The sequence below is a fragment of the Niallia tiangongensis genome (assembly GCF_044704065.1).
Taxonomy (GTDB): Bacteria; Bacillota; Bacilli; order Bacillales; family Cytobacillaceae; genus Niallia; species Niallia tiangongensis.
In genome coordinates, this window is sequence record NZ_CP162613.1 from 1610926 (window position 1) to 2072298 (window position 461373).

Annotated in this window: 402 protein-coding genes, 6 pseudogenes, 3 CRISPR repeat arrays, 5 riboswitches and 1 other annotated feature (2 of these 417 cut by a window edge); of the genes and pseudogenes, 327 read left to right on the forward strand and 81 right to left on the reverse strand. The window is 35.3% G+C overall.

Translation table 11 applies throughout. The features are described 5' to 3' along the window. The 4 genes from AB3U99_RS07620 to AB3U99_RS07635 all read left to right on the forward strand — a co-directional run. Positions 1–409, forward strand: partial view of an extracellular solute-binding protein gene (locus AB3U99_RS07620; RefSeq protein WP_400246694.1) — the 3' end only. Its footprint begins 1160 nt before the window's first position; the window shows 409 of its 1569 coding nt (coding positions 1161–1569); its start codon lies beyond the left edge, outside the window; its stop codon occupies positions 407–409. Between the two features lie 131 nt (positions 410–540). After that, positions 541–2103 carry an extracellular solute-binding protein gene (locus AB3U99_RS07625; protein WP_400246695.1) on the forward strand — a complete coding sequence of 521 codons (1563 nt, stop codon included), beginning with the start codon at positions 541–543 and terminating at the stop codon, positions 2101–2103. 81 nt (positions 2104–2184) lie between these two features. Next, positions 2185–4587 carry a glycosyl hydrolase family 95 catalytic domain-containing protein gene (locus AB3U99_RS07630; RefSeq protein WP_400246696.1) on the forward strand — a complete coding sequence of 801 codons (2403 nt, stop codon included), beginning with the start codon at positions 2185–2187 and terminating at the stop codon, positions 4585–4587. Between the two features lie 145 nt (positions 4588–4732). Next, positions 4733–5449 (forward strand): YesL family protein, encoded by a 717-nt coding sequence (locus AB3U99_RS07635; protein WP_400246697.1) that lies wholly within the window; start codon positions 4733–4735, stop codon positions 5447–5449. Between the two features lie 160 nt (positions 5450–5609). On the opposite strand, the gene AB3U99_RS07640 is transcribed toward AB3U99_RS07635, so the two are convergent. Both AB3U99_RS07640 and AB3U99_RS07645 read right to left on the reverse strand, forming a co-directional pair. Beyond that, positions 5610–5759: a hypothetical protein gene (locus AB3U99_RS07640; protein ID WP_400246673.1), complete on the reverse strand. Its 150-nt coding sequence runs from the start codon at positions 5757–5759 to the stop codon at positions 5610–5612. Positions 5760–5949: 190 nt separating this feature from the next. Beyond that, positions 5950–6207 (reverse strand): hypothetical protein, encoded by a 258-nt coding sequence (locus tag AB3U99_RS07645; protein WP_400246698.1) that lies wholly within the window; start codon positions 6205–6207, stop codon positions 5950–5952. Positions 6208–6604: 397 nt separating this feature from the next. Here AB3U99_RS07645 and AB3U99_RS07650 point away from each other — a divergent pair, with 397 nt between their 5' ends. The 9 genes from AB3U99_RS07650 (at position 6605) to AB3U99_RS07690 (ending at position 18472) form a co-directional block, all read left to right on the forward strand. Next, positions 6605–8044 carry a glycoside hydrolase family 1 protein gene (locus AB3U99_RS07650; RefSeq protein ID WP_400246699.1) on the forward strand — a complete coding sequence of 480 codons (1440 nt, stop codon included), beginning with the start codon at positions 6605–6607 and terminating at the stop codon, positions 8042–8044. Between the two features lie 590 nt (positions 8045–8634). After that, positions 8635–11040: a nitrite reductase large subunit NirB gene (nirB, locus tag AB3U99_RS07655; RefSeq protein WP_400247986.1), complete on the forward strand. Its 2406-nt coding sequence runs from the start codon at positions 8635–8637 to the stop codon at positions 11038–11040. A 31-nt stretch (positions 11041–11071) separates the two neighbouring features. After that, entirely contained in the window at positions 11072–11389 is a 318-nt protein-coding gene (nirD, locus tag AB3U99_RS07660) for a nitrite reductase small subunit NirD (RefSeq protein ID WP_400247988.1), read from the forward strand. Between the two features lie 3 nt (positions 11390–11392). Further along, positions 11393–12832 carry a uroporphyrinogen-III C-methyltransferase gene (cobA, locus tag AB3U99_RS07665; RefSeq protein ID WP_400246700.1) on the forward strand — a complete coding sequence of 480 codons (1440 nt, stop codon included), beginning with the start codon at positions 11393–11395 and terminating at the stop codon, positions 12830–12832. Beyond that, positions 12832–13551, forward strand: a complete 720-nt coding sequence (locus tag AB3U99_RS07670; protein ID WP_400246701.1) for a sirohydrochlorin chelatase — start codon at positions 12832–12834, stop codon at positions 13549–13551. The genes cobA and AB3U99_RS07670 overlap by 1 nt, the downstream gene beginning before the upstream one ends. 35 nt (positions 13552–13586) lie before the next feature. Next, positions 13587–14387, forward strand: a complete 801-nt coding sequence (locus AB3U99_RS07675) for a formate/nitrite transporter family protein (protein WP_400246702.1) — start codon at positions 13587–13589, stop codon at positions 14385–14387. Between the two features lie 168 nt (positions 14388–14555). After that, a complete protein-coding gene (locus tag AB3U99_RS07680; RefSeq protein WP_400246703.1) occupies positions 14556–15827 on the forward strand; it encodes an erythromycin esterase family protein in 1272 nt (423 codons plus the stop codon). A gap of 227 nt (positions 15828–16054) precedes the next feature. After that, positions 16055–16435, forward strand: coding sequence for an aminoacyl-tRNA hydrolase (gene pth2, locus AB3U99_RS07685; protein WP_400246704.1), 381 nt, complete (start codon positions 16055–16057; stop codon positions 16433–16435). A gap of 426 nt (positions 16436–16861) precedes the next feature. After that, a complete protein-coding gene (locus AB3U99_RS07690) occupies positions 16862–18472 on the forward strand; it encodes an Ig-like domain-containing protein (protein ID WP_400246705.1) in 1611 nt (536 codons plus the stop codon). Between the two features lie 57 nt (positions 18473–18529). Here the strand turns inward: AB3U99_RS07690 and AB3U99_RS07695 are convergent, their stop codons facing one another. Together AB3U99_RS07695 and AB3U99_RS07700 are read right to left on the reverse strand one after the other, a co-directional pair. Then, complete coding sequence (locus AB3U99_RS07695) at positions 18530–19036, reverse strand: nucleoside deaminase (protein ID WP_400246706.1); 507 nt, start codon at positions 19034–19036, stop codon at positions 18530–18532. 152 nt (positions 19037–19188) lie between these two features. Next, positions 19189–19566, reverse strand: a complete 378-nt coding sequence (locus AB3U99_RS07700; protein ID WP_400246707.1) for an SLAP domain-containing protein — start codon at positions 19564–19566, stop codon at positions 19189–19191. Between the two features lie 185 nt (positions 19567–19751). Here AB3U99_RS07700 and AB3U99_RS07705 point away from each other — a divergent pair, with 185 nt between their 5' ends. The 4 genes from AB3U99_RS07705 (at position 19752) to AB3U99_RS07720 (ending at position 22847) form a co-directional block, all read left to right on the forward strand. Beyond that, positions 19752–20378, forward strand: a complete 627-nt coding sequence (locus tag AB3U99_RS07705; protein WP_400246708.1) for a metal-dependent hydrolase — start codon at positions 19752–19754, stop codon at positions 20376–20378. A gap of 191 nt (positions 20379–20569) precedes the next feature. After that, positions 20570–21667 (forward strand): DUF4236 domain-containing protein, encoded by a 1098-nt coding sequence (locus tag AB3U99_RS07710; RefSeq protein WP_400246709.1) that lies wholly within the window; start codon positions 20570–20572, stop codon positions 21665–21667. Between the two features lie 622 nt (positions 21668–22289). Beyond that, on the forward strand, positions 22290–22559 hold the full coding sequence (rpsN, locus tag AB3U99_RS07715) for a 30S ribosomal protein S14 (RefSeq protein ID WP_400246710.1): 270 nt from the start codon (positions 22290–22292) through the stop codon (positions 22557–22559). Positions 22560–22595: 36 nt separating this feature from the next. Next, positions 22596–22847, forward strand: a complete 252-nt coding sequence (locus AB3U99_RS07720; protein ID WP_400246711.1) for a type B 50S ribosomal protein L31 — start codon at positions 22596–22598, stop codon at positions 22845–22847. Between the two features lie 170 nt (positions 22848–23017). Here the strand turns inward: AB3U99_RS07720 and AB3U99_RS07725 are convergent, their stop codons facing one another. The 8 genes from AB3U99_RS07725 to AB3U99_RS07760 all read right to left on the reverse strand — a co-directional run bounded on the left by AB3U99_RS07725 (position 23018) and on the right by AB3U99_RS07760 (position 29373). Further along, the gene (locus AB3U99_RS07725; protein WP_400246712.1) at positions 23018–23794 is read right to left on the reverse strand and encodes a VOC family protein; all 777 of its coding nucleotides are present in this window, start codon (positions 23792–23794) and stop codon (positions 23018–23020) included. Next, a complete protein-coding gene (locus AB3U99_RS07730; RefSeq protein ID WP_400246713.1) occupies positions 23791–24597 on the reverse strand; it encodes a pyrroline-5-carboxylate reductase family protein in 807 nt (268 codons plus the stop codon). The genes AB3U99_RS07725 and AB3U99_RS07730 overlap by 4 nt, the downstream gene beginning before the upstream one ends. Before the next feature lie 133 nt (positions 24598–24730). Further along, entirely contained in the window at positions 24731–25552 is an 822-nt protein-coding gene (locus tag AB3U99_RS07735; RefSeq protein WP_400246714.1) for a MetQ/NlpA family ABC transporter substrate-binding protein, read from the reverse strand. Continuing rightward, on the reverse strand, positions 25549–26583 hold the full coding sequence (locus AB3U99_RS07740) for a uroporphyrinogen decarboxylase family protein (protein ID WP_400246715.1): 1035 nt from the start codon (positions 26581–26583) through the stop codon (positions 25549–25551). The genes AB3U99_RS07735 and AB3U99_RS07740 overlap by 4 nt, the downstream gene beginning before the upstream one ends. Positions 26584–26643: 60 nt before the next feature. Continuing rightward, positions 26644–27243: a methionine ABC transporter permease gene (locus tag AB3U99_RS07745; protein WP_400247989.1), complete on the reverse strand. Its 600-nt coding sequence runs from the start codon at positions 27241–27243 to the stop codon at positions 26644–26646. Between the two features lie 53 nt (positions 27244–27296). Next, positions 27297–28313 carry a methionine ABC transporter ATP-binding protein gene (locus AB3U99_RS07750; protein ID WP_400246716.1) on the reverse strand — a complete coding sequence of 339 codons (1017 nt, stop codon included), beginning with the start codon at positions 28311–28313 and terminating at the stop codon, positions 27297–27299. A gap of 202 nt (positions 28314–28515) precedes the next feature. Then, positions 28516–28683 (reverse strand): PLP-dependent transferase, encoded by a 168-nt coding sequence (locus AB3U99_RS07755; protein WP_400246717.1) that lies wholly within the window; start codon positions 28681–28683, stop codon positions 28516–28518. 3 nt (positions 28684–28686) lie between these two features. Continuing rightward, positions 28687–29373 carry a GntR family transcriptional regulator gene (locus AB3U99_RS07760; protein ID WP_400246718.1) on the reverse strand — a complete coding sequence of 229 codons (687 nt, stop codon included), beginning with the start codon at positions 29371–29373 and terminating at the stop codon, positions 28687–28689. A gap of 279 nt (positions 29374–29652) precedes the next feature. Here AB3U99_RS07760 and AB3U99_RS07765 point away from each other — a divergent pair, with 279 nt between their 5' ends. The 5 genes and pseudogenes from AB3U99_RS07765 to AB3U99_RS07785 form a co-directional block, all read left to right on the forward strand. Further along, a complete protein-coding gene (locus AB3U99_RS07765) occupies positions 29653–30549 on the forward strand; it encodes a fructose bisphosphate aldolase (RefSeq protein WP_400246719.1) in 897 nt (298 codons plus the stop codon). A gap of 636 nt (positions 30550–31185) precedes the next feature. Then, entirely contained in the window at positions 31186–31638 is a 453-nt protein-coding gene (locus tag AB3U99_RS07770; protein WP_400246720.1) for a VOC family protein, read from the forward strand. A gap of 68 nt (positions 31639–31706) precedes the next feature. Next, on the forward strand, positions 31707–32360 hold the full coding sequence (locus tag AB3U99_RS07775) for a ThuA domain-containing protein (RefSeq protein ID WP_400246721.1): 654 nt from the start codon (positions 31707–31709) through the stop codon (positions 32358–32360). Positions 32361–32517: 157 nt separating this feature from the next. Continuing rightward, positions 32518–33603 carry a Gfo/Idh/MocA family protein gene (locus AB3U99_RS07780; RefSeq protein WP_400246722.1) on the forward strand — a complete coding sequence of 362 codons (1086 nt, stop codon included), beginning with the start codon at positions 32518–32520 and terminating at the stop codon, positions 33601–33603. Between the two features lie 664 nt (positions 33604–34267). Next, a pseudogene (locus AB3U99_RS07785) lies at positions 34268–34540 on the forward strand (Gfo/Idh/MocA family protein); the annotation flags it as partial. Between the two features lie 66 nt (positions 34541–34606). On the opposite strand, the gene AB3U99_RS07790 reads toward AB3U99_RS07785, so the two are convergent. Further along, entirely contained in the window at positions 34607–35092 is a 486-nt protein-coding gene (locus AB3U99_RS07790; protein WP_400246723.1) for a GNAT family N-acetyltransferase, read from the reverse strand. Positions 35093–35358: 266 nt separating this feature from the next. On the opposite strand from AB3U99_RS07790, the gene pxpB reads away from it, so the two are divergent. From pxpB to AB3U99_RS07950, 32 genes and pseudogenes are all read left to right on the forward strand, one after another. Next, a complete protein-coding gene (gene pxpB, locus AB3U99_RS07795) occupies positions 35359–36075 on the forward strand; it encodes a 5-oxoprolinase subunit PxpB (protein ID WP_400247991.1) in 717 nt (238 codons plus the stop codon). Further along, the gene (locus AB3U99_RS07800) at positions 36072–37073 is read left to right on the forward strand and encodes a biotin-dependent carboxyltransferase family protein (RefSeq protein WP_400246724.1); all 1002 of its coding nucleotides are present in this window, start codon (positions 36072–36074) and stop codon (positions 37071–37073) included. The genes pxpB and AB3U99_RS07800 overlap by 4 nt, the downstream gene beginning before the upstream one ends. Before the next feature lie 146 nt (positions 37074–37219). Beyond that, positions 37220–39155: direct repeats of the CRISPR family, unit length 29 nt; unit sequence ATTTATATCCCACTACGTTCAGATAAAAG. A gap of 154 nt (positions 39156–39309) precedes the next feature. Then, entirely contained in the window at positions 39310–40665 is a 1356-nt protein-coding gene (locus AB3U99_RS07805) for an IS1182 family transposase (RefSeq protein WP_400246725.1), read from the forward strand. A gap of 84 nt (positions 40666–40749) precedes the next feature. Next, positions 40750–41691: a CRISPR direct-repeat array (repeat unit 29 nt; unit sequence ATTTATATCCCACTACGTTCAGATAAAAG). A gap of 329 nt (positions 41692–42020) precedes the next feature. Continuing rightward, positions 42021–42959 (forward strand): helix-turn-helix transcriptional regulator, encoded by a 939-nt coding sequence (locus tag AB3U99_RS07810; RefSeq protein ID WP_400247992.1) that lies wholly within the window; start codon positions 42021–42023, stop codon positions 42957–42959. Positions 42960–43270: 311 nt separating this feature from the next. After that, entirely contained in the window at positions 43271–43972 is a 702-nt protein-coding gene (gene cas6, locus AB3U99_RS07815) for a CRISPR-associated endoribonuclease Cas6 (RefSeq protein WP_400246726.1), read from the forward strand. Between the two features lie 24 nt (positions 43973–43996). Then, positions 43997–45772, forward strand: coding sequence for a type I-B CRISPR-associated protein Cas8b1/Cst1 (gene cas8a1, locus AB3U99_RS07820; protein WP_400246727.1), 1776 nt, complete (start codon positions 43997–43999; stop codon positions 45770–45772). Beyond that, positions 45765–46658: a type I-B CRISPR-associated protein Cas7/Cst2/DevR gene (gene cas7i, locus AB3U99_RS07825; RefSeq protein WP_400246728.1), complete on the forward strand. Its 894-nt coding sequence runs from the start codon at positions 45765–45767 to the stop codon at positions 46656–46658. Before cas8a1 ends, cas7i begins: the two co-directional genes overlap by 8 nt. An 11-nt stretch (positions 46659–46669) precedes the next feature. Then, positions 46670–47407: a type I-B CRISPR-associated protein Cas5b gene (gene cas5b / locus AB3U99_RS07830; protein ID WP_400246729.1), complete on the forward strand. Its 738-nt coding sequence runs from the start codon at positions 46670–46672 to the stop codon at positions 47405–47407. 63 nt (positions 47408–47470) lie between these two features. Beyond that, entirely contained in the window at positions 47471–49732 is a 2262-nt protein-coding gene (gene cas3, locus AB3U99_RS07835; protein ID WP_400246730.1) for a CRISPR-associated helicase Cas3', read from the forward strand. Between the two features lie 14 nt (positions 49733–49746). After that, a complete protein-coding gene (gene cas4 / locus AB3U99_RS07840; RefSeq protein ID WP_031539854.1) occupies positions 49747–50268 on the forward strand; it encodes a CRISPR-associated protein Cas4 in 522 nt (173 codons plus the stop codon). Beyond that, complete coding sequence (gene cas1b, locus AB3U99_RS07845; RefSeq protein ID WP_400247994.1) at positions 50258–51244, forward strand: type I-B CRISPR-associated endonuclease Cas1b; 987 nt, start codon at positions 50258–50260, stop codon at positions 51242–51244. Before cas4 ends, cas1b begins: the two co-directional genes overlap by 11 nt. Positions 51245–51249: 5 nt before the next feature. Further along, positions 51250–51513: a CRISPR-associated endonuclease Cas2 gene (gene cas2 / locus AB3U99_RS07850; protein WP_400246731.1), complete on the forward strand. Its 264-nt coding sequence runs from the start codon at positions 51250–51252 to the stop codon at positions 51511–51513. 231 nt (positions 51514–51744) lie between these two features. After that, positions 51745–55196: a CRISPR direct-repeat array (repeat unit 29 nt; unit sequence GTTTTATCTGAACGTAGTGGGATATAAAG). Positions 55197–55779: 583 nt separating this feature from the next. After that, the gene (locus AB3U99_RS07855; RefSeq protein WP_400246732.1) at positions 55780–56658 is read left to right on the forward strand and encodes an AraC family transcriptional regulator; all 879 of its coding nucleotides are present in this window, start codon (positions 55780–55782) and stop codon (positions 56656–56658) included. A gap of 302 nt (positions 56659–56960) precedes the next feature. Beyond that, positions 56961–57902 (forward strand): carbohydrate ABC transporter permease, encoded by a 942-nt coding sequence (locus tag AB3U99_RS07860; protein WP_400246733.1) that lies wholly within the window; start codon positions 56961–56963, stop codon positions 57900–57902. Between the two features lie 19 nt (positions 57903–57921). Further along, on the forward strand, positions 57922–58776 hold the full coding sequence (locus AB3U99_RS07865) for a carbohydrate ABC transporter permease (RefSeq protein WP_400246734.1): 855 nt from the start codon (positions 57922–57924) through the stop codon (positions 58774–58776). 31 nt (positions 58777–58807) lie between these two features. Next, entirely contained in the window at positions 58808–60175 is a 1368-nt protein-coding gene (locus tag AB3U99_RS07870; protein WP_400246735.1) for an extracellular solute-binding protein, read from the forward strand. A 144-nt stretch (positions 60176–60319) separates the two neighbouring features. Then, complete coding sequence (locus tag AB3U99_RS07875; RefSeq protein WP_400246736.1) at positions 60320–61372, forward strand: Gfo/Idh/MocA family protein; 1053 nt, start codon at positions 60320–60322, stop codon at positions 61370–61372. A gap of 508 nt (positions 61373–61880) precedes the next feature. Further along, positions 61881–62636 (forward strand): sugar phosphate isomerase/epimerase family protein, encoded by a 756-nt coding sequence (locus AB3U99_RS07880; RefSeq protein ID WP_400246737.1) that lies wholly within the window; start codon positions 61881–61883, stop codon positions 62634–62636. Between the two features lie 97 nt (positions 62637–62733). Then, on the forward strand, positions 62734–63897 hold the full coding sequence (locus AB3U99_RS07885) for a Gfo/Idh/MocA family protein (RefSeq protein ID WP_400246738.1): 1164 nt from the start codon (positions 62734–62736) through the stop codon (positions 63895–63897). A gap of 69 nt (positions 63898–63966) precedes the next feature. Next, entirely contained in the window at positions 63967–64785 is an 819-nt protein-coding gene (locus tag AB3U99_RS07890; RefSeq protein WP_400246739.1) for a sugar phosphate isomerase/epimerase family protein, read from the forward strand. A gap of 14 nt (positions 64786–64799) precedes the next feature. Continuing rightward, positions 64800–65570 (forward strand): sugar phosphate isomerase/epimerase family protein, encoded by a 771-nt coding sequence (locus AB3U99_RS07895; protein WP_400246740.1) that lies wholly within the window; start codon positions 64800–64802, stop codon positions 65568–65570. 315 nt (positions 65571–65885) lie between these two features. Next, entirely contained in the window at positions 65886–66479 is a 594-nt protein-coding gene (locus tag AB3U99_RS07900) for a cell wall hydrolase (protein ID WP_400246741.1), read from the forward strand. Between the two features lie 111 nt (positions 66480–66590). After that, positions 66591–67373, forward strand: a complete 783-nt coding sequence (locus AB3U99_RS07905) for a serine/threonine protein kinase (RefSeq protein WP_400246742.1) — start codon at positions 66591–66593, stop codon at positions 67371–67373. Positions 67374–67895: 522 nt separating this feature from the next. Continuing rightward, positions 67896–68956, forward strand: a pseudogene (locus tag AB3U99_RS07910) (LLM class flavin-dependent oxidoreductase). Next, positions 68956–69906 carry a RimK family alpha-L-glutamate ligase gene (locus tag AB3U99_RS07915; RefSeq protein ID WP_400246743.1) on the forward strand — a complete coding sequence of 317 codons (951 nt, stop codon included), beginning with the start codon at positions 68956–68958 and terminating at the stop codon, positions 69904–69906. Before AB3U99_RS07910 ends, AB3U99_RS07915 begins: the two are co-directional and overlap by 1 nt. A 191-nt stretch (positions 69907–70097) precedes the next feature. Next, the gene (locus AB3U99_RS07920; protein WP_400246744.1) at positions 70098–71915 is read left to right on the forward strand and encodes a sensor histidine kinase; all 1818 of its coding nucleotides are present in this window, start codon (positions 70098–70100) and stop codon (positions 71913–71915) included. Next, on the forward strand, positions 71908–73512 hold the full coding sequence (locus AB3U99_RS07925) for a response regulator (protein WP_400246745.1): 1605 nt from the start codon (positions 71908–71910) through the stop codon (positions 73510–73512). Before AB3U99_RS07920 ends, AB3U99_RS07925 begins: the two co-directional genes overlap by 8 nt. A gap of 283 nt (positions 73513–73795) precedes the next feature. After that, positions 73796–74668, forward strand: a complete 873-nt coding sequence (locus AB3U99_RS07930; RefSeq protein ID WP_400247996.1) for a carbohydrate ABC transporter permease — start codon at positions 73796–73798, stop codon at positions 74666–74668. Position 74669: 1 nt separating this feature from the next. Next, positions 74670–75557: a carbohydrate ABC transporter permease gene (locus AB3U99_RS07935; protein WP_400246746.1), complete on the forward strand. Its 888-nt coding sequence runs from the start codon at positions 74670–74672 to the stop codon at positions 75555–75557. A gap of 33 nt (positions 75558–75590) precedes the next feature. Further along, entirely contained in the window at positions 75591–76946 is a 1356-nt protein-coding gene (locus AB3U99_RS07940) for an ABC transporter substrate-binding protein (protein WP_400246747.1), read from the forward strand. A 106-nt stretch (positions 76947–77052) separates the two neighbouring features. Then, positions 77053–78993: a glycoside hydrolase family 127 protein gene (locus AB3U99_RS07945; protein WP_400246748.1), complete on the forward strand. Its 1941-nt coding sequence runs from the start codon at positions 77053–77055 to the stop codon at positions 78991–78993. Positions 78994–79241: 248 nt separating this feature from the next. Continuing rightward, the gene (locus tag AB3U99_RS07950; RefSeq protein ID WP_400246749.1) at positions 79242–79955 is read left to right on the forward strand and encodes a hypothetical protein; all 714 of its coding nucleotides are present in this window, start codon (positions 79242–79244) and stop codon (positions 79953–79955) included. A gap of 330 nt (positions 79956–80285) precedes the next feature. Here the strand turns inward: AB3U99_RS07950 and AB3U99_RS07955 are convergent, their stop codons facing one another. After that, the gene (locus AB3U99_RS07955) at positions 80286–81791 is read right to left on the reverse strand and encodes a glycine betaine ABC transporter substrate-binding protein (protein ID WP_400246750.1); all 1506 of its coding nucleotides are present in this window, start codon (positions 81789–81791) and stop codon (positions 80286–80288) included. A 94-nt stretch (positions 81792–81885) separates the two neighbouring features. Next, on the reverse strand, positions 81886–83001 hold the full coding sequence (locus AB3U99_RS07960) for an ABC transporter ATP-binding protein (RefSeq protein WP_400246751.1): 1116 nt from the start codon (positions 82999–83001) through the stop codon (positions 81886–81888). Positions 83002–83341: 340 nt separating this feature from the next. Between AB3U99_RS07960 and AB3U99_RS07965 the strand changes: the two genes are divergently transcribed. Beyond that, positions 83342–84073 carry a hypothetical protein gene (locus tag AB3U99_RS07965; RefSeq protein WP_400246752.1) on the forward strand — a complete coding sequence of 244 codons (732 nt, stop codon included), beginning with the start codon at positions 83342–83344 and terminating at the stop codon, positions 84071–84073. A 109-nt stretch (positions 84074–84182) separates the two neighbouring features. Here the strand turns inward: AB3U99_RS07965 and AB3U99_RS07970 are convergent, their stop codons facing one another. Continuing rightward, entirely contained in the window at positions 84183–85421 is a 1239-nt protein-coding gene (locus AB3U99_RS07970) for a helix-turn-helix domain-containing protein (RefSeq protein WP_400246753.1), read from the reverse strand. Positions 85422–85626: 205 nt separating this feature from the next. On the opposite strand from AB3U99_RS07970, the gene AB3U99_RS07975 reads away from it, so the two are divergent. The 15 genes from AB3U99_RS07975 to AB3U99_RS08045 all read left to right on the forward strand — a co-directional run bounded on the left by AB3U99_RS07975 (position 85627) and on the right by AB3U99_RS08045 (position 102554). Then, a complete protein-coding gene (locus AB3U99_RS07975; protein WP_400246754.1) occupies positions 85627–86940 on the forward strand; it encodes an ABC transporter substrate-binding protein in 1314 nt (437 codons plus the stop codon). Positions 86941–87025: 85 nt separating this feature from the next. Continuing rightward, on the forward strand, positions 87026–87943 hold the full coding sequence (locus AB3U99_RS07980; protein WP_400246755.1) for a carbohydrate ABC transporter permease: 918 nt from the start codon (positions 87026–87028) through the stop codon (positions 87941–87943). Then, positions 87943–88770 (forward strand): carbohydrate ABC transporter permease, encoded by an 828-nt coding sequence (locus AB3U99_RS07985; RefSeq protein WP_400246756.1) that lies wholly within the window; start codon positions 87943–87945, stop codon positions 88768–88770. The genes AB3U99_RS07980 and AB3U99_RS07985 overlap by 1 nt, the downstream gene beginning before the upstream one ends. A 24-nt stretch (positions 88771–88794) precedes the next feature. Next, the gene (locus tag AB3U99_RS07990; protein ID WP_400246757.1) at positions 88795–90834 is read left to right on the forward strand and encodes a beta-galactosidase; all 2040 of its coding nucleotides are present in this window, start codon (positions 88795–88797) and stop codon (positions 90832–90834) included. A 380-nt stretch (positions 90835–91214) separates the two neighbouring features. Continuing rightward, a complete protein-coding gene (locus AB3U99_RS07995) occupies positions 91215–92297 on the forward strand; it encodes an ABC transporter ATP-binding protein (protein ID WP_400247997.1) in 1083 nt (360 codons plus the stop codon). Positions 92298–92348: 51 nt separating this feature from the next. Then, a complete protein-coding gene (locus AB3U99_RS08000) occupies positions 92349–93302 on the forward strand; it encodes a carbohydrate ABC transporter permease (RefSeq protein WP_400246758.1) in 954 nt (317 codons plus the stop codon). Between the two features lie 26 nt (positions 93303–93328). Further along, positions 93329–94573, forward strand: a complete 1245-nt coding sequence (locus tag AB3U99_RS08005; protein ID WP_400246759.1) for an ABC transporter substrate-binding protein — start codon at positions 93329–93331, stop codon at positions 94571–94573. Between the two features lie 70 nt (positions 94574–94643). Then, complete coding sequence (locus tag AB3U99_RS08010; RefSeq protein ID WP_400246760.1) at positions 94644–95465, forward strand: carbohydrate ABC transporter permease; 822 nt, start codon at positions 94644–94646, stop codon at positions 95463–95465. A gap of 47 nt (positions 95466–95512) precedes the next feature. Next, a complete protein-coding gene (locus AB3U99_RS08015) occupies positions 95513–96133 on the forward strand; it encodes a hypothetical protein (RefSeq protein ID WP_400246761.1) in 621 nt (206 codons plus the stop codon). 22 nt (positions 96134–96155) lie between these two features. After that, positions 96156–97085, forward strand: a complete 930-nt coding sequence (locus AB3U99_RS08020) for a nucleoside hydrolase (RefSeq protein ID WP_400246762.1) — start codon at positions 96156–96158, stop codon at positions 97083–97085. Positions 97086–97115: 30 nt separating this feature from the next. Then, positions 97116–98459: an amidohydrolase family protein gene (locus AB3U99_RS08025; protein WP_400246763.1), complete on the forward strand. Its 1344-nt coding sequence runs from the start codon at positions 97116–97118 to the stop codon at positions 98457–98459. Between the two features lie 37 nt (positions 98460–98496). Continuing rightward, the gene (locus tag AB3U99_RS08030; protein WP_400246764.1) at positions 98497–99246 is read left to right on the forward strand and encodes a nucleoside 2-deoxyribosyltransferase; all 750 of its coding nucleotides are present in this window, start codon (positions 98497–98499) and stop codon (positions 99244–99246) included. 347 nt (positions 99247–99593) lie between these two features. After that, on the forward strand, positions 99594–100961 hold the full coding sequence (gene rlmD, locus AB3U99_RS08035; RefSeq protein WP_400247999.1) for a 23S rRNA (uracil(1939)-C(5))-methyltransferase RlmD: 1368 nt from the start codon (positions 99594–99596) through the stop codon (positions 100959–100961). A 331-nt stretch (positions 100962–101292) separates the two neighbouring features. Further along, positions 101293–101826 (forward strand): cell wall hydrolase, encoded by a 534-nt coding sequence (locus AB3U99_RS08040; RefSeq protein WP_400246765.1) that lies wholly within the window; start codon positions 101293–101295, stop codon positions 101824–101826. A gap of 188 nt (positions 101827–102014) precedes the next feature. After that, the gene (locus AB3U99_RS08045; protein ID WP_400246766.1) at positions 102015–102554 is read left to right on the forward strand and encodes a hypothetical protein; all 540 of its coding nucleotides are present in this window, start codon (positions 102015–102017) and stop codon (positions 102552–102554) included. A 60-nt stretch (positions 102555–102614) separates the two neighbouring features. Here the strand turns inward: AB3U99_RS08045 and AB3U99_RS08050 are convergent, their stop codons facing one another. Beyond that, complete coding sequence (locus tag AB3U99_RS08050; protein ID WP_400246767.1) at positions 102615–103442, reverse strand: MurR/RpiR family transcriptional regulator; 828 nt, start codon at positions 103440–103442, stop codon at positions 102615–102617. Between the two features lie 188 nt (positions 103443–103630). Here AB3U99_RS08050 and AB3U99_RS08055 point away from each other — a divergent pair, with 188 nt between their 5' ends. Genes AB3U99_RS08055 through AB3U99_RS08070 form a run of 4 tightly spaced genes read left to right on the forward strand, consistent with a single transcriptional unit; the run spans position 103631 to position 107812 of the window. Beyond that, a complete protein-coding gene (locus AB3U99_RS08055; protein WP_400246768.1) occupies positions 103631–104509 on the forward strand; it encodes a cell division protein FtsQ in 879 nt (292 codons plus the stop codon). Beyond that, positions 104506–106218: an ABC transporter ATP-binding protein gene (locus AB3U99_RS08060; RefSeq protein ID WP_400246769.1), complete on the forward strand. Its 1713-nt coding sequence runs from the start codon at positions 104506–104508 to the stop codon at positions 106216–106218. Before AB3U99_RS08055 ends, AB3U99_RS08060 begins: the two co-directional genes overlap by 4 nt. Then, positions 106205–107038, forward strand: a complete 834-nt coding sequence (locus AB3U99_RS08065; RefSeq protein ID WP_400246770.1) for an energy-coupling factor transporter transmembrane component T family protein — start codon at positions 106205–106207, stop codon at positions 107036–107038. Before AB3U99_RS08060 ends, AB3U99_RS08065 begins: the two co-directional genes overlap by 14 nt. Next, positions 107039–107812: a PHP-associated domain-containing protein gene (locus AB3U99_RS08070; protein ID WP_400246771.1), complete on the forward strand. Its 774-nt coding sequence runs from the start codon at positions 107039–107041 to the stop codon at positions 107810–107812. Between the two features lie 32 nt (positions 107813–107844). On the opposite strand, the gene AB3U99_RS08075 is transcribed toward AB3U99_RS08070, so the two are convergent. After that, on the reverse strand, positions 107845–108612 hold the full coding sequence (locus tag AB3U99_RS08075) for an IclR family transcriptional regulator (RefSeq protein ID WP_400246772.1): 768 nt from the start codon (positions 108610–108612) through the stop codon (positions 107845–107847). A 245-nt stretch (positions 108613–108857) separates the two neighbouring features. Here AB3U99_RS08075 and AB3U99_RS08080 point away from each other — a divergent pair, with 245 nt between their 5' ends. The 5 genes from AB3U99_RS08080 (at position 108858) to AB3U99_RS08100 (ending at position 115840) form a co-directional block, all read left to right on the forward strand. Next, positions 108858–109766 (forward strand): dihydrodipicolinate synthase family protein, encoded by a 909-nt coding sequence (locus tag AB3U99_RS08080; protein ID WP_400246773.1) that lies wholly within the window; start codon positions 108858–108860, stop codon positions 109764–109766. 72 nt (positions 109767–109838) lie between these two features. Further along, positions 109839–111827, forward strand: coding sequence for a YjhG/YagF family D-xylonate dehydratase (locus tag AB3U99_RS08085; protein ID WP_400246774.1), 1989 nt, complete (start codon positions 109839–109841; stop codon positions 111825–111827). Between the two features lie 106 nt (positions 111828–111933). After that, positions 111934–113328, forward strand: a complete 1395-nt coding sequence (locus AB3U99_RS08090; protein WP_400246775.1) for an MFS transporter — start codon at positions 111934–111936, stop codon at positions 113326–113328. 125 nt (positions 113329–113453) lie between these two features. Next, complete coding sequence (locus tag AB3U99_RS08095) at positions 113454–115025, forward strand: glycoside hydrolase family 43 protein (RefSeq protein WP_400246776.1); 1572 nt, start codon at positions 113454–113456, stop codon at positions 115023–115025. A gap of 299 nt (positions 115026–115324) precedes the next feature. Continuing rightward, the gene (locus tag AB3U99_RS08100) at positions 115325–115840 is read left to right on the forward strand and encodes a DoxX family protein (protein WP_400246777.1); all 516 of its coding nucleotides are present in this window, start codon (positions 115325–115327) and stop codon (positions 115838–115840) included. A 62-nt stretch (positions 115841–115902) separates the two neighbouring features. Here AB3U99_RS08100 and AB3U99_RS08105 read toward each other — a convergent pair whose 3' ends face one another. Continuing rightward, positions 115903–116793, reverse strand: a complete 891-nt coding sequence (locus AB3U99_RS08105; protein ID WP_400246778.1) for a LysR family transcriptional regulator — start codon at positions 116791–116793, stop codon at positions 115903–115905. Between the two features lie 128 nt (positions 116794–116921). Here AB3U99_RS08105 and AB3U99_RS08110 point away from each other — a divergent pair, with 128 nt between their 5' ends. The 16 genes from AB3U99_RS08110 (at position 116922) to AB3U99_RS08185 (ending at position 135253) form a co-directional block, all read left to right on the forward strand. Then, positions 116922–118157: an APC family permease gene (locus AB3U99_RS08110; RefSeq protein WP_400246779.1), complete on the forward strand. Its 1236-nt coding sequence runs from the start codon at positions 116922–116924 to the stop codon at positions 118155–118157. A gap of 93 nt (positions 118158–118250) precedes the next feature. Further along, a complete protein-coding gene (locus AB3U99_RS08115) occupies positions 118251–118928 on the forward strand; it encodes a DUF554 domain-containing protein (protein ID WP_400246780.1) in 678 nt (225 codons plus the stop codon). Between the two features lie 74 nt (positions 118929–119002). Continuing rightward, positions 119003–119470 carry a pyridoxamine 5'-phosphate oxidase family protein gene (locus AB3U99_RS08120; protein WP_400246781.1) on the forward strand — a complete coding sequence of 156 codons (468 nt, stop codon included), beginning with the start codon at positions 119003–119005 and terminating at the stop codon, positions 119468–119470. A 216-nt stretch (positions 119471–119686) separates the two neighbouring features. Continuing rightward, the gene (locus AB3U99_RS08125; RefSeq protein WP_400246782.1) at positions 119687–120799 is read left to right on the forward strand and encodes an ABC transporter ATP-binding protein; all 1113 of its coding nucleotides are present in this window, start codon (positions 119687–119689) and stop codon (positions 120797–120799) included. Continuing rightward, on the forward strand, positions 120796–121734 hold the full coding sequence (locus tag AB3U99_RS08130) for a carbohydrate ABC transporter permease (protein ID WP_400246783.1): 939 nt from the start codon (positions 120796–120798) through the stop codon (positions 121732–121734). The genes AB3U99_RS08125 and AB3U99_RS08130 overlap by 4 nt, the downstream gene beginning before the upstream one ends. Further along, positions 121731–122549: a carbohydrate ABC transporter permease gene (locus AB3U99_RS08135; RefSeq protein ID WP_031539590.1), complete on the forward strand. Its 819-nt coding sequence runs from the start codon at positions 121731–121733 to the stop codon at positions 122547–122549. The genes AB3U99_RS08130 and AB3U99_RS08135 overlap by 4 nt, the downstream gene beginning before the upstream one ends. A gap of 39 nt (positions 122550–122588) precedes the next feature. After that, positions 122589–123929, forward strand: a complete 1341-nt coding sequence (locus tag AB3U99_RS08140; RefSeq protein WP_400246784.1) for an ABC transporter substrate-binding protein — start codon at positions 122589–122591, stop codon at positions 123927–123929. A 292-nt stretch (positions 123930–124221) separates the two neighbouring features. Next, positions 124222–124983, forward strand: a complete 762-nt coding sequence (locus tag AB3U99_RS08145) for a glycerophosphodiester phosphodiesterase (protein ID WP_400246785.1) — start codon at positions 124222–124224, stop codon at positions 124981–124983. After that, a complete protein-coding gene (locus AB3U99_RS08150) occupies positions 124976–125818 on the forward strand; it encodes a glycerophosphodiester phosphodiesterase (RefSeq protein ID WP_400246786.1) in 843 nt (280 codons plus the stop codon). The genes AB3U99_RS08145 and AB3U99_RS08150 overlap by 8 nt, the downstream gene beginning before the upstream one ends. 400 nt (positions 125819–126218) lie before the next feature. Next, entirely contained in the window at positions 126219–126827 is a 609-nt protein-coding gene (locus AB3U99_RS08155; protein ID WP_400246787.1) for a TetR/AcrR family transcriptional regulator, read from the forward strand. A gap of 4 nt (positions 126828–126831) precedes the next feature. Further along, positions 126832–127767, forward strand: coding sequence for an ABC transporter ATP-binding protein (locus AB3U99_RS08160; RefSeq protein ID WP_400246788.1), 936 nt, complete (start codon positions 126832–126834; stop codon positions 127765–127767). Then, positions 127751–128530 carry an ABC transporter permease gene (locus tag AB3U99_RS08165; RefSeq protein WP_400246789.1) on the forward strand — a complete coding sequence of 260 codons (780 nt, stop codon included), beginning with the start codon at positions 127751–127753 and terminating at the stop codon, positions 128528–128530. The genes AB3U99_RS08160 and AB3U99_RS08165 overlap by 17 nt, the downstream gene beginning before the upstream one ends. A gap of 470 nt (positions 128531–129000) precedes the next feature. Further along, complete coding sequence (locus AB3U99_RS08170) at positions 129001–129690, forward strand: transposase (RefSeq protein ID WP_400246790.1); 690 nt, start codon at positions 129001–129003, stop codon at positions 129688–129690. 214 nt (positions 129691–129904) lie between these two features. Next, positions 129905–130966: an MFS transporter gene (locus tag AB3U99_RS08175; RefSeq protein WP_400246791.1), complete on the forward strand. Its 1062-nt coding sequence runs from the start codon at positions 129905–129907 to the stop codon at positions 130964–130966. A 1147-nt stretch (positions 130967–132113) separates the two neighbouring features. Beyond that, positions 132114–134480, forward strand: a complete 2367-nt coding sequence (locus AB3U99_RS08180; RefSeq protein ID WP_400246792.1) for a polyprenyl synthetase family protein — start codon at positions 132114–132116, stop codon at positions 134478–134480. A 38-nt stretch (positions 134481–134518) separates the two neighbouring features. Further along, the gene (locus tag AB3U99_RS08185) at positions 134519–135253 is read left to right on the forward strand and encodes an MBL fold metallo-hydrolase (RefSeq protein ID WP_400246793.1); all 735 of its coding nucleotides are present in this window, start codon (positions 134519–134521) and stop codon (positions 135251–135253) included. A gap of 21 nt (positions 135254–135274) precedes the next feature. Here AB3U99_RS08185 and AB3U99_RS08190 read toward each other — a convergent pair whose 3' ends face one another. Continuing rightward, entirely contained in the window at positions 135275–135772 is a 498-nt protein-coding gene (locus AB3U99_RS08190) for a GNAT family N-acetyltransferase (RefSeq protein ID WP_400248001.1), read from the reverse strand. Positions 135773–135895: 123 nt separating this feature from the next. Between AB3U99_RS08190 and AB3U99_RS08195 the strand changes: the two genes are divergently transcribed. The 8 genes from AB3U99_RS08195 to AB3U99_RS08230 all read left to right on the forward strand — a co-directional run bounded on the left by AB3U99_RS08195 (position 135896) and on the right by AB3U99_RS08230 (position 145522). Continuing rightward, positions 135896–137344 carry an amidase family protein gene (locus AB3U99_RS08195; protein ID WP_400246794.1) on the forward strand — a complete coding sequence of 483 codons (1449 nt, stop codon included), beginning with the start codon at positions 135896–135898 and terminating at the stop codon, positions 137342–137344. Positions 137345–137630: 286 nt separating this feature from the next. Then, the gene (locus AB3U99_RS08200) at positions 137631–138005 is read left to right on the forward strand and encodes a hypothetical protein (protein WP_400246795.1); all 375 of its coding nucleotides are present in this window, start codon (positions 137631–137633) and stop codon (positions 138003–138005) included. A 50-nt stretch (positions 138006–138055) separates the two neighbouring features. Next, entirely contained in the window at positions 138056–138754 is a 699-nt protein-coding gene (locus AB3U99_RS08205; protein WP_400246796.1) for an SDR family oxidoreductase, read from the forward strand. A gap of 197 nt (positions 138755–138951) precedes the next feature. Further along, positions 138952–139812, forward strand: a complete 861-nt coding sequence (locus AB3U99_RS08210) for a GNAT family N-acetyltransferase (protein ID WP_400246797.1) — start codon at positions 138952–138954, stop codon at positions 139810–139812. Between the two features lie 34 nt (positions 139813–139846). Beyond that, positions 139847–141457 (forward strand): PucR family transcriptional regulator, encoded by a 1611-nt coding sequence (locus tag AB3U99_RS08215; protein ID WP_400246798.1) that lies wholly within the window; start codon positions 139847–139849, stop codon positions 141455–141457. Positions 141458–141581: 124 nt separating this feature from the next. After that, complete coding sequence (locus AB3U99_RS08220) at positions 141582–142856, forward strand: cytosine permease (RefSeq protein ID WP_400246799.1); 1275 nt, start codon at positions 141582–141584, stop codon at positions 142854–142856. A gap of 23 nt (positions 142857–142879) precedes the next feature. Further along, positions 142880–143968, forward strand: coding sequence for a DUF917 domain-containing protein (locus AB3U99_RS08225; RefSeq protein ID WP_400246800.1), 1089 nt, complete (start codon positions 142880–142882; stop codon positions 143966–143968). Positions 143969–143971: 3 nt separating this feature from the next. Further along, positions 143972–145522 carry a hydantoinase/oxoprolinase N-terminal domain-containing protein gene (locus tag AB3U99_RS08230; protein ID WP_400246801.1) on the forward strand — a complete coding sequence of 517 codons (1551 nt, stop codon included), beginning with the start codon at positions 143972–143974 and terminating at the stop codon, positions 145520–145522. Positions 145523–145575: 53 nt separating this feature from the next. Here the strand turns inward: AB3U99_RS08230 and AB3U99_RS08235 are convergent, their stop codons facing one another. Then, the gene (locus AB3U99_RS08235; RefSeq protein WP_400246802.1) at positions 145576–145788 is read right to left on the reverse strand and encodes a helix-turn-helix transcriptional regulator; all 213 of its coding nucleotides are present in this window, start codon (positions 145786–145788) and stop codon (positions 145576–145578) included. A gap of 233 nt (positions 145789–146021) precedes the next feature. On the opposite strand from AB3U99_RS08235, the gene AB3U99_RS08240 reads away from it, so the two are divergent. The 7 genes from AB3U99_RS08240 (at position 146022) to AB3U99_RS08270 (ending at position 150943) form a co-directional block, all read left to right on the forward strand. Then, complete coding sequence (locus AB3U99_RS08240; protein WP_400246803.1) at positions 146022–146939, forward strand: CPBP family intramembrane glutamic endopeptidase; 918 nt, start codon at positions 146022–146024, stop codon at positions 146937–146939. A gap of 188 nt (positions 146940–147127) precedes the next feature. After that, on the forward strand, positions 147128–147805 hold the full coding sequence (queC, locus tag AB3U99_RS08245) for a 7-cyano-7-deazaguanine synthase QueC (RefSeq protein ID WP_400246804.1): 678 nt from the start codon (positions 147128–147130) through the stop codon (positions 147803–147805). 4 nt (positions 147806–147809) lie between these two features. After that, positions 147810–148292, forward strand: coding sequence for a 6-carboxytetrahydropterin synthase QueD (queD, locus tag AB3U99_RS08250; RefSeq protein WP_400246805.1), 483 nt, complete (start codon positions 147810–147812; stop codon positions 148290–148292). Then, positions 148285–149013: a 7-carboxy-7-deazaguanine synthase QueE gene (queE, locus tag AB3U99_RS08255; protein WP_400246806.1), complete on the forward strand. Its 729-nt coding sequence runs from the start codon at positions 148285–148287 to the stop codon at positions 149011–149013. Before queD ends, queE begins: the two co-directional genes overlap by 8 nt. Positions 149014–149045: 32 nt before the next feature. After that, positions 149046–149609, forward strand: coding sequence for a GTP cyclohydrolase I FolE (gene folE, locus AB3U99_RS08260; RefSeq protein WP_400246807.1), 564 nt, complete (start codon positions 149046–149048; stop codon positions 149607–149609). Between the two features lie 163 nt (positions 149610–149772). After that, positions 149773–150279 (forward strand): RNA polymerase sigma factor, encoded by a 507-nt coding sequence (locus tag AB3U99_RS08265; protein ID WP_400246808.1) that lies wholly within the window; start codon positions 149773–149775, stop codon positions 150277–150279. Further along, positions 150269–150943 (forward strand): hypothetical protein, encoded by a 675-nt coding sequence (locus AB3U99_RS08270; RefSeq protein ID WP_400246809.1) that lies wholly within the window; start codon positions 150269–150271, stop codon positions 150941–150943. The genes AB3U99_RS08265 and AB3U99_RS08270 overlap by 11 nt, the downstream gene beginning before the upstream one ends. 237 nt (positions 150944–151180) lie before the next feature. On the opposite strand, the gene AB3U99_RS08275 is transcribed toward AB3U99_RS08270, so the two are convergent. Beyond that, complete coding sequence (locus tag AB3U99_RS08275; protein WP_400246810.1) at positions 151181–152572, reverse strand: L-cystine transporter; 1392 nt, start codon at positions 152570–152572, stop codon at positions 151181–151183. 261 nt (positions 152573–152833) lie between these two features. On the opposite strand from AB3U99_RS08275, the gene AB3U99_RS08280 reads away from it, so the two are divergent. The 3 genes from AB3U99_RS08280 (at position 152834) to AB3U99_RS08290 (ending at position 154476) form a co-directional block, all read left to right on the forward strand. Beyond that, positions 152834–153310 carry a methylated-DNA--[protein]-cysteine S-methyltransferase gene (locus AB3U99_RS08280; protein ID WP_400246811.1) on the forward strand — a complete coding sequence of 159 codons (477 nt, stop codon included), beginning with the start codon at positions 152834–152836 and terminating at the stop codon, positions 153308–153310. A 343-nt stretch (positions 153311–153653) separates the two neighbouring features. Continuing rightward, positions 153654–153857, forward strand: coding sequence for a hypothetical protein (locus AB3U99_RS08285; protein ID WP_400246812.1), 204 nt, complete (start codon positions 153654–153656; stop codon positions 153855–153857). A 373-nt stretch (positions 153858–154230) separates the two neighbouring features. Next, positions 154231–154476, forward strand: coding sequence for a DUF1450 domain-containing protein (locus tag AB3U99_RS08290; RefSeq protein ID WP_031538771.1), 246 nt, complete (start codon positions 154231–154233; stop codon positions 154474–154476). Between the two features lie 87 nt (positions 154477–154563). On the opposite strand, the gene AB3U99_RS08295 is transcribed toward AB3U99_RS08290, so the two are convergent. After that, the gene (locus tag AB3U99_RS08295; protein WP_400246813.1) at positions 154564–155196 is read right to left on the reverse strand and encodes a helix-turn-helix transcriptional regulator; all 633 of its coding nucleotides are present in this window, start codon (positions 155194–155196) and stop codon (positions 154564–154566) included. Positions 155197–155434: 238 nt separating this feature from the next. Here AB3U99_RS08295 and AB3U99_RS08300 point away from each other — a divergent pair, with 238 nt between their 5' ends. From AB3U99_RS08300 to AB3U99_RS08365, 14 genes are all read left to right on the forward strand, one after another. Further along, positions 155435–156052 (forward strand): superoxide dismutase, encoded by a 618-nt coding sequence (locus AB3U99_RS08300; RefSeq protein ID WP_400246814.1) that lies wholly within the window; start codon positions 155435–155437, stop codon positions 156050–156052. A gap of 54 nt (positions 156053–156106) precedes the next feature. After that, the gene (locus AB3U99_RS08305) at positions 156107–156631 is read left to right on the forward strand and encodes an NADPH-dependent FMN reductase (protein ID WP_400246815.1); all 525 of its coding nucleotides are present in this window, start codon (positions 156107–156109) and stop codon (positions 156629–156631) included. Between the two features lie 634 nt (positions 156632–157265). Continuing rightward, complete coding sequence (locus tag AB3U99_RS08310) at positions 157266–158963, forward strand: PrpR N-terminal domain-containing protein (RefSeq protein WP_400246816.1); 1698 nt, start codon at positions 157266–157268, stop codon at positions 158961–158963. Positions 158964–159111: 148 nt separating this feature from the next. After that, positions 159112–160095, forward strand: coding sequence for a 2-keto-3-deoxygluconate permease (locus tag AB3U99_RS08315; RefSeq protein ID WP_400246817.1), 984 nt, complete (start codon positions 159112–159114; stop codon positions 160093–160095). 18 nt (positions 160096–160113) lie between these two features. Next, entirely contained in the window at positions 160114–161415 is a 1302-nt protein-coding gene (locus AB3U99_RS08320) for a four-carbon acid sugar kinase family protein (RefSeq protein ID WP_400246818.1), read from the forward strand. Further along, positions 161412–162416, forward strand: coding sequence for a 4-hydroxythreonine-4-phosphate dehydrogenase PdxA (gene pdxA, locus AB3U99_RS08325; RefSeq protein ID WP_400246819.1), 1005 nt, complete (start codon positions 161412–161414; stop codon positions 162414–162416). Before AB3U99_RS08320 ends, pdxA begins: the two co-directional genes overlap by 4 nt. Before the next feature lie 764 nt (positions 162417–163180). Continuing rightward, positions 163181–164515: an ABC transporter substrate-binding protein gene (locus AB3U99_RS08330; protein ID WP_400246820.1), complete on the forward strand. Its 1335-nt coding sequence runs from the start codon at positions 163181–163183 to the stop codon at positions 164513–164515. Positions 164516–164617: 102 nt separating this feature from the next. After that, positions 164618–165559, forward strand: coding sequence for a carbohydrate ABC transporter permease (locus AB3U99_RS08335; RefSeq protein WP_400246821.1), 942 nt, complete (start codon positions 164618–164620; stop codon positions 165557–165559). A 16-nt stretch (positions 165560–165575) separates the two neighbouring features. Beyond that, entirely contained in the window at positions 165576–166412 is an 837-nt protein-coding gene (locus AB3U99_RS08340) for a carbohydrate ABC transporter permease (protein ID WP_400246822.1), read from the forward strand. A 14-nt stretch (positions 166413–166426) separates the two neighbouring features. After that, positions 166427–167695, forward strand: coding sequence for an arabinan endo-1,5-alpha-L-arabinosidase (locus tag AB3U99_RS08345; RefSeq protein ID WP_400246823.1), 1269 nt, complete (start codon positions 166427–166429; stop codon positions 167693–167695). A 3-nt stretch (positions 167696–167698) separates the two neighbouring features. Continuing rightward, entirely contained in the window at positions 167699–168328 is a 630-nt protein-coding gene (locus AB3U99_RS08350) for a YesL family protein (RefSeq protein ID WP_400246824.1), read from the forward strand. Then, the gene (locus AB3U99_RS08355) at positions 168321–169757 is read left to right on the forward strand and encodes a glycoside hydrolase family 43 protein (protein ID WP_400246825.1); all 1437 of its coding nucleotides are present in this window, start codon (positions 168321–168323) and stop codon (positions 169755–169757) included. Before AB3U99_RS08350 ends, AB3U99_RS08355 begins: the two co-directional genes overlap by 8 nt. A gap of 14 nt (positions 169758–169771) precedes the next feature. Then, complete coding sequence (locus AB3U99_RS08360) at positions 169772–170746, forward strand: family 43 glycosylhydrolase (RefSeq protein WP_400246826.1); 975 nt, start codon at positions 169772–169774, stop codon at positions 170744–170746. A 326-nt stretch (positions 170747–171072) separates the two neighbouring features. Continuing rightward, positions 171073–172590 carry a glycine betaine uptake BCCT transporter gene (locus tag AB3U99_RS08365; RefSeq protein WP_400246827.1) on the forward strand — a complete coding sequence of 506 codons (1518 nt, stop codon included), beginning with the start codon at positions 171073–171075 and terminating at the stop codon, positions 172588–172590. 143 nt (positions 172591–172733) lie between these two features. On the opposite strand, the gene AB3U99_RS08370 is transcribed toward AB3U99_RS08365, so the two are convergent. After that, positions 172734–173141, reverse strand: a complete 408-nt coding sequence (locus tag AB3U99_RS08370) for an SET domain-containing protein (RefSeq protein WP_400246828.1) — start codon at positions 173139–173141, stop codon at positions 172734–172736. A 492-nt stretch (positions 173142–173633) separates the two neighbouring features. Here AB3U99_RS08370 and truA point away from each other — a divergent pair, with 492 nt between their 5' ends. The 4 genes from truA to AB3U99_RS08390 all read left to right on the forward strand — a co-directional run bounded on the left by truA (position 173634) and on the right by AB3U99_RS08390 (position 178392). Further along, complete coding sequence (truA, locus tag AB3U99_RS08375; protein WP_400246829.1) at positions 173634–174371, forward strand: tRNA pseudouridine(38-40) synthase TruA; 738 nt, start codon at positions 173634–173636, stop codon at positions 174369–174371. A gap of 454 nt (positions 174372–174825) precedes the next feature. Then, positions 174826–176277 (forward strand): nicotinate phosphoribosyltransferase, encoded by a 1452-nt coding sequence (locus AB3U99_RS08380; protein WP_400246830.1) that lies wholly within the window; start codon positions 174826–174828, stop codon positions 176275–176277. Between the two features lie 21 nt (positions 176278–176298). After that, a complete protein-coding gene (nadD, locus tag AB3U99_RS08385) occupies positions 176299–176913 on the forward strand; it encodes a nicotinate (nicotinamide) nucleotide adenylyltransferase (RefSeq protein ID WP_400246831.1) in 615 nt (204 codons plus the stop codon). A 92-nt stretch (positions 176914–177005) separates the two neighbouring features. After that, a riboswitch (ZMP/ZTP riboswitch) is annotated at positions 177006–177085 on the forward strand. Positions 177086–177192: 107 nt separating this feature from the next. After that, on the forward strand, positions 177193–178392 hold the full coding sequence (locus AB3U99_RS08390; RefSeq protein WP_400246832.1) for a phosphoglycerate dehydrogenase: 1200 nt from the start codon (positions 177193–177195) through the stop codon (positions 178390–178392). 254 nt (positions 178393–178646) lie between these two features. Here AB3U99_RS08390 and AB3U99_RS08395 read toward each other — a convergent pair whose 3' ends face one another. Beyond that, positions 178647–179603, reverse strand: a complete 957-nt coding sequence (locus AB3U99_RS08395) for a ribose-phosphate diphosphokinase (protein ID WP_400246833.1) — start codon at positions 179601–179603, stop codon at positions 178647–178649. Positions 179604–179964: 361 nt separating this feature from the next. Between AB3U99_RS08395 and AB3U99_RS08400 the strand changes: the two genes are divergently transcribed. The 6 genes from AB3U99_RS08400 to AB3U99_RS08425 all read left to right on the forward strand — a co-directional run bounded on the left by AB3U99_RS08400 (position 179965) and on the right by AB3U99_RS08425 (position 185138). After that, the gene (locus AB3U99_RS08400) at positions 179965–181317 is read left to right on the forward strand and encodes an amino acid permease (protein ID WP_400246834.1); all 1353 of its coding nucleotides are present in this window, start codon (positions 179965–179967) and stop codon (positions 181315–181317) included. Positions 181318–181485: 168 nt separating this feature from the next. Further along, positions 181486–182463 carry an ATP-binding cassette domain-containing protein gene (locus AB3U99_RS08405; RefSeq protein ID WP_400246835.1) on the forward strand — a complete coding sequence of 326 codons (978 nt, stop codon included), beginning with the start codon at positions 181486–181488 and terminating at the stop codon, positions 182461–182463. A 5-nt stretch (positions 182464–182468) separates the two neighbouring features. Further along, a complete protein-coding gene (locus AB3U99_RS08410; RefSeq protein ID WP_400248003.1) occupies positions 182469–183272 on the forward strand; it encodes an ABC transporter permease in 804 nt (267 codons plus the stop codon). Between the two features lie 6 nt (positions 183273–183278). Continuing rightward, positions 183279–184061: an ABC transporter permease gene (locus tag AB3U99_RS08415; RefSeq protein WP_400246836.1), complete on the forward strand. Its 783-nt coding sequence runs from the start codon at positions 183279–183281 to the stop codon at positions 184059–184061. Positions 184062–184143: 82 nt separating this feature from the next. After that, on the forward strand, positions 184144–184308 hold the full coding sequence (locus AB3U99_RS08420; RefSeq protein WP_400246837.1) for a YozQ family protein: 165 nt from the start codon (positions 184144–184146) through the stop codon (positions 184306–184308). Positions 184309–184430: 122 nt separating this feature from the next. Beyond that, complete coding sequence (locus AB3U99_RS08425) at positions 184431–185138, forward strand: polysaccharide deacetylase family protein (RefSeq protein ID WP_400246838.1); 708 nt, start codon at positions 184431–184433, stop codon at positions 185136–185138. Between the two features lie 59 nt (positions 185139–185197). Here AB3U99_RS08425 and AB3U99_RS08430 read toward each other — a convergent pair whose 3' ends face one another. Next, positions 185198–185428, reverse strand: a complete 231-nt coding sequence (locus AB3U99_RS08430) for a DUF3231 family protein (protein ID WP_400246839.1) — start codon at positions 185426–185428, stop codon at positions 185198–185200. Positions 185429–185596: 168 nt separating this feature from the next. Here AB3U99_RS08430 and AB3U99_RS08435 point away from each other — a divergent pair, with 168 nt between their 5' ends. The 5 genes from AB3U99_RS08435 (at position 185597) to AB3U99_RS08455 (ending at position 191821) form a co-directional block, all read left to right on the forward strand. Continuing rightward, complete coding sequence (locus AB3U99_RS08435; protein WP_400246840.1) at positions 185597–186280, forward strand: response regulator transcription factor; 684 nt, start codon at positions 185597–185599, stop codon at positions 186278–186280. Between the two features lies 1 nt (position 186281). Then, the gene (locus AB3U99_RS08440) at positions 186282–187286 is read left to right on the forward strand and encodes a sensor histidine kinase (RefSeq protein ID WP_400246841.1); all 1005 of its coding nucleotides are present in this window, start codon (positions 186282–186284) and stop codon (positions 187284–187286) included. Between the two features lie 375 nt (positions 187287–187661). After that, a complete protein-coding gene (locus AB3U99_RS08445) occupies positions 187662–188345 on the forward strand; it encodes an ABC transporter ATP-binding protein (protein WP_031540687.1) in 684 nt (227 codons plus the stop codon). After that, complete coding sequence (locus tag AB3U99_RS08450; protein ID WP_400246842.1) at positions 188342–190936, forward strand: ABC transporter permease; 2595 nt, start codon at positions 188342–188344, stop codon at positions 190934–190936. Before AB3U99_RS08445 ends, AB3U99_RS08450 begins: the two co-directional genes overlap by 4 nt. Positions 190937–191065: 129 nt before the next feature. After that, positions 191066–191821, forward strand: a complete 756-nt coding sequence (locus tag AB3U99_RS08455) for a class I SAM-dependent methyltransferase (RefSeq protein WP_400246843.1) — start codon at positions 191066–191068, stop codon at positions 191819–191821. A 181-nt stretch (positions 191822–192002) separates the two neighbouring features. Here AB3U99_RS08455 and AB3U99_RS08460 read toward each other — a convergent pair whose 3' ends face one another. Next, positions 192003–193289: an ATP-binding protein gene (locus AB3U99_RS08460; protein WP_400246844.1), complete on the reverse strand. Its 1287-nt coding sequence runs from the start codon at positions 193287–193289 to the stop codon at positions 192003–192005. Positions 193290–194390: 1101 nt separating this feature from the next. Here AB3U99_RS08460 and AB3U99_RS08465 point away from each other — a divergent pair. From AB3U99_RS08465 to rhaM, 8 genes are all read left to right on the forward strand, one after another. Continuing rightward, entirely contained in the window at positions 194391–195884 is a 1494-nt protein-coding gene (locus tag AB3U99_RS08465; protein WP_400246845.1) for an aldehyde dehydrogenase family protein, read from the forward strand. 139 nt (positions 195885–196023) lie between these two features. Then, positions 196024–197354 (forward strand): IS3 family transposase gene (locus AB3U99_RS08470; protein WP_400246846.1). Its coding sequence is split into 2 segments (ribosomal slippage): positions 196024–196405 and positions 196405–197354, totalling 1332 coding nucleotides; the frame shifts between segments, so codons are not numbered across the junction. 179 nt (positions 197355–197533) lie between these two features. Then, positions 197534–198052 (forward strand): sigma-70 family RNA polymerase sigma factor, encoded by a 519-nt coding sequence (locus AB3U99_RS08475; protein ID WP_400246847.1) that lies wholly within the window; start codon positions 197534–197536, stop codon positions 198050–198052. Further along, entirely contained in the window at positions 198045–199355 is a 1311-nt protein-coding gene (locus tag AB3U99_RS08480; RefSeq protein WP_400246848.1) for a DUF4179 domain-containing protein, read from the forward strand. Before AB3U99_RS08475 ends, AB3U99_RS08480 begins: the two co-directional genes overlap by 8 nt. Before the next feature lie 134 nt (positions 199356–199489). Beyond that, entirely contained in the window at positions 199490–200497 is a 1008-nt protein-coding gene (locus AB3U99_RS08485) for a LacI family DNA-binding transcriptional regulator (RefSeq protein WP_400246849.1), read from the forward strand. A 66-nt stretch (positions 200498–200563) separates the two neighbouring features. Then, positions 200564–202189, forward strand: coding sequence for an alpha-glucosidase (locus AB3U99_RS08490; RefSeq protein ID WP_400246850.1), 1626 nt, complete (start codon positions 200564–200566; stop codon positions 202187–202189). 283 nt (positions 202190–202472) lie between these two features. Then, complete coding sequence (locus AB3U99_RS08495; RefSeq protein ID WP_400246851.1) at positions 202473–203525, forward strand: aldose epimerase family protein; 1053 nt, start codon at positions 202473–202475, stop codon at positions 203523–203525. A 144-nt stretch (positions 203526–203669) separates the two neighbouring features. Further along, positions 203670–203984, forward strand: coding sequence for an L-rhamnose mutarotase (gene rhaM / locus AB3U99_RS08500; protein ID WP_400246852.1), 315 nt, complete (start codon positions 203670–203672; stop codon positions 203982–203984). A gap of 205 nt (positions 203985–204189) precedes the next feature. On the opposite strand, the gene AB3U99_RS08505 is transcribed toward rhaM, so the two are convergent. Next, positions 204190–204705 carry a spore coat protein gene (locus AB3U99_RS08505; RefSeq protein ID WP_400246853.1) on the reverse strand — a complete coding sequence of 172 codons (516 nt, stop codon included), beginning with the start codon at positions 204703–204705 and terminating at the stop codon, positions 204190–204192. Between the two features lie 542 nt (positions 204706–205247). After that, positions 205248–205330: riboswitch (cyclic di-GMP riboswitch) on the forward strand. Between the two features lie 224 nt (positions 205331–205554). Between AB3U99_RS08505 and AB3U99_RS08510 the strand changes: the two genes are divergently transcribed. The 6 genes from AB3U99_RS08510 to AB3U99_RS08535 all read left to right on the forward strand — a co-directional run bounded on the left by AB3U99_RS08510 (position 205555) and on the right by AB3U99_RS08535 (position 213590). Next, positions 205555–205980: an ATP-binding protein gene (locus AB3U99_RS08510; protein ID WP_400246854.1), complete on the forward strand. Its 426-nt coding sequence runs from the start codon at positions 205555–205557 to the stop codon at positions 205978–205980. 178 nt (positions 205981–206158) lie between these two features. Next, positions 206159–206923 carry a GNAT family N-acetyltransferase gene (locus AB3U99_RS08515; protein WP_400246855.1) on the forward strand — a complete coding sequence of 255 codons (765 nt, stop codon included), beginning with the start codon at positions 206159–206161 and terminating at the stop codon, positions 206921–206923. A 22-nt stretch (positions 206924–206945) separates the two neighbouring features. Continuing rightward, entirely contained in the window at positions 206946–207971 is a 1026-nt protein-coding gene (locus tag AB3U99_RS08520; protein WP_400246856.1) for an asparaginase, read from the forward strand. A gap of 18 nt (positions 207972–207989) precedes the next feature. After that, positions 207990–208880, forward strand: a complete 891-nt coding sequence (locus AB3U99_RS08525) for a lysostaphin resistance A-like protein (protein ID WP_400246857.1) — start codon at positions 207990–207992, stop codon at positions 208878–208880. A gap of 204 nt (positions 208881–209084) precedes the next feature. Further along, complete coding sequence (locus tag AB3U99_RS08530) at positions 209085–210050, forward strand: S8 family peptidase (protein WP_400246858.1); 966 nt, start codon at positions 209085–209087, stop codon at positions 210048–210050. A 357-nt stretch (positions 210051–210407) separates the two neighbouring features. Further along, a complete protein-coding gene (locus AB3U99_RS08535) occupies positions 210408–213590 on the forward strand; it encodes an SNF2 helicase associated domain-containing protein (RefSeq protein ID WP_400246859.1) in 3183 nt (1060 codons plus the stop codon). Between the two features lie 90 nt (positions 213591–213680). Here AB3U99_RS08535 and AB3U99_RS08540 read toward each other — a convergent pair whose 3' ends face one another. The 5 genes and pseudogenes from AB3U99_RS08540 to AB3U99_RS08560 form a co-directional block, all read right to left on the reverse strand. Next, positions 213681–213851 carry a toxin-antitoxin system HicB family antitoxin gene (locus tag AB3U99_RS08540; protein WP_400248005.1) on the reverse strand — a complete coding sequence of 57 codons (171 nt, stop codon included), beginning with the start codon at positions 213849–213851 and terminating at the stop codon, positions 213681–213683. Next, a pseudogene (locus AB3U99_RS08545) lies at positions 213847–214689 on the reverse strand (SPFH domain-containing protein). The gene AB3U99_RS08540 and the pseudogene AB3U99_RS08545 overlap by 5 nt, the downstream one beginning before the upstream one ends. A gap of 130 nt (positions 214690–214819) precedes the next feature. Then, entirely contained in the window at positions 214820–215704 is an 885-nt protein-coding gene (gene dpsA, locus AB3U99_RS08550; RefSeq protein ID WP_400246860.1) for a dipicolinate synthase subunit DpsA, read from the reverse strand. Between the two features lie 117 nt (positions 215705–215821). Next, complete coding sequence (locus tag AB3U99_RS08555; RefSeq protein ID WP_400246861.1) at positions 215822–217810, reverse strand: methyl-accepting chemotaxis protein; 1989 nt, start codon at positions 217808–217810, stop codon at positions 215822–215824. 269 nt (positions 217811–218079) lie between these two features. After that, on the reverse strand, positions 218080–218982 hold the full coding sequence (locus tag AB3U99_RS08560; protein ID WP_400248006.1) for a helix-turn-helix domain-containing protein: 903 nt from the start codon (positions 218980–218982) through the stop codon (positions 218080–218082). 187 nt (positions 218983–219169) lie between these two features. Here AB3U99_RS08560 and AB3U99_RS08565 point away from each other — a divergent pair, with 187 nt between their 5' ends. The 8 genes and pseudogenes from AB3U99_RS08565 to AB3U99_RS08600 all read left to right on the forward strand — a co-directional run bounded on the left by AB3U99_RS08565 (position 219170) and on the right by AB3U99_RS08600 (position 227255). Then, the gene (locus AB3U99_RS08565; protein ID WP_400246862.1) at positions 219170–219886 is read left to right on the forward strand and encodes a ThuA domain-containing protein; all 717 of its coding nucleotides are present in this window, start codon (positions 219170–219172) and stop codon (positions 219884–219886) included. 18 nt (positions 219887–219904) lie between these two features. Further along, positions 219905–220930, forward strand: coding sequence for a Gfo/Idh/MocA family protein (locus tag AB3U99_RS08570; protein ID WP_400246863.1), 1026 nt, complete (start codon positions 219905–219907; stop codon positions 220928–220930). Positions 220931–220985: 55 nt separating this feature from the next. Then, a complete protein-coding gene (locus AB3U99_RS08575; RefSeq protein ID WP_400246864.1) occupies positions 220986–221954 on the forward strand; it encodes a sugar phosphate isomerase/epimerase family protein in 969 nt (322 codons plus the stop codon). A 53-nt stretch (positions 221955–222007) separates the two neighbouring features. Next, complete coding sequence (locus tag AB3U99_RS08580; protein ID WP_400246865.1) at positions 222008–223057, forward strand: Gfo/Idh/MocA family protein; 1050 nt, start codon at positions 222008–222010, stop codon at positions 223055–223057. Between the two features lie 629 nt (positions 223058–223686). Beyond that, positions 223687–223843, forward strand: a pseudogene (gene rpmG, locus AB3U99_RS08585) (50S ribosomal protein L33). Between the two features lie 232 nt (positions 223844–224075). Next, the gene (locus tag AB3U99_RS08590) at positions 224076–225029 is read left to right on the forward strand and encodes a metal ABC transporter substrate-binding protein (protein WP_400246866.1); all 954 of its coding nucleotides are present in this window, start codon (positions 224076–224078) and stop codon (positions 225027–225029) included. A 142-nt stretch (positions 225030–225171) separates the two neighbouring features. After that, positions 225172–225795, forward strand: coding sequence for an SGNH/GDSL hydrolase family protein (locus tag AB3U99_RS08595; protein WP_400246867.1), 624 nt, complete (start codon positions 225172–225174; stop codon positions 225793–225795). 179 nt (positions 225796–225974) lie between these two features. Then, on the forward strand, positions 225975–227255 hold the full coding sequence (locus AB3U99_RS08600) for an MDR family MFS transporter (protein WP_400248007.1): 1281 nt from the start codon (positions 225975–225977) through the stop codon (positions 227253–227255). Between the two features lie 104 nt (positions 227256–227359). Here AB3U99_RS08600 and AB3U99_RS08605 read toward each other — a convergent pair whose 3' ends face one another. Continuing rightward, positions 227360–228451, reverse strand: a complete 1092-nt coding sequence (locus AB3U99_RS08605; RefSeq protein ID WP_400246868.1) for an AI-2E family transporter — start codon at positions 228449–228451, stop codon at positions 227360–227362. 241 nt (positions 228452–228692) lie between these two features. Here AB3U99_RS08605 and AB3U99_RS08610 point away from each other — a divergent pair, with 241 nt between their 5' ends. From AB3U99_RS08610 to AB3U99_RS08620, 3 genes are read left to right on the forward strand one after another with little or no spacing between them, the layout of a single operon-like run. Then, a complete protein-coding gene (locus AB3U99_RS08610) occupies positions 228693–229259 on the forward strand; it encodes a sigma-70 family RNA polymerase sigma factor (RefSeq protein WP_400246869.1) in 567 nt (188 codons plus the stop codon). Continuing rightward, the gene (locus AB3U99_RS08615) at positions 229199–229774 is read left to right on the forward strand and encodes an FtsW/RodA/SpoVE family cell cycle protein (protein WP_400246870.1); all 576 of its coding nucleotides are present in this window, start codon (positions 229199–229201) and stop codon (positions 229772–229774) included. Before AB3U99_RS08610 ends, AB3U99_RS08615 begins: the two co-directional genes overlap by 61 nt. Positions 229775–229792: 18 nt before the next feature. Continuing rightward, a complete protein-coding gene (locus tag AB3U99_RS08620; RefSeq protein ID WP_400246871.1) occupies positions 229793–230398 on the forward strand; it encodes a VanZ family protein in 606 nt (201 codons plus the stop codon). Positions 230399–230462: 64 nt separating this feature from the next. On the opposite strand, the gene AB3U99_RS08625 is transcribed toward AB3U99_RS08620, so the two are convergent. Further along, positions 230463–231350: a LysR substrate-binding domain-containing protein gene (locus AB3U99_RS08625; protein ID WP_400246872.1), complete on the reverse strand. Its 888-nt coding sequence runs from the start codon at positions 231348–231350 to the stop codon at positions 230463–230465. 209 nt (positions 231351–231559) lie between these two features. On the opposite strand from AB3U99_RS08625, the gene AB3U99_RS08630 reads away from it, so the two are divergent. Then, positions 231560–232600: a 2,3-butanediol dehydrogenase gene (locus AB3U99_RS08630; RefSeq protein WP_400246873.1), complete on the forward strand. Its 1041-nt coding sequence runs from the start codon at positions 231560–231562 to the stop codon at positions 232598–232600. A gap of 151 nt (positions 232601–232751) precedes the next feature. On the opposite strand, the gene AB3U99_RS08635 is transcribed toward AB3U99_RS08630, so the two are convergent. Continuing rightward, entirely contained in the window at positions 232752–234284 is a 1533-nt protein-coding gene (locus tag AB3U99_RS08635) for a DHA2 family efflux MFS transporter permease subunit (protein WP_400246874.1), read from the reverse strand. A 278-nt stretch (positions 234285–234562) separates the two neighbouring features. Here AB3U99_RS08635 and AB3U99_RS08640 point away from each other — a divergent pair, with 278 nt between their 5' ends. After that, positions 234563–235471 (forward strand): TetR/AcrR family transcriptional regulator, encoded by a 909-nt coding sequence (locus AB3U99_RS08640; protein WP_400246875.1) that lies wholly within the window; start codon positions 234563–234565, stop codon positions 235469–235471. Positions 235472–235570: 99 nt separating this feature from the next. Here AB3U99_RS08640 and AB3U99_RS08645 read toward each other — a convergent pair whose 3' ends face one another. Then, positions 235571–236926 carry an amino acid permease gene (locus tag AB3U99_RS08645; RefSeq protein WP_400246876.1) on the reverse strand — a complete coding sequence of 452 codons (1356 nt, stop codon included), beginning with the start codon at positions 236924–236926 and terminating at the stop codon, positions 235571–235573. 247 nt (positions 236927–237173) lie between these two features. Here AB3U99_RS08645 and AB3U99_RS08650 point away from each other — a divergent pair, with 247 nt between their 5' ends. From AB3U99_RS08650 to AB3U99_RS08685, 8 genes are all read left to right on the forward strand, one after another. Continuing rightward, positions 237174–238421, forward strand: coding sequence for an ATP-binding protein (locus tag AB3U99_RS08650; RefSeq protein WP_400246877.1), 1248 nt, complete (start codon positions 237174–237176; stop codon positions 238419–238421). A 525-nt stretch (positions 238422–238946) separates the two neighbouring features. Then, a complete protein-coding gene (locus AB3U99_RS08655; RefSeq protein WP_341192523.1) occupies positions 238947–239372 on the forward strand; it encodes a DUF1641 domain-containing protein in 426 nt (141 codons plus the stop codon). A 122-nt stretch (positions 239373–239494) separates the two neighbouring features. Continuing rightward, complete coding sequence (locus tag AB3U99_RS08660; protein ID WP_400246878.1) at positions 239495–240679, forward strand: NAD(P)/FAD-dependent oxidoreductase; 1185 nt, start codon at positions 239495–239497, stop codon at positions 240677–240679. Between the two features lie 309 nt (positions 240680–240988). After that, a riboswitch (cyclic di-AMP (ydaO/yuaA leader) is annotated at positions 240989–241130 on the forward strand. A gap of 96 nt (positions 241131–241226) precedes the next feature. Next, positions 241227–243053, forward strand: coding sequence for an APC family permease (locus AB3U99_RS08665; protein WP_400246879.1), 1827 nt, complete (start codon positions 241227–241229; stop codon positions 243051–243053). A gap of 163 nt (positions 243054–243216) precedes the next feature. Further along, entirely contained in the window at positions 243217–244401 is a 1185-nt protein-coding gene (locus AB3U99_RS08670) for a Ger(x)C family spore germination protein (protein ID WP_400246880.1), read from the forward strand. A gap of 99 nt (positions 244402–244500) precedes the next feature. Further along, positions 244501–244986, forward strand: coding sequence for a nitroreductase family protein (locus tag AB3U99_RS08675; protein WP_400246881.1), 486 nt, complete (start codon positions 244501–244503; stop codon positions 244984–244986). Positions 244987–245369: 383 nt separating this feature from the next. Then, positions 245370–246368 (forward strand): asparaginase, encoded by a 999-nt coding sequence (locus AB3U99_RS08680; protein WP_400246882.1) that lies wholly within the window; start codon positions 245370–245372, stop codon positions 246366–246368. A 926-nt stretch (positions 246369–247294) separates the two neighbouring features. Next, positions 247295–250024 (forward strand): SH3 domain-containing protein, encoded by a 2730-nt coding sequence (locus tag AB3U99_RS08685; protein WP_400246883.1) that lies wholly within the window; start codon positions 247295–247297, stop codon positions 250022–250024. A gap of 33 nt (positions 250025–250057) precedes the next feature. Here the strand turns inward: AB3U99_RS08685 and minD are convergent, their stop codons facing one another. Beyond that, complete coding sequence (gene minD / locus AB3U99_RS08690) at positions 250058–250831, reverse strand: septum site-determining protein MinD (RefSeq protein ID WP_400246884.1); 774 nt, start codon at positions 250829–250831, stop codon at positions 250058–250060. A gap of 561 nt (positions 250832–251392) precedes the next feature. Further along, positions 251393–252517 carry an NAD(P)/FAD-dependent oxidoreductase gene (locus AB3U99_RS08695; protein ID WP_400246885.1) on the reverse strand — a complete coding sequence of 375 codons (1125 nt, stop codon included), beginning with the start codon at positions 252515–252517 and terminating at the stop codon, positions 251393–251395. A 658-nt stretch (positions 252518–253175) separates the two neighbouring features. On the opposite strand from AB3U99_RS08695, the gene AB3U99_RS08700 reads away from it, so the two are divergent. The 3 genes from AB3U99_RS08700 (at position 253176) to AB3U99_RS08710 (ending at position 257068) form a co-directional block, all read left to right on the forward strand. Beyond that, positions 253176–254402 carry a coiled-coil domain-containing protein gene (locus AB3U99_RS08700; protein WP_400246886.1) on the forward strand — a complete coding sequence of 409 codons (1227 nt, stop codon included), beginning with the start codon at positions 253176–253178 and terminating at the stop codon, positions 254400–254402. Positions 254403–255566: 1164 nt separating this feature from the next. After that, positions 255567–256283, forward strand: coding sequence for a metal ABC transporter ATP-binding protein (locus tag AB3U99_RS08705; RefSeq protein ID WP_400246887.1), 717 nt, complete (start codon positions 255567–255569; stop codon positions 256281–256283). Then, on the forward strand, positions 256220–257068 hold the full coding sequence (locus AB3U99_RS08710; protein ID WP_400246888.1) for a metal ABC transporter permease: 849 nt from the start codon (positions 256220–256222) through the stop codon (positions 257066–257068). The genes AB3U99_RS08705 and AB3U99_RS08710 overlap by 64 nt, the downstream gene beginning before the upstream one ends. A 56-nt stretch (positions 257069–257124) precedes the next feature. Here the strand turns inward: AB3U99_RS08710 and AB3U99_RS08715 are convergent, their stop codons facing one another. The 5 genes from AB3U99_RS08715 to AB3U99_RS08735 all read right to left on the reverse strand — a co-directional run bounded on the left by AB3U99_RS08715 (position 257125) and on the right by AB3U99_RS08735 (position 261717). Beyond that, positions 257125–258087 (reverse strand): D-2-hydroxyacid dehydrogenase, encoded by a 963-nt coding sequence (locus AB3U99_RS08715; protein WP_400246889.1) that lies wholly within the window; start codon positions 258085–258087, stop codon positions 257125–257127. A gap of 180 nt (positions 258088–258267) precedes the next feature. Beyond that, a complete protein-coding gene (gene phnE / locus AB3U99_RS08720; RefSeq protein WP_400246890.1) occupies positions 258268–259071 on the reverse strand; it encodes a phosphonate ABC transporter, permease protein PhnE in 804 nt (267 codons plus the stop codon). Then, complete coding sequence (gene phnE / locus AB3U99_RS08725; RefSeq protein WP_400246891.1) at positions 259068–259871, reverse strand: phosphonate ABC transporter, permease protein PhnE; 804 nt, start codon at positions 259869–259871, stop codon at positions 259068–259070. Before phnE (AB3U99_RS08725) ends, phnE (AB3U99_RS08720) begins: the two co-directional genes overlap by 4 nt. Beyond that, positions 259868–260638, reverse strand: a complete 771-nt coding sequence (gene phnC, locus AB3U99_RS08730; RefSeq protein ID WP_400246892.1) for a phosphonate ABC transporter ATP-binding protein — start codon at positions 260636–260638, stop codon at positions 259868–259870. The genes phnE (AB3U99_RS08725) and phnC overlap by 4 nt, the downstream gene beginning before the upstream one ends. 158 nt (positions 260639–260796) lie before the next feature. After that, positions 260797–261717, reverse strand: a complete 921-nt coding sequence (locus tag AB3U99_RS08735) for a phosphate/phosphite/phosphonate ABC transporter substrate-binding protein (protein ID WP_400246893.1) — start codon at positions 261715–261717, stop codon at positions 260797–260799. Between the two features lie 295 nt (positions 261718–262012). Here AB3U99_RS08735 and AB3U99_RS08740 point away from each other — a divergent pair, with 295 nt between their 5' ends. The 5 genes from AB3U99_RS08740 to AB3U99_RS08760 all read left to right on the forward strand — a co-directional run bounded on the left by AB3U99_RS08740 (position 262013) and on the right by AB3U99_RS08760 (position 266785). Then, positions 262013–263605 (forward strand): bifunctional metallophosphatase/5'-nucleotidase, encoded by a 1593-nt coding sequence (locus AB3U99_RS08740; RefSeq protein ID WP_400248009.1) that lies wholly within the window; start codon positions 262013–262015, stop codon positions 263603–263605. Between the two features lie 187 nt (positions 263606–263792). After that, positions 263793–264536: a gamma-glutamyl-gamma-aminobutyrate hydrolase family protein gene (locus tag AB3U99_RS08745; RefSeq protein ID WP_400246894.1), complete on the forward strand. Its 744-nt coding sequence runs from the start codon at positions 263793–263795 to the stop codon at positions 264534–264536. Positions 264537–264670: 134 nt separating this feature from the next. Next, positions 264671–264937: a phosphocarrier protein HPr gene (locus AB3U99_RS08750; protein ID WP_400246895.1), complete on the forward strand. Its 267-nt coding sequence runs from the start codon at positions 264671–264673 to the stop codon at positions 264935–264937. A gap of 266 nt (positions 264938–265203) precedes the next feature. Further along, positions 265204–265992 (forward strand): ABC transporter ATP-binding protein, encoded by a 789-nt coding sequence (locus AB3U99_RS08755; RefSeq protein WP_400246896.1) that lies wholly within the window; start codon positions 265204–265206, stop codon positions 265990–265992. A gap of 19 nt (positions 265993–266011) precedes the next feature. Next, positions 266012–266785 (forward strand): Cof-type HAD-IIB family hydrolase, encoded by a 774-nt coding sequence (locus tag AB3U99_RS08760; protein WP_400246897.1) that lies wholly within the window; start codon positions 266012–266014, stop codon positions 266783–266785. A gap of 87 nt (positions 266786–266872) precedes the next feature. Here the strand turns inward: AB3U99_RS08760 and AB3U99_RS08765 are convergent, their stop codons facing one another. Further along, positions 266873–267187: a hypothetical protein gene (locus tag AB3U99_RS08765; protein WP_400246898.1), complete on the reverse strand. Its 315-nt coding sequence runs from the start codon at positions 267185–267187 to the stop codon at positions 266873–266875. A gap of 420 nt (positions 267188–267607) precedes the next feature. Here AB3U99_RS08765 and AB3U99_RS08770 point away from each other — a divergent pair, with 420 nt between their 5' ends. Further along, positions 267608–268132 (forward strand): hypothetical protein, encoded by a 525-nt coding sequence (locus AB3U99_RS08770; RefSeq protein ID WP_400246900.1) that lies wholly within the window; start codon positions 267608–267610, stop codon positions 268130–268132. A gap of 27 nt (positions 268133–268159) precedes the next feature. After that, entirely contained in the window at positions 268160–269677 is a 1518-nt protein-coding gene (locus AB3U99_RS08775) for an SPFH domain-containing protein (protein ID WP_400246901.1), read from the forward strand. A gap of 405 nt (positions 269678–270082) precedes the next feature. On the opposite strand, the gene AB3U99_RS08780 is transcribed toward AB3U99_RS08775, so the two are convergent. From AB3U99_RS08780 to AB3U99_RS08790, 3 genes are read right to left on the reverse strand one after another with little or no spacing between them, the layout of a single operon-like run. Further along, complete coding sequence (locus AB3U99_RS08780; RefSeq protein WP_400246903.1) at positions 270083–270964, reverse strand: glycine betaine ABC transporter substrate-binding protein; 882 nt, start codon at positions 270962–270964, stop codon at positions 270083–270085. A 1-nt stretch (position 270965) separates the two neighbouring features. After that, a complete protein-coding gene (locus tag AB3U99_RS08785) occupies positions 270966–271811 on the reverse strand; it encodes an ABC transporter permease (protein ID WP_400246905.1) in 846 nt (281 codons plus the stop codon). Then, positions 271804–273048 carry a glycine betaine/L-proline ABC transporter ATP-binding protein gene (locus AB3U99_RS08790; RefSeq protein ID WP_400246907.1) on the reverse strand — a complete coding sequence of 415 codons (1245 nt, stop codon included), beginning with the start codon at positions 273046–273048 and terminating at the stop codon, positions 271804–271806. Before AB3U99_RS08790 ends, AB3U99_RS08785 begins: the two co-directional genes overlap by 8 nt. Before the next feature lie 330 nt (positions 273049–273378). Here AB3U99_RS08790 and AB3U99_RS08795 point away from each other — a divergent pair, with 330 nt between their 5' ends. The 3 genes from AB3U99_RS08795 (at position 273379) to AB3U99_RS08805 (ending at position 274460) form a co-directional block, all read left to right on the forward strand. Beyond that, positions 273379–273921, forward strand: coding sequence for a GbsR/MarR family transcriptional regulator (locus tag AB3U99_RS08795; RefSeq protein ID WP_400246909.1), 543 nt, complete (start codon positions 273379–273381; stop codon positions 273919–273921). Positions 273922–274184: 263 nt separating this feature from the next. Further along, positions 274185–274289, forward strand: coding sequence for a YjcZ family sporulation protein (locus AB3U99_RS08800; RefSeq protein WP_081836530.1), 105 nt, complete (start codon positions 274185–274187; stop codon positions 274287–274289). 39 nt (positions 274290–274328) lie between these two features. Beyond that, complete coding sequence (locus AB3U99_RS08805; protein ID WP_400246912.1) at positions 274329–274460, forward strand: YjcZ family sporulation protein; 132 nt, start codon at positions 274329–274331, stop codon at positions 274458–274460. Positions 274461–274522: 62 nt separating this feature from the next. Here the strand turns inward: AB3U99_RS08805 and AB3U99_RS08810 are convergent, their stop codons facing one another. After that, positions 274523–275290 (reverse strand): TatD family hydrolase, encoded by a 768-nt coding sequence (locus tag AB3U99_RS08810; RefSeq protein WP_400246913.1) that lies wholly within the window; start codon positions 275288–275290, stop codon positions 274523–274525. 253 nt (positions 275291–275543) lie between these two features. Here AB3U99_RS08810 and AB3U99_RS08815 point away from each other — a divergent pair. The 6 genes and pseudogenes from AB3U99_RS08815 to AB3U99_RS08840 all read left to right on the forward strand — a co-directional run bounded on the left by AB3U99_RS08815 (position 275544) and on the right by AB3U99_RS08840 (position 283038). Continuing rightward, a pseudogene (locus AB3U99_RS08815) lies at positions 275544–276257 on the forward strand (NAD-dependent protein deacylase). A 171-nt stretch (positions 276258–276428) separates the two neighbouring features. Further along, a complete protein-coding gene (locus AB3U99_RS08820; protein WP_400246915.1) occupies positions 276429–278009 on the forward strand; it encodes a peptide chain release factor 3 in 1581 nt (526 codons plus the stop codon). 684 nt (positions 278010–278693) lie between these two features. Beyond that, positions 278694–279767: an amino acid ABC transporter substrate-binding protein gene (locus tag AB3U99_RS08825; RefSeq protein WP_400246917.1), complete on the forward strand. Its 1074-nt coding sequence runs from the start codon at positions 278694–278696 to the stop codon at positions 279765–279767. Between the two features lie 91 nt (positions 279768–279858). Further along, positions 279859–281031, forward strand: coding sequence for an amino acid ABC transporter permease (locus AB3U99_RS08830; protein WP_400246918.1), 1173 nt, complete (start codon positions 279859–279861; stop codon positions 281029–281031). 9 nt (positions 281032–281040) lie between these two features. Beyond that, complete coding sequence (locus tag AB3U99_RS08835) at positions 281041–282240, forward strand: amino acid ABC transporter permease (protein ID WP_400246920.1); 1200 nt, start codon at positions 281041–281043, stop codon at positions 282238–282240. 18 nt (positions 282241–282258) lie between these two features. Next, positions 282259–283038, forward strand: coding sequence for an amino acid ABC transporter ATP-binding protein (locus tag AB3U99_RS08840; protein ID WP_400246922.1), 780 nt, complete (start codon positions 282259–282261; stop codon positions 283036–283038). A gap of 481 nt (positions 283039–283519) precedes the next feature. On the opposite strand, the gene AB3U99_RS08845 is transcribed toward AB3U99_RS08840, so the two are convergent. Both AB3U99_RS08845 and AB3U99_RS08850 read right to left on the reverse strand, forming a co-directional pair. Further along, the gene (locus tag AB3U99_RS08845) at positions 283520–284170 is read right to left on the reverse strand and encodes a hypothetical protein (protein WP_400242608.1); all 651 of its coding nucleotides are present in this window, start codon (positions 284168–284170) and stop codon (positions 283520–283522) included. Then, positions 284100–285104: a transposase gene (locus AB3U99_RS08850; RefSeq protein WP_400242607.1), complete on the reverse strand. Its 1005-nt coding sequence runs from the start codon at positions 285102–285104 to the stop codon at positions 284100–284102. Before AB3U99_RS08850 ends, AB3U99_RS08845 begins: the two co-directional genes overlap by 71 nt. A 670-nt stretch (positions 285105–285774) precedes the next feature. Here AB3U99_RS08850 and AB3U99_RS08855 point away from each other — a divergent pair. Beyond that, positions 285775–286248, forward strand: a complete 474-nt coding sequence (locus tag AB3U99_RS08855; protein WP_400246923.1) for a hypothetical protein — start codon at positions 285775–285777, stop codon at positions 286246–286248. A gap of 148 nt (positions 286249–286396) precedes the next feature. Then, a riboswitch (yybP-ykoY riboswitch) is annotated at positions 286397–286491 on the forward strand. 122 nt (positions 286492–286613) lie between these two features. Beyond that, positions 286614–287387, forward strand: a complete 774-nt coding sequence (locus tag AB3U99_RS08860; RefSeq protein WP_400246925.1) for a TerC family protein — start codon at positions 286614–286616, stop codon at positions 287385–287387. A 146-nt stretch (positions 287388–287533) separates the two neighbouring features. On the opposite strand, the gene AB3U99_RS08865 is transcribed toward AB3U99_RS08860, so the two are convergent. Continuing rightward, positions 287534–287728 (reverse strand): alpha/beta-type small acid-soluble spore protein, encoded by a 195-nt coding sequence (locus AB3U99_RS08865; RefSeq protein WP_047942948.1) that lies wholly within the window; start codon positions 287726–287728, stop codon positions 287534–287536. A gap of 425 nt (positions 287729–288153) precedes the next feature. Here AB3U99_RS08865 and AB3U99_RS08870 point away from each other — a divergent pair, with 425 nt between their 5' ends. The 3 genes from AB3U99_RS08870 to AB3U99_RS08880 all read left to right on the forward strand — a co-directional run bounded on the left by AB3U99_RS08870 (position 288154) and on the right by AB3U99_RS08880 (position 289949). Continuing rightward, positions 288154–289509, forward strand: coding sequence for a TrkH family potassium uptake protein (locus tag AB3U99_RS08870; protein ID WP_400246926.1), 1356 nt, complete (start codon positions 288154–288156; stop codon positions 289507–289509). A 134-nt stretch (positions 289510–289643) separates the two neighbouring features. Next, positions 289644–289802, forward strand: coding sequence for a hypothetical protein (locus AB3U99_RS08875; RefSeq protein WP_400246928.1), 159 nt, complete (start codon positions 289644–289646; stop codon positions 289800–289802). Then, complete coding sequence (locus AB3U99_RS08880) at positions 289803–289949, forward strand: hypothetical protein (protein WP_400246930.1); 147 nt, start codon at positions 289803–289805, stop codon at positions 289947–289949. Between the two features lie 50 nt (positions 289950–289999). Here AB3U99_RS08880 and AB3U99_RS08885 read toward each other — a convergent pair whose 3' ends face one another. Further along, complete coding sequence (locus tag AB3U99_RS08885; protein ID WP_400246931.1) at positions 290000–291022, reverse strand: acyltransferase family protein; 1023 nt, start codon at positions 291020–291022, stop codon at positions 290000–290002. Between the two features lie 408 nt (positions 291023–291430). On the opposite strand from AB3U99_RS08885, the gene AB3U99_RS08890 reads away from it, so the two are divergent. Both AB3U99_RS08890 and AB3U99_RS08895 read left to right on the forward strand, forming a co-directional pair. Next, positions 291431–293305 (forward strand): PAS domain S-box protein, encoded by a 1875-nt coding sequence (locus tag AB3U99_RS08890; RefSeq protein ID WP_400246932.1) that lies wholly within the window; start codon positions 291431–291433, stop codon positions 293303–293305. Between the two features lie 205 nt (positions 293306–293510). Continuing rightward, complete coding sequence (locus tag AB3U99_RS08895) at positions 293511–294083, forward strand: metalloregulator ArsR/SmtB family transcription factor (RefSeq protein ID WP_400246934.1); 573 nt, start codon at positions 293511–293513, stop codon at positions 294081–294083. 468 nt (positions 294084–294551) lie between these two features. On the opposite strand, the gene AB3U99_RS08900 is transcribed toward AB3U99_RS08895, so the two are convergent. Then, on the reverse strand, positions 294552–295337 hold the full coding sequence (locus AB3U99_RS08900; protein ID WP_400246935.1) for a carbon-nitrogen family hydrolase: 786 nt from the start codon (positions 295335–295337) through the stop codon (positions 294552–294554). 340 nt (positions 295338–295677) lie between these two features. Between AB3U99_RS08900 and AB3U99_RS08905 the strand changes: the two genes are divergently transcribed. Both AB3U99_RS08905 and AB3U99_RS08910 read left to right on the forward strand, forming a co-directional pair. Continuing rightward, entirely contained in the window at positions 295678–296853 is a 1176-nt protein-coding gene (locus AB3U99_RS08905) for a pyridoxal phosphate-dependent aminotransferase (protein ID WP_400246936.1), read from the forward strand. Between the two features lie 351 nt (positions 296854–297204). Then, entirely contained in the window at positions 297205–297474 is a 270-nt protein-coding gene (locus AB3U99_RS08910) for a Spo0E family sporulation regulatory protein-aspartic acid phosphatase (protein WP_400246938.1), read from the forward strand. A 224-nt stretch (positions 297475–297698) separates the two neighbouring features. On the opposite strand, the gene AB3U99_RS08915 is transcribed toward AB3U99_RS08910, so the two are convergent. Next, positions 297699–299186: an ATP-binding protein gene (locus tag AB3U99_RS08915; protein ID WP_400246939.1), complete on the reverse strand. Its 1488-nt coding sequence runs from the start codon at positions 299184–299186 to the stop codon at positions 297699–297701. Positions 299187–299354: 168 nt separating this feature from the next. On the opposite strand from AB3U99_RS08915, the gene AB3U99_RS08920 reads away from it, so the two are divergent. Together AB3U99_RS08920 and AB3U99_RS08925 are read left to right on the forward strand one after the other, a co-directional pair. After that, on the forward strand, positions 299355–299792 hold the full coding sequence (locus tag AB3U99_RS08920) for a MarR family winged helix-turn-helix transcriptional regulator (RefSeq protein WP_400246941.1): 438 nt from the start codon (positions 299355–299357) through the stop codon (positions 299790–299792). Between the two features lie 188 nt (positions 299793–299980). Continuing rightward, complete coding sequence (locus tag AB3U99_RS08925) at positions 299981–301675, forward strand: M3 family oligoendopeptidase (protein ID WP_400246942.1); 1695 nt, start codon at positions 299981–299983, stop codon at positions 301673–301675. A gap of 48 nt (positions 301676–301723) precedes the next feature. Here the strand turns inward: AB3U99_RS08925 and AB3U99_RS08930 are convergent, their stop codons facing one another. Further along, positions 301724–303883 (reverse strand): AAA family ATPase, encoded by a 2160-nt coding sequence (locus AB3U99_RS08930; RefSeq protein WP_400246944.1) that lies wholly within the window; start codon positions 303881–303883, stop codon positions 301724–301726. Between the two features lie 345 nt (positions 303884–304228). Between AB3U99_RS08930 and AB3U99_RS08935 the strand changes: the two genes are divergently transcribed. Continuing rightward, positions 304229–305260, forward strand: a complete 1032-nt coding sequence (locus tag AB3U99_RS08935; protein WP_400246946.1) for a hypothetical protein — start codon at positions 304229–304231, stop codon at positions 305258–305260. 87 nt (positions 305261–305347) lie between these two features. Here AB3U99_RS08935 and AB3U99_RS08940 read toward each other — a convergent pair whose 3' ends face one another. Together AB3U99_RS08940 and AB3U99_RS08945 are read right to left on the reverse strand one after the other, a co-directional pair. Beyond that, entirely contained in the window at positions 305348–306709 is a 1362-nt protein-coding gene (locus AB3U99_RS08940) for a PFL family protein (RefSeq protein WP_400246947.1), read from the reverse strand. A 17-nt stretch (positions 306710–306726) separates the two neighbouring features. Continuing rightward, complete coding sequence (locus AB3U99_RS08945) at positions 306727–307005, reverse strand: ACT domain-containing protein (RefSeq protein WP_400246948.1); 279 nt, start codon at positions 307003–307005, stop codon at positions 306727–306729. Positions 307006–307143: 138 nt separating this feature from the next. Beyond that, positions 307144–307227: riboswitch (glycine riboswitch) on the reverse strand. A 231-nt stretch (positions 307228–307458) separates the two neighbouring features. On the opposite strand from AB3U99_RS08945, the gene AB3U99_RS08950 reads away from it, so the two are divergent. Beyond that, on the forward strand, positions 307459–307569 hold the full coding sequence (locus AB3U99_RS08950) for a DUF6254 family protein (RefSeq protein ID WP_400246949.1): 111 nt from the start codon (positions 307459–307461) through the stop codon (positions 307567–307569). Between the two features lie 97 nt (positions 307570–307666). On the opposite strand, the gene AB3U99_RS08955 is transcribed toward AB3U99_RS08950, so the two are convergent. Further along, a complete protein-coding gene (locus AB3U99_RS08955; protein WP_065429081.1) occupies positions 307667–307840 on the reverse strand; it encodes a YkvS family protein in 174 nt (57 codons plus the stop codon). A 479-nt stretch (positions 307841–308319) separates the two neighbouring features. Here AB3U99_RS08955 and AB3U99_RS08960 point away from each other — a divergent pair, with 479 nt between their 5' ends. Continuing rightward, on the forward strand, positions 308320–308514 hold the full coding sequence (locus tag AB3U99_RS08960) for a hypothetical protein (RefSeq protein ID WP_400246951.1): 195 nt from the start codon (positions 308320–308322) through the stop codon (positions 308512–308514). Between the two features lie 426 nt (positions 308515–308940). Here AB3U99_RS08960 and AB3U99_RS08965 read toward each other — a convergent pair whose 3' ends face one another. Further along, a complete protein-coding gene (locus AB3U99_RS08965) occupies positions 308941–309309 on the reverse strand; it encodes a PilZ domain-containing protein (protein WP_400246953.1) in 369 nt (122 codons plus the stop codon). A gap of 772 nt (positions 309310–310081) precedes the next feature. Between AB3U99_RS08965 and AB3U99_RS08970 the strand changes: the two genes are divergently transcribed. From AB3U99_RS08970 to AB3U99_RS08985, 4 genes are all read left to right on the forward strand, one after another. Then, positions 310082–310348 carry a phosphocarrier protein HPr gene (locus AB3U99_RS08970; protein ID WP_031534161.1) on the forward strand — a complete coding sequence of 89 codons (267 nt, stop codon included), beginning with the start codon at positions 310082–310084 and terminating at the stop codon, positions 310346–310348. Beyond that, entirely contained in the window at positions 310348–312066 is a 1719-nt protein-coding gene (gene ptsP, locus AB3U99_RS08975) for a phosphoenolpyruvate--protein phosphotransferase (protein ID WP_400246955.1), read from the forward strand. The genes AB3U99_RS08970 and ptsP overlap by 1 nt, the downstream gene beginning before the upstream one ends. Positions 312067–313079: 1013 nt before the next feature. Continuing rightward, positions 313080–315725, forward strand: a complete 2646-nt coding sequence (locus tag AB3U99_RS08980; RefSeq protein ID WP_400246957.1) for a cation-translocating P-type ATPase — start codon at positions 313080–313082, stop codon at positions 315723–315725. A 185-nt stretch (positions 315726–315910) separates the two neighbouring features. Beyond that, entirely contained in the window at positions 315911–316786 is an 876-nt protein-coding gene (locus AB3U99_RS08985) for an NAD(P)-dependent oxidoreductase (RefSeq protein WP_400246958.1), read from the forward strand. Between the two features lie 38 nt (positions 316787–316824). Here AB3U99_RS08985 and AB3U99_RS08990 read toward each other — a convergent pair whose 3' ends face one another. Both AB3U99_RS08990 and AB3U99_RS08995 read right to left on the reverse strand, forming a co-directional pair. After that, entirely contained in the window at positions 316825–317979 is a 1155-nt protein-coding gene (locus tag AB3U99_RS08990) for an aminotransferase A (protein ID WP_400246960.1), read from the reverse strand. A 124-nt stretch (positions 317980–318103) separates the two neighbouring features. Beyond that, positions 318104–318277, reverse strand: a complete 174-nt coding sequence (locus tag AB3U99_RS08995) for a hypothetical protein (protein WP_400246961.1) — start codon at positions 318275–318277, stop codon at positions 318104–318106. A gap of 784 nt (positions 318278–319061) precedes the next feature. Here AB3U99_RS08995 and AB3U99_RS09000 point away from each other — a divergent pair. Beyond that, positions 319062–320366 (forward strand): MFS transporter, encoded by a 1305-nt coding sequence (locus tag AB3U99_RS09000; RefSeq protein WP_400246962.1) that lies wholly within the window; start codon positions 319062–319064, stop codon positions 320364–320366. Positions 320367–320678: 312 nt separating this feature from the next. After that, positions 320679–321584, forward strand: a complete 906-nt coding sequence (locus AB3U99_RS09005) for a chemotaxis protein (protein WP_400246964.1) — start codon at positions 320679–320681, stop codon at positions 321582–321584. A 184-nt stretch (positions 321585–321768) separates the two neighbouring features. On the opposite strand, the gene AB3U99_RS09010 is transcribed toward AB3U99_RS09005, so the two are convergent. Further along, on the reverse strand, positions 321769–322236 hold the full coding sequence (locus AB3U99_RS09010) for a YkyB family protein (RefSeq protein ID WP_400246965.1): 468 nt from the start codon (positions 322234–322236) through the stop codon (positions 321769–321771). 901 nt (positions 322237–323137) lie between these two features. Continuing rightward, positions 323138–323857 (reverse strand): C39 family peptidase, encoded by a 720-nt coding sequence (locus tag AB3U99_RS09015; RefSeq protein ID WP_400246967.1) that lies wholly within the window; start codon positions 323855–323857, stop codon positions 323138–323140. A gap of 397 nt (positions 323858–324254) precedes the next feature. On the opposite strand from AB3U99_RS09015, the gene AB3U99_RS09020 reads away from it, so the two are divergent. Both AB3U99_RS09020 and AB3U99_RS09025 read left to right on the forward strand, forming a co-directional pair. Then, on the forward strand, positions 324255–325472 hold the full coding sequence (locus tag AB3U99_RS09020; RefSeq protein ID WP_400246969.1) for an EAL-associated domain-containing protein: 1218 nt from the start codon (positions 324255–324257) through the stop codon (positions 325470–325472). A gap of 96 nt (positions 325473–325568) precedes the next feature. Then, a complete protein-coding gene (locus tag AB3U99_RS09025) occupies positions 325569–326177 on the forward strand; it encodes a DUF3993 domain-containing protein (protein ID WP_400246971.1) in 609 nt (202 codons plus the stop codon). 92 nt (positions 326178–326269) lie between these two features. On the opposite strand, the gene AB3U99_RS09030 is transcribed toward AB3U99_RS09025, so the two are convergent. Next, complete coding sequence (locus AB3U99_RS09030) at positions 326270–326503, reverse strand: glutaredoxin family protein (protein ID WP_400246973.1); 234 nt, start codon at positions 326501–326503, stop codon at positions 326270–326272. Between the two features lie 411 nt (positions 326504–326914). Between AB3U99_RS09030 and AB3U99_RS09035 the strand changes: the two genes are divergently transcribed. The 5 genes from AB3U99_RS09035 to AB3U99_RS09055 all read left to right on the forward strand — a co-directional run bounded on the left by AB3U99_RS09035 (position 326915) and on the right by AB3U99_RS09055 (position 330965). Next, entirely contained in the window at positions 326915–327151 is a 237-nt protein-coding gene (locus AB3U99_RS09035) for a YkuJ family protein (RefSeq protein WP_016200943.1), read from the forward strand. Between the two features lie 324 nt (positions 327152–327475). Beyond that, the gene (gene cbpB / locus AB3U99_RS09040) at positions 327476–327922 is read left to right on the forward strand and encodes a cyclic-di-AMP-binding protein CbpB (RefSeq protein ID WP_400246975.1); all 447 of its coding nucleotides are present in this window, start codon (positions 327476–327478) and stop codon (positions 327920–327922) included. Positions 327923–328021: 99 nt separating this feature from the next. Next, complete coding sequence (locus tag AB3U99_RS09045; protein WP_400246977.1) at positions 328022–328921, forward strand: LysR family transcriptional regulator; 900 nt, start codon at positions 328022–328024, stop codon at positions 328919–328921. Between the two features lie 93 nt (positions 328922–329014). Continuing rightward, positions 329015–329725: a 2,3,4,5-tetrahydropyridine-2,6-dicarboxylate N-acetyltransferase gene (dapD, locus tag AB3U99_RS09050; RefSeq protein ID WP_400246979.1), complete on the forward strand. Its 711-nt coding sequence runs from the start codon at positions 329015–329017 to the stop codon at positions 329723–329725. Positions 329726–329813: 88 nt separating this feature from the next. After that, complete coding sequence (locus AB3U99_RS09055) at positions 329814–330965, forward strand: N-acetyldiaminopimelate deacetylase (RefSeq protein WP_400246981.1); 1152 nt, start codon at positions 329814–329816, stop codon at positions 330963–330965. A gap of 106 nt (positions 330966–331071) precedes the next feature. Here the strand turns inward: AB3U99_RS09055 and AB3U99_RS09060 are convergent, their stop codons facing one another. Next, on the reverse strand, positions 331072–331608 hold the full coding sequence (locus tag AB3U99_RS09060) for a mechanosensitive ion channel family protein (RefSeq protein ID WP_400246982.1): 537 nt from the start codon (positions 331606–331608) through the stop codon (positions 331072–331074). Positions 331609–332007: 399 nt separating this feature from the next. Here AB3U99_RS09060 and AB3U99_RS09065 point away from each other — a divergent pair, with 399 nt between their 5' ends. After that, complete coding sequence (locus AB3U99_RS09065; RefSeq protein WP_400246984.1) at positions 332008–332463, forward strand: TlpA family protein disulfide reductase; 456 nt, start codon at positions 332008–332010, stop codon at positions 332461–332463. A gap of 245 nt (positions 332464–332708) precedes the next feature. After that, entirely contained in the window at positions 332709–333368 is a 660-nt protein-coding gene (locus AB3U99_RS09070; protein ID WP_031534199.1) for a potassium channel family protein, read from the forward strand. A gap of 263 nt (positions 333369–333631) precedes the next feature. Here the strand turns inward: AB3U99_RS09070 and rnjA are convergent, their stop codons facing one another. The 3 genes from rnjA to def (AB3U99_RS09085) form a co-directional block, all read right to left on the reverse strand. Then, entirely contained in the window at positions 333632–335299 is a 1668-nt protein-coding gene (gene rnjA, locus AB3U99_RS09075) for a ribonuclease J1 (protein WP_400246986.1), read from the reverse strand. Continuing rightward, positions 335299–335511, reverse strand: a complete 213-nt coding sequence (locus AB3U99_RS09080; protein ID WP_400246988.1) for a DNA-dependent RNA polymerase subunit epsilon — start codon at positions 335509–335511, stop codon at positions 335299–335301. The genes rnjA and AB3U99_RS09080 overlap by 1 nt, the downstream gene beginning before the upstream one ends. An 836-nt stretch (positions 335512–336347) precedes the next feature. After that, entirely contained in the window at positions 336348–336902 is a 555-nt protein-coding gene (gene def / locus AB3U99_RS09085; RefSeq protein ID WP_400248011.1) for a peptide deformylase, read from the reverse strand. A gap of 295 nt (positions 336903–337197) precedes the next feature. Between def (AB3U99_RS09085) and AB3U99_RS09090 the strand changes: the two genes are divergently transcribed. From AB3U99_RS09090 to AB3U99_RS09115, 6 genes are all read left to right on the forward strand, one after another. After that, complete coding sequence (locus AB3U99_RS09090; RefSeq protein WP_400246990.1) at positions 337198–337872, forward strand: YkyA family protein; 675 nt, start codon at positions 337198–337200, stop codon at positions 337870–337872. A gap of 741 nt (positions 337873–338613) precedes the next feature. Beyond that, positions 338614–339729 (forward strand): pyruvate dehydrogenase (acetyl-transferring) E1 component subunit alpha, encoded by a 1116-nt coding sequence (gene pdhA / locus AB3U99_RS09095; protein WP_400246992.1) that lies wholly within the window; start codon positions 338614–338616, stop codon positions 339727–339729. Positions 339730–339732: 3 nt separating this feature from the next. Next, a complete protein-coding gene (locus AB3U99_RS09100) occupies positions 339733–340710 on the forward strand; it encodes an alpha-ketoacid dehydrogenase subunit beta (protein ID WP_312096871.1) in 978 nt (325 codons plus the stop codon). 90 nt (positions 340711–340800) lie between these two features. Beyond that, a complete protein-coding gene (locus tag AB3U99_RS09105; protein WP_400246994.1) occupies positions 340801–342075 on the forward strand; it encodes a dihydrolipoamide acetyltransferase family protein in 1275 nt (424 codons plus the stop codon). Positions 342076–342079: 4 nt separating this feature from the next. Then, the gene (gene lpdA / locus AB3U99_RS09110; protein WP_400246996.1) at positions 342080–343489 is read left to right on the forward strand and encodes a dihydrolipoyl dehydrogenase; all 1410 of its coding nucleotides are present in this window, start codon (positions 342080–342082) and stop codon (positions 343487–343489) included. 205 nt (positions 343490–343694) lie between these two features. Continuing rightward, positions 343695–343940, forward strand: a complete 246-nt coding sequence (locus AB3U99_RS09115) for a hypothetical protein (RefSeq protein ID WP_400246997.1) — start codon at positions 343695–343697, stop codon at positions 343938–343940. Between the two features lie 250 nt (positions 343941–344190). Here AB3U99_RS09115 and AB3U99_RS09120 read toward each other — a convergent pair whose 3' ends face one another. Together AB3U99_RS09120 and AB3U99_RS09125 are read right to left on the reverse strand one after the other, a co-directional pair. Next, positions 344191–344526 carry a hypothetical protein gene (locus AB3U99_RS09120; protein ID WP_400246999.1) on the reverse strand — a complete coding sequence of 112 codons (336 nt, stop codon included), beginning with the start codon at positions 344524–344526 and terminating at the stop codon, positions 344191–344193. Positions 344527–344641: 115 nt separating this feature from the next. Then, complete coding sequence (locus AB3U99_RS09125) at positions 344642–346111, reverse strand: aminotransferase class I/II-fold pyridoxal phosphate-dependent enzyme (protein ID WP_400247000.1); 1470 nt, start codon at positions 346109–346111, stop codon at positions 344642–344644. 350 nt (positions 346112–346461) lie between these two features. Between AB3U99_RS09125 and AB3U99_RS09130 the strand changes: the two genes are divergently transcribed. After that, positions 346462–346734 carry a UPF0223 family protein gene (locus AB3U99_RS09130; RefSeq protein WP_400247002.1) on the forward strand — a complete coding sequence of 91 codons (273 nt, stop codon included), beginning with the start codon at positions 346462–346464 and terminating at the stop codon, positions 346732–346734. A 264-nt stretch (positions 346735–346998) separates the two neighbouring features. On the opposite strand, the gene AB3U99_RS09135 is transcribed toward AB3U99_RS09130, so the two are convergent. Further along, a complete protein-coding gene (locus tag AB3U99_RS09135) occupies positions 346999–347625 on the reverse strand; it encodes a YktB family protein (protein ID WP_400247003.1) in 627 nt (208 codons plus the stop codon). A gap of 262 nt (positions 347626–347887) precedes the next feature. Here AB3U99_RS09135 and AB3U99_RS09140 point away from each other — a divergent pair, with 262 nt between their 5' ends. Both AB3U99_RS09140 and AB3U99_RS09145 read left to right on the forward strand, forming a co-directional pair. Continuing rightward, entirely contained in the window at positions 347888–348082 is a 195-nt protein-coding gene (locus AB3U99_RS09140) for a hypothetical protein (protein ID WP_400247004.1), read from the forward strand. Positions 348083–348386: 304 nt separating this feature from the next. Continuing rightward, positions 348387–349187: an inositol monophosphatase family protein gene (locus AB3U99_RS09145; protein WP_400247006.1), complete on the forward strand. Its 801-nt coding sequence runs from the start codon at positions 348387–348389 to the stop codon at positions 349185–349187. Between the two features lie 3 nt (positions 349188–349190). Here the strand turns inward: AB3U99_RS09145 and AB3U99_RS09150 are convergent, their stop codons facing one another. Beyond that, entirely contained in the window at positions 349191–349385 is a 195-nt protein-coding gene (locus AB3U99_RS09150; protein WP_400247008.1) for a DUF5325 family protein, read from the reverse strand. Between the two features lie 341 nt (positions 349386–349726). Between AB3U99_RS09150 and typA the strand changes: the two genes are divergently transcribed. After that, positions 349727–351559, forward strand: a complete 1833-nt coding sequence (gene typA / locus AB3U99_RS09155; protein ID WP_400247009.1) for a translational GTPase TypA — start codon at positions 349727–349729, stop codon at positions 351557–351559. Between the two features lie 420 nt (positions 351560–351979). Here typA and AB3U99_RS09160 read toward each other — a convergent pair whose 3' ends face one another. Further along, on the reverse strand, positions 351980–352180 hold the full coding sequence (locus AB3U99_RS09160) for a YlaI family protein (protein ID WP_400247011.1): 201 nt from the start codon (positions 352178–352180) through the stop codon (positions 351980–351982). Between the two features lie 84 nt (positions 352181–352264). Then, entirely contained in the window at positions 352265–352873 is a 609-nt protein-coding gene (locus tag AB3U99_RS09165; RefSeq protein ID WP_400247012.1) for a YhcN/YlaJ family sporulation lipoprotein, read from the reverse strand. Positions 352874–353096: 223 nt separating this feature from the next. Between AB3U99_RS09165 and AB3U99_RS09170 the strand changes: the two genes are divergently transcribed. After that, complete coding sequence (locus AB3U99_RS09170) at positions 353097–354425, forward strand: PhoH family protein (RefSeq protein ID WP_400247014.1); 1329 nt, start codon at positions 353097–353099, stop codon at positions 354423–354425. Between the two features lie 71 nt (positions 354426–354496). On the opposite strand, the gene AB3U99_RS09175 is transcribed toward AB3U99_RS09170, so the two are convergent. Continuing rightward, positions 354497–354985, reverse strand: a complete 489-nt coding sequence (locus AB3U99_RS09175; protein ID WP_400247015.1) for a peptidyl-prolyl cis-trans isomerase — start codon at positions 354983–354985, stop codon at positions 354497–354499. A gap of 250 nt (positions 354986–355235) precedes the next feature. Between AB3U99_RS09175 and AB3U99_RS09180 the strand changes: the two genes are divergently transcribed. The 12 genes from AB3U99_RS09180 (at position 355236) to coaD (ending at position 364687) form a co-directional block, all read left to right on the forward strand. Then, positions 355236–355517: a YlaN family protein gene (locus AB3U99_RS09180; RefSeq protein ID WP_312099315.1), complete on the forward strand. Its 282-nt coding sequence runs from the start codon at positions 355236–355238 to the stop codon at positions 355515–355517. Between the two features lie 229 nt (positions 355518–355746). Continuing rightward, a complete protein-coding gene (locus AB3U99_RS09185; RefSeq protein WP_400247017.1) occupies positions 355747–356985 on the forward strand; it encodes an FtsW/RodA/SpoVE family cell cycle protein in 1239 nt (412 codons plus the stop codon). 399 nt (positions 356986–357384) lie between these two features. Then, the gene (gene cyoE, locus AB3U99_RS09190) at positions 357385–358302 is read left to right on the forward strand and encodes a heme o synthase (RefSeq protein ID WP_400247018.1); all 918 of its coding nucleotides are present in this window, start codon (positions 357385–357387) and stop codon (positions 358300–358302) included. Positions 358303–358426: 124 nt separating this feature from the next. Beyond that, positions 358427–358894, forward strand: a complete 468-nt coding sequence (locus AB3U99_RS09195) for a DUF420 domain-containing protein (protein WP_400247019.1) — start codon at positions 358427–358429, stop codon at positions 358892–358894. 740 nt (positions 358895–359634) lie between these two features. Further along, complete coding sequence (locus AB3U99_RS09200) at positions 359635–360693, forward strand: CAP domain-containing protein (protein WP_400248013.1); 1059 nt, start codon at positions 359635–359637, stop codon at positions 360691–360693. Positions 360694–360868: 175 nt separating this feature from the next. Further along, complete coding sequence (locus AB3U99_RS09205) at positions 360869–361288, forward strand: YlbD family protein (RefSeq protein ID WP_400247021.1); 420 nt, start codon at positions 360869–360871, stop codon at positions 361286–361288. Between the two features lie 14 nt (positions 361289–361302). Then, positions 361303–361542 (forward strand): YlbE-like family protein, encoded by a 240-nt coding sequence (locus tag AB3U99_RS09210; RefSeq protein ID WP_400247022.1) that lies wholly within the window; start codon positions 361303–361305, stop codon positions 361540–361542. A gap of 94 nt (positions 361543–361636) precedes the next feature. Then, the gene (locus tag AB3U99_RS09215) at positions 361637–362065 is read left to right on the forward strand and encodes a hypothetical protein (protein WP_400247024.1); all 429 of its coding nucleotides are present in this window, start codon (positions 361637–361639) and stop codon (positions 362063–362065) included. Positions 362066–362141: 76 nt separating this feature from the next. Next, positions 362142–362588, forward strand: a complete 447-nt coding sequence (locus AB3U99_RS09220) for a YlbF family regulator (protein ID WP_400247026.1) — start codon at positions 362142–362144, stop codon at positions 362586–362588. 156 nt (positions 362589–362744) lie between these two features. Beyond that, complete coding sequence (locus AB3U99_RS09225) at positions 362745–363020, forward strand: YlbG family protein (RefSeq protein ID WP_400247027.1); 276 nt, start codon at positions 362745–362747, stop codon at positions 363018–363020. Positions 363021–363624: 604 nt separating this feature from the next. Beyond that, on the forward strand, positions 363625–364191 hold the full coding sequence (gene rsmD, locus AB3U99_RS09230) for a 16S rRNA (guanine(966)-N(2))-methyltransferase RsmD (RefSeq protein WP_400247029.1): 567 nt from the start codon (positions 363625–363627) through the stop codon (positions 364189–364191). A gap of 4 nt (positions 364192–364195) precedes the next feature. Then, entirely contained in the window at positions 364196–364687 is a 492-nt protein-coding gene (gene coaD / locus AB3U99_RS09235) for a pantetheine-phosphate adenylyltransferase (protein WP_400247031.1), read from the forward strand. Between the two features lie 284 nt (positions 364688–364971). Here the strand turns inward: coaD and ylbJ are convergent, their stop codons facing one another. Then, complete coding sequence (gene ylbJ / locus AB3U99_RS09240; protein ID WP_400247033.1) at positions 364972–366192, reverse strand: sporulation integral membrane protein YlbJ; 1221 nt, start codon at positions 366190–366192, stop codon at positions 364972–364974. A 354-nt stretch (positions 366193–366546) separates the two neighbouring features. On the opposite strand from ylbJ, the pseudogene AB3U99_RS09245 reads away from it, so the two are divergent. Beyond that, positions 366547–367338, forward strand: a pseudogene (locus AB3U99_RS09245) (patatin-like phospholipase family protein). An 86-nt stretch (positions 367339–367424) separates the two neighbouring features. Here the strand turns inward: AB3U99_RS09245 and AB3U99_RS09250 are convergent. Beyond that, entirely contained in the window at positions 367425–368639 is a 1215-nt protein-coding gene (locus tag AB3U99_RS09250) for a nucleotidyltransferase (protein ID WP_400247034.1), read from the reverse strand. Positions 368640–369462: 823 nt separating this feature from the next. Here AB3U99_RS09250 and AB3U99_RS09255 point away from each other — a divergent pair. The 53 genes from AB3U99_RS09255 to AB3U99_RS09515 all read left to right on the forward strand — a co-directional run bounded on the left by AB3U99_RS09255 (position 369463) and on the right by AB3U99_RS09515 (position 428940). Continuing rightward, complete coding sequence (locus tag AB3U99_RS09255) at positions 369463–369975, forward strand: YceD family protein (RefSeq protein WP_400247036.1); 513 nt, start codon at positions 369463–369465, stop codon at positions 369973–369975. A gap of 93 nt (positions 369976–370068) precedes the next feature. Next, positions 370069–370242: a 50S ribosomal protein L32 gene (gene rpmF, locus AB3U99_RS09260; RefSeq protein ID WP_016200993.1), complete on the forward strand. Its 174-nt coding sequence runs from the start codon at positions 370069–370071 to the stop codon at positions 370240–370242. Between the two features lie 211 nt (positions 370243–370453). Continuing rightward, the gene (locus AB3U99_RS09265; RefSeq protein ID WP_400247038.1) at positions 370454–370903 is read left to right on the forward strand and encodes a DUF523 domain-containing protein; all 450 of its coding nucleotides are present in this window, start codon (positions 370454–370456) and stop codon (positions 370901–370903) included. A 154-nt stretch (positions 370904–371057) separates the two neighbouring features. After that, complete coding sequence (locus AB3U99_RS09270; protein WP_400247039.1) at positions 371058–371624, forward strand: RsfA family transcriptional regulator; 567 nt, start codon at positions 371058–371060, stop codon at positions 371622–371624. A gap of 384 nt (positions 371625–372008) precedes the next feature. Continuing rightward, positions 372009–372926, forward strand: coding sequence for a 2-dehydropantoate 2-reductase (locus AB3U99_RS09275; RefSeq protein ID WP_400247040.1), 918 nt, complete (start codon positions 372009–372011; stop codon positions 372924–372926). Next, positions 372919–373314 (forward strand): DUF3397 domain-containing protein, encoded by a 396-nt coding sequence (locus tag AB3U99_RS09280; protein ID WP_400247042.1) that lies wholly within the window; start codon positions 372919–372921, stop codon positions 373312–373314. The genes AB3U99_RS09275 and AB3U99_RS09280 overlap by 8 nt, the downstream gene beginning before the upstream one ends. Before the next feature lie 380 nt (positions 373315–373694). Then, positions 373695–375329 (forward strand): bacillithiol biosynthesis cysteine-adding enzyme BshC, encoded by a 1635-nt coding sequence (bshC, locus tag AB3U99_RS09285; protein ID WP_400247044.1) that lies wholly within the window; start codon positions 373695–373697, stop codon positions 375327–375329. 420 nt (positions 375330–375749) lie between these two features. Then, entirely contained in the window at positions 375750–376181 is a 432-nt protein-coding gene (gene mraZ / locus AB3U99_RS09290; RefSeq protein ID WP_312095341.1) for a division/cell wall cluster transcriptional repressor MraZ, read from the forward strand. A gap of 63 nt (positions 376182–376244) precedes the next feature. Further along, positions 376245–377177 (forward strand): 16S rRNA (cytosine(1402)-N(4))-methyltransferase RsmH, encoded by a 933-nt coding sequence (gene rsmH, locus AB3U99_RS09295; RefSeq protein ID WP_400247046.1) that lies wholly within the window; start codon positions 376245–376247, stop codon positions 377175–377177. Positions 377178–377201: 24 nt separating this feature from the next. Next, entirely contained in the window at positions 377202–377561 is a 360-nt protein-coding gene (gene ftsL, locus AB3U99_RS09300) for a cell division protein FtsL (RefSeq protein WP_400247048.1), read from the forward strand. Positions 377562–377564: 3 nt separating this feature from the next. Next, positions 377565–379691, forward strand: a complete 2127-nt coding sequence (locus tag AB3U99_RS09305; protein ID WP_400247050.1) for a penicillin-binding protein — start codon at positions 377565–377567, stop codon at positions 379689–379691. A gap of 627 nt (positions 379692–380318) precedes the next feature. Next, positions 380319–380636: a hypothetical protein gene (locus AB3U99_RS09310; RefSeq protein ID WP_400247051.1), complete on the forward strand. Its 318-nt coding sequence runs from the start codon at positions 380319–380321 to the stop codon at positions 380634–380636. A gap of 533 nt (positions 380637–381169) precedes the next feature. Continuing rightward, the gene (locus AB3U99_RS09315; RefSeq protein WP_400247052.1) at positions 381170–383080 is read left to right on the forward strand and encodes a stage V sporulation protein D; all 1911 of its coding nucleotides are present in this window, start codon (positions 381170–381172) and stop codon (positions 383078–383080) included. A gap of 315 nt (positions 383081–383395) precedes the next feature. After that, positions 383396–384877 carry a UDP-N-acetylmuramoyl-L-alanyl-D-glutamate--2,6-diaminopimelate ligase gene (locus tag AB3U99_RS09320; protein WP_400247054.1) on the forward strand — a complete coding sequence of 494 codons (1482 nt, stop codon included), beginning with the start codon at positions 383396–383398 and terminating at the stop codon, positions 384875–384877. After that, a complete protein-coding gene (locus AB3U99_RS09325; protein WP_400247056.1) occupies positions 384861–385301 on the forward strand; it encodes a hypothetical protein in 441 nt (146 codons plus the stop codon). The genes AB3U99_RS09320 and AB3U99_RS09325 overlap by 17 nt, the downstream gene beginning before the upstream one ends. Position 385302: 1 nt before the next feature. Then, complete coding sequence (gene mraY, locus AB3U99_RS09330) at positions 385303–386277, forward strand: phospho-N-acetylmuramoyl-pentapeptide-transferase (protein ID WP_400247057.1); 975 nt, start codon at positions 385303–385305, stop codon at positions 386275–386277. Further along, complete coding sequence (murD, locus tag AB3U99_RS09335) at positions 386277–387629, forward strand: UDP-N-acetylmuramoyl-L-alanine--D-glutamate ligase (protein ID WP_400247058.1); 1353 nt, start codon at positions 386277–386279, stop codon at positions 387627–387629. The genes mraY and murD overlap by 1 nt, the downstream gene beginning before the upstream one ends. Before the next feature lie 311 nt (positions 387630–387940). Then, a complete protein-coding gene (gene spoVE / locus AB3U99_RS09340) occupies positions 387941–389041 on the forward strand; it encodes a stage V sporulation protein E (RefSeq protein ID WP_400247060.1) in 1101 nt (366 codons plus the stop codon). A gap of 477 nt (positions 389042–389518) precedes the next feature. Then, entirely contained in the window at positions 389519–390856 is a 1338-nt protein-coding gene (locus tag AB3U99_RS09345) for an ISLre2 family transposase (protein WP_400247061.1), read from the forward strand. A 325-nt stretch (positions 390857–391181) separates the two neighbouring features. Next, positions 391182–392285, forward strand: a complete 1104-nt coding sequence (gene murG, locus AB3U99_RS09350; RefSeq protein ID WP_400247063.1) for an undecaprenyldiphospho-muramoylpentapeptide beta-N-acetylglucosaminyltransferase — start codon at positions 391182–391184, stop codon at positions 392283–392285. Between the two features lie 79 nt (positions 392286–392364). After that, a complete protein-coding gene (locus tag AB3U99_RS09355; protein WP_400247064.1) occupies positions 392365–393144 on the forward strand; it encodes a cell division protein FtsQ/DivIB in 780 nt (259 codons plus the stop codon). Then, positions 393134–393832 (forward strand): DUF881 domain-containing protein, encoded by a 699-nt coding sequence (locus AB3U99_RS09360; RefSeq protein WP_400247066.1) that lies wholly within the window; start codon positions 393134–393136, stop codon positions 393830–393832. The genes AB3U99_RS09355 and AB3U99_RS09360 overlap by 11 nt, the downstream gene beginning before the upstream one ends. 55 nt (positions 393833–393887) lie before the next feature. Then, the gene (locus tag AB3U99_RS09365) at positions 393888–394595 is read left to right on the forward strand and encodes a DUF881 domain-containing protein (protein WP_400247068.1); all 708 of its coding nucleotides are present in this window, start codon (positions 393888–393890) and stop codon (positions 394593–394595) included. Further along, on the forward strand, positions 394595–394960 hold the full coding sequence (locus AB3U99_RS09370; protein ID WP_400247069.1) for a small basic family protein: 366 nt from the start codon (positions 394595–394597) through the stop codon (positions 394958–394960). The genes AB3U99_RS09365 and AB3U99_RS09370 overlap by 1 nt, the downstream gene beginning before the upstream one ends. A gap of 333 nt (positions 394961–395293) precedes the next feature. Continuing rightward, a complete protein-coding gene (gene ftsA / locus AB3U99_RS09375) occupies positions 395294–396577 on the forward strand; it encodes a cell division protein FtsA (RefSeq protein WP_400247070.1) in 1284 nt (427 codons plus the stop codon). 172 nt (positions 396578–396749) lie between these two features. After that, a complete protein-coding gene (ftsZ, locus tag AB3U99_RS09380) occupies positions 396750–397916 on the forward strand; it encodes a cell division protein FtsZ (RefSeq protein ID WP_400247072.1) in 1167 nt (388 codons plus the stop codon). A gap of 497 nt (positions 397917–398413) precedes the next feature. Beyond that, a complete protein-coding gene (spoIIGA, locus tag AB3U99_RS09385) occupies positions 398414–399346 on the forward strand; it encodes a sigma-E processing peptidase SpoIIGA (RefSeq protein ID WP_400247073.1) in 933 nt (310 codons plus the stop codon). Between the two features lie 45 nt (positions 399347–399391). Continuing rightward, positions 399392–400111, forward strand: a complete 720-nt coding sequence (gene sigE / locus AB3U99_RS09390) for an RNA polymerase sporulation sigma factor SigE (protein WP_341192658.1) — start codon at positions 399392–399394, stop codon at positions 400109–400111. Between the two features lie 150 nt (positions 400112–400261). Next, positions 400262–401041 carry an RNA polymerase sporulation sigma factor SigG gene (sigG, locus tag AB3U99_RS09395; protein ID WP_016201020.1) on the forward strand — a complete coding sequence of 260 codons (780 nt, stop codon included), beginning with the start codon at positions 400262–400264 and terminating at the stop codon, positions 401039–401041. Positions 401042–401387: 346 nt separating this feature from the next. Continuing rightward, the gene (pgeF, locus tag AB3U99_RS09400) at positions 401388–402230 is read left to right on the forward strand and encodes a peptidoglycan editing factor PgeF (protein WP_400247076.1); all 843 of its coding nucleotides are present in this window, start codon (positions 401388–401390) and stop codon (positions 402228–402230) included. Beyond that, entirely contained in the window at positions 402214–402891 is a 678-nt protein-coding gene (locus AB3U99_RS09405) for a YggS family pyridoxal phosphate-dependent enzyme (RefSeq protein ID WP_400247077.1), read from the forward strand. Before pgeF ends, AB3U99_RS09405 begins: the two co-directional genes overlap by 17 nt. A 12-nt stretch (positions 402892–402903) precedes the next feature. Then, on the forward strand, positions 402904–403377 hold the full coding sequence (locus tag AB3U99_RS09410; protein WP_400247079.1) for a cell division protein SepF: 474 nt from the start codon (positions 402904–402906) through the stop codon (positions 403375–403377). Between the two features lie 6 nt (positions 403378–403383). After that, positions 403384–403647 (forward strand): YggT family protein, encoded by a 264-nt coding sequence (locus AB3U99_RS09415; RefSeq protein WP_031534325.1) that lies wholly within the window; start codon positions 403384–403386, stop codon positions 403645–403647. 52 nt (positions 403648–403699) lie between these two features. Beyond that, positions 403700–404473, forward strand: coding sequence for an RNA-binding protein (locus AB3U99_RS09420; protein WP_400247081.1), 774 nt, complete (start codon positions 403700–403702; stop codon positions 404471–404473). Positions 404474–404675: 202 nt separating this feature from the next. Then, positions 404676–405173, forward strand: coding sequence for a DivIVA domain-containing protein (locus tag AB3U99_RS09425; protein WP_312095289.1), 498 nt, complete (start codon positions 404676–404678; stop codon positions 405171–405173). 58 nt (positions 405174–405231) lie between these two features. After that, positions 405232–405461, forward strand: a binding site (T-box leader). Positions 405462–405585: 124 nt separating this feature from the next. Then, positions 405586–408345, forward strand: coding sequence for an isoleucine--tRNA ligase (gene ileS, locus AB3U99_RS09430; RefSeq protein WP_400247083.1), 2760 nt, complete (start codon positions 405586–405588; stop codon positions 408343–408345). Between the two features lie 856 nt (positions 408346–409201). Then, positions 409202–409483 (forward strand): hypothetical protein, encoded by a 282-nt coding sequence (locus tag AB3U99_RS09435; protein ID WP_400247085.1) that lies wholly within the window; start codon positions 409202–409204, stop codon positions 409481–409483. A 69-nt stretch (positions 409484–409552) separates the two neighbouring features. Beyond that, positions 409553–410086 (forward strand): signal peptidase II, encoded by a 534-nt coding sequence (lspA, locus tag AB3U99_RS09440; RefSeq protein ID WP_400247086.1) that lies wholly within the window; start codon positions 409553–409555, stop codon positions 410084–410086. Further along, the gene (locus AB3U99_RS09445; protein WP_400247088.1) at positions 410055–410966 is read left to right on the forward strand and encodes an RluA family pseudouridine synthase; all 912 of its coding nucleotides are present in this window, start codon (positions 410055–410057) and stop codon (positions 410964–410966) included. Before lspA ends, AB3U99_RS09445 begins: the two co-directional genes overlap by 32 nt. Before the next feature lie 197 nt (positions 410967–411163). Beyond that, positions 411164–411706: a bifunctional pyr operon transcriptional regulator/uracil phosphoribosyltransferase PyrR gene (pyrR, locus tag AB3U99_RS09450; RefSeq protein ID WP_400247090.1), complete on the forward strand. Its 543-nt coding sequence runs from the start codon at positions 411164–411166 to the stop codon at positions 411704–411706. Between the two features lie 184 nt (positions 411707–411890). Continuing rightward, entirely contained in the window at positions 411891–413216 is a 1326-nt protein-coding gene (locus tag AB3U99_RS09455; RefSeq protein ID WP_400247091.1) for a solute carrier family 23 protein, read from the forward strand. Positions 413217–413504: 288 nt separating this feature from the next. Beyond that, positions 413505–414443 (forward strand): aspartate carbamoyltransferase catalytic subunit, encoded by a 939-nt coding sequence (locus tag AB3U99_RS09460; protein WP_400247093.1) that lies wholly within the window; start codon positions 413505–413507, stop codon positions 414441–414443. Continuing rightward, positions 414409–415695 carry a dihydroorotase gene (locus AB3U99_RS09465; protein ID WP_400247095.1) on the forward strand — a complete coding sequence of 429 codons (1287 nt, stop codon included), beginning with the start codon at positions 414409–414411 and terminating at the stop codon, positions 415693–415695. Before AB3U99_RS09460 ends, AB3U99_RS09465 begins: the two co-directional genes overlap by 35 nt. Then, a complete protein-coding gene (locus AB3U99_RS09470) occupies positions 415692–416789 on the forward strand; it encodes a carbamoyl phosphate synthase small subunit (RefSeq protein WP_400247097.1) in 1098 nt (365 codons plus the stop codon). The genes AB3U99_RS09465 and AB3U99_RS09470 overlap by 4 nt, the downstream gene beginning before the upstream one ends. Next, complete coding sequence (carB, locus tag AB3U99_RS09475) at positions 416776–419988, forward strand: carbamoyl-phosphate synthase large subunit (protein ID WP_400247099.1); 3213 nt, start codon at positions 416776–416778, stop codon at positions 419986–419988. Before AB3U99_RS09470 ends, carB begins: the two co-directional genes overlap by 14 nt. Further along, positions 419985–420764 carry a dihydroorotate dehydrogenase electron transfer subunit gene (locus tag AB3U99_RS09480; protein WP_400247101.1) on the forward strand — a complete coding sequence of 260 codons (780 nt, stop codon included), beginning with the start codon at positions 419985–419987 and terminating at the stop codon, positions 420762–420764. Before carB ends, AB3U99_RS09480 begins: the two co-directional genes overlap by 4 nt. Further along, a complete protein-coding gene (locus tag AB3U99_RS09485) occupies positions 420761–421702 on the forward strand; it encodes a dihydroorotate dehydrogenase (RefSeq protein ID WP_400247103.1) in 942 nt (313 codons plus the stop codon). Before AB3U99_RS09480 ends, AB3U99_RS09485 begins: the two co-directional genes overlap by 4 nt. Further along, a complete protein-coding gene (gene pyrF, locus AB3U99_RS09490) occupies positions 421674–422390 on the forward strand; it encodes an orotidine-5'-phosphate decarboxylase (RefSeq protein ID WP_400247104.1) in 717 nt (238 codons plus the stop codon). The genes AB3U99_RS09485 and pyrF overlap by 29 nt, the downstream gene beginning before the upstream one ends. Continuing rightward, entirely contained in the window at positions 422387–423004 is a 618-nt protein-coding gene (pyrE, locus tag AB3U99_RS09495) for an orotate phosphoribosyltransferase (RefSeq protein WP_400247105.1), read from the forward strand. Before pyrF ends, pyrE begins: the two co-directional genes overlap by 4 nt. Before the next feature lie 363 nt (positions 423005–423367). Then, complete coding sequence (locus tag AB3U99_RS09500; protein WP_400248014.1) at positions 423368–424510, forward strand: glycerate kinase; 1143 nt, start codon at positions 423368–423370, stop codon at positions 424508–424510. A 30-nt stretch (positions 424511–424540) separates the two neighbouring features. Beyond that, on the forward strand, positions 424541–425575 hold the full coding sequence (locus tag AB3U99_RS09505) for a CdaR family transcriptional regulator (protein ID WP_400247107.1): 1035 nt from the start codon (positions 424541–424543) through the stop codon (positions 425573–425575). Positions 425576–425896: 321 nt separating this feature from the next. After that, positions 425897–427279 (forward strand): glycoside-pentoside-hexuronide (GPH):cation symporter, encoded by a 1383-nt coding sequence (locus AB3U99_RS09510; RefSeq protein WP_400247109.1) that lies wholly within the window; start codon positions 425897–425899, stop codon positions 427277–427279. Between the two features lie 173 nt (positions 427280–427452). Beyond that, positions 427453–428940 carry a glycoside hydrolase family 5 protein gene (locus AB3U99_RS09515; RefSeq protein WP_400247111.1) on the forward strand — a complete coding sequence of 496 codons (1488 nt, stop codon included), beginning with the start codon at positions 427453–427455 and terminating at the stop codon, positions 428938–428940. Between the two features lie 242 nt (positions 428941–429182). Here AB3U99_RS09515 and AB3U99_RS09520 read toward each other — a convergent pair whose 3' ends face one another. Then, a complete protein-coding gene (locus AB3U99_RS09520; RefSeq protein WP_400247113.1) occupies positions 429183–430895 on the reverse strand; it encodes an NFACT family protein in 1713 nt (570 codons plus the stop codon). A gap of 333 nt (positions 430896–431228) precedes the next feature. Here AB3U99_RS09520 and AB3U99_RS09525 point away from each other — a divergent pair, with 333 nt between their 5' ends. From AB3U99_RS09525 to priA, 7 genes are all read left to right on the forward strand, one after another. Then, positions 431229–433907 (forward strand): calcium-translocating P-type ATPase, SERCA-type, encoded by a 2679-nt coding sequence (locus AB3U99_RS09525; protein ID WP_400247114.1) that lies wholly within the window; start codon positions 431229–431231, stop codon positions 433905–433907. 325 nt (positions 433908–434232) lie between these two features. Continuing rightward, positions 434233–435108 (forward strand): YicC/YloC family endoribonuclease, encoded by an 876-nt coding sequence (locus AB3U99_RS09530; RefSeq protein ID WP_400247115.1) that lies wholly within the window; start codon positions 434233–434235, stop codon positions 435106–435108. 60 nt (positions 435109–435168) lie between these two features. Beyond that, positions 435169–435432, forward strand: a complete 264-nt coding sequence (gene remA / locus AB3U99_RS09535; protein ID WP_016201046.1) for an extracellular matrix/biofilm regulator RemA — start codon at positions 435169–435171, stop codon at positions 435430–435432. 9 nt (positions 435433–435441) lie between these two features. Then, complete coding sequence (gene gmk / locus AB3U99_RS09540; protein WP_400247117.1) at positions 435442–436056, forward strand: guanylate kinase; 615 nt, start codon at positions 435442–435444, stop codon at positions 436054–436056. A 3-nt stretch (positions 436057–436059) separates the two neighbouring features. Then, on the forward strand, positions 436060–436278 hold the full coding sequence (gene rpoZ, locus AB3U99_RS09545; protein WP_031534362.1) for a DNA-directed RNA polymerase subunit omega: 219 nt from the start codon (positions 436060–436062) through the stop codon (positions 436276–436278). A 305-nt stretch (positions 436279–436583) separates the two neighbouring features. Next, positions 436584–437792 carry a bifunctional phosphopantothenoylcysteine decarboxylase/phosphopantothenate--cysteine ligase CoaBC gene (coaBC, locus tag AB3U99_RS09550; protein WP_400247120.1) on the forward strand — a complete coding sequence of 403 codons (1209 nt, stop codon included), beginning with the start codon at positions 436584–436586 and terminating at the stop codon, positions 437790–437792. After that, positions 437789–440200 carry a primosomal protein N' gene (gene priA, locus AB3U99_RS09555; protein ID WP_400247122.1) on the forward strand — a complete coding sequence of 804 codons (2412 nt, stop codon included), beginning with the start codon at positions 437789–437791 and terminating at the stop codon, positions 440198–440200. The genes coaBC and priA overlap by 4 nt, the downstream gene beginning before the upstream one ends. Positions 440201–440309: 109 nt before the next feature. On the opposite strand, the gene AB3U99_RS09560 is transcribed toward priA, so the two are convergent. Beyond that, positions 440310–441227, reverse strand: coding sequence for an ArsR/SmtB family transcription factor (locus AB3U99_RS09560; RefSeq protein ID WP_400247124.1), 918 nt, complete (start codon positions 441225–441227; stop codon positions 440310–440312). A 225-nt stretch (positions 441228–441452) separates the two neighbouring features. On the opposite strand from AB3U99_RS09560, the gene AB3U99_RS09565 reads away from it, so the two are divergent. The 15 genes from AB3U99_RS09565 to spoVM all read left to right on the forward strand — a co-directional run bounded on the left by AB3U99_RS09565 (position 441453) and on the right by spoVM (position 457882). Then, complete coding sequence (locus tag AB3U99_RS09565; RefSeq protein ID WP_400247126.1) at positions 441453–442721, forward strand: extracellular solute-binding protein; 1269 nt, start codon at positions 441453–441455, stop codon at positions 442719–442721. Positions 442722–443116: 395 nt separating this feature from the next. Continuing rightward, a complete protein-coding gene (locus AB3U99_RS09570; RefSeq protein WP_400247128.1) occupies positions 443117–444040 on the forward strand; it encodes a carbohydrate ABC transporter permease in 924 nt (307 codons plus the stop codon). Positions 444041–444056: 16 nt separating this feature from the next. Continuing rightward, positions 444057–444902, forward strand: a complete 846-nt coding sequence (locus AB3U99_RS09575; RefSeq protein ID WP_400247130.1) for a carbohydrate ABC transporter permease — start codon at positions 444057–444059, stop codon at positions 444900–444902. Further along, positions 444902–445339, forward strand: a complete 438-nt coding sequence (locus AB3U99_RS09580) for a hypothetical protein (protein ID WP_400247132.1) — start codon at positions 444902–444904, stop codon at positions 445337–445339. Before AB3U99_RS09575 ends, AB3U99_RS09580 begins: the two co-directional genes overlap by 1 nt. Beyond that, the gene (locus tag AB3U99_RS09585; RefSeq protein WP_400247134.1) at positions 445339–447081 is read left to right on the forward strand and encodes a glycoside hydrolase family 2 protein; all 1743 of its coding nucleotides are present in this window, start codon (positions 445339–445341) and stop codon (positions 447079–447081) included. The genes AB3U99_RS09580 and AB3U99_RS09585 overlap by 1 nt, the downstream gene beginning before the upstream one ends. A gap of 17 nt (positions 447082–447098) precedes the next feature. Continuing rightward, entirely contained in the window at positions 447099–448910 is a 1812-nt protein-coding gene (locus AB3U99_RS09590) for a glycoside hydrolase family 2 protein (protein ID WP_400247135.1), read from the forward strand. Between the two features lie 359 nt (positions 448911–449269). Next, positions 449270–449758 (forward strand): peptide deformylase, encoded by a 489-nt coding sequence (def, locus tag AB3U99_RS09595; RefSeq protein ID WP_400247137.1) that lies wholly within the window; start codon positions 449270–449272, stop codon positions 449756–449758. Beyond that, positions 449751–450710 (forward strand): methionyl-tRNA formyltransferase, encoded by a 960-nt coding sequence (gene fmt, locus AB3U99_RS09600; RefSeq protein WP_400247138.1) that lies wholly within the window; start codon positions 449751–449753, stop codon positions 450708–450710. The genes def (AB3U99_RS09595) and fmt overlap by 8 nt, the downstream gene beginning before the upstream one ends. Beyond that, on the forward strand, positions 450697–452049 hold the full coding sequence (rsmB, locus tag AB3U99_RS09605) for a 16S rRNA (cytosine(967)-C(5))-methyltransferase RsmB (RefSeq protein WP_400247139.1): 1353 nt from the start codon (positions 450697–450699) through the stop codon (positions 452047–452049). Before fmt ends, rsmB begins: the two co-directional genes overlap by 14 nt. Continuing rightward, positions 452046–453143, forward strand: a complete 1098-nt coding sequence (rlmN, locus tag AB3U99_RS09610; protein WP_400247141.1) for a 23S rRNA (adenine(2503)-C(2))-methyltransferase RlmN — start codon at positions 452046–452048, stop codon at positions 453141–453143. The genes rsmB and rlmN overlap by 4 nt, the downstream gene beginning before the upstream one ends. A 6-nt stretch (positions 453144–453149) precedes the next feature. Beyond that, positions 453150–453908 carry a Stp1/IreP family PP2C-type Ser/Thr phosphatase gene (locus tag AB3U99_RS09615; RefSeq protein WP_400247143.1) on the forward strand — a complete coding sequence of 253 codons (759 nt, stop codon included), beginning with the start codon at positions 453150–453152 and terminating at the stop codon, positions 453906–453908. Continuing rightward, positions 453905–455911, forward strand: a complete 2007-nt coding sequence (gene pknB, locus AB3U99_RS09620) for a Stk1 family PASTA domain-containing Ser/Thr kinase (RefSeq protein ID WP_400247145.1) — start codon at positions 453905–453907, stop codon at positions 455909–455911. Before AB3U99_RS09615 ends, pknB begins: the two co-directional genes overlap by 4 nt. A gap of 107 nt (positions 455912–456018) precedes the next feature. Continuing rightward, positions 456019–456900: a ribosome small subunit-dependent GTPase A gene (gene rsgA / locus AB3U99_RS09625; RefSeq protein WP_400247147.1), complete on the forward strand. Its 882-nt coding sequence runs from the start codon at positions 456019–456021 to the stop codon at positions 456898–456900. A 167-nt stretch (positions 456901–457067) separates the two neighbouring features. Beyond that, entirely contained in the window at positions 457068–457712 is a 645-nt protein-coding gene (locus tag AB3U99_RS09630; RefSeq protein ID WP_400247148.1) for a thiamine diphosphokinase, read from the forward strand. 89 nt (positions 457713–457801) lie between these two features. After that, positions 457802–457882 carry a stage V sporulation protein SpoVM gene (gene spoVM, locus AB3U99_RS09635; RefSeq protein WP_016201070.1) on the forward strand — a complete coding sequence of 27 codons (81 nt, stop codon included), beginning with the start codon at positions 457802–457804 and terminating at the stop codon, positions 457880–457882. Between the two features lie 159 nt (positions 457883–458041). Here spoVM and rpmB read toward each other — a convergent pair whose 3' ends face one another. After that, the gene (rpmB, locus tag AB3U99_RS09640; protein WP_016201071.1) at positions 458042–458230 is read right to left on the reverse strand and encodes a 50S ribosomal protein L28; all 189 of its coding nucleotides are present in this window, start codon (positions 458228–458230) and stop codon (positions 458042–458044) included. A 372-nt stretch (positions 458231–458602) separates the two neighbouring features. Between rpmB and AB3U99_RS09645 the strand changes: the two genes are divergently transcribed. The 3 genes from AB3U99_RS09645 to sdaAB all read left to right on the forward strand — a co-directional run. Then, positions 458603–458965, forward strand: a complete 363-nt coding sequence (locus tag AB3U99_RS09645; RefSeq protein WP_400247150.1) for an Asp23/Gls24 family envelope stress response protein — start codon at positions 458603–458605, stop codon at positions 458963–458965. Positions 458966–458981: 16 nt separating this feature from the next. Further along, positions 458982–460661, forward strand: a complete 1680-nt coding sequence (locus AB3U99_RS09650) for a DAK2 domain-containing protein (protein ID WP_400247151.1) — start codon at positions 458982–458984, stop codon at positions 460659–460661. Between the two features lie 465 nt (positions 460662–461126). Beyond that, positions 461127–461373 carry the beginning of an L-serine ammonia-lyase, iron-sulfur-dependent subunit beta gene (gene sdaAB / locus AB3U99_RS09655; RefSeq protein ID WP_400247153.1) on the forward strand. The gene runs 416 nt beyond the window's last position, so only the first 247 of its 663 coding nucleotides appear in the window; it begins with the start codon at positions 461127–461129; its stop codon lies off the right edge, out of view.

Genomic DNA, 461373 nt, shown 5'->3' on the forward strand with positions numbered 1-461373 from the left:
TCCAGAATTTACATTTGATTCACAGGATGCTACTGAACAACAAAAAATAGGAGTAGTATGGTGGGGGTTATTAGCAGATGATGGGATTTATGAGCAAGTTCAGCGATATGTACCAGGAACAGAACAGACAGAAGCACAAGTTGATGCAAAACAGTATGTTGTTTCAAATCCATTGTTAGGTGCTATCAATCCACCTGCAGGATCTGATGAACAAGTTATTAAAGCAAATATTGATAATATGATTACCAATGAACAAGCAAAGATTTTCTTAGCAAAATCCGAAAAGGAAGCAGAAAAAGCATTTGATAATATGATGAAAACTGCAGAAAATATTGGATTAGCTAAGTTAGAAGATTATGCACAAAAACGTTATGAAGAAGCAACTCAACGGTATGAGGAAGTAAAATAATTTTATGTATATATCTAATTTGTTTTTTTAAGCGCTTTCTTCTGATGGGTGATTGGGAAGGAAAGAAAGTAATATTCACCATTCAAAAAAGCTGAATGGTGAATATACATATTGAATTTAGGAGGATTACCATGAAAAAGAGGTTTAGGTTAAGTAGTATATTTCTTACTATGTTATTATTAGCTTTTTCATTTTTAACAGGATGTCAAAGTTCTGAAACCAATGGAGAGAATGATTCTAAAGCAAATTCGGATTCAGATGGTCCAATTGAATTAACGATGTTTGTTGATCAAACGTTCTGGCCATTAAAAGAGTGGTCAGGTAAAATTCCAGAAGAAATTACGAAAAGAACGGGTATTAAGCTTAAAGTCCAAGTTGCGACTGATGGGCAGCAATTACCATTAATGATATCTTCAGGTGATTTACCTGACATGGTTTTCACATCCTCTCAGTTCCAGACCATGTCAAATTCAGAAATTTCTTATACATGGGATGAATTGATTGATAAATATAACATAAAAGATTTTGAGATTGATCCAATGGCAAGAGTTCTTAACGAAGGAGAAGACGGGAAACTTTACTCTGTAAAAAATGGTTTCACTAGCCCAGAAGATTTTAAGAATACACCCGCAGCATTAGGCAATGTCCCATCATTTGCCCTTCGTCCGGATATTCTTAAAGAATTAGGGAATCCAAAGATTGAATCTTTAGATGACTTAGTGGATGTATTTAGACAAGTAAAAGAAAACTATCCAGATATGATCCCACTTGTTATGAATCCAAACGCTATTGGTCAGTATTTCCGTGTCAATTTTGGAGTTCCTTATCAGGGTTGGGTGGAAGTTGGTGGAAATGTAGATTATTACATTAATCATCCAAAACAATATGATTATTATATGTTCATGAATAAACTATATCGTGAAGGTCTCATTACGGCCGAAAACTTTACTTGGAATGAACCAAATAAAGCGAAAGAACTAATTATCAATGGTCAAGCTTTTTCTATCAATAATTTAAATGCAGTTCCAACCATTAATAATGAAATTAAAGCTGCAGGTAAAGACTTTGAAATTGCTCAGCAAACGAAGCTTGTTGGCGAAAATCCTGGTTTATTTGCAGATAGCAGTGGATGGTCTGGTACATTTATAACAAAGAATTCTAAAAATCCAGAAGCAGCTATTAAATTCCTACAATTCATGAATAGTGAAGAAGGTCAGAAACTAGGCTTATGGGGTATTGAAGGGGAACATTGGACAATGGATAAGTCACTAGAAGAAGGTGGATATCCAGTATTTACTTTCGATTCACAGGATGCCGTTGAACAACAAAAATTAGGAGTTGTATGGTGGGGGTTACTAGCAGATAACGGTATTTATGAGCAAGTACAACGTTATGTTCCAGATTCGCCAACTTCTCAGGCTATGATTGATGCAAAACAATATGTGAATTCAGACCCTATGTTGGGTGCAGTCAATCCACCAGCTGGTTCTGATGCACAAGTAATCAAAGCTAACATTGATAATATGATTACAAATGAACAATCTAAAATTTACTTAGCAAAATCGGAAGCTGAGGCAAAGAAAGCTTACGAAAGCATGATGAAAACTGCAGAGGACATAGGTCTATCAAAATTAGAGGATTATGCAAATAAGCGCTATGAAGAAGTAGTTAAGAGATATAACGAAGTTAAATAATTTGTTTAGTCCATTTAGGTAAGGCATCTTCGTCTTACCTAAATTTTTTAATAACCTTACTTTAATAAGCATTAAAAGGAAGTGGGTAATTTGGAATTACTATATAACAAGCCATCAAAAGAATGGACGGATGCTTTACCTATTGGAAATGGACGTCTAGGGGCAATGATTTTCGGTGGAGTCGAGACAGAGACTTTTCAATTAAATGAAGATACTCTATGGTCTGGGAGCAAACAAGATTGGAAATGCCCAGATGCAAAAGAAGTTCTTGGCAAAATTCGTGAATTAGTAAGAGAAAAACAATATGAGAAAGCCGATTTACTTAGTAAGAAGATAATGGGACCCTATACAGAGTCCTATATGCCATTAGGATTAATAAAGTTAATTTTTGAACACGGAAATCTGTACCATAATTATAAGCGCAGCCTTGATTTGGATAATGGATTGGCAATTGTTAAGTATTCCATAGGTGATGTTGTGTATACAAGGGAAATATTTGCTTCCTATCCAGACCAAGTAATCTGCATGCGTCTGAAATCTAGTAAGCAGGGAATGCTTACTTTTCATGCAAAATTAGATAGTTTGTTAAGGCATCGAACAGATTTTGATGGCAGTAAGCTAATAATCAAGGGGATAGCTCCGGAGTATTCGGCTCCAAACCACTCAAATTCTCCTAATCCACTTGTTTATGGCGAACCAGGTGAAACCGAAGCTATTCAATTTGAAGGTCAATTAGGTGCAACTTTAGAAGATGGGAAATTAATTATTGATAATGATGGTTTGCATATTATAAACGCTACGGAAGTAATTTTATACTTTAGTGCTGCAACAAGCTTTAATGGATTTAACCGTTCTCCAAATAGGCAAGGGAAAAATCAATCAGAAATCGCCAGTGGATACTTAAAAAAGGCAATTTGGCAATCCTATCGAGCGCTTCTAGATAACCATCTCTACGATTATAAGTCTCTTTTTAATCGAGTCATTATAGATTTAGATACAGAAAAGCGTAATAACCAGTTACCGACAGATGACCGTATACAACGATTTGGTGCAAAGGATAAAGGACTCATTGAACTGTTGTTTCAGTATGGAAGATATTTAATGATAGCGAGTTCTCGCCCTGGCTCGCAGCCTGCAAACTTACAAGGAATTTGGAACAAAGAAACGCGTCCACCATGGAGCAGTAATTATACTTTAAACATTAATGCTCCGATGAATTATTGGCTAACAGAATCAAGTTCTTTACCAGAATGTCATGAGCCATTTATTCAGTTTATTCATTCATTGGCAGAAAGTGGAAAAAGAACGGCGGAGATTTACGGAGCAAGGGGATGGGCTGTTCACCATTGTACAGATATTTGGTGTCAGACTGCTCCAAGCGGAGGCTATGGTGAAGGGGAGGCAGTATGGGCGATTTGGCCAGTTGGATGTGCGTGGATGTCCCAACATTTATGGGAACATTATTCATTCAGTCAAGATAAAAAATTTCTTCTGGAAAAAGCTTACCCGATTATGAAGGCTGCTGCACTTTTTTGTTTAGATTGGTTAATAGAGGATGAGGAAGGTAATTTGGTAACTGCGCCTTCCACGTCCCCTGAGAATTTATTTAAAACGGATAGTGGTTTTGCAGCAATTTCGTATGCCTCTACAATGGACATGGCTGTTATCTGGGATTTATTCAAAAATTGTATAGAGAGTACACGAATTCTAGGCATGGATGAATTATTTGCACAAGAACTTGAAGCTGCAAGAAGCAGGCTGTATCCAATGAAAATAGGGAAATATGGGCAGCTTCAAGAGTGGTTTCTTGACTTCGAGGAGGAAGATCCACACCATCGTCATAGTGCTCATATGTTTGGAGTTTATCCTGGTAGACAGATTACAAAAGATACTCCAGAATTCTATCAAGCTGCAAAAACATCATTAAATCGAAGGGGAGACGAGGGCACAGGCTGGAGTTTGGCGTGGAAAATAGGATTGTGGGCTCGCTTAGGCGATGGAAATAGAGCCTATCGAATACTTTCTAGACTGTTAAACCTTGTGGAAAGTCATGAAGAAAAAATGCATGAGGGAGGAGTATACCGCAATTTATTTGATGCACATCCTCCTTTTCAAATTGATGGGAATTTTGGAGTAACCGCTGCTATAGTAGAATTGCTTTTACAATCACATGAAGGCTTTATTCGTCTTTTACCTTCACTGCCAGATGCTTGGCCAAATGGTCGTATTAAAGGGATAAGAGCACGTGGTGGTTTTGTAATAGATTTAGAATGGAAAAAGCATCAATTAGTTTATGCGGAAATTTATTCGGAAGTTGGAGGAACGTGTTTACTTCAAAGTGATGGTCCTGTTTCACTTAAAAAAGAAGGTAAAACAGCTACAGTTACTTATCAGGAAAAAAACAATATTATTCGATTTAATACGGAGAAAGGAAAACGTTATATTATCAAGCAGAATGCGGCAACTATTAATGAAAATAAATGAATTATAGTCGAATGAACATAGAAGGATTCAGGTTCTTAAAAATGAACATCTGAATCTTATATATGTTCTATTTTTTTGTAGGTGATTACATGAGAAAATAAAATAGAGTAATGAATTCATTGGTAGAAGGGAGAATACATTGCGAATGAATGGAAAATGGGGTGGGCTTTATATAGTCTGTGAATGGATCATGAAATTTTCAGGAGCGAATTTGCTTTGGGTGCTGTTTAACATTCCAATCGTTATTCTAATTTTAAATCTCTTCTCCGCTAGTAGTATAAACCAAGTAATTATTTCCTATATAGGTATTTTTATTTTGTTGCCTTTTGTTTTTTTTCCAGCGACGGTCGCTTTATTTGCAGTTGTGAGAAAATGGATTATGAAGGATGAATCGAATAAAATAATCCAAGTATACGTAAACCATTACCGGAAGAATTATTTACGAAGTATGTCTGGGGGGGGATTGATAATTCTTATATGGTTTGTTGTTGCCTTTTATGGTTATTTTCTCTATTTAAATAGGGGAATATCGTTATTTTTGTTACTTCCAATTTGCATTTTATATGTTTTCACCATGAACTTCTTTTCGATTAATGTTCATTTCGAGGTGAAGCTATTGGCATCATTAAAACATGCAATCTTTATTACAATTGGGAGGCCGTTGATTACTTTGGAGATTGCTTGTGTTAGTGGGTTGATTCTCTATTTAAGTATAAATATTATAACCTTTTTAATTCCTTTTTTTATTGGCTCTATTATAGCATTTACCGCCTTTTTAGGTTTTTATTCTCATCTTATAAAAATAGATTCTAAGAAAAAAGAGAGGAAAAATATAGATTTATCACATGAAATATCTCATTAATTGTTTTTAGTTATCAAATTCAATAGATTTGGAAATATACTGTTTCGGTCAAAATTAGTAATCGAAAAGTTAGATTCGAATGATTTTATTTGTTTATCTATCCCAATCCATAAAAACTACCTTATTTTCCTTTAGCCATAATGGAAAATAAGGTAGTTTTTCAGTCGCGCATATGACCAGCTTCCCGAGAAGTCATTGCTCCATCTCCTGCTTTTACATCTCTTTGAATTTCTTGTTTTACTTTTTGTGAATCAGTTCCTGCAAAATCTGGCTTCATAATGGAATTTAAGTTCTCCTTATTTTGCGTCATGCTTTTTCCTCCTTCCTAATTCTTTATCCCATAGTATTTCAAAAAAAGGCGGATATTATGTTAATGGAAGAAGAAGGAGTTATTTTTTAGCAAAAAAAGACAGAGCTTCTTGAAAAAAATAAACGGCTTATGCCAGAATGACTATGATAATGAAAAAGTAACCGTTATTCGAGTTCGAAAAAAGTAATCCTTAAATATAAGAAAAAGACATAAACAAAATGGCGAAGATAAATAGGATAAATAGTAACATAAAAATTATTGCTAATACGAGTAAAATCCATCCTAGAATTTTTCGATCCGTTCTAATCAAGTAAATAGAAAGTGTGATGATTCCAAACAGAAAGCCCATGATTCCCCAGAGAACAGGGTTTTTGCCTTTTTTTTTGGAATCTATAACCAAATATATCGTTATTAAAATGTTTATTACCCAAAATAAAGAAAACTCCATAAAAATACCCCCTCCTTTACCTTTATTATATTGTATTCTTATAAACTTTCATACATGCCCAATGATAAGTCTATAAGTTTAATTCCCAATATATAACTCTTCCTTTATTTAATTGTTTCTGGGTATGATTAACGATTTTTATTGGCAAATAAGCATAAATAGCAATGTCGAAAAATAAAATATGTCCATTTTTAATAGAGTAAGTAAGGGTTTTCTAATTTAATGACATCTTAGTATTGCGAAAATCTTTATAAATGTATATACTTATTTTATAATAATCTATACTTTTGTAAACTGTTTAGTAGCTGTATGTATAGTTATGAAAAGCAACCTGTTAGCTAAGAATATATAACTATGTTATGGACATTATTTCTAATAATTTAAGGAGTTGATTGAGATGATTCACGGATCATTGAAAGCGTTCCCTAGTAATTTTCTTTGGGGTGCTGCATCTGCAGCGTATCAAGTAGAAGGTGCATGGAATGAGGATGGGAAAGGAGTATCTAATTGGGATAAATTTGTTAGAATTCCTGGAAAAACATTCAAAGGTACAAATGGAGATGTAGCGGTAGATCATTACCATCGTTATAAAGAGGACGTACAATTGATGGCCGAAATGGGAATGAAGGCATATCGATTTTCTGTTGCTTGGACTCGTATTTTTCCTGAAGGAAGAGGAGAAGTAAATCAAGCTGGAATTGAGTTCTACAATAATTTAATTAATGAGCTAATCAAGTATAATATTGAGCCAGTTCTTACTCTTTATCATTGGGATCTCCCACAAGTTCTTCAAGATGAATATGCAGGGTGGGAATCTCGCCAGATTATAGAGGATTTTACGAATTATAGTGTAGAATTATTTAAACAGTTTGGAGACCGAGTGAAATATTGGGTTAGTTTAAATGAGCAAAATATTTTTACTGGTTTAGGCTACCGAATGGCTGTACATCCACCTGGAGTGACAGATGAAAAACGTTTCTATCAAGTAAATCACCATGCGAACTTAGCGAATGCTAGTGTTATCAAAGCATTCCGCAAATATGTTCCAAATGGAAAAATTGGTCCTAGCTTTGCTTACTCGCCTGCATATGCTTTAACTTCAAAGCCAGAAGATATTATTGCTGCAGAGAATGCTGAAGAATTTAATAGCCATTGGTGGATGGATATGTATGCTTGGGGAAGATACCCGGAGGCTGCTTGGAACTATTTAGAAGCAAATGGACTAGCTCCAGAGGTAGAAGAAGGGGATTTTGAATTATTACGAGAAGGTACTCCTGATTTCATGGGACTTAACTATTATCAAACAACGACCTTTGAGAAAAATCCGTTAGAAGGCGGAGTAGGTAGTGCTGAAATGAACACTTCTGGTAAAAAAGGTACTTCACAGGATTCAGGAATACCTGGTGTGTTCAAAACAGTCGAAAATCCAAATCTAGAAAGAACCGATTGGGATTGGAATATTGATCCACAAGGATTACGTATAGCACTTCGGAGAATTACAAATCGCTATCATCTCCCTATTCTCATCAGTGAGAATGGCTTAGGGGCATTTGATAAACTAGAAGAAGGCGATATCGTCAATGATGATTACCGCATTGATTTTATCCGTGCTCACGTTAACGCAATGCAAGAAGCCATTACAGATGGAGTAGACTTAATGGGATACTGTGTATGGTCGTTTACCGATCTTCTAAGCTGGTTGAACGGATTCCAAAAACGATACGGCTTCGTTTATATCAATCAGCATGAAGAAGGAACGCATGACCTTCGCCGCATCAAGAAGAAAAGCTTTTATTGGTATAAGGAAGTAATCGAATCGAATGGAGAAAATAGATAAATAGGAGCAACCTCGCATGTGCTTTATGCACGGTGAGGCTGCTTTTTTTTGCTGTAAAATTCTTTAAATGGTTTTTAATGTCTTTAATAAACCTAATCTAATCAGGGAATTACTATCCATTTCTGTAGTTTTAGTAGATAGCGTGTTTATTGACAAGTGGACAAAATCACTTTATCTCTTTATTCAGAGAAAAAGGAATTTCATGGTAACATCCTTTATATAGTTCTGTCTGGTTGTGCATATAGATACATAAATATACATTTCTTTTCCATTATCCTCTTACTGAAAGTAGTAAAGGAAAAAGAAGTTCATTAAATCGTCAATTTTAAAGTCTTCTTTTTCAGAAAAAGTAGATATAATGGAACTATAAAAGATGTATGAGTAATACTTCTTTAAAAATTGCTACTTTTTAGTATATTATTGTTTTTGCCAAATAAAAGGGAATAGAAATCTTATGATAGACAGTAATATAAGTTCTTTGAATAATTACGGGATAATATATTTGCGTAATGTTACACTTGAAAAATTATGTGATTTATTTCACAAGAAATCCACCTTACTAGTAGAATCTTGGAGGGACGAAAATGAAAATGAAAACGAAATTAGTAATGATTGGAAACGGAATGGCGGGAGTTCGTACGATTGAAGAAATATTGAAGAGAAATGCGAATCTTTTCGAAATTACGATTATTGGGGATGAATCTTATCCAAACTATAACCGGATTATGCTTTCAAATGTTTTGCAGGGAAAAACAACTGTAAATGATATAAATATTAATGACTGGAACTGGTATCAAGAAAATCATATTAATCTATTAACAGGTGAAAAAGCGATAAAGATTGATAGAGAAGAGAAGGCAGTAATCACTGATAAAGGGAAAATGATTGAATATGATGAACTCATCCTTGCAACAGGATCTAGTGCCTTTATTCTACCGATACCTGGAAGTGATTTAGAAGGAGTAATTGGTTTCAGAACGATTGGTGATACAGAAAAAATGATGGAAACAGCAAAGCAATATAAAAAAGCGGTTGTTATCGGTGGCGGATTATTAGGGCTAGAAGCAGCAAGAGGATTGATTGATCGTGGAATGGAAGTTCATGTTGTCCATTTATTGCCTACTTTAATGGAGCAACAGCTAGATGCAGCAGCAGCTAATCTTCTTAGAAAAGATTTAGAGGCACAAGGTATGAAATTTTTGATGGAAAAGCAGACAGCAGAGATAGTTGGAGAAGAACGTGTTAAGGGATTAAAGTTTACAGACGGTACTAGTGTTGAATGTGATCTAGTCGTGATGGCGGTTGGAATTCGACCAAATGTGGCAATTGCCCGTGAATCAGGATTAGATGTAAATCGTGCCATTATTGTTAATGATCAAATGGTTACTTCTGATCCATCGATTTATGCAGTAGGAGAGTGCGCGGAACATAATGGAATTGCTTATGGATTAGTTGCTCCCCTTTATGAACAAGGAATTGCCCTTGCAGATTGCATTACAGGCAGAGAAGGTAAAGGATATAAAGGATCGATTCTTTCTACCCAATTAAAAGTGGCAGGGTGTGACTTATTCTCAGGGGGAAAAATCCATGAAGATGTATATACAGAAGCTATCATCGTCCATGACCAGTTTGCAAAAGTATATAAAAAAATCTTAGTAACAGATAACAAAATTGTTGGGATTGTTTTATACGGAGATGCCTCTGATGGGAATCGTTTATTTAATATGCTGAAGAAACAAGCAGATATTAGCGAATATACAAGTTCCTCTGTTTTAAGCAAGAGTGGGCAGGACTCAGAAGAGGATTTAGTAGCAAGTATGAGTGCGAATGATACAGTTTGTGGATGTAATGGGGTGACAAAGGGTGCGATTGTCCATTCTATTTTGGAGCAAGGATTGTCTACATTTGAAGAAGTGAAAGGATGTACCAAAGCAGGGGCATCTTGTGGTAAATGTAAACCACTAGTTGAAGGCATTTTAGCACATACACTTGGTGACAGTTTTGACGCTTCTATTCAAAAAACAGGAATGTGTAGCTGTACGACACTTACTCGTGATGAAGTAGTAGCAAATATAAAAGAAAAGCAGCTTAAATCTCCGAAAGAAGTAAGAATGGTGCTTGATTTTGCAAGTGAGGAAGGCTGTTCTAAATGTCGTCCAGCATTAAACTATTATATGCGTATGCTGTTCCCAGAAGAGTATGAGGATGATAAAGCATCCAGATTTGTAAATGAAAAAATGGAAGGGAATATTCAAAAAGATGGTACGTTCTCTATCATTCCTCGTATGTATGGAGGAACAACTACAGCAGAGGATCTAGTGAAAATAGGAGAAGTAGCGAAAAAATATAATGTACCATTAGTAAAAATTACAGGTGCAAGCCGTATCGGACTTTACGGTGTAAAGAAAGAGGATGTACCGCTTGTTTGGGAAGAGCTAGGAATGCGTTCTGGTTATGCGTATTCTAAATCCCTTCGTAACGTAAAATCATGTGTTGGCTCAAGATTTTGTCGCTTTGGCACACAAGATTCATTGGGGCTTGGTATTAAATTAGAACAAGCAATTGAAATGGTCGATACTCCTCATAAAATGAAAATGGGCGTTACAGGCTGTCCAAGAAACTGTGCGGAAGTTCTTACAAAAGACTTTGGTGTCATTTGTGTAGAAAATGGCTATCAATTGTATATCGGCGGAAATGGTGGGACAGAAGTCCGTGAATGTGATAGCTTAACAACGGTGAAAACAGAAGAAGACGTAATTACGATGGCAAAGGCGTATGTTCAGTATTATCGTGAAAATGCTAATTATGGAGAAAGAACGGCTCCATGGGTGGAACGTATGGGTATTGAAACAGTGAAAGAAACACTGTTAAATGCAAAAAATATGAAACAGTTTGTAAGCAGATTTGAAAAAGCGAAAACAACATACGAAGAAGCTTGGTCTTCTGTTCTAAACGACCAAACGAAAAGAGAAATGTATGAAGTGATAAAAGGATAATCGCAGAGCACAAAAATGGAGGGTATACATGATGACTGCAACTTTAGAGTGGAAGAAGATTATGAAACTAGCTGATTTACCTAGACAAATTGGCAAAGAGGTTCATTTAAAAGAAAAATCAATTGCGTTATTTCATCTTTCAAATGGAGATGTTCGAGCAGTTGCCAATAGATGTCCCAATCAAAATGGACCATTGGCAGAGGGCATAGTGTCAGGCGAGTATGTTTTCTGCCCCCTCGATGATTGGAAAATCTCCTTAGTCACAGGGGAAGTTCAAAAGCCGGATGATGGCTGTGTAGAGGTTTATGAAACACAAATAAAAGATGACTATATTTATATAATGGTGTAAGAGATGAATACGAACAAGGGGTATGTAGCATTTGTCGGAGCAGGACCTGGAGATATTGGATTGATTACCAATAAGGGGGTAGAGTGTTTAAAACAGGCAGAAGTTGTCTTGTATGATCGCCTAGCAAATCCGCGCTTATTACGTTTTACAAGCAAGGATTGTACGTTTATCTATTGTGGAAAGCTACCAAACAATCATATCATGCGACAAGAAAAGATTAATGAAACATTAGTAGCAGAGGCGTTAAAAGGAAAATATGTTGTCCGGTTAAAAGGGGGAGATCCTTCTGTTTTTGGAAGAGTAGGAGAAGAAGCAGAAGCGATAGCAAAATACGATATTCCCTTTGAAATAGTACCTGGTGTGACATCAAGCATTGCAGCTAGTGCTTATGCAGGCATTCCGGTAACCCACCGAGATTATAGTACTAGTTTTACGATTCGAACAGGGCATGCTTGTAAGAAAAATGAAGCTTCCGTTCATCATGAACCAAAGCAATCGGAGGCAATAGGAGATACACTTGCTTATTATATGGGAGTGAAGGGCTTACCGGGAATTTGTGAAAGTTTAATAGCTCAAGGTAAGGCTGGTGATACAAAAGTAGCTGTTATTGAATGGGCAACATTAGGAAAGCAGCGAGTAGTTGAGGGTACCTTAACAACAATTGTCGAAAAGGTAAAGGAAGCAAAGCTTGGAAATCCTGCTTTAACCATTATTGGAGATGTCGTTCAGTTAAGATCATCGATTGCCTGGTTTGAGAAAAAATCCTTTTATCAAAAGAAGCTATTAATTGCAAAAAGCTCTTCAGAGGAAAGTATGCTAGAAAGATATTTTACGAAAAATGGTGCTGAAGCTTATTCATTTCCTACTTTCAATTCAATTGCTCATTCTTACACGGATGAGGAATTACAGTTGATAGTAAACGCAGAAAGATTAATTTTTGCATCTGTAGAAGGAGTAGGCTATGTGTTTTCCCAGCTGTTTGAGGCAGGTTATGATTTACGGGATCTTCCTAGACAAATCGAACATCTATCTGATAAAACACGTAAGGAATTAGAGAAAAGGGGAGTTCGCGGCATAAAGGCATCCTACGACAAAAAAAGTGCCATTTTTATTGGGGATGAACAAGTAATAGAAAAACAAGCGTTCTCAGATAATCTTCTTGCATTCCCTAGTCATACTAATCAAATAGATGAACGTTTTCATGAAGTTAATGAGCGCTTATTGACAGAAAATCAGTGGGAAACGGTTATATTTCCAAATAAGCGATCTGTTGACTTATTTTTGCAAGAATGGCCTACCTTTAGTGAAAAAGATCCAAAAGAACTTCTGTTTGCTGCAATTGGTCATTCGGTACAGGAGTATGCACGTAAAAGAGGATTTAGTCAGAAAGATGAGCATGTGCAGCTAGAATTAGATAAGCAGGAATGGAAGCGTGAGAGTTAATGGATGCAGTGGTATATATTGGTCATGGAAGCAGAATTGTAGAAGGAAATAAACAATTCTTAGCGTTTATAGAAGAAGTTAAAAGAGAAGTAAATATTCCAGTTCAGGAAATTGCTTTTTTAGAACTAGCTTCACCATCTATTAGTGAAACAATGGAAAAAGTAATTCGTGCAGGTGCAAAAGATATTCTAGTAGTACCTGTTCTATTATTTGCGGCTGCCCATTTTAAAAGAGATATTCCAGAGGAATTGGAAGCTGTGAAAGAAAGGTTTCCGAAAGTGCGTTTTTATGTTTCTAAACCATTTGATCTGCATCCAAAAATGCTTGATTTAGTCCTAAAAAGAATAGACGAAAAACGAGTAGAAAACGATGGGGTAATTCTATTGGTGGGCAGAGGCAGTAGTGATCCGGAACCAATTTGGAAACTGAAGGAAATGAGTAAAGGCATCCATCAAAAATTAGGAGTCTCCGTCTATACAGCTTTTTTAACAGCAGGAACGCCAGCGTTTGTAGAGGAATTGGAAAAGCTTCAATTAAAGGATAACAGGATTTATGTCGTTCCGTATTTACTTTTTACTGGAAGGCTATTAAAAAGAATGGAGAATAAAATTGAAAACAGCGGCAAAGTTATTCTTTGTAATCCATTAAAGTACGATTCCTTTATGAAGGAAGTTTTGATAGAAAGAATGGAAGAACAATTAATGAGTCTCAAAAAATAATCTATTGTTTAAATTATCTGTAGAGGAGTGTCATGATGAAAGAGGTTATTACTTCATTTAGTAACACGGCATTAACGAAGGTTAACGCTTTACATGTAAGTAGAAAGAAGTATTTAGTAGGTGCCATGCTGGCCGGATTTTTTGTTGGGTTAGGAATTATTCTTATTTTTACAATTGGTGGATTGCTTGGTTCAACTGGATTTGCAGGTACCAAAATAATAATGGGTGTCTCATTTGGGATTGCCTTGAGTTTAGTAATTATGGCGGGGGCAGATTTATTTACTGGGAATAATATGGTGATGACAATTGGTATGTTAGAGAATAAAGTAACCTGGAAAGATACCGGAAAAGTATGGGGATATAGTTATCTTGGCAACTTTATTGGTTCTATTCTCGTGGCGTTATTATTTAGTTACTCTGGTTTAGCGGTTGGAGGAGTAGCAGATTTCATCACAAACGGAGCAGCAGCGAAAATGAATGCTCCATTTATGGAATTACTTATTCGTGGGATTCTTTGTAATATTTTAGTTTGTTTAGCTGTTTGGTGTTCGGTGAAATTAAAGGATGAAACAGCAAAATTAATCATGATCTTTTGGTGTCTGTTTGCCTTTATTACTTCTGGATTTGAGCATAGCATTGCCAATATGACTTTATTATCTATTGCCCTAATCATTCCTCATCCTGAGACAGTTTCCATTGGTGGAATGTTTGCTAATTTACTGCCAGTAACAATTGGGAATATAATTGGCGGCGCTTTATTCGTCGGGGCAGCATATTGGTATCATATTTCAGAGAAGACGCAAGCTGTAGTTAAATCATTTAAAAAAGAAGCTTAATTTCAAGTTGTTTATGTGAAGTGTATCACAAAAAATCTATCTCGGAAAAAGGAGGTGGATTTTTTATTTTCCTTCTTGTGATTGAAAGGTGAATACCATGCTCCTTTATGAACAAAATAAAAGGAATTAAAGAGGAAAAATCGCATTTAAAAGGATGTGTTCGAAAAAATGGTCACAAAAATCAGTAAGACTATCCAAAATATCCAACAATATAGTCAGTCATTTAATGATATAGAGGATTTAAACGGTTTAATTCAAGAGGCTAGTAAAGCCAAATACATATTACTGGGAGAAGCCACCCATGGGACAGCAGAATTCTATACCATTCGAGTGGAAGTCAGTAAAAAATTAATAAAAGATCATGGCTTTACTTTTATTGCAGTAGAAGGGGATTGGCCGTCTTGCTTTGAAGTGAACCAATATGTAAAAGGGCATTCAAATTATTCTCATGCAAGAGAAGTACTTTCTCAGTTTCAAAGATGGCCAACTTGGATGTGGGCAAATGAAGAAATTATTCCGCTCATTGAGTGGCTAAGAGCATATAACCTAGATAAAAAGGAAGAAGACAAGGTTGGATTTTATGGAATAGACGTCTATAGTCTATGGGAATCGATGGAGACGATTGTTACTTATTTGCAAAAAATAAATTCCCCAGATTTGGATAAGGCAATGCAAGCAATTACTTGTTTTCACCCCTATAACAAAAGACCAGAGCAATATGGCATGTCAGCAGCTTTTTTAGGAGAAAGCTGTAGAGAGGAAGTATTAGAGCTTCTAAATTCCATTGTATCGAAAAGAAAGCAATACATGGAAGAGGATAGGGAGTCCTATCTTAATTTACAAATCAATGGACTAGTGTCCAAAAATGCAGAAGCCTACTATAAGGCAATGATTACAGACGATACCGAATCATGGAATATTCGTGATCATCATATGGTGGAAGCTCTAGAATTTATCAGCCAATTTTATGGAAAGGATGCTAAAGGGATTGTTTGGGAACATAATACCCATATTGGTGATGCAAGAGCAACTGGTATGGAACAAGAAGGATTAGTAAATGTTGGACAAATCACAAAAGAAAAATTTGGAGCAGAAAATGTGTATGCAGTTGGTTTTGGTACCTACGAAGGGACCGTCATTGCAGCAGAAAAATGGGGAGATCCATACAAAATAATGGACATTCCAGCAGCGCAACATAATAGCTGGGAAGAACAACTTCATCGTGCGGGCTCCTTTAATAAATATCTAACGTTTACAGAAGATAACCGTCACCTTTTTAACCAGACAATCGGTCATCGTGCTATAGGGGTTATATATGAACCAGCGTATGAACATTATGGGAATTATGTACCGTCTAACATTTCTGAGCGCTATGATGGATTTATTTATGTGGATCGGTCTAAGGCGGTAACACCTATTGCTACTGATAGTGAGGGGTAAAATTAGATTAGCAAAGGACACAACAAGGTCTGAGAAGAAAATAATAAGAAAAATAATTAGCCAAAAAAGTAAAGGGATTTTTGCTTTTTTGGCTTTTTCATCCTAATTAAGATTTTACTTAAACAAGTAACAAAAAAATTTATCGCGGAATAGTATAGCAACCGGAGCCAAAATTTTGAAAACTACAAAAAAAGGTTCTGTAGAATATAAACAGAGGGTGACGTTAATTGGAGAGGAAGGCAACAGAAACGAAAATGGTTATTGTGGTTCGAAAAGATTTGTGTATGACAAAGGGGAAATATGTAGCACAAGGTAGTCACGCAAGTTTAGGATTAGTATTGGATATGCAAAAGCGTGAGGATGAGCATACACAAGCTATACTGGAAAAATGGTTCGATGAATCATCTACTAAAATATGTGTTTATGTCAAAAGCCTAAACGAACTGCATGAAATAAAAAATAGAGCCATTGAAAAGGGAGAAGCGGTTAAATTAATAACAGACAGCGGCTTGACAATGTTTCATGGAGAAAAGACAGATACTTGTTTAGCCATTTTAGGATATAGGACCAATGTAGATGAAATTACAGGACATTTACAACTCCTTTGATTTTGGTAGAAGTAAAATTTGTTTTCATTCATAAAATTTCAGCCCTCTGCATAGAGAATTTTTTATAGGTTATAAAGATTTATCTATCATTAGAGTTCTTCAAAAAGGCTAGCAAACACAGAAATTGTGATGCTAGTTTTTTTACCTACTCATAAACTTCAGTAAGACTCACAACTCTTGCATAAGAGATTGGAGGAAGATAGGTAGGAAATCCAATTGTCTGTAAAGTTCGAATGGAACAACTAACCAACAGTGGGAGAGGAAGGAAAATCCTACTGATGGAAATTTCACTTTATTAAGTGGATATCATATATAATTAAAAGTTACTCGTTTTGAAAAATAGTATTTTTTGGATATGGGAAATTTTATCGTTTTATATGCTATAATTTTTTTAATCTATGAAAAAAATTGAAATGAGGTTCGGCCTTGATTAAGAATACCCATCAAATAAAGATAGTTGTTTTCCTATTTCTATTCATTTCATTATGTATCCCTAGCAACATTTTTGCTGAAGATGCAAATGCTTATCCCATAAAAATACAGAAAATAGAAGTAATCCTTCCTAAGGACAAGCAGGTTCTAGAAAAGGGGGATACTTTTACTGTCCGTGCGAAAATTACTGATTCTGTTGCAACCATTACATCTTGTAATGTCTCCTTTTATCTAGATATACCTGAGTATTGGGGAAATTTGATTTTTGTGGATTTACAGGAAACAAATGATCCGGATATATATGAAGGTACTTATACATTAAAAGAGGATAAACCTTATGGAATGTGGAAGCTACATTATATTTCTATTTATGACAGTGCCTATAACTCACATGATAGTAGTTTAATAGAATGGGTTGATTTAAAGCGTAACTCTCTTCCAATAGGATTTAATTTCATCGATTATGATGGTGTATATGATCATAATGTAACGCCAGTATTTATTGGGGAGGGAAAACTTGATGGGAAGCGTTTTACAAGCGGAACAACTATTGATCGAGATGGGAATTATCAACTTGTCATTACCAATCCATTAGGGAAGGAAGTAACCGTTCCATTCCTGGTTGATAAAACGCCACCAATTATTAGTGGAGTGAAGGAGGGGATGATTTATAATCAACCTGTGACTCTTACTTATAATGAAGGATTAGGATATTTACAAACTCAACGATTTAATTATAAATGGTCATCACACGGCTACGGCTACATGCAAACAGGTTATGAGGCTACTGAAAATGCAAAATATTCTCTAGTTGTCACAAATAAAACTGGTGCGCAAACGATTGTTAGCTTTACCATTGATATGATTATACCAAGTTTAAATTTAACTAGCCAAAATACAAATTGGACCAATAAGGATGTAAAGGTTTCAATAGAAGCAGTGGATAAAGAAACTGGGCTTGCTGAGCTTATTGGTCCAGATGGAAAAAAGATTCCCACCAATCAAAAAACATACGAAATAAAGAAAAATGGAGTCTATACCTTCTCTGCCAAGGATATAGCAGGAAATAAGATAGAGAAGTATATAAGAATTAAAAATATTGATAAAACAGCACCAATAATGACGATTGACGGATCAACACTTATGCCGACAAATAAAGACCTAACCCTATTTATTTATACGAAGGATAAGGAATCGGGAATAAAATATATTCACCTTCCAAACGGAAAAAAAGGGGAGGCTAGCTTAAAATCCTACAAGATTACCAAAAATGGAACCTATACATTTGCAGCTGAAGATAGTGCTGGCAATAAAACGACACAAAAGATAAAGATAACGAATATTGATAAAGAAGTACCTAAGCAACCAAAAGTGAATAAAGTAACGACCAATTCCATAATTGTCTCTGGATATGCTGAAAAAGGGACGACTGTCTTTCTTTATAAGGGATCTAAACGTTTAGGATCAATGGTCGCAGATGCAAAAGGCTATTACATTATCAAAATTCCAAAGCAAAAGAAAAATACTGTTCTTACCGTTTTTACAAAAGACAATGCGAATAATAAAAGCAAATCAGCTAAAGTAAAGGTGCAACCTTTTAAATAACAATAGGAATAAAGTGTCAAGCACGAATAATTTATTATGTGCTGGCACTTTTATTAATTATTTTAAATCCTTTCTTAACTGAACGATATGGTTTGGATTAGTAGACCATTTTCTCATAAGCTCTTGTTGTCTTCTTTTCAAATCTTCATTAGGTTCTTCCACCATCTCTACTTCATCGAACCGTGCATCAAATAGATTAGCCTCTTTTATTTTTCTATAGCCTCCAAAGCCTATGTCGTCGTTTAGTAACCAGACAACTTTTTTCATATTGGCAAATAAGATTGCTCCAGTACACATGGGACAAGGCTCTAAAGAGGTATAAATAGTGAATTTCTGCCGACTTGCTTTTCCCTGTAAAATAGCCTGACCGCCATTTCTTATCGCAATAATTTCTGCATGTGCTGTTGCATCTTGATGAGGATGTACTTGGTTTCGCCCTTTGGAAATGATATTATTATCTTCATCAACTATTACTGCTCCAATTGGGTATGTATTCTCCATTAATGCATTTTCAGCTTCGTCTAATGCTAATTCTAAAAAGTACCTATCTAAGTCCAAATTCATGGTTATTAAACCCTCCACTAATTGAAGTGCCGCTTTGTATTATTCTACCATCATTATTCTATTATGATTGTTGAATACATAAAAAAAGGGGTTAACCGTCCTAGCTAGTTAACACCCTGTTTATTTTCTATTACTTTTTCTATAAATTATCTTTATTTAAGTTCTAATCGCCCATCCTTAAAAGAAGGAGTAGTTCTATAACTATCCTTTGGAAAAATAAATGTCCATGGCATACTGACATGGGAAGGAATGACAAGGTCTGGCAGTGTGAATTCCTTTTTTGCAATTACTTCATCATTAACACTGTAATGCAATGTTGCATTTTGAAAATTTAGCGGATGTTCCGTGAAATTATGAACCAATACGGAAACAAGTAGTGCATCCTTATGATTGATTGCTTCTCGGATAGGAGAAAAAATAACACTTGAACTGTTTATGTGTTCTATTTCATTAAAGATTTTTTCTATATTTTCTCTATCTTGAGGGGCAATTTGCTTGTCCCAGGAAGATTCAAATTGTAATTGCTGCATAATTATGACCACCTTTTGAAGTGAAGTGTAACATAAGTGAGGGAAAGAATCTAATAAACGAATCTAGTTGATTTCTTTTTATCATATATATTCCACGTTTAATTTCCCTCTAAACAGAACAAATGTTTTGGTGTAGAATAGTAAATGTTGCATCAAAACTATTAAATATTAGAGGTGGAATCAACTTGAATGGAACATCACATGCTGTAATTGGATCAGCAACTGGATTTATTGTTGCTCATACAGTGCAATCCACACCAACAGAGACATTAGTGTGTGTCACTTTAGGAGCCGTTTCTGGATTAATGCCTGACCTGGATATTGACGGGAAGCTTCGTGGAAAAATTACTTTACCTCATCAAATGATACAATTGTCTGCACAGGTAATCGGAATACTTATGGTGCTATATAGTTTCTTTGAGAAAACAGCAGTAGAAAGGTGGATGGGTGTCGGAATTGGGATTATGATTTTATTTATTGCTTCCTTAATTAAACAAAAGCATATGCTGACGATAACGGGTGTTGCTGTGTTGATGGGAGGACTTTCTGTTGAGGAACGATGGATTATTCTTCTAGGAATTTATATTATGATTGCATCCTTTACTTCACATCGTAGCTATACTCATTCTATTTTGGGCGTTGTGTTTTTTGGAATTATTGCTGCAAATTTAGAGACTTCTCTTGGTATTCAGGGGGTGTACTATACGTGTATTGGTGGATATATCAGTCATTTAATAGCCGATTTAAAAATTCTCCCATTTAACAAACGAGGCGTTAAGCTATTCTTGCCATTGACATCAAAGGAATTTTAATAGGTTACTAATTTGTCATTCTTTCCTTATACATAATATTAAGTTAGATAGAAAAAATCCTCTATTATAGCAATCTTAATAGGGGATTCTTTCTATCTGGCTCAAAAGCAATATGTTGATATTTCTAACCTAGATAGAATCGAAGTTACCATCCCTTTATGTTATAATATGGAAAAAGGGAGGTCTTATATATGGGCTTTGGTTTTCGAAAGAGCTTTAAAATAGCTCCTGGTGTTCGGGTGAATGTTGGAAAAAAGAGTGTTGGGGTAAGCGCTGGTGTAAAAGGGCTTAGATATAGCGTAAACTCTCGAACAGGCAGTAGAGTGACTGCTAGTATCCCAGGAACTGGTGTATCTTATACCACAACAGGTAGCCGAAGTAGAAAGTCGTCTGCCTATCAAAGACAGGCAGATATAAATAGAAGGAAACGTGAAATAGACAAGCTGAATGAATTAGAGCAGGCAAGACTTGCAGTAGAAGCATATGAAAATACAATTGAACGAATTCATAGCATTCATATTGAAGCAGATGATCCTATTAATTGGATAAAAGTAAGAGCTTCAGTTGCTCCCTACCGTCTCCCAAATGGAGAAATGGGAGAAAAGGAAAAACTAGCTTTACAGAAGCTTCAAAATTATAAGCCCGGAGTTCTTTCCAAGCTTTTTAATCGGCAATCTGCTGAACAGAAGTTACGAGAAGAGGTTATAGCTGCTAGAGAAGAAGATAAACAAGATTATCTTGCTTGGGAGCGCGATGTAAAGATTGCTACAAAGGTGTTGGAGGGAGATATTGATACATATTTCCAAGTCATTGAAGCATTTGCACCGTTGGCTGATTTAACGGAATTTGGAAGTGGGTTTGAATTCAGTTGTGGCGATGCGAAGGTAATGGAAATTGAATTTGAAGTAAATGCCGACGATGTTGTTCCAAAAGAACAATTATCTTTAACAAAGACTGGGAAATTATCGAGAAAGCAAATGCCGAAGGGGAAGTTTTTTGACATTCAGCAAGATTATGTCTGTAGCTGTATATTAAGAATTGCCCGTGATATGTTTGCACTATTACCACTACATACCGTCTACATACATGCAGTAGATAATCGTTTAAACACTGCGAATGGATATATGGAAAGGATCACCATTCTTTCCGTGAAATTGGACAAAGGCAAACTAAATCGATTAAATTTTGCTAATATTGACTGCTCCGATGCATTAGAAAACTTTGAACACAAGATGAATTTTAAAAAGACAAAAGGATTTGAGGCAGTTAGTCGTTTAGTGATTAATTAAAGCTATAGAGGGAATCAGAGAGGTTGCTCTTCTGCTTCCTTTTTTGGTTCTAGAATGAGGAAATGATGGAACAAAACTATCCTTTTCCTTCCCATCATGTGTTCCACCTTCATTTTTTATAAAAGAAATCGATAGATAAATAGTAATTATTACGATTTGCTAAGTCAAATGAGAGAGTGATAAAATGAAAAAATACCGGTTACAGTGTTAAGTGGCTATTTAGGTGCTAGGAAAACGCATTACTTAATCATATTCTATACATAATCATAAAGTTGCAGTAACTGTCAACGACATGAGGAAAGTAAATATTGATAGTGAACTTGTACAAACGGTTGGCGTTTTTCCCCGGAAGAGGAAATGCTAGTATTTATAGGATGGATAAAACGTGGCGCTGATAAAAGGAAATTCGACGAATGCTTATTAACAGATGAATAGTTTTATGACGATTGGCATCTGTTAAGCGATCCGTTTCAATGGCAAGTAGCAGCAGGATAGTTTTGTAAAACAAATAGCTTGCAAATCGTAATCGTTTCGTTTTAATATGAATAAGTGTTTAAAAGATTGGTTATTTTTATATAGTAAATCGTAATGATATCGATTTATATAAAGGAGGATAAAGATTGTGGCCAAAAAATCAAAGGTAGTAAAAGAGAAAAAAAGAAGAGAAATGGTGAAGAAATATGCCACCATTCGCAGAGAATTAATAGAGAAGGGTGATTATGAAGCATTAAGAAAACTACCTAGAGATTCTTCCCCGACAAGGTTGAAAAATAGATGTGAAGTAACTGGAAGACCAAGAGGCTATTTAAGAAAATTTAAAATGTCTCGAATTGCCTTTAGAGAATATGCTCATAAGGGGCAAGTACCTGGTGTGAAAAAGTCCAGCTGGTGATTAGTATATTCAATTAAAATAGAGGAGGACTAAATAATGAAAAAAGGAATACATCCTACTTATCAGGAAGTCGTTTTTATGGACGTAAATAGTGGCTTTCAATTTTTATCTGGATCAACAAAAACTTCAAAGGAAGAAATTATCTGGAAGGATGGAAATAACTACCCACTTATAAAAGTGGAGATTAGCTCTGCTACCCATCCGTTTTATACAGGGCGTCAAAAATTCTCTGATCGCGGCGGTCGAGTGGAACGATTTTATGAGAAGTATAAAAAAACAAACTCTTAATTTTAACGGTAAAAAGGAAAGTATCCGCTAATTGGTACTATGCAAAAATAGAAAAGGGAGTTGTCCCAAAAAAGTTTCAGACTATAATGCTATATTCGAATCAATCCGTATAGTTTGTATAGAATCATACGCTTTTTGGGACAATTCAAAACAAAAAGAAGGGCTATATGTTATTCAAATGATTTAAAGGTATAAGTTCCTTCTCCTATCGTGAACGATTTATTTTGAAGCTGTGAAGACTCGGTTAAAAGAATGATTTCAGTTAGCTGATTTGCAGAACCTTTCTTAAATAGAAAGCTTTGTTCTCCGATTGATAAAGTAGATGATGTGTTAGAAGAATCGATGATATTTAAGTGAAATAACTCATTCCAATGCTCAGCAACCGCTGAGGGGTCTGATACGGTATAAACTGCCTGATGGATAATTGTTTTTCCAGCAGGATGATTTTGGATAATTCCTGAAGATTGAAGTGCATGTAAACGCTCTGAATCAGTGCCTTTCCACTCAATTACAAACGGGTAGGGGAGACCTTGATAGGAACCGTCGATTGTCATCATTTTCCATTCAATGAGTTCTCCTTTACTATCTAATCGTTTTCCTGCCATAATGGGGGAAAGGGAAAGTCCAGCATCCTTTAGTCTATGAGCGATTTCTTCTATATTATTTGTTCGAAGAGCAACTCTACTTAAGGCCTCATGCTCAGGGAGAATTTGAATGGAATCTTTTACTACTCTGTTAGGCTCCTTAACTTGTTGAACCATATTTTTATTTTCAATTCCTAAGAATTCAATATAGGTTAGATCAAAATAACTGAGAGAATTATAGGTTCCCCATTGTTTATGAGAACCACCTCTAAAAGCAATTAAGTTTTTTTCTTTAAATATATCAATTGGTTTATCTATGTCGTTAACATAGTGAACGATATGATCCCACTTTACTTTTGTCACTTTGTTTCTCCTCCTAATTGAGATGTCCGTTTAACAGCTGTTAATACACTATTTTGTAATCCAGCTGCAAAATCACTTTTATTTAGCTCAAATAATGCATTTATTCCAACACCCCCAGGTGAATTGTTAATGTCTAATAATTGTCTTGGATGTTTTCCTGTTATTTTTAACATTTCAACTGCACCACTCGTGTTTTCTAGGGCGATTTTCCAAGAAAGATCTCTGGGCAAACCTGCAAGTACACCGGCATCTGCTAATGATTCAATAAAATAGTAAATATAGTTTGGACCTGCAACTCCATATCCAGTAAATATATCCAATAAGGATTCTTCGATATATTCCACTTTACCAAAACCGTTTAAAAATGAATTGATTTTGTTTTTATCAGCAAGATTATTTAGGGTGGCAGCACTGTATCCAAAGCCAGTATCTGTTAACGTATTAGGGATAACACGAACAAGGGCAAATTTATTATCTAAATAGGATTCAAGTTTTTTTAACGTAACTCCAGCAACAATGGAAATAATCGTAGCGTTCTGATCGGCATATTGATCGATTAAACCACTAATAGTCTTGATATCATCTTGTGGCCTTACACCAATAATAATTAAATCTGCATCCCTAAACCCGCTTTTTTCATTAAAAACAACATCTATCCCATATGTTTCAGCAAGATAATTTAGCCGAGAATGATTTATATCAAATACGTTAATTTGTTTATTCTCAAAAATATTATTGTGAATAACTGCCCGAATGATTGCTTCAACCATTTGTCCTCCACCGATAAAATATATCTTTTTCATGATTCATACTCCTTTTTTATTGAAAAGATTATTAATGATTGTACATTGCTTGAATTAAATTATTAGGTAGAACCTATGCTGTGTGCCTTAAGTTCTATGTACACAGCATAGAATTTAAAAACTACTAAATTTTCTAATTCCAAGCATCTAGTAGGATGAAACCATCGTATTTACCTTGTGACTCAATATAAGACTTAAACTCATCTGACTCGTAGGCGGCTTTTAAATCTTTTGCCCACTCGGTATCTTTATCCGCTTCATTAATGGATACAATAATACGATGTTCTTCAGGAGTATTTTCTATTTTTAAGGCATCCGTAATTTTTTTACTAGCGCTTGCAATATAATTTCCATTTACTACACCATAGTCAACATCTTGTAAAGAAACTAATATTTGAGCTGGATCCAAGACTTTAATATCCATATTATATTTATCCGGTTTAACACTATTTAAATTAAAATCAGTTGTGCCCGCGTCGTCATCAACTTTCACCCATCCTAATTCTTCAAGAATTCGTACAGCACGCTCTTGGTTTACTGGGTCATTTGGAACAGCAACTGTTGTTCCATCTTTAACATCATCTAATGAAGTATGGTTAGTAGAATACAATCCTTGAGGAGCGCTTGGGACAAAGGTGATCCCAATCATGTTTGTATTAAGTTCTTCGTTGATGCCTTTCATATATGCAGTACTTTGAAAAACACTTGCATCAATAGAGCCTTCTTTCATTGCTGGGTTTACTTGCATGTTCTGACTAAATGTTTTAATCGTGACATCATATCCTTTGTCCTCTAATATTGGAAGAATCCCATTACGGAATTGCTCTTCATAAGTTCCGACACCAAAACCAACTATTATTTCTTTTTTGTCTTCTCCAGCAGTTGATTTGTCATTTCCACAAGCTCCTACAATAAGAAGTAATCCTATTAAAATTGTAATTAATGTTTTTTTCATTTTGAAATCTCCTTTTCTAAAATAGCCTTTCTGAATGCATGCAATGATTCTTCCTTAACACTAAGTGGAATGGCACAGTTTGGGGCAACAACAAAAGGCTTGTTTTCCATAAGCTTAAGGGCATATTTTGTCTCTTTTGTGATGGATTTAACATGATTATCTGCAAATAAATGATGATCTACACCACCAACTACGGTTGCTTTTACGTCTGCTAATAAACCTGGATTCCCAGTGGCTTTTGTATCCCAACTTATACCTTCTATAGGGTAATCATTGAATTTTTCAGGCTGAGCATTTGGTCCACAGGTATGTAAAATTCTTTTTCCATTTTGAGCTGCTTCTAAAACGATTAAATCATAAGGTCTTGAAAATTCATTAAAGGCAGAGTCGTCAAAAAGGGTAGGATTAGCTGTTCCTGTTACGGCATAAAAAAGTCCGTTTATTCCTACTCTATCTAACTCTTGAACATACTCAGCGATAGTTAGAGCGATAACATGCAAAGCATGATGCACACCAGAACGATTATCTACAAATAAACTTTCGAATGTAACAGGTGCATTGATACCAAATACCGTTTCATATATATAAGCAGACCTACCTGCAATAAAAAGCAATACAGATAGCGGAGAAAAAATAGTTTGAGTTAAGGGTGTCTCAGGCAATTCAGCCCTAATATTTCTACAAGCTTCTAGTTGTTCAAGTAAAGAAGAAGATTTGAACACTTTTCTCACTTCTAATTTCCATATATCGGAAGTTTTAGCTATTACTGTTGTTAATTGTCTTGGAAAAACGGAATGGTAGTCTGTGAAGTCGTATTCATTTCCCCAAATTTCTGAAAGATAAGTAGCTCTAGGGTTAATTTTAACCCAGTCCCAGTCGTACTTTTTTGTAAAGTTCACCGTTGAACTTGTTAGATCAAAGGCATTTTGCTCTTTGTCTATAAAGTGTCTCCATCCGCTTATAATCGGACGATCCGCTTTTTCTCCGGAAAGGAGGGCGTTAAATCGATCCTGTTTTGTCCAAGTTTTCATATTTTATCGCCTCACAATATTTTTAAAAATGAATGGTAGTCTGTATTCATGTAAGATACTTTAGTTACGTCTTGCTTTTCGTGCCAAGAAGTTCCCAAGCGACTGAATTCCTTGAACCATAATAATAAGAACTATGACTGTTATTACCATTACTACAGTATCAAATCTCTGATAGCCATAAACAATCGCTAAATCACCAACACCACCTCCACCAACAGTTCCAGCCATGGCTGTTGCACCAATTAAACCAATTGTTGCAGTAGTGATAGAAAGAATTAAAGAGCCAACTGCTTCTGGTAGTAAAAAATACCAGATAATTTGTATAGGAGTAGCTCCCATTGATTGAGCGGCTTCTATAATTCCTGGATTAACTTCTAACAGAGAGTTTTCCACTAATCTACCAATGTAAGGAGCGATATAAATGATTAGCGGAACTATTGCAGCCGCAGTCCCGATAGATGTCTGTACAATTAATCTAGTAAAAGGAATAATAGCTACTAATAAAATGATAAAGGGAAGGGAACGGAAAATATTCATGATTGGATTTAATATCGAATAGACTATTTTATTTTCCAATACTCCTCCGCTTCTTGTAACAACCAATAAAATTCCTAATGGGATCCCAATTAATGATCCAATGAATAGAGAGAATCCAACCATATAAAGTGTATCAATTATTGCTTGGAAAAATTGATATAATGTAATATTAGTAGTCAATACTCATGTACCTCCTCGAAGAAAACATTTTTATCTTGAAGATAGGTTAGGGCGTTTTGAATATTCGATGATTTTCCATTCAGTTGAATAATCATATTACCGATCGCGGTACCTTGAATTTCAGTCATATTTGCAAAGAGAATATTTAATTTGAGTTGATGATGATGGATTAGTTCATAGATGATTGGTTCTGAAGCTGTTTTGCCAATAAATTCTAGTTTGAAAGTTTGATGACTGAAGTCCACAGTATTTTGAAGACTATTTGGAACTTTAGCATGAATTACGGTTTGTACAAAATTTTTGGTTGTTGGATGCTGCGGTTTCCCAAAAACTTCAAGTACGGTTCCAGACTCGATGATTATTCCATTCTCCATTACTGCGACTTTGTTACATATTTCCTGGATAACAGCCATTTCGTGTGTAATAATCATGATCGTTATGTTATATTCAGCATTGATTTTTTTTAACAATTGTAAAATAGATTGTGTTGTTTCTGGGTCGAGTGCAGAAGTTGCTTCATCACAAAGTAAAATGGATGGATTTGAAGCTAAAGCTCTAGCAATCCCTACGCGCTGCTTTTGTCCTCCTGATAATTCGTTTGGATAGCTGTCTGATTTATCACTTAATCCAACAAAATCTAGTAATTCTGTTACCCTTTTTTTAATCTCATGTTTGCTTTTCTTTTGAAGCACTAAAGGAATTGCTACATTGTCGAAGATTTTTTTTGATCCTAACAAATTAAAATGTTGAAAGATCATTCCAATTTGTTTTTTTGTTTCTCTAAGGTCCCTTTTATTGAAGGTGGCTAGGGATTGACCATTTACAATTACCTCTCCTTTCGTCGGTATTTCTAAATAATTGACAAGGCGAATTAAGGTGCTTTTTCCTGCACCACTGTATCCTATTACACCAAAAATATCGCCTTTATCTACTTTTAAATTGATTCCTTTTAAGGCTTCTACTGTTATACTCTTACGTGTATAAGATTTATGAATGTCCTTTAATTCAATCATGGGCAATTCCTTTCTATAAAATATTATTTTTTTGCAAAAAAACAGAAGGGTGGAAAAATTCAGAACGATAAATTCCGACTATTCCCATTGACAATTAAGATAACGCTAATTATTATGTTTGGAAATAGGTCTAAAGAACTATTTGTTTCCAGAATATATCTCTGAAGATTGTAAAGTAGTTGTAAATATAGCTTGACTGATATCAAGAATAATATCTATTTGCGAATAAATGCTGCGAATGGGTATTTAATCCTGGATAATAAACCTTTTGTATGGATGGATGACCTTTTAAATCGTTGGCAATTTGTAAAGCATTTTCGCAATGGCGTGCATCCTTATCGGGAATTAAGGACTTGTTGGTGAGTGCCATGTTTCAAATCCCCATTGTTTTTGTATCATTACTCGACAGCCTGTCTAGTTTATCTACAGCTGTGGATAAACTACTAAATATATGATCTTTCATTGCTTGTTCTGCACCATCGGGATCTTTTTCCATTATTTTTTGTAAAATAAAAGCATGTTCTTTGTCCGCTTGAGCGCTCCAATTCCCGAACCGAGAAATAAGTCGACAGTATCTAAGAGAATGGTCTCTAAGTTTTTCTAATGTTTTTTCAAATGTCTTTAGTTGACTAATTTCACCCAAGTAATCATGAAACTCAAAGCCATAAGAGACGAAATCTTGGTTTGCTCCTTCTTGAAAGGAAAATTTAATTTTGTGTTGAATGCTATTTAATATACGGATATCTCTATCAGTTGCTCTCATTGCAGCATGTCTTGCGATAGTTCCTTCAAGCATACTTCTTATTAAAAATATTTCTTCCATTTCTTTTCTATTTGCAGAAGCAACTTTTAATCTACCATTTGTTTGGCGTATTAGAAAATCCTCCATTTCTAGTCGTTGTATTGCTTCGCGTAAAGGAGTACGACTTATTTCAAGATTGGATGCAAGTTGTTCTTCTCGTATAATTTCATCGGGCTTTAATTCTCCATTTATCACTTGGTGTTTAAGTTCAAGGTAAGCATGATCTTTTGTTAGTTTCCGATTTGTACGATTGACCATAAAATTCCTCCATTTGCATAAATTAATTGATTTTACAAATGTATAATTGTATACAAAGTTTTTATTTAGAATTTTTTGAATATTTTAATGGTATTTTATAACTTATGCGTGTTCTAGTCAATTACTTCAAACATTTTTTATTGCATTTTAAAAATGATTAATAGAATTTTATTGGTAAGTAAAAAAAGACTTTTATTAAAATGAAGAATAATGTTTTAACGCTCCCACTTTTGTGTATAATTTCAATAAACAATCCATCAATAAAAGGAGTTCAAAAATATGAACACACAATTTGAAAGCATGAAAAACAAAAAAGGGTTTATTGCGGCATTAGACCAAAGTGGAGGCAGTACACCAAAAGCATTGTTGAATTACGGAGTACCTGAAAGTGCCTATACAAATGAAGCAGAAATGTTTGATAGGGTGCACCAAATGCGGACAAGAATTATTACATCTCCAGCTTTTGATTCACAGTATATTCTTGGTGCCATTTTGTTCGAGCAAACGATGGATAGTAAGATAGAAGGAATGTACACAGCGGATTATTTAGCAGAGAAAAAGGGGATTGTCCCCTTTTTAAAAATAGATAAAGGGCTAGCTGAACCTTCAAATGGAGTTCAATTGATGAAGCCAATCACTGATTTAGATAAAATCCTCCAACATGCAAAGGAGCGCCATATCTTTGGAACGAAAATGCGCTCTGTTATTAAGGAAGCAAATGCCGAAAGTATCAAAGCAGTAGTGGATCAACAATTTGAAATAGGAAAACAAATAATTGCAGCAGGACTAGTGCCAATTATTGAACCAGAAGTGGATATTACTAGTCCAGATAAAGAACAATCGGAAGCGATATTGAAGGAGGCATTATTAACACATCTAAATAGCCTAAAAGAAGATGAAAATGTCATGCTAAAGCTATCGATTCCAACAGTTGCCAATACTTATAAAGACTTAACTGCCCATCCAAGAGTCGTTCGAATAGTAGCCCTTTCAGGTGGATACAGCAGAGAAGAAGCCAATCAAAAATTAAAAGAAAACGACAACATCATCGCAAGCTTTTCTCGAGCGCTAAGCGAAGAGCTGAACGTCAACCAATCAGAAGAGGAATTCAATGCCGCTTTAAAAGAAGCCGTTACGACTATTTTTGAGGCTTCTACTGAGAAGATAGGGAATTAGTGGTTTTTGGTTTTAGTGATTTTTAATGAGCAGGATATAAGGAGAATCTAATTTGTATTAAACTTGAAGGCACCAGATAATGATAATCTGGTGCCTCTGCCTATTTGTACTTAGTAAATGATAATTAAAATAGCTATGCTATGGCGGAAAATGAAGTAGCAATAAGCATCATCTATTCTATTAGGCAAAATGTATACAAAGGAAAATAGCTTATTTTATATATGAAAACGACGTACATGAAGCGATAGACTTGTCAGAAATATGTAATCACACACTACTCACAGTCTTTAAATATATAAAGTGTAAATTCATTCTCTTAAAATATATAAAATATTAAGAAAACTAAATTGACAAATAAAAATGTAAGCGTTATATTTCGTTTGTAAACAAGTATTTAATAGGGTAGAAATAGCGAGATTAATAGGTTTTTCAAAAACGTTTTTAATTAATGAAAATAGAGTGTTCTAGTAAATGTTTTTTACATTCTATTCTCTTAATTGTTCTCATAAATTATGATGTTATCTATTTTTCAAGCTGACAGGAAGGTGTGAGGGGAAAGGCATAAAAGAGCAATAGATGAAAGGTGAAATAAAAAGGCTAAGAACCGAATAGTTTATATAAAAAGGAGAATGAATCATGGATAAAAATATTCTAGGAAATAACGTTATTACACAAATAGGTATTTTAGTTCACGATATTGAAAAAACAAGCCAGGCTTATGCAGACTTTTTTGGAATAGATAAACCTGATTGGTCAATGACTGATACGGCTGATATTGCACAAACAGAATATCGTAAACAACCAACACAAGCACGCGTAAAACTTGCCTTTTTTGATATGGGTTCCCTTCAGCTTGAATTAATTGAACCGGATCATAATCCAAGTACATGGCGCGAATATTTGAATGAACATGGGGAAGGTCCCCATCATATCGCTTTCGTTATTAATGGGATGAAGGGAAAGGTTGCTATGATGGAAAGAAATCAAATGCCTCTTCTTCAAAAAGGCGAATATACCGGTGGAAGATATGCATATATGGATACATTTAATGATTTAAAAATTATCCTAGAATTATTAGAAAATGATTGATAGCGCTTTTTGTATTTATACGGACAATAGTATGTAATTGAAAACCATGGAGAGGATAGGGAAGCATTATGAGTACATCCATTTTAGCTATAGTTGGTGATTATTATCACCGTAAGGAATTAGCACTACAATCTTTAGAAGAGTCATTATCTCCATATCTTTCAAACGGTGAAATGCAATTTGAGATTTGTCAGCGTGTAGACTTATTGGAGAAGCTTGCAAGAAAACCTGATGCAGTCATACTTTTTTCAGAAAACAGAGTGAATCCAACAGATGATAAAGTGAATACATGGATGACAGAAGAAATAGCGAGTGCCATCACACAATATGTAGAAACAGGTGGAGGCTGGCTGGCATGGCATTCTGGATTATCTTCATATGGAATAGATAGTAAGTATACTCAGATGGTTAGAGGCTATTTTAAATATCACCCAGATAAGCATCAAGTGGTCCGCTATACCAGTACAACAGATAATGACATACTTTCTGCTGATGTAACTTTAGATTTAATAGATGAACATTATTTCGTTCATTGTGATAAAGAAAACACTACTATTTTTCTTCAGTCTAACTCAATAGATGGAAAGTCCATTGCTGGTTGGTATCATTCGTATGGAAATGGGAAAGTGTGCTGCCTAACACCGACCCATAATAAGGAAGGATTATTGGATCCAGCATTTAAAGAAATACTGAAAAAATGTGTGATGTGGACAACTATGTAATAGGTAATGGTGGATAAGAAGCTTATTGGAACACCTTTAAGCTTTTGGAAAAAAGAATGAAAGTAAGTAAAAAGGCTAGAATACTATTTTTTTATATGGGCCCATTAAACGAAATTTTTGAATTTGCCTAAATTATAGAATGTAAGGAGGATACGTAATGTCAAAAAAATTGAAAGTAGGTATTATCGGTTGTGGGGGGATTGCAAGAGGAAAGCATCTTCCAAGTTTAGCTAAATTAGAGAAGGTAGAAGTGATAGCTTTTTGCGATATTATTAGGGAAAGAGCGGAAGAAGTGGCTGATGAATATGGAGGGAAAGATGCAAAAGTATACGAGGATTACTATGAATTACTAAAAGATTCATCCATAGATGTCGTCCATGTATGTACTCCGAATAATTATCACGCTGAAATTACGGTTGCTGCATTAGAAGCCGGGAAGCACGTAATGTGTGAAAAGCCGATGGCGATAAGTTCAGAGGAAGGTCGCAAAATGGTAGAGGCAGCCACAAGAACAGGCAAGAAACTAACCATTGGCTACCAAAATCGTTTCCGTCCAGACAGTCAGTATTTACATAAACGATGCTCTAATGGAGAGCTCGGAGAAATATATTATGCGAAAGCACATGCAATTCGTCGGCGCGCAGTACCAACTTGGGGTGTTTTCTTAGATGCAGAAAAACAAGGTGGAGGTCCCCTCATTGATATTGGAACACATGCGTTAGATTTAACTTTATGGATGATGAACAATTATAAGCCGCATGTAGTGATGGGATCAACATTTCAGAAGCTAGGCAAGAAAGCAAATGCTGCGAATGCTTGGGAATCATGGAATCCAGCTGAGTTTAAAGTAGAGGATTCTGCATTTGGTTTTATTAAAATGGAGGATGGTTCTACCATTGTTCTCGAATCAAGCTGGGCACTTAACACCTTGGATGAGGATGAGGCGAAATGTACCCTTTGTGGGACAGAGGGTGGAGCTGATATGAAAGATGGTTTACGAATAAACGGTGAAAAGTATGGAAAGTTATATACGGAAAAAATAGCCTTAGAATCGGACGGTGTTGCTTTTTTCAGTGGTACAGGAGAGAGTGCAGCAGATTTAGAAATAAGACTATGGATTGACGCGATACTAAATGATACAGAGCCAGTTGTAAAGCCAGAAGAATCTTTGGTCGTAACAGAAATTTTAGAAGCAATTTATCAATCTGCTAAAACAGGTGAACCAGTATTCTTTAATAAATAGTGTTTAGAAGTTATCTATTTTAAAGAAACATAAACTCTTACATTCATAGGCGTTTATGTTTCTTAAAAAAATTGTGAGTTTTTTTAAAAATAAAATACTGCTGACAAAAAGTGAAGTGAGGAATTGAAATATGAGTAATCATTTCCAATTAAAATTATGGGATATCGATATGCATTATTTAAATTTGCGACAAAGGAAATAGGCGGATACGCTGATTTTGATTATTTTAGGCTTTAGCCGAGAACCCTCGTGACTTCAGTTGTGGGTTGTTGACGATAAATGAAATGTAATTAAGTTAGATGCCCTTCCAAATTTGGCCTAACTATTTTATAGAACTGGCTTCATTATGGCGTTTCATTAATAGTATATCAAAACGAAGGAGTACTCGATTACAAGAGAGACTCTTTCTTTTTTTAGCCTTTTTTTCTTTCCATAACTGTACACGATGTCGCCTCGGAAAACGAATGCAAACTCTAACTTTAACAGCAGGCGACAATCAATATATCATTAAGTAGTAGTTTTTCAGTGGCATTGAACCGTCCCTCTATGTCTGATATTTGTAGAAATATGTCTCTTGGGTAAAGATGACTAAAATAGATTGCTATATTCATGTGAAAAGTAATGAACTACTATTAGAGGCTTATAAATAAAGGAGTGAATTGCTATGACATTAAGAATTGGGGTAATTGGTACAGGTGCAATTGGAAAGGAGCATATTAGAAGAATTACTAACAATCTCTCAGGTGGAAAGATAGTTGCAGTCACAGATATAGAGGAAGCATCCGCAAAATCTGCGATAGAACAGTTTGGATTAGATGCAGGTATTTATCCTGATGATAAAATCCTAATTGCAGAGGGAGATGTCGATGCAGTGTTGGTGACGAGCTGGGTTCCGGAACATGAGGAGAGTGTGATTGCAGCTATAGAAGCAGGAAAATAATAAAAAATGGTACAACATTTATAAAGTGAGAAGACGCTTGTTTATAAATGCTATACCTTTTATTTATTTTAACAGCTTGTTCATATTAAACCATTGAACGCCAGCATGATGAGAGTCGGCAATACCTTGATTTTGATAGCCATTCTTCTCATAAAAAGGAATCAATTCTTTACGGCAAGTTAAGGTGATGCTTAATCGCTCGTTTTTTGCTGCTATTTTTTCTAATTCTTGAAGCAATACACTAGCGATGCCTTTTTGTTGGTAATTGGGATGGACTGCAATTCCTAAAATGCTTTGATGGCCACCTTTTGGAGGATTTGAGACAGTTGTTTCGAATAAGTCATCAGTTATAAATGGTGCTGAGATGACAGGTCCATTAACATACCCAGCAACTACTCCGTTTTCCTCATTAATAATAAACGTATCAGAAATGGTGCGAATTCTGTTTATAAAAGCTTCTTTTGTTGCTGCTTCGGCGGGGGTGAAGGCGATATTTTCTATTTCTAATAATGAAGGTAAATCAGTTTGTTGGACATTTCGGATGGGCATTTTTATTTCTCCTTATACTGTATTTTAAAGGATTTATTTTATTCTATTTTAGTTTTTTAAGAGCATTTTTTTCAATAGCAATCAATTAAATTTTAGAAAAATAAAATAATTTCTATTCTAAGATGTGTTGATTAATCTGAAAATATAGAATTTTCATAATGGTGCATGTTAAGATTATATATATGAAAAGGGGAACGAATTAAAATATAGTATAGGAGAAGAAAGCGGTGAGTTAACTGATTCATGCATCAAAGCATAACCATAATATATGTTTAGAACCATTTGGAGATTCTGCAATAGTGGTTCGATTTGGGTATAGGATTGATTCAGACATCCATCAAAAAGTGCAGATGCTGGCTAAATATCTAGCACAGCATCCTTTTCCAGGTATGATTGAATGTGTACCTGCTTATACAAATGTGGCAGTATATTATCATCCGTTTGTAGTCTATGAATCTTATAAACAAATGAATAATAATTTGTCACCCTTTCAAATCGTGAAATCTGTGATTGAAGAGGTTATCGATCAACTTAAGGAAGTGGAGATGACAAACAATCGAATCATTGAAATTCCAGTATGTTATGGAGGAGAATATGGTCCAGATATAGAGGAAGTTGCAAAGCATAACCAGCTTTCGGTAGAACAAGTTGTAGATATTCATTCTAGAGGAGAATATTGTGTCTATATGATTGGTTTTGCTCCAGGATTTCCATTCTTAGGAGGGATGTCAGAAAAAATTGCGACACCAAGGCGTTCTACTCCAAGGCAATTGATTCTACCAGGATCTGTAGGAATTGCAGGGGTGCAAACAGGTGTGTATCCAATTGCAACACCTGGGGGCTGGCAACTTATTGGGCAAACACCGTTACAGTTATTTTTACCGAATAAAAATCCCCCTAGTTTGCTTCAGGCTGGAGATATCGTGAAATTTGTCCCCATTTCAGAGCAGGAGTTTGTTTATCAAAAGGAGGAGAACGAATGACAATCACTGTAGTCAGATCTGGTATGCTTTCAAGTATCCAAGACCTGGGGAGATATGGATACCAAAAGTATGGGGTGATTGTTAGTGGAGCAATGGATACTTATTCTCTTAGAATTGGTAATTTAATTGTTGGGAATCAAGAGGGAGAAGCTGGCTTAGAAATTACTTTGTTAGGTCCGACACTCGTATTTGAAAAAGATACACTTATTGCTATTACAGGCGGAGATTTGTCTCCAGAAATAGAGGGGAAGCAAGTTCCTTTATGGCGGCCAGTTTTAGTGAAAAAGGGAAGCGTTTTGAGGTTTGGAAAAATAAAGTCTGGATGTCGTGCCTATCTTACTATTGCTGGTGGTTTTGCCATTCCTAAGCTGCTGCATAGCAAAAGTACCTATTTACGTGCAGGGCTAGGCGGATACGAAGGAAGGGCGTTGAAGGCTGGAGATAGAATAGAGACTAATTCTATGACATCGTATTCTAGTAATTTATTTAATAAACTAAAAAATAAATATACTTCTCAACCCTTTATTACAACGAGCTGGTATGTAGATTTTCAAAAATTTATTACATTTAATGAATACACAGTCCGTGTTTTGACGGGGAGTCATTTTTCTATGTGCTCTACTAACAGTAAGTTGAATTTCTATACTGAAAAATTTACTGTTTCTCCACAGTCTGATCGGATGGGATATCGATTAAGTGGACCGGAACTAAAGTTAGACGAACAGGTTGAGTTGCTTTCAGAAGCCGTAACAGTTGGAACCATCCAACTTCCTCCTGATGGACATCCAATCATCCTACTTGCGGATCGACAGACAACAGGAGGATACCCGAAAATTGCTCATGTAATTTCAGTGGATCTATCTTTAGTAGCACAAATGAAGCCTGGTGGGGGAATTTGTTTTCAAGAAATTACTTTAAAGGAAGCAGAAGCTTTGTTTATTGAGAGGGAACAATGGATTGGGGAACTAGAAAAGTTTTTGAAAATGAAAATGAATTAAAAATTATATGCATGTAGACGATATAAGAAATGGCAAAACGTGAAAGAGATACTAAAATTGATTGGAAATCTATGATTAAATTCCAATCAATTTTTTGACTTTTTCATTATGTTTAAATACAATCTTTCCGCAAATTTTTCAAGGTGATTTATATCCCACTACGTTCAGATAAAAGTGAAATTGCCATAGTTCATGTGTTGTAGACTTCATATTTATATCCCACTACGTTCAGATAAAAGGGGTGCTGAAACTAGAGCGAGCGGTTTAGATGAACCTGATTTATATCCCACTACGTTCAGAGAAAAGTAACAGTTAGCGTACCACCGTATTTCATCTCATTAAAATCATTTATATCCCACTACGTTCAGATAAAAGTAAGGGAACTGCATCCTGTTTCGAAGCAGTAACTCAATTTATATCCCACTACGTTCAGATAAAAGGCATCAACTGTGATGATCCATTCTTTTCGTTCTCCACCATTTATATCCCACTACGTTCAGATAAAAGCGCCATACAACGCTATAGATTCCTCATCTTCTACATAATTTATATCCCACTACGTTCAGATAAAAGATTCACTTCAGTTGCCACATCCTCTTGTGTCATGCCCATTTATATCCCACTACGTTCAGATAAAAGTTTAAACAATGCAGTGGGTAAGAAGATAGTAACTGATTTATATCCCACTACGTTCAGATAAAAGAATTTAGCGTTCATTTCAGCACGTGCCTTTTCTGTATTTATATCCCACTACGTTCAGATAAAAGTGAGAAGAAGAATGTTAGACAAGGCTAGAAAAATGCCATTTATATCCCACTACGTTCAGATAAAAGACAAGAAGGAAGACGGGGAACTTTAACTTCTTATAAATTTATATCCCACTACGTTCAGATAAAAGCGATAGGCTGATGAGGTTTTTAATCTCGATAATCTTATTTATATCCCACTACGTTCAGATAAAAGGGTTAAAATCCAAGGGCCAACTGGTGCAACCGGTGCTACATTTATATCCCACTACGTTCAGATAAAAGACGATACTTTTTATACAAGAATCGAAAGTCTAATAATCATTTATATCCCACTACGTTCAGATAAAAGTCTTTTGATAAAGCGGAGGCAAAGGCAATTCAAGACGCATTTATATCCCACTACGTTCAGATAAAAGTATTTCACTTGTCTTAAAATGCTTTCGGAAACCCTATTTATATCCCACTACGTTCAGATAAAAGTTTGAAATATATTCTTCATCAGAATATACACATCGTTCATTTATATCCCACTACGTTCAGATAAAAGGTGGTTATGCTTATAAGATGATAAATAGATTAAATAAATTTATATCCCACTACGTTCAGATAAAAGCTAATCGTCCTTTGACTGAGTACAAAGTAAATAACAAATTTATATCCCACTACGTTCAGATAAAAGCGTTGTGCTCTTTTATTCAAATCCGCTAAGCTGTTCTTTATTTATATCCCACTACGTTCAGATAAAAGTGAAGAATTGAAAGCCGTTATAAAAGATGACCTTCCATTTATATCCCACTACGTTCAGATAAAAGATCAATTTGATGCGCTTGTATCATTTGCGTATAATTGCATTTATATCCCACTACGTTCAGATAAAAGCATGTGTGTGCCTGAGTGAATGTATACTTAAATCACTATTTATATCCCACTACGTTCAGATAAAAGAAAGTTGATGATATATTTAGTAATTTTATTCGCTCATTTATATCCCACTACGTTCAGATAAAAGAAGATAGTAGATGAAAACGGACTTATTACCGTCAATAATTTATATCCCACTACGTTCAGATAAAAGGTCCCGTTAGAAGAATCAAGTGCTTTACTAGGGATAAATTTATATCCCACTACGTTCAGATAAAAGTATTAAAGGAATTTCCAATACTAGCAGATAGTCATATTTATATCCCACTACGTTCAGATAAAAGAAGGTAGATAAGAAGGCTAAAGAAGTTTTATTCACATTTATATCCCACTACGTTCAGATAAAAGTTAGCACAGGATTGCCATATGTATTCAATACACTTATTTATATCCCACTACGTTCAGATAAAAGATTATCTACTGCAATTAGTTTATATTTGAATCAATTTCATAAATTTAACGCTTAGAGCCTCAAGGTCTCAGAGACACAAAAAAAGGAGTACCTCCCCAAAATGTCGAATTTAGTAAGCACTACACAAACTAATAAGACTGGAGGAAGACTCCCTATGACTATTATACGACAAGGAAGCCTATTTGACCTACAAGAATTATATCATTTAGAACCTACCCAACGGTTTGAAGCTGTTTTTTCTACTATTGACATCGAACCGATCTTCGCTGTGGTAACGAAGAAATCGCGTTTTGGAAGGCCTGTTGGGCTAAACTATGCAGCGATGATTTATTCGCTCATCGCTAGAATTACGGAGCGAATTCCGTTTATTAAGGATTTAGTGAAACGGTTAAAATATGACATGATCTTTCGTCTCGACTGTGGGTTTTTAGTTTCAGACTCTATCCCCTCAGAAGCAGCTTATTCTAGAATGATTACTGTTCTTTGTGAATCCGATGTTCTTGAAAATGTGCAAGGAACACTGCTCCATCAAGCCATTTCAGAAGGCTTTGTGGAGGATGACACAGTTGCCATTGATGCCACTCATGTACTAGCCAAAGATGCAGCACCTCCAAAGGAAGAACAGCCAAAATCGGAACCGAAAAAACGTGGACGTAAATCAAAAGAAGAGCGTGAACAATGGCTTATCGAAAAAGCAGAACAGGAAGCCAACCTTCCACTTTATGACAAGAAAATAGAAGAACAACTAGATATTCCTCTGGATGAACTTCGAGCTGAAATTCCTCAAGATCCTCAATGGGGAATCAAGAAAAACAGCCAAGGAAAAAATGTTTTTTGGTATGGCTACAAAGCTCATTTAGCTGTAGGGACAAAGAGTCAGTATATCTTTCAATCTCTTCTATCTTCCGCTAATTTAAATGATGGAAAAGCTGCAATCCCTTTATTAAAAGGACTTCACGAACACGTTTTGTTTCCTTCCATGCGTTATCAAACAATGGATGCAGGTTATGATTTTGAAGCGATTTATACCCAAATTCATCGAATGGGGCATCAATCTGTGATTGCTTATAATAAGCGGAATGAACCCGAACCTATTGGATTTGATAAGCACTTCGCCCCTACATGTGTTCGAGAGCATTCTTACCGTTACGATAGCTTTGATCATCAGTATGAAACATTAAAATATACACGTCCAAAAGAGTGTAAAGACTGTCCGTTAGCGAATGATGGTCTTTGCCAGAAAGTATACAAAGTAAAAATCACAACCGATCTTAGAAGATATACCGCACCAGCCCGTGGATCAAAAACTTGGAAAACCATCTTTAAACGACGTACAGCGGTTGAGCGAGTAAATGCCTATCTTAAAGGTTATTTCCAGCTCAACAATGTTCGTTATCGTACTGGGAAAAGAGCGAAAGTCCATTTTGATCTCGTAACGCTTGTTTACAATGCTTCCAAGTTAGGAGCAGATAGGATTAACCGTAAGTTAAGTAAGCAACAAGCAGCTTAAAAATTTTATAGGAGATAAAATTCTGTAAGTCTGTGTTTCTTTAAAAGCTCGAATTATGAAATTAACTCATTTAACTACTAAATCATTTATATCCCACTACGTTCAGATAAAAGGGTCTGCCACTACTCGGCAAAGTATCAACTGTCCTAAATTTATATCCCACTACGTTCAGATAAAAGAAAATAAGTGATTTTGGCAAAAAGACAGCTACTCTATTTATATCCCACTACGTTCAGATAAAAGACCGACAATGTTTCCACTTTCCCTCGTGGTGCTTGCGAATTTATATCCCACTACGTTCAGATAAAAGGATGTAAAAGTCTAGCGCCTTTTTTATGATATCGTATATTTATATCCCACTACGTTCAGATAAAAGACACGATCGTGAGTTACCTCTATATGTTGACCCGAATTTATATCCCACTACGTTCAGATAAAAGAAAACCCTAATATTTCCGCTAAATTCTCCCCTTCTTATTTATATCCCACTACGTTCAGATAAAAGTCTAAAATGTGGGAAGGGATTAAGCAAATGTTCTCATTTATATCCCACTACGTTCAGATAAAAGTCAATTGGTGATTCCTCACTAATAGTCTGATAATCATTTATATCCCACTACGTTCAGATAAAAGATAGGAGGACATCATGATTAATTACTTAGATAAGTTATTTATATCCCACTACGTTCAGATAAAAGTGTTCCAACAATTATCAATGTTTCTGTAATTAGTAATTTATATCCCACTACGTTCAGATAAAAGCGCTTTTATATTTCTTTCCTGTAGATCCTTTATAAATTTATATCCCACTACGTTCAGATAAAAGGTGCGATGGATATTATGAAACAGCGTCGTTATATAAAATTTATATCCCACTACGTTCAGATAAAAGGTATCTACAGGAACATCATAAATCTTAGTGACATCATTATTTATATCCCACTACGTTCAGATAAAAGGAAATTGGAGTAGCACTTGTAAACGTGACTGTAAACAGATTTATATCCCACTACGTTCAGATAAAAGCCTCAAATTTATTATGTGAAAACCCTATATGTATCAAGGCTTTAAGGCAATTGTTGTTTTAATAGTATTTATCCATTTTGCAGCGAACCTATAGTCGTGTATTCCTGCTTTTTATAAAAAACTATTCAAACCCTTGTCGCTTCTATGTTTGAAGCTAATATAAATAAAAATAGGTTTACTGCAGATTTGTAGTTTAATTATAGTAAATATAATATAGTCGTTCGTCATTTTATAGTTATTTACTGTTTTTGAGACAACATATTATTATCTATAGTATATTATATTTAGTAGTAAATCGGAATTTATTTTAGGGGATGTTGTAGGTGAAAATGAATAAGGTGGAAAGACTTTTTAAAATTATTGACTACCTTAGTGCTGGAGATTTTGTAACCGCAGAGGAATTGGCTATTATTACTAATACATCTAAACGCAATATTTATCGAGATATAAGAGAGTTAGAAACAGTTGGTTACTATTTTCATACTGAGAAAAAAGGCTATCTATTAATGGAAAAGCCAATTAAACATAATGTTGGTTTAACTGATAGAGAATGGTTCTCACTTCTATTAACACAAGCACTTCCAAAGCAAAATGTGATTTCAGAAAACTCGATGCTTACAGAATACAAGGTTGGACGAAAGAAAACAAGCAAAGAAAAAGGATGGAATCGGGTAATTAGTGAACGAATATTACATCATTTCCTTTATCGTGATAACTATGATGAAAATTTAGTGATTTCGCTTGTCAAGGCTATCGAAAAAAGAAGAAGTTTAATGATTGCTTATTATAGTCCTACAAATGAAGTGGAAACAAAAAGAATAATTGATCCCTATTATCTTATCGATAGAGATGATCATTATTATATTGTTGCTTATTGTAATGAAAAAAAGGAGTTTCGTAATTTTCGTATAGATCGTATCAGATCATGGCAAATAGAAAAGCAAATCTATGAGTTTCAAGAGGAGTTTTCTATAGCTAACCATCTGGCAAATTGGAAAATGGATTATACAGATGAAAGAAATAAATTTGTTGTACGATTTAGTAATAAAGTAGGGAAATACATAAAGGAAAAAAAATTTTATGATAAGAATGCTATAATAGAAGAAAAGGAAGATGGTTCAATACTTTTAACTATTGAAACAATGAGTAAATTATTTTTACGATGGGTCAGGAAATATGGAATGGATGCTGAAGTAATGGAGCCTCTTCACATTAGAGAACAGTTAAAGAATGAGTATAAAAAGTTATTGGATATTTATGGGGAATAAATTATATCTGAACAGTGGTGGGATATAAAAATTTATTATTATTTCATTAAGCATTAATTTTTATTTGAACGTAGCGGGATAACTATCTATTAATTAATTTTTTGCAGGTAGTGGAGTAGGGTGATCAATACCCTACTCCATTTTTTGTGTTTTTTTGAAAAAACATGTGTTCGCTGACGTTTTTTGTCAGTTTATCTATTATAATAATAAATAAAGAAAAATAGTGTGAATATTGCGTATTACCTTTATTTGGTATAAGATGAAATAGTAAGGTAATATTGAATAAAATAATATTAAATAGGAGTGATAAAGTGAGATGTGTGTTTAGTTTTAAAATCGAGTACTTCCCAATACGGTATCGGTTATTACTATTATCGTACATAAAGGAAATGATTCGCTCACAATCAGAAGAGTTCTATCAGTCGTTTTTTGTAGAGAGGGAAAAAGAGACAAAGAGATTTTCTTTCGCTCCTTATTTTCCGAATATTCAAATCGATGGAGATTTAATAGTTTCAGAATCTTTGAATCTAACAGTGACCAGTTCGAATATGGAAATGATGATTTACCTCATTAATGGTAGCCAGCAAAAGAGCGAATACCACTATAAAGAAAGCATTATGAAATTTACTGGGATGAAGATGGTCAAAGAAAAGACAATTGTACAGTCACAATCTTGGTTTAAAACTTTAACACCGATTTTAGTGGAATCAAAAGAGAGAAAACCATTGCTTTTTGATGATGATAATTTTGAAGAAGAATTAAATATTATTAGTTCGAAAATGATGAATAGTAAGTATGGAAGACCTTTATACCAACCAATAAAAATATTAAAACATCAGATGAAAAAAAGTGTTGTGAAAGAAAATTTGCACCAAGCATCAGGAAATTTATATTTTACAGGAAATACTGGCCGATTCTTGTTAGAAGGTGATCCTCGTGATTTAAGAATATTCTATTCGGAGGGTATAGCACTTCGGAGTAACCAAGGATTTGGCTGTATAGATGTTTTATAACTTGAGAGGAGGTGAGAATGGATAGTGACAATAGCAAGAATAGAGACTGCTGATGCACTTTTAAATGCTGGGATTACGGGCTTTGTGAATATCTTAAAGGATGCCAATATTACCTCTTACAAATGTGTTAATAACTATGTAGAATTTGACATATCAATCTTAGAAAATTTCCATCATTATTATTTTGATTATTTCGCAAACAGGTATAAAGAACTGTTATCACATACTTTTATTGTAACAAAGGGAAAGGATTTTCTTTATAAAAAAGAATGGGATGATAAGACAATAGAAGATTGGAATAAATATATTGAAAGAGCAAAAAAGAATCTTAAAAGTAATAGTTATACAGCTGCATATAAAATGATGTCTTGTACGGAAGTAGATTTAGTAGAGATGGAAAAAAAGCTAAAAAAACTGAAGTTAAAAAAGAATCAAACCGTTTCAGATATTCAAAATGAAATCCATGAACAAATACATTATCTGAAAACTATTATTGAATTTTTGGAAAAAGAGGAGGTGGGAAAATTTATTCTTGCTAAAAATATTGCCTATACAATTATTGAGAACTTTTGGGGTGGAGTATCTTTTTTGTATAAATCAAAAGAAGCTACAACAGCTGATATTTTTGAAGAGTATAAAAAATATTTTATTAATCCGGTCAAGTTTTATTATGAGGAAGATCACACAAAAGATAAATATGTATGCTTTATTAGCAATCAGCCTATTAAAAAAACAGAAAAGCCATATGCATATGGGATGAGTTGGCTTACCAGTATGGGAGTAGATATGGGGAAGAAGAAATCTCATTTTTGGAATTTGCAGTCAAACACATGCTATATCTCACCGCTTATTAATTTTATTTATTCGTGTATTCCTGCTGGGTTTACTTTTATGAATAATCAAGGATATTTTGTCAATTGTAACAGTTCTGTTGAAGCTCTAACTAGATTAAATAACAATCATGAAATGTATGTCATTAAATCAGATGATAATATTCAACTACTAGAAGCAAGAACATATTATCAATTAATAGATTTCATGGAAAATCAAAAAAATAAAAAATCAAGGTATGAGATAGATAATATTCAAGTCATTAAATTTAGCAATACAGATAATAAGACAGATAATTTTCGACCATACACTTATAATGTGTTATCAAAAGATAAATTAGAAGTTATTAAAAGACATCAAAAATCATTAAGCAATATGATTAGCAAGGTAGTGAAAACAGGCGATGGTTCTTACCTAAGAATCTATCAAAATGTAATGGAACGTTTATACAGTAATAAAAATCAATTTGATTTAATTGGTTTATTATGTAGGACAAATTTGCCGAACAGACCAGAAGAGCCGATTAGAAGTAACAGACTAATATTAGACATTTTATACTTAAATAATAGCTTTATAGGAACGATTGTACGAAATCAAAAAGAGAAGGAGGATGGTTCGATGAGTGTTTATTATTCTTATGTTAATAGGGAAACAATTGCGCATATGGAAAATGCAGGTAGAAAGTTAGCCTATAATTATAAGGTTAGAAATGCCAGCAATAAATTAGGTGGTATTACCTATCGTTTACTTAATGCTTTAAAAACAAAGGATACAGGAAAATTTATGGACACTTTTATCAATGCCCATTTATATGCAGCAAGAGAAGGAGAATTAATCATTCCCCCTCAAATGACAGAGGCATTAACGGATGAAGATAAATTGCAAACACTTGGCTATGCATTTGTTTTAGGGTTGCGTTCAGGACTTAACCCTAAAGGAGATAAAAAGGAGGAAGACGAAAATGAATAAAAAAGGTTTAACATTATCGATTGTTTTTGAAGCAGAAAGTGGCAACTATGGTGAAGGAGTCGGAAATGTCACGTCATTAAAAAAAATAACAAGGGGAACAGGCGATAGTTTTACATATATTTCAAGGCAGGCACTTCGCTATAACATCATCCAGCAAATGGGTGAAGATCGTACTCCGCTTGAATTGGATGGCTCTGTTATACAATTTGCTCCAGATGCTCAAATTTCTGATTATCCTGAAATTGATTTATTTGGTTATATGAAAACAAATAAAGGAACGAAAACACGATCTGCTGTTGCTCGTTTATCTAATGCTATTGCATTAGAAAGTTTTCAAGCAGATACAGATTTTTTAACTAATAAAGGATTATTTGATCGTTATCAAGCTGCAACTATAACGGAAGGAAAAGAACAAAAAAAAGGTGGCAATATTGCGCAAAGCGAGATGCATCATTCGTATTATACGTATACAGTTACCATTGACTTAGATCAAGTAGGCATCGATCATAATGAGAAGGAAATTTCTGTTTCTAATGAGGAAAAAGCCAACAGAGTAAATGCTTTACTGCAAACTTTAAAATTTTTATATCGTGATATAAAAGGAAGAAGAGAGAATTTTTCGCCATTATTTGTAATTGGTGGGGTGTATGATATAAAAAACCCGTTTTTTGAAAACCGTATTAAAGTAAAGGATAATAAACTAAATGTGCAAACATTAGTGAGTGTTTTAGCATTAGAAAGCCATATAGCAGATTATACAAAATGCGGACTCATTGAAGGAATATTTGATAATGATCAACAAATTAAAGATACACTTTCTCCTTTATCTGTTGCTGCTTTCTTTGATTTTATCCAAAAAGAAGTAAGCAACTATTACTTAGATTAAGTGGTGACAATATGAAGGCATTGAGAATAAAACTTTATCAAAATATGGTTAATTATAAGTTGCCATCTAGTTTTCAATTAAAAGAAACATATCCGCTTCCTCCGTACTCTACTGTATCAGGAATGATTCATCGCGTATGTGGTTTTACCGAATATCATCCATTAAAAATCAGTATTGTAGGGGATTACTATTCAAAAGTCAATGATTTAGCAACAAGATATGAATTTGCTGCAGCAACATATGAAACAGCAAGACATGCCTATAAATTGCATTCTTCTAAAGATAATCGGGACTATGGATTAGCAAGAGGAGTAAGTACAACGGAACTATTAACAGATGTAGAATTAATGATTCATATTTTGCCGGAAAAGGAAGAAGATTTAGAGATTTTGTATCAGTCGTTTAAAAATCCTTCCGAGTATATTTCGCTTGGGCGTAGGGAGGATTTGGCAAGAATTGAAGAGGTAAAGCTTGTAAACATAAAGGGAAAAGAATTAGAAGACACCTATACATTAAACTACTCTGCATATATACCTGTAGAATTATTTGAGAGCTACAGTTCTGAAGGTATAGAGTTTGCCACTGTTTACAAGCTAAATCGATATTATGAAAAAGTACAAATCAAAAAAGGATTAGAGCAAAGAAGATGGAAGCAAGTTTCTGTATTTTATGGAGCAAAAGGCAGAGAAGTTCTAAATGATAATGTTTATGAATTCGATGAAGATGGGAATATTGTCTTTTTTGCATAAAGGACAAGCTATGGAAGTGAATAAGACTAGGAATTCCTAGTCTTATTTTGAAAGGAGTATATTATGAATAATTTATTTCTCGCTAAGTCAGATGTACAATTAGAAGAAACGATAGTAAAGCATACGAAAACATTATTACAAGAGTTAGAAAGACTAAAAGTTATTTATGGTAATATTCCGAATCTTAGGCGTGATTTATTGGAAATGGCATGTATTTACCACGATGTCGGAAAAATTAATACAAAATTTCAAAATAAATTATTGAAAGCATTAAAAAAGACCGATTATTTATTAGAAGATATTTTACCGAAAGCGGGGGAAGTTCCCCACGGATATTTAAGCTGTGCATTTATTCCTTATAAGGAAATATTAGAAAATAAAGAGGAAAGAGAAATTGTGGCACAAGCTGTTTATTATCACCATAAAAGATCGGCAGCTAGCCCTAAAGATTTGAAAGAAACGATTCTTTATGATTTACCCAAGTATTATCTTTCATTTAAAGAAGCATTTCCATTTTTCTTGGCTGAACCAAAAGCAAATTTTAAGCCGTATCTTAATAGAAGAATAAGAAAACAAAGAAATCAAGAACAGGCTAAACAATTTGTGCTTGTAAAAGGCTTGCTTAACAAAATTGATTATGCTGCAAGTGCACATATCCCGGTGGAAATTGCTAATCCTGGTTTAGGTAATTATGTAGATAAGTTCCTTGCGGTTAAATATAAGAGTGGAAGAAATGAACTGCAAAATTACTTGCTGGAAAATCAAAAGGAAAATAATATTGTGATTGCTTCGACTGGCATAGGAAAAACAGAAGCAGCATTATATTGGATTGGGAGCAGTAAAGGTTTTTTTACACTGCCGCTTCGAGTATCGATTAATAGTATATATAAGCGTATAGAGAGTGAAATTAATTTTAAAGAGGTTGCATTACTACATTCAGAAACAGAAAGTGAATATGTGAAAAATGATCTTTATTCAATTGATTATTTCGAAAAGACAAGACAGTGGTCGATGCCTTTGACCATTTCTACGCTTGATCAAATTTTAGATTTTGTCTTTAAGGAAGAAGGGTTTGAAAAGAAATTAGCTACTTTAGCCTATTCCAAATTAGTAATAGATGAAATTCAAATGTATTCACCAAAAATGCTGGCTTGCCTTCTTGTTGCTTTAAAAGAGATAACAGATATAGGTGGGAATTTTACTATTATGACAGCAACTTTTGCTCCATTTTTATTAGATTTGATGGTAGGAAAATTAAATATTCCTTTTAAGCAACCATGCGATCCTTTCTATAAAAAATTGAATGGAGAAGTTATAGTTCGGCATCGTCTGATCGTAAAGAACGAGCAATTAAATATAGAGGATATTATGAAAAATGAGATAGACCAAAAAATATTGATAATCGTAAATACTGTTCAAAAAGCTCAAGAAATACATGATGCATTAAAAGAGCGTGACGATGTATTTTTATTTCATAGTAGATTTACGAAAATGGATCGTAAAGCGAAAGAAGCTGCTATTCAAGAAATGGGGAAATTGGAGAATCCGAGCACTGGTATTTGGATTACGACACAAGTGGTAGAAGCAAGTGTAGATATTGATTTCGATGTTCTTTATACAGAACTTTCTGATTTGAGTGGTCTATTTCAACGAATGGGTAGAGTTTATAGAAATAGAATGTTAGACCATGAACGAGTCAATGTAGTTGTTTATGATGGTGGAGATGATTATACATCAGGGATTAGTTATCGTGATAAATATAGTGTAGTAGATAGTTGTATTTTTGAAATTTCTAAACAAGCTTTGCAAGAATATAATTCTCCTATTATTTGTACAGAAGAGTTAAAGATGGAATTAATAGAAAAAAACTATACTACACAGCGTATAGAAAAGAGTACTTATTATAACGATGTTAAAGAGTTTTTGGATATTTTAACAAGTATAGAGGAATATGATGAAGAATTAGATCCTCGAATTACAGATTTAAGAGAAATATTTAATGAAACGATTATTCCATATTCCGTTTATCAGGAAAATCAAAATACAATAGAGGACTTAGTTGCTAAATACAGTAAAACGTTACGAATAAAAGCAACGAATGCGATAAGAGAAGAGCGTGCGAAACTTCGTGATGAATTATATGAGTTTACAGTAGATATTCCACAATTTAGAGTTGCAAATGCAAAAAAATTAAATAGAGAGGAACAATTTTTAAAGATAGGTAGCTATGAATCTATTAAAGTAATTGATTATGAATATGATTCAACAGTCGGTCTTAAATATCCAAATGATAAAAAATTATTTTCTAATAGTCAAATTTTATAAGGAGAGATAAGAGGATGCTACAAACGAAAACAGTTGGTGGTGTGGATTTAGCCTACTATATTGTCTGTAAAAGAAAGCTTTGGTTATATAAGAAAGGAATTGGGATGGAAAGTGAGTCAGATAGAGTGCTCGAAGGATCTATTCTTCATGAGACTTCTTATCCTCGCCTAAATAAAAAAGAAATTCTTATTGATGGTGCATTTAAGATAGATGCAATTGAGGGGGAATATGTTAGAGAAATTAAATTATCTAGTAAAATGCAAGAGTCAGATAAAATGCAAATGCTGTTTTATTTGTACCAGCTTTTTTTACGAGGAATGAAGAAAAAAGGCTTAATCAGCTATACAAAAGAAAAGAAAACCGTTGAGGTACTGTTGACAGAAGAGAATAAAAAAAATATTCAGCGAGCAATTGCGGAAGCGTATCAAATTATCGATCGAGACACTCCGCCTCCTATACAGAAGCTACGCTATTGTAAAAGTTGTGCCTATTATCCATTTTGTTTTTCTAGAGAGGATGACGATGATGATGCGTGATCACTATGTCTTTTCAAATGGAAGATTAAAAAGAAAAGATAATACAATATATTTTGAAAATGAAGACGGGCAGAAAAAGCCACTTCCTATTGAAAAGATTCAAACATTGCATTTATTTGGAGAAATTGATGTGAATTCAAAGCTGTTAACTTATTTAAGCCAATATGGAATAACACTACAGTTTTATAATTATTATGGTTTTTTTACTGGTGCATTTAATCCTCGAGATGCTAAAGAATCTGGCCATGTTATAGTCAAGCAAACTGAACATTACTCTGATAAATATAAACGCTTGTATATTGCTTACCAATTTTTAAATGGTGCAGTTCATCATATGCTTCGAAATCTACGTAAGCATAAAGAAATACCTGCTGAGTATATAGAAGGAATTCTATTACTATCAAACCAGTTGCACACTTCCACAAGTATTCAAGAATTAATGGGACGAGAAGGACAAATTCGTCATTTGTACTATCAATCTTTTAATCACATTTTTAAACAAGGTTTTGTCTTTGAAAAAAGAGAAAAGCAACCTCCGAGAGATCCAATCAATGCCCTCATTTCATTTGGTAATACATTAATGTATCGAGTAGTATTAACGGAGATTTACAAAACTTCATTGAATTCTACCATAAGTTATCTTCATGAGCCATCAACTAAGAGATTTTCATTAAGTTTAGATATTGCTGAAATATTTAAGCCATTAATTGTTGATCCGATAATTTTTTCTCTAATCAACCGAAGGCAAATTACAAAGAAGCATTTTGATTATTTAGAAGGAGAAATATGTTATTTAAACGATGAGGGTAAGAAAAAATTTATTATGGCTTGGGAAGAAAAATTAAATCAATCTGTTAAACATCGAATGTTAAAGAGAAATACGACTTATCGTTATTTAATCCGGCTTGAGTGTTATAAATTAATTAAGCATGTAATTAATGATGAAGTATATAAACCATTGAAAGCGTGGTGGTAGATTAAATGTTTGTTATTATTACTTATGATGTAAATGAAAAAAGAGTGGGAAAAGTTTGTAAAAAACTTAGGGAATATCTTGATTGGACACAAAATTCTGTTTTTGAAGGTGAAATAACAATTGGAAAATATAAGAAGTGTATAGCGGAATTAAATAAAATAGTAAACAAAGAAACAGATTCCATATATGTCTACCAAGTGAAAAATCCACGTAATATAAAAAAGATTGTACATGGTAGAGAAAAGAATCCATTTGATCTCTTTTTGTAGTAGTTTTAGTTATTTTAATGTTAGAATTACTTTAAATAAGCATTGATTTTGCATCAAACCTACTTTTTTTTAAAAACTCTAAAAACCTTGCTATCAAAGGAATTAAAGCATATTTTAAAGCTTTTACAAAAACACAACTAAAGGTTCACTGCAAATTAGAAAAATTGCGGTATTACAATAATGTACCTCATCCCTTGATATAATAGGGTTCTTGATGTGTTGTTTTTTGGGGTTTTATCTGAACGTAGTGGGATATAAAGTTAATATATGTATCAGTCTCTATTGATTCACTTAACCACGTTTTATCTGAACGTAGTGGGATATAAAGGTAGATTGCTTCATAAGAATTCCATCACCAACATGATGTTTTATCTGAACGTAGTGGGATATAAAGTTGGGTCAACATATAGAGGTAACTCACGATCGTGTGTTTTATCTGAACGTAGTGGGATATAAAGTTTGTTTCATCATTGTGTCAAAAACACTCAAAATGTGTTTTATCTGAACGTAGTGGGATATAAAGAAAGTAATTGCTTCTGAAATGGCTAATCTCGTGTTTAAGTTTTATCTGAACGTAGTGGGATATAAAGATCGGATCCGTAAAGAATCCTGGTGCGTATATTCTGTTTTATCTGAACGTAGTGGGATATAAAGTTGGTTGCGTTGGTTCTGGTGCTTGGTTATTAGCGGTTTTATCTGAACGTAGTGGGATATAAAGAATTAATCAAACTGGATATCCAAACATGGTTGCACAACCGTTTTATCTGAACGTAGTGGGATATAAAGAAAGATATGTTGGAATTAGGACCAGAATATGTAGAGCGTTTTATCTGAACGTAGTGGGATATAAAGGTTTTAGCAGCATCTATTCTAGCTGTCGTGACTGGAGTTTTATCTGAACGTAGTGGGATATAAAGAATTAATCAAACTGGATATCCAAACATGGTTGCACAACCGTTTTATCTGAACGTAGTGGGATATAAAGAAAGATATGTTGGAATTAGGACCAGAATATGTAGAGCGTTTTATCTGAACGTAGTGGGATATAAAGACACTATGTATCTGATGTAGATGAATTAGGGCAAGAGTTTTATCTGAACGTAGTGGGATATAAAGTGGTGAGAAAGTTTCATTGATTCATAGAAACACAGGCACGTTTTATCTGAACGTAGTGGGATATAAAGCGTGGAAAAGTCCTTGGTGCATATGCGATTGCTAAACGTTTTATCTGAACGTAGTGGGATATAAAGAAGTAATCGGAACGTTAACATTTCTTTTCTTTTTCGTTTTATCTGAACGTAGTGGGATATAAAGTTTTTATATTTAAAGGTTATTTTCTGTTCAGCCTTCCAGGTTTTATCTGAACGTAGTGGGATATAAAGAAGTATTGAAAATGCGAATGAAGCATTAAATAGAGTAGTGTTTTATCTGAACGTAGTGGGATATAAAGTTGATATTACTTGGTAGTTCCTCGGCTCCTACATCATCGTTTTATCTGAACGTAGTGGGATATAAAGGGTAATTCGAGATGCTTATAGATGCGCTGTTGCTTATTGTTTTATCTGAACGTAGTGGGATATAAAGCTTTATTTGGCGCAGAAGCTTATAAGCATTGGGCGGGTTTTATCTGAACGTAGTGGGATATAAAGATAGGTTTGATAGCAATCGCTGTAGTAGGTATAGCGTTTTATCTGAACGTAGTGGGATATAAAGTTGATAGAGATCTTCAATTCTACAATTGAGTGCTCTAGTTTTATCTGAACGTAGTGGGATATAAAGATAAAAGCCACTGAGGAAATGACTCATAAACTAAAAAGTTTTATCTGAACGTAGTGGGATATAAAGTTGAAATGGTTTAGTTTAATGGATTATGAAGATGAGTTTTATCTGAACGTAGTGGGATATAAAGAAGTAAGAGCAGAAGCATTGGAAGGAGGAAGACTTGGTTTTATCTGAACGTAGTGGGATATAAAGTCGTATATAATCGCTTTATCTCCAATTATATCAAAGTTTTATCTGAACGTAGTGGGATATAAAGAAAGGACTTTATTGGAATTATTTCTATCATGTGCAACGTTTTATCTGAACGTAGTGGGATATAAAGTGAGAAAAATAGGGAAGATGTATACGAACAAACCATCGTTTTATCTGAACGTAGTGGGATATAAAGCAAGGATTTGCATTGTTCAAAAATCAATTATTTGTGTTTTATCTGAACGTAGTGGGATATAAAGTCCGTAATTGAAGTTGTAAATAACGGTACATTAGCGTTTTATCTGAACGTAGTGGGATATAAAGCTGGAAAACACATCTATGAAAACGAATTACAATAAGGTTTTATCTGAACGTAGTGGGATATAAAGCGCTGTTCCAGGAATCGAATTTGTTTAGGAGTAGTTAGTTTTATCTGAACGTAGTGGGATATAAAGGTGGCTATTGCCATAACAGCATGGGGCAGACAGCAACTGTTTTATCTGAACGTAGTGGGATATAAAGTATATAACAGAGTTAATCAAATCAATTGCAGCAACTGGTTTTATCTGAACGTAGTGGGATATAAAGGATTTAATTGCTTTAGGCAATGTGTATTCGTATGCTAGTTTTATCTGAACGTAGTGGGATATAAAGGTATGTGATTATTGTGAAGATGTAGCAAAAGTTAAGTGTTTTATCTGAACGTAGTGGGATATAAAGCAGGAAAGACTGGTTGCAGAACACAATAGCGTTACCGGTTTTATCTGAACGTAGTGGGATATAAAGCAGGAAAGACTGGTTGCAGAACACAATAGCGTTACCGCGTTTTATCTGAACGTAGTGGGATATAAAGGGAGTTAAATTCCACGTTACAGAGGAAGTAGTAGGGGTTTTATCTGAACGTAGTGGGATATAAAGTTAGAACATATAGGCTTGTCCTCGGCTCCTGATCCTTGTTTTATCTGAACGTAGTGGGATATAAAGTAAGGAGGGGTTCCGCCTTTCCAGATGCCAAGTTTTGTTTTATCTGAACGTAGTGGGATATAAAGCATACTTGTACAGTGTACCGTTAGGTCTTCCAGCATCTGTTTTATCTGAACGTAGTGGGATATAAAGATTACTTACGATTCGGACGAAACAAAAGTGTCTTTAGTTTTATCTGAACGTAGTGGGATATAAAGTCAGTTAATACCCGTTCAATTCCATCTGTTCCTTTTGTTTTATCTGAACGTAGTGGGATATAAAGGCAGAAGCTAATTGAAGGTTAGTCATTTCATTATATAAGTTTTATCTGAACGTAGTGGGATATAAAGTAGTTCAATATTCCCAGTTCTTTCACCGTCTTTATTGTTTTATCTGAACGTAGTGGGATATAAAGAATGATAAGTTGCCCCAGTTCTGTGCCAAAACCTCAGCGTTTTATCTGAACGTAGTGGGATATAAAGAATGATTTGCTTAAGAGCATCCTTAATGCCTTTCACGTTTTATCTGAACGTAGTGGGATATAAAGTATGTTTGCTCACACCACAAAATGAATTGTTTTAATGTTTTATCTGAACGTAGTGGGATATAAAGGCAGGAACACTTATCTGTAAATTAACATTCCAACCTTTGTTTTATCTGAACGTAGTGGGATATAAAGCTGGAAACGAATGACATAGCGTAAATCGTTACTAAAAGTTTTATCTGAACGTAGTGGGATATAAAGTGGTCCAACCTAAACTATTAGCAGATGGAGCTAAATATTGTTTTATCTGAACGTAGTGGGAAAAGTTTGTTTATGCAGTTGTCTCATATTAGATTGAAGTTGATTTTATCTGAACGTAGTCGGGGATAAAAAGGCTGCCGAAGCTAGCAATAAGAAAATTGAACGGATTTTATCCGAATACAGTGGGATATAAAGTCATCCTAAGTCACCTTTATGATTATGATATGTTCACTCTAAAATGATTGAGTGGATATGCTAAGAAAATTAACAACATTGAAATTAATAATCTCTCCCTCTTCACAAGTGATTTATTTCATTTAAATAAAGTAAAGTCAAGCAAGATTATGCTAATTCTAATCAAGCCCTGCAGTCCTCTACTTTTACATGTTCTTTTTAAATCACTCAAATTGTGAAAGTTCTAAGGTATTAAAATCAAATAATTATTTTTGGAATTATAAAAGGTTACTATCATAAGAATAGAGAATAAATAAGAAGAAAAAATCAAAAGCAAAGGGATTAGTTTAGTTGTATACCAATTTCATATTCAATCATTTTTGAAAACGCTTTAGATAGGAGGGTTAAAGTTGGCTGATAAAATTTTTGCAGGCTATCGTTTAGTCGATAAAGTGGAAAGCTATGAAGATTTTCGTTACCATTCCCATGATAAGTATGAAATTTATTATTTTCATGGAGGAAAATGTAAATATCTAATTGGGGATCATATTTATCATTTACAAGAAGATGATTTAATCATTATGAATGGATTAACTTTACATCGAGCATATCCAGAACCAGGAATTTCTTATGAGAGAAGTGTCATTGAGTTTTCCTCTGAATGGTTACGACCGATTTTAACTAATTTGAATGTCCCTGAATTGTTAGATCCTTTTAGTCAATTGACTAATACTTTATTTCATATAAGAGACAAAGAAAAATCTGCAGAAATGAAAGAGCTAATAAGAAAAATGGCAATGAAAGGACAAACTTCTAATCAAGAAAATAAGATAGAAAATCGGTTGGAAAATGGCGAATTAACAACGATGTTAGTCCAACTTTTATTTAAGGTTTTTGACTTAAGTAAGCAACAGCTTCAATATAGTGCCCCTGTCGAGTCAGATAAGAATATACATGTCAAAAAAATGATCGAATGGATTGATCGGCATTTTTGTAATCCGATTACTTTGGATGATATTGCTCAACATTTAAATATAAGCAAGTATTATATGTCTAGAATCTTTAAAGATGTAACTGGGTATACGATTATGCAATATATAATGAGCTGTCGCATAAATCGTGCTAAATATTTTCTCGAGATACATCCAGACAAATCGATTCTTGAGGTATCTTTAGAATCAGGATTCGAAGACTCCTCTCATTTCAGTCGTTTTTTTCGAAAACAAATGAATCTTACTCCTACCGAATATCGCAATAGTAAAGCCATTCGTATGAAAAATACGTACTAAGAATTGGTCTGTTTCTCCAATGATTTTTACTACTTCCATTGCTTAAAAGAGCAATAGAAAACAATTTCTTCTTCATATTACACAATTATATACACGTTAAAAAACTATAACTTTCATACAATGGAATTAGAAGTGACCTAACTACTTTACCCCGTTATGAAAAAGATTGTTTTGTTAATAGAATGGGAGTGATAGAAGTAAATGAGTAGTTATCTCGTTAAAATTTCCATTGAATTGAAAGCGTTATCATCTCGAGAAAATAGGTTAGGAAGAAAACGAGTCTATTGAAGAAAGGAGATTCTATGGAAAATAATCATGCTACGACGACTGAAACAAGTGTGAAAACCAGTATTTACTCAGAGTCAGATAGAAAGAAAAATAAAAATAGAACGATACAATGGACATGGTATATTTTTTTAATTCCGAGTTTTTTAGGGATCTTGCTATTTATGCTTTATCCAATTTTAGAATCATTTAGATTAAGCTTTTTTAAATCGAATGGAACAATTGAAAGCTTTACTGGACTAGATAATTTTCGCACTGTGTTAACATCAGGACCGTTTTGGAATGCTGTGTGGAACACTTTCTTTATCGGAATATTCCAAGTTATTATCACCATTCCATTAGGTTTTATTTTTGCGACATTAATTAACACTATTGGAAAGGGAAAAAACTTCTTTAAAGTTATCTACTTCTTGCCAAATGTTACTTCCATTGTTGCTGCGGCGATGATTTTTCAATTTGTCTTACATCCTGAAATGGGAATTGTTAATTTTGCGCTTGATTCAATCGGGCTGCCGGCTCCAGGTTGGTTTTCAGACCCTAGCACTTCTAAATGGGGAGTTATATTACTCGCCGTTTGGCATTGGATTGGTTTTGTTATCATTATATGTCTTGCTAATCTTCAAGCAATTCCATCTGAAATGTATGAAGCTGCTAAAATTGACGGAGCTAGTGGATTACAGCAATGGTTGTTCATTACGATTCCAAATATGACGGGAACATTTGCTTTCCTACTGATTACTGGTTGGATTGGAGCGTTGCAACGTTTTAATGAGGTGTATGTAATAGGTGGTCCAAATGGAAGTCCTGCTCGTTCGATTCAGACAATGGGGGCTTTTATATATGAGCGTGGTTTTACAGGTTTTGAGTTTGGAATCGCATCGGCTGCCACTTATATTATGTTCATTATTATTTTAATATTTACGTTTATCAATTTAAAAATGTCGAAAATGAAAATTTAACCTAGTGGGGAGGGAGACGGTGAAAATTAATATGTCAATGAGGAAATTGGATAGAATCACATCCATTATTAAATATATTGTTTTGGTCTTTTTTGGGATTGTTCTAATGGCGCCATTTGTATGGATGATTAGCGTTGGATTTGATCGAACTGCCAATATTGTGATGCCTTTTCCACCTCGATTAATACCGGAGACAATTTCATCATTCAATTATGGCATCGTTTTTGAAAATGGGAGACTCTTACAATCTTATATAAATTCAACAATTGTGACTGTAAGTTCTGTCTTCTTAAGTGTATCTGCTTCTTTATTAGCAGGGTATGCGTTCTCTAAAGGAAAATTCAAGGGGAAAAAATTTTTATTTGTTATTGTCCTTTGTACGTTAATGATTCCAATGGAACCACGGTTAATCCCTTTATATACCTTATTTAATAAATTTGGTCTATTAAATACTTTTTGGCCCATAATCCTTCCATCTATTATTAGTGGAATGCTCATTTTTCTATGTAAACAGTTTTTTGACCAGCTGCCAGATACATTAAGAGAAGCAGCGCAAATTGACGGAGCCGGGGAATTTAAAATTTTCTTTCGTGTGTACTTGCCGCTGGCAGGTCCTATCGCAGCGACAATGGTCATTTTATCTTTTATATGGAGCTGGAATGATTTTATGTGGCCACTAGTTGTTATTAATGATTTAAATTTGCAAACGATTCCTCTATATTTAGCAAGTTTCTCCCTAGAAAATGGTTCTAGTTTAGGCGGATTAACGATGGCACTTGCGACAGTAAGTGTATTACCAATTGTCATCGTGTATTTGTTCTTACAAAAATACATTATCCAAAGTATTGCATTAAGTGGTGTTAAAGGTGAGTAGGAGATTTTTAAATAAACAGGGGGGTAGAAAGATGAAAAAGCGTTTATTTTCCAAGACAGCTACATTTGCATTTGTATTAACGCTGTTAATTGGTACTGTGCTTGCAGGGTGTAGCTCGAAATCAGAAGGTTCCTCGGGTTCAGATAAAGATGGAGAATGGGCAGGGCAACAAATAACAGTCATGATGATCGGTGATTTTGCCATGGAAGATAAGACAGATCCGATTACTGGTGAGTCTGCAAAAGGAGTAAAAGTCCTAAAAGAAGAATTTGAAAAGCAACATCCTGGCGCCACTGTAAAATTTGTCCTGATGCCTTGGGAAGGATACACAGAAAAAACGCAAGCAATGATTACTTCAGGCGAAGCAGATGTATATCAGATGCCAGGTGTAGCTGATTTTGCTCCTCAAGGTGTATTAGAACCATTACAGCCATGGATTGATAAAGATCCAGATTTTAATTTAGACATTTTTATCGATAATCAAGTAGAAGGTTGGAAAGCTTTAGGTTCAGATAGTAAAGAATTGGCTATCTTCGGACTTCCGTTTTTGGGAGATGCACGTTTTATCAGCTATGACAAACAGTTATTTGATGAATGGGGAGTAGAATATTTATCTGAATATCCAACGATGGAAGAAGTGGCAGAAAAAACGAAACAAATGACTGGGAAAAATCCAGTAACCGGGGAACAAAATTATGGCATTTGGTTCCGTGGAGACTGGTCATCTGCATTTACGTTAGTTGATCTTGCTGAAGGTCAAAATGGACAGTGGGGAACAGGCTTTGCCTGGGATGAGGTCAAATTTAGTTATAATTCAAATGAAATGTTGAACGGTTTAAATTGGTTGTTAGATATGCAAAACTACGCCCCAAAAGGCATTGTTAGTAACCAAGGAAATGAAAAATGGCTGACCAAGGATAATAATATTGCCATTATGTTAAACCAAGGACCTGGGGACACGGTGAAACCAGCCTATGCCCAAGGACTAGGGGATCGAATCGGAATTTCTCAGGAATTTAAGAATGACGACGGTCAAGGCGGCTTATTTGCAGGAAGTCCAATCACTATTGCCAAAGACAGTAAAAATAAAGAATTAGCATGGGAGTGGCTCAAATTCGCTACAAGTGATTTTGCCCAAAAATATGTCTATGAGGAACTTGGTCTAGTACCGTCAGTGAAATCTGCAACTGAATGGAAAAGTGTAAAAGAGCAGCCTTTAATGTTTCCTGTGTTTGAAGCAATGTCCACACCGACAACTCCAAGATATCCATGGGGATCTTCTCAACCACGTTATATTTTAACATCTGAAATCGAAGCTGCATTAACGGGAAAAAGAAGTCCAGAAGCTGCCCTTGAAAAAGCTCAAAAGGAGAGTACGGAGTGGGTGAAAAATCGCTAAAAACTAGATTTTTAATCTAATCAATAAATATTAGGCAGACTGTATGCACAATAACATCTAGGAACGGAGCTGCTAACAGAAAGTAATGTGTATGCAGTCTGATTGTTAAAAAACAAGCTTTATAAAAAACGAGGAGAGTGTTCTATGTTAAAGATAGCTGTGATTGGTCTCGGTGATATTTCAAGTATCCATCTTTCTGCTATTCAAGCAAACCCAAAAGCTAAGTTAGTAGCAGTCAGTGATATTGATGAATCGCATAAGGAGAAGGTTCATGGAGTGAAATTTTATACAGATTATCAAGAAATGCTAGAAATTGAAACGTTAGATTGTGTCCATATTTGTTTACCACATTATCTTCATTATCCTGTAACAAAGGCTTGTGTAGAAAAGGGAATTAATGTCTTACAAGAAAAACCATTGGCCTTAAATGCAGAGGAAGGTCTTGAATTAGTGAAGCTAGAAGAAGATAACAAAAAGGTGAAAATATGTGTATGCTTTCAGAACCGCTTGAATGAGACGGTTGAAAAATTGCAGAAGATAATAGATTCAGATGAATATGGAAAAGTCATTGGGATAAAAGGAATTGTGACTTGGGCAAGACCTAAGTTTTATTATGACAAGAAACCATGGAGAGGGAAATTGGACTTGGCTGGTGGAGGAGTAATGATAAATCAATCGATTCATACCTTAGATTTAATGCAGCTATTTGGAGGGGAAATAGCAACGATAAGAGGATCTATTGATCAGCTTCTTGATTATGGGATTGAAACAGAAGACACAGCAGTTGCATCAATTTTATTCCAAAACGGAGCAAAAGGTTTCTTTTTTGCGACAATTGCCAATGGAAATAATTCAAGTGTGGAACTACAGATAGTCTTAGAGAAACAAAAACTTACAATTAAGGACAATATCTTAACGATACTTGACGAAAATGGCGAAAAAGTAGAAGAGGAAAAAGACACGAAATTGGATGGCTCCAAATTCTACTACGGAGCAAGTCATAAAAAATTGATTGATACATTCTATACGTGCATTTTAGAGAATAGCCAAAACTATATTCATGTGAAAGATGCACTTCCTTCCTTACAAATGATTGATGCAATCGTCAAATCGTCAAAAATCAAGAAGGAAGTAACACTAGATGACATCCCATTTTCCGGCTACCGAAATGGTTTTAGGAATTTAGGAGATATGTGAGCATTCTAGGATAGAAGTAATCCTGAATGGAAAGATTTTTGTTAAATTGTGCATTAATGAGCAAAGAGAGTATTTTTTAAGTGATTAAGAGGATAAGTTTAGGAAAAAGCAATACGAGTAAAAAAATTGTCCATAATGAACAATATAAGATAATGTTTTTCAAAATAAACCACTTAATATAGAATAATAGACTTTTATTTTAGGCTCTGTTATTATTCATTGTTGATTTTCTTGTAGGGATGAGAATTCATAGACGGAGGATTTCCGGCTAATGTATATAGCGGGAGCTTAAGTAGCAGATATAAGTGGAGAAATTCCGAATAACGGCTCTAAATAAGACAAAATCCAACGATTTGGATACTATAAACGGAAATACCTCCTTTATTTTTAAGGAAATATGGACATTTCCCAATTTAAACGGAATTATACCGTTTATTTTTCAAACACAGTAAAATCAACATTCCGTTATAACAGAGCCTTATTTTTATATAACAAAGGAGAGAGCCAAATGGAAAATAAGTTTGCTGCACAATTATTTACTTTAAGAGAGGAATTAAAAAGAGGGATATCCCCTGTATTTAAAGAGTTGAAGGAAATGGGCTGGGCTGGGGTTCAGTTGTCTGCACTTCCTTCTGGTTATGATCCAGTCGAGGTAGCAAAAGCTTTACAGGAAAATAAACTGGGAACGGCAGGGATACATATATCCATCGATCGTTTAGAAAATGATTTAGATCAGGTGTTGGAGGAGGTAAAACTATATAACACAAAGGATATAGTTTGCCCATTTTTACCAGAAGATTTAAGAAATAAAGATGGATATGAAAAGGTAAAGACACTTTTGAATGAAGTGGCGAAGAAGGCACCAGAATTTCGTATAAGTTATCATAACCATGCATTTGAATTTGATACCGAAATAGACGGAAAATCAGCTTTGGAATACTTATTAGAGACAACAGACAATAATAATATTCATGCGGAAATAGATGTATTTTGGGTGAAAAAAGGTAGGAAAGATCCTTTGCAGTTTATCAAACCATATGCAAATAGAATGCCAATCATTCATTTAAAGGACATGACGAATGATGAAAGACAAACATTTGCAGAAGTAGGTACTGGCGTAATCGATTTCGTCCCTATTCTAAATTGGTGTGAAAAATCCGGAGTCGAATGGTATGCAGTAGAACAAGATATTTGCCCTGGAGACCCTATGGATAGTCTACAAATAAGTTTAGAAAACCTTAACCGATTAACAAAGCAGTTATAGGAGTAGAAATAGGAATTCTCGATAAATAACACTTCCATTTTTTTGAAAGAAAATAGTGTATAAAGATGTAGGATGAAAACGAAGGAGATGGAGTAGGTTGGGGAATATCAAAATCGGAATTATCGGTATCGGTAATATGGGAAGTTCACATGCTGTGTATCTTAATAACGGAGAAATTAAGGGAGCGGAATTAACTGCTGTATGTGACAGCAATCCAGAAAGATTACACTGGGCAAAGGAAACATTAGGAGAGCATATTCAGACATTTGATCAGGTTGATCGTTTTTTTGAATTTGGGGGTATGGACGGAGTTATTATTGCAACCCCCCATTATGATCATCCGCCATTAGCGATTAAAACACTAGAAAAAGGATTCCATGTCTTAGTAGAAAAGCCAGTTGGTGTCTATACAAAAAATGTCCGTGAATTAAATGAGATTGCTAGAAAGAGTGATAAGGTATTTGGAATTATGTTCAATCAACGAACGAATCCTTTATATCAAAAGCTTAGAGATCTTGTGCAAAGTGGAGAAGTTGGTGAAATTAAACGAACGAATTGGATTATCACTGATTGGTATCGATCACAGAGCTATTATGATTCAGGTGGATGGAGAGCGACATGGGCTGGAGAAGGAGGTGGCGTTCTCTTAAATCAAGATCCCCATCAGCTTGATTTATGGCAATGGACGAGTGGATTGATGCCTAAACGAGTACGGGCATTTTGTGGGTTTGGGAAATTTCACAATATTGAGGTAGAAGATGATGTAACCGCTTATGTGGAATTTGAAAATGGAGCAACAGGGGTGTTTGTTACATCAACAGGTGACTCTCCTGGCACCAATCGCTATGAAATTTCAGGAGATCGCGGAAAAGTAGTGGTAGAGGATGGGAAATTAACCTTTTGGAGACTGAGACAATCGGAAAGGGAATTCAATAAAGAATATAAAGGTGGATTTGGCGAACCAGAATGCTGGAAAATCGATATCCCAATTAATGGGGAAGCAACACAGCATAAAGGAATTACAGCAAACTGGGTGAATGCAATTCGTAATGGAACAGCATTACTTGGACCTGGAGAAGAAGGTATAAAAGGATTAGAAATCTCTAATGCGATGCATTTATCTGCATGGCTAGATGACTGGGTGGAGCTTCCAATCAATGAAGGCCTTTACTATTCCAAATTGCAAGAAAGAATTAATGCATCTACTTTTAAAAAGAAAAATAATGAAAATATCAGGTTAAATGTAGAAGGTTCACATTAATTTAGAAGGGCAGATTAATTCTGCCCTTTTCTGTAAGAATACTATTATGATAGTAGGTGAGGTAAAAAAATGAAATTAGCATTTACAACATTAGGCTGCCCTAATTGGGATTTAGAGAGGATTATCAAAAATGCAGTCGAAAATGGCTACGATGGTGTTGATTTTCGCGGGTTTTTAGGGAAACTTGATATTTACAAGCTTCCAGAATTTTCATCGAATGTAAAAGAAACGGTTCGCCGATTTAAGGAAGCGGCTTTAGAAATCCCATGTTTTTCAAGCTCGGTGAAACTGGTTACTCAATCACAGGAAGAATATGAAGCGTATTTAGAAGAATTAAGACAGTATGTATGGCTATGCAAAGAATTCAATACCCCGTATATTCGTGTCTTTGGTGGAGCAATTGGGGAGTTAAAGAGAGAAAAAGCAATAGAAGTTGCCGAGAAAAATGTTCGCCAATATCTTGCTATTGCAGAAGAAGCTAATGTCAAACTTTTGCTAGAAACACATGATGATTGGACAGATAGTAGATATGTAAAAGAACTGGTTCAGCGTGTCTCCTCTGAGCATTTCCAAATATTATGGGATGTTCATCATCCTTATCGAACAATTGGAGAAGAACCTGAATCCACTTGGGAAACGCTAGGTGAAAGGATTAAATATACACATTGGAAGGATTCCTATGTCAAGAAAGAGACGAGAAGAGGCTATCAACTTTGTCTTTTAGGGGAAGGAGATATACCTCTACAAGAAATATTCAGCCTATTAAAGAAAAATGATTATGATGGCTACTTTACATTAGAATGGGAAAAAAAGTGGTGTCCTGAATTGGAAGAGCCAGAAATTGCATTTAAACAGTTTAGTAAGTATATGAACAATATTCTTCTATAAAGGTGTTGATTCCATTGAAGTTTGGTTGTTGTGCTGAGATTGATAAGGCAGAGGCGCTGTATAAAGCAGGCTATGATTTTATTGAATGTACCATTGTTTCTCTCATGCCAGAGGAAAACGAAGAAGTATTTAAAAACATATTATATAAATATAAAGATTCCCCCATACCGATTGAAGCGTTTAATGTTCTCCTTCCAAGCGATTTGAAAATCGTTGGAGAAAATGTGAATAATCAGCGAGTGAAAAATTATCTGTCTTCGGCATTAGAACGTGTGCACCGAATTGGCGCAGATACTATTGTATTTGGAAGTGGTGGTGCTAGAAGCTTGCCTAAAGGCTTTCCGAAAGAAAAAGGGGCAGAACAAATAGTAACATTTTTATCGATGGTAACGGATATTGCCGAACAGCTAAACTTAACAATTGTTATTGAACCGTTAAACAAAAAAGAATCTAATGTGATTAACAGTATCCCTGAGGCGGTTGAATGGACAAAGAAGCTAAATCGAAAATCATTAAAAGCGTTAGCTGATTTCTATCATATGGAAGAAGAAAGGGAACCACTTTCCAACTTATACGAACATAAGGACTCTATTACTCATATACATGTTGCTGATTCTAGTAGGTTTTCTCCAGGTACTGGTACGTATCCATATTCAGAGTTTGCTAGCTACATACATAAAGCAAACTATGATGGCAGAATTTCCATCGAGTGTAATTGGAGGGACTTTGAAGAAGAAATTGGGCAATCCCTTGTTTATTTAAAACAGCAGTTTTCTTTGGTATAAGGAAGACGATTTGGATTGTTTTAAGTACATTATCTTCTTTAGCGCCTTTAATCTAGATTTAATGGCGCTAATTTCTCCCTTGTAATGTTGTTACAAACAAATTTCACATCGTAACAAACCTACCTGATTTTCCCACATAAGGATAACCTTAGCTAACTAACTCAATTGGTTAACAATTCCATTGAAACTTTTATGCCTTTCCTAGCAAAGCACAGGCAAATCAATTTCTTGTTTCCCATTTTTTGGACGATGAATAGAAATATTACATCTGCTAGCCTAGTAGTAGACACAGAGACTACTAGGAGGTAAGAGGATTTGAAGAATTTAAAGAAGCTAATAGTAGCCGCTGGATTAGTGTTATCTATTTCAGCATTTACATTAATAGATCAAGCAGAGGCTGCAACGAATCGGACAATCCAGTCTGGGGACACTTATTGGAAAGTGGCAAAAGGATTTGGAATTCCAGTCAGTGATTTAATGAAAGCAAACAATAGTAAAGCATTAATTATAGGTCAAAATATGATTCTACCATATGCAACAGTTTCGCCAGCCGATAAAGATTTACTGGCGCGTTTAGTTCAAGCGGAGGCAGTTGGTGAACCTTATGCTGGGAAGGTTGCAGTGGCAGTTGTTGTTCTAAATCGTGTGAAAAGCAATCAATTTCCTAATAACATTCGCAGTGTAATCTATGAAAAAGTAAATGGGTATTATGCATTTACACCAGTTCAAAATGGAGAAATTAATAAGGATGCTAGCGCAGAGTCAAAAAGAGCTGTCAATGAAGCAATTGCTTTAGGGGGACAAGGAAATGGTTCGCTATATTTCTTCAATCCAAGAACAGCTACAAGTGACTGGGTTTTTTCACGTGAAGTAACCGTTACAATTGGAAATCATCGTTTTGCTAGATAAATAGAAACAGAGCGCCAATCTTTGTGGATTGGTGCTTTTTTCCTTTTAGCTCACTCACCATTTTTGTTACAATAAAACAATGAAATATTAGCGTAGAAGGAGTAAATGGTATTGAAATGGAGTTATGTAACTCGGTTTATTTTTGATAAGCCACAAAAAAATGGAACTGTCTTAAATAGATATACACTGAAAAAATGTCTTGGTGTGGGTGCATATGGAATGATATATCTGTGCACAGATAATCGTTCAGGAAAAAAATATGTAGTAAAACAATTACGACCAAGCAAAGGGAAAAAACAGCGAGAGTGGGAACGATTTAAGGACGAAGCGGAATTACTGAGAAAAATAGATCATCATGCGATTCCAGCTTTAATGGATGAATTTAGGATAGAAAACCAATATTATTATGTAATGGAATATGTAGATGGAGATAATATAGAAGATTTATTATTTTTTCAAAATCAAATGTTCACAGAATTAGAAGCACTAATCATGATGAAACAACTTCTTTCTATTATAAGTTATCTTCATCAACATAATATCTTTCATACAGATATTAGACCACCTAATGTTATCGTCAAACAAGAGAAAGTGCACTTGATTGACTTTGGACTTGCTAATCGAATAGATCAAGACAATGAGAAAGCAGTAAGTAATTATCGTCAAGATGATTATTATGACTTTGGTCAAATGATTTTATTTTTAATGTATTCCAAGTTTAAAGGGAAGAAAAGCAAGAAACGTACATGGTTAGAGGAATTGTCATTGCATCCTGAAACAGTAATACTTCTCAAAAAATTATTAGGAATTTCTGAGCCATATACTAATGTGAACGAAATTAAAAAAGATTTAAATATTGCGATGGAAGCTTTAAAAGAACCCAAAAGAGTATAGCAAAAAAAATCTTGTACCCAATTGTACAAGATTTTTTTGTCTGAACTTTAATTAGCTACTGTGCTTCCGGCGCTTATAATAATGACTGCCACCGTACGGATTACGTTTTCTGTAATCAGAGCTGCTGTAGCTTTTGTGTTTACGATAACTTCTTCGGTCACTGCTACTATATCTTTTATACCGACGACTTTTACTGTAACTGCCTGAAATCTGCTGTATTTTCTTCATGATTTTTCTAAACACTGTATCACCTCATTTGAGCTAGTAAATATTAATTTTAGCAAACAATGCAAAAATATAACGGGAATTTACGAAAAAATTACATGGTTGTAATATAAATGATTGAATAGAAGAAAATATCTGCTTACAAAAGAATAACGTTTAATCACACTAAATATATCGGTTTTCTGTGAAAATATTGCAATCTAGTAAGAAGTATAATAATATTATTAATATTCTAAACAATTTGTTTTATTAAAAAGATAGCTTCTTTTAGAATACATGGGAAAAGGGGTAAGGAACATGAAATATGGATTTTGGCTGCCTATTTTTGGGGGATGGCTAAGAAATGTAGAAAATGAAAACATGCCACCGACGTTTGAGTATGCAAAAGAAAAGAAGTAATTCAAAGTGGAGAGAAATGGGGCTACGATACTACTTTAATAGCCGAACTATATTTAAACGATATTAAAGGTCCTGAAAAAGATTCTCTAGAAGCATGGTCAACAGCCGCGGCTTTAGCTGCTGTTACGGAAAAGATAGAAATTATGACTGCGATTAGACCAGGTTTCCATAATCCTGCTGTTGCAGCAAAAATGGCTGCAAACATCGATCATATTAGCAAGGGGAGATTTACGTTAAACATTGTTTCCGCATGGTGGGAGCAAGAAGCTAAACAATATGGTGGGGTTTTCACAGAGCATGATGATCGCTATGAAAGAACACAAGAATTTATTGACATACTAAAAAGATTATGGTCAGAAGAAACCTTTAGCTATAAAGGAAAGTACTATGAGATTTCCAATACAAAGCTATCGCCAAAACCAGTCCAAAAACCAAATCCAATCCTGTATGCCGGCGGAGAAAGTCCAAAAGGGAAAGAGATTATTGCTAAAAACTGTGATGCCTATGTGATGCATGGTGGTACGGTAGAAGAAATTGCGGTGAAAATTAAAGGAATGCAAGAAGAGAGACAGAAATACGAAGAAGAACCATTTTCTTCTTTTGGAATGGCTGCATATGTTATTTGCCGTGATTCACAAGAAGATGCGCAAGTACAGTTAGATAGAATTACAGATGTAAAAGAGTCGTCAGCTTATGCGGGCTTTGATGATTTTGTTAATAAATCTCAATTAGAACAGCAAATTAAACTATATGATTACTCCGTTTCCAATCGTGGCTTGCGTCCTAATTTAATCGGAACACCAGAACAAATAGCGAAAAAAATACTAGATTATGAGGAAGCGGGAGTAGATTTATTATTATTACAATTTTCCCCACAGCTTGAGGAAATGAAAAGATTTTCCGAAAAGGTTATGCCGTTAGTTGAGACATTACGTAAAGAAAGAGAAGTGACTGGATGATGAGTAAAATTTATGTTATTCATGAAAATAGTGAGTGGACGGTTCATTTAACAAAAAGACTAGATGAATTAAATTTGCCCTATGAAGAATGGGATCTATCAGAAGGAAGCTTCGATTTACTTCAGGGGCCACCAAAAGGTATCTTTTATAGCAGAATGAGTGCTTCTTCCCATACACGTAATCATCGCTATGCAGCTGAATATACGGCTGCAGTTTTGGAATGGCTAGAATCGAATGGAAGAACGGTAGTAAATGGCAGTAGTGCCTTAAAGTTAGAAGTGAGTAAAGCGGCTCAATATGCAGCATTGCAAAAGCATGGCATTACTACTCCAAGAACATTGGTGGCAACTGGTAAAGACCATATTATTGCAGCTGCAAAACAGCTGGGCGATCCATCCTTTATAACAAAGCATAATCGTGCAGGAAAAGGATTGGGCGTTCGTTTATTCCATTCCATTAAAGAATTGGAAGCATACGTAGAAGGACCAGAATTTGAAGAACCTGTTGATGGCATTACCTTAATCCAACAATATATTGAAACATCTGATCAATCGATTACAAGATGTGAATTTGTTGGCGGGAAATTCGTTTATGCAGTGAAGGTAGATACAGCAGGAGGCTTCGAGCTTTGCCCTGCAGATGCATGCCAAATAAACGATTTATTCTGCCCAGTTGGCGAACAAGTGGAAGAAAAGCCGAGCTTTACGATTAAACAAGGCTTTAATGAACCAATCATCGAAAAATACGAGCAATTCTTAGCAACACAAGGAATATTAGTGGCTGGAATTGAATTTATGAAAGATCATAAGGGTACAATTTATACGTATGATATTAATACAAATACAAACTACAATGCAGATGCAGAAAAAGAAGCTGGCATATATGGAATGCTTCAACTCGCTACCTATTTAGGGGATGAGTTGAGTAGTAGATATGGAGTTTCGAAGTAATAAAATTGTTAAGGGACAGTTTAGATTAGCTGTCCTTTTCTTTAATATTTATAATAGAATCAAAGATTAAATGATCCTTTAGTAGAAGATTCCTCTATCTAGTACATATTTCACCTTGCAGCCTTCCCCTTATTCAAGTAAAATAAACCTAAATTTAAGCGCTTTCACGCTTGACTTTTGGAGGGCTAGACATGAAGAAGGTTAGATTAATCGAACTCTTGAATCAAAGAACGATTCGTGGAAAGTTTTTTTCTCTAAACTTGTTGCTAACACTGCTTCCAATGTTGATTCTTGGTTTTGTAGTTTACCATATTTCTGTAGAAAAACTTGGGGAAAGAGCAGAAGAACAAGTAGCCTCAGCCCTTCAAATGGGAGATCATTATATTCAAAGACTTTATATTGATTTAAAGGACGTTATTAATGTCATTACAATCAATTCGGAAATTCAGGATGTGCTGAATACAGCGTACCATGATGATTATGGTTATAAAAAAAATGTCAGGGAAGTAACCTCTGCCATTACAAAGATCACACAAAATAAATCCTATATTACCTCGTTTGTTTTATATTCCTCTTACCATCAAACAGACAAACAGCTATACAAACGCTCTAATGCACGTTCCAATACATTTTTGAATGAAAAGCAACGCAATCAAATTTATAGCCAGTTATTGAAAGAGAATAATATCGTTTGGTGGAACAACCGTTCACTTACTGATTTCGCCTATGATTCAAGTTCAATGGTAATTGGGAGAGTTTTAAGAAATATTGAAAAAAATTATGAACCATGCGGATTTATTTTATTAGAGATAGAAAAATCTACTTTTTTTGAAGGCTTGTCTTTTTTAAATTCCAGTAGAGATTCGAATTTTTTTGTTGTGGATAATAATGATGAGCTTGTACATTATTTGCAAACAGATAGTGCATCAAAAATAGTCCACCAAAAAAATTTCTTGAAGAGTTTTAGTGAAAACGAACCAGGAACCATTAAAAGTACAAAGATTGATGGAGAGCATTATATTATCTCTTCTGAACGGATCGAGAATATGCCTTGGGAATTTGTATATCTAATCCAAGCATCAAAATTTTATTCAGATGCATCTATTATTCAAAAGGTTACGATTGGGGTTCTTTTTGTTGTGTTTTTAATTGGGTGTTTTATTGCGTTTGTTTTTAGTAAGGCAATTACCTCTCCATTAAATAATCTTGCTAAAGTGATAAACGGAAATAAAGATTCAGAGGAAGAATTACAATATTTTAATCCAAATGACGAAGTGGGGCAGATTGGGGTTCAATTTATAAAGATGCATCGGGAAAATAAGAAATTAACTAATCAAGTCATCCAAGCGATAGTAAAAAGGAAAGAGGCGGAGATAAACGCACTTCAAGCACAAATAAATCCTCACTTCTTGTATAATACATTGGATTCTATTAATTGGTTAGCACTATCACATAAACAATATCAAATTAGTGAAATGATAAGTGCGTTAGGAAATTTTTTCCGTTTATCCTTAAATAAAGGAAAGGATAATATTTCAATCAAAAATGAATTGGATCATGTGATGGCATATATTCAAGTTCAAAAAATCCGGTATAGTGATAAGTTTGAAGTGATAGTAGAAGTAGATAAAGAAATTCATCCTTATTATATTCCTAAGCTGCTCTTACAGCCTGTTGTAGAAAATGCTTTATATCATGGTATTAAAGTTAATAATGATAAGGGCACTATTATGATAACGGGGGGATTTTTTGAAGAAGGAATATGCTTTCATATTACAGACGACGGAATGGGAATGAAAAAGGACCAAGTAGAAAAATTAAATCGTACGTTAAATGGAGAAAATCTCATACCTTTATACGGTCTAAAGAATGTACATAATCGATTAAGGCTCCAGTTTGGGTCAGCATACGGCGTATACATAACTAGTGAATTTAGCAAATACACAACAGTAAGTATAAAGGTTCCGAAACTGACTGATTTTACCAAGGAGGATCGTACTGATGATTAATGTATTAATTGTGGACGATGAATATCATATCCGAGAGGGAATAAATGATTCGATTCCCTGGAAGCAATTAGATTTACATTCTGTTGGTACTGCTGTTAGTGGGCTGGACGCCTGGAACAAGGTGAAAATACAAAAGATAAGTATCGTTATTTTAGATATTAATATGCCTGATATGGATGGATTAGAGTTGGCGCAACGACTCCGAGTGGAAAATAAAAATATGCAATTTATTTTTCTAACAGGATATGATGACTTTCCTAAAGTGAAAAAGGCGATTGAACTAGGTGCATCTGATTATCTCCTTAAACCTGTATCTTACGAGGAGTTATGTACTGCTTTAGAAAAAGCAGCGGAGAGTGTTAGGGAGCAAGAACATAGTAAAAAATACATTGAAGTATTAGAAGGGAAAATTTTAGAAAGTGTAGAAATAACAGCGGACATAATATGGACGGAACTTTTACATCGACAAAGAAGTTATTTGGAGTGTGTGAAAAGCTTAAGTGAAATCGGAATGGAATTCACATTGAATAATTCTTATACCGTTATTTCCGTTTCTATTGATCATTATAGTCGTTTATTAGAACGATGGGATGTACAGGATTGTAAGCTTAATAGCTATGCTCTCTCAAAATTAGCAAATGAAGTCATTGATTTGTTTGCAAATGGAGTGGTGATAAAAGGGCAGCCTGGGTATCTGACACTTATTGTGACAAGTGGTTATAAACCCGACGCTCGTCGAAGTAAGACTGTTTTAAACCATATAGTAAAAGAATTCCAATATAAATGTTTGGACTATTATAATTTATCGACAAGTATAGGAGTAAGTGATATTCATGAAAATCCAGATGATATTCACAAAGCTTACCAAGAGTCTATGCAAGCATTAGAGTATAAGTCTGTATTAGGAGAAAAATCAATCATTTATTTCGAGTTGATTGAACCGAAAGCAGCAGCCGTTAAACAAGTACTGAATAAGGAACTATATTTATTGAGTGAATTAAGACTTGGTAACGAGGTAGCTGTGGATGATATTTTGAATAAAATCATTATAGAGCTACAAGGAAGATCGATTGGTGATGGAAAAATCATATCCACTCAACTAATGATTTATGCAATCCGATTAATCGCAGAAAATGAGCTAGAAAAAGCGGACATTTTTAAGGAAGATCCATTTGCTCAGATTTATAATGCTGAAACGGTAGCAGATGTCATGGCTGTTATTACAGGTTTTTTTCATCAAATTATTCAAGAAATAAAAAAACAACATCGATTAGGAAATCCTAATGTTATAGAGGATGCAAAACAATGGATACGTGAGCATATCTCTGAAGATATAAGTTTAAATAAACTTGCAAATTATGTTCATATGAGTCCTAACTATTTTAGTGCTTTATTTAAACAAGCGACAGGCGAAACATTTATGGAGTTTTCAACTAGAACGAGATTTGAATTAGCGAAACAGCTATTAATTCAACCTGAAATAAAAATATTTCAAATTGCTGAAAAAATTGGTTACGCTGATGCGAATTATTTTAGCATCGCTTTTAAAAAAAATGAGGGAATGACGCCATCTCAATATAGAGCGCGCTATTTATAAAGAAATTAGGAAGAATTCATCTCTAAGAGGGGAAGAATTCTTTTTTTGTTAAACCAATTAATGAATAATTATCAGTATTTTTTTTAGTGCATAGGGTTTTTTAATATCTTCGTAAAAAAACAAAGGTAATCGTAGAATATTCTATGTTTAATAGTTTGAAAGCGCTTTATAATCAATTTGTAAGACAAAGCTTAAACAATTAATATACGTAAATCATTTTAAAAAGGGGGAATGAATTTTGGAAGTAACAGCTCGCCGGAAACATAAATCAGGCATTCGGAGAATGGAAAGAAACTGGGGCATTCTTTTAGCTGCTCCGGCGATGATCGGATTCTTACTATTTACCCTCATTCCAATGATTGCATCATTAGGTTTTAGTTTGACGGACTGGAATATAGGGGGAAGCTTTTCCTTTATTGGTTTAGAAAATTATAAAACCATGCTCACAGAAGATAAGCTTTTTAGCAAATCTCTATTTGTGACAATCTATTACACTCTTGGAAGCGTGCCATTGGTAATGGCTGGGGCATTTTTTATTGCAATGCTCTTAAATCAAAAAGTAAAAGGACTTTCTATCTTTCGAACCATTTTTTACCTTCCTGTATTAGTGCCATCTGTTGCCAATACAATGCTTTGGCTATGGATGTTTAACCCCGATTTTGGTTTATTAAATACGATTTTAGGATCGGTTGGCGTCTCTGGGCAACAATGGATTTACAGTGAGTCAACATCCATCCCTTCCCTTATGCTGATGAGTACTTGGGGATTAGGAAATGCTGCTGTTATCTTTTTAGCAGGACTACAAGGTGTTCCAGCACATTTATATGAAGCAGTAGAGGTAGATGGTGGGGGACCATTACGTAAGCTTTGGCATGTAACGATTCCGATGATGACACCTACCATTTTCTTTAACTTAGTTATGGCTTTAATCAATACATTTCAAGTGTTTAATGAAGCGTACATCATGACAGAAGGTGGACCAAATAATTCGACATTATTTTATGTATACTATCTTTTTAGAACAGCATTTAAAGATAGTCAAATGGGCTATGCCTGTGCACTTGCTTGGGGATTATTTCTAATTATATTATTCTTATCATCTTTAATATTCCTGACATCCAGAAAATGGGTCTATTACGAAGGAGGGGAAAACTAAAATGGAAACAAATCCTGTCATCAATCCAGAGCCGATCAAACCTACTCGCAAATCAAATTTCAAGTTAAGTAGAATATTCATTTATTTACTGCTTGTTTTGGGTAGTGTAATTATGCTCTTTCCGTTCTTTTGGTTAGTAAGAAGTTCGTTTATGGGGATGAATCAAATTTTTGCATTTCCACCAGAGTGGATTCCTAAACCGTTTATGTGGTCTAACTATTCAGAAGCATTAACGTCTGTCCCATTTGATAAATATTTGCTAAATACGTTAATGATTGAGCTGTTAGTCCTTGCAGGTACATTGATCAGTAGCACATTAGCTGCATATAGCTTTTCTCGGTTGCGCTGGAAAGGTAGAAATATCGTTTTTATGATTATTTTAAGTACGATGATGTTACCATATGCGGTTACACTAATACCAACGTTTATGATGTGGAAAGAATTAGGAGCGTTAAATACAATCGTTCCATTAACATTACCATCTTGGTTTGGTACAGGAATAAATGGTGTTTTTAATATCTTTCTATTACGTCAGTTTTTTCTATCGATTCCACGGGAGCTAGAAGAGGCTGCTTATATTGATGGAGCATCACCATTAACTGTCCTGCTTCGGATTATAATACCGCTTTCAAAGCCTGCGTTTATCGTCATCTTGATCTTTACTTTTATTGCCGTATGGAATGATTTTTTAGGACCATTAATTTATTTAAATGATGACAGCAAGTTTACATTGGCTATCGGACTTGCCACATTTAAAGGACTATATAATGCACAGTGGGGTTACTTGATGGCTGCTAGTGTGGCGATCGTAACACCAATCGTCCTTCTATATTTTGTTGCGCAGCGTTACTTTATAGAAGGTATTACGCTTACTGGAACAAAGGGTTAAAAAGAATTCATTCGCGAAAATGGGGGAATAAAGATGAAATGGAGAAGTGTAAAAATTGCAAGTTTGGTTATTTCGATTGTATTTTTACTATTTGGTTGTAGTAGTGGAGAAAGCGCTGGTTCCTCAAATAATAACGGAGATCAAGTAGAATTAACTTTCATGTACTGGGGCAGTAACATGGAAAAGCAAGCAATACAGAAAATGATTGATTCTTTTAATAAATCGCATCCAGATATTAAGGTAGTTGGCCAGCATGTAGCTGGGGACTATAACACGAAAGTGAATACTTTAATGGCATCCAATGAACTCCCTGATGTTGCCTATTTAGGAACATCTCTAGCGAAAAAGTGGGCACAGGAAGGGAAAATTATGGATTTAACGGACTATCAAGATCAGTACCCTGCATTGAAAGAACGTGTTGCACAGTCTTATTTATACTATGAGCCTGGAAAAAATGTAGGTAATACTACCGCATCAGAAATCGAGATGATGTTTTATAATAAGTCATTATTTGAAGAAGCTGGTGTTGAGGTTCCACCTTCTAAAGCGGAAGATGCTTGGACTTGGGATGAACTTATAAAAACGGCTCAAAAACTAACGAAAGATTCAAAGGGTAGAACAGCTGATGAATCTGATTTTAACCCGAAAGAAATTATGCAATATGGAATTAGTATTCCTTCTACTTTTAATGGATGGTTGCCAATGGTACTTAGTAATGGAGGGGATATCATCAATGAAGAAGGTACCGAATTAACATTGAATACCCCTGAAGCAAAAGAAGTTTTTCAAAATATACATGATTTAATCTATAAATATCATATAGCTCCAACTCCTGTCCAAATGGAGAACATGCCTGCAACAAGTGTTAGTTTGCAGACGAAGAAGGTAGCGATGGCTATTGATGGTCAATGGGCTTTATTAGATATTGCAGGTTCAGGAGTAGATTTCGGAGTGGCTGTCCTTCCTAAATTCGATGAACTAAAAACAATTTTCTTATCTGGAGCGAGTGTTATATTCTCCAGTACCGAACATCCAGAAGAGGCATTAGAGTTTTATATGTATCACAATGACCCTGAGCAAGTTGATTTATTTGAGACTGGGTTATGGATGCCTATCCAAGAAGAATATTATACTGATGAGGCAAAAATAAAAGAATGGACAGACAACCCAGCACATCCAGAAGAATATAGAGATGCAGCGATAAATTATCTATTAGATTATGCAGTTCAAGCTCCTGAGATCGATATCATTAATTGGGATCAAATCAATACAGAATTAGAACAAGGACTTGACCAATATTGGACAGATGCGAAATCTCTAGATGATGTACTGGCAGAATTAGAAGAGAGTGTTTCTCCATTATTGGAAGGTAGATATCCAAGTGAATGAATAATAGATTTAAAAAGGATTATTGCAAAATTCACAGAAAATATAATCTATGAGTGACTAGTTTAAGAAAATAGTGAAAAGAATAATAGGAGAGGGGTTTAAATGAATGAAGAAAGTGGAAGAAATCGCAACGAATAAAGTGAAAATTAATGATCGATTTTGGGGGCGATATTTAGAGGTTGTACGGAATCATGTCATCCCTTACCAATGGGAAGCACTGAATGATCGATTACCAGATACTTCCCCAAGCCATGCCATTGAAAATTTTCGAATTGCAGCAGGGGAATCTTCAGGCGAATATTATGGAATGGTGTTTCAAGACAGTGATATTGCTAAATGGCTGGAAGCAGTTGCATATAGTTTAGAAAATGAGCCAAATGAGGAACTAGAGAAAACGGCAGATGAAGTAATCGCTTTATTAGGAAGAGCGCAAGATGAAAATGGATATTTAAATACTTATTATACGGTTAAAGAGCCTAATAACAGATGGACGAATATTCGTGATAATCATGAATTATATTGTGCTGGACATTTAATTGAAGCAGCAGTAGCATACTATCAAGCTACAGGTAAGAAGCAATTCCTTGATATTATGTGTAAATATGCGGATCATATTGATAGCGTTTTCGGTCCGGAAGAAGATAAGTTAAAGGGATATCCAGGACACCAAGAAATTGAGTTAGCATTAGTTAAATTATATGATGTAACAGGGCAGGAAAAATATCTGAATTTAAGTAAATATTTTATTGATGAACGGGGAAAACAGCCTCATTATTTTGATATGGAGAAAGAGAGACGAAAAGAAACAAAACCGTTTTGGTTTAACGACGATTATGCTTATCATCAGGCACATAAGCCAGTAAGGGAACAAAAAGAAGCAGTTGGCCATGCAGTTAGAGCTACTTATATGTATACAGCAATGACCGATCTTGCATTGAAAACGAAAGATGAATCCCTAAAAAAAGCATGTGAAGAACTTTGGAATAATGTCACGCAAAAGCAAATGTATGTGACTGCAGGCATTGGTTCCATGGAGTTTGGTGAATCTTTCTCCTTCAACTATGATTTGCCAAATGATTTGTCCTATACAGAGACATGTGCTTCTATTGCTTTAGTTTTCTGGGCTAACCGTATGTTACAGCTAGAAGCAAATAATAAGTATGCTGATGTAATGGAACTAGCTCTTTATAATGGTACCATTAGCGGAATGGATTTAGACGGTAAGAAATTCTTTTATGTCAATCCATTAGAAGTTTTACCAGAAGCTAGTGATAAAAGAAAGGATAAAAAGCATGTGAAATCTGTTCGCCAAAAGTGGTTTGGCTGTGCATGCTGCCCTCCGAATTTAGCAAGGTTAATTGCATCCATTGGCCATTACATTTATTCACAAAAGGAAAAAGAACTATTTGTTCATTTATATATGGGAAGTGAGACAAATATTCAAATCGCAAATAACCAAGTTAAGCTTGTTCAACAAACGAACTACCCGTGGGATGGAAATGTCTCAATGATTGTTTCTCCAGAAAAGGAGGAAACCTTTACTATGGCACTACGCATTCCTGGTTGGGCAAAAGGAACAGTGGTGAAGCTAAATGGGGAGATAGTAGATCATTTTCCACTAATGAAGAATGGTTATGTATATATTAATCGTAGATGGAAAGAAAATGACCATATTGAATTATCTTTCCCAATGGTAGCGGAACGTATCCAATCGAATCCACAGGTACGCCATAATGTTGGGAAAGTCGCTATTCAACGTGGACCAGTGGTTTATTGTCTAGAGCAAGTAGATAATGGAGAAAATTTACATGGCATTATCTTACCAAGAGATGCAGAGTTAAAAGCAGAATATGATCCAGAATTGCTTGAAGGGGTTGTTAGAATTACTGGGGAAGCGGAACGACTAGACCAAAGCAATTGGAATAGCGAGCTGTATCGTCCAGTTGAAGACAGTACTACTAAAGTACAATTGAAAGCGATTCCGTATTATGCTTGGTGTAATCGCGAACCAGGTGAAATGATCGTTTGGATGAATGAGAAAAGATAGAAGGGGGACATCTTTTAGATAGTACCATCTATAGTTGTTTAGTTACTGATTTTAATAGCTTGGGAGAAGAGAGGTAGGGGGTTATTTCCTTCCTCTCTTTTTGTAGTTTAGATTATGTGCATTATTTTTTAAACGAAATGGTCCTTTTGCATACATCATAAATAATTTCCTACGATAGAGAATCAATGACACAAAATATGGTATGGTAATATGGGAAAGTATGTTAGGAAGAAAGAGAGGGATTATTCGTGAAAAAAAATATATGGATAGGATTTATTATTGGTGTTGCCACTGTGTTAATCATCGGAGCAGGAATTTTATTTATTGGTAATTATTCTTTCCAAAAGGCAACTGAGGCAAAGTCTGAGACAATCGTTAAAGAAGAATCAAATAGTAAGGAAACAGAAGAGACAGACAGTGGTAATGGTAATGTATCCTACAGTGTCGAACAAACTTCATTGATTTTAACAAAAGAGGATGGATCAGAACAAATATTTGAGCATGATAATGCTTTTGGGAAGATGGAGCCTGTTGATTACTCGCCAACTCGTGAAAAAGTCTTGTTAACACCACAATATGGGTGGGAAGAAGGTGGGGCGCTTTATGTCTATTCTAAAGAAAATGGACTAAAGGAGCTAATCAATGTCAAAGTTACGTCAGGAGAACAATATTATCCTAGTGGCGCTCTTTGGTTAGATGAGCGATATATTATCTATATTAATAGTTATATGTACGGGACGATTCCTAGTGGAGAATTACAGATTTATGATACAGAAACACAGCAGATATTGCCACTTGAATTATTTAAAGGCGATGCAGTCTTGCAACTTTCACGCGTAAGTGATGTAGATAAACCTTATATTGTTATGAGCGGAATCCAGTTTACAGATGAAATGTTAAATGATAGTAAATCTTATGTGGAGAACCATGATATAGAAGAAATTCTTGAAATGATTCAATAATGGATATGAGTGTCCTCCGCTCCATGCCACTTGGTTATTAAAGATTGTTTTTCTATATACTATTGTGGAAATAAAAAAATTAATGAATTGGTAAGACGGAGCAGCCTGAATACACGTAGACTCCAGTGGGATTATCGAGACAGCTGGGACCCTGCAGGCAATGTGCCGAAGCGACTCAGTGCAAGCCCCACGGAAAGCGAAGTGTATTCAGGCTGCGGGTGAATCACAGCCATTTAAAACATGCCATTTATAAACTAATAAAAACCCCGAACAACCATATGGAACTCCTATGGTTGTTCGGGGATAACTATGTCCAGACCACTATTTTAATTATTCAATAAGACCTTCCTCTTTCAAAAAGTCTACTGCCACATCTTCATATTGCTCTTTATCAATATCTACACGAGCATTTAATTCTTGCATTTTTTCATTATCAATTTTTCCAACAAGCATGCCTAGTACTTCTTCTAATTCTGGATGTTTTTCTAATGTTTCTGCTCTAATTACGGGCGTAGCGTAGTATGGAGGGAAGAAGTTTTGATCGTCTTCTAGAACCTGTAAATCAAATGCAGGGATGCGTCCATCTGTTGAAAAGGCATCAATTACATCGACATCTCCGTTTTTAATCGCACTGTACATAATGCCGGAGTCCATTGCTTGCGTATTTTTAAATTCTATTCTATAAGTATCAACGAGACCAGGATAACCATCCTCTCTTTCAAGGAATTCTGGTTCAGAGCCTAAGGTTAGTTCTGGTGCCATCTGTTTTAAGTCGGAAATCGTTTTTATATTATACTTTTTGGCATCTTCTTTGCGAAGTGTTAATGTGTATGTGTTGTTAAACCCGAATGGCTCTAGCCAAACTAAATTGTAGTCTTCTTTAAATTTCTTTTTTACAATGTCATAGGCTTTGTCTGGATCACTGACCATCTCTTCTTTTAAAATGCTTAATAGTCCTGTTCCTGTATACTCCATGTACATATCATAATTGCCGGTGTTTACTCCTTCAAATGCTGGAGCTGTCCCGCCAAGAAAAGATTCATAGTTTACCTTTAAATCTGTATGCTCTTCAATCAGATGTCCCATGACGTAAACCATAATTTCTTGTTCGGTGAAATTTTTACCAGTAATTGTGATGGTGTCTTCTCCACTTTTTCCATTGCTGAAATTTGCAATGACAGTGGATAGTGGAAGTAGGACGATTATTGCTGCGATAATCCATATTCGAATTTTACTTCGACTTTTATTTTTATTCGCTTTTTTATTTTGATGCAAACCTTGAGGTGTTACGTCATCTTCTAGAAGTTTCAATAAATAATCAAATATAATCGCCAATAGTGCAGACGGAACAGCACCAGCGAGTATAAGACCGGTATTGTATGTTTGTAAACCACGGAAGATTAAATCACCCAGTCCGCCTGCTCCAATTAGTCCAGCTATTGTTGCCACACCAATAATTAAGACAGTTGCGGTCCGTATTCCTCCCATGATAACCCTTAAGGATAAGGGTAATTCAACCATCCACAATACTTGCCGGTTGGTCATGCCCATCCCAACACCAGCTTCTATTGCGGATCGTTCTACCCCAACAATCCCTAAATATGTATTGCGTAAAATCGGCAATAAACCATAAACAGTTAAAGCGATAATTGCTGGAAGTTTACCAGTTCCGATGAATGGCACTAGAAACACTAATAGTGCAAGACTTGGTATTGTTTGAAAGACGCCGGCAACTCCAATAATAGAGTCTGCTATTTTTCTATGGCGAGTTAAATAGATTCCTAGAGGGACGGAAATAATAATTGCAATAGCAATCGAAAGTAGAGAAAGGTACATATGCTCTAAAATTAAGTTCCATATTGTTGGCCAACGGTTGATAAAGACATCTATTGTCTCTGTAATTATATTAGGAATGATTCATACCTCCTTTTTATTCACCAATTTGATCGGCTATGTATTCAACAAGGCTTGCGCGATTGACAATACCGACAATTTTAGAATCCTCATCAATTACTGGAACAAAGCCGTAATTGGATTCACTAACAAGCTGAAAAGCCATTTCTGTTGGATTCTCTATTTTAAGTGTTGGTACATTTGTATCGATTATATCTTTTAAGGTTAATTCTTCTTCATTATAGTGTTTTTGCACATCCCAAACGGATGCTATTCCAAGAAAGGTATTAGCATTGTCTAACACGACAAGACTATCAACCCGTTTTCTTCTCATTAATTTTAATGATTCTGCAAGGCCACGGGATTGGCTTGCAGTAACAGGTGAAATCATTAGCTTTTTTAATGGAGGCAAGGAAATATTTTCTTGTAATCGGTCTTCGCCAATAAAGCTACGAACAAATTCATTAGCAGGTCTTCGTAAAATATTTTCTGGGCTATCGATTTGTACGATTTCGCCATCTTTCATTATACAAATACGGTCCGCTATTTTGAGCGCTTCATCCATATCATGTGTAACGAATACAATCGTTTTTTGAATTTCCTGCTGTAATCGAACTAATTCATCCTGAAGCTGCTCTCGACTAATAGGGTCCAAGGCGCTGAATGGTTCATCCATCAGTATTATTTTCGGCTCAGCAGCAAGTGCCCTGATAACACCAATTCTTTGTTGCTGTCCACCGCTTAATTCAGAAGGATAGCGATCACCGAAAATTTCTGGATCAAGTCCAACCATGTTCATTAATTCATTGATTTTATCCATGTATTGTTCTTTTTTCCATTTTTGAAGTCGAGGAACGAGCGAGACGTTTTCTTTTATCGTCATATGGGGTAACAAACCTATTTGCTGGATGACATAGCCAATAGTTCTGCGGAGTTTGACTGGATCCTCAGTGGAAATATCTTTACCTTCAATAGTAATCGTGCCACTCGAAGGTTCTATAAGTCGATTGATCATCCTCATAGTGGTTGTTTTGCCAGAACCACTTGGTCCAATGAGAACAAGCAATTCTCCTTCATTCACTTGAAATGTGATGTTTTTAAGTGCTTTAAACCCATCTTGAAACGTTTTAGTAACTTCTTTAAATTGGATCAATTTCTACGAACACCTCCAGACTTTTCTTTAAAACTAATTACCCGATTTTGCTAACTAAGTAACCCCCTTTTTTTAATATAATTACCGTCATTAACTATTGTATCATAATTTTCGAAAAATAGGGTCCAAAAAGGGAAAGTTATGGGAAGTAGTGTATTATACTACTATTTTTTGACGTTGTCCTATATTTAAATAATTGCAGGATTTACATACTTTTGGATTGAAATAAAAGATATTGAATTATTACTTTTGCTAGTGGAGAATAGTATTAAAGCTATTATTAGACCCGTTTCTTAATGATTTAATAGGGATTAATGGAGGGATTATTATTAAAAATATTTTGATAGGATTTTTTATAGGAATAGCTGCTGTATTAATAATTGGCATTGGAATTGTGTTTATTGGTAACTATTCGTTTCAAAAGGCAACGAAACCAGATTCTGCAACAATTGCAGAGGAAGCATCGAATGATAGCAAAAACGAAGAGAATGTCGATGCCGAAAATAATAGTGAAACAGAAACAGAAACAGAGAGAGAAAGTCTATCCTACAGTGTTGAACCAACTTCTTTGGTGATAACAAAAGAGGATGGATCTAAGCAAACATTTGACCATGATCGTTCATTTGCTAAGATGGAACCGGTCGATTATTCGCCAACACGCGCAAAAGTGTTGTTAACACCACAATATGGCTGGGAAGAAGGTGGGGCTCTTTATATCTATTCTGAAGAGAAGGGACTACAAGAAATCATTAATACGAGAGCTACTTCAGGAGTACAAAATTATCCGAGTGGGGCACTTTGGCTAGATGAGCGATATATCCTCTACATTAGTAGTTATATGTATGGCACAGTTCCGAGTGGTGATGTACAGATTTATGATACGGAAACGGAGCAGTCAGAGCCACTTGAATTATTCAGAGGTGATGCGGTTATGCAGCTTTCACGTGTAAGTAATGTAGAAGTTCCTTATATTGTGATGAGTGGTATTAAGTTTACAGATGAAATGTTAAATGATAGTGAGCCATATGTGGAGAACCATGATATCGGAACGATTCTTAAGATGATCGATTAATTGTTATACGATAGAAGATTTTTAAATAAGTATTCTAAGGAACCTTTTAATCTGATAGGGCTTGTCCAACGCAGTAACTTGCTGTTGGATAAGCCCTATTTCTAATTTTTTATAAAAAATCAACTGATTTCTTCCTAAATTCTTTAGGAGTAATCCCGGTATATTTTTTAAATACTTTAGTGAAGTAGCTTTGATCGGTAAAATTTAAAAGGGCATGAATATCGGATAAGGAGTGTTCAGCGAAAGTCATTAGCTTTTTTGCTTCCTCAATTTTCGTTTGCTGTATATATTCACTAATGGGCATCCCCACTTCTTGTTTAAATAAATTCGATAAGTATTTTGGGCTGATGGATAAATGCTCTGCGATGGATTGTAAGGTTAGTGGTTCATAGATATGTTTGTAAATATAGTTTCTGCATTGAAAGATAGGTCTGGAGTAATTTTCCCTTTTTGTTTTAGCTACTTTATCTGCAAACTCATATAAAATATTTTCAGTGAAAAGATGAATATCCTTTAAATCTTGCAATTCCTCCAAGTCTTGAATAAAACGGTCTCCTAAAGTATAGGCGATCTCAGGATGAAGACCACCTGTAATGGCTGCGCGAGTTGCAAGTGTAATTGTTGCAATGGATAAATTTTTTTGATTTCTTACTTCATTTTTTTTAGAAAGCTTTCCGAAATCAAAAGAAGTGTTTTCCTTAAAAGCTTTCCAATAAGCAAGAAGATTTTCTTTTTGACCATCTATAATAAATTGATAGATTTTTTTCTCAGCAATAGGATCATGGTGAAAAGAAGAGTCTTGGTGTATTTCTAACATGTATTTATTTGCAATCTTTTCATCGATTACATGATTGGGCGATTGTATTTTTGGAAAGGCAATTTCATTGTCATAAATCTTGTTATTGTATAAAAAATAGAAAAGTTTGCAGACTTGCCCTAATTTCGCATTGCTTATTACAGGAAGAGAATAATAATAATCGCTTAATGTATCTTCCATCTCTTTTCTTCCATGAGTAGAAATCAATTCATCGATAAGCACTCTAGTTGGTCGGGAAGATAGTACTGGACCTAATATGATGGTTCCTAAGTTGGCAAATTGAATAATGGATACGTTTTCATAATAAGTAGTGCTTCTTATAATAGGATCATGATTTTTCTTTCTATTACTACTAAGGACTTGCCTATAAAATGATTGTTTAGAGGGATAAAGAGGATTACATAATTCATTTGCTGGTATCTCTGTTATTATGGTTCCTTCATTATCAAGTATAGTAATAGAGACATTTAATATATCTTTCATTATGTTACATACATACTCCAAATTCTTCATATTTAGACGATTTTCCACTAGATTCTCCTCCATTAAATTGAATTTTGTCAAAATTTAGAGAGTGATAAGGTAGTTAAAATACTAAAATAATAGAAATTATACCATAAACAACTTCAATATCAGTATATACTTGGACTACTGAAGTAAGCGCTTACTATTAATTGTGTTTCCTTTGTAGATTAATAGTTTGTGAAAAATTCTTTCTTAAAGGGAGTGGGCTTTTATGAGGAAAATGTATGGTTTTATTTTATTATTCCTATTCACGATTGTGTTAGGAGCTTGTAGTAATAGCTCTTCATCGAGTACGGAAGATTTAACGATTCCGGATAATCCAGAAGATGTAAAAGGTGATGTGACTGTTTGGGCTTGGGCGTTGGAAGCAAACTATTTAGAAAAGGATGTTCTTCCTGCATTTAATAAAAAATATCCAAATGTGAATGTGAAGGTTGAGCATATTGGAGTCGATCAAGTATACCAAAAAGTTAGTGCAGGTCTTTCAGCAGGCGGAAGTGGATTACCAGATGTAGTACAGGTCGAAAATAACCGCATTCATTCGTTTACAGACGATTTTCCTGATGCATTTACGAATTTAAGTTCACTTGGCTTTGATAAGCATGAAAATGAATTTTCTAAATCAAAAATAGATGGATTAAAGGATAAGGATGGAAATATTATTGCAGCACCAAGGGATTTAGGACCAGTTGGAGTTATCTATCGGACAGATATTTTTGAGGAGGCTGGAATTGATCCAGGGAGCATTCAGACATGGGATGACTATATTGAAGCAGGGAAAAAGGTTGTTGCATATACAGGCAAGGCATTTTTAGGAACAGATAGTGATGGACTGCTTAGAATTATGCTTCAACAGCAAGGAAGCTATTATTTTACAGAAGATGATAAATTAGATCTTACTTCTGATGCAGCTAAAAAGGTAGTAGCTATTCTACAAAAAATGAAAGATGCAGGATTAATTATCTATACGAATAACTGGGATGGTCAAGTAGCAGCGATGAAAAACGGAGAGGTTGCGACACAGCCTGGTGCAGTTTGGTGGAGTGGAACGATGATCGAACAAATGCCTGAATTGTCCGGGAAGTGGGGCATGTTTCAATTGCCTGCCTTTGAAGAAGGGGGAGGAAGAGCTTCTAATGATGGGGGATCTGCATTAGCGATTCCAAGTAAATCGGATAATAAAGTAGCAGCTTATGTGTTTGCTGAATTTGCATCAACAGATGTAGATTCACAAATTAAAGCGCTAACGAATAGAGGGTTATTCCCGGCTTTATTATCGGCATATGAAGAGCCAGTTTTCAGCGAAGAACAAGAATACTTTAATAACCAAACATTCTTTAAAGATTTTGCTGATACAGTAACAGATATTCCTTCCGTTAATCACAGCAGTGCAGAGTTAGAGCTTCGATCAATCATGACAAGTCAAATGGAAGCATTCTTGCTTGAGAATAAACCAGCAGCGCAAATATTGGAAGTTGGTAAAAAACAGGCAGAGCAGCAAACTGGATTAGAATCGAGCAATTAATAACTATTTTTAATGCAGAATTAGAGGCTAGCTTAGAGTTAGAACCTATTTTTAAAGCAGCCTCTAAAAAAGGAGGGGAAGAAGTATGTCGGATAATAAAATGCTGGAAACAGGAACGAATCGTTTAACAATAAAAAAGAAGAAACAGTTTGTCACGCCTAAGACAGTTCCTTATATATTTGTTGGTCCTGCCCTATTATTGTTTATTGCTTTTACCGTTTATCCTATTATTGCTTCTTTTCTATTAAGCTTTCAAACAAAGGTTGCAGGTGTTTATACTTTCTCTGGGTTTGCAAATTATACTCGGCTTTTCAGTGACCCGCTCTTTTATAAGGCGCTAGGCAATACCTTTATTATTTTGTTAGTGCAGGTTCCGATAATGTTATTTCTTGCTGTCATTTTAGCCAGTGTATTGAATTCTGGGTTATTAAGAATGAAAGGTTTTTACCGAGTAGCTTTTTTTACACCTGCTGTTACTTCATTAGTTGCAGCCTCTATCATCTTTGTATTATTACTGAATACAGATTACGGATTAATCAATTATTTATTAACTTCGATCGGACTTGATAAGGTTCGTTGGTTAACAGATCCTTTCTGGGCGAAGGTTTCTCTTATTCTTGTAACAACATGGAGATGGACTGGCTATAACATGGTTATCTTATTAGCTGGCTTACAAAATATCCCGAATAGTTTGTATGAAGCAGCTAGTATAGATGGTGCCAGTACGATAAAGAAATTTTTTTATATCACGATTCCCCAGCTTAAGCCAGTCCTATTATTTACTTTTGTTATGTCAACAATTGGCTCCTTTCAATTATTTGATGAGCCGTACAACTTAACAAATGGTGGTCCAAATAATGCGACGATAACGATTACTTACTATCTCTATAATCAAGGCTTCAGTTTCTTTAATTTTGGCTATGCATCTGCCATTGCTTATGTAATTGTACTCTTTATCGCAGTTCTATCATGGATTCAATTTAAGGTGGTGAGGAATGACTAATGGCAAAACAGAAACGGATTCAAAAAATATGTATGCATCTATTTTTACTAATTGGTGTTGTTATTTCGATTGGTCCTTTTTATTGGATGGTTGTAGGTGCGACCAATCCTTCAGGCGATGTGCTGGCCTTTCCTCCTAAGTTGCTTCCAGGTAATTACTTGCTGGAGAATTTACGAAATTTAAGCAATTCCATCGATATTGTCAAAGCAGTAACTAATTCATCTCTCATTGCGATTGTGTTTGTCTTAGTAAGTTTATTCATTTGCTCCGCAGCAGGCTATGCTTTTGCGAAATTTAAATTTAAGGGTAGCAATCTGATATTTGCATCTTTTTTATTGGCGATGATGATCCCGTATCAGGCTACGATTATTCCGCTATTTCAAATCTTTGGAGCGATAGACTGGATTAATACGTATCAAGCGATTATATTGCCACAAATATGCTATCCATTTGCTATCTTTTTGATTAGGCAAAATATGCAGGGGATACCCGATTCCTTAATTGAAGCGGCAAGAATAGATGGAGCAGGAGAATTCTTTATTTTTTTCAAAATTGCTTTGCCAACAATGAAGCCGGCCTTAGCAGCTGTTGGGATTTTCCTTTTTACCCATCAATGGAATAATTTTATGTGGCCATTAATTGTGATGACAACACAGGAAAATTATACTTTGCCAGTAGCTTTATCCACTTTAGCTGGTCTTAATTCTATTGATTACGGACAATTGATGTTAGGTACAGCAATTTCGGTAATACCAGTAATGGCTGTTTTTCTCATCCTGCAAAAGCATTTTATTTCCGGTATTTTAGGTGGTTCGATAAAAGAATAAATTGTATAGATAGGAGATTAAATAATGACAAAAAAATGGACAGCAGAAAAAATAACACTAGGTGTTTGCTATTATCCAGAGCACTGGCCAGAGGAACTGTGGGAAGATGATTTTCAAAGAATGAAAGAGTTAGGATTTACCTATGTTCGCATGGGTGAATTTGCGTGGACGATATTTGAGCCAGAAGAAGGGATATACTCCTTTGATTTATTTGATTGGGCGATTGAAAAGGCTCATAATCTTGGCTTAAAAACAGTGCTCGGTACTCCGACAGCAACACCACCAGCATGGCTCACACATAAATATCCCGATGTGTTGAATGTATCCCAATCAGGTATTCCATACCAGCATGGCGCACGTCGACATTATAACTATAATTCGGAAAACTATCGAAGACTAAGTTCGGTTATCGTTACAGAAATGGCAAAACATTATAACACTAATCCAGGAGTTGTCGGCTGGCAGATTGATAATGAATTAAATTGTGAAATAGATGTTTTTTATTCAGAAGCAGATCATCTTGCTTTTAGAAAATGGGCGAAAGAAAAGTATAAAACGTTAGATCATTTAAATAAAGCGTGGGGAACTGTTTTTTGGAATCAGACGTATACAAGTTGGGATCAAGTCTATTTAACGCGTACAACGGTTCCAAATTCACCGAATCCTCATCAAATGTTAGATGAAAAGAGGTTCATTTCGGATAGCGCTATTTCTTATGCAAAAATGCAAGGAGACATCATTCGAAAATATACAAACAATCAATGGGTTACGACCAATGGGATGTTTAAGCATCTCGATAATCATAAATTAACGAATGAAGTGCTAGACTTCTATGCTTATGATTCCTATCCTAATTTTGGAAGAGTATTAGAAGATAAAAGTGAGAAGCCTTTACGTGACCGGAAATGGAGCTGGAACTTAAGTGTCGTTCGCAGTATTTCACCCAATTTTGCTATATTTGAACAGCAGTCTGGTCCCGGAGGATGGGTAACAAGACTAGAACAGCCGTCGCCTAATCCAGGACAGCTTCGTCTTTGGACATACCAGTCGATTGCTCATGGTGCAGATTTAGTCATGTATTTCCGCTGGAGAACAGCGACAAAAGGAACAGAAATTTATTGGCATGGCATTAATGACTATCATAATTTGCCCAACCGCCGTATAAAAGAAGTGGAGCAAGTAAGCAAGGAGATTCAGCTAATAGGAGAGAAGATAGTAGGTGCAAGTTACCAGGCAGAAATAGCAATTGTCAACAATTATGATAATGAGTGGGACGGGGAATTTGATAAGTGGAGTGGGCCATTTACTTCCATAAGCAAAGATGCATGGTTTAAAGCGTTGCAGTACAATCACGTACCTGTAGATGCTTATAATTTAAACAGAAACTCTAACGTAGAGGAAATGAAAAAATACAAAGTTTTAGTATATTCTCATGCAGCAATTGTGTCAGAACAAACAGCAGATTTGTTGAAAGAGTATGTAAATCAAGGAGGTCAATTAATATTAGGCTGCCGAACGGGCTATAAAGATGAAACGGGTCAAACTTATATGAAAGCCTTTCCTGGTTATCTAGCAGAGCTCACTGGAATTACGGTAGAGGACTTTACAAGGGAAGCACCATTTGAAGCTACACCAAAGATAATCTATCAAGAAAAAACGGAGATTAAAACAACTAATTTTTATGAGGTTTTGAAAATAGAGGCAGACAATGCTGAAGTGCTTGGGAAGTATTCAGATTGCTATTTTGAAGGAAAGCCAGGCCTAGTAAAGCGGAAATATGGAGAGGGTACTTGTTATTATTTTGGTGGTGTTTTTACTATCGAGCTTGCCGAAAAACTAATCGAAGAAACACAAATAAATGACTACAAAAATAATTTTGATTTACCTGAAAGTGTAGAGTTATCTATTCGCAAGAAAGAGGAGAAGGATTTTGTTTTCTTGTTAAATTATTCCAACCAGCCTCAAGAAATTGACGTGAAACAAGAAATGACAGATATTTTAACAGGAGAGAAGGTTTATCAGAAGGTAAGTTTGAAGGGTTATGATGTGTTAGTATTAGAGTGAGTATGGAATGTATACAGTAAGAAGAGCATGATTTGGATTGATTAGTCAAATCATGCTCTTTTATTTGTGTAAAATATAATTGAAAGTCGAAATAATTTCCATAGTAAATTGGAGCATATTTAAATATGAATGATGTTACTAAAGTTTACGTCAATGTTCGGTAATTAGGTGCAAATATTGTTTTATTTTGACAATTAAACGCAAATATTTATCTATATTGAATAAAATGGAATGTTATTATTATACACAATATACAATGACTTCTATAAAAATCTTGATTAAAATGAATCCATGTTATTGCTATATGTTAGGAATCATAACATTAAATATTCTGAAAATTCTATGTATATATAAGAAATTGAGGTGGTCGCTTGACTAAAATGATATTAAACGGAATTACGAAGAAATACAATGATAATTCCTTGGCGGTAAATAATCTAAATCTCGAAATAGAAAAAGGAGAGTTTTTAGTTTTAGTAGGACCATCAGGCTGTGGAAAAACAACTACATTAAGATTGATAGCAGGTCTTGAGAAAATCTCAGAAGGGACACTAGTATTTAATGATCAAATCATAAATGAGTTGTCCCCAGGTGAGAGAAAAATTGGTATGGTATTTCAAAGCTATGCTTTATATCCACATAAAAATGTATATGAAAATCTTGCTTTTGGATTAAGGAAAGCAAAAGTACCGAAAGATAATATGAATGAAATGATTCAGCATACTGCAAAAATGCTAGGATTAGATGGATTATTAAAACGAAAACCAAAGCATTTATCAGGTGGGCAAAGACAAAGAGTTGCTTTAGCAAGAGCAATTGTAAAACGACCAGATATTTTCCTATTTGATGAACCACTATCCAACTTAGATGCAAGCCTCCGAGTATCCACAAGAAAAGAAATATCCAAATTACATCAACAGCTCCAGTCAACAATGGTTTATGTAACACATGACCAAGTAGAAGCAATGACATTAGGTACTAGAATAGCTGTGATGAATAAAGGAAAGCTAGAACAAATAGACACCCCTGCAAACATTTATAAGAACCCAAAAAATACTTTTGTTGCTAGTTTTATAGGAACACCGCCCATGAATCTTCTTCATGGGAATGTAGGAATAAAAGATAAAGTCCCTTTTGTAACTTTAAGTAAAAGATGTTGGAATATCCCGAAAGATAAAGCTGAGAAGTTAAGTGAATATGATGGACAAGTTGTTATCGTCGGTATCCGTCCGGAGGATTTATTTCTTACTACCAAAGGGAATGAGCATCTTACTGGAATCATTGAGACACTCGAGTACCTTGGCTCTGAAACGGTGATTTTCTGTAAAACCGATGTTGGCGATGTATTAATTAGATTAGAAGGTTATAACCATCTAAAAATAGGAGATACCGTTCAAATTGGATTGACTCTTGAAAAATTACACTTTTTTGATTCAGTTAAAGAAGAAAATATATTTAATTAATCTACGGACATTTAGTTTTAATGAAATTTATAGTGTGTTGGAGGGGATCCTTTGCAAACCCAGCTATCAAAAGAGAGTTTAAAGAAAAAGACAGAGAAGACGAAATCATTAAGTTTGAGAAAACGATTTGATAGGTTATCTGAAACAAAAACAGCTTCTATCTATTTATTTCCATCCTTGCTTTTAATATTACTAACGATTGTTTTTCCAATCATTTATTCTTTTGTGATGTCTTTAAACAAAGTAGGGTATAAAGCTGGTGTTATCGATTTTGAATTTGTTGGATTAAACAACTATTTAAAAATATTTTCGGATCTTAGAATTCTGAATATTATGTCGAATACTGTTGTGTTTACTATTGTTAGTGTGTTAGGAACGGTAATTATCGCCTTTGCCATTGCTCTATTTATTCATCATGGCATATGGGGAGCATGGTTATTTAAAAGATTATTCCTTATTCCTTGGGCATTGTCGAATGTAGTAAATGCACTCATGTGGCAGTGGATGTATAGTTCTAGCAATGGGATTATAAATCATATTTTGCTAGAGTTGCACATTATTGATAAACCAATTATGTGGTTAACGGAACAATCAACAGCAATGGGAGCAATTATTTTAGCGGATATATGGAAGAGTACGCCTTTTGCTGCACTTTTAATATTAGCAGCGCTTCAAAGTGTTCCGAAAGAATTATATGATGCATCAAAAGTGGATGGAGCTGGTCCATTTGAACAGTTTAAAAGTATTGTTTTACCAACAATAAAGCCTGTTTTATTTGTTGTTATGGTTACTCAAACAATGTGGACACTAAGAGTATTTGACATCATTAGTGTACTAACAAAAGGGGGACCAGTAGATAGCACTATGGTATTGAATGTATATGCATATGACCAATCTTTCCGCTATTTAGATATAGGATACGGATCTGCTCTCGCTTGGTTAATTACTTTTATTACCATGGTTATCACTGTATTTTATTTACGGGTGTTAGGGAAAGAAAATTAATAGGGTCTATAGAGGGGGAAATTTATATGAAGAAAATAGGGGTAGCGATATTAGCAGTTCTGTTATTAATTTCAATCACTGCTTGTGGAAAAGAAAAAGCAAGTAGTTCAGGGGAGAAAGAGATTACTATATTGTATGTAGGGGATCAGTTTTGGCAAGATCAAGCAGCTGAATTTGAACAAGAGACAGGGATAAAGGTGAATTATGAGGTAGTTGGGTTTGAACAATTGCATGATAAGATGTTTACTGCTTTAAGTGGTGGAAGTGATGACTATGATATTATCCATGTTCGTGATGATTGGGCTGATGAATTTGCATCACAGGGCTTTTTAGAACCTTTAGATGACTATATTACAGATGATATGAAAAATAGTTTTAGTGAATTAAGCTTTGATAATCTTTCTTATGATGGAAATATATACGGTGTGCCTCGATATTTGTGGTTAACTCAATTTTATTATAATAAGAAAATTTTTGAGGAAGCAGGCATTACAAAGGTTCCAGAAACATGGGAAGAGTTAATCGAAGTGGGCAAACAAATCCAAGAAAAAACGGATGTTGAATATGCTCTATCTACTCAATTAAGAGAACAAGATGCAATTAGACCTTTTATTTTAAATTTAAGGGCAGAAGGTGGAGAGTTTTGGGATTATTCCGCCAATAAACCAACTTTTAATACGCCAGAAGGGCTAAAATCTTTACAGAGATTAGAAGAGATTAATACAAAAGCGAAAATTTTAGATCCTTTATCATTTGAGAATGAATCAGCAAAAGATCAATTCTTACAAGGAAAAACTGCAATGTTTATTGGTTATCCAGATATTGTAGGATTTGCTAATGATCCGGAAAAGTCGAAGATTATTGGTGACTTAGGAACTGCGTTAATGCCGGGTAGTACAGAAAAAACGTCCAGTTTAGCAGAAACCGGTGCAATAGGTATTCCAGCTAATTCCAAGCATAAAGAAGAAGCTTTTGAATTTATAAAATTTGCTACAAGTGCAGACCAAGAGAAGAAAATGGCTCTTTCAGAAGTGGCGAGAATTCCAGCTAACTTAGAGGTTTTAAAAGATGCAGAGGTGCTAGAGAAATATCCACACTTTGCTTATGTTTCGGAACAAATTCAATATCCACATGGCCTATTTAAACATAAGCAAGCAACATTGATTTCTGATACAGTATCTAGACAATTTTTACAAGTTATTAAAGGAGAAAAAAATGCTGAAAAGGCACTTTCGGATGCGGAAGCAGAAGTGCTTAATATAAATCCATAACAGATAAAAAGGGAGAGGATATCATTATCCTCTTCCTATAAAAAATAAGGGAAAGTGCTGGTGACGCGTTTTGAAAAAATATGCAAAAAAGACATTACTAATTGGGGTTTCAATTGGTTTAATGATATATTTGCTATTTCCTTTTTTATGGTTAATTTTATCCAGTATGAAATATAGAGTGGAGTTGTTTCAAAATCCGCCAACATGGATTCCACAAGAAATCACATTTAAATATTATCTCGAGTTATTTCAAACAGAGTCTTTTACCAGTTCACTATCTAATAGCTTTATTTTTGCCTCCTTTACTACCATAATCTGTATAGTAATTGGGACACTAGGAGCCTATGCCTTTGCGAGATTGCAATTTCCAGGTAGAAATTCGCTCTATTTAATGATATTAGGAACACAAATGCTACCACAAATGGCGTTATTAATTCCCCTTTTCATATTGATGCGAATGAGTGGATTGCTTTACACTCATGTTGGTATTATATGTGCCTATGTTACCTTTTCGTTACCTTATGTTATTTGGATGTTTAGAGCTTTTATTATTTCGGTTCCAAACGATATAGAGGAAGCAGCTAGAATGGATGGATGTACAAGACTTGAGGCGATTGTCAAAATGGTTCTTCCATTATCTCTTCCTGGGCTTGTCACGACTGGGATATTTGTTTTCATTGGAGCATGGAATGAGTTTATATTTGCTTCTGTATTTACCAACACAAATTTAAAAACGATTCCCATTCGAATAGGCGAATTAATTGGTCAGGAAGGGGTTCAATATGAAATGATCCTTCCTGCTGGTGTGATTGCAAGTCTACCAATATTAATCATTGTAATGATTTTTCAAAAGTATATTGTTCAGGGCCTAACGGAAGGCTCTGTGAAATAGTTTGTTTCATGCAATCTAAAAAATATAGCAGAAAGTTGGTGTACCTCATGGAAAAATTTATGAGTTATGACCCGTGGAGTAAAGTAGAAACGAGGAACGGTATACCTGGGGATGAGATTATATCTGCTCTGCAAAAAAGTATTAGACGGGGTTTAGAAGAAGAAGCAGTTACGGTGGCATATGAAATGTATATTACAAGTCCTGAATTTGAAGAAAAAATGTGGAGAAGGCTACTTGCTATTTCAGTAGAAGATGTTGGATTTGGTGAGGTGAGTGCACCTATTTTAATTAACACTTTAAATACGATGAGACAGAATTTTCCTTATAAAGATGGAGATCGCCCAATGTTTTTTGTTCATGCAATTCGTTATTTATGTCAATGTACGAAAGAGCGTTCTTCCGATTGGTTAAAGAATATTGTTATTCATGAGTTTGAACAGGGAAGAAAGCCGGAGATTCCAGATTTTGCGCTTGATATGCATACAAATAGAGGAAGAGAGCAAGGGAAAGATATCCTTCATTTTTTGGAAGAGGCAAGTAAGGTAATACCAGAGAAAGAAGATGTTAATTTAGCTTATAAAAAGAGATTAATAGAAATTGTAACTAATGATAAGGAAAAGAAAGAGCTTGAAGTTCCTCCTTTTTCCTATAACTCATGGCAAGCATAAAAAATAACTAGATGGTGATAAGATGGTAAAAATGATTTTGGATTGTGATACTGGAATTGATGATGCATTAGCGATAGGATATGCCGTTCATTCTCCTGAAATTGAGCTTTTGGGAATAACTGTATGTTACGGAATGGCTCCTGTTGATTATACATATCGTAATGCGAAGAAAATAGTAAAGATGCTAGGAAGTGAAATAGGTGTATGGAAGGGGGCAGAAAAACCTCTTGTGTTAGAAAAAGAATACAATGGATTAATCCATGGGATGGATGGATTAGGGAATACGCTTGGTGATGTTCATCCAGAGGATTTAGTAGATTGTCCTTCCTTACATGCAGTTGATTATCTAATAGAAAAAATTTATGAGTATAAGGAAGAATTAACGTTAGTAGTGACAGGACCGTTAACAAATTTGGCATTAGCGATAAAAAAAGACCCTAATATTGTAAATCTAGTAGGGAAAGTTGTATCGATGGGAGGAGCTCTTACTACGCCAGGAAATGTAAATAGATATGCAGAGGCAAATTATGCAATAGATCCTCATGCTGCAAATTATGTATATAAGACGAATCTTCCTATAACGATGGTTGGGTTAGATGTAACAAGAAAAACATTATTGACTAAAGAAGATGTAGCTAAATGGAAACAAAAAGGAACGGAACTATCTTATTTTTTTGCAGAATTTACAGAGTATTATCTTGATGCTTATAAAAAAATTCATCCCTATTTAAAAGGATGCGCCTTACATGACCCTTTAGCAATTGCAGTTGGTAAAGATCCTTCTCTTGTGCAAACCATTCCTATCCATATTGAAGTAGAAGTAGAAGGAGTCTCGGCTGGAAGAACAACAGAAGATTTATATTGTGAAGAATCGAAACTGTTGCAAACAGAGGCCAGTATTAAAGTAGATGCAGAAAAGTTTATGAAAGATTTTTATAAAAATATAGTCTGAAATAAGAGAAGACGAGAGGATGATAAACCAATGAAAACAGCAGTGAACCTAATAGTAAAAAATTGCAGTATGATCACACCAGAATTCGAGATAAAAGAAAATCAATCTGTAGTTATAAATGAAGATATTATTTTAGCAATCGATTCTGTAGAAAATATTGAAGCGAAATACGAAGCGAAGGAAACATTATATGGAGATGGGAAGCTGTTAATGCCTGGATTAGTTGATGCACATACCCATATTTGTCAACAGTTTCTTCGAGGAAGAACTGCTGATGAGTATCCAATGGTTTGGGCAAGAATTTTAGTGCCGTTTGAGAGTAGTTTAAATGAAGAGGATGCATACAAAAGTGCCCAGCTTAGTTGTTTAGAGATGATTAAATCTGGAACAACTTCATTTGCTGAATCAGGTGGAGTACATATGCACAAAGTTGCAGAGGTGGCTGTGCAATCTGGCTTAAGAGGAGCGATTACTTGTTCTACTATGGATCAGGGACCATTTATACCTGATTCAATGAAGAGTAATCCATTTGAAGCAGCTCAAAAAATCGAATCACTTTATCGAGACTTTCATGGTGCAGGTGATGGCAGAATTCAGATTTGGTTTGCTCTACGTCAGGTAATGACAAGTACACCTGCATTGATTGAACATATGGCAGAGAAAGCAAAAGAATATAATACTGGTTTACATATTCATTTATCAGAACATCGGGATGAAGTAAGCTATTGTTTGCAAAATTACCAAAAAAGACCAGCGGAAGTATTTGACCAATTTGGAGCCCTTGGTCCCAATTTATTAGCTGCACATAGTGTTGTATTATCCGAATCAGAGATTGATCTGTTAAAGGAAAGAAAAGTAAACATCGTTCATAATCCAAGAAGTAATTTCGGAAGTCATGGATTCCCAAAAACTCCTCGCTTTATGCAAAATGATATGCCTATTGGTATGGGGACAGATGGAGCTGCTGGTTCAAGTTTAAGTTTATTTGATGAAATGAGAGTTCTTCGCTCTGGACTTAATGTTTATTGGGGGTTACCAATATTCGATCCAATGGTTATTCCTGCTAAAGATTTGTTGAAAATGGTGACAGCAGGGGGAGCATCTGCATTAATGCTTAAAGAGCAAATTGGATCCATAGAAGTTGGAAAAAGAGCAGACTTAGTTTTATTAAATATTGATCAACCTCACTTAAGTCCTTCTCATAAATTAATTAATACCATTGTAGAATGTGCAACCTCAAGGGATGTGGAGGACTCGATTATTGACGGTAAAATTGTCATGAAAAACCGAGAAGTATTAACTTTAGATGAAGAAAAAATCATGTTTGAAAGTAAACAGGCTTTGAAACCAATCGCAATAAAAGCAGGAATATAGATTTCTATACACAAATAGAAGGAATTGAGAGGACTATATGGAGGCGAAAGAATATTTTATTGTTGTCAATGGAGGAATTAGTAAGTGCAAAAAAAGAGTTACTAATAAGGGGATAGAATACTTTAAGGAAAGTTCCCAAGTTAAACAGTTCGTAGCCTATGAGGAGGATATTCATCATTCTTTCATGCAAGATTTTATTTTTGAGAATAAAGAAGATGCACAAAAATCGATTCTAAATAATACTATTTCTCCTACAGCTTTAAAATGGAAAGAGGATCTTGATCAATCAATATTAAAAATATATTTAGCTGGTTTTCATGTATTCCATCCAGAATCTTTAACTATTCGTACTCGAATGATTAATCTTTGTGAAAAGTACGGATATCGAGGTTTATATCCGAGTGATAATGAACCAATCGATAATTTACAAAGGGAAGAACAGGCGACTATGATTTTTTATTCAAATGAAGGATTGATTCGAGAGTGTGATGTAATTGTGGCGAACTTAAATCCATTTCGAGGAAATGAACCTGATTCAGGAACAGTTTTTGAGTGTGGCTTAGGTTATGGATTAGGAAAAAAACTTTATGGATATATAGATAATGGCCAGTCGATGAAAGAAAGATTGAGTGCCGATGTAGATAAAAAAACGGGATTGTATAAAGAGGGTATGTTTATTGAAGATTTTAATTTACCGCTTAATTTAATGTTATCTATACCAATGACTATTGTTGTTGGTACCTTAGAAGATTGTTTGGAGAAAATGGCAGAAGATACTGCCATTTAATAGAGATTGATTTAGAAATTTTATACGTAGATTGTAAATGCAAGTATATTTTAACCAAAAAACCTTCGAAAATGGGACACAACCATATTTGAAGGTTTTTTTCTGTATTTGTAAATTCCCACTATCTTTTTTATTAAAAAAGATAGGATAAAGTGCAAACGAAAAAATTACTAATATCTACAAAATAAAAATTATTTTCATATGTATGATTGTCCTTTATACTAGGGAAGTATGTTAAAAATATAATAGCTAGACGAACAATGAAAAATAAATCATTTTAAAATAAATTTGATTAGTGAAATGGTGTAAGGAGGAAAAAACGTTTGACGACAATTGAAAAAGAAACAATGATTGTAGATATTAAGAATGTGGATGAAAAAGGGGCTGGACAGGCTGTTGTTTGGCGCGAAAATGAATTAGGAAACAAGAAGAAATTAAAGCTAACGATTCCGCAAACATTACCTGGTGAAAAGGTAAGGGTTACTGTTGATCAGCCGCAAAGAAGACATCGAAAGGCAATGCCGGAAGAAATTCTAGATGCCCATGCGGAAAGAATCGGACCAGAGTGCCCTCATTTTGAAAAATGTGGCGGTTGTGTATGGCAGCATTGGGAATATAACGGCCAATTACAACAAAAAACAAATCATGTGAAACGTGTAATTGAAGAGCAAGGATTTGACCCTAGCTTAGTAAACGATACAATCGGAATGGACGAGCCTTGGAGATACCGTAATAAAATGGAATTTACCTTTGCTACAGACGGTTCGCTTGGTTTACATGAGCAAGGCAATTTTAGAAAAATCATCTCTTTAGAGACTTGTCTAATCGCAGGAAAAGAAATGGTCGAAGCAGCGATTGAAGTAGCAAATTGGGTGAAAGAACATGATTTAAAGGGCTATAACAAAGATACACATGAAGGGCTTCTTCGTCATTTAATGGTGAGACAGTCTTTTGCTACAGGGGAAATGATGTTGGCTTTATTTGCGACAGAAGCTCCAGAGGGATCTTTGAAAAATGCAGTAGACACTTTAGTTGCTCGTATTACAGAAAAGTTCCCACAAGTAAAAAGCCTTATGTGGTTAGAAAATACGGATTGGGCAGATCGCACACAATCAGAGAAAAGCCATACATTAGCAGGCAGAGATTTCATTTATGACGAAATGGATGGCTATCGTTTCCGCGTTTGGTTTGACACATTCTTCCAAACAAATCCAACACAAGCACAAAAATTAGTTGATTTAGCTGTAGCAATGGCAGAACCGAAAAAATCAGAGAATATGATTGACCTTTTCTGTGGTGTAGGTACATTCTCCCTTCCTTTTGCAAGCAGAGTTGGCAAGCTTGTAGGAATTGAAATTGTCGAAAGCTCGATTGAATCAGCTAAACGTAATGCTGGTGATAATGGCATTGATAATGCTACATTCTTAGCACAAGATGCAAGAACTGGATTAGCACAGGTTTTAGAAACTTTTGGCAGACCAGAATTACTATTGCTAGATCCACCACGTTCTGGAGCAGGTGGAAAAGTAATGAGACGTATCGGACGCTCTCAGCCAGAACGTATCGTTTATGTATCTTGTAATCCAGATACATTTGCAACAGACATCAAGCAACTTGAGCCATTTGGCTATACATTAAAAGTAGTGCAGCCTGTGGACTTATTCCCACATACGGTTCATGTAGAATGTTGTGCATTATTAGTTCGAAATAATTAAGAGAGTGAGGCTGATATCAGTGTTTGACTGATATCAGTTTTTCTTTTTTACAGGAGAAATTAATTATTCAGGTTGCGAGCAGTAGCAACCTTTACGAAAATTATCTATTTTTATGAGTTGTACTTATAATTTAACTTCTTCTATTTATACAATTTTATCCGCGAAATAAGAGAAAATGAACATATAGAGAAATATCTAATTGTAAATATATAGTTATTTCTCCCAATTATCCCGGGAAATCTTACAGTTCTTCCAACAATTATGTAATGAGTTTTGCTTGCAAACCTGTTAGCCTTGTATATGGGCCTGTTAAAACAGGAGGTATACAAAAATGAAACAGTTATTATTTATAGCAATTACAATCACTTTAGTTATTGGTTCTTATATATATGTTCCATCCGTTGCTAAAGCAGCAACAACTAATACAGAAGAAACAAAAAATGTATCAACAAGAAAATTTGCTGTTGATAAGAAGGAAAATGTACAAGCTTCTGATGAATCAGCAAATCTAACGAACAATGAAAAGAATTTACTGGCCCGTCTTGTTCATGCAGAAGCGAAGGGTGAGCCGTTTGCCGGTAAAGTGGCAGTAGCTGATGTCGTATTAAATCGTGTAGAAAATAAGCAGTTTCCTGATTCAGTAGAAAGTGTAATTCATGAAAAGAATGCCTTTCAACCAGTACAGAACGGTTCTATTCAAAAAAAAGCAGATAAAGAGTCACGTAAAGCAGTAGAAGAAGCGTTGAAAAATGGAAAAGAGAATAAAGAGCTTCTCTATTTTTATAATCCAGATACAGCAACAAGTGATTGGATTTTCTCAAGAACAGTAGTTAAACGAATAGGCAATCACGCGTTTTCTATATAATTATAAGTAATAAGAAGCTAATATTTCGTTTTGCGAAAATATAAAAATCAATGTAATGAGAGGAGTAATTCAAATACGAATGCTCCTCTTTTTCATTTTAAAACCTTCTAAAATAATAGGAGAAAGGAAAATATTTGAAACTTAATAACTTGCCTATTCGTATACGTTAATAGCGTGGAGGGGTTAAAATGAAAAGAATTAATTACAAAGCCATCAGTATCACTTTATTTCCGTTTCTCTTATTATTAATTGGCTGTACAGAAAAAGTAGATAAAAATACAGATGAATATATACAGACAGTAGAATCTGTTTTACATAATGCCTTAACAGGTCCAAATGATAAATTGAAAGAAATACTAGAAAGTAAGGATGGAAAAGAAAGAACCACAGCTTTAGCTAAATACGAAGAAAATGTATATAAAGATTATTTTGCAAATGAAACAGCATACATTGATTTCATTTCAAGATATGGAACAGTATTAATGACAGAATCGTATAAAAATAAATATACACTTAAGGTTGAAAATATAGAGTATGAAAGAACACATTCTAAAGAGAATATTTATAATTTTTCCATCCAATTACAGTATCGGAAAGAGGGGAAGGACTTACCAGAAGTAAAAAAAATAACGGGGCAAGCCGATTTAAATGATGAGCATAAAATCGAAAGAATGCTAATCCGCATAAATGATTTATGGGGCTCCTTTCCAAAACATAAAGGAAAGTAAAAGCAACGGCGGTAAATTACGTTGCTTTATAATGCCCATTCTATTTAATTTGGGGTATTCCTACCTTGGCAGCAAATGATCATATTGAGTTCTCAATTCACTAATTTTCTCAAGTCGTTGTACATTAGCTGCTTCATTCTCCGCTCCAACTGCAAGGACAAGATTCTCGATTAAATAGGTTGGACCAATCATCGAATGGAACTCACGAATATCTCCTCTACTCGCAAATAAAGCAATATCAGCTTGTGTTGTAAATTCTGATATAAGTTGGTCTGTAATGATAATGGTTTTATAGCCGATTTGCTTATGGTAATCCATAAGCGCCTGTGCTTCTGGAAGCAAACGGATAAAGCCAAATAAAATGATTACATCCTCTTTGGAAAAATGGATAAAGTCCTCCAATAATTCACTCCCTCCTTTATGAAGGATAGAAAAGTTTAACCCATATCTAGCCATTCGATACTTCAGTAATTCTCCAAGCCCTAATGAAGGACCAGGACAATATAGATAGACTTTTCTTGCTGAAATAATCGAGTGAACAGCATTTTTAAAAGTATCTTCTTGAAACTGTTCAATTGTTTTATAGAGATGGTGGATAGAAGAATTAAGTGTATAGTAAGGGAATGCATGTTTATCCACCGTATTTATTAGTTTTGCTATTTTCTTGGCAGGGGAAGGCTTGAGTTGGGAAGCAATTTCTCCTTTAAATTCTTTTAAATTTTTAAAGCCGATTATACGCCAGAATCTAGAAACAGATGCAATGCTAACATTTACTGCATCTGCTATTTCCTGTTCTGTTGATAATAGAACTTGATGAGTGTTTTTTTGAATATAGTCTGCAATTTTGTATTGACTTGGCGACATTGATTTTGTATTCCAGTTAAACATTAGCACCTAACCTCCCGTCTTTATTGATCTAAATATAGCATATTTTTTAAAACGCAAATTCTTCCTGATAATTTTTTTACATAATGTTAAAAAACGATAATAAATTTACGTTGCTTTTACTTGTCTACCATATTTCATTAAATTCTGTGCATTATGATGAAGGTATTCAAATAAAGGAGGCAAGTAATATGAATCAATTAAAAGATAGGTATGTATTAACACAGTCTCAAAAGATGATGGTTTTCATTTTATCTATGTCCTTATATGGACTCTCCAACATGATTACAGAACTTATTCCTGCTATTCACCTTGGTCCTGTCGAATTTTCCGTTGAGTATTTTGCATTTATTCCATTGACTTTATGTATGCTATTTCATCCTCTATATGCTGCAATTGGAGCTGCTTTAGGAGAAGTCATTTTTGGTGAGATAATGCTAGGCCAATTTGGTGGTTTTGGGGAATTAGAAAAATTTATTACTTTTTCCCTAGCGATGTTTATTGCTGGATCCCTTGTGAATAATCCAAAGAATAAAAGGCAGGTTGGGATCGCTGCAATTACTGGTGTCATCATTCATCAAGCATTAAGTTCAATAGTTGATATTGGAAAGGTTTGGATAGGTGTAGAAGAACTGGAGACCGTTCCTGGTTTAGCGGAAAGTGTTGTGATTGTGGAAGGCTTTGCTTTCTTAAATGACGTATTATTTTCAGGAATCCTCTTTGCTTTATTGCCAACCTTATATTTAGTGCCACGTTTATATGGGAAAATTGAGCCTTTATTAGGCATGAAGCCGAGAAATAATAAAATGAAGTACTCTATGGGCAGTATTGTAACACCTAAATTGATTCTTGTTGGTATTGCGCTAGCTTGTTTCGCCTTTTTCTTTGAATATTTATCAGAAGCTGGATTTAATGTCGAGTGGGAAGCAGATTTTCTAGAGACATATGGTGATTGGTTTATTTGGGTAAGCATTGCTGCTGCGGCATTCATAGCGGGTATTACTTTAGGTATCATGCAGATAATGAAAAAGAAAAATAATGCAGGTAATGAAGAAAGGATTCAGTTATGACTGTTCAAATTGAAATAGAGAAAGTTTCCTTTCAATATCCAGGTATAGAGGAGCCAGTATTAAATAATGTTTCTTTAGCGGTTCATGAAGGTGATTTTCTTGCAATTATTGGTAGTAATGGGAGTGGCAAATCCACTCTCTGTAAATTAATAAATGGCCTTATTCCTCATTATTATGTAGGAGATTATTCTGGAAAAGTTACTGTTAATGGGCTCGTTACGACAGAGCATAAAGTAACTGATTTTTCTTCCTATGTTGGTTATGTTTATCAAGATTTTGAAAATCAGCTTGTTAGTCCACGGGTATTGGAGGACGCGAGCTTTGCCCCTCTTAACTTCGGGTATACAGATTATCTTGAAAGGGGAAAAAAGGCCCTCGATTTAGTTGGTCTGAAGAATCATGATGATGAATTTATTTGGCAATTAAGCGGAGGCCAGAAACATCAGTTAGCCCTAGCTAGTGCATTGGCGTTGGACCCGGATATTCTTATAATTGATGAACCTATTGCGCAGCTAGATCCAGAGCATGCTACACAAATCTATGATATTTTAAAAAAATTAAATCAAGAATATGGGAAAACAATCATAGTTATTGAGCATCATACCGAATTTATTGCGGGCTATTGCAACAAAGTAGTTCTAATGGATGAGGGGAAACTTGTTTGGACAAAGGAAACAAAAGAAGCTTTAACAGATGTAAATGAGCTGTTACAACGGCAAATTTATCCGCCCCAAGTAACATTAGCTGCCTATCAATTGGGATATTCAAAAGATGTATTGCCAGTAACAGTGGAAGAAGCAGAAGTGTTTTTTCAGACCGTTTCACAAAGAGAGAGAAAGAATGATATAGAAATTGACAATAAATTTCCGAAGCGTGAACGATTGATAGAAATAAGGGATGCAAGCTTTTCACATAAACTTGTTAATCGCTCCAAAAAACAAGTAGTGAAAGGCATAAACATTGATATTTATAAAAATGATTTAATTGCATTTGTCGGAAACAATGGAGCTGGAAAATCTACGCTTATGCGCTTATTAACAGGACTTGTGAAACCAGAGACGGGAGAAATACATGTTCATGGTCAAAATACTCGCCATTGTTCGCCAGAAAAGCTGGCAGATGTCGTAACATATATTTATCAAAATCCAGAAGAGATGTTTATTGAAGACTGTGTGCGAAGAGATGTAGAGTTCTTTTTAAAAGCGCGTAAGGTTTCAGGATATGAGGAACAGGTCGATAGAGTATTGAAGCAATTTGAATTGACAGAGTTGCAGAACAAGGACAGTCGATTAATGAGTGGTGGTCAGCAAAGAAGAGCATCCCTTGCGATTGGGGTAGCGATGAATCCATCTATTATCTTGTTAGACGAACCAACTTCAAATCTTGATATGGCGACACGCAAGCATATTACAGAGCTAATTGATTCCTTACAGGAGCAAGTGGAAGCAGTCCTTATTGCTACACATGATATGCAGCTTGTCGCAGAATGGGCTAATCGAATTATCGTTCTCCATGAAGGAGAGATTATCCATGATGGCGATCGTGAATCAGTATTTAGTAACCATGCCCTACTGGAAAAAGCAGGTCTTAAGCTTCCGCAAATTCTGGAATTAAGCAGGAGAATGAAGCAGAAAAAATTAGCTTATACTGTCGCGGACTTTGTGCAATCAATCGATACAAAGGAGCGCTTGTTAAATGGAGTATACTAGAAAATTAACGGAAAAACTGTCTGTAGAACAAGTGAAGATTGAGCTGCTTCATACTGCCTATGGAAATAATGAAACGTTTCTCGCAAAGCTTGATCCTCGGACGCTATTTATGTGGTATTTGTATTTCGGAATTGCTCCGTGGTTTATCCATAATCAGAGTATATTAATAGGGCTGTTTGTATTTATGGCTATTACGACCTTTATGTCCAAGGTTACACCTTTAGTAATTATCATTCTTTGTCTCGGTTTACTTGGCCAAGGAGGATATTTACTAATTGCCTCTTGGTTTTTTGGTGGGGATTTACAAGTCATTGTTCCTCTATTAACACTGACATTAAAACTATCCATTATTTCTTTAGCTAGTATTACAGTATTTTGCTCCATGGATCCTGAAAAATTAAGCAATGGACTATTGAAAATTGGGGTTCCCGGACAAGTATCCTTTAGTATTGCCTATGGCTATCGTATGCTCCCTAGTCTTTTAGAAGAATATCACCATGTATTTCTATCCTTTCGTTTGCGGGGAAAGGCACCGGATAAGCATGGAGTTCTTTATTGGCGATCTATTATTTATTTTTCAAAGATAGCAGTACTTTCCTTTTATCCATTACTACTAAGTACAGCAAAAAGAGCACGTACAACAGTAGAAGCATTAGAAACAAAAGGAAGCTTTTATGCATTTAGTCGGCCAGAGATAAAGAAAATCAAGCTTGTACATCTTCGTTTTCAATATAGAGATTATTTGTTTTTAATGGTGTCTGTGCTTTATATATTGCTTTTATATACTTTCGTCTTTTTATTTTTCAAGGAGGGGTTATAAATGAAAATCGATTTACATAGTCATGTGAAAATTTCCAAAAAAACCGATTTTATGCCAGAATATTTTCAAGAAATGATGAAAGAGGCAAGAAAAGCTGGATTAACAGGAATTGCGATGACAGAGCATTTCAATACACTTAGATATACAGATATTTATGATTTCCTGGATAAGCATTATCCATATGAGAATGACTATTATATGATAGACGAGTTGAAGCTATTTCCAGGATTAGAAGTAGATGTGAAAGAGATTGGTCATATTTTGCTTATTGGTGGTCGGAAGGATATATTATCCATTCGAAGCTTACTAGAAAATAACAAGAGGGAGGATAATTTTCTTGCCTTTGATAAGCTAATGGATATAGCAGAGCATTATGATGTTCTAAAGGTTGGGGCACATGCATTCCGCGAAAGTACACCTCTTTATCATTTGAAGAAAGATCAGCTTAATCGTTTAGATGCCCTTGATTTAAATGGAAAAGATCTGCATGCTCAAGGTCAAAAAGGATATCGAGAAAAGCTAGAGCGTTTTGCAGAAAAATTAGGACTTCCAGTTGTGGGCGGAAGTGATACACATCATTTTTTACAATATGGAAGCATATATAATGAACTTGAAAATGAATGTGATTCGGTAGCACAATTGAAGGCATCCATTGCTTCTGCGCAATATAAAATCCATCTTTCTGAAAATCTAGATTTAAAAGTAAAGGCAGCTACGTTAACGAAGAAGTGGATGAAAAAAGCGTTAGAAAAAGAGAAACAGTTATTTGGATGAAAGAATGAGAGACAGGCAAAAATGCCTGTCTCTTATTTCATCGCAACCCCATATCGCATTTCTTCTGACAACTCTTTTCCAGTCTTTTTTAATAGCTGTATATAGTCATCAAGGATATCATCACTCACTCTAGAAACTAATGTAGAGATGCTAAGTGCTGCAAGTATTTGTCCATGCTGATTAATAATTGGTACAGCGATACAGCGGACACCTAGTTCATTTTCTTGGTCATCTACAGCATACTCGTTATGACGCACCTTCTCTAATTCAATAAGAAAATCTTCTTTCTTTGTAATAGTCCGGTTTGTAGCTTGCGTAAACTGATAGTCATCAAGGAGTGAATTAATTATTTCTTGATGTTGATAGGATAACAGTAATTTTCCAATAGCTGTACAATGAAGGGGAATTCTTCGTCCTATCCGAGAGTAACGAATAACAGAATTAGCTCCTTCTTCCTTGTCAATGTATACACCTGCATTCCCATCTAGAATGCCGAGATGGCATGTTTGACCAGTTTTAAGTGCTAACTCAACGAGATATTTATTAGCAATTTGCCTGATATTTAAAGTATTGATAACTAAATTTCCTCTTTCAACGAGCTTTAAGCCTAAACGGTATTTTCCGTTTTCTGGATTTTGATCAATATAGCGAGATTGTTGAAGGGTCTTTAATAAGGAATGTACAGTACTTTTATGAAGTTTCATTTGTTCACTAATTTCTGTGATTTTTAATTCTATCGTGTGATCGTTAAATAAGTCTAGTATTTGAAGGGCGCGTTCCACAGATTGAATGATTGGCATAGTATCTTCTCCGTATTCGTTTTATAATATTTAACTCATTACTATTATAACAAACATTATGACGTACTTTTACATTAATATAGCCATATAAAAATAGCAATGTCTATTTTAAACTAATTAAAAATTCGAAATTAATTATATGTAAGTGTTTACTTTTGAGGGGTGTATGTTATAATCAACTCAAATAGACTAAATAATAGCATTGAGTTTTATAATATAAAACAAAAAGGAGCAGAGAGGGAAATATGACCGAACTAAATCACTTTAAGGGAATTATTCCGCCAGTTTCAAGCATTGTTGATAAAGAAGGAAATCTGAAAGAAGAAGAAATGGTGTTATTAATTGACAAACTAATTGAGGAAAAAGTAAACGGTTTATTCTTTTTAGGTACCGGTGGAGAATTTTCGCAAATGTTTGTGGAGGAAAGAAAGGCAATAGCTGAGTTTGCTGTTAAGTACGTCAGAAAAAGAGTTCCAGTGTTAATTGGAATTGGCAGTACGAATACAAGGGAGGCAATTCTGCTCAGTCAACATGCGGAACAAATAGGTGCAGATGGCATTGTTGCTATTAATCCATATTACTGGAATTTGACCAAAGAGAATTTATATCAATACTTCAGTGACATTGCGAAATCTGTAAATCTACCAGTTCTGCTCTATAATTTTCCGACGCTTACAGGACAGGATTTAACACCTGATTTTGTGAAAGAGCTTGTTTTAACCCATCAAAATATAGTTGGCATTAAAGAAACGATTGATTCCATCGGACATATTCGCGAAATGATTGATAAGGTAAAAACAGTTAATCCCAATTTTTCTGTATTTTGCGGGTTTGATGATCATCTATTTAATACATTACTGCTGGAGGGAGACGGAGCAATATCAGCTAGTGCAAATTTTGCTCCACAATTATCGGTTGGCATATACAATGCCTTTTTAGCGGGAGATTTAGAAAAAGCAGTTTCTCTCCAAAAGCAATTATCGATTTTGCCACAACTATATAAAATTGATAGCCCATTTGTAAATGTAGTGAAGGAAGCATCTAAATTATGTGGTATTAATATTACAACAGAGGTTTTACCTCCTACGAAAACACTAAGCGCAGAGAAGAAACAGCAAGTGAAAGAAATTTTGCAGCAGGCAAAACTGTTATAATAGTAGATTAAGTGTTTCTTTTTCAAAGGATTATTCGTTTACTAAACAAACATAAGGTGGAGGGATAACGTTATGACATTACCATTTATTTTTGAAAACGAGAATGAGTCCCTTTATGAAGTAAGAACCAATGCGAAGGGGCCAACTGGAACACTGCCACTTACTGCACAAATGCTGGAGGATTCGCCAAGTGGGGATTTATTCGGACTTAGTCAAAATGTAGGAATGGGATGGAAACCAAAAGATCTGTTAGGAACAGAAGTCCTTATTCTAGGCACAAAAGGGGGTATACGAGACCATAATGGTGAGCCAATCGCATTAGGGTATCATACGGGACATTGGGAAGTTGATATCTTAATGGCAGAGGCAGCAGAAGAAATTCGGGAGCATAAAGGTGTTCCCTTTGCTGGATTTGTTAGTGATCCTTGTGATGGTCGTTCTCAAGGAACACTAGGGATGTTTGATTCTTTTCCTTATCGAAATGATGCTGCGATTGTTTATCGTCGTTTAATCCGTTCATTGCCAACAAGGGAAGCAGTAATAGGCGTTGCAACCTGCGATAAGGGACTTCCTGCAATGATGATTGCGCTTAGTTCTATGCATGATTTACCGACCATTATTGTGCCAGGTGGCGTTACATTGCCTCCAACACTTGGGGAAGATGCAGGGAAAATCCAAACAATTGGCGCACGATTTGCCAATAAAGAACTTACCTTGAAAGAAGCTGCAGAACTTGGCTGTGTGGCATGTGCTACACCAGGAGGAGGCTGTCAATTTCTTGGTACGGCTGCAACTTCTCAAGTTATTGCAGAAGCATTAGGAATTGCAATCACTCATTCGGCGCTTGCTCCTTCTGGACAAAAGATTTGGGCGGAAATGGCAAGGCAATCAGCAAGAGCTGTTTTAGAAATGGAGAAGAATCATATTACGACAAAGGATATTATTACAGATAAAGCAATCGAAAATGCAATGGTGCTTCATGCTGCTTTTGGTGGTTCAACCAATCTTTTATTACATATCCCAGCCCTTGCACATGCTGCTAAATGTAAAATACCTACAGTGGATGATTGGGCAAGAATTAATCGCAAAACTCCACGCTTAGTAAGTGTTTTGCCTAATGGACCAGATCATCATCCGACAGTACGTGTTTTTCTTGCTGGGGGTGTACCAGAAGTAATGCTTCATTTGCGAAAATTAGGGCTTTTACACGAAGATGTCCTTACCGTTACTGGACACACTTTAGGAGAAAACTTAGATTGGTGGGAAAAATCTGAACGAAGAGCGCAATTAAGAAAACGCTTATTAGAAGCAGATGGAGTCAATCCAGACCAAGTAATTATGGATCCAGACACAGCAAAAGCAAGAGGGCTTACTTCCACAATTACCTTTCCAAAAGGGAATATTGCTCCTGAAGGATCTGTTATCAAATCAACTTCTATCGATCGATCAGTAGTAGGAGAAGATGGAATCTATCGACATACAGGAGTAGCAAAGGTATTTACATCTGAGAAATCTGCTATTACCGCGATAAAAACTGGTGGAATAAAAGCAGGAGATGTAATGGTTGTAATGGGGGGAGGACCATCTGGAACAGGGATGGAGGAAACCTATCAATTAACTTCTGCGTTGAAATATTTACCTTTTGGCAAATATGTGTCCCTAATTACTGACGCTCGTTTTTCAGGTGTTTCGACTGGAGCCTGCATCGGTCATATTGGGCCAGAAGCATTGAGCGATGGACCAATCGGAAAACTTCGTGATGGAGACTTAATCGAAATTATTGTTGATTGTGAAAACTTGGTAGGATCTGTTGATTTTATTGGCACAGGAGATCAGCGATTATCAAAAGAAGAAGCAACTCATGTTTTAGAAACACGAGAAGTTCATCCAGATCTTAAACCAGACCCGGATTTGCCAGATGATACAAGGCTTTGGGCAGCACTTCAAGCAGTTAGTGGCGGTACTTGGCGAGGAAGTGTGTACGATGTCGACCGAATTATTGAAGTATTGGAAGCAGGGAAGAAGGCGTTAGCGAAAGAAGAAGGTTCTTTCTCCAGATAAAATAGGTAAGAAAGCGAAAGGATTAATGGTGTCTTTTGTTAACATGTTAGTTTTATTTTTGATTCGTTGTAAGCGTGAACAAAATTAAACGATTGGAGGAATTAAGATGTCGACGAATTTACAAAGGGAAGAGGTTACGCCGACACAAGCAGCACCAGCAGGAGAAAAGATAAGTTTATTAGAAAGAATAGGTTATGGTTCTGGTGACTTAGCTAGTAATTTTATCTGGCAAGCAATGAGCATTTTTATCGTATATTATTTTACAGATGTCATTGGCATTGCAGCAGGAATTATCGGATCCATCATGTTATTCTCTCGCGTTTTTGATGGTGTCACAGATGTATTGATGGGCTATGTCATTGATAAGACGAAATCGAAGCATGGTAAGGCAAGGCCTTGGCTATTATGGCTAGCTATTCCATTTGCAATCTCAGCTGTATTATTGTTCACCGTTCCTAATGTTAGCACTGTCTGGCAAGTTGTTTATATTACGATTACCTATAATTTAGTTTGTCTTGTGTATACAGGCTTAAATGTACCGTATGGAACGTTAAATTCCTTAATCACGCAAGATCAATATCAGAGATCTGTTTTAAATGTATTCCGCATGAGTCTTGCTTTAATCGGATCGCTTATTGTTAGTAATTTAACCCTTCCACTTGCAAATGCCTTTGGTGGAGGCCAATTTGGTTGGATTATAACATTCCTTATTTTCGGATCAATTGGAAGCAGTCTTTTCTATTTTTGTTTCAGATCAACAACAGAAAGAGTAAAGCCTGCAAGCAAAGAACAACAACAAAATCCTGTAAAACTAAAAGATAGCATAAGAACACTAGGTAAAAATAAGTATTGGGCATTAGTGACAATATTCATCTTTATGACCTATATCTTCAATGCTTTAAACTCTGGTGCAGTAATTTATTTTGCACAGTATATTTTAGATAACACCCTTCTAGTTGGACTTGTTACAACAGCTTATACTGTTTTTATTCTTTTGGGAATGGTCATTGTAGCACCAATTACGAAAAGATTTGGTAAAAGAAATGCCATTATTGTTGGGGAAGCGATTACGTTAATTGGTTATCTCATCATGTTAATTGATATTACCAATATAGCTTTAATTGTCACCGGTACTATTATTAGAGGAATTGGAAAAGCACCAATTAATGGAAGCATGTTTGCGATGCTAGGTGATACGATTGAGTATGGGGAATGGAAAACAGGAATTCGAAATGAAGGTATGGTATATAGTGGAGGAAGTATGGGTATCAAAATCGGTAGTGGATTAGGTACCGCTGTTATTGGATGGGTATTAGCTTTTGGTGGATATGTTGGTGGTGGAGGTACGCAATCAAGTGCAGCATTGCTTTCCATTCAATCCCTATTTATTTACATTCCAATGGCCATTACTGTTCTATTAATTATTCTAATGCTATTCTATCGCTTAGATAAAATATACCCTCGCATTATTAGTGATTTAAAAGCTAGAAGCGCGAACTAATTTTGACACGCTGTCTATGTTTTTTTTAAAGGCACATCTAATTGGGAAAGGAATGTACTAGTTTTGTAGATTCCTTTCCTGATTATCTGAAGAATTTATGAATCTATAAGAAAAGGGGTTATGAAATGAGTAAAATAATCAATCCGGTCTTGCCAGGTTACCATCCTGATCCTTCTATATTGAGAGTAGAAGATGACTATTATCTTGCTGTCTCTACTTTTGAATGGTTTCCAGGCGTACAGATTTATCATTCAAAAGACATGGTTAATTGGCGATTGCTAACATATCCATTAACAAGGGAATCCCAATTAAATATGATTGGGAATGTCAATTCAGGTGGGGTTTGGGCACCGTGTTTGAGTTATTCAGATGGTTTGTTTTATTTAATCTATACAGATGTGAAAAGTAGAGTGGGAGCATTTAAGGATACACATAACTATTTAGTGACGGCTGAAAATATGGAAGGACCATGGTCAGAGCCGGTTTACCTTAATAGCAGTGGTTTTGATCCTTCCTTGTTTCATGATGAGGATGGTAGAAAATGGTTAGTTAATATGATTTGGGATTTTCGTAAAGGAACAAATTCGTTTGCGGGAATTGCGCTCCAAGAATATTCAGTTGAAGAAAAAAGATTAGTTGGACCGATTCAAAATATCTTTAAAGGCTCAGAGATTGGTTTAACAGAGGCGCCTCATATATATAAGCGAAATGGCTATTATTATTTAGTGACAGCAGAAGGAGGAACTTGGTATACCCATGCGGTAACAGTAGCTAGATCAACCTCTTTATTCGGTCCATATGAAATAGATCCAACCAATCCAATCTTGACATCAAATGAAAACGAAAAAGACCAACTGCAAAAGGCAGGTCATGGAAGCTTGGTGGAAACGCAAAATGGTGAGTGGTATATGGCACATCTATGTGGAAGACCAGTAGTCGATAAAAAATGTATATTAGGGAGAGAAACGGCCATCCAAAAATGCTATTGGACAGAAGATGATTGGCTACGTGTCGAAGGAGGACCAAATCCATCAACCATTGTGGAGGCACCTGATATACAACCACATCCTTTTGAACAAGAGAGCAACCATGATGATTTCCAAGGCCATTCCTTAAAAAAATTCTGGAACTCTTTAAGAAGAATATTTAGTGAAGAATGGATTTCCTTAACGGAACGACCAGGATATTTAACTTTAAAAGGTGGGGAATCAATGAGTTCTCTTCATCATCAAAGCATGCTTGCGCGCAGATTAGAGACTTTCACAGCGGAAGTGGAAACAGCTGTTGATTATACACCAGAAAACTTTCAGCAAATGGCGGGATTAATTTTTTATTATGATACAGACGATTATGTGTACCTCCGAATTACGACACATGAAACGTTAGGAAAGTGTATCGGAATTATTGAATCCAAACATGGCGTTTATGATGAACTACTCGATCAAGATATCTCGTTAAAATCTAATGGGGAGGTTAAGTTAAAGGCAAAAGTCGATCATCAATGGCTTCAGTTTGCTTATGCAGAAGGAGACGGTGAATGGAAGGAAATCGGCAGTAAAATCGATATTAGTCATTTATCGGACGATGATGCAGATTATATCCGCTTCACAGGAACCTTTGTCGGGGTATGTTCACAAGATTTAAGTGGGCAAAAGAAACCGAGCTATTTTCCATACTTTAAGTATGATGAATTGTAAAAGAATATCGGGAAAGGGTACTGTGAAATTTACAGTGCCCTTCTTTACGTGTTAGGAAAAAGGAATGATGAATCTTGATTCCCCATAGAAAGTGATATCCATGTAGTTAGTTCACGAATCAGACATAACTTTATGTACAAAATGTGAATTACATCACAAATACCTTTCTTACGTTAGAAATAGTGATATTATAGAAGTGTAGTAAGAAACAAACAAGATCTTGTAAAAATTAATGTGAAACAGTGAACAAACTAACCGAATAAACAAACTAATAACTAATCTTAAGGAGATGGAGTAAAATGTTAGACTTATTAAGAAATAATAAAGTGGTGGCAGGAATTTTAGCGGTGTTTAGAATTTATCTTGGTTATCAATTTATTCATGCAGGTTATGAAAAAATAACAAGTGGCGGCTTTGACGCAAGTGGCTTCCTACAAGGAGCAATTGCAAGTAGCACGGGCGATCATCCCGCAGTACAAGGCTGGTGGGCAACATTTCTTGAGCATGTAGCACTTCCAAATGCAGATTTATTCAGTTTCTTAGTTCAATGGGGAGAAGTACTAGTAGGGATTGCATTAATCCTTGGTATATTCACAAGCTTCGCAACATTAATGGGGATGGTAATGAACTTCGCCTTCTTATTTAGTGGAACAGTAAGCACAAATGGACAAATGATTCTATTAGCAATATTCGTAATCGTAGCAGGTGCAAATGCAGGTAAATTCGGTCTTGACCGTTATGCAATGCCATATATCAAAAATCAATTTACTAATAGAAGAAATAATAAACATAAAAAAGAAACAGCAATTGCATAACCTGTAGTGAAAAAAGAAGCCAGTTACGGTTTTAGTAACTGGCTTCTTTTTACATATATGTTTCAACTTGATACTTCCTGCTGTTTCCTTTGTACTTCCTCTTTTTTAAAATAGGCGGAAGCTTCTTCTATAAAATAATGAACAATTGGAGAAACCCATCTGCTTTTATGATAAAAAAGAAAGGAAGCAACTTGACCATGTTTCTTATCTATCCGTTGTGCAGATAAACGGCCATCCTTTAGTTCATTTTGAATTGTAATTTCAGGAACAAGTGCTAATCCTAAACCACATTGAACACATTGCTTGATTGCCTCAATACTCCAAAATTCATGAATAGAAGAGGGAATAATATTTTCCTCATCCATAAATTTATCAAAAATCATCCGATAGGGACAATTGCTTTCTGAATAAAGAATAGAATTAGGCTGCATATTTCCTGGTGAAGAAATGATGCTCATATGTTCATCTAACATTTTAATCGTTTCTAACGATGGATGCTTTTTAAATTCTAAATTAAGAAGTAATGCAATATCTAAATCTCCTATTTCAACTAAATGTTGAATCTCCTCACATGTACCCATACGAACCGATAAATGGACATCTGGAAACTTTTCTTTGTAAGCCTGAATTATCGTTGGAAGTCGGTAAACTGTTAATGATTCTGAGGCTCCAATAGTGATTTTTCCTTTTTTAGTAACAGAAGACTGGTGAAGTTCTTTTGCACTTTTATGTAAACGAAGCATTTCATTTGCATAGGGAAGAAAGGATTTACCTAGCTCTGTTAAAGCAATTGTTTTCCCAAGTCGATCAAAGAGCGGGCCCTCTAAGTCCATTTCTAATGTTTGTATATGAGATGTAATCGTGGATTGAGCATAACCAAGATGATTGGCTGCCTTTGCAAAACCACCTGCTTCTATTATAGCTTTAAACGTTTGTAAGTGGCGAATTTCCATTGTATCCTCTCCTATTATCGATAAAACCGATACCATCTATCTTACGTATCTATTTTACTGAATTACAAAACAGAAATACAATAGGGAATAAGAAGTAGATAAATTTTTTTTAGGGAGTGGGAGAAAGAATGGAGCACGGAAAAATTGGTTCTTTGACCTTAAGTGGATTAATCATTGGTCCGCTATTAGGATCAGGAATTATTTTATTACCAACCATTATTTATGTAAATCTAGGAAACTATGCGGTTATTGCATGGTTAGTCATGTCTATAATTGGGATTTGCTTTGCTTATGTTTGTGGAGAATTAATGATTCAATTTCCAGGAGAAGCTGGTCTTGGGAATGCAATGGAAAGGGCATTTGGGGCAAAGATAAAAAATCTTGCCTCCATCTTTCTCATGATTGCAGCACTTATGGGGCCAGTCGCAGTCATGATGACTGCAGCTGAATATCTTCAGATTTGGCTATTTCCTGATCAGATAAAAGTGGAATGGATTGCGATTATCCTATTAGTTCTGAATGGTTCTATTTTACTGCTCCGTTTGAATTTTCTTGGGAAACTATCCTTTCTTATTTCAACCTTTGCAGTTTTGATTCTAGTCAGTGGAAGTATATTTGCTTTGCTTAATCAGCCTACTGGAACTTGGGATTTTCCAGAATTTCACTTCGATTCCTTTGGATATAGTCTTTTGCTTCTTTTTTGGACGATTGTAGGCTGGGAAATTATCGGGAATTATTCCAGTGAAGTGAAAAATCCGAAGTCGACGATTAGAAAAGCCATCTTTTTTAGTGCAGCAGTCATTTTGCTTGTTAATTTAGTGCTCTCTGCAGCTGTACAATGGACGACATATAACAGTTCATTTACAATTCGCTTAGCTGGTGTCATGTACCCTCTATTTGGTCAATTTGCTATCGGTTTACTCGCAATCGTGGCAACAGGACTTTGTATAACAACCCATTTAATGGTTGTTGGAGGAGTAGCTCGATTGATAGCAGACTTATCAAAAACAGTTCCACCTTTTCATTTTTTAACGAAAAAGCTTTCCAATGGTGCTCCATATAAAGCAATTACACTTCTTGTATTGATACATCTTTTCTTTGTTGTGTTGCTATTTATAAAAATCGTGACAGTAGAGCAATTAGTTGGACTTGCGAATGCTTTTTTCATCGCTAATGCACTAATTGGCTTATTTGCAGCAATCAAATTATTAGCTGCTCCATGGATAAAAGGAATGGCAATCGTGCTTAGTGTGTTATTTGGTATTTTACTTTTGCGGTCTTCTATTATTGCTTTATTCCTTATTTTGGTTTTAACCTTGCTATTAAGCAGACGGCGCAAAGAAATAATAAAAATGAAAAGCTAGATGTTAATTAAAATAATTACAAAAATGCAGCGGGATAGGATAAAATGACTTTATATATAATTCTATCTATTTTAAAGTCGAGGAGAAGAGAAATTGATTGGAACATTATTTAACTGCTTCATGATTCTTGCAGGCAGTACGGTTGGAAGTTTTTTAAAAAAAGGAATTAAAGCGGAGTATCAAGATATTCTGATGCAGGCGATGGGGCTTGCTGCAATTGCTCTTGGGATTCATTCCATTGTTCAATATATGCCAGACAGTAAGTATCCTGTTCTATTTATTGTGAGCCTTGCAATTGGAGGCCTAATTGGGGAAAAGCTAGACATTGAAAACGCCTTTAAACGTATTGTGTCGAAATTTTCAAAGGGGAATTTAGCAGAAGGATTATCGACGGCAATTCTACTATTTTGTGCAGGAACCTTGTCCATATTAGGTCCTATTGAAAGTGCTTTGAGGGGAAATCATACATATCTTTTTACAAATGGCATTTTGGATGGGGTTACTTCTATTGTATTGGCGTCTACCTTTGGTTTTGGAATTGCGGCTTCCGCTCTCGTTTTATTTTTGTGGCAAGGGTTTTTTTATGTGACAGCAGGACTACTTGCAAGCTTTCTAACACCAGATTTATTAGCTGAAATATCGATTATTGGTGGAATTCTAATTTTAAGTTCAGGGCTAAGTATATTAGGCATCAAAAATTTTAAGACATTAAATCTCTTGCCAGCGCTAATAGTTCCAGCTATTTGGTTCATTATACTAAAACTAGTATAGATTATTATAATTGCCTTTGATTAAAAGTTCCGTTTAAGGGGAATATATCTGTAAAACAATCAGAGGTGATAATAATGCAAGAAGAACTTGAAACGTTAAGAGACCTAATAAAAGATGTGGATACTGCAATGCTTACTACTATCTCTGAAGAAGGTCTTGTATCCCGTCCAATGAAAACGCAAGAAGTAGAATTTGATGGAGACTTATGGTTTCTGACAAAGAAGGATACGGAAAAGTACGAAGAGATTTTGCATGAAAATGAAGTTAATGTCGCCTATGCAGGAAAATCCTATGTTTCTATCAGGGGAAGAGCTGAACTCGTTGATGATCTTGCAAAGAAAAAAGAGTTATGGAGTAAAGCCTATGAAAAAATCCTGCAGACTTCATATGATGATCCTAGTATTGTATTAATTAAAGTAAAAGCTGAATCCGCAGAGTATTGGGATACTGGAAGTTTTACGAAGAATATCGTCTTTTTTTATAAACGGATTACCGGACAAGAAGGAGAAGGCACAGATATAAATGAAACATTGGAATTATAGAAGGCACGAAAAAAGCTGAGAGTATGCTCTGAGCTTTTTTCGTGCTTTTTTATTTATTGATGATTTTAGAATATTTAAAAAATGTAAAGTGTGTAAAGGGAAATTGAAGTTTGTCAAACCGTTATTATGAGTTTGTTAATGATTGGTAAATTTGATTTTTCACATGGATTTGTATGTTTAAATAGGAATGTAATTCAAATGGGGAGGGATTAGTTAGTGGTAGCAGTAGAAATGAAGGACATTTCTAAATCATACGATAAGCAGAAATCGGTCATTGATCAGATTAGTCTTTCGATAGAAGAAGGGGAGTTTTTTGTCCTTGTAGGACCGTCTGGATCTGGAAAAAGTACATTATTGCGGATGATTGCTGGTCTAGAAGAAATTTCAGGTGGAGTATTGAAGATGAATAATCAAGTTGTAAATCACCTGCCGCCAAAGGATCGTAATTTATCGATGGTTTTTCAAAATTATGCATTATACCCACACTTAACGGTGGAGCAAAATATTCTCTTCGGCTTACGTGCCAAAAAAGTAGACAAGAAGGAGCAACAAAGAAGATTACAAGAAACGGCTGAGATGATGGGATTAACCGAGTTATTAAAACGAAAGCCGAAGGAATTGTCAGGTGGTCAAAGACAACGTGTAGCACTAGCAAGGTCTGTTGTAAGTGAAGCTCCTATTTGTTTAATGGATGAGCCACTTTCAAATTTAGATGCAAAGCTACGTGCCCATATGAGAATTGAAATTCGCCGCCTGCAAAAAAAGCTTGGTTTAACGATGATTTATGTTACTCATGATCAAGTAGAGGCAATGACAATGGGAGATCGAATCATGGTATTAAATGATGGGAAAATTCAGCAAGTAGGAGAACCGATTACTTTATATAATCAGCCTGCCAATTTATTTGTTGCTTCCTTTATTGGCTCACCGAAAATTAATTTAAGTACAGCAAAACTAATTGATCATAAATTGGTTCTTGAGAATGGTCTGCAAATTACGATGGACAAAGAGGATATTCTCCCATTATTATCTCATCCAAATCTTACGATGGGAATTAGAGCAGAGCATATTTTCCCAGGAACGGCTGAACAGACAAGCCATACATTAGAAGTAGTGAATGTAGAACAGCTCGGAAATGAAACGCTGTTAACCTTTGAAGTAGGAAAAGAGTTGTGGACAGCGAAATGGTTAGGCCAATGGCGAATTCAAGTAGGAGATAGTGTACCTGTCCAGTTGTCTTCCAAGAATATTTGTTTTTTTGATTCTGAATCAGGAGCATTAATTCGCCCAGCAGTTGCTATGAAAGAACAAGAGGTTGTTGGACTATGAGTGAAATCGCATATCAACATGAAGTACAGCATTCCGTCGACTTTCTAAAGGAAAAAAAGAAGCAGCGGTTACAGCATTTGCTGAAAGGGATGCTATTTCTATTACCTTCTATTCTATTATTTAGTGTCTTCTTATTTTACCCATTGGGGAAAACGATCTATTTGAGCTTTTTCTTGACAGATAATCGAGGAGACCCAACGGTATTTGTAGGTCTGGAAAATTATCTTGAAATTTTTAAATCGCCAATCTTCTTGCAAAGCTTAAAATCAACTTTACTATTTGCCTTATATACCGTTCCAGGAAGCATTATCGTTAGTTTATTTCTGGCAATTCTTGCAAATGAGAAGCTGCGTGGAATCGGTGTTTTTCGAACAGTCTTTTCCTCTTCGATGGGGATATCTGTTGCGGCTGCTTCCGTGTTTTGGATGTTCTTATTTCATCCTACGATAGGGTGGCTTAATCGCATCGTAAAAGCATTTGGATTTGAGCCTATTGGCTGGCTGACAGATCCAAATTGGGCGCTGTTTTCCGTCTCTGTATCCACGATTTGGATGAATGTAGGATTTACCTTCTTGATTTTATTAGGAGGTTTGCAATCGATAGATTCCTACCTATATGAAAGTGCTGATATTGATGGGGCAGGCTACTTTTACAAGCTAAGACGAATTACGATTCCGATGCTGTCTCCAACCTTATTTTTTGTATTAACCGTAACATTGATTAATGCCTTTCAAACATTTGGCCAAGTAGATATGTTAACGAGAGGTGGGCCGCAGAATGAGACTAATTTAATCGTTTATTCCATTTACCAGGAGGCGTTTATGAACTACCAATACGGAACAGCGAGCGCACAAGCGATTATTCTTTTTGTGATTATTCTTGTTCTGACTATCATTCAATTTAAACTTGGAGAAAGGAAGGTTCATTATCAGTGACATTGCCAATTCATAGAAAAATTATCTTTTATTTATTATTAATTATTTCAGCACTGCTTATTTTTTCGCCAGCGATTATTGCGTTTCTGATGAGCTTTATGTCCTCACAGGATATTATGACTGGAAAATTAATTCCAACAGGATTAACATTAGACAACTATTTAAAAGTATTTGAGCGATTTCCATTAATGCAATATTTATTAAACAGCTTCATCGTATCCATCGTCATTATGGTGGGGCAATTAATACTTGCTAGTTTAGCAGCATATGCATTTGTGTTTTTGGAATTTAAAGGAAGAGATTTTATTTTCTTTATCTTTATTGCTACCATGATGGTGCCCTTTGAAGCATCTATCATTCCAAACTTTCAAACGATAAGAAATCTTAACTGGCTTGATCATTATAATGGCTTGACAATTCCTTTTTTCGCAACAGCCTTTGGAACCTTTCTCTTGCGCCAGAATTTCAAGCAGATTCCGAAAGAGTTAAAGGAGGCAAGTGAAATAGCAGGAATCGGAGACTTTAAATTTTATTTAACGGTTGTTTTACCAATGGCAAAAACAAGTTTGATTACCCTTGGAGTGTACGGGTTTGTAACGTCATGGAATATGTATTTATGGCCGTTACTTGCGACAACAAATGATAGTGTGCGTACTGTGCAAATAGGTCTTAGACAGCTTCAGTCACAGGAACAGTTAAATGAATGGGGCGTCATCATGGCAGGAGCAATTATTGTTGTTTTGCCAACGTTAATTCTATTATTTTTGGGACAGAAAAAACTCCAAAAAGGATTAACCGAAGGAGCCTTAAAGTAATAAATATTACTAATAGATAAATTAGGGAGTGTACGAAGAATGAGGAAATCGAAGCAGTTACTAAGCATGTTTATACTATCACTGGTTTTATTAATTGTTGGATGTAGCAATAATACAGAATCTTCTACTAATACCGGAGAAGAAAAGGAAGGTCCTACTACTGTTACTTTCTGGCATTCTATGGGAGGAGCAGCACAAGAAGCATTGAATACTATTGTAGAAGAATACAATAGCTCTCAAGATAAGGTGAAAATAAATGCAGAATATCAAGGTACATATGACGAGGCTTTAACGAAATTTCATACAGTTGCAGGAACAGAGAGTGCCCCAACGATGATGCAGGTTTTCGAAATTGGTACAAAATCCATGATAAATAGCGGATTTGTTGAGCCGATTCAAACACTTGTCGACGAAGATGGCTATGATATGAGTGGCTTAGAGGAAAACATAACAAACTATTATAAAATTGATGACACTTTTTATTCCATGCCATTTAACTCTTCTACACCAGTTATGTACTATAATAAGGATGCCTTTAAGGCAGCTGGCTTAGATCCAGAGAAAGCACCAGCAACATTTGAAGAAGTAGAAGAAGCTGGAAAGGCAATTGCAAAGGCAAACCCAGAAATGAAAGGATTTGCGCTCCAAGCATATGGTTGGTTATATGAGCAATTATTAGCGAACCAAGGGGCTTTATTAATGAACAATGATAATGGTAGAACGGAAACACCAACAGAGATTGGCTTTACAGAGGAACAAGGGAAGTCTGTTTTTAATTGGGTTAAAAAGATGATTGATGATAAGACATTTGCTAACTACGGTACAAATGGAGATAACATGGTTGCTGGTTTCCTAGCAGGAGATGTAGCGATGTTTATGCAATCTTCTGCTAGTGCAAGAGACGTAATTGATAATGCACCATTTGAAGTAGGCGTTGCATTTATTCCACATCCAGAAGCGGTAGAAAGACAAGGGGTTGTTATTGGTGGAGCTAGTCTTTGGATGATGAAAGATAAGAGTGATGAGGAGAAGAAAGCTGCTTGGGAATTTATGAAATATTTGCAAACTCCAGAGGTGCAAGGAAAATGGCATGTTGGAACAGGTTACTTTGCTATTAATCCAGATGCATATAGCGAGCAAGTAGTGAAAGATGCATATGAAGAGATGCCGCAATTGAAGGTAACAGTTGAGCAGTTACAATCGACAAAATCTTCTTACGCTACACAAGGGGCATTAATGGATATGATTCCAGAAGGCCGCCGTATAAGTGAAACGGCACTTGAAACGGTTTATAACGGTGGAGATGTTGATGAAACATATACCACGATGGTTAAACAGTTAAATGAAGCAATTGAAAAGGCAAATCGAGCAAGAAAATAGGAAGTTAGGGAAGCAGACTAATTTAATACTTGTTGGTCTGTTTCTTTCTATTAGGCTCTGTTATTATACACTGTTGATTTTCTTGTAGGGATGAGAATTAATAGGCGGAGAATTTCCGGCTAATGTATATAGAGGGGGCTTTAGTAGCAGATATAAGCGGAGAAATTCCGAATAACTGCTCTAAATAAGACAAAATCCAACGATAAACGGAAATATGCCGTTTATTTTTCATATACAGTAAACTCAACATTCCGTTATAACAGAGCTTTCTATTAAAAAGGAGGAGAAGGACATGAATCGAACAAAAATATATGGACATAGAGGGGCAAAGGGTAGATATCCAGAAAATACACTTCTTAGTTTTCAACAAGCAATTTTACAAGGGGTAGATGGAATTGAACTCGATGTTCATATGACGAAGGATGGCGAAATTGTCGTTATTCATGATGAATTTTTAAATCGGACAACAGATGGAACTGGCTTTGTAAGATCATATACATTAGAGGAAATAAAAGGACTTAGTGCAGGAAGTAAGTTTTCCTCCCTTCCTGATTATGAAGAAAGCTGGGTGTTAGAAAAGGTGCCAACTTTAAAAGAAGTATTACAATTACTAGCACCCTACCCAATAGAACTAAATATTGAGCTTAAAACCTATACATTTGAATACGAAGGGATAGAAGAAAAGACACTCGCACTTGTGAACGAATATGGGAATGGTCGTAAGGTGGTTTATTCTTCGTTCCATTTACCAACTTTATTAAGAATAAAGGCGATTGATCCATCTGCTCCAATTGCATGGTTATTAAATCAAGTAATCTCTAATCCTCTTGATTATATAAAAAGCTTAGAATTAGAGGCATTGCATCTTCATAAAGATATGGTAATCGATCATCTGAATGATTGGAAGGAATTAAAAAATCTAGTAAGAGTATGGACAGTAAATCAAAGAGAAGAAATGGTTCAACTAATAGATGCGAAAGTGGAAGCGATTATCACAGATTATCCCGAAATGGCAATAGCGATTAGGCAGGAAAGAGCTGTACCGATTGACTAAAAAATCGATTGGATACATGCTCATTCCTTTCTTAACTCTTTTGCTTACTTCCTGTGGTGATAATTCCGTATCTGTCGTAGCCCAGCTGATGATAGAAAAAGAGGGCAGTCCAAGAGTAATTGCACACAGAGGAGCAAATGAATGGTATAACGAAAGCACCATCACGGCTTATCAAATAGCAGCCGAATCAGGGGTAGATTCCCTTGAAATAGATTTACGGATGACAAGGGATGGCGAATTAATCGCTATGCACGATGAAACCATTGATCGCACAACAAATGGAAAGGGAAGGGTCTCTGATTATACCTTAAAAGAGATAAAGACTTTTCGAACATTGGAATCGAATCATAGCAAGGTAGTCACCGAAGAAATTCCAACATTAAAGGAAATAATCGAGACTTTTCGTGATTCCCAAAGTTATTATATTGAAACAAGACTCGTTAATGGGGAATTAGCAATGGAAGAAAAGCTTATTCAATTGCTAGAAAAATATCAATTACTAGAAAAAAACTTGGTAACTATTCAGTCCTTTTCGGAAGAGAGTTTATTGAAAATCAAAGAACTGGCGCCACATACAGAATTAGCTCTTCTTTTTCGAAAAGGCTCTTTTTCACTGGAAAAAGCAAGTAAGGTCGATTTTCCTATTATTGGAATCGAGTCTACGGATGTTACGCAGAAAATTGTAAATGAATTACATAAAAAGGGAAAAGAAGTTCACGTATATTTCATTGATAGGCAAACACAAAAAGAGGAACAAGAAAGAGTAATGGAGTATCAAGTGGATGGCTATTTCACCGATTATATTCATTTTACGAAAGAGATTTTAGCGATATAGGAAAAAACGGGTGTGAGGGAAAGTATTCACGCCCATTTTTCATTTTTGCAACAGGGAAACCGATGGCTCTAATCTCTCTGGATATTTATTTTTATCGAAGTAACTTCTCCATAATCTAAACAAACGATATACACTTTCTCAGATTTCCATAATCATTTTTTTATTTAAAGGGTGAAGATTGATCTAATCTGTTGCTTGAAATAAAGGAAAGACCTCCGCTCCGCAAATTTTACACTCCTCATTGAAAAAATCCATTTGTATTCCTTCATCTATTTATTTTTATATGTAGCTTGTGGGTAATAGGTTTCAATGGATTACTATTGATATTTAATAAAAACCGATTTAAAATGAATATATGAATAAAAAAAATAAATATTCATATGTATAGGAGTGGGAACAAATGCCAAGGGGTTTTAATGAACAGGAGAAACAAAAAATATTTGAAACATTAATAGATGAAGGGAAGCGATTATTTAGTCGTTTTGGTCTTAAAAAGACGAGTGTAGGCGAATTAGCAAAAGCGGCAGGAATAGCACCAGGTTCTTTTTATACCTTTTTTGACTCCAAAGAAGCACTCTTTTTTGAAATTATGGAAAAAGAAGAAGACAAAATAAGAAGCCGGTTTATTCAACTTGATTTAACTAGAGAAGCAGATATAAAGGAATCGCTGAAAAGGTTTCTTTTTCAAATGTTATCAATGGTCGAGGAAAATGAGTTATTTAGACAGCTTTTACTAGATAAAAATTATGATGCATTACTTAGGAAATTACCACCGCAAAAATTAGAAGAGCATTTGCATAGAGATTCAGATTCGATTGGAGTGATCTTATCTAAATGGAAGGAAATAGGGATTGCGCAAGGGATAGAGGAGGATGCTATAGCGGGATTATTTCGAGCGTTATTTACCATAAGTCTTCATAAACAGGAAGTTGGAGAAGAAATTTACCCAAAAACGATGGAATTGTTAATGGATTTAATAGTTGAGGGATTAATAAAGAAGGGGGAGTAAAGGAATGGGAGAATACATCATCTATACCGATCAGCTTTCAAAAAGTTATCAAAACCTCCAAGTCGTCAATCAAGTTTCTTTACGAGTGAAAAAGGGAGAAATATATGGGTTTTTAGGATTGAATGGTGCTGGGAAATCGACAACTATACGTATGCTCTTAGGAATGATTCAACCTACTTCCGGCTCTTGTTTTATTAATGGAAAAAAAGTAAGTGCTGGTAATAATCAGTTATGGAAGCAGGTAGGATATATGGTGGAAACTCCTTTTGCCTATCCAGAGCTAACCGTTCGGGAAAATTTAGAGATTTTTCGAAAGCTACACCAAATTAATGCCTCGGCTGTTACGAGCGTAATAGAACGGTTAAATCTAACCTCTTTTGCCGATAAAAAAGCCAAGCATTTATCGATGGGAAATGCACAGCGACTTGGGATTGCAAAGGCACTCCTTCATGAACCGCCCGTATTATTATTAGATGAACCGACAAATGGCTTGGATCCTTCTGGAATTGTAGAAATTAGAGAATTATTATTAGAGCTTGCTAATAAGGGGACAACTGTCTTTATTTCCAGTCATATTCTTGGAGAAATCGCTAAAATTGCTACGAAAATAGGAATTATTCATCATGGGAGATTAATTCAAGAGTTAACGAAAGAGCAATTAGAACAAAACAGAATCACAAAACTAATGGTAAAGACACGAGATCGAAAGAATACTGTAAGCTTCCTAAATTCTCTTGGATATATTGTAAGAGAGAATGAGAACGGAGCAATGGAAATAATAGACAGAGAGGCAATGAAAAAGCCCGATGAATTAGTAAGCAAATTAGTTCATGCAAATTATGCACCAACGATGGTACTCGTAGAAGAAGAGGATTTAGAATCGTATTTTTTACGAGTAATTGGAGAAAATGGAGGCCTTGAAAATGAAGCAATTATATAATGTTGTTTCTACTGAACTGCTAAAATCTCGAAAATCAAAAGTAATGTGGATTATCTCGCTCGCTTTTACGATTTTACCGATAATGGCTGGATTTTTTATGTTTGTATTAAAGGATCCAGTTTTTGCTCAAAAGGCTGGTTTGTTAGGTGCAAAAGCTCAGCTTGCTGGAACGGCTGATTGGCAATCCTATTTAAACTTACTTGCACAAGGAATTGCGATTGGTGGTCTGTTTGTATTTGGCTTTATGTTTAGTTGGATTTTTGGAAGAGAGTATACAGAGCGAACCGTTAAGGACTTATTGGCATTACCTTTTTCTCGTACGTATATTCCAATCGCTAAGTTTATAACTGTTGTGATATGGTCATTTCTTGTATCTATATGGGTAATTGGATTCGGATTTGTCATCGGACATTTTATTGGTCTTGAACAATGGTCGACAGGTGTTTTGGAGCATGGCTTATATGTCCTGGTTATTACTTCTTTATTAACCATTCTTGTTAGTACACCAGTAGCGTTATTTGCATGTTACGGAAAGGGATATTTAGCACCATTAGGCTTTGTTATTATTACGATCATTTTTGCACAGATTATAAGTACAGTAGGGTATGGAAGTTTTTTCCCTTGGGCAGTTCCTGCTTTATTTAGTAATATTTTGGCAGATACACCACTAGAAGGAAGAAGCTTTTTACTACTTATTTTTACAGGAATAATTGGGATATTATCAACGCTTGGATATTGGCGATTTGCAGATCAAAATGGATAGAGATTTTGCAAGAAAGAGGCTGGGACAAAACTAAATAGCCAGTCTGTAAAGACGAACAATTCTTAATTTAGCTCTTAAATAAAGGCTACTTTTTCATGCTAGTTATTTATGATTTTAAATATAGTCAGTGTAAAACTAATTCGTTTTTAAAGATTGTTTTTCTATAACTATTATGGAAATAGAAAAAATTAATTAATTAGAAAGACGGAGCAGCCTGAATACACGTAGACTCCTATGGGAGCTGCGAGAAAGTCCGAGACCCTGCAGGAGCGTGAGCAGTGAAGCGGCTCGGCGCTCGCCCCATGGAAAGCGAAGTGTATTTTAGGCTGCGGATAATAACACCATCTTTACGGAAACAGCCTTTTATAACCGAAACAAACCCGAACAATCATATGGAATTTGATATGCTCCCAATAAAGTAGACAGATGAAATAGTAAAAAATCTGTTTAACTTTATTGGGGGCTTTTTCATGGCGAAAAATGCATATTCAGCGCAAGAGAAATTTGAAATAATTATGGCTTATGTGGACAGACAAACTTCAATTTCAGACTTCTGTCAACAATATGGCATTTCAACAAGAGCTCTACACGATTGGCTTTATCTATTTCAGACCTATGGAACGTCTGGACTTCAAGCTTCTAGTGGATGGAAACGGTATACCAAAGAGGTAAAAACTGCTGCAGTACTTGATTATCTTTCAGGGGGCTATTCTCTGATTGAGATTACACATAAATATGAAATATCCAGTCGTTCGGTGTTGAAAGATTGGATAAAGAAGTATAATGATCATAGAGAATTAAAAGAGACGAAAAGGATGAACAACTCTATGATTAAAGGTCGGTCTACCACACAAGAAGAGCGTTTGGAAATCGTTATGTACAGCTTACAGAACGGCAAAAATTATCAACAGACATCGACACAGTTCAATGTTTCCTATCAACAGGTTTATCAATGGGTGAGAAAGTATGAGGAACACGGAGAAGAAGGTCTAATAGATAAGAGAGGCCAACGTAAGTCAGAACCAGAGTTAACTCCAGAAGAGAAGATCCAGCGTGAAATGAAACGGTTGGAGAGAGAGAATGAGCGCCTTCGGGCTGAGAATGCATTCTTAAAAAAGTTGGAGGAACTCGAAAGGAGGCGTTTAAAGAAACGTCCTTAAGCCAAATTCGATTGACCGATAAATATGTAGTCATTCAGGAACTTCATGAGAAAGAGAAATTCTCCATTGTGCTATTATGCGAAATTGGGAAAATTCAACGTTCTTCCTATTATAAATGGCTTAATCGTACCCCTTCCGAGAATGAAAAGTTGAATGAGCTAGAACAATCGTTGCCCCTTTTGCTGGGTCCATCATTGACAGGTATCCTCGTAAAGTGATTGCAATTACGGCGCAAACTGTTTCCGCTATTTCAATCGGTGGATTACTACTTTATAGCATCACGATGGGATTATCTTTACCTGCTATTTATACAACATCCTGTATCCTGTCCATTACCTCTATGTTTGCCAGCAATGCTTTTACTTCATCATTAACCGGATTAATTGATGAAGCTCGCATCCAGAAAGCATCTTCTTTAAATCAAATTGCTATTTCCATTGCGCAAATCGCAAGTCCAGCTATCGGTGGAATATTATTTGGCCTAGTTTCCATGTCCGTGTTTTTAACGATCTATCTTATTGCGTCATTGATTGCTGTTATACTCGATTCGACCATGAATTTTACCCTTTTTGAAAAAGAACGAGAGCATCAAGAGAAGAAAGAATCGGTTTTTGAAAGTTTAAAAGAAGGCTTAAACTATGTAAGGCTTCAGCCATTATTGATGGCGATCATCAGTATTAGCTTGATTGTTAATTTTATTTTTACAGCATTTAATGTTGGGTTCCCTTTTATTGTTAATACAAAGCTACAAATGCCATCCGTGCAGTTTGGGATTGTAGAAGGAGCATTTGCAGTTGGGACGCTCCTTCTCTCTATCTATCTTTCTTTTGGAAAGGAATTTAAACAGCCTTTATCAGTCAGTAGAATGGGAATAATTACTTTAGGATTATTAGTAATTGCGGCGGCTGTTCCAATGCTTATTCCATTTTCGTCTTCGTCTGTTTTTATCTATTATTTCGCACTTATGTTTATATTTGGAGCGGTCAATATTTTGGTGAATATTCCAATCATGGTGCTTATGCAAAAGAAAATTGCCAGTGAATACAAAGGAAGAGTTTTTACAATTTTAGAGACATTTGCAATGGGGATGATGCCAGTTGGCACCTTATTATTTGGAGTATTATATGATTACGTAGCAGCACAGTGGGTTCTAATCGTGGCTGGATGTACGTTAATTGTTTCTGTATTAATATTAGCAAGGCCATCTGTAATGGAAAAAGCAAATACATCGAAGTCAAATGCATCGATTGCTAAAGAGAAAGCTACTTCCGTTTGAAGAATCTCGAGAAGTACCATCTGTTACTTTAATGAAGAAAAGCAACAAGAAAAGGTAACGGAGAGGGCATCTCAGTGCCCAAAAAGAAGAAAAATACTGGACTAAGGTAACAGAGAATGGATCTCTATGCCCAAAAAGAGAAAAAGCACTGATCTAAGGTAACAGAGAAGCAGTCTCCGTTACCTAAAAGAAGAAAAACGGCAGTCAAAGGTAACAGAGAAGCAATCTCAGTGCCCCAAAAGAAGAAAAACACTGGTCAAAGGTAACAGAGAATGGATCTCTATGTCCCGGAAAAAGAAACACACCGAACAAAGGTAACAGAATAGTGACTTTATGTAATAAAGTAATTCTGAACATCCCCCAAGCTTGCAACAATTAACAAAAAATAAATTACAAGAAAATATATCAACCCATGAAGCTGGGACATAAGTATTTCAACTAACAATAAACACGAACTATAATGCGATTAGTCTACATTATAGTTCGTGTTTATTGTTTAGATAAAGGTTTAAAAACGAAGTGGAATGGAGCGGAGGACGCTCGACTCCTGCGGGAAATAGAGACGCTTTAGACCCCGCAGCGCATGCGAGGAGGGTACTGAAAAAGTATAGTTTCTCCAAATTAAATAAGTATTTATTTATTTGAAAGCGAATATAAAGTTGGTTTGGAGAGGCGACAGCTCGACTCCTATGGGAGCTGCGAGAAAGTCCGAGACCCTGCAGGAACGCAGTGACGAAGCGGCTCGGCGCTCGCCCCATGGAAAGCGAGCTGTCGCCTCGGAAAACATATGAAATACCCGAATTTAAAAGTCGGCCACCAACAATTATGATTATATTGCAGTTTTTCAGTGGTCTTGCATGCGAGGCTCAGCTTCCTCCCCGGCGCATCGTGCGTCTGTAGCGCAATGGAACGACTTAGTTTTTACACTTAACTCTATTTAAAAACATAGATAAAGTATCTTTATTTAAGAGCTAAATTAAAGATTGTTCGTCTTTAAAGACTAGTTATTTAGTTTTGTCCCAGCCTCTTCTAATGAAAAAATATAGATTAATAGGAGATAATGAACATTCTAGTTATAATAAAGAAGATAACCGATTATATTAGATTAATTAAACGAACTTAAAGGTAAAGCAGAGGTAATGTACTTATGGATAAAAAGTTAAAAGAGGCAATAAATGAAGAATATCGATCGGCAGAGCATAAGGCTGTCCGGTATTTTGAAGCCCTTCAAAATCAGTTAACGGATCAGTCTTATGTGTCACGCTTAATAAATGACTTTCAAACTTGGAAGATAAACCATATTCATTCTCCTTCCATCTTATCTTATTTTTCCCGAAAAAAAAGAAAACCGAACATAAAAGGGTATCGTCCCTATATAGAGTGGCTGAACTATTCAGGCAAATTAGATGATTATTTGAATAGAAGTATTTCATATCTATATATGCGTGATTTAGGAAAGACACTTTCATCACAACCAACTATCGATAGAATAGAGGAAGTCGTCCACCATGTGAAATTGAACCTTTTGAAGAAAGATGCAAAGGATGACGGTTTTGGTGTATCTAGTCTGTACAAACTTGCTAAAAAAGAAGCAGTGGAACATACGATGATTTTTGTACTAGAAAAATTGAAACGAGTAACAGCGCATATCCCGAATGGAATGAGTGTGGAACATGCCCAACGGAAAATCCTAAAAATCCTTGCAGGGGTCTTAATGCATGAATTGGAAGAAAGACGAGGCATTGAGCTAGCAGACCAAGAACGTAAGTGTCGATTAGAGAAAGCAATAAAACTAGGTTTTTATTATGGAATAACGTATCCCTTAATTGATGATTTGCTGGATGCAAAAATTTTATCAATGGATGAGGAAAAACAGTATTCTACGTTAATTCGAACTACATTAGAAACGGGAAAAGTACCGGCATTAGACAACTGGCATGGGGATAATAAAGAGGTTATATTATTCATCCATAGCGAGCTTAAAGAAGCGTTCGAATATATGAAGCTACAGCATGATGATAGAACATGGAAATTATTTTTAAAACAAGCTTATATCTTTTTCCATTCACAAGAGGTCGATAGGGAAAAGGTGTTAACCAATAGCACTTATTCTAATGAAGAAATTTATATTCCAGTAATCCTTAAATCTTCCGCTTCCAGGCAGATTGTCCGGTCGTTAATGAATGCTCCTGAGGATGAAGGCTATGATAAACGAACCTTTTATTATGGTATTTATAATCAGCTTGCAGATGATTTGGCGGATATGTTTGATGATAAAAAAGACGGGGCTGTAACACCTTATACGTATTATCTAACTTATCACACAACTAGAATAGATTTAATAAATCCTTTTGAAATGTATTGGACAGTCATTTCCTATTTAATTCATGATGTCTATCAATCGGATTTCAAAACAAAGGAAATCATACTGGATCGGGCGATTAATGGGTTAAAGCGGTTAAAAGAAAAATTAGGCGAACAGAAATATAGTGATTTAATGGGGATATTAACAAAAAGAATGTCTACCTTTAATCGAGTCCTACAGCAAATGGTTGAAAAGGCAGATGATGTAGACTTTTTTGATAAGCTGCTTCGTGACCAGATGATTTCCGTATTAAAGGAAAATCGACGAGAGCAGGAAGAATTTTCCGAAATGGTTAAGTCTATACGTTCCCCTATAGATAAGATGCTGCCAATCTCAGAAAATGCAAAACTTAAGAAGGATATCGTGACTGAAGCAGCAAATTATAGCTTACAAGGAGATGGGAAAAGAATCCGCCCGATTATCACATGGTTTATCGGCGTGAAGGAATTTGAGCTGGATAATGCCCAAATCGTCCCATTATTGCGGTCGGTAGAGTATATGCATACAGCCTCGCTTATTTTTGACGATTTGCCTTTCCAAGATAATGCAGCGATGAGAAGAGGACGACCGACTTTACATGAGGTGTACGATATTGCAACAGCTGAATTAACGGGACTTTTTCTCACACAGAAGGCAATGGAAGAACAGGCTAGTTTACACGCTTTTGATTCACAGAGTGTATTAAAACTTATTCAATATACAACGAAAACTACTGCAGATATGTGTAAGGGGCAGTTGATGGACTTAGAATCGAGAGGAAAACAATTATCTCTTCAAGAACTGAATACCCTTTGTTTTTATAAAACAGGGATCGGATTTGAGGCGGCTCTTCTTATGCCCGCCATTTTAGCCGATGCTTCTAAAGAAGTCATAGATTTATTAAAGAATTATGCTTACCATGCTGGGATTGCTTTTCAAATAAAGGACGATTTACTAGATGTAGAAGGAGAGCAAAAAACGTTAGGAAAGAAAGCGGGAATGGACAAAGACAATGGTACCTCTACATTTGTGACCGTGTTAGGTTTGGAAGGTGCTCGAAAGGAAATGTGGGAGCATTATTGTATGGCATTAGATATAGTAGAATTGTTACCAAAGAAGACCAACTTTTTAAAGTTCTTAGTAGATTATATGATAAACCGAACTCGGTAATAATGGATGAAGAAGTTTGATATGGAGGAGAATTCGCGATGAAAATCACTTTTTTAGGAAAATATGGTGGTTACCCTGGGAAGGAAAGTCCTACTTCTTCCTTCTTATTAGAATTTGAAGGATTTCATTTATTAGTGGATTGTGGGAGTGGCGTGTTATCGAAGGTTCAATCTTATGTTGACTTAAAGGATTTAGATGCATGTATTCTTTCCCATTATCACCATGATCATATCGCTGATGTTGGTTGTCTCCAATATGCAATGTTAGTGGAGAATAAACTTGGAAAACGTATAGAGCCCTTCCCAATCTATGGCCATAAAAGGGATTCTAAATTTGATGAACTCACCCATGATGTCTATACCGAAGGACGGGAAATTTCTGTTGATAGATCGATTGCCATTGGACCATTCAACCTATCCTTTTGTGAAACGATGCATCCAGTATATTGCTTGGCGATGAAAATCCAAGCAAATGGAAAGACCATTCTTTACACCGCAGATACAGAGTGGAAGGAGGAGCTAATCTCTTTTGCGAGGAATGCAGATGTTTTAATAAGTGAAGCTAGTATATATAAGGAACAATTTGGAGTGGTTAAAGGTCATCTTACAGGAGAAGAAGCAGGAAAACTCGCGAAACAAGCGGAAGTAAAACAGCTCTTTTTGACACATCTTCCCCAATATGGTGACCAGGAAAAGCTAGTGGAAGAAGCAAAAAATGTTTATGGCGGTCCTGTTCAGTTGGTATATCCAGTTTTAGAGATATTCATAAATTAATTAAAAAAGTGTTGGTTTCATTTAAACGAAATCAACACTTTTTTTAGCTGCAGGGGAACAAGTATAAATCATATTAACAAATTCAAACTCTCCGCCATTTGTCGATTGGATAAACGTAGTTGTTTCTTTAAATCCTGCTTTCCTATAAACCTTAATAGCACGCTTATTAAATGTTGCAACCGCCAAGCTGATAAAGGAAGGGGAAAAATGCTCTTTTATATAATTCATTCCAGTTGTTAAAAATGTATATCCTGCTCCTTGGCCCGTTAAATCAGGTCTTAAACCAAGGCCAATATCGATTGTATCGTTTTCTGCTTTGTTTATACTAAAAAAACCGATGAGTTGATTCTCTTCTGTAACAGCATAAATTGATTCATTTCTCTGATCACTATCAAGAAACTCAGCTAAATCCTCTTCATCTGCCTCCATGTTATAAAATTCATAAATTCCATCATAATGCCATTGATAAGCAATTTCTTCTGCTTGTTCTTGTGTAATAAGTTGAAAGTGAAACATGATTGTTGGCTCCTTTTTAGGAAAATTATATCATATCAAAATAATTTGATAAAATAGTAGATTCTTCTTCTCTGGAGAATTTGAACAGGCTATACTAGAGAAAAGGTGAAGGGGGTAGAAGAGACCGTGAAAACAGAAAGTAGTATCCCGTATTATATAGAAGAAATAACTATTTTAGATGTACAGAAAGCCCTGGAGACTGGTGCGATAACTTCAGTAGAGCTGACCAAGCAATATTTAGATCGAATCGCATCATTTGATCCTACATTATGCTCAATAAGGGAAATAAACCCTGATGCATTAGAAATTGCCGCAGATCTAGATGAAAAAAGGAAGGAATTCCAGCAAGTAGGACCACTTTATGGAATCCCTGTTATTATAAAGGACAATATTGATACAAATGATTCGATGGCGACCACTGCTGGCTCGATTGCATTAGAACATAATTTTGCTAAAGAGGACGCTTTTATTGTTAAAAAGCTTCGAGAAGCAGGAGCCGTTATTATTGGAAAGGCTAATCTTTCCGAATTTGCTAATTTTATTACGGAATTACATATGCCTAATGGCTATAGCTCTTTAGGGGGACAGGTCATGAATCCATATGGTCCTGGTGTTTGGGATGTAGGTGGTTCAAGCTCGGGAACTGGTGCAAGCATTGCTGCTAATTTTGCAGTGGTTGGGATAGGAACTGAAACATCTGGCTCCATTCTTAGTCCTGCTAGTAATAATTCACTTGTTGGAATTAAACCTACTCTTGGTCTCGTTAGCCGTACTGGAATTATCCCACTAGCTCACAGTCAGGATACGGCAGGACCAATGACAAGAACCGTTCGTGATGCAGCAATTCTTTTAGGGATCATTGCTGGTGTTGATGAAAAAGATGAAGTGACAAAAACAAGTATCGGGCAGCCAAGTGATTACACGGCTTTTTTAAAAACAGATGGACTACAAGGGAAAAGAATTGGGATCGATCGTTCCTTCTTTCCAGAAGAGGAAGAGGAGGTAGCTCTGTTTCAAAAAGCGATGGAAGAATTAACAAAGCAAGGGGCTGTTTTGCTAGATGTTACCATTCCCCATGAAAAATTCGATTCTATTGTTCTCTACCATGAATTTAAATATGGCATAGATAACTACTTACATAAACTTTCTGAAGAAGTTCCTGTTCATTCATTAAGCGAGGTTATAGAATTTAATAAAAAGCATCCAGACCTGATTAAATTTGGGCAGACGATTCTTGAGTATTGTGAAACATTAAATGGGGATTTGGAAGATGCAAAGTATAAAGAGCATCGGGAAACGGATGTTAGACTTTCTACTACAGAGGGAATCGACATAACGATGAAAGAAAATCAATTGGATGCTTTAGTATTTGCGAAATATTTAGGCTGTGTGCTGCCTGCAAAAGCTGGATACCCATCTATTACTGTTCCAGCAGGCTATACACCAAAAGGAAAGCCAATGGGGATAACATTCTCAGGATTAGCTTATAGTGAACCTAGTTTAATAGAAATGGCTTATAGCTATGAACAAGCAACAAAGCATCGAGTCCCACCGGTATTGGATAAAGGCAACTAAGTAGGGAAGCAGTGTATATATGTACACTGCTTATTTGGCATAAGCTTCGTTATGGGACAATATATTATATTAATAAGAAGAATCAGCTTGAGATTAATAAGCCTAAATAGTTTAATCTAGATTGATGTTCTCATATAAGATATAATGAAAATAAAAAGAAAGCTCTTACATTTGACTGACGCAACCAAAAAAATGACGTTAGAATAAACCCGTCTAGTTGGAAGTTTCCATACTAGTGGTATGTTAGTGAAATAGTAGGAATTCATGTTTTGAGGAGGAAAAGGAATTGTCTTTAACACGTGCGCTGGTAGGTATATTTAAAAGTTTTGAAGAAACAAAGGAACAGCCTAAGGTTCCTGAATTAAAGACTCGCTATTATAAAAAAAGTCGTGACCGCTTAATGGAAACGATAAAAAATGTAGTAGAAAGAAAAATGTCGAATTGGGATTTAAAAAAAATTGATATGGATCGTGGTGAAATCGTATTAAGCAAAGGATCTAGCTTAATGATTATAACCGTTTATAAACTAGCTGGGATGCAATCGGCAATTGATATATATTGTTCAAAGGAAGGAGCTTTAGGGGATTTCGGCTCCAGCTATAAATATATACAGCAATTTTTTAAAGCACTTCATACGGAAATTCAGCCAGAAAAAGGGTGAGATTTAAGCTAAACGTTCGTCGATGTTGAAAAAGGATGGGAGTGTATGGAATGAAAATTGTTCTTACAGGGGCTAATCGGGGATTAGGAATGCATCTTGCTAGAACTGCTTTGGAAAGAGGTCATACAGTACTTGCGGGTGTGCGAACGGGTGTAGAAGATTCACCTATAAATCGATTGGAAAAACAATATCCAGACAATGTTTATACATATTTTCTCGATGTTACAAACGAAGAGTCGATTGCAAAAGCAGCTGAACTAGCAGCAAAAGATGTTGGTTCTATTGATGGAATTATTAATAATGCAGGAGTCCTAACAGAACGGGGAAAGCCAATAGAAGAGCTGGATTTTGATCATGTTCAGTTTACGATGAATGTCAATGTATTAGGACCGATGAGAATAATGAAACATTTTCTACCACTTTTATATAAGGGGAAAAAACAGGCGATTATCAATATCTCTTCAGAAGCCGGAAGTATACATAATGCCTATGGTGGAGACTTTCCATATGGAATTTCGAAAGCAGCCCTAAATATGTTTACCGTTCAATTATCAAGCTATGTAAAAGACAAAGACATTGCCGTATATGCTGTCCATCCTGGCTGGATTAAAACAGATATGGGTGGGGACAATGCAACAGGTTATCCTGAAGAGTCAGCAAATGGTATCCTTGATATTTTAGAAGGAAAGCTAGACATAACTAGCGAACTAGGATTTATTGATTTTACTGGGAAAGAAATGAAAATTTAATAGATAGGTAGGGGAAGAATCAGAATTATCTTGCATGGAGCAAAGATTTTCTGATTCTTTTTTGTATGAACAGGACAGCTTCCTAAAGGTGTTATTGACTAAAATGAAAAAGAAAAAATCCCCACAGATGGAAGTTACCGATTATAATAGAAATATTATTTAAAATTTTCAGTTGATTTATAAGGAAGGAGTATTTGATGAATAACGAAGAATTAATAACGATGCAACAGTTAAATAAATCCCATATGAATGACTTGCTTTCCTTAGCTACTATCGTTGGCTGGGATTATGACTTGGAAGAAATCCAAACTTTACTTTTTTCCGGTACTATGTTTGGTCACATAACGTTAGAGAAGACTGTAATATCCTGTGCTGCTATTATTCCTTATGGAGCTAGGCTAGCATCTATCGGCATGGTAATTGTTCACCCAAACTATCGAGGAAGAGGACTAGCGAAAGCGTTGCTGATTCATTGTATGAACCAAGTGCCAAGAAATATGGCACTTATGTTAATTGCTACAAAAGAAGGCAGACCTGTTTATGAAAAATTATCGTTTAAGGAATATAGCCATGTAACAAAGCTTCTTGGGGAAGGTAAGCAAATGAAGCTAGTAGAATTAGATGGCTATACCATACATCCATTGGAGAAAACAGATTTAGAAGAAATGCTTGTATTAGATCAAGCTGCATTTGGAAGTTCAAGAGTGTTGTTTCTAGAGAACAGAATTAAACAGGCGAAAGACTCACTTGTATTAAAGAATAGAAAAGGGGTAATTGTCGGATATGCTCTTACTGTAAAAAAACCTAGTAATCTAGTTATCGGTCCGATCGTAGCACAAGATGATGAACAGGCAATTCTCCTTATTCAGACAATCATTGCAAACAATCCGGGAAGCATAAGAATAGATGTAGTGGAAGGAAAAAACAAAGTAATAGAAGATCTGCAAAAGCTAGGGTTTCAAATAGCAAATCGCCCTCCAGTAATGGTTAAAAATATCGAAGCATTCGCCAAAAGAAATAATTGCTTATATGCGATTGCAGCACAGGCTTATGGATAATAGTTGATGGGCAAATAAGAAAGAGGTTATTTTCATGAGTATTAAATTAGAAGAACTATTAAAACTTCCATCCTTGCGTGAAGCTAAAGTAGTTGCAGGGAAAGAAGGGCTAGCGAAGCTTGTTTCGTCTATTTCTGTTTTAGAATATACGGAAGTCGATTCTTTAAAGGAAGATTTGTTTAATAATGATGAATTTTATGGCAGTGAAATTGTCATTTCCGCTTTGATTATGATTAAAGATGATGTAGAGGCACAATGTAGAACAATCGAACATTTGCATAAAGTTGGAGAAATAGGATTAATTTTATACTATGTTGGCGTCTTTTTGCCGAAAATTGAGGAAAGAGTCATCCGATTGGCAGATAGACTTGGTTTTACCTTAATTGTTATGCCAGAAAAGGAAATGTCGTTAAGATACAGTGAGGTTATTTATGAGGTTATTGAAGCAATTGTTAAGAACGATTTGGCTTCTACTAGTTTTGTAAGCGAAATGGTTGAACAAATTTCTGGAGTGCCTCTTCAGCAAAGAAATATGGATACAGTACTGAAAATATTAGCTGACCGGACACGATCCTCCCTTGTTTTAGCAAATAAAAATAATCAGGTTATCCATGCTGTTACGTGGCCAAGAACAAGTACAATGGATATCTTTCGAACTGTTGAACAATACAAAGATATGGTTATCGATGCAGTGTATAGGGAAGAAAGAGATTCACTGCAACCTTTATTCATTTCAAAAAAGGTAATTGCACAAGAAGGAATCGCTTCCATGAATTTATATATTATTAAGGAAAAAGATTCATTCGAGCGTGAGACTGCTATTCAATTAGCAGAAGTAGTACAAGTATTTATTAATCTATGGGGAAAGCATTATGATGAAATCAGTACAGCAGAATTAATGAAAGCAATAATGAATGATGAAAGTGTAAAAATGCGGAGACTGGCAAATATATTGAATATAGATGTATCATCTATTCAAATGATGTGGCTAATGGAAGTAGATAATAATTTTGGTGCAGAAAAACAACTCCAGAAAGTGAGAGAATTTATTAGGCAGAATTTTCATGTCTCTTTAATTGATTTTTATCATCAAACACTCGTTATTTTATTAGATAATTCTGCTATACAAGAGGATTCCTTCCAATCTGCTAATCGATTACTAGATTGTCTAAAGGAAGACGAACAAACATTTACTATAACAATCTGTCAGAATATGAACAATACAACAGATGTGCAGCAGGCATATTTAACTTGTAGTGAATATACAAAGATGGCGAAAATTATATACCCTTATAAAAAGATTTTTTCACTTCAAGAAATTAACTTTGCAGCAGATTGTTATCATTTAATTAATGGGGGGGAACTGGCGATCGATAAAGCCCTTCAGCCGCTTTCTCCTATTATGGAACAGGCTAACCAACAAGCGGAAGATCTTTTAAGTACACTTTCGGTTTATCTATTAGAAGGGAATAGTCGCTTTCAAGAAACTGCAGATATTCTATATTTACATAAGAATACGATTAAATATCGTATCCAAAGGTTAGCAGAAATTCTTCAATATCCTGTTACAAAAACCCCTGAAATTTTTCAACTATATAAGGCAGTTGCCGTTTATCGAATGTTAACGCAGCTAAAAGAGCAGTAATATAGAAAAGAGTATTTTTTGTTCATTTAAACAAAAAATGCTCTTTTTATTTTTCTGTTCAGCTAAATACATACGGAAGAGTTATCGTTATAATTAGCAATAATTAAATAAAGGAGGCATAAACATGAGTGATAAAAGAGATGGGAATCAAGAAACACAATCTTGGCAGAGTTTGGCTTTTTTGTGGACAGGCTCGATGATCTGTGTACCTAGTCTATTGATTGGGGGAACATTAGTAAGTGGGATGCCCTTATGGGAAGCAATACTTGTTGGATTATTAGGCTATGGAATTATTGTTATATTAATGATATTTCAAGGAATACAAAGTAGTGATGTACATAAGCCTACAGTTAGTGTAGCCTCCCAGGTTTTTGGAGAACAGGGATCAAAGAAAATTATTTCCATAATCCTTGCAATAGCATGCCTGGGATGGTTCGGAATACAAGCAAATGTATGTGGCGTAGCCTTTTCACAATTTTTAAGTGTATATGGGGTGAGTCTGCCAGTACCAGTTTCTTCTCTTATTTGGGGAGTGATTATGCTTCTATCAGCAATCTATGGAATTAAAATACTGAATATTCTCAATTATATTGCGGTGCCAATTTTACTTGCTGTTTGTATCTATGCAGTAACGGTTTCCTTAATGGGTAACGGGGTGAATCAGATTTCTACTTATATTCCTACTGGTTCCATGTCCTTCTTATCTGGTCTGTCGATTACAATTGGTTCTTTTGCATTAGGAGCAGTTATCGCTGGTGATTATTCTCAATATGCGAAATCACGAAAAGATGTTAGCAAGGCTGCACTGATTGGCATTTTGCCTTCTGGTGTTTTAATGATAACAGTAGGTGCGATTTTAACTCTTACAGCTGGATCGGCGGATATCACTAGCGTTTTCACTGAATTAGGCTTACCTATTTTAGGGATTATCGCACTAGTTTTAGCAACATGGACAACGAATGCAGTAAATGCTTTTTCTGGAGGGATTGCCATAATAAATGTGTTTAATATTTCCAAGGAGAAAGAACGGATGGCAGTAGCCATTGCAGGTGCAGTAGGAACACTTTTGGCAGTTGTCGGAATTCTAGATTATTTTGTTCCAATTATGTCTGTTCTTTCTGCAATGATTCCTCCTGTTGCGGGAGTGATGATTGCAAATTATTGGGTGATTCATAAAGGGGATAAAACGAAATGGACTAGTATAAAAGGAGTGAATTCACTAGGCGTAATATCTTGGCTAATTGGTGCAGCTATTGCAGGCATTCCAGTTATTTTTTCCTTTTTCCCTAGTTTGCCACAGTTTCCAAATCAACCATTGATTGGCATGGTTATTTCCTTTGTGCTTTATCTAGTTGCAAGGAATATTATCATACAAAAACAAGTGTCGATTAATCAATAAATTGAACAACTGGAGGTAGCAACATGCGATATCTAAATGAGGAAGCAATTGAAAATATAGCAGTAGGGGCAGCATTTTTAGGTACTGGCGGCGGAGGGGATCCATATATCGGAAAGATGATGGCTCTTTCAGCAATAAAAGCAAATGGTCCTGTCCAATTATTGTCGCCTGAAGAAGTAGAAAATGATGACTTTTTTATCCCAGCAGCAATGATGGGGGCACCATCTGTTTTGATTGAGAAATTTCCAAAAGGTGATGAATTCGTCCGTGTATTTCAAAAACTAGGTCAATATTTAAATAAAGAAGTAAAGGGAACATTTCCGATGGAAGCTGGTGGAGTCAATTCAATGATTCCTATAGTAGTTGCTGCACAGTTAGGTTTGCCGCTAATTGATTGTGACGGAATGGGGAGAGCATTCCCAGAACTACAAATGGTAACCTTTCATCTAAATGGTGTTTCTTCTACTCCAATGGCTATTACAGATGAAAAAGGGAATATCGGTATTATGGAAACAATTGATAATAAATGGACAGAGCGAATTGCAAGAGTAGCGACCGTTGAGATGGGAGCAAGCTCCTTAGTAAGTATCTATCCTTGTACAGGGGAACAGTTGAAAAAATATAGTGTGAAAAATATCATCACCTTGTCAGAAAAAATCGGACAAATTATTCGCTCCAATCGTGACGATGAATCGGGTAAATTAAGAGAACTATTAGAAATTACGAATGGCTATCATTTGTTTGACGGGAAAATTATTGATGTGGATCGCAATACAATGGGAGGATTTAATAGAGGCTGTGTAACGCTTGATGGTTTAGAAAACTACTTAGGAGAAAATGTGCAAGTGTTTTTTCAAAATGAAAATTTAGTAGCTCAAAAGAATGGAAAACCTCTTGCGATGACACCTGATCTAATTTGTTTAGTAGATTTAGAGACGTTGAATCCTATTACAACAGAATCTTTAAAATATGGAAAAAGAGTGAGAGTGCTAGCATTGCCTTCTGATCCACAATGGCGATCAGAAAAGGGGATTGAAACGGTTGGACCAAAGTACTTTGGTTACGATCTTTCCTATACACCATTAGAGGAACTTGTGAGAAAGGAAGTGTAATAGATGTATAAAATTGGTATTGATGTGGGAGGAACAAATACAGATGCTGTTATTCTGGATGAAAAGTTAAACTTAATTCATCAAGTCAAAATGCCTACAAGTGAAGATATAGAGTTTGGAATTGTTTCTGCTTTAAAAAAGGTATTAGAAGAATCAGGAATTGATCGACAAAAAGTAACGCATGCGATGTTAGGAACTACCCAATGCACCAATGCAATTGTGGAAAGAAAAAAACTAGCAAAAGTAGGGGTCATTCGCCTAGGCTATCCAGCAACCGCCTCTGTCCTTCCTTATACAGCTTGGCCAGAAGAAATGGTAGCTGTATTATCGGGGGAGTATCGCTTGGCATGTGGGGGATATGAGTATGATGGACAGTTACTTTCTCCATTTTCCGAGGAAGAAATACGGGGCATCTTGAAAGAATGGAATGGGAAAGTGGAAGCAATAGCAGTTATTGGGGTCTTTTCTTCCTTAAAAAATGATCAGGAGCTTCGAGTTGCGGAGTTAGTGGAGGAAGTGATGGGAGAAACAACTCCCGTATCTTGTTCTTCCTTAATCGGTTCTGTAGGTTTAATTGAAAGAGAGAATGCAACGATATTGAATAGCGCCTTATTTAAGGTGATTGCAACGACAAGCAATGGTTTTGAAAATGCGTTAAAGGAAGAAGGAATAAATGATGCACAAGTATTCCTCTGCCAAAACGATGGAACATTAATGTCTATTGATTATGCTCGTAAATTTCCGATTTTAACAATTGCTTGTGGACCGACGAATAGTATCAGGGGTGCTTCTTACTTAGCAGGAATCAAAGATGCAATGGTTTTAGATGTTGGAGGAACTACATCCGATATTGGTGTACTAACAGGTGGATTTCCTCGTGAGTCTTCGCTTGCAGTGGATGTAGGTGGTGTCCGTACGAATTTCCGTATGCCTGATATTATATCCATTGGTTTAGGTGGGGGAAGTATTGTTCGAGAAGTAAATAATGAAGTAACGATTGGACCAGACAGTGTAGGGTATCGAATTACAGAAGAAGCTCTGGTATTTGGTGGTGACACGCTTACAACAACAGATATTGCTGTTCGCTTAGGAGCGGCAGAGGTGGGTAATCCAGAATTAGTAGCTCATATAGATGAAGTATTTGCCAAACAAGCCTTTGAAAAAATAGCTGTAATGACGGAAGAGGCTATTGATAAAATGAAAACGAGTAATAATGATGCTACTGTAGTTTTAGTAGGCGGTGGAAGCATTATTATTCCACGACATTTAAAAGGAGTGAAAGAAATCATTCATGATGAGAATGGTGCTGTGGCAAATGCGATTGGAGCATCTATTTCTCAAATAAGCGGACAATTTGAGCAAATATATATTTATTCCCAAATTTCTCGTGAGGATGCACGAAAAGATGCGGAAGATAGGGCTAGACAACAAGCAATTTTAGCAGGTGCAAAAGTAGATACGATTGAGCTTGTGGAAATAGAAGAAATTCCATTAGCTTATCATCCAGGCAATGCTACAAGACTACGAGTGAAAGTGGTAGGCGAACTAACCTAATTTGCATATTTAAACGAGACGAAGAAGTGTAGGGGAAGAGAAAATGATCTTAGTCATTTTCTCTTTCTGTTTATATGTGCAATTATATCTGACTTTAAATAAATCCTTTCTTTGTTGCCTACTTTAAGAGGGTCTAAAATTCCTTTTTTAACACATTCGTGGATATATTGCCGAGTGCATCCTAATAGCTCGGTAACTTCTGAGGTAGAAATTAATTCATTTTCTAAATATTTTCGTAGCTCCATATCATATTCAAATTGAATCATGATAATCGTTCCAATCTTTTCATAATATTTTATTTAGTAGTACTATTCCATACCCAAAAATAAACTAACTAACCATTCCTACTCAAAATGTAAATGGAGCTAAGCTTCCTGTTTCTCTCTTACTACTATGTAGAATTTTCCGAATAATAGACAACAATTTTGATGTTGTTGCTAACTTAATAAAGTATATATTTTCCAAGTGAAAATAGATATAATGAGGAGAGGCATTTTAAATGAAGAAAGCCAAAAAAATGGAGGCAAATATGTTCAAAAATAAGTTAGGTAAGATAAGATCTGGTTGGATTATTTTGTTAGCTTTATTGGCCACAATGATAGCGCAATTGATTCTTTCAGCCCCAGGTATGTTTATAGCTGTCATTATTGAATCTCAAATTAATCCTGATATTTCTGATGAAATGATTGATCAGGTATTAGATGGTTCTCCCCTCTCTCTTTTGTCTCAGGGAATAGGGATGGTCGGCGGTATCGCAATCTTGTTTCTTTTATGGAAGTTTGTTAATAAGAAGAGAATTTCAGAAATGGGATTTAAAAAGTTTTCTCCAGATTTTTTCACTGGTTTAGCCCTTGGTGCAGTGTCTATCGTCGTTATCTTTTTTATTCTATTATTCACAAAAAATATAGAGATGGCTAATTCAATTGGTTCTCCAGATTTTTCTGCCTACACGATAGCTTATCTTTTGTTTTTTATTTTAGTAGGGTTTTCAGAGGAACTAACATATAGAGGTTATATTATGACAACTCTTACTGATAACGGGAACTCTAAGTCTGTTGTGTATATCGTTTCAGCGCTAATTTTTGGTGTGGCTCATTTATTAAATCCTAATGTAGCGATCCTCGGAATTGTTAATATTTTTCTAGTAGGACTCTTGTTTGCCTATATGTATGATAAGACAAAAAGCCTATGGATGCCGATTGGCTATCATATAACGTGGAATTATTTCCAAGGAAATGTATTTGGCTTCCCAGTTAGTGGTACGACGCCATATGGTCTTTACGGAATCGATGTTTCCATGGGAAATGATTGGTTAACAGGTGGTTCTTTTGGTCTAGAAGGAGGCTTTCTTGCGACTGTAATGATTGCTTGTGGCTTTTTGGTAACCAACTTATATACAAAGAAAAGATTGGCATAGTGTTTATTTAAAGCATGTTTAGAGAAAAAGTAATATTCTAATAGAATAATTGGTGAATATACGTTATAATAAGTCGAGTTAAAACAATAGTATAGTAAAATCCGTATACTACGGTGGAGGTTCTAGCTACCCTCTTTAAAAAACTAAGAAAAACAGGACTGCTTTCTTAGTAGTGCTGTTTTTTCTATATGAAGGAGATTTTAGAAATGAAAAATGAAAAAGCGGTTGTTGTATTTAGTGGTGGTCAAGATAGCACTACCTGTCTATTTTGGGCAATGAAAAACTTCAAAGAAGTAGTGGCTGTAACGTTTGACTACAACCAAAGACATATTACAGAAATTGAATGTGCGAAGAAAATTACCGAAGAGCTTGGCATTAAGCATCATATTCTTGATATGTCCTTGCTAAATCAGCTTGCGCCAAATGCTTTAACGAGAGACGATATTGCGGTTGAAGAAGGAAAAGATGGAGCATTACCCTCCACATTTGTTCCTGGACGCAATTTATTATTTATGTCATTCGCGGGTGTGTTAGCAAGCCAGATTCAAGCAAAGCATATCGTAACTGGTGTTTGTGAAACAGACTTTAGTGGTTATCCTGACTGTCGTGACATTTTTATTAAGTCGTTGAATGTAACACTAAATCTATCAATGGATAATCAATTTGTAATTCATACTCCACTTATGTGGTTAAATAAAGCAGAAACTTGGGAGCTAGCAGATGAACTAGGAGCCTTTGATTTTGTTCGAGAAAAGACACTAACCTGTTATAACGGCATCATTGCAGATGGCTGTGGAGAGTGTCCTGCTTGTAAGCTACGTCAAAAGGGCTTGGATGAATATTTAGCTATTCGAAAGGGGCTATAATTATATGCATAACTTTCGAATTGTAGATAAACTGCAAAAGTTTGGGGAAGATATTTCTTCTAAGCAATTAAAATATCATCATAAACGTGTCATGGTGAGTAAAGAATTCACCTTTGATGCAGCACATCACTTGCATGCCTATGAAGGGAAATGCATGAATCTTCATGGACATACGTATAAGGTTGTTTTTGGCATTAGCGGATATTTAGATGAACGTGGCCTAATGATTGATTTTGGTGATATTAAAAATATTTGGAAAAAGGATATTGAAATTTATTTGGATCACCGCTATTTAAATGAAACACTTCCGCTAATGAATACAACAGCAGAAAATATCGTTTATTGGATTTTTGAAAAAATGGAAGAAGCATTGAACAAGGATAAAATGAAGCAAGCAGATAATGGGGCAAGAGTGGAATTTGTTCGTCTTTATGAAACTCCTACTAGTTTTGCAGAAATGAGAAGGGAGTGGATGGAGAATGAGTAAAGTACCTGTAATGGAAATATTCGGACCAACGATTCAAGGAGAGGGAATGGTCATTGGTCAAAAAACGATGTTTGTCAGAACGGCAGGCTGCGATTATTCCTGTGCTTGGTGTGATTCTGCTTTTACATGGGATGGCAGCGGCAAAGAGCTAATTAAGCAAATGCAGGCAGAAGAAATATGGGATGAATTAGTTCGCTTAGGCGGCAATGGCTTCTCATTTGTGACCCTTTCTGGAGGAAATCCTGCTCTATTGAAAAATCTTTCCTTTCTGGTAGATTTATTAAAAGAAAAAGAAATAAAAATTGGCCTTGAAACACAGGGGAGTAGATGGCAGGATTGGTTTGTAACTATTGATGAACTAACTATTTCACCCAAACCACCAAGCTCTAAAATGAATACGGATTTTGACATATTAGATTCGATTATGCAAAGATTAAGAGATGCAAACCGAAGTAATCATATTAGTCTAAAAGTTGTTGTATTTTCAGACGAAGATTATGAATATGCGAAGAAAGTTCATCTGCGTTATCCAGATGTTCCTTTTTTTCTGCAGGTCGGTAACGAAGATAATAAAACAATCGATAACGCGCAATTAGTACAGCAATTACTGACTAAATACGAGTGGCTGATTGATAAGACAATGCTTGATAATGAATTCAAAAATGTAAAGGTACTTCCACAGCTGCATACGTATATTTGGGGAAATAAGCGTGGAGTGTAGATAAGCTGGAAGGTATTTAGGAGGATTTGGGAATGAGTAAAATTAATATTCCTCAAATAGAGGAGGCAATTCGCTTATTATTAGAAGCGGTTGGAGAGGATCCAAACAGAGAAGGCTTATTGGATACTCCAAAACGTGTAGCAAAAATGTATGAAGAAGTTTTTTCTGGTCTTACCATCGATCCAAAAGAATATTTTGAAACGATTTTTCATGAAGACCATGAAGAATTGGTATTAGTAAAGGATATCCCTTTTTACTCGATGTGTGAGCATCACTTAGTTCCTTTTTACGGAAAAGCACATGTAGCTTATATTCCTAAGGGAGGAAGAGTGGCTGGGTTAAGTAAGCTTGCTAGAGCAATCGAGGCAGTATCGAAACGCCCACAGCTACAGGAACGAATTACATCCACGGTTGCAGATACAATGATGGAAACACTAGAGCCACATGGTGTGATGGTTGTTGTGGAAGCAGAGCATATGTGTATGACCATGCGTGGTGTGAAAAAGCCTGGGGCTAAAACAGTTACTTCTGCTGTTCGTGGTGTTTTCCAAACAGACAGTAATAAGCGTGCAGAAGTATTTGCGATGATAAAATAAGTTTGATATTTGTATTAAATTTTTGAAAAAATCCTGTGATTAGCAGGATTTTTTTTTTATAACTCATATGCTTTTTAATAAACCTTGCATATAGAAGTGAGAAATTTTGTAAGAATAAAAGGAACTTTTCTATCTATTAACCAGTCTTTATAGATAAAGGGAGGTGTTCGAAATCAGTACATTAAACGAAAGAAAAATTTATGAACTCTTTTTTGAAAAGATATATAAAACAACTTATTATATTCTAAAAAATGAGGAGCTAGCGAAAGATGCTACACACGATACCTTTATAAAGGTGTTTAAAAATTTAGGGAAAATAAATAAACACACAAGTATGAACGCTTGGATAACTACGATTGCTACACGTACTGCCATTGATATCTATAATAAAAACAAAAGACAATCAGCCTATACGTTTGAAGAAGAAAACTATGTCTTAAATTCTGATGAATTTAATTATGAGAAGGATGAATTAGAACTTTATTTAGCTAACTTACCACCCGAACAGAAACAAGTCTTAGTTTTAAAGTATATGGATGATCTGACGGAGAAAGAAATAGCTAACCTACTTTCAATTAAATTAGGAACAGTCAAATCAAGAATATTCCGTGCAAAACAAAAAATATATGAACAGTACCAAACAGGAGGTGAGGGAAGAATTGAAGAATAATCAAGAAAAAGTAATAAAGGACCGATTAGAAAAGGAATTTAACTCTATTAAAGTACCTAATGGAATGAAGGAAGAATTATGGACACAGGTCTCTTCGACTCGGAAGAAGAGTGGAATAGCTTCCAGAATATTCCCATATATAGCCGCCGTAGCATTTATCTTTATCGTAATACCACTTGGGCTAAGTGTATTACCTTATGATTCAGAACCCATGCCAAATGATCATGAGAATATAAAAACAATTGAAGCTGTTATAAAAAATAACTTTACAAGTCCAGACGATGAATGGGAAAAAATAATGAATAATACGGATACAGAAGAGGAGGGAGAAATTAAAGGATTAAGAGAATATGAAGAGGATTTATATAGAGAATATTTTGCAAGTGATGAGGCATTTGATGAATATGTATCACGCTATGGTTCCGTAGTATGGATTGAACCGGAGAGACATCATTACAAGTTAAGGGCACTGGATATTAAATGTGAAAAAACCAATTCAGATGAGATCATTTATAATTTTTCTGCGAAAGTAGAGTATCAAAAGGAAGGCAGTAGTTCAGCAGCAGTGGGAACGATTACTGGGCAAGCAAATCTAAATGAAGAACATAAAATAGAAGTTATGAAAATCAATTACTTTGACCTTATCGATCAATTAAGTAAATAAAACTTAATAAGAAAGGTGATTTCGTAAAAATTGTTCCTTTTGAAGCGTATTTTTTAATCTGTCAATGTTAGACACTCAATCTTAATTTTTAAGGGAAGTAGGGGAAAGAAAGTGCCTAGAGCGTATTGATACGAACCTGATTTTATACCTAACTTCATAGTAAACAGCAAACTATGTGAAATAGTCAAAATAAAAAGCAAAGCCCCTACGAATTGATAAGAGCTTTGCTTTTTTCTATTACGCAATATTTTCAGAAGCGTCAATCTCATTAGAATGATACTGCTTCGTATCTAATTCACCTAATGTTTTACTTGTTACAACACCAGAAACCATCGATCCACTTACATTCAAAGCAGTACGCCCCATATCAATTAGTGGTTCAACGGAAATTAATACCCCGGCTAAAGCAACTGGTAGGTTTAAAGTAGAGAGAACGATTAATGTTGCAAAAGTTGCTCCTCCGCCAACTCCAGCTACCCCAAAAGAACTGATCATAACAACAATGATTAAAGTTGCGATGAAAGAAGGGGATAAAGGATTAATCCCTTGTGTCGGTGCAATCATAACTGCAAGCATTGCTGGATAGATTCCCGCACAGCCGTTTTGCCCAATGGATACTCCAAAGGATGCAGAGAAGTTTGCAATGGATTCAGGAACACCTAATTTATTTTTTTGTGCCTCAATGTTTAATGGCATTGTTCCAGCACTTGTTCGTGATGTAAAAGCAAAAGTAAGAACAGGCCAAACCTTTTTCACATATTGTTTTGGGCTTAGTCCCATAATAGCAAGAATGATTAAATGAACAATAAACATCGCGATTAACGCAACATATGAAGCAATAACAAATTTACCTAGCTTCACAATGGCATCAAAGTTACTTCCTGCAACGGTCTTTGCCATTAATGCAAGGATTCCATATGGAGTTAATCGCAGCACTAATGTTACAATTCGCATAACAACCGTATGTATAGCCTCGACGATTTTTTGGAAAAATGCTGCCTGTTCTGGATTTTTTCTTTTAATACTAAGGAATGCAACCCCAACAAATGCTGCGAAAATAACTACTGCTATCGTAGATGTTGGTCTAGCACCTGTTAAATCTTGAAATGGGTTAGCAGGTAAAAAGCTAAGAATTTTTTGTGGTACAGTCGTGCTTTGTACTTCTCCTAAAGTTTCTTCTAATTGTTGTCCACGAAGAATTTCAGCATCGCCAGCACTTACATCAATTGCTTTTAAGTCAAAGCCAGCAGTTGTAGCAATTCCAATTCCAGCAGAAATAGCTGTTGTAATTAATAGTGTTCCAATTACAAGGCCACTGATTTTCCCAAGATTAGCTGATTTTTCAAGCTTAGTAAATGCTGCAATAATCGAAATAAATACTAGTGGCATAACAATCATTTGCAATAGCTTTACATATCCGCTTCCGACTAAACCAAACCAATCATTCGTGATGGTAATTACTTCAGAAGTCGGCTCATAAAACAATTGTAGGATGGCCCCGAATATTATACCAAGTCCTAATCCTGTAAACACACGTTTGGAAAAGGAAATATGTTTCTTTTGCATATAGAAAAGAACACTAAGCAAGATAAGTAAGATAATAATGTTTAAAATAGCAAATAAATTCAATACTATGTCCTCCTTTAAAAATATAATTCCTATAGGTTAAATAGGGATTAAGTAAATTCTTTAAAAGATTACCATTATTTATCACATTTGTAAATATAAAATTTTAAAATATGGGAAGGATTAGATACAAAATAGCTAAGGTGTTTTTGTTGTTGCTAATTCGATAAAGTAGCGAGGGGAAGATAAAATCATTTAGTATAGTGTTTGTTATACACCTTTCTGGTAAAATAAATAGCAAATAAGGCTATATGGGGGGATAGGATGTATACAATCGATTACCATTCTCCAATTGGAGTAATAGAAATAAGCGGGACGGAAAAGGCTATTTATTCTATCTTGTTTTCGGAGAAAGAGCAAGTAGAAAATGTGATTGATGCATATACACCAAATGTGTTAGTTGCGTGCTTCAAGCAATTAGATAACTATTTTAAGGGGAAGCGCCATGACTTTTCTTTTGCGATGGAAATAGAGGGTACTCCTTTCCAAAAGCAAGTTTGGAACGCGTTAACGACTATTCCGTATGCTGCTACTGGATCCTATAAAGATATTGCCAACAACATAGGGAATGAAAAGGCAGTCCGAGCAGTTGGAAGTGCAAATGGCAAAAATAAACTATGTATTGTCATTCCATGTCATCGAATTATTGGTGCAAATGGAACGTTAACTGGGTATGCGGGTGGCTTATGGAGAAAAGAGTGGCTGCTTAGTCATGAGCAGAGATATAAACTAATAATCTAATAAGGAAAAGGAAAGAAGCAGAAAATCCTCTATTAATAAGAAAATTTTCTGCTTCTTTTTTAGAACTTTAAAAAGCTCTATAATAGTACCAGCTCCACCTGCGCTGAGTACGATGATAACCACTGATGTTATCCAACCTAGTTTACATTATATTTGAAAACGATTACAAAAGCAAACATTGTGAATGGATGAGCGAATTTGTCCGAATATTACTAATAATTAGGATGATATTCCCATTTATTATAAGAAAGACAAAAGGGATGCTTTTAAGGATTTTTCACTTGGATTTTTAGCATAAATTAAAGGTAATAGAAAATCCTATAGGAAAAAGGGAGGTACTTTTATGGAAGAGCAAAAAGGAACTAAGCTACCCAACTTTGATAGCTTAACAGATAGGGTTATAGCAGAAAATTCAGAAGTGCCTAGTGTATCAATTAAAACAAATCTTGACCCTGAAAATGTACTGGAAGATAATCCTTATTTTGATAAGTCGAAAACATACAGTGAAGAAGAATTGGAGAAGTTAAAGAAATTTTTTGGTGGGTAGAAACAAAATTTTCCATAGAAGAAACTTAATGACTTATAAAACGATGCTCCTTGTGTAGATGATTCCTGACTTGTTTTACTTCCTAAGTCTACTACCAAGGAGTTTTTTTATTTTCAAGGAAGAGACTAGTTTCACCTGAGTTTCTTTTCTTGCTTTTTTGTACAGAAAGTGATTAAATGTATATACTTGTTTTTTATACTATACGGTATAAAAAAGAGATGGGATTGCTGATGATAGTCCTTGTTGGGATTAAATTATCTGCTGTTAGATCATAAAATGAAGTAATATTTTTTGATTTACTATTAATGGGAACAATTACAAAATCATCGTTTATATATAGCTAATGGAGAAATGAGAAAGGAGGAGCTGAAAAATGGGGATTGTAGTCGTAGAAATTTGTGATGGAAGCTTGATTACTGAAATAGATTTAGAAAAAATCATAGAATCAAAATATCCAGAAGTTGCAGTGATTGAAAGCAGCTGTCTTTCATTTTGTGGGATGTGTGCGAAACGACCTTATGCCATTGTGAACGGAAAAAGGATTTTTGCGAAAACCACAGAAGAATGCCTCCAATTAATTATGAAGCAAATTGAAGCGGAACTAGCTATTTTTGCATAATATATTTTTAAAAAAAGGGAAGTCTTTAAGTGAGTAACGCTTAAGGCTTCCCTTTTCTATTGCTCCGAATATGGAAATATCCTCATTTTAAGATACAAACTGCACTAAAAATTTACAGTGATTATCTCCTTCTGTGCGACAGTATGTTCTGCTAACTGTATTTGTTCCTAGGACGTTTTTTAGCATTTCTGTCTCACAGCGACAGGCTACTTTAAACTCCTTAGCTACTTCTAAGATAGGACAATTGTATTCCGTTATTTCAAAAGTATGGTCGTCCACTTTCGACAGATCCGCCATATACCCTTTTTCATTTTGAATCTCAACCATTTCCAGCATTTTTTCAGAAGGGGTCTTGTCACTCATGCGCGAAATATATTCATTTGTAAGACGTTCTTCCCGTTTATTAAATAACTGCTGAACCGAATCATCTCCATATAGTTCTTTCACATCATGCAATAAATCTATACTAATTCCTTCATAGCTTTTCGGGAAAAAAAGCTCTGCTCTTTCCGCCAGAGTATAGCTTTGAATAGGTCGTCCCATTGGCTGTTTTACTAGTTCGGATTGAATCAATCCATCTTTTTCTAATATCGTTAAGTGCTTTCGCACGGCCATATGTGTAATTTGCAAGCGATCTGTAAAATCATTTACCGTTAAAGCTCCTTCTTTTTTAAGGAAATGAAGGATTTTATCTTTTGTAGTTTTTTGTTTAGTTGTCATCATAAACCTCCATTCTATACATTGGAGAGAAAAATATAAGCAAATTAAAATGTAGTAAAATTTATTATACCATATAGTATAAAATGTTGAAAGCAGTTAATGTGTACGAAGGCTGTAAAGATTTATTTACATAAATTCAAAAGATAAAATGATTGATTTTTTTCTTTTCTTGGTTTATTGTTTAATTATACTTTTTAAACCAATAAGTATAAAAATAAAAATAATGGAGGAATTACAAATGACTACATATTCATTACCAGCTTTATCTTACGAATTTACTGCTTTAGAGCCGCATATCGATCAACAAACAATGGAAATCCATTACGGAAAACATCATCAAACATACGTAAATAATTTAAATGCAGCTCTTGAAGGGCAGGAAGCATTACAAGCAAAATCATTAGAGGAATTATTAAGTAATCTTGATGATGTACCAGAACAAATTAGAACTGCTGTTAGAAATAATGGTGGCGGTCATTTAAATCATTCTTTATTTTGGGAAGTAATTGCACCAGCTACAGATGAAAATGCTCCTTCTGGTGAATTAGCAGAGGCAATCACTAAAGCATTTGGAAGCTTCGATACATTTAAACAACAATTTACTGCAGCAGCTACAACTAGATTTGGATCTGGTTGGGCATGGCTAGTTGTTGACCAAGAAGGAAACTTGAAAGTAACAAGCACACCAAATCAAGATAATCCAATTATGGAAGGAGAACGTGCAATCCTAGGCTTAGATGTTTGGGAGCATGCTTACTACTTAAATTACCAAAACAGAAGACCTGAATACATTTCCAATTTCTTCTCTATTATTAATTGGAGCGTAGTTGCTGATAAATTTGCTAATAATAACTAATAAGATGAACGAAGATTAAGTGTTTCATGCTTATCTTTAAGCTTGGAGGATAATATGAAGCTTGTAGGAATTTCCGGCTCGTTAGTGGGTTCAAAAACTTCCAAAGCAGTGAATGAAGTTTTAGTTGCAGCTAAGTCGCTTGATCCAGCTATTCAAGTGGAGTTGATTGATTTAAGAGAGTATGATATTGAGTTTGTTAATGGTGCACCACTTAGCTATTATAATGATGATACGATTAAAGTAGTAAACACCATATTAGCTGCTGATGCTCTAGTTATAGGTACGCCAGTATATCAAGCTTCCATAACAGGTGTGTTAAAGAATCTCTTTGATCATCTACCGGTAGATGCGTTCAAATCAAAAGTTACAGGAATGGTTATTACAGGCGGTACAGATAAACATTTTCTTGTGATGGAATATCAATTAAAGCCAATTCTTACGTATTTTAAAGGATTGGTTACTGTGCAAAATGTGTTTGTGCATAATGATTATTTTGATGAAGAGAATGAAATCACGGATGAAGACGCTAAAATAAGAATGACTAAATTAGCCGAGGAAATAATTTATTTAAAACGCTAATTTTACCTTATGAGCAAATGAGGCTGGGACATAAGTATTCCAGTTGGTGATAAACACAAACGATTATACTAATCAAGTATAGTTGTTTGTGTTTTTTATGATTTTAGCACTGTTATAACGAAATGCTGATTATTGTATTGAAAAATAAACGGTATAATTCCGTTTAAATGGGGAAATACGCACATTTTCTCAAAAATAAAGGAGGTTTTTCCGTTTATCGCATCCAAATCTATGAATTTCGCCTAATTTACAGCCGTTAATCGGAATATCTCCGTTTATATCTGCTGCTGATGCTCAATCTATATACATTAGCCGGAAATTCTCCGCCTATGAATTCTCATACTACTAGAAAATCAACAATGAATAATAACAGACCATGATTTTTTTAAAAGGACGGTTTTGGTAACTTTTGAAATCGATGTGTTTTACCTATGCACACCTTACTTCTCGTCGTTTCCTAGGATGAGTTTTCGCCCCTCGCTCGCTATATTTCCTCTATCACAGAAAAGGTCACTCCAGCCTATGCGCTCCTAAAAGGAGGGCACTTGCTTTCCTACTAAATTATTGACTGCACTTGACATCTATCCTTATTTCTTTCAATGTATTAAGTAATAAAGAAAAATAGGTGAATACAATGGAAATTAAAACTTTACTAATTGCTCCATATCCTGCTTTGGAGCATGTAATGGAAGAATGCTTAAAAATAGAATATGGATTAAATATGCATATTGAATTGGCAAATCTTCAGGAGGCAATTCCGATTGCGAAAGAGGCGGAAAAGCAAGGGATTGAAATTATTATAAGCCGTGGCGGAACAGCGCAATTAATAGAGCAAGAAGTAAACATTCCGGTTGTTGATATACATGTTTCAGGATATGATATGCTGCGTGTTTTGACCCTGGCTAATGATTATCCAGGAAAAAAAGCAATAGTTGGTTTCTCTAATATTACAATTGGAGCTAAGGCGATAACAGATTTGTTAGATATACCAATTGAGGTATTTACGATTGAAGATGCAATAGAAGTGGAACCTTTAGTAAATCAATTGAAAATAGACGGATACGAATTAATCATTGGCGATGTTATTACAAGAGATGCTGCAGCTAAATATAAACTTGACGGGATACTTATACAATCAGGAAGAGAGGCAATATTTTCAGCGATTAAAGAAGTCAAGAGCATATACAGAATGTTGAAAAAGCAACGTATTCAAATGACTATTATGCAGACGGTTATAGAAAGACAATTATCAGATGTTATTGTAGTAAGTAGCGAGGGAAATATTGTTTATGAAAACTGGGAAAGATTTGACCATTCTCCGGTTTCGATAAAAAAATTAATTAATAGGATAAAACAAAAGAATGAATCCCAAGAAGAATTAGATATTATAGAAACGGCTCAGCATAAAAGAGTTAAGCAAATGACGTTACCAATAAATTTAGAGGGTGAAAATCACTATTTATTTGCATTCACCATATTAGAAGAATTAGTACATGAAAGTGCTTTACAGATAATAGATGTCCCAAATCAACCAGTAATCATCTCTAAAAGTGATGGGATGAAGAGCTGTATAGAAAAGATAGAAAGTAATCTTAGTGGTGATTATTGGCTATTGATTGGGAAATCTGGTACAGGGAAGAAACAAATCGCAACATTTATTCATTACAAAAAAAATAGGGGGATCGGTTTTTTAGGAATACTATCTGCTCATTCGTTTCTTAACATGAAGGTGCAATTAGATACTGATATAAAAACGATATTTATTAATGAAATCGAAATGCTAAGCTCTAGTGAGTTGAAATTATTTGTTGATTCAGTAAGGAAGCTACGTGATAGTGGGATTGGGGTAATTATTGCCTTAGATACGATAGATAATGCAATCTATAGCTCTCTTTATGATTCTAGGTGCATTCGAATTAACCTTCCAACTTTGTCTGAGCGTAAAGAGGATATCAGGTTATTAGCAGCACACTTTTTAGCTGTCTTCCATTCAGAGTTTGGAACTTCAGCAATTAAAATAAAGGAAGATGCATTGCAGTTATTAGAATCCTATACATGGCCAAGGAATGTAGAAGAATTATATATTCTTATTCTTGATGCTGTAAAGGAAGAAAAGGGATTTGTAATTGGGAAGAGGTTATTGCAAATGCTTCTTGGAGATAGATTAAATAAAATTGAAACTATAAATAATGAGTTTTTACATGGTACCTTAGTTGAAATTGAAAAAAAGATTATTGATGCTGTGATGGATGAAGAGCAATATAATCAAACAAAAGTGGCTGAACGACTAGGTATAAACCGAACGACTTTATGGAGAAAGCTGAAACAATAAGATTTCAGCTTTTTTTATTTTGTGTGTTTAATTTTGCAACATTTTATACTATTTCCATTGTGTTAAATAATGAAAGTGGTTACAATTTGTATTGTAAACGATTACTTATTGTTTAAAATTGAAACATATAAAAAGGAGTGTTAAAATTATGAAGATAAAAGAAACGTTAGATCGAATTCCTGGAGGGATGATGGTAGTTCCGTTGCTAATTGCAGCACTATTAAATACATTTGCTCCTAACCTACTTAGAATTGGCAACTTTACGGAGGCTTTATTTGTTAATGGGGCACCAACTTTAATTGCATTATTTCTTTTATGTACTGGAGCACAAATAAATGTGAAATCTTTTGGAGTTTCTGTTGGAAAAGGTGCAACTTTATTAATAACAAAATGGGTTGTTGGTGCCATCTTTGGATTATTAGCGTATCTATTTGCTGGAGATAACGGTCTTTGGTTAGGCTTAGCTCCTATTGCTGTTATCGCAGCAATGACAAATAGTAATGGAGGACTATTTGTTGCTTTAGTAGGTCAATACGGTAGTAAGGAAGACCGAGCTGCATATTCTCTTTTAGCTCTTAATGATGGACCATTTTTAACAATGGTAGCTTTATCCATCTTTGGTGCTATGGGATTTGTTGATGGATTATTTTCTTTTACCTCCTTTATTTCTGTACTTCTTCCGATTATTGTCGGTATGGTATTAGGGAATTTAGATGATAAAATGAGGGAATTTTTAGATAGTGGTAGTTCGATGTTAATCCCATTCTTTGCTTTTTCCCTTGGGATGGGTATTAATTTCTCAGCCATTATAGAAGGGGGATTAGCCGGTATTATTCTTGGGCTATTAACCGTTTTTGTAACTGGAACCGCTGGTTACTATGTATTCAAACTTTTAAAATGGAATCCAATTGTTGGAGCTGCTGAAGGTTCAACAGCTGGAAATGCGGTTGCAACACCTGCGGTTATAGCTGCTGCAAATGCTAGCTTCGCCTCAGTGGTGGATATTGCAACAGTTCAGGTGGCTGCTTCTGTGGTAACGACTGCAATTCTACTTCCAATCTATGTAGGATATTTAGTGAAGAGATTAGAAAAAAAGGGATATAAATTTGAGACACAGGGTATCAAAATGTAAGCTAAGGGTGTGTTCGACGTGAGAAATAGAATTGGGATTATTTCAGATGATTTAACAGGTGCTAACGATTCTGGTGTTCAGCTGGCGTTGAAGGGTCTGTCTACTACTGTTGTATTTGATTATGGAAATTCATCTTTAAATACAGAATTTGATGTACTTATATTAGATACGGATAGTCGAGCGAAACAAGAAGAAGGGGCTTATAAATCGGTAGTTAAGGCAGCTTCATTTCTTAAAAAAAGAGGATATAACCATTTATATAAGAAGGTAGATTCTACCCTAAGAGGCAATATAGAAGCTGAACTTTCTGCGATAGAAACTGTTTATAAGCCAGAGATTATTGTGATTGCACCAGCTTATCCAAAAATGAGACGACAAACCATCAATGGTCATCATTTTGTAGATGGTAAAATCATAACAGAAACTGAATTTGCAAAAGACCCGAAGACACCAGTACAAGAATCCTATCTACCAAGGCTTTTAAATCCGAATGATAATAGAAAGATTAAGCTGTTAAATAGGGAGCTTTGGCGCAAGTCTAAAGAGGGGATAGATAACATTATACAATCCTCATTAGTGGAAGGTAGTACATGGTTTGTTTGTGATGCGGAAACAGAAGAGGATCTAATACAAATAGCAAAACAGTTTGTAAGGCTAAATAAATCAATTGTTTGGGCAGGGTCAGCTGGACTAATTGAGTATCTGCCAGAGATATTAAATCTAGATACTGCCTCTGTAAAAGATACAGAAGAAATGGAAGTCAATCATACACTTATTGTGTCAGGGAGCTTATCTCAAGTAACCAAAAAGCAATTATGCAAGGTTGAGAGTTTGTCAAACTCCTATTTTCTTAAAATTGATCCTGTTGATTTAGTTAATCATATGTATAGATTGGATGAGCTTGCAAAGAGAATTGAGCAGCATAAGAGCTATCAACATTTTGTACTATATGTGGAAGCAGATGATGGTAACAGAACGAGTGCGGTGGAAGCTGGTAAGACGCTTGGTTTAAGTAGAAATGATGTTAGTGAGGCGATATCGAATGGACTAGGTATCATTGCAAATCACTTATTAGAAATGTTTCCAACTATCCAAGGTTTAGCGTTAACCGGTGGAGATACTGCAAAGGCTGTCTGTCGAGCACTTGGTGTGACAGAAATGGAATTATATTTAGAGATTGAGCCAGGACTCCCTTTTGGTAAAATTAGAACAAAGAATAATAGTTATTGGGCAGTAACCAAGGCTGGTGGCTTTGGTGAAGAGGAATCATTAATAAAAGCAATAGAATTTTTGATTAAAAAAAGAAGGGTGATCGTATGAGTACATTAAAACCAATTGTAGGAATAACAATGGGAGATGCAGCAGGTGTTGGTCCGGAAATTATTTTAAAAAGTTTAAGAGAAAAGGAAATGTATACTATTAGCCGACCTTTAGTAATCGGCGATAGCAAAATTTTAGAAAGAGCAAAACAATTTGTGAATAGTGAGCTGATTATTAAGAATATATCTGTAGAGGAAATTGCAGAGATATCTTTTCATTATGGCACTGTTTACTGTTTAAATCTAAATTTATTGGATGAAACACTTCCAATCGGTAAAGTATCTCCTGAAGCAGGCAATGCAGCATTTCAATATCTAGCTAAAGCAATTGAGCTTGCAAAAGAGGAAAAAATTCATGCTATTTGTACTGCTCCTTTAAATAAAGAGGCATTGCATAAAGGGGGTCATAAATATCCAGGGCATACAGAAATTTTAGCAGATCTTACTGGCACACAAGATTTCTCCATGATGCTCTCTGCGCCAAACTTAAAAGTCATTCATGTAACAACACATGTTGGTATTATTGATGCGGTAAGACTGATAAACCCCCAACGGGTTTATCATGTAATTAAACTAGCCCATGATACTTTGCAAAAAGCTGGTATTCCAAATCCTAAAATTGCAGTTTGCGGTATTAATCCACATGCTGGCGAAAATGGATTATTTGGCTATGGGGAAGAAGAAGAAAAAGTTATTCCTGGGGTTGAAAAAGCACAAAGGGAGGGGATAGAAGCAATTGGTCCACTTCCGGCAGATACTTTATTCTTCCGTGCAGTACGTGGGGACTTTGATATTGTTGTTGCAATGTATCATGACCAAGGACATGGACCAGTAAAAGTGTTGGGATTAGATGCAGGCGTAAATATTACGGTTGGTTTACCAATTATTCGAACAAGTGTAGATCATGGAACAGCTTTCGATATTGCTGGGAAAGGCATAGCAGACGAAAAAAGCTTAATGGAAGCAATGCGTCAGGCTGTGGAGTTGGCACCTAAATTATAAAACTATTTTAGTTGTGTTAAGGGACTAAAATGAGTTGAGAGTTTTCTAATAGGATTAAGGTTAAAACCAACTAGAAACTGAGCGCTTGAGAGTGTAATTAGTACTAAATAACGAAAAAAGAGAAATTGAGTTCGCTCAATTTCTCTTTTTTCGTTATTATACCTTGTATACATATAAGTTATTGGCTATAAATTTTTCTTGTACCTGCTGATTGGGGGAAAAGAACGACGCATTGGCGACTTAGTGCTAGTCGTATACGGAAATGATTGGCGTGGAAAGAGCTTAGTTCCTATCATATGGCAGGAGTATGCTAGAGGTACAAAACTTTTAAACTATAAATAACTCTTTAAATAGAACAGTTAATATTGGTTTTTTAGAACGTCAATAATTAATCATTGTGTTAACTTTAGTAAATGATTCAATTAACAAAGGTAAATAATTAATATAATTGTTAATTAAATATCTATAATTTATTATTAGATTTATAAAAAAGTTATTGACAGCGTTTGCAGAAAGAGGTATAAATTACTTGTAAGATATATTTTGAATAATTCTATTAATGAGTTCTTTTAACAGGTTTTATATTAAGGGGGATGAGATAAGTGGAAAGGAGAGCCAATCGACTGCGGTTGGAAAATGGTAATTGAACGCTATTTACAATTTTGGTCAAAGAAATTAACATAAGAAATACCAAAATTGAAAATCAGAATGAAAGTATTGCTTCTTGTTTTTATGAAAATATCAAAAAGTAGAGGAGAATATTAATGAGAAAAGTAAAATTATTGCTTTCTAGTATGTTAATTTTCAGTATGTTACTTTTAGGCGCATGTTCAAGCGGTAGTAGTGGAGAGGCTGATGGTAAAAAAGAAATTACCTTTATGTTTAGAGGTGGACCAGATGAAAAGACTGCCTATACGGAAGCAATTAAAAAGTTTGAAGAATCCCATGAAGGTGTTTCCGTAAAAATAATTAATACAGATGCTGATCAATATGCAACCAAATTATCTGCAGCAGTATCTGGTGGAAATGTCCCTGATGTATTTTACCTTGATTCAGGAAGTATTGCAAACTATGTAGACAATGGGATTATTGCTGATATTACGGATGAAATAGAAGCAGCCAATTTTGACTTAAATAGCGTTTGGAAATTTGGTGTAGATATCTATCGTTATGATGGAGAAACACCTGGCAAAGGAGCTCTTTATGGTTTGCCAAAAGATGTTGGTCCGTTTGCTTTAGGATACAATAAAGATATGTTTAAAGAAGCAGGTATTCCTTTACCGGATAAAGATAAGGCTTACACATGGGAAGAATTCCTCGAAATTAGCCAACAATTAACAAAAGATACAAATGGTGATGGAGAAGTAGATCAGTGGGCAAGCGGCTTCAATGCAACCTGGACGTTACAATCCTTTGCTTATAGTAATGGTGCTTCTTTCTTAAATGATACTGGAGAAAAGATAACGGTAGATACACCAGAATTTGCAGACTCTTTACAATTATTAGCAGACTTAACGAATAAATATCACACAACTCCAAATTCTTCACAAGCTGAAACATTAGATACATATCAAAGATGGATGAACGGAGAATTAGCATTTTTCCCTGTTGGTCCATGGGATATGAGTACGTATGCAAAGCTTGATTTTGAATATGATTTAATGCCTTGGCCATCTGGTACAACAGGAGAATCAGTTGCTTACACTGGTTCATTAGGATTGGTAGTTTCTGAGTCAACGAAAAATCCGGATTTAGCTACAGAATTAGCAATCTATTTATGTGCAGATGAAGAAGCGCAACAAACGCTATTAGATGCACAAGTTCAGATTCCCAATTTAATAGATATGGCAGAAGAATGGGCATCAGATACTGAATCTGTACCAAGTAATAAGCAAGAGTTCTTAGATATTGTACAAGATTATGGAGTACCTTATCCAACATTTGCTACGTATAACTCTCAATGGTTAGATGAATTCTGGGCAAATATCACACCTGTGATGCAAGGAAAGCAAACAGCTAAAGAGTTTCTTGCAGAGATTCAACCAAAAATGCAAAAGCTGTTAGATGAAGCAAACGAGCAGGCAAAAATGTCAAAATAATTAATGTAGAAGTCCTAAAATAGGGTTTAGCATAACAATAAGAATTCCTTTTGTAAGGCTAGACCCTAAAAAGACAACTCATTTAAGTAAAGAGGTGAGCATATGTCCAGTGTTATTGCTACAAATAGCAAAAAAAATAAAAATCCGAAGTTAAAAACAAAAACTAGCAATCTATATAAAAAGGAACATCAAGTAGCGTTATTATTTGTATCTGCACCAATTCTTGGCTTTTTAATCTTTTCTGTTTATCCATTTGCTTATTCTGTCTATGCTTCTTTTACAGACTGGAACGGATTAAATAGAATGAATTTCGTTGGGTTAGATAATTTTATTAAGCTTTTTAAAGATGAGTACTTTTATCAAACATTATATAACACGGTCTTTTATATGATCGGAATTCCTATTGGCCTTGGGCTTGCTTTATTGCTGGCAATTGCACTAAGCAGAGGGCTTAAAGGCACAACGATTTTTAGAACAATTTATTACATTCCTGTTATCTCTTCCCTTGCTGCGATTTCGATTATGTGGGCATGGGCATATAATGGCGATTTCGGTTTGGTTAACCAATTTTTAGAGATTTTTGGAATTAAAGGTCCCAATTGGCTAGAAAATACAGCGACCGTTAAACCTGCTATTATTCTTATGGCCGTCTGGAAAGGGCTTGGCTATTCTATGCTACTTTATTTAGCAGCCATTCAAAGCGTTTCCAAGACTTTTTATGAAGCAGCAGAATTGGATGGTGCAAATGGTTTTCAAAAATTCTGGAATATAACTTGGCCAATGGTTAAGCCAGTAACGTTTTTTCTAGTTATCACCAACATTATTGGAGGATTTCAAATTTTCACAGAAATTAACATCATGACTCCTACTGGAGGCCCATCCTATAGTTCTGCATCAATCGTTTGGTATATATGGCAAAAGGCATTTAAATACTATCAAATGGGTTATGGTTCTGCAATGTCACTGATTTTGTTTGTGTTTATTTTTGTAGTGACTGTTGTCCAATTCTATATGAATAGAAAATCCGATTATAGCTTGGATTAAAGGGGGTGCGTGAGCATTGAAAAAACAAAAGAAACTTACAGATATATTCATTTATGTCATTCTAGGTATAGGATCTATATTTATGATAGGCCCTTTATTATGGATGATAACCACTTCTTTAAAAGATAAAACGGGAGTATTTGCATTACCACCACAATGGATACCAAATCCTGTTCAATTTGATGCATATATAAATTTATTTCAGCTAGACACATTAGGAACAGGGATTAAAAATACAATTATTGTGTCTCTAACTGTAACGATTATTGGTACGATAACATCAAGTATGGCTGCTTTTGCTTTTGCAAAATTAAAAATGCCTTTTAAAAACACCTTATTTTTTATATTGCTGGCATCCATCATGATTCCTTACCCAATTATTATGATTCCTCAATTTGTAATGTTCTCAAAATTTGGTTGGGTGGATACGTTACTTCCATTAATCGTACCAGGATTATTTGGTAATATAACAATGATTTTCTTTTTGCGACAATACTTAACTAATGTCCCTTATTCCTTGATTGAAGCGGCAAAAGTTGATGGAGCTGGATATTTACAGATTTTCTTTAAATTGATTTTTCCGGTCATTCGTCCCGCTGTTGCAGCGCAATTCATCCTTTGGTTTATGGGAGTATGGAATGATTATTTAGCGCCATTGATTTATCTGAATAGTCCAGAAAAGCAAACACTGCAAGTAGTAATTGCCAATTTAAAGGCTACATATGCTATTCAAACCGACTATCCGCTAATTATGGCAGGCTCTGTGGTGTCGCTATTACCAGTACTAATAGTATTTTTAATCTTCCAAAAGCAAATTATTGAATCTGTCGCCTTATCAGGTGTAAAAGGATGAGTGGAGGCTTCTGAATGACTGGAATCACAGATACAAAAAACGCCATGCTCTTAATAGAACAGTATGGATGGGGAACGCTTGGTGCACATGATCCGACGATTGTAAAAGAGGAAAACGATTATTATATGTTTTCAACAGATACATCAGTTAATCATTCTCCTACAAAAGGTGTTCAAATTAGAAAATCAAAGGATCTAGTCCATTGGGAATATATTGGTACTGCTTTAAATAATATCCCTAATGAGGCTTTTGAATGGTCTAAAGCACAGGGGTTATGGGCACCAGAAGTAATAAAATATAATGGAGTCTATTATATGTATTATTCAGCTTCTACATTCGGAAGTACAGTATCTTGTATTGGTCTAGCAAAAGCTCCCCACTTACAGGGGCCATGGCAAGATGAAGGAATTGTTATTAAAACGACTCCTTCTATAGCAACCCATAATGCGATAGATGCGAATGTAGTAAAGGATAAAGAGGGAAATTATTGGTTATGTTACGGCTCTTTTTTCGGTGGCATTCATCTTGTTAGGCTTAATATGGAAACCGGTTTTCCGGAAAAAGAAAATGATTATGGAATACTTATTGCCAGAAGGCCACAAACTGTGGAAGGCGCAATTGAAGGAGCCTTTATTTATTATCATGAGGCATCTGATTTCTATTACTTATTTACTTCTTATGACAGTTTGCGTGATACCTATAATGTTAGAGTTGCCAAATCGAAAAGCATAGCAGGACCCTATATTGATAAAAATGGGAAAAATATGATTGATACAGAGGAAGCTCCACATTCAATTGGGGTGAAACTAGTTGGAAGTTATCAATTTAAAAAAGATATAGCTTGGATTGCGCCAGGACATAATTCTATTTTCGCAGATAAACAGAAGCTATATATGGTTCATCATGTTAGGGTAGAGGCTTTTTCATCCTATCATTATGCTTATATTCGGGAATTATTTTGGTTAGAAAATGGTTGGCCAGTTGTTTCCCCTGAGCATTATCAATGGATAAATGAACACACTTATTCTGTTAACGATTTACTAGGAGAATGGGAATGGATTGCATTTGATGCAGACACAAATATAAAAGAAAGTAAGATTGCGAAAATAAAAGATACCGATTTACTTGCGATTCAATCCCTTGATAACAATCAATTTCAACATCTGGAAGGGGACTTTCAATTTGTTGTATTTCCATGTATGGATTGGAAAAGAAATAAAGAAACGATAGGCTTCTCTGGTCTTACTAGGGAGGGGAGGGCTATCTTCGGAAAGAGGGTTTAATAGATGGTGTGGTCAAATAAGGTGATGATCGTTCTTGATAAGATACTAAGTATTATTTATTTGAACGTTCTTTGGATAATAGGGACGATTTTAGGGTTAGGAGTAGGTGGGGTTTTTCCTGCTACATATGCACTCTATCATCTTTTAAAGGATGGAGAGATATTTAACGATTTTCCTTCATTTCGTAAACTTGCTCAAGCGTTCTTTTGTGCCTATAAACGTAAGTTCCTTTCTATAAATGGAGTTGGGTTGATCTATGCAGTAGTTTTATATATGCTCTGGATTGACTTTCAGCTTGTTAAAGGAATGACTGTAGGAGCTGCTTTTTTCTATTATCCAGTATTATTTTTTATCACCTATATTTTGGCTACCATAATATATACTTTTCCAGTGTCTGTCTATACAGAAGGAACCTTTAAACAAAAAGCCAAGGCTGTACTTTTATTGCCGCTGCTATTGCCCTTTCAAACAGTTTTTAGTTTAACTTTCTTTCTTGTATTATCAATGATTGCCTATCGCTTTAGCATTTTTCTTCCTTTGTTTTTTATTAGTACCTATTTCATTTGTATCGATCGATTTATTAAAAGGGAACTAACAAAAAAAGGCATTATAAAAGGAGGGACAGATGAATAAAAGGATGGGATTGTATAGATTTTTATCCAGTACGATGCTATTGATTGGTTTATCAGCATGTTCTACTATGCCAACAGCCGTTGATCAGAAATTAGAGGACCCAGGTTTCAAAGATGTAATAGTGCATGATCCATCTATTATAAAGGATGAGGAGACTTATTATATTTTAGGATCCCATATGCAATTTGCAAAAACAAACGATCTTATTCATTGGGAGCAATTGTCAGAGAGTGTACCTACTAATCATTTGATTCCAAATATATATGATGAATTAGCAGAAGTATTTGAATTTGCAAAAACAGATACCCTATGGGCAGGAGACATGATTCAGCTCAAAAATGGAAAGTATTACATATATTATTCTGCATGTGAAGGATCTAGTCCACTATCCGTACTTGGTGTAGCAGTATCCGATCATGTGGAAGGACCTTATAAGAATGAAGGCATCTTTTTAAAATCTGGAATAACGAAAGAAGATGGTTCTGCTTTTGATGCAACAAAAGAGCCGAATGTTATTGATCCGCATGTCTTCTATGATAAAGAAGGAAAGTTATGGATGGTGTATGGTTCCTATTCTGGAGGAATCTTTATTTTAGAAATGGATGAAGAAACTGGTTTCCCGAAAGAAGAGCAAGGCTATGGCACGAAATTATTAGGAGGGAACCATAGTCGAATAGAAGGACCATATATTCAATATAATGAAGAGACAGACTACTATTATTTATTCTTATCCTATGGAGGTCTAGCCGCAGACGGAGGTTATAATATTCGAGTAGCAAGGTCAAAAAATCCAGATGGTCCTTACTTGGATAATACAGGGAATTCCATGTTGGATGCCAAGGGAAAAGAAGGAACATTATTTGATGATGATTCCATTGCTCCGTATGGGACGAAACTGATTGGTAATCATTCTTGGGAGAAGGACCTTGATATAACGAATGCTGGCTATGTTTCGCCAGGACATAATTCTACTTATTATGAAAAAGAAACCAGTCAGTATTTTATAGTATTTCACACTCGTTTTCCGAATCTAGGAGAACAACATAGTGTACGTGTGCATCAAATGTTTTTCAATGAAGAGGGATGGCCACTGATCGCTCCGTTAAGATATGCAAATGAGGAATTAACAAAATATACAGATAAGCAAGTAGTAGGAGATTACAAGCTTATTTTCCATGGCAGAGATATAACAGAAGAAATTAAAGTACCGACTGAAGTAAAAGTAAAGAAAAATGGAAAAGTCGAAGGGGAATATGCTGGAAAGTGGTATTGGTCAAACGATAAATATGCAAATGTCACTCTAAATGGAATAACTTATAATGGGATATTTATTTCTCAATGGGATGAATATCAAGAAGCACAAACAATGGCATTTAGCGGTTTGTCGGAGAATGGTGAAACTATTTTTATGATTCGAAATGTGGAATAAAGGAGCTAAAAGCTATGACGAAATTAACCGAAATTCAATATAATAACCCTATTGTTTATCAGCGGGCAGATCCGTGGGTTTACAAACATACAGATGGCTACTACTATTTTACTGGTTCTGTGCCTGGCTATCAGAAAATAGAGGTTCGGAGAGCTAGTACATTAAATGATTTGGAACACGGAGAAAAAGCATTTGTGTGGCATGCTCATCCAGCAGGACCACTCAGCTCTTTAATTTGGGCGCCAGAAATTCATTTTATCCGAGGGAAATGGTATATTTACTTTGCGGCGGCTGGATATGATTATCCTAAAAATGGGATTTTTCAACATCGTATGTATGTACTAGAATGTAGCGAAGAAAATCCTTTAACCGGTAAATGGGTCGAAAAGGGGCAAATTAAAACGGTTCAGGAAAGTTTTAGTTTGGATGCAACCGTGTTTGAATTAAACGACAAGCTCTACTATGTATGGGCACAGAAAGAGCCTGCAATCCCCGGAAATTCCAATTTATATCTGTCTGAAATGGAGAATCCTTGGACATTAAAAGGAAAGCAATTATTGTTATCTATTCCTGATTACGATTGGGAGAAAGTTGGCTTCTTAGTAAATGAAGGTCCAGCTGTATTGATTCGAAATGGAAAAGTTTTTATTACTTATTCTGCCAGTGCAACAGACGAAAACTATTGCATGGGTATGCTTTGGGCAGATATAAATTCCGATTTATTAGATGGATATTCTTGGACTAAATCTGATAAACCTGTTTTTAGCAGTGCTCCAGAGAATCAACAATATGGACCAGGTCATAATAGCTTTACCGTAAGTGAAGATGGAAATGATGATGTACTAATATATCATGCAAGACCCTATACAGAAATAATAGGGGATCCATTGAATAATCCAGACCGCCATGCAAGAGCTCAAGTATTTACTTGGGATGAAAATGGATTTCCGGTATTTGGGAAGCCAATTAAAAATCATACGACAGTCTGAAAAGCTCTAAAATAAAGCAAGTATAGAGAAACGAGCTGTTTTTCTACACTTGCTTTTCTGTTTTTTTCTTACTCTTGCTAGTGAATACCTGTTCCTTCCAGATTCGCTGGTTGTTATCGAAGACGATTATAAGTATAAGAGCTTATCAAAAGAGAATTATGGAAGAGTACAATTCACTTTGATTCCAGTAATCACCCAGTAAAAAAGGTACTTGCAATAGAATGCTAAAAAGGGGCATCCCTTGTTTAATTCTCCTAATAAAGGATATAATAACTAGGCGGCTATCGTACATAGATTATTATTCGATTAGAAGGAGAATTTTTTATATGAAGTTTAAAGATCATCTTGTTTTTAATGTTTCTGTAATCATTATCTTATTGATTGTGTTAGTAGGAGCTCTTGCACCAGAAACACTTAAGGAAGGAACTGCTAGTGTACAATCCTTTATTACGGATTCTTTTGGTTGGTATTATTTAATTGTTGTCACGTTTTTTGTGATTATATGCTTGTATTTATTAATAAGTCCTGTAGGTAAAATTAAATTAGGGAAAAAAGACGATAAGCCTGAGTTTTCACGATTGGCATGGTTAGCAATGCTTTTCAGTGCGGGGATGGGAATCGGTCTAGTTTTTTACGGGACAGCGGAGCCGCTAAGTCATTTTGCAATTAGCTCTCCGACGAATGAAGTTGGAACAGATCAAGGCATGAAAGATGCAATGAGGTATACCTATTTCCATTGGGGAATTCATGCATGGGCAGTATATGGAATTGTTGCTTTAAGTCTTGCCTATACGACCTTTAGGAAGGATGGAAAAACATTAATCAGTTCAACCTTGAAACCATTGCTAGGTAATTCAATGGAAGGAAGAGCAGGAAGAATCATTGATATTATCGCTGTTTTTGCAACGGTAACGGGGATTGCAACAACGCTAGGATTTGGAGCAGTGCAGATAAATGGTGGGCTATCTTTTTTATATGATATTCCTTCCAATTTTTTAACACAATTTATTATTATAGCAATTGTCACTATCCTGTTTTTACTTTCAGCCCTTACTGGTTTGGGAAAGGGTATTAAAATCCTCAGTAATACGAACATGATATTAGCCTTTGTCCTATTTTTGGTAGTGTTTATTTTAGGAAATACTGTCTTTATCCTCAATTTATTTACAGATACAATCGGAACCTACTTACAAAACTTAGTTCGCATGAGTTTCCGAATTTCTCCTTTGAATGGCGAAAGTCGCCAATGGATAGATGCCTGGACGATTTTTTATTGGGCATGGTGGATTGCATGGTCACCATTTGTCGGTATATTTATTGCTCGTATTTCGAAAGGGAGAACGATTCGTGAATTTGTTACTTTCGTGTTATTTATTCCATCGGTAATTGGGTTTTTATGGTTCTCTGTGTTTGGTGGAAATGCGATGTTCCTTGAACATAAAGGGTTAGGTACTATTTCGACTTTTGCTACAGAAGAAACATTGTTTGCACTTTTAGAGCATTACCCTCTTAGTTCGGTACTATCCATTTTAGCTATTGTGTTGATTGCTGTTTTCTTCATTACTTCTGCCGATTCAGGAACGTTCGTTTTGGGAATGCTTTCTGCTAATGGCATACAAAATCCAAGTAATCGCATTAAAGTCATTTGGGGGTTATTGCTTACGACGATTTCCCTTGTATTACTTTATTCTGGCGGATTGCAAGCATTACAGAATATGATGATTATTGCAGCACTTCCTTTTTCCATTATCATGATTTTAATGACGGTAAGTCTATTGAAGGAAGTACATCGTGAAAAAGCGGAATATGAATTAAAGTGGAAGAAGAAAAAAGGCTCGATATAATATCGAGCCTTCAGACTGTAGACAAATCCTTTGAAATTTTGGAGGTTGTTTACGGTTTTTTTAATGACTAATAGGATGTTGATTTACGCGGGAGTATCACCTATCCGTTCCAATCAACCTTTTTCAGCGATGAAATTGACTGCTTAATCTTTTTTCTCTTCTTCCTCTTCTTCTTTATCTTTATTAAACCATAATGGTTCGTAATCATCGACTTCGCCATTATAATTGATTAAGATTTCTTCGCCAGCTTTTATATCCTTATAAGCATAATAATCGAATGTGTGTTTATCAAAATTAATTTCATAAGTTGCATTAGGTTCATAGGAATGGTTAAAAAGCATGCCATAGCCTAGAACAACTGCACTGTGATTAATGCCATACTCATATACATAATCTTCCAAAACGGTTCTTTCAATATACTTATGTTGATCATTTGGATAAGGAACGACAGGAGCTTCATGAAATAAGGTACCTTTTTTAATATCACATGTAGCAAATACGCCTCTATTGAATTCCCCATCGCTTAGGGGGGATGTTTTAATTTCTATCATTATTGTTCACCTACAACTCTTTATAGTTTACTGCTATATCTTACTCTAACATTGATTCTTTTATTTAGGAAATAAATTAAATAAAAATTTATAAAAATGAAGCATTTCTGTTATAATCTGATTTTTTAGCCAATGAAGAATTTGGAGATAATAGTGTATAATGAGTAATATTCTTTAGGTTTTCGTAATGATTCCTTAAAATGGTGGAACAGCTTGGTAAGATCATTACGTTTTTATTTATAAGGCGATTTTCTAAAAGATTGTTGCTTTTTCAATAGGAAAAATACATTTATTAGAAAAAATGAGCAATCAAAATACACGTAGACGCCACAGGGATTAGCGAGAAAGGTGAGACCCAAAGTGTAGTCGAGGAGGCTCACAGATCGCCTCATGGAAAGCGAAGTGTATTCAGGCTACGGGTCGTAGCAACAAACTTTACGAAAACAGCCAATTATATTAAAGAACATAAAAAGTAATAGAACAGGAGAAAAAATGAAAAATTATAAATTGCTTATTCAATATGATGGTGGACGATACAAAGGATGGCAACGTCTAGGTAATGGGGACCAATCGATTCAAGGTAAAATCGAAAACGTCCTGACAGAAATGGTAGGAGAAAAGATTGAAATCATTGGCTGCAGCCGAACAGACGCAGGGGTACATGCATTATCCCAAGTTGCTAATTTCAAAATGAACAAAGAAATGACGGAAAAAGAGGTCATGAATTATCTAAATCACTACTTACCGAATGATATTAGCATTTCAAAAGTAGAAATCGTTCCAGATCGTTTTCACGCAAGATATAACGCAAAGGATAAAACATATGTATATAAAATTTGGAATAAATCGTATACCAATCCTTTTATGCGCAAATATAGCATGCATATAGAGAAAAAGCTAAGTGTAAAAAGAATGGAACAAGCAGCTAGCCATTTTGTTGGCAAACATGATTTTACAGCTTTCTCGAACGCTAAATCTAAGAAGAAATCAATGATTAAAGAAATATACTCCGTTGATATAAAAGAAGTGGAAGGATTTCTTGAAATCCGTGTCAGTGGTGATGGTTTTCTTTACAATATGGTTAGAAAAATAGTCGGAACGCTAATAGAGGTTGGGCTAGGAAAAATCGAAGCAGATGCTATTTTAGCAATTATGGAAGAAAAGGATCGCAGTCTAACAGGAATGATGGCAGAACCGAATGGATTGTTTTTGGAAAAGGTAAAATTTTAATAGAAATAAGACAAAGTAAGTGGGTTGTTTTTTGACCTACTTGCTTTTTTTATAGGCTTTTTTATCAGTTTTTTGCTTATGGAAATTATTTTTATCCCGCACTTATACTTCAGTAAGATTCAACTGCAAGCTTAGGAGAATTTGAGATAGGTAGGTGGGAATCAACTGTCTGTAAAGGTCCGAACCGTTAGTTACACTTTATAAACAGTGTGTACTGGAGTGTAATGGAACGAATTAGTTCTTAGAGGAGCTCTGTCTAAATGATCATTTGATAAAATGTTCCCTTATCTCAAAAATTAACATTTTTATTACATTAAACAAAAACCTTTGTACAAAAGAGAATGATTTAATAAATAAAAGGATATTTATATAACAAACAGAGATTTGTCACATGTTAAGGTAATGGACTTTGAATTTAGAAGTGGAAATGAATTTAGCAAGAGGAGGAAAATAAATGAACTATGTGGATGACAGTCTGATGCTACATACGGATCTTTATCAGATAAACATGATGGAGGCGTATTGGAGAGATGGCAAACATGAACGAAAAGCGGTGTTTGAACTTTACTTTCGCAAACTCCCCTTTGGTAATGGATTTGCTATATTTGCTGGTCTCGAACGGATTTTATCTTATATAAAAAATTGTCGGTTTACACAAAGCGATATGGATTATTTAAGAAATGAAGTAGGCTATAAGGAGGATTTTCTTCATTATTTAAAAAAATTTAGTTTTTCTGGTGATATATATTGCATGGAGGAAGGAGAGCTAGTATTTGCCAATGAACCGATTCTAAGAGTAGAAGCACCAATTGCAGAGGCACAATTAATCGAAACGGCCTTATTAAATATTGTAAATTACCAAACGCTTATTGCAACAAAAGCTGCGCGAATGAAGCAAGTTATTGGGGAGCAGACGGCAATGGAGTTTGGAACAAGAAGAGCGCAGGAACTGGATGCAGCGATATGGGGAACAAGGGCTGCCTATATTGGTGGTTTTGCGGCTACGAGTAATGTAAGGGCAGGGAAAATTTTTGATATTCCTGTATCTGGAACACATGCACATGCACTTGTCCAAGCATATCAAGATGAACATGAGGCTTTTAAAAGCTATGCCAGCACCCACACAGAATGCGTTTTCCTAGTCGATACATATGACACACTTCGGTCCGGTGTTCCAAATGCAATAAAGGTGGCAAAGGAGTTTGGAGATAAGATTCACTTTAACGGAATTCGATTAGACAGTGGAGACTTGGCATATCTTTCAAAGAAAGCTAGAGAAATGCTTGATGAGGCAGGGTTTCCTGACGCGAAAATTATTGCTTCTAATGATTTAGATGAGTATACCATTATGAATTTGCAGGCAGAAGGAGCAAAAATTGATATCTGGGGCATTGGAACAAAGTTAATTACTGCCTATGATCAAGCAGCACTGGGCGCTGTTTATAAATTAGTCAGTATTGAAAATGAACATGGTGAAATGGAGGATACAATTAAATTATCTGGAAATCCGGAAAAGATTTCTACACCAGGTCAGAAAAGAGTGTATCGGATTATTAATAATGAAAATAATCATGCAGAGGGTGATTACATTGCGCTGGCATCTGAAACAATAACACAAGAACCATTAATAATGTTTCATCCTGTTCATCCATATTTAAATAAAGTTGTGACAAATTACAGGGCGATCGAATTACATCATCCAGTTATAAAGAGCGGGCATATCCAGTTTGAATCACCAGCATTAAAGAATATTCAAATGACGGCTAAAGAGAATCTGAATTATCTCTGGAATGAATATAAGCGAACGCTTAATCCAGAAGAGTATCCGGTTGATTTAAGTAAAGCATGCTGGGAAAACAAGCGAAACTATATAGAAAAAATGAAAGAGAAGTCACGCAGAGTTTAACCTTTTTAGGGGGAGGATGAATTGGTGAAAATAGGGATTTATGGATCTTCCTTTGATCCAATAACAAATGTTCACCTTTGGACTGCCAGCACTGTTGCCCATCGTTGTAAATTAGATAAGGTTATTTTTCTTCCTTGTTCGAGTAAGAGAAGGGATAAAACAATGGAAACAGCAGATGAACATCGTATAAAGATGGTAAGCATGGCGATAAAGAATAATGATAAGTTTTCTTTGGATGATTATGAAATGAAGCAAGATGGTTGGGAAATCTACACGTATCATACGATGAATTATTTTAAAATGCTGTTTCCAGAGGATAAAGTGTACTTTATTATGGGAGCTGATTTGCTTATTGATATTGGAAGAGGTAATTGGACAAAAGGAGAGGATTTGATAGCAGAAAATCGGTTTATCGTAATGGCTCGAAATGGAATTGATATGCTTTCTGCCATTAGCCGATCTCCAATCCTCCGTAATCATGACGATGGGAGCACCTTTCATCTCTTAGATAAGGGGCTAGCGATGGAAATAAGCTCAACCTATATACGCGAAGAATTTGCGATGGGCGGGGAACCGAGGTATCTTTTGCCGGAAAAATGCTATGAATATATAAAGAAAAATAAATTATACCAATAAACCATTCTAAAAAAAGCATGAAAAAACTCAAAATTAATAAGAAATTAGTCATTGATGATTACTGAATAGTCTGATAGAATGAAGGCAATCTAAAGGCTATGTGTAACTGGCGAAATACGGATAACCGTAGGGGAGCACATAGTGTCGTATGCCGTTCGCCTGGGCAGAGGTAAGGGATTTACTCCTTGCCTTTTTCTTTTTAGACGATTTCGTATAAAAAGGGAAAACGTATTAGCCAAGCGTGAAAAGAATATAATTGATTTAAAAGGAGCAATGGAGATGAGCACTACGACTGTTAAAGATGTAAAGACTATTAAGACATTAAATAATATTGCAGCAAGTGGCCTAAGTGTGTTTAAAAAAGGAAACTTTACTATTGACGATACAAGCAAAAATCCTGATGCGATTCTTTTGCGCAGCTTTAATATGCATGGAATGGAATTGGGAGAGAATGTAAAGGCAATTGCCCGAGCAGGAGCAGGTGTCAATAATATTCCAGTTGAGCAATGTACAACGCAAGGAATTGTTGTATTTAATACACCTGGTGCTAATGCAAATGCAGTAAAAGAAATGGTGCTTATGTCATTGATGGCTTCATCCCGAAACTTGTTTGAAGGAGTGTCATGGGCGAAAACACTCCTTACCGAAGGAAATCAAGTTCCAAAACTAGTGGAAACGGGCAAAAAACAATTTGTTGGGCAAGAAATCAAAGGGAAAACATTAGGTGTTATTGGCTTAGGAGCAATTGGTGCTCTTGTAGCAAATGATGCCCTTGCTCTAGATATGGATGTCATTGGTTATGATCCTTTTCTATCTGTTGATACAGCTTGGAATTTATCACGTAATGTACAGCGGGCTATGTCCTTAGAACAGCTATTTGCAGAATCAGATTATATAACAGTACACGTGCCATTAACAGAAGATACGAAGGGGATGTTTAATCAGCAGGCTTTTAACTTAATGAAGCCTGGTACACAAATTTTAAACTTCTCTCGTGGGGAGCTTGTTAATGAAATTGATATGGCCGTTGCCCTAGAAGAAGGCAGAATAGGACGTTATATTACAGATTTTCCAAATGAAAATGTCTTGCAAATGAAGAACACGATTGCTATTCCTCATCTAGGTGCATCTACAGAAGAGTCTGAGGAAAATTGTGCTGTAATGGCAGCTCGTCAAGTAAAGGAATTTTTGGAAACAGGAAATATTAAAAACTCTGTAAACTTTCCGAATGCGTCCATCCCTTACACAGGAAAACGTCGTGTTACAGCCTTCCATCTAAATGTTCCTAATATGGTAGGACAGATAACACAAGTAATTTCAACATACCAGTTGAATATTGCTGATATGATAAACAGAAGCCGTGGCGAGTATGCTTACACGATGATTGATATCGATAACCAAGTGGCAGATGAAATCATTCCACTTCTTTCTAAGCAATTAAAAGGGATTGATGGAATTGTTACGATGAGAGTAATTTAAATAGAGGAATAGATAAATATGATAGACTCCTGGTTGAAAAGGAGTCTATTTTGTATTGTTAGAAAGTGGGGGTACTATCGAAAATTAGCTAAAGGATCGATAAAATGAATATATAGTCCAACCCAACAAGGAAATGATCCGAAAAAAGAATATATGATTCAAAGCAATCAAGGATATAATCCAACCCATCATTTCCACAAACCCCAATCCACTAAAAAAAGGCTGCCTCTAGGACAACCTCTAACTGTAACAGATTATTTAAACAATACACTCACAGACTTATGCTCATAAACGCGGCTAATAGCATCACTTAGTAATTCAGCAATCGATAGCTGTGTAATTTTGTCAATTCTCTTTTCTTCTGGAAGTGGAATGCTGTTTGTAACAATCAATTCCTTGATTTGTGATTCTTGAATCATATCAATAGCTGGTTCAGATAAAACAGGATGGACACAGCATGCGTATATTTCTTCTGCACCGTTCTCAAGTAAGGCTTTTGCAGCAGTCGTAATTCGGTAGGATGTATCGACGATATCGTCTACAATAATGGCAGTTTTGCCTTCAATGTTTCCGACAATGTTTACTTCACGAGGACCAATATCACTTGGACCACGCTTATCAATAATCGCGATAGGAGCTTTTAAGCGATCTGCAAGCTCACGGGCACGTGTAACACTGCCGTGATCAGGGGCAACCACTACTACGTCACGTGCAAATTCTTTTGTATTTAAGTAATCGGCAAGAAGTGGTATTCCTACTAATTGGTCCACTGGAATGTTAAAGAAACCTTGCGTTTGAGGTGCGTGAAGATCCAATGTAATAACACGATCTGCACCAGATTTTTGAATCAAATTAGCTACTAATTTAGCAGTAATCGGCTCTCTGGGTTGTGCTTTTCTATCCTGACGTGCATATCCATAGTATGGAATAACAACATTTATCGTACTAACAGAAGCACGTTTTAAGGCATCAATCATAATAAGCAATTCCATAATACTTTGATTTACAGGATCACATGTGGATTGAATAATAAATATTTCGCAACCACGGACACTTTCTTCGATATTAATTTGAATTTCCCCGTCGCTGAATTTCTTAACTGTACATTTTCCTAATTCTATACCTAGATGCTCTACTATTTCTTGGGCAAGAGCAGGGGATGAATTAAGAGCGAAAACTTTTAGTTTTGTTCCTTGATATGTATTGGGCATGAATTGTTCCTCCTATAATCTGAACAGACTTAGCTATCTCAATCTACCTAAAGTATAGATCCTACTATAAGTATTGTAGGATACTGATATTTGCATTTCAACCAATTATAGCATTTTTAGAATGAAACTTCTTAAACATTTCTTAAACATTTCTTAATATTGCAATAGAATAGTACTAGTATTTAATCTATAATAGCATATTCTAAAAGCATAAAAATTAATCATTTGTTTGGAAAGCCACTTTTTCAACTCTAAATAAGAGAGTTTCGTGAATGTTCCCTTATAATGTGCTAAACTATAATTCGCTGACTTTATTACATAATAGATTTTAATAGTACAACTGAAAAGAGAGTGATTAAAAATGCAGCAAGAAACATTGTCTAGAGGCTTGAAAAACAGACATGTTCAATTAATTGCGATTGGGGGAGCGATTGGTACCGGCCTTTTTCTAGGAGCGGGTAAGTCCATTCATTTAGCAGGACCTTCTATATTATTTGCATATATTATTACAGGTATTATCTGTTTTCTGATTATGCGGGCACTAGGAGAACTGCTTTTGTCTAATCTAGAATATCATTCATTTGTTGATTTTGTTCATGATTATTTTGGAAATAGGGCTGCTTTTGTAACAGGATGGACGTATTGGTTCTGTTGGATTTCGATTGCAATGGCAGATTTAACCGCTATTGGCATGTATACACAGTTTTGGTTTCCAAGTGTTCCGCAATGGTTACCAGGCTTCATGGCCTTAATTGTATTACTAATTATGAATTTAGCTACTGTTAAGCTATTTGGTGAAATGGAATTTTGGTTTGCTTTGATTAAAATAATTGCGATTATTGCCTTAATTATTATTGGTTTTATTATGATTATTAAAGGCTTTTCAACAGATGCAGGCCCATCTAGTTTTACCAATCTTTGGAGCCATAATGGAATGTTTCCAAATGGGATGCATGGATTTATCCTTTCCTTCCAAATGGTTGTGTTTGCATTTGTAGGTATTGAACTAGTTGGACTAACTGCTGGTGAAACAGAGAATCCTGAAAAGGTTATTCCGAAAGCAATCAATAATATCCCTGTGCGAATCTTGATTTTCTATGTGGGAGCATTGCTTATCATTATGAGCATTTACCCTTGGAATGCCATTAATCCAGCCAAAAGTCCATTTGTTCAGGTTTTCTTGGCAGTCGGAATAGCTGCAGCTGCTGGGATCGTTAATTTTGTTGTTTTAACTTCTGCTGCATCTGCATGTAATAGTGCGATTTTTAGTACTAGTAGAATGACGTATGCATTAGCAAAGGAAAAGAATGCTCCAAAAGCACTAGCTAAATTAACAAAAAATAAAGTTCCCTCAAACGCTTTGTTCTTTTCGGTTATTGTTGTTTTAATTGCGGTCGTTTTAAATTACGTGATGCCAGAAGGTGTATTTACGTTAATTACAAGTATTTCTACGGTTTGTTTTATCTATATTTGGGCAATTACCGTTATGTGTCATATGAAATATCGGAAAACACGCCCAAATCTAGCAGTAAAGAATAAGTTTAAAATGCCGATGTATCCAGTTGCAAACTACATTATTCTTATTTTCTTAGTTTTTGTGCTTGTTGTATTAGGACTTGCAGAGGATACAAGAATCGCATTATTCGTGACACCCGTGTGGTTTATTTTGTTATTGGTCATTTACCATTTTAAATGGAATAAAGCTTCTAATTGATCGGTTGTTTTTTAGATTAAGCCTGAAAATGAATGTATATCATTTTCAGGCTTTTTTATCATTTTTAACTTGGAATAGGAGAAAAATTTTAAAAAGTCAAAAAACTGATTGACACCTTCTTAAATAGAATGCTATTATAGTCTTCTTTGGAAAAAGGAGGGAAAAGCATTGATTAAAGTCGAAGGAATCAATAAGTCCTTTAAGGTTGCTAAAAGGACGACAGGTTTGAAAGCAGGTTTGAAATCACTCCTACATAGGGAGCATACAATCGTCCATGCTTTAAATGATGTGAACTTTACGATAAAACCTGGAGAAATTGTTGGTTATATCGGTCCAAATGGAGCAGGAAAATCAACGACGATTAAAGTGATGAGCGGCATTTTAGTTCCAGATAGTGGAACTTGCGAAATAATGGGCTATACACCATGGAAGGATCGGGTCGAATATGTGAAAAATATCGGCGTTGTTTTTGGACAACGGTCCCAGCTATGGTGGGATGTACCGGTCATTGATTCCTTTGCCTTATTAAAAGATATTTATCATGTCCCAGATACAGAATATAAGGAAACACTATCATTGTTAATCGAAACACTTGAATTAAAGGACATTCTATATTCACCAGTAAGACAGCTTAGCTTAGGACAGCGGATGCGTTGTGAAATTGCTGCTTCTCTTATACATAATCCACAAATTCTCTTCTTAGATGAACCTACGATTGGTCTCGATGCAGTAAGCAAGATTGCTGTAAGAAACTTTATAAAAAAAATCAATAAGCAAAAAAAAGTAACGGTTATCCTTACGACACATGATATGTTCGATATTGAGGCTCTTTGTGATCGAGTCATCCTAATCGGGAAAGGGAGCCTATTGTATGATGGGAATTTACAGGAATTAAGAAGTCGTTTTGGTTCCCATCGCACCATAACATTAGACTATAAATCAAGTAATAGTCCGATTCATATTCCTGGAACTACTACGCTTTCTTGGACAGAGGAAAGAGCAATTCTAAGCGTGGATACAACACAAATTTCTGTATCGGAAGTAATCATGAAATTGACCCATTCCCTTGATCTAGTTGATATTTCGGTAACATCCCAGCCAATTGAAGATATTATTGTACAGCTCTATAAGGAGTATGAGATATGAGAGTGATGAAACCATATATTGCTGTATTAAAATTACGTTTATTAAATGGGATGCAGTATCGAGCAGCGGCATTGGCGGGAGTAGCTACACAGTTTTTCTGGGGTTTTATTTATATTATGATATTTCAGGCCTTTTATGCCCAAGCAAGTTCAAATCAACCAATTTCTTTAGAAGAATTGGTTACTTATTTATGGCTGCAGCAATCTTTTTTAGCATTTATAATGCTATGGTTTCGAGATAATGAATTATTTGACTTAATCACAACTGGAAATATTGCTTATGAGCTATGCAGGCCAATTGGGATATATGAATATTGGTTTAGTAAATTACTTGCACAGCGATTGGCTAGCGCATTATTAAGGTGTTTTCCGATAATATTGCTGGCTTTTTTGTTGCCGAAAGCGTATCGGCTGATGTTGCCTCCAGATGTTGTGACATTCTTGTTATTTTGTCTCTCTCTTTTATTAGGACTATTGGTTTTAGTAGCTATTTCTATGTTTATTTATATTTCTGTTTTTATCACTTTATCTCCAATGGGTTCCCTTCTAGTATTTGGTGTAGTAGGGGAGTTTTTTGCTGGGATGGTTGTACCAATTCCATTAATGCCAGAATGGCTCCAACAAATTGTGTATCTACTTCCGTTCCGTTTAACAGCTGATTTTCCCTTTCGTGTCTATTCAGGAAATATTCCGAATGGAGAAGCGATTGAGGGCATCTTCATTCAGCTTGCATGGCTGTTAGTACTTGTTTTTCTCGGGGAAATAGCGTTACATAAAGCAATGAAAAAAGTCATTGTGCAAGGAGGGTAAGCCTTTATGAAACTTTATTTTCAATACCTTCTCGTATTATTTAAATCACAAATGCAGTATCGGACGTCATTCTGGCTTTTATCATTAGGACAATTTCTAGTACCGTTTTCTGCTTTTGCTGGATTATACTTCCTGTTTGAACGATTTGGACAAATAAAGGGCTGGGATTTTTATGAGGTAGCTCTTTGTTTTGCGATTATTCATATGGCATTTGCATTAAGTGAATGCTTTGCAAGGGGATTTGATAATTTCTCGAGTCTAGTTGCAAGCGGTAATTTTGATAGATTGCTTGTTAGACCAAGGACAACATTTGTACAGGTGCTTGGTTCAAAATTTGAATTTACTAGAGTAGGGAGACTTTTGCAAAGCGTTATCGTCCTAGCTTGGGCTTTAAGTAATCTTGCTATCGATTGGAGTCTAATGAAAATTCTAACGCTGTTATTGATGATTATGAGCGGGGTATTCATCTTTACGGGAATTTTTATTTTAGCCGCCACTCTTAGCTTTTGGACGATACAAGGTTTAGAGATTGCGAATATTTTTACTGATGGTGGCAGAGAAATGGCTCAGTATCCGCTAAATATTTATCAAAAATGGGTGACACGCTTTTTTACTTTTGTGATTCCTTTTGGAAGTGTCAATTATTTCCCTTTATTATATCTACTTGGAAAGGGAGGAAAGGCTGAATGGCTATATATGCTAACTCCGCTTGCCGGTATATTATTTATCCTTCCATGTATTTTTGTTTGGATAGTTGGTGTACGACACTATCGATCAACAGGTTCTTAAAAAGACGATGTTTTCTGTTCTATTAAAAGTGGTATAAAACTAGTAGATAAGTTTATATCAACTAGAATGGAGGCGTTTAGAATTGAGTAAAGAATCAACAACAAGCCCTGCAGGTAAAACACATCAGCCTAATGAGAAGAAACAGAAGGATGAGGCTTCAAAATGCCTGAAAGAAACCCATGAACAGGCAAATGATAGTTTAACAGAGGGAACGGTTGATAAGAAAAAGGAAAAGAACGAAAAATAATTATTTGTTTCCTATATATAGGAATGGAGATGGAGGAGAGTGATTAGTCATTCTTCTCTTTTTGTCTATTACATAAGATATAATGTTTAGTGGTCAAAATAATCGAAAGAAAGGCTGTTAGCATGAAAAAAATATGGATTATACTAATGGGCATATTAGTTCTGTTCTTGATATTATTTAGTGCTTATAAATTAATGAATGCACGAACCTTTCAGTTGTTTGGAGGGTTAACCAATCATGTGGAGACAAAGGAGAAGGTAGTGGCGTTAACATTTGATGATGGACCAACAAAAAATGTGAACAATATACTAACATTGATAGATGCCTATGATGCAAAAGCTACTTTTTTTCTTATCGGAAATGAAATAGAAAAAAGTCCTGAAATAGCAGAGAAAATTGTAAAAAAAGGACATCAACTTGGAAATCATACATACTCTCACAATCGAATGATTTTTAAATCGCAATCCTTTATAAAGGCAGAAATTGAAGACACAAATAAATTAATCAAAAAAGCGGGTTTTACAGGGGACATGGATTTCAGACCTCCAAATGGGAAAAAACTTATTGGACTTCCATATTATTTAAAAAAAGCAAATATGGATACGATTCTCTGGGACATCGAACCAGATACTTATTATCAAATGGCAGAGGATAAAGTAAACTATGTGAAGGCATCTGTTAATCCAGGTTCCATTATTATAATGCATCCGATGTATGACCAAAAAGGTGAGGAAATAAAAGCAATCGAAGGAATTTTAAAAACATTAACGGAGGAAGGTTATACATTTATTACTGTAAATGAGCTTCAGCAATTAGATGAAAATAATTAAAAGGAAGATGCTGGCTATTAAGAATTAAATAAAGATTTAAAGAGCCACAGTATATATACTCATCCCTGCTTTAGCAGTATATTTAAGAATTCGCTACATAATTTATATGCCTTTTTTAGTAAATGTTTAATATCTTTATCTTCAACATGCTGAAGGTAGTAATGGAGATAGCATTTAGACATGCTGTTCCCCATATAAGTCGCCCAAAGTTTCCCCATTTCTGCTGATGTAAGCTTTTCACTGAGGTCAGTTTTTGTTGAACGCATATACAGTGGTTCACGAGTGTCCATAACAAAACTCCTTTTAATTGTTTTATATTATTATTTTCAATCATTCATCAATGTATGCTAAGTGTAACTACCTATTATTCGAAACGTTAATAATACTAAAATCGCTTTTCCTCTGTGCATCAATCGTTTAGAATAATACAGAAAAAAGAAAATATATGGGAGTAGATAATGAAAATACTACTAGTGGAAGACGATAAAACCATTGCCACAGGGTTAGAATATAGTTTACAAAGTGAAAAGTATGAAACGATCACTTGTTTTAACGCAAAAACTGCTAAAAGAGCTTTAGAGGATCAGCTTATAGATATTGATTTATGTCTATTTGATTTGTCGCTACCAGATGGTTCTGGCTATGAGCTATGTGAGTATGTAAAAAGAAAAGCTGATAAGCCTGTTATCTTTTTAACTGCTTTAGATGATGAAGTGAATGTTGTAATGGGACTGGATATGGGAGCAGATGACTATATTACAAAACCATTTCGCATAAGAGAACTTCTTTCTAGAATTAAATCGGTTTTGCGGCGGTACAATAAGCAGTTGCAGAATAATTCATTGATAGAAATAGATTCTATACGGATTAACACATTGGAAGGGAAAATTTACAAAAGGAATGAGGAAGTAATGGTTACAGCGCTTGAATATCGCTTATTTCTCATTTTTGCTAATAATATCGGACAAGTGTTAACTAGAAGCCAATTATTAGAGAAAATCTGGGATGTTGCTGGGGATTTTGTTAATGATAATACTTTAACTGTCTATATTAAAAGGCTCCGCGAGAAATTAGAGGATGATCCCCAAAAGCCAACCATCATTAAAACCATTCGCGGACTTGGCTATAAGGTAGGGGACTAAAATGATTCGTAATCGAGAAGTGAAGGTTCTCACCATCGTTTTAGTATTCATTAGTTTCTTAGCTATTGTTCATGCTGCTATTGCCTACTCTATTTCAGTCGCAGTTTATTTGTTCGCAGTGCTTGTTATACTTTTGGGCTGTTTTTATCAGTTTACAAGGTTTCGATATAAGGAAATAGATAAGCTATCGAACTACTTGCAGCGAATTAGTAATGGAGATGAAAGCCTTGATATTCGTGATAATGTGGAAGGCGAATTGAGTATTTTAAAAAATAATATTTACAAGGTTACATTAATGTTATCGGAGCAGAGTGCACTTCTACATAAAGAAAAGTTAAAGCTTACAGATGCTATCTCTGATATCTCTCACCAATTGAAAACACCGCTTACTTCCATGGTTGTCATGACGGATTTGTTGCGTAATCCACAGCTTGAGGAAATGCGAAGACGTGAATTTACTAATAATATATCGATTCAGCTTGAAAGAATGGAATGGCTTGTTTCTTCATTGCTGAAATTATCGAAAATGGATGCTGGGACGATTCTTTTTAAAAAGGAGCAAGTTGATGTCAAAAAACTGATTTATAAGGCAGTAGAACCAATATTAATTCCAATGGATATCAAGGGACAGGCTCATGCAATTGTTGGAGGAGAGGGTGTTACCTATATTGGAGATTTTAATTGGACAGCAGAAGCGCTCATTAATATTTTGAAAAATTGTGTGGAGCATACGCCTGAAGGTGGAGAAATTCAAATTCGATTCTCTGAGAATGTTTTATTTACAGAAATCGTTATTCAGGATAATGGGAAAGGTATCGCTAACAAAGATTTACCATATATATTTAAACGATTTTATAAGGGAGAAAATGCAAGCGAAGATAGCGTCGGCATAGGGTTAGCGATGGCATATAGTATTATCAAAAGCCAGCATGGTGATATTGAAGTCAGAAGTAAGATAGGAGAAGGGACTACTTTTCATATAAAGTTTTATAAACAAGTGATTTAGTGGGAGTAGTGGAATTTAGGAGAGTGGAAATGAAAGCCAGAATCTGCTGTACATCAAGGAAAAGTGGCGTTCATAATGGAATGAAAGCTAGAATCCACTGGGCTGCAAGAAAAAATGACGTACATAAAGGGAATGAAAGCTAGAATCTGCTGTGCTACAAGGAAAAGTGGCGTTCATAAAGAGAATGAAAGTCAGAGTCTATTATGCTGCAGGAAAAAGTGGCGTTCATTAAGCGAATGAACTCCATACTCCATAAAAGCATAGAAGAACCATCCACCTATTCCTACGAAAGTGACTAAATTGTCACTTTCAAGTCACTGGAGAGTCACTTTAGACAGTTACTCTAAGAGTATCAAGTAATTGGAGGACGATAAAATGGAAATTTTAAAAATAGAAAATCTGTCTAAAGTGTATGGAAAAGGGGAAACGGCAGTAAAAGCATTGGATAATGTTTCTTTTTCTGTTAATAAAGGTGAATTTGTGGCAATTATCGGACCTTCTGGATCAGGTAAATCTACGTTGCTTCACATGTTAGGTGGAGTGGACAGACCGACAAGTGGAAAAGTTTTTGTTGATAATACAGATATTTATCAATTAAACGAAACACAATTAGCTATTTTTAGAAGAAGACAAATTGGCCTTATCTATCAATTTTATAACTTAATCCCAATTCTATCAGTAGAAGAAAATATTACGCTGCCTCTTCTATTAGATAATCATCAAGTAGATAAGGAGCAATTTAATCGGATTGTTTCCATATTAGGTTTACAACAAAGATTAGATCACCTGCCTAATCAATTATCAGGGGGACAGCAGCAGCGTGTTTCCATTGGACGTGCACTGATTAGTAATCCAGCTATTATGCTTGCAGACGAGCCTACAGGGAATTTAGATAGTAAAAATAGTGAAGAGATTATGGAACTATTAAAAATGTTTAATAAAACCTATAATCAAACATTAATTGTTATTACCCATGATGAACGAATTGCATTACAAGCGGATCGTGTTATATCTGTTGAAGATGGAAAAATCGCCAAAAATGAGGTGATTCGTCCATGAATATAATGAATAAACTCACTTTAAGAAATTTAAAGGAGAATAAGCGAAGAACACTAGTTACGATTATTGGTGTTATTATTTCTGTTAGTATGTTGACAGCTGTTGCGACACTAGGTGTTTCTTTTATCGATTTATTAAAGAGAGATAGCATAGCAAGAGACGGGGAATGGCATGTCCAGTTTAAAGGTGTTAATAGCGAGCAAATCGAAGCGATAAACAAGGATAGTAAAATAGAAAACGTTATCTTATCCAATGATTTAGGCTATGCGAACTGGAATGATTCAAAAAACGAAAATAAACCGTATTTATTTTTAAAACAATATGATGAGCAAGGATTTAAGCAGTTTTCAATTACCTTAAAAGAAGGAACGTATCCAAAAGCCTCTAATGAAATTATCATTTCAGATGCAATGATAAAGAATGCGAAAAATAAGTATGCCATCGGTGAGGAGTTAAAAGTTAGCATTGGGGAAAGGCGCTTTAAATTAGATAAAGAAGATTCAATCCTAACACAAACAGATCCTTTACAAAGGAATGAAGAAGGGGAAAGTGTCGAGGAAATCCAACAAGCAAAATCCTACACATTCAAAATTGTCGGAATCATGGAAAGTCCGGCTTGGGAGCCATCTTGGTCACCTGGTTATACCCTTGTTAGTTACGTAGACAAAAGTGAATTAACAAGTAATAGCAGCGTAAATGCAAGTGTTGTGATGAAAAGGGTAAAGCAGTCTATATATGAGGACTCGGAATCATTGGCAAAGAAATTAGCTATTGCAAAAGTGGATTTTAATAATGAGTTACTGCGTTATTATGGAGTATCATCGAATGATAATCTGCTTCTTACGATGTACTCACTAATAGGCATTATCATCCTTGTAATCGTTATTGGTTCTGTGGCACTGATTTATAATGCTTTTGCCATTAGTGTGTCGGAACGGGCAAGGTATTTAGGCATGCTTTCGAGTGTAGGAGCAACGAAGAAGCAAAAAAGAAACTCTGTTTTCTTTGAGGGTGCGGTGATAGGCGGCATCAGCATTCCATTAGGAATAATTGCTGGGCTTGTGGGAATTGGAATTACGTTCTCTTTTATAAATAAGTATTTGCAAGATGCCTTAAACTCTACACAAGGATTAAATGTAGTTGTAACGCCTTATTCAATCCTATTTTCTATTATTATTTCCGTTGTAACAATCTTTATTTCAACCTATTTGCCAGCTAGGAAAGCATCAAAGATTTCTGCAATAGATGCAATTAGACAAACGCAAGATATTAAATTATCAGGAAAAAAAGTAAAAACATCAAAATTAGTGCGCAAGCTATTTGGCATAGAAGCGGAAATTGGCTTAAAAAACTTAAAACGGAATAAGAGAAGATATCAAACAACCGTTTTTTCTTTAGTTATTAGTATTTTGCTTTTCTTAGTCGTATCTTATTTTTCAGATAATATGAAAAAGTCAGTTGAACTGTCACAGGAAAATATCGATTACGATATTGCTGTGTCTGCTGACTCAATTACTACAGAGGAAGAGATGCAGACTCTTGCAAATGTACCAAGTATTTCACAAAGTAATTTAATTAAGAACACATATGTAAGCACTTATTTAGCAGAGGACGTATTAAGTGAAAATGGCAAAAAACTCGTTGACAAAGATAAAACCATTCTTATGGATGGGAAACTGCCATTTAATGTGAATTTCATTATGTTATCTGAAGAAGCCTTTCAGAACTATGCTAAAACATCAGGTTTTAATGTCAATGAATATACAAATCCTAATATTCCAAAAGGTATTGTGATAGAGAACATATCTTACTTTGATCCATATGCAGAGAAATTTGTTGAGGAAAAAGTGATGAATGCAAAACCAGGAGATTATATTGATCTCTATAGTTACAATTTCGACAGTGAGAAGGATGAAATATTTAATAAGATTCAAATTGGTTTATTTACGAATGAAACTTTAATGGGGATTAATCCGGATAACTATGGAACAATTACAATGATTATTTCCAATGAAGTAGCAGAGAAATTATTTGAAAATGAAAAAAATATTAATATGAACTATACTCTCTATTTAAACAGCGATAATCCAGAGAAAGCCCAAGAGGAATTAGAAGACTTAGAAACAGGTTCCATCTATATTTACAATGTGGAAAAGAATCGTAAGCAATCAGAACAATTGATTATGATTATGTCTGTCTTTATGTACGGCTTTATTTCCCTCATTTCATTAATCAGTATTGCCAATATCTTTAATACCATTTCTACTAGTATATCTTTAAGAAAAAGGGAATTTGCGATGTTGCGTTCAGTTGGGATGACGCCAACAGGTTTTAATAAAATGATTTATTTTGAAAGCATTTTTTATGGGATAAAAGCATTGATGTATGGTATTCCGATTAGTATAGGCGTAATAGCAATACTATACTGGTCCATTAGCAATACATTTGAATATGGCTTTAAGCTTCCATGGTTGAGCATTCTCCTTGTAGTGATTGCAATATTTATCATTGTCGCTTCAGCCATGCTTTATTCAGTCAGCAAAATTAAGAAAGAAAATATTATTGATGGCCTGAAGCAAGAGAATGCTTAATAGCACAAAGAAAATTAGATAAGAATGACAAAAAACTCGTCCATATTGGCGGGTTTTTTCATATGCAAAAGCAAGCAGGTAAGTGAAAGAGTGATGTAGAATCAGTAAGGAAGACAGAGGAGGGTAAAAATGACAATGGATATTTTACAACAAAATAAGAAAAGCTGGGATAAAGTAGCCCATCATTTCAACGGGATAGACGCACTACCTAGTTATGGCCCTTTTAGCCAAACGGAAGAGGAGTTAAGACTATTTGAAGAGATAACAAATAAAAAAGTCCTTGATATCGGTTGTGGCAGTGGACATTCGTTATTGTACATGGCTGACAAAGGAGCTAGTGAATTATGGGGTGTAGACTTATTTGAAAAGCAAATGGAGACAGCAAAAGAAACATTAAAAGTCCTGCCTTCCCATTTATACTGCGCTGCGATGGAGGAAGATATTGGTCTTCCTAAGTTATATTTCGATACAGTTTATTCTATCTATGCAATCGGATGGACAACAGATTTAGCCTCGACCTTTAAACTTATTTATTCGTATTTAAAGCCAGGAGGAGAATTTATATTTAGCTGGGACCATCCGCTATATGCATATATGCAGAGCCAAAACGGTCAAATCTCTCTTACTGGTTCCTATCAAGAAGAAGGATTAACAACATACCCAAGGTTTAAAGGGGAAGAAGCACCAGTAGTCATACCAAATAGAAAAAGGAGTACCTATATCAATGAATTAATTAAAGCTGGATTTACGATTGGCTGTGTTATAGAAAGTGAGGTTTCCAAAAACTTTGAAATGGTTGAAGCTGAAATCTCTGATCGCTATTATTCATTATACAAAGCAAGAAAATTTCCAACTACTATGATTATAAAAGCAAAAAGAATGTGATGTGTAGGAAGCCACACGCCGTTTTGATCCAGTTAATGATTGATTACAAGTTATTTGAGAAAGGTGAATTAACAAAAGGAACTATCATTTAGCAGGGGAAACTTTTAATAAAATTTAAATCAGTACCTTACGGATGAATTACTTATCCAGATAGTTGGGACAATAGCTTCCCTGAAATAATCTAACCTATTTTTTCCTCTTTAAGAACACTTGAGGGACAAGGAAATAATAGAGAGAATGCAGTTCCTTTTCCCAATTCACTTTCCACTTTTACTTGCCCCTTCATAGATTTAACAATATTAAATACAGCCATCATTCCCAGTCCTGTACCTTTTTGCTTTAATGAGAAATAAGGCTCTCCCAAATGCTTTATCTGATCTTTAGACATTCCTATACCAGTATCAGATATTCGAACACCGATAATATGTTCTAATGCAAATATTTCGACACTTAAAATACCACCTTTAGGCATCGCCTCAATACCATTTTTTAAAATATTTAGGAGGCATTGATGTAAGTAATTTCGTTCTCCTTCAACCATCCCTCTATTTGTAATTACAGTTGGTTTTGTGAATTTTATTTGAATATTATTCATGTTTGCCATGGCAGATACTATTTCAACTGCCTTTTTCACTTCATCCTGTAAATCTAAAGTTTGCTTTGTTACTACTTGGGGTTTAGCAAAAGTTAAATAGTCCTTTATAACGCTTTCCGCATGATCTAATTCATCCAAGGCAGTTCTTGCATATTCCAATCTTTTCTCCAGTGAAACTTCTTTTTCCAATAATAATTGTAAAAATCCTTTTGAAACACAAATAGGATTTCTAAGCTCATGCCCAAAAGAAGCGGCAAGATGACTGACTACTTGTAGCTTTTCCGCTTTGATAATTTGCTTTTTAATGTGAAAGTAGTCATCTGCAAAATCTGAGATAAATACAATTAGACCTATACATAGTGCGGGGATTAATAGATAAACAATTGGAACTTCCTTTAATTGAAGATTGTTTAAAAAAATTAAACTTATAATCATTAAAATAGAAAAAGTGAAAGAAAGCATAATACAAATCAAAAATTTTTGAAGTATATTTCCTTTTAAAAAATATGGACGAATAATGAAAATTGCTACAGTGAGAATACTGAATGTAATTATTGTTGCATAAACTCCAATTTCTCCAATCAATATCAAACGAGACAAAATAGTGAAAACTAACATTAATATACCAATAGTTGGTCTTTCGATTAAGCAAAGTAGTATAAATGGGATTTGGCTTAAATCAAGAAAAATACTTGAATTAAGATGTACACCAAACCAAGTACACCATATAATTGATATTCCTCTTAAAATAGTATGTATGAGTTTTTTTAGCTTAAGGTTTTTTTCAAAAAACCTCAAAGTAAAGTTTATAACAAAACACATGATTATTAAAAATAATAGACTGCCTAATAAATCCTTTGTAAATAATGGCAAACTCTTCAACCTCGCTTTATCTTATAATAAATATCTATTAAGAATATTCTTATAGTTCTAATAAGTTATATGAGTTTAATTAGTTTTAATAAAAAAAGTGATACATAGAATGAATTAACTTAAATTTTCTAATCATGGTAAAGATAGATGTCTTTGGAATCATTTTCAAAATGAAGGTTAAATTCCAATATACAATTTCTAAAGAAGTTAAATGTCTGGTTTAATAGAAAGTTAGCATCTTTTTTCAATTTTTCTTTCAACTTCTTTCCTAAAATTTCCTTATATTCTGTATTTTAATAAACTAAATGCAGAAATCAAAGAAGATTTTTTTTACATTTTCATGAACAGCTTGAACTATTCGACATTTCTGTCGCATGGTGAAGTTTTTAATTTGGATAATAGACATATACTTTATTAGGACGATAGCATTAATTTTACTAAAGGATAAAGCGGGATTTTGTTATATTTGATTAAAAGTCTTAGAAGTCTCATCGAATAAAAATGACAATTTTTGTCGACTTATTTTAATTTAAAAGTAAGGAGTTCTAACTAAAAAAATGATCTACCTCAAAAAATATAATCTTGTGTGACAATTGACACATTTTGTCTATTATAAATTTTCCAAGTATAACCTTTAAACTTCAGTAAGACTCTCACCTCTTGCTTATGAGAATGCGAGGAAGATAGGTGGGAGATCAACTGTCCGTAAAGGTATGAATGGTTCAACTAACCATCAGTGGGGGATGAAGGAAAACTCCCACTGATGAAAGTTCACTTTATTTTAATAATATTTGTAACTTGTTCTAAGAGGGTCAGCGAGTGTCAATGAAAAGAAAAATTCCATTTAGTGATTGTAACAAAAAAAAGTACAATATTATTAATAGACATTCCTTTTAATGGAATCTATAATTTAATTATCTGCTAGTTTGTTAAAATGTTCACATTAGATTTAAATGAGTAGTCTTTTTTTAATAAATTTTGCAAACGCATTCTTAATAGTCTGTTTTAATAACCAGGATAAAAATAAGGTCTGGGATTTTTAAAACAAAGCATTTTTCCTACATGCCTTATTTTTAAATATATTAAAAAGGGGTTTTGAAAATGGTAACTGCTTTAGATGCAACAACAGTATTGGACAAGGAGTATGGTCTGTATATTAATGGTCAATGGATAAAAGGTTCAGAAGGTAAGCTCCTTAGCAGCTATAACCCAAGTAACGGAGACAAGCTGGCTGATTTTGTGGATGCTACCTATGCAGATGTCGATCAAGCAGTAGCAGCTGCGACAGAAGCTTTAAAAACATGGAAGAAAGTAAGTTTGATAGAGAGAAGCAATTTATTATTGAAAATTGCTAATTTAATTGACGAAAATGCGGAAAAGTTAGCATTAGTGGAGACATTGGATAATGGAAAGCCGCTAAGAGAAACAAGAAATATTGATGTTCCATTAAGCTCTGATCATTTTCGCTATTTTGCAGGGGTGATCCGCTCAGAAGAAGGAACTGCCCAAGCATTTGATGAGGATACTTTATCCATTTCAATAAAAGAGCCTATTGGGGTAGTTGGTCAAATTATTCCATGGAATTTCCCGTTATTAATGGCTGCATGGAAGATTGCACCAGCTATCGCAGCTGGCAATACAGTGGTTATCCATCCATCTTCTACTACGTCTTTAAGCTTATTGGAATTGGCCAAGATTTTAGATCAAGTCTTACCCAAGGGTGTAGTTAATGTTATTACAGGTCGAGGTTCTCACTCTGGAGACTATATGTTAAATCATGAAGGCTTCGCAAAAATTGCCTTTACTGGATCAACTGAAATTGGCCAAGAAGTTGCGGTTGCTGCAGCGAAAAGACTTATTCCATCAACACTTGAGCTCGGCGGAAAGTCAGCAAATATCATCTTTAATGATGCACCAATGGAGCGAGCGTTAGAAGGGGTTCAATTAGGTATTCTCTTTAACCAAGGACAAGTTTGCTGTGCTGGTTCACGGATTTTTATTCAAGAAGGAATTTATGATGAGTTCCTTGCAAAAATGAAACTTGCATTTGAGGATGTAAAAGTTGGCTTGCCTTGGGAAGAAGATGTTGTGATGGGGGCTCAAATAAATGAGCGTCAATTAGAACAAATTTTAGAATATGTAAAAATCGGCGAAGATGAAGGAGCTAGAGTTGTAACAGGCGGCTGCCGACTCGAAAATAATGGACTGGAAAAGGGAGCATTTATGGCACCAACGATTTTAGCAGATGCAACAAATGAGATGCGCATCGCTCAAGAAGAAATTTTCGGCCCAGTTGCAACGGTGATAAAATTTAAGACAGAAGATGAGGTTATAGAGTTGGCTAACCAATCGGAGTTTGGACTCGGAGGAGCAGTATTCTCACGTGATATTAATACAGCACTTCGTGTAGCAAGAAGCGTGGAAACTGGTCGTATGTGGGTGAATACGTATAATCAGCTTCCAGCAGGAGCACCATTTGGAGGCTACAAAAAATCAGGAATCGGCAGAGAAACATACAAGAGCATATTAGATGGCTATACCCAAACGAAAAATATTTATATTGTAACGAAAGAAGAAACAGAGGGCTTGTATTAAAGTTAAATAGGAAGCTGCTAGGACTTTAAAATGTACCCTATAGAGTAGACGCATAAAAAAAGTCTACCTATAGGGTACTTTTTTGTATAATAAAGAAACACAACTAGAGAAATTACAACAGGGACTGGAGAAATATTTTATGAGTAAAAAGACATTTACAGAAAAAGAGATCAAACAGCTGTCTATTATTAAATACGTTAAATCTGTTAGTTCTAAAGGGATCACTTATACGGATGAGTTTAAACATATCTTTATAGCGGAGAAAGAAAAAGGTAAGTTTGCCAGAGATATATTTGAAGAATATGGATTTGATGTAGATGTTTTGGGGAAACAACGAATCCATTCAGCTAGTAAAAGATGGAAAGCAGCCTACATTAAGAATGGAATAAGCGGTTTACGTGATACTAGAGCTGGTAACTCAGGGCGTCCCCGAGAAAAAGAACTATCTTTAGAGGAGAAGAATGCTCGTTTAGAAGCGCAAATCAACTTACTTAAGGCTGAAAACGAACTGTTAAAAAAGATACGATTCGCGGAAAGGGGGATGAAGAAATAGTCCTTCCTCCCTCTCAAAAGTATCTTTTAATTCGTTCAGTAATTGAAAAATATCAATTAAAAAATATGGTGAGCTATCTTTGTGAGCTAGCTGGCGTCTCAAGAAGTGGTTATTATAATTATTTCACTGAGAAATCATTTGGACGAAGAATGCAAAAGGATAAAAAAGAGGAAGTTGTAAAGGAGATTATTTTAAAAGCTTTCAACTTTAAAAACCGCAAGAAAGGGGCACGTCAAATCAAAATGACATTGGCGGGTCAATTTAATATTGTCTACAATTTGAAACGTATACGACGAATTATGAAAAAATACGGTATAATCTGCCCCATTAGAAAAGCAAATCCTTATAGAAGAATGATGAAAGCCACACAGGAGCATAGCGTTGTACCAAACCTTTTAAATAGACAATTCAAGCAAGGAATTCCAGGGAAAGTGCTATTAACTGATATCACTTATCTTCATTTTGGAAAAGGAATGAGGGCTTATTTATCAGCAATTAAGGATGGTTCAACTGGTGAAATCCTGGCCTATCACGTATTAGATCGAATGACCTTAAATTTAGCTACAGATACGCTCAAGAAGTTAAAGAAGAATAAAAAATTCAAGAAAGTAAAAGATGCACTAATCCATTCAGATCAAGGAGTCCATTATACACATCCTGACTTTCAAAAGGCAGTAAAGAAGTTAGGATTACACCAATCTATGTCAAGACGAGGAAACTGTTGGGATAACGCCCCCCAAGAATCTTTCTTTGGCCATCTTAAAGATGAAGCCTCTATTAAAGCATGTACAACACTAGAAGAATTGAAAAAAGAAATTAAGCAATATATGATTTATTACAATTACTATAGATATCAGTGGAATTTAAAAAAGATGACCCCTGTTCAATACAGAGGTCATCTTCTTAACGCAGCCTAGGCTTTTTTAATTTGTCCTTTACAAAGGGTACATTTTACTTTGTCTTAGTGGCTTTTTTTATGCTTAAAAGTTCATGTATAATTTGCTCTTAGATAAAAAGAAATTTAAATTTATTTTTTTCATGAACTTTTTCCACAGTAGAAAGTCTAATGTATAGGAAAATTTGAGGAGGTGATTAATTGGAAGAGTTAGAGATTAGTAAGAAAGCCATTAAAGGAGATGATGATGCCTTTTTGGAAGTAATGCAATTACATAAGGAATCTTTGCTAAGAGCTGCTTTAGCATTTCTAAAAGATGAGCACGCGGCAATAGAAGCACTACAGGAAGTGACATATCGAGCATATAAAAAGATACATACTGTTAAAGAGGCAGCATATTTAAAAACATGGCTGACAAGGATTATGATTAATTACTGTCAAGATCAATTAAAAAGAAACAATAGAGTTATTTCTGATAACCAATTATACGATGTATTCGTTCACCAAGACCAATCATTGATCGAGCTGAAGGAAGCCCTTGGAATGTTATCCAATGAAGACCAACAATTAATCTATTTAAAATACTTTCAAAATACGAAAATCAAAGAAATTGCCGCAATGGAAAAAATACCAGAAGGAACGGTAAAGTCTCGATTACATAAAGTCCTGAAAACACTTCGACTATATTTTAAGGAGAAAGGAGAGAGTGATCATGTATGAACAAGAGGAACAAAGCTTGTCTAAGTTAAAAGATGACTTAGAAAAAGCAGAATTACCGATTGAAAAAGCGGATGAAGCCATTTTAAGCGGATTTATGAAAGCTAAGCGAGAAAAAAGTCTGGTTAAGAAAAAACAAAAAAGATTTGTTGGAATTGCGATTGCGGCTATTATCATCATTTCCTTTGTAACATCCATTCGAATATCCCCAACCTTCGCAAATGCCCTCTCATCCATCCCTGGAATGGAATGGATGATTGGTTTTATTGAACAAGATAAAGGCTTTTCAGCAATAATAGAAAATGATTATTATCAAAAGGTAGATGTTTCTGAGACAAAAGGAGATTTGACGTTAACGATTGATGGAGTGATTATGGATGAATCAGGAATGAATGTATTTTATACGTTGAAATCGACAAAACCTCTAACTGGTGGAGAGATAAAGTATATTAATCTCCTTAATAAAGAAGAATTTCCTGAGCATTCACGTAGCTATAATGTTTATTTTCCTGATGATATTCAAAATGAATTTCAAGATATGGTGGAGTACCAATTTGTAAACTCTTTTTCTTTTGAGGAATTAAAGTTTAACTTTGAATTCGTTACAGTAATGGACAATCAAGAAATAAAGTTTCTGATTCCTTTTGAATTAAAAGAAAATGTAAGGAAGAATATTACTTATCCAATAAAACAAGTTGTGGAAGTCGAGAATCAGAAAATCAAGATTGAAGAAATTATTGTGTATCCTTTAAGAATTGGTGTGAAGGTAGCATTTGATCCTACAAATACAAAAGAAATTTTGGGATTCGAAGATATGCGGTTGGAAAATGAAAACGGCGAGGTATGGACTTCTATTGCAAATGGTACTGTAAATAGGACTTTGAGTAAGCATGAGAAAATGTATTATTTACAATCTAATTATTTTGAAAAGCCGAAAGAGCTTTATTTGCGTATCAACAAATTGATGGCGATTGACAAAGAGGATACTGTAGTTATTGTAAATACAGAAACAAATAAATTAATAAAAAGACCGAAAGACCGAAAACTCAACTTAGGAAAAACATCTAAATCACAAGCTGAATTTTATATGATATCTGATTCAGAGAATATGTATACTATCTTCGACGAGGCTGTTGATGCAACAGGAAAAGAACTAAGGATACCATCAACTGAATTTTACAATCATGAAAACAAAAAATATTGGAATATGTTTTTCGAAAATAGCGAGTACGAAAATCCATTGCAAATGAAATTGACATTTTACCCTAATTACATCGAAGGAGATGTAAAGCTAGAATTAAAATAAGCTGTATGCTTTGTTAGTGGTATTAATTACACCATTACCAAAGCATACATTTTTTGTTTATTATATTTATTGTAAGCGTTACATTTTTATGCTAAAGTATAGTTACGTAAACGTTTACGTAAAGGGTGAAATAAATGACGATAACAATAAAAGATATAGCAAATGTTGCAAAGGTGTCCACAGCAACTGTTTCAAGAGTTTTAAATGGGGCAGGTGGATACACTGAAGAGACAAAGAATAAAATTCTGCAAATCGCAGAAGAACTTGGCTATCGGAGAAATGAAATGGCGAGAAGCTTAGTGAAAAAATCTAGCAACTTAATAGGTATTATCATGCCAAGTGTATCGACCATTTTTTATGCGGACATCGTAAATGGAATGGAGCAGGTAGCACAAACACATGGATTTAGTGTTATTTTATCCCATGCAGGAGAAAAAGGTAATCGGTTAATTGATTGTTTAAAAATGCTTGAAGAAAGAAAAGTGGATGGGCTTGTTATTGTATCTATTCCACTAAAGGAAGAACAAATTCAAGCAATTGAATCATTGAGTATACCGTATGTGTTATTGTCAACAGATACACAAAATAAACAAATACCTTTTATAAAAGTAGATGATTATGGAGCTTCCTATGCTGCTACAAAGTATCTAATAGATCATGGACATCAAAAAATTGGCCTGGCAGGTGTGGATTTCTCTGATCGAGTAGCTGGGATTCCAAGAATTGAAGGATATAAAAATGCATTAATGGATCACGGATTAAGCTTTTCTGCCAACTACATAAAAGCAGGAGATTATAGTTTTTCTGCAGGGAAAGAAGCCCTCTATGCTTTCCATACTGAAAAGGCGGGAATAACAGCAGCATTTTGTGTAAGTGATGAGGTAGCGCTTGGCATCATTTCAGCAGCTTATGAATTAGGCATAAAAATACCAGAGGACCTTTCCGTCATGGGCTACGATAATACAAGAGTTGCAGAAATGGCTGTACCTCCATTAACAACGATTGAGCAACCATTTCAGGTAATGGGAGAGAAGGGCTGTATAAAAATAATAGAGGCTATTCAGCAAAAGACAGCAGTAAAAACAGAAATGCTCCCATTCTATATAGTGGAAAGAGCATCGGTGAATAAAAGGAATCACTAAATTTTTTTATACTTTACGTAAACGTTTACGTTCAGACAAATATTTTAATAGAAAGTAGGTATCGAAATGGAAAAGAAATGGTGGCAAACGTCGGTTGTATATCAAATATATCCAAGAAGCTTTCAAGACAGCAATGGGGATGGGATTGGTGATTTAAGAGGTATCGTCAACCGACTTGATTATTTGCAAAAGCTAGGAATCGATGTTATTTGGCTAAGCCCCGTATATAAATCGCCGAATGATGATAATGGCTATGATATAAGTGATTATGAAGATATTATGGATGAATTTGGAACAATGGTAGATATGGATGAATTAATTGCAACAGCGAATGAAAAAGGAATTAAAATTGTCATGGATTTAGTAGTAAACCACACATCAGATGAGCATAAGTGGTTTATTGAAGCAAAAAAAGGAAAAGACAATCCATACCGAGATTACTATATTTGGCGTGATCCAGTTAATGGTGAAGTGCCGAATGGGCTAAAGTCAACTTTTAGTGGTTCTGCTTGGGAATTTGATGAAGATAGCGGCCAATATTTCTTGCATTTATTCAGTAAAAGACAGCCAGATTTAAATTGGGAAAATGAAAAAGTGCGGGAAGAAGTTTGGAAGATGATGAACTACTGGTTAGAAAAAGGAATCGGTGGCTTCCGTATGGATGTGATTGATTTGGTAGGAAAACAACCAGATCTTGGCATAACCGGAAATGGTCCAAAACTTCATGATTATCTCCAAGAAATGAATCAAAAATCGTTTGGTAATTATGATGTATTAACAGTAGGTGAAACATGGGGAGCGACTCCTGAAATTGCTAAATTATATTCGAATCCTACGAGAAAGGAGCTATCAATGATCTTTCAGTTTGAGCATAGTGCTTTAGATGAACAAGAAGGAAAACAAAAATGGGATTTAAAGCCACTAGAAATCAATAAATTGAAAGAAATTCTAGCTAAATGGCAAACTTCTTTAGGAAAGGAAGGATGGAATAGTCTATTTTGGAACAACCACGATATGCCGAGAATTGTGTCTCGTTGGGGAAATGATAAGGAATATAGGGTAGAAAGTGCAAAAATGTTCGCCATTCTTTTACATTTAATGAAAGGAACTCCTTATATTTATCAAGGAGAAGAAATTGGGATGACCAATTGCCCAATTACTGATATCAGCGAAGTAAATGATATTGAAAGCATCAATATGTATCATGAACGATTAGCACAAGGATACACGAAAGAGGAGATTCTTCATTCTATAAATGTGAAAGGAAGAGACAATGCAAGAACTCCTATCCAATGGGATGATACGGTAAATGGAGGTTTTACAACGGGTACACCATGGTTACATGTCAATCCGAATTATCCGGAAATAAACGTTAAGAATAATTTAGAAGATCCTAATTCGGTCTTTTATTGTTATCAATCTTTAATTCAATTGAGAAAAGAGAACCCAATCGTAGTATGGGGAGATTTTGAGTTAATTGAAGATACGGAAGAAATGATTTTTGCCTATACACGAAAGTTTGAAGGAAAGACTTGGGTAATAGTGGCAAACTTTAGTGAGCAAGAAAGTTTGCTGGACTTACGTCAATTTGGCGAGTGTGATGATGTGATTATTAGTAATTATCATCGAAAAGGTGTGAATTTTAGAAATATCCATTTAAAGCCGTATGAAGCTTTTGCGGTACGTATTTGATAGGAAAATTAATAAGCTGTCAGGCACAATCGAAATAATTGTGATGACAGTTTTTTTAATTTTCCATAGAAAAAATAAAAAAAGATATTCTCCATTCTGATAAAATAAAGTAAGATATAAATAGGATAGTTAATATGTTAAACAAACTATTTGGTATTATTTCAATCCCAAATTTTTAAAAAAGCAAAATGAAGGCGATTTCAATTTAGGTTTAAAAGGAAAAGATAAGTATCTTTAGTAAATGGTAAGAGGAACCAGAACAAACTTTTAAGGAGTGATTATTATGAAATATAGTCAAAAATCAATGGGAGAAGTAAATGGAGCAGAGATAACAGAATATACCTTTACTAATAACAATGGAATGAGTTTTTCTAGTATGAATTATGGCTGCATTATCACCAAAATAATAGTTCCAGATAAAGAAGGAAACAAGGAAAATGTGGTGCTTGGCTTTGAAACAGTAGAGGAGTATAGACAGAATCCAGGACCTTATTTAGGGGCGATTGTTGGGAGAGTTGCGGGAAGAATTAAGGCTGGACAATTTGAACTTAATGGCAAAGAGTATCGTTTAAATACAAATACCCCTCCTAATCATTTACATGGAGGAAAGGTTGGTTGGAGTGAAGTAGTCTTTGATTCTTCTATAGTAGAAGAGGAAGAGACAATTGGAATCCGATACACTTATTATAGTCCGGATGGAGAAGAAGGATATCCTGGTAATTTTGATCTTACAGTGGACTATTTATTAACAAATGATAATGAAATAGTCCTGACTTACAAAGGAAAAACGGATAAAGAAACGCCTGTAACGGTGACCAATCATACCTATTTTAATCTTAGTGGAAATAATAAAAGAGATATAACAGAGCATGAACTAATTGCAGATGTTGATCGATTCTTAGAGCTGGATGAAGGATTTATTCCAACAGGAAAAATGGTCCCTACAGAAAATACGCCTTTTGATTTTGCGGAAGGAAAGCTGTTAAAAGCAGGGATTGACAATAATTTCGAACAAAATATTATAGTAGGTAATGGCTATGATCATCCACTTGTCTTCTCGGCAGAAGGATCACATTCTGCTCTTTTAAGAGATAAAGAGAGTGGTAGAGAATTGTCTTTAGTCACAAATCAGCCTGCAATCATTCTTTATACAGGAAACCAGTTAGAGGATAAGTATGATTTTAATGGTGTAACTGGAAGAAAATACTTAGGGGTATGTTTAGAAACGCAAGGACTTCCTGATGCAATAAATCACCCTGAATTTACATCCGTCGTTTTGAAACCAGAAGATACCTATTTTGCCGAAACAAAATTGAAATTTCGGGTAACAGAATAAGAGAATAGTGATTGAAGAGATTGCAGGAAATATATGAGAGGCTAAATTAGCATATCGTAGTTAAAGATAGGCTTCCATTTGTGAAGTAGGAAGTCAAGTGGTTAGCTAGAATGTTGAATAGTTGGAAAAAAAGGAGGAGATGTATTGGAAAGGATAGCATCTATGATGTTTATTAAACCTGGATATGAAAATGAATACAAAAAAAGACACGACGAACTCTGGCCAGAAATGGAGGAAGCACTGAAGGAACATGGTGCCACTAACTATTCTATTTATCTTCATCATGAATCCCAAGTCTTATTTGCTTATTTAGAAGTAGCGGATAAAGCTACATATGAAGCTATTTCTCAAACGGAAATTTGTCGGAAATGGTGGAAATACATGGCTCCAATCATGGAAACAAATGATGATTATAGTCCAGTAATGCATGAGTTAGAGGAAGTATTTCATTTAAATTAAACTCGTCGTCTTTCTATGTATCAGGTATAATGCCAGCTATTTCTGATTATTGGAGAATTGTTACGAGTCAATTAGTGAAAGAAGCAAAAAACAGAGGCATTAGAATTAGCTTTGATGTTAATTACCGAGGGAAATTGTGATCCCAAAGGGAAGAAGGAGAATCTTTTAACAAGCCATCAGTGAAAGATAAACTGATGGCTTTATTTTACTTATATGATTTATTAAGCGCCTTTTTAGCCATATTCACATCATTTTGTAACAATTCATGGATATTATATGCTGGATATAATTTATTCTTATGCATGAAATGAAATACTTTTGCGTGAAAATCAATACTGTGATCTAAATGTTTCTTTAAAATTTTTCGAAGAGCTGGCGTTGCAGTTTCGGTTAAGGCTGTTGCGTAGTTTTTAATCGATGCTTTATACATCCCTAATAAATCTCCAGCTTGAAAAGGCGTTTTTTCATTACGGAATCCAATAGTTTCGTTATCATTATCTTCTCTTGGTGTCATGGGATAAAAATCCAGTAGTTCTGTGATATTAGCGGATAGAGAATTAATACTCTGAATATATAAATCCTTTAACTCTGAATCTGAAATTTCCCCGACTGTCTCTTTTAGTTTAAGTAAAGATGTGCTTTGTGCAGCAGTTAATTCATGTATCTCTAGCGTTTCATGCCAAGCAAGATGTTTTCCGCGAAATTCTTCTTGGTAATTCATTCTTTTACCTCCCAAAAATTAGTTACCTCTTACTTTATTCACGGATCGAAAAAAAGTAGCTTGTAGCATTCTTTTTTGTCTAAATTGAAATTTTCTAGGTATTTAAGAGGGATTTTAAATAAATTCATTGTTATTAATATTTCATGAACCTTGTTTATCCCACTCTTAAACTTCAGTAAGACTCTCACCTCATACTTAGGAGAATTCGAGGAAGATAGGTGGGAGATCAACTGTCCGTAAAGGTCCGAATAGTTCAACTAACCATCAGTGGGGAGGAAGGAAAACCACTACTGATGGAAGTGTCACTTTATTCCGCATTAATGGGCTCTGACCCACGCCTCAAAATGATGTAATGTGGATCAATATAGGTGGGCAATTGTTCCTAAAAACTGAAAGCTTGAATGGTAAACTAACAAGGAGAAAAACTCACTGATGGAAGGTATACTTTATTTTTATAATTTCTCTAATAATAGGTTTATGTGGTATTGGTATGGGTATATAATACTATGTAATTTAAAAGCTTGTTAAATTATGAGAACGATTTAAAGGTAGAAAGCTATGATTAATCAGCTTATTTGGGCGCTTTGTTGATTATGAGCTACTAGCGCAACCGGCTAACCAAACTATCCTTGTTTTGTTAGTCTTTTTTTATGAAAAAGAAGCGTAATTATATTTATAAAGAATGTTTAGCTCTAGCCATAATCAACTGGCAAACAGCAGGTTTCCACTGCATTATAAGTAGCACTAATTCTATGCCATTAGGGTGTTTCATTTATTTCAGTAGAAGTCTTTCTATATTATTTGTCGGTAATATGGAGCTTGCGTTTTTCTAAAAATGGGGGACAACATATGAGTGAACTTATTAGCTATCAAACGATAGTAATACATGATCATACAGAAAAAGAATGGAAAGGAAAGTTAAATAAGGATTTAAGGGATTGGTTGTCAGAGGATTTTATGCTTAGCGTGGGAATAGGTGAGGCTGTTAATAATGCGATTGAACATGGGGCTTTTCCCGTTATTTTAGAACTACACTATACAAAGAATACTGTAGACATGAGGATTAAAGATCATGGGGATGGATTTAATGTGGCGAAGAAATTCCAAGATATCGAAAAATATGGTACAGATAAGCTTTTAAGTGATATTGTGTTTGAAGAGCGAGGAAGAGGTATTTTAATGATGATGCAGATCTTTCAAAAAGTACAATATAATGAGATGGGAAACGAAGTATTTTTATGGAGAGAAAGGAGGGAAAATGCCGAAGCTATATAATCTAAGAGAGAAATATCATTTTAGTAGGACTGTCTCTTTTGAAGCAGTCCTATTTTGCGTTTGGTTTAATTTTAATAATGTCATTTTTTTCTATAATCTACTGATTTCTATAAATGAATCGTTTATTATTAATATATTACAATAAAAAGTAGTTTGGGGAGAGGGTAGGAGAAACATCATGGAGAAAGTGTCCTATAGAAACATTCATAAGGAAGGCAAACAAATAACGGAATCTACTAATTGGATCCATGTTCATAATGCGGAAATGCTACTTCAGTATGACAGTAATTATATCCAATTTAAAGCAATGCCAACAATAATGGAATTTGACCTAGCGGAAGAATATCTTAAAGCATTCCATCAAAAGACTGGCCAGAAGCATCTTAAATTTATTTTTCCGGAAAATCAAAAATTTACAAAAGAGCTACTGGAGCATATTGTAAGTAAACGTTATTATGACGTGGGTTTGACTGAACTTTATGCTATTGATCCTAATGAATTTCCTGTATTGTCTCATATAGAAGATATTCTGATTCAGAAAGTAGCGGAGGATAATTTTGAGGACTATTTACAATTAGAATATAATCAAGATTTAGAATATGGAATAGATTATGCAAAAGGAAAAACAGAAGTCTATCGAAAAAATTTTAAAGATCCTCATTTCTTACAGATAATTGCTTATTATAATGGAAAAGGGGCTGGTGCTTTAGAAGTAATTATAGCAGATAAGACAGTCGAAATTGACGGAATTTTTGTAATTGAAGAATATCAACGAAAAGGGATTGCTGCTCGCATGCAAAAAATGGTGATGGATCTATTTCCAAATAAAACGATTATTTTGTTGGCAGACGGAGAAGATACACCAAGAGAAATGTATAAAAAGCAAAACTATCAAAAACAAGGTTTTCAATATGAAGCTTTGAAAGAAAAATTTGATTTTTAAAGTTAAAAAGGAGTCGATTGAATTGAATAAGCCAATACTTGTCTACCGTGGACAATATGTTGAAAGTACACATAATATTCATGTTGCTGTAGTAAATAAAGAAGGTAGATTGCTATATTCCTATGGAAATCCAAATAGGATGACATTCCCTAGATCGTCGATGAAGCCATTTCAAGCGATTCCCCTTTTAGAGACTGGAGCAGCGGATGCATATTCTTATAGTAATGCAGAAATAGCAATTGCGTGCGCTTCCCATGCAGGTGAATCCTTCCATCGAGAAACAATTCTTCAGCTGTTAGAAAGATTAGGGATTAAAGAGGATCACCTGCAATGTGGAACACATACACCATGGAATTTAACAAGCTATAAAGAGCTGTTGCGAAATGGAGAAGATGTGACACCTGTTTTCAGTAATTGTTCTGGAAAGCATACCGGTATGCTGGCTACTGTTATTCATATGAAGGAAAATATTTCTAATTATCGGGAAGTAGAACATCCTCATCAACGGCGAATACTAGAGGCAATTGATGAAATATGTGATTTTCCAAAAGAAAATATAAAGCTTAGTGTAGATGGTTGTGGCGTGCCAGTCCATCAACTACCTCTATATCATGTAGCACTTGGTTATGCAAGACTAGCAAGCCCTGATTCTATTAAATCAGAAAAGCGAATAAATATAGTAAAACGGATAAGAAACAGCATGATGGAATTTCCTGAAATGGTTGGCGGTACAAGCAGATTTGATACGGACCTAATGAACGCTTATCAAGGACGGATTGTTTCAAAAGCAGGTGCAGAGGCTGTTCAGTGTATGGGGCTTGTCGAAGAAGGAATCGGAATTGCGATAAAGGTGGAAGATGGGGGAGCACGAGCAGTAAATGTTGCGGCAATGGAGGTTCTGAGTCAGTTAGGCTATAAAGAGGAGAAAATATTTGCTGAGTTAGAAAGATACGTGCATGCACCAGTACTCAATGCAAGAAAAGAAAAAATTGGCGAAATATGTGCAAATTTCGAATTGGAAATGGCGTCGTCAATTGAAAAATATTGATACAAAGGAGTAGCTGGATTGAAACATTATTTGAACATAAAAGAAGGAAAGAATAACTGGCCGCGCTATTTAGCTTCTATTTTATTAGCTGTTGGATTTATGATTGCTGGTTCTATTGTTTATTTCGTTATTGAGTTACTGCGCGTGGAACTGGACGGGAACGATGCTACATTTATTGAGTTGGATACAGGCATGGTTGTCGGCGGAAATGGCACACTTAGTTTATTAATGACACATATTATTTATATCTTTGCTTTAGTTGGTCTATGGATTGGGGTACGATTTATTCACAAAAGAAAATTCCGAACATTGATTACTGGTGAAGAAAGAGTGAATTGGAAAAAGATGGTCTGGGGCTTTGCTGTATTTGCTGGGTTATTCCTTGTGACATCAGGTGTTGATTTCTTGGTAAATGCACCTGATTATACGTGGAATAATGTTTCATTTTCTCAGTACGTCTTTTTATTCCTCGTCGTTATTCTTTTTGTTCCGATTCAAACAACGGTAGAAGAGCTTTTATTTAGGGGATTATTACTACAATGGGTAGGGAAAAAACTGAGAAATCCAATTCTATTAGCACTTATTGTTGGACTTATTTTTGGATCCTTACATTTTGCCAATCCTGAAATGAATGATTCTGCAATATTAGTAGGCTTAGATTATTTGCTTGCAGGGTTTGCTTTAACCTTCATAGCAGTAAAAACAGGCAGTTTAGAGCTATCCATTGGTGCACATGCGGCAAATAATATGATGATCTTCTTATTATTTACATATGATGATTCTGTTGCAGGCGATATCCCAAGTCTTTTTAGAATTATTGATACAAGTCCATTGTATTCGTTGATCTGGTCGATTGTCATTTTTGTTGCTTTTTATTTGTTGTGTAGGAAAAAATTTGGAGTGAGATAAGCGTTTTTTTAATTTTGTCAATTGAAAAAATAGGAAGAAGAAAAAATAGTCTATCTATGTAGGCTATTTTTTTAGGAATTGGCAAGGATAATTAGATGATGAGAACAAGTGTTCCTAAATTGAGTCTTAAGCCTCTTATCGAAATAATTCAGAATTGTTAAAATTATCTTTGGGTTATTCATTCTATTATTAGGAGGCTGTTATATGAAAAAAGAATGTAGAGTAATTCCTTACCAAGTGAAAGAAGTATTCGATCTATCAATAGAAATACCAAAAGGAATTGAGCTAATTCAGGCATCTGATTTATGGAATAAAACAAAAGGCAAAGGGATAACCATTGCTATTTTGGATACTGGGTGTGATATAAATCATCCAGATTTACAAGAACGGATTATAGGTGGAAAGAACTTTACCGATGATGACAACGGAAATCCAGCCATATATATGGATTATAATGGCCATGGGACACATGTTGCTGGAACAATTGGAGCATCAGGAAGAGACAATGGATTAACAGGAGTAGCGCCAGAAGTTTCTCTTTTAATTGTAAAAGTTTTAAATGGAGAAGGTTCTGGGCAATATGATTGGATTATAAACGGAATTTATTATGCTATTGAGCAGGGGGCCGATATTATTTCCATGAGTCTTGGTGGACCTGAGGATGTTGAGGAATTACACGCGGCAGTGAAAAAAGCAGTCGAAGCGCAAATTCTCGTCGTATGTGCAGCGGGGAATGAAGGCGATGGTCTAGCTTCAACCGAAGAATTGGGGTATCCGGCTGCCTATAATGAGGTAATAAGTGTTGGTGCCGTAGACTTAGAGCGAAATTCTTCGCGTTTTTCTAATTCGAATCGAGAAGTTGATTTAGTAGCCCCTGGGGAAGAGATTCTCTCTACCTTTTTAGATGGAAAATACGCAAGCCTAACAGGAACTTCGATGGCCGCCCCCCATGTGAGCGGTGCTTTAGCGTTAATTAAAACAATCAGCAATGAAGCTTTTGAACGAAATCTAACAGAGCCAGAAATTTATGCTCAATTAATTAAAAGAACCATCCCATTAGGAAATAAACCAAGTATAGAAGGGAATGGAATTCTCTATTTAACGGCTCCAGATGAATTAACGGAAAAACTCCAATCTGCTGTGCAATTACTTGTTACCAATAGTAATTAAGAGGAAAGAAACCTTCCAAATGAATAATTGAATGATTATTAAAAAGTGGACAAACTTCTTGATAAGGGAGTTTGTCTACTTTTTTGTAGCGGAAGAAGATAGGAGGGGCGGGATGATTTATAAATTCTAAGGGGATTGATGAAAAAAAGATTATATAATCCAACTGGATAAGGATATGATCCAAAAACCAAATAAATGATCCAAAATTCCAATACACCATCAATAATTCATATAAGAAACAAAAACTTCTACCTAATTTTACAATGCTCCTATAATAGAAATGTTTCGAAAAAAGTAGTAAAGTGTAAGGAGGTATTTGTGCGTAACTTGTAATATTAAAAGAAGGAGATTAGATTGTTGAATATCGTTATTACACGAAAAATGGTCATGGAGATGTGTGGTCCTGTTTCATTAAAAAGGGGCGAGGCATTTTCAAAGAATCATAAGGTGTTGTTTAAAGAATATAGAGAAGACTACTGTGAAGCATTCGTTCAAGCAACTGAAGACTTTGCTGTAATGGTGGCTGTAGAAGCTGGTGAAATAAAAGCGACTTGTTCTTGTCCGAAGCTAGCTTCCTTCCAAAAGGAATGTCAGCATATTGCAGCTGTCTTGATGGAGATAAAGAAATTTCAGATGAGTGGCAAGGAGCCTTCTTTAATTGAAGATATGAATCCAAATGTATCTGATGATTTTTTTGCCTTATTTAATCAGACTCGTTCTCCTTCACCAAAGAAACAACGCCACTTTGAAAAAAGAGAAGAAGTTCTTGTTGAATTTTTGATAAAGGTTATTGAAGTTGATTCAGAAGCAAATATGTTTGGCATCGAAATTCACCTTTTATCCAATAAAATTGAAGACATTCGCCAATTTTTAGAACAAATTAAGGAAGGAAAAGCATATGAATATGCTCCAGGGCAGAAATTTGATCCAATGCTTCACTGCGTAAAGGAAGAAAGTGAGGTAATCCTTCAGGCGTTATGGAAAGTGGTAAGCGATGAAACAATTTTTTTGAATCATCACAACGAATTAAGCAATCTAGGGGGAAAAGATACTTTATTAATACCACCGTCCTCTTGGATTATCCTTCGCTCTCATTGGAAGGAATTAATCTATTTAGAAGAATATAGTAAGACTGGAATGCCCTTGCAAGTTTCTCATGAACCACTTCCACTTACCTTTCATTTATTTCAGGAGGAAACAGGAAGCTATCAATTGAATGTTCTTGGAATGGAATCTGTTCTATTCTTGCATCAATATTATGCAGTAATGATAGATGGAATGGTTGTTCAATTGGAATCGGAGGATTTTAATAGGCTTGTGGAAATGAAGAGAATGACGGAGAAAGTTGGCAAGAATTATATTCTTATTGCAAACAATCAGTTAGACTTCTTTTTAGAAAAGGTTGCTCCAGGCTTGAAAAGATTAGGGGAAGTTCAATTGGAGAGAGAACTTTCCAAAAAAATTGGCAAAGCTCCACTGCAAGCAGAGCTCTATTTAGATAGAGTAAATAACCGATTGTTGGCAAGTTTAGAATTCCGCTATGAAAATATCGTTATTAATCCAGTTCACGAACGAGATAAAGACATAGATGCAGTGCTTATTAGAGATTGGAAAAAAGAAGAAGTAATATTAGAACTTATGGATGGTAGTTCATTTGCGAAAACGGATAGTGGATATATGCTTTTTAACGAAGAATTAGAGTTCGATTTTTTATATTACGTATTACCGAAGCTGCAAAAGCTTGTAAAGGTCTATGCAACAACGGCGATTAGAAATCGGATTTTTAAGGAAAAAACTTGGCCACGGTTTTCGGTGAAATTAAAAAAGGATCGGATAAACTGGCTAGAGTTTAAATTTGAGATGGAAGGATTTCCGGAACGAGAAATAAAAGGATTGTTAGCTGCTTTAGAAGAAAAGCGAAAGTATTATCGTTTACAGGATGGATCTCTTTTTGCCTTAAAAACGCGGGAGATGGAGGAAATTCAAAGCTATCTTCACTCCCCACAAATAAAAGATAAGGATTTTGTCAGTGGATTTGAACTCACTCTTTTAGAAAGCCTATCGTTTATAGAGGAAGACAGAAAGATATTTAAACTAGACGAATCCTATTTTGAACTGATTAATTCTCTCCTACATCCAGAAACATTAACGATTAAGGTTCCTGCTGATTTAGAGGATGTGCTCAAGTCGTACCAAAAAGATGGATTCAAGTGGATGAAAACTTTATCGCAATTTCATTTTGGCGGAATTTTAGCAGACGATATGGGGTTAGGCAAAACGCTTCAAAGTATTGCCTTTATCGTATCTGAATTACCAGTGATTCGCAGAGAAAAACAAAAAGTACTAGTCGTTTGTCCTTCTTCCCTTCTTTATAACTGGCAGAGAGAAATCATGAAGTTCGCTCCAACTATTCAATGTATTGTCCTCGATGGGAATAAAAAGGAGCGAGTGCTGCTACAAAAGGATTTAGAAAATATCGATGTTCTGATTACGTCCTATCCATTAATTAGACAAGATATACAATGGTATGAACAGCAAGCTTTTCACACTGTTTTCTTTGATGAAGCACAGTATTTCAAAAACCCACTTTCTCAAACAGCTAAGTCAGTGAATAGGTTAAAAGCGATAAATCGTTTTGCTTTAACGGGTACGCCCCTTGAGAATTCCATTGAAGAGCTATGGTCTATTTTCCATATTGTTTTCCCTGAATTATTGAAGGGGTTAAAGGAATACGCAAATCTTACAAATAAGCAGATTGCCAAAAAAATAAGACCTTTTATGCTGCGCCGGTTAAAAGAGGATGTCTTAGCAGAACTACCTGAGAAAAGGCAGTGGAGCGAAATGGTGGAATTGTTACCAGAGCAAAAGAGATTATACGCAGCCTATTTGGCAAAACTAAGACATGATGCACTAAAGCACTTAAATAAAGATACATTACGAAAAAATAAGATTAGAATTCTTGCTGGGTTAACAAGACTACGTCAAATATGCTGTCATCCTGCTTTATTTGTAGAAAATTACGATGGTGGCTCTGCTAAGCTAGCTCATTTAATGGAATTAATGGAAGAAGCACAACGTTCCAATCGAAGAGTACTGATTTTTTCGCAATTTACAAGCATGTTGGATATTATCGGACAGGAATTAGCGAAAAAGGGTTTGGCGTTTTTTTATTTGGATGGGAATACACCACCTGATGAAAGAGTGGAATTATGTCATCGCTATAATTTGGGAGAACGAGACTACTTCTTGATAAGCTTAAAAGCTGGGGGAACAGGACTAAATTTAATGACTGCCGATACGGTTATTCTATATGACACATGGTGGAATCCTGCTGTTGAAGAGCAAGCCGCAGATCGTGCGCACCGAATGGGGCAGGAAAATATTGTAGATGTCATCAAACTGTTCTCCAAAGGAACGATTGAAGAGAAAATATATGAACTACAGGAGAAGAAAAAGAGCTTAGTGGATGAAATTATTGATTCAGATGAAAAAATGATATCTTCCATAACAGAAGAGGATTTAATGGAATTATTAAGCTAAGCTAAATAGCGAAATGCAAAGACAAAGGAGGCCGCTGCTTTTCATAAAAGCTGTGGCCTCCTTTTTAGATGAAACGAATCATCTGCTAAGTCATTCTTCTTTTTGCTTTGGAAATCGCTTGGCTTTATTGGCAGATTCACGAAGCAAATACTCAATATGACTGTTAATGCTGCGAAAATCATCTGCAGCCCATTTTTGCAGTACTTCGTATAGCTCCGGATCAATGCGTAATGGAAAGCTTTTTTTATACCACTCATTAATATAAAGTACCTGTATTAATTACAGGAGTTGTAGGATTTTCGGAAACTATCGCTACTAGTAAATTATTTACTAATTGTACCTTTCTTTCATCATCTAATTCAATGATTTTATCTTGTTCTAATTGGTTAATGGCCATTTGCGCCATTCCCACAGCGCCTTCCACAATTTTTTGACGAGCAGAAATAATAGCAGAGGCTTGTTGACGCTGCAACATTGCTTGAGCAATTTCAGTAGAATAGGCTAAATGAGTTAATCTTGCTTCGATTACCTCGACTCCAGCAAGATCAAGTCGAGCTTGTAATTCTGTTGTAAGCTCGTTGGAAACTTCTTCTGCATTTCCTCTTAATGTCAATTCCACATTTTCAAAGGTATCATATGGATATTTCGTGGCAACATGGCGGATAGCTGTTTCGCTTTGGATTTCTACAAATTCCTCCTAATTGTCCACATCGAAAATCGCCTTAGCTGAATCAATTACTTTGAAAACAATAACGTCTGCTATCTCGATTGGATTCCCATCGACGTCATTTACTTTTAATCGCTTACTGTTAAAATTGCGTACACGTAAGGAAATTGTTTTTCTTAAAGTTAGTGGAATTATTAAAAATAATCCACTACTGCGAATCGAACCTAAATACTTACCGAAAAAGGTTACAACTACAGCCTGATTTGGTTGAATAATGGTGATTCCACTACTAAGAAGTGCAGCTATTAATATAAACGGAATGCCTACACCTGGAAGTTCTTGTACAAGTAAATAGGCACCAAGAAAAAGGGAAATAGCAATAAGGAGAACACCGATAAATCCATTAAAATGAAATGCGTTTTTTTCTTTCAAATGAATCACTTCTATAATTTCAATTTGATATAATTACGATATCGCTTTTGTATAATATTGTAAATTAGTTACATCAGAAATAAGCATACAAAAAGGAGATAGCTAGTTATCTCCGAAGCGATTTACACAATTATTCTGATTTCAGTAATTCCAATAAGGTTTTTCCGATAATGGTACCTGCTGTTCTTGGTGCTACCTTTGCAGGTAAACCTAATGCCCATAATGTTTGGATATTATGTTCCTTTGCAGCAGTAAAATCAGTTCCCCCTGGCTTGCTAGCTAAATCAATGATTAAAGCTTGGCTGGACATTTTTCTTATAAGGGGAGCAGTCAGAATAAGTGCAGGAACAGTATTTATTACAATATGTTGGGCTGAGATTGTAGATTCTAATGAGGCTTCAAAAATAGGTAAGAATCCCATTTCTATTACTCTTGCTTCATCTTCCTTTTTGTTAACAAGGACTGTAACTTTGGCACCAACTGCAGAAAAAAGACGAGCAACAGTTTTTCCGACTCTCCCGAAACCTAGAACAAGTACATTAGCGTTATGTATCGTAATATCGGTATGCTTTATAGCAAGCATTAATGCACCTTCTGCCGTTGGGATGGAATTAAGAATAGCTACATCATTTCTCGCGAAAAGCGCAATCAAATTGCGATTCGTTTCTGCAGCAAGTTGTTTTAAGAAGGGGGTAATAATTCCAGAATATATAATCGAATTTGATTTCGTTTTATTTATGATATCTTTGGTTAGAATCACTTTTTCCTTGGAAAATGTCGATTCTGCCATTCCGTTATCTTGAATTCCGGGAATCGGCAAGAGAATACTTTCCACTTCATGAAGCGGGGCTGTTTGTTCATTTACTTTTACAACATTTTCTAAAGGGATGGAAGCATCTTCAAACCCCATTAAATATATTTTTCTAAGCTTTGGTGCTAAAAGGCGAATCACTTCTAGCTGTCTAAAGTCACCACCAATGATTAATAACACATGATTCTGATTCAATCGTTTCACTTCCTTTCCTCCGTGTAGATAGAATACCTCCATATAGTAATCTATATGGAGGTGTATCATTATTCAGACTAGTTCCCTTTAGATTATTTTTTGTATAAATATAAGTATTTTGTCCGATTAAAACTTATATTTTTTAATTAACTGTATCAATTCATCTGTCATGGAAGCAAGTGTATTGGCAGATGAAGATATTTCTTCCATTGCGGCAAGTTGTTCTTCTGTTGAAGCTGCAACTTCTTCAGAAGAAGCAGCATTGTTTTTGGCTAGATCTGATATGATTACTGCTGTTTTTTCTGTGTTTTGTACAAAAGTTAATATCTCATTTAGTGTCGAAGTTACTTGCGACATTTGTGGTGAAATTAGATTCATATTATCATATATTTCCATAAATTTATTGATGGCCTCTTCTGAAATTTCAAGTCCTTTCTGTACATTTTTTTCTACAGTGGACATGGTATAGACTGTTTCTTTTGAATCCTGTTGGATCGCCTTAATGATTTCCGTAATTTGACTGGCAGAAACTTGAGATTGTTCCGCTAATTTTCTTACTTCATCTGCTACGACAGTGAAACCTTTACCTGATTCTCCTGCTCTTGCTGCTTCAATTGCAGCGTTTAGGGCAAGTAAATTAGTCTGATTAGAAATATCGGTGATAACATCTACGATTGCGCCAATTTCTTTTGTCCGATCATTTAATGAAGCAATTACTTTATTTGAATCAGATACAGAATGATGAATTTCACTCATTTGATAAACGGTTTGCTCGACAATTGCTTTTCCTACTTCTGCATTTTGAGTAGTAGTTTGTGTACGCTCTAATACCTCATTAGCATTTAGCAAAACTGTATTTGTACCATTAACTATTTGATTTAAGGATAGTATATTTGCTTCTACGCCTTCTGTTTGTTTTTCGGCACTAATAGCCACATGTTGGATGGCTGTTGCGACTTGCTCATTAGCTTCACTTGTTTGACCAGCACTAGCGTTTAATTCTTCAGCAGTTGTGGCAACTGTTAAAGAATGTTGCTCTAGCTTTTTTAAAAGTGTTTTTAAACTGGTTTGCATGGTAGTAAAAGACTGGGCAAGTTGTCCAATTTCATCATTGGACTGAATACGTATCTCTTCTGTGAGATCTCCATCGCTTATTTTTTTTGCTTTATTCTGAATGTCTTTTAATCTATTAACAAGCGAACGAATAATTAAAATAATAATAGCCCCACCAAGAATAATAGAAATGGCCACAATTAAAAGACTTTTTTGTAAGATAGGTTGTGCGGCAGCATCTGTTTCAGCGTCCAGCATGGAACCAACAATCTTCCAACCTGTATTCTCGTTTGTTAAAAAGTAAAGTGTTCTATCTTCATCATTCCTTTTATAATGATGCTCTCCAGAATTTTGGTTATATAGATTAGGAAAATCTTTGTCAACCTTTGTACCAGTTTCGTTTACTGGGCTAACCAGAAAGGTTTGTTCTGCATCCAAAAGTATGATATAGCCTTCTTTACCAATCTCTACGCTTTTAGTAGTTTTTTCTAATTCGGATAAATTAAGGTCAATTCCAATTATTCCGGCACCATCTATTGTTTTTTTTGTAATAGTTACTACCATTTCTCCAGAACTAGCATCTATATAAGGACTTGTTACGATTGCTTTATCTTCTGAGTTGTTCATTGCTTGTGTAAACCAAGTTCTTTCTCTTGGATCATAATCCTCTGGAAGATCTAAAGCTGGAGAGGTGTACATTTTTCCGTCCAGAGTTCCTAAATAAACGGCGTCAGCTTCTGGATGAAGTCCTTTATATTGGTCTAGTATTGTCATAAGAGCAACAGGATTATCTTCTTGTTTTTCAAATAAGTCGCCTGTTATTATTTCTGCCAAATAATTGGCATCATAAAGCTTGGGAGAAATCGTATTGTCGATACTACTGTTTAATAATTTTACATTCTCTTTTGTGCTCTCCGATATTTTTTCGCTAAGTTCATGTTTAGCACTTTGCAGAGATAGGTACGCTACCGTTAAAGTAGGGACGATTAGAATAAGGATAAAAGCAATGTAAAGTTTGGTGCTTAATTTTAAATTTTGATTGAATGATTTCAATTTTCTCATCAATCATAGCTCCTTTCCATATATTTTGTGTCATCCATGAATTAATTGTTGTTAGACCTTGCTGTATAACTAAGGACGATAAGCCATTTTTAAATGTACTTTATAATCAAAAGTTAATTATTATTTCGACAAGTTTTGACAAAAATGAAGGGTTCTTATTGCATTTCTGAACTTTTTTTGTGAAAACTCTGAAAAAATTTACAAAAGTGTCACAAATATAAAAACAGCTGTGTTTTGTTTGTCAGCTGTTTTTAATTAGTTATAAGGGTTTAGTTTTTTAACATTTTATTTTTAAATGCTTTAGGAGAACACTGATTATCTCGTTTGAAAAGTTTATAAAACTGGGCCATATTCGTAATCCCGACTTCATAGCTTATTTCTAAAATGCTTTTGTCTGTAGTTAAGAGTAATAATTCGGCTTTTTTTATTCGCTTTAGATTAATATAATCTACAAAAGACATCCCCATAACTTTTTTAAAGTATTTAATGAAATAATGATAGCTAAAATTCAAGAGCTCACAGACATCCTCTACAAGTATCCGGTCTTCTAAATGACGATCAATATAATCTAAAACAGGCTTAAGTCTGGAAAGGTCTTGTTCTTCTGAATAATGGAGCATATTTTTTGAATCGTTTCTAACTAATAAAAGAAGAAGGCGTTTGATTGAATAATTGATTGCAATTTCATAGCCTTTTTCTTTTGTTTGACTTTCCCTATGTATCTCGTTAATTAAAAAATGCACCTCTTGTTTTATTTTTTGATTATCTTCAAAGATATAATTTATCTTGTCTAATGGATGTGTTAATTCTGAAAAACAATAGAAATAAGGAAGGATGCTTTGATCAAAATGTTTATGTAAATCTATTTGCAAGACGATATAACGCAATTTTTCTCCCCTAGCCTTACTTGTTCTATGAGGTTGTGATGTCCCGATAATGAGTACATCCCCTGCAGAAATCGTTTGATCCATTTCTTTTGTTTGCACCGCCAAACTACCATCAAGAATTGCAAGTAACTCTACTTCTTTATGATAGTGCCAAGGGTGATATTCAACGGAACTCATTGCGTTTTCCCTCTCATCATGTATCTCCCACACTTTTAGGGATAGAAGAGGGTTTTGGTAAATAACCTTTTCGTTAACAGGTTGATTATAGGTGTGCTTTGTCCTCATTTCCACTTCATCTTCTCCTCCTATTTGACGAGGTTCTAAAGATACTGTTCTTCTTTCTATTGTAACAAAAAGGAGATAATGAAATGACATAATTGGATAAAAAAATGACAGGATTAAGTATTTTTTTATACGTTTTCATTTTTTATAATAAAGCCATACATAGAATGAGAAAAGGAGTTGTAAAACAATGATTACAGTCTGGAATGAAAACCGTCATGAAAAGAAAAATCCGCTTGTTGCGGAGATTTATCCAAATGGAATTCATGGTACAATTGCTGCATTTTTGGAGAAGGACGGCTATGAAACACATACGGCAACTTTAGATGAACCAGAGCATGGATTAACAGAGGAAGTATTGAATAATATAGATGTCTTAGTCTGGTGGGGGCATTTAGCGCATCAAGAGGTACAGGACGAAATCGTACAAAAAGTGAAACAATGTGTTTTAGATGGAATGGGGTTAATTGTACTTCATTCTGGTCATTTTTCCAAAATTTTTAAATCCTTAATGGGTACTAGCTGTGACCTTAAGTGGAGGGAAGCAGATGATCGCGAAAGACTGTGGGTGGTAGCCCCTAATCACCCAATTGTGGAAGGAATTAATGAATATATAGAATTAGAAAAAGAAGAAATGTACGGGGAACATTTTGATATACCAGCACCAGATGAACTGATTTTCACTAGCTGGTTTGAAGGAGGAGAGGTTTTCCGCAGCGGCTGTACTTATGCAAGGGGAAACGGGAAGGTTTTTTATTTTAGACCAGGACATGAGACATATCCAACCTATCATCATAAAGAAATCCAACAAGTAATTAGCAATGCAGTTAAATGGGCAACACCAGTTAAACGGAAGAGACCAGTGTATGGAAATGCTAAGCCTATCGAAACAATATCTGTTAAGTAAATAGAGGAGGAAATGAAAATGACTAAATTAAAGATTGGCGTAATAGGATGTGGAAGTATTGCACAGCATCGCCATATCCCGGAGTATCTGTGGAATGAGCAAGTGGAATTAGTTGCGGTATGTGACATAAATGAAGAAAGAGCAGCAGAAGTGGCTGGAAAATATCAAGTTCAAGCATTTACCGATTATAAAGATTTGTTAAAAATGGCAGAAATAGATGCTGTTAGCGTGTGTACTCCTAACTATCTTCATGCTCCTATTTCCATTGATGCTTTGCATGCTGGAAAACATGTACTTTGTGAAAAGCCAATGGCGACATCAGAAGAAGAAGCAAATCAAATGATAGAAGCTGCTAGACAGAGTGGTAAAAAATTGATGATTGGACATAACCAACGTTTTGTTTCCTCTCATCAAAAAGCACAACAGTTAATTAAAAGCGGAGAAGTTGGAAAGATATATAGTTTCCGTACGACATTTGGTCATGGTGGTCCAGAAGGATGGAGCGTAGATGGTAAGGAAAGCTGGTTCTTTAAAAAGGAAGAAGCTTTTATCGGTGCCATGGGAGATTTAGGAGTGCATAAAGCTGATTTATTACGATATGTATTAGGAGAAGAGTTTTCTGAAGTTGGGGCATTTGTAGAAACAAATGCGAAAGAATTCTCAAGTGTGGATGACAATGCTGTTTGTATATTACGAACAGAGAGCGGTATTATTGGAACCCTTACGGCGAGCTGGGCTTATAGAGGGAAAGAAGATAATTCTACTGTTATATACGCTGAAAAAGCAGTTATTCGCTTAGAGGATGATCCAAACTATTCGTTAATCATTCAATATACAAATGGGGAAAAAGTAAATTATGAGTTAGGCAGAATTCAGTCAAATAATGATGGTGGTCAGAATAAGACAGGTGTAATTGACCATTTTGTAGAAAGCATTATAGAAGATAAAGAGCCTCTTATATCTGGGGAAGAAGGCAAAAAATCTTTAGCTATTATTCTTGCAGCTTTAGCGTCACAAGAAACGAAGACAATTACAAAAATTTAACTACCTATAATTAAACTGTATTTATCAATTCGGAATGATCGAAAGGGGAATTATCATGAAATTAGGTGTGTTTACCGTTTTGTTTGCAGATAAAACATTTGAAGAAATGCTTGATGCGGTGAAGGAAGCAGGGATTCAAGCGGTAGAAATAGGTACAGGTGGTTACCCTGGAAACAATCATTGTAATGTAGATGAATTATTGGAATCAAAAGAGAAGCGAAAAGAATATCTAGAAAAGATCGCAGAGCGTGACCTTATCATTAGTGCCTTCAGCTGCCATGGAAATCCCATTTCACCACAAGAAGCATTCGCAAAAGAATCTCATGAAACGTTGATTAAAACAATAAAACTAGCATCTTTGATGAATGTTCCTGTCGTAAACTGCTTTTCTGGAACTGCTGGAGATCATGATGGAGCGAAATATCCAAACTGGCCTGTTACACCGTGGCCAAATGAATATAGTGATGTGAAAAAATGGCAATGGGAAGAAAAGTTGATTCCCTATTGGAAAGAAGTAGGGACTATCGCAAAAGAGCATGGTGTGAAAATTGGCTTAGAGCTACATGGCGGATTTCTAGTGCACACACCATATACGCTACTAAAATTACGTGAGGAAACTTGTGATGCTATTGGAGCAAATCTGGATCCAAGCCATTTATGGTGGCAAGGGATAGACCCAGTTGCAGCGATAAAAATTTTAGCAAAGGAAAATGCCATCCATCATTTTCATGCAAAAGATACGTATATAGATCAGGAAAATGTCAATATGTATGGTTTAACAGATATGCAGCCATATGGTGAAGTACAAACGAGAGCATGGACATTTCGTTCTGTAGGATGTGGACATAGTGTCAGTGAATGGTCTGATATGATGAGTGCCTTACGAACTTATGGATATGACTATGTGGTTAGCATTGAACACGAAGATCCAATTATGTCGATAAAAGAGGGATTAACAAGAGCAGTAACCAATCTGAAATCTGTCCTAATTGAAGAATCACCGTCGCAAATGTGGTGGGTGTAAGTAGTTACAGTCTAAATAAAATGGTATACAACTAATAGAAACGGGGGAGACATATGTCCAAGTTAAAGGTAGCTATTATTGGCTGTGGCAATATTTTTCCTATGCATGCACAGTCGATTGTCTCAAGAGAAGATGCAGAGCTAGTAGCAGTTTGTGATGTAAAACAAGAACGAGCGGAAGAAAAAGCAAAAATCTATCAATGTGCCAGCTATACTGACTATAAAGAAATGTTTGAAAAGGAAAAGATAGATGTTTTGCATATCTGTTTACCACATCATCTGCATGCACCGGTAACAATAGAAGCAGCAAAAAGAAAGATTCATATTTTGACAGAGAAACCGATGTCTATTCACTATGACGATGCGAAAGCAATGGTGGAGGCAGCAAAAGAAAATAAGGTTACCCTTGGTGTCATTTTCCAAAATCGCTATAATCCTGGGTCACAGCTGATAAAGAGAATGCTAGATAATGGAGAGCTTGGTACGATAAAATCAGGTAAGCTATCTGTTACATGGGACCGATCGGATGAATATTATCAAAAAAGCGATTGGAAAGGTACATGGGAAAAAGAAGGAGGCGGGGTAATAATCGATCAAGCGATTCATACGATGGATTTAATGAGATGGTTTATTGATGATGAGATTAAGTATGTAGATGCATCGATAAGTAATCGGGCGCATGAAATTATTGAAGTAGAAGACGCAGCAGAAGGAGTTATTGCCTATAAAAATGGCATTGTTACAGCTTTTCATGCCATAAATTATTACACATATGATGCTCCTGTTGAAATTGAATTACATTGTGACAAGGGAATTGCGAAAATGGTTGCAGACCGGGCAACAGTACGTTTACTGGATGGAAGAGAATTTATTGCAGATAATAATCCACAGGAAACCTTCCATTATGAAAATGGAGTAAAAGGATACTGGGGAGTAAGCCATGTGAAGCAAATAAATAATTTTTATGATTCATTAGCTACGGGAATCCCTGTAGACATCACTGGGGAAGAGGCCTTAAAAACACAAGAAATGATTTGTGCGGTTTACGAATCAGGGAAGAAAAAAGAACGAGTTTATTTTAAATCGAAAGTGGAGACTTTGTAAAATACTATTTTCAGACGATTACTTATTTTGAAAAGCTATACTTACACCGTGGAAGACGGTTAGTATAGCTTTTTCTTTATAATATTTTGCTTATGATGGTTCTTTCCATACGTAATAAAAGAATAAAATCAATGAAAAAAAACACTTTACAAATCGTAATGATTCCGGTTAATATAAGATAGTCGATGAAATGATTGTTCACTCAATGCTATAAATCGTAATCGTTTCGATTTGTTTTTTTCAGAGCTTATAGAGAAATTCCTGATATGAGCTTTATGTGATAATGATGTGCTGAGCAATATTTTTGCAGGAATTTTTTATTAATAAGGAGAGGGAATAAGTGAATGATGAAGTGGAAGGTATTATTAAATCCTCACTTATTAAGTAAGGAGGTTTGCTAGAATAGAGGGGAATTCGTAGAGATGCAAAATGACTGTTTTTATTATACACTACGTAAGATGTTTTAAAAATAGTTTTTCTATATTTATGATTTTCATAGGTTTTTGATAAATGGTGGAGTACATAATTGTAGCTTTGCACAAACCCTTGGATTGTGACTCGATTCGAGGTTACTTATCCAGTATTACACATGCATTATTAGGGTATGAACACAGAAAGGTTTGGTAATTATGAGAGTAAATATAACACTTGTTTGCACAGAAACAGGAGATCGTAACTATAACCACAAAGAATAAGCGGAATAACCCAGATCAATTAGAGGTAATGAAATATAGTCCACGTTTAAAAAGAAGGCTGTTTTCTAAAAGATTGTTGTTTTATCAATAGGAAAAAAGAATTAGTTGGAAACAATTAGCAGCCGGAATACACGTAGACTCCTGTGGGATTAGCAAGACAGTCTTAAGACCCTGCAGGAGCGTAGCGACGAAGCGGCTAAAGCGCGAGCCCAACGGAAAGCGAAGTGTATTCCGGCTGCGGGCGATAGCAACAAACTTTACGAAAATAGCCAAAAAGAAAAACATTGCATAAAGAAAGTAAATAAAAAGGCAGGGTGAAAAAAATGGGGAAAAAATTTAAATTGATTAGTATGATGTTACTTGCAGTATTGATAGTAGCTGCATGTGGGAAAGGCGAAAATGATGCGTCAGGTGGATCAAGCAAAGAAAAGCTGCAGATCATGACAACATTTTATCCAATGTATGAATTTACAAAAAACATAGCTGGTGATAAGGCAGATGTAAAATTACTTATTCCTTCAAATCAGGAGCCACATGGTTGGGAGCCGACACCAAAAGATATAGCGAATGTACAAGCGTCAGATTTATTTGTTTTTAATAGTATCTATATGGAAAGCTTTGTAGATACAATTAAATCTGCAGTTAATAATAAAGAAACAGTGTTCGTTGAAGCAAGTAATAGAATTACATTAAAAGAGGGAATTACTGATGAACATAATCATGAGAGTGAAGAAGCTGAACACGAGCATAGCTATGAGAAAGATCCACATGTGTGGTTAAGCCCAGCATTAGCGATTAAAGAAGTAGAAACAATTACAGCTAGCTTAATAGAAGCAGATCCAGATAATAAGGAAACGTATCAACAAAATAGTGAAGCATATATTGCTAAATTATCAGCACTTGATCAAGAATATCAAGACGCTTTAAGTAAGGTAGAGAAAAAAGAGATGATTACACAGCATGCAGCATTTGGATACTTAGCTAGTGAATATGGACTTACACAAGTACCAATTACTGGATTATCGCCAGAACAAGAACCAAACGCACAACGATTAGCTGAATTAAAAGATTTTGCAACAGAACATGATATTAGTGTTATTTATTTTGAAGAAACAGCATCTAAAAAGGTTGCCGATACACTGGCATCTGAAATCGGAGCGAAAACAGAAGTACTTAGCACATTAGAAGTGTTAAGCAAAGAAGATGAAGATAATGGATTGGATTATATTAAGGTAATGGAAAGAAATTTAGAAAAAATCGTGCAAGCTCAACAATAATAAAATAGCTTATGTAAGCCTCCATTGGCGTTTCTTTTCTTTCCAATGGAGGCTTTTCATTTAGGTTGTTAACTTACCTGTTGCTTTGCTGGAGTTGAAAGTGATATTGTATTAGTGAAAGCGTTTTGATGGAGGGATAAGAATGGTTGCTAATCAACGGTTTGTATTTATAGGAGATAGTATTACACAGGCAGATAAGCTTGAAGATTGCGAACAAATTGGCTATGGATATGTTCGCTATATTAAAGATTATATTGCCATAAATCAGCCTGAAGCATTGCCTGACTTTTTTAATAAAGGCATTAATGGAAATAGAATCCCAGACTTAGAGAAAAGGTGGGAAGAGGATGTCCTGTCCTTGCGACCAGATTTAGTAACTATATCGATTGGGATTAACGATGTATGGAGACAATTAGACAACCCTGATATGGAACAAGTTACTCCAGCAATTTTTAAGGAAATATATGATCGCCTTTTAACACAAGTAAAGATAAATTCAGAAGCCAGGATCTTTTTAATGGAACCAACGATCATTGAGGAATCAGTAGATGCAAAAGGGAATATTTTAATAAAGGATTATGTTGCTGTGATTCATCAATTAGCAGAAAAATACGATGCGACAATTGTCCCGACACATCAAGTGTTTATCGAATATTTACAACAACCCAATCATCAAGCATTGACAACAGACGGAGTACATATGAATTCTGCTGGAAATATGTTGATGGCACAAGCATGGTTGAAAACCTATAATAATGTAAAATAGCAAAATAGAAAACTATTTGTATAAGAGGCGTTGTTGTTAACTAACATGCCTCTTTCTTTTCGTGCAAACTGTTTATTCTAAACCAGTGAACACAAGGAATAAGAAAGTCTTTTCTAATCCGAAATATCACGGTATGATAGGAGAAGCAAATAGAAAGAGAGTGAACAACAAACATGGCGATGCGACTTAGAGATTGGGATCGAAATTTAAAGATTCGTCTTGCTGGTGAATCAACCGTTAATGTTACGTTTTGGATGTTTTTCCCGTTTTTGGCGATTTATTTTACAGAATCATTTGGAAAATCAATTGCTGGGTTCTTATTAATACTTTCACAAGGGTTTTCGGTTGTTGCCAATCTACTTGGTGGCTATTATGCAGATAAATACGGAAGAAAGAAAATGATGGTCATATCAAGCTTGGCGCAAGGGATTTCTTACCTAGTCTTTGCATTAGCAAGCTCTCCTTGGCTTGATTCTCCTGCCATTAGTTTTATCTGTTTTACAGTGATTAGCCTTTTTACAAGTATATATTGGCCAGCAAGTCAAGCGATGGTAGCGGATGTAGTAAAAGAGAAAGATCGCAGCAGTGTATTTGCGATATTCTACACATCTACTAATATTGCAGTAGTAATAGGTCCCGTACTAGGAGGGTTCTTTTATAAGGATTATCGATTCTTCCTTTTACTAGCAGCTGGACTATTAAATATTCTATTAAGTATTGTTTTAAAAATTTGGATAGCAGAAACAGCTCCACCATATAAAGAGTCAGTAGGCACAAAAAAGAATTGGATTATGGCATTAGGTTCTCAGTTGAAAGATTACCAGGTTATAGTAAGAGATCGAACTTTTTTAATGTTTATTTTAGCAGGGGTATTAATCGGGCAAACCTTTATGCAATTGGATTTGTTATTGCCAGTTTATGTCGATGAAGTGGTCGCAACCCAAAGCTTATTTTCTATCGGCAGTTGGTCGTTAGAAATTCAAAGTACGCAAGCTTTTGGATTAATCCTAGCAGAAAATGGTTTGGTAGTAGCTATATTTACGATAATGGTGACAAAATGGATGTCTAAATATAAAGAGAAAAATGTATTTATTGTTTCCTCCTTTATTTATGCGATGGCTGTTATTATGTTCAGTCAAACCAATATAATTTGGGGGTTAATGTTTGCGATGCTATTATTTAGTTTTGCTGAACTGATGACAGCAGGAATTCAGCAAAGCTTTATATCTGAAATCGCTCCTGATGACCAACGGGGAAAATATTTTGCAGCAGCTAGCCTGAGGTTTACTTTTTCCAAAATGATTGCACCGTTATCTATTCCAATGAGTGCGTGGTTTGGATTTGAATGGACATTTTTGATTATTGCTATGTTAGCAGTAGTTAGTGCGTTTATTTATTACGTGATGTTTAAACAATTCGATATGAAAAAGAGAAATTTACAGGCAGTGAAACAGTTATAAAAAATAAACTCCTGCGTTATTTGGTGATTAGCCAATAACGCAGGAGTTTTTATATTGGTTATTAGAGAAAAAGAACATAGAATATGTAGCCATCAATTAAATAACTACTCCTTAAGTATTTTTTCTTCCTGTCGAATTCTCCATAATCTGTATGTATGTGTAACAATTACTTTAATAATAGCAAAGATTGGGATGACGAGAACCATGCCGATGACACCGATAAAGCGACCGGCAACTAAGACTAAAACCATCACCGTGACTGGATGAATGGACATCCGTTTTCCGATAATTTGCGGTTGGACAAAAAGGCTCTCAATTTGTTGAATAATCACAACAATAGCTAGAACAATAATTGCTTGCATTGGCGAATGTAATAGCCCGACGATGACAGAAGGAATCGCACCAATCCAAGGACCTACATAAGGAATTAAATTTGTAATCATTCCAAAAATCGCAAGAATAAGGGCATATTCCAGCTTAATGGTACTAAAACCTATGTAGTAAAGGATGCCAACAAAGGAACAAACGATTAAAACTCCTTGAATATAATTACTTAACGTCTCATCCATATTGGAAAGAATAGGTCTTACTTTTTCTTGCTTTTCTCTACTTAAGGTTTGCAAGAAAAACGTAGGGAGCCGTTCACCTTCCTTTAATAAATAGAAAAGGATAAAAGGAACAATAATGAATAAAAGCAGGGTATTAAAAATGGTTCCAACAAAGGAAAGGGAATTTGCTACTAAATTCTTTAATATCCCACCAGCTATTGCGCCAATCTCTTCAATTTTATCTTCCCAATTAAAGACATCTTCTAGACCAAACCGTAATACAAGCTCGTTATGCTGAATTTCACGTAAGACATTTTTTAATTCAGAAAAAATAAACGGCATACTATTAATAAGATTTGTGAACTGCTTGTGCAATTCAGGCCCTATAAAGGATATAAGCCCAAATCCTATGCCTATTAAACATAAATATAGTAGTAAAATGGCTAGACTTCTCGGCATTTTTTTACTTAGCCATAGCACCAATGGTCTGAATAAGTAAAAAAGGACACCCGCTAGTAAAATCGGGATAAATAAAGTTTGCACAAACACAATGATGGGTCTAAAAAACCAATCAATCAGAGTGCCTAAATAAATGATTAAGAAGGACATAATAATGATGGATCCAATTTGCATGATTTTTTTATACATTTAATCTCTCCATTTATAAGCATATTTCATTTTTTGGTAGAGTGAAGAACTTGCTTAAACGTTGATATTGGAATATATATCTAAATAAGCACTTTCCTTACCTATTCTTTCATTATATGTTTTTACGCCTTATATTACAAAAAATGATGAGAATCTGACAATAAATTTAATCATTTTTCCCTTTATATCCAAACCTTTTCCTTTTACATGTCGTCTAATAGATAAGTAAGGGGGGGATCGTTTGGAAGAATTGTCAGCAAGCTGGAATGAAATAGACAATAAAGAAGAAGTTTTTGATGAAATAATGATTACATACGGACAAGAGCTATTGCATTTGGTTTTTTCCTATGTGAAAAATCAAGCAATTGCTGAAGAATTAACACAGGACATATTTGTAAAAGTATATTATTCCATACATAAATATAAAGGGAAATCTAGCTTGCGAACATGGCTATGGAGAATAGCTATTAACCACTGTAAAGATTATTTGAAAAGTTGGTATACGAAAAATGTTGTAAAAGTAGATGATGAATTTCTTTTTGGGGAAGACAGAAGAGAAAATGTGGAAGAAGAAATTCTTCAAAAAGAAGAAGAGCAATTGCTTATTCAAGCTGTCATGAATTTGCCGGTCGTGTATCGGGAAATCATTTTTCTCTTTTACTTTGAAGAACTACCAATCAAGGAGATTGCTACTATATTAAAGATAGTCTATCCACTGTATTTATTTATATCTTTACAGTTGTTGTCATGCTATTTTGGAGCAATTTTTCAAAAAAGAAAGTCCTCCTTACACTTGGAACCGGAATAAGTATCTTCCTATTAATAAATGCTTATATCTATATTACAAGAGGAAACTACAGGCTTAAAAGACTAATGGCATTTTTCTTTCCTGAAAGATATGGAGATGATGCCGGTTGGTATTATTTATTTCTGGATAAAATGTGGGCTAGTCTAAGGTGGATAGGACCTTCTGATTCTGATGCCTTGTTTTACGTTAATTATACGGATACTGTATTTCTTCAACTCTCATACCAATTTGGGTATGTTATGGCAGGGATACTTGCGGTGCTTTTTGGTGCACTTATCATAAAAATGTTTAGTAATGTAAATAAAATTAAAAATCCATATGCAAAGCTGCTCATAATAGGAGCGACAGCATTATATAGTGTCCAAGTGATTTATAATATTGGCATGTGTGTAGGGTTACTGCCTAGTACTTCTTTATCCTTGCCGTTTATTAGCTATGGTATCGTGCCAACGATTATTAATGCATTATTAATTGGCCTTATATTAAGCATTATTCGCAGAAAAAATTTTCAATAACATATTTTGGGGAACAGTATGATAAGAATGTATCTAGAGGCAATGCTCATTTATATGTTGATCGGAGCGCCAATTTATTTACTAGGCCGTTTTCTTTTTATTAAATGTAAAAAGCATGAGCAGAACTGGGGCAAGGAAATCTTATTGTTTTTGTTTATCATGTTTTGTATAGGGGTTGCATCGCAAACGATTATTCCAAGATGGTATACGATGGTTGGAGAGGATGGAAAAGCACATATCTATATGTATCGGCTAGAGGGGATAAGAAGTATTAATCTCCTGCCTTTTTCAACGATTTTTTCCTACTTAGCTATTTCAAACAATCAAGTTAGTAATTGGAATCAGGTTACTATTATTAATCTATTAGGAAATGTCCTTGTGTTTGTCCCTTTTGGTATTTTCCTACCTTTATTATGGAGACCGTTTAGAAAGTTTATCTACCTGTTTTGGATGTCGATTTGTATTCCTTTGTTTATAGAAATCACTCAATTATTTATTGGGAGAAGTACGGACATAGATGATGTTATTCTAAATGCTTTAGGGATCATTTTTGGTTTTTTTCTATATAAAGTCCTACAGGATCTTTTACATAAAAGAAAAGAACTTGTAGATATGAAGAAATAGAAATACTCTGAAAAAACGATTATAATGATCTTTTATTTTCTACCATAAGTTAATTTGTAAAAGCTCATGTTAACCTTTTTAAGAACTCTTTAGCTACTCGGGAAATTCCTTTATTAAAAAGATATATATAACCGAAGTAATAGGTATTTGTTAAGGTATCAACAAATGGTAGTGTAACATAACTGTTGTTGTTTGCTAGTCCAGTTATTGTTTTAAAGGCATAATCATAGCCTATATTTATAGCTGTATTTCTTTCCAATGCATATCGAATGGTTTCAACATTATTCGTTGTAAATAAAACCTCCATATTATTTTCTACAATATCTAGGTTTTGGACGAATTCTAATATAGAATGATCGTTATATAAAATAATTGGTTGGTTCTCTAGCATTTTTCCACTGATATACGAATTGTTTGCTAAAGGAGATTTTTTATTAACTGCAACAACCATACATCCATCATAAAGTTTATGAAAATGTATGTTTTTGTTATTTTGTATATCTTCTTCGTTATATATGATGAAACCAATATCAACTTCTTCTTTTTTTACTTTTTCGATAATATGCTGAGAATTATCCTCTTCTATAGATGCCTTAATGAAAGGAATATCTTTTTTATACAAAGTAATTTGATCAGCCAGTAAATCCAATGGTCCCGGAAACGTAGCGATTTTTAACTCTCCTTTTAATGTATGTGTAAAGTTTTCGGCTTCATCAAAAAAATCTTGTAATTTCCTTAATACGTCGTTAGCTTTTTGTATAAGGACTTTTCCTTCAGCTGTTGAATAGGTGCCTTTTCTAGAACGGTGAAAGATTTCAACATCTAACTCTCTTTCTAGCTTTGTTACGGATTGACTAAGAGCAGGTAATGTAATATTTAACTTTTTTGCAGCCATTTTTAATGAACCAGCATTTGAGATTTCTACTATATATTTTAATTGTTCAATATTCATATGTAGATCCTTTCTGAAAAAGATAGATTTTTAGTTAAGTAATCGTTAACTATAGTTAATTATAATATAATTTCAAATTATTAATATAAGTACTATAATTAAATTGTTTCTGAAACGTAAGATTTTTAAGGCCTTAAATAACAAATAGAGCTAGGTAAAATTTAGTAGGTTAGCGATAAAACTTATTTAAGTCAGGGGATGTATATCTAGTGAAAGCATTAAGATGGCATAATCAAAAGGATATTCGATTGGAAAATATAGAAGAACCTCAAGTAGCACCCGGAAAAGTAAAGATAAAAGTAAAATGGTGTGGAATTTGCGGAAGTGATTTACATGAATATTTAGGAGGCCCTATCTTTATTCCAGTAGATCAACCACACCCTTTAACAAATGAAATAGCTCCAGTCACATTAGGTCATGAATTCTCTGGAGAAATAGTGGAAATTGGAGAAGGAGTAACCGACTATCAAGTGGGCGATCGTGTGGTTGTCGAACCGATTTTTGCAACACATGGTCATCAGGGAGCCTATAATTTAGATGAGAACATGGGATTCCTTGGTTTAGCAGGCGGAGGTGGAGGTTTCTCCGAGTATGTGTCTGTTGATACAGAATTACTTCATAAATTGCCAGATGAGTTGTCCTATGAGCAAGGAGCATTAGTGGAGCCTTCGGCAGTAGCTTTATATGCTGTTCGTTCAAGTAAAATTCAGGCAGGGGATACTTCAGCAGTTTTTGGATGTGGTCCAATTGGTTTACTAGTAATAGAAGCATTGAAAGCGGCAGGTGCAACAGATATTTATGCAGTGGAGCTTTCTTCTGAACGTCAGGCAAAAGCAGAAGAACTTGGAGCAATCGTTATAAATCCAGCTGAATACGAAGATGTTGTTGCAGAGCTTGTTCGCCGTACAAATGGTGGAGTAGATGTATCTTTTGAAGTAACAGGAGTACCAGTTGTATTAAAACAGGCTATTCAATCTACTTCCATTGCAGGTGAAACAGTTATTGTTAGTATTTGGGAAAAAGGTGCGGAAATCCTTCCTAATGATATCGTCATTAAAGAACGAACAATTAAAGGGATTATTGGTTATCGAGATGTATTTCCAAGCGTGTTGAATTTAATGAGAAAAGGATATTTTTCAGCGGATAAATTAGTGACAAAAAAAATTAAATTAGATGAAGTAGTTGAAGAAGGATTCCAATCATTAATTTCAGAAAAAAATCAAGTGAAGATTTTAGTAAGTGCAGAATAAACATGTAGTTATTAAGAACAAGGATGTCGCAAAGAGGATATCCTTGTTTTTTTAGGGTAATAGCAATAAACTTTACGAAAACTGCATTTTTTATTATAAGAAGCCAGCGTTTTTGACGCTGACTAGTAGTAATATTGCTTATAGTAGTTTCTTATTCTACCGCTTCATTCATTTCAGTTGGACTAGTATGTTCTTCTGTTTCCTTTGGAGGAACTGCACGTTTTACAAACATGGCAAGAATAAGTGCAACAATAACGATTCCGACAGAAATAAGAAATGCATCATTGATTCCTTCAAGCATTGCTTTCATTCCAAGCTGTTCTTGCATTGTTGCAATTGCTTCAGGAGTTGGTTGTGTCGTTGCATTGCTCATCTCTTTCATTGCTTGGGCAGCTAATTCCTCACCATGTGCTGCTGTACGCTGTGACATGATGGTGATCATAACTGCAGAGCCAATTGCTCCTGACACTTGGGACAATGTATTATTTAAAGCTGTACCATGAGGATTCATTCTCGATGGCAATTCATTTAAACCATTTGTCATAATTGGCATCATAACCATGGACATACCAAACATGCGTAAGGAATAGATAAGCACTAATGTAGTTGTAGTAGTTGTCATCGATAATTGACTAAACATATAGGTCGTAATGGCAGTCAATGTTAATCCAACTAAAGCTAGTATTCTTGCCCCATATTTATCAAAAAGTCTTCCGGTAATCGGTGACATAATCCCCATAATAATGGCACCAGGCAATAATAATAGGCCAGAATGGAAAGGTGAAATGCCTCTAACTGTTTGAATATACATCGGCATTAACAGCATCGCAGAGAATAAAGCAATGTTAACTACTATCGTAATAACTGCTGATAATGAGAATAATGGATACTTAAAGATTCGGAACTCGAGCATTGGAGTTGTCATCTTTAATTGGCGAAGAACAAATAAAATAAGAGATATTGCACCAATAATCAAAGTACCGTAAACATGAATATTACTCCAACCTTTTGTACCAGCAGAACTAAATCCATATAATAAACCACCGAATCCTAAGCTGGATAAAACGACAGATAAACGATCAATATGAATATCTACTTTTTCCTTCTTATCTTTAATTTTAAAAATCGCTAAAATTAAAACGATGATTGCAATAGGAGAAACAACATAGAACAACATTCTCCATTCATAATGTTCCACAATATATCCTGATAATGTAGGACCGATTGCTGGAGCGAAGGTCAAAATAAGACCAAATACACCCATTGCACTTCCACGTTTTTCAACTGGGAAGCTCGTTAGCAAAAAGTTCATTAAAACTGGCATCATAATAGACGAACCGGAAGCCTGTATCATTCGTGAAAGTAACAATACTGGGAAGGAATGAGCCATTCCAGCCATTAAAGTACCAACAGCAAAAAGTGACATCGCTGTGATGAATAATCTTCTTGTTGAATATTTTTGAATTAAGAAAGCGGATGTTGGAATCATAATGCCATTGACAAGCATATACCCAGTAATTAGCCATTGACCAACAGATGGATCAATTTCGAAGTCCGCACTTATAGACGGTAAAGCAATATTTAACAGTGTTGAATTTAGAAATGCGACAAAGGCACCCGCCATTAAAATTACAATAATCCCATATGCAGGTTTTTTTTCATTCGTTGTTGCATTTGTGTTCATTAAAACAATTCCTCCCTATGAACTCTTCGTTCTTTTTATCCTATTGAATCTAAGCTTAAATAATAATATACCTGTAGTATAAATATTGCAATAAAAATGTTTAGAATCCCTAAGTAAAAAATAATTTCTTTACAATCGACTAATGATATTATGGAGGAAACCTTTATATAACAAGAAATTCACCCGTTATTTTATCTGTTGAATGATTGTAATTTCATTCTAAATAACCTAGTATATAATTTGAACCAGTAGTCTAAATTTACTTTTAAGGTGGTTAAATGAATAAACGTAAACAGCATGTAATGGATAAAGCGCATGAATTATTTATTGAAAACGGATTTCAGCAAACGTCGATCCAAGACATACTAACTGCAAGTAATATTTCAAAAGGTACGTTTTATAATTACTTCTCCAGTAAAAATGAATTGTTGATTTCGATTTTTAAAAATATCTATACGGAATTGGAATGGCAAAGGAAACAATTACTAATTGGTCAAGATAAAACGGATAGCACCCTATTTATTAAACAAATCGAAATGTTGATTCGCACAAATAATCAATATAAAATAATTTCTTTATTTGAAGAAATCCTTTTTACGAAGGATGAAGAATTAAAAAATTATATTAAAAATAGAAGAGTACATCAGTTAAGCTGGATTTATAATCGATTAGTTGATGTATGTGGTGCACAAAACAAAACATATTTATTAGATTGTTCCATCATGCTAATGGGAATGATCCATTCTAACATTTTTGTGCATTCATTAGTCTATCAGGATCACGCAAATATACATCAAATTGTTCATTACTGTGTGAATAGGGTACTTGATATGGTTAACCAGTTATCTAAATCCAATGAAGTCCTTTTAAAGCCAGATACGCTTTATAATTGGATTGCACTTCAATCCATAAACGATGATGATATGGGAAAGAAGGAAATTCTTTGTATGCTTTATACGTTTAAAGCGGATTTAAAAAAAGATAAAGAATTTCTTACTAATCAAGAAAAAATAGAACAATTATTAACATTTATTGAAGAAGAGATAGAGATCAAACACCCAAGATATTTTATTATCGAAAGTACATTAATGTCTCTGATGCAAGAGGTAAAAGATACACCATATGCTAAAACTGTTCAAACATTTAAAGAAAGCATAGAAAAAGTATATTCACAACAGAATCAATGACAGTGTAATAGGGAAAAGTCACAGCCTAAACGTTGACTTTTCCTTTTTACCATTTTCTGAGGCGTTTTCACTAATAATGCAGGGACAAAACATTTGACTTTATTCTGCACAGCCCGCCTTATTTTTCCCTAATTTATGTCGCATGAAAAATGTCGCTGCTGCAATAATCACAACAAATGCTAAACTAACAAAGAAGCCGATTCGAACTTGCTTTTCGATAATGGTTCCTACAACAGCAGAGACAATAAGTAAAATACCAAATGAAGATTTTATTTTATCCCACAGTTTTCCTTTTAATACTTTAAAGGAAGAAAACAGGATGAAAGCCCAGTTGTATAATAAAAGAATCCCAGCTGCCGTTGTAATATATTCGAATATTTTTCCTGGTAACAAAAGGGCGGCTATAACAGAAGCGAAGAGCCCAATTCCTCCAAGAATAAAGGAAGGAAGAGGCAACTGGTTGAAATTCTTTAATTTTTTTGTAAAGATTTTTGGTGCATCCCCATCTTTTGCTAATGTAACTAACAGGCTAGTCACTCCAAATAAAGACGCTGTCATAGTGGAAAATCCTGCAATGATAATAGCTCCATTAAATACATGGGGGAAAAAGTTCAAGTGATAATCCGATAAGGCAGTTACAAACGGACTCTCTTTTTCGGAAAACTGATCGAGTGGCGCTAAAATCGACGCTAGCCCTAGAGAAAGAACGTAGATTATTACAAGAATTATGAGCATATTTGTCCCAGCTTTCGGTGCGTCTTTTTTATCTTTTAGCTGCATTGCCATTAACCCGATTACCTCTATTCCTCCATATGCGTAAAACGCAAATAATAAAGAAATCCAGAAGCCTTTATAGCCTTTCGGAAATAGTTCATTCATGGAACGAGGGATAGAAATATCGCCGTTTCCTCCATGTATCCAGCCAAATACAGCAGCTGCTGCTAAACCAATAAACATAATAATCGCTGCAGTTTTGATAATAGCCAAATAATTTTCGACGCGATCAAAGCCTTTTGTTCCTAGAAAGACGACAAATAAAGATAGAACAGCATAAATGCATGCGAATACCCATAAAGGTACTTTAGGAAACCAAAACTGTGATAAAAGCGAAAGCGCTGTTAATTGGCTGCCCATGATTAGGATATTAGAGAACCAATAATTCCATCCGCAACTAAAGCCGGCCCATGGACCGAATGCTTTGTTTGCATAATAACAGAATGATCCTTCCTGTGGGTCCTCTGCGGTCATTTTAGCTAATTGATTAAAAACAATGTACGTACCAATCGCAGCTAAAATAAAGGTGAAAACAATGGAAGGACCTGTTTCTTTAATGCCAAGACTAGACCCTAGAAAATAGCCAGTGCCTATCGTACAGCCTACGCCAATTAAAGATAGCTGCCACCACTTCAGATTTTCAGATTTTGAAGAATTTGAATTTTCTTTTTTATTCGTCATGTTTTTCTCCTCTTTAAGTAATGATGAAGGGATTACATAAAAAAGATTGTATTGTAATTAACCACTATTAGTATGTCAGCTTTTACAGCAATTATTTGTATAACTTAAAACATAAAAGTAACGTTAATAATAGAAACAACTATCTGTTTCATCCTAGCAATTAGTAGAAAAAAATTTTTCCTAATGAAATAATTGTGAAATGATGGTAACTTAGATAAGGTGAGGATTTTTTTATAAATGAGGAGAAATGATGATTAGATTTGACAATTACTTATTTGTTTTATTATTAAATGTTGTTCCGATTTTTATTTATTATTATTATTTTCATAAATTGAAAATTAAAAATAAAACAGTATTTACATTTATTTATTGTTCAGCCATATTAATTTTATCCATGACATTTCCATTAGAAATAGCTCCTGGTCATATTTATGATTTAAGGACAATTCCTTGGTTAATAGCTTTTTTCTATGGAGGGTTTCCGGCAGGCTTATTGACAACTGTTGTGATAGGAATGTACAGATATATGATTGGGTTTAATGAAGGACTAATTGTGACGATGATCATCGTATTATTTTCACTACCCATTTTGTACTTCGCAATCAAAAAATACAAGCAAGCTCAATCTTTAATAAAAAAAACAATGATTGCTTGTATAACATTGCTATTTCCTATAAGCATTGATTTAATTGCTACTTCATTTTTCACAAATAAAATAACCTTAACCTTTATTGTTTATTTATACTTGTCTCATCTTGTTACTTTTATTATAGCTATTTATCTAATAGAGTCCCTCTCTTATCAAGAAAGGAAGAAGGAGCAAAAACAACAGACAGAACGGATAAGATTAATTGGTGAAATGGCTGCTTCTGTTGCACATGAAATACGAAACCCTTTAACCGTTGTAAAAGGATACACTCATTTATTAAAGGAATCTTCAAATATTACAGGAAAACAACAAGAGATGCTTTCACTCATGGAATCAGAATTGGTGAGGGCAGAAAAAATAATAAATGATTATTTATCACTTGCCCGTACAAATGAAGGCATCAAAGAACAGATTGATTTAGCCAATCTTCTTAAAAAAGTAGAAGAGCTTATGAGTCCATATGCACTATTAAATAACGTGAAAATTTATAATCAAGTTCATACGCCTTGTATAATTAGTGCTGGGCAAGATGAAATTCTGCAATTATTTATAAATATGATCAAGAATGCTATTGAAGCTATAGAGGACAAGGGTGAAGTGGTTATTTCTGAACAGATGTCAGAGAATTATATAAAGATAAATATTACGGATAATGGAAAAGGAATGTCCGAAGAGGAACTAACCAGACTAGGAACTCCTTTTTATTCCACAAAAACACAAGGAACGGGTATTGGTACCACGGTATGCTTTAATATTATTCATCACCTAAACGGCAAAATTAAGATTAAAAGTAAAGTTAATAAAGGTACAACTTTTTCTGTTTATTTGCCGATTGTTAATAAATAAATGAGGGATGTATGGACAGAGTATAAACTACTGATAAATTTGTTCATACATTCTTTAAGGGAAAAATGTTTAGGTAAAAATGGAAACACTTACAGGGATTCTGGATTTTCTGAAGAATATATAAGGAAAGAAATGAATATTACGTCAGTATTTTAGCATAATAGTTTATACAGTGAAACTTAAGAATATTTTGAGTTAATATTTAATTTGTTGGTTTTGTGACGATGATCTCTTGATTCGTGATAAACTTCACTTTTGTCCAAAAAAATCTATTTTTTTGTCAAACTTACATTTATTTTTGTTCAAAAAGTGGTATTATATTAAAGGAGTTTAATGATGGAGAGGTTGTACCATCCTATTCTATTGTTTTAAAGAGGACTGTAACCAGAATTTTCATTCGTACATACCTTCATTCATTTTAACTAGAGTTGGTAAAAATATCTTTTGCAAATTTTTGTGCAGTCAATCACAATAAATTTGTTAATAACATTTAAGCGAAAAGCTTATAGTAAAGGAGAATCAGTTATGTCAGAAACTACTGCTCAAACGAATGCTGAAAAACAACTGACTGCTACAAATCAAGACCTATTGGATCAGTTGTTAAAGCCTGAGGTACAAGAATCATTGACAACATTAATCGAGCAATTACCTAAGTTAACTGAAATGGTTAACGGATTATCTAAATCTTATGATGTTGTTCAATCATTATCACAAGATGAAGTTTTTAAGAGCGATATTGTTGGTGCGACTACTGAAATGTTCGAACCAGTAATCCATTCAGTTAAAGGGATGGCTTCAGCAGCAATTGAAGCAAAAGATCGTGCAGAAGAAAGCAATGAAACAATTGGTATATTTGGTTTAATGAAAATGTTAAAAGACCCACAAGCACAAAAGATGTTCCGTTTTTTACAGAGCTATCTTCAAATTATGTCAGAGCGCAATAATAAATAATCTTTCATGTAGAGTCTTGCCAAGTCAGCTTTTTGTCTAAGAAAAAGGGACATCCTTACATGACAATACTGACAAGCAAGCCTGCCAATACTTTTAAATGTAATAAGGACGGAGGATTTACTATGTCAAAACATATCGTTATTTTAGGTGCTGGATACGGTGGCCTTTTAGCAGCTTTAAATGTTCGTAAATTTTACAGTAAAGCAGAAGCTACAGTTACCGTTATTAATAAATATCCAACACATCAAATTATTACTGAATTGCACCGTTTAGCAGCAGGCAATGTTTCTGAAAAAGCAGTTGCTATGCCCCTAGACAAATTATTTAAAGGGAAAGATATCGACTTGAAAATTGCTTCCGTTGATACTTTCAATGTGGATACAAAAGAAGTTGTTTTAGGCGATGGATCTAAAGTAACTTATGATGCATTAGTAGTTGCTTTAGGAAGTGTAACTGCATACTTCGGTATCCCTGGTCTTGAAGAAAACAGCATGGTTCTTAAGTCTGCAGACGATGCAAACAAAATTTACAACCATGTTGAAGAGCGTATTCGTGAATATGCTAAAACGAGAAAACAAGAAGATGCTACTATTTTAATCGGTGGTGGCGGACTAACAGGTGTAGAACTTGTTGGTGAACTTGCTGATATCTTACCAGGATTAACTAGAAAATATGGTGTTGATTTCCGAGATATTAAATTACTATTAGTAGAAGCTGGTCCGAAAATTCTTCCAGTATTACCAGAAGACCTAATCGAACGTGCTACAAAAAGCTTGGAAAAGCGTGGCGTAACATTCTTAACTGGCCTTCCTGTAACAAATGTAGCAGGCAATGTTATTGATCTAAAAGATGGTCAAAAAATCGTTGCTAATACATTTGTATGGACAGGCGGTGTACAAGGAAATCCATTAGTTGGTGTTTCTGGATTAGAAGTTAATCGTGGTCGTGCAACAGTTAATGAATTCCTACAATCTACATCACATCCTGATGTATTTGTAGCTGGTGATAGTGCTGTGTACTTCCCTGCTGATGGAGATGGTCGTCCAGCACCACCAACAGCGCAAATCGCTTGGCAAATGGGAGAATTAATCGGATATAATCTATATGCTTACCTTGAAAATAAAGCATTAGATACTTTTGATCCAATTAACTCTGGTACACTTGCAAGTCTTGGTAGAAAAGACGGAGTAGCAATCGTAGGCGGAAGCTCCACTCCATTAAAAGGATTACCTGCTTCCTTAATGAAAGAAGCAAGTAATATTCGTTACTTGTCACATATTAAAGGATTATTCAGCTTAGCTTATTAATCCTTTTGAAAAAAGATGAGATATGGTGCATAGCACTGTACTCATCTTTTTTTTATAAGGAATTGTCGGTGTTCTTTCCCGCAATCAGCGCAAATTTTTTCCTGTAAAAAAACGCTAAACTTCATAGAATAGGGTAATCGTTATTTTAAATCAGATAGAGATAATTCATAAAAAAAGGAGCTAGAGATAGATTCTTCCATGTAAAATAGCTTAGATGGTTGTTTTCGGTTAATTTCACTGTTTTTTGTTCCTTTTCGTTTCTTTACTTCCCTAAATTTCAGGAGTAATATCATTCATGGCAAAACAAATTTATACAAATCGCTTAATCCATTTTTGGAACGGGGGACCCGCATTTTGTGTGAAAACACTAGGGGTGAATCCTTATTAAGGAAGGGCAACTCTCATATGTCCTAATCCGACAGCTAACTCCGGAAGCGTTAAGAGGGGAGAATACTTGATGTAAGCTATTAGACTACAAAGTAATTCTTTGTAGGTTTTTTATGTTTAAAATTTAGTATGATGAAAAGTTTATAGTGAGGGATACATCGTGAACAAATTAACCGTAAAAAGAATCATTATTGGGAAACCTTTGAAAACAAGTGCTTTAGGAGAACAGAAATTAAATAAATTAAAAGCTCTTGCGATACTTTCATCTGATGCGCTTTCATCGGTAGCATATGGAACAGAACAGATTTTGCTTGTCTTATCGGCAGTAGGCTTCCTTGCCTATTGGTACTCTATCCCAATTGCAATTGGTGTGCTTATTTTATTGACAGCTTTGATGTTGTCTTATCGTCAAATCATTTATGCCTATCCGCAAGGTGGAGGAGCATATGTTGTGTCAAAAAATAATTTAGGAGAAAATGCAGGTCTTATTGCAGGTGGATCGCTTTTAGTAGACTATATTCTAACCGTTGCAGTTAGTGTTTCTGCTGGGACAGATGCAATAACTTCTGCTTTTCCAAGTTTGTATCAATATAATGTTATTCTCGCAATAATGATGGTTATTCTGATAACGATTCTAAATTTAAGAGGCGTAACCGAATCTGCGTCTATATTAGCTTATCCAGTCTATTTATTTGTTTTAACCTTATTTATTTTAATTGGTGTTGGTATTTGGAAGGTTTTAAACGGAGAAGTTCCTACTGAGCTACACACGCCAATGGGGACTACTGTTCCAGGGTTGAGTATCTTTCTTTTGTTAAAGGCCTTTTCTTCTGGATGTTCTGCTTTAACAGGTGTGGAGGCAATTTCTAATGCTGTGCCAAATTTCAAAGAACCTTCTGCCAAAAATGCAGTTAAAACGTTAACGATGATGGGGTTATTTCTAGCTGTGTTATTTTCTGGAATTACTTTTCTTGCCTTCTGGTTTGGGATTGCCCCAAGTGGGGAGGAAACGGTAATTTCCCAAATAGCTACAGAAGTGTTTGGGAAAAATGCTATGTATTATTTTATCCAAGTGACAACAGCAATCATATTAATATTGGCAGCCAACACGGGCTATGCAGCGTTTCCGTTACTTGCCGTAAATCTAGCGACCGATAAATATATGCCTCGTATATTTACAGTTAGAGGAGATAGATTAAGCTATTCAAATGGAATTGTTATCTTAGGTATCGCATCTATATTATTAATCATTTTCTTCGGAGGTCATACAGAAAAGCTTATTCCATTATATGCAGTTGGCGTATTTATTCCATTTACATTATCGCAAACGGGAATGAGTAGAAAATGGATGAAAGAGAAACCTGAGGGGTGGAAAGGGAAGCTAGCTATTAATTTAATCGGAGCGTGTATTACCTTTACCGTCTTAGTAATTCTGTTCACAACTAAGTTCTTCCAAGTGTGGCCAGTATTACTCTTTCTCCCTTTCGTTGTTTTCGGGTTTCATAAAATAAACAAACATTATCATAATGTTGCAGAGCAATTAAGAGTATCAAAGAAACATTCTGCTATAAAAATGGAAGGGAATATCGTTATTCTTCCAGTTGCCGGGATTACGAAGGTGGTAGAGAATTCTTTAGCATATGCGGAGACAGTAGGAGATGTAGTAATTGCTGTATATGTTGCATTTGACAGAGAGAGTGAGAGACGAATGGAGGAAAAGTGGAAAGAATTTAGACCGGATATTCGTTTAGTAACAATTCATTCTCATTATCGAAGTCTGATTAGGCCACTAGCAAGATTTGTTGATACAATCGAGGAAAAAGCCGCTGAACAGAAGCATAATGTGACGGTTATTATTCCGCAATTTATTACGAAGAAAAATTGGCATAATTTTTTACACAATCAATCCAGTCTATTGATTAAGACTCATCTTTTATATAAACGAAATGTAATTGTTACAACTGTTCCCTATCATTTAAGAAAATAGTATATAAATTTATCATGATATAAAGGATAATTTTTCATCTTTTTCATAACCTATTGGTAAACTTTGAAAAAGATGAAATTATCCTTTTTGTATAGTTTCCTAGTAATATTGTTAGGAAAGAGATAAGTACGATATCGATGATTCTAAGGGAGTAGTTTAAAATATGAAACGCTGCTTATTAAGTATGTCTATTATATCTATCTTTTTGCTAACTGGCTGTTGGGATCATTCGGAATTAAATCAAAATGCCATTGTAACAGGGATAGCAGTAGATAAAGGAGAAGAACATAAATATAAACTTTCTATTGAAAGCACTTCAGCAACAGAGCTAAATCCTAAAACTGCTCAAGGTTTAGCTCCTGCGATTGTTTACTCGATAGAAGGAGATACTATTGGGGAGATTACCCATAAGTTTAACGTTGCTATATCTACTCATTTGGTATTTTCGCATATGAGATTACTTGTCATTGGGGAAGAAATTGCTCGAGAAGGTATTCTTAGTTTTATGGATTATTTCGACAGAGATAGAGAAATAAGAGATGACTTTAATATCATTGTTGCTAGAGATACAGATGCTGTTGATTTTTTGCGAGTGGTTAACGATTATCAAAAAGTCTCTTCTTTAAAAATATTTCCACAGATGGATAATATGCTTAAGGACTGGGGCGGAACACCTGGAATGAAGTTAAATGATTTTATTCGTACATATTCATCACAAGGTCAAGTTCCAGTGTTAGCTGCTATGAAAATTTCCGGCGATAAAGAAATGGGCGGCAGTATGGATAATATAAAGACAACATCACCAGCAGCAATCGCAAAAATTGACTCTTTAGCGATTTTTAAATACGGAAAGCTCCAGGGGTATCTTGATTTACATGATACAAGAATTTTATTGTGGATTCAAAATAAATTGGAACGAACTTCTTTAACTATACCCTATGAAGACCAAAAGTTTTTTGGATTACGTGTTATCCATACGCAGACAAAAATTAATGCTAGGCAAGTAAACGGAAGACCTCAAATAGATATATTTGTCCGTTCGGAATCCACTCTTGACGGATCAGATAAGGGAATAAAAGCTACAAAAGTAAACGCATTCGAAGATTTTGAAGAACGGACCAACCGCTATCTAGAAAAGGAATTCAATCAACTAATTGAAAAAATGCAAAAAGAATATGTGGCTGATATATTTGGATTAGGAGAAATATTTAGAGACCAAGACTATAAGCATTTTAAACAATACGGAGAAGATTGGGATGCAGGTTTTAAAGATGCAAAGATAAATGTACATGTGAATATGGAAATAAAAAGAAGCGGTTTTAGAAACAATAGCTATAATGTAAAATAACTGTCTTTTTATAAATAGGAATTCTTTAAAAATGATAAAAATAGCGTTATGATAAAAAGGAGAATGAAGGATGCATTCACAAATAGGGGAGCGGTAGAAATGAATATATCCGAGGTAATCACTGGAAGAAGAACGATTAAAAAATTTAAGTCTGACGAAGTCGATAATTCCATTATTGCGGAGTGGCTACAACGTGCCAGATTTGCACCAAATCATAAGATGACTGAGCCGTGGGAAATTCTTTTTATTGGAGAAAAGACTCGAGCAGAATTAAAGCATAAAACAAATTTTGGTGGGGCTTCAAAGGTTTTAGCAATTTTATCACATAAAGGAAGAAATCAAATGGAACGGGATGAAAACTTATCAGCCGTTTCCTGCTTTATTCAAAATTTTATGCTCCAGGCGTGGGCCGAAGGAGTTGGAACGTTTTGGAGTTCTGTAGGTTCTTCTGCTTTAGGAAGAAGAACTTTAGGAGTGAGTGATGAATTTGAAGTAGTGGGAGTACTTGCAATTGGTTATCCAGAAGAAATCATGGCTGCGAAAGAACGAGCTTCCATTGAAGACAAAATTATCTACTTAGATTAAAGCCTTACGCTTTGTTTTTAAAGGTAATTATTTCAAAAAAAATTCCCGAAAGAAAAAATTAATGATTCTGGTTGCTGCTAAGAACAACAGCCTAAATAAAATAGCCATTTATTAAACTAATAATAAAACCGAACAGTCATTCATCATTTTTTGAATGATTTGTTCGGTTTTAGCTTTGGCTGAAATACTTGTGTCCCAATCCACTTCCTTTTAGTCACATTTTTTAGGAAAATAGACTTAGGTACATACAATGAAGTTTATTCCGTTTTGCAAAAACGGTTAGAATCCACTTATTGCAGAAATTTCATTCACTATATATAATAACTTGGTGTATATCAAGCAAGTGTATACTTTACGAAGTAATGCATTTAGGAGGACTTTAAATGAAAAAATTGCTGTTACTTGCAACCGGTGGAACAATCGCCTCAGTTGAAGGGAAGGAAGGACTAGTCCCCGGTTTGTCTGCAGAAGAGCTCCTTCAATATTTTAAAAATGATATTTTAGAAGTTGATGTGACTTGTAAAATCATTATGAATAGAGATAGTACGAATATGCAGCCGGAACATTGGATTATGATGGCTACAACAATTGCGGAACATTATCACGAATATGATGGATTTGTGATTACGCACGGAACAGATACGTTAGCCTATACATCAGCTGCGCTTTCTTATATGTTGCAAGGTCTAAAAAAACCTGTTGTTATTACGGGATCACAGGTTCCAATTAGTTTTAAACAAACAGATGCTAAGAAAAATGTCATGGATAGTATTCGCTTTGCAAAAGAGGACATTGGTGGCGTATTTGTCGTTTTCGATGGTCGTGTGATTATTGGAACTAGAGCAGTAAAAATGCGCACCAAAAGCTATGATGCATTTGAAAGCATTAACCATCCATATGTGGCCAAGATAGAAGAAAATCAAATTCATTATTTATGGAAGCCGGACAAGCAAACGGGTGAACTAGTATTGGATACAAGGATCTGTCCAGATGTGTTCCTATTAAAATTGTATCCAGGAACAAAACCTGAAATCTTTGATTTTATTAAACATGCATATAAGGGCGTCATTATCGAAAGCTTTGGCAATGGAGGATTACCTTTTGAGGAGAGAAACCTCTTGCCGAAGATTGCTGAAATGGTAAACGCAGGGATTGCAGTTGTTATTTCTACTCAGTGTCTTGAAGAAGGCCAAGATCTATTATTATATGAAGTAGGAAGAAAAGTAGCCCAATACAATGTCATATTATCAGCAGATATGAATACCGAAGCTATAGTAGCAAAATTAATGTGGGTACTTGGTAGTGAACAATCAGTAAATGAAGTAAAAAGAGTGATGGAAAGTCCCATTGCCTATGATTTATCAGTAGAATGGGAGAGTTAAAGATTCGTTCTATTTGAAAAAAATTGATTAAAAGGAGGCTGGGACATAAGTATTCTAGCCCAAGTTAAAGCCAAACAATTACACGAAAATTTCGTATGATTGTTTGGCTTTTTAATTAGCTTGTAAAAAAGCTGTTTCAGTTGTTATCACCCACAGCCTTAATACACTTCGCTTTCCGTGGGGCTCGCGCTAAAGCCACGGTCTGCCCTTGGCCTTCAGGGTCTCAGGCTGTCTCACTAATCCCCGTGGAGTCTACGTGTATTCAGGCTGCTCCCTATTTCCTACTAATTCAAATTTTCTTAAAAAAAACAATTTTTTTAAGAAATAGGCTTTAAAAACGGAGTGAAATGGAGCGGAAGACACTCGACTCCTGCGGGAAGCCGAGGAGGCTCAGCTTCCTCCCCTGTGCATCGAGAGTCTGTAGCGCAATGGAAAGAATTGTTTTTTTACACTTGATTATATTTAAAATCATAAATAACTAATATGAAAAACTAGCCTTTATTTAAGAGCTAAATTTGAGATTGTTCGTCTTTACAGAGTGGCTATTTAGTTTTGTCCCAGCCTCTTTTTTCTTTGGTTTTAAGATGAAAACGATTTCTTTTTTGGGATTTTAGGTATATACACCTAATTTTAACTCATCTATTTCTAGTGTAATATTTTCAAAAACTAGATTTACAGTTAAATAAAGCAACTTTTGAAATAAATAATATGGACAGATTTTGTATTTGCATATATCTTTAGTTCTATAAAAACAAAAGAAAATGAAAAAAATGTGACTATAGGATTATATACTAGTAGAATAATAGATAATATCATAGGTATTAAAGAATACATAATCGGGGTAATAGAAACAGATAGTAATAAGGTGATAGGTTTAAAGATGCTTAATAATGAATTGAGACAATAGATCTAGGAGGTATGTAGTGGTGAAAAAAGTAGTAGTACCTGGTATATTTCTAGCAGCATTATCTTCTCCACTTTTTATGGAAGAGGCTCAGGCTGCTTCCATTACCAAATATGTAGAGGTGAGTAAGGGATCGGTATTAAATGTAAGGGTCGGTCCATCAGTAAATACAAATATTGTAACGACTTTAAACGCTGGGACGAAAGTAAATGTCCTTTCGGAAACAAATGGCTGGTCAAAAGTGAATGTAAATGGAAAAACTGGATATGCATCATCAAGTTATTTAATAACAAAGCAAGAAAGTTCGATAAAATATGTTTCCATCAACCCGTCTTCCACCTTAAATGTGAGAGAAACAGCTTCTACTAAAGCAAAGGTCGTAACAAAGCTTAAACAGAATACAAAGGTTGAAGTAGTTTCTGAATCTAATGGCTGGTCGAAAATTATAGTAAATGAAATAAATGGCTATGTAGCATCCGAATACATAAAAGCAGTTCAAACAGAGGATAAGAAAACAACTGATACATCAAACGAACAAAAAAAAGTAACTAAATATGTCAATGTAAGTACTGGTTCAAGTTTGAACTTAAGAAATAGTTCTTCGAATTCAGCTTCTATTATTGTTAAATTGGCAAAAGATGTTGCCGTAACGGTTTATTCAGAATCCAATGGTTGGTCAAAGGTAGAAGTATATGGAAAACAAGGATATGTAGCAACACAGTATTTAGCTGAAAAAAAATCAACTGTTAATACAGAGCAATCAAAAGAAACAAGTACTGGCGCCAATAAAGATACAAGTGTAAAGACGACTACAAAATATGTAAATGTGGCTAACAACTCTTCGCTAAATGTGCGAAAGGAATCGAATACGAGTAGTTCCATCCTATCGAAGCTTTCTAGAGGAACGAAGGTCACTGTTCTCTCAAGTGCAAACGGTTGGGATAAAGTAACTGTATCTGGGAAGACAGGCTATGTAAGTAGTAGTTATTTGTCTGATAAGCAAATTACAGATACTACTACTAAAGCACCTGAAACAGAAAGTGGACAAAGTAATACGGACAAGTCGCCGACACAAATCACGAAGAAAGTTAACGTACAGACTGGTTCTAATCTCAACGTGAGATCCACAGCATCAACAAGTGGAGCAATCAAAGGGAAGCTTTCTGCAGGAACAGTAGTAACAGTATTATCGGAAAAAAATGGCTGGTCCCAAATTAAGACGAATAATCTGGAAGGGTATGTAAGTAGCGAGTACTTAACAAGCGTTACTACACCAGATAAGGGAACAGACCAAATAGATAAAGAGGAAGACAACCAACCAGAAGAAGCGCCAACGGTAGTAGAAAAGAAAGTCAATGTCCAAGCAGGTTCTAATCTCAACGTGAGATCCACAGCATCAACAAGTGGAGCAATCAAAGGGAAGCTTTCTGCAGGAACGGTAGTAACAGTATTATCAGAGAAAAATGGCTGGTCCCAAATTAAGACGAATAATCTGGAAGGGTATGTAAGTAGTGAGTACTTAACAAGCGTTGCTACACCAGATAAGGGAACAGACCAAACAGATAAAGAGGAAGACAAGCAGCTAGAAGAAGCGCCAACGGTAGTAGAAAAAATCGTCAATGTCCAAGCAGGTTCTAGCTTAAATATGAGAGCCACACCATCAACAAGTGGTGCAATTGTTAGCAAGCTAGCTGCGGGAACAGTAGTAATTGTTCAATCAGAAGAAAATGGTTGGTCCAAAGTAAAAGTGAATAATCTGGAAGGTTATGTAAGCATAGAGTATTTAACTGCTAAAGGAAATGGAACCACTAATGTAACAATAAATAAAAATTATGTGAATTATAATCTGACCTTAGAAGACATGACTAATATTCAATTAAAAGTTAATCCACAAACAGACAAAAAATATGATACATATATCAGAGAAGACGCGATTGCATTCAAAACTTCTGATTCAACAAAAGGAACCGTGCTAGGTAATGGCTGGAGATTACGTGGAGGTGCTGGAACCGATTATTCCGTTGTAAGTACCTTAACGAGTGGACAGGTATTAACGGTTGTTTCCAAAGTAAAGGGAACAGACGGCTACTACTGGTATAAAGTCAATTATTCACAGGCTTGGGTTAGTGCTAGTAAAGAGGATACTGCTTATTATCTTAATCCCAATAACTTTATTAATAGTGACACACAATCTCTTCAATTTCTAAAATTGTCAGCAAAAGCAAATGTGGATGATAAGGAAGTAGATAGTAAGATTTTGGCTGGAAAAGGTATATTAGCAGGAAAAGCATCTGCTTTTGTAACGGCCGCTAATGCTTATGGGGTGAATGAACTTTACTTGATTTCACATGCTCTTTTAGAGACTGGGAATGGAACGTCTACTTTGGCAAATGGTGTTGAGATTAATGGTAAAACAGTTTATAACATGTATGGTATTGGTGCCTATGATGGATCTGCCATTTCTAGTGGTGCTCAATATGCTTATAATGCAGGCTGGTTTTCACCGGAAGCTGCGATTATAGGTGGTGCGAAATTTATTGCCCAGGGCTATGTTAATGCTGGACAGGATACTTTATATAAAATGAGATGGAATCCTGATGCAGCTGAGAAAACAGGAACAGCAACGCATCAGTATGCTTCAGATATTGGCTGGGCAACAAAACAGGTGAATCAGATCTATAACTTATATAGTTTAATAAGTTCTTATACATTAAACTATGAAATTCCAACCTATCAAGTAAATTCTAAGTAAGAAACTAATGATTTCAGTCATTCGTATATGTTTTTAAAAAGATAGCTTTAATTTTCTGTGTGTATAAAGGTTTTGGCTATAAGAAGATAAATCAATTCTCTGGTTATAGTGATGTTTAGAAAGATTGTTTGCAATCTTTCTAAACATCACTCCAGATTGTAAACTAGGGTTTAGTGCAATTGGGTTGCCCTTGTTATTAGCTGCGATAATATTTACATCTGCAGGAATGGCACCTAAAATATTAATATTCAATAATTGTAATATATTTTCTATTTCTTGGTTATGCTTATAACCATTTACAAATAGAGATAATTGCTGTTTATTTTGTGATTCCAGTATACCGATTACTCTGTCTGCATCCTGTAATGCAGTTTTATCAGGTGTAGTAACGACGATAGCTTCATCAGCTCCATTTAATGCATAGAAAAATCCACTTTCCAATCCTGAGGGAGAATCAATTAATATAAAATCATACAGTGGATCGATTTCAGAAAGCATCTCCACAAACGATTCAAATTCCATCTCTGATAAATGTTTTTTACTGCCAGGTACTAAATGAAGGTTCTTCATTGTACGGTGTCTAACCACTACATGATTAAAAGAGCATAGTTTTTGCAAATAATCCAAAATATCTAGGATGATTCGATTAGATAAGCCTAATGGAATATCAAGGTTTCGTAAACCAAAATCTGCATCAATTAAGCATACTTTATAGCCTTTTAATGCAAGAGAAATACCGATGTTAGCAGTAACTGTAGTTTTTCCAACTCCTCCTTTCCCAGAAGTAATAGTAATAATTCGACTCATTTTTTAATCCCCCTAAAATGTAAAAAGGCTGATGAAAGAGGAAAGTCCCTCAACAGTAAGTTCGTTATATTATCAATTAGTGGCAGTAGAAAAATCACTAATTGAAGGTTCACTATATTATTCCTATGTAATAATTAAGAAGAGCGTTCAATAGAATGAAAATGAACGTAATACAGAACAATTTTAATATGAATATTCGAGAAGAACCATATGTAGAAACTACTATCTATTCTATTGAATTCCCCACTTAATTAGGTGATTTATAGCTTTTTGTAAGAGTTTTGGATTGGTAATAGGAAGAAAGACTGATTAAGCGTAATTGCTTATGGGCTCGCTTTATTTAGGAAAGAGTATTTATAATTAGCTGTGAAAGAAAAAAATAAGGAAAAGTACCTATACTGTATCTGGGGAATTATGATTTAGATAAAATGACGGCTAATCCTTGTTAAGGAAAGAGGACACGTGAACCTCCAAAGGTCAGCGGAAATCAAGCGTCCTCCATTTTATGGATTAATTTAATCGCATAAACCATATAAGCGAGAAGGGTATTAAAAAATGGGTTTATATTTCTTGAATGGAACTATCGATGGAATATGGGGCGAAATCGATATCACATTCAGATCCAAGAACAAATTTTGCGAGTTGCTGTCCGATAAATGGGCCCATTGTTAAGCCGGATGCACCTAAACCATTAGCAATTGTTACCCCTTCATATTGCTTTAGTCTTCCGAACACAGGAAGAAAGTCATTTGTAAATGGACGAAAGCCAACTTTTACTTCACTCCATATCCCGTCTGACAAGCCAGGGGCAAATAATAAAGCCTTATCGATAATTTCTTTTATGCCAGCAACCGTAATGTCAGCAGCTAACTCAGTCGTATTTTCGTGCGTTGCCCCTATAACAATGCTGTTATTTTCTAATGTTAATAAATACTGATCATGTGGTGGCATCACAACAGGCCAATCAGAACATGGAACATCTTTTAGCTTTACGTGCAAAATCTGTCCTTTTTGTGCTTTCACGTCAAAGGATAATTGTAATGGTTCCAGTAATTCATTCGCCCAAACCCCTGCAGCAATAACTACTTCATCCGCATAAATAGTTGTGTTGTCACTAAGCTTTACCCCTTTAATTGTATTTTTTTCTTTAATAAGCGTACTAGTTGAGTGAATAAAGGTTGCTCCTAATTGTTTACTAGCCTCTATAAGAGCATTTCGTAATGCCCATCCATTTACCCTTGCTGCTCCACTAATATGTAAAGCGCCGTATCCAGGAGCTAATAACGGGAACAATGCCCTTGCTTCTGATGAGGTAAGGATGTTTATATCGCCAATTTCTGGCGCCTCTAATTTTCGTTTTAATGTTCTTTCTTTCATAGCTTCTAGTTTTGCGAGATCGGAATGGAGACTAAGTGCGCCAACCTTTTTATAGCCTGTATTCAATTGATGGTAGCTATTTAAATCTTTAACAAGGGACGGATAGTATTTTGCACCTTCTCTGGCCAATACATACCATTTTTTGTTTCTACGCTGGGAATTCCAGGGGCAAATGATGCCTGCGGCTGCCTTTGTTGCTTGTCCTCGATCTTCTCTATCAATGACTATAACCTCTGCTCCACGTTTTGCTAATTCAAAGGTGATAGAGGCGCCAAGAATGCCTCCGCCAACGACTACTACTTTTTTCATGTATTTATCAATTCCTTCTATATATTAAGTAAAAGCTGGTTTCAAAGGGTTGCTGGTTGTAGATGGAATGTATTTCGTATTTCAAGAGATTATGTTAAGGTTCACCCTGTTTTTTCAAGGGGGTCTAGCCTTTCATTATCCCTAAAATGCTGTGTTGTCATTTATTATTTTCTATTCAAAAAACCAATATTCTTATAGAAAACAGCCAAAGTAATAACCAATTTATAATATACCATAGTGTATAAGAAGAATTTTATGAGAAAAATGTTGAAGTGTGTCGAGATAAAACGATAAAATACTTCTATTAAGAACGATACATTATTTTAAAATTATTTATTTAATTCCATTTTTTAGATGGATATATAGGAAAAAAGTTTGAAAAAATTGTGAACAATCGAAGAAAAATGACATTTGAAACACAATTGTAATATTCCTATTACTTAAATGACAAATTATGATGTTATACTTCTATTTGTGGCGAAAGATGTTTTATATAAAGAACTTTCGTCGAAAACAGGGTTATTGTTTGATTTACAATGTAGAGAATACTATATTATAAGAGTCTCTCTACCAATTACATCATAAACATAAAGAAGATACATAGATAAATAAATTAGAAGAATTCTACATTAGATAAATGTGCAGGGGGAAAATGGAAATGTTAAAAAAGAAACTAGTGGTACTAAATACGACGATATTACTTGGATTAGGCGCTAGCTTAACCATCCCAGGAATAAATGCTCATGCAATTCAGCCAACTAGCATTACGCAACAACAGGCATCTTTACAAAACCAAATTTCTGACGCTCAAATTAAAATTGTAGAAACGCAAGAAGAGTTAAAAAAATTAGAAGCTCAAATTAAAAGAGTAGATAAAGCAATTGAGGAAAATAAAAGTCTTATTGATGAAACAAAGGCTAAGATGAAAGCTACAGAAAAAGAAATTGATTCACTTGAGAAAAAAATAAAAGAATTGGAAGATAGAATTGAAAAGCGTAATGATGTATTAAAAGAAAGAGCACGCAGCTTCCAAGAAAATGGAGGAAATGTCGATTATATTGAAGTTTTATTCGGTGCTGCTAGCTTTAAGGAATTTGTTGACCGTGTGGGTGCTGTTGCTACAATCATGGAAGCAGATCAAGACTTAATTGCAAGCAATGAAAAAGATAAAAAAGATTTAGAAACGAAGCAAAAAGAAATAAAAGATAAATATGATGAGTTGAATAATACGAAGTTAGATCTAGAAGAAATGCAAAAGCAAAATTTAGATAAACAGAAGAAAAATGAGCAAGCAAAAAAAGATTTAAAGGCAAAAGAAACTGAAAATAAAGTGCGTAAAGCAGAATTGGAACAAAAATACGGTTCTTTACAATCTGTAGAGCCACAAATTAAAAAAATGATTCAACAAAAAGAACAAGATAACTTAAATCAATTGCTTGCTTCAACAGTTGGAACTAGTGACAGTGGAAATGCTAGTAAGAGTTCAAGTGTAAAAGCAAGCGGTGGTAAATCAAAAGCTATAACTGCAGGTTATAAATACATTGGGAATTCTACTTATAAATTTGGCGGTGGAAGAACTGCTTCAGATGTAGCAAACGGATTGTTTGATTGTTCTGGATTTGTCAGCTGGGCTTATTCACAAGCTGGATATAGCATTCCTGCAAGTACGGATGGTTTGAAAAACTCAGGAACTCGTGTGTCTACAAGTGATATGCAGCCAGGAGATTTAGTATTCTTTAACACATATAAAACAGATGGACATGTTGGAATCTATGTTGGTGGTGGCAAGTTTATTGGTTCACAAAGCTCTACTGGTGTTGCCATAGCATCAATGGATAGTGGTTATTGGAAATCTGTATTTAATGGAAGAGTTGTTCGTTTCTAATATAGTAATTTTAGGCTTTAGCCGAGAACCCTCGTGACTTCAGTCGTGAGAAGAAATATACTACTACTGCAAACAGTTGTGGTATAATAATACAAACGGGTTGCTTGGAGCCCAAACAGTATCTCTGCTTGATTTGAAGGGCAAGACATTGGTCTTGTTGTCCGCTGTAAATTCCAAAGGTTGCAAGACCTTACACGCCCGTGACTTCAGTCGTGGGTTGTTGACGAAAGCATTACTAGTGTGTTTTATCTAGTAATGCTTTTATTCTGTTTATTTCTTTAATACCCATTATTAAAAAAATATATGCATTTTTTGACTGATATATGAGTAATTTTTCGATTTTATTCCGCTTTTAACGGACTGTAAGACCCTCACCTCTTGCTTATTAGAATTCGAGGAAGATAGGTAAGAGCTCAACTACCGTTTTGCATAAAGTATCCGAAACAGCCAGCCGTACTATTTAAGCGACAGTAATATGTTAACCAATCAGTGAAATGAATAATATTTATGAAGAAAAATAGATAGCATCATTAAAAAGGGAAAATTCTTGACCAATTTAAAGAATTTATTATAAGATTTTTAATCGGAATCGTTTGGATTTATGTTGACACCTTAATAGGAAAAGTCTATTATTAAGTGTCATGTATAATAAGTATATAAAAGAAAAGGGTAGAGATGTAATTTATTTATGATTCACATAGACAAAAGAATAACTAGCTGCTACATTTATTCTTTAAATCGTAATGAATACGAAATGGTTAGATGATAGGCTTCACTTCCTCAACAGGATAAGGAAACAACTCAATATATAAGTAACTAGAGTATATACCTTGGGAAAATGGCAAAAATTATTAAAGTTTGGCTGTTTTCTAAAAGATTGTTGTTTTTTCAATAGGAAAAAGAATTAGTTGGGAAAATAGAGCAGCCGGCATACACGTAGATTCCTGTGGGATTAGCGAGAAAGTCCGAGACCCCGCAGGAACTTAATAAGTGAGAGGCTTGGCGCTCGCAACAAACTTTACGAAAAAAGCCTAAAGTTTAGTTGTGTCTAGGCAATCGATGAACAAAGGTGATATAAGATATGGCTGGATATTCTTAGAATGATTGACTTTTGTATAAACTATGGATCGAAGGCCGAATAACAAATGGAAAGGAGTAATTACTATGAAACTAGCGACAGTATCAAATATTACGTTTGGGTATGAGCATGTTCCTTCTCTTGAAGGTGTCTCTTTTGAATTAGAAAGTGGTGAGTTTGTTGGGATTACTGGTCCCAATGGTGCAAGTAAATCTACGCTATTGAAGCTATTGTTGGGATTACTAAAACCTTGGTCAGGAAGTGTGAAAATAAGCAAGCTGAATGTTAATGGAAAAAAATTAACAGTTGGTTATGTGCCACAGCAAATTTCCTCTTTTAATGTTGGGTTCCCGAGTACTGTGATAGAGCTTGTTCGCTCAGGTAGATATCAGCGTAAGAAATTTTACGAGAGACTGAAGGAAGTAGACCATGAGGCAGTGAAGAAGTCTTTAGAAATGGTTGGAATGTGGGAGTATAGAAATAAGAAAATTGGGGAGTTATCTGGAGGACAAAAACAAAAGATAGTGATTGCACGAATACTGGCGTCAGAACCAGATTTACTTGTTATGGATGAACCGACAACAGGCATGGATGCGGACAGTAGAAAAGGATTTTATGAATTTATGAAGCATCAGGTGAATGAACATAATAGAACGGTTGTCATGGTGACACATGATCAAGATGAAGTAGAAGGTTATTTAGATAAGATTATTCATATAGAGAAAGGAGAAAAAGGTGGATGGAGATGTTTGAGCTTGAATTCATGCAAAGAGCATTTTGGGCAGGTGGGCTCATTGCAATAATTGCACCAATCATAGGGATATATTTAGTCTTAAGAAGACAGGCGTTAATGGCTGATACTTTGTCCCATATTTCATTAGCAGGTGTTGCGATTGGTTTTTTCTTTCAAACAAATGTGACACTCTCTAGTCTACTTGTTGTTATAGCTGGGGCAATTGGGATTGAATATATGCGACGTGCATATCATACTTATTCGGAAGTATCGATTGCCATCTTAATGGCTGCTGGGCTATCATTCGCTTTATTTCTTATGAGCTTATCTAGTGGTGGAATGACGACAAGCATGGATCAGTATTTATTTGGAAGTATTATTACTATCAGTAAGCAGCAAGTAAATGTATTAGCAATTGTAACTGGAATCATTCTCTTATTCTTTGTTTTCTTTACTAGACAGATGTATATTATGACCTTTGATCAAGATACTGCCACAACTAGTGGTATTAATACAAGTATGCTATCTATTGCATTTAGCATTTTAACAGGTATTGCAATTTCTGTTATAATACCAACAATTGGGGTATTATTAGTTTCTGCGTTGTTGGTATTGCCTTCTGCTTTTTCGATTAAACTAGTAAAAGGTTTTAAATGGGTGTTTATCGTTGCTATTTTATTAGCGGCAGTTAGTATTTTTACGGGTTTGTTTTCATCGTATCATTTAGGAACTCCTCCTGGAGCAACGATAACACTTTTATTAGTGGTTATCCTGCTAATAGGTTTCTTAAGTCAAAAGGTTTATATGATGATTCGTCGTGCATCCAGCCAGAAAAATTATAAAAAAGTAGGATAAAAAAGAGGAGTCCATAGCTATTGTATTGTAGCTGGCTCCTCTTTTTCTCTATTTAGTTAATATCCTTTGTGGTAGTCTACTAAATTAATCGGTAGTGGTTCTTCTTTTAAATAGTAATGTGCATTCTGCAAAAATATATCCTCTATAACTCTACTGCTATAATGCTCTGTAGAACCGGATGTATGAGGAGTTATAATGACATTTTCTAAATCCCATAATGGACTTGATTGCTGTAAAGGTTCTGTTTCAAAAACGTCTAATCCTGCACCTAATATTTCTCCACTTGTTAAGGCTTCAATTAAATCTTCTTCTTTCACGATTTCTCCACGTCCGATGTTAATAAAAAATGCTGACTTTTTCATTTGTTGAAATTGTTCTTTTTGGAATAAATGGTATGTATCATCAGTTAATGGAAGGGTGACCACGACATAATCACAGATAGGAAGTACTTCAGCTAGTTGATCGGAAGTGTATAATTCATCCACATAGTCAGTCGGCTTCTGCGAGTTTCGTACACCGATGACATGCATATCAAATGCTTTCGCAATTTTAGCTGTTTCTAGCCCAATTGCCCCTACTCCGATAATGCCAATCTTTTTTTTATGGGCTTCTAATTTAATATCGGTACCATCCCATTCTTTTGTTTGCTGATTTCGTACGTATGTATGAATATTTCTTGTTAATCCTAGTAGGAGTGCGAAAATCGTTTCGGAAATAGGGTAGCTATGTACACCATTTGCGCTTGTAATAAAAATCTTTTTTTTACTTAATTGGTCTAATGGAAGGGAGTTTACACCAGCACTCCATGTTTGAATCCATTTAAGCTTATCATTTTGGATAATGGTTTCCATATCAAAACTACTTTTCCAACCAACGATTATTTCAGAATCAATCAAATGCTCTTGCCAATCATCCTGTTTTAATGCATGAATAATTTGCCATGCAGAGAATTGGGACTTAACTTTTTCCAAAAGAGAAGGATGGAGGGGGTGGGTAATTAATATTTTTCTGCTATTCATATAGGGGAACACTCCTTTATCTTTATAACTTATTATTTCTATTGTATCAAATTAAGCAACAATTGAAACTATTTTGATTTTTTTTAATAAATAAACACACATCAAGCAGAGTCAATGTGTGCAATGTTTGTCTCTTCATTTAAATTTCATTTTTTTACAGTGTCTAGAAAAGAGCAACATTTAAGTAATCCTTCTTCTTAAAAAACCACTTATTACATCAATTACTGTTACCATGACAATAATTCCAAGTAAAATTATTCCAACTCGGTCCCAATCTCTCGTACTAAGTGCAAATATAAGTGGTGTTCCTATTCCTCCTGCGCCGATTACACCTAAGATGGCAGCAGAACGAATATTTATTTCAAATCGATAAAGTGTATAGGATAAAAATCCAGGTAAAACTTGTGGTAATACGGCAAACCATAAGACTTGCAATCTATTCCCACCTGCTGCTAATAAACCTTCTGTTGGTCCCAAATCTAGATTTTCAATTTCTTCAGAGAATAATTTTCCTAACATCCCTATTGAATGTATTCCTAATGCTAGTATTCCAGCAAATGATCCAGGCCCAACTGCTTTAATAAACAAAATAGCCATGATAATTTCAGGAAAGGTGCGAATGAAGCTTAATACAAATTTCCCTGTACTAGCGATTGTTTTTCCTTTGCTCATATTATTAGCAGCCCAGAATGCGAATGGAATACAAAGAAGTGCAGATATAAATGTACCTAATATGGCAATGGCTAAAGTATCAAGCAAACCTCGTAATAAATCCTCACCATCTGGCAAATATACATATTCCCAATCGGGATGAAAAATGCCTGAAAAGATAGCTTTAGAAATCTGAGCAGCACTGTCTTTAATTGAAGTTATTGGTAAATCAGAGAAAGCCCAAATATATATAAGGACAAGCAAGATTACTAGGGTGCTATTTCTAAAATATTTCTTTTTTGGCTTTGTTATTTCTTTTATTGTTTGACTCATAACAGTTTCTCCCGTAATTTTGTACTACAATAATCGATAAATAAAACAACTATTAAAGTAAGAATGATAATAGAAGATGCTCGATCATATTGTAAAAAGTTAAGTGTACGATCATAATATTCACCAATTCCACCGGCACCGACTAATCCTAAAATTGCTGCAGCACGTATGTTTACCTCAAATGTATATAACACATAGGAAGTAAAAGAAGCTGTAACTTGGGGAACGACACCAAAGAAAATCCATTGGATTTTGTTGGCACCTGCAGCAGTCATTCCTTCCAGTGGGCCAGAATCAATCGATTCAATCGATTCATACAAAAGCTTTGCAAGTAAGCCAATTGAAAAAATAGTTAGTGCAATAATCCCTGGTAATGACCCAATCCCAAATATAGCAACAAAGATGGAAGCAAGTAATAGGTCGGGAATGGTCCTAATCAAATTTAATATCATTCGAAAAGGGTAAAAAATATGCGCCGACTTTACAATATTACTTGCACAAAAAATTGCAAGAGGGATCGCTATAATAGCACCAAAGGTAGTGCCAATAATGGCCATTCGTATTGTTTCTAACAATGGCTCGATAATTTTTTGGAAATATTGCCAATCAGGTGGTATCATCTGTACGAGTACATCGAATATATTGGGAAAGCCTTGAATCAATTCGGTAAGACTTGCATCTGTCTTATAAGCACTCCACCATAATAAAACAATGAGAAGTAATATCGTAAAAATCGATTTTGTTTTAGCTGGTGGAGTTGGCTTATTTATTAATGGTTGTTTGTTTTCTTTCTCATTCATAGGGTCTCACCTAATAATTCATCTTTTTTAATTTCACGTCCGTATATTTGTTTGAACACCTCATCTGTTGCCTCTTCAACTGGACCGTCAAATACTACTTCTCCTGCACGAAGACCGATAATTCGTGTTGCATATTGACGAGCGAGGTCAATGAAGTGTAAATTCACGATAGTTGTAATTCCATCTTCTTCATTAATTCGTTTCAAATCATCCATAACTTGTTTTGTAGTTAGCGGGTCAAGGGAGGCTACAGGCTCGTCTGCTAAGATAATATCAGCTTCCTGTGCTAATGCGCGTGCAATCGATACACGTTGCTGCTGTCCACCAGAGAGTTCATCTGCACGGGAATATGCTTTTTCTAATATATTGACTCGCTCTAATGCAAGAAGACACAGATCTATATCTTGTTTCGGAAAAAGTCCAAAAATGGTTCTTAAAGAACCGTGATAACCAACTCGTCCAGATAGAACGTTGCGGAGAACGGTTGAACGTTTGAGAAGATTAAAATTTTGAAAAATCATGCCAATATTTCTACGAAAACCTCTTAATTCGGAACCTTTTGCTGAGGTAATAGACTTTTCGTTAATAAGAATATCTCCTTCGCTTATTTCATGAAGGCGGTTGATTGATCGGAGAAAAGTAGATTTTCCTGCACCAGAAAGACCAACAATGACAACAAATTCTCCTTTGTTAATCGTAATATTAATGTTATTCAATCCCTTTGTACCATTTGGATAAATTTTTGTTACCTTTTTAAACTGTATCAATTTTTTACCAACTTTCTAAAAATATTGAAAAAGAAAGGAGTTTGTACATAAATCCATACTTCTTTTTCCTAGTAAAAGTCGGATTGAAGATACTGTAATCCGGCACTTACTAGAAAAAAGTCCAACCATTTAGAATTTAAATGGTTGGCATAGCTGCTTTATTCTGTAACTTTTTCGTTATATTCTCGAACAATATCAAATTTACTATCTTCTGATACAACATATCCTTCATGTGTGTATATGTCTCTGATAATTTGATGTCCCTCATCACTTTTGCCAATCACAATAAATGCATCTTGAAGTTTCTTTCTCCATTCTTCACTCATATCGGAGCGGACAGAGATTGTGTCATTTGGAATATTTTCTGTAAACTCAAGTACCTTTGTATCTTCGAAAACAGTTGGGTAATCTGCTTTAACGATATTACGAGCATCTTGAAATACTACAGCAGCATCTACATCACCATTTAATAACGCGATAACAGCTTGGTCATGTCCTTTTACTGTAACTGTATCTACATCTCCAGGAACATTAATGTCATTTTCCATTAGTTTTCCAACTGGCCATACATAACCAGCAGAAGAGGTAACATCTTGAGTTGCGATTTTCTTCCCTTTTAAATCAGCTACTGTTTTAATATCAGAATCTGCCTTTACGATGAATATACTTTTATAAAAATCTACTAATTCATCATTTTCACTTCCATCATCATTAATCCCAAAGCGTTGTGCTTGAAGGATGACATCAGCAGATCCTTTATCATGTGCAAGAACATATGCCGTTGGAGGTAAAAAACCAACATCAATTTTTTTGGAATCCATTGCTTCAATAATCGTGTTATAGTTAGTGGATACACTCACTTTAACAGGAATTCCTAGCTCATCAGATAGCAGGCCTTCTAATGGCTTAGCTTTTGCTTCTAAAGTATCTGCGTTAGAAGATGGCACGAATTGTACGGTTAATTCCTTTGGTTCATAACCATCTCCATTGCTTGTCGTTTTTTCCTCTGATCCACAAGCAGAAAGAATCCCTGTAGCTAATGTAAGGGAAAGTCCTAGTGTAGCTAATTTTTTAAACATTGTTAAACCTCCGAATGTTATTAATGTGTTACTGTAAAAATATATAATAGATTTATCATATTTGAAGAGGGGTTAATGTAAAAAATTGCGAAGTTTAAGTAAAGATGATTATTTGTTTCTCTAAATGAATTAATAGAATGAAACTTGAAGAGAAATAAAAGAATTATAGGTAGTTATTAAAGAATGAACTTGCTATAATAAAAATGCTTAACTAGATATTTATGGATATTAATGGGATTTTGACATAGGGGAATAAAGTGAAGATTTGATTGGCGAAGCTCTTACTCGTGTATGCATGATAGTCGGAAATTTAGATATAGGAGATGAAATCTTGAATACAGAAGTAACTATTTTATTAACCAGTGATGTACATGGAAATATATTTCCACTGAACTATGGGAATAATGCGCCATCTGCTGTTGGACTAGGAAGAATTGCTACTGTTATAGCAAAGGAAAGAGCAAAGAATCCGAATACGATTATTATAGACAATGGTGATTTAATACAAGGTACACCGTTAACTTACCATTATGTGAATTTTTTAGCAGATAAAAAAAATCCATTGATAACAATCTTAAATCAATTAAAGTACGATGGTGCTGTTATTGGAAATCATGAATTCAATTATGGTTTAAATATTTTAAAAAGTGCTGTAAAGGAATCAAATTTTCCTTGGCTTTGTGGGAATATTGTAGAAGAAAAAACGAATCAGCCGTTTTTAGGTACCCCTTATTTGATTAAAAGAATAAATGGCTTTAAGATTGCAATCCTAGGTGTGACAACTCACTATATTCCGAATTGGGAAAATCCCAAGAATATCGAAGGACTACAATTTAATGATGCATTCGATACTGCAAAAGTATGGGTGGATTTTATTAATAAAGAAGAACAGCCAGATGTTCTTGTCATTTCCTATCATGGTGGCTTTGAACGGAATCCTGAAACAGGTGAGCCAACAGAAGTATTAACTAGGGAGAATCAAGGATATAGCATTTGCAAACAGATAGATGGTGTTGATGTGCTATTAACTGGCCATCAGCATCGAGAAATAACTGGTAATATAAACGGAACAGAAATTATACAACCAAGCAATAATGGGAAGTTCGTAGGCAAAATAACATTGGTTCTTGATGAGAACGGAGAGGTAATAAAGAAAGGCTCCGAATTATTACCAGTAGCAGATGTGGAGGCAGACGAAGAAATCCTTATGTTGGCAAAAAAATATGAAGAGAGTACGCAAAAATGGTTGGATACGCCAATCGGACATATTGATGGAGATATGCTGGTAAAAGATCCAATGGAGATTCGCTTAGCGGATAGTCCGCTCATTGAATTTATTAATAAAGTGCAAATGGAAGCTGCGAATGTAAAAATCAGTAATACCGCACTCTTTAATAATGAATCCCCTGGCTTTAAACCAAATGTAACAATGAGGGACATTGTTTCCAATTATATTTATCCTAATACATTTAAAGTACTAGCTTTAAATGGGAAAGATATTCGTGCAGCACTTGAGCAAAGCGCTAAATACTTTGCCTTAGACGAGGAAGGCAAACCAATAGTTAATCCTTCGTTTGTTTATCCTAAGCCACAGCATTACAACTATGATATGTGGGAAGGGATTGAATATACCCTTGATTTAACAAAACCGATTGGACAAAGAGTCATACAGCTAGATTTTGAAGGCGAACCAATAAAAGAAGAAGCTATTTATGAAGTAGTAATGAATAATTATCGGGCTGGGGGCGGCGGTGATTTCTTTATGTTTAAGAATAAGCCGGTTGTCCGAGAGATTCAATTTGATGCTTCTGAATTACTTGCAAATTATATAATGAAGCGAAAAATCGTCCCTGCCACCTGTAATCATAATTGGAAAGTTATTTGGTGATTGTATTTAGAACAGGAAACAAGTCTGTATGGTAAGAATAGTCAGCTATTGTCGAGAGAATCTATATGGTTCTATCGATAATAGCTGATTTTTTCTAAACTATTTTTCAGAAAAGTTAATTGACAAGTTCTTTTATTTCATTTTTAATATTGTTAATATTAAAAAAAAGAAGTGTCAGGGGATGAAAATGTTGAGTAAACCGATAATAGGAATAACAGGTGCTTATATATTTAAAAATAAATTTATGGAAGGTACATACGTCCATCATGACTATCAAAAATCAATTGCGGCGAATGGTGGATTGCCGATCATTCTTCCATTTGTGGAGGAGAATCTAGCAGTGGAAATGGTGGATCTATGTGATGCCGTTATTTTAAGTGGTGGGGAGGATATAGATCCTATTACGTTTGGGGAAGATCCACATCAAAAAATCGGGGATACAATTCTACTGCGGGATAAAGTGGAATTAAATGTCATTAAAAGAGCGATGGAGACAAATAAACCGATACTGGCAATATGTAGGGGGATTCAAATATTAAATGTAGCTTTAGGGGGAACACTAATCCAAGATATTCCTTCTCAAGTGAAAGATAGTATTAAACATACTCAATCCGTGAATAGAAGCTGGGATACCCATTTTATAACCATTAAAGAAGATAGTCAATTAGCATCTATAATGGGGGAAACCAAAACAAGAGTAAATAGCCTTCATCATCAAGCTATTGATATATTAGCGAAGGATTTAGAAGTGGTTGCAACGAGCAAGGATGGCATAATTGAAGCAGTCGAGCATAAAAGTTATCGTAATTTTATGTTGGGAGTGCAATGGCATCCTGAATCTATGGCATCTACTAATGAAAAAATGAATCAAATCTTTGCTGAATTTATAAAAAGTGCAAAATTTGAAAATGTTAATATGGTACAACAATGAAGCTATAAGAAAAAACAGCTATGAAAGATAGAGATAAAGGATAAAACAGAAAAAGATGAAAAAAAAAGTTAGTATTAACTCCTAAAATCAGCTAAAATAATAAGGTAAGACAATTTTTTTTAGGAGGCATAACAATGAGCGAAAAAACATTTACGGTAATTGATGAAACTGGGATTCATGCAAGACCAGCAACATTATTAGTAAGCACTGCTAGTAAATTCAAATCTGATATGCAAATCTCATTCAAAGGAAAATCTGTGAACTTAAAGTCTATTATGGGCGTAATGTCACTAGGTGTACCAAAGGGTGGAGAAATTACTATTTCTGCAACTGGTGAAGATGAAGTAGAAGCAGTAGAAGGTGTAGAAACTGTCCTTAAAAAAGAAGGATTAGTTGGTTAATCTTTATGCTTCAATGACCCTCTGAAATGGGGGTCACTCTCATTTTTTTTGTTTTGTGATTAAAGCGTTTACATTTTAGCTTCAGCAAAAAAAGATCTGACTTTTGAATGTCTAGACAACAAAAGTCAGATCTTTTTTGCCTTTTCACTAATAAATTAGCACATTTTTAGGGATGCGCTTGTTTCTATATATTCTTTGCCTCCTATTTCTCACTGTACATATTATGAGAATTTTTAGTAAAATAAAAAGGGAATAGGGGGATTGGCATGATCGTAAAATTAGAAGAGGTTGGCTTAAAAAGAAATGGACAGTGGATACTACAACATATTAATTGGGAGATTCAAAAAGGAGAAAATTGGATTTTATATGGTCTTAATGGTGCCGGAAAGACAGCTTTGCTAAATATGATTTGTGCCTATTATCATCCAACAGTAGGTAAGATGGAAGTACTAGGAAAAGTTTTCGGGAAATCTGAATTAGGGGGAGCGTTAAGAAGAAGAATTGGTTTAGTATCGAATCGACTGCAACAAAATTTATATGAATCAGACAGTGCCTTTGAAATCGTGCTCAGTGGTGCCCATGCGTCGATTGGTTTATATGAGTCACCGACAACTGAAATTAGGAATCGAGCTATTGATATAATGCAGCAGTTAGGTAGTTTGGAATATGCTGACAGACCATATAATAGTTTGTCTCAAGGAGAGAGACAAAGGGTACTTATTGGAAGAGCATTAATGCTGAACCCAGAGCTTATTATATTAGATGAACCAGCAACTGGCTTAGATTTTTTGGCAAGAGAACAATTATTGGACACCATTTCACAAATAGTAAGCGAGGACACCAGCATCATTTATGTTACACATCATGTGGAGGAGATTTTACCGGTTTTTTCCCACTCTTTTCTTCTGAAAAAAGGCGAGGAATTTTCATCCGGCTATACAAAGGATATATTAACGAGTAAAAATATGAGTAGCTTTTTTTCGTTACCAGTTGAAGTTATTTGGAAAAATGAACGGCCACTATTGGCTAGAAAGAGCTCACTGATAGAAAATTAGGCAAAGGAGAGAATAGATAGTGGCTTATAAAATTGTATTTATTGATATTGATGGAACTTTAGTGAATGAGGAGAAAAAAATACCTCACGATGCAAAATTGGCAATTAAGGAGTTAAAGAAACGCAATATTCCCATCGTTTTAGCAACAGGAAGAGCACCGTATTTCTTTGCAGATATATTAACAGAGCTAAATTTATCATCCTATATCTCTTTTAACGGCTCATATGTTGTACACGAGAAAGAGGAAATATATAAAAAACCCATTCCGATAGAGACGCTAGAGGAACTAGAACAAATTGCTTTGAAAAATAATCAGCCGCTAGTATTTCAAGGAAGTAAAGAATGCTGTGCAAATCATCAAGAGCATGCTCATATTATTGAATCCTTTCAGTCATTGAAATTAAATGCACCATCCTATCGAAAAGATTTCTGGAAGGAAGCAGATATCTATCAATGCTTGCTTTTCTGTGAAGAAAAAGAAGAAAAATTATATGAAGAAACATTTTCAACTATTCAATTTGTACGTTGGCATCCTTTATCAATGGATGTGATCCCGACTGGTGGGTCAAAGGCAGAAGGGATAGCAGAAATTCTAAACATATTAAATATCGATCCACAGGATGCTGTAGCATTTGGAGATGGACTAAATGATAAAGAAATGCTCTCGTATGTAGGTATGGGGATAGCGATGGGAAATGCTCATGAAGATGTTAAGCCATTTGCGAAAAAGGTTACAAAGCATGTGAATGAAGGTGGCCTATCTTACGGCTTGCAAGAAATTGGTCTTATCTAATGCTGGAGAAATATTTGTATACATAGAAGAAAAGCTGTCAAAAGCCAGTTTCATGGTCTTTTGACAGTTTGGGATAAAATGGAATATTTAATCTTTCCAATCTTCATACACTACAACTCCACCTGATAAATCGATGGTATTGCGTTCCCCTTTATAAAGAAGTTTGTCATCTTCTTTCACGATTAGGTTTTCATAGGTAAATACCTTTTTTCCATTTGGTAAAGTGATAACTACTTTTTCCCCGAATTCTTCTTTACCTGTTCTAGGCTCACTAGCAAAATATTTATCTGAGAAAATATAGCCTCCAAAGAGTGTAGTTAAGAGTAGGATGGAACCTAAAAAATAGATAATTTTTTTGCCAATACTATTTTTCTTTTCGTCGTGTTTTTCCGTACGATTCATATGCGCCTCCACAATATCACCTTTTCGTTAAGATTAATTGCTCAAACGGTAACAATGGCATATATAATAATAGGTTGATATATATGAAATTCCCTCTAAATTAAGATATGAAACAAAATCATAAAGATGACGAAAATTTGTATGTTAAGTAGTTTTTCCTCTTTTTGATGTAGCTCGTTGTTAGGGAAAGAAAAAAGGCGATGGGGCTGTTCTTTATTTCGTTTTGTACGTTCTTTATAATATGTACACATGAGGCATACTGAATATTGAAAGGGAAATTGAATAGGTTGAATTTGTTTTTTAAATGATTATAAATATTCCTGAAACCTTTTTTATTTCTATTCGTATATTTGATAAGAAATAAAATGAAGGAGGAATGATTAGGTGACCACATAATAACATTAAAAATATGGAAAGCGAATGATGTTTATGGAAATATTCGGCTTTGATCTTCCTACCATTTATTTAACTGTATTAATTGGATCGGGAATATGCGTCATTTTAACATTGTTACTATCAGATTTATTTGGTGGAGATATTGGTGTTTTCAATCCCACTTTAATCCTTGCTTTTTTTACGATATTAGCAGCATGTGGCTATTTGATGGAGAAGTATTCCAATATCAATAGTATTATGGTTCTATCCATTTCAGCAGTAATTGCACTTATTATTTCGAGCTGTTTACACTTTTTTGTTTTTATCCCACTTGCCAATGCAGAAGAATCCTTGGTTTACAATGATGAATCATTGAAAGGCAGAATTGGCAAAGTGATTACTGCTATTCCGAAAGATGGATATGGAGAAATTTTAATTGAGAGTATTAGTGGTAATATCCCAAAGACCGCAGCAAGCTTTTATAATGAAGAAATTGGGTTTGGTGAGGAAACGGTTGTAGTAGAGATTAAAGAGAATGTTGCTTATGTAGTACGTAATAACGGAATTTAGCAAAGTTAATAAGAGGGGGAAAAATGGATGCAAATGGAGATTTGGATTGTAATAGGAATTGTAGCAATTTTACTAATTACACTTATTAGTATATTTATGGCAAAGTATAAAACAGCAGGACCTGATGAAGCACTAATTGTAACAGGAAGCTATTTAGGGACAAAAAATGTTCATGTCGATGAATCTGGAAATAAAATTAAGATAATTAGAGGTGGGGGGGCATTTATTCTTCCTGTTTTCCAACAATCAGAGCCGTTAAGCTTATTATCTAGCAAATTAGATGTTTCTACACCTGAAGTATATACGGAGCAAGGTGTTCCAGTAATGGCGGATGGTACAGCAATTATTAAAATTGGTGGTTCTATTGGGGAAATCGCAACAGCTGCTGAACAGTTTTTAGGAAAAACAAAACAGGATCGCGAAAACGAAGCTAGAGAAGTATTAGAAGGACATTTACGTTCCATTCTTGGTAGTATGACAGTAGAGGAAATTTATAAAAATAGAGATAAGTTTTCACAAGAAGTGCAAAGAGTCGCTTCTCATGACTTGGCAAAAATGGGTCTCATCATTGTCTCCTTTACCATTAAAGATGTAAGAGATAAAAATGGATACTTAGAATCACTTGGTAAACCGCGAATTGCGCAAGTAAAACGTGATGCAAATATTGCTACTGCAGAAGCAGACAAAGAAACAAGAATCAAAAAAGCGGAAGCGGATAAGGAAGCTAAAAAGGCAGAATTAGAAAGAGCTACGGAAATTGCCGAAGCAGAAAAAGAAAATCAGATGAAAATTGCTGATTATAGAAGAGATCAAGATATTGCAAAAGCACGCGCTGACCAAGCGTATGATTTAGAAAGTGCTCGTTCTAAGCAAGAAGTTACCGAACAAGAAATGCAAATTAAGATTATTGAAAGACAGAAACAAATTGAATTAGAAGAAAAAGAAATTTTAAGAAGAGAAAAGCAGTATGATTCAGAGGTTAAAAAGAAAGCAGATGCAGACCGCTATGCAATGGAACAGGCAGCTGAGGCAAATAAACGTCGTGAAATTGCCGAAGCGGATGCTAACCAATATCGTATTGAGTCACAAGCGAAAGCGGAGGCAGAAAAAGTACGTGTAGACGGTTTAGCGAAAGCGGAAGCGGAAAAAGCAAAAGGGGAAACGGAAGCAGAAATCATTCGCTTAAAAGGTTTGGCAGAAGCGGAAGCGAAACGAAAGATTGCTGAAGCATATGCGCAATACGGTCAAGCGGCAATCTTAGATATGGTGCTTGAAATGTTACCTGAATATGCAAAACAAGTGGCTAGCCCATTAGCGAATATTGATAAGATCACAGTTGTTGATACAGGAAGTGATGGCAGTAATGGTGGAGCCAATAAAGTTACTGGCTATGCGACAAACCTAATGTCAACAATGCAAGAATCTTTAAAGGCTTCAGCTGGAATTGATGTCAAAGAGTTACTGGAGAATTTATCTGGTAAAGGGAATATTCGTCAGAGTATTAATGAGTTGAATGATAATTTAAGTAATAAAACAGAACAATAAAGAGAGGCTGGGACATAAGTATTCCAGTTGTGGATAAACACGAACAATCATACGATGGTTATATATGATTGTTCGTGTTTATTGTTAATTTTATAAAAGACTGTTTCAGTAAATTTGGTGGTATTACCTGCAGCCTGAATACACTTCGCTTTCCATGGGGCGAGCGCCGAGCCTTCGTCACTACATTCCTGCGGGGTCTCGGACTTTCTCGCAGCTCCCATAGGAGTCTATGTGTATTCAGGCTGCTCCGTTTTTCCAATTAATTAATTTTTTTCTATTTCGATATTAGTTTTTACTAAATATTCAGGGTGAAAAAATAGCCTTTATTTAAGAACTAAATTAGAGATTGTTCGTCTTTACAGATTGGCTATTTAGTTTTGTCCCAGCCTCTTTCGAAATTGCGTTTTATTCTTTCAAATCTTCAATGGAATCAATATCCATATAGCTTGGTACAACAAGTCCTAATTTTGTTCCTTCTAGGTTAGCACCTAGATCTTCAAATTGACCTTCGTATTTGCTTGCATAGTCTTCATGTGTAATTGGTAACCAACCAGCAATATGTGCATCTAAGCTGCCGTCAGCAACCCCAGTCCACATTGGACCTGCTTCTACTTGACTTAATGTTACATCATAGCCTAAATCTGTTAATACCTTGCCAATAACATTTGTACTTGCGATTTCGCTATCCCATGCAACATAACCGATTTTAAATTTATCTCCATCAACGCTATTAATACCGTCTGTCCATTCGCTAACTTTATCAGCATTGTCTTTGACCCAGCTTTCGGCTGCTTTTTCAGGAGACTCACCTTCATAAATATCCATCATAACAACTCCCATATCTTCTGTTGTCCAATGGAAATTATCTAATACTTCATATGCTTCTGGCATGTCTTCTTTTAGTCCATTACGTGCAATGGAATGAATGTTTTCATCTTCACCAAATGAGCCTTTTGGATCTTCTAAGTATTTCAGATCATATGCAGCGAACATCCAATGTGGAGTCCAGCCTGTTACAATGATTGGTTCTTCTTTATCATATGCTTTTTTTAGCGCTGCAGTCATCGCTGCACTTGAGCCTTCTACTAAAGTCCAATCGCTTAATTCATAATCACTAATTGCTTGGTTCGTTGCTTTCATTAATCCAGCTCCAGGATCGATTCCGATAATTTCATAATCTACCTTTTCGCCAATTGTAGCATTTTCGTTATCTACACTGTTAGAACCACAGGCAGCTAACCCTAAAGTAAGTGTGATTGCTCCTAGTAAACTAGTCATTTTTTTCATATTAATTTGCCCCCTTTTTTTTTGTGCCCACATTCTGGGTAATTCTATCTAAAATGATTGCAAGAACTACAATGGATATACCGGCTTCAAACCCACGGCCAATTTGAATCTGGGTTACAGCACGATAAACATCTGCACCAAGTCCAGGTGCACCAACCATTGCAGCAATAACTACCATTGATAGCGCAAGCATAATACTTTGATTAATACCAGCTAATATTGTTGGCATTGCAAGTGGTAATTGAACTTTTAATAATTTTTGAGATGTAGTACTACCGAAACTTTCTGTAGCTTCTGTAATATCACTTGGAACCTGTTGGATACCAAGAATTGTTAACCGTATAGTAGGCGGCATTGCAAAAATTACAGATGCGACAACTCCTGGCACTACCCCAATACTAAAGAAGAAGATAGCAGGAATAAGATATACAAAGGCTGGCATTGTTTGCATAAAGTCTAATATCGGGATTACAATATTGCGGACTGTACTGTTTTGAGAAGCCCATATGCCTAGCGGAATACCAATTACTATTGAGATAAATACAGCAGAAAGAACAAGGGCTAATGTATCAATCATTGGTTCCCAATAGCCTAAATTATCTACAAGTAATAAGCCTATCAGCGTAAATAGAGCAATCTTCTTATTCGCTAATTTCCAAGCTAGTAATGCTAATAAAATGATTAATAGAATAGGAGGAATGAATCCAAAGAAGGATACTATAATATTAACTACAAATTCTAATACTGCTGTAATTCCATCAAATAATACTTCAAAAGTAGTTGTAAGCCAGTCGACAAAGTAATCAATCCAATCTGCAACAGGCAGTTTAGGGAATAGATTATTCATTATGCATCCCCCCAACTAGTACGGATTCTTCCGTTTCGGGAGTATTTATAAGGTCATTATTACCAGCAAGGGCACCAATAACTGCACCTCTCACTAGAATACCCTTTAATCTATTTTGCTCATCTATTACGGCAACTGGAATGATTGCAGTGGAAACCTTATCGAATAGGTCAGATAATAATGTATCACCTGTTACAGTAATCACATCTTTTTGCAAAATGGTTTCAATTCCTTCATTTTTTTCACTCGCAATTCGTGCATCATCGGCAGTAATGGCGCCGAGAAGCTCTCTACGCTTATTTACAACATAGATACTTGAAATTCCGAGTTTCTTCATCATTTGTAATGCAACACGAGGGCCTTTTTCTATATTTACTGCCTCTGCACGTTTCATAATGTGATTTGCGGTTAATACTTTCGATAAATCAACATCTTCCACAAATCGCTCTACATAATCATTTGAAGGATTCATTAAAATTTCTTCAGGTGTTCCCACTTGTACGATGGAACCATCCTTCATTAATGCGATTCGATCACCAATTCGTAATGCCTCATCCAAATCATGTGTAATAAAAATAATTGTTTTTTCCATATTTGATTGCAAGTCTAATAACTCATCCTGCATATCTTTGCGAATTAAAGGATCGAGTGCACTAAATGCTTCATCCATTAAAAGAATATCAGGATCATTTGCTAACGCACGAGCAAGCCCAACTCTTTGTTGCATCCCCCCACTTAATTGGTCTGGATACTGGTTTTCATAACCAGATAATCCAACTAGCTTGAGTGATTCAAGAGCTTGCTCTTTTCTAGTTGCCTTATCTACACCTTGGATTTCTAAGCCGAATTCAGCATTCTCTAAGATCGTTCGATGGGGAAGCAATGCGAATTTTTGGAAGACCATACTTATTTTTTCTCTTCGAACCTTACGCAATGCTTCTTTAGACATACGCACAATGTCTTTCCCATCAATATAGATATTTCCGATGGTTGGATCAATCAGACGATTAAACATTCGGACTAATGTTGATTTACCACTTCCTGAAAGACCCATGATTACAAATATTTCTCCAGGATTTACTTCAAAGCTAGCCTTATTTACACCGACTGTTGCTCCCGTTTTTTTTAGAATATCTTTTTTTGATTCACCATTATTTAATAGCTGAATGGCTTTTTTCGTGTTTTTTCCGAAAATCTTTGTTACATTTTCGATTTTTAATTTTGCCAAACTTTCCATAATTTCACCTCTTTAATTCTAACCGCTCTTGTGTATATCGAGCCCTCACTTATTATAGTAGTTAGTTAGCTATCATTTCAAACGGTGTAATCAGTTAAAATCATTCATTCTGAACGTACAGAAAAAACTGAACGTACTGAAGCATCTAAATTCTTAATAATACGCCCATATGCTACCTTTTCCTATTATGAATGCTACTTTACTTTTTTTTCATTCATGTTAATCTATAAACAGAAAATGCATTTAGGTTATTATTGAATTCACCTTGATTATTGAAATAATCATCATTAAAATGAATAAGTAAACATAAAATATGGATGTGAATGATAAATGACGGATAGGGAGCAGTTAAATATTGCTCGAGAGAGAGTAATTGATTCTGTAGCGCAAAACATGGATCTATATGGTGTAACAGAATCGATTGGTAGATTATATGGAATGTTATTGTTCCAGCAAAATCCAATGACTCTTGACGAAATGAAAGAAGAGCTGGGGATGAGTAAAACCAGTATGAGTACATCAGTTCGAACATTGCTTGAATTAAAAATGGTAGACAAAGTATGGAGAAAAGGTGTTCGAAAAGATTTATATAAAGCGGAAGAAGATTGGTATCAATCATTTATCGATTTTTTCACGATCAAATGGAGATTAGCAATTACAGAAAATGTGTATGCAATTGAAAAGTCCATTAATGAATTAAAAGTCTTGATAGATAAAGACGATATTTCTGAAGATGTTAGGAAAGATGCGAAAAATGACTTAGAAAAATTAAATTATGCAATCAATTACTATGACTGGCTGGATCGTTTTGTAGATAGTTTGGAATCACAAGAGATATTTAATTTAGTACCGAAAAAAGAAGAAGAAAAATAAGTCTAACTTAATTTTACTAAAAGGGTGTTTTTATATAAGGTTTGATTTAAAACCTTATATAAAAACATTTTTTTTGCTCTTTTTTGATAAAAAGCCTTTTAGTACTACGCAAATTTAGTACTAAAGGAAGGGCTAATTATAAGGGAGAACTATACACTCAAAGACAACACTGGTTAAAAACCCTAAAAAATGTGCATTTGTCTATCGCACATTTTAGATTCCTGAATAGGATATATGGAATCAAAAAAAGGAGGTTTTTATTCATGGGTGAAGTAGGAGTAGGTTACGGCGGAGGTTTCGCTCTTTTAGTAGTATTGTTTATTTTATTGGTGATTATTGGTGCTTCTTGGGGTTACGGCGGATTTTAATAATCCGTAACTGAATAGAAAGTAAAAGGAGGAACTAGAATGTACGGATATGGTGGTTATGGATATCCTGGCTATGGCTATGGTGGTGTAGGTTACGGCGGAGGTTTCGCTTTAATCGTTGTTTTATTCATTCTTTTAATCATTGTAGGTGCAGCTTGCTTCAAATGGTAAAAGGTTAAAATAGTGGAGGCTGATTCGAAGAGTCAGCCTCTTTTTTTCTAGTATAGCGACAATTAAATGGAGTAAAATTTTTTCGTGTTTATCAAAAGCTGGTTGTACATATCTGGTAACTTAATCTTTTTCCATGCTGATAAATAGTGAATGGTATCGTGAATCATCGTTGGGACATTTTTTTGCTGGAGATAAGGTCCTTCGAGTGACCAAGGGCCATCTGTTTCTACCATTATATTTTCTATTGGATATTGTTTTGCAAGTTGGCGAGTTTTTTCTTTATATAATAGATCAGGAGTAAGGGAAATATAATAACCATTTGTTATCATTCGTTCGATTGTTTTAGGATTTCCTTTAAACCAGTGGAAGTGAGCCTTTGAAAAGCTATGTTTTTCAAGTAAATGAATAGCAATATCAGCTTCTTCGTAAATGCTATGTAGAATAACTGGTTTTTCTAATTTTTTTGCTAGTACAATAAATAATTCCAAAATTTCAATATAAGGTTCTAAAGAAATGGAGGCGGGGTTTTTTCTCCGTATATAATGTGGCAAGCCAACTTCACCAATTGCAGTCATACTGTTCTGATTTTTGTTAATCCATATAAATAAAGCAGTTAAGGCGTTGTCAGAAGGGACAGATTGTTCCGGGTGATAACCATATGCAGCTTTAATAAAAGCGAACTCCTGGCTCAGTTTTTCTGTTTTTTTACATGATTGTAAATCCGTTGAAACGGAGATGGCAGATTGCAATGTGTCTTCATTAGCAAAACGAAGAATATCGTCTCTACTGTACTGATCTAAATGTATATGTGCATCTATTATCTGATTCATGTTTCATCACCTTTAAGTTTTAGATAGGAAAAGGAGGAGGTAAAACTTGTATCGTCTCTACAAAGGCATTTCTTTGTCCGGAAATTAAAGCCATTATAGTCTCCATTGATTGAGATTTTCCTTCATTATAACAGAAGGAAAGAGTAGGAAACCAATTGATTACATTTTTAATAAGGAAAAGAACCTTCATTTTGAGTACTTTCATCCATTTGATAAAATGAAAGGATAAGAGGTGTGTTAGGGGGATTGTAAGATGGTTTCATTAGAACAATTAATAAAGTCTGCAAATCATTTAGTTGTATTTACAGGTGCAGGAATGTCAACAGAGAGTGGATTACCTGATTTTCGGTCAGCTAACCGTGGGTTATGGACAACAGAACAAAAGCAATACCTTTCAAGTATGAATGCCTTAAATGATCATTTACAAGAATTTATCGATTTTTATAGAAAAAGAGTACAAGGTATCCATGAATTTAAGCCTCATAAAGGACATGAGATTCTGGCTGAATGGGAAAGATAGGGGCGTTTAAAACAAATCATTACCCAAAATGTTGATGGATTTCATCAAGAAGCAGGCAGCGAAAAAGTGGCTGAGTTGCATGGAACATTAAAAAAGGTACATTGTGAAACATGTGGGAAAAGTTATCTTAGTGAAGAATATCTTCATGAAAATTACACATGCAGCTGCGGAGGCGTATTGAGACCATCTATTGTTCTCTTTGGTGAAATGCTTCCAGAACAGCCTTTTTTAGCGGCAGAAGAAGCTGCCATAAAGTCAGATGTCTTTTTAGTATTAGGTTCTTCCTTATCCGTTTCACCAGCAAATCAATTTCCATTGCTAGCAGGTGAAAAGGGAGCTAAGGTAATTATTGTGAATAAAGAACCAACAGAAATGGATGGGATTGCAGATATCGTCATTCATGAATCAATTGGCAGCGTATTAGAGGAAATAAATTCTAAGCTATAGATAACAGTACTGTTGTCGACGTATAGGATTTAAAGCTTATAGAGAATATAGAAGAAAATAGTCGAAATAAAACTAGTTTAAATACATTTAAACCCATTGCAAACTTTGATATATCGAGATAATATAAGGGAATGGACTAAATTTGAAAGCGTAAAAAGAGAGGAAAGTAACATGTCAAAGAATTTTAAACAGGATGTACTGTCTCGTCGCACCTTTGCGATTATTTCCCATCCGGATGCCGGAAAAACGACTTTAACGGAAAAACTATTACTATTCGGTGGCGCTATTAGAGATGCTGGAACAGTAAAAGGGAAGAAGACAGGAAAATATGCAACAAGTGACTGGATGGAGATAGAGAAGCAAAGAGGGATTTCCGTTACATCAAGTGTGATGCAATTCGATTATCAAGATGCACGCGTAAATATTCTGGATACACCAGGTCACCAAGATTTTAGTGAGGACACCTATCGTACCCTTACAGCAGTTGATAGTGCTGTCATGATTATTGATTCGGCAAAAGGGATAGAGGAGCAAACGTTAAAGCTATTTAAAGTTTGTAAAATGAGAGGTATCCCTATTTTTACCTTTATTAATAAATTGGACCGCCAAGGGAAAGCACCTCTTGAATTGCTTGCAGAATTGGAAGAAGTAATGGGAATAGAGTCCTATCCAATGAATTGGCCGATTGGAATGGGAAAAGAGTTCTTAGGAATATATGACCGTTTTTATAAACGTATTGAACAGTTCCGTGTAGAAGATAGTGAAAAGTATATTCCGCTGAATGAAGATGGCGAAATTGAGGGAGACCATCCAATTAAACGGGATTCCTTATATGATCAAACTTTAGAAGAGATTATGCTATTAAATGAAGCAGGAAATGAATTTTCTGAGGAGAAAATTAACAATGGGGATTTAACGCCAGTATTTTTTGGAAGTGCCTTAAGCAACTTTGGCGTTCAAACATTTTTAGAAACCTACTTGCAATTTGCTCCATCACCACAAGCAAGAAACGCTTCTATTGGTGAGATTGATCCGCTTTCTGAGGAATTTTCAGGGTTTATTTTTAAAATCCAAGCGAATATGAATCCGGCTCACCGTGACCGTATCGCATTCCTACGGATTTGTTCTGGGAAATTTGAACGAGGGATGACTGTTAACTTACCGAGAACTGGAAAACAAGTAAAGCTAGCTCAATCGACTCAATTTATGGCAGATGATCGAAGCACTGTAAATGAAGCGGTTAGCGGGGACATTATTGGTTTATATGACCCAGGTTTTTATCAAATTGGAGATACGTTAACTGTTAGTAAGATTGCATTTCAATATGAAAAATTACCACAGTTTACACCAGAGCTTTTTGTAAAGGTAACAGCAAAAAATGTAATGAAACAAAAGCATTTTCATAAAGGGATTCAGCAGCTTGTGCAAGAAGGAGCGATTCAGCTGTATAAGACCGTAAAAACAGAAGATTATCTTCTTGGAGCAGTAGGTCAATTGCAATTTGAAGTGTTCGAACATCGTATGAGAAATGAATACAATGTCGAAGTAATTATGGAACATGTAGGTTCTAAAATTGCCCGTTGGCTAGTAGATGAAGAAGTGAATGAAAATCTTTCTAGTGGAAGAAGCTTATTAGTGGAAGACCGCTTCGGCAAAAAAGCATTTTTATTTGAAAATGAATTTGCCTTAAGATGGTTCCAAGATAAAAATCCAGAAGTAAAATTATTTAATCCGATGGATGAGCAAGAATAATATAAGAAAGAGATTGTTTCAAATGGGTATCCCCTGTTTTGTTAGGGGATGTTCCATGAATGGAACAGTCTTTTTTTATTTGAAAGCAGCGATTCACTCGTCTATCTATTTAGATAGTTTCGTTAGAGATAGATTAAAATTCAAATGACTGATCAATAAAAAGAATATCATAAGAAGGCGAAGACTATTCTAAAGGTTGTGTCAGGTTTTTGAACAAATATAGAGAGAAAAAAGATGAAGAAAACATGTGTTTATTTAAAAACAAGAGGGATTATTATGGTGGTATAATTTATTCCAACGGTTTTAATTTATTTATTGCTAAAATATTTCAAAAAAGTCAATAACTTCATCGTGTTAATAGCGAAAATGGAAGTCTTTCGACACTCGAATTACTGATATATAAGGTTTTTGTATTTCTAAATAAATAAGAAAACGTTAAATAATATAAAAATTAAAAGTTTTCAAAAAACTATTTGTATTTAGAAAAAAAATAGGTATAATAAAAACAAGTTGTTATAAAAGTTAACAAACAAATGTTAGTATATTTGACTTGTTAATGGTTTAGCAATGATGATACTATCTTTCGGTGCAATAAGAGTATTCTTCTAAGATGAAAAGATTGAATATTCGTTCAATTGGAGTCTGATAGTATTATAAAAAATAGATAATAGGGGGATATGTTGCATGAAAAAAAGTATGTCGCTTATTTTTAGCATTTTATTAGTGCTTGTACTTGCTTTAGCTGGCTGTTCAAGTAAGACAGGATCTGAAGGGGATAGTAGTAGTGGAGCGAAATCAAGTTCTTCTAAAAGTCTACTTGACACAATTAAAGACAGAGGTACATTAAAAGCTGGTGTCAATGATGCACTTCCTGGCTTTGGATACATAGGATCAGATGGAAAAAATACTGGTTTTGATGTTGATTTTGCAAAAGCAATTGCAGCAGGAGTACTTGGAGATGCTGCGAAAATTGAATTTAGACCATTATCAGCTACTGACCGTTTTACAGCTGTTCAGTCTGGTGAAGTTGATGTGTTAGTACGTAACACAACTTGGACAACAAACCGTGATGCAGAAGTAGGCTTAAGCTTTGCTCCAGTAATTTTCTATGATGGGCAAGGAATTATGGTACCGAAAGATAGCAATATCAAAACGTTAAAAGATTTAGAGGGGAAAACAATTGGTGTAGAAACAGGAACAACGACTGAATTAAACTTAGCGGATCAAATGAAAGCTGCAGGTGTTAACTATACAGCACAAACATTTGATAATGCTGATGCAGTAATAGCTGCATATGAGCAAGGTTCTATCGATGCATGGACAACAGATAAATCAGGACTAGTTTCTCGTCAGTCTACATTACAAGATCCAGATGCACATATTATTTTAGATGAAACACTTTCAAAAGAACCTTTAGCTCCAGCAGTTAAAGATGGAGATGAAAAATGGGCGGATGCAGTAACATGGATTGTATTTGCAACGATTCAAGCAGAAGAATTTGGTATTACTTCTCAAAACGTAGATGATTTCTTAACTAGTGAAAATCCAGAAATTCAACGTCTTTTAGGAGTAGAAGGAAATCTTGGTGAACAATTAGGACTATCAAATGATTTCGCATACCAAGTAATTAAGCAAGTTGGTAACTATGGTGAAATTTATGATCGTAACTTAGGTCCTGATACAGTGTTCAAATTAGAGCGTACACAAAATGCATTATATAGTGATGGCGGATTATTGTACTCTATTCCGTTCCGTTAATATGAATTATTAAGTTAAAAAATAAGGGGGTACTCAAAGTGTTATACCCTTTTGAGTACCTCCTATTCTTTTAAGTGAGAGGTGAGAAAGAGTGGAAATAAAAAAGACAGCAACGACTCCTCTTTGGAGAAATAGAAAAATAATACCAATTATTACCCAAATCCTCTTTGTCATTATAATAGGAATAGTAATTGCCTTTATGGTAAGTAATGTGATATCAGGCCTTGAACAAATAGGATTGACCCTGGGATTAGGCTATTTAAATCTAAAAGCATCTTTTCCAATTGCAGAATCTATTATTAGCTATACACCAGATGATCCATATATCCGAGCTTTATTAGTTGGATTATTAAATACTTTTAAGGTTTCTATCTTTGGAATTATATTTGCAAGCATTATCGGAGTAATAGTAGGGATTGCACGTTTATCTGATAACTGGTTAGTAAGTAAGGTTGCAACTATTTATGTAGAGGTTTTTAGAAATACTCCCCTTTTGGTACAGATATTTATATGGAACTTCGCCGTATTTTTACCGATGCCAAAAATTCAAGATGCATTCTCTATCGGTTCTTTTTATTTTTCTAATAGAGGGGCGTCAATTCCATGGTTTTCATTACAAAATAATACGCTTATTTGGTTGATCGTACTCATTCTCCTAATTGTAGCTAGTGTGTTTTTATTTAGAAAATTAACAAAGGTATCATTAGAATCAGGTAAATCTACATATCCATTAATCTCCAGTATCGGATTAATAGCAATTGGCGCGATTATTACATTTCTTGTTTTAGGAAATGGACCTTTTGGTGTATCTGTTCCAGTTTTTAATGGGAATTCTTTTGAGGGTGGGACATCTTTATCCATTGGATTTATGTCTGTGTTCGTTGCACTAACTATTTATACATCTACTTATATTTCAGAAATTGTCCGTGCAGGAATTATGGGTGTTCCAAAAGGGCAGACAGAAGCTGCAAAGGCGCTTGGCTTTAAAAGTCGTACAGCTCTTCGGTTAATTATTTTTCCACAGGCAATCAGAATAATTATCCCGCCGTTAACAAGCCAGTATTTAAATTTAATAAAAAACTCAAGCTTAGCGATGGCAGTAGCCTATCAAGATATTGTTGGAATCGGAAATACAATCATTAATCAAACAGGACATACGTTAGAGACACTATTAATTGTAATTTCTGTATATTTATTGTTTAGCTTAACTACATCCCTGTTAATGAATCTTTTCAACAAAAAATTCCAGCTGGTAGAAAGGTAGGGAAGCAAATTGGATAATATACAATTAGAAAACACGGAACCAGTTTTGGAAACGACAAAATTAAATAGTCAGAAGAAACTACAGTTATGGCTGAAAAATAATTTATTTAAGGACTGGAAAAACGCCGTATTAACTATTGTCACATTAATGTTTACGATTTATTTGCTTGCAAATATAGGGAAATTTTTGTTTGCAAGTGAATGGGGTGTTGTCACCGATAATTTGAGACTGCTATTTGTTGGGCAATTTCCGATAGAGGAAATTTGGAGATTATGGGTATCCCTTTTATTTATGTCTGTATTATTAGGTACTTCTTGGGGAGTTTGGAGAGGGATTATCGGACATGTAGCAATTAGTCTTGGTGCTCTTTTATTGGTATTCGGCATTCTTCCTTATACGGAAATGGAATCAAAAGTATATTTATTTTCAAGTATTGCTGCGATTGTTGTTTTTTATTTCGTTGGGAAATATGTTCCAAAATTAAAAATTCCTATGCTTGTGCTATGGATATTATATATTCCAATCAGTCTTTCTATTATTAATGGATTTGGTGTATTAGAGCCTGTAAAAACAAATGTATGGGGAGGCTTCTTATTAACATTAGTAATTGCTTCGGTAGCAATTATTTGTTCTTTTCCATTAGGATTATTGCTTGCAGTAGGAAGACGAAGTAAACTGCCTATAATAAAATATTGCTGTATTCTGTATATAGAATTAATTCGTGGGATGCCCCTAATTATGGTGTTATTTATTGCACAATTATTGCTTCCTATGTTCCTTGGAGGCATTCAATTAGACAATGTTGTTCGTGCTATGATTGCATTCACTTTATTTAGTGCCGCTTATTTAGCAGAAAATATTCGTGGTGGCTTACAATCGATTCCTAGAGGTCAATTCGAAGCAGCACAGGCACTCGGGTTAAATAATGTTAAGGTAATGGTTTTTGTTGTTTTACCACAAGCCTTAAAAGCTGTTATCCCTGCAATGGTTGGACAATTTATTTCTGTTTTTAAAGATACATCATTAGTTGCAGTGATAGGATTAGCAGATTTTCTTGGTATGGGAAAAAAAATCGCTGCCAACCCTGAATATCTAGGAAAATATATGGAGTTATACATTGTCATTGCGTTTATATATTTCATTTTCTGCTTTTTAATGTCCCATGTAAGTAAACATATTGAAAAATCACTTGGTGTAGGAACGAGATAGAAAGGAGAATCGGAGTATATGGAAAGTGTATTTGGTGTAAATAAATTAACAACCCCTTTAAATGAGAGAGAAGATATTATTAAAGTAAATAAATTGAATAAATGGTATGGAGATCATCATGTATTAAAGGATGTAGATCTTACGGTTAAGCAAGGAGAGGTAATCGTTATTTTAGGACCATCAGGGTCAGGTAAATCAACCTTTATTCGAACGATTAATGCCTTAGAAGAATTTCAAAAGGGTGAAATTATTGTTGATGACATTGCATTAACCGATGATGTTAAAAATATCGAAGAAATTCGTAAAGAAACGGGAATGGTATTTCAATCCTTTAATTTATTTCCGCATATGACAATTTTGAAAAATATATCTTTAGCTCCTATATGGGTGAGAAAGTGGAAAAAAGCAAAAGCGGAACTAATCGCAAAGGATTTGCTAGAAAGAGTAGGTATTCCTGAGCAAGCGAATAAATATCCTGGACAATTATCAGGTGGGCAGCAGCAACGTGTTGCAATTGCAAGAGCATTAGCGATGCAGCCTAAGATAATGCTATTTGATGAACCTACATCTGCGCTCGATCCAGAAATGGTAAAAGAAGTATTAGATGTTATGAAAACTTTAGCAGAATCTGGTATGACCATGCTTGTTGTGACACATGAAATGGGATTCGCAAGACAAGTAGCGGACCGTATTATCCTATTTGATAAGGGAGAAATTGTAGAAATGGGGAAACCGGAAGAATTATTTGATAATCCAAAGCATGAACGGACGAAAGCCTTCTTATCTCAGATACTTTAAAAAAGAGGCTGGGACATAACAAAATAGAAGATTTGTAAAGGCGAACAATCCCTAATTTACTATTAAATAACCGTTGTGCTATCAAATACTTGGTTATTTGTGTTTTTAAATATAGTTAAGTGTAAGAACTAGTTCGTTCCATTGCGCTACAGACACTCGATGCGCCGGGGAGGAATGAGCCTCCTCTATTTCCGCAGGAGTCGAGTGTCCTCCGCCTCCATTCCACTTCGTTGTTAAAGATTGTTTTTCTGAAAAATGTTTATTAATAGAAATAATTAATTATTTGGAAGAACTGAGCAGCCTGAATACACGTAGACGCCACGGGGATTAGCGAGACAGCTGAGACCCTGCTGGCCAAGGGCAGACCGCGGCTTTAGCGCGAGCCCCACGGAAAGCGAAGTCATTCAGGCCTGAGGGTAATAACAACAGACTTTACTGAAACCTTCTTTTTAAACTTAGACGGCACAACTAACACAATAGGTTAGTTGTGCTCGTTCCATTTGCTCTCAATATTGAGTAAATATGCATTTGGGTCCTTTTTAAACCTTCTCTGTTTTGTGTGTTCAAGTATCCGGTTATTCCACTTATTAGCTTCGTTCTTATAGGTAGAATAGTCAGCTTTCCTTATCTTATTCAAACCGTCTCGTTCATCTGTAACACCTTCAACAAAAACAATGTTTTCACCATGACGAACAATATAACGATTCCAAGTTCGACTACCAGTTATTCGCCTATGCCTTACTTTTGTACGTCTAAAGAATAGTTCTAAATCATTGTTCGTCCTAGGTAAGAGAGGGAAATCGTATATAGTAAAAAGTCCTTTCCAAAAGCCATTACTATATCTTAAAAGATTATCCACAAACGCATGATCCTCTTCCCGATTAAGCTCTTTTTTAATATGATCTAGATACTGTTTTAGTCTATTTTCGACCCAAGAACTTGTTTTATTTTCAGATGGCTCCATAATAGTGGCAATCCGTTTAAAACGCAGGTCCCAACGTTTCACAAGTTGATAATCTGAGTTAAAGTTATCAACATTACTGACTATTCTGAATAGCTTTTCAAGTAAAAGAGTCCCCTTTTTTATCCAGGCATTTTTCAATCGAGTCTTTGATTGATTTTGTTCGTTCATAGACTCGAGTACCAGGTAATTCAAACGGGGGCTTACCATCTTCCAGTAATACGGAGCGAATGGCTGCCACATAATCACTTGCGATTTCATCTTCTAAGCTTTCTGAAGGGGATTCTTCTATTTTTCTCTCGATATCTCGAATTCCCCTTAGCTTCTTTTTAATATTTGTCTTTAACTTTCGGTCCTTTTCCACTAATGGTTTGGCAATATCCTTAAAGTAATGGAACTGACAATACTGATATGGAATGTTTGGTGCGACTTTCTCAATCGCTAAACGGATTGACTGTTGCCCATCACTAATAAACCCTTGAATTGGGTAACCCCAATTAATGATGGGTTGAATAATCCCAACCAATTCTTGAGATGCACTACTCTTTAGATTGTGTGCAGCTAGGACAGTTCCACTTAGTACCTCACGGATTACATAAAGTGTTTCGTTTCCTTTTTCAGGTTGAACGCCATCAATAGAAAGGATTAATCCGTCACTTTCTTCTACGACTTTCTCTAAAATTTCTTTCGTGTTCTCTTCGACAGATGACCTAAGTAGTAACGCGTAGCGTTCATAGAGTTTTTGAACCTGTCTTTCAGAGATTTTAATCTGCTTCTCCGTTAGTATGTCGGTAATTTCTAATCGTGTTTTATGTTCTTTAAAGCGTAAATGACCAATATGAGCAATGACATCCATTCCATATGTAATATGTTTCATACTGAGTTGTTCAGCCTCTGCAGAGCGATAAACGATATGATTATCACAGGAGTTATTTTCGCATCTGTAACCTAGATTGATTACTTTAAATTCACCTTTAAGAGTAGAGATGGTTTTCCGCCATACAGGATGACAGTATGTTAATTTGCCTTCACATTTAGGGCAATGTGTAATCTCAGGAGTATAGTAAATAGATTCAACTGGATTTAACCGATTTTTTGTACGCATAAATAAACACCAACTTAAATAATTTATAAGTCTATTATAACTCATAAACATGGTTGGTGTTATTTATTCCGCGTAAGTTTTAAAACTAAAAACACGAACAATTATACCTCGATTCTTGTATGATTGTTCGTGTTTATCACTAGCTGGATTACTTATGTCCCAGCCTCTTTTTTTTGCTTATTCAAATTTAATAAAGTGATACTTCCATCAGTGAGGGTTTTCCTTCATCCCCCACTAATGGTTAGTTGAACAAATCGAACCTTTACGGACAGTGGCTCTCCCGCCTATCTTCTTCGAATTCTCATAAGCAAGAGGTGTGAGTCTTACTGTCTGTCCGTTAAGAGTGAGATAAATAGAAATATTGAGATGACTGAATACACCTTGGCTCTTAGCGAGAAAGGCGAGATTCCCTACATAGAAAGGGAAGTATATTCAGGCTGCTTACTCCTGGCAATAAATTTTCCAAAACAACTAATTTTTTGAGAAAAGTATATTTAATCAGTGGTGAAGTGGCAGATTATCAAGATAATATTGCAATGGAATTTTTATGTTTTACGAAGCTGTATAATAGATTTTTAAAGGATGTAAAATTGTAGAAATTCATATTGTATAAAATATCACTATTTCGCTAAAAATGTAAGTAGGTACAGAAAAATAGATGGTGATACCAATGAAGGGCCTAAGTAGACTTGAAGCAATCATGTGGAGTATTGCACTTCCAGGTTTTAGTCAGTTATTATTGAAAAAATATTGGAAAGGAACATTGTTTGTTATTTTAGAGTTTATTATAAATGCGAAAAGTAACTTCAATATAGCAATTATGCTTAGTTTTTGCGGCAATATCCAAGAAGCAATTAACGTAATGGACTTTCAATGGATATTGTTTTATCCGTGTTTATATATGTTTGCGATGTGGGATGCCTATAAAGAAGTAATGGATACAGACAATGAATATGCTTTTTTGCCATTTGTTTTTTGCGCATATTTTGTTACGGTAGGCGTTTTTTATTCGACAAAGTTAAAGCTATTTGGTGTGTTGTTAGGTCCTGTTTTTTTACCGATGGTTTTTTTGATACCCGGTATCATTTGCGGTCAAATGGTAAAGTATTGTTTAATCTATTACAAAAAAAAGAGACATTTGTGAAAATCCTCTGTTACACCCAAGAATAAGGGTGTAGGTTTAGAGTTCAGTATGCTATTTCTGAAAAATTTATCAGTAAAATAAAAAAATCAGAAAAAACTATTGGCAAATAGTTCAATAATGTATATAATTAAAACATATTAATATTTGTATACTACTCAAAGGGGAGTAGCTTTTAGGTTGATACCTAAAACAAAGTCGTCAGTTCATGGCATATGCCATCGGCTTTGTTGGCATGTTAGTGCTTAGCAAGACCTTTGCCTATTTGGCAAAGGTCTTTTTTGCGCACTTTTGTACATAATAACGAGAGTTGTAGCAAAACCTGCTAATAGGAAGTATACAAATAAAACCTAAAGGGGGAAATATTATTGGATGCGAGTATGTTATTAGAGTATGGCTGGGTTTTATTGATTCTAATTGTATTAGAGGGGTTATTGGCAGCAGATAATGCAGTTGTTATGGCGGTTATGGTTAAACATTTACCAGCTGAGCAACAAAAAAAGGCGCTCTTCTACGGACTATTGGGTGCGTTTGTCTTCCGTTTTGCTACCTTATTCATGATTTCATTTTTGGTAGATGTATGGCAAGTTCAAGCGATTGGTGCTCTTTATCTTCTCTTTATTGCAGTGCATAATATTTATGGGAAATATGCGAAAAAGAATGAGGGGGATAAAGAGAAGAAGGCGAAGAAACAATCTGGTTTTTGGATGACGGTTTTAAAAGTAGAATTAGCGGATATTGCATTTGCAATCGATTCGATGTTAGCGGCAGTTGCGCTTGCGATTACCTTACCGAAAACAAATTGGTTTTCGTTAGGTGGAATTGATGGAGGACAATTTTTAGTTATGTTCCTTGGTGGTTTAATTGGATTGATCATCATGCGTTTTGCAGCTAACTGGTTTGTTAAGTTACTTCATTCCCGTCCGTCTCTTGAAACAGCAGCATTTTTAATTGTTGGTTGGGTTGGTGTAAAATTAGCTGTATTTACTTTAGCACACCCATCTATCGGATTCTTAGATGAGCATTTTCCAGAATCTAAAGTTTGGAAAGGAATTTTCTGGGTTGTATTAGTAGCAATCGCTATTGGGGGATATTTCTTTTCCAATAAAGAAGCTGTTAAAACAAAGGAAAGCAATGCATAAAAGGATAAAAAGAAAGCCATCCATAATTTGGAATGGCTTTTTTTGAACGATATATTTCAAAAACGTTACTGTCAACAACCCACGACTGAAGTCACGAGGGTTCTCGGCTAAAGCCTAAATTAGAGATGGTAATACGAACACTTATATTACTGTGTTTTACCGGAAAGTTCTGCTTGTGCTTGTTGAACAAGTCTTTTTGTAATCTCTCCTCCAACAGAGCCGTTAGCACGAGAAACGGTATCTGATCCTAGGTTTACTCCAAATTCTTGTGCAATTTCATATTTAACACTATCTAAATATTGTTCAATTCCTGGAACTAATAATTTATTTCTAGAAGCCATTCTTTATTCCTCCTTATTAATAGTACAGCGATTATTTATCAAATTCATTGCAATTTTTTATGGAAATGATAAATGATTCTGTACTTATAATATATGGATTTATTTGAAGTTCATTAGTGGTAATGTTTGTGTATATGGGAGAAAATAGGATAAATTACATTCAACATAGAGTCATTCGTAATTAGCTTCATGAAAAGAGTCTAAAAAAATGAATCTTTCCTGACTACAATAGCGTATCGTATAATGTTACAGTGCTTTATTAAAAGTTAAGTAAACATTATAATATAAGGTTGTACGACTAGGGATAGATAACTTATACTGATTATTATCCATGCTTTGTAAAAAGACATTATTAATTAGTCATAAAAAAGAAAGTAAATAATTGATTTTTATTAATTGGCTTGAAAGAAAGGGATTGTTTTTTAATGGGCAAGAAGTTTAAGTTAGTCCTTCAAAATCTAACTCCTGCACAAATGATAACCAGCTATTATATATTAGCGGTTAGTATATCAGTTCTATTATTAAGTTTACCAGGGGTACATAAAGAAGGAGTAACGGTATCATTTATGGATACGCTGTTTACTGCTGTTACAGCAGTAAGTGTAACAGGACTAACGGTAATTAATATCGCAGAAACGTATAGTACATATGGAATAATAGTCTTAATGCTTGTTCTACAATTTGGTGGAATTGGCGTTATGGCGATTGGAACATTCTTCTGGATGATTTTTCGTAGGAAGATAGGCTTAAGAGAGAGACAGTTAATAATGATTGATCACAATCAGTCTAATCTTTCAGGGCTAGTCAATTTAATTAGAGAAATCTTTAAAATTATTGTTATCATTGAAGTGGTTGGAGCTATTATTCTTACTTTGCAATTCCATAATTATTATCCTACCTGGAAAGAATCTATTTTACATGGCGCTTTTGCGTCTGTTAGTGCTACTACAAATGGAGGATTAGATTTAACAGGTCAATCACTTACTCCGTTTAAGGATGATTATTTTGTACAGCTTGTCAATATCATCCTTATTACATTAGGAGCAATCGGATTTCCTGTATTGATTGAAGGAAAAAATTATCTTTTCCCAAAAGCAGGAAATATGGATTTGAAATTTTCTTTATTTACGAAGTTAACTACCATTACTTTTGGTTTTCTTTTGTTATTTGGAACAATCATGATTATTCTTTTAGAATGGGGAAATTATTATGCAGGAATGAGTTGGCACCAAATATTCTTTAATGCATTTTTTCATTCTACGTCCACACGAAGCGGTGGTTTAGCAACAATGGATTTAAATGCGTATTCTATTACGACATTGCTTATTTTTTGTTTTCTTATGTTTATCGGTGCCTCTCCAAGTTCTGTTGGTGGTGGAATACGAACGACAACCTTTGCATTAAACATATTATTTATTTACCATTATGCAAATGGGAACAGGCATATAAAGATATTTAAAAGAGAAATACATGAAGAGGATATAATAAAATCATTAGTAGTAACAATATTTGCGACTGGAATTTGTATTGTCGCTGTTATCGCTCTTTCCATATCAGAAAATGCCTCTCTCATTGCAATCCTTTTCGAAGTTTGTTCTGCTTTTGGTACGACAGGGCTTTCATTAGGCTTAACTTCAGAATTATCTAACTTTGGAAAATGCGTTATTATGCTGCTAATGTTTATTGGAAGAATAGGATTGACTTCTTTCATCTATATTATCGGTGGAAAAGAGAAAAAAGATAATTTCCATTATCCAAAAGAACGAATTATTATTGGGTAATAAAGACAAAAAATGGAGCTGCAATAAGGCAGCTCTATTTTTGTGTGTATTCCTTTTTAACAAATGTAGGGAAGCATATCTTTTTTTGGCTTGCGAATAATAAAAATGTAAGTGTGAAAGGAGAGATGACTAATATGGCAAAGCGCAAGGCTGAATTTAATAGTGTAGAAAAATATAGTAAAACTCCGAAGACAAACACCCAAGAAACGGAATTTTCTGCTGAATTTAGCAGAGGCGAGAACCCAATCAAAGGTGCTAATCGAAATTCAAAGCAGGGAAGAGAGGGAAATTAAATGCCGAAAAAAGAAAAGAGTCGTAAACAAACAGAGAGCTCAAATGTAGAATTTGGTCAAGAATTTGGTGATGTGAATGCAAGCAAATTCTATGATACAGAAGCATTAACAAAGGAAAAAGGAAAGGGGAAAGCTAGAAGGAAATAAAGAAATCTTCCCATCAGTGAATCGGTATTACTGATGGGAAGATTCATTATCTATCTATTTGAAGTATACGTTGAACTCTTAAAGAGTAGTTGTTTCAATTTTGAACTTCTTAACTCAATCATCGGCTGTGTGAAAGAAATGATGATATTGCTTGAAAGCAGCATCGTAATCAAGAAAGATACAACTACAATCATCACATACGATCTGGGAGATTCAAATATATCCGGTAAATCACTTTGTCTAAATAGACGGATAAAGAAACCATGTAATAAATATACATATAACGTTGATTTACCAAATTTAGTGAAGAAATACTGCTTTTTCGGCACACATGCGAAAAAGCAAAAAATCATGAGAAAGCTTAACATATAGAAAAATATTCGAATTGCCATTCCTACTAAGTACCCTTCCCCTAATGCCTCATAGGATTTAGAGCCAAATAACCACTGATAATTAATCGATGGAAAGAAATGAAAGCCAATAAAAACAAGAGCGAAAATGATAATAGCACTAAGTCTAGCTTTTCTCGTTTTTACTAAATTGAAGTGTTCCTTCTTCATATAAAAGCCTATTAAGAATAAAGGAAAGAAAACGAATGTTCTCGTTAAGCTTAAATAGGTTGATGTCCAATCAATCATGCCTATTGTAAGTCCTAATAGTAGGGATAGGATAATCCCTTGTATCGGCTTTAATTTCACAAATGCTAATAAAAAGATGTTCCAAAAAAATAAACTAATTAAAAACCATAGGGACCAATGTGGTGTCAACGGTTCAATTGCAAACGTGGATTTTCCATAAAGAAAATAATAAAAAATGCTGTATACTAGTTGAAAGATAAGGTAAGGAATAATAAGCTTTTTTGCATATTTTTTTATATACCCCTTTTCCGCAATCCCCTTAGCAAAAAATCCCGAAATTAAAATAAATGCCGGCATATGAAAAGTGTAAATTACTTTATATAACGTATAAATATTTTGATCGTCATTTATAAATGATTGGATAAAATGACCGAAGACAACGAAAAAGATCAAAATAAATTTTGCATTATCAAAGTAGTAATCCCGTTGTTTCATAAACTCATCCTTTCATGAATGGAAATATCACATATTTCACACTAACTATATATAACACAAAACCGCTAGTTTTAATCGCATGTAGTTAATCTGTTAACGAAATAACTTATATTTATTACAAAAATGAAATGAACGGGCGATAGAACCCAAAGAGCAAAACCTTATTTATAATAACAGGTTTCCCTTTAAATTTGTTTAATTTTTTATGGGGAATTATAAAAAAATGATAGGTGCAGGAGGAATAAATAGGAAAGTATGAAACGATTGTCTTGTTTCCATTAAATAGTGAGATTTCTTCTCCTATATTTTTTTAAATTTTTTTCTGTTTTATTTTTTCAGAAGGAGAGGAAATTCAAAAATTATGTAGAATAATGTAAACACTACGTTTGCAAGGGGGGAACCACTACGATGGATCGTATATCCTATTCAGAAGAATATCACCAATTACAGCAGAAACTGAGCGAAGTCGAAAAAGAGAATGCGCTGCTGAGAAAAAAACTAGAGGAAAATAGTCGTATCCAGGATAGGCGATCAACTGCTTTCCAAACGATAAATGTAGGGATCATTATATTTGATGATAATGGTGTTATTCGCGATATCAATACATGTCTTTGTGATAACTTTAACTTAAAAGTTGATCAAGTTGTCGGTAGAAATATTACGCACTTCCTTAATCAAGAAGAACAATCGATAATAAGAAAGTATATTAATAATCTAAAAAACAAATCCGGTCTAGCACGTAGTGTATTACCGATAACGGTTAATAATAAATTACATTATTTTGAAACCCTGACAAGTCGCTTGCCATATGAGATGGGATTTGTAACAATCATCGAAAATATAACGGAAGAAATAGAAAAAGAAAGAGAGAAAGAAGAAACACAAATCTTGTATAATGAATATTTTTCAGAAGCACTTGATGGGATTGTGTTATGGAAAGAAACAGGGAAAATTATTGCTGCTAACGCCTCCGCTCTTAAAATCTTTGAAAGTACGAGAGAACAATTGCTGACTTCGAAAATTAGTGACTATATTTATAAAAAAGATAAGAGATATGCTGAAATAGTCATGAATTTATATCATCAAAAGGAAAATCGAGAAGAATTAATGTTTTTGATGCCAAATGGGCAGAAAAAAATACTGGAATTTACTACAAAACTACATTCTGTGGAAGGTTTAAATATGAGTATTTTTCGTAATGTAACGGAACGATACAAAATGGAAGAGGAAATAAGAGAAAGTAAGGCGATGTTCAAAAATATTTTTGAAGAAGTTTTTGAGGGTATTATCATTTGGGATGAGAAATTTAAAATAATTGATATGAATAAAGCTGCGGAACGTTTACTGGGCAAAAACAAAGAGTGTTTAATCGGTTTAGATTTATTATCCACGCTTCCTTCTGCAAAATCGATAGGGGAAGATATCAAACCCAAATTATTAAATCTAAAAGAAGAGGGACAAAATCGAGGACTTTATACCGTGAAATGTCAGAATAAACGGGAGTATACACAGCTTGAGTATAGAAATAAATTTAATGTTTATTCAGGCTTAAGTATTACCACATTACGTGACATCACAGAAAATGCCGTTTTGGAAGAACAGCTGAGGAAATCATCTACATTAAACGTTGTAGGAGAATTGGCAGCAGGAATAGCCCATGAAATTCGAAATCCAATGACAGCTATAAAGGGTTTTATTCAACTATTAGAAACGGATGTGGCTTCTTCTGAAAATGAAATGTACTTTACGGTAATAAAATCAGAGTTAACGCGAATTGAATCGATAATTAATGAATTTTTATTGCTTGCTAAACCACAGGTTGTGAAATATGTAAAAAGTGACTTAAGACAGATTATGAATGAAACGATGGAATTACTTCATGCTCAAGCAGTATTACAAAATGTTCAATTTAAAAAAATGTATGAAGAAGAAATTCCAATGATTTACTGTGAACCAAATCAAATGAAAAAGGTATTTATAAATATCATAAAAAATGCAATAGAAGTATTAGAAGATGGCGGGGAAATCGAGGTTTCGATTAAAGCAAAACAGGATTACTTCCATATAGGAATCCGAGATAATGGAAAGGGAATGAGTAAAGAAAAGCTAGCAAGAATTGGAGAGCCCTTTTATACGACAAAAGAAAAAGGGACTGGTTTAGGTTTATTAGTATCCTATCAAATAATTGAAGAGCATCATGGGAAAGTGACTGTAGAGTCGGAGCTAGGCGTTGGCACGACTTTTCACCTCCTACTTCCAATAAAAAAAGACATAATAGACTAACGTATTATTACTAAAGACCCCGTTGTATGTAACTAGGTCTTTTTTTGTTGAAGTAAAGTAATTGTAATAGCGCGTTTATCCCACTCTTAAGCTTCAGTAAGACACGAAAAACAAACAGATAATTAATTGTACTTATTTTATTGCTTGACACAGCTATCTACTTTTATTATCATCTAATTAGATACTTATAAAAGTAGGTGGTTGAATGCAATTAGATAAACTGGTTGCTTTTTATAAAACAATGGGAGATCCAACAAGAATAAGAATTATTTCTTTATTGGCAAACAAACCATGGAATGGGCAAGCTTTAGCGGATAAACTGGGCTTATCTGCTCCTACGATTACCCATCATTTAAAGAAAATGCGTGAAATAAATATCGTCTATGACAGAAGAGATAAGAATACGATTTATTTTTATTTGAACAAGTCCTTTATTTTGCAACAAACAGAGTCCTTAAAAAAACTTGCATTTGGAATGGAGGAGAGTGTGATGATTGTTAGCGATGAGGAACAATCAAAAATTATTGAGAACTTCTTTACTGCAGAGGGGAGACTTAAGAATATTCCTGCTCAAAGAAAGAAGAAATTAGTTGTATTCAAATACATGTTGAAGGGGTTAGTTTTTGGAAGAAAATATGAAGAAAAAGAAATAAATGAACATATAAAACAGTATTTCGATGATTATGCCACAATTAGAAGAGAGTTTATCATTAATCATTATATGTATAGAGAAAATAATATATATGAACTTAATCCAGAGGAAATGTGGGCAAAGTAAAGGGAAGAGAAAGGACTGTTTAATCGAGTTAAACAGTCCTTTGTTGCTATGCCCCGCAGCCAGAATACACTTCGCTATCCATGGGGCAAGCTTTTAGCCTTCTCGGGCATCTCTAGGCCACTGAAAAAGTATAGTTATCCAGTTTAAATAAGGATTAGGTCTTGGAAAGCGAATAATAGGTTGGTTTGGAGAGGCATCCGCTCGACTCCTATGAGAGATGCGAGAAAGTCCAAGACCCTGCAGGAACTCAAGCCTCGGAGCACAAATGCAATATCCCAATTTATTCAACTGGCAACTATCAATTACCCTTAATTAACGGTTTTTCAGTGCCCTTCTAATTCCATAGGGAGTCTACATGTATTCAGGCTGCTCAGTATTACTAATTAATTTATTTTTCCTATTGAAAAAGCAATAATCTTTTAGAAATCAGCCTTTTCCTATAAAAAACAATTTTAGAAAATGCCAAAATCAATTATAAAATTCCGGTTTGCGATCGGCAAAAATAGGGATAGTCTTCCGAACCTCTGTAACTTTATCTAAATGAACAGAAGCTGTTAGAATTTCTTCTTCCTCGCCTGCTTCCGCTACGATTTCTCCCCATGGATCAATAATCATACTATGTCCTGCAAAGACATTATCAGGATCCGCACCAACGCGATTACATGCAATAACAAAACATTGATTTTCAATTGCTCGAGCAATAAGTAAACTTTTCCAGTGTGCCAATCTTGCCTTTGGCCATTCAGCAACAACAAAGATTGCTTCAGCTCCTTTTGTTGTATGAGCTCTTATCCATTCAGGGAAGCGAATGTCATAGCAAATCATACTGGCAAACATTCTTCCTTCTAAAGAAAATAAGCCATTTGATGTCCCGCTTTTTAAATATAAATGTTCATCCATTAATTGAAAAAGATGGAGTTTGTCATAGGTGTGGGCGACGTTTCCAGATTTATCTACAACGATAAGAGAATTATATATGCCGTTTCCTTTATTATTTGCGATAGATCCACCAATGATATGGACATGATGTTTAAGTGCTAATTCTTTTAAAAAAGAGATTGTGCTCTTTGCATGATTATCAGCGATTGTAAGAAGTCTTGTTAAGTCATAGCCTGTTGACCACAGCTCAGGCAATACAATGATATCACAGTTATCTTTGCAAGCAGCAGTAATTTTTTCTTCTACTTGCTTAAAATTATCTTCTGGTTTACCAAATGCAATATCCATTTGAATTAAACTAATTCGAAATTTCAAAAGCTAACACCTCTATTCATCTTCGTTATTTTCCTATATAATGATAATCAACTAAAAAATCCAATTATTAAGGTAATTTGGTTATATCATAAAAAAGCGAATTATTAAACGATTATTTTTGTAATTACATCATTTAAGTAATTGGAATATTTTTAACGTTTATCCCACTCTTAACGGACTGTAAGACTCTCAACACTTGCTTTGGAGAAGATGAGGAAGATAGGTGGGAGATCAACTGTCCGTAAAGAAGCGAATGGTTCAACTAACCATCAGTGGGAGATGAAGGAAAACCACCACTGATGAAAGTTTCACTTTATAGTTTAAAGAAGGTGTGAGGTACATGAAGACATATGAACAATCTCAGTTATTGAAAAATTTGCCAGAACAGTTTTTTGCTACATTAGTTACAAAGGTCAATAGCTATATTGAGAAAGGCCACGATGTGATTAATTTAGGACAAGGTAATCCAGATCAACCGACTCCTGCTAATATTATCCAGAGCCTGCAAGCGGCAGCAGAAGAACCGAAAAATCATAAGTATTCACCTTTTAGAGGCTATCCACATTTAAAGACGGCAGTTTCTCAATTTTACAAGCGAGAATATAATGTAGATTTAAATCCTGAAACAGAGGTGGCTATATTATTTGGGGGGAAGGCAGGTCTTGTAGAAATACCGTTATGTTTATTGAATCCAGGAGAAAAAGTAATGGTTCCTGATCCTGGGTATCCCGACTATTTATCTGGGATTGCTTTAGCAAAAGCAGAGACCGTCATGATGCCGTTACGTGAACAAAATAGGTTTTTACCCAACTATAATGAAATAGAAGAAAAAGATTTAGAGAAAGCAAAGTTAATGTTTTTAAATTATCCAAACAATCCGACTGGAGCGATTGCGACAAAGGAATTCTTTGCTGAGACAGTTTCTCTAAGTAGACAGCATGATATATGTGTTGTCCATGATTTTGCATATGGAGCAATTGGGTTTGATGGAAAGAAACCGATTAGTTTTCTTCAAGTTGATGGTGCAAAGGATATTGGAGTTGAAATTTATACCTTATCAAAGACATTTAATATGGCAGGCTGGCGAGTTGCCTTTGCGGTTGGAAATAGTAGTGTAATTTCTGCTATTAATCTTTACCAAGACCATCTGTATGTAAGTTTATTTGGAGCGATACAGGAAGCTGCCTACACGGCATTAACAGAGTCTCAAGAAAGTGTTAAAGAAATGAATGAGCTTTATGAAAAGAGACGAAATGTTTTAATAAAAGGACTTAACGAAATTGGTTGGGAAGTTAATGCTCCAGAAGGGTCATTCTTTACTTGGCTGAAAGTACCAGATGGTTTTACTTCACAAGAATTTAGTGATTATTTATTAGAAACAGTACATATTGCAATGGCTCCAGGATCCGGTTTTGGTCAATTTGGAGAGGGATATGTTCGAGTTGGGCTATTAACTGAAGTAGAGAGATTGCAAGAGGCAGTTGAAAGATTAAGTACGCTTCCGATTTTTAAATAAGTGAATATCGCTAAAAATTTCCCTTTAGGATTGAATAGATTTTTATCTATTTAATCCTTTTTTAATATAAAAAGGTATCCCTTTTTCTACATTAGAGAAGGTTATAGGTCAAAATAACTAAAAAGAAAGCGTTTGCTTTAATTATTTTTGCTTTTCGACGATTTTCACCATTATCTTTGTCGAAAATAAGTGGGAATCTATTAAGTTAATGAGTCTTTTTACCTATTTTATCTTAAAAAAATGTCTAATATTGCGATTCTATTTACTTTTATTTGTTTTATTGCAATAATTCATCAAGTAAACAATAATGAATTGTTTGAAAGTTGGAATTTGATTAGGAGGAAGAAAAAGGTGTATTGTAAGAAGACAGAATTGTTATTTGAAATTCAAGATAAAAGGGAGGTAATGATTAAAACGGCAAAAGAGCGTGGGACAATCGATGAGGAGACAATTAGATTAAGTCAGGAACTTGATGAATTAATCTATAAATATCAGCTTGTTTTTCGTAATGAACGAGAAAAAAGAAAACAAATAAAAAGACAATATAAAAACACTCGAATTTTTTGGTCTAATGCAAGTCAATATAAACGGAAGAATTATTCTGAGGTTGTTTATAGATAAAGAGTAAGTAAATTATGGTGAAGGGTAATGGCAGTGATTACCTGAATAATATTTCATCTAAATCAATGCCCTTCTTTAATTAAATCAGCACCCCGTTCTACTTCATATATGTCTGCTATGTTGATAAAAAGAAAAAAAGCTTCTTTTGTTCATAAGGTATAAGCTCCTTTTATGGAAGATGGGGATACGAAATGAACATGGAAGAAGCGAAAATAGACAAGATATTATTCCATTAAAGGTAAGATAATATTAACCTTTGTTCCTTTCTTTTCTCTACTGGATATTTGTATTTCACCATCGAATGATTCAACGATTCTTTTACATACAACAAGCCCCAAGCCGGTTCCTGATTCCTTTGAAGTATTAAAAGGTTCAAATATTTTCTGTAATTGTCGGCTGGACATGCCTATACCATTATCAGTTATTGCAATAAGTACATTTGAATGAATGGTACGGACAGTAAGCTCTAACTGACCACCATTTTCCATTGCTTCAAGTGCGTTTTTTGTTAAATTAAGTAGCACTTGTTTCATTTGGTCTGCAATCCCAAGGATATAAATGTCTTGATCAGGTATTTTTTTCATATACTTTACATTATATAAATTTGCTTCAGAAATAATCAGTGGATCAAGTTCTGCTATAATCGATTTTAAATTCATTTTATGTTTTTTTTGTGCGGTAGGCTTTCCTAAAATAAGGAATTGACTTACGATTTCATTTATTCGCACAATTTCTTTCTGGATAATGGAAAAATATAGCTGATCCTTTTGATCTTGATGTTTTTCACTTAACAATTGGATTAATCCTTTGATTCCAGTTAAAGGGTTTCTAATTTCATGAGCAGAACTAGCCGCTAAATTACCAACGAGCTCTAATTTTTGGATTTCGTTCTCTTTTGTTTCTTCTTCTCTTACTTTCCTTTGATAGTAAAGAATCAGTGTCAGATAAATCAGATGAAAAATTAGAATAAAGAAAAGAAGTATCCAAATATTTGATTTTACTATGCTCCAAATATTCGGCTTTTCTAATTCAACGATAATAGTCCAAGGTAAACGATCAATCGGCATACTAATGACATTTTTGCCTAAGGTTGCACCATCATTTATATAGAGCATTGTTTCTTTTTGACCATTCATAATCGCAATATTTTCCTCTGAGGATAACATTTTCGTTATATTAATAAGGTAATCGACACGAAGATAAGCAGTTATAATAGCGTCTAGTCGATTATGTTCACCTATAATAGGCATTGCAATACCGATAACCTTCTGTCCATTACTTAATACTTCTTCGCGATTAGAAATCACTAAATCTTTTGAGTTTATAACTTCTAATATATAATCTTCCTCTGAAATATTAACGGAATCATAAGTATCATTTACTCCAGCAATCGTTTTCCCTTTATTATCGAGCAAGAATAAACCACCATATATATGCTCGTTCGTAAATACTTTTTTAAGCAAGCTATCCATCTCTTTTGGTGTATCAATATTTGTTTGAATCGATAGACTTAATATATTTAAAGAAGAAACGACTTTGTTTATATAAGAGTCCCATTGCCTTTGATGGATGGAAGCTATCCATTCTGCGTGAGCTTTATTTTTTTCTATTTCTTTATTTACTTGGTAATTAAAAAAAAGTAAGGCAGTAATCATGATAGGAATAACGACGATTACAATATATAAAAGTTTTTTTTGTGTATTTATTTTCATTAATAGATTCTCCATAGCGAAATTCCAATATATAGACTTCATTATAACATGAATCAGTGAAAGCTCAATGATAGGCGGAGGTTCTACTGAAATTGACAAATTTGAGGGAGAATAATATAATTTATTTGAATTCGAGATATTGAATTATACTAATAAGGGAAGTTTTATATGGAAAAAAAAGATATTGAACAATCATTAAAATTATATATTGTTATGTCTCGAGCATATCGGGCAATAAATGAAAATGTAAATAAATTAATTACAGCAAATGGATTGAATCCAACTGAGTTTGCTGTTCTCGAATTGTTGTATCATAAAGGGGATCAACCGTTACAGCAAATCGGTGGAAAGATTTTATTAGCAAGTGGAAGTATCACCTATGTAGTTGATAAACTGGAGGAAAAAGGATATTTAAGAAGAATTGCCTGTCCAACAGATCGAAGAGTGACATTCGCTCAAATCACGGAAAATGGCAAGCAGTTGATTGAAAGCATTTTTCCAAATCACGAGCAAAGAATCCATGAAATCATGTCTGAACTATCACAAGAGGAAAAAGATGTGGCGATTGAACTAATTAAACGAATTGGTTTATCTGTGGGGAAATAATAGCTTCGCAATATGTTTATAAAGCGAGTATTCATTATATGGAAAAATAGTTTATTTCGGTGTGTTCTAGAAATAAATCTTCCATTATGAATATTCGCTTTTTTGTATTTGTATTGTTATTTTTCATGTATAATTAGATAAATAGGCCTTTACAAAGAGGGTAATGAACAAAAATAGGGGGTATAGAAATGAAGTTTTCGGAATTTACATACAAAAGACCAGATATAGATGAATTTTCAATTAAAATGAATGAATTATTAGTAGATTTTAACAATGCAGAGCATGTCGAGCAACAAATTACGGCGATCAAGAAAATAAACGAGCTTAGAAATGACATTTCTACTATGTTTAATTTATGCTATATTCGCCATTCTGTAGATACGAATGATGAATTTTATCAAAAAGAACAAGATTATATGGATGAAGTATCTCCTAAAGTTGAGGGGCTAACCACTAAATATTACGAAGCGCTGGTGCAATCCAAATTTAAAGAGCAACTGGAAGAAAAATGGGGACATCAACTCTTTGCATTAGCAGAAGCCCAATTAAAAGTTTTCTCTGAGGAAGTAGTAGAGCTTCTACAACAAGAAAATAAACTATCAACAGAATACACAAAGCTTGTTGCTTCTGCGAAGATTATGTTTGATGGAGAAGAAAGAACACTTGCACAATTGCAGCCATTTACGGAATCGAAAGACCGTGATACTAGAAAGGCTGCGAGTGAGGCTCGTTTTGCTTTTTTTGGTGAACATGAAGAGCAGTTAGATAGAATATATGATGACATGGTAAAGGTTCGTACAGAAATTGCCCAAAAGCTAGGATATGAAAATTTTGTCGAGCTCGCATACTATCGTATGTATCGTACGGATTATAATGCTGAAATGGTTGCAGCATTTAGAAACCAAGTAAAAGAACATATCGTACCATTAACAACAAAATTAAAAGAAAGACAGCAACAGAGAATAGAGGTAGACTCCTTAAAATATTATGATGAGCCATTCGAATTTTTAACGGGGAATGCTGCTCCTAAAGGAGATCCAGCCTGGATTGTTGAAAATGGTCAAAAGATGTATGATGAACTATCAAAAGAAACAGGTAATTTCTTCTCCTATTTGAGAGAAACAGAATTAATGGATTTAGTTGCTAAAAAGGGAAAAGCTGGTGGCGGCTATTGTACCTTTATTGAAAATTATAAGGCGCCTTTTATTTTTTCTAACTTCAATGGAACATCAGGAGATATTGATGTATTAACACATGAGGCAGGTCATGCATTCCAGGTTTACTCTAGTGGCGAATTTGATATTCCTGAATACTATTGGCCAACATATGAAGCAGCAGAAATTCATTCAATGAGCATGGAGTTCTTTACATGGCCTTGGATGGAACTATTCTTTAAAGAAGATGTAGAGAAATATAAGTTTTCCCATTTAAGCTCAGCATTGCTATTCCTTCCTTATGGAGTGTCAGTAGATGAATTCCAGCATTGGGTATATGAAAATCCGACAGCTACTCCAAAAGAGAGAAAGAACGCTTGGAGAAATATAGAGAAAAAATATAGTCCTCATCTAGATTATGATGGAAATGAGTTTTTAGAGAATGGTGGTTTTTGGCAAAAACAAGGGCATATTTTTAATTCTCCATTCTATTATATTGACTATACATTAGCGCAAATATGTGCATTCCAATTTTGGAAACGTTCAAGAGAGAATCAAGAAGATGCTTGGGCGGATTATGTGAAGCTTTGCAAATTAGGCGGAAGCATGCCGTTTACTGAATTAGTGAAAGAGGCTAATTTAATCTCTCCATTTGAAGATGGCTGTGTGGAGTCTGTTGTCGGAGTAATTGATGAGTGGTTAAGTGCTGTAGAAGATCGAAATCTATAAAAGAAAACCGTGGGTTAGAAATCATCCCGCGGTTTTCTTATTTGCAGTTTATTTAGTAATAGATTGTGTTTGAACTGGTTTGATCTTAATTTGGTCGTCCTCTAGAACTGCAGTTAATTCTTTTACTGTTGGCTCATCAAGTATAACATCTGCTAATTGGTCTTCTAAATGCTCTTGAATCACTCTTCTCAAAGGACGAGCACCAAAGCTTGGATGTGTTCCTAATTCCACGATTTTCTCTTTGGCCGTTTCTTCTACCTGTAAAGTGATTTGTTGTTCTTGTAGGTTTTGAGAAAGCTCATCTAATAATAAGTCTGTAATCTGTAGTAAGTGTTCACTCTCCAATGCTTTAAACTCGATAATCGCATCAAAGCGGTTAAGGAATTCTGGTTTAAAGAAGTTTCCGAGTGTTTGTAATAGATTGCTTTCTTCAATCGCATCATTATTTCCAAAGCCAACGACTTTATGTTTATGGCCGACACTTGCGTTACTTGTCATGATAATAACGGAATCTTTAAAGCTTACAGTGCGTCCTTGGCTATCTGTTAATCGGCCGTCTTCTAAAATTTGCAAGAAGATTGATTGAATATCAGGATGTGCTTTTTCAATTTCATCTAGCAGGATAATGCTATATGGATTTCTTCTAACTTTCTCTGTTAATTGTCCCGCTTCTTCATGACCAACATATCCTGGAGGAGAACCAATGATTTTACTTATACTATGTTTCTCCATGTATTCACTCATGTCTAGGCGAATCATACTATCCTTGCTGCCGAATAATTCTTCTGCTAGTGTTTTGGTAAGTTCCGTTTTCCCAACGCCAGTAGGACCGACGAATAGGAAGCTACCAATTGGTCTTGTTTTTGATTTTAGTCCTGCTCTACTACGTTTAATAGCTTTAGCCACTTTGCGAACAGCCTCATCCTGTCCAATTACTTTAGCTGCTAATCGTTCGCTTAAAAACTTCATTTTTTGCTGCTCATCTTCCTGTAATTTTCCTACTGGTATGCCAGTTTTCTTTTCGATTAATTGCTGGATAAGGGCAACATCCACAATCGGCTTATCATCATTGACTGGTTCATTTAATGCTTTTTCAAGCTGTTGTTCTTCTTTACGTAATTGAGCTGCTTTCTCATAATTTTCTTCTTTTAATACTTGTTCTTTTTCTTTTGCTATCATTGCAAGACGACTTTCAATTTCTTCTGTGTTTTGATAAGTAGAAGAAAGATTCATTTTAGAACCCGCCTCATCCATTAAGTCAATCGCTTTATCCGGTAAGAAACGATCTTGAATATAACGGTGAGATAGCTCCGCACATGCTTTTATTGCTTCTTCTGTATAAGTAACTTCATGGAAATTTTCATATTTGTCCTTAATACCATTTAAAATCGATAACGTTGCCTCAACAGATGGCTCACTCACTTGCACTGGCTGGAATCGTCGCTCTAAGGCAGCATCCTTTTCGATTTGACGATATTCTTTTAAGGTCGTTGCCCCAATGATATGCAGTTCCCCGCGAGCTAATGCAGGTTTTAAAATATTTCCAGCATCCATAGAGCCTTCTGCAGAGCCAGCTCCAACTAGCTGATGAATTTCGTCAATAAAGACAATAACATTTTTTCTAGCTTGTACTTCTTGAATGACTTGCTTCATTTTTTCTTCAAATTGACCGCGGATTCCTGTATTTGTAACAAGGGAAGCCACGTCTAATAAGTAAATTTCTTTATTTTGTAATTTTTTAGGAACATTGCCTTCGATAATTTTTAAAGCTAATCCTTCTGCTATCGCAGTTTTCCCAACACCAGGTTCCCCGATTAGAACAGGATTATTTTTATTTCGTCGATTTAGAATCTCGATTACACGTTCAATTTCATTTTCTCTTCCAATAACAGGGTCAATCAAACCAGCGTTAGCCATTTGATTCAAGTTTTTCCCGTGTTTATCGAGAATACCAGCTTTTTTATTGTTATTAATAAAAGGAGCTTCCTTTGAAGCACTAGCTCCCCCGAATGAATTTGATTGGTTAAATGATTGAAATAACTCGTCAAAAGGGGAAGGTTGGAAAAACATTGGGCCATTTTGGGCTGTCATTTTTTGCTTTTCTTTTTGATAGCAAGCATGACAAAGATTCATTGTGCTCTCCATATTGTTTAATACAAATCGTAAGCTGATGGTGGCACTGTTTTGTTGGCAAATTTCACATTTCATAAATAAATATCCTCCTTTTGAATTTGACTAATATTGACCTTTTGTAATTACGATTATACTTTGACCTTTTTTGACTTTCAAGCATTTTGCTTGAAAAATATATATGGGATTTTATTCCACTCTTAAACTTTAGTAAGTCTCTCACCTCTTGCTTATGAGGATTCGAGGGAGATAGGTGGGAGTCATAATGTCTGTAAAATCCGAATGGTTCATTTCCCTTTATGGTAAACATTATTGTTCAAAAATAGGAAACTATTTTGTTTAAAAAATTTATTTTTCAATTAGAGAAAATGCTCGTCATTGTTTGTCCATTTCAACATATAGTTGATGTAGGGAGGGAAATCTGTGAAAAATAAATGGTATGCTGCAATACAGCTCGCAGCGGTGTATGTAGGCACTGTTGTCGGTGCTGGATTTGCGACAGGAAGAGAAATAGTAGTCTTTTTTTCACAATATGGATTTATCGGCTTGTTAGGAATCCTTTTAAGTGGATTTATTTTTGCGTATTTTGGTGCAAAATTAATGCGCATTTCTGTCAAAATAAAGGCTTCTTCCTATCAAGAGTTTACTATTTACTTATTTGGTAAAGTGGTAGGCACGATGATTAACTTTCTATTATTGCTTATGCTAGTAGGGGTCTGTGCAGTGATGTTTTCGGGCGCTGGTGCTGTATTCGAAGAGCAGCTCGGTCTAAATAAAACAATCGGAGTTATTTTTACAATTGTCCTTTCTTTAATTGTTATGAGGGTAGGAACAAGAGGGTTATTTGCCGTAAATACTTTTGTTGTGCCCATTATGATTAGTTTCAGCTTTATTCTCTTTTTTCTATCCGTTTCTTTGCCAGGATTTTTTGGAGAGATTTTTCAAATAGAGTCCATTACTTGGAAAATGATCAGCTCTCCATTTTCGTATACTGCCTTAAATTTGGCTTTAGCAATTGCGGTGTTAGTACCCGCGGCCTCTGAAATTGGTGATGAAGAAGTGGTTAAATGGGGAGGTATATTAGGTGGAATTGCACTTATGATGATTCTGATATCCAGTCATTTTTCCCTTATTATGCTTAAGAATGTTTACCTGTATTCTATTCCGATGGCTACTATTATGAAAAATTTAGCACCACAGCTTTCATGGGTTTATATTTTAGTGATATATGGAGAAATTTTTAGTTCGGTTATTGGAAATATCTATGGGTTAGAGAGGCAGTTACGGAGCATTATTCCTTTACCAAGTATGGTATTAATTGGTGGGATTATCTTGGTTTCCTATTTAATTAGTTTTGTACAGTATGGCACACTATTATCGTTTTTATATCCTATATTTGGTTATATAAGCTTAGTATTCTTGTTGTTCTTATGGATTAAGCCTGTGCCTAAATAATATGTTTTTAACTTCTTCCAAGAAGATATCCCTTTCCTGTTTTTATAAAAAGGAAAGGGATACGTATTTGTCATGTGAAAAATAATATTAGTTAATTAAAGCTTGTAGTGGGGATGGTATACGTCCGCCACGGTCAATTAGTTTAGCTGAACTAAATGGATTGACTCCCATTACAGGTGCTCTGCCTAAAAGGCCACCGAATTCTACGATTTCTCCTTCTTTTTTCCCAGGTACAGGGATGACACGGACAGCTGTTGTTTTTTTATTGATCATTCCAATAGCAGCTTCATCGGCAATGATTGCTGATAACGTAGCTGGTGTAGCATCTCCAGTAAGGGCAATCATATCAAGTCCAACAGAGCATACGCAAGTCATTGCTTCCAGTTTAGAAAGGGTTAAGCTATTATCTAAAATTCCTTTAATCATCCCATTATCCTCACTGACTGGAATGAAGGCGCCGCTTAATCCACCAACATAACTACTTGCCATTGCTCCACCTTTTTTTACTGCATCGTTCATTAAAGCTAAAGCAGCAATAGTACCATGTGTTCCGACACGCTCTAAACCAATTTCTTCTAAAATTTCTGCAACACTATCATTAATAGCATTAGTCGGCGCAAGGGATAAATCCATAATTCCAAACGGAACATCTAAACGATCGGCAACGACACGTCCGATTAATTCCCCAGCTCGAGTTATTTTAAAGGTAGTTTTTTTGATGATTTCTGAGACTTCACCTAAATCAGCTTCAGGATATTTCTTCAAAGCACTTAATACAACGCCAGGTCCACTAACACCAACATTGATTACAACTTCTCCTTCACCAGCACCATGGAAGGCTCCAGCCATAAATGGGTTATCCTCAACAGGATTACAGAAAACAACTAGCTTAGCACAAGCTAAACCATTTTGATCCTTTGTATTTTCCGCAGCTTTTTTGATGATTTCTCCCATTTGTTTTACTGCATCCATATTAATACCTGTTCTTGTCGTAGCAACAGATACGGAGGCGCAAACGCGTTCTGTCACAGAAAGTGCCTCTGGAAGGGCATCTAATAATGTTTGATCTCCTTTAGAAACTCCTTTATGAACAAGGGCAGAGTAGCCGCCGATAAAATCTACATTTAAATCCTTTGCAGCTTTATCTAGTGTTTTTGCTAGTGTTACTGCTTGTTCTACTGTACTATTTCCTAGAATTTCAGCAATTGGAGTGATAGAAATACGTTTATTAATAATGGGAATGCCATATTCCTTTTCAACAGCATTTGCTACTTCCGTTAATTTGCTTGCATACGTGGTTATTTTTTTATAGACAGACTCATTTAATTTTTGAAAATCTGAATCAGCACAATCATAGAGACTGATTCCCATCGTAACAGTACGAATATCAAGGTTTTCCATCTGTACCATATTGATGGTTTCCATCATTTCATTCAATGCAATTTTCATTTTCTGACCCTCTTTTCTTAGACACGGTGCATAGATTGGAAAATTTCTTCTAATTGGATATTTATTTTTAAATGAAGTTGCTCGCTTAATTCATCAAACTGTTTTGTTAAGCTATCTAAGTTTTCTTTATCGGTAATATCTACTAACATCATCATTGTAAAGAAATCTTGTAGAATGGTTTGACTGATATCTAGGATATTAATGTGATTATTAGAAAGGATTGTCGTGACCTTACTGATAATTCCAATTTGATCTTTTCCAATTACACTTACGACTGCTCGACGTTGTTGAACCATTATTTCACCTCATACCTCACAATTTTGTATGCTTCTCAAATAAAACTATTTAATGAATGTATGAAAAAAAACAGATTGGATACACCAATCTGTTTCAAAGGATAAGAAGAACCAGGACATGATAAGCTAATATGTATTGGTTGTTCTTCTGTCCTTTTACCTGAGATTGTGAATCCTTCGGTGCCGTTTGCAAATAAAAACGGTCTCTCCAGAAGCTGCTCCTGTTATAGTTTGATCCATAACATTCATAGCATGCAATTTATTTAAGAAATATAATGTGATGTTAACAGTTTTTTTTCATGTGGTCAACCAAATATTTGTCAGGAGTGCTATGGATCTTGACTAGCTTAAATCCGTAGAAAAATAACACATAAAAAATGGGATAAGTTCGTAGCTGATAAGAGGGATAAAAAAGTAAATAATGTTTATGATAAAACGGAAAGGATGGAGGTGATGAAGGTGTCAAAAGCACATAGGGAAAAGGAAAGAGAATGGACCGTGCGTAAGCAGAAACAAAAGCCACATGGGAAAGTAAAGACAAAAAAAGAATTGGCGGAAGAATAGTTTCTTCCTTATTATATATATTAAATAAAGCGCATACAAAAAAGAAGTCAATAAAAGGAGGAAACCCTAGTATGACTTCTTTTTTCTATTTAAACATTTATTTTATGATACGATAGTTTTTGTGGTTAACAACTGTTCTTTGTTCTAATTCTAAATCACGGTAATTATTCATATAAGTTAAATCTACAATGACTGAATTTTCATTTACCTTTTCAACGATTCCTTGTAATCCTCTAAATTCAATTATATTTCCAACCTCAGCTCTTTTCACTCACAATCTCTCCTTATCATTCCAAATTTTATATAAATTCTGGTTATAGTTTGCACTATTTAGAACTTATTCGTAAAAAATAGCAGAATAGTAATCTTAATAAATATATACTATGAAACTGCAATTAAAATGTGTATCATTTACTTTTTTGAAATAGGTCTTTTTGGTTGCTGCTTGAAGGTAAGTCCAACCTAGCATGATGAAAATAAAGGGAATACTATTTATCGAAAAAATATGTATTTTTAATATAAAAGAAAGTGAAGTAAGTGAGTTTCTACTTCATTATGCTAGAATTCGCCTATCACTAATTGTTACACTTTTCTAATATTAGATGATATTATAACATAATTAGGAAAAATATACATAATAATATCAAAAAATAATATTAAAAAAGGAAATGTGTAGAATTCTTTGCGTAAAACATAACAATAAATTAAAATATGGACTGAAAATGATAGAAAGGATAATTGGTGATTTGCATGAATAAGGAATTGGCTGAAGAAATATTAGAGCAGTTAAAGAATAAAGAAATAGAAAGCTATCGCGTTAAAAAAGAGGAGTTTCTTACGTTTCGAACAGAATTGGTAAAGAGAGAAGACTTTAAGCATTTTAAAGGAATAGCAGAAATTGGCGGAGATGTAACGTATAAATATATGGACGAACCAAGAAGTTAAAAAGAAAGTAAACTTCGCTTAATATCCCACTCTAAATGGACAGTAAAGCCCTTCTTGCTAAAGAGAATTCGAGGAAGTAAGGCGGGAGATCCACTGTCCGTCCGTATATGTCCGAAGGTTTCAACTAACTATCAGTGGGGGATGAAGGAATCCCCACTGATAGAAGTTTCACTTTATCTAGTTATATACAAACTGGGATGGAAAACGAGGTTTATTTATTTCAATTGTTTTGAACATGGGAAAATGTATATTTATCATAATGGAGCAGCCAAAATACACTGAGACTTGTTGAGGCGATTAGTAAGAAAGGAGGGGACCCCAAAAGAAAAAGTCGACCACTGAAAAAGTTCAGTGGTCAAGCAAAAAGTGAAGAGTATTCAAGAATCTTGTAATATTAACAACAAACATAACAAACAACATCCCTTTTTAAAGAGTATCTTTATTATCCATTCGAGAAAGTTCCTTTAAGCCATTGATTATCTTCTGTTTTGATTCATTATCTCCAGTTCCCTCAAAGCCATATTCAAATAGATTGCCAAGTTTTTTCTTCCAGGTGATTTGGCCAGGCATACTTATTTCGGTTCCATTTAAAATGAATTGAAGCTGTAATAATAAGCGTGAATCACCAACAGGTAAGTCATATTCTGTGCGAAATCTTAATCCATTGGGACTTATATTATAGATAAGGGCATGCCCTTTACTAGAAAGTGTATCTTCATCGACCTTTAGTGTAAATACAGCGTCAAGAGAATCATTCAATTGATAACGAAAAGCTTCATTTCGTTTGTATCTCATACTTTCCCTCCCTTTAACTATTTTTCACAGTTGTTTCCAATTAGGAATTTATATTTATGATGTTGAAAATAGTGTGAATTAGACGAAAACAACCAGCTTTATATTTTCAAAAGATTAACTAATTCATACTGAAAGTTCAATAATATTAAAGCTTGTTTAACGAGATAATGCAATATATTTTTCGATTAATTAATAGTTTCTATTCGAATGTTTGAAGGATTTGTCACAAATGTTTGTTCAACATAGTTTTAGGCTGTTTCCAAAAAATTGTTGTTTTTTCAATAGCAACAATCTTTTAAGAGAAGAGCCGTATTATTAATTGTATAAAAATTTATAATTAGGGGATTTTACTAAACAGGAAGTAACGTCACCCGAGTAATCCCTTATCGTATATAATGTACTAATTTTCGCCATAAAGTTAACAATTTTTTGTCGTTTAATAAATTTTGATTGTCTAGTTAAGAAAGAAATGCTATTCTTTCATTTGAGATGTCTTTTTCAAAAACTTAAATTGCCTGTCTATTTTTGAACAGGTTATTACATGTTCTCATCTTTTTAGAAGATGCTATAAATAGTTGTGAAGAAAGTTTGTGTGCATAGACAGCGATATTTTTCGACAAAATACATAGCTTTCAGTTTACAATTGTAATATAAAAATTATATATTATTAATGATAAACAATTGTTAATTTATATTAAGGTTGTTTAAGTTTGAAAAGTTTGTCTATATGTTACATCTTATAACTTAATCGATAAAGGAGAATGATTTTATTATGGTAGAAAAACAATTTAAAGTTATTGCAGATACAGGAATTCATGCTAGACCAGCAACACTTTTAGTACAAGCAGCTAGCAAATTTGATTCAGATATTCAATTAGAATACAAAGAGAAAAAAGTAAATCTTAAGTCGATTATGGGTGTTATGTCATTAGGTATTGCTCAAGGTGCTGAAATTAAAATTATTGCAGAAGGTAACGACGAGCAAGAAGCAATTAATGGATTACAAGAAACTTTAAATAAAGAAGGTTTAGCAGAATAATGAGTTTTTTACAGGGAATTGCTGCATCTAGTGGAATAGCCATTGCTAAAGCATATCGTTTAGTTGAACCAGATCTTTCTTTTGACAAGACTACTGTTGAAAATGCAGAAAATGAAATTTCTCGTTTTCAAGATGCTTTAACGAAAGCAAAATCAGAATTAGAAGCTATTCGTGAAAAAGCTAATAAAGAGCTTGGTGCGGATAAAGCTGCGATTTTTGAAGCGCATTTATTAGTATTAAGTGATCCAGAATTAATTGCACCTATTGAAGATAAAATTAAAACAGACCTAGTGAATGCTGAATACGCATTAAAAGAAACAACAGATATGTTTATTACAATGTTTGAATCAATGGATAATGAATACATGCAAGAAAGAGCTGCAGATATTCGTGACGTGACGAAGCGTGTAATGTCTCATCTTTTAGGCGTGCATTTGGCAAACCCAAGTATGATCTCCGAAGAAGTAGTAGTTGTTGCAGAAGATTTAACACCATCTGATACAGCACAGCTTAACCGTCAATTTGTTAAAGGATTCACAACAGATATTGGCGGTAGAACATCTCACTCAGCAATTATGGCTCGCTCTTTAGAAATTCCGGCTGTTGTTGGTACTAAAAAGGCAACAGAAGAAATTAATAATGGCGATTTAGTAATTGTTGATGGATTAAAAGGAGAAATCCATATTAATCCAACGCCTGAAGTGGTAGAAAGCTATAAAAAGACGGCAGAACAATATGAACAACAAAAAGCAGAATGGGCAAAACTAGTGAATGAACAAACAGTTAGCTCAGATGGCGTTCACGTAGAGCTTGCAGCAAATATTGGTACACCAAATGATTTAGAAGGTGTTATTAATAATGGTGGGGAAGCAGTTGGTTTATACCGTACTGAATTCCTTTACATGGGTAGAGATCAGCTTCCTACAGAAGATGAGCAGTTTGAATCTTACAAAGCTGTCCTTGAAGGCATGAAAGGGAAGCCAGTTGTTGTACGGACATTAGATATTGGTGGAGATAAAGAGTTACCTTATTTAGATCTTCCAAAAGAAATGAACCCATTCTTAGGTTTCCGTGCAATTCGTTTATGCTTAGAGGAGCAAGATATTTTCCGTACACAATTAAGAGCATTATTACGTGCAAGCTCATATGGAAATCTAAAAATCATGTTCCCAATGATTGCTACATTAAATGAGTTCCGCTCTGCGAAAGCTCTATTAGAAGAAGAAAAAGCTAACTTAACAAGTGAAGGCGTTAAAGTTGCAGAAAAAATTGAGTTAGGTATCATGGTTGAAATACCTTCTACAGCAGTTCTTGCAGATCAATTTGCTAAAGAAGTAGACTTCTTCAGTATTGGTACAAATGACTTAATTCAATACACAATGGCTGCAGACCGTATGAATGAACGTGTTTCTTATCTTTACCAGCCATACAATCCTTCTATTTTACGTCTTGTTAAAATGGTTATCGATGCAGCACATAAAGAAGGTAAATGGGCAGGCATGTGTGGAGAGATGGCAGGAGATGAAACAGCAATTCCTTTATTATTAGGATTAGGCTTAGATGAATTCTCTATGAGTGCTACATCTATCTTAAAAGCAAGATCACAAATTCTAAACCTTTCTAAAGCAGAAATGGAAGAATTAGCAGAAAAAGCATTACAAATGTCTACAACAGAAGAAGTTATGGAAGCAGTAAAAGCTGCAGCAAAACTTTCTTAATAAAATAGGTTTAACCTTAAAAATAGTGGGTATAAATAAAAATAGCATAAGCTCTTTTACAAGTTAGCTTAACGCTATTCTCATTTTCCCCTTATTTGAACTGACTAGATGATTCTAGTCAGTTTTTTTGTGGTTATAAAGAGGCTGGGACAAAACTAAATAGCAAATCTGTGAAGACGAATAATCTTTAATTTAGCACTTAAATAAAGGCTACTTTTTCAAGCGAGTTATTTATGATTTTAAATACAGTCAGTGTAAAAACTAATTCATTCCATTACACTACGGACACTCTAGGCGCTGGGGTCTAAAGCCGTCTCTACTGCCCGCAGGAGTTGAGTGTCCTCCGCTCCACTCCGTTTTTAAAGATTGTTTTTCTATTTACTATTCTGGGAATAGAAAAACTTAATTAATTGGAAAGACGGGTGATAACCATAAACCGTCTATTCTAAAAAATTTAAAAACCCATATAATAATACGAATTTTTATTAACATCTTCGTAAAATTGTTAGGGTTTATATTTGGTTGGGATACTTATGTCCCAGCCTCGGATATAAGATTTTTGGTGGTTATAAAGATCCATACATGAAAAGAAAAGGATAGAGGTAAAATATAAATATTCTTATATCCACTATTAAACGCCAAGATATAATGAGCATGAAAGGAAAATAGGTGGGAGATTAACTCAACTATTTGTAAAGGGTCTAAAGTGGTTCGACTAACCATCAGTGGGGGCGGAAAGTACCCCCACTGATGAATTATACCGAGTAGGCTCTAATTTTCCCGCAAGGATGTAAAGTGTTTTAAGCTATTTTCATTGTAACAAACTTTACGAAAATAGTTCTTTCTATTTATTTGGACAGGTTTATCGGGAATAAATAATGGGAAGGGGTTTTAAAAAGGATTTTCTGTTATACATATGAACAAAGAAATGTTTATTCGTTCTATGTTGGTATTCCTAGAAACGGCAAAAATATACTAACAAGACAAAGTATGAAGGAGATGAATAAAGTCAAGTGGATTTTTATCAAAAGGACAAAGATGTCGTATTAAAAGAGTTACAGTCATCTGAACAAGGTTTAACATCAGACAAAGCAAATGAGATTTTGGGGAAAGATGGATATAATGAGCTCCAAGATAAAGAAAAAGTGCCAACATGGAAGCTCTTTATAGAAACGTTTAAAGATCCCATGGTTATTGTGTTATTAGTAGTAATCGTTATCCAACTGATAATGGGAAAATTTGTCGAATCACTAATTATTTTTTTAGTGTTATTGCTCAATTCAGTTATTAGTGTTATTCAAACAAAAAAAGCAGAAAGTTCATTAGATGCCTTGCGAAATATGAGTGCTCCAGAGGCAAAAGTGAGACGAGATAATACGAATAGTACGATTCCAGCACGCGAGCTAGTCCCAGGAGATATTGTTTTCCTAGAAGCTGGTGACTATGTTCCAGCAGATGGGAGAATAGTAGAAAGTGGTTCCTTGAAAGTGAATGAAGGGATGCTAACAGGTGAATCAGAAGCGATTGAGAAACAAGATAAGGTTATTTCAGAAGAATCTGCTCTTGGTGATCGTATTAATATGGTCTATAGCAGTTCCTTGGTTGTTTATGGACGAGGCACTTTTGTAGTAACTGGTACTGGTGAAAAAACGGAAATCGGTAAAATCGCTGATATGCTAAATACAGCTGAAGAAAAACAGACACCATTACAACAGAAGCTTGGAGCGTTTAGTAAGAAATTAGGAGTAGGAATTCTCATTTTATCTATTCTTATTTTTGCTATCCAAGCATTAAGAATATGGTTGGGAGACGAAACTGTAGATGTCACTACTTCCATTCTGAACGCATTATTATTTGCAGTTGCTGTTGCGGTAGCGGCTATTCCAGAGGCGTTATCTTCCATTGTTACGATTGTCCTGTCTGTCGGAACAAATAAGATGGCTAAACAAAGTGCGATTATCCGTAAATTGCCTGCGGTAGAAACATTAGGTTCAACAAGTGTGATTTGTACAGATAAGACAGGGACATTGACACAAAATAAAATGACCGTAACCGATTATTTCATTCCAGAAGGAGAAAGAGAGCACCTTCCGGAAGATTCCGCCCATTGGAATCAATCAGAAAGATTGCTCTTAAATATAGCAGTTTTATGTAATGATTCCTATATTAATAAAGAAAATAGGGAAGTAGGAGATCCAACGGAAGTTGCTTTAATTAATTTCTATAATGATGGAAAAAGAAATTATGAAGAAATTCGTTCAAGATATCCTAGAGAAGCAGAACTACCGTTTGATTCAGATCGAAAGTTAATGTCTACCGTCCATACAATCGATAATCAACGGATTATGCTTATAAAAGGTGGCCCAGATGTCATGTTCAATCGGGCTACGAAAGTACTAGTCAATGAAAAAGAAGTACCTTTTACAAATGAATGGTTAAACAAATTTCAGGAAGCGAATGAAGATTTCTCCCGTCAAGCATTGCGAGTACTAGCCTATGGCTATAAAATAATGTCGAAGGATAAAACGGCAATTACAGAAGAAGATGAGGCCGATATTATTCTAGTTGGGTTAAGTGCAATGATGGATCCTCCACGTGAGGCAGTATATGGATCGATTGAGCAAACAAAGAATGCAGGGATACGTACTGTGATGATTACCGGGGATCATAAAACAACTGCCCAGGCAATCGGTCGCAAAATCGGTTTAATGAAGGAGAACGATATTGCATTAACTGGTCAAGAGTTAGATTCCTTATCGGAAGTGGAATTAGACCAAAAATTAGAGAATATCTCTGTTTATGCTCGTGTGTCTCCAGAGAATAAAATTCGAATTGTTCGAGCGTGGCAAAAGAAGAATCGAATTGTTGCTATGACAGGAGATGGTGTCAATGATGCACCAGCATTAAAACAGGCTGATATTGGTATTGCAATGGGGAGTGGAACGGATGTAGCCAAAGATTCAGCTGATATGATATTAACGGATGATAATTTTGTGTCAATTGTTAATGCTGTTGGTGTAGGAAGAACTGTTTTTGATAATATTAAAAAATCAATTGGTTATTTATTTGCAGGCAATTTTGGGGCAATTATTGCCATACTATTTGCCGTAATAGCAGGTTGGGCAAATCCTTTTACAGCATTACAGCTGTTATTTATTAATTTAGTGAATGATTCCTTGCCAGCGATTGCACTTGGGATGGAAAAATCAGAGCCAGGTGTAATGAAGCGCAAACCAAGAGATGTTAAAGAGGGAATCTTTGCCGGTGGAACACTTCGAGCAGTCGTTGTAAGAGGAGTATTAATTGGTATAGCGGTTATTATCTCCCATTATATTGGGTTACAGCATTCGGATGAATTAGGAGTCGCTATGGCTTTCACGACTTTAATCCTTTCACGTTCTTTGCAGACTTTTGCTGCTAGATCTAGTACACAAACGGTTTTTGGTGTTGGTATATTTTCCAATAAATATGTATTAGGTGCTGTTGGAATATGCTTCTTGTTATATTTGATTACCATCTTGCCATTTTCTAGAGAAGTCTTTGCTATTCCAGCTTCATTTGGCATGAACGAATGGTTAATAGCAACTGGCTTAGCAATCGCTGCTGTGATTGCAATGGAAATAATGAAAGTCCTTATAGTGAGAATATTACGCAAATAAGCTGAAAGAAAAACTACCTTTACATATACAATCGGTGATAAAGATTTGTATAATGGGTAGTTTTTCCTTTCAGCGTGATTCTAACTTTCAAAGGAGAATTTAGACAATTATAAATGTTTTCATGATACTATAAAGAAAAACAATGTTTAATTAATAATAGACATTGTATAAAGGAGAGGAATAGAATGTTGGCAAAAGAAACTACTACCATTGGCTTTATCGGTACAGGAGTAATGGGGAAAAGTATGGCAAGGCATTTATTACAGGCAGGTTATCCCGTTATTGTACATAATCGCACGAAAGAAAAAGCAAGCGACCTTGTAGCAGAAGGAGCAGAATGGGTCGACAGTCCGTACGAGATGGCTTTGAAGGCAAATGTAATCATTACGATTATTGGTTATCCGAAAGATGTAGAGGAAGTCTATTTAGGGGAGCATGGCTTAGTTAACAATGCAAGTGAAAATACCTATTTAATCGATATGACTACATCTACTCCAAGCCTTGCGAAGAAAATATATGAAGAAGCAAAAAAGAAAAATATTTTTGCTGTGGATGCACCTGTTAGCGGTGGAGATGTTGGAGCAAGAGATGCCAAATTATCTATTATGGTTGGTGGCGACGAAGAGGTTTTTAAAGAACTCCAGTCCATATTCGAAATACTAGGGACAAATATTGTTTACCAAGGACCTGCAGGATCCGGTCAGCATACAAAAATGTGTAACCAAATTGCCATTGCCTCTACGATGATTGGCGTTACGGAAGCTATTGTTTATGCAAAGAATGCTGGATTAGAGCCAGAGAAAGTTCTAGAAAGTATATCAACTGGTGCAGCCGGAAGCTTCTCCCTAAGTAATCTTGCGCCAAGAATGATAAAAGGCGATTTTGAGCCAGGCTTCTATATAAAGCATTTTATTAAAGACATGCGGATTGCCCTTAAAGAAGCAGAGGGAATGAACATGGAAACTCCTGGTCTATCTCTTGCAGAAACATTATATAGTCATTTATCTGCTAAAGGAGAAGAAGAGAGCGGCACACAAGCTTTATTTAAATATTGGGATTGATTATAAAGAGCTTCCACTTCTGTGGAAGCTCTTTGCTTCTAATTCATATACGTTGTCATATAGTTCTCTAATCGATTACATGCCTCTTCTAAGGTTTCCATTGAATATGCAAATGATATGCGGAAATATCCTTCTCCTAATGCAGAAAAAGCACTTCCAGGAACAACAGCTAAATTTACTTTATCGACTAAATCTAGACAAAAGTCAAAGGAATTCAACTTTGTTGTCGGAACTGATATGAAGAAATAAAAAGCACCATCAGGCATTACTACATCTAATCCGATAGAGGTTAAGCGATCATACACATACTTTCTTCGCTCTCTATAGTCATCTCTCATCGGCTCGGCATCATTTATACCAACAGTTAACGCCTCTAATGCAGCCCTTTGAGAGATAGAGGAGGCACAAGTTACATTATATTGATGTACTTTAATTATTTGCTGACTAAGATAGGCTGGAGCAAATAATAGTCCAATTCTCCATCCTGTCATACTATGGGATTTAGATAGTCCATTAATGACAATGGTTTGTTCGCGGAGAAACTCCGCGATGGACACATGCGCTTGGTCATAGAGTAATTCACTGTATATTTCATCTGCTAAAATAAAGATGTCTTTTCCCTTAATTAGAGCAGCAATTTCCATTAATTCTTCTTTCGATAAGCTAACTCCTGTAGGATTGGATGGGTAGGGTAAGACGATGCATCTAGTTTTTTCTGTGATGTACTTTTTTATTACGTCCGCTGTAAAACGAAAAGCGGTATCACGAATGTCTGAATATACAGGATTGGCACCACATAAACGGATGATTGGCTCATATCCAGGATATACAGGACCAGGAAGAATTACTTCTACTCCTTGATCGAGAATGGTTCGAAAGGTAATATCGATTGCTTCACTAGCTCCAACTGTTACCAGCACTTCAGTGGAAGGATCGTAGGAAAGATTGTATTTTTTATGTACGAACTGTGATGCAGCTTTCCGTAATTCAAGCTCCCCAGCATTATGCGTATAGGAAGTAAAGTTTTCGTCAATGGACGTTTTAGCAGCTTCTTTAATATGAAGAGGTGTCGGAAAATCAGGCTGACCAATTGTTAAAGAAATCATCCCTTCCTTTCCAGCGACCATATTAGAGAACTTTCTGATGCCAGAAATCTCAATATTTTTAACTTTTTTATTGATTAAATGTTCCATATTTAGTCTCCTATCGTAACATATTCTATTATGATATCAAAAGCGGAGATTATTGAAAACCATAGACAAACAAAAAGAGCAATGATTAAAAATATCAATCACTGCTCTACCTATTTAATATGAATTAGTAACCATAATCCCAATCAACGTCTTCTTCCATTATTAATAATTGTTCATGGTTTTCTAAGCTTTTAGTTGCATTGTCTGTTTCTTCGAGTTTTTTCCATGCTTCTAAGTCGAAATTTTCTAAAAAAGTTACAGATAAGTCCTCATGAAAAAGAATTGCAGTACCTTTCATTGTGTACTCGTCCTCTCTTTAAATGTATTTAAGAAAAAATCCTTTCATTCTCTTCTTCACTTGCTTACACTTTTAGATTATTCCAATCGCTCTAAATCGTCTAGGTCTTTGTTATACTTTTCACGAAATAGTAAAAAATAAATAAACATTTTATGAACTTTTAAAGTGGAAAAGGGAAGGAAACAAAGGGATCCTATAATTGTATAGAAATTGTAAATCTACCACTCATTACATAAAAAAGGTTGTTTAGATAATAAATTCCATTTATCCTATTAATAGGAGGGGGGAAAATAGATGGTTACAACAATACATATAGAAAAAAACGACTAACCTGAAGCAGGATTTTGGATTCGCTTGGAGCATGTTAATCGATAGTATTCATTGTCGGGATTCCCTTACTATTCTTTCAAATGTCATTTTTGCTTTGTTTGTGAATTCAATGGAAATCCCTGAAGAGATATAGGTGGATCCGGCAAGTGTAGAAACATTATCTGATGCAGAAATCTTCTCGATAATAGGGCTGATGATGGTTGCTTTTTTCGGAACAATGGCGGTATGTTTGCTTTTTAGTCTTTTTAATTTTGGCTGCTTTTACAGAGAAAAAACAACCATTACATGATTTAATCGTTGGTTCTCTTGTAGTGAAAAAATAATTAGTTTTGTTAAATATCCATAATGCACTTTAGGCACCAAGAGCATTATGGATAGCCAAAAGGTTCTTATGGGGGACAATTAACAGTATGTAAATGAACATACTTGCTTTTTTGAGAGGAGCGCTTGATGGATGGAGCCAATAACTAATAAAGTTCAAATGGAAAAAAAAGGACTGGCATTATATTTTTCTTTGCCAATTCTTTCATGGGCATTATATGATGCTGCTAATACCATTTTTTCGTCTAATATTAATACAGTCTTTTTCCCGTTGTATTTACAGGAAATTATTGGTTCAAATGAAGTGCAGAAACAAATAGCATCCACATTTATTTCGTATGCAAATGCCCTTGCAAGCTTTCTGTTAGTTATCTTTACACCGTTATTTGGAGTAATTATGGACAGAACAGGAAAAAAGAAGAAATATATTGTAATCCTAACATTATTAACAGTAGTAGGAACGATTGCTATGGGGATCCTTTCGTCTATTCAGTTTTCACAAATGATGTTCGGAATACCAATGTCCTTAGGTTTTGTTATTCTCTTTTTTATACTATCTAAATTTACGTATCATTCAAGCTTAGTATTTTACGATACAATGATTTCTGATTTAGGAAGCAAGGAACAAATCCCGTTAATTTCCGGATTTGGTGTTGCAGTAGGTTATATTGGAACACTTATTGGATTATCTGTTTATTTATTTATAGATGATGGGGCTTATAATCAATCATTTATTCCAACTGGGATCCTCTTTTTGCTTTTATCCTTGCCATTATTTTATTTCATCAAAGATAAACCAAAAGCAAATGTCCAAAAACAATCTATTTTCTCAGGATATCGTGAAATAGCGGAAACCTTTAAGCAGATGAAGAATTATCGGAAGATTTTCACATTTATGCTCGCCTATTTTTTTCTTAATGATGCATTAGCAACTACAATTGCTATGATGGCAGTTTATGCAAATGCGATTATTGGATTAAGTACAGGCAAATTTATTATTCTATATCTTGTGTCAACCATTGCAAGCATTATCGGATCCTTTATCTTTGGATATATAACGAAAAATATTGGGGCATATCGAGCTGTTCGATATGTAGGGGTATTATTAGTTATCGCTTTGATTATTGCAACATTTGCTTGGAATGAAGGATTATTCTGGGTAGCTGGTAGTCTTTTTGGAGTTGCTCTAGGAAGTATGTGGGTAACGACAAGAACGTATATTGTTGATATTACCCCAGAAGAGAAGAGAGGACAATTCTTTGGCCTATTTGCCTTTTCTGGTAAGGTATCTTCCATTCTCGGTCCATTTTTATATGGTACAATTACATTCATGTTTGCTGATTTAGGAAATATAGCGAGCAGGATGGCGCTTGGCTCGTTAATTATTTTAACTATTATTGGATTAGTGATTCATGCACGCGTCAAGGAAGATTGGTAGGCTGTTCAAGAAAGCTAACGAGACAGATATTCCGTTAAGGGTAAGAACCAATGGAAATGCTTTGATTGACTGTTACCTTTAGGAACGGTCTTTTTCCATATGGCTGTATTGTTTAAAGTAATTATTTTCTAGATTGAATTAAAAAAAACGGATATTCTTGGTCGAGTAAGTAGATGGATTTTCAAAATGGAGAAAATTGAATAGACCTACTTTAAGAATAGATAATAAGTCCGATATAAAGAATAGGTATATAAATGAATAGTGGACTTCATAAATGAACGAATTTTTGGAAGCGTGAAAGGACAGGATTAAATGAAAAATGACAAAGGGATTCTTTTAGAAACTGGAACAAATGAGCTTGAAATTGTTGAATTTAGTGTTGGAAAGAACAAATTTGGTATAAATGTTATTAAGGTAAAGGAAATTATTAATCCAGTGCCGATTACCCCAATACCACATGCACATCCATATGTAGAAGGAATTATGGAACTAAGAGGGGAAGTATTAACAGTAGTTAATCTTGCAAATGTATTAGGATATTCTCCTTCTGATACTCCGGAAAAGGATAAATATATTGTTTCTGAATTTAATAAAACAAAAATTATTTTCCATGTCCATAATGTTACACAAATCCACCGTATATCATGGGAAAATATTGAAAAACCATCAGAGACTTATTATGGATCAGAAAGCCAAATAATTGGCGTAGTAAAATTAAACGGAGAGATGATTTTGCTGCTGGATTTTGAAAAAATTGTTGTAGATATTAATCCTGAATCTGGTATAAATGTTCAACAAGTGAAAAAATTAGGGGAAAGAACAAGAAGTGATAAGAAACTAATTGTGGTGGAAGATTCTGCACTTCTAAGAAAATTATTGGAAGATACGTTGAATGCTGCAGGATTTCAATACATTACATTCTTTGAAAATGGCCGTGAAGCATTGGCCTACTTAACAAAAAATGTGGAGAATGGTATTTCTATAGACGAGGTTGCCCAGTTAATGATTACCGATATAGAAATGCCACAAATGGACGGGCATCATTTAACAAAACTAGTTAAAGACAATACAAGTTTATCCCAATTGCCTGTTGTTATATTTTCGTCTTTAATTACAGAGGATTTAAGACATAAGGGGCAGGTAGTTGGGGCAAATGCTCAAGTAAGTAAACCAGAGATTAATGAATTAATTCACATTATCGACGATATCATTTTATAACAATTTATATTTTAAAAGAGAAGCATGTAATTTATTGGGCGGTAAATGGAAGCTGCCAAGCTATTTTGTTCTTAAAGAACAAAATAGCTTGGCAGCTTTTCTTTGTTTATAAAATATCAATAGCTCCATTTGTAGTCGTATAGGAGGATTACCTCGCTTTTTGAAAAACTTAGGAAGAGCAAATTTAATAGCTTTCACCAAGCTTTTTAAAAACTGGTTTTTGGTATTGCTTTTTGCGGATTGTTTGATTAGGTGGCGAATCTTCTTTTAAACCAGTGTAAACGGATAAAAGTTTTTTTGATTGTGTTAAGGATAGAGTTGATTTGGGATTTCGAACACTTTGATTGAGAGATCCTAAATGTGGCAATTCCTCAAAATCCTTTTTAGTCGGAGGTAAATGAAAAGTATAGTTTTTACATGCAATCAATAGATCTGATTGTTGTTGGCTATATTTTGGATTGTTTGAGAAGTGTAGACCAATTTTTTTTGCTTTGCCTTCTGCTAATAGCTTATGTAAACTGTCATGCTTTAGTTTATATAAAAACTTTGGATTTGGAGCAGTTTTTGCGTGACGATTTACAACAGATATTGCTTGGAGAAGATTTTCAACAGTAGGTTGTATTGGTAGTGGATATTTTTGCTGCTTATTCAATCGGTTAATGCTCCTTTCTTTCTAAATTGTACAAGTTATTATACTATTTTTACGAGAGAAAGGAAATAAAAAGAGAATATCTTTTCTGTAATTCATCTAAAATTCGAAAAATAATCCTGGCTTACCCTTTTTTAACGAAAATCAGAAGTGGTGAAAATGGACGAAAAGATCAAAATTAAGGTGCCAATTACATTAGAAGTACAAAAACGTAAGGCTGTTGCTTCGCGCATTGCTTAGTGGGTGTTCAACCATCCATGTGTACTCGACTTGTCGGGGCTTGTAGTACACGCCAAAAATTTCAGTGGTGGCTACTTTCGCAAGGAAGCACTGCTTTTTTTTGAATAGTGGTGCAAGTGGAAAAAACAATCGTTTGTTGTCAGTACCAACCAAAAATCTACTTAGGGTGTCACAAAATGGTGGCATGGATTTTAAAGCGTCAAACTGTCTAAAAAGACCTAGTGTTCTAACTCAAGCCCCTACTGAAACGGTTCATCTCAGTAACCATTGACTTGTGAAGATGCATAACAATTTCTTAAGGACTTTTAAACATGAATAGAAATCTGGACTCATAAACTTATAATAAGCAAGTTTTCTGAAAAACATGTTCAAAAAAGGAATCCTCTAGAAGGAACGCAAAGGCTCCATATCTTGTTGTTAATTCTTAAAAGTTCTGCTGAAGAATGATAAAAGTAAGTTGGATTTGATTTTAAAGATGCTCGTTGATTGCAGTTCGCAAACACTTGATTCTCGAGGAAAGAATAAAGGCATTTGGTTTCAGTCGGATTCCTTATACTTTACTTTCAACAAGAATCTAGGATATGCGATGCAATCAACGCAGCATGTTAAATGTTGCTACAAAATAGCTTATAAAAATGGTCTATTTATTAGCCATTAGTTACCTTTACCGATAGCTAATGGCTCTAGACTTTAAAGCATGCCAGGATTTAATAAAGGTCCTCTTATCCACTTTAACATTCTTTTTACCTGTTAATGGATCATTTAGGTAAACGTGATTCTTACTGAAGCCAACTAATACAACAGCATGTAAGTCTAATGGTGTTTTAATCGTTTTTCCCTTGTGTTCCCATGATTCCCATCTGTCCGGTAAACGATAATCGCCTGTAGTCCAAACTACAATTGGATAACCATTTTGAACATGTTTCTCTAAATCATGGAAAGAATATTTCGTTAAGTTAACAGCTCTTTCTGGGAGGTATTTGTTAACTAGATCTTCCATTGGCTTATCAAATACAGCATATCCAGCCTTTTTTCCAGTCATATCACCTACGAATCCAATAGCTGGGTCTCCCCATTTGATAATATTTCCATTTTTTCGAACCAATGGATCTAAGTCCTTCTGAATATTTTTGTAAAGCTCCATTTTATCTACTTTTACACCAGCATAATTCAAAACCATCGTCAAACTGGTCACTTCACATCCGTATTTTAGTTCTGGATTTTGTTTTATCAAAGGAACATCTAACAGTGTATTTTTTTTGGAGCTAGATACTTGATTTATTTGTTCCACTTTTGGCTTACTCTCGTCAATATGGAAATATTCCCAAACTTGCTCCGACCCGAAAAAGGGAGTGAGCAACAGTAACAGCTTAAACAACTGCATATACTACCTCTTTCTTGCCAACTCCTATTTTTTATCATACGAAGTTTCAATCAAATTATAAGGGCATATTATTACCAACACTTCTAACCTTTTTGTTATGCTAGGCTGCGAAATGATACCATCAGATGAAAATGTGTTTCAATCAGAAAAATAGAAAGAATTTTCTATCATTGTTTCTTTAGCAAGGGATTTATATGATATAATAAGGTTTATTTTAATTCTAAGAATAAAGGGAAGTGCCTTTGCCTACTGTCTACAAAATAAATTAACTATAGGAACTTTTTAAGGTTTGATGTTTTAAGACTAAAAAAACATTCAAATAAAAAAGTATGAAATGATTTAAAAAGGAAGCGATAAGCAAAGGAGTTTGCTTTTCTTATGGGGAGGCTATCAAAATATGGATGCTTTGGATATTTTGACTGATTTAGAAAATGTCATCCCTTATTTTCAAGCTATTTTTAGCGCTGATGAACATCGAGTTATCGGATATGAAATATTAGGAAGATATAATGGAGCAGATGGTGTTGAAAGCCTTGGAGATTTCTTTTTGGATGAAGGAATCCCTGATGAATATAAGGTGGAAGTAGATCAAGTTATTTTAACGAAAGCGTTGGATAAAGCATTATCCCTTGAAGAGGATGTATTGCTCTTTATCAATAGAGATGCCGAAATCTTGATGAAAGATGACGGGGAATCGTTTTTAGAAACATTATTGGAATATGAAGGGAAAGGATTCAAGCTAGATCGAATAGTCCTTGAGATTTCAGAGCGAAATTATCATGGACAATTTTATCATTTAGACCATTTATTACTCTATTATCGAACATATGGCATTAAGATTGCGATTGATAAAATGGGAAGTGATAGTAGCTATCTAGACAGAATTGGTGATTTGGCCCCTGACATCCTTAAAATTGATCTATTAGCTTTGCGATCTACATCTACCTCGCATGCTTACCAAAATGTTTTATATTCGTTGTCTATGCTTGCTCGGAAAATTGGTGCTACTTTATTATTTGAAAATATCGAGATGGTATATCAGCTTCAATTTGCTTGGAAAAATGGTGGGAGATTTTATCAAGGATATTATTTACACTATCCTGAGGCAAATTTCGTTGATCGTAATAGTAGAAAAGAGACATTAAGAGATTTGTTTCATGAGTTTATTTTCTCAGAAAAGAAAAAATTATCAACGATCTTTGATTTAACAGAAGAGTTTCAAGTTCAATTACAATCATTGCTTGTTAAATATAAGAAATATTCTTCGTATGAAGAGCTTTTGAAATTACTTACTGCTGATTTAACAGATGTTGCTTTTCGAATGTATGTATGTGATGAAGATGGATTTCAGAAATCTGCAAATATTATTAAATACGATAGTGATTGGATTGTTCAGCCTGAATATGCACACAAAAATTGGAGTTGGCGACCATATTTCCTAGAAAATATTATTAAAATGCGGAATGAAAAAAGAGGGATTTTGTCTGATTTATATAGTGATATTGAAACGGGAGAAACAGTAAGAACCTATTCATATCCATTAAATGCAAAAGAGTATTTGTTTATTGATTTATCTTATAATTTTCTTGACAGAAAGAAATTGCTGCTTAGTTAAAACAAGCTGAAGAGATTTTCTCTTCAGCTTGTTTTTATGCAGAGAATAAAGGGTAGTGTTAGTAGAAATAAAGTAAATAGAGAAGGAGAGAGTAGGATGAAAAAAAGCTTCTCTACTTTGGTGATTATTTTGCTTTGGAGTATGTATCCATATTACACACATGCTACCAGCCAATTGGCAAGCAGGGATGAAGTCTTTGCTTTTGTAGAAAAGGCATTTCGGGTACAAGTGTCATTAAGTAAAGAAGCGAGGGATATGGAGGAGATAGAAGAAATATTGGCACCTTTTTTTTCGGAGGAACTAATCTATTTATTTCTTAATGAAAACCTGACTGGAGAAAAAGGGGGATTTTATACTTACGGAAATGAATTCGGAAAATATTATCTTCCTTTTTATCAGCTATCAGATCAAACCTTTATTGATACGGAGGAAAATAGTATTCTCCTATATGAATATTATGAACCAATTGTATTTGGAGAAAAAGTATATGAAGGAGCATATGAAGGAGTGTTTATAAGAAAGCTGAATGAGAAATGGCTCGTAACAAATATGCTGACAGATAAAGAGGTACGAACCATTATAAATCGCAAGGAAAATAACTATAGTACATTGGTTTACATGCCATTGTTTTCTATAGAAACTCAAGTAACCTATATCACGCATAATAGCAAAATGCATAAAAGCCTAACCATAAATAGCTTGTAAGGGATTCTTCTCTAGACTTAGGTGTAAAGTTATTAATGAAAGTGTGGCGCACTTATTTACGTGTTTTTTTACGCCACATTGATGAATTCTTCTTAAAGATTTAGAGCGATTTTAAGTTTTTCCAAATCAAAACCATAAATAACAGTTCCATCTATCACAAAGGTTGGGGTTGAAAAAGATTGATATTTCTTTATTAATTCTGTTTTCGCACGCGAATCCTTTTGAATATCCTTTATTTCAAAGTCAAACCCATGTTCTTTTAAGAACAGCTTGGAATATTCGCAAGGGGGACAGTCTGGCTGGGTATACAACGTGATTTGGTGCATTTTGTTCCTCCTACATTCATTATTCTTCTAATGATACAAAGAAATTTTTTTTCGTGCAATTCTTTTTAACGGAAGAAAGGAATTAGTTTCACAGAAGCATTACTTTTTGAATTCTTGAGGGGTACTTAAATAGTATGACCGAGACTGATTAACGTTTCAATTTACCTGACGGAACTCGCTTTTTTGTTGTATTTTTATAAGTAGGAATATTCAGATGAAATAAATAATAAAAAAACAACTAGTTTTTTTCAGTTTTACTTGGACAAACTCTCGACAATCTTTTATTCTGTTAGTATTGGCATTTTTACACAAGAGGCGAATTGTACTTTATTTAACGAAGAAAGTGTATAGAAACATGCTAATAGTTAAACCTATTGTTAACAAAAGGTTTGTTTTGAAAGGAGAGAGAGCATGTCACAATTACAAGGCATATTAACAAGATTAAAAAATCTGCAAGAGCAGGCAACTGGGGGAGAACCAACTCAACGTTTCTTTGAGGTGAATGGGGAGAGAAAGTGTCAAGTAACATTCCATCCAAAAACAGAAACGTTTGAACTAGAAGTATATAATGACAAAGAAAAACCAAAAAGATATCAATTTGATAATGTTGATATGATTACGATTGAGATTTTTGATTTAATTCAGTAATGGTTCAAAAAGCTTTTTGCATGGGGGATATCCAAATGCAGAAAGCTTTTTTTATATATTTTTAACTACATGAAAAAGGCAAGAGGATCCATACTAATAATTGAGGTGATAAATATGATGCCAACGGTTATTTGTCCAGAATGTTCTCGTGAAGAAAAACTAGAGAATGTCCTGACAGCTCAATCTAATCAAAATGTGATCTTTCAATGCCCGCATTGTCAACTATTTGTAAGGAATATCAAAACGAGTAAGGGTTAAAGGAGCATTAAGCCGAGAACTATGATAAAATAAGGTATAAATATATTTTGTGAGGAGTTTTCGGCTATGATAAGTATGCACAGCGAAGAGTTTTTAAACATCACTTTAAATGATTTATTAATTCCGTCTGAACGGGTTGCACATGTGCAGGTAGGAAACAGTTTAGAACACGCTCTGCTAGTCTTAACAAAAAGTGGATACTCAGCAATCCCGGTATTAGATGCACACTATAAGCTCCACGGCTTGGTTAGTACGCCAATTATTATGGAGAGTATACTTGGACTAGAAAGAATTGAATTTGAAAAATTAGAAGAAATAAAAGTAGAAACGATTATGAACACTGTAATGCCAAGAGTAAAGAGCAATAGTTCTGTATTACATACGATTAAACATTTGGTAGACCATCCTTTTATTTGTGTAGAAACAGAAGATGGCTATTTTGATGGGATTTTAACGAGAAGAGCAATATTAAAGCGACTTAACATTTATTTACATCAAAACAATCAACAATAATCTAAAACATTTCCTTCACCTACTGTTGCCGCTCTTATTCACCTCTTCATTAGAGTTCAATCCCTCTTTTGATAACAAATTTTTTATGAGGATAATATCATGTCAACGATTTCCGAATTACAATTATTAACAGTCCTTGCGCAGGAAATGAATATGAGAAAAGCAGCAGAAAGACTTTTTGTCACACAGCCTGCCCTTTCTCAAAGGCTGCAAAATATTGAAAAAGAGTGGGGAACGCCATTATTTATTAGGTCACAAAGAGGACTTTCTCTGACTGCTGCTGGCGAATTAGTTACGAAATTCGCAATGGAAACGCTAAAGAAAGAAGAAGAAGTGAAGGAATCCATTCATGCTTTCAAAGAAGAAGTATATGGAACTTTAAAGATAGCTGTCGCAAGTATCGTAGGACAGAACTGGCTCCCAGAGGTATTAAAACGATTTGTTGAGCGCTATCCTCAGGCCAAGGTATCATTAGTAACTGGCTGGAGTAGCGATATGATGAAATCTGTTACTGAGGATAGCATGCATATAGGTATTGTAAGAGGAGTATCTGATTGGAAAGGAATTAAAATGCATTTATTTGATGATCCTCTTTATTTAGTGGATCGAGAAATTGCGAAGTTAGAGGATATTGTATTAACAGATCGACCGTTTATCCAATTTAAAAGTGATTCTAACTATTATGAAGAAATACAGGTTTGGTGGCATCGGAATTTTCAGATGCCACCGAACAATACCATTATCGTAGATCAGATTGAAACATGTAAACAGCTTTCTTTTAATGGTATTGGTTACAGTATTCTCCCTTCTATTGCATTAAGAAAAGCAGATAATGCACTTTCGCGAATTCCGTTATTTAATGATCATAATGAGCCGATAACAAGAGGAACTTGGTTAATTGGCTATGAAGCAACTTTTCAATTAAAACAGGTACAAGCTTTTTTAGAAATTGTTAGTGAATATCTTGAAGAAGAAAAGACAGAGAAAGAGATGGATTGACGATAAAATTAGTATTTATTGCTTGTTTTCATCACTTTTGTTTGGTAAAGTAATTTTTAGTATTGTATATATACATAATGGAGGTATTAGTTAATGAAAATGATGGATGCAAATGAAATTATTTCATTTATTCAAAATAGTACGAAATCTACACCAGTAAAGGTATACGTGAAAGGTGATTTATCTGCAGTTGAATTTGGAGATAATGTGCAAACTTTTATCAGCGGAAATTCTGGGGTCGTTTTCGGAGAATGGGCTGATATTCAAAGTGTAATCGAAGGCAATAAGGATAAAGTAACAGATTATGTGATCGAAAATGATCGTAGAAACTCTGCAATTCCTTTATTAGATTTAAAGAATATTAAAGCTCGTATTGAGCCAGGAGCTATCATTCGTGATCAAGTGGATATTGGCGACAATGCAGTAATTATGATGGGCGCAGTTATTAATATTGGTGCTGTAATTGGTGAAGGTACAATGATTGATATGGGCGTTATTATGGGTGGACGTGCTACTGTAGGTAAGAACTGTCATATTGGTGCAGGTGCAGTATTAGCTGGTGTTATCGAGCCACCTTCTGCTAAACCAGTTATCATTGAAGATGATGTATTAGTAGGTGCAAACGCAGTTATCGTAGAAGGGGTTACGGTAGGCAAAGGATCTGTAGTTGCTGCAGGTGCGATTGTACTAGAAGATGTCCCAGCAAATACATTAGTTGCAGGAGCTCCTGCACGTGTTGTGAAAGAAATTGATGATAAAACAAAATCAAAAACGGAAATTATGCAAGAGCTACGTCAACTATAATTTTCAGTGAAAAGCGTGGAGAAGGTTCCACGCTTTTGTTATAGAAGTAAAGGACAAGGAATGCAATATTGAATGGATCCGCTAGAAAATGGAAGGAAGAGTAGGGATTTATATGGGGAGTACGATTGATTTAATCAAAATTCGCAGAGATTTGCATAAAATTCCAGAGCTTGGATTTAAAGAATTTAAAACACAGCAATATTTACTCGGAAAAATACAAAGCTTTTCAAATGAACGAGTAGAAATAAAAACATGGAAAACAGGGATTATTGTTAAGATTCATGGACTTAATCCAACGAAAACGATTGGCTACCGAGCAGATATCGATGGATTGCCAATTGTTGAAGAAACAGAATTACCATTTTTATCAGAGCACCCTACAGAAATGCATGCTTGTGGACATGATTTTCACATGACAATTGCTTTAGGTGTACTTGCTAATATAATGGAAGCCCCTCTTAAAGATGATGTAGTGTTTATATTTCAGCCTGCTGAGGAGGGCCCAGGCGGAGCAGAACCTATGCTGCAAAGTAAAGAGCTTAAAGAATGGATGCCTGATGTTATCTTGGCTCTTCACGTTGCTCCTGAATATCCAGTAGGCACCATTGCCGTAAAGCCAGGGTTGCTATTTGCGAATACTTCTGAGCTTTTTATTGATTTAAAAGGGAAAGGCGGGCATGCAGCATACCCACATCTCACAAATGATATGGTGGTTGCAGCATGTAGTCTTGTGTCACAGCTACAGTCTGTTGTATCTAGAAATATTGATCCCCTTGATAGTGCAGTTGTGACAATCGGAAAAATCACAGGAGGAACTGTGCAAAATGTCATTGCTGAAAACGCGAGACTAGAAGGGACAATGCGGACTCTTTCAAGTGATGCAATGGAAAAAGTAAAAAAACGAGTCCAAGCCTTAGTGAAAGGTATCGAAATAGGCTATGACTGTGAGTGTGCGATTGATTTCGGTAGTGGTTATTACCAAGTGTATAATAACGAGCCATTAACAAGAGAGTTTATGGATTTTATCGAGCACGAAACAGAAGCAAATGTGTTTGAATGCAAAGAAGCAATGACAGGCGAGGATTTTGGCTATATGCTAAAGGATATTCCAGGGTTTATGTTTTGGCTAGGTGTTGATTCTCCATTTGGTTTACATCATAGCAAGCTTAATCCGAAAGAAGATGCATTACAAGTAGCTGTTAATGTTTTAACTGCTTATTTAACGAAAAAAGGGAATTAATTGTTCGCTTTCATAAATGTTGTAGTTATCAGTATGTTGCTTATTTGAAAACAGAAAGCTTACTGCTTTATATTGGAATGAAAGCAGTAAGCTTTTTTTGGAAGCCTTAACTTTCTTTTTCAATCATAAGGGGTGCTTGAGGGAATGGAATCCCATTTTCATCAAGCGTTACTTTCGCTTCTTGTCTGATCAAGCGTTCCATTCCCCATTGCTCCATATTTTTTGTTTTTGCAATTATTCTTATTGTAATCGTATTTAGCCCATCTGTTATACTTTCGTTTTTGCTGGCAATGCGTTCACATACTTGCTGTAGTATTTCTAGTGTTCTCGGCAAATCATTATTCACTGAAATATCTATATCCACTAGAGCTTGCATTTCTCCACGGGAATGATTACTAAGCTGCGTTATTTCTCGATTCAGGATAAAGTGTAAAGTACCATCTGCGGCTCGAATTTGTGTTGTTCTAAGCCCCGCTTTTTCCACAGTACCTGGAAATTCTCCAACTGTAACAAGTTCCCCAACATCTAATTGTTTTTCTAATAGGATAAAAAATCCAGAAACAAGAACACTTACTAGTCCTTGAGCTCCAAAACCGACTGCTAATCCAATTATCCCTATTGCTGTAGCATCGATTCCTAGCAATTGGAGAATGGTAATAATGAGAATGAAAAATAGTATATAGGTAATTAGGTTATTTATTAAACTCTCAGGGGTAAAAGCTCTTCCTTGAGAGATGGAGTTTTTTTGAATATAGGTTTCAAATAATTTATTTAATAGCTGCTATGCCTTTTTTTTAATTAGAAGATAACTCAGAAGGATAAGCAGTATTTTTAATGCTAGAAGGGCAGTATTTAAGAAAAATTCTCCCAGTGGATGGTTTGTATATAGGTTCTGAATTCGTTTAAATAGATCATTTAATGTTGTACTCCTTTTAAAAAATTAACTAGTCAAGCTTTACCTTTTTATTACCTTATATGTTTTTGATAAACTAGGGGGGATATTATATTTTCAAGAGAGAAAAGGAAAGAGGGTAAATGCACTATGAAAATAGGTGATCCACTCCCGAAATGGAGCGCTCCGATATTATGGATTAATGGAGAAGCAAGGGGAAGAGAAGAATGGGGGAATAAAGCAACTTTAATTCATTTTTGGTCCGTAAGCTGTTATTTTTGTAAAAGGGCTATGTCAGAATTAAATCAATACAGAGATTTTTATCAAGAAAATCTGACTGTTATCTCTGTGCATTTTCCTCGTTCGGAACATGATTTAGATATAGAACTAGTGAAAAAAACTGTGGCGGAATATAAGATGACGCAATCCATTTATGTTGACCATGAATTTCAGTTAGCTAAAGCATTTTCAAATGAATATGTGCCATCCTATTATTTATTTGATCAAAATGGAAAATTACGATACTATCAGGCTGGCGGGACTAATTTGAAAATGTTAGATACTAGAATAAGTCGGGTATTAAATAGCCCTGTAGACCTAACTTAGTGAATATAGGTAGGAACCTTTTAACATAGAAAGGAAAGTATATCAATACAGCTTCATTTAATGTTATAATTATGGCGTTTAATTAGTTAAAGTGAAACTTCATTATTTAGGAGTTTTATACCTGCACTGATAAGATAGTTATGTCAATAGGTGTTGACTTCTCGCTTAAAATTAATGTTTATTATGGGAGATAATACTGCCCGTGATGCGAGATGAAATTTTTACGATAGTTGGAGGATTTAATAGTGAAAAGAGCATTTGCGGTAATTGGCCTAGGAAGATTTGGAGGCAGTATTTGTCGGGAATTAACGGAACTAGGTATGGATGTTATGGTAATTGATAAAAGTGAAGAAAAAGTAAATGAATACGCAAATCTAGTTTCACATGCAGTGGTCGGTAATGCAGTAGATGAAACAGTATTAAAGAGTCTTGGAATCCGTAATTTTGATCACGTTATTGTTGCGATTGGGGAGGATATACAAGCGAGTATTTTAACGACGTTAATGTTAAAGGAATTGGGTGTTAAAAATATAACTGTAAAAGCCCAAAATGATTATCATGAGAAGGTACTAAGTAAAATAGGGGCAGATGCAGTTGTTCATCCAGAAAGAGATATGGGGAAGAGGATTGCCCATAATATTGTTTCTAATAATGTTCTTGATTATTTAGAGCTCTCTGATGAACATAGTATTGTGGAAATAAAAGCTAGCCACAAATTAGATGGTCGTTCTATTATTGACTTAGATATTCGTGCGAGATATGGAATCACTATTGTTGCTATAAAAAGAGACAAGGAGATTATTGTTTCTCCTCAGGCATCGGAACCAATAAGAGAAAATGATATTTTGATTGTTATTGGTGCGGATTCTGATATTAATCGTTTTGAAAAAAAGGTAATGTCTTAATAATTAATAAGAAAAGCGGTGGGAGCGCTCGCCAAATGGCAGTACAATTAATCGCTGTGACAGAGGGAAAGTCAACACGAAGAGCGAAAGCTTTTTCGCGTTGACTTATCGTAAGAAATGGTCGTAAAAGCAAATCAGTCCTTGGGTTCCAGGTGCTAGACACTAATTTAGCATCGGGCATCTTGTAAAATATACTTTCATAACTGTTAAAAAAGGAGCTATTTGTTCAATTGCTGAACAAATAGCTCCTTTTTATTATACCGTTACACTTCCATAATAATAGGAAGAATCATTGGTCTACGTTTTGTTTTTTCGTAAAGGAATGGAGAAATCGTATCAATAATTTCATTCTTGATTTCAGACCATTGCGTTGTTTTGCGTTCCATTACTTTATTTAGATGCTTGCTTATTAAGGTTTGCGCATCATTTATTAAATCGCCAGACTCGCGCATATATACAAAACCTCTTGAAATAAGATCTGGTCCAGCTGAGATTTTAAAGTCTGTCATGTTAATACTTACCACGACAACCACTAAGCCTTCTTCTGAAAGAATTCGACGGTCGCGTAATACGATATTGCCTATATCTCCAATTCCGCTTCCATCAATATAAACGTTACCGGACGGGATTTTACCAGCAACCTGCGCTGTATCGCTTGAAAGGGCCAATACTTCACCGTTATCCATGATAAAGCAGTTCTCTTCTTTGACACCACAGTCAACAGCTGTTTGTGCATGTGTCTTTTGCATTCTGAACTCTCCGTGAATTGGCATAAAGAATTTAGGCTTGATTAGTCGTAGCATTAGCATTTGCTCTTGCTGCCCACCATGACCGGAAGTATGAATATTGCTAAGTGGTCCAGAAATAACTTCGGCACCAGCTCTATAAAGCATGTTTATTGTTTTATTAACACTTAGTGTATTACCTGGTACAGGATTAGAAGAGAATACTACTGTGTCACCAGGGATAATTTGGATTTGTCTATGTGTTCCATTGGCAATTCTTGATAGAGCAGCCATAGGTTCCCCTTGGCTTCCTGTACATAAAATCACAACTTGATTAGCAGGCAATCGATTAATTTGTTGAGGATCCACAAATGTTTCTTTTGGTGCTTTTATAAATCCAAGCTCCAAACCAATATTGATGGCAGCCTCCATACTTCGTCCGAATACAGCTATTTTACGACCAAATTCTACCGCAGCATCTGTTACTTGCTGTAAACGATAAATATTGGAAGCGAAAGTAGCGAAAATCAATCTACCATCTGCTTTAATAAAAATGTCATGAATGCTTTTGCCAACCTTTTTTTCAGACATAGTGAAATTAGGTACTTCACTATTTGTACTATCAGATAATAAACATAAAACGCCTTCTTTACCGATTTCAGCCATTTTGGTTAAATTGGCAGGTTCTCCAACCGGTGTAAAATCAAATTTGAAATCTCCAGTGTGTACGATGTTTCCTGGCGGTGTTTTAACAACAATACCATAGGAATCTGGAATACTATGAGTGGTTCTAAAGAAAGAGACCGATGTTTTTCTAAATTTAATCACATCATCTTCTTGAATTTCATGCATCGTAGTTTGACGCAATAATCCATGCTCTTCTAGCTTATTACGAACAAGTGCTAACGCTAATTTCCCACCATAAAGAGGAATATTAACTTGTCTTAAAAGGTAAGGAATACCACCAATATGATCTTCGTGACCATGCGTGATAAATAAGCCTTTAATTTTGTCTACATTCTTCTCTAAAAAAGTATAATCGGGAATAACATAGTCAATTCCTAAAAGCTCGTCCTCCGGAAATTTAATACCAGCATCAATTAAAATGATTTCGTCTTGAAACTGGACTGCATAGGTATTTTTGCCGATTTCCCCTAGTCCACCCAGGGCAAATACAGCAGTTTGATCATTTTTTACAAATTTCATTATTCAATCTCCAATACTGTATAGTCTTCGTTTTGTTGTTCATACTCTAAGAATGCACCTTCTACACGAGTTATAAACTCGATGTTATATGGTTTTTCTGCCAATTTTGTTCTAACATCTCTTTCAGATACACCTTTAACATAAATTGTTCTTGTGTTTTCTCTTACTGGTACCTCTGTTTTTAAATCTTGAAAATATACTTTAAATATCATTTTAATTCGCTCCTTAATCATTTGTATCTAAAATTTATTATATAAAAAAATAACATGTTTTTCATGTTTTTTCTTTTAATAGCAATTGTTATCGATCATTGTTTCGAAAGATAAACAACTTTATTATGTAAAATATAATTAAATCTTTATAAAATAAAAGGCCAGACTCATTACCACTAAGCTTGGTTTATATAGTGGTATAATAACCACTATATTTAACAAAGCGTGGCATAGGTCGGACCGTAAGAATACCCTTCAATTTTTTAAGCTATTGTTTTTTTGCGCAGTAAATCTTTCCACTGTTTTAAAAGCTTTTTTCTTAGCTTCTTTAACATAGTGGATCATCTCCTTAATTCTATTTTAAACCATTCTTGTACAAAGTAAAGTCATCTTCACATTTTATATTTTCTTTTTGTGAAAAAATAGTTTTTTTGAGATGTTGTTTTTACTGATTCTTTCTTTTTTAAAATTGAAGGTGATTTTACATGTGCTCTTTAACATCGAATGGTTCGTTCATTTAATAGGGCTCTTTTCATTTGTTATATGTGATAATAACAACAATCTTTTTGAAAATAGCCTTTTATAGTAATAGTATATGAATTTTATTGTAGGATTCTCATGGATAATGTTGGTAATTGTAAAATAGGCTTTTATTTAGTAATAATTCTCTATTTAAGAAAGCGAATTTGGGGTTCCCCTCCAATTCAAGAGGGGAAGCAAGAAGATTGATTACATCTATTGTAATTGTTTTTGAGAGAAGAGGGTGGGAGAAGAAGGCTCAAAGATCTAGTTTATTAAATGATCGAACCAGCATGAAAGAAGGAATGTCCTTCATTCTATCTTTCCACAGGAATTGCATTATCAATAGGAAGAAAAGGATCATTTTCATTAATATAATCATAAAACATGACACCATTTAAATGATCAATTTCGTGTTGGAACACAATAGCGGGTAAGCCCTTTAGTCGCAGCTTTACTTCTTTGCCATCCAAATCGATTGCTTTTAATGTGATTCTTGCGTATCTTGGCACAAATCCTGGAATGGCTTCGTCTACAGATAGGCAACCTTCCCCTGTAGTTAAATATGCTTTTTCAACCGAATGGCTAATGATTTTAGGATTGAAAAGGGCATAGCTATATTGCTTGTCATTTTCATCTTTAACATGAACAGCAATCATTCGTTTGGAAATATTTATTTGTGGAGCAGCTAATCCTACACCACCTCTTAAACCATACTTTTCCGCCAATTCAGGGTCTTGACTATTTATTACATATTCAAGCATGCTTTTTAAAATATCTTTTTCTTCTTGACTTGGTGGCATTGTAACCTCCGCTGCCACTTTCCTTAATGTCGGATGACCATCGCGAATAATATCTGCCATTGTTATCAACATAATCACTTCCTTGTATCTATCTATAAAGTAGTCTAACAGAGAAAGAATAAAAAGTTAATACAAGAGAATAGTACTTTATGCAATAAGATAATTATATATACCCATAATATATTATAGGACAGGCTAATATGTTTATTATATAAACCTGTTTCATTTTACTTAAATGAAAAACCACTTTATTATGGTGTTTTTATCAGGAAAAGTAAAAAGGAAAGGGAGCATGAATCAGCCAACCGTTATTGTAAAAATACAGAAGAATCGATATAGTTATAAGAAAGTGAGGAGGAAACAGATGAAACGAAGAATGCTAATAATCGGTACAATCATGCTATTTGCAATGATTGCTGCTGGATGTAATTTTCAGTCTCCAAGTGAGAAAATGTATGAAAAACTAGAAGAAGTGGTTGAAATTGAAATTGGCTTTGAAGAGCAACAAGAGCCTCTTGTGACTTTAGAAAAGAAAGAACAGGACATCTATTCAAAAATAATTAGTCTTGGCTTAGAAGATATGGATGAAATCACAAAATTATCAGATGAGGCTATAGAATCTATTGCGAAGAGAAAAGAATATATGGATAAAGAAGCAGAAAGTATAAAGCAGTCGCAAGTAAAGTTTGAGACGATTACGACTGATATAGAAGATCTTGATGAAAAAGAAGATAAACAGCTAAAAGAAAAAGCAGACGAGCTTTATAAAACAATGATGGCCCGTTATGAAGAACATGATAAATTATACGCTAATTACATAGAAGGGCTTAATAGTGATAAAAAACTATATGAAATGTTTAAAGATGAAAATGTGAATATGGATGATTTAGAAAAGCAAGTAAAGAAAATAAATGAAACGTATGAAATGGTCTATGAAAATAACCAAACCTTTAATGAATTAACGAAAAAATATAATGAGCTAAAGGTAGACTTCTATAAGGAAGCTGGAATAAAAATTAAAATGAGTGAAGAGAAGTAAGTAGCCTTTTCATTTTTTAATGTCTGACTTCTAAATTCATATCATTTAATATGCTACAGAACAGAATCTGTCAGGGAGCAAGAACTTTGCTCGATTGGACAAACTGTTTCTGTGGCTTTTTTTATAGGGGAAATTAATTATTTAGAAATATAGAGTAGACTAAATTTAGAGTGACTGGTGAGACTCCGCAACAGATGGAGATTACTGAAATAGTTATTCGAGTTAAATGAGGAGTTAGTTGAAAGCGAACTAATAAACTTCAATTAATGACAGAAACTACTTATGTTTTCATTTAAAAACAATAATGTGTTTATTCGACAAGGAGGAAAATTATTATAAAACAGTTGTAAATAGTGTTATCTGTATGATACAGATGTAGTTTTATAAATAATACAGTTATATTAATTTTATGTAAAAAAATAAAAAAAACTTAGAGCTTAAAGATTGACGGATAATATTTAAGTATATTAAACTTATACATGTATTGAACAGTTGTATTAATATTTACATATAAATAATTGATACAGTCTATACGGGAACCGAATTAATTTATAAGACGTTTTTTCTTGCGTATTTTGTGGAAAACTGTTTAAGTATGGTTTTTTTTGTTGCTTAAAGTGATATGCTGTAAGTAATAGAAAGCGTTACCCAACTGAATGTTTACCACATTCAAACACATTGTAAACATCTAATGTTTTTACAGAAAAAAGTCTTTTAATATGAAAGGAAAGGGTGGCTTTAATGGCTTCTAAAACAAAGAAGGCACAATTTGATGTGCAAGCACAGCTTGAACAAGTGGCAAACCAATTTCAAACACTTCAGATTCTAAATGAAGAGGGCGAAGTTGTAAACGAATCTGCAATGCCTGATTTAAGTGATGAGCAATTACAAGAATTAATGACTCGTATGGTATATACTCGTATTCTTGATCAACGCTCTATTTCATTAAACAGACAAGGTCGCCTAGGTTTCTACGCACCTACTGCAGGACAAGAGGCTTCTCAATTAGCTTCTCAATTTGCATTAGAAAAAGAAGATTTCATTCTTCCAGGATATCGTGATGTTCCACAAATTATTTGGCACGGACTTCCTTTATCTCAAGCATTCTTATTTTCACGTGGTCACTTCCAAGGAAACCAAATTCCTGAAGGTGTAAACGTAATTTCTCCACAAATCATTATCGGTGCACAATACATCCAAACAGCTGGTGTAGCATTAGGAATGAAAAAACGTGGTGCTAAATCTGTTGCAATTACTTATACAGGTGACGGTGGTGCTTCACAAGGTGATTTCTATGAAGGAATTAACTTTGCTGGTGCATTCAAAGCTCCTGCAATTTTCGTTGTTCAAAACAACCGTTTTGCAATTTCTACTCCAGTTGAGAAACAATCTGCTGCGAAAACAATTGCTCAAAAAGCAGTTGCTGCAGGTATCCCTGGAATTCAAGTAGATGGTATGGATGCTTTAGCGGTTTATGCTGCTGTTCGTGAAGCTCGTGAAAGAGCAATCAATGGCGAAGGTCCAACATTAATCGAAACTTTAACTTACCGTTATGGTCCACATACAATGGCTGGGGATGACCCAACTCGTTACCGTACAGCTGACCTTGACAGCGAGTGGGAAAAGAAAGACCCATTAGTACGTTTCCGTAAATTCCTTGAAAATAAAGGAATTTGGAATGAAGAAAAAGAAAACGCAGTAATCGAGCGTGCTAAAGAAGAAATTAAAGAAGCAATCAAAATTGCTGACGAAGCTCCAAAACAAAAAGTTACTGACTTAATGAACATCATGTATGAAGAGCTACCAGTTAATCTTCAAGAACAATATGAAATTTATGCAGCAAAGGAGTCGAAGTAAGCCATGGCGCAAATGACTATGATTCAAGCAATCACTGATGCGTTACGCACAGAATTACGTAATGATCCAAACGTATTAGTATTTGGAGAAGACGTAGGTGTAAACGGCGGTGTATTCCGTGCGACAGAAGGTCTTCAAAAAGAATTCAGTGAAGATCGTGTATTTGATACTCCATTAGCTGAATCTGGAATTGGTGGTTTAGCAATCGGTTTAGGACTTCAAGGTTACCGTCCAGTACCTGAAATTCAATTCTTTGGTTTCGTTTATGAAGTAATGGATAGTATTTCTGGACAAATGGCTCGTATGCGCTATCGTTCAGGTGGCCGCTACAATTCACCAGTAACAATTCGTTCACCATTTGGTGGTGGGGTTCATACTCCAGAACTTCATGCGGACAGCTTAGAAGGATTAATGGCACAACAACCTGGTCTTAAAGTTGTTATTCCGTCAACTCCTTACGATGCTAAAGGTTTGTTAATTTCTGCTATTCGTGATAACGATCCTGTTATCTTCTTAGAGCATATGAAATTATACCGTTCTTTCCGTCAAGAAGTTCCAGAAGAAGAGTACACTATTCCTCTTGGAAAAGCGGATGTTAAGCGTGAAGGTAAAGACCTATCTATCATTACTTATGGAGCAATGGTTCAAGAGTCTATTAAAGCAGCAGAAGAATTAGAAAAAGAAGGATATTCAGTGGAAGTAGTTGACTTACGTACAGTTAGCCCACTAGATATCGAAACAATCATTGGTTCTGTTGAAAAAACAGGAAGAGCTGTTGTGGTTCAAGAAGCACAAAAGCAAGCTGGTATTGCAGCTAATGTTGTTGCTGAAATCAATGATCGTGCAATTCTAAGCTTAGAAGCTCCAGTTTTACGTGTAACAGCACCTGATACTGTATTTGCATTTACACAAGCTGAAACTGTATGGCTTCCAAACTTTAAAGATATTATTGAAACAGCTAAAAAAGTTCTAACTTTCTAATTAATGCCGAATAATATTCGCATAAGAATTAGAAGATAAGTTAGTTAAAAGAAGAAAATTTTTTCATAAGATTATTAGGAGGTTGTCACATTGGCTTTTCAATTTAGATTGCCTGACATTGGTGAAGGTATTCACGAAGGCGAAATCGTAAAATGGTTTGTTAAACCAGGCGATAAAGTACAAGAAGATGATGTATTATGTGAAGTGCAAAATGATAAAGCAGTAGTTGAAATTCCTTCTCCAGTTGAAGGTACTGTAGAAGAAGTTTTAGTTGAAGAAGGAACAGTTGCAATCGTTGGTGATGTATTAATTACATTCGATGCTCCTGGATACGAAAATCTTCAATTCAAAGGCGATCATGCTGATGAAGCTCCTGCTGCTGAAGAAGCAAAACCTGAAGCTGCTGAAGAAAGCAAAGCACAAGAAGCGGATGTTGATCCAAGCAGACGCATTATTGCAATGCCTTCTGTACGTAAATATGCTCGTGATAAAGGAGTAGAAATTCAACTTGTTTCTGGTTCTGGTAAAAACGGACGTATTTCAAAAGATGACATTGATGCTCACTTAAATGGTGGTGCAACAGCTAGCCAACCAGCTGCAGAAGCTACTCCTGCTGAAACTGCAACTGAGGCACCTAAGCCACTTGCTATTCCAGAAGGTGACTTCCCAGAAACTCGTGAGAAAATGAGCGGAATCAGAAAAGCTATTGCTAAAGCAATGGTTAACTCTAAGCACACTGCTCCTCACGTAACATTAATGGATGAAATTGAAGTATCTAAATTAGTTGCACACCGTAAGAAATATAAAGAAGTTGCTGCAGCAAAAGGTATTAAATTAACATTCTTACCTTATGTAGTAAAAGCTTTAACAAGTGCATTAAAAGAATTCCCTGCTTTAAACACATCTTTAGATGATGCTACAAGCGAAATCGTTCATAAGCATTACTATAATATCGGAATTGCAGCTGATACAGAAAAAGGTTTATTAGTTCCTGTTGTTAAAAATGCAGATCGCAAAGGTATCTTTAACATCTCTAACGAAATTAATGAACTTGCTGTTAAAGCAAGAGACGGTAAATTAGCTCCAGCTGAAATGAAAGGTGCTTCTTGCACAATTTCTAACATTGGATCTGCTGGTGGACAATGGTTTACTCCAGTAATCAACCATCCTGAAGTTGCTATTTTAGGTATTGGTCGTATTGCTGAAAAAGCTATCGTTAAAGATGGAGAAATTGTTGCTGCTCCTGTATTAGCACTTTCTTTAAGCTTTGACCACAGAATGATCGACGGAGCTACTGCTCAAAATGCAATGAATCATATTAAGCGTTTATTGAACGATCCAGAACTATTGTTAATGGAGGCGTAAAAACATGGTAGTTGGAGATTTTCCTATTGAAACAGATACTATAGTCATTGGTGCAGGTCCTGGTGGATATGTTGCAGCAATTCGTGCAGCACAATTAGGACAAAAAGTTACAATCGTTGAAAAAAACGTATTAGGTGGAGTTTGCTTAAACGTTGGATGTATTCCTTCTAAAGCTTTAATCTCTGCTGGACACCGTTATGAGCATGCTGCACATTCTGCAGACATGGGTATTACAACTGAAAATGTAAAAGTTGATTTCTCAAAAGTTCAAGCTTGGAAAGACAGTGTTGTTAAAAAGCTTACTGGTGGAGTAGAAGGACTTTTAAAAGGAAACAAAATTGATATTGCATATGGTGAAGCATATTTCGTAGATGCTAACACATTAAAAGTAATGGATGAAAAATCATCTCAAACTTATACTTTTAAAAACGCAATTATCGCAACAGGATCTCGTCCAATCGAAATCCCTACTTTCAAATTCTCTAAACGAGTTCTTGATTCAACTGGTGCTCTTGCACTTCAAGAAATTCCAGAGAAAATCGTTGTAATCGGTGGAGGATATGTTGGTACTGAATTAGGTGGAGCTTATGCTAACTTTGGTACTCAAGTAACAATCCTTGAAGGTGCTGACGAAATTCTTGGTGGTTTCGAAAAACAAATGTCTTCTTTAGTTACTCGTAACTTAAAGAAAAAAGGCGCTGAAATCATTACTAAAGCAATGGCTAAAGGTGTAGAAGAAACGGACACTGGCGTTGTTGTTAAATATGAAGTTAAAGGCGAAGAAAAATCAGTTGAAGCTGATTATGTATTCGTTATGGTTGGTAGAAAACCTAATACAGACGAACTTGGCTTAGAGCAAGTTGGTATTGAATTAGGCGAACGCGGTATCATTAAAACAGATAAACAATGCCGTACAACTGTAAGCAATATCTTTGCTATCGGTGATGTTGTATCTGGTCCTCCATTAGCTCATAAAGCTTCTTATGAAGGTAAAATTGCAGCTGAGGTTATTGCTGGACATAACTCAGAAATCGACTATTTAGGAATTCCTGCAGTTGTATTCTCTGAGCCAGAATTAGCTACAGTTGGTCACACAGAAGCTTCAGCTAAAGAAGCTGGTATCGAAGTGAAAGCTGCTAAATTCCCATTTGCAGCAAACGGACGTGCGTTAGCACTTAATGATGCTGAAGGTTTTATGAAGCTTGTTACACGTAAAGAAGATGGTCTTGTAATCGGTGCTCAAATCGCTGGTCCAAGCGCATCTGATATGATTGCTGAATTAGGTTTAGCTATCGAAGCTGGAATGACAGCTGAAGATTTAGCTATGACTATCCATGCTCATCCAACTTTAGGTGAGGTAACAATGGAAGCAGCGGAAGTTGCAATTGGTAACCCAATTCATATCTTACGTTAATGACAAAAAGAAGTCCTCGAATGAGGGCTTTTTTTTGTCATTAAAAAGAATGGAATCTCTTAATTTTATACTTTTTTAATATAGTCAGCTATATTTATCCAGCCTTATTACTGTTTTTTTGAAGAAAATAATTATAAAATAAAACAAAAGATTGATACATATACTAGTATTAATCGTTATGTTTGAGGAAGGGTGGTGGTTTTTCTTGAAGATTTATACAGCAATTTTATTTCAACTAATCATTTGGAGTGGCTTTTCGATAATTGAATGGTTATCAAGACATGATTTAATCCTTTATAAAGTGTTTATGTTTGGGGTGTTCTTTTATTTAGCGATTATCATTGGAAATACAATCATAAAGTCAACAAGAAAAACGATGCTAGCCACGATGATCAGTTTAGCTATATACGGCTCCTTCCATTTAATTATGACGATTATTTCTGTAGTCTAAAAGAAACGATATAACATCCTATGATAAAGGCATTGATAAGCTTTTTCTCTGTATAATTTGAACTTACTTTCTTGGGAAAAGAAGAAGAAAGCGAGAGTTCTGTTACTGTTAGGGCTGGAAAAGAAGCGAAAAGGGACTAGAGAAGCGAACTCTGTTACCATAGCCATTTCCTTATAAATAAAACGCAAACACAGCACAAAAAAATGCCCTTGTACAAGCAAAGGCATTTTATTCAAAACCATGCAACTACTTATTGTCTCCGTTTTGATGGTATTTTACCAAAATAGCTTTTAAGAACTGTGAAGATAGATAGTACTAATATGAAAAATACAAGCGAGCTAAAAATAAACGAAACTGGATGAAAAATAGTTTTTGTTTGAATCGGAGACTCGAATAAAACTTCTAATGGATATGCATTCGATGAAGCTGGTAACAGCTTTTGTTGTTCTGCAAATGGGATTGGACCTCCAAAACGGAAGGATTGTTCTAATTGTTCTGGTTTTTGTTCTACGTAATTTTTAAAGATAAACGGGGTTGCAAGACTAATTAGTAAACTTATAATCGTCATAACTATATATTTTTTCAAAAAAGAAAACTCCAATCTTTTCTTACCTACTATAGATATTAATGTTTAGCATTCATTTATATCCAAATAGAAGACAGGAATACCTTCATTTGGCATTCCTGTTAACAAAGCACTATTATCTTATCGCACGATGCTCTTTAATAACGCGAAGCTTTTTGAAATCGTAATCCTCAGGCCCCTGAACAGGCAATCCTGCTTCCATATTTCTTTTTATATAGGCAAGGTTATCTTCTGTAATAATTTCGCCAGGAATGAAAATAGGGATTCCTGGAGGGTATACCATAATAAACTCCGCAATTACTCTTCCAACTGAATCATCAAAATTGATTAATTCTGTCTCTGAATAGAAAGCATCTCTCGGTGTTAGTGCTAATAGAGGGATGTTAGGCAGCATCACTCGTGCCTCCACTTTAGAGGCTTTATCTTTTCGTTCTTCAGCAAGAGCTTTCAAGGCATCAATTAAAATATTTGCCTCTCTTTCTGAATCTCCAGGTGTAATAATACACAGGATATTATACAAATCAGACATTTCCACTTCTATACGATAATTTTTACGAAGCCACTCTTCTGCATCATGGCCTGTTAAGCCAAGATCTTTCACAGAAATAATTAGTTTTGTCGGGTCATAATCAAAAGCAGAGTCTGATTCAAGAATCTCTTCTCCGACACAATATAGGTGTTCAATGTCATTAATTTGTCTTCGAATGTATTGTGCAAGATTAATCGTTTTATCGATCAATTCTTTTCCTTCTGTTGCAAGACGCTTTCTCGCAACATCTAGTGATGCGAGCAACAGATAGGAAGTGCTAGTTGTTGTCAGCATACTTAGAATAGATTGTACACGCTTGTAGCTGATTAGGTCGCCTCTCATATTTAAAATTGAGCTTTGTGTCATAGAACCACCAAGTTTATGTACACTAGTTGCTGCGATATCTGCACCTGCTTGCATCGCAGACATCGGCAGATCCTCGTGAAAATGAATATGGACCCCATGTGCTTCATCCACAAGAACAGGAATATTGTAGGAATGAGCTAAATCCACAATCGTTTTTAAATCAGCTGAAATGCCAAAATAAGTTGGATTAATAACTAGTAGTCCTTTCGCATCTGGATGAAGGTCTAAAGCATGCTGAACAGACTCAATCGTGATTCCGTGAGAAATACCAAGGTTTTTATCTACTTCTGGATGGATAAAAATTGGAATCGCTCCGGCAAATATAATCGCAGACATAACAGATTTATGAACGTTTCTTGGAACAATAATTTTATCTCCTGGGCCACAAACACTCATAATCATTGTCATGATAGCACCACTTGTGCCTTGAACGGAAAAGAAAGTATGATCTGCTCCAAACGCTTCAGCAGCGAGTTGTTGGGCGTGTTTAATCATCCCTTTTGGATAATGAAGATCATCAAGTGGACCAATATTAATGAGGTCTATCGAAAGGGCGTTTTCTCCGATAAAGTTTCTAAATTCTGGATCCATTCCATTCCCTTTTTTATGCCCGGGTATATGAAATTGTATCGGATCCTTTTTAACATGTTCCAATAATCCGTGGTATAACGGTGTTTCGTGTTGTGACAATTTATTACCACACCTCTTTATTAAGTATTTTTATGCAAACATTAGCGAACTTTATTGAAATTTCTTATGTACATGCCAGAAATTTTATTGTACCTATTTGTCGCCATTTTGTCTTAAATTTCGTTACTCTTAACAAGTTTTACCCTAATCTCAAATTATAAAAATCATAAAACAAAAGAATTATAGCATTTTTTATTTTCTTTGCATACAATTAGTTTTTACTATATAGAAAAGAATTAGTTTTTTACATTCGTTTTAAGGCTTATGGAGGGACAAGTTTTACTTTCTTGGCTACTTAAATTACAATAGTTTTTATCTGAAAAAAACTTTAAACAATAGGATGTGGAATAATGGATTATCAATATCCGATCGATATCGATTGGTCAACAGATGAAATTATTACGGTAGTTAAATTTTTTGAATGCATTGAGAAAGCCTATGAAAAAGGAGTAGAGAAGGCGGAATTAATGGAACAATACCGTGCCTTTAAAATAATTGTACCAGGAAAAGCGCAAGAAAAGAAAGTTTGTGATGAATTTGAAGAAGTAAGTGGATATTCTACTTATCGAACAATCAAAAAGGCGAAAGAAGCTGCGGATGGTAGTAGAATAAAGATGGCATAGGAATAAAGGCTGTTTGTAAAAGAAAATTACCATTTAATACAAAAAAACACTCTTGATATGAGTTTAGTGTTATGACGCTAATAGGGTGCAAATTTTTTATCCTTTCAGCAATAATACTCTATCTGATTTGCCTACAACAGATAGAAGGGTTGTTTGCAGTTGATGAAATGGTGAGAGGAATGCAATTAGATTGATTCTATAGTAGACAAAAAAACTTGGGATTCCCAAGTTTTTTTGTACTAGTCTTATACCGTCATTGGGCTGTCAGCTTTTATATTCCATTGATAATTTATAAATTGGAATTAATGTATCATATGTTTGTTCAATTAATGAGAGTAATGCTTCCCCATCTGAAAGGATAGAATCACCGACTGGGATTTGCTGTCCAACTAAAAATTCAGCTTTTTTCACATCACGGAATCTTGTTAAAGCAGCTTTTAAATCGGCGTCTTTTATTTTTAAGGCCTCTTTTTTCATATGATCCATGGAAAGGAAATAATCCTTTGGCAGAGTTGATTGTAATAGCTCGTAATTTGCTAAAAAGCCTTCTGCGATTTCCTTCTTTTTTGGAAGCTCATATATATAAGCTAGCCAAATAAAGACATGGTCATCAAATAAACCAACTTGGAAATGTGGATGTTGTTTATATCCACGCTTATTACTAGCAATGGCAAGCCATGTATCCTTTGGTGGATTAACGGTACGTCTTGCGTGTTTTGCAATATGTAGGAACATTTCCATTCCCAGTTTTCCAGAAAGCTGCTCAGTAAGCTCTGTACCAATTTCGCGGAATTTCGGCTGAATTCTATCTTGGATTGCTTCCATTCGTAAGTCGAGACCTTCAATCGTAAATGTGTCAAAATCATTTTGTGTAAAACCAGTGAACGACATTATTTCTTATCTCCTTTTTAGTTTATCTGCTATGTTTCCGGGTAAATAGTGTATATAAAATCAAGTAAGCTATCTAGTCATTTACTTGCATTTTCATCCTTTAGATAAGCTTTTCGCAAATATTGTAGCATACATAAAAAATATTATGAAGAAATATGGATTGCACTAGGTTATGGCACAAAAAAGGAGCAAGCTAATTGGTTTCCACATAATATATAAGAAATCAACAGAAATGCAAGTCGATGAAAGGGGTGTACTGTCAGTGAAACAATTGATGAATTTAGCGAAGAAAATGGAAGTGGAAAAGGAAAAAAAGGCCGTTCTTCGTCTAGAAATGGATTATGAATTGGCTACCTTATTCGATGCAATCAATGAAAAGGATGAAAAACAAAAAAAATTAAGTAAGCAAAAACTAGAAAGAATTAGGCAGGAACTTCTAAGACTTAAAGCGTTATAATGAATGAATAGGTAGTTAGATAATCATGCAGCTGACTCTATAGGAAGTAATCTTGAATTCCTATAGAGTCAGCTGCATGATTTTTTGTTCAGCATTTTTGGGGGAAGTATTATGAAGGGATCTGTTTAATTGTAACAGGCTTTATTTAAAAATAGCTATTCCATAAGAACTGCAATTCATTGAATTTTCTTATTTTATGATACTATATAGTATAAGGATGGATTTTTTTGAAGTATGTTTAGGGATTATATTAGCTAAAATATAGTAAGCGCTGGAAAAAAAGAATGTAAAGAAGGTTGAGAAGATGACAAATTGGCTTGAAATCGATAAGTATGCAAAAGAATGGATAAAAGAGGCAGGAGATAGAATCATCAAGTCTTTTTCGTCCGAGCTCATTATTCAAACAAAATCTAATAAAAATGATTTAGTCACGCAAATAGACAAGGGGACAGAAGAGTTTTTGATAAATAAAATCAATGAAGTTTTTCCCTTTCATCGAATCTTAGGAGAAGAGGGAGTAAGTGAATCTTTAGAAGATTTAAAAGGAATTGTCTGGATTATTGACCCAATCGATGGAACGATGAATTTTGTTCATATGCAGCGGGATTTTGCGATTTCAATCGGTATTTATGAGGATGGAATTGGGAAAATCGGCTTAATTTATGATGTGGTAGCAGATGAACTATACCATGTTCAAAAGGGGAATGGTGTATTTATGAATGATACAAAGCTATTGCCTTTAAAGGACACTGCTGTTGACGAGGCTATTATTGGATTAAACGCCACATGGGTTACAAAAAATAAACGAATTGATCCGAGCCTATTAGAACCACTTGTAAGAGAATCTAGGGGTACTAGATCTTTTGGATCTGCTTGTTTAGAACTAGCATATATCGCTGCTGGTCGAATGGATGCTTATTTAACATTAAGGTTATCACCATGGGATTATGCAGCAGGGAAGATAATGGTAGAAGAGCTTGGGGGCAAGGTGACAACCTTAAGAAATGAACCTCTCGATTTATTAACACAACAATCCTTTTTTGCTTCTAAGCCTGGATTACACGATGAAATTCTCCAAAAGTATTTAAAGGATGGAAACTGGTAAAAGTTAACCATGCTGTTTTTCCGTTACTCTTTGCATTTTCTTTTTCTTATGGGATTTTAGGGACCAAATGCCGCAAAATAAGAAAAAACATATAAGTGTGCCAAGTAACGTTTTTTCAAGAATACATATACCAATGCCAATAAAACTTGAAATTCCATAGGTGTTGTAGTAAAAAAATGGATATTTATCAAAATTCATGTTTTTCTTCCTTTATTATGGTGTATATTAATCGGAAATAATAGCGTATGATAATCTTAAAATCATCCCACAGCGAAATGATGTGGGTTTTTTTATCGCTGTTCCCCTTCTATAATACTATGGGATGGATTGGAAAGAACAGAAATATTGTAAAGAAATTGATAATATATAGGATAATGGGTGGGTAAATAAAATATTTTTTGGAAATAACGTTTACATTCAGTAATTTTTATAAAAGCTTTTAGGTTTCTGAAGAATTATGTGATATAATGACTCAGTTATAATATTATTAAACAAATAAGTTGAATCCAGATAGACATATTTAGGTAGGAGTGAAATTTTTGAAAATTAGAGAAGATATTCGTAATATTGCTATTATTGCTCACGTTGACCATGGTAAAACAACTTTGGTTGATCAGCTGTTAAAACAATCCGGCACATTCCGTACAAACGAACATGTGGAAGAACGTGCAATGGATTCCAATGATTTAGAAAGAGAACGTGGAATAACAATATTAGCGAAAAATACTGCTATTCAATATAAAGATAAACGTATTAATATCCTAGACACACCTGGACATGCTGACTTCGGTGGAGAAGTAGAACGTATCATGAAAATGGTTGATGGTGTATTACTTGTTGTTGATGCATATGAAGGTTGTATGCCTCAAACACGTTTCGTATTGAAAAAAGCATTAGAGCAAAACTTAACTCCAATTGTAGTAGTTAATAAAATCGACCGTGATTTTGCTCGTCCTGCTGAAGTAATTGATGAAGTACTAGATTTATTTATTGAATTAGATGCAACAGAAGAGCAATTAGAATTCCCTGTTATCTATGCATCAGCTATTAATGGTACAGCTAGCACAAACCCTGAAAAACAAGATGAGAACATGCAATCATTATATGATGCAATTGTGGATCATATTCCAGCACCAGTTGATAATCGTGAAGAACCTTTACAATTCCAAGTTGCACTTTTAGATTACAATGACTATGTTGGAAGAATTGGTATCGGTCGTGTATTCCGCGGTACGATGAAAGTTGGTCAGCAAGTAGCCTTAATGAAATTAGATGGAACAGTTAAGCAGTTCCGTGTAACAAAAATCTTTGGTTTCTTCGGATTGAAACGTCAAGAAATTGAAGAAGCATATGCTGGAGATTTGATCGCAGTATCAGGAATGGAAGATATAAACGTTGGTGAAACAGTATGTCCATTCGAACATCAAGAGGCACTTCCAGTATTACGTATCGACGAGCCAACTCTTCAAATGACATTCTTAGTTAATAACTCTCCTTTCGCAGGAAAAGAAGGTAAATATTTAACTTCAAGAAAAATTGAAGAAAGATTACGTGCACAATTAGAGACAGATGTAAGTTTACGTGTTGAAAATACAGATTCTCCAGATGCTTGGACTGTATCAGGACGTGGAGAGCTTCATTTATCTATCTTGATTGAAAATATGCGTCGTGAAGGTTATGAGCTTCAAGTTTCAAAACCAGAAGTTATTGTTAAAACGGTTGATGGTGTTCGTTGTGAGCCAATCGAACGTGTACAAATCGATGTTCCTGAAGAGCATACAGGTTCTGTTATGGAATCTATCGGTGCTCGTAAAGGTGAAATGTTAGATATGATCAACAATGGTAACGGACAAGTTCGTTTAATCTTTAACGTACCTGCTCGTGGACTAATTGGTTATACAACTGAATTCTTAACATTAACACGAGGTTATGGTATCATCAACCATACATTCGATAGCTATCAACCAATGGCATCAGGCCAAGTTGGTGGACGTCGCCAAGGTGTATTAGTAAGTATGGAATCTGGAAAATCATCTACTTATGGAATTATGCAAGTAGAAGACCGCGGAATTATCTTTGTAGAAGCTGGAACTGAAATTTATGAGGGTATGATTGTTGGTGAGCATACACGTGAAAATGACATTACTGTTAATATCACAAAAGTAAAACAAGCAACAAACATCCGTTCAGCAAACAAAGACCAAACAGCAACAATGAAAAAACCAAGAATTATGACACTAGAGGAATCTTTAGAGTACTTAAATGATGATGAGTATTGTGAAGTAACTCCTGAATCCATTCGTTTACGTAAAAAAATCTTAAATAAAGCAGAACGTGAAAGAGCTGGCAAGAAGAAAAAATCTGCTGAATAATAATAGTTAAAAGGAGTCATCGGTTGATGGCTTCTTTTTTTTGAGTTTATTTTTGTGTGGTAGGAAGTGAAAGTACCTGTTTTGTTCTATCAGTACCTGATTGGAAGGAAGTGAGGGGAAAAAGTAACAGAGAAGCCTTATCAGTGCCCGTGGACAAGAAAAATAGAGCGAAAGGTAACAGAGAAGCCTTATCAGTGCCCGTGGACAAGAAAAAGCAAAGCGAAAGGTAACAGAGGAGCCTCGCCCCATGGAAAGCGAAGTGTATTCAGGCTGCGGATAATAACACCATCTTTACTGAAACAGCCTTTATAAACCAATATAAACCCGAACAATCATATCTATCGTATGGTTGTTCGGGTTTGTTTGTGGCTGGAATATTTATGTCCCAGCCTCTTTATAAAAATAATATAGCTTGTCTACTTACCAATCATCTTCTTGCGATTTATTTTGATATAGAACAAAGTTGCCAGAATCGATTCTTTTCTTTGTATTTTCTGCAATTCTATCTTCACACTCTTTACACATATAGGTATGAATTGGTCTGTTTCTCAGTCGCTTTGCCTGAAAAGAGTTTTCTTCTATATCTTCAATTTTATCGCATATCACACATTGTACTTTCACTAACTGCACCTCTAATCATATAAGTCTCGGGTAAAAATAGATTATAGGCACATTATAATATATAACTGTATAGAAAATCGAATTTTAATCTCTTATATGATTATTTGATTGTTCATCTTGATCTTTTTTCAGTTCTTTTTCTTCCCCTTCATTCAATTTTTCATTCGGCTTTTTCATATCTCTATCTGGCTCATTTTTAATCATATCAGCAGGTACTTCAGGGATAAGTCTTCCGCTAATATCAGCTAATTCATTGAAAATTCCTTGGATTGGCTTCCCATTTTGTATATCTTCGCCAATTTCTTTTAGTCTTGCATTCATATCTGGATCAGCAATAATGATAGCATTTGCACCATCAGGATCGTTCTCTAAGCTTTCAGCAACTGCATATTTGATGGAACCTACTTCTGAACGATCTAAGTCAGCATTGATATCGACTCCAACAAGGGCGTATTTACCGATGACCACTGCTGTTGCATCATTGACATTCTCAATACTAGTTGCAAGGGTTACGAGCCTTTTAGCGATGTCCTGGCCAGTTTTACGGTCAACTTCCTCGATAGTAGAATTTTTAACATTTGTTACATGAGGGGTATCATCTCTATTCTCTGATTGTTGGCTATTTTCTACATTATTGTTATTACATCCAGCAAGCAGAAAAAGGATTGCAATTAACAGATATCCTTTTTTCATAAAAATTACCTCCTTTAATATTGAAGAATAACTTCTAAAAGTGTGCATTTACACCTAATTTGCAGGTGGAAATGAGCATTTTCATGTTTTTTTATACTTCTTCTCTCTTTATTGTGCAAAATATCTTCTATCTTTATGCGATAAAACATATATTTTACCAAGGTTCTTTCCGTTACACGGATAGTGCAGCAATATATGACGTTTTAGAGCAGGGGGCATCGGTTTGAGTAAAATTTACGTATTGGATACAAATGTCTTGTTACAGGATCCTTATTCCATTTTTTCTTTTAGTGACAATGATGTAGTAATTCCAGCAGTAGCTTTAGAAGAGGTAGACAGCAAAAAACGGTACATGGATGAAATCGGAAGGAACGCAAGACAAATATCTAGATTGATCGATAACTTAAGAGAAGCAGGAAAGTTGCACGATAAGATTCCTTTGGAGAATGGTGGAACTATACGGATTGAACTAAATCACCGTTCTTTTCATGAGCTACAAGAAATATTTGTGGAAAAAACCAATGATAACCGTATATTAGCAGTCGCAAAAAATTTATCAATAGAAGAAAGCAAAAAAGAAAATGGACGAACCGTTATTTTAGTAAGTAAAGATACACTAGTTCGTGTGAAAGCAGATGCAATTGGGCTTATAAGTGAGGATTTCTTAAGTGACCGAGTGGTTGAAAATGAGCATTTGTATACGGGTTTTATGGATGTACAAGTAACGATAGAGGTATTAAATAGCTTTTATGAGAATGGACAACTGCCTATAGCTGAAATTGGTAATGGAATATACTATCCAAATCAGTTTCTTATCTTAAAGGATGTTCTAGGATCTTCATCTTCTGCTTTAGCAATGGTCGATTCATCGAGGAAATATGTCAAAAAGCTAGTTTTTGATCACGAGCATATTTGGGGAATTCGCCCAAGAAATGTTCAGCAAACGATGGCGATTGAAATGTTATTAAAGAAAGACATGCCTTTAGTTACGCTAATAGGAAAAGCTGGAACAGGAAAAACGTTATTGGCATTGGCATCTGGATTGATGCAAACAGAAGATTTTGGGGATTATAAAAAATTATTAGTGGCAAGACCGATCGTACCGATGGGGAAGGATTTAGGCTTCCTTCCGGGAGAGAAGGAAGAAAAATTAAGGCCGTGGATGCAGCCGATATTCGATAATCTTGAGTATTTGTTTAATACAAAGAAACCTGGGGAATTAGAAGCAATTCTTGCAGGAATGGGATCAATTGAAGTGGAGGCATTAACGTATATTAGGGGAAGAAGTATTCCTGATCAATTTATTATTATTGACGAAGCACAAAACTTAACGAAGCATGAAGTGAAAACGATTTTAACAAGAGTAGGAGAAGGTAGTAAGATCGTTTTAATGGGAGACCCAGAACAAATCGACCATCCATATTTAGATGCTTTTAATAATGGGTTAAGCTATGTGGTAGAACGGTTTAAAGACCAACCAATCGCTGGCCATGTTAAATTAGTCAAAGGTGAGAGATCGTCTCTAGCACAATTGGCTGCAGATTTATTATAAAGTTTAGCCTTTTAGCACTGTTTACGCCATCTAGCAATTGCTAGATGGCGTATGTGTGGATGGATGCTCCATTATGTAATTTTAAATGCTTTGACATTTTTGATAGGAGTTTGTTCTTTGGCTTTTGTATTGTCAAAAATATGTACAGGGCCATCTTCTGTAAGCGGTTTTCCTTTTACGCAAAATAATAAGAACATCGAATCGATTTCTTCTAGAGGAATTGTATATTCTTCGTCTTCGGTTGTGATTACCAGATTTGTTGCTACTTCCTTTGGTTCAGCATTTTTTATAAAGGGAGCTAAAGGCATATAGAAGGTACCAGTTAGCATTTCTACTTTTTTATAGGTTTTTGTGGATTGCACTGGGACTTTTGCACCTTCTGTAATCTCTTGATCCCAGTGCTTGGATGCTTCTTTTGTATACGCTTCTAATTCATCCTTTACTTCCGCTGGCGCAAATACTGACTCAGCTGTTTGTTTACGATCATCAAATATCCATACAGTAGGATCAATGGTAATCGGAAAATTTACTAATCCGGTAACTTGAATAATAGTATTCATTAAAATCTCCTCCTTATTCGCTATTCTTTGATTGTATAAAAATTCTGCAAATTAATGAGGACTTGAACATTTTTTAATTAGCAGACTAAAAACAATGTTAATTTAAGTATAGCTTCTTCTTGTCTTTCTGTCATTTAGAAGGTTAGAAACGAAACTTTTAGATTTTTTTAGGGGGATTGTTCTTGCAATTTTTCTAGGTTGAGTTTAAACTTTATAGATAGGATAATCGCTCGGAAACGGGGGGATAGGATTGACTTCTGAAATGATTATTAATCATAAAGAAAAAGCAAATGAGCTATTGAAAGCTGATGCTGAAAAGATATTAAAACTAATTAAAGTTCAGATGGATAATTTAACAATGCCTCAATGTCCTCTATATGAAGAGGTATTGGATACGCAAATGTATGGATTGTCTAAAGAGATAGATTTTGCTATTCGATTAGGATTAGTAGAAGAGCAGGTTGGCAAGAAGATTTTAGATGAATTGGAAAAAGAATTATCAAATTTGCATGAAGCATCTATAAGAAAATAAAAAGTAAACTCAAACAAAAGCATTCATTGTTTGAGTTTTTTTAGTGGTAAGGTGTATTATTCTAAAATAAGGGAATTACATACGAAAAAGGATTATTTTAAGATAGATATTAAAAAAGTTTATGCCCAATATTTTAAGAGAATGAATAGAAGTTTATCCTTTTCAGCAGGAAATAGATAAGAGACAACGAATACTCTAAATGAGGAGAATGAATAAGGGATGCGGTTGAATGGTAAAGAAGATATTAAAATCGTATGATTATACAATTATTATAGCAATGGTGCTGTTAATTTTATTTGGGTTAATCATGATCTATAGTGCGAGCATGGTTTCAGCAGTCCAATATTACGGACAAGATAGTAGTGATTTTTATTATAAGAAGCAGATTAAGAATATTATAGTTGCGGGTGCCGCATTTATTATTGTCGCAATTTTTCCATACAAAGCCCTATTAAGCAATAAAATATTAGTGCCAATGGTATTTGGGTCTATTTTTTTCTTAGGTGGAATATTTTTGTTCGGTAGTGTTTATGGAAATGCGCAAAGTTGGTATAAAATTGGAACCTCAAGTCTTCAGCCGGCAGAGTTTGTTAAATTATCTGTGATCATTTATTTATCGGCTATCTATTCAAAAAAGCAGTCTTATATAAATGAATTTAATAGGGGAGTTGTCCCGCCGCTAGCCTATTTAGTTATTGTTTGTGCTTTAGTTATGGTTCAACCGGATTTTGGGACAGCTGTTATCATTCTTATGATTGGTGCAACAATTATTCTTTGTTCAGGAATGAATTGGAAGAATTTATCGAAGCTGATGCTTATTGGATTATCGTTTTTACTATTATTTCTTCTTTGCATGCAATTGGCTGGCAAAAGTATGTTTACCGAGAAGCAAATGGCGAGAATATTTGTGTTTATGGATTCCCCATTTGGCGAAGATGTTGTGCAAGATTCTGGTTATCATATGAGTAACTCACTCATTGCGATTGGCTCTGGTGGTCTTAAAGGAGTAGGATTGGGACAAGGGGTGCAAAAGCTTGGCTATTTAACAGATGGTCACACGGATTTTATCATGGCAGTAATAGCGGAGGAATTAGGGATTTTTGGTGTAGGCTTTGTTGTATTAGGACTAAGCTATATAGTTTTACGAGGAATTTATACGGGCTTAAAGTGTAAAGATCCTTTTGGAAGCTTACTAGCGATAGGGATTTCGAGTATGATAGGGATTCAAGCATTTATTAACATCGGTGGGGTTTCTGGATTAATCCCATTAACCGGTGTGCCAGTACCTTTTGTAAGTTATGGTGGGTCATCCTTGTTGCAATTATCAATTGGAATGGGAATTTTAGTGAATGTTTCCATGTTTGTAAAATATGAGAGGGTCTATAAAACAAAAGATGAGGAAATTGCTGATATTCCACAGGCGAATCAAGCTACTTCTCCATTTGTTCGAACAAACCGACCTTTTTAACAACAAGCTTTACGAAAACAGACTAATTAATAGATTCGAGAAGATAGCACTAAGTAGCGGTGCTATTTTTTTATTCCTAAGTCTTGTACATGTCATAATTAAAGTAAAGGTTAATTGATTTGCTTCCTTGTAAAAAAAAGCTATAATAAATAGAGTGTCTTTAATTCGTAAAACGCTTTCGAAGCGTTTATATGAAATGTTGATTTTTTCCAATGATGTGAAAACTGAAGTTTTTTCAAAAAAAGAGAGAAATCTCAGTGGAAATATGTTTTAATAGCAAAAGAGTCTTTTTTAACATTACTATATTGTTAAATGTGAATAATGACACAAATGGAAATGAACGGTTATTTATATAGTATTTTCTTTTTACTATGTAATAGAAAGGGGAGACATGATCAAATGGCTAATTTTCGTGCATATTCTAATGCCAAATTGACGAATAAGCAATCCGATACAAGTGCATGGAAGGACTTTCTTGCATTAATTAAAATAGGAATTGTGAATTCAAACTTAATCACCGTATTTACAGGTATCTGGCTTGCGATTGTCTTTACGGATGCAAAGTTTTTAGAGCAAATTGATATCGTTTTATATACTTTGATTGGCTCAGGATTAATCATTGCTGGGTCCTGTGTTTTAAATAATTTTATTGATCGTGATATTGATCCATTAATGGAAAGAACAAAGGCAAGACCGACTGTAACAGGAAAAGCAAAGCCTACAAATGTTGCCGTTTTAGGTTTTGGTTTTCTACTAATTGGTACTTTGTTTTTATTGTTAACTACTATCACTGCAACTGTTATTGCTTTAGTGGGAGCATTTAGCTATGTTGTGATTTATACAATGTGGTCTAAGCGTAGACTTGTGTCAAATACCGTTATTGGTAGTTTTTCGGGAGCAGTTCCTCCACTAATTGGATGGGCCGCAATTGATCCTGGACTTGATGTTATTGCTTGGAGCCTATTTTTAATTATGTTTGTCTGGCAGCCACCGCATTTTTATTCTTTGGCAATTAGAAGAGTCGAAGAGTATCGATCAGCAGGGATTCCGATGTTACCTGTTGTTAAAGGGTTTGAAGTAACAAAGAAGCATACGTATGTTTGGATTGTTGCATTATTCCCACTACCATTTTTGTTATATCAACTTGGAATCCCATTTTTAATTTTAGCAACGTTACTAAATATCGGATGGATTATTACTGGAATCCGAGCAAGTAAAAAGCAAGATGAATATAAATGGGCTACATCAATGTTCATCTATTCAATTCAATATTTAACCATACTTTTTGTTTCAATGGTGGTATTTACATTATTCTAAAGAAGGAATACGTTTTTAGGGGAAAGCGAATCCAGGAGAATAATCATTCGTTTTAATAGAAATAAAGGGAATTTGGGGAGTTAGTTTAACAAAGAGGTAAATACTTTATGGAGTGGGTAGTTTAATGGAATTTACATTACCGATTTTGCCGACAATAAGTACTGCATTTATCGTTTTAAGTGGCGTTTTTGTAGCTATTGGCTGGGGATTAATCAGGAAAAGAAAAAGAAAAGAACATCAGACGGTAATGCTTATTGCGGCTATTTTTGCAGTTATCTTTTTTGTCATATACGCATCAAGAACAATTTTTATTGGTAACACATCTTTTGGGGGACCAGATGATATTAAGATTTATTATACGATTTTCCTAATATTTCATATCACACTGGCAACAATAGGAGCAGTGCTAGGAATTATCATGTTGTATACAGGTTATAAAAAACAATATGCGAAACATCGTAAATTAGGTCCAATGACAAGTATTATCTGGTTTATTACAGCCATTACAGGAACAGCCGTCTATTTACTTCTCTATGTTTTCTATCATGGTGGAGAAACAACGTCTGTTATAAAGGCGATATTAGGCTTTTAAATGAATAAAAGACGAGCCTGGGACATAAGTATTCCAGCAAGATAAACCCAAACAATTATACGAAGATGCCAAGGGATAATTCGTATAATCGTTTTGGGTTTTTTTAACCGTTTTTTTTAAGATGTTCCATGAAGTTTGTTGCTTTTACCCGCAGCCTGAATGATATGCTCCTACATGGTCTCGGACTTTCTCGCAGCTCCCATAGGAGTCAAGCTGCCACCTCTCCAAACCAACATATTTTCACTTTCAAAGCTCAAAATCCTAGTTGAATTTAGATTAAACATACTTTTTCAGTGAACCACCGGCGAATGGAGTGTCTGTAGCGCAATGGAACGACTAGTTCTTACACTTAACTATATTTAAAAACACAATAGTTATTATTAGTAAACTAGGGATTATTCGCCTTTGCAGATCTTCTAGTTAGTTATGTCCCAGCCTCCTTCAGACTGAAGACAAACTCCTGAAAACGAGAGAGCTTTGTTTTCAGTTTTTTAATCTTCTTCTAATGCAAGATAGTGCTTTTGTTCACCTTATTCTACCAAATCTCTTCGTTCTCAAAATGCGAGACTAATGCTTCTAGCGAAATAGAAGCATTTTTGCTGTTTTTAAATGAGTTTCCTTGCTTGTAGAGGAAGAAATCCAAAACTACTTATTCTATTAAAATTATTTAAAGTAAGTTATACTATTTAGTAAGAATGCAACATATATTAATAGAACAATGCTAGAGAGGGGGAAATCCTCTGAAAATTTTATTAAGAACTGTCGTAATTATTGCAGTATTATCAGCGATTGGATTCTATTTTAGTATAACAGATGATAAGGACCAGCCAGATGTACTAGTTGAAAATGGTGATAATCCAACAAAAGTAGAGGATAATCTCAAAGAAGCAAAAGAAAATACGCAAATTCTTCCAGCTCCTAAAGAAGGATTAGGGAGTTTGATTGGTAAAAGTGCAAGTGAACTAAAAGAGAAGTATGGAGAACCAGCTAGAATCGATCCGTCAGCATATGAATACGATTGGTGGATATATAATAAGAATGATACTGAGTATTTTCAAGTGGGAATTCTAAATGACAAAGTGGTGACTGTCTATGCGATTGGTAGTGCTGTGAATATTAATCCTTATAAAATCGGACAAGAAGTTGGAGATATTTATACGATGACACCAATTGAAACGAATATTAGCTTCAATTATGAAAATTCTTCATACCGATTCGAATTATCGGAGGACGAAATAAATAACCGCCCATTAATTCAAATAGGAGATTATTATGCACAGCTATACTTTGATAAATTTAATGGCACTTTATCAAGTATTCGTTACATGGATGCACGAACGTTACTTCATTTAAGACCTTACGAATTAGTTTATCGAGGAGAACTATTAGAAACAGAGAATAGTGTAGAAGATAGTGAAGCAATTCAAGAGGGCAATGAAAAGCAAATATTAGATATGACGAATGTGTTAAGAAAAAGATTTGAATTAAATACAGTGGAATGGGATCAACCAACTGCCGAAGTGGCATTAGGCCATAGTAAAGATATGTTTGAAACTGAGGATTTTTCCCATACGTCAGAGAAGTATGGAGATCTAGAGGATCGTTTAAAGGCAGGAGACGTATTTTATCAAGTTGCTGGAGAGAATATCGCAGCAGGTTATGCGGATGCCCCGGCAGTAATCGAAGGCTGGCTAAATAGTAAAGGTCATCGAGAGTGTTTATTGAATGAGAAATTTACTCATCTTGGAGTAGGCGTATTTGATAAATACTATACACAGAATTTTATTGAAAAATGGTAAAAAAGATATTATTAAAAAAGCTGTCGACCACAGTTGTGGAGTTGGTTGGCAGCTTTTTTGTATTCGAATAAAATTTGCAGGATGATAGTATAGAGGATTTGAAAGGAATGCACACTTTCTAAAATGCATCATAAAGTAATATAGGCAGATGTATCAAATTAGAGGTGAAATAACGATGGCTAATAAAGAACTTCATCCTTCTGTAGAAGAATTTAAAGCATTTGTGAAAGCAAATCCAAAAATATTGAAAGAAGCGAGAAGTGGGAAGGTGACATTACAAGAGTTATATGAGGATTGGTATTTATTAGGTCCTGATGATGCAAGATGGGACGGATTACGAGTTGGTGCTTCTGAAGCTTCTACAAAAAAGGAGGATGAGACAACATCTAATCGAACCGTCTGGATGTCTACTATTGTTGATACGTTAAAAAACATGGATCAAAATCAAATACAGGGATACTTAGCAAACTTAAATCAAGCTTTAGGAACTATACAAGGTGTGATTACTCAATTTTCCCCGAATAGTGGTTCTAGTGGATCATCTGCGCCAACAGAACAAAAACCTTCTGGCCCATTTTCTTTTAGAAAAGATTAAATAGGAGGAAGCATATGAGACAGAGTATTAAAGAATATATTGCGCAGAATCCGGAATTGCAACAATTTATAAGAGAACAGCCACAATGGTATAGAGAACTAAGCAGAAATCCAAATCAATTAGAAACTTTTGAGATAGCATCTCTCCATTATTATAAGAAAACCATTCCAGATCATGTACAAAAATTTACAAACGGTGTTCAAATGGCTTCCATGATGGTTAGCATGTTTCAAGCAATGAACGCCCAATCTTAATTCTTTAGGATAAATATTATTTAGAGTAAAAAAAGCATGAATGGTAATACTAACCTAAATGAAAATTCATTAAAAATTACCAGGAGTGTTTACTTTGAAAAAAATCCGAATGATTTGTATTCCTGCTTTTCTCCTTTTAGCTGGATGTGGAGATGATGTACCAGATCCAGAAGTAAAGACCAATAAAGAAGCTGCTACTCATTCTTCCATTCCTACTACAGCTGATGTACAAGCCTCTTTTTCCAATACAGCAAATGAAGGATTTGATGTTCATCATATCGTTAAAGGAAATAAAGTATTCGTGGAATGTAAAGTGAAAGACTATTCTTTCAGAGAAGATAGCACGGGGAAATTAGGTAAAATCGTTTTGGAGATAAACGGTGAGCAGAAAGAATATTCTTCTGCTGCATTTGTGATAGAAGGATTAAAAGCAGGAAAACATACAATGACCTTATCTGTTATTGATGTTGCCAGCAAAACAACCAAATTTAAAAAGTCATTTCAAGTAATGATTAAAGAGTAGGTAAGAAAAAGGAAATCTCAAGCCTTTTCTTTCTTCTGACTTTCATGTAGAATAAGAATTGGAGGTGAGCGAATACGTGCTTGCGACAACTGAAATACTCCTTATTCAAGAGGAAGCAGAAGAGATTGCAGAAATGATATTAAAATCAGATGTTGCAGAACAATACCGTATTTGTTTGGCCAATTTACAATCAAATAAGGAAACACAGCAAAAAATTCATTCTTTTAACCAAATGAAAGAGCTATATGAAGAGGTTCAGCGTTTTGGAAAATACCATCCTGAATATAAAAAAGTAATGATGGAAATTAGACAGCTTAAACGCGATATGGATTTAGATGATAATGTGGCAGCATTTAAAGTAGCGGAGAATGGTTTGCAAAAGCTTCTAGATGATGTAAGTGTTATTATCGGTCGTTCTGTTTCTACTTTTATTAAAGTACCAACAGGAAATCCATTTTTTGATGAACTTTCTGGTTGCTCCGGAGGTTGTGGAAGTGGTGGAAGCTGTAGTTGTTCTGCATAATATACTAAGAGGCAATGATCAAAATTTAGGGTCATTGCTTTTTAATTTGAAGTTTTCATCTATTGCTTGTTAGTTTTCTTAAAAACAGATTCCAGCTTTTCTATTTTCTTTGCCTATGCTATTATGATAAATAATGGTATTTAAAGGGGTTAAATTATGCTAGGGCAACGACAAGGAATCATTGTTTGGTTATTTTCACTGAAGCAAGCAAAAATGTTAAGAAGGTATGGAAATGTTCATTTTATTTCCAAAAGATTAAAATATGTTGTACTCTACACGAATCAAAGTGATGTGGAAAGCATAATGGAAAAAATTAATGCTCATTCTTTCGTTAAAAAGGTAGAGCCTTCCTATAAACCATTTTTAAAAGTGGAATTTGAAAATTCGCGGCCAGATAAAGCGAAAGAATATGATTATAAAATGGGGATATAATGAAGGTTTCTCATTGGAATGTTCATTTAAGGGACAATCGATTTTACGCAAATAATTAGTGTTTAATCATATTCATAAAACTCATTTACGGGAAAAAATAAAAAACAGTATTTTATGTTAAGGAAAGGTGAGAACCCACCAAGCCTTCATGAATACTGTTTTTTATTGTAAATAGAAAAGTCAAAAAAAGCCTGCAAGCATATGCCTGCAGGATCCTTCCACGTTCTCATTATTCATAAGAACAGAAGGTAAAGGGAGAGGAGAAACCGGAGGAAGAACTTATGGGGAAACGTAAGTCTTCTCCGCGGTTGGCAACAACATCCTCGAATAGATGCTGTTACTTACATTATCCCCATCCAGTGACCACTTATTCATAAAAATAAATAATTTTTTTAGGAAATCAAAAACTCTAAGCAATCAGGTTTAATTTGTACCGTAGAAAAACTGAGGATATTGTAAGGATTTCCTTATTTGCCTATCCTTTCAAGAGTAAAATTGGTAGATAAAAAGTAAAAAAACCTTAAAATGTTGGCTCTCTAATGGGTTTATGGTAGGATAGGGAAGGTAAAATAACTTAAAGTAAAATAGGGTTGTGGTGATTGAAATGAGAGTTGTCTCCGGTAAGAATAAGGGGATTCCATTGAAGGCGGTTCCTGGTAACTCGACTAGGCCAACTACAGATAAAGTGAAAGAGGCTATCTTTAATATGATAGGTCCTTACTTTCAAGGAGGAGAAGGCCTTGATCTATTTGCTGGGAGCGGCGGACTTGGCATTGAAGCTTTAAGTAGAGGGTTAGATCTTGTTATTTTTGTAGATAAAGAAGGAAAAGCAATACATACGATTAAAGAAAATCTTTCTACATGTAAATTGGACAGCCAAGCAGAGATATTTCGCAATGATGCGAATCGAGCTTTAAAAGCATTGCAAAAAAGAGAAAAAAGATTTGATTATATTTTTCTAGACCCGCCATATAAAAAGCAGCAATTAGAAAATATGTTAACATTTATTGATGAAGCAGATCTGTTGAAGGGTGAAGGAGTCATTGTATGTGAACATGGTTCGGACATTTCTTTACCTGAGGCAGTAAATAGACTTCAACAAGTGAGACATGAAAAATATGGAATAATTGGGATTTCTATTTATTCCTTACAAAATGGTATGGAGGACTAAAAAGATGGCTAGTATAGCAGTTTGCCCAGGTAGTTTTGATCCAATCACTTATGGTCATATTGATATTATTAAAAGGGCTGCTAAAGTATTCGATCACGTATACATATGTGTATTAAATAATTCTGCCAAAAAACCTTTTTTTTCGGTGGATGAAAGATTGGAGCTAATTAGAGAGGTAACGAAAGAGATTAAGAATATCTCCGTATCTTCTTATGAAGGCCTTCTGATTGATTATGCAAAAAGCGTTAATGCAAATGCAATTATTAGAGGGTTACGAGCAGTTTCAGATTTTGAATATGAAATGCAGATTACGTCGATGAACCGTGTTCTATCAGACGATATCGAGACATTTTTTATAATGACAAATAATCAGTATTCTTTCCTAAGCTCCAGCATTGTGAAAGAAGTAAGTAAATATGATGGTGATATTTCAGAGCTTGTTCCGAAGATTGTGAACGATGCATTAAGAGCAAAGTTTCATCATGATGGAAAATAAAGATTTACAAGAAGTGAAACCCTATTAAAAGTAACTAAAAAAGGACATCTTGATAACATCTATTTCTTTTGAGAAGATGTCCTTTTTATAATTAAGAAAGTTTTTTGAATTCTATACGCTTGCGCTTTTCTATTTGTCTAGCTCCGGGCACAGGGGCTAATGGGCTTCGCGCTGTTTCCCTACGATAAGTTAATATCGGCTCAACGTCCGTTCACCGTGTTTCCTTTATCTCAGGAAAGTCGCTCCTAGCCCACACGCCCCTAACCGGGAGCTCTCCGCTTTTCTTATAATTCTCCTCTGGGTGATAATCTTTTTACTAAAATAAAACAATAGACTGTTAAGGAAACAATCGTTACAATTGGTCCCCATGTGCTTATATTTTCAAATACTTGCTGAAAGAAAGCTTCTTCTCTGTTTATACCTGGGATTGCGATAGTAGGAGTATCTTTTGTCAAGAATGTCTTGTAAAAGAAGTCCCATGCGATAAAAGTATAGATGCCAGAAAAGATTGCTTGCATAATTCTCGCTAAGAAAAAAGGCTTAAAACGAATATCTGTCTGAGCAAGAATACTTGCTACCTGTGCCTGTACACTTAATCCGCTAAATCCAAGGATGCAGCTTGTTAAAATCGCTTGGTGCATAAGCGTAGATGTTTCTACATCACTCGTTAATTTACTTCCTAATGTGATTTCAAAAATGCCGGCGATAAAGGGAATCGTTAAATCACCTGAAAAAGTAAACAGCTGGAATACAAATTCTAAAAATTTTGCAAAAAAGGAAGTAATATGTAAGTGAAATAATAAACGATTAATAACGGAAAAAAGAATGATAAAGCCGCCAACCATTAATAAAGATTGAATTGAGGAGGTTACAGCATCTCCCATTAATTTACCAAGTGGACGCTTGTCTTTTAGACGAGTATGATGCAGTTCTCGTAACGCTCTTTTTATGGAGGCTTTTTCTTTTGGATCTTTCGTCTTTTTTTCTGTGTCTTTTCCGTGAAATCTCATAAATAGTCCAACAGTAAAATTGGCTAAGTAATGAGAGAAAGCAAGCAGCAAACCAAGCTTAGGACTATGAAAAAAAGAGGCGGAGACGGCACCGATAATAAACATCGGATTGGAAGCATTAGAGAAAGAAACAAGCCTTTCTGCTTCCGTTCTCGTTAACTGTTTTTCCTCCCGCATTCTCGCAGTTAATTTTGCTCCAGTTGGAAAGCCTGAAACCATCCCCATTGCCCAAACGAATCCCCCTACCCCTGGAACCTTAAAAAGGGGGCGCATAATGGGCTCTAATAAAACTCCAATAAAACGGACAACACCAAACCCTATTAATATCTCAGATAAAATTAGGAAAGGAAGAAGTGAAGGAAAAACAATCGTCCACCAAGTGTTGAGTCCATTTTTTGAAGCGTCAACTGCTACCCCTGGAAAAGAAATCAGGGCAAGAGCCAATAGAGACGCAGATAAAGCAAGTACGATTGTCTTAAATTTTGAGCGTAACAAATTATATTGCTCCCCCTTCGAATATAAATAGTAGGTTTCTATCCCACTCTTAACGGACAGTAAGACTCTCACTCCTTGCTAGTGTAAATTCGAGGAAGATAGGTGGAAGATCAACTTATCCGTAAAGGTCCGATTGGTTCAACTAACCATCAGTAGGGAGGAGGAACCCCCACACTGATGGTTAGTTTCACTTTATTTTCATCTATGAAAGGATGGATTTCTGATCGTATAAAAGGAATACTTGTACACAATCAGCCGGAAGAATATCCCTCTACCAATCAATATACTCATAACCTGAAAAAAAAGACCATAAGATTAATATAGATTGAATTTTGAAAGAATAGGTGAGACGATATGGAACGCCCAAAAATAGGATTAGCGCTAGGTTCAGGTGGAGCGAGGGGATTTGCACATATTGGTGTAATAAAAGTATTGAGAGAAGAGAATATTCCAATAGATTATATAGCAGGCAGCAACATAGGGGCCGTAATGGGCTGCTTGTATGGAGCAAGGTCCGATATTCAGCGCTTAATAACGTTTTCGAAGTTTTTTAAACGGAAATATTATTTGGATTTTACTGTGCCGAAAATGGGCTTTATCGCTGGGAATAGAGTAAAGGAATTAATCCATTTGTTCACCTATGGAAAAAAATTAAAGGATTTGGATATTCCAGTTGCTGTTGTTGCTGCTGATTTATTAACTGGGGAAAAGGTTGTTTTTAGAAAAGGATCTATTGCCAATGCGGTGCGTGCGAGTATATCTATTCCAGGCATATTTGTTCCAGAGAAAATTGATGGGCGCTTACTTGTAGATGGGAGAGTAATTGACCGTGTCCCTGTCTCGGTATTAAAAGAGATGGGAGCAGATATCATTATTGCGGTAGATGTAGCAAAGGTAAATGTAAATGCAGATATTTCAAATATTTATGACGTGATTATGCGTTCATAGGATATTATGCAGATGGAACTAGTGGAATCGCGAGAATTTGCAAGTGATGTGATGATTAAACCACCTGTGGAAATGTTTAATAGTAAAGCATTTACTGATTTAGAGAAAATTATTGAATTAGGTGAGGCGGAAACGAGAAAATATATCGACATGATTAAAAAGGAAATCAAGAAAAGAAAAACAAATGATAAGAAATAGTGCTAATTACTTCCTGAAAAGACCGCGTGCTTTGCCAGAAAAGCGCGCGGATTATTCCTATATTTAATGAAGCCAGCAACAGGAGGTTACTTCATTATTGGCGGCTGTAAGTAATCCATAGTTAATAACCGCTCTTGAACTGCTGCTGGGACGCCTAAAGAGTAAATCTGGGAGGCACGAATATCCAATGCTATTTTTTCTTTATCAAAAGAAGAAAGTTTACTAATAATGGGAAGTGCGAACTGCTTCTTCTTTTCTTTTAAATAGTACCGACCATTTGCCGTTGTACCCAGTAAACGAATATATGCAGGCTGTGATTGTGCAGCCATTTCTTCTTTTTTGGTATTTGTTAAAATATGTACACAAATTCTTTGCAGTCTTGTCCAAGTATATCTCTTCGTTTTTAGGAAGCGAATATAATCGTGAAAAGATGAAGCCTCTTTCACATATTTAAGGAACCGATATTCTATACCTTCCTCCATTTCGTAAATAGTGGATAGCTCTTTGGCAGTTGATTGCAAAAGCCGAAATTTTAAGTAACTCCAGTAGTTCTCCCAAGTGTGGTAAGACAAATAGGCTTCTTTATACTTTTGAAGTAGATAAAAACTTGCAGGCGGGAGGAAGGACTCGACCGTTTTTAAGGAACCTTCTTCCTTTAATAGTGCTCGCCTGATACTCGTTGCACTTGCTATCGTGTCAGAGGTAAATATTTTATCATGGTAGTCTGCTTTCATTCTGGCAACTGTACAAACCTCAATAGGATAATGATTAGTATGTACAGCCTTGTAGTATTCATAGCCCAATATATTATTAGGCATACTAAGATTTAGTCCCGCATCGTTTTCTAAACTTGTTAATTCTTGCATTGCTAATGACTTGGCTTTCGGATAGCTCATCCCATTTTTTAAAAGTTCTTTCACAAGCAAATTTTCTTCATCCTGCTTTTCTTGCAACTGGAGGAAAGTATGAGAGAATTCGTTTATATCCCCAGACTCACTTCCAAAGCATAAATAATCACATCCTAATCCTTGCAGAATATCTACAGCACCTTTAGCAAACACGGCTGCGTGCTGAGTGGCAAAAGAATAGGGCAACTCGACTATAAGATCAATTCCATTTTCCAGTGCCATTTCCGCACGACACCATTTTGATACAAGGGCAGGCTCCCCTCTCTGCAAAAAAGGACCACTCATTACAGCAACAACAATATCAGCATCTGTTAGTTCCTTCGCCTTTTGGATATGATACAAATGACCATTATGAAATGGATTATATTCTACAACAACACCAACAGCTTTCATTACAATCTCCCTAATTCATTATTCATTAAGGCTGTTTTCTAAAAGATTGTTGCTTTTTCAATAGGATAAATAAATTAATTAGAAATACGGAGCAGCCTGAATACACGTAGACGCCACTTGGGTTAGCGAGAAAGAGGCCCCACTACTGATTCCTTAGGAGGATCCCCGCTCGCCCCATATTCAGGCTGTGGGTCATAGCAACAACCTTTACGAAAACAGACTTTATTAAAAACATATAATCTTATGCTTTATACTAGTAAAAGTTTATCCTAAAAATATGGGTTGTAAAAGAGAAACCTTAAGGAATAACAATCATTTTATATAATCATTGGAAAAAGGCTGATTATTGGTTACATTCACTCGCTATTATCGAGGAGAAATAGGTAGGATTACTTGTTTGAAACCTATTTTGGTTATTTATTTGAAAACGATAATTTGGTTAGTTTGAAAGAGGTATCATCTTACTCCTATGGAAGCCTTGAGAAATTCCGATAGCCTGAAGGGGGGAATTAGACCGAGCCTTGGAAAACAAATGCAAAATGAAGTTTTTAGATGGCAGTTTGATATTTTTATTTTTTGCAAAAATAATTTATAAAACAACAGTCTTTGTTAAACTAGCTTAAATTGGAAGTAATATAGAATAAAAAATAATCTTTCTATTTAACTTTTAGTTGCAATTCTGTTGAATATGGGTAGAATAAAAAAGAAATCGAAATAATAAGGGATTAAATCACTTATTGCTTATTATTTACTGTAAAGAAAAAATATTGACAAATAATTATATGAAAGCTATAATTACCTTTGTTGCCTTGGGGTGATATATATGAAATGGACGTTAAGCCAGTTACAAAAATTTCGAAGTAAGGGATTGCCAATTGATGAAACAATAAATATGGATGAGATCAAAGAAACAGATCCAACCATAAGAAGAGTATCTCCTATTCATATAACAGGACGTACAGATATTGATTCAACGAAAGTGACTTTTCATTTAAATATAAAAGGGTCTCTCGTGCTACCTTGCTCTCGTACTTTAGTAGACGTGGATTATCCAATTAATGTTGAAACAACAGAAACCTTCCTATTAAAAGTTTCAGAATATGAAACAGACGAAGAGGAAGTTCATCAAGTAAAAGGCGATGTAATTGACTTAAAGCCAATTATTGCTGAAATACTTTTACTTGAGGTACCGATGCAAGTCTTCTGTGAAGATACTAAAGAAGAAGGTGCTCCACAATCAGGTAATGATTGGGAAGTTATCCAAGAGCAAGATTTACAGGAAAAGAAAGCAGATCCTCGTCTTGCTGGACTTGCTAAGTTTTTTGAAAATGAGTAATTAAACTCATACTTAATTATGCAAAAGAAAAATGTGAGATTGGAAATATCTTTTCTCATTACTTTCTTAATACTCTTTAAGGAGGTGGGACGAATGGCTGTACCTTTTAGAAGAACATCTAAAACTGCAAAGAGAAAACGTCGTACACATTTTAAATTACAAGTGCCTGGTATGGTAGAATGCCCTAACTGTGGTGAAATGAAACTTGCTCACCGTGTATGCAGCGCTTGCGGAACATACAAAGGGAAAGAAGTTGTAAGCAACTAATTATCTTTTTTGTTTGATTAAAAGCACAAGAACTTAGGTTCTTGTGCTTTTTTCCATATATAGCTATTTTCGTAAAAAGAGATGCGATACAATAGGGAGAGGATAGATTAAATAGAAGAAAGAAAATATGCCTGTACAAAAATACTTATTAGAATAAAAGTCTTTTTGGAAAATAGTAGGAATACATACTAATCAGATAAGGGGAGGACATATGATTGTCGTTAGTTCTTGTTTAGCAGGATTGAAGGTTCGGTATAATGGAACCGATTGTTTAGATGAATCCATGGAAAAGCTATTAAATGATAAAAAGATCAGAACGGTTTGTCCAGAGTTAATGGGGGGATTCTCTACTCCAAGAGAACCTGCAGAGATTATTGGGGGGAATGGCTATGATGTTATCGATGGTAAAGCGGTTGTGCAGGATCGTAAAGGGAATGATGTTACCCAAATGTATATTAATGGGGCTTATAAAACATTAGACTTTATTAAAAGTTTGAACCCGGAAATGGTAGTCTTAAAAGAAAATAGTCCTTCTTGTGGCAGTTGCTTTATTTACACAGGTTGTTTTGATGGTACAAAAAAGGACGGGGTGGGCGTGACCACTGCTATTTTAAGAAGAAATGGCATTAAAGTGATTTCAGAGAACGAATTATTTCAATGATTTGCTATTTCTAAAGCGTGTGCTGATTTTGTAAGGAGTTTAATTAGTCGAAAAAGAGCATTCTGTCAATTTTCTTTATTCAATGAGGAATATTCAGTCTATCTTTTCTAGTAGATGCATATGTATGAATAAAAAACACTAGGAGGGTTTACTGATGACAACAACAAGACAAGATGCTTGGTCAAAGGATGAAGATATTCTGCTTGCAGAAATTGTTCTTCGTCATATTAGAGAAGGCGGAACACAGCTTCAAGCGTTTGAAGAAGTGGGAAAGCTATTATCAAGAACAAGTGCAGCATGTGGGTTTCGTTGGAATTCATATGTACGCAAACAATATAAATCAGGTATTGAGCTTGCCAAGAAACAAAGAAAACAATTAAAAAAGACAAGTGGAACAGAAGAATATTCTACAGACGAAGTGATTGTCAGCCCTTCCGCTTCTCCCACACCAGTCCAGAACCAATTCGATGAAATGCTTTTGTATTTAAAAGACTTATATGATAAAGCAAATAAGTGGGAACAAGAAAATATAGATTCATCCACAGTGAAAGAGAAAACCAAGGAATTAGAAGAAAAATTGACTATATTAAAGAAGGAAAATGAAGATTTACAAAATGAATTGGACTCCATGGAAGGTGCCTATAAGGCATTAGTGGAGCTGATGGAAAAAGCAAGGCAAATGGTCGTATTTAAAGATGAAGATAAATTGCCCAAAGTTTAATTACTCCAGAGTTTCTTGTTTAAAACAATTAAGCAAGAAATAAAATGTTTTTTTGCAGGAGGGAGCCTACAGTTAAGGGAAAGCATTTGCTCGACTCCTGCTTTTATCATGTATTTTTGAAATAGGAAATATTCTGCTGGTTCCGTCAAAGGCAGAATAAAGCACACCTCCCCCTTATATTCCTCTTATACAAACTTCTCATGTTTGTCTTCCATCTATTGTGATCAATTCTCGTCTTTTTCTATTCTATATCCATTCATCTATAAAAAATAAAAAAAGTATTCTTAATAAATTATTTCTTTTCCTGTGCTTTTCGTACTAACAAACTTTTCAGAAAATGTTAATATAGAACTAACAATAATTGAAACGGTAAAGGAGCTTCGGATGAAAATTGGAATTATAGGAGCTGGTGCAATTGGCTTATTATGTGCATACCAGTTAAAGGAAAAGCATGATGTAACTTTATATGTTCGGTCCGAAAAGCAATATGAGTCGATCAAGAAGAATGGTATTTATTATAAAGTGCATGAGGAAAAGAAGTCTCGCACGGTGAAAGTTCGTTATTTTGCAGAGTGGGATGGGGCAGACGAGGTTACAATTGTAACAGTAAAGCAATATCAATTAGCACCAATCTATGAAAAGATGGAGATACTTGGGAGTCGAATAAAAGCAATATGCTTTCTACAAAACGGAATGAGTCACTTAGAGAAGATTATGGATTCTAATATTCCAAATATAATGATTGGCATAGTAGAGCATGGGGCTATGAAGGAAGAGGAGCAAACAGTAGTCCATACCGGAATAGGAGCTATTAAACTAGCTTGTGTAAAAGGACAGATGGACGAGATTCTTATCACCCTAACAACTGCGAATAATCAAGCCTTTCCATTCATAAATGAACCGGATTATGTTACAATGATGCAAAAAAAATTAGTAGTAAATAGTATTGTAAATAGTTTAACAAGTATATTGCAGGTCCAAAATGGTCAATTACTGCAAAATACTTATTATTTTCAAGTAATGAATCTATTGATGGAAGAAGTGTTTGAAATTTTATCGATAACGAAAGAAAATAGAATACTGTTTCGAGATTATTGTTTGGAGGTCATTCGAAATACTGCCTTGAATAAATCTTCCATGCTAAAGGATATAGAGGCTGGGAGACCGACAGAAATAGACGCCATTTTAGGATACATTTTAGAAGAAGCAAAAAAGAAAAAAGTCCATTCGCCTATTGCTGCTACTGCTTATTTTATAATAAAAGGAAAAGAACGAGGAAGAGAGGAGTGTTTAAATGCTTAATTTAACTTCACAGCTCATTAGTTTTCTCGTTGTCTTTCCAATCTTTACGCTGTTTATTGTTTTCGTTATAAGCAAGCTGCTGACAAAAAAACAGCGATTTTCAGTTCATCTAGCATTAGATTTTAGCACCTTCTTTTTTATTCTTTCCGTGCATTTTCTTATTCGTTCTATTTGGGATACATCTCTACTATTATATATCGTCATTTTTATCTTGTTGATTGGAATGTTATTTGTTATTATTCATTGGAAATGGAAAGAGGAAATTGAGTATAAGAAAGTATTTAAAGGAATTTGGCGTGTAACATTTCTGTGTTTTTTCACTTTATATATTGTCTTAGTCATTTATGGCCTTGTACTTTCCATACTAAAGGCATTGGGAACGATTTAAAATGATAAGAGGAAAAATTTATAGTTGAAACATAAAAAAATACGATTGATTCAAACATAAGGGAAGGCTTCCTTGAAATGAATAGGGGACAATTAACTAGCAGATGCTAGAAGCAAGTGTAATTAGCAAAAATACTAGCCAAAAGAAAAAGTGCAGAAAGGTAGATAGGAAAGGGGATAAGCAACTTTTTTTCTTTTATTTAAAAGGGATGCTATACTTTTCTATGTAATGAAATAATTTGAATGAAGTAGATGGTTTTTTAGAGAAGTAGTAGCCTTAGTGAAAAGCTTGTGGCAGGACTCCCACTAGAGAAAGAGTCCTTATTATAAAGGGAAGAATACATAAAAGGAAAACTCGCATTGGAGAAAGGAAGTACATAGATGGAGATGATAAATCTCTCTTTGCCTGTGGCAAATAAGTTCGTAACAGATTATTTAGAACAAAAAAATAGCACAAAGGAATTTTTTCATTATTCTTATCTTGATAACGGTAGCTATGAGGAAAGATTGAAAGAATTGGAAACAAGATCTTTTATGAGAAATGATCTTGCTGACTATATTGAAGCGTATATGAAAAATTTTCCTCAAAGTGAAAAAGTGCGGCAATCGATTGCTAAATTGAGAAAGGAAAATAGTGTCGTTGTGATTGGTGGGCAACAGGCAGGTGTCTTAACTGGTCCGTTATACTCCATTCATAAGGTAATCAGCATCATTCTTTTAGCTAAACAGAAAGAAGAAGAATTGGGCATTCCGGTTGTACCTGTCTTCTGGGTAGCTGGAGAGGATCACGATTACTTGGAAATCAATCATATTTATACACCTGGTAAGGAAAAAATGAAAAAGGTTGTATTTCCGCAAAGAGTATTGGATAAAAGAATGGCTTCCGATATAGCACTAGATAAACAGGTCTGTTTAGACTGGCTGGAAACAGTGGTTGAATCATATGGTGAAACAGAACATTCTAAGCCATTATTGCAGCTTTTACAATCAGCTGTCCAGGAATCAAAAACGATTGTTGACTTTTTTAGCTATATGACAATGAGTTTATTTAAAGATTACGGCCTGATTTTGGTTGATTCTGGTGATAAAGAAATTCGAAAGCTAGAGAAAGAAATATTCCTAAAACAAATCAATAAATTTCAAAAATTGGCGGATGCAGTCTCAGAACAGCAAAAATTAGTGCAGGATAGTGGTTATTCTCTTGTTATTGAAATGGCGGAAAATCCAGTTAACTTGTTTTATTATGATGAGATTGAGCAAGAAAGAGTATTATTGCAATACGATAAAGCAGAAGGACGTTTTATTGGAAAAGATAAAACCGTATCTTTTACTATCGAGGAATTAAAGGATATAGCAAGTGAATTTCCACAGAAGTTAAGCAATAATGTCGTAACAAGGCCAATAACGCAAGATCTTCTTTTTCCAACACTGGCGTTCATTGGCGGACCCGGAGAGATTGCCTATTGGGCGGAACTTAAAGGAGCCTTTGAACATTTAGGAATTAAAATGCCGCCTGTCATACCACGTCTAAATATTACTTTATTAGAGAGAAGTGTGGAAGCAGACATCGAAGAATTAGAATTATCGATGAAGGATGTTCTTATAAATGGAACGTCAGAAAAGTGTGAGCAATTTTTACAGTCTGTTTCGAATGAAAGGATAGCCCAGTTACTAAATGAGTTAAAAGGTGTTATTGAAACCAAGTACGATCAGCTAGAACAGGAGATGACATCAGAATATAAAGGCTTACTGCCACTAATGGAAAAAAATGAAGATTTTTTAATGAGCCAAGTGGAGTTTCTACAGAATAAAGTGGATGCTTCGGTAAAATTAAAGCATGAAGTCATTGTGAATAAGTTTAGTCGTATTGAGCAAAATTTAAAGCCAGAAGGGTCTCCTCAAGAGAGAGTCTGGAACATTACTTATTTCTTAAATAAGTATGGTCTTGATTTCCTTGAAGGTGTCATGGAATTACCGATGGATTTTGATGGAACACATAAAGTCGTTAAATTATAAGGGTGGTTCATTTTATCCTAAATAAACAAGTGGCCAAATTGGATAAGGTTGGGTATACTATTTTTGTTTATTATTGATAACGAATATTTTTCGTTATTATGTTTTCTATAAAAATATTCAATGATTAATGGAATACAGTTGATGCAAAAAAGCTTGGTTAGAATTTTTCTAGCGAAGCTTTTTTGTATGCATTCAGGTTGTTAATCATATTTTAAACACAGATATTAACGAAGGTATTTTTGACTTTACGTATTCTTCATGGTAAGCGAACAGTAAGAATGTTAGAAATGGAACTTTTTACTCTTTTCAAAATTATTAATTTTGTTGCAGGAAATAAACAAAATAGATAGAATTAAATTTAATAGTGGAGGAAAGTGGGGGATTGTGGTACATTGAGGTTAGAAAGTGGGGGACAAGGGTATGTTTATGGGGGAATATCATCATAATGTCGATGCAAAAGGACGTATCATTGTGCCTGCTAAATTCAGAGATAACTTAGGTGAAACCTTTATTCTAACCCGTGGTCTCGATCGATGCCTTTTTGGTTACCCGCTTAGCGAATGGGAGATAATAGAAGAAAAGCTTAAGCAATTACCCTTGACAAAAAAAGATGCTAGAGCATTCACCCGTTTTTTCTTCTCCGGAGCAACAGAATGTGAAATTGACAAACAAGGTCGCATTAACATTGCATCGCCCCTTTTTCAATATGCACAGCTAGAGAAGGAATGTGTTATTTTAGGTGTTTCCAATCGTATTGAAATATGGGACAAACAAGAGTGGGAAAATTATTTTTCAGAATCAGAGGATTCTTTTGCAGAAATTGCAGAGAATATGATTGGATTCGATATTTAATTTATTTCACTATGTACATACTAATTATTACTTACAAGAAAACTTATAGACAGGTGTGGATTCATGTTTAATCATACAACAGTTTTACTAAATGAAGCGGTCGATGCCCTTAACATTAAGCCGGATGGAATCTATGTAGATTGTACATTAGGTGGGGCAGGGCATAGCGAGTTAATTCTTTCCAGATTATCAGGGAGTGGAAGATTAATAGCGTTCGACCAAGATGAAGTAGCAATAAAAAATGCAGAAGAGAAATTAGCACCATACAAGGACAGATTAACGATTGTAAAAAGTAATTTTCGCTATTTGGAAGAAGAGATTCATCAATTAGGGATTCCCCATGTAGATGGCGTTCTATATGATCTAGGTGTTTCTTCTCCTCAATTGGATACTCCTGAGCGTGGATTCAGTTATCACCATGATGCGCCACTTGATATGCGCATGGATAATGAGGCGGATGTTACTGCTTATGATGTCGTTAATTCTTGGTCGTATGAATCGTTAGTTAAAATTTTCTTTCGTTATGGGGAGGAGAAATTCTCCAAGCAAATAGCAAGAAAAATTGAGGCAGCAAGAGAAAGCCAACCAATCGAAACGACGGGAGAGCTGGTTGAATTAATAAAAGAGGCGATTCCAGCACCTGCAAGAAGAAAAGGTGGACATCCTGCAAAAAGAGTTTTCCAAGCAATACGGATTGCGGTTAATGATGAACTAGGTGTATTTGAATCGTCGTTAGAGCAAGCAATTAAGTTATTAAATCCAGGCGGAAGAATTAGTGTTATCACCTTTCATTCCCTTGAAGATAGAATCTGTAAGTCGGCATTTAAAAAAGCGAGTGACCTGCCACCATTGCCGCCAGGACTTCCAATCATTCCAGATGAATTTAAACCGGAATTGAAATTAATAACGAGAAAGCCAATTACTCCTTCAGAGGAAGAATTAGAATTTAATAACAGAGCGAGATCAGCAAAATTACGTGTTGCTGAAAAACAATAAAACATGTATGCAGGAGGTAATTAAATGAGTAACTTAGCTAGAAAAATTCAACAGGATCAGTATCAGCACCAAGAGGAAAAACAGTCGGTTAAAAAGGTTATTAAACAAACCAAATCATTATTATCTCCTGGAGAGAAAATTTTAGGAATTGCTTTTGTAGCGATCATTTGTTTTGGCGGTGTGAAAATTGTCAGCAACCAAAGTGAAATTTATCAAGTGAATAAAGAGATTCAAATAACACAAAGCTCTATAAATTCTATTGAAAAGTCAAATAAGGAATTAGACACACAAGTAAAGGATTTAAGCAGATTTGATCGTTTACGCGAAGTAGCTGGTAAATTAGGACTTGATTTCAGTAAAGACAATGTAAAGGTTGTGCATTAAGCAATGATTCGAAAGCAGCCTAATATAAATTTTGGAGCAGCCATCCTATTTGTTTTATTTTGTCTGCTCTTTTTTGTTTTAGTTATTCGCTTTATCTATATTCAGGCAACTGGAGAGGTATCAGGAGTGGAGCTTGCTGCTCAAGCAGAAAAAAAACATAATACATCTCGAGTGTTAGAAGCATCAAGAGGCAGTATTTTGGACCGCAATGGAGAAGTAATTGCAGAGGATGCTGTTTCCTATAAGCTTGTTGCTGTAACCGATGAAAAGTTAAGTGAGCATGACAAGAACCACCCTGTCCATGTAAAGGATCCGGAAACAACCGCTAGAGAATTAGCGAAATATATCGATCTAAAAGAATCAGAGATTTATAGAATTTTAACAAAAGAGGGCGCCAAACAAGTAGAATTTGGGAATGCAGGGAAAGACCTTTCCTATGAAACAAAAAAGAAAATTGAAGATTTGAAGCTCCCTGGCATTCAGATCGTTGAAGGGAAAAAACGATTTTATCCGAATGGCATTTTTGCTTCCCATGTAATTGGATATTTAGAAGAATCAGAGGGAAAAGAGACAGGCAGACTTGGTATTGAAGAAAGCTTAAACAAAATGTTAACAGGTACGGATGGCAGCATGCAGTATAGCAAAGATATTTGGGGATATATTTTGCCAAACAGTAAGGACAATATTGTGCCTGCAAAAAATGGGAATGATGTTTATTTAACCCTTGATAAGAAAATTCAATCCTTTTTAGAGGATACAATGAATAAAGTGGATGATAAATATAATCCTGCGAAAATGATTGCAATCGTAGCTAATCCGAAAACAGGAGAAATTTTAGCGATGAGTCAAAGACCATCTTTTGATCCTGAAACAAGGGATGGAATTACAGATTCTTGGCATAATGAAGCAATTGAAACGAATTATGAACCAGGATCGACGATGAAAATATTTACCTTAGCAGCTGCTGTGGAAGAAGGGGTATTTAACCCAAATGAAAAATATTTGTCTGGTAGATATGAAGGGATAGGTGATCATAACGGTGGTGTAGGCTGGGGATCTATTACCTTCTTGGAAGGTGTCCAACGATCTTCCAATGTAGCCTTCGCGAAACTTGCCAAGGAAAAAATAGGCTTTGATACGTTTAGGGAATATTTGACGAAATTTGGTCTTGATCAACCAACTGGAATTGACTTACCAAGAGAAGCGAATAGTTCCATTGTTTTTAACTGGCCAATCGAAAAAATCACGACTGCCTTTGGTCAAGGTACAGCCTTAACACCAATCCAACAAATACAAGCAGCAACAGCTGTTGCTAACGATGGAAAAATGGTGAGACCGTACGTAATCGAGCAAATTAAAGATTCAAATACAGGAGATATCATAAAAAAAGGCGAGACACAAGTAACAGGAACTCCTATTTCAGCCGAAACGGCAAAAGAAGTGCGCGATATTCTTGAAACGGTTATTACAAGTCCCAAGGGAACAGGATACAAAAAATTCAATATTGATGGATATGATATTGCTGGTAAAACCGGAACGGCGCAAATTCCTAAAAGTGGTGGCGGCTATCTAACCGGCAGGGAAAACTATATTTTTTCATTCTTAGGAATGGCCCCGAAAGATGATCCAGAATTGATTATGTATGTAGCGGTACAGCAACCAGAGCTTAAAGAAACAGAAGTTGGTTCTGAGCCTGTTGCGGAAATTTTCACTTCTGTCATGAAGAGCAGTCTGCAATATATGGACATTGTTCCAACAGAAGAAAAAGTTTCCAAACCAATTGAAATTCCAAATTTAAGTGGAATGACTGCCGAAGAAGCAAAGAAAATCCTTAAAGATAAAGGCCTAAATGCTATTATTATCGGAGACGGTAAAACAGTAGAAGGACAGCTTCCTAATAAAGGAGACGCTTATCTAAAAGGGGAAAAGGTAATCTTAAAAACAAATGGTAATGAAACAGTCCCTAATATGAAGGGCTGGTCCTTACGCGATGTTTTAAAAGTAGCAGACCTAAATAAATTAAAGCTTGAAAGCTCAGGAAGTGGGTACGTATCTTCCCAAAGCATTAAGTCAGGCTCAAAGGTAAAAGAAAAAGATAAGTTAACGGTTAAGTTAAAAGAACCGGAATAAGAGAGACAGCTTCACTACATTTGTTTGGGATGTGGTGGAGCTTTTTTGTTGGAGAATGATGGAAGGAATTGTTGGTAGTCATGTATACTAGAATATGAGTTCATCAAGAGAAAATTCTCTCTGTAATGGGCTCGTTGAAATTATATAAAGAGGAGGTTGGACCAGTTTGTACAAAACCACCAGAATTAGCTTTGTTAAAATTATTTAATAGCCGGATGGACTTATCAGATGAAATGAAGCAGAAATACTATAATCAAATAAAAGGCTAGGAAGGAGAGAGAAGATTTGATGCATTATTGGAAAAATTCACGAAAGATTATGTTGTATTAAATGATCTATTACTGTAATCAAACCATGCAACATTCCAAGTTGATTCCTTAATGATGGAAGGAGAAGCACTTCATCTCTATGAAATTAAGAACTATGAAGGAGATTTTTACTATGAAAAGGATCGATTCTATAAGCGAAGCGAAATAATAAAGTGGAAATCAATAATCCTATCACACAATTAAAACGAACAGAGTCCTCTTTAAGACAATTAGTTCATCAGCTTGGCTACTCCATTCCAATTATACCTCATGTTGTTTTGTAAACCCCGAATTCACCTTACATCAAGCTCCTCTTCATTTGCCTTGTATTTACCCTTCTCAATTAAATCGTTATGTTAAATCATTAGAAAAGAATAGAACACAAGCAAAAAAACAGCATACTGCCTTAGCTGAAAAGTTGATAGCTCTTCATATGGATGAATCACCTTACCAAAGAATTCCAAGCTATAACTATGATGAGGTTAAGAAAGGAATTATTTGTGTTAAATGTGATTCTTTCATCGCTTCAACAGAACGTTTAATGATTAAATGTGAAGCATGTGGATATACAGAAAGCTTGGATGAAGCTGTTTTACGAAGTGTGGAAGAGTTTAAGTTGCTTTTTCGAGAAAGATAAATAACGACAAAAGCAATTTATGACTGGTGTATGATTTCAGGAGAAATGCGAAGAATTAAGAGAATATTAGATAAGCAATATATACTTATTGGAGTACATCAATGGGCATATTATGAGTGAAGGTGGAACAGAAACCAGTGTTTATCAGGGTGATGAGATGAACGCTGGAATTAACAGAAGTGTAAGAGAAAGTGGCGTTCATCACGGGGATGAAACCCAAAATTAACAGAAGCGCGAGGGAAAGTGGCGTTCACCACGGGGATGAACCCCAAAATTAACAGAAACACAAGGGAAAGTGGCGTTCATCAGGGAGATGAACCCCAAAATTAACAGAAGCACAAGAAAAAACAGCGTTCATCAATAAAAGCAAACCCAAACCCCAAAATTCAAAAAGCATGATGTCCAAAAAAAGCACTCCATAAAAAACATCCCCCACCACCAGCCCCCAACAAAGCAACAAATACTCTACGTTCTAATCCCTTTCGTACAAGCATATATTTTAATCGAGCTAGTATAAAGGGGGTTCCATCTGTATGCGGGTTTCAAACGTAACCGTCCGGAAGCGATTATTGATAGCGTTAGTTGCTGGGATAATTATTTTTCTTATTATTGATGCAAGATTGGCGTATGTTCAATTTTTTTTGGGGGACGAGCTTACAACCAAAGCGAAAAATTTATGGAGTCGACAAATTGCTTTTGAGCCACAGCGAGGAGAAATTTTGGATCGCAATGGGATAGCGCTTGCGACAAATGTCAGTGCGCCAACGGTTTATATAGTACCACGCCAAATTAAAGATCCAGCGGGCACAGCGGATAAGCTTGCGGCAGTATTGGAAGCAGATAAGGAATCTGTATATAAGCAGATTATTCAAAAGGAGATGAGTGTTCGTTTAAAAGAAGGAAGGAAAATTACGCATGAAAAAGCGAAAAAAGTTCGGGCACTTGATATAGATGGTGTCTATATTGGAGAGGATTCCAAGCGATCGTATCCGTTCGGAAATTACTTATCCCATGTTTTAGGGTTTGCGGGTATTGATAATCAGGGACTAATTGGTTTGGAACTAGAATATGATGACGAGTTAAAGGGGAAAAAAGGATCTGTTCAATATTATTCTGATGCAAAAGGACAAAGAATGAATGATATGGCTGATGCCTATGAGGCACCAGTCAATGGAAATGATTTAGTGCTTACAATTGATACAAGGATCCAAACGATTGTAGAAAGGGAATTGGATATTGCTGAGCAAACATATGCTCCTGAATCGATTATTGCACTTGCGATGAATCCGAAAACTGGAGAGGTATTGGCTATGTCTAGCCGCCCAGGATTTGATCCTGCAGATTTCCAAAATGTAGATTCTACTGTTTATAATCGAAATTTACCTATATGGAGTTCGTATGAACCAGGTTCCACTTTCAAGATTATTACATTAGCAGCAGCGCTTGAAGAAGGAAAAGTAGATTTAGACAAGGATACTTTTTATGATAAAGGCTATGCAGAAGTTGGTGGAGCGAAGTTGAAATGCTGGAAGCGTGGCGGTCACGGTTCGCAAACATTCCTAGAAGTTGTTCAAAATTCCTGTAACCCTGGCTTTGTGGAACTAGGGGAACGTCTTGGAAAAGATACACTTTTTCAATATATTCGCGATTTTGGATTCGGGCAAAAAACTGGCATTGACTTACAAGGAGAGTCAAAAGGAATCTTGTTTAACATGGACAGGGTAGGACCTGTTGAGCAAGCAACAACATCGTTTGGTCAAGGGGTTGCTGTTACGCCGATCCAGCAAGTAACAGCATTATCTGCAGCGATTAATGGCGGAACCTTATATACTCCATATGTAGCAAAGGAATTAATTGATCCGGCTACAGGGGAAGTAATTATGGAGAAAAAGCCTGTTGCAAAAAGAAAGGTTATTTCAGAGGAAACATCAAAAGAAGTGAGAAGAGCGCTAGAAAACGTAGTTGCAAAAGGTTCTGGTGGTAAAGCCTTTGTGGAAGGATACCGAGTTGGCGGGAAAACAGGAACAGCCCAAAAAGCATCAGGAGGAAGATATTTAGAAAATAACTATATCCTTTCCTTTATCGGCTTCGCACCTGCTGATGACCCAGAATTAGTCGTCTATGTTGCAGTAGATAATCCGAAAGGAACGGTGCAGTTTGGTAGTGCTGTTGCAGCGCCAATCGTTGGAGCGATTATGGGAGATAGTTTAAGAGCACTCGGCGTAGAACCTCGTAAAGACCAAATTGATAAATTATATAAATATCCAGAAAATCCATTAATCGAAGTGCCAGATCTAGTTGGTCACACGAAAAAAGATATTAGTGAATTGTTTATTAATCTTAAAATAGAATCAAGTGGAAGTGGAGATACCGTGATTAAACAATCTCCAGAACCAGGTACAAAAGTAAAGGATGGATCAACCATATTGATTCAATTTAATTAATTGGATAGAATGCGGCTGGGATCATTCGTGCCGCTTCTCTTTTTATCCTGCAGAAACGAACGTAGACCGCTTTTTCAAAAAGGAAAAGAGAGAGAAAAACTAAAATAAAAATACCCTCCATCTAAAATTATTCTTCTAATATAAATTCTCCAACAATAAGGTACAACATAGATAATTTTTTTTTAATCATGTAAAATAAAATACGCTAAGAAAATTGTATAATCTATATGGTTGGTTCATTATTTAGTATATAATTAATATTTATGAGTGAATTAGATTACATATAGAGCTAGAGAAAAGAGGAATCAAAAAGCGATGCAATTAAAAAAACTTATTGAGAGTTTACAGCCATACACTCCTTATGTCGGAGAAGATATGGAAATAAAATCAATAGAGAATGATAATCGCAAAGTAACAGAAGGCAGTCTTTTTATTTGTATAAAAGGATATACAGTCGATGGACATGATTTTGCGCAGAACGCATATGAATCTGGCGCAGTCGCTGTCATTGCCGAAAGAGAATTACCCTTGCCTATTCCAGTTATCGTAGTAAAAGATACAAAAAGGGCTAGTAGTGTGCTTGTAGATGTATTTTATCAAAAGCCAACACAAAAGCTTCAGCTTATAGGGATCACAGGAACAAATGGAAAGACGACAACTAGCCATTTAATAGATGCTATTTTAAAAGAGGCGCATAAAAAAACAGGAATCATCGGTACGATGTACACAAAAATCGGTGAGGAAATTCAAGAAACAAAAAATACAACTCCAGAAGCTGTGACACTTCAGAAGGTGTTCCATAAAATGGTGGAAGAAAAGGTCGATACAGCTGTTATGGAAGTATCTTCCCATGCCCTTGTGGAAGGCAGAGTATTTGGCTGTGATTACGATATTGCGGTATTTACAAATCTTAGTCAGGATCATTTAGATTATCATGGCACGATGGAAGAATATAAAAAAGCGAAAGGGCTGTTGTTTACAAGATTAGGAAATGCATTTCAAGGAGAAAAACCGAAGTTTGCTATCCTAAATAAAGATGATGCAGCAGCAAACGAGTATGAAACTTTTACAGCTGCTCATATTCTTACATATGGAATTGATAAAGATGCGGATATTATGGCGAAAAATATAAAAATAACAGCAGCAGGCACGTCGTTTGATTTACATACTCCACTTGGAACTCAATCTGTCCAACTAAAAATGGTTGGAAAATTCAATGTATATAATTCGTTAGCGAGCATTGGTGCTGCGATTGCAAGCAATATTCCAATGGAAGTAACGATTAAGGCGCTAGAAAAGGTAGAAGGAGTTGCAGGAAGATTTGAAACGGTAAATGCTGGGCAAGACTTCTCAGTGATTGTTGATTATTCCCATACACCTGATAGTTTACAAAATGCTCTGCAGACGGTGAAGGAATTTGCCGAGAAAAAAGTTTATGTCATTGCAGGCTGTGGGGGAGACAGAGACAAAACAAAACGCCCTTTAATGGCGAAAATTGCTTGTCAGGAAGCGAGCTATGCTATTCTTACTTCCGATAATCCTAGAAGTGAAGATCCGATTGCCATATTAAAAGATATGGAAGCAGGAGTTAAGGAAGAACAAAATTATACGATTATTGCTGATCGAAAAGAGGCTATTACGTTTGCGGTAAATCAAGCACAACTTGGCGATGTTATATTAATTGCAGGAAAAGGACATGAAACATATCAAATTATTGGTTCTGATGTGTTAGATTTTGATGACCGTTTAGTTGCAAAAGAAGCGATAGAGGAGAGAAAAAATGACACTGTCCTATAGTTTAGTCCTTCAGGCAATTCCGAAAGCAAAAGGGTTTGTAAAGGAAGATTTACTTTTTCAAACCGTGTCATTCTTAGCAGACAGTGAACAGCTAAAAGGGCTATTTATTCCTTTCTATAAAGAGAATTCTGGTGATTTGAGCACTGCAATAGCAAATGGAGCAATAGGAGCGATTTGGGAAGAAGGGGTGGATCTTCCATCTTATACACCTAATCATTTCCCTATTTTTTATACAAAAGATTTAAAGGAAGGCATATTAAAAATGATTGAAATTTATGAGGAACAATTACAAACACAAGAAAGTGCAACGAAATTTATTTTTTTAAAAGAAAACAGCCTGAATTCCATGATGGAATCATATGATATACCGGGAATTAGAGACCATGTATTAAAAACGAGCAGTCAAATGAAAGGAGGGAACTAAAATGCAGGAGAAAGTAATCTTTTTTACGATTCTATTAGGCTTTTTAATAACCGTATTGATTTCGCCCTTTTTTATTCCCTTCTTGCGAAGATTAAAATTCGGACAAAGCATTAGGGAAGAAGGACCGAAATCCCATCAGAAAAAAATGGGAACACCAACAATGGGTGGCTTAATGATTATCTTTTCCATTGTTATAACAACTTTAGTAATGATTAATAAATTCTCAGAGCCAACGATTAAGACATATTTATTGCTATTAGTTTTAGTTGGTTTTGGATTATTAGGGTTTTTAGATGACTTTATAAAAGTAGTGATGAAGCGTAACTTAGGATTGACTTCTAGACAAAAGCTGTTAGGGCAGATTATTATTTCACTTATTTTCTACTTTGTATTACGCGAAAATGAATTTTCAACCGCTATTTCGATTCCATTTGTTGATAAACCATTGGAATTAGGCTGGTTTTATGCATTGTTTATAATTTTCTGGCTAGTTGGATTTTCGAATGCTGTTAATTTAACTGATGGCTTGGACGGTTTAGTTTCCGGTACATCTGCTGTTGCTTTTGGAGCATTTGCGGTTCTTGCTTGGAGTCAGTCACAGTTTGAAATTAGTATATTTTCTGTAGCGATTGTCGGGGCAGTACTAGGATTCTTAGTTTTTAATGCTCATCCAGCTAAAGTGTTTATGGGAGATACTGGTTCCCTCGCGCTAGGTGGCGCGATTGCTGCGATTGCTATTTTAACAAAACTAGAAATTCTACTGATACTAATTGGTGGAGTATTTGTTATCGAAACACTTTCTGTTATTCTTCAAGTTATTTCCTTTAAATCAACAGGAAGAAGAATTTTCCGGATGAGTCCATTGCATCATCATTATGAATTGGTTGGATGGTCAGAATGGAGAGTAGTTGTCACATTTTGGACGGTTGGGTTATTATTTGCCGCTTTAGGAATTTATATTGAGGTGTGGTTATAATGAAGCAGATTAACGATTATCATCATAAAAAAATACTAGTATTAGGTCTTGCAAAAAGTGGAGTAAGCGCAGCTCAATTACTCCATAATTTAGGTGCCTTCGTAACAGTGAATGATAGTAAACCATTAGATGAAAATCCGGAGGCGCAAGGATTACTGGAACAAGGTATAACAGTAATTTGCGGAAGCCATCCGATTGAATTATTAGAAGAAGGATTTCAGCTAATTGTAAAAAATCCAGGGATTCCTTATTTTAATCCAATGATTAAAGGGGCAATGGAACGCGGTATTCCGGTTATTACAGAGGTAGAGCTTGCGTACAGAGTCTCTGAAGCGCCGTTCCTTGCCATCACTGGATCAAATGGGAAAACGACAACAACGACTTTATTATTTGATATGTTAGAAGCAGATAAGAAAAAGCCGCTTATCGCTGGAAATATTGGTACAGTTGCTTCGAATGTGGCTCAAGTTGCAGAGGAAGATAATAAAATTGTTATCGAATTATCATCTTTTCAATTAATGGGCATTGAGAAATTCAAGCCACATATCGCAATCATTACGAATATTTATGAGGCTCATTTAGATTATCATCGAACAAGAGAAGAATATGCAAAAGCAAAAGGCAATATCGCGAAAAATCAGGATGCAAATGACTATCTAATTGCGAATGTGGAGCAAGAGGTAGTAATGAATATCGCGAAAAACAGTAAAGCGACCATTATTCCTTTTTCTGCAAAACGTGAATTAGAGTTTGGTGCATATGTGAAAGATAATGTCATCTATTTTAATGATGAAAAAATAATGGGACTATCTGATATTACGTACTTAAGTGCCTTGAATTTAGAAAACATCCTCTCTTCAGTTGCTGCGGCAAAGCTCTCTGGAGTGTCAAATGAAAGTATTTTTGAAGTTCTAAGTACATTTAAAGGGGTTAAACATCGTCTTCAATTTATTAAAGAATTACATGGACGAAAATTTTATAATGACTCGAAAGCAACCAATATTTTAGCAACACAAAATGCCCTAGCAGCCTTTAATGAGCCAGTTATTTTACTGGCAGGTGGCCTGGATCGTGGAAATGAATTTGATGAACTGATTCCATCTCTGATAAATGTAAAGGCAATGATTACTTTTGGACAAACTGCTGAAAAAGTGGAGAAGGCAGGTAGACTTGCAGGAATAAAAACGATTAAAAGGGTCGATAATGTGGACAAAGCAGTACCTGTTGCTTATGACTTATCAGAAAGTGGAGATGTCATTCTTCTTTCCCCAGCATGTGCAAGCTGGGATCAATATAAAACTTTTGAGGTCAGAGGAGACATTTTTATCAATGCGGTGCATATGCTTAAATAAGGGCTTGTCTGTAAGTAGGCGTTGAAAGAAAAAATTTTGATCTATATGAACAAACATCAATGATATAACAGGATAAAAACGTTCTTACTAGGAAGTAAGCTCTGTAAATGATAACAAGGGTAGTAGAGAAAAGGATAAAGGTTATTTCATACCAAGCTAGGAACGAAATGACTTTTGGGCCTTTTCCTTCTTCTCGACCGTTAATTTACAGAGCTTTCTTTTTTTGAATCGGATTCGAGAATACAAGAAATCTGGATACCACCCGCTTTTCTATTTTTCAAGCCCAAATCTTGCAATTCGAGGTGTTAATGGTGCCATCAAAAAAAACGACTCCAGATATAATTCTAATGATTCTCACATTTACGTTACTGGCAATAGGGTTAATCATGGTGTATAGTGCTAGCGCGGTAATGGCCGATCGAAATTTAGGTGATTCTTTCTTTTTTGCAAAAAGACAGATGCTTTTTGCAGGCGTAGGAATTGCAGCAATGCTATTTATTATGAATCTTGATTACTGGATATGGCGTTCTTGGGCTAAACCGATTATTATTGTTTGCTTTGTATTACTTGTAGTCGTTTTAATTCCTGGAGTTGGTTTAGTTCGGAATGGTTCCCAAAGCTGGATTGGAGTAGGAGCATTTTCCATACAGCCCTCGGAATTTATGAAAATAGCAATGATTATTTTCTTGGGGAAATTTCTGTCAGAAAATCAGAAGCATATAACCTCTTTTAAAAAAGGCTTGCTCCCATCTTTAGGGCTAGTATTCCTGGCTTTTGGGATGATTATGCTTCAGCCGGATTTAGGTACTGGTACGGTTATGGTTGGAACAAGTATTGTCATGATTTTTATTGCTGGTGCTAGAATTCGCCACTTTGTGATATTAGGTCTCATTGGTGTTGCAGGGTTTATTGGATTGGTTGCGTCTGCTCCTTATCGGATAAAAAGGATTACTTCCTTTCTTGATCCTTGGTCTGATCCTTTAGGAAGTGGATTTCAAATCATTCAATCCTTGTATGCAATTGGTCCAGGCGGTTTATTCGGTTTAGGCCTTGGGGAAAGTCGGCAAAAGTTTTTCTACCTTCCAGAGCCACAGACTGACTTCATTTTTGCGATTCTCTCAGAAGAATTAGGCTTTATTGGTGGTTCCCTGATTTTATTATTATTCGCCCTCTTACTATGGAGAGGAATAAGAATCGCTCTAGGCGCCCAAGACTTGTTTGGAAGCTTTGTAGCCGTCGGAATCATTTCCATGGTTGCCATTCAAGTTATGATTAACATTGGAGTTGTAACAGGACTAATGCCTGTTACAGGGATTACTCTCCCATTTCTAAGCTATGGGGGCTCTTCTTTAACACTTATGCTAATCGCGATTGGTATTCTTTTAAATATCAGCAGGTTTTCGAGGTATTAAAATTGTATCCCACTTTTAAACTTCAGCAAGACTCAAACCCAAGCTTTTGAGTAGGCGGGAGATCAACTAGCTGTCCGTCAAGGTCAATTAACCTCCATTGAGGGAAGTTTTCCTTTATAAATGAATTTCGAAACCTAGTGTAGGGTACCTTTTCTCTTCATTAGGTTATTTTTATGTCTATTTTAGATTAAATACGAAAAATTTACTTTTTTCGCATATATGATAAACCTTTTGCAATCATGACAAAAATGGTGCGGGAAAGGGGAATGTGTTACATTTCATTATCAATTTCGTATGAGTAAAATGTTTGTGGGGGAATAAATATCCTTTTTGTATAGTTGGGGGACGAGTCCCCCAACTATACAAAAAGGCCACCAAGCGAGAGCGCGGTAGCTGGAAAAAATTAAGCATTAAAAAAGAGAGCTTCCTTTTGTAAAGTAGAGTTTGCCTAAAACACTACGAAAAGGAGCGGCTCTCATGAATGAATGTAACATAAAATTACCATCATTAAAAGAATTGGAAAAAACTTTATTTCGAACGCTACAAAATACGTTTCAAGAAATCCTTGTTCAAACATTAGAAAATTGGGATTTAGAGATTGCCCAGCAACGAGATAAAAGAAGATTTGCTTTACGAGATAAACGAGATATACGATTAGAGACAGCCTTTGGAGCAGTGGAGCTGAAGCGTAATTATTATTTCGATCGTGTGACAAAAAAATATGTTTGTTTATTAGATCAATATTTACAATTTCAAGGGAATAAAGGATTTAGTCCTCTACTAGAAGAATGGGGGTTAGAATTAGCGACGAATGGTTCCTCCTATCGAAAGGCTGTGGAAACCTTAGAACAGTTTTTAGGCTATTCGGCGATGAGCCACGAAGCATTACGGCAACATCTTCTTCAAACAAACGTGCTTCCAGTTACGGAAAAACGTCCCTTTCAAAAGGTCTTGTTTGTCGAAGTAGATGGATTATATGTGAAGAGCCAAGAAAAGAAAAAGCGTGGATTTGAGTTGAAATTCGCCGCTGTACACGAGGGATGGAAAGGAAACGGAAAGCGAGTCAGGCTCCGAAATAAAAGGCATTTTCTCTATGAAGGAAAAGAAGCATTTTGGGAAGCGTTTGAAACGTTCTTACAGAATAATTATGCGTATGATCCTACCCAAACCTTGCTTATTATTAATGGCGATGGAGCAGGATGGATAACGGCATGTCGGGAGTATTTTCGTGAACGCGCCTTTTTCACCATGGATCGTTTTCATGTAGCTCGTTCGATGAAACAGCTAATGAAGAGCCATCCCCGATACCGCTACATGAAAATAGCGTTAAAAAACTACCAGGTAGAAAAATTACTTCTAGAGTTGAATAGTGCAGTAGGAACAATGGAAACACCAGAAGAAGAAGAAAAACTAGAGCATTTACTTGCATTTTTGACGCATCATCAGGAAGCAATAAAAGATTATCGTATTTGGTTAGAGGAGAAGGATGTGAACACCGAAGCTTATCGTCCGATGGGAAGTGCAGAAGCAATGATGAATCAATTAGCCAAACGATTAAAAAATGGAAGAGCATGGAGCAAAGAAGGGGTCATGAGCATAGCGCGATTATGGATTGGACTAAAAGATGACCTATCCATCCAAACGATATTCGGTAAATGGGAAAAAGCCACGGAAAAATCAAAGAAAGAGCATCGACCGAACAGAAAAATATCAACAAAATTAGTAACAGAAACCGTGCGTCAGAACATTCCATACTTAAATCAGGCGATTGGAAAACCCATTCACTTTGCATTACAGGCATTAAAAGGTTTTTAAAAAAGAAAAAAACGAAATGTTGATGAAAGAAAACATTTAGAAAACGGATACAAAATTAGAAGTTTTACTTTATAAAAAGGGAGCTATAAAAAACTCCCACAAAAACTTGACTCAATCATCAATTTCAAGATATTCATATAGGGTGTTTAAAATATAGTACAATAAGGTATCTATTATTTGGGGGTTGACGGCAAAGTAAAAAAATATCTTAGGAAATAACAGAAGATTATTTCTGTTTTTTATTAATTGAAGCTATAATGTAAAGGAAAAGAAAAATAACGTATTTTTCAGAAGTAGAGAAGAGAAGTATTTTGAGGTGGAAAGAATGAAGATAGTAGTAAGCGGCGGTGGAACAGGGGGACATATTTACCCTGCATTAGCATTAATTCGCGAAATAAAAAAAGAAGTGAAGGATGCTGAGTTTCTTTATGTCGGAACAGAGCAAGGGCTAGAGAATAAATTAGTCAGACGGGAAGATATTCCCTTTAAAACGATACATATCACAGGGTTTAAACGAAAACTGTCTCCTGAAAATTTGAAAACCGTTTGGAGATTTATTGCTGGTGTGCAAAAAAGTAAGGCGATATTAAAAGAGTTTAAGGCAGACATCGTAATAGGAACAGGCGGATATGTTTGTGGTCCGGTTGTTTATGCAGCTGCTAAGCTTGGGATACCAACAATCATTCATGAACAAAATAGTGTTCCAGGATTAACTAATAAATTTTTAAGCAAATATGTGGATAAAGTAGCTACTTGCTTTGAAGAAGCGGCTGCTTATTTTCCAGAAGAAAAAGTAGTGATGACAGGGAATCCAAGAGCTTCAGAAGTGTTAAATCAGGATGGCATTAAAGGAAGATTATCGGTTGGATTACAATTGAAAACACCGGCTGTTCTCATTGTTGGTGGAAGCAGAGGTGCCAGACCGATAAATAATGCTGTTATTGCAGCATTACCCCAATTAGGGAAAAAACCCTATCAAGTACTTTATGTAACCGGAGATGTGCACTATGAAGCGGTAAAAAAAGAAGTAGAGCTAGTAGGAAATCCCGACAATGTAATTATCAAGCCGTTTGTCCACAATATGCCAGAAGTATTAACAAGCATCGATCTGACTGTTGCGAGAGCAGGAGCAACAACACTTAGTGAGATAACCTCGCTTGGTATTCCGAGTATTCTTGTGCCGAGTCCATATGTGACGAACAATCATCAGGAGAAAAATGCCAATGCATTAACAAGCAATGGTGCAGCAAAAATGCTTCTAGAAAAGGATATGGACGGGCAAAAACTAGTGGAAGAAATGGATGCAATTATGCTGAATCCTACTGTGTTAAATGGAATGAAAGAGGCATCCAAAAAATTAGGTATTCCTGATGCGGCAATGAGGCTGTATAATGTCATGAAGGAAGTTATTGACAACAAGAAAAAATAGGATGTGCATATAAAAAAGGTGGACAACCTATTGAATTGTTTTGTACTATTTCCTTATTTAATAATACCGGGGTGATTTTTTGGAAAATGGGAAGGTTGTTTCTTTAGAAGATAGAATTCCAAAATTAAAAGAACAGAGACGAAAAAAGGCGAATCGTCGACTTATTTTCCTTCTCCTTCTATTCTTCCTTATCATCGTTTGCGTTATCTACTTCCAATCACCTTTAAGTCATGTGAAAAACATCGAAATTACAGGGAATCATTTATATACTTATGAAGACTTAGAGAAAATGAGTGGAATTACAAGCGAAACAAATATTTGGACAATCAAAAAAGATCAGTTAGCAGCAAAACTGAAAGATGCAGGTGGAATGAAGTCTGCAAAAATTTCCATCGCTATTCCAAATACTGTTCATATTGACGTAAAAGAATATAGGAAGATTGCGTACTTTGAAGTGGAGAATGAATTTATTCCACTTCTTGAAAATGGCGATATGCTACATGATAGAGCGATGACAAATAGTCCCTACGATGCTCCTATTATTAAAGATATAAAGAGCGAAAATGATGCTGTCATCAGGAAGGTAGGGGAAGAGTTAAGTAAACTGCCAGCAAGTGTGTATAATGCGATTTCTGAAATAAGGTATACACCTAAGAATACGGATAAGTGGCATGTTACCGTTTATATGAATGACGGAAACCAAGTATTAGCTTCTTTATCCTCTTTTTCGGATAAAATGGAGCATTATCCATCCATCATTGCACAGTTAAATACGGACAAAAAGGGAGTAATTGATTTAGAGGTAGGTTCTTATTTCAAAGCTTTCGATTCGGAAGGGGAAAAGAAGAGTGAAGATTAAAAAAAGAAGAAGGAATGTTATCTTCTCCTTGGTTTTTCTCGTACTCGGATTTATGATTTCCTTTTCGTATCAAAATACAAAAAAGGACGAAAAGCAAGAAATTAGTGAGAGCCAATTTGAAAGAGATTTGGATTTGCGGAATGAATTAATAGAGCAAGAAGAAAAAAATAACGATCTTTATAAGGAATTAAAAGGATCCCAAAAGAAACTTGTTCAATTAGAGAAGAATCTTTCGAATGAAGCGGAAACCTATTATAACATGGCAGAAGATGCCCAAAAGTATCGCATCTATTTAGGAAAGGTTGCTGTAAATGGAGAAGGGGTACAAATTACACTAGAAGATGGAGAGTATAATCCAAAGGAAGATAATGTGAATAGTTACTTGGTCCATGAGCATCATGTGTTTAAAGTGATTAATGAGCTTTATGTTTCAGGTGCACAAGCAATTAGTATCAATGGACAAAGACTATCCCATAATTCTTATATTCTTTGTAATGGACCGGTAATTGAAGTAGATGGTTATCAACACCCTGCACCATTTGTTATTACGGCAATCGGAGATAGCGATGTGTTAGAAGGCGCAATAAATATTAATGGCGGCGTAAAAGATTTGTTAGTAAATGATAATGTTAGATTTAGCCTTGAGAAAAAACGATCGATACAAATGGAGCCTTTGAAAGTAAATTAATAGTAAGTATGATGAGTAGAAAGTATGATGCGCTTTGAATAAGAAGTTTATAACGATGACTGGAATAACGCTTATTGTAGGATTTATGATTGCAGTACAATTCCAGACAATAAAAGAACCGGTTGTACGCGATACAAGAGATACATGGGAATTGAGAGAAGATTTAATAAACGAAAAAAAATTAGAATTACAGCTTATTAATGAAATTCGTTCGATAAACGCAAAAGTGGATGAGTATGAAAATGAAACCTCTGAAAGCAAAGAAGAGGTATTAAAAGATACTTTGGAAGAATTAAAGCAGGAAGCAGGTTTAACAGATGTAACAGGAAATGGAATTATTTTAAAAATTGCTCCTGTTAATTCAGAAATTCTATTAGGCGAAGATCCTGGAGTAGTGACTTCTGAATTATTGCAGCGATTGGTAAATGAATTGAATTTATATGGGGCAGAGGAAATAGCGATTAATGATAATCGCTATGTGAATACAACTGTTATCCGCGAAATAAATAATGTGTTAAAAATCGATGGAAATCCCCTTAATCAGCTGCCGATTGAAATAAAGGTGATAGCGAAGGATGCTAGTATGGCAGATAAATTGTTTAACTACATGAAGGTTTCAAAATCAGCGGATGAATTTTTTGTTTCCAACCTTTTATTAAATGTAGAACAGCCAGAGAAGGCAATCACGATTCCAGCATACGGTAAGGCTATTAATATCCATTATATGGAGCCTGTAAATACAAATGAAGGAGGCGATTCATAATGTGGCTTCCTATATTTGGATTAATTGTTGGGATTGTCTTCGGACTATTAACCGATATAAAAGTACCAGAAGAATATGCTAACTATTTATCGATTGCAGTTCTAGCTGCATTGGATACCTTATTTGGTGGAATTCGAGCTCATTTGCAAAATATATTTGATGAAAAAGTCTTTGTAACAGGCTTCTTCTTTAATATTGCACTTGCAGCAAGTTTAGCTTTTCTAGGTGTTCATCTTGGTGTAGACTTATACTTAGCGGCAATTTTTGCATTTGGTGTGAGACTATTTCAAAACATTGCTGTTATAAGAAGTATTATTTTAAAGAAATCAAATCCTAATTCTCCTGAAAAAATTGAAAAAAGTTGACAGAGAAAAAAGGGAATATATTAGTTTTGGCGAATAATTTAACTATTAATAGAAATGTTGAAGTAAATTACGATATTCCCTTGGTCGAGTGAGTAATTAGTCCTATTTGTAGCGAAAAAGACCAAAATTGTATTGACACTAAGCGAAAACTTAGTGAAAATATGGTGTTGCCTGGTATACAATTGAATAAGTTGTTAAGATGAATTCATTTTATGTATATCAAAAAAACTATGTAAATAGAAGACATTACTTCTTAATAAAAAGTTTAATTTTTTACTGTATGACATAACTTGTTGTTCACATTATTTAAAATGCAAAAGGAGGTGCCCGAGAATGAACAGCAATGAACTTTATGTAAGTCTAGACATCGGTACATCCAGCATAAAAGTGATCATTGGCGAAATGATTAACGAATCTTTAAACATTATTGGTGTAGGCATCGTCCCATCAGAAGGTTTAAAAAAAGGTTCAATTGTGGATATAGATGAAACCGTTCATTCTATTCGACAGGCAATAGAGCAAGCCGAAAGAATGGTTGGGATGGAGATAAAACAAGTAATTGTTGGCGTTTCGGGAAATCATGTAAATCTGCAAACTTCTCGTGGAGTAGTTGCAGTTTCAAGTGAAAATCGCGAAATTACGATTGAAGATGTAATTAGGGTAAAGGATGCTGCGCAAGTAGTCTCCATTCCCCCAGAAAAAGAAATTATTGATATTATTCCTAAACAATTTATTGTAGATGGATTAGACGAAATTACGGATCCTAGGGGAATGATAGGTGTACGGCTTGAAATGGAAGGCACCATTATAACTGGAAGTAAAACTATTTTACATAACACCTTAAGATGTGTGGAAAGAGCTGGCCTAGAAATTCAGGATATTTCCTTACAGCCACTTGCTGCAGGCTCCTTCGCACTTTCAAAAGATGAAAAGAACTTAGGGGTTGCATTGATTGATATAGGCGGTGGTTCAACAACTATTGCTGTCTTTGAAAATGGTTTCCTTAAAGGAACTGGTGTTATTCCAATAGGGGGAGACCATATTACAAAAGATTTATCGATTGGTCTTCGTACTACGACAGAAGATGCAGAAAAAATTAAGATAAAGTATGGATATGCCTTTTATGATCATGCTTCTGAAGAGGAGGTATTTAGTGTTCCTATTATAGGAAGCGATCAGCATCAACAATTTAATCAATTAGAGATTTCTGATATTATAGAAGCTAGATTAGAAGAAATCTTTGAACTTGTTGGTCACGAACTAGCGAGACTTGGTGTATACGATCTTCCAGGAGGATTCGTATTAACTGGTGGGGTAGCTAGTACAAAAGGAATTTTAGAATTGGCACAAGATGTTTTCCAAAGCCGTGTTAGAATTGCTATTCCTGATTATATTGGAGTTAGAGAGCCACAATATACAACTGCTGTTGGGTTAATTAAATTCTCCTATAAAAATAGTAAACTTCAAGGTGGGAATATCCATAATCCTGTCACCGTTCCTGCTGAAAATAGGGAAAAAGTTCAAAAACAAGCATCCCAAAAACAAGCATATGAGAAAAAACAAGTTGAGAAGGAACCTTCCAAGTTTAAGAAATTTATGGGTTATTTCTTCGATTAATGAAATACTTTAAAAAGATGGACATGATTTTAAAAAAGAACTTCGAGAAGGCTGAGAGTCGTTTAGGGTCAGTCTAGGTATATTTTATAATGGTATGTTACTCCATATCACCAAGACTTGAGATGCGGACAGTTCGATACTGCTGAATATCGACGAATTAGGAGGATTTGTCATGTTGGAATTTGATACAAATATAGATTCACTAGCTGTAATAAAGGTTATAGGAGTAGGTGGCGGTGGTAATAACGCTGTTAACCGAATGATTGAACATGGTGTTCAAGGGGTAGAATTTATTGCTGTGAATACAGATGCACAAGCATTAAATTTATCGAAAGCAGAAATTAAAATGCAAATTGGCGGCAAGCTGACGAGAGGACTTGGTGCAGGTGCCAATCCTGAAGTAGGGAAGAAGGCTGCTGAGGAAAGTAAAGAACAAATTGAAGAGGCGTTAAAAGGAGCAGATATGGTCTTTGTAACGGCTGGTATGGGTGGCGGAACTGGTACAGGTGCTGCACCGGTTATCGCTCAAATCGCTCATGACTTAGGTGCTTTAACAGTCGGCGTTGTAACAAGACCATTCACTTTTGAAGGAAGAAAAAGATCTACACATGCTGCAAGTGGTATTACGTCATTAAAAGACTCAGTAGATACGTTAATCGTTATTCCAAATGATCGCTTACTTGAAATTGTAGATAAATCAACTCCAATGCTTGAAGCGTTTAGAGAAGCAGATAATGTATTGCGTCAAGGTGTACAAGGTATCTCAGACTTAATCGCAACACCAGGTCTAATTAACTTAGACTTCGCTGATGTGAAAACAATCATGGTGAACAAAGGTTCAGCACTTATGGGTATAGGGGTTGCCTCAGGAGAAAATCGTGCAGCTGAAGCAGCAAAAAAAGCTATTTCCTCTCCACTTCTTGAAACTTCTATTGACGGAGCACAAGGGGTACTAATGAATATCACTGGCGGATCGAATTTAAGCTTGTATGAAGTACAAGAAGCAGCAGATATTGTTGCATCAGCTTCTGATCAAGATGTAAATATGATTTTTGGTTCTGTTATCAATGATAATTTAAAGGATGAAATAGTTGTTACTGTTATTGCTACAGGCTTTAACCAAGATTTATCTCAACCACAGCCAGGCAGACCTGGATTTGGAGGATTAAAGCCAAATACCAATAATGCAAGTCAAAACAGCAATCCAGCTAATACTAGAGAAGTAAAAAGAGAAGAACCACATGTTCAAAAAGAACAACCAAGAAGCACAAACGTACAACAAACAGAGGATACTTTAGATATCCCAACCTTCTTAAGAAATAGAAACCGCAGAAGATAATTACTTCTGTAGCAAAAACCTCTCTGTTATTTTTACAATAATGGAGAGGTTTTTTATTTTGCGGTTAAAATATTTTCGTTAAGTCGGGCTATAAATAATATGTAAAACCCCTTTTTATGGGTATTCATTTTTTACTCCTTCATCCCTACTTCCAATTTAATATTCCTTAGAATTAGTAAAAAAACTGACAATATTTCGCTAGAACTACAAAATATTCAGTTAGGAGATATAGTGACAAAAACCGTTAGAAATAGAGAAAATTTCTGATTTTTTGATTACAGAAAGTGACAGAATTTCAAGAACAAGTACGTTATACTTTTTCGTAACAGATTAATAGAGAGAAGATATACTTCTTTTGTGGCTTTGGCGAAGATCCCTTTTTCAATTGCAGAGAATTGCGAGGACTATCTTAGTGATTCCTAGTCATTAATGAAGATGAATAAGGAAAAGATCTAGCATTTACAAAGCCTCGATGAAGGAGAGGAGGAGTTACATGTTTGGCCATTTATCTAGATGTAATATGGCTATTAAATTTTCTATTTGACAGTTTATTACTATATTTAACTGGGATTCTTTTGAAGAAAAAAATCATTCATTGGAGAATTTTGCTTGGAGGATTTATTGGTTCCCTAATTATTTTGTTATCCATCACTTCACTTAGTCCCTATACAAGTCATCCTGTATCTAAACTACTATTTTCTATCGTGATGGTAGCAACTGCTTTTGGATTTAAGCGATTTCGCACCTATTTTCAAGCTTTGATGATTTTTTACTTAGCGACCTTTTTAATTGGAGGAACATTGATAGGTGCACATTATTTTATACAGTTTGATTTTCAACTGTCATCTTCCGTACTTCTTGCAAGTGTAAAAGGATTTGGTGATCCAATTAGTTGGCTGTTTGTCCTTCTAGGCTTTCCCGTTGCTTGGTACTTTTCACGCAGAAATGTGGAAGGGATTGAAGTAACAAAGATTCAATATGAGCAAATAATTGATGTTACTTTTCAAATTGGTGGAAAAGAATTTTCTGTAAAGGGATTGGTGGATAGTGGAAATCAAGTATATGACCCAATCTCTCGTCTTCCAGTTATGTTTGTTTCTTTGAAGAATATCGTAAGTGATATGCCCGCAGAGTTAATTCGTTTATCAGAGCAGCCCGAACAGGTTATCTATGGAAGGGAGCCAATAGCTCCAGAATGGGAAAATAAGATGCGCATTATTCCATATAAGGTAGTCGGCAAGGATCACCAGCTAATTATTGCAGTGAAACCGGATCTCTTGCTGTTGAAAAAAGACCAGGAAGTAACTATGGTCGAAAAAGGATTGATTTCGTTTACAAACCAAGTTCTCTCATCTGAGGATGCATTTGATTGTATTGTTCATCCGAAAATGCTTTTAGGAAAAAAATCAGTCGAAGAAAAGGTTAGTTAATATACTATACTCACGAAAAACATCGTTTAGAAGGAGGAAATGCACATGAAGAAATGGAAGCTTCGCTTATCTTATTATTGGTACAAATTTTTAATTAAAATTGGATTGAAAACAGACGAAGTATTTTATATTGGTGGAAGTGAAGCACTGCCTCCTCCGTTAACGAAAGAAGAAGAAGAAATACTTTTGGAAAAACTTCCAAAAGGAGATCAAGCAGCTCGCTCGATGCTTATTGAGAGAAATTTACGTCTTGTAGTTTATATTGCTAGAAAATTCGAAAATACGGGTATCAATATTGAAGACCTAATTAGTATTGGCACCATTGGATTAATAAAGGCGGTTAATACGTTTAATCCAGAGAAAAAAATTAAACTTGCCACATATGCCTCCAGATGCATTGAAAACGAAATATTAATGTATTTACGGAGAAATAATAAAATTCGCTCAGAAGTTTCATTTGATGAACCGTTGAATATTGATTGGGATGGAAATGAACTACTTCTATCAGATGTGATGGGGACAGAAGATGATATTATTACGAAAGATTTAGATGCAAGTGTGGATAAAAAGCTATTGGTAAAAGCATTACATCAACTTTCTAAAAGGGAAAAACAAATCATGGAATTACGATTTGGCTTAGGAACAGGAGAAGAAAAGACCCAAAAAGATGTAGCAGACATGCTTGGGATTTCTCAATCGTATATTTCCAGACTAGAAAAAAGAATTATCAAGAGACTTCAAAAAGAATTTAATAAAATGGTTTAAAAATTTTTCGTTTAGAAATCCTTGTCCCACATAATTTCAGCCGAAATTAGCGTAAATTGGAAATTTAACAAAAATTCTTCTCATGCATATTTTTCCTTCTCGGGGAGATACTGTTTTTTGTACAGCAGCTCCTGTGAGGAGGGAAATAGATTGACTCGAAATAAAGTAGAAATTTGCGGTGTTGATACATCAAAGCTTCCAGTGTTAAAAAACGAAGAAATGAGATTGCTCTTCAAGCAAATGCATGAGGGAGATATATCCGCAAGAGAAAGTCTCGTTAATGGAAATCTCCGCCTCGTATTAAGTGTGATTCAACGATTTAATAATCGAGGAGAATTCGTGGATGACTTATTTCAAGTGGGTTGTATTGGTCTAATGAAATCTATCGATAATTTTGATTTAAGTCAAAACGTAAAGTTTTCCACCTATGCTGTCCCGATGATTATTGGTGAAATTCGCCGGTATCTCCGCGATAATAATCCAATTAGGGTTTCCAGATCTCTGAGAGACATTGCTTATAAGGCATTACAGGTCAGAGAACGGTTGATGAATAAAACATCAAAAGAACCGACAGCTGAGGAAATTGCCAAAGAGTTAGATATTCCCCATGAGGATATTGTTTTTGCATTAGATGCTATTCAAGATCCAGTGTCTCTTTTTGAACCAATATATAATGACGGTGGAGATCCGATTTATGTAATGGACCAATTAAGTGATGAAAAAAATAAGGACATACAATGGGTTGAAGAATTGGCTTTAAAAGAAGGAATGCGCCGATTAAATGATCGCGAAAAATTGATTTTACGAAAGAGGTTTTTCCAAGGAAAAACACAAATGGAAGTTGCCGATGAAATCGGCATCTCACAAGCACAAGTCTCAAGATTGGAAAAGGCTGCTATTAAACAAATGAATAAAAATATTCAAAGCTAAAATAGGAATAACGGGTTAGACTTCTTAAAGTATTTGTACTTTAATGATTGTCTAGCCTTTTCTATTGGAATGAAAGATAATCTTAATTTTATCAGAATACCTAAATTTACGGTGCATATGGAATATTTCTTTAGGAGTTAGGTGGACTAAAGTGACCGAACGGCTTTTGGAGTTTGAAAACGTAATTGCGGCGCACCGTCAAAGTTCTACCAAGCTCTCAAATAAGAAAAAAGTAAATTACACAAATTTAAATAAAAAGCACCCTTATTTCCAAAGAAAATCATGTTTTTCTGTGACCAATTATAGGTCCATATGGTAAACTAAAACAAAAAGATGGGGTTAGATAATGGAACCTTTTACTTTACGAAATAAACAGTTTTTCAATCTTGATTTATGGGAGCAGCAGTTCCCGAATTTAATAGCTGGTTTCACAACAAAAAATGATGGGAAAAGTAAAGGCGATTATGCTAGTTTAAATATGGCATTTCATGTGAATGATCAGAAGGAAACGGTAATAGCAAACCGCAATGAGGTAGCGCGAAATTTAATGTTTCCTTTGGAGCAATGGGTTGGTGCAGAGCAAACGCATAAAGTCAATATTGTAGAAGCAACAATTGCTCATATAGGCATGGGTGCTAAAGATTATGAAAGTGCGTTAAAGGATACAGATGGTTTTTTTACTTTAGAAAAAAATATATTATTAACTCTATGTTTTGCAGATTGTGTTCCGTTATACTTTATTCATCCCACCACAAAGGCAATTGGGATTGCTCACGCAGGCTGGCAAGGGACGGTCAAAGGCATTGCTAGGGAAATGATCAACGTATTTGCCTCACACCATATACCTGCCGAAGAGGTACTTGCTGTTATTGGTCCTTCCATAACGGATCGTCATTATATAGTGGATGACCGAGTCATTAATGAAATGGATAAGGTGATACATTCTCAAGCAAAGCCATATACGACTGTTTCTCCAGGACAATACAGCCTGAATTTACAGGAAGCAAATAAGCAGATTTTGTTAGAAGCAGGAATGTTGGAAAGCAACATTCATATAACTAATTATTGTACCTATGGAGATGACGCTTATTTTTTCTCTCATAGAAGGGATAAGGGAAAGACTGGGAGAATGATGAGTTATATTGGATGGAGAGAGGAAGAAGGAAACGAAAATGTTAGTGAAAGATAATCTTAGTGTAATAAAGCAGGAAATTGCGAGTGCAAGTGAAAAAGCAAATCGGAATCCAGAAGAGGTAACAATTATTGCTGTGACAAAGTATGTTACAATAGAGCGAGCACAAGAAGCGTTGGATGCTGGAATTGTTCATCTAGGCGAAAATCGCGAAGAAGGCTTACTGGCAAAGTATGAAGTTCTTCAGGACAAGCCAGTTTGGCATTTTATTGGATCATTGCAGACAAGAAAAGTAAAAGGTATTATAGATTATGTAGACTATATTCACTCTTTGGATCGACTATCTTTGGCAAAAGAAATACATAAAAGAGCGAATCGTACCATAAAGTGTTTTGTACAGGTTAATGTTTCGAAAGAAGAATCGAAGCATGGAATCGAACCGGAAGAAGTAATTGCTTTTGTTAATCAATTATCCGAATATCCAAATGTTCAAGTAGTTGGATTAATGACAATGGCACCATTTACGGAAGATAAAGTGTTTCTTCGTCAATGCTTTCAAAAATTAAAAAGCATGCAAGAAGATGTAAAAGGATTACAATTAGCATATGCTCCATGCACAGAGCTTTCTATGGGTATGTCGAATGATTATTCAATTGCAATCGAAGAGGGAGCAACGATGATAAGAATTGGAACTGCTTTAGTAGGAAGCGAGAAATAGGAGGCAAGTGAAATGAGTATAAAATCGAAAATAAAAACGTTCTTTTTTTTAGAAGATGAAGATTACGAAGAAGAGCAAGCAAGATATCAAGAAGAGCCAAGCGAGCCTGCTAGAAATTATAAACAGCCTGTTCAGCAAAATCACCATATTCAACAGCCGAAAACTAATAACCAAAATGTAGTTAGCCTACAAAGTATCCAAAAATCATCAAAAGTATTTTTGGTGGAGCCACGGGTATATGCAGAAGCACAGGATATTGCAGATCAGTTGAAAAACCGTCGGGCTGTCGTTGTAAATCTACAGCGCATTGAAAAGGACCAAGGTAAACGCATAGTAGATTTCCTTAGTGGAACTGTCTATGCGATTGGTGGTGATATTCAAAAAATTGGCACAGATATATTCCTGTGTACTCCAGATAATGTGGAAGTTTCAGGAAACATATCCCAAATCCTGCAGGATGCAGAATACGAAAATACGAGGTGGTAACAACGAATGACGTTTATTATTTTAGTATTAGCTAAATTATTACAGTATTACTCCTATGCATTAATTATTTACATTCTAATGTCCTGGATTCCGAGTGCACGCGAAACATCTATTGGCGTTTTTCTTGCAAAAGTCTGCGAGCCATACTTAGAAGTTTTCCGAAGAGTTATTCCGCCAATTGGCATGCTAGATATTTCGCCAATTGTTGCTATCTTTGTTTTAAACCTTGCTGGAATGGGAATTCAACAATTAGGAATGTGGTTTATATAAGTTTAAGAGGGCTAATGTAGCCCTTTTTCTATGCAAAAAAGGAGCTAAAAACATGTCAATCTATCAACACTTTCGTCCAGAAGAAAGAGAATTTATTGATCAAGTAGAAAATTGGCGAAGCTATGTCGAGAACAACTATGCCCCGAAATTAACCGATTTTTTGGATCCTCGAGAACAGAAAGTACTGAGTGTGATTATTGGAGAGCACCATGAAGTGAAATTTGCTTTTTTTGGTGGGCATGATCAGGCGGAAAGAAAACGTGCCCTCCTCTATCCTGAATATTATGAGGCAAATAAAGAGGATTTTAACTTGTCCTTACTAGAAGTAAATTATCCGAAGAAATTTGTCACTATTGAGCATCCCCATGTTTTAGGTAGCTTAATGTCACTTGGGTTAAATCGTAATAAATTCGGAGATATTTTCGTTGTGGATGGGGAAATTCAATTCATTGTTGCAGGAGAAGTCGAGGATTATGTAAGGATTCAGCTTGAATCTATTGGGAAAGCAAAGATAAGCCTTATAGGAGTTTCTTTCGATAAAATAATTTTCAAGGAAGAACATTGGACAGAGATGACGACGACCGTTTCCTCCCTTCGCCTCGATACACTAATTGCAGCTATCTATAATTTCTCAAGGGAAAAAGCAAAGACTTACATTACACAAGGCTTAGTAAAAGTGAATTTTACTTTAATAGAAAATGTTGCATTTATATGTGAAGAAGGAGATGTATTTTCTGTTCGTGGAGAAGGACGAGCTACCGTCAATTCCATTGAAGGAAAAACGAAAAAAGATAAATGGAGGATCGTGGTAGGTAAATTGAAGTAGATAATAAGAAGGAAGATAAGCTCCATAATTTCTCCATCAAACAAAAAACATAGTTTTTTTATTGTCTATATATGATACAATATTTTTTAGCAGCATTATTTTTCATGTTTCTTCTTATTTTTTAAAAATAATGCAGGAAATCCGGTAATACTGTCGAAATAAGGATGATACATAAAGAAATTGAAGTTTGGGAGGTGGCTTTATGCCATTAACGCCGTTAGATATTCATAACAAGGAATTTGCCAAAGGCTTCCGTGGTTATGATGAAGATGAAGTAAATGAATTTCTTGACCAGGTTATTAAGGATTATGAAAATATTATCCGTGAGAAAAAAGAACTGGAAGAAAGACTAAACGAGTTAACTGACCGTATCGGCCACTATAATAATATTGAAGAGACGTTAAATAAATCCATTGTAGTAGCACAAGAAGCTGCCGAGGAAGTTAAACGAAATGCACAAAAAGAAGCAAAACTAATTATAAAAGAAGCAGAAAAAAATGCTGATCGCATTGTCAATGAATCGCTATCGAAAGCAAGAAAAATTGCCCTTGAAATTGAAGAATTGAAAAAGCAATCAAAAGTATTCCGTACTCGATTCAAAATGCTAATTGAAGCACAATTAGATATGCTTAATAACGATGATTGGGATCATTTATTAGAATATGAATTAGATGCAACAGAATTAAATTCAACAAAATAATCCCCAAGTCTTGACGAATGATGGAATGATGAAATATAATTTTTCACAAATGTATATTCATGTAGCGTTGATAGGGATAGTAGATTTCCGGGAAACTTAAAGTAGCGAATCAGGGACGGTGTAAGCCTGATATAAGTTGGAAATTGAAAATCACCCTGGAGTCCTTTTCTGAAATAGAAGTAAGAAAAGGCGGTTCATTGCCGTTAAAAAATGTCTAAGTGGATAAGAGTTTCTTTTATCTATAAGGGTGGTACCGCGGGAACCTTTAAAAACCTTCTCGTCCCTTTCGTGGGGATGAGAAGGTTTTTTGCTGTGTATACTGATTCTAAAAAAGCAGATATGTCTATAATAGAATACTGAATATATAGCTGCATACATGATGAAAAAAAGATAAAAATGTTGGAGGAAGAAAATGGAATATAAAGACACGTTGCTTATGCCAAAAACAGCCTTTCCGATGAGAGGGAATTTACCTAATCGCGAGCCTGATATGCAAGCGAAATGGAAAGAAATGAATATTTACGAAAAAGTACAAAGCCGTACAAAAGGACGTCCGATGTTTGTTCTTCATGATGGACCACCATATGCAAACGGTGATATACATATTGGGCATGCTCTTAATAAAATTTTAAAAGACTTTATTGTTCGCTATAAATCCATGACAGGCTTCCAAGCACCATATGTGCCTGGTTGGGATACTCATGGTCTTCCAATCGAGCAAGCTTTAACGAATAAAGGCGTTAAACGAAAAGAAATGACGATTGCAGAATTCCGTAAATTATGTGAAGAATATGCTTTAGAACAAATTGACAGTCAAAGAGAACAGTTTAAGCGCTTAGGTGTTCGTGGAGATTGGGATAACCCATATATTACGTTAAAGCCTTCTTATGAAGCACAGCAAATTAAAGTGTTTGGAGAAATGGCGAAAAAAGGCTATATCTATAAAGGGAAAAAACCTGTTTATTGGTCTCCAACAAGTGAATCAGCTCTTGCGGAAGCAGAAATTGAATATAAAGACAAAAAGTCGGCATCTATTTATGTTGGGTTTAAGGTGAAGGATGGCAAAGGGGTATTAGCAAGTGATGTGCAAATTGTTATTTGGACAACTACTCCTTGGACCATTCCAGCAAACTTAGGTATTTCTGTTCATCCTACTTTAACGTATGTAGTTGTGGAAGAAAAAGGAGATAAGTATCTAGTTGCACGGGACTTATTGGAAAGTGTTAAAACAGAAATTGGCTGGGAAGAGGCTAATATTGTTCAAGAGGTAAAAGGGGCAGAGCTAGAGTACGTTTTAGCAACACACCCAATTTATGGACGTGATTCTTTAGTAATGCTAGGGGAGCATGTAACAACAGATGCTGGTACTGGCTGTGTTCACACAGCGCCTGGACACGGGGAAGATGACTTCTTAGTTGGTCAAAAATATGGATTAGAAGTTCTATGTCCTGTCGATGATAAAGGGGTTATGACTGAAGAGGCTCCTGGCTTTGAAGGATTATTCTATGATAAAGCAAATAAGCCAATTACAGAAAAGCTTGAAGAGGTTGGCGCATTATTAAAGCTTCAATTTATCACACACTCTTATCCACATGACTGGAGAACAAAAAAACCAGTTATTTTCCGAGCAACAGCACAATGGTTTGCTTCTATTAAAGACTTTAGAAATGAACTATTAGATGCAGTTAAAGAAACACAGTGGGTACCTGCATGGGGCGAAACAAGATTGTATAATATGGTTCGTGATCGCGGTGACTGGTGTATTTCTCGACAACGTGCGTGGGGTGTACCAATTCCTGTATTCTATGCAGAAAATGGCGACAGCATTATTACCGATGAAACAATTGAGCACATCTCAAATTTATTTAGAGAAAATGGTTCAAATATTTGGTTTGAGAAATCAGCTAAGGAATTATTGCCTGAAGGATTTACACATCCAGGCAGCCCAAATGGGGAATTTACGAAAGAAACAGATATTATGGATGTATGGTTTGATTCTGGTTCTTCTCACCAAGCTGTATTGTTAGAAAGAGAGGATCTGCAACGTCCTGCTGATCTATACCTAGAAGGTTCTGACCAATATCGCGGCTGGTTTAACTCTTCCCTATCTACAAGCGTAGCAGTAACCGGTAAAGCACCTTATAAGGCTGTTTTAAGCCATGGCTTCGTGTTAGATGGAGAAGGACGCAAAATGAGTAAATCATTAGGAAATGTAATGGTACCTGCAAAAGTAATGAACCAATTAGGTGCTGATATTTTACGCTTATGGGTTGCTTCTGTAGACTTCCAAGCAGATGTACGTGTATCTGATGCTATTTTAAAACAAGTAACAGAAGGATATCGCAAAATCAGAAATACTTTTCGTTTCTTATTAGGAAACCTTGCTGATTTTAACCCAGAAACAGATGCTCTTTCTTATGCGGAATTACGTGAAGTGGATCAATTTATGATGATCAAGCTAAATAAGCTAATTAAAAGTGTGACAGAATCCTATGATAAATATGAATTCTCTACTATTTATCATAATATTAATAATTTCTGTACATTGGATTTAAGTGCATTCTATCTTGATTTCTCAAAAGATGTCCTTTACATTGAAGCAACAAATAACAAAGAAAGAAGAGCTATTCAAACAGTTCTTTATGAAAGCTTAATCAGCTTAACGAAGTTAGTTGCGCCAATCTTACCACATACTGCTGATGAGGTATGGGATCATATTTCTTCTGTAAAAGAGGAAAGTGTTCAGTTAACTGATTTCCCAGAGTACAGTACATTTGAAAATAGTGATGCTGTAGAGGAAAAATGGAGTAAATTCTTAGTGGTACGTGATGATGTACTTAAAGCATTAGAAGAAGCACGTAATCAAAAAGTAATTGGTAAATCTCTTGCTGCGAAAGTAGCATTATATGTGAATGAAGAAGTAGGAACATTATTAAATTCCATTCAAGAAAATTTACAACAATTATTTATCGTATCAGGCTTCGAAATTGCTGGTGAATATAATAGTGCACCAGAAGAGGCATTAAAGCTGGAAAATGCAGCAATCGTAGTATCTAAAGCAGACGGCGAAACATGTGAAAGATGCTGGACTGTTACAACAGATGTTGGCACAGTCGAAGCCCATCCAACACTATGCGAAAGATGCGCACATGTAGTAGAAGAAAATTATTAAGAAACCACTTATGAAGAGGCTGGGACATAAGTATTCCAGCCATAGATAAACCCGAACAACTATCAAAGAGTCCTAGATGGTTGTTCGGGTTTTATTAGTTTTATAAAAGGCTGTTTTAGTACAGTTAGTGTTAATATCCGCAGCCTGAATACACTTCGCTTTCCATGGGGCGAGCGCCGAGCCGCGGTCTGCCTTTGGCCTGCAGGGTCTCGGACTTTCTCGCAGCTCCCATAGGAGTCTACGTGTATTCAGGCTGCTCCATTTTTCTTACTAATTTATTTTTTCTTGGAAAAAAATTAGTTTTTAGGAAATAGTCTTTAAAAACGAAGTGGAATGGAGCGGAAAAAACTCGACTCCTGCGGGCAATAGAGGACGCTTTAGACCCCGCAGCGTAGCGAGGAGGCTCAGATTCCTCCCCGACGCATCGAGTGTTTGTAGCGCAATGGAACAAAATAGTTTTTACACTTGACTATATTTAAAAACATAAATAACCATTTTATAAAAGTAACCTTTATTTAAGAGCTAATTTAAAGAGTGTTCGTTTTTACAGATTGGCTATTTACTTTTGTCCCATCCTCTTTTTGCTTTTAAAAGATAGTTTAAAACAAAAAAATTAAAGGAAAAAAGTTTTGTAAAAGCCTTTTATTGGGAAAGGAAAAGAAGAATAAATGATTACATAGCGTGAAAAGTAATGCCCGTCTATTATCTTGATGCTGGTGGATTTTTTTATACATATGTAAGGAAGAGAAATACTTCCACCTCCGTTAATAGTTGTTATGACTGTTAAATCTTTAATCGGTTTTTGTCTTCTGCAATGGAAATGCTAAAGATAATTAAAGAAACGGAGGTAATGGAATTGAATTCAACTATTGAAAAGCTTTATACAGAACTCCGTATGACACAAATAGAATTAGCAACCACATTAAGAGTCAAACGAGACTCAAAAATAAAAAAATATATTGAAGAGGAACTCAAGGACGTAGAAGAAACGATGCAAAAACTAGAAAATGGCAATTTTGGAATGTGCGAAATTTCAGGAGAATTGCTTCCGTTCGATTTGCTGGAAATGATTCCAACGATTCGAACGAAAGAGGATATAAATAGTATTCAATCTTATTACAGAAAGTCCATTCATTAAAAGGGAAGTAAGAATAGCTTCATTCGAAATAATCACCCAAGCTATCGTTTTCATCTGGTTTATGCTAAAATGCTAAAGGAGACTCGAGAATTGGAGGAAACTTTAGTGTTTTATTACATAATTGCAGCTATAATTATTATTCTTGATCAATGGACAAAATGGTTAGTTGTAAAAAATATGGAACTGGGAGAAAGTATCGAAGTAATTAAGGATTTTTTCTACCTGACATCCCATCGTAATAGTGGAGCAGCATGGGGAATGCTTGAAAATCAAATGGTGTTTTTCTATATTATCACTGTTGTTGTTGTGATTGGATTAATCTATTTGATTCAGACAGGTACAAAAGGGAAAATTCTTTATGGTGTTTCTCTTGGTCTTATATTAGGTGGAGCAATGGGTAATTTTATTGACCGTGCGCGCCATCAATATGTAGTAGACTTTATCAATACGTATATCTTTAATTATGATTTCCCAATATTTAATATTGCAGACTCATCTTTAGTAATTGGCGTTATTTTATTAATCCTAGTTATGCTGAAGGAGGATAGAGACGCAAAGAAGGAGAAAAAACATGGAAAAAAAGGAACATATCATTCAGAGTGAGCAAGTAAATGAACGAATCGACAAAATCGTTTCTACGATTAACAGTGATTGGTCAAGAACACAGGTCCAACAATGGATAAAAGACGGTCATGTTACGGTTAATGGACAAATGGTTAAAACAAAGTATAAAGGTGTTTTAAATGATCTAGTTGCAATTGAAGTGCCAGAAGCAATCGAACTAGATGTAGAAGCTGAGGAAATGGATTTAGATATATATTATGAAGATAGTGATGTCATCGTAGTGAATAAACCAAAAGGAATGGTTGTACACCCAGCTCCTGGTCATGTAACGGGTACATTAGTAAATGGCTTGATGGCTCATTGTAAAGATCTTTCTGGTATAAATGGCGTAATGAGACCAGGAATTGTCCATCGAATTGATAAAGATACTTCTGGGTTATTAATGGTTGCTAAAAACGATGCTGCACATGAAAGCCTTGTTAATCAGTTAGTGGCAAAAACAGTAACGAGAAAGTATAAAGCATTGGTACATGGTTCTATCCCACATGATTATGGTACGATTGAAGCGCCAATTGGTCGTGATACGAAAGATAGACAAAGTATGACGGTTGTGGATAAGGGGAAGCATGCTGTTACTCATTTTCATGTGCTAGAAAGAATAGATGGATACACATATATTGAGTGCCAATTAGAAACTGGTCGTACCCATCAAATTCGTGTGCATATGAAGTATATTGGCTATCCACTTGTAGGAGATCCTAAATATGGTCCAAGAAAAACACTGGATATTGGTGGACAGGCATTACATGCAGGGATATTAGGATTTGAACATCCTCGTACTGGAGAATATTTAGAATTCGAAGCACCATTGCCAAAAGAATATGAGAACCTTTTAGATACGCTGCGAAATAATCGTTGACATGGTTTCTATTTTATATTAAGATAATGTTAGTTGAATAAGTCCTTTAAATCAATCCCGTGAGGTTGAGAAGGAAAACGGATTCTAGCTATTATCAGGTAATAGCTATCTAAGTATACGTCTATCCTCTCATCCAAAAGGGTGAGAGGATATTTTTTTGAAATAAAGTTTGAATCACAGCATGGATGGTGAGCGAGATGTCACAAAAGGCACTTGTACTAGATGATCAAGCAATCAGACGAGCGTTAACAAGAATTGCTCATGAAATCATTGAAAAAAATAAAGGGATTGAGGATTGTATACTTGTTGGAATTCGAACAAGAGGCATATACATTGCTAATCGCCTTGCAGAAAAAATCGCTCAAATCGAAGGAAAGCCAATCGAAGTTGGTGAATTGGATATTACTTTATACCGAGATGATTTATCAAAGAAGACGAAAAATGAGGAGCCGTTAGTAAAAGGCTCAGATATCCCGACAGATATTCAAGGATTAAAGGTCATACTTGTAGACGACGTCTTATATACAGGAAGAACGGTTCGCGCCGGCATGGATGCACTAATGGATATGGGAAGACCCGCCTCCATACAGCTTGCAGTCTTAGTAGACAGAGGTCATAGAGAACTACCGATAAGAGCTGATTATGTTGGGAAAAACATTCCTACCTCCAGTTCAGAAAAAATCGTAGTAGAGCTTGCTGAAGTTGACGGACATGATGAAGTAAATATTTTTGAAAATTAAATAGAGCCCTTTTAAAAGCAGTCCTGTGAGGCTGAAAAGGGGAGTTTTTACATAAGGTTTCTTTAAGCCTGTCTAAAACCCCTTTTTTGCTGCGCAGAAAAGGGGTTTTATTATTTTTACAATAGGGGAAACTAGTAAGCAATTATACAAGTCATATTTTTTTAAAGAGAAAGAGGAGACAGCAATGAACGAAACAAAACCCTTATTAGGAATTAAAGATAAACCAAGTGCCCTGCAGTGGGTGACATTAAGCTTACAGCATTTATTCGCGATGTTTGGTGCAACTGTGCTAGTACCATTCTTAATAGAAATGAGCCCGGCTGTTGCTTTAGTCTCAAGTGGTGTAGGTACACTCGCATTCTTAATCATTACGCAATTTAAAGTTCCGGCCTACTTAGGATCATCCTTCGCGTTTATAGCGCCGGTAATCGCTGCAAAGACAATGCCTGGCGGAGGAATAGGTGCAGCAATGATTGGAACGTTTATAGCCGGGATTGTTTACGGCATTGTTTCCTTAATCATAAAAAAAGCAGGTTATCATTGGATTATGAACATCCTACCGCCAATTGTTGTCGGACCAGTAATCATGGTAATCGGGCTAGCATTAGCTTCAACAGCAGTAGGGCAAGCGATGTATTTAAATAATGGTAGTGAGAATCAAGAATATAGCTTACTTTATATCTCTGTTGCCCTAGTAACCTTACTAGCAACTATAATTTTCACCATGTTTGGCAAAGGAGTATTTAGCTTCATCCCAATCTTAGCGGGAATTATTGTAGGTTACGTATACGCCTTGCTAGTAGGTGTTGTTAACTTTCAAGGAGTATTGGATGCGAAATGGTTTGCAATGCCGGATTTTATCTTCCCGTTTGTAGATTATCCTGTAACCATTAATCTTGCGTTACTAACCATTTTTGTACCGGTCGCAATCGTTACATTAACGGAGCATATCGGTCATCAGCTAGTATTAAGTAAAGTTGTTGGCAAAGATTATATTAAAGACCCGGGATTGCATAGAAGTATATTAGGAGATGGAACAGCAACAATTCTTTCCGCATTAATGGGTGGCCCTGCAAAAACAACATATGGGGAAAACATTGGAGTATTGGCAATTACTAGAGTATACAGCGTTTATGTATTAGCAGGAGCTGCAGTACTAGCAATCGGGTTTGGATTTATTGGCAAAATTGCAGCGTTAATTCAATCCATCCCAACACCAGTAATGGGAGGAGTATCCATTCTTCTATTCGGAATTATCGCTTCCTCTGGATTAAGAATTATTGTAGAAGCAAAGATTGATTTCAATAAAAATCGCAATTTAGTGATCGCATCTGTTATCCTTGTAACAGGAATCGGAGGCTTCTCCATTCATATGGGAGAACACTTTAAATTAGAAGGAATGGCTTTCGCAGCAATCCTGGGAATTATCTTAAATCTAGTATTGCCAGGCAGAGAAAAAGCAAAAGAAGATTTATTCGAAGAAGCAATCGCAGTAGACGAAACTAAATAGTAACACCTTTTAAACAAGTACAGAGAGACTTATAAGGGTGCCAAAAATGATGCATAAGTATGTGCTAGGTTCACTTTGCCTAAATCTATGCAGAATCAAGATTTTTGCCGCCCTAACGAGTTGTTAGGGCGTTTTTTTTCATGAAGTAATGATGTTTTACCCATTATAAATTTAAAATTCTGAGTTGATTGGAGTCAAGTGTCTGGAGCGGAAATCAACGGGCTGTTTGATAAGGGTTATTAACATTGAAAAGTTTAGAAAAAAACAGCAATAACGGGAGGTAGTATCATGGAAAACTTATTAACTACGACTGAGTTAACCGTTACAGAGATTAAAGAAATCTTAAGAGATGCACAAAGATTTGCAAATGGAGAAACATGGAGACCAGCAAATCAATGCTTTGTAGCAAACCTTTTTTTCGAAGCTAGCACAAGAACAAAATGCAGCTTTGAAGTAGCGGAAAGAAAGTTAGGTCTTGAGGTAATCCCATTTGAAACGACAACCTCAAGTGTTGTTAAAGGAGAAACATTATATGATACTGTTCGAACGCTGGAATCAGTAGGAGTAAATGCTATTGTCATAAGGCATGAAAAGGACCATTACTTTGATGAATTAGTAGGAAATGTAAACATACCAGTCATAAATGCTGGTGATGGCTGTGGTCATCATCCTACACAATCACTGCTAGACCTTCTGACGATACAGCAGGAATTCCAACGCTTCAATGGCTTAAAAGTAAGCATAATCGGCGATATCAGCCATAGCCGAGTAGCAAGATCAAATGCAGATGCCCTAACAAGACTCGGGGCAGAGGTCGTTTTCTCTGGACCAAGAGAATGGTTTGATGAAACAGTCCTACAAGATGCAAATTATGAAGATATTGATACAGCGATTGAAACATCTGATGTAGTCATGCTGTTACGTGTCCAACATGAAAGGCATGGAGACGAAAGAGCTGCTTTTGATAAAGAAAGCTATCATAGACTTTATGGGTTAACAGTAGAAAGAGAAAGAAAAATGAAGCCGGGAAGCATAATCATGCATCCTGCACCAGTGAACAGAGATGTTGAAATTGCAGACGAATTGGTTGAATGCGAACGCTCCAGAATTTTTAAGCAAATGGAAAATGGTGTGTTTATCCGCATGAGTGTGCTAAAAAGATCATTAGAAAATATCGGAGGGAGAAATGAACATGTCAATACTTATCAAAAATGGCCAGTTGCTTAATACTACAGGGGAATTAGAACAGAAGGACATCTTGATTGAAAATGGAGCAATTAAGACTATTGCAAAGCAAATCAATTCGAATGCAGATGAAGTGATTGACGCAGTTGGAAAAGTTGTTGCTCCTGGGTTTATTGACCTACATGTTCATTTAAGAGAGCCAGGTGGTGAAAAGAAAGAAACGATTGCAACAGGGACGATGGCAGCAGCACGCGGTGGATTTACAACGATTGCGAATATGCCAAACACTAGACCTGTTCCTGACACCGTTGAAAATCTACATAATTTAAATGAAAGGATTAAAAATACGGCAAATGTAAATGTTTTGCCGTATGCGTCCATTACAATTAGACAATTAGGGACTGAGCTTACTGATTTTAAGGCACTTAAAGAATTAGGAGCATTTGCTTTTACAGATGATGGCGTGGGTATTCAAGAAGCTGGCCAAATGCTTGAAGCAATGAAGCAAGCTGCTGCATTGGATATGGCGATTGTCGCTCACTGTGAAGATAATAGCCTCATTAATAAAGGCTGTGTACATGACGGAGAATTTTCCAAGGTGAATGGTGTAAATGGAATTCCAAGTGTTTGTGAATCAGTCCAAATTGCAAGAGATGTTCTTTTAGCAGAAGCAACAGGCTGTCATTATCATGTTTGCCATATCAGTACAAAAGAATCTGTACGTGTTGTAAGAGATGCGAAAAAAGCTGGAATCCCAGTTACAGCAGAGGTTTCACCACATCATTTACTATTAGCAGATACAGATATCCCTTCCCTTGACACGAATTATAAAATGAATCCTCCTTTAAGAGGAACAGAGGATCGAAAAAGCTTAATCGAAGGGTTGCTAGATGGAACAATTGATTTTATTGCAACAGACCATGCGCCGCATACAGCAGAAGACAAGGCACAATCGATGCAGCTTGCACCATTTGGAATTGTTGGTTTAGAAACAGCTTTCCCACTCCTTTACACAAACTTTGTAAAAACAGGAGTAATGACGCTACAACAGTTAATTGATTATCTAACAGTGAAACCAGCTCAAAGTTTTAAATTGGATGCTGGAATATTAGAAGAAGGAAAGAATGCAGATATCGTCCTTCTTGATTTAGAAGACACAAATAAAATTGATCCAGAATCATTTTTATCAAAAGGAAGAAATACACCATTTGCTGGTTGGGAATGTCAAGGTTGGCCAGTTGCAACAATCGTTGGTGGAAAGATTGCTTGGAGAAAGGAAAGTGTACACGCATGAAAAAACAATTAATTCTTGAAGATGGCACGGTATTTATCGGAAAAGGCTTCGGTGCCGATACAGACAAATTTGGTGAAGTAGTATTTAACACAGGAATGACAGGCTATCAGGAAATTCTATCAGATCCATCCTACTGTGGACAAATTGTAACACTTACGTATCCTTTAGTAGGAAATTATGGCATCAATCGAGATGATTTTGAATCGATAACGCCAGCCATTCATGGATTTATTGTGAAAGAAGTGTGTGATTTTCCTTCAAACTGGCGTAATGAACTATCATTAGACGAATATTTCAAACAAAAGAATATCCCAGGAATTGCTGGAATTGATACGAGAAAATTAACCCGTATTATCCGCCAATATGGAACTTTAAAAGGTGCAATTTGCAGCATCGATGAAAATGCAGAGGAAGTAATCGCAAAATTAAAAGGGATTACGTTAAGCACAGACCAAGTAAAGCAAGTTTCTACAAAGAAACCTTATCCAAGTCCAGGCCGTGGAAGTCGCGTTGTGTTAGTAGACTATGGAATGAAACATGGAATTTTACGAGAATTAAATAAACGAGATTGTGATGTAATCGTCGTTCCTTATAACACAACAGCAGAAGACATTCTAAATTTAAGTCCAGATGGCGTTATGTTATCAAATGGACCTGGAGATCCAAAGGATGTGCCCGAGTCCATTGAAGCAATTAAAGGAATTATTGGAAAAGTACCCCTATTTGGAATTTGCCTAGGTCATCAATTGTTCGCACTTGCAAGTGGAGCAAACACAGAAAAAATGAAGTTTGGTCATAGAGGATCAAACCACCCAGTGAAAGATTTGTTAACAGGAAAGGTTTCCCTAACATCTCAAAATCATGGTTATACAGTAGAAGAAGCATCTATTAATCATACAAACTTAGAAGTAACACATCTTGCTTTAAATGATGGAACAATCGAAGGCTTGCAACATAAAGAATATCCAGCATTTACTGTGCAATATCATCCAGAAGCTTCACCTGGTCCAGAGGATGCAAACTATTTATTCGATCGTTTTATGGAAATGATACAATCTCACAAACAGGAAGGTGCCGCATATGTCAAAGCGTAAAGATATTAAAAGTATATTAGTAATCGGATCAGGACCAATCATCATTGGGCAGGCAGCAGAATTTGACTATGCAGGAGCGCAAGCATGTATCGCTTTAAAGGAAGAAGGCTATCGTGTTATCTTAGTAAACTCGAACCCTGCAACCATTATGACGGATACAGAAATGGCAGATAAAGTGTATATTGAACCGTTAACACTTGAATTTGTCAGCAGAATTATTCGCAAAGAAAGACCAGATGCAATCCTACCAACATTAGGAGGGCAAACTGGCTTAAACCTTGCAGTCGAGCTTTCTGATGCAGGCGTGTTAGAGGAATGTGAGGTAGAAGTACTTGGAACGAAGTTATCTGCGATTCAGCAAGCAGAAGACAGAGACCTTTTCCGTAACTTGATGAATGAATTAGGAGAACCGGTACCAGATAGTGATATCATCCATAATATGCAGGAAGCAAAAGCATTCGTTGAAAAAATCGGTTATCCAGTAATCGTACGTCCTGCTTTCACACTAGGTGGAACCGGTGGTGGAATTTGCCATAATGACCAGGAATTAGAAGAAATCGTTACAAGTGGATTAAAAAACAGCCCAGTAACGCAATGTTTATTAGAAAAAAGTATCGCAGGATTCAAAGAAATCGAATATGAAGTAATGCGTGATAGCAATGATAACGCGATTGTTGTATGTAACATGGAAAATATCGATCCAGTTGGGATTCATACAGGTGACAGTATCGTTGTCGCACCAAGTCAGACGTTAAGTGATCGTGAATATCAATTATTAAGAAATACATCTTTGAAAATTATCCGTGCACTAAAAATTGAAGGTGGCTGTAACGTACAGCTTGCATTAGACCCAGATAGCTTCCAATACTATATTATCGAAGTTAACCCAAGGGTAAGTCGTTCATCGGCCCTTGCAAGTAAAGCAACTGGCTATCCAATTGCAAAGCTAGCTGCAAAAATTGCAGTAGGCCTAACATTAGATGAGATGATGAATCCTGTAACTGGAAAAACTTATGCAAGCTTTGAACCAGCACTTGATTATGTAGTAAGTAAAATCCCACGCTTTCCTTTTGATAAGTTTGAATCAGCAAAACGTAACTTAGGAACACAAATGAAAGCAACTGGAGAAGTAATGGCAATTGGCCGTACTTTTGAAGAATCTTTATTAAAAGCGATTCGCTCTCTTGAAGCAAAAGTATATCATTTCTCTCTAAATGCAGCAGATGAAACAAGTGACGAATTACTGGAGAAACGAATTAGAGTGGCTGGAGACGAAAGATTATTTTACATCGCGGAAGCACTTAATCGTGGCGTGAGCATTGAAACCATTCATGAATGGAGCAAGATTGACTTATTCTTCCTTTTCAAACTGGAAGGCATCATTAAGTTCGAAAAAGAGCTAATCAATCATCCATTTGATGAGGAATACGTAAAAGAAGCGAAAGAAAAAGGTTTTGCCGATATTCAGCTTGCAAAGCTATGGAATACAACAGAGCTTGAAGTATACAGCTGGAGAAAAGAAAAAGGCATCGTGCCAGTTTATAAAATGGTTGATACATGTGCGGCGGAATTTGAATCTGAAACACCGTATTATTATGGAACATATGAAGAAGAAAATGAATCGATTGTAACAGAGAAGAAAAGTATCGTTGTCCTTGGATCTGGACCAATTCGCATCGGTCAAGGGATTGAGTTTGACTATGCAACAGTTCACTCAGTATGGGCAATCAAAGAAGCAGGATATGAAGCAATTATCATCAATAACAATCCAGAGACGGTTTCAACAGACTTTAGTATTTCAGATAAGCTTTACTTTGAACCACTTACGATTGAAGATGTGATGCATATCATCGATTTAGAAAAGCCAGAAGGAGTAGTGGTTCAGTTTGGTGGGCAAACAGCTATCAACCTAGCTGGACCATTAGCAGAGCGTGGCGTCAAAATTTTAGGAACATCTCTTGAAGATTTAGATCGCGCAGAGGATCGTGATAAGTTTGAACAAAGTCTGCACGAATTAGGAATTCCACAGCCAGACGGAAAAACGGCATTGACAGTAGAGGAAGCAATTGTTGTTGCAAAATCAATTGGCTACCCAGTACTTGTAAGACCATCTTATGTGCTAGGCGGAAGAGCGATGCAAATCGTTTATAAAGAAGATGAACTGATTCCATATATGGAAAACGCGGTTAAAGCAAGTCCAGGACAGCCAATCTTGATTGACCGTTATTTAACAGGTAAAGAAATTGAAGTGGATGCAATCTGTGACGGAACAGATGTAGTAATTCCAGGGATTATGGAGCATATCGAACGTGCTGGGGTTCACTCAGGAGATTCAATCGCTGTCTATCCACCACAAAGCTTATCTGCTGAAATTAAGCAAACGTTAATAGATTATACAACTAGACTTGCAAAAGGATTAAAAATCGTAGGATTACTGAATATCCAATACGTTGTTTCCAAAGGAGAAGTATTCGTACTAGAAGTAAATCCGCGCTCTAGTAGAACTGTACCTTTCTTAAGCAAAATTACAAATGTGCCCATGGCGAAAATCGCTACAAAAGTAATTTTGGGAACTTCCTTAAAAGAACAAGGCTATCAATCGGGCTTAGTAGCAGAGAAGTCTGGTGTTTATGTGAAAGTTCCAGTATTCTCTTTTGCAAAATTACGAAGAGTAGATATTACATTAGGCCCTGAGATGAAGTCAACAGGAGAAGTAATGGGGAAAGACATTACCCTTGAAAAAGCACTGTACAAAGGTTTAATTGCTTCAGGGATGAAGATAAAAACATTTGGAACTGTTCTGATGACAATTGGGGATAAAGATAAGGAAGAGGCTTTACAGCTTGCAAAAAGATTTACGAATATCGGCTATAGCTTGATGGCAACAAGCGGAACAGCAGCGTTCCTAGAAAGCAATAACATTCCAGTAAAAGTAGTCGGTAAAATCGGTGGAGAAGGACATACATTAATTGATGTAATCCGCAATGGGGAAGCACAATTTGTCATTAATACCTTCTCAAAAGGAAGCCAACCAGCAAGAGATGGATTCCGCATCAGACGTGAATCTGTTGAAAATGGCATTCCATGCTTAACTTCTTTAGACACAGCAGAAGCAATACTTAGAGTAGTAGAATCGATGACATTCTCAACAGAGGCAATGGAGCCAAGCAAAACGCAATCGGAGGCAGTGTTAGTATGATCAAAAACGAAATCTGTACAGTAGTTGAACAGAAAGAAATAGCTGAAAATATTATGGAGCTCACCTTAACAGGTGAGCTTGTCTCTGAAATGAACGAGCCAGGTCAATTTGTTCATATAAAAGTAAGTGATAATTCTGCACCTTTATTAAGACGTCCAATTAGTATTTGCCGGATTGATCAAGATAGAAAAACATTTACGATGATTTACCGAGCAGAAGGAGCGGGCACAAAGCTTCTTGCCCAAAAAACAGCTGGTGAAGCGATTGATATTCTTGGTCCTTTAGGAAATGGATTTCCAGTTGAAGAAAGCAAGTCAGGGCAAACAGCCTTATTAGTTGGTGGAGGAATTGGTGTGCCCCCATTATATGAATTAGCAAATCGTCTAGTTGCCGAAGGGGTAAAGGTTGTTGCTGTATTAGGCTTTCAAACAGAATCCGTTGCTTTTTATGAAGAAAAGTTTGCCACACTTGGGGATACGTATATCGCTACAGTAGACGGTAGTCATGGTACACAAGGCTTTGTAACAGATGTTATTTTTCAAGAAAATCTGGAGTTTGACGTATTATACTCCTGTGGACCAACGCCAATGCTTAAAAATCTAGAAAAAACATTTCCCAATAAAAAGGTCTTTATTTCTCTAGAAGAAAGAATGGGATGTGGGATTGGTGCATGCTTTGCATGTGTATGCCATACAGCAGATGATCCGACGGGATTCAGCTATAAAAAGGTATGTACAGATGGACCAGTATTTAGAACAGGGGAGGTTGTCCTATGAACCGACTTCAGGTAAAGCTTCCTGGATTAGAGCTTAAAAACCCAATTATGCCTGCTTCTGGCTGTTTTGGATTTGGACGGGAATACAGTACCTTATATGATTTAAGCAAGCTTGGTGCCATTATGATTAAAGCAACTACGGTGGAACCACGCTTTGGTAATCCAACACCGCGAGTAGCAGAAACTACTTCTGGGATGCTTAATGCTATTGGTCTTCAAAATCCAGGGCTAAAAAAAGTGGTTGGCGAAGAATTGTCTTGGCTAAGTCAATTTGATGTGCCGATCATTGCGAATGTCGCTGGATCAGTGGAAGAGGATTATGTTACTGTTGCGAAAGAAATATCAAAAGCATCAAATGTTGCCGCATTAGAATTAAACATTTCTTGTCCGAATGTAAAAACAGGAGGAATTGCTTTTGGAACGATTCCAGAAGTTGCAAAGGAATTAACGAAAAAGGTGAAGGAAGTTTCAGAAGTTCCGGTATATGTAAAGCTTTCACCCAATGTAACGAATATTGTTGAGATGGCAAAAGCGGTGGAAGCTGGAGGAGCAGATGGGATTACCATGATTAACACCCTTGTTGGCATGCGCCTTGATTTAAAGACAGGCAAGCCAATTCTAGCCAACAAAACGGGAGGATTATCTGGTCCTGCAGTAAAGCCTGTAGCAATCCGAATGATTTATGAAGTAAGTCAAGCAGTAAACCTACCGATTATCGGAATGGGTGGAGTCTCGACAGCAGAAGATGTACTAGAGTTTTTCTATGCTGGTGCAAGTGCTGTAGCAGTTGGTACAGCAAACTTTGTTGATCCATTCATTTGCCCAAAAATAATTGAAGAATTACCTGAGCTATTAGATAAATACGGATTTGAACATATTTCAGAAGTAACGGGAAGGAGCTGGGGAAAGCATGAACAATTCGCTTATCATCGCGCTTGATTTTGCAAGTAAGGACGAGGTGCATTCCTTTTTAAAAGGGTTTAACGGAGAATCGTTGTTTTTAAAAGTAGGGATGGAATTATTTTATAAAGAAGGACCAAGCATCATTCATGAATTAAAGGAACAAAATCACCAAATTTTCCTAGACTTAAAACTACATGATATTCCAAATACGGTCGGAAGTGCGATGAAAAATATTGCTGGCTTAGGCGTTGATTTAGTGAATGTTCATGCAGCTGGTGGAATCGACATGATGGCTAGAGCGGTTGAGGGACTCGAAGCGGGTACACCATCTGGAATGAAACGAGCGAAATGTATTGGTGTGACACAGTTGACAAGTACGTCTGAAGCAAGCATGCAAAAAGAGCAATTAATTAAAGTTCCTTTACAGGAATCGGTATTACATTATGCAACGATTACGAAAGAGGCTGGCCTAGATGGCGTCGTTTGCTCGACATTAGAAGCAGGAGCGATTCGTGATAGACTAGGTGAATCATTTTTAACAGTAACACCTGGAATTCGTTTGAAAACAGATGAAGTGCAGGATCAAGTTCGTGTAGCAACACCTAAGATTGCGAGAGAAAATGGGGCTTCTGCAATTGTTGTGGGTCGTTCGATTACAAGAGCAGAAAATCCATATGAAAGCTATCGATTATTTAAATCAGAGTGGGAGGGCATCACGATATGAAACACGAAATTGCAGAACAATTACTAGATATTAAGGCCGTTTTTTTACAACCAAATGATCCATTTACTTGGTCTTCCGGATTAAAGTCACCAATCTATTGCGATAATCGCTTAACCTTGTCTTATCCACAGGTACGTAAAAATATCGCAACAGGATTAGCTGGTTTAATTAAAGAAAAATTTCCAGAGACAGAAGTAGTGGCAGGGACTGCAACAGCAGGTATTCCTCATGCAGCTTGGGTAAGTGATATTCTTGATTTACCGATGGCATATGTACGCTCCAAAGCAAAAGCGCACGGAAAAGGGAACCAGATCGAAGGAAAAGTGGATAAAGGGCAAAAAGTAGTAGTGGTGGAAGATCTCATTTCAACAGGGGGCAGTGTCATTACAGCTGTTAATAGTTTACGAGAAGCAGGCTGTGATGTACTTGGGGTTGTTGCGATTTTTACATACGAACTACCAAAGGGGAAAGAGCTCCTTGGTGATGCCGAAATTACAGCATATTCATTAACAGACTATACAAGTTTATTAGAGGTAGCACGGAAAAAAGGCTATATTGAAGAAGCGGATTTAGCAAGCTTGAATGCTTGGAAGGAAAATCCGGAGAAGTGGTAAGAGGATGAAATAAATTAAAAAAACAAATTCGTATTTGAACTGCACCTTCAATTGTTAGACACATCTAACAATTGAAGGTGCAGTTTTTTTTATTGGGGCTTTTGAGATTTCATTTTTATGCAGTTAAACAGATGAAAAGGCTAAGCTCGTTAATGCATTTGACTCTGGATTTTCCTGCAAAATATAAGTGTCAGTTGTCTTTTACTCTTTCTTTCAATTTCATTATAAAAATATAGATTTTGTGCAAATGTACAAAATTTTTAGTATATATGCCTATATCAATCGAAATAAAAATAGAGTAATATTTTTTAATAGAAAGCGCTATCTACACTTTTTATTAAAATGTGAAAGGGATGAGGAATCATAAAAAAAGATTTTGTCATTGTTTTAGCTCCCGACTCTTTTAAAGAGAGCATGACAGCAAGAGAAGCATGTGAGGCAATGGAAAGAGGCATTAAGAAAGCTAATAAGCGGATTACTTGTATTCAGGTTCCAATGGCAGATGGCGGAGAAAGTACAATGGAATTGTTAGTTCATGCTAATGGAGGTGAAATTTACACAGAAAATGTAGTAGGACCCCTTGGTCGTGAAGTGAAAGCCTCATATGGCATTTTAGAAGATGGCAAAACAGGAATAATTGATATGGCTAGTGCAAGTGGAATTCAGTTGGTACCAAAGGAAGAAAGAAATCCACTTATTACTACTACTTATGGTACTGGCCAATTAATAAAGGCGTGTCTAAATCATGGAATTAATAAACTTATCGTTGGTATCGGCGGAAGCGCTACAAATGATGGTGGAGCTGGGGTCGTACAAGCGTTAGGAGGGGAATTTTTTGATAAAGATGGAAATGAGCTTGGATTTGGAGGTGGAGAATTAGGACGTTTGGCAAGAATAGATATTACCAATTTAGACTCACGTATAAAAGATCTAACAGTTGAGATTGCATGTGATGTTAATAATCCTCTTTGTGGGGAGCAAGGTGCATCCTATGTATTTGGACCACAGAAAGGTGCGACAATAGAAATTGCTCAACAATTAGACAAAAACTTACGGAAGTATTCGGATGTAATTAAAGAAGAATTTAATATAGACATCCTAAATGTACCAGGTGCAGGAGCAGCAGGCGGATTAGGAGCTGGATTAATGGTATTTTTAAATGGAACATTAAAAAAAGGAATAGATATCGTAATTAGATATTCATCATTGGAAGAGAGAGTGAAAGAGGCTGATATGGTTTGGACAGGGGAGGGATGTATAGATTTCCAAACTGAATTTGGAAAAACTCCTATTGGTGTTGCTTCGGTAGCCAAGAAGTATAATAAACCAGTGGTGGCCTTTGCTGGTAAAATTGGTAATAATATTGATTCCTTATATGAAAAAATTGATTCTATTTTTTGTATCATGCAAGGAGTAACAACGCTTGAGGACGCATTGGCGAATGGAAAGCAAAATCTAGAACGAACTTCAGAAAATATAATGCGATTATTGAATTTAGTCATGTAAAAGGGCTACCTCGTAAGAAAAGGTGATGGGATGAAATTATCAAAACAAATTGCAGAAAAGATTACAAAGGAAATGATGAATATCATCCCTTATAATATTAATCTGATGAATGAAAAAGGAATCATTTTTGCCAGCGGTGATAAGAAGCGAATCGGAACTTTGCATAAAGGTGCAGCTAAGGTGCTTGTTTCTCAAAAAATCTATGAGGTTTTTATTGAAGAAGAGTCAATGAAACCTGGAGTCAATGAACCTATTATTATCAATGATGAAATTATTGGAGTAATAGGAATCACTGGACATCCAGATGAAGTAAGACCATTTAGTAAGCTTGTTGGCGCCACTGCCAAGCTACTAATTGAACAGGAAAGTTTAAATAAGAAAACACAGAATGACAGAATGAGGTGTGAGAATTTTTATAATGAATTATTACTCCGAAAAACTTACTATGACGATGAATTTTTGCAACAAGGAAAATTCTATGGGATTGATCTTACTCAGAAATGTCAAGCAATCGTCATTAAAGGATATCTAAATACAAAAGCATTTAAGGTGTTTATTGAGCGGTTTAGACATTTTTCTACCATTAATCCAAATAAAATGGTTCTATTTATTACGGAACAAAACAACGTGAGTGAAGTAGTAAATGCTTTAATAAAAAGAATGGAAATAGAAAAAATAGCAATCGGTGATAAGGAGGAGTTAGCTGCCGTTTCATTGGAACAGGCTGACAATGCATGGGAGGTTGGAAATAAAATAAAACCATCAAAAAAAGTCTATTATTATGATGAGTTAAAATTATTTATTCATCTTACTTCCTTTGAAAGAAATAATCTTGATTCCAGTTTATCTGGGTTGGTGAATTCTGGGAATAATCAAGAGCTTTTTCATACATTACAAGTATTTATAGAAGAAAATGGTGATATCCATAATACAACCCAAAAATTAAATATTCACAGAAATACATTGAATTATCGATTAGAAAAAATTACAGATTTAACTGGTAAGAATCCGAAAGTATTTTTAGATTTATTTGAATTATTTTGTTCGATTATTTGGTATAAATAAATAGGTTTGTTATAAAGCACTTTGCTTTGATAAATTTGTAAGCGCTGATATTAATAGATAAACGTTAATAAAGCGTCACTGATATTATGGAACATACACGGCAAGTGTTAACGAAAAAATTTAAAAGTGACGGTAATTAATAGATGCTGATTTTCATGCTGAATAGCCGATATGGTGAATTTAGTAGACTATTTTGGAAAAAATTTTATTCTAATATTTTTCAATAAGTAAAAATTTTAGATAGGGATACAAATCTCTTCCTATACGAGGAAGTAGTCATAGTTTTGTATGGAACAATAATTAGCTAAAAGGGGGATAAATATGAACACAAGACTTGCAGGGAACATTCCAGTAGTTTCAACAGTTAAGATTCGAACGAAAGAAAAGCTTGGCTATGCAACTGGAGATTTAGCTTGTAATTTTATCTATCAAACAGTGAGTAGCTATCTATTATTCTTTTATACGGATGTCTTTGGTATTACAGCTGCAGCAGCTGGCTTGATGTTTTTAATCGTTCGGTTTATTGACGCCGTTCTTGATCCGTTTATTGGAACGCTTGTTGATAAAACCAATACGAAATACGGAAGATTTCGTCCTTATCTTTTATATGGTGCGTTTCCGTTTGCAGGTGTAGCAATTCTGTGCTTTACAACACCAGGATTTTCTGACCCGATGAAGCTTGTATATGCCTATGTTACTTACATTTTATTATCAATAACCTATTCCGTTATAAATATACCGTATACAGCGCTTACGTCAGCAATCACGCAAGATAATAAAGAGGTTGTTAGTTTAACTTCTTATAGAATGCTATTTTCAAATACTGGTGGTTTAATTGTTTCTTTCGGTGTTCCTCTTTTAGCTGGAATCTTTACAAATCTAACAGGAACAACAAGTACTGGTTGGCAAATCACTATGTCTATCATGGGAATTGTCGGAGCCTTTTTATTGATTTATAGCTTTTATAACACAAAAGAACGTGTTCCTATTTCTCACAAGGAAGAGGATAAGATTACGTTTAAAGATATCTTTATTCAATTGAAGAGTAATCGTCCGCTTCTCATCGTTTGTTTATTCTTTATTCTTAACTTTGGTGTGAACTCTATTGTAAACTCTGTTGGTATTTATTATGTTACTTATAACGTTGGAAGACCAGAACTAGTAAAATGGTACGGGTTATTAGGAACGCTTCCAGCACTCATTCTTATGCCATTAATGCCAATGATGTATAAGTGGATGGGGAAGAAGAAATTATTATTTACCGCTTTATCTTGTAAGGCAATTGGTTTGATTGCTCTATTCGTAGTACCAGCTTCCATGGTTCCACTTGTTTTCGCATCAAGAGCGATCGCTGCAATCGGCACCATTACTGCAGGTGGGTTTACATGGGCGCTAATTCCTGAAACCATTGATTATGGTGAATACAAAACGGGCAAACGTGCAAGCGGTGTCATTTATGCGCTAGTTGGTTTCTTCTTTAAGTTCGGAATGGCTATTGGCGGAATCATTCCAGGGTTAATATTAGCTAATTTTGGTTATGTTTCCAACCAAATTCAAACTGCAACTGCTTTGCATGGAATTTTAATAACCATGACCATTATTCCAGCAGTATTTGTATTAATTGAACTATTTGCTATTTATTTCTATAACCTTGATGAAAAGGAACATAAAAGAGTGCTTTCTGCGTTAAGTGCTAGAAAATAATGATGGCAAAAGTACATGGTTAATACTGTTAATCTTTCAAGGTTCCTTGAAATCTTAAATTTTGAAACAACTTTTTTCAAGTTATAGACAATTAACAAGTAAGTTCACAAGCTGTTTTTTGTCTATTTTATGAATAAAATAATCTAACAATTATGGAAGGGAAGGTTATAAAAATGGAATTACTTCAAGTGGAAAAAAATAAAATTATCAGTTCATTAGGGAAACCAATGCAGTTAAGAGGGACTTGTATTGGTGGCTGGATGAATATGGAAGACTTTATAAATGGATATACAGGAACAGAACATGCACTTCGTCATACGATGGTTGAAACAATTGGCAAAGAAAAAGCTACGTTTTTATTTGATCGATTATTACATTATTTTTTTGGAGAAGATGATATAAAATTTATCAAAAGCTGGGGAGCAACTGCTATCCGTATTCCGTTAAATTACCGTCATTTTGAAGATGACGAAGCACCATTTATGTATAAAGAATCAGGATTTAAACGGTTGGATAAGATTATTGATTTATGCGAAAAGCATGAGCTTTATGTTATTCTCGATCTTCATGCAGTCCAAGGCTTTCAAAATACACATTGGCATTCAGATAATGATGTACGACATAGTTTTTTCTGGCATGATAAAACATACCAAGATCGATTTGTCGCTTTATGGGAAGAGTTTGCAAGAAGGTACAACGGCAGAAGTGTTATTGCAGGTTATAATATTATGAATGAACCTTGTGTAAATACTCCACATGGAGACTTTCCGCACACCTTCTTTAAGAATTATAAACCAGACTGGGAAAGAATGAATCGAATCTACAGAAGAATAGTAGAAGCAATCCGTGAAATTGATCCTGACCATATTATCTTCCTTGAAGGGGATAACTACTCGAAGTTATTTGAGGGATTAGAAGCACCTTTCGCTAAAAATTTGGTTTACAGCAGCCATAATTATACTGCTGCTGGATTTGGTCCTGGTCCTTATCCAGGCGTCGCTGATGCTAAGACGGCTCGTGTTGAAAGTGGAAAGCATTGGGATTTAGATGTTCAAAAGGAAGTATTTAATAGCCATGAAGGGACTCAATTTGCGCAAGAATACAATGTTCCCCTTTGGGTAGGGGAGTTTGGTTCCGTATATAATGGGCCAGAAAATGAGATTTCCGACCGCTTAGATGCAATGGATGATCAATTAGGTATCTTTGAGGAATTTGGTGCACACTGGACTACTTGGACTTATAAAGATGTAGGAGTAATGGGATTAGTAACACTTGATCCAGAATCAGAATATTTACAGAAGATTTCATCCATTTTCAAAATGAAGCATGCTCTTAATACAGACGATTGGATGATTTGGCTACCAGGGTTTAAGGCAAGACAATCTGTGGAAGAACTAGCTACACATCTTGAAGAAGTGGTCAATCCAGAAATGTCTCATAGCTTTAATCTTTCTAGCCTATCACAAGCCATTCTAACTATTTATGCTGGTGCGTTGATTCAACCTGAGTATGCAAAGATTTTTAAAGATCTATCTGAAGAAGAAATTGATCTTATCATGCAGTCCTTTGCTTTTAAGTATTGTAAAATTAATGATGGCCTGTTAAATGTATTGGAAAAACATACAAACAATAAAAACAGTTCTATAAAAGTAGGTCAGTGATAAATAAGAAGGGCGGTTGGAACACAACTAAGTAGATAATCTGTAAAAATGAATAATCTCATTTAGTTTTTTGTTTTGACCGTGGTAACTTGTTTTTAAATATAGTCAAGTGTATACAGTCTGCGGATAATCACAACAACTTTAATGAAAGAGCCTTTTAAAAAAATAATACCCCCAAACAATCATACATAAGCTTTCGCATGATTGTTTGGGGGTATCTTTGGTTGGAATGTTTCCCTTTATTATTTCTCTTTCAAGCGAATAACTGTCTCTTCATCTGGCGTTACATAAACAGTTTGTTGATTATCATAGATAACAAAACCAGGTTTCGCACCACTTGGCTTTTTCACATGGCGGACTAGGGTATAATCCACTGGAACAGAGCTTGATTGGCGAGCTTTACTGAAATAAGCGGCTAATTTGGCAGCTTGTAGAATTGTTTCCTCGGAAGGTTCCTTGCTCCGGATAACGACATGGGATCCAGGGATATCCTTCGTATGCAGCCAAATTTCATCTCTTGCAGCAACACGATTGGTTAAATAATCATTCTGTTTATTGTTTTTGCCAACGATAATCTCCGTTTGATCATCGGATAGATAATAATCTAGTACTGGCTTTACATTTTGCTGTTTTTTTGTTTGCTTTTTCTGTCTTTCTCTTAAGTATCCTTCTTCTACTAGCTCTTCACGAATTTCTTGAATATCCTTCGGTGAGGCAGCGAGAATTTGTTGGTATAATGTTTCAAAATACTCGTATTCTTGTTCGGCTAGTTGAATTTGTTCCTTAATAATATCAATAGAGTTTTTCGCTTTTTGATATTTAGTAAAATATTTTTGCGCATTTTCAGAAGGGGATAGTCTTGGATTAAGGGGAATCTTAATCATCACGCCTTCCTCTTCATAGTAATTGAATACTTCTACCTCTAACATGCCTTTTTTAACTGCATATAGATTTGCTGTCAAGAGTTCGCCAAGCAATTGATATTCCTCTGCATTCTCTGCTTCCATTAAAGAACGTTCTAGCTTTTTAATCTTTTTGCTATTTTTATCCCGTTCATTCACGATGAAACGTTCTAGATCATTGCTTTGTTGTTTTACCCGATCACGTTCTGCTTTTCCGAAATAATATCGATCGAGCATTTTGCTTAAAGTAGGGAAAGGTTTAACATCACCTTTCACATGCTCAATTGGCAGAAAATAAAAATATTCTTTATCGGGAGTATCCATAATAGAAGGAGCATAGCTGCCTTTTTTTATTGGATCCATTACAGCAAGAAAAGCCTTTGGCAGTGTATCGCGGTTAGCGAGACCAGCATGATAGAAAATTTCTTTGGCAATTAACGGGGAGAATCCAGCGAACTGCTGTACAAGCTGCTTGTCCAATTTGCCACTATTAAAATCAATTGCTCTTAAAACGTCTTCCTCTGTGGCTGTATAAGCATCCAGCTTTTCTTGTTTTGGTGGAGCCTTATATTCATAGCCAGGCAGAATGGCTCTATGACTATTAACAGCATAGGAAATATGTTTAATGCTATCTAAAATTGTATTTTTATCGCGATCGACTAAAATAATATTGCTGTGTCTCCCCATAATTTCAATCATCAGTTTTTTATAGGAAGTATCGCCAATTTCATTTCTTCCTCTAATCTCGAAAACAATGATTCGTTCATTTTCTATCTGATAAATGTCTTCTATAAAATAACCTTCTAAATGCTTGCGTAGAAGCATGCAAAACATTGGTGGTTCTTTCGGATTTTCATATGATTCCTCGGTAATTTGAACCCGTGCATAGCTAGGATGTGCAGATAAAAGCAACTTTTGATTTTTTCCATTTGCACGAACAGATAAAATAATTTCATTTGTAAAAGGCTGCTGAACTTTATTAATTCTGCCTCCTAGTAAAAGCTCTTTTAATTCAAGAGACATTGCTCTTGTAAATAAACCATCAAATGACATAACTAACAACCTCATTTATAATAATTTCCCTCTTTACTCTATCTTTAATTACAAAGAAATACAAGGATTTGGTAGCATTAACGAAGAAAAATTAGCATCGAGTGAAATGAAGAAATGGGAGACGAATTAACTTCCCATTTAAAAACGAAATAAAAAATCTATCCCTGATAGCATTTTTTCGGCCAAGCCTGAATATGATTTCCATAGAGTGGTGTTGGGACAACTATGTATGTTAGTTAGAATTGCTAACCTTTGTTCAGAACTACTACGTATTTCTTCGCATGGTGCCTAAAAGCGAACGGTGAATGAAAAAGGGGGAAGTGAGATGGCCGGATGAACTATCATGAAATGAACGAAAAAGAAGTAGAACAAACATTGAATACTGATTTTTCGGCTGGGTTAACGGATGAAGAAGCGGAAAAGCGACGAAAGAATTTTGGATTTAATGAATTAGAGGAAGGGGAAAAGCAATCACTATTGCTTATTTTCTTCAGTCAATTTAAGGATTTTATGGTACTTGTTCTTTTAGCTGCTACGCTTGTTTCAGGTTTATTGGGTGAATATATTGATGCGATTGCCATTATTGCAATCATCATTCTCAATAGCTTTCTTGGATTTTTTCAAGAAATCCGGGCAGAGAAATCTTTGTCTGCTTTAAAGGAGTTATCACAGCCTCATGTACATGCCCTTCGCAATGGGGAATGGATTAATATTTTATCGAAGGAATTAGTTCCTGGGGATGTTATTAAATTTGCTAGTGGCGATCGAATTGGTGCAGATGTAAGAATAATAGAATCCAGAAGTTTAGAGGTCGAAGAATCAGCGTTAACAGGTGAATCGGTACCTGTTCCAAAGATCGTCTCAGCCATTAAGAATAATAATTTAGCGCTCGGTGATATGGAGAACATGGGCTTTATGGGTACGATGGTTTCGCGTGGAAGTGGTGTTGGTGTCGTAATTGGTACGGGAATGAAGACAGCGATGGGACAAATAGCAGACTTGCTGCAAAATGCAGATTCTGTGACAACGCCACTGCAAAGAAGATTGGAGCAATTAGGGAAAATTCTAATTGTAACAGCCTTGCTATTAACGGTATTAGTTGTAGTAATTGGTGTTCTTCAAGGACATGATTTATACACAATGGTTCTTGCAGGCGTATCTTTAGCAGTTGCTGCAATACCAGAAGGACTACCGGCGATTGTTACGATTGCCTTATCACTTGGCGTTCAGAAAATGATTCGCAAAAATGCAATTGTCCGTAAGCTACCTGCAGTAGAAACACTAGGGTGTGCTTCCGTTATCTGTTCAGATAAAACCGGTACATTAACGCAAAATAAAATGACGGTTACAAGAACATGGATTGGCGGCAAAACATATACAGTAGATGGAACAGGATATGAACCACAAGGAAAATACTATGTAGACGAAAAATTAGTCAATCCTGTTAAAGATAAGGCGCTGCAGCAGTTATTAACATTTGGGATGCTTTGTAATCACGCAGAGATTTCGCAAAAAGACGGAGAATATGTTTTAAACGGTGATCCGACAGAAGGAGCTATATTAGTAGCTGGCATGAAGGCAGGATTCACTCGCTCCCAATTATTAAATCAATTTACGATAGTGAATGAATTTCCTTTTGATTCGACAAGAAAAATGATGAGTGTTATCGTGAAGGATCCATCTGGAAGACAGTTTGTCGTTACAAAAGGTGCACCAGATGTGTTGATCGGTCAAAGTAAATCGATTCTTTTTGAAAATCGTTCCACCGTGTTAGGAAGCGAGCAGAAGAGAGTAGTGCAAGAAGCGATTAACGGACTAGCTTCACAAGCGCTTCGTACGATAGCTATTGGGTATAAGGAAATATCTCCAAATACGATTATTTTGCATGAAAGAGAAGCAGAAAAGGAGTTAATTTTTATCGGGCTCCAAGGCATTATTGACCCGCCAAGACCAGAAGTAAAACAAGCTGTCAAAGAATGTAAAGAAGCTGGAATTAAGACAGTTATGATTACCGGAGACCATGTTATTACGGCAAAAGCGATTGCCAAGCAGCTTGGCATTGCCAATAACCGTTCAAAGGTTATGGAAGGAAAAGAACTAACAGATCTAAGTTTACAAGAATTAGAGGATATTGTAGAAGATGTTGCTGTATTTGCTCGAGTTTCACCAGAGCATAAGCTGAAGATTGTTCAAGCATTTCAGAATAGAGGACATGTCGTTGCCATGACTGGTGATGGGGTGAATGATGCTCCAGCAATCAAGAAAGCGGACATCGGTATTGCAATGGGAATCACAGGTACAGATGTAGCGAAGGAAGCATCCTCTTTAGTACTAATGGATGACAATTTTGCAAGTATTAAAGCAGCCATTGTAGAAGGTAGAAATATTTACGAAAATATTCGTAAATTCATCCGTTATTTACTTGCTTCAAACGTTGGGGAAATACTAGTAATGCTATTTGCGATGATTTTAGCAATGCCACTACCTCTTGTACCGATCCAAATTTTATGGGTGAATTTAGTAACAGACGGATTGCCAGCGATGGCGCTAGGATTAGATAGACCAGAAGACAATGTGATGAAAAGAGGACCCCGAAGTCCAAATGAAGGCGTATTTTCAAGAGGATTGGGCTGGAAGGTGATATCACGAGGCTTCTTAATCGGGATTTCCACGATATTAGCGTTTATGTTTGCATATGATAATAATCCCGAAAATTTAGAATACGCCCAAACAGTGGCATTTATCACTTTAGTCCTTGCTCAGCTAATTCATGTTTTTGACTGTCGTAGTGAAAAATCGATTCTTTCAAGAAACCCATTCGGCAATATGTATCTCGTATGGGCTGTTATTTCATCCCTTGTACTGGCATTAGTGGTCATTTACGTACCATTCCTACAAGAGATCTTCCATACACTGCCAATAGCAATGAAAGATTGGCCAATGATCATCGGATTCGCCTCCGTACCAACTTTTTTACTCGCAGGATCATTTTTATTAAGTAAATCAAAATAAAATATGTTATAATCCAAAAGGTAGTAGAGACCACTCTATTACCTTTTATTTATTTAATGTGGTTTTTAATGCTGTTTTTTCTAAAATATTCGACGCTATGCAAGTATGATGAGAAATTATTAAAGAATAATAAAGCAGCCTGAATACACGGAGACTCCTGTGGGATTAGCGAGACAGGTGAGACCCCGGAGGCGAAGCTGAGGAGGCTCACCGCTCGCCCCACGGAAAGCGAAGTGTATTCAGGCTGCGGGTTAGTAGCGAAACTTTGCGGGAAAAGCATGAGCAACATTACTTCGCACATTTTTAAGAAAACGGATGTGTCAGCATGATAAAAAGTATGACTGGATTTGGAAGAGCAACAAAACAATATCATCATTCAACACTTCACATTGAAATGAAATCGGTCAATCACAGGTTTAGCGATCAGATTATTCGGATGCCAAAGCAATTTCTATATTTGGAAGATCAAATAAAGAAAGTTATTTCAAACTATTTACATAGAGGTAGAGTAGAAGTATTTGTAACATTAGAAGATGAAGAGAAGAAGGGCCAAGAAATTATCGTCGATTGGCTATTGCTCGATCAATATTACCAATTGTTACATCAATTAAAAGACAAATATTCCATTAAAGAGCCTATCTCCCTTCGTGATCTCTTAAATCAAGAAGAGTGTTTTCAGATAGTAGAACGGGAACTTGACATGGAAGAACTATCAGAAGTATTACTTGCTACAGTTGAAGAAGCAGTTGTCCAGTTAAATAATATGAGAACTATAGAAGGTTTGGAGTTATCCAAAGACTTAGAAAAAAACCTGGAGCAAGCAGAAACTTGGGTTGAACAATTACAGTCATTAGCTCCTGAAGTGATTACACAATACCGGGAAAAGCTGAAAACACGTCTAGAAAGCTATTTGCTGGAACCGATAGATGAAGCACGTCTTATTACAGAAGTGGCAATTTTTGCAGAAAAAGCAGATATTAATGAGGAATTGGTTAGATTACATAGTCATATTAGACAGTTTTATCAAATTATGGAAGAAGAAAGCCCGATTGGAAGAAAGCTTGATTTCTTATTGCAGGAAATGAACCGAGAAATCAATACGATAGGTTCAAAAGCTAATTCATCGGCAATTGGATCAATTGTTGTGGAGATGAAAAGCTGTTTGGAAAAAATGAAAGAGCAAATCCAAAACATTGAATAAAAAGGGTTTAGAATAAATCTTCCTAGTTAAAACTAAAAATAATAGGATTGGAGTAGGCGAATGTCCATTAAGTTAATTAATATTGGTTTTGGAAATATAGTTTCTGCAAATAGAATTATCTCTATTGTCAGTCCAGAATCTGCCCCCATTAAACGCATTATCCAAGATGCTAGGGATAGAGGATCATTAATAGATGCTACATATGGCAGAAGAACGAGAGCAGTTATCGTAATGGATAGCGATCATGTTGTTCTTTCTGCAGTTCAGCCAGAAACGGTTGCGCATCGATTAAATGATCGTGATGAGATTATAGAGGAAGGGTAGGAGAAAAATTTGGTAGAAAAGGGACTTTTAATCGTTTTGTCTGGACCTTCTGGTGTAGGGAAAGGAACAGTGAGAAAGGAAATATTCTCACAACAAAATACATCCTTTGAATATTCTATTTCCATGACAACTAGAGCTCCACGCACTGGTGAAGTTGATGGAGTAGATTATTTCTTTAAATCGAGAGAAGAATTTGAGGGCTTAATCGAACAAGGGAAATTACTTGAGTATGCAGAGTTTGTAGGAAACTACTATGGTACACCAGTTGATTACGTACGAGAAACAACGTTAAAAGGGAAAGACGTCTTTTTAGAAATTGAGGTAGAAGGTGCAAAGCAGGTTCGCGAGAAGTTTCCTGATGGCTTATTTATCTTTTTAAGTCCACCAAGCTTATCAGAGTTGAAAAATCGCATTGTGACAAGAGGGACAGAGTCAGAAGAGATTATTAACAACCGTATGAATGTGGCAAGAGAAGAAATTGAAATGATGCACTTATATGATTATGTCGTAGAAAATGATACAGTAGAGAATGCATGTGAAAAAATTAAAGCAATCATCGTTGCTGAACATTGTCGCAGAGAAAGAGTAGAACCAAAATACAAGAAAATGCTGGAGGCTAAATAATTTATGTTATATCCATCCATTGATAAATTAATGACAAAAATCGATTCTAAATATTCATTAGTATCTGTTGCTGCAAAGAGAGCAAGAAAGCTGCAAACAAATGCGAGACCACAATTAGCAAAATATGTTTCTCATAAAAATGTAGGAAAAGCATTAGAAGAGATTAATAAAGATCAGCTAACTTACCGGGTAAATACTCCAAGTGGTTCAAGCGAGGAATAATTAAATTTTTTTGAAAAATATAGTACAAACTAAAAGGCTTAGGTAAAAGGAGCAATTCCATTTACTAAGTCTTTTTTCATGGACATAATGGTTATTTAATTATATGCTTAACAATAATAGAAGCAATGAATGACTACATAATGGTGTTACCGTAAATATTTAAATTCTAACTAAGCAGGTTGGTTTCCGATTTAAGATTTGGCTCGGCGCTCGTCCCAGTGAATCGTGCTGTCCCCACGGAAAACAAATAAAACAATATTATTTATCATAAACTCTAGAACAGAAAGAAAGGAAGGAAGCGCATAATGTTGAATGGAAAGAAGATTCTTCTTTGTGTTACGGGAGGAATTGCGGTTTATAAGGCATGTGCTTTAACAAGTAAATTAACGCAAAAGGGCGCGGATGTGAAGGTTATCATGTCGGAAGCAGCAATGGAATTTGTGAATCCTTTAACCTTTAAAGCACTTTCTAAAAACGAAGTATATACGGACACATTTGATGAAAAAGATCCGAAAGTGATTGCCCACATTGATTTGGCAGATTGGGCTGATTTGATTTTAGTCGCACCGGCAACAGCGAATGTGATAGGAAAAATAGCAAACGGCATTGCTGATAATATGATTACAACCACCTTGCTTGCAGCGACAAGTGATGTTTGGATTGCTCCAGCGATGAATGTTCATATGTATGATCACCCCGCAGTTATTAAAAACATTAATACGCTTCATGACTATGGGTATCGATTTATTAACCCGGGTGAAGGTTATTTAGCATGCGGGTATGTTGGGAAGGGAAGATTGGAAGAACCAGAAATGATTGTTCAGCATATGGAGGATTATTTCTCTGAGAAGAAAAACATCCTTAGTGGTACAACCGTTCTCGTAACTGCTGGACCGACGCGAGAAAAAATTGATCCTGTTCGTTTTATTTCCAATCATTCATCTGGAAAAATGGGATATAGTATTGCAAAAAAGGCACTCGCTTATGGGGCAAATGTTATTTTAGTATCCGGACCAACTAATCTTGCCCCACCAAAGGGTGCACAGGTAATTTCTGTGGAAAGTGCTGAAGAGATGTATAATGCGGTGATAAGCTATAGCGAGAAATCTGACATTATCATTAAAACTGCTGCAGTTAGTGATTATAAGCCAACGGTAGTATATGATCATAAAGTGAAAAAGCAAAGCGGTCCAGAAACAATCGAATTTACACGGACGAAGGATATTTTGTCAGAACTTGGGTCGCGAAAAAATCAACAAATTCTGATTGGCTTTGCAGCAGAAACACAAAATATGGCTGCGTATGCAATGGATAAATTAAAGCGGAAAAATGCGGATATGATTGTTGCTAATAATGTAAATAGACAGGATTCTGGCTTTGGAACAGATACAAATTTAGTAACAATGTATAAGAAAGATGGGACTTCCATCGAACTTCCCCTTCTTTCTAAAGATGAAGTAGCGGAAAAAATCTTGGAACAAGCGGTCTTGATGAAGGAAGCTGTTCAGAAATGACTGTAGCGAAAGTAATTGTCGATGTTCCGGCAAAACAAACGGACAGACCCTTTGATTATCTCATTCCAGAAGAACTGGAAGACGTTATTCAACCAGGCATGCGTGTTATTGTTCCATTCGGTCCGAGAAAGGTTCAAGGATTTGTGGAAAGCTTGGAGAAAACGTCTAGTTTTAAATCACTTAAAAAGATAATCGAGCCGATGGACTTAGTACCTGTTTTAAATAAAGAGCTTTTATCTCTTGCTGATTGGTTGTCTCACTCTACCCTTTGCTATAAAATTTCTGCTTTTCAAGCGATGCTACCGCCGGCATTAAAGGCTAAATATGAGCGCAAGGTAAAAAGGGTAATGGGAAAAGAACAAGACATGGCAGAAGGGGTAGCTGCTCTTTTTTGCAATATGGAAGAAGTAGTGTGGGAGGAAGCTCTAAAGAATGTATCTCTTTCTGCTCTGCAAAAGGAAGTGAAAAAAGGAACAATAGAAGTTTCCTACGAGGTTCAATCAAGAGGTCAAAAGAAAAAGGTAAAGCATATTTATCCTTTGGTAAAGAGAGAAGATTTAACCCATTACGAAGAATCACTGAATAAAAACGCAAAAAAACAAAAAGAATTACTTGCGTTTTTTAGTGAGCATCCAGAACCAATTGAACAAAAACAGCTCTTAACGAAATTAAAGATTTCTACAGCTGCTATAAAAGGGCTAGTCGAAAAAGGTCTTCTCGGTGAAATGGATAAAGAAGTATATCGAGATCCTTATCAAGAGCGTGAGTTTGAAAGAACATATGCCTTGCCTTTAACAGATGACCAGGCGAAAGTTGTTGCACCGATCCATCAGGCGGTCAAAGAGGAGCGCCATGAAGTGTTTCTCTTATATGGTGTAACTGGTAGCGGGAAAACAGAAGTTTATTTGCAATCCATTGAAAAAGTATTGGCAAAGGGAGAGGAAGCGATTGTGCTTGTCCCTGAAATCGCCCTAACTCCCCAAATGGTTAACCGTTTTAAAGGGCGATTTGGTGAACTTGTTGCGGTTTTGCATAGTGGATTGTCAGTGGGAGAAAAGTATGATGAGTGGCGAAAAATTCAAAGAAACGAAGTGAAAGTTGTCGTAGGAGCTAGGTCCGCCATCTTTGCTCCATTTACGAATCTTGGCATTATCATTATTGATGAAGAGCATGAAATGACCTATAAGCAAGAGGAGAATCCACGTTACCATGCAAAGGATGTTGCCATCGAAAGAGGGAAAAAGCATGGTTGTTCGATTATTTTAGGTAGTGCAACTCCTTCTTTAGAAAGCTTTGCACGAGCCCAAAAAGGCGTATATACTTTACTAGCCCTTCCTAATCGAATGAATAACCAATCCCTTCCTAATGTGGAAATTATTGATATGCGGGAAGAACTTCGAAACGGCAATCGCTCCATGTTTTCCGAAGTATTGCTAGATAAGCTGAAGGATCGCCTTGAAAAGAAAGAGCAAACAGTCTTATTTTTAAATAAGCGAGGGCATTCGTCCTTTGTCATGTGCCGTGATTGTGGGTATGTTGTTAAATGTCCGAATTGTGATATTAGCTTAACCTACCACCGTTTTCAAAATCAGATGAAGTGTCATTATTGTGGGTATGAAACATATACGCCTACCACTTGTCCAGAATGTAGCAGTGAGCATATTCGGTATTTTGGAACAGGAACACAAAAGGTAGAGGAAGAGCTGGCGAAAATTTTGCCTGAAGCAAGAGTTATTCGGATGGATGTGGACACAACTAGTCGAAAGGGAGCCCATGAAAAGCTGCTACAAAAATTCCAAGATGGAGAAGCAGATATTCTATTAGGCACCCAAATGATTGCCAAAGGACTAGATTTCCCAAGAATTACGCTAGTTGGCGTATTATCAGCTGATACAATGCTTCATCTGCCAGATTTCCGCTCATCGGAGAAGACCTTTCAGTTACTGACACAAGTAAGCGGAAGAGCAGGCAGACATGAGTTACAAGGGGAAGTTATTTTTCAAACCTATACACCAGAGCATTATAGTATTGAGCTTGCGAGTGAACAGGATTATGACCGTTTTTATGAAACGGAGATGATGATTCGCAGACAGCATGCCTATCCGCCATACTATTTTCTTACGATGATTACGATTAGTCATGAAGAGCTGATGAAAGTAGTCGGTGTCTCGGAGAAAATCACGCAGATCGTCAGAAATAGATTATCACCGCAAACGGTTATTTTAGGACCAGTCGCTTCACCAATCGCTAGAATAAAAAATAAATATCGCTATCAATGCCTAATAAAGTATAAACAAGAACCAAACTTGGAAGAGGTTTTAAAATCAATTTTAGATCATTACCAAACAGAAATAAGCACAAACGGCCTGCAAATCTCGATTGATGTTAATCCGTATATTTTGATGTAGGTGTCTTGTTATGAAACGGACTTACTTTTACTATAACTTGATGAGCTCAACAAAAAAATAAAAAGAAATGACAAATTAGAAACTGTCATTTCTTTTTATTTTGCACTAATTAATTTTCCTTCTCCAAATAATAAATCCCAATCTGTATATTTTGCTTATGGTTTCCAAAATGTTCCCCAAATAAAGTCAACCCACCAACTCTTTCCGATTCCTCTTCAACCGCAATTTTCAAAGTGAGAAAAGGGGAGTTTTCAAGTTGCAACTCATTAATCGTTACACTTGAAAAAGGTTCGCCATCAATTCCGGTATCGATTTTATTGACCCTAATTGTTTTTAACAAACCGTATTGACTAAATTTATCATTCCACCATTTTGGTGTATAGCGCCCTCTTACATCAGAAAAATTACCGGGAACTGTGTATGTGCCGAGCTTTACATTATTTAAATAAAACGTTATGTCGCTCGGCCATACATTATTGGAAAGAGGAAATTCAGAAGCAAGCTCTAGACTGATTTCTACCATTTCTGGAATTTCATTAGGTCCTAGAAGATTAGGAATTTTGTACTCTACAAATCCTTTAGATAACCATAATAGCTGTGCATCTACTCTTTGGCTATCCATAAAAAATTTAGGATCATCCGCTTTCCCGATGATTTCTTTTTCTGTCGCAATTCCGCAAGTAGGCTTAGCGGAAAAATCAGTATAATGACCAATTTTTAAATCTGTCTGGTGGAGTTGATATTCTTTAAATATTTTTCTTGGAAAATGAATTTCAATATTGTCTATCGCTAAATAGACTATTTTCTGCAGTCCTGATTTTCCCGGGGTTCTTTCCGATTTAACGATGCCGGCTTCTTCTAGCTTTTGAATATGACGGGTAACGATAGCGGCACTTATGCCTAATTGTTTTGCTAAATCAGATATATTCATATTGTTTTTAGCAAGGATTTCAATAATCTCAATTCTTGTTTCGCTAGCAAGTGCTTGATAAATATGAAAATAATCCTTTGAAATTTGAATTTGCATAGGAACCTCCTTTAACTATATGGTTAAATAATTGCTTGTCTGTTTATTGTATCATTCATAGTGTTTAACCGCAATAGAAAACAAATTTAATATTGATAAATTAGCATTGACAACGCTTTCTTATGTTGTTAAATTAGTAATGTAAAAAGGTTTAAATGATCAACTTTAACTTTTTAGTTAAACAATTTAGTTGAGTAATGAGTTAAATAAAAAGGAGGAATTATTGTGGGGGCAAAGAGTAAGCTTTGGAAGTATATTGGGGTAATTGGGCTTTCAATTGGTATTTTAGCAGGCTGTGGAGATTCGGAAGCTAGTAGCAGTTCCAAAAATGAAATTACGTTTTGGAATCCATTCACAGGGCCAGACGGGAAAAACATGCAGGCAATGGTAAATGAATATAATAAGACGAATCCTGAATACAAAATCAAAAACGTTTCATTAAAAGAAACGGATATGTATACAAAGATTCCGACGATTGTAAACTCCAAAAAGAATATTCCAGATTTAACAATCGTCCATGCAGAACGAATTAAACAGTTTAAAGATAATGATATGTTAACTTCTTATAATGATTTGCTCGCCGATTTTCCAGAAATTAAGGCAGACAATTATGTTGCGGAGGCTTGGAAGATTGGAGAACTAGATTCAGAGCGTTATAGTATTCCGTTAGATATTCATACATTCGGGCTTTACTACAACAAAGATTTAGTGGATAAGTATTTACCAACAGCATTGGATGATAATATTGTAACATTTGATGAGATTAAACAAGTTGGAGAGAAAGCGCAAAACGATAAAATCAGAGCACTAGGGGTAACATGGCTGAAGCCTAATTTCTTGTCACTATATGCACAAAATGGTGGGGAGTTAACAGAAGATGGCATTCAACCAACTTTAGTTAACCAAGCAGCGAAAGATACATTTAATCTGTGGAGAGATTATGTGAAGGCTGGTTATACAACAAAGGATGGAGAAGATCCAACACAAATGTTCTTAACTGGAAAAGTTGTTTTTCTTCCTGAAGGAATTTGGATGCAAAACCAAATTAAAGAGTCAAAGGTAAATTGGGGATTAACAAATGCTCCTCAATTATCAGATGACTTATCTAAAGCAGTGAACTGGTCTTCTTCTCACCAATTTGTCATGTTGAAAGATGATTCTCGAAGCGATGAAAAAGAAAAAGGTGTTGTTGAGTTTTTAGACTGGGTTCGTGATAACTCAATGGAATGGGCAAAATCCGGACAAAATCCAGCAACACTTTCTCTTTTAGAAAATGAAGAATATAAAGCAATGCCACAATCATTCTTCTTAGCAACACCAGAACAACAAGCAACATTAAAAATATTTGACTACAAATACAATGGTTATGTTTCTGAATTGCTTGATTCGAAAGCGGGCGATGTTGTATTCTCCAAAACAGAAACGGACAAAGCGTTAGAGGATATGGAAAAAGAAATATCTGCAAAGGTAGAAAAAGATAATTCGAATAATTGATTTTTGAATAAAAATGAAAGTGTTTACTTTTTTGAGTTGGGATTTTAGGGATTGTTAGAAAGTTGAAAACAGGTAGGAAAAGGAAGAATAGCAAGTCCTAAGCAGACTGAATACACAAAAGACGCAACCGGGTTAAACGAGTGAGACAGGTGGAAACATTTCTAGTTATGCTCGCGGTGACTAAAACCTTGCCCGCAAAAAGCGAAGTGTATTCAGCTGCAGCTAATATCAACAAGCTTCAACAAAACGGCCTAATCTATCTAGAATAGTAAACAGCCTACATACAGAAATAAAGTTGCTAGTAAGAAAATAAGTGCATTTAGACTGTAAGCTTTAAATGTATAAGATCTACGAATCTTATTCTAATAGAAGGAAGAGGAAAGGAAGTAGGGCGTATGGAAACTGTTCCCGCTACGAATCATGTGAAACAAATGAAAATAAAAAAGTCTAGGAATACATCCTTTGCACCATGGCTATTTTTAGCACCTCATTTGATCATTTTTGGAGTGTTTTTTCTGATTCCGATCTTTTTTGGAATCTATATTTCTTTTACAGAATGGGATTTGATTAGTTCCCCGACCTTTGTTGGATTGGATAATTATAAAGAATTATTACTGCAATCTGATTCCGTCTTTTATGAACAACTTCATAATGGGTTAAAAAACACCTTTTTATTTGTTCTATTTACCGTCCCGTTTTGTATTCTTGTACCACTGCTTCTTGCAGCGGCATTGAATACAAAACCAACTCTATGGAAAGTATTTCAGTCTTTATTCTATTTTCCATCGTTATTCGCGATTTCTGCAGTCATCATTATCTGGGGACTTATGTTTAATGTGACGTATGGTCCAATTAATAATATTTTCAATCTTGAAACAGTTTGGACTGGTACACAGCCTTATGCATGGATTGCGCTAGTAGCTGTAACAGTTTGGTGGACGATTGGAGGAAATATGATCATTTACCAAGCGGCATTGAATGGAATTCCGAAAGATTATTATGAAGCAGCAGATATTGATGGCGCTTCTTCTTTTCAGAAATTTATTAAGATTACCCTTCCAAGTATGAAAGGGCAAATTCTTTATACGGTTGTTATCACAACAATTGCCCAATTTAATGTTTATGGTCAGCCATTAATGTTAACGGGTGGTGGCCCAACAGACTCAACGAGAGTGTTATTAATGGATATTCAGCAAAATGCCTTTGGTTCAGGTCAATCAATTGCTGGGATCTCGTCTGCAATGGCTGTTATTCTTGGACTTTGCATAATGGTTGTTGCATCATTACAATTCTTTTTCTTAAGAGAGAGAAAGAATTAAATAGAGGAGGAAGAGTATGAGCAGTAAAAGAACCAATCCAATACCTAAAATAATCGCGTTCGCCTTTTTGCTTATTATGGCTGTGATTTGGATTATTCCTTTATTATGGGGAGTTGTAACCTCCTTTAAATCAGAAATAGAACTACAAACAGTGGGCTTTAAATTTCTTCCGATTGAATGGGTGCTTACAAATTACACAACATTATTAGTTGATAATACAAGTACACCATTGGTTCGTTGGTTTACAAATTCCGTTGTTATTTCTGTATCACACACAACATTAGTTTTAATTGTTGTTACATTATCTGCATTTGCTTTTAGTAGATTAAATTTTAGAGGAAAAAATGGTTTGTTTGCCTTTTTAATGGCAACGATGATGTTTCCAGGAGTAGTAAATCTTATTCCTCTTTATAAAATCATTGATATTCTTGGCTGGGTAAACTCACCGATTGCGATGATTGTTCCTGGAGCAGCTGGTGTCTTTAATATCTTTCTCGTTAGACAGTTTATGAATAATATTCCTCTCGAATTTGATGAAGCAGCCCGTATGGATGGTGCAAATGATTTTCAAATTTTAGGAAAAGTAATTTTGCCATTGGTAAAACCGGTACTTTTGGTTGTTGCCTTATTCTCCTTTACGGGATCATGGAACGACTTCTTATGGCCCTCCATTGTATTTAATGATATAGAAAAGATGCCAATTACACCAGGTCTACAGTTATTGCAAGGAATGTATCAAGCACAACCAACCTTATTAATGGCAGGTGCATTGTTTGCGATTATTCCAACCTTTATTTTATATCTATTCGCACAAAAGTATTTCTTGGAATCTATGTCGTTATCTGCTGGGGTGAAAGGATAATGAATAGAAAGCTAGAAAGAAATTTAGTGAGAATTGTAGGTGTTTGGCAAATTGTTGATGGTCTCTTTACGATCTTGCTATATGGGACATTAAAAAAGGTAGAAGGTGCGAAGCTTGTAGAGGACTCTGCTTTCGCTTATATGAAAGCAATGGAATCGTATGTTGGAAGTATCTATATATTTATAGGTATGTTTGGCGCCTTGTTAATCGGCCTCGGATTAATTAATTTAGTTTGTGCAAAGAAATATATGATAGATGACCAAGTTCATATGAAAGTTGCAGTTTGGCTGTTCGTATGTGGGGCGCTATCCTATATCATCATGGATATTATTAGCTTAGTTTTATGTATGTCAGCAGGTATCCTAGTTTTAGCAAAAAATAAATCTATTCGAAAAATTAATATGACAAGAAATGAACAAGTTGGAGGTATAAATTAATGAATGAATTGCATCCAAATCCTCAATTCCAAAGAGTGGAATGGGTTTCTCTAGATGGAAAATGGAAATTTACTTTTGATGATAAAAAAGTAGGGGAGAAGGAGAGATGGTATGCATCTTTTCCAGAGAGTACAACGATAAATGTACCGTTCACTTACGAAACGAAAGCAAGTGGCGTTAATCAACAAGAACATCACGAAACGGTTTGGTATGAAAGAACGATTACAATTGATGATACAAAAAAGCATCCGATTGTCCATTTTGAAGGAGTAGATTATGAGGCGTTTATCTATGTAAATGGTAATCTCGTAACAATCCATCAAGGAGGTTATCATGGTTTTTCCGTAGATGTAGCTGATTATGTGACAACTGGAGAAAATAAACTGACTGTTAAAGTCAAAGATTCAAAGGATTGCGCCCAACCGAGAGGAAAACAACGCTGGCATGATGAGAATTTTGGTTGCTGGTATGTTCAAACAACGGGAATATGGAAATCAGTTTGGTTAGAATACGTAAATGAATTGCACTTAAATCATGCGAAAATTACGCCATTATTTGATGAGCAAGAAGTCGCGATTGAAGTAGAAACAAAGGATATCCCGCTTATAGCAGAAGGATATAAAGTAGTGGCATCCATTCGATTTAATGGCAAAGTGATCAATGAATTAACTGCTAATGTAGTGGATAATACGGCGTCACTTAAAGGAAGTGTATTAGCAAGACTGGATCCATGGACAATGAAGGTTTGGAGTCCAGAAAATCCCGATTTATATGATTTGACTCTTAAATTGTACCACCAAGATGTATTACTTGATGAAGTGCAATCCTATTTTGGAATGCGTAAGATATCTATTGAAGGAAATAGAATCCTTCTTAATAATAGAGAGCTATATCAACGCTTAATTTTAGACCAAGGCTACTGGGAAGAATCGGATTTAACGCCACCAAGTGTTGCGGCGTTAGAAGAAGATATAGATAAAGTATTAGAATTGGGATATAACGGAGTCCGGAAGCACCAAAAAGTAGAGGACAGCAGATTTTTATATTTAGCGGATAAAAAAGGTCTCCTTGTCTGGCTAGAAGTTGGTTCAACGTATGGATATAGTGACAAAGCAGTTTGTAATTTTACCCATGAATGGTTGGAAATTGTGAAGCAAAATTACAACCATCCAAGTGTGATCACATGGGTACCATTTAATGAATCATGGGGAATTGGGAATATCCATCATGACAAGCAGCAACAAGCTTTTACGGAAAGCATCTATCATTTAACAAAAGCATATGATAGCAATCGCCCTGTTATCACAAATGACGGCTGGGAACATACTATTTCTGATATTATCACACTGCATGACTATGAAGAGTATGGGGCAGTTCTTGCAAGTAGATATGAAGATAAAGAAAAATTAATGTCTAATTCCATCCAGTTTAATAAAGGTTTCTATGCTTTTGCAGAGGGTTATCCGTATAGAGGGCAACCGATCCTTATTTCTGAATTTGGTGGAATTGCTTTTCAAACAGAGGAAGGCTGGGGATATGGTAATCAAGTAAAGGATGAAGAAGCGTTTTTTAAACGTTTTGAAGACATCCATTATGCAGTACAGGATTTAGAATATGTATGTGGATATTGTTATACACAACTAACCGATGTACAACAAGAAGTAAACGGCTTGCTTACAATCGATAGAAAACCAAAAGTTTCCGTTGAGAGAGTAAGACAAGTAAATACCCGCAGATTATAACCATAGGAGTGTATAAGATGACGAGACAAGAATATCCGCGCCCTCAGTTCGTGCGAGAAGAGTGGATTAACTTAAATGGAACATGGCAATTTCAGTTTGATGATGACAATATAGGAGAAAAAGAGCAGTATTTTAATAAAGAAACACTTGAAAAAGAAATACATGTACCGTTTGTTTTCCAATCTGAGCTAAGCGGTATTGGGGAAAGAACGATTCATGAATATGTATGGTATAAGAAAGTTGTAGTTATTCCCAATAATTCTGATAAAAGAACGATTTTGCATTTTGGTGCGGTAGACTACTATTGTAAGGTCTATGTGAACGGACAATTCGTGGGAGACCATGAAGGCGGGCATACTTCGTTTTCATTTGATATTTCGAATTATTTAGCAGAAGAAAAACAAAGTATTACGGTGAAAGTTTATGATCCTTTAAAGGATGAAACAATCCCGCGGGGCAAACAGTTTTGGGAAGAGGAGCCGCGGGCGATCTGGTATACGAATTCTACAGGAATTTGGCAAACCGTTTGGGTGGAACAAGTCAATAAACAACATATTGAAAAAGTTCGATTTACATCTGATCTTGATATAGGAGTCGTTTGGATGGATTTGGCTTTAAATGAAGTAACAGACATTTCAAAAGCTTCTTATTATGTGAACTACAAATTGATGTTTAAGAATACTTTGATTGCAGAAGATCGAATTAAAATGAACAATATTGTTGAAAAACGGGCAGTAGACATTATCCAAAATAAAATTTTCCGTACGAATTTCCATGATGGTGGCTACACTTGGTCACCAGAGCATCCAAATTTATTTGATGTTTCCATCGAGCTCTGTGATGAAAGTGGAACAGTTTTAGATAAAGTGGAGTCCTATTTCGGCTATCGAAAAGTTCATACGGAAAATGGCATGGTCTATTTAAATAATAAACCATACTATCAGAAACTTGTGCTTGATCAAGGATATTGGCCAGAGGGACTTTTAACAGCACCGAAAGCAGAAGATTATAAAAAAGATATAGAACTCGCGAAAGAAATGGGGTTTAACGGATGTAGGAAGCATCAAAAAACGGAAGACCCTCTCTTCTTGCATTATGCAGATACATTAGGTTTTCTAGTTTGGGGAGAATGTGCATCAGCACCTGTTTATACAAAAGAAGCCGCTACAAGATTAATGAAGGAATGGATGGAAATAGTGGAAAGAGATTATAACCATCCGTCCATCATCACATGGGTTCCACTAAATGAAAGCTGGGGTATTCCAAATATTCATTTTGATAAAACACAGCAGCACTTTTCAACAACGATGTATCATATGCTCCATGCAATTGATGGCACACGACTAGTAATCTCCAATGACGGCTGGGAAGCGACCGTTACAGATATTTGTGCGATTCATAATTACGGCCATGGAAATGCAGAAGAAAGGGCAAAATATCAATATTTCAAAGAGTCTATTTCAACTGTTGAAAATTTACTTACCTATGCTCATAGTAAATGGGAAGTGTATGCAGAAAATCACTCCCATCAAGGAGAACCAATCCTGTTAACAGAATTCGGAGGCATCGCATTTAAAATAGGAGATCAAAGCGGTTGGGGCTACACTTCCGTAGAGAACGCAGAAGATTATATAACAGAATACCGTAAGATTATGGAAGCAATTTTCCAATCAAAAGGACTATGGGGCTATTGCTATACACAACTCACAGATGTCGAGCAAGAAATTAACGGTATTCTAACATATAATCGCGTTCCAAAATGCGACTTAGCGAAAATTAAAGAGCTTAATAATCTGTTTTTTCCAGAAAGATTGGCGATAAAGGGGTAAATGTTTTACTAGTAATTATAATGGAGGTAGCGGGGAACCGCTCCTTTCTTTTTGCATGGTAATATGTTAAAATGTTCAAGGCTCATGACAGCGAAAATGATGGATGGTTAAAGTTATCCTGAGTTTTTCTGACATGGGTTTTTATTTTGTTAGCCCATAATAGGAAGGAACTTATTAATTTCCAAAAGGAATACATAGCTATTTAGTAGCAGGGTTTGATAAAATACAAAAAGGAATGAGTTTTTGCATAGGCTGTTTGTACGAACTTTATTTAGATAAAAGGAACAATAAATTTGAAAATAGTCTTCGGTTAAAAATTATTTAAACTGAAATTGCGCTCAATGTTTGGAGGAAATAATGTGGCAGTAAAACAAATTGTAATGTTCCCAGATCCGGTGTTAGAAACACCATGCGCGGAAGTTACAGTATTTGATAAAAAATTAGCAAAGCTATTAAACGATATGTATGATACAATGATTGAATTTGATGGTGTCGGTCTTGCTGCTCCGCAAATCGGGATATCACAACGCATTGCCGTAGTAGATATTGATGATGAAATGGGTACACTGGAATTAATAAACCCAAAATTATTAGAAGTAAATGGCTCCCAAGTCGGACCAGAAGGCTGTTTAAGCTTTCCTGGATTATTTGGAGAAGTCGATCGACCATTCTCTATTAAAGTAGAAGCTCAAAATAGAAAAGGAAAAAAATATATAATAGAAGCAGAAGAATATTTAGCACGAGCGATTTTGCATGAAATGGATCACTTAGATGGAGTATTATTTACTTCAAAAGTAATTCGCTATCTAGAGGAAGATGAGCTAGAAGGAGTGGAAGCAAATGACTAAAGTAGTATTTATGGGAACACCTAACTTTTCTGTTCCAGTATTGCAAAGATTAATAGATGAAAAGTATGATGTAATTGCGGTTGTTACACAGCCTGATCGTCCTGTTGGCAGAAAAAAAGTACTTACACCCCCACCAGTTAAGGTGGAAGCGTTAAAGCATGATATTCCTGTCTATCAACCTGAAAAGATTCGTCAATCAGAAGAGCTGAAAACGATTATCTCTCTTAACCCAGATATTATTGTAACAGCTGCTTTTGGACAAATTTTACCAAAGGAATTATTAGATGCACCGAAATTTGGATGTGTAAATGTACATGCATCCTTACTTCCTGAATTAAGAGGCGGAGCCCCAATTCATTATAGTATCTTACAAGGTAAAGAGAAAACAGGGATTACGATTATGTATATGGCAGAGAAATTAGATGCAGGTGATATTATTTCGGTTGCGGAAGTGAAAATTGCTGAAGAAGATACGCAAGGAACGCTTCATGATAAATTAAGTCGAGTTGGAAGTGATTTATTAGCTGAAACTTTGCCTAAACTGTTAGCAGGAGAAATTACTCCTATTCCTCAAAAGGACGAGGAGGCAACGTTTGCACCGAATTTGAAACGTTCAGATGAAAAAATCGATTGGTCTGCTTCAGGAGAAGAAATTTTCAATAAAATTCGTGGATTAAACCCATGGCCAGTAGCCTATACCCTATATCAAGATAATGTGATGAAAGTATGGGCTAGCAAGAAGGTAGCGAAAAGACAAGAAGCGGCTCCTGGAACAATTGTAGAAATAACGGATCAAGGTCCAATTGTAGCAACGGGCAATGACGCCTATATTCAATTAACAGAAGTGCAACCAGCAGGGAAGAAGAAAATGGACATTGGTCAATTTTTACGCGGCGCTGGCAGCAAGATGCAAGTAAATGAAGTGTTAGGAGTGACAAATGAAGAAGACTAGAAAAAATGTTCGGGAAGCAGCGTTGGATATTTTAGAGAGTATTCAAAAAAATCAAGCGTACAGCAATCTATTATTAAACACAACGATCAAAAAAAATGAGATTCCATTAAAGGATATTGGTTTACTAACAGAAATTGTATATGGAACCCTTCAACGAAAAATGACGCTTGAATTTTATCTTCATCCTTTTATTAATAAAGGAAAGAAAATGGAAGCTTGGGTGCAAATTCTTTTACAGATGACGCTGTATCAAATGGTATATTTGGATCGTATTCCAGATCATGCTGCAATCAATGAAGCGGTAGAAATTGCGAAAAAAAGGAGCCATAAAGGAATTAGTGGCCTTGTAAATGCTGTTTTACGAAACATCCTTAGACATGGATTGCCAGCTTTTAGTGAGATTCAAGATGAAATAGAGCGACTTGCTATTGAAACAAGTCATCCCCGTTGGCTTGTAAAAAGATGGGTAGAGCAGCTTGGAATAGAAGAAGCGAAGAAAATGTGTGAAATTAATTTAAGAGCACCAATGCAAACAGCTAGGGTAAATACAACAAAAATCTCTGTCGAAGAATGCTTAACCCTTTTAACAGAAGAAGGATTCCAAGTTGAAGCAAGTGAAGTAATTCCAGAAGGGATTAAGGTTTTAAAAGGAAATGTAGCCCACTCATCTGCTTTTGAAAAAGGAATGTTAACGATTCAAGATGAAAGCTCGATGATCGTTGCCTATGCTCTAGATGTAGACAAGCCGTATTCCGTATTGGATGCTTGTGCTGCTCCAGGAGGTAAATCGACACATATTGCTGAGAAGATGAATAAGGAAGGAAAAGTACTTTCCATAGATCTTCATGAGCATAAAGTAAAGCTGATTAAGCAAAATGCAGATCGCTTAGATTTACCAACCATTGAAACAAAGGCAATGGATTCAAGAAAGCTAGATAGTAGCCTTGAGAAAGAAAGCTTTGACCGAATTCTTCTCGATGCACCATGTTCAGGTTTTGGAGTAATGAGAAGAAAACCGGATATGAAATATACGAAAACGGAGGCTGACGTTGATCGCCTACAGAAAATTCAATTAGACTTATTAGCTTCTATCTCTCCGCTCTTAAAAAAAGGTGGATTATTAGTATATAGTACATGTACGATTGATAAAGCAGAGAATGAAGAAGTGGTAGAAAAGTTTTTGGCGGAAAATTCCCAGTTTGAAAGAGATTTAACTTTAGCAGAACGATTACCGTCCGATCTAAAAAAATATACAGATGGAAATGAATTACAGATTTTACCGCAATATTTCGGCTCCGATGGCTTTTATATTGCAGCATTAAGAAAGAAGGTGCAATGATGGAACAAGTAAAAACATCATCAAGAAGAAGACAAAAGGCAGAACCAGCAATTCCCTCGATTTACTCAATGGAATTGCAAGCATTAAAGGATTGGCTAACGGCACATAATGAAAAAGCGTTTCGGGCTGATCAAATTTTTGAATGGCTATATAAACAACGAGTAACCTCTTTTGAGGATATGACTAACTTATCGAAAAATTTACGTTTAATGCTGCAAGAAAATTTTACGATTACAACATTAAACACGCTTATTCAGCAAACATCTAATGATGGAACGATTAAATTTTTATTTGAATTACATGATGGGTATTCGATTGAAACAGTTTTAATGCGCCATGATTATGGCAATTCTGTATGTGTAACGACACAAGTAGGCTGTAGAATTGGGTGTACATTCTGTGCATCTACTTTAGGTGGATTAAAAAGAAATTTAGAAGCAGGAGAAATCGTTGCTCAAGTCGTAAAAGTACAACAGGCATTAGATGAATTAGGCGAACGTGTAAGTTCTGTTGTTATTATGGGGATTGGGGAACCATTTGATAACTTTACTAGTATGTTAAGTTTCCTAAAAATTATTAATCATGAACAAGCATTGAATATTGGTGCAAGACATATTACTGTTTCAACTAGTGGGATTATCCCGAAAATTTACGAATTTGCAGACCAAAATATGCAAATTAACTTTGCTGTTTCCCTTCATGCTCCTAATACAGAGCTAAGAAGCAGACTAATGCCGATCAACAGAGCTTATAAATTACCTGATTTAATTGAAGCAATTCGTTATTATGTAGATAAAACAGGAAGACGTGTAAGCTTTGAGTATGGCTTGTTTGGGAATGTAAATGATCAAGTGGAGCATGCAGAAGAGCTAGCTGAGCTTGTAAAAGGAATAAAGTGCCATGTCAACTTAATTCCTGTAAACTATGTACCAGAAAGAGATTATGTAAGAACACCGAAAGACCAAATCTTTTTATTTGAAAAAACGTTAAAGAATCATGGAGTAAATGTGACAATCCGTCGTGAGCAAGGTTCAGATATCGATGCTGCATGTGGACAGCTTCGTGCCAAGGAGAGAAAAGAAGAGACGAGGTGATCACCTTTGAGTCACATTTTTATGACTGATAAGGGGAAAGTTAGACAACATAATGAGGATAGTGGAGCAATTATTAGAAATAAAAGCGGTCAACGCCTTGCCATCGTAGCAGATGGCATGGGCGGACACCGTGCAGGTGATGTTGCAAGCTCACTCACTGTTGAAAAACTGACAGAACTTTGGACAATGGTAGAGGAGATAAAAACTGCAGATGAAGCAGAAAATTGGTTGAAATTAAATATTTTAAAGGTCAATCAATACGTTTTTGACTATGCTTCGACCCATTCAGAATGTGAAGGCATGGGAACAACCATTATTGGGGTAATCAGTACAGAGAATTTTTCTACGATTGCACATGTGGGGGACAGCAGATGCTATCTTTATAATGAAGATGGCTTTAAACAAATTACAGAAGATCATTCCTTAGTAAATGAATTAGTTCGTATGGGGCAAATTTCGAAAGAGGATGCAGAACATCATCCGCGAAAAAATGTCGTTTTACGAGCACTTGGAACAGATGCTCAGTTAGATATTGATGTGATGACGATTATGTTTGAAGAGGGGGACATCATTTTCATTTGTTCCGATGGATTATCAAACAAAGTAGCAGATCAACAAATGAAAGAAGTGCTTGAAAAAGAGAATACGCTTGAAGAAAAAGCTTCTATCTTAATTGAAACAGCTAATATAAATGGCGGCGAAGATAATATTACAGTCGTTATATTAGAACATGAGGATGGTCATCAAGCAGGTGACGTGCAATGATGATTGGGAAAAGAATAAGTGGTCGATATAAGGTATTAGATATGATTGGCGGAGGTGGAATGGCAAACGTCTATCTTGCGCATGATATGATTCTTGATCGGGATGTAGCTGTCAAAATGCTCAGGCTCGATTATGTCAATGATGAAGAATTTATTAAACGATTTCATCGCGAAGCACAATCAGCAACAAGCTTAGCCCATCCGAATATCGTCAGTATTTATGATGTTGGGGAAGAAGGAGATATCTATTATATTGTAATGGAGTATGTGGAAGGCGATACATTAAAACAATATATACATAAAAATTCACCGCTTTCTGTCGAGACAGTTATCGCAATTATGCAACAAATCACATCAGCAATCGCACATGCCCATCAAAATCATATTATTCACCGGGATATAAAACCCCATAATATTTTAATAGATAAAGATGGAAAGGTAAAAGTAACGGATTTCGGAATTGCCATGGCATTGAGTGCAACAAGTATTACCCAAACAAATTCTGTGCTAGGTTCGGTTCATTATTTATCTCCTGAGCAAGCCCGTGGTGGGATGGCGAACAAAAAGTCCGATATTTATTCGCTTGGGATTGTGATGTTCGAATTATTAACAGGGAGACTTCCTTTTTCGGGAGAATCCGCTGTTTCGATTGCTTTAAAGCATTTGCAGTCCGAAACACCTAGTGTTAGAAGATGGAATGAAGGAATTCCACAAAGCGTTGAAAATATCGTTCTGAAAGCTACCGCGAAGGATCCTTTTTATCGATATAATAGCATGGAAGAAATGTCTGAGGATTTGCGCACTGCCCTTGATATGGAAAGAATGGATGAACCTAAGTTTGCGATTCCAATTGATGATGAAGCAACAAAAGCAATACCTGTCATCACCAATGATGGTTTGTATAAAAATTTCGATGAAACGATTGTTCATAAAAATGAAAAAGAAGAACCTGGGAAGCAGCAAGTAGAGCAAAAGCCGAAAAAGCCAGAAAAGAAAGGGAAAAAAAGCAAGAAAAAAGAAAAGAAAAAGGGCAAGAAAATAGCTGCAATTATTGTTTCAACGTTTATTGTATTAATATTACTAATGGGATTAGTAATATTTGTCTTACCAGACTTGCTTGAACCAGAAGATATTGCAGTACCCGATGTCACTGGTCTAGAAGTGGATGAAGCGAAGACAGAACTCGAACAAAAAGGGTTTGTTGTGTCTGACACCATCACCTTAAATAGTGAGGACATTGAAAAAGGACATGTCATTAAAACAAGTCCGAGTGCCGGTAGCTCCCGAAGAGAAGGGACAGAAATTACCGTTTACGAAAGCTTAGGAAAAGAGACAGTGGTCTTAAGTGATTATGTCGGTAGAAATTATGAGGATGTTGTTAAACTATTAGATGGGTTTAAAGATGTCGACAGCGTGGAAGAATTTGATGAGAATGAACCACCAGGAACAATCTTAGCCCAAAGTATTGCACCAAACGAGGAAGTCGTTCCAGGGGAAACATCTATCGAGTTTACTATCAGTAAAGGTGCAGAGCTAATTAGCATTAAAGATTTAACGGATTATACGAAAAAAGAAGTAAATGATTACGTTGACGATGTTGAATTAAAGGTAACATTTACAGAAGAATATAGTGATTCAGTAGAAAAAGGATTGGTCATTTCACAATCACCAGAGGCTAGAACGAACTTGAAAAAAGGGGCAGAAATCACCGTTGTCTTGTCTAAAGGAAAGAAAGAAGTACAGCCGAAAGAAGTAATGAAGGAAATTTCAATCCCTTATGAACCAACTGAAATGACTCCTGATGGAAAGCCAGTTGAACAAACAGTAAGAATTTATATAGGTGACTTTAATAATAGTATGACAGAACCTGCTGAGACGTTTACGATTACCGAAAATACGAAAAAGACAATCTATCTTCAAATTCCAGAAGGGCAAAAAGGGTACTATCGTGTGCAAATTGATAGTGTTGTTATCCTTGATGAAGAAGTTCCCTACCCTGATTAATGGATGAGTAGCTTTTGGTTTGAATTGCAAAGATAAGGGAATGCTTCTTTTTAGAAACACTCTAGAATTATTTAAAGAGGCTAAAAGTAGTAAGGAGCGTTATATGTATGCCTAAAGGCAAAATCATTAAAGCATTAAGTGGATTTTATTATGTATTAAGCGAGGGTCAATTAATACAATGCCGAGGAAGAGGAGTTTTTCGCAAAAATAAGGTAACCCCTTTAGTGGGGGACGAAGTAGTCTTTCAAGCGGAGAACGAAACAGATGGTTATATATTAGAAGTAAAAGATAGGAAAAATGAACTAGTAAGACCGCCAATCGCTAATGTAGATCAGGCAATTCTTGTATTCTCTAGCGTAGAGCCTGAGTTTAGCACAGCATTATTAGATCGTTTTCTTGTATTAATCGAATACAACAGAATTGATCCGCTAATCTGTGTTACGAAAATGGATTTGGCAAGCAGCGATGAAGTTGCAAAAATGAAGGAGTTTGCAGCACAATACGAAGCTGTTGGATACCCTGTCATTTTAACCTCTTCTGAAACCGAAGCAGGGATAGCACAGTTATTACCCTATTTAAAGGATAAAATTTCTGTGTTTGCTGGACAATCAGGTGTAGGAAAGTCTTCCTTATTAAATGTAATTAGACCAGATTTAGACTTAAAGACAAATGAAATCTCTTCCAGTTTAGGAAGAGGTAAGCATACAACGAGACATGTAGAGCTTATCTCCATAGGAGATGGACTTGTCGCAGATACACCAGGCTTTAGCTCACTTGAATTTCTTGATATCGAAGCAGAAGACCTAAATTATTGTTTTCCTGAAATAGAAAAAGTGAGCGAAAACTGTAAATTTAGAGGCTGCCTCCATCTTTCAGAACCTAAATGCGCAGTGAAAGAAGCGGTCGAAAACAATGAAATCCCAGCTTATCGTTATGAGCATTATAAAGATTTCCTTCAAGAAATTAGAGATAGAAAACCTAGATACTAGGTAAGTGGACTTTCTATGTCCCTAAAAAGCAGATTCTTTCTATAGCTATTTGTAGTAATTGCTTGATTGGCAGTTTTTCCATTCAAGCAAAGGAAACAAAGGGTTATATATAAGAGTCTGCATTTTTGTATAGAAAGAGATAGAAGGAAAAATAGAGGAGGAGAACAATGATTGTACATATTATGGCTGGTGGTCCAAAGCAATATATTCCTGAATTAGACAGCTATCCGAAAGATGTTTGCTGGATTGGAGTGGATCGCGGGGTTATATATTTAATGGAAAAATCTTTGCCGATATATGCTGCTTTCGGTGATTTTGATTCCATTTCAGAAGAAGAACTGCATACAATAGAAGAAAAAACAGGAATCATTCAACGTTTTAAGCCAGAAAAAGATGAAACAGATATGGAGCTTGCGCTTCTATGGGCGATTAAAGAAGGGGCAACCGTTATTCGACTGTTCGGTGCAACTGGTGGGAGACTCGATCATACAATAGCCAATCTTCAGCTGTTATTAAGAAGTGCCATCGATAATAAAAATATTAAAGTGGAGATAATCGATAAACAAAATAGCGTAGCCGTTGTCCAAGCAGGTTCCTATACCATTGAAATGATGAGTAAGTATAAGTATATTTCATTTTTTCCTTATAGTACAAAGATTGTAGGTCTAACTTTAGAAGGTTTCAAATACCCTTTAGTAAGGAGAAATCTTCCTGCTAGCAGCACATTATGCATAAGTAATGAACTAATTCGAGAAACTGGTACTTTTTCCTTTGATGAAGGCATATTAATGGTAATAAGAAGTTGTGATTAAAATTTGACTAATCATGGTACTAATTTGTTTTATCTGAATAGGATATGTAAGTGCTAGCGATGTTTATTGATTAAGGAGGGACAGTATTCATGAGATTTTATACCATTAAATTGCCGAAATTTTTAGGAGGACTTGTCCGAGCGATGTTAGGAACCTTTAAGAAGGACTAACAAAAGATTCTGCGAATTTTTTTTGTAAAGACAACCTTTTCGCGAATAAGGCGGGGAATTTCGAAAACTTACTGTACTTATATGGTTTGGGTTTAAGTGTAGGTTAGAAAGACAAAATAAAAAAGGACATGTGATATGTCCTTTTTTATTGCGATCTGATTAAACGCGTTCTACTTTACCAGATCTTAATGCTCTAGCAGATACCCAAACACGTTTAGGTTTACCATCTACTAAAATACGAACCTTTTGAAGGTTAGCTCCCCAAGTACGTTTGTTAGCGTTCATAGCATGGGAACGAGCATTACCTGTAGTTGTTTTTCTTCCAGTGATAACACATTTACGTGGCATGTATATTTCCCTCCTTATTACAGAAACCCATTAAAATGAGTTTGAAAAGTCATAGATAGCAATTTACTTATAGTCTGCTAAATAATCCTCGTTACAGATACTTTAATAATTTATCATACAACTTAAATGAATGCAATAGTTGGATTAAAAGCTTTCAAGAAAATTTCCTTGACATCAAAACTAATTAGTTTATTCCAAGTCTTTGTGGGAATAGTAAAATTAGTAACTTTTTTCTGAATTTATACCAATGCTTTAATAGAAGTATTGTTTTGTTATATAATAATAATAAGCTTTTTAACTATAGCTTTCAAAAAGGTATTGGTTATAGTAAAATGTCAGTAGTCAAGGAGCAATTCCAAAGGGGGAAAACTCATGTCCATTGAATTAAAAACGAATTTCGGACAGATTGATATATCTACAGAAGTTATCGCTACAATCGCAGGTGGGGCAGCAATAGACTGCTACGGTATCGTTGGAATGGCGTCAAAGAATCAAATTAAAGACGGTTTAACAGATATTTTGCGAAAAGAAAACTTTACGCGTGGTGTAATCGTTCGAAAAGTGGAAGAAGAAGTACATATTGATATGTATATCATTGTAAGTTATGGAACGAAAATCTCCGAGGTTGCGCACAACGTTCAATCAAAAGTAAAATACACACTCAATAAGACAGTTGGACTTGCCGTTGACTCGGTTAATATTTACGTTCAGGGAGTTCGTGTGACGAACCCGTAGTAGAGGAGGAAACACAGTGTCAATTACAGTTTTAGAAGGAAAGCGTTTTGCCGAAATGGTAATCCAAGGTGCAAACCATTTATCCTCTAATGCTAAATATGTAGATGCGTTAAATGTTTTTCCAGTGCCAGATGGAGATACAGGGACGAATATGAATTTATCGATGACTTCAGGTGCAAAGGAAGTTCAAAAGAACATTCAATCACATATCGGTAAAGTTGGAACCTCTTTATCAAGAGGTTTATTAATGGGAGCCAGAGGAAATTCAGGGGTTATTCTTTCTCAATTATTTCGTGGGTTTTCCAAGCATATTGAGCAAAAGGAATCCATAACTGGTCAAGAATTTGCAGAGGCTTTACAATTTGGTGTGGAAACAGCATATAAGGCAGTAATGAAGCCTGTAGAAGGAACGATTCTAACAGTTGCGAAAGATGCTGCAAAGAAAGCGGTTCAATCTGCAGAAACGAATGATGACATTATTGCTATCATGGAAGATACAGTAAAAGAAGCAAAAGCATCTTTAAATAGAACGCCTGAACTATTACCTGTTTTAAAAGAAGTAGGCGTAGTGGATAGCGGAGGGCAAGGGTTAGTATTTGTCTATGAAGGCTTCTTAGCTGAGTTAAAAGGCGAAAAACTTCCTGATGCTGTTCAAAACGTTGTCTCCATGAACGAATTAGTAAATACAGAACATCATAAAAATGTTCACAGCTATATCAATACAGAGGATATTGAATTTGGCTATTGTACGGAATTTATGGTTCGTTTAGAACAGGAGAAACTAGGAAACAAGTCGTTTTCAGAAGAAGATTTTAGACAGGCTTTAAGTAAATACGGAGACTCTTTATTAGTTATTGCAGATGATGAAATTGTGAAAATTCACATTCACTCTAATCAGCCAGGTGAAGTATTAACATTTGGTCAAAAATACGGTAACTTGGTAAAAATGAAAATTGAAAACATGCGCGAACAGCACAGTAGCTTAGTGGATGCAGCTGAATTCAATGAAGAAACAACTGCTCATTCTGTGGAAGAACAAAAAGAGTATGGAATTGTAACAGTTTCAATGGGAAGCGGAATCGCAGACCTTTTCAGAAGCATTGGCGCTCATTATGTCATTGAAGGCGGCCAAACGATGAATCCAAGCACAGAAGATATTGTCAATGCTGTAAACCATATAAATGCGAAAAAGGTCTTTATTTTACCAAATAATAAAAATATTATTATGGCAGCAGAACAAGCAGCGGAAGTGTTAGAACAGGATGTTGTTGTCATTTCTTCTAAAACGGTTCCTCAAGGAATGTCAGCATTGCTAGCTTTCAATCCTTCTAGCGATTTAGAAACAAATGAAAAAAATATGAAAGCTGCGCTTGAGCATGTGAAGACAGGCCAGATTACGTATGCAGTCAGAGATACAAGTATTGACGGCCTTGAAATTGAAACAGGCGACTTTATGGGACTTGCAGAAGGCAAAATCGTTGTAAAAAGCAAGGGCAAAACAGAATCTGCAATGGAGCTTTTAAAGTCCATGATCGATGAGGATTCAGAAATTGTAACGATAATCAAGGGAGAAGAAGCGACAGAAGAAGAGGTTGAAACGCTTGTATCCTTTATCGAAGAAAATTATGAAGACGTGGAAGTAGAAGTCCATGACGGAAAACAGCCACTATATTCCTTCATCTTTTCAATCGAATAAGCATTAGCTTTAAAAGGGTGTGCCTTTAAGAGAGGCATGCCTTTTTTTTTGAGGTTGGGTCCCGTTAATTTAGTTTGAAGGAGCGAGCTGGGAAAGAAGCTTGTTACTTTATAGGTGAGTGGTGGATGGAAAGGTAACAGAGGAGCTTTCTCAGAGCCAGTTCAAGCAAGAAAAAGGAGTACAAGGTAACAGAAGAGTCGTCTCAGAGCCCGCTCAATCAAGAATAAACCGAGCAAAGTAACAGAAGAATCCTCATCAAGATCCTCAAAGCAAACAAAACCTCACTATATTATCATTCCATATCAATCAACATACATAACAGCCTTAACGTTCCGTTCATCAAAATAAAGAGAACGATAAGAATTAGAACCATATATTAATATAGTATGATATTATATAGAGTAATGAATTGATACAGCGTATTATTGAAAGTGATTTTAGGGCATTTAAGGGGAGACAAAATCCATGAAATATAAAAGTGTTTTTGATATTATTGGTCCGGTCATGATTGGTCCGTCCAGTTCTCATACAGCCGGCGCAGCAAGAATTGGAAGAGTGGCACGAAATCTTTTTGAAAGAGAACCGAAATGGGTAAATATTCACTTATACGGTTCATTTGCTGAAACGTATAAGGGGCATGGCACAGATGTAGCAATCATTGGGGGAATCCTTGATTTTGATACATTTGATGAACGCATTAAAGAGTCATTAG

Coding starts and splice junctions, on each gene's coding strand:
- priA (WP_400247122.1), top strand. CDS start 437,789: ATGACTGTAGCGAAAGTAATTGTCGATGTTCCGGCAAAACAAACGGAC.
- AB3U99_RS09225 (WP_400247027.1), top strand. CDS start 362,745: ATGCTAGGGCAACGACAAGGAATCATTGTTTGGTTATTTTCACTGAAG.
- AB3U99_RS08565 (WP_400246862.1), top strand. CDS start 219,170: ATGATTACAGTCTGGAATGAAAACCGTCATGAAAAGAAAAATCCGCTT.
- AB3U99_RS09130 (WP_400247002.1), top strand. CDS start 346,462: ATGGATTATCAATATCCGATCGATATCGATTGGTCAACAGATGAAATT.
- AB3U99_RS08410 (WP_400248003.1), top strand. CDS start 182,469: ATGAAACCATATATTGCTGTATTAAAATTACGTTTATTAAATGGGATG.
- AB3U99_RS09365 (WP_400247068.1), top strand. CDS start 393,888: ATGACTGGAATAACGCTTATTGTAGGATTTATGATTGCAGTACAATTC.
- AB3U99_RS09590 (WP_400247135.1), top strand. CDS start 447,099: ATGACGAGACAAGAATATCCGCGCCCTCAGTTCGTGCGAGAAGAGTGG.
- AB3U99_RS08710 (WP_400246888.1), top strand. CDS start 256,220: ATGGAGATGTTTGAGCTTGAATTCATGCAAAGAGCATTTTGGGCAGGT.
- AB3U99_RS08640 (WP_400246875.1), top strand. CDS start 234,563: ATGAATAAACGTAAACAGCATGTAATGGATAAAGCGCATGAATTATTT.
- AB3U99_RS09460 (WP_400247093.1), top strand. CDS start 413,505: ATGGAAAACTTATTAACTACGACTGAGTTAACCGTTACAGAGATTAAA.
- AB3U99_RS08970 (WP_031534161.1), top strand. CDS start 310,082: ATGGTAGAAAAACAATTTAAAGTTATTGCAGATACAGGAATTCATGCT.
- nirD (WP_400247988.1), top strand. CDS start 11,072: ATGACTGCAACTTTAGAGTGGAAGAAGATTATGAAACTAGCTGATTTA.
- AB3U99_RS08515 (WP_400246855.1), top strand. CDS start 206,159: ATGGAGAAAGTGTCCTATAGAAACATTCATAAGGAAGGCAAACAAATA.
- rsgA (WP_400247147.1), top strand. CDS start 456,019: ATGCCTAAAGGCAAAATCATTAAAGCATTAAGTGGATTTTATTATGTA.
- AB3U99_RS08020 (WP_400246762.1), top strand. CDS start 96,156: ATGGTAAAAATGATTTTGGATTGTGATACTGGAATTGATGATGCATTA.
- AB3U99_RS09055 (WP_400246981.1), top strand. CDS start 329,814: ATGGAAGGAAGAGTAGGGATTTATATGGGGAGTACGATTGATTTAATC.
- AB3U99_RS09065 (WP_400246984.1), top strand. CDS start 332,008: ATGAAAATAGGTGATCCACTCCCGAAATGGAGCGCTCCGATATTATGG.
- AB3U99_RS07955 (WP_400246750.1), bottom strand. CDS start 81,791: ATGTACCTTTCTCTACTTTCGATTGCTATTGCAATTATTATTTCCGTC.
- AB3U99_RS08810 (WP_400246913.1), bottom strand. CDS start 275,290: ATGAATCAGATAATAGATGCACATATACATTTAGATCAGTACAGTAGA.
- AB3U99_RS09510 (WP_400247109.1), top strand. CDS start 425,897: ATGAACACAAGACTTGCAGGGAACATTCCAGTAGTTTCAACAGTTAAG.
- AB3U99_RS08635 (WP_400246874.1), bottom strand. CDS start 234,284: ATGAACACAAATGCAACAACGAATGAAAAAAAACCTGCATATGGGATT.
- AB3U99_RS08990 (WP_400246960.1), bottom strand. CDS start 317,979: ATGGAACATTTAATCAATAAAAAAGTTAAAAATATTGAGATTTCTGGC.
- AB3U99_RS08845 (WP_400242608.1), bottom strand. CDS start 284,170: ATGAACGAACAAAATCAATCAAAGACTCGATTGAAAAATGCCTGGATA.
- pknB (WP_400247145.1), top strand. CDS start 453,905: ATGATGATTGGGAAAAGAATAAGTGGTCGATATAAGGTATTAGATATG.
- AB3U99_RS08920 (WP_400246941.1), top strand. CDS start 299,355: ATGGAAAAAAAAGATATTGAACAATCATTAAAATTATATATTGTTATG.
- AB3U99_RS07940 (WP_400246747.1), top strand. CDS start 75,591: ATGAAATGGAGAAGTGTAAAAATTGCAAGTTTGGTTATTTCGATTGTA.
- AB3U99_RS08555 (WP_400246861.1), bottom strand. CDS start 217,810: ATGAGAAAATTGAAATCATTCAATCAAAATTTAAAATTAAGCACCAAA.
- AB3U99_RS08745 (WP_400246894.1), top strand. CDS start 263,793: ATGTTGAGTAAACCGATAATAGGAATAACAGGTGCTTATATATTTAAA.
- AB3U99_RS09485 (WP_400247103.1), top strand. CDS start 420,761: ATGAACCGACTTCAGGTAAAGCTTCCTGGATTAGAGCTTAAAAACCCA.
- AB3U99_RS08430 (WP_400246839.1), bottom strand. CDS start 185,428: ATGGACACTCGTGAACCACTGTATATGCGTTCAACAAAAACTGACCTC.
- AB3U99_RS08595 (WP_400246867.1), top strand. CDS start 225,172: ATGGTTGCTAATCAACGGTTTGTATTTATAGGAGATAGTATTACACAG.
- AB3U99_RS07880 (WP_400246737.1), top strand. CDS start 61,881: ATGGAAAATAAGTTTGCTGCACAATTATTTACTTTAAGAGAGGAATTA.
- AB3U99_RS08950 (WP_400246949.1), top strand. CDS start 307,459: ATGAAGGTGTCAAAAGCACATAGGGAAAAGGAAAGAGAATGGACCGTG.
- phnE (WP_400246891.1), bottom strand. CDS start 259,871: ATGAATGAGAAAGAAAACAAACAACCATTAATAAATAAGCCAACTCCA.
- AB3U99_RS08445 (WP_031540687.1), top strand. CDS start 187,662: ATGGAAATTTTAAAAATAGAAAATCTGTCTAAAGTGTATGGAAAAGGG.
- AB3U99_RS07645 (WP_400246698.1), bottom strand. CDS start 6,207: ATGGAGTTTTCTTTATTTTGGGTAATAAACATTTTAATAACGATATAT.
- AB3U99_RS08300 (WP_400246814.1), top strand. CDS start 155,435: ATGACTACATATTCATTACCAGCTTTATCTTACGAATTTACTGCTTTA.
- phnE (WP_400246890.1), bottom strand. CDS start 259,071: ATGAGTCAAACAATAAAAGAAATAACAAAGCCAAAAAAGAAATATTTT.
- AB3U99_RS07800 (WP_400246724.1), top strand. CDS start 36,072: ATGACAATCACTGTAGTCAGATCTGGTATGCTTTCAAGTATCCAAGAC.
- AB3U99_RS08855 (WP_400246923.1), top strand. CDS start 285,775: ATGAAGGGCCTAAGTAGACTTGAAGCAATCATGTGGAGTATTGCACTT.
- cas1b (WP_400247994.1), top strand. CDS start 50,258: ATGATGCGTGATCACTATGTCTTTTCAAATGGAAGATTAAAAAGAAAA.
- AB3U99_RS08695 (WP_400246885.1), bottom strand. CDS start 252,517: ATGAAAAAAGTAGTAGTCGTTGGCGGAGGCATTCTTGGCGCCTCTATC.
- AB3U99_RS08425 (WP_400246838.1), top strand. CDS start 184,431: ATGAAAAAAATATGGATTATACTAATGGGCATATTAGTTCTGTTCTTG.
- AB3U99_RS08905 (WP_400246936.1), top strand. CDS start 295,678: ATGAAGACATATGAACAATCTCAGTTATTGAAAAATTTGCCAGAACAG.
- AB3U99_RS09645 (WP_400247150.1), top strand. CDS start 458,603: ATGTCCATTGAATTAAAAACGAATTTCGGACAGATTGATATATCTACA.
- AB3U99_RS08285 (WP_400246812.1), top strand. CDS start 153,654: ATGGAAGAGCAAAAAGGAACTAAGCTACCCAACTTTGATAGCTTAACA.
- AB3U99_RS08210 (WP_400246797.1), top strand. CDS start 138,952: ATGAATAACGAAGAATTAATAACGATGCAACAGTTAAATAAATCCCAT.
- AB3U99_RS07925 (WP_400246745.1), top strand. CDS start 71,908: ATGATTAATGTATTAATTGTGGACGATGAATATCATATCCGAGAGGGA.
- AB3U99_RS08415 (WP_400246836.1), top strand. CDS start 183,279: ATGAAACTTTATTTTCAATACCTTCTCGTATTATTTAAATCACAAATG.
- carB (WP_400247099.1), top strand. CDS start 416,776: ATGTCAAAGCGTAAAGATATTAAAAGTATATTAGTAATCGGATCAGGA.
- AB3U99_RS08660 (WP_400246878.1), top strand. CDS start 239,495: ATGTCAAAACATATCGTTATTTTAGGTGCTGGATACGGTGGCCTTTTA.
- AB3U99_RS09505 (WP_400247107.1), top strand. CDS start 424,541: ATGAAATTATCAAAACAAATTGCAGAAAAGATTACAAAGGAAATGATG.
- AB3U99_RS08650 (WP_400246877.1), top strand. CDS start 237,174: ATGATGATTAGATTTGACAATTACTTATTTGTTTTATTATTAAATGTT.
- AB3U99_RS08765 (WP_400246898.1), bottom strand. CDS start 267,187: ATGAATCGTACGGAAAAACACGACGAAAAGAAAAATAGTATTGGCAAA.
- fmt (WP_400247138.1), top strand. CDS start 449,751: ATGACTAAAGTAGTATTTATGGGAACACCTAACTTTTCTGTTCCAGTA.
- AB3U99_RS09270 (WP_400247039.1), top strand. CDS start 371,058: ATGACAACAACAAGACAAGATGCTTGGTCAAAGGATGAAGATATTCTG.
- AB3U99_RS08360 (WP_400246826.1), top strand. CDS start 169,772: ATGACGAAATTAACCGAAATTCAATATAATAACCCTATTGTTTATCAG.
- AB3U99_RS08050 (WP_400246767.1), bottom strand. CDS start 103,442: ATGTTTAACTGGAATACAAAATCAATGTCGCCAAGTCAATACAAAATT.
- lspA (WP_400247086.1), top strand. CDS start 409,553: ATGCTAAAGGAGACTCGAGAATTGGAGGAAACTTTAGTGTTTTATTAC.
- AB3U99_RS08070 (WP_400246771.1), top strand. CDS start 107,039: ATGAAAATCGATTTACATAGTCATGTGAAAATTTCCAAAAAAACCGAT.
- AB3U99_RS07935 (WP_400246746.1), top strand. CDS start 74,670: ATGGAAACAAATCCTGTCATCAATCCAGAGCCGATCAAACCTACTCGC.
- rpmF (WP_016200993.1), top strand. CDS start 370,069: ATGGCTGTACCTTTTAGAAGAACATCTAAAACTGCAAAGAGAAAACGT.
- AB3U99_RS07770 (WP_400246720.1), top strand. CDS start 31,186: ATGGATAAAAATATTCTAGGAAATAACGTTATTACACAAATAGGTATT.
- AB3U99_RS08510 (WP_400246854.1), top strand. CDS start 205,555: ATGAGTGAACTTATTAGCTATCAAACGATAGTAATACATGATCATACA.
- AB3U99_RS09145 (WP_400247006.1), top strand. CDS start 348,387: ATGACAAATTGGCTTGAAATCGATAAGTATGCAAAAGAATGGATAAAA.
- AB3U99_RS08965 (WP_400246953.1), bottom strand. CDS start 309,309: ATGAGATACAAACGAAATGAAGCTTTTCGTTATCAATTGAATGATTCT.
- AB3U99_RS07780 (WP_400246722.1), top strand. CDS start 32,518: ATGTCAAAAAAATTGAAAGTAGGTATTATCGGTTGTGGGGGGATTGCA.
- AB3U99_RS08605 (WP_400246868.1), bottom strand. CDS start 228,451: ATGTATAAAAAAATCATGCAAATTGGATCCATCATTATTATGTCCTTC.
- ftsZ (WP_400247072.1), top strand. CDS start 396,750: ATGTTGGAATTTGATACAAATATAGATTCACTAGCTGTAATAAAGGTT.
- AB3U99_RS08130 (WP_400246783.1), top strand. CDS start 120,796: ATGAGTGAAATCGCATATCAACATGAAGTACAGCATTCCGTCGACTTT.
- AB3U99_RS09420 (WP_400247081.1), top strand. CDS start 403,700: ATGTCAATCTATCAACACTTTCGTCCAGAAGAAAGAGAATTTATTGAT.
- AB3U99_RS08215 (WP_400246798.1), top strand. CDS start 139,847: ATGAGTATTAAATTAGAAGAACTATTAAAACTTCCATCCTTGCGTGAA.
- AB3U99_RS07775 (WP_400246721.1), top strand. CDS start 31,707: ATGAGTACATCCATTTTAGCTATAGTTGGTGATTATTATCACCGTAAG.
- AB3U99_RS08220 (WP_400246799.1), top strand. CDS start 141,582: ATGAGTGATAAAAGAGATGGGAATCAAGAAACACAATCTTGGCAGAGT.
- AB3U99_RS09465 (WP_400247095.1), top strand. CDS start 414,409: ATGTCAATACTTATCAAAAATGGCCAGTTGCTTAATACTACAGGGGAA.
- AB3U99_RS08805 (WP_400246912.1), top strand. CDS start 274,329: ATGTACGGATATGGTGGTTATGGATATCCTGGCTATGGCTATGGTGGT.
- AB3U99_RS08885 (WP_400246931.1), bottom strand. CDS start 291,022: ATGAAACAACGGGATTACTACTTTGATAATGCAAAATTTATTTTGATC.
- AB3U99_RS08455 (WP_400246843.1), top strand. CDS start 191,066: ATGACAATGGATATTTTACAACAAAATAAGAAAAGCTGGGATAAAGTA.
- pgeF (WP_400247076.1), top strand. CDS start 401,388: ATGGAACCTTTTACTTTACGAAATAAACAGTTTTTCAATCTTGATTTA.
- AB3U99_RS08075 (WP_400246772.1), bottom strand. CDS start 108,612: ATGCCAATCATTCAATCTGTGGAACGCGCCCTTCAAATACTAGACTTA.
- AB3U99_RS09185 (WP_400247017.1), top strand. CDS start 355,747: ATGGTAAAGAAGATATTAAAATCGTATGATTATACAATTATTATAGCA.
- AB3U99_RS09030 (WP_400246973.1), bottom strand. CDS start 326,503: ATGCACCAAATCACGTTGTATACCCAGCCAGACTGTCCCCCTTGCGAA.
- rsmD (WP_400247029.1), top strand. CDS start 363,625: ATGAGAGTTGTCTCCGGTAAGAATAAGGGGATTCCATTGAAGGCGGTT.
- AB3U99_RS08645 (WP_400246876.1), bottom strand. CDS start 236,926: ATGACGAATAAAAAAGAAAATTCAAATTCTTCAAAATCTGAAAATCTG.
- AB3U99_RS07990 (WP_400246757.1), top strand. CDS start 88,795: ATGACAAAAAAATGGACAGCAGAAAAAATAACACTAGGTGTTTGCTAT.
- AB3U99_RS08700 (WP_400246886.1), top strand. CDS start 253,176: ATGTTAAAAAAGAAACTAGTGGTACTAAATACGACGATATTACTTGGA.
- AB3U99_RS07810 (WP_400247992.1), top strand. CDS start 42,021: ATGAATAAGGTGGAAAGACTTTTTAAAATTATTGACTACCTTAGTGCT.
- AB3U99_RS07710 (WP_400246709.1), top strand. CDS start 20,570: ATGGGCTTTGGTTTTCGAAAGAGCTTTAAAATAGCTCCTGGTGTTCGG.
- AB3U99_RS07750 (WP_400246716.1), bottom strand. CDS start 28,313: ATGATTGAATTAAAGGACATTCATAAATCTTATACACGTAAGAGTATA.
- AB3U99_RS07730 (WP_400246713.1), bottom strand. CDS start 24,597: ATGAAAAAGATATATTTTATCGGTGGAGGACAAATGGTTGAAGCAATC.
- rpoZ (WP_031534362.1), top strand. CDS start 436,060: ATGTTATATCCATCCATTGATAAATTAATGACAAAAATCGATTCTAAA.
- AB3U99_RS08570 (WP_400246863.1), top strand. CDS start 219,905: ATGACTAAATTAAAGATTGGCGTAATAGGATGTGGAAGTATTGCACAG.
- AB3U99_RS07790 (WP_400246723.1), bottom strand. CDS start 35,092: ATGCCCATCCGAAATGTCCAACAAACTGATTTACCTTCATTATTAGAA.
- AB3U99_RS09015 (WP_400246967.1), bottom strand. CDS start 323,857: ATGCAGTTGTTTAAGCTGTTACTGTTGCTCACTCCCTTTTTCGGGTCG.
- bshC (WP_400247044.1), top strand. CDS start 373,695: ATGGAGATGATAAATCTCTCTTTGCCTGTGGCAAATAAGTTCGTAACA.
- AB3U99_RS08590 (WP_400246866.1), top strand. CDS start 224,076: ATGGGGAAAAAATTTAAATTGATTAGTATGATGTTACTTGCAGTATTG.
- AB3U99_RS09370 (WP_400247069.1), top strand. CDS start 394,595: ATGTGGCTTCCTATATTTGGATTAATTGTTGGGATTGTCTTCGGACTA.
- AB3U99_RS09470 (WP_400247097.1), top strand. CDS start 415,692: ATGAAAAAACAATTAATTCTTGAAGATGGCACGGTATTTATCGGAAAA.
- AB3U99_RS07985 (WP_400246756.1), top strand. CDS start 87,943: ATGGCAAAACAGAAACGGATTCAAAAAATATGTATGCATCTATTTTTA.
- AB3U99_RS09480 (WP_400247101.1), top strand. CDS start 419,985: ATGATCAAAAACGAAATCTGTACAGTAGTTGAACAGAAAGAAATAGCT.
- AB3U99_RS08880 (WP_400246930.1), top strand. CDS start 289,803: ATGCCGAAAAAAGAAAAGAGTCGTAAACAAACAGAGAGCTCAAATGTA.
- coaBC (WP_400247120.1), top strand. CDS start 436,584: ATGTTGAATGGAAAGAAGATTCTTCTTTGTGTTACGGGAGGAATTGCG.
- AB3U99_RS09405 (WP_400247077.1), top strand. CDS start 402,214: ATGTTAGTGAAAGATAATCTTAGTGTAATAAAGCAGGAAATTGCGAGT.
- AB3U99_RS09100 (WP_312096871.1), top strand. CDS start 339,733: ATGGCGCAAATGACTATGATTCAAGCAATCACTGATGCGTTACGCACA.
- AB3U99_RS07735 (WP_400246714.1), bottom strand. CDS start 25,552: ATGAAAAAAACATTAATTACAATTTTAATAGGATTACTTCTTATTGTA.
- AB3U99_RS08065 (WP_400246770.1), top strand. CDS start 106,205: ATGGAGTATACTAGAAAATTAACGGAAAAACTGTCTGTAGAACAAGTG.
- AB3U99_RS07760 (WP_400246718.1), bottom strand. CDS start 29,373: ATGGTCAATCGTACAAATCGGAAACTAACAAAAGATCATGCTTACCTT.
- AB3U99_RS08225 (WP_400246800.1), top strand. CDS start 142,880: ATGCGATATCTAAATGAGGAAGCAATTGAAAATATAGCAGTAGGGGCA.
- AB3U99_RS08840 (WP_400246922.1), top strand. CDS start 282,259: ATGGAAAGTGTATTTGGTGTAAATAAATTAACAACCCCTTTAAATGAG.
- AB3U99_RS08185 (WP_400246793.1), top strand. CDS start 134,519: ATGAAAATCACTTTTTTAGGAAAATATGGTGGTTACCCTGGGAAGGAA.
- pyrE (WP_400247105.1), top strand. CDS start 422,387: ATGAAACACGAAATTGCAGAACAATTACTAGATATTAAGGCCGTTTTT.
- cas2 (WP_400246731.1), top strand. CDS start 51,250: ATGTTTGTTATTATTACTTATGATGTAAATGAAAAAAGAGTGGGAAAA.
- rlmN (WP_400247141.1), top strand. CDS start 452,046: ATGATGGAACAAGTAAAAACATCATCAAGAAGAAGACAAAAGGCAGAA.
- AB3U99_RS08775 (WP_400246901.1), top strand. CDS start 268,160: ATGCAAATGGAGATTTGGATTGTAATAGGAATTGTAGCAATTTTACTA.
- AB3U99_RS08205 (WP_400246796.1), top strand. CDS start 138,056: ATGAAAATTGTTCTTACAGGGGCTAATCGGGGATTAGGAATGCATCTT.
- rnjA (WP_400246986.1), bottom strand. CDS start 335,299: ATGAAATTTGTAAAAAATGATCAAACTGCTGTATTTGCCCTGGGTGGA.
- AB3U99_RS08085 (WP_400246774.1), top strand. CDS start 109,839: ATGACATTACCATTTATTTTTGAAAACGAGAATGAGTCCCTTTATGAA.
- AB3U99_RS07890 (WP_400246739.1), top strand. CDS start 63,967: ATGAAATTAGCATTTACAACATTAGGCTGCCCTAATTGGGATTTAGAG.
- AB3U99_RS07915 (WP_400246743.1), top strand. CDS start 68,956: ATGAGTAAAATTTATGTTATTCATGAAAATAGTGAGTGGACGGTTCAT.
- AB3U99_RS08505 (WP_400246853.1), bottom strand. CDS start 204,705: ATGAATTACCAAGAAGAATTTCGCGGAAAACATCTTGCTTGGCATGAA.
- AB3U99_RS09570 (WP_400247128.1), top strand. CDS start 443,117: ATGGAAACTGTTCCCGCTACGAATCATGTGAAACAAATGAAAATAAAA.
- AB3U99_RS09455 (WP_400247091.1), top strand. CDS start 411,891: ATGAACGAAACAAAACCCTTATTAGGAATTAAAGATAAACCAAGTGCC.
- AB3U99_RS08100 (WP_400246777.1), top strand. CDS start 115,325: ATGTTAGACTTATTAAGAAATAATAAAGTGGTGGCAGGAATTTTAGCG.
- rsmH (WP_400247046.1), top strand. CDS start 376,245: ATGTTTAATCATACAACAGTTTTACTAAATGAAGCGGTCGATGCCCTT.
- AB3U99_RS09415 (WP_031534325.1), top strand. CDS start 403,384: ATGACGTTTATTATTTTAGTATTAGCTAAATTATTACAGTATTACTCC.
- AB3U99_RS07755 (WP_400246717.1), bottom strand. CDS start 28,683: ATGGCACTCACCAACAAGTCCTTAATTCCCGATAAGGATGCACGCCAT.
- AB3U99_RS09575 (WP_400247130.1), top strand. CDS start 444,057: ATGAGCAGTAAAAGAACCAATCCAATACCTAAAATAATCGCGTTCGCC.
- sigE (WP_341192658.1), top strand. CDS start 399,392: ATGAAGAAATGGAAGCTTCGCTTATCTTATTATTGGTACAAATTTTTA.
- AB3U99_RS09320 (WP_400247054.1), top strand. CDS start 383,396: ATGCAATTAAAAAAACTTATTGAGAGTTTACAGCCATACACTCCTTAT.
- AB3U99_RS08350 (WP_400246824.1), top strand. CDS start 167,699: ATGGTGTGGTCAAATAAGGTGATGATCGTTCTTGATAAGATACTAAGT.
- truA (WP_400246829.1), top strand. CDS start 173,634: ATGAAAAATTATAAATTGCTTATTCAATATGATGGTGGACGATACAAA.
- AB3U99_RS07980 (WP_400246755.1), top strand. CDS start 87,026: ATGTCGGATAATAAAATGCTGGAAACAGGAACGAATCGTTTAACAATA.
- mraY (WP_400247057.1), top strand. CDS start 385,303: ATGCAGGAGAAAGTAATCTTTTTTACGATTCTATTAGGCTTTTTAATA.
- AB3U99_RS07635 (WP_400246697.1), top strand. CDS start 4,733: ATGAATGGAAAATGGGGTGGGCTTTATATAGTCTGTGAATGGATCATG.
- AB3U99_RS08165 (WP_400246789.1), top strand. CDS start 127,751: ATGAAGCAATTATATAATGTTGTTTCTACTGAACTGCTAAAATCTCGA.
- queC (WP_400246804.1), top strand. CDS start 147,128: ATGAAGGAGATTTTAGAAATGAAAAATGAAAAAGCGGTTGTTGTATTT.
- AB3U99_RS08170 (WP_400246790.1), top strand. CDS start 129,001: ATGGCGAAAAATGCATATTCAGCGCAAGAGAAATTTGAAATAATTATG.
- AB3U99_RS09090 (WP_400246990.1), top strand. CDS start 337,198: ATGAAACGAAGAATGCTAATAATCGGTACAATCATGCTATTTGCAATG.
- AB3U99_RS08850 (WP_400242607.1), bottom strand. CDS start 285,104: ATGCGTACAAAAAATCGGTTAAATCCAGTTGAATCTATTTACTATACT.
- AB3U99_RS08675 (WP_400246881.1), top strand. CDS start 244,501: ATGAATATATCCGAGGTAATCACTGGAAGAAGAACGATTAAAAAATTT.
- AB3U99_RS08090 (WP_400246775.1), top strand. CDS start 111,934: ATGTCGACGAATTTACAAAGGGAAGAGGTTACGCCGACACAAGCAGCA.
- pdhA (WP_400246992.1), top strand. CDS start 338,614: ATGGCTTCTAAAACAAAGAAGGCACAATTTGATGTGCAAGCACAGCTT.
- AB3U99_RS08930 (WP_400246944.1), bottom strand. CDS start 303,883: ATGAAATGTGAAATTTGCCAACAAAACAGTGCCACCATCAGCTTACGA.
- cas4 (WP_031539854.1), top strand. CDS start 49,747: ATGCTACAAACGAAAACAGTTGGTGGTGTGGATTTAGCCTACTATATT.
- AB3U99_RS08080 (WP_400246773.1), top strand. CDS start 108,858: ATGACCGAACTAAATCACTTTAAGGGAATTATTCCGCCAGTTTCAAGC.
- AB3U99_RS09175 (WP_400247015.1), bottom strand. CDS start 354,985: ATGAATACTATTATTCAAGTTACCGGATTAGTAAATTTTCCGATTACC.
- AB3U99_RS08925 (WP_400246942.1), top strand. CDS start 299,981: ATGAAGTTTTCGGAATTTACATACAAAAGACCAGATATAGATGAATTT.
- AB3U99_RS08355 (WP_400246825.1), top strand. CDS start 168,321: ATGAATAAAAGGATGGGATTGTATAGATTTTTATCCAGTACGATGCTA.
- AB3U99_RS07805 (WP_400246725.1), top strand. CDS start 39,310: ATGACTATTATACGACAAGGAAGCCTATTTGACCTACAAGAATTATAT.
- AB3U99_RS09035 (WP_016200943.1), top strand. CDS start 326,915: ATGTCACAATTACAAGGCATATTAACAAGATTAAAAAATCTGCAAGAG.
- AB3U99_RS08560 (WP_400248006.1), bottom strand. CDS start 218,982: ATGAGGACAAAGCACACCTATAATCAACCTGTTAACGAAAAGGTTATT.
- AB3U99_RS08785 (WP_400246905.1), bottom strand. CDS start 271,811: ATGAATAATCTATTCCCTAAACTGCCTGTTGCAGATTGGATTGATTAC.
- AB3U99_RS09520 (WP_400247113.1), bottom strand. CDS start 430,895: ATGTCATTTGATGGTTTATTTACAAGAGCAATGTCTCTTGAATTAAAA.
- coaD (WP_400247031.1), top strand. CDS start 364,196: ATGGCTAGTATAGCAGTTTGCCCAGGTAGTTTTGATCCAATCACTTAT.
- AB3U99_RS08600 (WP_400248007.1), top strand. CDS start 225,975: ATGCGACTTAGAGATTGGGATCGAAATTTAAAGATTCGTCTTGCTGGT.
- AB3U99_RS08145 (WP_400246785.1), top strand. CDS start 124,222: ATGAATCGAACAAAAATATATGGACATAGAGGGGCAAAGGGTAGATAT.
- AB3U99_RS08530 (WP_400246858.1), top strand. CDS start 209,085: ATGAAAAAAGAATGTAGAGTAATTCCTTACCAAGTGAAAGAAGTATTC.
- ftsL (WP_400247048.1), top strand. CDS start 377,202: ATGAGTAACTTAGCTAGAAAAATTCAACAGGATCAGTATCAGCACCAA.
- AB3U99_RS08740 (WP_400248009.1), top strand. CDS start 262,013: ATGATAGTCGGAAATTTAGATATAGGAGATGAAATCTTGAATACAGAA.
- cbpB (WP_400246975.1), top strand. CDS start 327,476: ATGATAAGTATGCACAGCGAAGAGTTTTTAAACATCACTTTAAATGAT.
- AB3U99_RS09000 (WP_400246962.1), top strand. CDS start 319,062: ATGGAGCCAATAACTAATAAAGTTCAAATGGAAAAAAAAGGACTGGCA.
- pdxA (WP_400246819.1), top strand. CDS start 161,412: ATGAGTACATTAAAACCAATTGTAGGAATAACAATGGGAGATGCAGCA.
- AB3U99_RS09210 (WP_400247022.1), top strand. CDS start 361,303: ATGAGACAGAGTATTAAAGAATATATTGCGCAGAATCCGGAATTGCAA.
- AB3U99_RS08240 (WP_400246803.1), top strand. CDS start 146,022: ATGAAGAAAGCCAAAAAAATGGAGGCAAATATGTTCAAAAATAAGTTA.
- AB3U99_RS08235 (WP_400246802.1), bottom strand. CDS start 145,788: ATGATTCAATTTGAATATGATATGGAGCTACGAAAATATTTAGAAAAT.
- AB3U99_RS09165 (WP_400247012.1), bottom strand. CDS start 352,873: ATGAAAAAAGGATATCTGTTAATTGCAATCCTTTTTCTGCTTGCTGGA.
- AB3U99_RS07625 (WP_400246695.1), top strand. CDS start 541: ATGAAAAAGAGGTTTAGGTTAAGTAGTATATTTCTTACTATGTTATTA.
- remA (WP_016201046.1), top strand. CDS start 435,169: ATGTCCATTAAGTTAATTAATATTGGTTTTGGAAATATAGTTTCTGCA.
- AB3U99_RS09445 (WP_400247088.1), top strand. CDS start 410,055: ATGGAAAAAAAGGAACATATCATTCAGAGTGAGCAAGTAAATGAACGA.
- AB3U99_RS07670 (WP_400246701.1), top strand. CDS start 12,832: ATGGATGCAGTGGTATATATTGGTCATGGAAGCAGAATTGTAGAAGGA.
- cyoE (WP_400247018.1), top strand. CDS start 357,385: ATGGCTAATTTTCGTGCATATTCTAATGCCAAATTGACGAATAAGCAA.
- ileS (WP_400247083.1), top strand. CDS start 405,586: ATGGAATATAAAGACACGTTGCTTATGCCAAAAACAGCCTTTCCGATG.
- AB3U99_RS08380 (WP_400246830.1), top strand. CDS start 174,826: ATGAACTATGTGGATGACAGTCTGATGCTACATACGGATCTTTATCAG.
- pyrR (WP_400247090.1), top strand. CDS start 411,164: ATGTCACAAAAGGCACTTGTACTAGATGATCAAGCAATCAGACGAGCG.
- AB3U99_RS09325 (WP_400247056.1), top strand. CDS start 384,861: ATGACACTGTCCTATAGTTTAGTCCTTCAGGCAATTCCGAAAGCAAAA.
- AB3U99_RS08940 (WP_400246947.1), bottom strand. CDS start 306,709: ATGAAAATTGCATTGAATGAAATGATGGAAACCATCAATATGGTACAG.
- AB3U99_RS08770 (WP_400246900.1), top strand. CDS start 267,608: ATGATGTTTATGGAAATATTCGGCTTTGATCTTCCTACCATTTATTTA.
- AB3U99_RS07930 (WP_400247996.1), top strand. CDS start 73,796: ATGGAAAGAAACTGGGGCATTCTTTTAGCTGCTCCGGCGATGATCGGA.
- AB3U99_RS08575 (WP_400246864.1), top strand. CDS start 220,986: ATGAAATTAGGTGTGTTTACCGTTTTGTTTGCAGATAAAACATTTGAA.
- cobA (WP_400246700.1), top strand. CDS start 11,393: ATGAATACGAACAAGGGGTATGTAGCATTTGTCGGAGCAGGACCTGGA.
- queE (WP_400246806.1), top strand. CDS start 148,285: ATGAGTAAAGTACCTGTAATGGAAATATTCGGACCAACGATTCAAGGA.
- AB3U99_RS07975 (WP_400246754.1), top strand. CDS start 85,627: ATGAGGAAAATGTATGGTTTTATTTTATTATTCCTATTCACGATTGTG.
- AB3U99_RS09530 (WP_400247115.1), top strand. CDS start 434,233: ATGATAAAAAGTATGACTGGATTTGGAAGAGCAACAAAACAATATCAT.
- AB3U99_RS08105 (WP_400246778.1), bottom strand. CDS start 116,793: ATGGAAATTCGCCACTTACAAACGTTTAAAGCTATAATAGAAGCAGGT.
- dapD (WP_400246979.1), top strand. CDS start 329,015: ATGAAAATGATGGATGCAAATGAAATTATTTCATTTATTCAAAATAGT.
- AB3U99_RS08495 (WP_400246851.1), top strand. CDS start 202,473: ATGAAATATAGTCAAAAATCAATGGGAGAAGTAAATGGAGCAGAGATA.
- AB3U99_RS08155 (WP_400246787.1), top strand. CDS start 126,219: ATGCCAAGGGGTTTTAATGAACAGGAGAAACAAAAAATATTTGAAACA.
- AB3U99_RS08315 (WP_400246817.1), top strand. CDS start 159,112: ATGAAGATAAAAGAAACGTTAGATCGAATTCCTGGAGGGATGATGGTA.
- AB3U99_RS08960 (WP_400246951.1), top strand. CDS start 308,320: ATGAATAAGGAATTGGCTGAAGAAATATTAGAGCAGTTAAAGAATAAA.
- nirB (WP_400247986.1), top strand. CDS start 8,635: ATGAAAACGAAATTAGTAATGATTGGAAACGGAATGGCGGGAGTTCGT.
- AB3U99_RS08345 (WP_400246823.1), top strand. CDS start 166,427: ATGACTGGAATCACAGATACAAAAAACGCCATGCTCTTAATAGAACAG.
- AB3U99_RS08230 (WP_400246801.1), top strand. CDS start 143,972: ATGTATAAAATTGGTATTGATGTGGGAGGAACAAATACAGATGCTGTT.
- AB3U99_RS09345 (WP_400247061.1), top strand. CDS start 389,519: ATGAATGAATGTAACATAAAATTACCATCATTAAAAGAATTGGAAAAA.
- AB3U99_RS08395 (WP_400246833.1), bottom strand. CDS start 179,603: ATGCCCAATACATATCAAGGAACAAAACTAAAAGTTTTCGCTCTTAAT.
- AB3U99_RS09255 (WP_400247036.1), top strand. CDS start 369,463: ATGAAATGGACGTTAAGCCAGTTACAAAAATTTCGAAGTAAGGGATTG.
- AB3U99_RS09080 (WP_400246988.1), bottom strand. CDS start 335,511: ATGATATTTAAAGTATATTTTCAAGATTTAAAAACAGAGGTACCAGTA.
- ftsA (WP_400247070.1), top strand. CDS start 395,294: ATGAACAGCAATGAACTTTATGTAAGTCTAGACATCGGTACATCCAGC.
- murD (WP_400247058.1), top strand. CDS start 386,277: ATGAAGCAGATTAACGATTATCATCATAAAAAAATACTAGTATTAGGT.
- AB3U99_RS07920 (WP_400246744.1), top strand. CDS start 70,098: ATGAAGAAGGTTAGATTAATCGAACTCTTGAATCAAAGAACGATTCGT.
- AB3U99_RS08450 (WP_400246842.1), top strand. CDS start 188,342: ATGAATATAATGAATAAACTCACTTTAAGAAATTTAAAGGAGAATAAG.
- AB3U99_RS08295 (WP_400246813.1), bottom strand. CDS start 155,196: ATGACAACTAAACAAAAAACTACAAAAGATAAAATCCTTCATTTCCTT.
- murG (WP_400247063.1), top strand. CDS start 391,182: ATGAAGATAGTAGTAAGCGGCGGTGGAACAGGGGGACATATTTACCCT.
- AB3U99_RS09305 (WP_400247050.1), top strand. CDS start 377,565: ATGATTCGAAAGCAGCCTAATATAAATTTTGGAGCAGCCATCCTATTT.
- rsmB (WP_400247139.1), top strand. CDS start 450,697: ATGAAGAAGACTAGAAAAAATGTTCGGGAAGCAGCGTTGGATATTTTA.
- AB3U99_RS08465 (WP_400246845.1), top strand. CDS start 194,391: ATGGTAACTGCTTTAGATGCAACAACAGTATTGGACAAGGAGTATGGT.
- AB3U99_RS08160 (WP_400246788.1), top strand. CDS start 126,832: ATGGGAGAATACATCATCTATACCGATCAGCTTTCAAAAAGTTATCAA.
- AB3U99_RS08915 (WP_400246939.1), bottom strand. CDS start 299,186: ATGAAAATAAATACACAAAAAAAACTTTTATATATTGTAATCGTCGTT.
- AB3U99_RS07675 (WP_400246702.1), top strand. CDS start 13,587: ATGAAAGAGGTTATTACTTCATTTAGTAACACGGCATTAACGAAGGTT.
- AB3U99_RS08335 (WP_400246821.1), top strand. CDS start 164,618: ATGTCCAGTGTTATTGCTACAAATAGCAAAAAAAATAAAAATCCGAAG.
- AB3U99_RS08755 (WP_400246896.1), top strand. CDS start 265,204: ATGATCGTAAAATTAGAAGAGGTTGGCTTAAAAAGAAATGGACAGTGG.
- AB3U99_RS08580 (WP_400246865.1), top strand. CDS start 222,008: ATGTCCAAGTTAAAGGTAGCTATTATTGGCTGTGGCAATATTTTTCCT.
- AB3U99_RS08750 (WP_400246895.1), top strand. CDS start 264,671: ATGAGCGAAAAAACATTTACGGTAATTGATGAAACTGGGATTCATGCA.
- AB3U99_RS07700 (WP_400246707.1), bottom strand. CDS start 19,566: ATGCAGCAATTACAATTTGAATCTTCCTGGGACAAGCAAATTGCCCCT.
- AB3U99_RS08435 (WP_400246840.1), top strand. CDS start 185,597: ATGAAAATACTACTAGTGGAAGACGATAAAACCATTGCCACAGGGTTA.
- AB3U99_RS09630 (WP_400247148.1), top strand. CDS start 457,068: ATGATTGTACATATTATGGCTGGTGGTCCAAAGCAATATATTCCTGAA.
- ptsP (WP_400246955.1), top strand. CDS start 310,348: ATGAGTTTTTTACAGGGAATTGCTGCATCTAGTGGAATAGCCATTGCT.
- AB3U99_RS08995 (WP_400246961.1), bottom strand. CDS start 318,277: ATGAAAGGTACTGCAATTCTTTTTCATGAGGACTTATCTGTAACTTTT.
- AB3U99_RS09045 (WP_400246977.1), top strand. CDS start 328,022: ATGTCAACGATTTCCGAATTACAATTATTAACAGTCCTTGCGCAGGAA.
- AB3U99_RS09315 (WP_400247052.1), top strand. CDS start 381,170: ATGCGGGTTTCAAACGTAACCGTCCGGAAGCGATTATTGATAGCGTTA.
- AB3U99_RS08945 (WP_400246948.1), bottom strand. CDS start 307,005: ATGGTTCAACAACGTCGAGCAGTCGTAAGTGTAATTGGAAAAGATCAA.
- AB3U99_RS09005 (WP_400246964.1), top strand. CDS start 320,679: ATGAAAAATGACAAAGGGATTCTTTTAGAAACTGGAACAAATGAGCTT.
- AB3U99_RS07860 (WP_400246733.1), top strand. CDS start 56,961: ATGGAAAATAATCATGCTACGACGACTGAAACAAGTGTGAAAACCAGT.
- folE (WP_400246807.1), top strand. CDS start 149,046: ATGAGTAAAATTAATATTCCTCAAATAGAGGAGGCAATTCGCTTATTA.
- pyrF (WP_400247104.1), top strand. CDS start 421,674: ATGAACAATTCGCTTATCATCGCGCTTGATTTTGCAAGTAAGGACGAG.
- AB3U99_RS08110 (WP_400246779.1), top strand. CDS start 116,922: ATGGAGCACGGAAAAATTGGTTCTTTGACCTTAAGTGGATTAATCATT.
- AB3U99_RS09410 (WP_400247079.1), top strand. CDS start 402,904: ATGAGTATAAAATCGAAAATAAAAACGTTCTTTTTTTTAGAAGATGAA.
- AB3U99_RS09205 (WP_400247021.1), top strand. CDS start 360,869: ATGGCTAATAAAGAACTTCATCCTTCTGTAGAAGAATTTAAAGCATTT.
- AB3U99_RS08780 (WP_400246903.1), bottom strand. CDS start 270,964: ATGAAAAAAATGACTAGTTTACTAGGAGCAATCACACTTACTTTAGGG.
- AB3U99_RS08985 (WP_400246958.1), top strand. CDS start 315,911: ATGTTGGCAAAAGAAACTACTACCATTGGCTTTATCGGTACAGGAGTA.
- mraZ (WP_312095341.1), top strand. CDS start 375,750: ATGTTTATGGGGGAATATCATCATAATGTCGATGCAAAAGGACGTATC.
- AB3U99_RS09515 (WP_400247111.1), top strand. CDS start 427,453: ATGGAATTACTTCAAGTGGAAAAAAATAAAATTATCAGTTCATTAGGG.
- AB3U99_RS09560 (WP_400247124.1), bottom strand. CDS start 441,227: ATGCAAATTCAAATTTCAAAGGATTATTTTCATATTTATCAAGCACTT.
- AB3U99_RS09580 (WP_400247132.1), top strand. CDS start 444,902: ATGAATAGAAAGCTAGAAAGAAATTTAGTGAGAATTGTAGGTGTTTGG.
- AB3U99_RS08120 (WP_400246781.1), top strand. CDS start 119,003: ATGCAAGAAGAACTTGAAACGTTAAGAGACCTAATAAAAGATGTGGAT.
- AB3U99_RS08825 (WP_400246917.1), top strand. CDS start 278,694: ATGAAAAAAAGTATGTCGCTTATTTTTAGCATTTTATTAGTGCTTGTA.
- cas5b (WP_400246729.1), top strand. CDS start 46,670: ATGAAGGCATTGAGAATAAAACTTTATCAAAATATGGTTAATTATAAG.
- AB3U99_RS09135 (WP_400247003.1), bottom strand. CDS start 347,625: ATGTCGTTCACTGGTTTTACACAAAATGATTTTGACACATTTACGATT.
- AB3U99_RS08030 (WP_400246764.1), top strand. CDS start 98,497: ATGGAGGCGAAAGAATATTTTATTGTTGTCAATGGAGGAATTAGTAAG.
- AB3U99_RS08045 (WP_400246766.1), top strand. CDS start 102,015: ATGAAAAGAATTAATTACAAAGCCATCAGTATCACTTTATTTCCGTTT.
- AB3U99_RS08390 (WP_400246832.1), top strand. CDS start 177,193: ATGAGCACTACGACTGTTAAAGATGTAAAGACTATTAAGACATTAAAT.
- AB3U99_RS07995 (WP_400247997.1), top strand. CDS start 91,215: ATGATATTAAACGGAATTACGAAGAAATACAATGATAATTCCTTGGCG.
- AB3U99_RS07740 (WP_400246715.1), bottom strand. CDS start 26,583: ATGAAAACTTGGACAAAACAGGATCGATTTAACGCCCTCCTTTCCGGA.
- AB3U99_RS08670 (WP_400246880.1), top strand. CDS start 243,217: ATGAAACGCTGCTTATTAAGTATGTCTATTATATCTATCTTTTTGCTA.
- AB3U99_RS08865 (WP_047942948.1), bottom strand. CDS start 287,728: ATGGCTTCTAGAAATAAATTATTAGTTCCAGGAATTGAACAATATTTA.
- AB3U99_RS08890 (WP_400246932.1), top strand. CDS start 291,431: ATGGATCGTATATCCTATTCAGAAGAATATCACCAATTACAGCAGAAA.
- AB3U99_RS08490 (WP_400246850.1), top strand. CDS start 200,564: ATGGAAAAGAAATGGTGGCAAACGTCGGTTGTATATCAAATATATCCA.
- AB3U99_RS08875 (WP_400246928.1), top strand. CDS start 289,644: ATGGCAAAGCGCAAGGCTGAATTTAATAGTGTAGAAAAATATAGTAAA.
- AB3U99_RS08310 (WP_400246816.1), top strand. CDS start 157,266: ATGGAAATTAAAACTTTACTAATTGCTCCATATCCTGCTTTGGAGCAT.
- cas3 (WP_400246730.1), top strand. CDS start 47,471: ATGAATAATTTATTTCTCGCTAAGTCAGATGTACAATTAGAAGAAACG.
- AB3U99_RS08615 (WP_400246870.1), top strand. CDS start 229,199: ATGCTATTTTGGAGCAATTTTTCAAAAAAGAAAGTCCTCCTTACACTT.
- AB3U99_RS07650 (WP_400246699.1), top strand. CDS start 6,605: ATGATTCACGGATCATTGAAAGCGTTCCCTAGTAATTTTCTTTGGGGT.
- AB3U99_RS08620 (WP_400246871.1), top strand. CDS start 229,793: ATGATAAGAATGTATCTAGAGGCAATGCTCATTTATATGTTGATCGGA.
- AB3U99_RS08370 (WP_400246828.1), bottom strand. CDS start 173,141: ATGATAGAAATTAAAACATCCCCCCTAAGCGATGGGGAATTCAATAGA.
- AB3U99_RS08440 (WP_400246841.1), top strand. CDS start 186,282: ATGATTCGTAATCGAGAAGTGAAGGTTCTCACCATCGTTTTAGTATTC.
- AB3U99_RS08095 (WP_400246776.1), top strand. CDS start 113,454: ATGAGTAAAATAATCAATCCGGTCTTGCCAGGTTACCATCCTGATCCT.
- AB3U99_RS07945 (WP_400246748.1), top strand. CDS start 77,053: ATGAAGAAAGTGGAAGAAATCGCAACGAATAAAGTGAAAATTAATGAT.
- AB3U99_RS09275 (WP_400247040.1), top strand. CDS start 372,009: ATGAAAATTGGAATTATAGGAGCTGGTGCAATTGGCTTATTATGTGCA.
- AB3U99_RS08005 (WP_400246759.1), top strand. CDS start 93,329: ATGAAGAAAATAGGGGTAGCGATATTAGCAGTTCTGTTATTAATTTCA.
- AB3U99_RS09025 (WP_400246971.1), top strand. CDS start 325,569: ATGAAAAAAAGCTTCTCTACTTTGGTGATTATTTTGCTTTGGAGTATG.
- AB3U99_RS08655 (WP_341192523.1), top strand. CDS start 238,947: ATGTCAGAAACTACTGCTCAAACGAATGCTGAAAAACAACTGACTGCT.
- AB3U99_RS08055 (WP_400246768.1), top strand. CDS start 103,631: ATGAATCAATTAAAAGATAGGTATGTATTAACACAGTCTCAAAAGATG.
- AB3U99_RS08140 (WP_400246784.1), top strand. CDS start 122,589: ATGAGGAAATCGAAGCAGTTACTAAGCATGTTTATACTATCACTGGTT.
- AB3U99_RS09585 (WP_400247134.1), top strand. CDS start 445,339: ATGAATGAATTGCATCCAAATCCTCAATTCCAAAGAGTGGAATGGGTT.
- AB3U99_RS08485 (WP_400246849.1), top strand. CDS start 199,490: ATGACGATAACAATAAAAGATATAGCAAATGTTGCAAAGGTGTCCACA.
- lpdA (WP_400246996.1), top strand. CDS start 342,080: ATGGTAGTTGGAGATTTTCCTATTGAAACAGATACTATAGTCATTGGT.
- AB3U99_RS08895 (WP_400246934.1), top strand. CDS start 293,511: ATGCAATTAGATAAACTGGTTGCTTTTTATAAAACAATGGGAGATCCA.
- AB3U99_RS07765 (WP_400246719.1), top strand. CDS start 29,653: ATGAACACACAATTTGAAAGCATGAAAAACAAAAAAGGGTTTATTGCG.
- AB3U99_RS07695 (WP_400246706.1), bottom strand. CDS start 19,036: ATGAATTTGGACTTAGATAGGTACTTTTTAGAATTAGCATTAGACGAA.
- AB3U99_RS07745 (WP_400247989.1), bottom strand. CDS start 27,243: ATGGTTGGATTCTCTCTATTCATTGGATCATTAATTGGGATCCCATTA.
- queD (WP_400246805.1), top strand. CDS start 147,810: ATGCATAACTTTCGAATTGTAGATAAACTGCAAAAGTTTGGGGAAGAT.
- AB3U99_RS08180 (WP_400246792.1), top strand. CDS start 132,114: ATGGATAAAAAGTTAAAAGAGGCAATAAATGAAGAATATCGATCGGCA.
- AB3U99_RS09020 (WP_400246969.1), top strand. CDS start 324,255: ATGGATGCTTTGGATATTTTGACTGATTTAGAAAATGTCATCCCTTAT.
- rpmB (WP_016201071.1), bottom strand. CDS start 458,230: ATGCCACGTAAATGTGTTATCACTGGAAGAAAAACAACTACAGGTAAT.
- AB3U99_RS08480 (WP_400246848.1), top strand. CDS start 198,045: ATGTATGAACAAGAGGAACAAAGCTTGTCTAAGTTAAAAGATGACTTA.
- AB3U99_RS08025 (WP_400246763.1), top strand. CDS start 97,116: ATGAAAACAGCAGTGAACCTAATAGTAAAAAATTGCAGTATGATCACA.
- AB3U99_RS07870 (WP_400246735.1), top strand. CDS start 58,808: ATGAAAAAGCGTTTATTTTCCAAGACAGCTACATTTGCATTTGTATTA.
- spoVM (WP_016201070.1), top strand. CDS start 457,802: ATGAGATTTTATACCATTAAATTGCCGAAATTTTTAGGAGGACTTGTC.
- AB3U99_RS07640 (WP_400246673.1), bottom strand. CDS start 5,759: ATGACGCAAAATAAGGAGAACTTAAATTCCATTATGAAGCCAGATTTT.
- AB3U99_RS08870 (WP_400246926.1), top strand. CDS start 288,154: ATGGGCAAGAAGTTTAAGTTAGTCCTTCAAAATCTAACTCCTGCACAA.
- AB3U99_RS08795 (WP_400246909.1), top strand. CDS start 273,379: ATGACGGATAGGGAGCAGTTAAATATTGCTCGAGAGAGAGTAATTGAT.
- AB3U99_RS09250 (WP_400247034.1), bottom strand. CDS start 368,639: ATGAAAGCTGTTGGTGTTGTTGTAGAATATAATCCATTTCATAATGGT.
- AB3U99_RS09195 (WP_400247019.1), top strand. CDS start 358,427: ATGGAATTTACATTACCGATTTTGCCGACAATAAGTACTGCATTTATC.
- AB3U99_RS08735 (WP_400246893.1), bottom strand. CDS start 261,717: ATGTTTAAAAAATTAGCTACACTAGGACTTTCCCTTACATTAGCTACA.
- AB3U99_RS08060 (WP_400246769.1), top strand. CDS start 104,506: ATGACTGTTCAAATTGAAATAGAGAAAGTTTCCTTTCAATATCCAGGT.
- AB3U99_RS07680 (WP_400246703.1), top strand. CDS start 14,556: ATGGTCACAAAAATCAGTAAGACTATCCAAAATATCCAACAATATAGT.
- AB3U99_RS07720 (WP_400246711.1), top strand. CDS start 22,596: ATGAAAAAAGGAATACATCCTACTTATCAGGAAGTCGTTTTTATGGAC.
- AB3U99_RS09280 (WP_400247042.1), top strand. CDS start 372,919: ATGCTTAATTTAACTTCACAGCTCATTAGTTTTCTCGTTGTCTTTCCA.
- AB3U99_RS08790 (WP_400246907.1), bottom strand. CDS start 273,048: ATGGAAAGTTTGGCAAAATTAAAAATCGAAAATGTAACAAAGATTTTC.
- AB3U99_RS08040 (WP_400246765.1), top strand. CDS start 101,293: ATGAAACAGTTATTATTTATAGCAATTACAATCACTTTAGTTATTGGT.
- AB3U99_RS09425 (WP_312095289.1), top strand. CDS start 404,676: ATGCCATTAACGCCGTTAGATATTCATAACAAGGAATTTGCCAAAGGC.
- AB3U99_RS09265 (WP_400247038.1), top strand. CDS start 370,454: ATGATTGTCGTTAGTTCTTGTTTAGCAGGATTGAAGGTTCGGTATAAT.
- AB3U99_RS08820 (WP_400246915.1), top strand. CDS start 276,429: ATGTCAAAGAATTTTAAACAGGATGTACTGTCTCGTCGCACCTTTGCG.
- AB3U99_RS08015 (WP_400246761.1), top strand. CDS start 95,513: ATGGAAAAATTTATGAGTTATGACCCGTGGAGTAAAGTAGAAACGAGG.
- rlmD (WP_400247999.1), top strand. CDS start 99,594: ATGATTGTAGATATTAAGAATGTGGATGAAAAAGGGGCTGGACAGGCT.
- minD (WP_400246884.1), bottom strand. CDS start 250,831: ATGAGTCGAATTATTACTATTACTTCTGGGAAAGGAGGAGTTGGAAAA.
- AB3U99_RS09150 (WP_400247008.1), bottom strand. CDS start 349,385: ATGAATTTTGATAAATATCCATTTTTTTACTACAACACCTATGGAATT.
- AB3U99_RS08705 (WP_400246887.1), top strand. CDS start 255,567: ATGAAACTAGCGACAGTATCAAATATTACGTTTGGGTATGAGCATGTT.
- AB3U99_RS08680 (WP_400246882.1), top strand. CDS start 245,370: ATGAAAAAATTGCTGTTACTTGCAACCGGTGGAACAATCGCCTCAGTT.
- AB3U99_RS08715 (WP_400246889.1), bottom strand. CDS start 258,087: ATGAATAGCAGAAAAATATTAATTACCCACCCCCTCCATCCTTCTCTT.
- AB3U99_RS08330 (WP_400246820.1), top strand. CDS start 163,181: ATGAGAAAAGTAAAATTATTGCTTTCTAGTATGTTAATTTTCAGTATG.
- cas7i (WP_400246728.1), top strand. CDS start 45,765: ATGAATAAAAAAGGTTTAACATTATCGATTGTTTTTGAAGCAGAAAGT.
- AB3U99_RS09525 (WP_400247114.1), top strand. CDS start 431,229: ATGAACTATCATGAAATGAACGAAAAAGAAGTAGAACAAACATTGAAT.
- AB3U99_RS08400 (WP_400246834.1), top strand. CDS start 179,965: ATGCAGCAAGAAACATTGTCTAGAGGCTTGAAAAACAGACATGTTCAA.
- AB3U99_RS07875 (WP_400246736.1), top strand. CDS start 60,320: ATGTTAAAGATAGCTGTGATTGGTCTCGGTGATATTTCAAGTATCCAT.
- AB3U99_RS08290 (WP_031538771.1), top strand. CDS start 154,231: ATGGGGATTGTAGTCGTAGAAATTTGTGATGGAAGCTTGATTACTGAA.
- AB3U99_RS08280 (WP_400246811.1), top strand. CDS start 152,834: ATGTATACAATCGATTACCATTCTCCAATTGGAGTAATAGAAATAAGC.
- AB3U99_RS08305 (WP_400246815.1), top strand. CDS start 156,107: ATGAAGCTTGTAGGAATTTCCGGCTCGTTAGTGGGTTCAAAAACTTCC.
- AB3U99_RS08800 (WP_081836530.1), top strand. CDS start 274,185: ATGGGTGAAGTAGGAGTAGGTTACGGCGGAGGTTTCGCTCTTTTAGTA.
- AB3U99_RS08365 (WP_400246827.1), top strand. CDS start 171,073: ATGAAGTTTAAAGATCATCTTGTTTTTAATGTTTCTGTAATCATTATC.
- AB3U99_RS08625 (WP_400246872.1), bottom strand. CDS start 231,350: ATGAATATTGAACAATTAAAATATATAGTAGAAATCTCAAATGCTGGT.